General features: G+C 44.2%; 409 protein-coding genes, 1 tRNA gene and 3 pseudogenes (2 of these 413 cut by a window edge). 325 read left to right on the top strand and 88 right to left on the bottom strand.

Going from position 1 to position 461,373, the window contains the following annotated elements; all coding sequences use genetic code 11:
• Positions 1-112 carry the 3' end of a pyrophosphohydrolase domain-containing protein gene (locus PXH68_RS07695; protein ID WP_239513532.1) on the top strand. It extends 404 nt beyond the left edge of the window, so only the last 112 of its 516 coding nucleotides appear in the window; the start codon falls outside the window, past its left edge; the stop codon is at positions 110-112.
• A gap of 14 nt (positions 113-126) precedes the next feature.
• Here PXH68_RS07695 and PXH68_RS07690 read toward each other — a convergent pair whose 3' ends face one another.
• Complete coding sequence (locus PXH68_RS07690) at positions 127-579, bottom strand: universal stress protein (RefSeq protein ID WP_205031538.1); 453 nt, start codon at positions 577-579, stop codon at positions 127-129.
• A gap of 140 nt (positions 580-719) precedes the next feature.
• On the opposite strand from PXH68_RS07690, the gene PXH68_RS07685 reads away from it, so the two are divergent.
• The 6 genes from PXH68_RS07685 (at position 720) to gatB (ending at position 6,761) form a co-directional block, all read left to right on the top strand.
• Complete coding sequence (locus PXH68_RS07685) at positions 720-1,934, top strand: pyridoxal phosphate-dependent aminotransferase (RefSeq protein WP_158456884.1); 1,215 nt, start codon at positions 720-722, stop codon at positions 1,932-1,934.
• Positions 1,935-2,082: 148 nt separating this feature from the next.
• On the top strand, positions 2,083-2,871 hold the full coding sequence (codY, locus tag PXH68_RS07680; protein WP_248027658.1) for a GTP-sensing pleiotropic transcriptional regulator CodY: 789 nt from the start codon (positions 2,083-2,085) through the stop codon (positions 2,869-2,871).
• A gap of 1 nt (position 2,872) precedes the next feature.
• Positions 2,873-3,424 carry a cysteine hydrolase family protein gene (locus PXH68_RS07675; protein ID WP_248027664.1) on the top strand — a complete coding sequence of 184 codons (552 nt, stop codon included), beginning with the start codon at positions 2,873-2,875 and terminating at the stop codon, positions 3,422-3,424.
• Between the two features lie 129 nt (positions 3,425-3,553).
• Positions 3,554-3,856: an Asp-tRNA(Asn)/Glu-tRNA(Gln) amidotransferase subunit GatC gene (gene gatC / locus PXH68_RS07670; RefSeq protein ID WP_024380028.1), complete on the top strand. Its 303-nt coding sequence runs from the start codon at positions 3,554-3,556 to the stop codon at positions 3,854-3,856.
• Positions 3,856-5,322 carry an Asp-tRNA(Asn)/Glu-tRNA(Gln) amidotransferase subunit GatA gene (gatA, locus tag PXH68_RS07665; protein ID WP_248027656.1) on the top strand — a complete coding sequence of 489 codons (1,467 nt, stop codon included), beginning with the start codon at positions 3,856-3,858 and terminating at the stop codon, positions 5,320-5,322. Before gatC ends, gatA begins: the two co-directional genes overlap by 1 nt.
• Positions 5,322-6,761: an Asp-tRNA(Asn)/Glu-tRNA(Gln) amidotransferase subunit GatB gene (gene gatB, locus PXH68_RS07660; RefSeq protein WP_205031536.1), complete on the top strand. Its 1,440-nt coding sequence runs from the start codon at positions 5,322-5,324 to the stop codon at positions 6,759-6,761. Before gatA ends, gatB begins: the two co-directional genes overlap by 1 nt.
• 56 nt (positions 6,762-6,817) lie before the next feature.
• Here gatB and PXH68_RS07655 read toward each other — a convergent pair whose 3' ends face one another.
• Positions 6,818-7,816 carry a LacI family DNA-binding transcriptional regulator gene (locus tag PXH68_RS07655; protein WP_248027655.1) on the bottom strand — a complete coding sequence of 333 codons (999 nt, stop codon included), beginning with the start codon at positions 7,814-7,816 and terminating at the stop codon, positions 6,818-6,820.
• 136 nt (positions 7,817-7,952) lie between these two features.
• On the opposite strand from PXH68_RS07655, the gene PXH68_RS07650 reads away from it, so the two are divergent.
• The 21 genes from PXH68_RS07650 to glgP all read left to right on the top strand — a co-directional run bounded on the left by PXH68_RS07650 (position 7,953) and on the right by glgP (position 28,091).
• Positions 7,953-9,116 carry a galactokinase gene (locus PXH68_RS07650; RefSeq protein WP_158456874.1) on the top strand — a complete coding sequence of 388 codons (1,164 nt, stop codon included), beginning with the start codon at positions 7,953-7,955 and terminating at the stop codon, positions 9,114-9,116.
• Between the two features lie 121 nt (positions 9,117-9,237).
• The gene (gene galT / locus PXH68_RS07645; protein ID WP_248027653.1) at positions 9,238-10,719 is read left to right on the top strand and encodes a UDP-glucose--hexose-1-phosphate uridylyltransferase; all 1,482 of its coding nucleotides are present in this window, start codon (positions 9,238-9,240) and stop codon (positions 10,717-10,719) included.
• Between the two features lie 74 nt (positions 10,720-10,793).
• Positions 10,794-11,699, top strand: coding sequence for a DMT family transporter (locus PXH68_RS07640; RefSeq protein WP_248027651.1), 906 nt, complete (start codon positions 10,794-10,796; stop codon positions 11,697-11,699).
• Between the two features lie 63 nt (positions 11,700-11,762).
• Entirely contained in the window at positions 11,763-12,392 is a 630-nt protein-coding gene (locus tag PXH68_RS07635; RefSeq protein ID WP_248027649.1) for a copper homeostasis protein CutC, read from the top strand.
• A gap of 135 nt (positions 12,393-12,527) precedes the next feature.
• Positions 12,528-13,232, top strand: coding sequence for an SEC10/PgrA surface exclusion domain-containing protein (locus PXH68_RS07630; protein WP_205031532.1), 705 nt, complete (start codon positions 12,528-12,530; stop codon positions 13,230-13,232).
• 115 nt (positions 13,233-13,347) lie between these two features.
• Positions 13,348-13,875, top strand: coding sequence for a YqeG family HAD IIIA-type phosphatase (locus PXH68_RS07625; RefSeq protein ID WP_316715594.1), 528 nt, complete (start codon positions 13,348-13,350; stop codon positions 13,873-13,875).
• Positions 13,876-14,982, top strand: coding sequence for a ribosome biogenesis GTPase YqeH (gene yqeH / locus PXH68_RS07620; protein ID WP_203178529.1), 1,107 nt, complete (start codon positions 13,876-13,878; stop codon positions 14,980-14,982).
• A gap of 57 nt (positions 14,983-15,039) precedes the next feature.
• Positions 15,040-15,351, top strand: coding sequence for a ribosome assembly RNA-binding protein YhbY (gene yhbY / locus PXH68_RS07615; protein ID WP_004195298.1), 312 nt, complete (start codon positions 15,040-15,042; stop codon positions 15,349-15,351).
• 12 nt (positions 15,352-15,363) lie between these two features.
• Entirely contained in the window at positions 15,364-15,996 is a 633-nt protein-coding gene (locus PXH68_RS07610; protein ID WP_014637492.1) for a nicotinate-nucleotide adenylyltransferase, read from the top strand.
• Positions 15,993-16,586 (top strand): bis(5'-nucleosyl)-tetraphosphatase (symmetrical) YqeK, encoded by a 594-nt coding sequence (yqeK, locus tag PXH68_RS07605; RefSeq protein WP_248027647.1) that lies wholly within the window; start codon positions 15,993-15,995, stop codon positions 16,584-16,586. The genes PXH68_RS07610 and yqeK overlap by 4 nt, the downstream gene beginning before the upstream one ends.
• Positions 16,583-17,038: a GNAT family N-acetyltransferase gene (locus PXH68_RS07600; protein ID WP_248027645.1), complete on the top strand. Its 456-nt coding sequence runs from the start codon at positions 16,583-16,585 to the stop codon at positions 17,036-17,038. Before yqeK ends, PXH68_RS07600 begins: the two co-directional genes overlap by 4 nt.
• Positions 17,035-17,544, top strand: coding sequence for a cysteine hydrolase family protein (locus tag PXH68_RS07595; RefSeq protein ID WP_248027643.1), 510 nt, complete (start codon positions 17,035-17,037; stop codon positions 17,542-17,544). The genes PXH68_RS07600 and PXH68_RS07595 overlap by 4 nt, the downstream gene beginning before the upstream one ends.
• A 1-nt stretch (position 17,545) precedes the next feature.
• Positions 17,546-17,905, top strand: a complete 360-nt coding sequence (rsfS, locus tag PXH68_RS07590) for a ribosome silencing factor (RefSeq protein WP_172115766.1) — start codon at positions 17,546-17,548, stop codon at positions 17,903-17,905.
• A gap of 119 nt (positions 17,906-18,024) precedes the next feature.
• On the top strand, positions 18,025-18,471 hold the full coding sequence (locus PXH68_RS07585) for an HNH endonuclease (RefSeq protein ID WP_248027641.1): 447 nt from the start codon (positions 18,025-18,027) through the stop codon (positions 18,469-18,471).
• Positions 18,472-18,482: 11 nt separating this feature from the next.
• Positions 18,483-19,229, top strand: coding sequence for a class I SAM-dependent DNA methyltransferase (locus PXH68_RS07580; protein WP_248027639.1), 747 nt, complete (start codon positions 18,483-18,485; stop codon positions 19,227-19,229).
• Complete coding sequence (locus tag PXH68_RS07575) at positions 19,226-20,314, top strand: nucleotidyltransferase (protein WP_248027637.1); 1,089 nt, start codon at positions 19,226-19,228, stop codon at positions 20,312-20,314. Before PXH68_RS07580 ends, PXH68_RS07575 begins: the two co-directional genes overlap by 4 nt.
• Positions 20,315-20,392: 78 nt before the next feature.
• Positions 20,393-21,121 carry a MerR family transcriptional regulator gene (locus PXH68_RS07570; RefSeq protein WP_248027635.1) on the top strand — a complete coding sequence of 243 codons (729 nt, stop codon included), beginning with the start codon at positions 20,393-20,395 and terminating at the stop codon, positions 21,119-21,121.
• Positions 21,122-21,193: 72 nt separating this feature from the next.
• Positions 21,194-21,604: a peptide deformylase gene (locus PXH68_RS07565; protein WP_248027633.1), complete on the top strand. Its 411-nt coding sequence runs from the start codon at positions 21,194-21,196 to the stop codon at positions 21,602-21,604.
• 416 nt (positions 21,605-22,020) lie between these two features.
• The gene (locus PXH68_RS07560; RefSeq protein ID WP_248027631.1) at positions 22,021-24,120 is read left to right on the top strand and encodes an ATP-dependent Clp protease ATP-binding subunit; all 2,100 of its coding nucleotides are present in this window, start codon (positions 22,021-22,023) and stop codon (positions 24,118-24,120) included.
• 205 nt (positions 24,121-24,325) lie between these two features.
• The gene (gene malQ / locus PXH68_RS07555) at positions 24,326-25,834 is read left to right on the top strand and encodes a 4-alpha-glucanotransferase (RefSeq protein WP_248027630.1); all 1,509 of its coding nucleotides are present in this window, start codon (positions 24,326-24,328) and stop codon (positions 25,832-25,834) included.
• Positions 25,827-28,091, top strand: coding sequence for a glycogen/starch/alpha-glucan family phosphorylase (gene glgP, locus PXH68_RS07550; protein WP_248027628.1), 2,265 nt, complete (start codon positions 25,827-25,829; stop codon positions 28,089-28,091). The genes malQ and glgP overlap by 8 nt, the downstream gene beginning before the upstream one ends.
• 69 nt (positions 28,092-28,160) lie before the next feature.
• On the opposite strand, the gene PXH68_RS07545 is transcribed toward glgP, so the two are convergent.
• Positions 28,161-28,868, bottom strand: a complete 708-nt coding sequence (locus PXH68_RS07545; protein WP_205031517.1) for a UTRA domain-containing protein — start codon at positions 28,866-28,868, stop codon at positions 28,161-28,163.
• Positions 28,869-29,065: 197 nt separating this feature from the next.
• Between PXH68_RS07545 and PXH68_RS07540 the strand changes: the two genes are divergently transcribed.
• Positions 29,066-29,857, top strand: coding sequence for an endonuclease/exonuclease/phosphatase family protein (locus tag PXH68_RS07540; RefSeq protein ID WP_248027625.1), 792 nt, complete (start codon positions 29,066-29,068; stop codon positions 29,855-29,857).
• A gap of 38 nt (positions 29,858-29,895) precedes the next feature.
• Positions 29,896-32,064, top strand: a complete 2,169-nt coding sequence (locus tag PXH68_RS07535; protein ID WP_248027623.1) for a PTS transporter subunit IIBC — start codon at positions 29,896-29,898, stop codon at positions 32,062-32,064.
• Positions 32,065-32,135: 71 nt separating this feature from the next.
• Here the strand turns inward: PXH68_RS07535 and PXH68_RS07530 are convergent, their stop codons facing one another.
• A complete protein-coding gene (locus PXH68_RS07530) occupies positions 32,136-32,762 on the bottom strand; it encodes a DUF2812 domain-containing protein (RefSeq protein ID WP_044678533.1) in 627 nt (208 codons plus the stop codon).
• A 10-nt stretch (positions 32,763-32,772) separates the two neighbouring features.
• Positions 32,773-33,084 carry a PadR family transcriptional regulator gene (locus tag PXH68_RS07525; protein ID WP_004194196.1) on the bottom strand — a complete coding sequence of 104 codons (312 nt, stop codon included), beginning with the start codon at positions 33,082-33,084 and terminating at the stop codon, positions 32,773-32,775.
• Positions 33,085-33,244: 160 nt separating this feature from the next.
• On the opposite strand from PXH68_RS07525, the gene PXH68_RS07520 reads away from it, so the two are divergent.
• The gene (locus tag PXH68_RS07520) at positions 33,245-33,961 is read left to right on the top strand and encodes a YebC/PmpR family DNA-binding transcriptional regulator (RefSeq protein ID WP_004194195.1); all 717 of its coding nucleotides are present in this window, start codon (positions 33,245-33,247) and stop codon (positions 33,959-33,961) included.
• Positions 33,962-34,267: 306 nt separating this feature from the next.
• Here PXH68_RS07520 and metF read toward each other — a convergent pair whose 3' ends face one another.
• A complete protein-coding gene (metF, locus tag PXH68_RS07515; RefSeq protein ID WP_205031505.1) occupies positions 34,268-35,128 on the bottom strand; it encodes a methylenetetrahydrofolate reductase [NAD(P)H] in 861 nt (286 codons plus the stop codon).
• A gap of 3 nt (positions 35,129-35,131) precedes the next feature.
• Positions 35,132-37,381 (bottom strand): 5-methyltetrahydropteroyltriglutamate--homocysteine S-methyltransferase, encoded by a 2,250-nt coding sequence (gene metE / locus PXH68_RS07510; RefSeq protein WP_248027621.1) that lies wholly within the window; start codon positions 37,379-37,381, stop codon positions 35,132-35,134.
• Between the two features lie 529 nt (positions 37,382-37,910).
• Between metE and PXH68_RS07505 the strand changes: the two genes are divergently transcribed.
• From PXH68_RS07505 to PXH68_RS07455, 11 genes are all read left to right on the top strand, one after another.
• Entirely contained in the window at positions 37,911-38,600 is a 690-nt protein-coding gene (locus PXH68_RS07505) for a gamma-glutamyl-gamma-aminobutyrate hydrolase family protein (RefSeq protein ID WP_248027619.1), read from the top strand.
• 229 nt (positions 38,601-38,829) lie between these two features.
• Entirely contained in the window at positions 38,830-39,714 is an 885-nt protein-coding gene (locus PXH68_RS07500) for a MetQ/NlpA family ABC transporter substrate-binding protein (RefSeq protein WP_248027617.1), read from the top strand.
• Between the two features lie 78 nt (positions 39,715-39,792).
• Positions 39,793-41,169, top strand: coding sequence for a M20/M25/M40 family metallo-hydrolase (locus PXH68_RS07495; protein WP_248027615.1), 1,377 nt, complete (start codon positions 39,793-39,795; stop codon positions 41,167-41,169).
• Positions 41,162-42,232, top strand: a complete 1,071-nt coding sequence (locus tag PXH68_RS07490) for a methionine ABC transporter ATP-binding protein (protein WP_205031496.1) — start codon at positions 41,162-41,164, stop codon at positions 42,230-42,232. The genes PXH68_RS07495 and PXH68_RS07490 overlap by 8 nt, the downstream gene beginning before the upstream one ends.
• The gene (locus tag PXH68_RS07485) at positions 42,226-42,918 is read left to right on the top strand and encodes a methionine ABC transporter permease (RefSeq protein ID WP_172044382.1); all 693 of its coding nucleotides are present in this window, start codon (positions 42,226-42,228) and stop codon (positions 42,916-42,918) included. Before PXH68_RS07490 ends, PXH68_RS07485 begins: the two co-directional genes overlap by 7 nt.
• 85 nt (positions 42,919-43,003) lie before the next feature.
• Complete coding sequence (locus PXH68_RS07480) at positions 43,004-44,089, top strand: iron-containing alcohol dehydrogenase family protein (protein ID WP_248027614.1); 1,086 nt, start codon at positions 43,004-43,006, stop codon at positions 44,087-44,089.
• The gene (locus PXH68_RS07475; protein ID WP_248027612.1) at positions 44,082-45,023 is read left to right on the top strand and encodes an L-lactate dehydrogenase; all 942 of its coding nucleotides are present in this window, start codon (positions 44,082-44,084) and stop codon (positions 45,021-45,023) included. Before PXH68_RS07480 ends, PXH68_RS07475 begins: the two co-directional genes overlap by 8 nt.
• 316 nt (positions 45,024-45,339) lie before the next feature.
• On the top strand, positions 45,340-45,735 hold the full coding sequence (locus tag PXH68_RS07470; RefSeq protein ID WP_248027610.1) for a DUF1398 domain-containing protein: 396 nt from the start codon (positions 45,340-45,342) through the stop codon (positions 45,733-45,735).
• 33 nt (positions 45,736-45,768) lie between these two features.
• Complete coding sequence (glyQ, locus tag PXH68_RS07465) at positions 45,769-46,686, top strand: glycine--tRNA ligase subunit alpha (protein WP_248027608.1); 918 nt, start codon at positions 45,769-45,771, stop codon at positions 46,684-46,686.
• Positions 46,686-48,722, top strand: a complete 2,037-nt coding sequence (glyS, locus tag PXH68_RS07460) for a glycine--tRNA ligase subunit beta (protein ID WP_248027606.1) — start codon at positions 46,686-46,688, stop codon at positions 48,720-48,722. Before glyQ ends, glyS begins: the two co-directional genes overlap by 1 nt.
• 9 nt (positions 48,723-48,731) lie before the next feature.
• Complete coding sequence (locus PXH68_RS07455) at positions 48,732-48,989, top strand: DUF896 family protein (RefSeq protein WP_002942632.1); 258 nt, start codon at positions 48,732-48,734, stop codon at positions 48,987-48,989.
• A gap of 70 nt (positions 48,990-49,059) precedes the next feature.
• Here PXH68_RS07455 and PXH68_RS07450 read toward each other — a convergent pair.
• A protein-coding gene (locus tag PXH68_RS07450; protein ID WP_316715577.1) for an IS3 family transposase occupies positions 49,060-50,405 on the bottom strand; the annotation gives its coding sequence in 2 pieces (ribosomal slippage) (positions 49,060-49,964 and positions 49,964-50,405; 1,347 coding nt in all).
• A 97-nt stretch (positions 50,406-50,502) separates the two neighbouring features.
• Between PXH68_RS07450 and PXH68_RS07445 the strand changes: the two genes are divergently transcribed.
• Together PXH68_RS07445 and PXH68_RS07440 are read left to right on the top strand one after the other, a co-directional pair.
• The gene (locus PXH68_RS07445) at positions 50,503-51,579 is read left to right on the top strand and encodes a site-2 protease family protein (protein WP_248028631.1); all 1,077 of its coding nucleotides are present in this window, start codon (positions 50,503-50,505) and stop codon (positions 51,577-51,579) included.
• A gap of 106 nt (positions 51,580-51,685) precedes the next feature.
• A complete protein-coding gene (locus PXH68_RS07440) occupies positions 51,686-52,042 on the top strand; it encodes a hypothetical protein (RefSeq protein WP_248028630.1) in 357 nt (118 codons plus the stop codon).
• Positions 52,043-52,300: 258 nt separating this feature from the next.
• Here the strand turns inward: PXH68_RS07440 and PXH68_RS07435 are convergent, their stop codons facing one another.
• From PXH68_RS07435 to PXH68_RS07425, 3 genes are all read right to left on the bottom strand, one after another.
• On the bottom strand, positions 52,301-53,638 hold the full coding sequence (locus PXH68_RS07435; RefSeq protein ID WP_248028629.1) for an MATE family efflux transporter: 1,338 nt from the start codon (positions 53,636-53,638) through the stop codon (positions 52,301-52,303).
• 66 nt (positions 53,639-53,704) lie between these two features.
• Entirely contained in the window at positions 53,705-54,376 is a 672-nt protein-coding gene (locus PXH68_RS07430) for a potassium channel family protein (RefSeq protein WP_158456808.1), read from the bottom strand.
• 10 nt (positions 54,377-54,386) lie between these two features.
• Entirely contained in the window at positions 54,387-55,736 is a 1,350-nt protein-coding gene (locus PXH68_RS07425; protein WP_248028628.1) for a TrkH family potassium uptake protein, read from the bottom strand.
• A 165-nt stretch (positions 55,737-55,901) separates the two neighbouring features.
• Here PXH68_RS07425 and PXH68_RS07420 point away from each other — a divergent pair, with 165 nt between their 5' ends.
• Entirely contained in the window at positions 55,902-56,768 is an 867-nt protein-coding gene (locus tag PXH68_RS07420) for a DUF4300 family protein (protein WP_248028627.1), read from the top strand.
• 28 nt (positions 56,769-56,796) lie between these two features.
• Here PXH68_RS07420 and PXH68_RS07415 read toward each other — a convergent pair whose 3' ends face one another.
• A complete protein-coding gene (locus PXH68_RS07415; protein WP_398582978.1) occupies positions 56,797-57,300 on the bottom strand; it encodes a Gx transporter family protein in 504 nt (167 codons plus the stop codon).
• A 201-nt stretch (positions 57,301-57,501) separates the two neighbouring features.
• On the opposite strand from PXH68_RS07415, the gene PXH68_RS07410 reads away from it, so the two are divergent.
• The 5 genes from PXH68_RS07410 (at position 57,502) to menA (ending at position 63,135) form a co-directional block, all read left to right on the top strand.
• Positions 57,502-59,385: an FAD-dependent oxidoreductase gene (locus PXH68_RS07410; protein ID WP_248028625.1), complete on the top strand. Its 1,884-nt coding sequence runs from the start codon at positions 57,502-57,504 to the stop codon at positions 59,383-59,385.
• A 20-nt stretch (positions 59,386-59,405) separates the two neighbouring features.
• A complete protein-coding gene (locus PXH68_RS07405; protein ID WP_248028624.1) occupies positions 59,406-60,395 on the top strand; it encodes a polyprenyl synthetase family protein in 990 nt (329 codons plus the stop codon).
• Positions 60,396-60,512: 117 nt separating this feature from the next.
• Positions 60,513-61,016: an FMN-binding protein gene (locus PXH68_RS07400; protein WP_248028623.1), complete on the top strand. Its 504-nt coding sequence runs from the start codon at positions 60,513-60,515 to the stop codon at positions 61,014-61,016.
• 108 nt (positions 61,017-61,124) lie between these two features.
• Positions 61,125-62,192, top strand: coding sequence for an FAD:protein FMN transferase (locus PXH68_RS07395; protein ID WP_248028622.1), 1,068 nt, complete (start codon positions 61,125-61,127; stop codon positions 62,190-62,192).
• Positions 62,158-63,135 carry a 1,4-dihydroxy-2-naphthoate polyprenyltransferase gene (menA, locus tag PXH68_RS07390; protein WP_398582961.1) on the top strand — a complete coding sequence of 326 codons (978 nt, stop codon included), beginning with the start codon at positions 62,158-62,160 and terminating at the stop codon, positions 63,133-63,135. The genes PXH68_RS07395 and menA overlap by 35 nt, the downstream gene beginning before the upstream one ends.
• A 209-nt stretch (positions 63,136-63,344) precedes the next feature.
• Here menA and PXH68_RS07385 read toward each other — a convergent pair whose 3' ends face one another.
• The 5 genes from PXH68_RS07385 to PXH68_RS07365 all read right to left on the bottom strand — a co-directional run bounded on the left by PXH68_RS07385 (position 63,345) and on the right by PXH68_RS07365 (position 65,864).
• Positions 63,345-63,770: a NusG domain II-containing protein gene (locus PXH68_RS07385; protein WP_158456788.1), complete on the bottom strand. Its 426-nt coding sequence runs from the start codon at positions 63,768-63,770 to the stop codon at positions 63,345-63,347.
• Between the two features lie 259 nt (positions 63,771-64,029).
• Positions 64,030-64,359: an MFS transporter gene (locus tag PXH68_RS07380; protein WP_248028621.1), complete on the bottom strand. Its 330-nt coding sequence runs from the start codon at positions 64,357-64,359 to the stop codon at positions 64,030-64,032.
• Positions 64,360-64,369: 10 nt separating this feature from the next.
• On the bottom strand, positions 64,370-65,452 hold the full coding sequence (locus PXH68_RS07375; protein ID WP_248028620.1) for a DUF3278 domain-containing protein: 1,083 nt from the start codon (positions 65,450-65,452) through the stop codon (positions 64,370-64,372).
• 10 nt (positions 65,453-65,462) lie between these two features.
• Positions 65,463-65,663: a hypothetical protein gene (locus PXH68_RS07370; RefSeq protein ID WP_205031473.1), complete on the bottom strand. Its 201-nt coding sequence runs from the start codon at positions 65,661-65,663 to the stop codon at positions 65,463-65,465.
• Between the two features lie 12 nt (positions 65,664-65,675).
• Positions 65,676-65,864 (bottom strand): helix-turn-helix transcriptional regulator, encoded by a 189-nt coding sequence (locus PXH68_RS07365; RefSeq protein WP_172006681.1) that lies wholly within the window; start codon positions 65,862-65,864, stop codon positions 65,676-65,678.
• A gap of 204 nt (positions 65,865-66,068) precedes the next feature.
• On the opposite strand from PXH68_RS07365, the gene rsmH reads away from it, so the two are divergent.
• From rsmH to PXH68_RS07240, 25 genes are all read left to right on the top strand, one after another.
• Complete coding sequence (rsmH, locus tag PXH68_RS07360; protein WP_248028619.1) at positions 66,069-67,019, top strand: 16S rRNA (cytosine(1402)-N(4))-methyltransferase RsmH; 951 nt, start codon at positions 66,069-66,071, stop codon at positions 67,017-67,019.
• Between the two features lie 15 nt (positions 67,020-67,034).
• Positions 67,035-67,358, top strand: coding sequence for a cell division protein FtsL (gene ftsL / locus PXH68_RS07355; RefSeq protein ID WP_158456776.1), 324 nt, complete (start codon positions 67,035-67,037; stop codon positions 67,356-67,358).
• The gene (gene pbp2x / locus PXH68_RS07350) at positions 67,358-69,616 is read left to right on the top strand and encodes a penicillin-binding protein PBP2X (RefSeq protein ID WP_248028618.1); all 2,259 of its coding nucleotides are present in this window, start codon (positions 67,358-67,360) and stop codon (positions 69,614-69,616) included. The genes ftsL and pbp2x overlap by 1 nt, the downstream gene beginning before the upstream one ends.
• Position 69,617: 1 nt before the next feature.
• Positions 69,618-70,619 carry a phospho-N-acetylmuramoyl-pentapeptide-transferase gene (mraY, locus tag PXH68_RS07345; protein ID WP_248028617.1) on the top strand — a complete coding sequence of 334 codons (1,002 nt, stop codon included), beginning with the start codon at positions 69,618-69,620 and terminating at the stop codon, positions 70,617-70,619.
• A 67-nt stretch (positions 70,620-70,686) separates the two neighbouring features.
• Positions 70,687-72,030: a DEAD/DEAH box helicase gene (locus PXH68_RS07340; RefSeq protein WP_205031464.1), complete on the top strand. Its 1,344-nt coding sequence runs from the start codon at positions 70,687-70,689 to the stop codon at positions 72,028-72,030.
• 18 nt (positions 72,031-72,048) lie between these two features.
• Positions 72,049-72,273 carry a DUF4059 family protein gene (locus PXH68_RS07335; RefSeq protein ID WP_398582977.1) on the top strand — a complete coding sequence of 75 codons (225 nt, stop codon included), beginning with the start codon at positions 72,049-72,051 and terminating at the stop codon, positions 72,271-72,273.
• 12 nt (positions 72,274-72,285) lie between these two features.
• The gene (gene trxB / locus PXH68_RS07330) at positions 72,286-73,203 is read left to right on the top strand and encodes a thioredoxin-disulfide reductase (protein ID WP_248028615.1); all 918 of its coding nucleotides are present in this window, start codon (positions 72,286-72,288) and stop codon (positions 73,201-73,203) included.
• A 9-nt stretch (positions 73,204-73,212) separates the two neighbouring features.
• Positions 73,213-73,761, top strand: a complete 549-nt coding sequence (locus PXH68_RS07325) for a YceD family protein (RefSeq protein WP_248028614.1) — start codon at positions 73,213-73,215, stop codon at positions 73,759-73,761.
• Between the two features lie 89 nt (positions 73,762-73,850).
• Positions 73,851-75,278, top strand: a complete 1,428-nt coding sequence (gene gndA, locus PXH68_RS07320) for an NADP-dependent phosphogluconate dehydrogenase (RefSeq protein ID WP_248028613.1) — start codon at positions 73,851-73,853, stop codon at positions 75,276-75,278.
• Between the two features lie 80 nt (positions 75,279-75,358).
• Positions 75,359-76,048, top strand: coding sequence for a response regulator transcription factor (locus tag PXH68_RS07315; protein ID WP_158456760.1), 690 nt, complete (start codon positions 75,359-75,361; stop codon positions 76,046-76,048).
• A gap of 101 nt (positions 76,049-76,149) precedes the next feature.
• The gene (locus tag PXH68_RS07310) at positions 76,150-77,274 is read left to right on the top strand and encodes an AI-2E family transporter (protein WP_248028612.1); all 1,125 of its coding nucleotides are present in this window, start codon (positions 76,150-76,152) and stop codon (positions 77,272-77,274) included.
• Between the two features lie 92 nt (positions 77,275-77,366).
• A complete protein-coding gene (gene nrdR / locus PXH68_RS07305; protein WP_158456756.1) occupies positions 77,367-77,837 on the top strand; it encodes a transcriptional regulator NrdR in 471 nt (156 codons plus the stop codon).
• Positions 77,838-77,843: 6 nt separating this feature from the next.
• Positions 77,844-79,004 carry a replication initiation and membrane attachment family protein gene (locus tag PXH68_RS07300; protein WP_248028633.1) on the top strand — a complete coding sequence of 387 codons (1,161 nt, stop codon included), beginning with the start codon at positions 77,844-77,846 and terminating at the stop codon, positions 79,002-79,004.
• Positions 79,001-79,900, top strand: a complete 900-nt coding sequence (dnaI, locus tag PXH68_RS07295; protein WP_248028611.1) for a primosomal protein DnaI — start codon at positions 79,001-79,003, stop codon at positions 79,898-79,900. The genes PXH68_RS07300 and dnaI overlap by 4 nt, the downstream gene beginning before the upstream one ends.
• Entirely contained in the window at positions 79,897-80,610 is a 714-nt protein-coding gene (locus PXH68_RS07290) for an NADPH-dependent oxidoreductase (protein ID WP_248028610.1), read from the top strand. Before dnaI ends, PXH68_RS07290 begins: the two co-directional genes overlap by 4 nt.
• A gap of 18 nt (positions 80,611-80,628) precedes the next feature.
• The gene (der, locus tag PXH68_RS07285) at positions 80,629-81,939 is read left to right on the top strand and encodes a ribosome biogenesis GTPase Der (protein ID WP_248028609.1); all 1,311 of its coding nucleotides are present in this window, start codon (positions 80,629-80,631) and stop codon (positions 81,937-81,939) included.
• A 53-nt stretch (positions 81,940-81,992) separates the two neighbouring features.
• Positions 81,993-82,343: an MFS transporter gene (locus PXH68_RS07280; RefSeq protein WP_316715576.1), complete on the top strand. Its 351-nt coding sequence runs from the start codon at positions 81,993-81,995 to the stop codon at positions 82,341-82,343.
• A 13-nt stretch (positions 82,344-82,356) separates the two neighbouring features.
• Complete coding sequence (locus PXH68_RS07275; RefSeq protein ID WP_248028607.1) at positions 82,357-82,665, top strand: hypothetical protein; 309 nt, start codon at positions 82,357-82,359, stop codon at positions 82,663-82,665.
• 130 nt (positions 82,666-82,795) lie between these two features.
• Complete coding sequence (locus PXH68_RS07270; RefSeq protein WP_248028606.1) at positions 82,796-85,882, top strand: SNF2-related protein; 3,087 nt, start codon at positions 82,796-82,798, stop codon at positions 85,880-85,882.
• 122 nt (positions 85,883-86,004) lie between these two features.
• The gene (locus PXH68_RS07265) at positions 86,005-86,685 is read left to right on the top strand and encodes a hypothetical protein (protein ID WP_248028605.1); all 681 of its coding nucleotides are present in this window, start codon (positions 86,005-86,007) and stop codon (positions 86,683-86,685) included.
• Positions 86,685-88,016 carry a UDP-N-acetylmuramate--L-alanine ligase gene (gene murC / locus PXH68_RS07260; RefSeq protein ID WP_248028604.1) on the top strand — a complete coding sequence of 444 codons (1,332 nt, stop codon included), beginning with the start codon at positions 86,685-86,687 and terminating at the stop codon, positions 88,014-88,016. The genes PXH68_RS07265 and murC overlap by 1 nt, the downstream gene beginning before the upstream one ends.
• A 57-nt stretch (positions 88,017-88,073) precedes the next feature.
• Positions 88,074-88,553, top strand: coding sequence for a GNAT family N-acetyltransferase (locus PXH68_RS07255; protein WP_248028603.1), 480 nt, complete (start codon positions 88,074-88,076; stop codon positions 88,551-88,553).
• Positions 88,554-88,628: 75 nt separating this feature from the next.
• Positions 88,629-90,416: an endolytic transglycosylase MltG gene (mltG, locus tag PXH68_RS07250; RefSeq protein WP_248028602.1), complete on the top strand. Its 1,788-nt coding sequence runs from the start codon at positions 88,629-88,631 to the stop codon at positions 90,414-90,416.
• Positions 90,417-90,509: 93 nt separating this feature from the next.
• Positions 90,510-90,992, top strand: a complete 483-nt coding sequence (gene greA, locus PXH68_RS07245; RefSeq protein WP_158456736.1) for a transcription elongation factor GreA — start codon at positions 90,510-90,512, stop codon at positions 90,990-90,992.
• Between the two features lie 142 nt (positions 90,993-91,134).
• Positions 91,135-97,605, top strand: coding sequence for a ZmpA/ZmpB/ZmpC family metallo-endopeptidase (locus PXH68_RS07240; protein ID WP_248028601.1), 6,471 nt, complete (start codon positions 91,135-91,137; stop codon positions 97,603-97,605).
• 56 nt (positions 97,606-97,661) lie between these two features.
• Here the strand turns inward: PXH68_RS07240 and yidC are convergent, their stop codons facing one another.
• A complete protein-coding gene (yidC, locus tag PXH68_RS07235) occupies positions 97,662-98,564 on the bottom strand; it encodes a membrane protein insertase YidC (RefSeq protein WP_248028600.1) in 903 nt (300 codons plus the stop codon).
• A gap of 71 nt (positions 98,565-98,635) precedes the next feature.
• Positions 98,636-98,917: an acylphosphatase gene (locus PXH68_RS07230; protein WP_158456728.1), complete on the bottom strand. Its 282-nt coding sequence runs from the start codon at positions 98,915-98,917 to the stop codon at positions 98,636-98,638.
• Between the two features lie 70 nt (positions 98,918-98,987).
• Between PXH68_RS07230 and PXH68_RS07225 the strand changes: the two genes are divergently transcribed.
• The 18 genes from PXH68_RS07225 (at position 98,988) to PXH68_RS07140 (ending at position 111,315) form a co-directional block, all read left to right on the top strand.
• On the top strand, positions 98,988-99,728 hold the full coding sequence (locus tag PXH68_RS07225; RefSeq protein WP_248028599.1) for a TrmH family RNA methyltransferase: 741 nt from the start codon (positions 98,988-98,990) through the stop codon (positions 99,726-99,728).
• A 46-nt stretch (positions 99,729-99,774) separates the two neighbouring features.
• On the top strand, positions 99,775-100,257 hold the full coding sequence (locus PXH68_RS07220) for an HD domain-containing protein (protein WP_248028598.1): 483 nt from the start codon (positions 99,775-99,777) through the stop codon (positions 100,255-100,257).
• 20 nt (positions 100,258-100,277) lie between these two features.
• Positions 100,278-100,979, top strand: coding sequence for a Bax inhibitor-1/YccA family protein (locus PXH68_RS07215; protein ID WP_205031428.1), 702 nt, complete (start codon positions 100,278-100,280; stop codon positions 100,977-100,979).
• Between the two features lie 80 nt (positions 100,980-101,059).
• Positions 101,060-102,307: a diaminopimelate decarboxylase gene (locus PXH68_RS07210; protein WP_248028597.1), complete on the top strand. Its 1,248-nt coding sequence runs from the start codon at positions 101,060-101,062 to the stop codon at positions 102,305-102,307.
• 99 nt (positions 102,308-102,406) lie between these two features.
• Positions 102,407-102,649, top strand: a complete 243-nt coding sequence (locus tag PXH68_RS07205; RefSeq protein ID WP_158456717.1) for a YneF family protein — start codon at positions 102,407-102,409, stop codon at positions 102,647-102,649.
• A gap of 78 nt (positions 102,650-102,727) precedes the next feature.
• Positions 102,728-103,522 (top strand): glutamate racemase, encoded by a 795-nt coding sequence (racE, locus tag PXH68_RS07200; RefSeq protein WP_158456715.1) that lies wholly within the window; start codon positions 102,728-102,730, stop codon positions 103,520-103,522.
• Entirely contained in the window at positions 103,519-103,881 is a 363-nt protein-coding gene (locus tag PXH68_RS07195; RefSeq protein WP_248028596.1) for a hypothetical protein, read from the top strand. The genes racE and PXH68_RS07195 overlap by 4 nt, the downstream gene beginning before the upstream one ends.
• 60 nt (positions 103,882-103,941) lie before the next feature.
• Positions 103,942-104,949 carry a nucleoside-triphosphate diphosphatase gene (locus tag PXH68_RS07190; protein WP_248028595.1) on the top strand — a complete coding sequence of 336 codons (1,008 nt, stop codon included), beginning with the start codon at positions 103,942-103,944 and terminating at the stop codon, positions 104,947-104,949.
• Positions 104,925-105,452, top strand: a complete 528-nt coding sequence (locus tag PXH68_RS07185) for a metallophosphoesterase (RefSeq protein WP_205031420.1) — start codon at positions 104,925-104,927, stop codon at positions 105,450-105,452. The genes PXH68_RS07190 and PXH68_RS07185 overlap by 25 nt, the downstream gene beginning before the upstream one ends.
• Complete coding sequence (gene cbpB, locus PXH68_RS07180; protein WP_248028594.1) at positions 105,449-105,901, top strand: cyclic-di-AMP-binding protein CbpB; 453 nt, start codon at positions 105,449-105,451, stop codon at positions 105,899-105,901. Before PXH68_RS07185 ends, cbpB begins: the two co-directional genes overlap by 4 nt.
• A complete protein-coding gene (gene xerD / locus PXH68_RS07175) occupies positions 105,898-106,629 on the top strand; it encodes a site-specific tyrosine recombinase XerD (protein ID WP_248028593.1) in 732 nt (243 codons plus the stop codon). The genes cbpB and xerD overlap by 4 nt, the downstream gene beginning before the upstream one ends.
• A complete protein-coding gene (locus tag PXH68_RS07170; protein ID WP_205031417.1) occupies positions 106,629-107,348 on the top strand; it encodes a segregation/condensation protein A in 720 nt (239 codons plus the stop codon). Before xerD ends, PXH68_RS07170 begins: the two co-directional genes overlap by 1 nt.
• Positions 107,332-107,901 carry an SMC-Scp complex subunit ScpB gene (gene scpB / locus PXH68_RS07165; RefSeq protein WP_205031415.1) on the top strand — a complete coding sequence of 190 codons (570 nt, stop codon included), beginning with the start codon at positions 107,332-107,334 and terminating at the stop codon, positions 107,899-107,901. Before PXH68_RS07170 ends, scpB begins: the two co-directional genes overlap by 17 nt.
• Positions 107,891-108,634, top strand: a complete 744-nt coding sequence (locus PXH68_RS07160; protein WP_205031413.1) for a pseudouridine synthase — start codon at positions 107,891-107,893, stop codon at positions 108,632-108,634. The genes scpB and PXH68_RS07160 overlap by 11 nt, the downstream gene beginning before the upstream one ends.
• The gene (yidD, locus tag PXH68_RS07155) at positions 108,631-108,876 is read left to right on the top strand and encodes a membrane protein insertion efficiency factor YidD (RefSeq protein ID WP_205031411.1); all 246 of its coding nucleotides are present in this window, start codon (positions 108,631-108,633) and stop codon (positions 108,874-108,876) included. The genes PXH68_RS07160 and yidD overlap by 4 nt, the downstream gene beginning before the upstream one ends.
• 235 nt (positions 108,877-109,111) lie before the next feature.
• The gene (locus tag PXH68_RS07150) at positions 109,112-109,654 is read left to right on the top strand and encodes a tRNA (cytidine(34)-2'-O)-methyltransferase (RefSeq protein ID WP_205031409.1); all 543 of its coding nucleotides are present in this window, start codon (positions 109,112-109,114) and stop codon (positions 109,652-109,654) included.
• Between the two features lie 429 nt (positions 109,655-110,083).
• Positions 110,084-110,641 (top strand): ECF transporter S component, encoded by a 558-nt coding sequence (locus tag PXH68_RS07145; RefSeq protein WP_248028592.1) that lies wholly within the window; start codon positions 110,084-110,086, stop codon positions 110,639-110,641.
• A gap of 23 nt (positions 110,642-110,664) precedes the next feature.
• On the top strand, positions 110,665-111,315 hold the full coding sequence (locus PXH68_RS07140; protein ID WP_248028591.1) for a phosphatase PAP2 family protein: 651 nt from the start codon (positions 110,665-110,667) through the stop codon (positions 111,313-111,315).
• A 119-nt stretch (positions 111,316-111,434) separates the two neighbouring features.
• On the opposite strand, the gene PXH68_RS07135 is transcribed toward PXH68_RS07140, so the two are convergent.
• From PXH68_RS07135 to PXH68_RS07110, 6 genes are all read right to left on the bottom strand, one after another.
• A complete protein-coding gene (locus PXH68_RS07135) occupies positions 111,435-113,261 on the bottom strand; it encodes an acyltransferase family protein (protein ID WP_205031547.1) in 1,827 nt (608 codons plus the stop codon).
• The gene (locus tag PXH68_RS07130) at positions 113,251-113,601 is read right to left on the bottom strand and encodes an MORN repeat-containing protein (protein WP_239513542.1); all 351 of its coding nucleotides are present in this window, start codon (positions 113,599-113,601) and stop codon (positions 113,251-113,253) included. The genes PXH68_RS07135 and PXH68_RS07130 overlap by 11 nt, the downstream gene beginning before the upstream one ends.
• Before the next feature lie 583 nt (positions 113,602-114,184).
• Positions 114,185-115,984, bottom strand: coding sequence for an acyltransferase family protein (locus PXH68_RS07125; protein ID WP_248028590.1), 1,800 nt, complete (start codon positions 115,982-115,984; stop codon positions 114,185-114,187).
• Positions 115,974-116,396 (bottom strand): MORN repeat-containing protein, encoded by a 423-nt coding sequence (locus PXH68_RS07120; RefSeq protein WP_248028589.1) that lies wholly within the window; start codon positions 116,394-116,396, stop codon positions 115,974-115,976. Before PXH68_RS07120 ends, PXH68_RS07125 begins: the two co-directional genes overlap by 11 nt.
• A gap of 77 nt (positions 116,397-116,473) precedes the next feature.
• Positions 116,474-116,896 (bottom strand): low molecular weight protein-tyrosine-phosphatase, encoded by a 423-nt coding sequence (locus PXH68_RS07115; RefSeq protein ID WP_248028588.1) that lies wholly within the window; start codon positions 116,894-116,896, stop codon positions 116,474-116,476.
• A gap of 44 nt (positions 116,897-116,940) precedes the next feature.
• Entirely contained in the window at positions 116,941-117,147 is a 207-nt protein-coding gene (locus PXH68_RS07110; RefSeq protein WP_105118441.1) for a CsbD family protein, read from the bottom strand.
• A 205-nt stretch (positions 117,148-117,352) separates the two neighbouring features.
• Here PXH68_RS07110 and PXH68_RS07105 point away from each other — a divergent pair, with 205 nt between their 5' ends.
• The 14 genes from PXH68_RS07105 to PXH68_RS07040 all read left to right on the top strand — a co-directional run bounded on the left by PXH68_RS07105 (position 117,353) and on the right by PXH68_RS07040 (position 127,665).
• Positions 117,353-117,871: a Dps family protein gene (locus PXH68_RS07105; RefSeq protein ID WP_248028587.1), complete on the top strand. Its 519-nt coding sequence runs from the start codon at positions 117,353-117,355 to the stop codon at positions 117,869-117,871.
• Positions 117,872-118,141: 270 nt separating this feature from the next.
• Positions 118,142-119,020, top strand: coding sequence for an ABC transporter ATP-binding protein (locus PXH68_RS07100; RefSeq protein WP_248028586.1), 879 nt, complete (start codon positions 118,142-118,144; stop codon positions 119,018-119,020).
• Positions 119,017-119,748: an ABC transporter permease gene (locus PXH68_RS07095; protein ID WP_248028585.1), complete on the top strand. Its 732-nt coding sequence runs from the start codon at positions 119,017-119,019 to the stop codon at positions 119,746-119,748. The genes PXH68_RS07100 and PXH68_RS07095 overlap by 4 nt, the downstream gene beginning before the upstream one ends.
• 8 nt (positions 119,749-119,756) lie before the next feature.
• Positions 119,757-120,851 carry a sensor histidine kinase gene (locus tag PXH68_RS07090; protein ID WP_248028584.1) on the top strand — a complete coding sequence of 365 codons (1,095 nt, stop codon included), beginning with the start codon at positions 119,757-119,759 and terminating at the stop codon, positions 120,849-120,851.
• Positions 120,848-121,447: a response regulator transcription factor gene (locus PXH68_RS07085; RefSeq protein WP_248028583.1), complete on the top strand. Its 600-nt coding sequence runs from the start codon at positions 120,848-120,850 to the stop codon at positions 121,445-121,447. Before PXH68_RS07090 ends, PXH68_RS07085 begins: the two co-directional genes overlap by 4 nt.
• A 164-nt stretch (positions 121,448-121,611) precedes the next feature.
• Positions 121,612-121,830, top strand: coding sequence for a YqgQ family protein (locus PXH68_RS07080; protein ID WP_158456675.1), 219 nt, complete (start codon positions 121,612-121,614; stop codon positions 121,828-121,830).
• Positions 121,830-122,216, top strand: coding sequence for a rhodanese-like domain-containing protein (locus PXH68_RS07075; protein WP_248028582.1), 387 nt, complete (start codon positions 121,830-121,832; stop codon positions 122,214-122,216). The genes PXH68_RS07080 and PXH68_RS07075 overlap by 1 nt, the downstream gene beginning before the upstream one ends.
• Before the next feature lie 50 nt (positions 122,217-122,266).
• Positions 122,267-123,046: a hypothetical protein gene (locus tag PXH68_RS07070; protein WP_248028581.1), complete on the top strand. Its 780-nt coding sequence runs from the start codon at positions 122,267-122,269 to the stop codon at positions 123,044-123,046.
• Between the two features lie 113 nt (positions 123,047-123,159).
• Complete coding sequence (gene rsmD, locus PXH68_RS07065) at positions 123,160-123,699, top strand: 16S rRNA (guanine(966)-N(2))-methyltransferase RsmD (RefSeq protein WP_248028580.1); 540 nt, start codon at positions 123,160-123,162, stop codon at positions 123,697-123,699.
• Complete coding sequence (gene coaD / locus PXH68_RS07060; protein WP_248028579.1) at positions 123,689-124,168, top strand: pantetheine-phosphate adenylyltransferase; 480 nt, start codon at positions 123,689-123,691, stop codon at positions 124,166-124,168. Before rsmD ends, coaD begins: the two co-directional genes overlap by 11 nt.
• The gene (locus tag PXH68_RS07055; RefSeq protein ID WP_248028578.1) at positions 124,165-125,223 is read left to right on the top strand and encodes a SepM family pheromone-processing serine protease; all 1,059 of its coding nucleotides are present in this window, start codon (positions 124,165-124,167) and stop codon (positions 125,221-125,223) included. Before coaD ends, PXH68_RS07055 begins: the two co-directional genes overlap by 4 nt.
• Positions 125,224-125,335: 112 nt before the next feature.
• Entirely contained in the window at positions 125,336-126,016 is a 681-nt protein-coding gene (locus PXH68_RS07050; RefSeq protein WP_205031561.1) for a YutD family protein, read from the top strand.
• 6 nt (positions 126,017-126,022) lie between these two features.
• Entirely contained in the window at positions 126,023-127,135 is a 1,113-nt protein-coding gene (gene rlmN / locus PXH68_RS07045) for a dual-specificity RNA methyltransferase RlmN (protein ID WP_248028577.1), read from the top strand.
• On the top strand, positions 127,132-127,665 hold the full coding sequence (locus PXH68_RS07040; RefSeq protein ID WP_248028576.1) for a VanZ family protein: 534 nt from the start codon (positions 127,132-127,134) through the stop codon (positions 127,663-127,665). Before rlmN ends, PXH68_RS07040 begins: the two co-directional genes overlap by 4 nt.
• 41 nt (positions 127,666-127,706) lie before the next feature.
• Here PXH68_RS07040 and nadE read toward each other — a convergent pair whose 3' ends face one another.
• From nadE to PXH68_RS07020, 4 genes are read right to left on the bottom strand one after another with little or no spacing between them, the layout of a single operon-like run.
• Positions 127,707-128,531, bottom strand: a complete 825-nt coding sequence (nadE, locus tag PXH68_RS07035) for an ammonia-dependent NAD(+) synthetase (RefSeq protein WP_248028575.1) — start codon at positions 128,529-128,531, stop codon at positions 127,707-127,709.
• Positions 128,532-128,543: 12 nt separating this feature from the next.
• Complete coding sequence (locus tag PXH68_RS07030; RefSeq protein ID WP_248028574.1) at positions 128,544-130,004, bottom strand: nicotinate phosphoribosyltransferase; 1,461 nt, start codon at positions 130,002-130,004, stop codon at positions 128,544-128,546.
• A gap of 53 nt (positions 130,005-130,057) precedes the next feature.
• Positions 130,058-130,702, bottom strand: coding sequence for a prepilin peptidase (locus tag PXH68_RS07025; protein ID WP_248028573.1), 645 nt, complete (start codon positions 130,700-130,702; stop codon positions 130,058-130,060).
• A 53-nt stretch (positions 130,703-130,755) separates the two neighbouring features.
• A complete protein-coding gene (locus PXH68_RS07020) occupies positions 130,756-131,574 on the bottom strand; it encodes a cation diffusion facilitator family transporter (protein WP_203181306.1) in 819 nt (272 codons plus the stop codon).
• A gap of 121 nt (positions 131,575-131,695) precedes the next feature.
• On the opposite strand from PXH68_RS07020, the gene PXH68_RS07015 reads away from it, so the two are divergent.
• From PXH68_RS07015 to PXH68_RS07005, 3 genes are all read left to right on the top strand, one after another.
• Complete coding sequence (locus PXH68_RS07015; RefSeq protein WP_024419426.1) at positions 131,696-132,214, top strand: TetR/AcrR family transcriptional regulator; 519 nt, start codon at positions 131,696-131,698, stop codon at positions 132,212-132,214.
• A 9-nt stretch (positions 132,215-132,223) separates the two neighbouring features.
• On the top strand, positions 132,224-132,796 hold the full coding sequence (gene mnmM, locus PXH68_RS07010) for a tRNA 5-(aminomethyl)-2-thiouridylate-methyltransferase MnmM (RefSeq protein WP_248028572.1): 573 nt from the start codon (positions 132,224-132,226) through the stop codon (positions 132,794-132,796).
• Positions 132,797-132,830: 34 nt separating this feature from the next.
• Positions 132,831-134,182, top strand: a protein-coding gene (locus PXH68_RS07005) for an IS3 family transposase (protein ID WP_316715559.1) whose coding sequence is annotated in 2 segments (ribosomal slippage) — positions 132,831-133,287 and positions 133,287-134,182 — 1,353 coding nt in all. Because the reading frame shifts where the segments join, the coding sequence is not laid out codon by codon here.
• A 54-nt stretch (positions 134,183-134,236) separates the two neighbouring features.
• Here the strand turns inward: PXH68_RS07005 and PXH68_RS07000 are convergent.
• Positions 134,237-135,016, bottom strand: coding sequence for an ABC transporter ATP-binding protein (locus tag PXH68_RS07000; RefSeq protein ID WP_248027760.1), 780 nt, complete (start codon positions 135,014-135,016; stop codon positions 134,237-134,239).
• A 117-nt stretch (positions 135,017-135,133) separates the two neighbouring features.
• Between PXH68_RS07000 and PXH68_RS06995 the strand changes: the two genes are divergently transcribed.
• From PXH68_RS06995 to PXH68_RS06975, 5 genes are all read left to right on the top strand, one after another.
• Positions 135,134-136,477, top strand: a complete 1,344-nt coding sequence (locus tag PXH68_RS06995; protein ID WP_248027758.1) for a hemolysin family protein — start codon at positions 135,134-135,136, stop codon at positions 136,475-136,477.
• 162 nt (positions 136,478-136,639) lie between these two features.
• Positions 136,640-136,858: a hypothetical protein gene (locus PXH68_RS06990; RefSeq protein WP_248027756.1), complete on the top strand. Its 219-nt coding sequence runs from the start codon at positions 136,640-136,642 to the stop codon at positions 136,856-136,858.
• A 42-nt stretch (positions 136,859-136,900) separates the two neighbouring features.
• A complete protein-coding gene (locus PXH68_RS06985; protein ID WP_248027754.1) occupies positions 136,901-137,005 on the top strand; it encodes a dihydrofolate reductase family protein in 105 nt (34 codons plus the stop codon).
• Between the two features lie 255 nt (positions 137,006-137,260).
• Positions 137,261-138,052, top strand: coding sequence for a pyruvate formate-lyase-activating protein (pflA, locus tag PXH68_RS06980; protein ID WP_248027768.1), 792 nt, complete (start codon positions 137,261-137,263; stop codon positions 138,050-138,052).
• A 197-nt stretch (positions 138,053-138,249) separates the two neighbouring features.
• Positions 138,250-139,212 carry a glycoside hydrolase family 3 protein gene (locus PXH68_RS06975; protein ID WP_248027766.1) on the top strand — a complete coding sequence of 321 codons (963 nt, stop codon included), beginning with the start codon at positions 138,250-138,252 and terminating at the stop codon, positions 139,210-139,212.
• A 41-nt stretch (positions 139,213-139,253) separates the two neighbouring features.
• Here PXH68_RS06975 and PXH68_RS06970 read toward each other — a convergent pair whose 3' ends face one another.
• The 5 genes from PXH68_RS06970 to PXH68_RS06950 all read right to left on the bottom strand — a co-directional run bounded on the left by PXH68_RS06970 (position 139,254) and on the right by PXH68_RS06950 (position 142,752).
• Positions 139,254-140,096, bottom strand: coding sequence for a VOC family protein (locus tag PXH68_RS06970; protein WP_248027753.1), 843 nt, complete (start codon positions 140,094-140,096; stop codon positions 139,254-139,256).
• 101 nt (positions 140,097-140,197) lie between these two features.
• Positions 140,198-140,599 (bottom strand): nuclear transport factor 2 family protein, encoded by a 402-nt coding sequence (locus tag PXH68_RS06965; RefSeq protein ID WP_044682016.1) that lies wholly within the window; start codon positions 140,597-140,599, stop codon positions 140,198-140,200.
• A gap of 3 nt (positions 140,600-140,602) precedes the next feature.
• Positions 140,603-141,421, bottom strand: a complete 819-nt coding sequence (locus tag PXH68_RS06960; RefSeq protein ID WP_248027751.1) for an MBL fold metallo-hydrolase — start codon at positions 141,419-141,421, stop codon at positions 140,603-140,605.
• A gap of 15 nt (positions 141,422-141,436) precedes the next feature.
• Positions 141,437-142,057 (bottom strand): thioredoxin domain-containing protein, encoded by a 621-nt coding sequence (locus PXH68_RS06955; RefSeq protein ID WP_248027749.1) that lies wholly within the window; start codon positions 142,055-142,057, stop codon positions 141,437-141,439.
• 155 nt (positions 142,058-142,212) lie between these two features.
• Positions 142,213-142,752: an NADPH-dependent FMN reductase gene (locus PXH68_RS06950; protein WP_248027747.1), complete on the bottom strand. Its 540-nt coding sequence runs from the start codon at positions 142,750-142,752 to the stop codon at positions 142,213-142,215.
• 247 nt (positions 142,753-142,999) lie between these two features.
• Between PXH68_RS06950 and PXH68_RS06945 the strand changes: the two genes are divergently transcribed.
• On the top strand, positions 143,000-143,347 hold the full coding sequence (locus PXH68_RS06945) for a winged helix-turn-helix transcriptional regulator (RefSeq protein ID WP_207560278.1): 348 nt from the start codon (positions 143,000-143,002) through the stop codon (positions 143,345-143,347).
• A 28-nt stretch (positions 143,348-143,375) separates the two neighbouring features.
• Here the strand turns inward: PXH68_RS06945 and PXH68_RS06940 are convergent, their stop codons facing one another.
• Positions 143,376-145,073, bottom strand: coding sequence for a M3 family oligoendopeptidase (locus PXH68_RS06940; protein ID WP_248027745.1), 1,698 nt, complete (start codon positions 145,071-145,073; stop codon positions 143,376-143,378).
• A gap of 137 nt (positions 145,074-145,210) precedes the next feature.
• Between PXH68_RS06940 and PXH68_RS06935 the strand changes: the two genes are divergently transcribed.
• The 4 genes from PXH68_RS06935 (at position 145,211) to PXH68_RS06920 (ending at position 149,414) form a co-directional block, all read left to right on the top strand.
• Positions 145,211-146,146: a manganese-dependent inorganic pyrophosphatase gene (locus PXH68_RS06935; protein WP_024387158.1), complete on the top strand. Its 936-nt coding sequence runs from the start codon at positions 145,211-145,213 to the stop codon at positions 146,144-146,146.
• Positions 146,147-146,189: 43 nt separating this feature from the next.
• Positions 146,190-146,654 (top strand): phage tail protein, encoded by a 465-nt coding sequence (locus PXH68_RS06930; protein WP_248027744.1) that lies wholly within the window; start codon positions 146,190-146,192, stop codon positions 146,652-146,654.
• 116 nt (positions 146,655-146,770) lie between these two features.
• Complete coding sequence (locus tag PXH68_RS06925) at positions 146,771-148,783, top strand: DUF1430 domain-containing protein (RefSeq protein ID WP_248027742.1); 2,013 nt, start codon at positions 146,771-146,773, stop codon at positions 148,781-148,783.
• 1 nt (position 148,784) lies between these two features.
• Positions 148,785-149,414 carry an ATP-binding cassette domain-containing protein gene (locus tag PXH68_RS06920; protein ID WP_248027740.1) on the top strand — a complete coding sequence of 210 codons (630 nt, stop codon included), beginning with the start codon at positions 148,785-148,787 and terminating at the stop codon, positions 149,412-149,414.
• Between the two features lie 38 nt (positions 149,415-149,452).
• Here PXH68_RS06920 and PXH68_RS06915 read toward each other — a convergent pair whose 3' ends face one another.
• Entirely contained in the window at positions 149,453-150,637 is a 1,185-nt protein-coding gene (locus tag PXH68_RS06915; protein WP_248027738.1) for a DUF2974 domain-containing protein, read from the bottom strand.
• A 136-nt stretch (positions 150,638-150,773) separates the two neighbouring features.
• On the opposite strand from PXH68_RS06915, the gene PXH68_RS06910 reads away from it, so the two are divergent.
• The 17 genes from PXH68_RS06910 to PXH68_RS06830 all read left to right on the top strand — a co-directional run bounded on the left by PXH68_RS06910 (position 150,774) and on the right by PXH68_RS06830 (position 163,232).
• Complete coding sequence (locus PXH68_RS06910; RefSeq protein WP_248027737.1) at positions 150,774-151,463, top strand: response regulator transcription factor; 690 nt, start codon at positions 150,774-150,776, stop codon at positions 151,461-151,463.
• Entirely contained in the window at positions 151,453-152,421 is a 969-nt protein-coding gene (locus PXH68_RS06905; protein WP_248027735.1) for a sensor histidine kinase, read from the top strand. The genes PXH68_RS06910 and PXH68_RS06905 overlap by 11 nt, the downstream gene beginning before the upstream one ends.
• 90 nt (positions 152,422-152,511) lie before the next feature.
• Complete coding sequence (locus PXH68_RS06900; RefSeq protein ID WP_248027733.1) at positions 152,512-153,270, top strand: ABC transporter ATP-binding protein; 759 nt, start codon at positions 152,512-152,514, stop codon at positions 153,268-153,270.
• Position 153,271: 1 nt separating this feature from the next.
• Entirely contained in the window at positions 153,272-155,272 is a 2,001-nt protein-coding gene (locus tag PXH68_RS06895) for an ABC transporter permease (RefSeq protein ID WP_248027732.1), read from the top strand.
• 187 nt (positions 155,273-155,459) lie between these two features.
• Positions 155,460-155,624, top strand: a complete 165-nt coding sequence (locus PXH68_RS06890; RefSeq protein WP_248027730.1) for a hypothetical protein — start codon at positions 155,460-155,462, stop codon at positions 155,622-155,624.
• A complete protein-coding gene (locus PXH68_RS06885; RefSeq protein WP_024387534.1) occupies positions 155,621-155,938 on the top strand; it encodes a PadR family transcriptional regulator in 318 nt (105 codons plus the stop codon). Before PXH68_RS06890 ends, PXH68_RS06885 begins: the two co-directional genes overlap by 4 nt.
• Position 155,939: 1 nt before the next feature.
• The gene (locus PXH68_RS06880; protein ID WP_248027728.1) at positions 155,940-156,734 is read left to right on the top strand and encodes a DUF1129 domain-containing protein; all 795 of its coding nucleotides are present in this window, start codon (positions 155,940-155,942) and stop codon (positions 156,732-156,734) included.
• Position 156,735: 1 nt separating this feature from the next.
• Complete coding sequence (locus PXH68_RS06875) at positions 156,736-157,560, top strand: DUF1129 domain-containing protein (protein ID WP_248027726.1); 825 nt, start codon at positions 156,736-156,738, stop codon at positions 157,558-157,560.
• Positions 157,561-157,631: 71 nt separating this feature from the next.
• Complete coding sequence (locus PXH68_RS06870; protein ID WP_004194840.1) at positions 157,632-157,868, top strand: DUF2829 domain-containing protein; 237 nt, start codon at positions 157,632-157,634, stop codon at positions 157,866-157,868.
• On the top strand, positions 157,861-158,559 hold the full coding sequence (locus PXH68_RS06865; protein WP_248027724.1) for a 3-oxoacyl-ACP reductase: 699 nt from the start codon (positions 157,861-157,863) through the stop codon (positions 158,557-158,559). Before PXH68_RS06870 ends, PXH68_RS06865 begins: the two co-directional genes overlap by 8 nt.
• 12 nt (positions 158,560-158,571) lie before the next feature.
• Positions 158,572-159,123: a GNAT family N-acetyltransferase gene (locus tag PXH68_RS06860; RefSeq protein WP_248027722.1), complete on the top strand. Its 552-nt coding sequence runs from the start codon at positions 158,572-158,574 to the stop codon at positions 159,121-159,123.
• A complete protein-coding gene (locus PXH68_RS06855) occupies positions 159,120-159,593 on the top strand; it encodes an ASCH domain-containing protein (RefSeq protein ID WP_248027720.1) in 474 nt (157 codons plus the stop codon). Before PXH68_RS06860 ends, PXH68_RS06855 begins: the two co-directional genes overlap by 4 nt.
• A gap of 63 nt (positions 159,594-159,656) precedes the next feature.
• Positions 159,657-159,971 carry a hypothetical protein gene (locus PXH68_RS06850; protein WP_248027719.1) on the top strand — a complete coding sequence of 105 codons (315 nt, stop codon included), beginning with the start codon at positions 159,657-159,659 and terminating at the stop codon, positions 159,969-159,971.
• Between the two features lie 292 nt (positions 159,972-160,263).
• Positions 160,264-161,643, top strand: coding sequence for a bifunctional UDP-N-acetylglucosamine diphosphorylase/glucosamine-1-phosphate N-acetyltransferase GlmU (gene glmU, locus PXH68_RS06845; protein ID WP_248027718.1), 1,380 nt, complete (start codon positions 160,264-160,266; stop codon positions 161,641-161,643).
• 8 nt (positions 161,644-161,651) lie between these two features.
• A complete protein-coding gene (locus PXH68_RS06840) occupies positions 161,652-162,197 on the top strand; it encodes an NUDIX hydrolase (RefSeq protein ID WP_158456608.1) in 546 nt (181 codons plus the stop codon).
• 10 nt (positions 162,198-162,207) lie between these two features.
• Entirely contained in the window at positions 162,208-162,531 is a 324-nt protein-coding gene (gene macP, locus PXH68_RS06835) for a cell wall synthase accessory phosphoprotein MacP (protein ID WP_205031584.1), read from the top strand.
• An 11-nt stretch (positions 162,532-162,542) separates the two neighbouring features.
• Complete coding sequence (locus PXH68_RS06830; RefSeq protein ID WP_248027717.1) at positions 162,543-163,232, top strand: 5'-methylthioadenosine/adenosylhomocysteine nucleosidase; 690 nt, start codon at positions 162,543-162,545, stop codon at positions 163,230-163,232.
• Between the two features lie 30 nt (positions 163,233-163,262).
• Here PXH68_RS06830 and PXH68_RS06825 read toward each other — a convergent pair whose 3' ends face one another.
• Entirely contained in the window at positions 163,263-164,060 is a 798-nt protein-coding gene (locus PXH68_RS06825; protein ID WP_248027716.1) for a peptidylprolyl isomerase, read from the bottom strand.
• A 144-nt stretch (positions 164,061-164,204) separates the two neighbouring features.
• On the opposite strand from PXH68_RS06825, the gene PXH68_RS06820 reads away from it, so the two are divergent.
• The 5 genes from PXH68_RS06820 to PXH68_RS06800 all read left to right on the top strand — a co-directional run bounded on the left by PXH68_RS06820 (position 164,205) and on the right by PXH68_RS06800 (position 168,158).
• Positions 164,205-164,546 (top strand): DUF2500 domain-containing protein, encoded by a 342-nt coding sequence (locus PXH68_RS06820; protein ID WP_248027715.1) that lies wholly within the window; start codon positions 164,205-164,207, stop codon positions 164,544-164,546.
• Positions 164,547-164,660: 114 nt separating this feature from the next.
• Positions 164,661-165,200 (top strand): hypothetical protein, encoded by a 540-nt coding sequence (locus PXH68_RS06815; protein ID WP_248027714.1) that lies wholly within the window; start codon positions 164,661-164,663, stop codon positions 165,198-165,200.
• An 87-nt stretch (positions 165,201-165,287) separates the two neighbouring features.
• On the top strand, positions 165,288-167,648 hold the full coding sequence (locus tag PXH68_RS06810; protein WP_248027712.1) for a DNA translocase FtsK: 2,361 nt from the start codon (positions 165,288-165,290) through the stop codon (positions 167,646-167,648).
• Complete coding sequence (gloA2, locus tag PXH68_RS06805) at positions 167,648-168,034, top strand: SMU1112c/YaeR family gloxylase I-like metalloprotein (RefSeq protein WP_248027709.1); 387 nt, start codon at positions 167,648-167,650, stop codon at positions 168,032-168,034. The genes PXH68_RS06810 and gloA2 overlap by 1 nt, the downstream gene beginning before the upstream one ends.
• Positions 168,027-168,158 (top strand): hypothetical protein, encoded by a 132-nt coding sequence (locus PXH68_RS06800; protein ID WP_316715544.1) that lies wholly within the window; start codon positions 168,027-168,029, stop codon positions 168,156-168,158. Before gloA2 ends, PXH68_RS06800 begins: the two co-directional genes overlap by 8 nt.
• Here the strand turns inward: PXH68_RS06800 and PXH68_RS06795 are convergent.
• A complete protein-coding gene (locus PXH68_RS06795; RefSeq protein ID WP_158456592.1) occupies positions 168,145-168,498 on the bottom strand; it encodes a DUF3397 domain-containing protein in 354 nt (117 codons plus the stop codon). The genes PXH68_RS06800 and PXH68_RS06795 overlap by 14 nt on opposite strands.
• 73 nt (positions 168,499-168,571) lie before the next feature.
• Between PXH68_RS06795 and PXH68_RS06790 the strand changes: the two genes are divergently transcribed.
• The 5 genes from PXH68_RS06790 to yghU all read left to right on the top strand — a co-directional run bounded on the left by PXH68_RS06790 (position 168,572) and on the right by yghU (position 171,538).
• Positions 168,572-169,054: a thioredoxin domain-containing protein gene (locus PXH68_RS06790; protein WP_248027708.1), complete on the top strand. Its 483-nt coding sequence runs from the start codon at positions 168,572-168,574 to the stop codon at positions 169,052-169,054.
• 131 nt (positions 169,055-169,185) lie between these two features.
• Complete coding sequence (rplK, locus tag PXH68_RS06785) at positions 169,186-169,611, top strand: 50S ribosomal protein L11 (protein ID WP_105116783.1); 426 nt, start codon at positions 169,186-169,188, stop codon at positions 169,609-169,611.
• 40 nt (positions 169,612-169,651) lie between these two features.
• A complete protein-coding gene (gene rplA, locus PXH68_RS06780; protein ID WP_004194879.1) occupies positions 169,652-170,341 on the top strand; it encodes a 50S ribosomal protein L1 in 690 nt (229 codons plus the stop codon).
• A gap of 106 nt (positions 170,342-170,447) precedes the next feature.
• Positions 170,448-170,738, top strand: coding sequence for a hypothetical protein (locus PXH68_RS06775; protein ID WP_158456588.1), 291 nt, complete (start codon positions 170,448-170,450; stop codon positions 170,736-170,738).
• A gap of 8 nt (positions 170,739-170,746) precedes the next feature.
• Entirely contained in the window at positions 170,747-171,538 is a 792-nt protein-coding gene (gene yghU / locus PXH68_RS06770; RefSeq protein ID WP_248027706.1) for a glutathione-dependent disulfide-bond oxidoreductase, read from the top strand.
• A 390-nt stretch (positions 171,539-171,928) separates the two neighbouring features.
• On the opposite strand, the gene PXH68_RS06765 is transcribed toward yghU, so the two are convergent.
• Positions 171,929-172,873, bottom strand: coding sequence for a beta-1,6-N-acetylglucosaminyltransferase (locus tag PXH68_RS06765; RefSeq protein ID WP_248027704.1), 945 nt, complete (start codon positions 172,871-172,873; stop codon positions 171,929-171,931).
• A 193-nt stretch (positions 172,874-173,066) separates the two neighbouring features.
• Between PXH68_RS06765 and pyrH the strand changes: the two genes are divergently transcribed.
• The 11 genes from pyrH (at position 173,067) to PXH68_RS06710 (ending at position 198,974) form a co-directional block, all read left to right on the top strand.
• On the top strand, positions 173,067-173,798 hold the full coding sequence (gene pyrH / locus PXH68_RS06760) for a UMP kinase (protein WP_158456582.1): 732 nt from the start codon (positions 173,067-173,069) through the stop codon (positions 173,796-173,798).
• Positions 173,799-173,830: 32 nt separating this feature from the next.
• Complete coding sequence (gene frr, locus PXH68_RS06755; RefSeq protein WP_158456580.1) at positions 173,831-174,388, top strand: ribosome recycling factor; 558 nt, start codon at positions 173,831-173,833, stop codon at positions 174,386-174,388.
• A gap of 65 nt (positions 174,389-174,453) precedes the next feature.
• Positions 174,454-175,308, top strand: coding sequence for a CvfB family protein (locus PXH68_RS06750; protein ID WP_158456578.1), 855 nt, complete (start codon positions 174,454-174,456; stop codon positions 175,306-175,308).
• A 9-nt stretch (positions 175,309-175,317) separates the two neighbouring features.
• Positions 175,318-176,238, top strand: a complete 921-nt coding sequence (locus tag PXH68_RS06745; protein ID WP_248027702.1) for a 2-dehydropantoate 2-reductase — start codon at positions 175,318-175,320, stop codon at positions 176,236-176,238.
• Between the two features lie 18 nt (positions 176,239-176,256).
• Positions 176,257-177,627 (top strand): DUF1958 domain-containing protein, encoded by a 1,371-nt coding sequence (locus tag PXH68_RS06740; protein ID WP_248027700.1) that lies wholly within the window; start codon positions 176,257-176,259, stop codon positions 177,625-177,627.
• A 2-nt stretch (positions 177,628-177,629) separates the two neighbouring features.
• Positions 177,630-178,085 (top strand): DUF1801 domain-containing protein, encoded by a 456-nt coding sequence (locus PXH68_RS06735; RefSeq protein ID WP_248027698.1) that lies wholly within the window; start codon positions 177,630-177,632, stop codon positions 178,083-178,085.
• Between the two features lie 5 nt (positions 178,086-178,090).
• Positions 178,091-178,306 carry a YozE family protein gene (locus PXH68_RS06730; protein WP_158456570.1) on the top strand — a complete coding sequence of 72 codons (216 nt, stop codon included), beginning with the start codon at positions 178,091-178,093 and terminating at the stop codon, positions 178,304-178,306.
• Between the two features lie 156 nt (positions 178,307-178,462).
• Complete coding sequence (locus PXH68_RS06725) at positions 178,463-189,964, top strand: ZmpA/ZmpB/ZmpC family metallo-endopeptidase (protein ID WP_316715527.1); 11,502 nt, start codon at positions 178,463-178,465, stop codon at positions 189,962-189,964.
• A gap of 134 nt (positions 189,965-190,098) precedes the next feature.
• Positions 190,099-191,133, top strand: a complete 1,035-nt coding sequence (locus PXH68_RS06720) for a PhoH family protein (RefSeq protein WP_248027694.1) — start codon at positions 190,099-190,101, stop codon at positions 191,131-191,133.
• A 462-nt stretch (positions 191,134-191,595) separates the two neighbouring features.
• Entirely contained in the window at positions 191,596-192,324 is a 729-nt protein-coding gene (locus tag PXH68_RS06715; protein WP_248027692.1) for a GNAT family N-acetyltransferase, read from the top strand.
• A gap of 191 nt (positions 192,325-192,515) precedes the next feature.
• Positions 192,516-198,974 (top strand): glycosyl hydrolase family 95 catalytic domain-containing protein, encoded by a 6,459-nt coding sequence (locus tag PXH68_RS06710; protein ID WP_248027690.1) that lies wholly within the window; start codon positions 192,516-192,518, stop codon positions 198,972-198,974.
• 279 nt (positions 198,975-199,253) lie between these two features.
• Here PXH68_RS06710 and feoB read toward each other — a convergent pair whose 3' ends face one another.
• Together feoB and PXH68_RS06700 are read right to left on the bottom strand one after the other, a co-directional pair.
• Positions 199,254-201,416 carry a ferrous iron transport protein B gene (feoB, locus tag PXH68_RS06705; RefSeq protein WP_248027688.1) on the bottom strand — a complete coding sequence of 721 codons (2,163 nt, stop codon included), beginning with the start codon at positions 201,414-201,416 and terminating at the stop codon, positions 199,254-199,256.
• Entirely contained in the window at positions 201,413-201,886 is a 474-nt protein-coding gene (locus PXH68_RS06700) for a FeoA family protein (protein WP_248027686.1), read from the bottom strand. Before PXH68_RS06700 ends, feoB begins: the two co-directional genes overlap by 4 nt.
• A 156-nt stretch (positions 201,887-202,042) precedes the next feature.
• Here PXH68_RS06700 and PXH68_RS06695 point away from each other — a divergent pair.
• The 13 genes from PXH68_RS06695 to PXH68_RS06635 all read left to right on the top strand — a co-directional run bounded on the left by PXH68_RS06695 (position 202,043) and on the right by PXH68_RS06635 (position 214,862).
• Positions 202,043-202,115 (top strand) — tRNA-Thr (locus tag PXH68_RS06695).
• A gap of 489 nt (positions 202,116-202,604) precedes the next feature.
• Positions 202,605-204,335, top strand: a complete 1,731-nt coding sequence (locus tag PXH68_RS06690; protein ID WP_248027684.1) for an ABC transporter ATP-binding protein — start codon at positions 202,605-202,607, stop codon at positions 204,333-204,335.
• A complete protein-coding gene (locus tag PXH68_RS06685; protein WP_248027681.1) occupies positions 204,332-206,071 on the top strand; it encodes an ABC transporter ATP-binding protein in 1,740 nt (579 codons plus the stop codon). Before PXH68_RS06690 ends, PXH68_RS06685 begins: the two co-directional genes overlap by 4 nt.
• A gap of 131 nt (positions 206,072-206,202) precedes the next feature.
• Positions 206,203-206,772 carry a carboxymuconolactone decarboxylase family protein gene (locus PXH68_RS06680; RefSeq protein WP_248027679.1) on the top strand — a complete coding sequence of 190 codons (570 nt, stop codon included), beginning with the start codon at positions 206,203-206,205 and terminating at the stop codon, positions 206,770-206,772.
• 240 nt (positions 206,773-207,012) lie between these two features.
• Complete coding sequence (locus PXH68_RS06675) at positions 207,013-207,711, top strand: N-acetylmannosamine-6-phosphate 2-epimerase (protein WP_208562848.1); 699 nt, start codon at positions 207,013-207,015, stop codon at positions 207,709-207,711.
• Positions 207,712-207,788: 77 nt separating this feature from the next.
• Positions 207,789-209,102, top strand: coding sequence for an ABC transporter substrate-binding protein (locus tag PXH68_RS06670; RefSeq protein WP_248027764.1), 1,314 nt, complete (start codon positions 207,789-207,791; stop codon positions 209,100-209,102).
• Positions 209,103-209,187: 85 nt separating this feature from the next.
• The gene (locus tag PXH68_RS06665; protein WP_202848259.1) at positions 209,188-210,075 is read left to right on the top strand and encodes a carbohydrate ABC transporter permease; all 888 of its coding nucleotides are present in this window, start codon (positions 209,188-209,190) and stop codon (positions 210,073-210,075) included.
• A 13-nt stretch (positions 210,076-210,088) separates the two neighbouring features.
• Positions 210,089-210,919 carry a carbohydrate ABC transporter permease gene (locus tag PXH68_RS06660; RefSeq protein ID WP_202848260.1) on the top strand — a complete coding sequence of 277 codons (831 nt, stop codon included), beginning with the start codon at positions 210,089-210,091 and terminating at the stop codon, positions 210,917-210,919.
• 29 nt (positions 210,920-210,948) lie between these two features.
• Positions 210,949-211,398 carry a NanQ anomerase/TabA/YiaL family protein gene (locus PXH68_RS06655; protein ID WP_202848261.1) on the top strand — a complete coding sequence of 150 codons (450 nt, stop codon included), beginning with the start codon at positions 210,949-210,951 and terminating at the stop codon, positions 211,396-211,398.
• A 17-nt stretch (positions 211,399-211,415) separates the two neighbouring features.
• Positions 211,416-212,045 carry a DUF624 domain-containing protein gene (locus PXH68_RS06650; protein WP_248027676.1) on the top strand — a complete coding sequence of 210 codons (630 nt, stop codon included), beginning with the start codon at positions 211,416-211,418 and terminating at the stop codon, positions 212,043-212,045.
• A 19-nt stretch (positions 212,046-212,064) separates the two neighbouring features.
• Complete coding sequence (locus tag PXH68_RS06645) at positions 212,065-212,985, top strand: dihydrodipicolinate synthase family protein (protein ID WP_248027675.1); 921 nt, start codon at positions 212,065-212,067, stop codon at positions 212,983-212,985.
• A gap of 9 nt (positions 212,986-212,994) precedes the next feature.
• Positions 212,995-213,885: an ROK family protein gene (locus PXH68_RS06640; protein WP_248027673.1), complete on the top strand. Its 891-nt coding sequence runs from the start codon at positions 212,995-212,997 to the stop codon at positions 213,883-213,885.
• A gap of 8 nt (positions 213,886-213,893) precedes the next feature.
• The gene (locus PXH68_RS06635; protein WP_248027670.1) at positions 213,894-214,862 is read left to right on the top strand and encodes an alpha/beta fold hydrolase; all 969 of its coding nucleotides are present in this window, start codon (positions 213,894-213,896) and stop codon (positions 214,860-214,862) included.
• A 231-nt stretch (positions 214,863-215,093) separates the two neighbouring features.
• On the opposite strand, the gene PXH68_RS06630 is transcribed toward PXH68_RS06635, so the two are convergent.
• Positions 215,094-216,296 (bottom strand): IS110 family RNA-guided transposase, encoded by a 1,203-nt coding sequence (locus PXH68_RS06630; protein ID WP_316716070.1) that lies wholly within the window; start codon positions 216,294-216,296, stop codon positions 215,094-215,096.
• Positions 216,297-216,540: 244 nt separating this feature from the next.
• On the bottom strand, positions 216,541-217,296 hold the full coding sequence (locus PXH68_RS06625) for a MurR/RpiR family transcriptional regulator (protein WP_248028786.1): 756 nt from the start codon (positions 217,294-217,296) through the stop codon (positions 216,541-216,543).
• A gap of 182 nt (positions 217,297-217,478) precedes the next feature.
• Between PXH68_RS06625 and ybeY the strand changes: the two genes are divergently transcribed.
• The 11 genes from ybeY (at position 217,479) to PXH68_RS06570 (ending at position 227,536) form a co-directional block, all read left to right on the top strand.
• The gene (gene ybeY / locus PXH68_RS06620) at positions 217,479-217,976 is read left to right on the top strand and encodes an rRNA maturation RNase YbeY (RefSeq protein ID WP_248028782.1); all 498 of its coding nucleotides are present in this window, start codon (positions 217,479-217,481) and stop codon (positions 217,974-217,976) included.
• A complete protein-coding gene (locus PXH68_RS06615; RefSeq protein ID WP_136581463.1) occupies positions 217,957-218,358 on the top strand; it encodes a diacylglycerol kinase family protein in 402 nt (133 codons plus the stop codon). Before ybeY ends, PXH68_RS06615 begins: the two co-directional genes overlap by 20 nt.
• A 17-nt stretch (positions 218,359-218,375) precedes the next feature.
• On the top strand, positions 218,376-219,275 hold the full coding sequence (era, locus tag PXH68_RS06610; protein WP_136581462.1) for a GTPase Era: 900 nt from the start codon (positions 218,376-218,378) through the stop codon (positions 219,273-219,275).
• A 589-nt stretch (positions 219,276-219,864) separates the two neighbouring features.
• Positions 219,865-220,692 carry a DNA-formamidopyrimidine glycosylase gene (mutM, locus tag PXH68_RS06605; RefSeq protein WP_248028785.1) on the top strand — a complete coding sequence of 276 codons (828 nt, stop codon included), beginning with the start codon at positions 219,865-219,867 and terminating at the stop codon, positions 220,690-220,692.
• Positions 220,685-221,287, top strand: a complete 603-nt coding sequence (gene coaE, locus PXH68_RS06600) for a dephospho-CoA kinase (RefSeq protein ID WP_248028781.1) — start codon at positions 220,685-220,687, stop codon at positions 221,285-221,287. The genes mutM and coaE overlap by 8 nt, the downstream gene beginning before the upstream one ends.
• On the top strand, positions 221,274-222,479 hold the full coding sequence (locus PXH68_RS06595; RefSeq protein WP_248028780.1) for a multidrug efflux MFS transporter: 1,206 nt from the start codon (positions 221,274-221,276) through the stop codon (positions 222,477-222,479). The genes coaE and PXH68_RS06595 overlap by 14 nt, the downstream gene beginning before the upstream one ends.
• Positions 222,479-222,628, top strand: coding sequence for a 50S ribosomal protein L33 (gene rpmG / locus PXH68_RS06590; protein ID WP_172043894.1), 150 nt, complete (start codon positions 222,479-222,481; stop codon positions 222,626-222,628). Before PXH68_RS06595 ends, rpmG begins: the two co-directional genes overlap by 1 nt.
• A gap of 46 nt (positions 222,629-222,674) precedes the next feature.
• Positions 222,675-222,914 (top strand): preprotein translocase subunit SecG, encoded by a 240-nt coding sequence (gene secG, locus PXH68_RS06585; protein ID WP_172043893.1) that lies wholly within the window; start codon positions 222,675-222,677, stop codon positions 222,912-222,914.
• 53 nt (positions 222,915-222,967) lie between these two features.
• Positions 222,968-225,337 carry a ribonuclease R gene (gene rnr, locus PXH68_RS06580; RefSeq protein WP_248028779.1) on the top strand — a complete coding sequence of 790 codons (2,370 nt, stop codon included), beginning with the start codon at positions 222,968-222,970 and terminating at the stop codon, positions 225,335-225,337.
• A 2-nt stretch (positions 225,338-225,339) separates the two neighbouring features.
• A complete protein-coding gene (gene smpB / locus PXH68_RS06575; RefSeq protein WP_002935771.1) occupies positions 225,340-225,807 on the top strand; it encodes an SsrA-binding protein SmpB in 468 nt (155 codons plus the stop codon).
• Between the two features lie 97 nt (positions 225,808-225,904).
• Positions 225,905-227,536 (top strand): ABC transporter ATP-binding protein, encoded by a 1,632-nt coding sequence (locus PXH68_RS06570; RefSeq protein ID WP_248028778.1) that lies wholly within the window; start codon positions 225,905-225,907, stop codon positions 227,534-227,536.
• Between the two features lie 207 nt (positions 227,537-227,743).
• On the opposite strand, the gene PXH68_RS06565 is transcribed toward PXH68_RS06570, so the two are convergent.
• Positions 227,744-228,787, bottom strand: a complete 1,044-nt coding sequence (locus PXH68_RS06565) for a zinc-binding dehydrogenase (protein WP_248028777.1) — start codon at positions 228,785-228,787, stop codon at positions 227,744-227,746.
• A gap of 153 nt (positions 228,788-228,940) precedes the next feature.
• On the opposite strand from PXH68_RS06565, the gene tehB reads away from it, so the two are divergent.
• From tehB to tpx, 3 genes are all read left to right on the top strand, one after another.
• Positions 228,941-229,798 carry an SAM-dependent methyltransferase TehB gene (tehB, locus tag PXH68_RS06560; RefSeq protein WP_248028776.1) on the top strand — a complete coding sequence of 286 codons (858 nt, stop codon included), beginning with the start codon at positions 228,941-228,943 and terminating at the stop codon, positions 229,796-229,798.
• A gap of 92 nt (positions 229,799-229,890) precedes the next feature.
• Positions 229,891-232,341 carry a heavy metal translocating P-type ATPase gene (locus PXH68_RS06555; RefSeq protein WP_248028775.1) on the top strand — a complete coding sequence of 817 codons (2,451 nt, stop codon included), beginning with the start codon at positions 229,891-229,893 and terminating at the stop codon, positions 232,339-232,341.
• Between the two features lie 75 nt (positions 232,342-232,416).
• Entirely contained in the window at positions 232,417-232,902 is a 486-nt protein-coding gene (tpx, locus tag PXH68_RS06550; protein WP_205031789.1) for a thiol peroxidase, read from the top strand.
• A 442-nt stretch (positions 232,903-233,344) separates the two neighbouring features.
• Here the strand turns inward: tpx and PXH68_RS06545 are convergent, their stop codons facing one another.
• Together PXH68_RS06545 and PXH68_RS06540 are read right to left on the bottom strand one after the other, a co-directional pair.
• On the bottom strand, positions 233,345-233,794 hold the full coding sequence (locus PXH68_RS06545) for a hypothetical protein (protein ID WP_248028774.1): 450 nt from the start codon (positions 233,792-233,794) through the stop codon (positions 233,345-233,347).
• A 29-nt stretch (positions 233,795-233,823) separates the two neighbouring features.
• Complete coding sequence (locus PXH68_RS06540) at positions 233,824-234,138, bottom strand: hypothetical protein (RefSeq protein WP_316715509.1); 315 nt, start codon at positions 234,136-234,138, stop codon at positions 233,824-233,826.
• Between the two features lie 80 nt (positions 234,139-234,218).
• Between PXH68_RS06540 and PXH68_RS06535 the strand changes: the two genes are divergently transcribed.
• From PXH68_RS06535 to PXH68_RS06485, 11 genes are all read left to right on the top strand, one after another.
• Positions 234,219-234,554 (top strand): helicase BlpT, encoded by a 336-nt coding sequence (locus PXH68_RS06535; protein WP_248028773.1) that lies wholly within the window; start codon positions 234,219-234,221, stop codon positions 234,552-234,554.
• Between the two features lie 87 nt (positions 234,555-234,641).
• Complete coding sequence (locus PXH68_RS06530; protein ID WP_248028772.1) at positions 234,642-235,343, top strand: ABC transporter ATP-binding protein; 702 nt, start codon at positions 234,642-234,644, stop codon at positions 235,341-235,343.
• Positions 235,344-235,352: 9 nt separating this feature from the next.
• Positions 235,353-238,715 (top strand): FtsX-like permease family protein, encoded by a 3,363-nt coding sequence (locus tag PXH68_RS06525; protein WP_248028771.1) that lies wholly within the window; start codon positions 235,353-235,355, stop codon positions 238,713-238,715.
• Between the two features lie 336 nt (positions 238,716-239,051).
• The gene (locus PXH68_RS06520; RefSeq protein ID WP_248028770.1) at positions 239,052-244,850 is read left to right on the top strand and encodes a ZmpA/ZmpB/ZmpC family metallo-endopeptidase; all 5,799 of its coding nucleotides are present in this window, start codon (positions 239,052-239,054) and stop codon (positions 244,848-244,850) included.
• Positions 244,851-244,972: 122 nt separating this feature from the next.
• Complete coding sequence (gene polA, locus PXH68_RS06515; RefSeq protein ID WP_248028769.1) at positions 244,973-247,609, top strand: DNA polymerase I; 2,637 nt, start codon at positions 244,973-244,975, stop codon at positions 247,607-247,609.
• 34 nt (positions 247,610-247,643) lie between these two features.
• Positions 247,644-248,402 carry a glucose-6-phosphate isomerase gene (locus tag PXH68_RS06510; RefSeq protein ID WP_248028768.1) on the top strand — a complete coding sequence of 253 codons (759 nt, stop codon included), beginning with the start codon at positions 247,644-247,646 and terminating at the stop codon, positions 248,400-248,402.
• Positions 248,403-248,432: 30 nt separating this feature from the next.
• Positions 248,433-248,696, top strand: a complete 264-nt coding sequence (locus tag PXH68_RS06505; RefSeq protein ID WP_248028767.1) for a hypothetical protein — start codon at positions 248,433-248,435, stop codon at positions 248,694-248,696.
• Positions 248,697-248,707: 11 nt separating this feature from the next.
• Positions 248,708-249,157: a CoA-binding protein gene (locus PXH68_RS06500; RefSeq protein WP_248028766.1), complete on the top strand. Its 450-nt coding sequence runs from the start codon at positions 248,708-248,710 to the stop codon at positions 249,155-249,157.
• Between the two features lie 443 nt (positions 249,158-249,600).
• A complete protein-coding gene (locus PXH68_RS06495) occupies positions 249,601-249,819 on the top strand; it encodes a hypothetical protein (protein WP_248028765.1) in 219 nt (72 codons plus the stop codon).
• Positions 249,820-249,842: 23 nt separating this feature from the next.
• Positions 249,843-250,010, top strand: coding sequence for a hypothetical protein (locus tag PXH68_RS06490; protein ID WP_248028764.1), 168 nt, complete (start codon positions 249,843-249,845; stop codon positions 250,008-250,010).
• Between the two features lie 20 nt (positions 250,011-250,030).
• Positions 250,031-250,534: a ferredoxin reductase domain-containing protein gene (locus PXH68_RS06485; protein WP_248028763.1), complete on the top strand. Its 504-nt coding sequence runs from the start codon at positions 250,031-250,033 to the stop codon at positions 250,532-250,534.
• A gap of 13 nt (positions 250,535-250,547) precedes the next feature.
• On the opposite strand, the gene PXH68_RS06480 is transcribed toward PXH68_RS06485, so the two are convergent.
• Positions 250,548-251,426 carry a DUF975 family protein gene (locus PXH68_RS06480; protein WP_248028762.1) on the bottom strand — a complete coding sequence of 293 codons (879 nt, stop codon included), beginning with the start codon at positions 251,424-251,426 and terminating at the stop codon, positions 250,548-250,550.
• Between the two features lie 129 nt (positions 251,427-251,555).
• On the opposite strand from PXH68_RS06480, the gene tgt reads away from it, so the two are divergent.
• The 3 genes from tgt (at position 251,556) to PXH68_RS09885 (ending at position 263,951) form a co-directional block, all read left to right on the top strand.
• Positions 251,556-252,698 carry a tRNA guanosine(34) transglycosylase Tgt gene (tgt, locus tag PXH68_RS06475; protein WP_248028761.1) on the top strand — a complete coding sequence of 381 codons (1,143 nt, stop codon included), beginning with the start codon at positions 251,556-251,558 and terminating at the stop codon, positions 252,696-252,698.
• 631 nt (positions 252,699-253,329) lie between these two features.
• Positions 253,330-259,095, top strand: a complete 5,766-nt coding sequence (locus tag PXH68_RS06470; protein WP_316715508.1) for a MucBP domain-containing protein — start codon at positions 253,330-253,332, stop codon at positions 259,093-259,095.
• A gap of 251 nt (positions 259,096-259,346) precedes the next feature.
• Entirely contained in the window at positions 259,347-263,951 is a 4,605-nt protein-coding gene (locus tag PXH68_RS09885) for a DUF445 family protein (RefSeq protein WP_398582976.1), read from the top strand.
• A 143-nt stretch (positions 263,952-264,094) separates the two neighbouring features.
• Here the strand turns inward: PXH68_RS09885 and PXH68_RS06455 are convergent, their stop codons facing one another.
• Positions 264,095-265,180, bottom strand: a complete 1,086-nt coding sequence (locus tag PXH68_RS06455; protein WP_205031810.1) for a M24 family metallopeptidase — start codon at positions 265,178-265,180, stop codon at positions 264,095-264,097.
• A 169-nt stretch (positions 265,181-265,349) separates the two neighbouring features.
• On the opposite strand from PXH68_RS06455, the gene ccpA reads away from it, so the two are divergent.
• The 9 genes and pseudogenes from ccpA (at position 265,350) to thrS (ending at position 281,748) form a co-directional block, all read left to right on the top strand.
• Positions 265,350-266,351, top strand: coding sequence for a catabolite control protein A (gene ccpA / locus PXH68_RS06450; RefSeq protein WP_316716085.1), 1,002 nt, complete (start codon positions 265,350-265,352; stop codon positions 266,349-266,351).
• 1,067 nt (positions 266,352-267,418) lie between these two features.
• Positions 267,419-268,069, top strand: a complete 651-nt coding sequence (locus PXH68_RS06445; RefSeq protein ID WP_202848294.1) for a response regulator transcription factor — start codon at positions 267,419-267,421, stop codon at positions 268,067-268,069.
• On the top strand, positions 268,070-269,431 hold the full coding sequence (locus tag PXH68_RS06440) for a sensor histidine kinase (RefSeq protein WP_248028759.1): 1,362 nt from the start codon (positions 268,070-268,072) through the stop codon (positions 269,429-269,431). It abuts the gene before it with no gap.
• A 250-nt stretch (positions 269,432-269,681) separates the two neighbouring features.
• A complete protein-coding gene (locus PXH68_RS06435) occupies positions 269,682-276,194 on the top strand; it encodes a DUF445 family protein (protein ID WP_248028784.1) in 6,513 nt (2,170 codons plus the stop codon).
• Positions 276,195-276,317: 123 nt separating this feature from the next.
• Positions 276,318-277,316 carry an LTA glycolipid anchor biosynthesis glycosyltransferase, IagA/BgsA family gene (locus PXH68_RS06430; RefSeq protein WP_248028758.1) on the top strand — a complete coding sequence of 333 codons (999 nt, stop codon included), beginning with the start codon at positions 276,318-276,320 and terminating at the stop codon, positions 277,314-277,316.
• On the top strand, positions 277,317-278,630 hold the full coding sequence (locus tag PXH68_RS06425) for a glycosyltransferase family 4 protein (protein WP_248028757.1): 1,314 nt from the start codon (positions 277,317-277,319) through the stop codon (positions 278,628-278,630).
• 5 nt (positions 278,631-278,635) lie between these two features.
• Entirely contained in the window at positions 278,636-279,016 is a 381-nt protein-coding gene (locus tag PXH68_RS06420) for a hypothetical protein (protein ID WP_248028756.1), read from the top strand.
• Positions 279,017-279,279: 263 nt separating this feature from the next.
• Positions 279,280-279,655: pseudogene (locus PXH68_RS06415) on the top strand (nucleoside triphosphate pyrophosphohydrolase family protein).
• Between the two features lie 143 nt (positions 279,656-279,798).
• Positions 279,799-281,748, top strand: coding sequence for a threonine--tRNA ligase (gene thrS / locus PXH68_RS06410; RefSeq protein ID WP_248028755.1), 1,950 nt, complete (start codon positions 279,799-279,801; stop codon positions 281,746-281,748).
• Positions 281,749-281,819: 71 nt separating this feature from the next.
• Here the strand turns inward: thrS and PXH68_RS06405 are convergent, their stop codons facing one another.
• The 4 genes from PXH68_RS06405 to PXH68_RS06390 are packed head-to-tail and all read right to left on the bottom strand — an operon-like array spanning position 281,820 to position 284,818.
• Positions 281,820-282,479 carry an amino acid ABC transporter permease gene (locus PXH68_RS06405; protein ID WP_248028754.1) on the bottom strand — a complete coding sequence of 220 codons (660 nt, stop codon included), beginning with the start codon at positions 282,477-282,479 and terminating at the stop codon, positions 281,820-281,822.
• 14 nt (positions 282,480-282,493) lie between these two features.
• On the bottom strand, positions 282,494-283,192 hold the full coding sequence (locus PXH68_RS06400; RefSeq protein ID WP_248028753.1) for an amino acid ABC transporter permease: 699 nt from the start codon (positions 283,190-283,192) through the stop codon (positions 282,494-282,496).
• 14 nt (positions 283,193-283,206) lie between these two features.
• Positions 283,207-284,046 carry a transporter substrate-binding domain-containing protein gene (locus PXH68_RS06395; protein ID WP_248028752.1) on the bottom strand — a complete coding sequence of 280 codons (840 nt, stop codon included), beginning with the start codon at positions 284,044-284,046 and terminating at the stop codon, positions 283,207-283,209.
• Between the two features lie 10 nt (positions 284,047-284,056).
• The gene (locus PXH68_RS06390) at positions 284,057-284,818 is read right to left on the bottom strand and encodes an amino acid ABC transporter ATP-binding protein (RefSeq protein WP_202848348.1); all 762 of its coding nucleotides are present in this window, start codon (positions 284,816-284,818) and stop codon (positions 284,057-284,059) included.
• Positions 284,819-284,993: 175 nt separating this feature from the next.
• On the opposite strand from PXH68_RS06390, the gene yycF reads away from it, so the two are divergent.
• The 27 genes from yycF (at position 284,994) to PXH68_RS06255 (ending at position 330,902) form a co-directional block, all read left to right on the top strand.
• A complete protein-coding gene (gene yycF, locus PXH68_RS06385; protein ID WP_202848347.1) occupies positions 284,994-285,698 on the top strand; it encodes a response regulator YycF in 705 nt (234 codons plus the stop codon).
• Complete coding sequence (gene vicK, locus PXH68_RS06380; protein WP_202848346.1) at positions 285,691-287,040, top strand: cell wall metabolism sensor histidine kinase VicK; 1,350 nt, start codon at positions 285,691-285,693, stop codon at positions 287,038-287,040. The genes yycF and vicK overlap by 8 nt, the downstream gene beginning before the upstream one ends.
• A 6-nt stretch (positions 287,041-287,046) precedes the next feature.
• Positions 287,047-287,850, top strand: a complete 804-nt coding sequence (locus tag PXH68_RS06375) for an MBL fold metallo-hydrolase (protein WP_205031778.1) — start codon at positions 287,047-287,049, stop codon at positions 287,848-287,850.
• Between the two features lie 139 nt (positions 287,851-287,989).
• Positions 287,990-290,062, top strand: coding sequence for a penicillin-binding protein PBP2B (pbp2b, locus tag PXH68_RS06370; RefSeq protein WP_248028751.1), 2,073 nt, complete (start codon positions 287,990-287,992; stop codon positions 290,060-290,062).
• A gap of 8 nt (positions 290,063-290,070) precedes the next feature.
• Positions 290,071-290,667 (top strand): recombination mediator RecR, encoded by a 597-nt coding sequence (gene recR / locus PXH68_RS06365; RefSeq protein WP_014637682.1) that lies wholly within the window; start codon positions 290,071-290,073, stop codon positions 290,665-290,667.
• 81 nt (positions 290,668-290,748) lie between these two features.
• The gene (locus tag PXH68_RS06360) at positions 290,749-291,795 is read left to right on the top strand and encodes a D-alanine--D-alanine ligase (protein ID WP_248028750.1); all 1,047 of its coding nucleotides are present in this window, start codon (positions 290,749-290,751) and stop codon (positions 291,793-291,795) included.
• 98 nt (positions 291,796-291,893) lie between these two features.
• Positions 291,894-292,271, top strand: coding sequence for an OsmC family protein (locus PXH68_RS06355; protein WP_205031775.1), 378 nt, complete (start codon positions 291,894-291,896; stop codon positions 292,269-292,271).
• A 2-nt stretch (positions 292,272-292,273) separates the two neighbouring features.
• Positions 292,274-293,350, top strand: coding sequence for an ABC transporter permease (locus PXH68_RS06350; RefSeq protein WP_248028749.1), 1,077 nt, complete (start codon positions 292,274-292,276; stop codon positions 293,348-293,350).
• A gap of 9 nt (positions 293,351-293,359) precedes the next feature.
• Positions 293,360-294,028 carry an ABC transporter ATP-binding protein gene (locus PXH68_RS06345; protein ID WP_024407021.1) on the top strand — a complete coding sequence of 223 codons (669 nt, stop codon included), beginning with the start codon at positions 293,360-293,362 and terminating at the stop codon, positions 294,026-294,028.
• Positions 294,029-294,337: 309 nt separating this feature from the next.
• Positions 294,338-295,699, top strand: coding sequence for a UDP-N-acetylmuramoyl-tripeptide--D-alanyl-D-alanine ligase (locus PXH68_RS06340; RefSeq protein ID WP_248028748.1), 1,362 nt, complete (start codon positions 294,338-294,340; stop codon positions 295,697-295,699).
• Between the two features lie 143 nt (positions 295,700-295,842).
• Positions 295,843-297,387, top strand: a complete 1,545-nt coding sequence (locus PXH68_RS06335) for a peptide chain release factor 3 (RefSeq protein WP_105107860.1) — start codon at positions 295,843-295,845, stop codon at positions 297,385-297,387.
• Positions 297,388-297,742: 355 nt separating this feature from the next.
• Entirely contained in the window at positions 297,743-299,344 is a 1,602-nt protein-coding gene (locus tag PXH68_RS06330) for an ATP-binding cassette domain-containing protein (RefSeq protein WP_248028747.1), read from the top strand.
• Between the two features lie 87 nt (positions 299,345-299,431).
• Entirely contained in the window at positions 299,432-299,815 is a 384-nt protein-coding gene (locus tag PXH68_RS06325) for a PH domain-containing protein (protein ID WP_172044294.1), read from the top strand.
• A gap of 383 nt (positions 299,816-300,198) precedes the next feature.
• Positions 300,199-300,576, top strand: a complete 378-nt coding sequence (locus tag PXH68_RS06320) for a PTS sugar transporter subunit IIA (protein WP_205031770.1) — start codon at positions 300,199-300,201, stop codon at positions 300,574-300,576.
• A 36-nt stretch (positions 300,577-300,612) separates the two neighbouring features.
• Complete coding sequence (locus PXH68_RS06315) at positions 300,613-301,803, top strand: glycoside hydrolase family 88 protein (protein ID WP_248028746.1); 1,191 nt, start codon at positions 300,613-300,615, stop codon at positions 301,801-301,803.
• Between the two features lie 153 nt (positions 301,804-301,956).
• The gene (locus PXH68_RS06310) at positions 301,957-302,955 is read left to right on the top strand and encodes a LacI family DNA-binding transcriptional regulator (RefSeq protein ID WP_248028745.1); all 999 of its coding nucleotides are present in this window, start codon (positions 301,957-301,959) and stop codon (positions 302,953-302,955) included.
• Between the two features lie 224 nt (positions 302,956-303,179).
• Positions 303,180-303,449, top strand: coding sequence for a DNA repair protein (locus tag PXH68_RS06305; protein ID WP_202848334.1), 270 nt, complete (start codon positions 303,180-303,182; stop codon positions 303,447-303,449).
• Positions 303,433-304,026, top strand: coding sequence for a signal peptidase I (gene lepB / locus PXH68_RS06300; protein ID WP_248028744.1), 594 nt, complete (start codon positions 303,433-303,435; stop codon positions 304,024-304,026). Before PXH68_RS06305 ends, lepB begins: the two co-directional genes overlap by 17 nt.
• A gap of 158 nt (positions 304,027-304,184) precedes the next feature.
• A complete protein-coding gene (locus tag PXH68_RS06295) occupies positions 304,185-309,284 on the top strand; it encodes an InlB B-repeat-containing protein (RefSeq protein WP_248028743.1) in 5,100 nt (1,699 codons plus the stop codon).
• A 28-nt stretch (positions 309,285-309,312) separates the two neighbouring features.
• The gene (locus PXH68_RS06290) at positions 309,313-310,797 is read left to right on the top strand and encodes a SpaA isopeptide-forming pilin-related protein (RefSeq protein WP_202848331.1); all 1,485 of its coding nucleotides are present in this window, start codon (positions 309,313-309,315) and stop codon (positions 310,795-310,797) included.
• A 36-nt stretch (positions 310,798-310,833) separates the two neighbouring features.
• Entirely contained in the window at positions 310,834-311,724 is an 891-nt protein-coding gene (locus PXH68_RS06285; protein ID WP_248028742.1) for a class C sortase, read from the top strand.
• A 145-nt stretch (positions 311,725-311,869) separates the two neighbouring features.
• Positions 311,870-312,748 (top strand): ATP-binding cassette domain-containing protein, encoded by an 879-nt coding sequence (locus PXH68_RS06280; RefSeq protein ID WP_248028741.1) that lies wholly within the window; start codon positions 311,870-311,872, stop codon positions 312,746-312,748.
• A gap of 12 nt (positions 312,749-312,760) precedes the next feature.
• On the top strand, positions 312,761-313,465 hold the full coding sequence (locus PXH68_RS06275) for a hypothetical protein (protein WP_248028740.1): 705 nt from the start codon (positions 312,761-312,763) through the stop codon (positions 313,463-313,465).
• Positions 313,466-313,938: 473 nt separating this feature from the next.
• On the top strand, positions 313,939-315,519 hold the full coding sequence (locus PXH68_RS06270) for a DEAD/DEAH box helicase (RefSeq protein WP_248028739.1): 1,581 nt from the start codon (positions 313,939-313,941) through the stop codon (positions 315,517-315,519).
• A gap of 303 nt (positions 315,520-315,822) precedes the next feature.
• A complete protein-coding gene (locus PXH68_RS06265; RefSeq protein ID WP_316715506.1) occupies positions 315,823-329,289 on the top strand; it encodes a mucin-binding protein in 13,467 nt (4,488 codons plus the stop codon).
• 471 nt (positions 329,290-329,760) lie between these two features.
• Positions 329,761-330,171, top strand: coding sequence for a GNAT family N-acetyltransferase (locus PXH68_RS06260; protein WP_248028498.1), 411 nt, complete (start codon positions 329,761-329,763; stop codon positions 330,169-330,171).
• Between the two features lie 119 nt (positions 330,172-330,290).
• The gene (locus PXH68_RS06255) at positions 330,291-330,902 is read left to right on the top strand and encodes an FMN-dependent NADH-azoreductase (protein ID WP_248028497.1); all 612 of its coding nucleotides are present in this window, start codon (positions 330,291-330,293) and stop codon (positions 330,900-330,902) included.
• A 14-nt stretch (positions 330,903-330,916) separates the two neighbouring features.
• On the opposite strand, the gene PXH68_RS06250 is transcribed toward PXH68_RS06255, so the two are convergent.
• The 3 genes and pseudogenes from PXH68_RS06250 to PXH68_RS06240 all read right to left on the bottom strand — a co-directional run bounded on the left by PXH68_RS06250 (position 330,917) and on the right by PXH68_RS06240 (position 332,237).
• The gene (locus tag PXH68_RS06250; RefSeq protein ID WP_248028496.1) at positions 330,917-331,189 is read right to left on the bottom strand and encodes a GIY-YIG nuclease family protein; all 273 of its coding nucleotides are present in this window, start codon (positions 331,187-331,189) and stop codon (positions 330,917-330,919) included.
• Entirely contained in the window at positions 331,179-331,928 is a 750-nt protein-coding gene (locus PXH68_RS06245; protein ID WP_248028495.1) for a tRNA1(Val) (adenine(37)-N6)-methyltransferase, read from the bottom strand. The genes PXH68_RS06250 and PXH68_RS06245 overlap by 11 nt, the downstream gene beginning before the upstream one ends.
• A gap of 163 nt (positions 331,929-332,091) precedes the next feature.
• Positions 332,092-332,237 (bottom strand): annotated as a pseudogene (locus PXH68_RS06240) (putative holin-like toxin).
• A gap of 165 nt (positions 332,238-332,402) precedes the next feature.
• Between PXH68_RS06240 and PXH68_RS06235 the strand changes: the two are divergent.
• The 8 genes from PXH68_RS06235 to phaC all read left to right on the top strand — a co-directional run bounded on the left by PXH68_RS06235 (position 332,403) and on the right by phaC (position 346,367).
• Positions 332,403-333,149 (top strand): lysophospholipid acyltransferase family protein, encoded by a 747-nt coding sequence (locus PXH68_RS06235; RefSeq protein WP_248028494.1) that lies wholly within the window; start codon positions 332,403-332,405, stop codon positions 333,147-333,149.
• Positions 333,150-333,215: 66 nt separating this feature from the next.
• Positions 333,216-333,878 (top strand): helix-hairpin-helix domain-containing protein, encoded by a 663-nt coding sequence (locus PXH68_RS06230; protein ID WP_248028493.1) that lies wholly within the window; start codon positions 333,216-333,218, stop codon positions 333,876-333,878.
• The gene (locus tag PXH68_RS06225) at positions 333,862-336,099 is read left to right on the top strand and encodes a DNA internalization-related competence protein ComEC/Rec2 (protein ID WP_248028492.1); all 2,238 of its coding nucleotides are present in this window, start codon (positions 333,862-333,864) and stop codon (positions 336,097-336,099) included. The genes PXH68_RS06230 and PXH68_RS06225 overlap by 17 nt, the downstream gene beginning before the upstream one ends.
• A gap of 293 nt (positions 336,100-336,392) precedes the next feature.
• Positions 336,393-337,328, top strand: a complete 936-nt coding sequence (locus PXH68_RS06220; protein ID WP_248028491.1) for a hypothetical protein — start codon at positions 336,393-336,395, stop codon at positions 337,326-337,328.
• A gap of 120 nt (positions 337,329-337,448) precedes the next feature.
• Positions 337,449-338,078: a Maf family protein gene (locus PXH68_RS06215; RefSeq protein ID WP_248028490.1), complete on the top strand. Its 630-nt coding sequence runs from the start codon at positions 337,449-337,451 to the stop codon at positions 338,076-338,078.
• Between the two features lie 158 nt (positions 338,079-338,236).
• Positions 338,237-343,702: a ZmpA/ZmpB/ZmpC family metallo-endopeptidase gene (locus PXH68_RS06210; protein WP_316715504.1), complete on the top strand. Its 5,466-nt coding sequence runs from the start codon at positions 338,237-338,239 to the stop codon at positions 343,700-343,702.
• Positions 343,703-343,979: 277 nt separating this feature from the next.
• Positions 343,980-345,272: a poly(R)-hydroxyalkanoic acid synthase subunit PhaE gene (locus PXH68_RS06205; RefSeq protein WP_248028488.1), complete on the top strand. Its 1,293-nt coding sequence runs from the start codon at positions 343,980-343,982 to the stop codon at positions 345,270-345,272.
• Between the two features lie 18 nt (positions 345,273-345,290).
• Entirely contained in the window at positions 345,291-346,367 is a 1,077-nt protein-coding gene (gene phaC, locus PXH68_RS06200) for a class III poly(R)-hydroxyalkanoic acid synthase subunit PhaC (protein ID WP_239513517.1), read from the top strand.
• Positions 346,368-346,447: 80 nt separating this feature from the next.
• On the opposite strand, the gene PXH68_RS06195 is transcribed toward phaC, so the two are convergent.
• Positions 346,448-347,368 (bottom strand): alpha/beta fold hydrolase, encoded by a 921-nt coding sequence (locus tag PXH68_RS06195; protein WP_248028487.1) that lies wholly within the window; start codon positions 347,366-347,368, stop codon positions 346,448-346,450.
• Between the two features lie 70 nt (positions 347,369-347,438).
• On the opposite strand from PXH68_RS06195, the gene PXH68_RS06190 reads away from it, so the two are divergent.
• The 14 genes from PXH68_RS06190 to sodA all read left to right on the top strand — a co-directional run bounded on the left by PXH68_RS06190 (position 347,439) and on the right by sodA (position 361,298).
• Positions 347,439-347,840 carry a MaoC family dehydratase gene (locus PXH68_RS06190; protein ID WP_205031319.1) on the top strand — a complete coding sequence of 134 codons (402 nt, stop codon included), beginning with the start codon at positions 347,439-347,441 and terminating at the stop codon, positions 347,838-347,840.
• A gap of 113 nt (positions 347,841-347,953) precedes the next feature.
• Positions 347,954-348,883 carry a nitronate monooxygenase gene (locus PXH68_RS06185; RefSeq protein ID WP_172044277.1) on the top strand — a complete coding sequence of 310 codons (930 nt, stop codon included), beginning with the start codon at positions 347,954-347,956 and terminating at the stop codon, positions 348,881-348,883.
• Between the two features lie 262 nt (positions 348,884-349,145).
• Positions 349,146-350,351, top strand: coding sequence for an acyl-CoA dehydrogenase FadE (gene fadE / locus PXH68_RS06180; protein ID WP_248028486.1), 1,206 nt, complete (start codon positions 349,146-349,148; stop codon positions 350,349-350,351).
• 164 nt (positions 350,352-350,515) lie between these two features.
• Positions 350,516-351,364: a 3-hydroxybutyryl-CoA dehydrogenase gene (locus PXH68_RS06175; protein ID WP_248028485.1), complete on the top strand. Its 849-nt coding sequence runs from the start codon at positions 350,516-350,518 to the stop codon at positions 351,362-351,364.
• Positions 351,365-351,379: 15 nt separating this feature from the next.
• Entirely contained in the window at positions 351,380-352,558 is a 1,179-nt protein-coding gene (locus PXH68_RS06170) for an acetyl-CoA C-acetyltransferase (protein WP_205031317.1), read from the top strand.
• Between the two features lie 22 nt (positions 352,559-352,580).
• Complete coding sequence (locus PXH68_RS06165) at positions 352,581-353,771, top strand: L-lactate MFS transporter (protein WP_158457169.1); 1,191 nt, start codon at positions 352,581-352,583, stop codon at positions 353,769-353,771.
• Between the two features lie 237 nt (positions 353,772-354,008).
• Complete coding sequence (locus PXH68_RS06160; protein ID WP_158457167.1) at positions 354,009-354,788, top strand: enoyl-CoA hydratase/isomerase family protein; 780 nt, start codon at positions 354,009-354,011, stop codon at positions 354,786-354,788.
• Positions 354,789-354,810: 22 nt separating this feature from the next.
• On the top strand, positions 354,811-355,533 hold the full coding sequence (locus PXH68_RS06155; RefSeq protein WP_158457165.1) for a CoA transferase subunit A: 723 nt from the start codon (positions 354,811-354,813) through the stop codon (positions 355,531-355,533).
• Between the two features lie 4 nt (positions 355,534-355,537).
• Positions 355,538-356,191, top strand: a complete 654-nt coding sequence (locus PXH68_RS06150; RefSeq protein WP_158457163.1) for a 3-oxoacid CoA-transferase subunit B — start codon at positions 355,538-355,540, stop codon at positions 356,189-356,191.
• 325 nt (positions 356,192-356,516) lie between these two features.
• Positions 356,517-357,446 carry a LysR family transcriptional regulator gene (locus PXH68_RS06145; RefSeq protein WP_158457208.1) on the top strand — a complete coding sequence of 310 codons (930 nt, stop codon included), beginning with the start codon at positions 356,517-356,519 and terminating at the stop codon, positions 357,444-357,446.
• A complete protein-coding gene (locus tag PXH68_RS06140; RefSeq protein ID WP_205031315.1) occupies positions 357,436-358,545 on the top strand; it encodes an acyl-CoA dehydrogenase family protein in 1,110 nt (369 codons plus the stop codon). Before PXH68_RS06145 ends, PXH68_RS06140 begins: the two co-directional genes overlap by 11 nt.
• Before the next feature lie 20 nt (positions 358,546-358,565).
• A complete protein-coding gene (locus tag PXH68_RS06135) occupies positions 358,566-359,498 on the top strand; it encodes an MBL fold metallo-hydrolase (protein WP_248028484.1) in 933 nt (310 codons plus the stop codon).
• A 73-nt stretch (positions 359,499-359,571) separates the two neighbouring features.
• Positions 359,572-360,609, top strand: coding sequence for a DNA polymerase III subunit delta (gene holA / locus PXH68_RS06130; RefSeq protein ID WP_248028483.1), 1,038 nt, complete (start codon positions 359,572-359,574; stop codon positions 360,607-360,609).
• Positions 360,610-360,686: 77 nt separating this feature from the next.
• Complete coding sequence (gene sodA, locus PXH68_RS06125) at positions 360,687-361,298, top strand: superoxide dismutase (RefSeq protein ID WP_248028482.1); 612 nt, start codon at positions 360,687-360,689, stop codon at positions 361,296-361,298.
• Positions 361,299-361,592: 294 nt separating this feature from the next.
• On the opposite strand, the gene PXH68_RS06120 is transcribed toward sodA, so the two are convergent.
• On the bottom strand, positions 361,593-366,824 hold the full coding sequence (locus tag PXH68_RS06120; protein ID WP_248028481.1) for a glycoside hydrolase domain-containing protein: 5,232 nt from the start codon (positions 366,822-366,824) through the stop codon (positions 361,593-361,595).
• Positions 366,825-367,001: 177 nt separating this feature from the next.
• On the opposite strand from PXH68_RS06120, the gene PXH68_RS06115 reads away from it, so the two are divergent.
• Entirely contained in the window at positions 367,002-368,117 is a 1,116-nt protein-coding gene (locus PXH68_RS06115; protein WP_248028480.1) for an aminotransferase, read from the top strand.
• A 228-nt stretch (positions 368,118-368,345) separates the two neighbouring features.
• Here PXH68_RS06115 and queA read toward each other — a convergent pair whose 3' ends face one another.
• Positions 368,346-369,374 (bottom strand): tRNA preQ1(34) S-adenosylmethionine ribosyltransferase-isomerase QueA, encoded by a 1,029-nt coding sequence (gene queA, locus PXH68_RS06110; protein WP_248028479.1) that lies wholly within the window; start codon positions 369,372-369,374, stop codon positions 368,346-368,348.
• A gap of 9 nt (positions 369,375-369,383) precedes the next feature.
• A complete protein-coding gene (locus tag PXH68_RS06105; RefSeq protein WP_187321634.1) occupies positions 369,384-369,557 on the bottom strand; it encodes a hypothetical protein in 174 nt (57 codons plus the stop codon).
• Between the two features lie 101 nt (positions 369,558-369,658).
• On the opposite strand from PXH68_RS06105, the gene PXH68_RS06100 reads away from it, so the two are divergent.
• Positions 369,659-370,366, top strand: coding sequence for a glucosamine-6-phosphate deaminase (locus PXH68_RS06100; RefSeq protein ID WP_248028478.1), 708 nt, complete (start codon positions 369,659-369,661; stop codon positions 370,364-370,366).
• 246 nt (positions 370,367-370,612) lie between these two features.
• Here the strand turns inward: PXH68_RS06100 and PXH68_RS06095 are convergent, their stop codons facing one another.
• Entirely contained in the window at positions 370,613-371,575 is a 963-nt protein-coding gene (locus tag PXH68_RS06095; RefSeq protein WP_248028477.1) for a glutathione S-transferase family protein, read from the bottom strand.
• Positions 371,576-371,713: 138 nt separating this feature from the next.
• On the opposite strand from PXH68_RS06095, the gene PXH68_RS06090 reads away from it, so the two are divergent.
• Entirely contained in the window at positions 371,714-372,433 is a 720-nt protein-coding gene (locus PXH68_RS06090; RefSeq protein ID WP_248028476.1) for a pseudouridine synthase, read from the top strand.
• 5 nt (positions 372,434-372,438) lie between these two features.
• Complete coding sequence (locus PXH68_RS06085; RefSeq protein WP_205031304.1) at positions 372,439-372,924, top strand: glutathione peroxidase; 486 nt, start codon at positions 372,439-372,441, stop codon at positions 372,922-372,924.
• Between the two features lie 3 nt (positions 372,925-372,927).
• Here PXH68_RS06085 and PXH68_RS06080 read toward each other — a convergent pair whose 3' ends face one another.
• From PXH68_RS06080 to PXH68_RS06045, 8 genes are all read right to left on the bottom strand, one after another.
• Positions 372,928-373,917, bottom strand: a complete 990-nt coding sequence (locus PXH68_RS06080; RefSeq protein ID WP_248028475.1) for a FecCD family ABC transporter permease — start codon at positions 373,915-373,917, stop codon at positions 372,928-372,930.
• Complete coding sequence (locus tag PXH68_RS06075) at positions 373,914-374,927, bottom strand: FecCD family ABC transporter permease (RefSeq protein ID WP_316715503.1); 1,014 nt, start codon at positions 374,925-374,927, stop codon at positions 373,914-373,916. Before PXH68_RS06075 ends, PXH68_RS06080 begins: the two co-directional genes overlap by 4 nt.
• Position 374,928: 1 nt before the next feature.
• Positions 374,929-375,849, bottom strand: a complete 921-nt coding sequence (locus PXH68_RS06070; RefSeq protein WP_248028473.1) for an ABC transporter substrate-binding protein — start codon at positions 375,847-375,849, stop codon at positions 374,929-374,931.
• Position 375,850: 1 nt separating this feature from the next.
• On the bottom strand, positions 375,851-376,648 hold the full coding sequence (locus PXH68_RS06065; RefSeq protein WP_248028472.1) for an ABC transporter ATP-binding protein: 798 nt from the start codon (positions 376,646-376,648) through the stop codon (positions 375,851-375,853).
• Positions 376,649-376,773: 125 nt separating this feature from the next.
• Positions 376,774-378,219, bottom strand: coding sequence for a UDP-N-acetylmuramoyl-L-alanyl-D-glutamate--L-lysine ligase (locus tag PXH68_RS06060; RefSeq protein ID WP_248028471.1), 1,446 nt, complete (start codon positions 378,217-378,219; stop codon positions 376,774-376,776).
• Positions 378,220-378,300: 81 nt separating this feature from the next.
• Positions 378,301-378,552 (bottom strand): hypothetical protein, encoded by a 252-nt coding sequence (locus PXH68_RS06055; RefSeq protein WP_248028470.1) that lies wholly within the window; start codon positions 378,550-378,552, stop codon positions 378,301-378,303.
• Positions 378,553-378,561: 9 nt separating this feature from the next.
• Positions 378,562-378,708, bottom strand: coding sequence for a hypothetical protein (locus PXH68_RS06050; RefSeq protein ID WP_248028469.1), 147 nt, complete (start codon positions 378,706-378,708; stop codon positions 378,562-378,564).
• 132 nt (positions 378,709-378,840) lie between these two features.
• Positions 378,841-379,122, bottom strand: a complete 282-nt coding sequence (locus tag PXH68_RS06045; RefSeq protein WP_248028468.1) for a hypothetical protein — start codon at positions 379,120-379,122, stop codon at positions 378,841-378,843.
• Between the two features lie 481 nt (positions 379,123-379,603).
• Between PXH68_RS06045 and PXH68_RS06040 the strand changes: the two genes are divergently transcribed.
• From PXH68_RS06040 to PXH68_RS05975, 14 genes are all read left to right on the top strand, one after another.
• Positions 379,604-380,707, top strand: a complete 1,104-nt coding sequence (locus tag PXH68_RS06040) for a cystathionine gamma-synthase (RefSeq protein WP_248028467.1) — start codon at positions 379,604-379,606, stop codon at positions 380,705-380,707.
• Positions 380,697-381,866 (top strand): MalY/PatB family protein, encoded by a 1,170-nt coding sequence (locus PXH68_RS06035; protein ID WP_248028466.1) that lies wholly within the window; start codon positions 380,697-380,699, stop codon positions 381,864-381,866. The genes PXH68_RS06040 and PXH68_RS06035 overlap by 11 nt, the downstream gene beginning before the upstream one ends.
• An 80-nt stretch (positions 381,867-381,946) precedes the next feature.
• Positions 381,947-382,576, top strand: a complete 630-nt coding sequence (gene upp, locus PXH68_RS06030) for a uracil phosphoribosyltransferase (protein WP_158457206.1) — start codon at positions 381,947-381,949, stop codon at positions 382,574-382,576.
• Between the two features lie 137 nt (positions 382,577-382,713).
• Positions 382,714-383,301, top strand: a complete 588-nt coding sequence (locus PXH68_RS06025; protein WP_158457104.1) for an ATP-dependent Clp protease proteolytic subunit — start codon at positions 382,714-382,716, stop codon at positions 383,299-383,301.
• An 85-nt stretch (positions 383,302-383,386) separates the two neighbouring features.
• Positions 383,387-383,659 carry a DUF2129 domain-containing protein gene (locus tag PXH68_RS06020; protein ID WP_205031293.1) on the top strand — a complete coding sequence of 91 codons (273 nt, stop codon included), beginning with the start codon at positions 383,387-383,389 and terminating at the stop codon, positions 383,657-383,659.
• A gap of 89 nt (positions 383,660-383,748) precedes the next feature.
• Positions 383,749-384,921 carry an ABC transporter substrate-binding protein gene (locus PXH68_RS06015; protein ID WP_205031292.1) on the top strand — a complete coding sequence of 391 codons (1,173 nt, stop codon included), beginning with the start codon at positions 383,749-383,751 and terminating at the stop codon, positions 384,919-384,921.
• A gap of 148 nt (positions 384,922-385,069) precedes the next feature.
• Entirely contained in the window at positions 385,070-385,957 is an 888-nt protein-coding gene (locus PXH68_RS06010) for a branched-chain amino acid ABC transporter permease (protein ID WP_205031291.1), read from the top strand.
• A gap of 2 nt (positions 385,958-385,959) precedes the next feature.
• Positions 385,960-386,910 carry a branched-chain amino acid ABC transporter permease gene (locus PXH68_RS06005; protein ID WP_248028465.1) on the top strand — a complete coding sequence of 317 codons (951 nt, stop codon included), beginning with the start codon at positions 385,960-385,962 and terminating at the stop codon, positions 386,908-386,910.
• Complete coding sequence (locus tag PXH68_RS06000; RefSeq protein ID WP_158457094.1) at positions 386,910-387,674, top strand: ABC transporter ATP-binding protein; 765 nt, start codon at positions 386,910-386,912, stop codon at positions 387,672-387,674. Before PXH68_RS06005 ends, PXH68_RS06000 begins: the two co-directional genes overlap by 1 nt.
• A complete protein-coding gene (locus PXH68_RS05995; RefSeq protein ID WP_158457092.1) occupies positions 387,674-388,384 on the top strand; it encodes an ABC transporter ATP-binding protein in 711 nt (236 codons plus the stop codon). The genes PXH68_RS06000 and PXH68_RS05995 overlap by 1 nt, the downstream gene beginning before the upstream one ends.
• Positions 388,385-388,745: 361 nt before the next feature.
• Positions 388,746-389,111 carry a VOC family protein gene (locus tag PXH68_RS05990; RefSeq protein WP_248028464.1) on the top strand — a complete coding sequence of 122 codons (366 nt, stop codon included), beginning with the start codon at positions 388,746-388,748 and terminating at the stop codon, positions 389,109-389,111.
• Positions 389,112-389,238: 127 nt separating this feature from the next.
• A complete protein-coding gene (locus PXH68_RS05985) occupies positions 389,239-389,895 on the top strand; it encodes a CBS domain-containing protein (protein ID WP_205031288.1) in 657 nt (218 codons plus the stop codon).
• Positions 389,896-390,020: 125 nt separating this feature from the next.
• Positions 390,021-390,857, top strand: a complete 837-nt coding sequence (locus tag PXH68_RS05980; protein ID WP_248028463.1) for a hypothetical protein — start codon at positions 390,021-390,023, stop codon at positions 390,855-390,857.
• Positions 390,844-392,112 carry a toxic anion resistance protein gene (locus PXH68_RS05975; RefSeq protein WP_248028462.1) on the top strand — a complete coding sequence of 423 codons (1,269 nt, stop codon included), beginning with the start codon at positions 390,844-390,846 and terminating at the stop codon, positions 392,110-392,112. The genes PXH68_RS05980 and PXH68_RS05975 overlap by 14 nt, the downstream gene beginning before the upstream one ends.
• Positions 392,113-392,137: 25 nt before the next feature.
• Here PXH68_RS05975 and PXH68_RS05970 read toward each other — a convergent pair whose 3' ends face one another.
• On the bottom strand, positions 392,138-393,019 hold the full coding sequence (locus PXH68_RS05970) for a YitT family protein (protein WP_398582960.1): 882 nt from the start codon (positions 393,017-393,019) through the stop codon (positions 392,138-392,140).
• A 139-nt stretch (positions 393,020-393,158) separates the two neighbouring features.
• Here PXH68_RS05970 and tmk point away from each other — a divergent pair, with 139 nt between their 5' ends.
• The 9 genes and pseudogenes from tmk (at position 393,159) to PXH68_RS05925 (ending at position 400,028) form a co-directional block, all read left to right on the top strand.
• Positions 393,159-393,791, top strand: a complete 633-nt coding sequence (tmk, locus tag PXH68_RS05965) for a dTMP kinase (protein ID WP_248028461.1) — start codon at positions 393,159-393,161, stop codon at positions 393,789-393,791.
• 1 nt (position 393,792) lies between these two features.
• A complete protein-coding gene (locus PXH68_RS05960) occupies positions 393,793-394,686 on the top strand; it encodes a DNA polymerase III subunit delta' (RefSeq protein ID WP_248028460.1) in 894 nt (297 codons plus the stop codon).
• 11 nt (positions 394,687-394,697) lie between these two features.
• The gene (gene yabA / locus PXH68_RS05955; protein WP_158457078.1) at positions 394,698-395,015 is read left to right on the top strand and encodes a DNA replication initiation control protein YabA; all 318 of its coding nucleotides are present in this window, start codon (positions 394,698-394,700) and stop codon (positions 395,013-395,015) included.
• A 1-nt stretch (position 395,016) separates the two neighbouring features.
• On the top strand, positions 395,017-395,880 hold the full coding sequence (gene rsmI, locus PXH68_RS05950) for a 16S rRNA (cytidine(1402)-2'-O)-methyltransferase (RefSeq protein WP_248028459.1): 864 nt from the start codon (positions 395,017-395,019) through the stop codon (positions 395,878-395,880).
• A gap of 109 nt (positions 395,881-395,989) precedes the next feature.
• Positions 395,990-397,081, top strand: coding sequence for a 3-phosphoserine/phosphohydroxythreonine transaminase (serC, locus tag PXH68_RS05945; RefSeq protein WP_205031283.1), 1,092 nt, complete (start codon positions 395,990-395,992; stop codon positions 397,079-397,081).
• Positions 397,081-397,638 (top strand): annotated as a pseudogene (locus PXH68_RS05940) (GNAT family N-acetyltransferase). The gene serC and the pseudogene PXH68_RS05940 overlap by 1 nt, the downstream one beginning before the upstream one ends.
• A 361-nt stretch (positions 397,639-397,999) precedes the next feature.
• Positions 398,000-399,181: a 3-phosphoglycerate dehydrogenase family protein gene (locus tag PXH68_RS05935; protein WP_248028458.1), complete on the top strand. Its 1,182-nt coding sequence runs from the start codon at positions 398,000-398,002 to the stop codon at positions 399,179-399,181.
• Between the two features lie 2 nt (positions 399,182-399,183).
• A complete protein-coding gene (locus PXH68_RS05930; RefSeq protein ID WP_248028457.1) occupies positions 399,184-399,678 on the top strand; it encodes a methylated-DNA--[protein]-cysteine S-methyltransferase in 495 nt (164 codons plus the stop codon).
• On the top strand, positions 399,675-400,028 hold the full coding sequence (locus tag PXH68_RS05925; RefSeq protein WP_248028456.1) for an arsenate reductase family protein: 354 nt from the start codon (positions 399,675-399,677) through the stop codon (positions 400,026-400,028). Before PXH68_RS05930 ends, PXH68_RS05925 begins: the two co-directional genes overlap by 4 nt.
• Before the next feature lie 15 nt (positions 400,029-400,043).
• On the opposite strand, the gene PXH68_RS05920 is transcribed toward PXH68_RS05925, so the two are convergent.
• Positions 400,044-400,940: a cation transporter gene (locus tag PXH68_RS05920; RefSeq protein ID WP_248028454.1), complete on the bottom strand. Its 897-nt coding sequence runs from the start codon at positions 400,938-400,940 to the stop codon at positions 400,044-400,046.
• Positions 400,941-401,038: 98 nt separating this feature from the next.
• Positions 401,039-401,869: an exodeoxyribonuclease III gene (locus tag PXH68_RS05915; RefSeq protein ID WP_248028453.1), complete on the bottom strand. Its 831-nt coding sequence runs from the start codon at positions 401,867-401,869 to the stop codon at positions 401,039-401,041.
• 157 nt (positions 401,870-402,026) lie between these two features.
• Here PXH68_RS05915 and PXH68_RS05910 point away from each other — a divergent pair, with 157 nt between their 5' ends.
• The 3 genes from PXH68_RS05910 to PXH68_RS05900 all read left to right on the top strand — a co-directional run bounded on the left by PXH68_RS05910 (position 402,027) and on the right by PXH68_RS05900 (position 406,491).
• The gene (locus PXH68_RS05910; RefSeq protein WP_248028451.1) at positions 402,027-403,682 is read left to right on the top strand and encodes a hypothetical protein; all 1,656 of its coding nucleotides are present in this window, start codon (positions 402,027-402,029) and stop codon (positions 403,680-403,682) included.
• A 415-nt stretch (positions 403,683-404,097) separates the two neighbouring features.
• Complete coding sequence (locus tag PXH68_RS05905; RefSeq protein WP_248028450.1) at positions 404,098-405,495, top strand: amino acid permease; 1,398 nt, start codon at positions 404,098-404,100, stop codon at positions 405,493-405,495.
• Positions 405,496-405,609: 114 nt separating this feature from the next.
• The gene (locus PXH68_RS05900; RefSeq protein ID WP_248028448.1) at positions 405,610-406,491 is read left to right on the top strand and encodes a DUF975 family protein; all 882 of its coding nucleotides are present in this window, start codon (positions 405,610-405,612) and stop codon (positions 406,489-406,491) included.
• 17 nt (positions 406,492-406,508) lie between these two features.
• Here the strand turns inward: PXH68_RS05900 and PXH68_RS05895 are convergent, their stop codons facing one another.
• Positions 406,509-407,381: a CPBP family intramembrane glutamic endopeptidase gene (locus tag PXH68_RS05895; RefSeq protein ID WP_248028446.1), complete on the bottom strand. Its 873-nt coding sequence runs from the start codon at positions 407,379-407,381 to the stop codon at positions 406,509-406,511.
• 111 nt (positions 407,382-407,492) lie between these two features.
• Here PXH68_RS05895 and PXH68_RS05890 point away from each other — a divergent pair, with 111 nt between their 5' ends.
• The gene (locus PXH68_RS05890; RefSeq protein ID WP_248028442.1) at positions 407,493-408,098 is read left to right on the top strand and encodes a DUF3885 domain-containing protein; all 606 of its coding nucleotides are present in this window, start codon (positions 407,493-407,495) and stop codon (positions 408,096-408,098) included.
• A gap of 42 nt (positions 408,099-408,140) precedes the next feature.
• Here PXH68_RS05890 and PXH68_RS05885 read toward each other — a convergent pair whose 3' ends face one another.
• Positions 408,141-408,746 (bottom strand): DUF1361 domain-containing protein, encoded by a 606-nt coding sequence (locus PXH68_RS05885; protein WP_248028441.1) that lies wholly within the window; start codon positions 408,744-408,746, stop codon positions 408,141-408,143.
• Between the two features lie 164 nt (positions 408,747-408,910).
• Complete coding sequence (locus PXH68_RS05880; protein ID WP_248028439.1) at positions 408,911-409,504, bottom strand: DUF1361 domain-containing protein; 594 nt, start codon at positions 409,502-409,504, stop codon at positions 408,911-408,913.
• Between the two features lie 154 nt (positions 409,505-409,658).
• On the opposite strand from PXH68_RS05880, the gene metG reads away from it, so the two are divergent.
• The gene (metG, locus tag PXH68_RS05875; protein ID WP_248028438.1) at positions 409,659-411,662 is read left to right on the top strand and encodes a methionine--tRNA ligase; all 2,004 of its coding nucleotides are present in this window, start codon (positions 409,659-409,661) and stop codon (positions 411,660-411,662) included.
• A gap of 29 nt (positions 411,663-411,691) precedes the next feature.
• On the opposite strand, the gene PXH68_RS05870 is transcribed toward metG, so the two are convergent.
• Positions 411,692-412,258, bottom strand: coding sequence for a GNAT family N-acetyltransferase (locus PXH68_RS05870; RefSeq protein WP_248028436.1), 567 nt, complete (start codon positions 412,256-412,258; stop codon positions 411,692-411,694).
• 60 nt (positions 412,259-412,318) lie between these two features.
• Between PXH68_RS05870 and PXH68_RS05865 the strand changes: the two genes are divergently transcribed.
• The 15 genes from PXH68_RS05865 (at position 412,319) to PXH68_RS05795 (ending at position 424,762) form a co-directional block, all read left to right on the top strand.
• On the top strand, positions 412,319-413,266 hold the full coding sequence (locus tag PXH68_RS05865; protein ID WP_248028434.1) for a competence protein CoiA: 948 nt from the start codon (positions 412,319-412,321) through the stop codon (positions 413,264-413,266).
• Between the two features lie 51 nt (positions 413,267-413,317).
• On the top strand, positions 413,318-413,683 hold the full coding sequence (locus PXH68_RS05860; protein WP_248028433.1) for a type II toxin-antitoxin system RelE/ParE family toxin: 366 nt from the start codon (positions 413,318-413,320) through the stop codon (positions 413,681-413,683).
• On the top strand, positions 413,673-413,960 hold the full coding sequence (locus PXH68_RS05855) for a helix-turn-helix domain-containing protein (protein ID WP_248028431.1): 288 nt from the start codon (positions 413,673-413,675) through the stop codon (positions 413,958-413,960). Before PXH68_RS05860 ends, PXH68_RS05855 begins: the two co-directional genes overlap by 11 nt.
• A 120-nt stretch (positions 413,961-414,080) precedes the next feature.
• Entirely contained in the window at positions 414,081-415,883 is a 1,803-nt protein-coding gene (gene pepF, locus PXH68_RS05850; protein WP_248028429.1) for an oligoendopeptidase F, read from the top strand.
• A 2-nt stretch (positions 415,884-415,885) separates the two neighbouring features.
• Complete coding sequence (locus tag PXH68_RS05845) at positions 415,886-416,362, top strand: hypothetical protein (protein ID WP_248028427.1); 477 nt, start codon at positions 415,886-415,888, stop codon at positions 416,360-416,362.
• Between the two features lie 49 nt (positions 416,363-416,411).
• Entirely contained in the window at positions 416,412-416,954 is a 543-nt protein-coding gene (locus tag PXH68_RS05840) for a DUF6630 family protein (protein ID WP_158457032.1), read from the top strand.
• A 76-nt stretch (positions 416,955-417,030) separates the two neighbouring features.
• Positions 417,031-417,750: an O-methyltransferase gene (locus tag PXH68_RS05835; RefSeq protein ID WP_248028425.1), complete on the top strand. Its 720-nt coding sequence runs from the start codon at positions 417,031-417,033 to the stop codon at positions 417,748-417,750.
• 60 nt (positions 417,751-417,810) lie between these two features.
• Entirely contained in the window at positions 417,811-418,800 is a 990-nt protein-coding gene (prsA, locus tag PXH68_RS05830; protein ID WP_205031264.1) for a peptidylprolyl isomerase PrsA, read from the top strand.
• A gap of 194 nt (positions 418,801-418,994) precedes the next feature.
• A complete protein-coding gene (locus tag PXH68_RS05825) occupies positions 418,995-419,480 on the top strand; it encodes an LURP-one-related/scramblase family protein (RefSeq protein WP_248028424.1) in 486 nt (161 codons plus the stop codon).
• 205 nt (positions 419,481-419,685) lie between these two features.
• Positions 419,686-422,304, top strand: a complete 2,619-nt coding sequence (gene alaS / locus PXH68_RS05820) for an alanine--tRNA ligase (protein ID WP_248028423.1) — start codon at positions 419,686-419,688, stop codon at positions 422,302-422,304.
• A 212-nt stretch (positions 422,305-422,516) separates the two neighbouring features.
• Positions 422,517-422,705 (top strand): hypothetical protein, encoded by a 189-nt coding sequence (locus PXH68_RS05815; RefSeq protein WP_248028422.1) that lies wholly within the window; start codon positions 422,517-422,519, stop codon positions 422,703-422,705.
• Positions 422,706-422,741: 36 nt separating this feature from the next.
• Complete coding sequence (locus PXH68_RS05810; protein ID WP_248028421.1) at positions 422,742-422,966, top strand: hypothetical protein; 225 nt, start codon at positions 422,742-422,744, stop codon at positions 422,964-422,966.
• A 185-nt stretch (positions 422,967-423,151) separates the two neighbouring features.
• A complete protein-coding gene (locus PXH68_RS05805) occupies positions 423,152-423,718 on the top strand; it encodes a DUF3267 domain-containing protein (protein ID WP_248028419.1) in 567 nt (188 codons plus the stop codon).
• A gap of 12 nt (positions 423,719-423,730) precedes the next feature.
• A complete protein-coding gene (locus PXH68_RS05800) occupies positions 423,731-423,949 on the top strand; it encodes a helix-turn-helix transcriptional regulator (RefSeq protein WP_158457014.1) in 219 nt (72 codons plus the stop codon).
• A gap of 54 nt (positions 423,950-424,003) precedes the next feature.
• A complete protein-coding gene (locus tag PXH68_RS05795; RefSeq protein WP_158457012.1) occupies positions 424,004-424,762 on the top strand; it encodes a DUF3169 family protein in 759 nt (252 codons plus the stop codon).
• Between the two features lie 113 nt (positions 424,763-424,875).
• Here the strand turns inward: PXH68_RS05795 and nrdF are convergent, their stop codons facing one another.
• From nrdF to nrdH, 3 genes are all read right to left on the bottom strand, one after another.
• Complete coding sequence (gene nrdF / locus PXH68_RS05790; RefSeq protein ID WP_248028417.1) at positions 424,876-425,835, bottom strand: class 1b ribonucleoside-diphosphate reductase subunit beta; 960 nt, start codon at positions 425,833-425,835, stop codon at positions 424,876-424,878.
• Positions 425,836-426,566: 731 nt separating this feature from the next.
• Complete coding sequence (nrdE, locus tag PXH68_RS05785) at positions 426,567-428,726, bottom strand: class 1b ribonucleoside-diphosphate reductase subunit alpha (protein WP_248028416.1); 2,160 nt, start codon at positions 428,724-428,726, stop codon at positions 426,567-426,569.
• Between the two features lie 69 nt (positions 428,727-428,795).
• Positions 428,796-429,014 (bottom strand): glutaredoxin-like protein NrdH, encoded by a 219-nt coding sequence (nrdH, locus tag PXH68_RS05780; RefSeq protein ID WP_158457008.1) that lies wholly within the window; start codon positions 429,012-429,014, stop codon positions 428,796-428,798.
• 322 nt (positions 429,015-429,336) lie between these two features.
• Between nrdH and acnA the strand changes: the two genes are divergently transcribed.
• From acnA to ptsP, 5 genes are all read left to right on the top strand, one after another.
• On the top strand, positions 429,337-432,006 hold the full coding sequence (gene acnA, locus PXH68_RS05775; RefSeq protein ID WP_248028414.1) for an aconitate hydratase AcnA: 2,670 nt from the start codon (positions 429,337-429,339) through the stop codon (positions 432,004-432,006).
• Entirely contained in the window at positions 432,003-433,121 is a 1,119-nt protein-coding gene (locus PXH68_RS05770; RefSeq protein ID WP_248028412.1) for a citrate synthase, read from the top strand. The genes acnA and PXH68_RS05770 overlap by 4 nt, the downstream gene beginning before the upstream one ends.
• A 2-nt stretch (positions 433,122-433,123) precedes the next feature.
• On the top strand, positions 433,124-434,317 hold the full coding sequence (gene icd, locus PXH68_RS05765; RefSeq protein ID WP_248028411.1) for an NADP-dependent isocitrate dehydrogenase: 1,194 nt from the start codon (positions 433,124-433,126) through the stop codon (positions 434,315-434,317).
• A 142-nt stretch (positions 434,318-434,459) separates the two neighbouring features.
• Positions 434,460-434,723: a phosphocarrier protein HPr gene (locus tag PXH68_RS05760; RefSeq protein WP_018378296.1), complete on the top strand. Its 264-nt coding sequence runs from the start codon at positions 434,460-434,462 to the stop codon at positions 434,721-434,723.
• A gap of 4 nt (positions 434,724-434,727) precedes the next feature.
• A complete protein-coding gene (gene ptsP / locus PXH68_RS05755) occupies positions 434,728-436,461 on the top strand; it encodes a phosphoenolpyruvate--protein phosphotransferase (protein WP_248028409.1) in 1,734 nt (577 codons plus the stop codon).
• A gap of 81 nt (positions 436,462-436,542) precedes the next feature.
• Here ptsP and PXH68_RS05750 read toward each other — a convergent pair whose 3' ends face one another.
• Entirely contained in the window at positions 436,543-438,030 is a 1,488-nt protein-coding gene (locus PXH68_RS05750) for a DUF1846 domain-containing protein (protein ID WP_248028408.1), read from the bottom strand.
• A gap of 284 nt (positions 438,031-438,314) precedes the next feature.
• Between PXH68_RS05750 and PXH68_RS05745 the strand changes: the two genes are divergently transcribed.
• Together PXH68_RS05745 and PXH68_RS05740 are read left to right on the top strand one after the other, a co-directional pair.
• Positions 438,315-439,610 (top strand): MFS transporter, encoded by a 1,296-nt coding sequence (locus PXH68_RS05745; protein WP_248028406.1) that lies wholly within the window; start codon positions 438,315-438,317, stop codon positions 439,608-439,610.
• Positions 439,585-440,625, top strand: coding sequence for an ArsR/SmtB family transcription factor (locus PXH68_RS05740; RefSeq protein WP_248028405.1), 1,041 nt, complete (start codon positions 439,585-439,587; stop codon positions 440,623-440,625). The genes PXH68_RS05745 and PXH68_RS05740 overlap by 26 nt, the downstream gene beginning before the upstream one ends.
• Before the next feature lie 187 nt (positions 440,626-440,812).
• On the opposite strand, the gene PXH68_RS05735 is transcribed toward PXH68_RS05740, so the two are convergent.
• Complete coding sequence (locus tag PXH68_RS05735) at positions 440,813-441,802, bottom strand: acyltransferase family protein (RefSeq protein WP_248028404.1); 990 nt, start codon at positions 441,800-441,802, stop codon at positions 440,813-440,815.
• 173 nt (positions 441,803-441,975) lie between these two features.
• Between PXH68_RS05735 and rnc the strand changes: the two genes are divergently transcribed.
• From rnc to ftsY, 5 genes are all read left to right on the top strand, one after another.
• Positions 441,976-442,662 carry a ribonuclease III gene (gene rnc / locus PXH68_RS05730; protein WP_248028402.1) on the top strand — a complete coding sequence of 229 codons (687 nt, stop codon included), beginning with the start codon at positions 441,976-441,978 and terminating at the stop codon, positions 442,660-442,662.
• A 2-nt stretch (positions 442,663-442,664) separates the two neighbouring features.
• A complete protein-coding gene (gene smc / locus PXH68_RS05725; RefSeq protein WP_248028401.1) occupies positions 442,665-446,204 on the top strand; it encodes a chromosome segregation protein SMC in 3,540 nt (1,179 codons plus the stop codon).
• A 114-nt stretch (positions 446,205-446,318) separates the two neighbouring features.
• A complete protein-coding gene (locus PXH68_RS05720) occupies positions 446,319-447,128 on the top strand; it encodes a Cof-type HAD-IIB family hydrolase (protein WP_248028399.1) in 810 nt (269 codons plus the stop codon).
• Entirely contained in the window at positions 447,118-447,930 is an 813-nt protein-coding gene (locus tag PXH68_RS05715) for a Cof-type HAD-IIB family hydrolase (RefSeq protein ID WP_248028398.1), read from the top strand. The genes PXH68_RS05720 and PXH68_RS05715 overlap by 11 nt, the downstream gene beginning before the upstream one ends.
• A 1-nt stretch (position 447,931) precedes the next feature.
• Positions 447,932-449,206 (top strand): signal recognition particle-docking protein FtsY, encoded by a 1,275-nt coding sequence (gene ftsY, locus PXH68_RS05710; protein ID WP_248028396.1) that lies wholly within the window; start codon positions 447,932-447,934, stop codon positions 449,204-449,206.
• 27 nt (positions 449,207-449,233) lie between these two features.
• Here the strand turns inward: ftsY and PXH68_RS05705 are convergent, their stop codons facing one another.
• Complete coding sequence (locus PXH68_RS05705; protein WP_248028395.1) at positions 449,234-449,698, bottom strand: TetR/AcrR family transcriptional regulator; 465 nt, start codon at positions 449,696-449,698, stop codon at positions 449,234-449,236.
• 115 nt (positions 449,699-449,813) lie between these two features.
• Between PXH68_RS05705 and PXH68_RS05700 the strand changes: the two genes are divergently transcribed.
• Together PXH68_RS05700 and PXH68_RS05695 are read left to right on the top strand one after the other, a co-directional pair.
• Positions 449,814-449,942 (top strand): hypothetical protein, encoded by a 129-nt coding sequence (locus tag PXH68_RS05700; RefSeq protein ID WP_316715501.1) that lies wholly within the window; start codon positions 449,814-449,816, stop codon positions 449,940-449,942.
• 14 nt (positions 449,943-449,956) lie between these two features.
• A complete protein-coding gene (locus tag PXH68_RS05695; RefSeq protein ID WP_248028393.1) occupies positions 449,957-450,889 on the top strand; it encodes a prolyl oligopeptidase family serine peptidase in 933 nt (310 codons plus the stop codon).
• Between the two features lie 40 nt (positions 450,890-450,929).
• On the opposite strand, the gene PXH68_RS05690 is transcribed toward PXH68_RS05695, so the two are convergent.
• From PXH68_RS05690 to PXH68_RS05665, 6 genes are all read right to left on the bottom strand, one after another.
• A complete protein-coding gene (locus tag PXH68_RS05690; protein ID WP_248028389.1) occupies positions 450,930-451,487 on the bottom strand; it encodes a GNAT family N-acetyltransferase in 558 nt (185 codons plus the stop codon).
• Position 451,488: 1 nt separating this feature from the next.
• A complete protein-coding gene (locus tag PXH68_RS05685) occupies positions 451,489-452,163 on the bottom strand; it encodes a DNA alkylation repair protein (protein ID WP_248028388.1) in 675 nt (224 codons plus the stop codon).
• Positions 452,164-452,206: 43 nt separating this feature from the next.
• Positions 452,207-453,694, bottom strand: coding sequence for a glucose-6-phosphate dehydrogenase (zwf, locus tag PXH68_RS05680; RefSeq protein ID WP_044668739.1), 1,488 nt, complete (start codon positions 453,692-453,694; stop codon positions 452,207-452,209).
• 78 nt (positions 453,695-453,772) lie between these two features.
• Positions 453,773-454,588: a TIGR03943 family putative permease subunit gene (locus tag PXH68_RS05675; protein WP_248028387.1), complete on the bottom strand. Its 816-nt coding sequence runs from the start codon at positions 454,586-454,588 to the stop codon at positions 453,773-453,775.
• A complete protein-coding gene (locus tag PXH68_RS05670; protein ID WP_248028385.1) occupies positions 454,585-455,490 on the bottom strand; it encodes a permease in 906 nt (301 codons plus the stop codon). The genes PXH68_RS05675 and PXH68_RS05670 overlap by 4 nt, the downstream gene beginning before the upstream one ends.
• A gap of 5 nt (positions 455,491-455,495) precedes the next feature.
• Complete coding sequence (locus PXH68_RS05665; protein WP_279630949.1) at positions 455,496-455,627, bottom strand: SPJ_0845 family protein; 132 nt, start codon at positions 455,625-455,627, stop codon at positions 455,496-455,498.
• 122 nt (positions 455,628-455,749) lie between these two features.
• Between PXH68_RS05665 and ligA the strand changes: the two genes are divergently transcribed.
• From ligA to atpA, 7 genes are all read left to right on the top strand, one after another.
• Positions 455,750-457,708: an NAD-dependent DNA ligase LigA gene (ligA, locus tag PXH68_RS05660; RefSeq protein ID WP_248028381.1), complete on the top strand. Its 1,959-nt coding sequence runs from the start codon at positions 455,750-455,752 to the stop codon at positions 457,706-457,708.
• 10 nt (positions 457,709-457,718) lie between these two features.
• Positions 457,719-458,762 (top strand): diacylglycerol kinase family lipid kinase, encoded by a 1,044-nt coding sequence (locus PXH68_RS05655; protein ID WP_248028379.1) that lies wholly within the window; start codon positions 457,719-457,721, stop codon positions 458,760-458,762.
• 135 nt (positions 458,763-458,897) lie between these two features.
• The gene (locus tag PXH68_RS05650) at positions 458,898-459,098 is read left to right on the top strand and encodes a F0F1 ATP synthase subunit C (protein WP_158456970.1); all 201 of its coding nucleotides are present in this window, start codon (positions 458,898-458,900) and stop codon (positions 459,096-459,098) included.
• Between the two features lie 34 nt (positions 459,099-459,132).
• Entirely contained in the window at positions 459,133-459,849 is a 717-nt protein-coding gene (atpB, locus tag PXH68_RS05645; RefSeq protein WP_158456968.1) for a F0F1 ATP synthase subunit A, read from the top strand.
• A gap of 18 nt (positions 459,850-459,867) precedes the next feature.
• Positions 459,868-460,371, top strand: coding sequence for a F0F1 ATP synthase subunit B (gene atpF, locus PXH68_RS05640; protein ID WP_205031240.1), 504 nt, complete (start codon positions 459,868-459,870; stop codon positions 460,369-460,371).
• A 1-nt stretch (position 460,372) separates the two neighbouring features.
• Positions 460,373-460,906 (top strand): F0F1 ATP synthase subunit delta, encoded by a 534-nt coding sequence (locus PXH68_RS05635; RefSeq protein ID WP_158456964.1) that lies wholly within the window; start codon positions 460,373-460,375, stop codon positions 460,904-460,906.
• Between the two features lie 21 nt (positions 460,907-460,927).
• On the top strand, positions 460,928-461,373 hold the start of the coding sequence (gene atpA / locus PXH68_RS05630) for a F0F1 ATP synthase subunit alpha (RefSeq protein WP_248028378.1). It continues 1,060 nt past the right edge of the window; only the first 446 of its 1,506 coding nucleotides appear in the window; its start codon is at positions 460,928-460,930; its stop codon lies beyond the right edge, outside the window.

The raw sequence follows: 461,373 nt of genomic DNA, 5'->3' as shown, positions 1-461,373 counted from the left end.
TCCTAAGACTCATAAAATTCTCAAACCAGCCAACTGGGAGAAGGATTTTGCACCAGAAGGCCGATTAAAAATGGCTTTGGAAGCACAACGTCAGACAAGTAAAAAGGACTAGTCAGCTAGTCCTTTTCAAAATGTTTTGGTGCTATCCCGAACGATTAAGAGGTCCACGCAGGCATGCCTCATGATATACTCAGAGGAAGAACCGATGAGTAGTCTTTCAAAGGCGTTGAGACCGGTTGCTCCGAGTAAGATTAAATCGGCTTCGATTTGCTGCGGAATATCCGTTGCTAACATGGTTTTGGGATTTCCAAACTCGATGAGGATATCCACTTGTTCGAGTCCTTGTTCTTCAGCCGTTCGTTTATAAGTGATGAGTAGTTCTTTGGCCTCTCTTTCAAGTGATTCATAGACACTGGCATCGAAAGCCACAACATTGTGCAAGGCTCTTGTATCAATCACGTGAACGATGTAAAGACGCGCCTTGTTTCGCTTTGCAACATGGATGGCCTTATGTAGAGCTAGTTCAGCACCAGTAGAGCCATCAACAGCAACCATAATGGTTTGATAGGATTGTGACATAGGGAACACTCCTTTCCTACCGAAAAATTGAAGTATATGCTACACTTTTATTGTAAGCCTTTTCTTGGAAAAAGTAAAGTTTTCTTGTGATTTTTTTCGTTTTAGGCTAAAATATTATCAATAGAAAGACGAGGTGGCAGATGAGAAATTTTGAAAAGTCCATGAAATTAGAGCATGTGGCTTATGATATTCGTGGCCCAGTTCTAGAAGAAGCAATGCGCATGCGTGCTAATGGTGAGCAAATCCTGCGCTTGAATACAGGAAACCCAGCTGAGTTTGGCTTTACAGCTCCGGATGAGGTGATTCGTGATTTAATCCACAATGCCCGTAAGTCAGAAGGCTACTCCGATAGCAAGGGAATTTTTTCTGCCCGTAAGGCTGTTATGCAATACTGTCAGGTTAAGAATTTCCCAAATGTGGATATTGAAGATATCTATATTGGAAATGGTGTGAGTGAATTGATTACCATGTCCATGCAAGGATTGTTGGATAATGGTGATGAGGTCTTGGTTCCTATGCCAGACTATCCGCTTTGGACAGCTGCTGTCAGCTTGGCAGGTGGCAATGCGATTCACTATATTTGTGATGAAGAGGCAGACTGGTATCCGGATTTGGAGGACATGAAGTCCAAGATTTCTTCGCGTACCAAGGCTATTGTTTTAATCAATCCCAACAACCCAACTGGTGCCCTCTATCCAAAAGAAGTCTTGGAAGGGATTGTTGAACTGGCACGTCAGCATGAATTAATCATCTTCTCTGATGAAATTTATGACCGTATGGTTTTTGACGGTGCAGTTCATATTCCGATTGCAACTCTGGCACCTGACTTATTTGTCGTGACCATGAATGGTTTATCCAAATCCCACCGAATCTGTGGCTTCCGTGTGGGGTGGATGGTGCTGTCTGGTCCTAAAAAGCATGTTAAAGGCTACATTGAGGGACTTAATATGTTGTCCAATATGCGTCTGTGTTCAAACGTTTTGGCCCAGCAAGTTGTCCAGACCTCTTTGGGTGGGGTTCAATCGGTTGATAAATTACTCATGCCAGGTGGTCGTCTCTATGAACAAAGAGAGTTTATCACCAAGGCTATCAATGAAATTCCAGGCTTGTCAGCTGTCAAACCCAAGGCAGGTCTCTATGTCTTTCCAAAGATTGACCGAGACATGTATCGAGTGGATGATGATGAACAGTTTGTCTTGGATTTCTTGAAGCAGGAGAAAGTCTTGCTGGTTCATGGTCGTGGTTTCAACTGGAAAGATCCGGATCATTTCCGAATTGTCTATCTACCACGTGTGGATGAGTTAGCAGAAATTCAGGAAAAAATGACACGATTTTTAGCACAATACAAACGATAAAAAGGCGAAAACGCCTTTTTTTCTGACTTTGAAAAGGATATGAAAAAATTGTACTTACTTTTCCAACAATAGCAAATTTTCTGATAATTATTGAAATATATCCTATAATTTGTTATACTGATAACAAGTACAGACAGAAGAGGAAACTATGACAACTTTATTAGAAAAAACGCGCGACATTACTTCGATTTTGAAGCGTTCGGAGGAGCAATTGGCAGAGGAACTACCTTACAATGCCATTGCTGAGCATTTATCGGACATTATTGACTGCAATGCTTGCATTATCAATAGTGAGGGAGAGATCTTGGGCTATCACATGAACTACAAGACCAATAATGATCGGGTTGAAGAGTTCTATATTAACAAACAGTATCCAGAAGAATATGTGAAGGCTGTTGCCCAGGTTTATGACACTCAAGTCAATTTGCCTGTGGAGAGTGAATTGACAGCCATTCCGGTGGAGTCACGTGGCACTTATCCTAATGGGTTGACGACTATTGCTCCAATCCATGTGACAGGGATTCGTTTTGGTAGCTTGATTATCTGGCGTAATGAGGAGCAATTCCACGAAGATGACTTGATTCTGGTTGAAATTGCCTCGACAGTTGTAGGCATCCAGTTGCTCAACTTCCAAAGAGAAGAAGATGAGAAAAATATTCGTCGCCGTGCAGCGGTCAATATGGCGGTTAACACCCTTTCTTATTCTGAAATGAAGGCTGTTGCTGCTATCTTGGGCGAGTTGAACGGTAATGAAGGGCAATTGACGGCTTCTGTTATTGCAGACCGTATCGGTATTACTCGATCGGTCATTGTCAATGCTCTCCGTAAGTTAGAAAGTGCGGGGATTATTGAAAGTCGTTCGCTTGGTATGAAAGGAACTTATTTGAAGGTCCTTATTCCAGCTATTTTTGATGAGATTAAGAAACGCGATTACTAAGATGACAAAAGCGCTGATTTCGATTGATTATACGGTGGATTTTGTGGCTGACCAGGGCAGATTAACCGCTGGAAAACCTGCTCAGGCTATTGCTGAGCGGATTGCTCAAGTGACCAAAGAAGCCTTTGAAAATGGGGACTATATCGTCTTTGCCATTGATGGCCATGAAGAGGGGGATGACCTGCACCCTGAAAGCAAGCTCTTTCCGCCTCACAATATCATGGGAACGCAGGGACGGGATTTGTATGGTCCGTTGGCGGATTTTTATCAAGCAAACAAGGACCATGCGCGTGTGCGTTGGATGGACAAGCGACACTATTCGGCCTTTTCTGGGACGGACTTGGATGTTCGTTTGAGAGAACGTCGGGTGGATACTGTAGTCTTGACAGGTGTCCTGTCTGATATCTGTGTCCTGCATACAGCAATTGATGCCTATAATAAGGGTTATCGGATTGAGGTTGTTGCCTCTGCCATTGCCGCATTGACGGAGGAGAGTCATCAGTTTGCTCTCAACCATCTGCGACATGTGCTAGGTGCGACGATTGTAGATTAGGGTTTAGGAACCAGTCGTTAGACTGGTTTTTTGCTGGAAAAGCTTCCATCTAAGGTTATTTCTACCTTTGTCTGGGGCTGGAAATATGGTATAATGAGAAGATAGATTTCCATTAGGAGGAAAGTAAGAATGAAGATTTCTGAAGCTGAAGTCCGTCACGTTGCCAAGCTGTCTAAGCTGGAATTTTCGGATCAAGAAACAGCGGAATTTGCGACAAGTTTGAGCAAGATTGTCGATATGGTTGAATTGCTCAATGAAGTAGATACGACAGGTGTTGCGGTAACGACCACTATGGCTGACCGTAAGAATGTCTTGCGAGCAGATATTGCCCAAAAAGGTGAGAGCCGTGAGGAACTCTTTAAAAATGTGCCTGAGGCCCAAGATAACTTTATCAAGGTGCCAGCTATTCTAGACGGGGGAGGAGATGCCTAATGACGTTTAACAATAAAACTATTGATGAATTGCATGACCTCCTTGTCAAAAAGGAGATTTCTGCGGTTGAGTTGACCAAGGCAACTTTGGAAGATATTAAGAGCCGTGAGGGAGCAGTGGATGCTTTCTTGACTATCACAGAAGATGCGGCCTTGGCGCAGGCTGCTGCCCTTGATGAAAAAGGGATTGATGCGGACAATGTTATGGCAGGGATTCCTTTGGCGGTTAAGGACAATATCTCAACCAAAGGTATTTTGACAACTGCTGCTTCAAAAATGCTCTATAACTACGAGCCGATTTTCGATGCGACATCGGTTGCTCAGGCCTATGCAAAGGATATGATTGTTGTTGGTAAGACCAACATGGATGAGTTTGCAATGGGTGGTTCTAATGAGAACTCTGCCTTCAAACCGACTAAAAATGCTTGGGACCAGACAAAAGTTCCTGGTGGTTCTTCAGGTGGTTCGGCAGCTGCAGTTGCTGCTGGTCAGGTCCGTTTGTCACTCGGTTCTGACACAGGTGGTTCCATCCGCCAACCAGCAGCCTTTAATGGTATCGTTGGTATGAAACCGACCTATGGAACGGTGTCCCGTTTTGGTTTGATTGCCTTTGGTTCATCTCTTGACCAGATTGGTCCATTTTCACAGACAGTTAAGGAAAACGCCCAGTTGCTCAATGTCATCTCTGGTCATGATGCCAAGGATGCGACATCAACGATCAATGAAATTGCTGACTTTACCAGCAAGATTGGTCAGGACATCAAGGGTATGAAGATTGCTCTGCCAAAAGAATACATGGGTGAAGGGATTGATCCGCAGGTTAAGGAAACCATTCTCAAGGCGGCTAAGCACTTGGAAAGCCTGGGGGCGATTATCGAGGAAGTCAGCCTGCCACATTCTAAGTATGGGGTTGCTGTTTACTACATTATCGCATCATCAGAGGCATCTTCTAACTTACAACGTTTTGACGGAATCCGTTATGGTTTTCGTGCAGAAGATGCGACAAACTTGGATGAGATTTACGTGAAAACCCGTAGCCAAGGTTTTGGTGAGGAAGTCAAACGTCGTATTATGTTAGGTACATTTAGCTTGTCATCTGGTTACTACGATGCCTACTTCAAGAAGGCTGGCCAGGTGCGGACTTTGATTATCCAGGATTTTGAAAAAGTCTTTGCGGACTATGACTTGATTTTGGGTCCGACAGCTCCGACAGTTGCCTTTGGTTTGGACACGCTCAACCATGACCCTGTGGCTATGTACTTGGCGGACTTGTTAACAATTCCTGTAAACTTGGCTGGTCTTCCTGGTCTTTCTATTCCTGCTGGTTTTGTGGAAGGCTTGCCAGTCGGTTTGCAGTTGATTGGTCCAAAATACTCAGAAGAGACCATTTACCAAGTGGCTGCTGCCTTTGAAGCGACAACAGACTACCACAAGCAACAACCAGTGATTTTTGGAGGTGCTAACTAATGAACTTTGAAACGATTATTGGTCTAGAAGTCCATGTGGAGTTGAATACCAACTCGAAAATTTTCTCACCTTCATCTGCTCATTTTGGTGAGGATCCAAATGCTAATACCAACGTGATTGATTGGTCTTTCCCAGGTGTCCTTCCTGTCCTTAATAAGGGCGTTGTGGATGCTGGTATCAAGGCTGCCTTGGCCTTGAACATGGACATTCACAAGGACATGCACTTTGACCGTAAGAACTATTTCTATCCTGATAACCCTAAGGCCTATCAGATTTCCCAGTTTGACGAGCCGATTGGCTACAATGGTTGGATTGAGATTGAGCTAGAAGACGGCTCAACCAAGAAAATTCGTATCGAGCGTGCGCATTTGGAAGAGGATGCAGGTAAGAATACCCACGGGACAGATGGTTATTCTTATGTGGACCTCAACCGTCAGGGTGTTCCTTTGATTGAGATTGTGTCAGAAGCGGATATGCGTTCGCCTGAAGAGGCTTATGCCTACTTGACAGCCCTCAAGGAAATCATCCAATACACCGGCATCTCAGATGTGAAGATGGAAGAGGGTTCTATGCGCGTGGATGCCAACATCTCACTTCGTCCTTATGGTCAAGAAAAATTTGGTACTAAGACTGAGTTGAAAAACCTCAACTCCTTCAACTATGTTCGCAAGGGCTTGCAGCACGAGGTAGAACGTCAGGCAAAAATCTTGCGTTCAGGTGGTCAAATCCAGCAGGAAACACGTCGTTACGATGAGTCTACTGGTGAAACCATTCTCATGCGTGTCAAAGAAGGGTCAGCTGACTACCGTTACTTCCCAGAGCCAGACCTACCTCTCTATGAGATTGATGATAGTTGGATTGAGGAAGTGCGTGCAGAATTGCCAGTCTTTCCAAAGGCTCGCCGTGCTCACTATGTGGAAAACTTGGGCTTGACCGCCTACGATGCTGGTCAATTGACGTCCACCAAGGCTCTGTCTGACTTCTTTGAAGCAGCAGTAGCAGCAGGTGGTGATGCTAAGCAGGTGTCTAACTGGTTGCAAGGAGATGTTGCCCAATTCCTTAATACTGATCAGAAGACGATTGAACAAATCTTATTGACACCTGAAAGTCTGGTGGAAATGATTGGCTTGATTGCGGACGGAACCATCTCGTCTAAGATTGCCAAGCAAGTCGTTGTCCACTTGGCTAAAAACGGTGGCTCTGCTAAGGCTTATGTTGAGAAAGCTGGTTTGGTACAGATTTCAGATCCTGCGGTCTTGATTCCGATTATCCATCAAGTCTTTGAAGATAATGAAGCGGCAGTGGCTGACTTCAAGTCTGGCAAACGCAATGCGGACAAGGCCTTCACAGGTTACCTGATGAAAGCAACAAAAGGACAAGCCAACCCACAAGTTGCACAGCAACTCTTGGCGCAAGAATTAGCTAAGTTGTTGGATTAAATTGAATAGAAGAAACCGAGAATTCATTGTGAACTCTCGGTTTTTCTTTTGCACTTTTAATAAGAACTCTCCCGAATGACCAGTTGGGTACCCAGCTTGATTTTGCGGGGGTGGTGGGGCTGCGGACTCGCAATCACACGGTCCAGCAGTTGCATGGCTTCCTGTCCCATTTCTTCGGTGAAGACACTGATTGAAGACAGGGCTGGGTAGACTTGGCGCGTGATGGCTGTATCGTTAAAGGTGATGAGTTGGACACGTTCGGGAACGGCGATTTGGTGCTCTTGAAGGGCTCTAAGGGCACCGACAGCTAGAGTGTCGTTTGCCATGAAGAAGGCTGGGGGCAGCTGGTCACCCAGGTTGGTAATAGCCTGGCTCATCAGCTCATAGCCCGACTGGGTGGAGAACTTTCCTTGGTAGATGTAGTCTTCTTGGAGGATGCCCAAGAAGTCTAGATAGGTCCGAAAGGCAGTTAGGCGGGGGTCTGTTGGCAGTTGGTGTCCGTCTGTGGTTTCTTCCTGTCCGACTAGGAGTCCAATATCTGTCAGACCTTGTGAACGGAAGTGGTCGATAACTGTCTGAACAGAGTGTTCAAAGTCAGTTGTGACGCAGGAGAATCCTTCGGTCAGTGTATCAGAATCTACAAAGATCAGCTTAGCAGACAGGCTAGCCAGCTCTGCTATTTGTCCAGAAGAAAACTTACCAACCGCGATGATGCCGTCCAATCCTTGAAGGAGGGGATTGGCCAGGTCGTTGAAGGAGCGGACGATTTGGTAGCCCAAGAGGCTAGCGGCTTGCTCGATGCTAGCTCGGATAGAGTAGTAGTAGAGGTCGGCTAGCTCTTCGCTCTCGGTGTACCACTGAACAATACCGATGGTACCCTTGGGTTGGGGGGCTTGCTTTTTCAAATGCTTGGTGTATCCTAGTTCTTTTGCAGCAGCCAAAATGCGGTCGCGGGTTTCTTGGCTGACCGAGAGAGTCAGGTCTCCGTTTAGAACGCGTGATACGGCTGCTGCAGAAAGCTGGACCTTGTTTGCGATATCCTTAATGGTAACCATCAGTTTTTCCTCCGTATGAATCTAGTCTTAGTATAGCATAAATGGCTTGATTAGTAAATATTTAGTAAAACTATTGACTTTTTAAAATTGGAGTTGTACAATAAAAGAAAACGATTACAAAATCAAGGAGGTTCTTATGAACAAAGAACAACTCAAACAAGCCTTTCTCGATGTGTTTGGTCAAGAGGCAGATGCGACTTTCTTCTCACCAGGTCGGATTAATTTGATTGGTGAGCATACGGACTACAATGGTGGACATGTTTTCCCTGCGGCCATTACCTTGGGGACCTACGGTGCTGCTCGCAAACGTGACGACCAGCTTCTACGTTTTTATTCCGCAAACTTTGAAGAACTTGGAATTATCGAAGTGGATTTGAACAATCTGGTCTTTGATAAGGCGGACAACTGGACCAACTATGCCAAAGGTGTTCTTAAGTTCTTGCAAGAAGCAGGTCACACTATCGATACAGGTATGGAAGTCTTTGTTTATGGTAACATTCCAAATGGTTCTGGTTTGTCTTCATCAGCTTCCTTGGAACTCTTGATTGGCATCATCGCAGAAGAGTTGTATGGTCTTGAATTGACGCGTCTTGATTTGGTGAAAATTGGGAAACAAACGGAAAATCACTTTATCGGTGTCAATTCTGGTATCATGGACCAGTTTGCTATCGGTATGGGAGCAGACCAGCGTGCCATTTATCTGGATACCAATACCTTAGAATATGAATTAGTGCCATTGGATTTGGGTGACCATGTGATTGTCATCATGAACACCAACAAACGCCGTGAATTGGCAGATTCTAAGTACAATGAGCGCCGTGCGGAATGTGAAAAAGCGGTGGAAGAATTGAATACAGTCTTGAATATTCAAACTCTGGGAGAATTGGATGAATGGACCTTTGATCAATATAGCTATTTGATTAAGGATGAAAACCGTATCAAGCGTGCCCGCCATGCTGTTCTTGAAAACCAACGGACCTTGCAGGCTCGTAAGGCCTTGGAAGAAGGAGATTTGGCAACCTTTGGTCGTTTGGTCAATGCTTCTCATGTTTCCTTGGAACATGATTATGAAGTGACAGGTTTGGAATTGGATACTTTGGCGCACACAGCTTGGGAGCAAGAAGGCGTTCTTGGTGCTCGGATGACAGGAGCTGGTTTTGGTGGCTGTGGTATTGCCATTGTCCATAAGGATAAGGTTGATGCCTTTACTGAAAATGTTGGTAAGACCTATACTGAGGTGGTCGGCTATGAACCAAGCTTTTATGTAGCTGAGATTGCTGGAGGCTCTCGCGTATTATAGTCTTTCATTTTATCTTTTATTACTGCGTTAACTCACTTTGCCGTACTTCAGTACTGCCTGCAGTTCGTTGCCTTATACTAAAAGTAAACTGAAAGACTATTATTAATAATAGATTGGAGAAATGATGACAGGATTGGTGGATCGTTTTGTTGAGCAGATCATTGCCAACAGTAGTTTTGAGGAAATGGATGCCCTTTACCTGCGCAATAGGGTCTTGGCTTTGGTGGGAGAACAGGTTCTGACTGTTCAAACAGATTTAGAGGACTTGATTGAATTAAAAGATGAGCTATTGGCTCATGGAGTTCGAACTGGTTTTGTGGGAGAATTGCTGGAAGAGCAAGACATGGTTGGGGCTTGTTTGATGGACTTGATTACTCCAAGTCCGAGTCAGGTCAATCGTGATTTTTGGCAGACCTATCAGGAAAATCCTGAACAAGCTGTGGCAGAGTTTTATGCCTTGAGTAAGCGCAATGACTACATCAAGGTGGCTGCTGTTGCCAAAAATATCTATTATCAAACACCGACAGACTATGGCAACCTAGAGATTACCATCAATCTGTCTAAACCTGAGAAGGATCCCAAAGCTATTGCGGCAGCTCGCTTAGCAGAGGCTTCTAATTACCCTCAGTGCCTACTCTGTATGGAAAATGAGGGCTACCAGGGCCGCATCAATCACCCTGCACGCGCCAATCACCGCATTATCCGCTTGGATCTTGGTCAGGAACAGTGGGGCTTCCAGTATTCGCCTTATGCTTACTACAATGAACATGCTATTTTCCTAAATCAGGAACATGTGCCGATGGTTATTAGTTCGCGAACATTTGAGCAGCTCTTAAACTTGCTAGACATCTTTCCAAATTATTTTGTCGGTTCCAACTCAGACCTACCAATCTCGGGTGGCTCCATCTTGACCCACAATCACTATCAGGGTGGGCGGCACAGTTTTGCCATGGAAAAGGCACCGATTGAGCACCAGCTGGTCTTCGACGGCTTTGAGTCCGTTTCGGCAGGGATTGTCAAGTGGCCCATGTCGGTCATTCGCTTGAGTTCAGCAGATAAGCCATCGCTTCTTGGTTTAGCGACTAAGATCTTGGAAAAATGGCGGAGCTACTCAGATGCTAGCGTTCAGATCAAGGCTGAGACGGATGGAACTCCCCATCATACCATCACCCCGATTGCCCGGAAACGAGGGGACTTGTACGAGCTGGATTTGGTTCTCCGCGACAATCAGACCTCGGAAGAATTTCCAGATGGCATCTATCATCCACATCCAGATGTGCAACATATCAAGAAAGAAAATATCGGCTTGATTGAGGTCATGGGCTTGGCGATTCTGCCTCCACGCTTGAAAGCAGAATTGGCTGAAGTCAAGAAATACTTACTCGGTCAAGCTAATCAGGTGGCAGCTTATCATCAGCCTTGGGCGGACAGGTTAAAAGCAGAATATCCAGTTGTGACAGAAGAGACAGCGGAAGAGGTCATTCGAGATTCTGTTGGCCACATTTTTGCCCGCGTCTTGGAAGATGCAGGTGTCTACAAACGAACACCGGAAGGTCGGGCAGCCTTTATGCGATTCGTAGAATTTGTAGGTTTAGCAACATAATTGCAAGAAAGAGTGGGACCCAGTCCTACTCTTTTGGTATAATGGGAGTATTCGCATTGTGAAAAGGAGATAGGATGACAGAAAAACAAAAAGGGACCTTGATTACCCTTATAGCAGGTATTGCTTGGGGGCTTTCGGGGGTGAGTGGCCAGTATTTGATGACAAGGGGGCTGGCAGTTGAGTTGCTGACTTCCCTACGACTTCTGATAGCTGGAGTTTGTTTACTGACAATAGCCTGGTGGACGGCACGAAATGATCTTGTTCGCTTGCTCCGTCACAAAAAGGATTTACTTATGACCTTGGTCTTTGCCTTACTAGGCTTGGTGCTCAATCAGATGGCCTATCTGCAAGCCATCTCCCATACAAATGCAGGGACTGCAACAGTCTTACAATATCTTTGCCCGATTTTGGTTTTGGGCTATTCCTGTATTCGATTGAAGCAACTGCCAAGCTGGGTGGAGGTTTTATCGATTGTCCTAGCTGTGTCAGGAACCTTTCTGATTGCTACACATGGTCACCTGGATCAGCTGGCAGTTACACCGCTTAGCTTGTTCTGGGGAATTTTTTCAGCCTTTACCTATTCGCTCTACATTATCCTTCCAGCCCGACTGATTCGTCAATACGGGAGTTTAGTGGTGATTGGTCTGGGGATGTTGATGGGGGGAATCATTGAAAGTATTGGGTTCCAAACCTGGCAGTACCCGCTAGTAATGGATGGCGGCATTCTATTGGGCTTACTGGGAATTGTTGGTGTTGGGACCATTTTTGCCTATACCGCCTTTCTCAAGGGTGTCAGCATGGTTGGACCGGTCAATGGTAGCTTGTTAGCTTCCATTGAGCCCATTGCTTCAGTCTTTTTTGCTGTTTGGTTGGTGAATGAGGTCTTCTATCCAATTGATTTCCTTGGGATGGTCTTAATTCTCTTCGCAGTACTATTGATTTCAATCAAAGATATTCTTTTTACAAGGGGCAGTAAATAGGCTGCTCTTTTTTGTGTGCCATGATATAATAGAAAGAAAAGGCTTTCAATAAAAGGAGGGTTTATGATTAAAGAATTTTGTGCTGAGAATCATGAACAAGTTGCATGTGCCCTAGCTTTAGGGAGTCAACGGATCGAACTCTGTGATAACCTGGCAGTCGGAGGAACCACACCGAGTTATGGTGTGATGGAGTATGTCTGCCAATTGGCTCACCAACAAGAGGCGACGGTCATGACCATGATTCGTCCGAGGGGAGGAAATTTTCATTACAGCCCTGAGGAGGTGGCCATGATGCTGGTGGATTGCCGCATAGCCAGACAAGTAGGCTCAGATGGCTTGGTTTTCGGTGCGCTGACAGAGGAAAACTGGCTGGACGAGCCAGTCCTAAAACAATTGGTCGAGGCATCGGATGGGGGTGAACTGGTCTTTCACATGGCTTTTGACCTGATTCCTAGAAGTCGCCAGAAGGAGGCCATTGATTGGCTAGCTGACCATGGTTTTCAGCGAATCCTGACCAGAGGCCATATCAGTGGCTCTGCCTTGGAGCACTGGCAATGGTTAAAGGAAATCATGGACTATGCGCGTGGTAAGATTGAAATCCTAATAGGGGGAGGCTTGACCAAAGAAAATCTCCCTCAATTAATGGACTTGCTAGAGCCAGATCAAGTCCATGGGACTCGCTTGTTCTGGTAATGTTTGTTTCTATTCTCTCCATTGATGGCTAGATAAGATTGTCAAACTGTTTTAATTTTCTGACAAAATATGAAAGGGTTTACAAAAAGATAGAAAATTGTTACAATAAAGTCAGTAATTATCGGGGAGGATTATATGACAAAACAGACAGTTTTGAATCACCGCGAAGCAGATGAGGTGGTATCGACTGGAATCCAGTTGCCAGAAGGATTTGCAGCAGGTTTGGTTGAGTATTTGAAAAACGGAAAATCTGGTCTGGATTCAACTTTAGAAAAGCTGGGGGAACTTGGCTTGGAAGCCAATCGTTTTCAAGGAAATGAGGCAGACAAATCGCGCTTGATTGCAGATATTGAAGCTGTGGATCAGGAGATTTTGGAAGAGTTGGCCTTGTATGCTACAGACTTGCTCAATCCACTTCGTAAGGCGCTCGGAAGTGTAGCGGTGGAAGTGAGCAGCCTAGCTTTGGATTATGCCAAGAGTTTGGCTACATCGATTGAGGCGGGGCTTTACAAGCATGACTACGATAGTCTGATTGAGATTGCCAAGCAAAAAGGAGTAGAGCCACAGGGCAAGGATTGTATCGCCTTCTCGGAATACAAGGAAGATGGTTACAGTCTCTATGATGCCAAGGAGCTGATTTACCAAGGATTGGTATGGCGTCTTTTTGATGATAGCCATGCAGACTATGGACATGCTGCTATCTTGCTTGGAATCGGCCAGGACGATTCGGGTGTTGAAGCGATTGGTTTTGCATTCTCAAGACTCAGTCTCCATGTGGAATGGCTGCTGACACATATGATTTTCATTCCGAAAGATTGGGTACTTGCCCAGGCTGACTAAGAATCACAATCGTCCCTTTGGGGCGATTTTTTTCTTACAGTGGCTATCGGTCTAGTGGTCGCATTTTTACTAAATAAATGATATAATTATCTGATAACGCGAAGTGGAGAATCAAGTGACTTTAGAAAATTACATGCCAGATTTTGCTTTGGAAAAGGCTTATGATGTAACAGTTGATAGTTTAAAAAAACATGGAATCAAGGTGGTCTTTGTCGATTTGGACAATACCCTGATTGCTTGGAATAATCCAGACGGTACGCCAGAGATGCGCCAGTGGTTACATGATTTGCGAGACGCAGGCATTCCCGTTGTGGTGGTTTCCAACAATAAATACGAACGTGTCAAACGTGCGGTTGAAAAATTTGGGATTGAATTTGAAGCCTTCGCTCTCAAGCCTTTCACCTTTGGGATTAACCGTGCTTTGAAACGCTATGATGTCCAGCGACATGAAGTGGTCATGATTGGCGATCAGTTGATGACGGACATTCGGGCTGCTAAGCGAGCAGGTCTCAAGTCTGTCTTGGTCAAACCCTTGATAAAGACGGACTCTATTAATACGCAGATTAACCGTTGGCGTGAGCGACGGACCATGAAGAAAATCATCGCCAAATATGGAGCGATAGACTACAAGAGGGAGATGTAAGTGGAAGAATTATTTTGTATCGGCTGTGGTGCCCAGATTCAGACGCTAGACAAGGCTGTCGCTGGTTTTACACCTCAATCAGCCCTAGAAAAAGGCTTGGAAACAGGGCAACTCTACTGCCAACGTTGTTTCCGTTTGCGCCATTACAATGAGATTTCAGATGTCAATATCTCGGATGACGATTTCTTGAAACTTCTCCATAGCGTGGGAGAAAGCGATGCCTTGGTGGTCAATGTCATTGATATTTTTGATTTCAATGGTTCAGTCATTCCGGGTTTGCCTCGCTTTATTTCTGGAAATGACGTGCTTTTGGTCGGCAACAAGCAGGACATTTTACCCAAGTCTGTCAAGACAGGCAAGGTCACCCAGTGGTTGACCGAGCGGGCGCATGAAATCGGCATGCGACCAGTTGATGTGGCCTTGACTTCTGCTCAAAATAAGCAGGCTATCAAGGACTTGATTGAAAAGATTGAACAACACCGCAAGGGGCGGGATGTCTATGTGGTCGGTGTGACCAACGTCGGCAAATCAACCTTGATCAATGCTATTATCCAAGAAATCACAGGGGACAAGGATGTCATTACGACTTCACGTTTCCCTGGAACGACGCTGGATAAGATTGAAATTCCTTTGGATGATGGTTCATACATCTATGACACGCCAGGAATTATCCATCGTCACCAGATGGCCCATTATTTGACAGCTAAAAACCTCAAGTACATCAGCCCTCGGAAAGAAATCAAGCCAAAGACCTACCAGCTCAATCCAGAACAAACCTTGTTCTTGGCTGGTCTGGGACGATTTGACTTTGTGGCTGGTGAACGCCAAGGTTTTACGGCCTTCTTTGACAATGAATTGCAGCTCCACCGCACCAAACTGCAGGGGGCTAGTGAATTTTACCAGAAACATGCGGGCTCACTTTTAGTGCCGCCAACCAGCAAGGAATTGAAAGAATTTCCAGAACTGGTCCGTCATGAATTTACCATCAACGAAAAGACGGATGTGGTCTTCTCAGGTCTTGGTTGGATTCGTGTCAATGAAAAGGCCAAGATTGCTGCCTGGGCGCCTAAGGGTGTGGATGTGGTGATCCGCAAGGCGATTATTTAGATGTGAGTCCTGGTTACATTTGTTAGCCAATAAATTATAGAAACATAGGAAAAATAGATGTCATTAACTTCAAAACAACGTGCCTTTTTGAACAGTCAGGCACATAGTCTCAAACCCATCATTCAGATTGGGAAAAATGGTCTCAATGACCAGATTAAAACCAGTGTTCGTCAGGCCTTGGATGCGCGTGAATTGATCAAGGTGACCTTGCTACAAAATACGGATGAAAACATCCACGAAGTAGCTGAAATCTTGGAAGAAGAAATCGGTGTGGATACGGTCCAAAAAATCGGTCGCATCCTGATTTTATTCAAACAATCTAGCAAGAAAGAGAACCGTAAAATTTCCAAACAGGTCAAAGAAATCTAAGAAGGAGAGCCTATGGCTATTGAACTCTTAACACCCTTTACCAAGGTTGAATTAGAGGTTGAAAAGAAAGAAACCAATCGCAAACAAGTGGGGATTCTGGGAGGGAATTTCAATCCTGTCCACAATGCTCATTTGATTGTGGCAGACCAGGTCCGTCAACAGTTGAAGTTGGATGAAGTCTTGCTCATGCCAGAATTCATTCCGCCCCATGTGGATAAGAAAGAAACCATTGACGAATACCATCGCTATTCTATGCTCAAGATGGCTATTGCAGGTATTGAGGGCTTGGGGATTGAAACCATTGAACTGGAACGCCGTGGTGTCAGCTATACCTACGACACCATGAAATTGCTGAAGGAAAAAAATCCTGATACGGATTATTATTTCATCATCGGTGCGGATATGGTCGATTACTTGCCAAAATGGCATAGGATTGATGAATTGGTCCAGTTGGTGCAGTTTGTTGGTGTCCAGCGTCCTCGTTACAAGGCAGGGACTTCCTATCCTGTTATCTGGGTAGATGTGCCCTTGATGGACATTTCCTCCAGCATGGTACGAAGCTTTATCAAGCAAGGACGGGTGCCGAATTTTATGGTGCCCCATGAAGTTCTGGACTATATCGAAGAAAAGGGACTCTACCAATGATTGCAGCAGATTTGACATTTGACCGTCAGGCTCTTTTGGAAAAAATCCGTGTAGCCATGAAGCCAGCGCGCTTCCAACATGTTTTGGGTGTGGAAGAGGCGGCGCTTACCTTGGCAGACCAATACGGCTGTGATCCGAAAAAAGCCAGTCTGGCAGCGCTTTTGCATGATTATGCCAAAGAAGTAGAAGACCAAGTCTTTCTGGATTTGATTGCCAAGTATGATTTGGACAAGGACCTGCTTAACTGGGATAATAACATCTGGCACGGTGTGGTTGGGGCCTATAAAATCGCAGAAGATTTTGGCTTGAAAGATGAGGAAATTTTTCAAGCCATTCAACGACATACCATTGGTGCAGGGCAGATGACCTTGCTGGACAAGGTGCTCTATGTGGCGGACTACATCGAACCCAATCGGGATTTTCCTGGGGTGGATGAGGCGCGACGGATTGCAAAAGAGTCCTTGGACAAGGCGGTAGCTTATGAAACTGCCCAGACCATTTCCTACTTGGCCAAGAAGGGGGTTCCCATTTATCCACAAACTTTGGAAACTTATAATGGATATGTTGCTTGGTTGAAGGAGCAAGAATGATTGCATTAAAACCTGTGGATGAAAGTTCCTATCAAGCTGTCTTGGACTTGTCAGTAGCCGAGGCAGATAAGTACTTCGTAGCTCCCAACGTGCGTTCCTTGGCAGATGCCTGGCTATACAGAATGAATGGTGATGTCTTTCCCTATGCCATCTGGGCAGATGAGCAGGTTGTTGGCTTTGCCCTGATTGACATTGATGAGGACATCCAGCAGTATATGCTCTGGCGGTTTATGATTGGTCAAGAATTTCAGGGGAAGGGCTATGGCCAGGCTGCTTTGAAAGTCGTGATTGATCAAGCAAGAGCTCACCCCGTTTGCAATCATTTGATTGTCGCCTATGTCAAGGGCAACCAAAAGATGGCAAGACTCTTGGAGAAAAATGGTTTTGTCTTAGATCTTGAAGAAGAAAGGGAATTGGTGTTCCGTTTGGAAACACCTGGGGTCAAGTTTTGAAATCTGCATTGTTAGTCATTGACATTCAGCATTTGCCTGTGGAAGGCAAGCCCTATGGGATTGAAAATCGGCTTCGGCTCTGGCAAGATAGCCTTGCTCAAGCCCGTAAAGCGGGGCTAGAGGTCATCCATGTCCGCCATCATGACCAGGAATTGGTCAAGGGGACTGCTGACTGGGAGATTCACTCAACTGTTGCACCCTTAGCTAGTGAGAAGATTTTCGATAAGACCTTCAATAGCGCCTTCAAGGAAACAGGGCTTCATGCTTATTTGCAGGAAAAGGGAATTGAGCAGCTCATTATCATGGGAATGGCGACAAATTTTTGCATTGACACGACGATTAAAGTAGCCTTTGAACTAGGCTACAAGGTAGCTGTGATTCGGGACGGAACGACGACAGGTTATTCAGGAAAATTGGATGTCAAGGACTTGATTGACCACTACCAAAACATCTGGTCATGGAATTTTGCCCAGGTGGATACATTAGAAAATATAATTAGAGGATAAGATGAAAGAACTAGATTTAGTAAAAGTTGTGGTCCAGGCTGCTGATGACAAGCGAGCTGAGGACCTTGTTGTAATTGATGTTCAAGGTGTGACCAGCCTGACAGACTACTTTGTGATTGCCAGTTCCATGAACAGTCGTCAGTTGGAGGCTATTGCGGAAAACATCCGTGAAAAGGTAGCGGAAGTTGGAATCAAGGGTAGCCGTATAGAAGGCGATAGTAACGGTGGCTGGGTCCTTTTGGACCTTGGAGGTGTAGTCGTTCATATCTTCTCAGAAGAAATGCGTGACCTCTACAACCTTGAAAAATTATGGCACGAAGGTAGCTTCCTGGAAGTCGCAGAACTTTTAGAAGAGGAATAGTGAGAGTGGAGAGAACTCGACTGACAAAAAGGATTCGTCAACAACTCAAAACTCTGACTTTTTGAACACAGTGTGAGTTAATGAAGCAGTCGATTGGCTGCTTTTTATGAAAGGAAAATATGGCAGCATCTAAAAGTAAGCGGTCACGAAGAGAATTTTTCAAAAATAATATCGCAGTAAATGAGAAGGATTTTCCTTCTGATGAATTTGAGGTGCATCACGTTATAGAATGGGCTGAGATTGATGAGGAAAATCACTTATCGAGACAGAAAATCGATACTTACAAAAATATGTTTCTTCTGAGTAAAGAAGTACATAAAGAAATTACAAGAAAAACAAATTCCTCTCGTGCGTCGAATAGAGGACAATATGGAGTAATACCTAGAAAATTCTATAAAGTTGAAATTTATGATGATATTGAGGAAATATTAGTGAAATTAATAAATATTATGGACTTTAAAGATTTTATAGAGTTAAAATATGGAAAAGATATCTTTTTTGATTTAAAAAATAGGGACATCATCTTGAAATATAATGAAGAAATGTTAGAAGAACATTTCGGATAATGGAGAAAACTATGGCAACTTATGAAACCTTTGCGGCGGTCTATGATGAAATCATGGATGACAGCTTGTATGATAAATGGACAGATTTTAGCTTGCGGAACTTGCCACAAGACACCAAGACAATTTTGGAATTGGCCTGTGGGACAGGGATTCAGGCTGTACGATTTGCTCAAAAGGGCTTTGAAGTGACAGGGCTTGACCTGTCCTATGAAATGTTGGAATTGGCCCAGAAAAAAGCAGAAGCTGCTGGTGTCATGATGGAACTGGCCCAAGCAGATATGATGGCTCTGGAAGGTGTTGGAGATTTCGATGCGGTGACCTGTTACTCGGACAGTCTGTGCTATATGTCGGACCAAGAAGCTGTTTTGCGGGTCTTTGAAGGAGTTCACTCTGTTCTCAATCAAGGTGGTACTTTCCTTTTTGACGTTCACTCCATTTATCAAATGGAGGAAATGTTTGCAGGCTATAGCTACCATGAAAACTACGAGGATTTTGCCTTTGTCTGGGACACCTATGAAGGGGAGCATGAGTATTCCATTGTTCATGAATTGACCTTCTTTGTCAAAGATGAGGACAGTCAAGAGGAGCGATTTGTCCGTCGGGATGAAGTTCATGAAGAGCGGACCTATCCAATTGAAGCCTATGTGGAATTGTTGAAACAAGCTGGTTTTGCATCTGTGGAAGTCTTTGCGGACTTTGAAGATCAAGCTCCGACAGAAACTAGCCAGCGCTGGTTTTTCAAGGCGGTCAAGGCATGATTTCAGGGATTATTGCAGAATACAATCCTTTTCACACGGGACATAAATACCTGCTGGAACAGGCGGAAGGTCTGAAAATCGTAGTTATGTCTGGTAATTTTATGCAACGGGGTGAGCCAGCCATTGTGGATAAGTGGACACGGGCTCAGATGGCTTTGGAACATGGGGCAGATCTTGTTGTTGAGATGCCCTTTTTAGTGTCGGTCCAGTCGGCTGACCATTTTGCCAAGGGAGCAATCAGCATTCTACACAGGCTAGGTGTGGAAAAACTGGTTTTCGGTACGGAAGAAATGCTGGATTACCAGAAAATCGCAGATATCTATGTGGATAAGTCGGAAGAGATGGAAAATTTTGTGAAAAACTTGCCAGACAATCTCTCTTATCCACAGAAGACCCAGGCCATGTGGCAGGAGTTTGCTGGGCTGACCTTCACAGGTGATACACCCAATCATATTCTGGGCTTGGCTTACGCTAAGGCGGTGGCTGGAACAGGTATTCAGCTTGGTCCTGTTCAGCGGCAGGGGGCTGGTTTTCACTCGGAAGAGGTGGAAACGACCTACGCCTCGGCGACGGCTATCCGAAAGGGTGCTGACCAGTTGGACTTGGTGCGTGACTTTTTACCGTCTGCCAGTCTCTTTGAAGAGGCGACCAAGGTAAGCTGGAGAAATTATTTTCCCCTGCTCCGCTACCAAATTGCGACCCACCGAGATCTCAGTCAGGTCTTTCAGGTCAACGAAGAACTAGCCAGTCGTATCCGCTCTGCCATTGGGAGCGCAGCGACCGTGGAGGAGTTAGTGGATGCTGTTGCGACCAAGCGCTACACCAAGGCGCGGGTGCGGCGGGTGCTAACCTACATCTTGGTCAATGCGGTGGAAACTCCCTTGCCAGAAGCGGTCCATATCTTAGGCTTTTCGGCTCGAGGCCAGGCCTATCTCAAGACCGTCAAGGAGCAGGTGGACCTGGTGACGCGGATCGGCAAAGCGCCCTGGGACAGCATGACCCAGCAGGCGGATGCGGTCTATCAACTGGGCGCTAACGCAATAGCAGAGCAGACCTATGGGCGCGTGCCGGTGAGGGTGGAGTGAGATGTAAAAGTTTTTTGATAAAATTCTTGACTCTCACCTTACGTTATCCCTTATACTGGGCATAGAGAGGAGATTTCTATGAACGAAAATTGGACGGTTAAGCAGGTCAGTCAGTTGACAGGATTGACGGTGAGGACCTTGCACCACTATGACCAGATTGGTTTGCTCAAACCAGCATTTGTGGCTGAAAATGGTTATCGCTACTATAATCAGGAGAATTTGGCTCGTCTGCAAGAAATTCTCTTATTTCGTGAGTTGGATTTTCCTCTCAAAGACATTCAGCAGCTTCTGGACGTGACGGAAGTCAATCGTCAGCAGGTCTTGCGGGACCATATCAGCCTTTTAGAGCTCAAAAGGGAACGGCTGGATCGCATTATCAATCACGCCAGATTGCTCACAGAAAAAGGAGGAGAAGTCATGGATTTTCACGCATTTGACAGCAGTCAACTAGAAGCCTACAAGGCGGAAGCAAAGGAACGCTGGGGACAGACCGCGGCCTATGCTGAGTTTGAAGAGCGCTACGATGCTAGCAAAGACCGGGTGTTTGCCCAAGAGATGCAGGCTATTTTTGAGGTTTTTGGAAAAATGCAGAGCTTGGAAGCCGATCATCCAGATGTGCAGGCTCAGGTAGCGAACTTGCAGGCCTATATTACGGAAAATTTCTACACCTGTACCAAGGAAATCTTACAAAATCTAGGTCTTATGTATGTTGAAGACGAGCGATTTTCAGCCAACATCGACCGAGCAGGTGGACTAGGAACAGCAGCCTTTGTCAGTCAAGCTATTGCGATTTATTGCAAAGAATAAACGAAAGAAGTCTAGTGAGAACTAGGCTTTTTTTGGTATACTAGATGAAGCTAGAAAATAAGGAGACACCCCATGATTCAACCTATTATGAAGGACATTTTCTTCCTGCAGCAGAAGTCTGAGTCTGCGACTCAGCTAGATGTGCAGGTCGGTCAGGATTTGCAAGACACTTTAGTAGCCAATGCTCACGCTTGTGTGGGCATGGCGGCTAACATGATTGGCGTCAAAAAGCGGATTATCATCGTCAACGTGGGTTTTACCAACCTGGTCATGTACAATCCCGTCCTCATCAGCAAGGCCAAGCCCTATCAGACAGAGGAGGGCTGCCTGTCGCTGGAAGGTACTCGCCCGACGACACGCTATCAGGAGATTGAAGTGGAGTTTTTTGATGCTTCATGGAAAAAGCAGAGCCTAAAGCTGACAGACTTCCAAGCCCAGATTGTTCAGCATGAACTAGATCATTTGGAAGGGATTATCATCTAGTAGCTACCGAATCTACCGTCAGGTAGATTTTTTATCGTCGTTTAGTTTATCTTTTATTACGTCGTTAACTTACCTTGCCTAACTCCAGTTATGTCTGCGGCTCGTTTCCTAGTACTAAAAGTAAACTAAAAGACTATATCAAAAAGTCAAAAAAGGTCAAACAAAACCATTGACTTTTACTGACCAACGGTGTAAAATAAGATTCGTAAGGTAAAGGACCTTACGAATTCTTTGAACAAAAGGTCAGTTTAGGTCAAATGAGAAGGGTTTGACTTACTCTTGGACCTATTGGTCAGTAAAAGACAAACTTCTAAGGAGGTTGTTATGAAAGACAGGATTATACCCTACTAGCTATTTTTTTACAACAAAGGTCAGTAAACATCAAAAACAAATAAAACTTAAACGAGGTAAAAACGATGAACAACAATTTCAATAATTTTAACAATATGGATGATATTTTCAATCAACTCATGGGGAACATGGGTGGCTACAGTACAGAGCGTCGCCGTTATTCTATCAATGGGCGTGAAGTGACACCGGAGGAATTTGCCATTTACCGTCAGACTGGTCGCCTGCCACAGACAGAAGAAGTGGCTCAAACTCAGGCTAAAGGTCAGATAAAGTCAGACGGAATTCTGGCAAAACTGGGCCGCAATTTGACACAAGATGCGCGTGAAGGCAAGTTGGATCCAGTCATTGGACGAAACAAGGAAATTCAAGAAACATCTGAAATTCTGGCTCGCCGTACCAAGAACAATCCTGTTTTGGTCGGTGATGCGGGTGTAGGTAAAACTGCGGTAGTAGAAGGTTTGGCTCAGGCCATTGTCAATGGTGATGTGCCAGCAGCCATTAAGAATAAGGAAATCATCTCCATCGACATTTCAGGCTTGGAAGCTGGGACTCAGTACCGTGGAGCTTTTGAAGAAAATGTCCAAAATCTTGTGGATGAAGTCAAAAAAGCTGGCAATATCATTCTCTTTTTTGATGAGATTCATCAGATTTTGGGAGCTGGTAGCACTGGTGGAGACTCAGGTTCCAAGGGCTTAGCAGATATTCTCAAACCAGCCCTGTCACGTGGAGAGTTGACCGTCATTGGTGCGACCACGCAAGACGAGTACCGCAATACCATTCACAAGAACGCCGCTCTGGCTCGTCGTTTCAATGAAGTCAAGGTTAATGCTCCGTCCGCAGAAGATACCTACCAGATTTTGAAAGGTATCAAGCCGCTTTATGAAGCCCACCACAATATTGAATTGCCAGATGAGGTCTTGAGAGCTGCGGTTGATTATTCCGTCCAATATATTCCACAACGTAGCTTGCCTGATAAGGCTATTGACCTGGTCGATGTGACTGCTGCTCACTTAGCTGCACAACATCCTGTTACAGATATCCAAGCTTTGGAGGCAGAGATTGAACAGGCTAAAGCTTTGCAAAGTCAGGCAGCTGAAAAAGAAGATTACGAAACAGCACTCAATGAAAAAGTCCGCATCGACAAGCTCCAAGAACAAATTGACAACCACACAGAGCAACAGAAAGTGGTAGCGACTGTTAATGATGTAGCTCAGGCGGTTGAGCGAATGACAGGCATCCCAGTCTCTCAAATGGGAGCTTCTGACATTGAACGACTCAAGGAATTGAAGCATCGCCTGGAGACAAATGTAATTGGTCAAGACGATGCGGTGGAAGCTGTATCTCGTGCCATTCGTCGCAATCGTGCAGGTTTTGATGACGGCAACCGTCCAATTGGTTCCTTCCTCTTTGTCGGTCCGACAGGTGTGGGTAAGACAGAGTTGGCAAAACAGTTAGCGCTAGACTTGTTTGGTAACAAGGAGGCCATTATTCGTTTGGATATGTCTGAATACAGTGACCGTACAGCCGTTTCCAAATTAATCGGTACCACAGCTGGTTATGTTGGTTATGATGATAATTCCCATACTCTTACCGAGCGTGTCCGCCGCAATCCATACTCCATTGTCCTCTTGGATGAGATTGAAAAGGCAGATCCACAAGTGATTACCCTCCTTTTGCAAGTACTAGACGATGGTCATTTGACAGACGGACAGGGCAACCAGGTCAACTTCAAAAATACCCTTGTCATCGCGACTTCAAATGCAGGTTTTGGTTATGGAATGGCAGAAGGTGAAGAAAATCAAGACATCATGGACCGCATCGCACCATTCTTCCGTCCGGAGTTCCTTAACCGTTTCAACGCAGTTATCGAATTCAAACACTTGGGCAAAGAAGACCTCAAGGCTATCGTAGATTTGATGTTAGGCCAGGTCAATAAGACCCTAGCTAAAAAAGGTATTCACTTAGAAGTGACTGAGGCAGTCAAAGAGTTCTTGATGGAAGAAGGCTATGATCAGGCTATGGGAGCTCGTCCATTGCGCCGTGTGATTGAAAATCAGATTCGAGACAAGGTAACGGATTACTATCTGGATCACTTAGATGTGACCAACTTGTTGGCTGATGTGGTGGAAAATGAGATTCAAATCAGCGAGCAAACCTTTTCATAAAATAATTGAATAATATTGAAATTCTGGGTTAAAATGCTCAGAATTTCTTCTTTTGTTTAACGGTCACAAGAGCAGTAAAATGCGCAATTATGGGAGATTTTGAGTTGTTTTACGTAAAAGTTTTAAAAAAATTGTATAAATCCTTGACAAATGCAAACGTTTGCGTTAAACTATCATTGTACTCGAAAGAAAGGAAAACGTTTTTATGGCGAATCGTACCAGTGGAATTTTAATGCATATTACCTCACTTCCAGGTAAGTTTGGTATCGGTACTTTTGGAAAGCCTGCCTATGACTTTGTAGATTTCTTGGTCGAAACCAAGCAGACCTACTGGCAGCTCCTTCCTCTCACAACGACAAGTTACGGAGATTCACCTTATCAATCATTTTCTGCCATTGCAGGAAATACCCATTTAATTGATTTTGATTTGTTGGCAGAAGAAGATTTATTGGCCAACTTTGACTACCAAGATGTGAAATTTGGGGACAATCCAGAAAAAGTAGACTACGCCTTGATCTATGAGGCTCGCCGTCCGATTTTGGAAAGAGCCGTTAAAAACTTCTTGAGCGATGACAAGCGTAAAGCAGCCTTTCAAGAGTTTGAAAAAGCCAATTCGTCATGGTTAAATGACTATGCAGAATTTATGGCTATTAAAGAACACTTTGGAAACAAGGCCCTACAAGAGTGGGATGACAAGAAAGTTCTTGCTCGAAATGAAGAAGCTCTTGAAAAATACCGCTTGGAATTGGCAGACCAAATTGATTACTTTAAAGTCACTCAGTATTTCTTCTTTAGCCAGTGGAAACAGCTAAAAGAATATGCCAATCAAAACCACATTAAGATTATCGGAGACATGCCGATTTATGTCTCTGCCGATAGTGTGGAAGTTTGGACCAAGCCACAGCTCTTCAAATTAGATAGCGAGCGCAAGCCGCTTTATGTGGCAGGTGTGCCAGCAGATAACTTCTCAGCAGATGGCCAGCTTTGGGGCAACCCACTCTACGATTGGGAGCAGCATGAAAAAACTGGCTACAACTGGTGGATTTACCGTATTCACGAGAGCTTCAAACTTTATGATGTCTTGAGAATTGACCACTTCAAAGGCTTCTCAGATTACTGGCAGGTAGCAGGAGATGCTGAAGTAGCTAAAGTTGGTACCTGGGAGCCAGGTCCAGGCTACAATCTCTTCAAGGCGGTCAAAGAAACCCTTGGCGACTTGCCAATTATTGCAGAGGATCTAGGAAATATTGATGCCAAGGCTCGTAAGTTACTTGCAGATTGCGGCTACCCTGGTATGAAAATCCTAGAATTTGGCTTCTTCGATGTGACTGGACAGAGCATTGACATCCCACACCGTTGCGTACCAAACTCTATCGCCTACACAGGCACACACGATAACGAGGTGGTCAATGGTTGGTATAACAATCTAGAGCCTGAACAACAGGAGTTTGTAGATGCCTATACCAACAGAAAGCCGATTGAGCCAGTGACTCAAGCCATGCTTCGAACACTCTTTGCTACTGTCAGCGACACAGCTATTGCGACCATGCAAGATGTTCTTGACTTGGGCGAAGAAAGCCGCATGAACATGCCTTCAACTGTCGGAGGCAACTGGGAATGGCGAATGAAAGCTGAAGATTTAACCCAGGAACGCAAAGACTTCTTAGTCAAAATGACAACATTATATCAACGAGGAAATGAAAACCATGATTAACTTTACAACATTTGCAGAAAGCAAAGCCAACAAGAAATTAGCCGACATGACCAACGAAGAAATCTATCTTCAGTTGCTCAACTATGTCAAATTGTCAGCGGCAGATATGCCAAAAAACACTGGTAAACGCAAGGTTTACTACATCTCAGCAGAGTTCCTTATCGGTAAACTCTTGTCAAACAACTTGATCAACTTGGGTGTTTACAAGGACATTCAGGCAGAATTGGCAGCAGCTGGCAAGTCTTTGGCACAGGTTGAAGATGTGGAGCCAGAACCATCACTTGGTAATGGTGGTCTTGGCCGTTTGGCATCTTGCTTCGTGGATTCTATGTCAACACTTGGTATCAACGGTGAGGGCGTAGGGCTTAACTACCACTGCGGTCTCTTCAAACAAGTTTTCAAGGACAACCAACAAGATGCAGAGCCAAACTTCTGGATTGAAAATGACTCTTGGTTGATTCCAACGAACATCAGCTACGATGTACCGTTCAAAAACTTCACTTTGACTTCTAAGTTGGACCGTTTGGACATCCTTGGCTACAAGAAAGATACTAAAAACTACCTCAACTTGTTTGATATCCAGTCTGTCAACTACGGCTTGATTGACAATGGTATCACGTTTGACAAGACGGCTATTCAAGAAAACTTGACCCTCTTCTTGTACCCAGATGATTCAGACAAGAACGGTGAATTGCTCCGCATTTACCAACAATACTTCATGGTGTCAAATGCTGCCCAGCTCTTGATTGACGAAGCGATTGAGCGTGGTTCAAATGTGCGTGACTTGGCAGACTATGCTTACGTTCAAATCAACGATACTCACCCTTCACTTGTCATTCCAGAATTGATTCGTCTATTGACTGAAAAACACGGTTTGGAATTTGCAGAAGCAGTAGCGATTGTTAAAAACATGACAGGCTACACTAACCACACCATCTTGGCAGAAGCACTTGAGAAATGGCCACTTGAATTCTTGGAAGAAGTAGTCCCACACCTAGTTGGTATTATTAAAGAGTTGGATGCCCTTGTCGCACAAGAAGTTCCAGATGTTGCCCTTCATATTATCGATGAGTCTGGTCGTGTTCATATGGCTCACATGGATATTCACTATTCTAACTCAGTTAACGGGGTAGCAGCTCTCCACACAGAAATCTTGAAAAACTCTGAGTTGAAAGGCTTCTACGAACTTTACCCAGAAAAATTCAACAATAAAACAAACGGTATCACCTTCCGTCGTTGGTTGGAATTTGCCAACCAAGACCTTGCAGACTATATCAAGGAATTGATTGGCGATGAGTACTTGACAGATGCAACTAAACTTGAGAAATTACTTGCCTTTGCAGATGACAAGGAAGTTCATGCTAAATTGGCTGAAATCAAACACAACAACAAATTGGCTCTTAAACGTTACCTCAAAGACAACAAGGGAATTGAGTTGGACGAAAACTCTATCATTGATACACAAATCAAACGTTTCCACGAGTACAAACGCCAACAAATGAATGCCTTGTATGTTATTCACAAGTATCTTGAAATCAAAAACGGCAACCTTCCAAAACGTAAAATCACTGTTATCTTCGGTGGTAAGGCGGCTCCAGCTTATGTGATTGCCCAAGACATCATTCACTTGATCCTCTGCTTGTCTGAGTTGATCAACAATGATCCAGAAGTGAGCAAGTACCTCAACGTTCACTTGGTAGAAAACTACAACGTAACGGTTGCTGAAAAACTCATCCCTGCGACAGATATCTCTGAGCAAATCTCATTGGCTTCTAAAGAAGCATCAGGTACTGGTAACATGAAATTCATGCTCAACGGTGCCTTGACGCTTGGTACTATGGACGGTGCAAACGTTGAGATTGCAGAGTTGGCTGGCATGGACAATATCTATACATTTGGTAAGGATTCAGATACCATTATCGACTTGTACGACAAGGCTGGTTACGTATCTGCGGACTACTACAATGGTGATGCCAACATCAAACGTGCGGTTGACTTTATCGTCAGCGACGAAATCCGTGCACTTGGAAATGATGAGCGTCTTGGTCGCCTGCACCATGAATTGATCTCTAAAGACTGGTTCATGACCTTGATTGACTTGGCGGAGTACATTGAAGTCAAAGAGCAAGTCTTTGCAGACTACGAAGATCAAGAATCTTGGAACAAGAAAGTTGTTCACAACATCGCCAAAGCAGGATTCTTCTCATCTGACCGTACTATTGAACAGTACAACCAAGATATTTGGCATTCAAACTAATACTTTTGCTCTCCTAAATTGAAAAGAATGTTCCTGAGTGGGAACATTCTTTTTTGTATTTTTCATTTTTTACCGTTTGGCCATTGAAACAAAGGTAACCTTATCTGGTCGATAGGTGATGGTTCCGTACTGAAAAGGACGACCGTCAGCCAGATAGGTGGTACTGGTGACGGAAACCACCATGTCGTAGCCAGCCAGATCCAGCAAGGATTTTTCTTCCTCCGTAGCAAAGCGGAAGGAAATTTCCCGACGCGAATGAGAGATTCCTAAGCCCAGGTCCGATTCTAGATACTGATAAATCGATTTTTCAGCGATTTCCTTGCTGAGATAGGGAACAATCCTGCGGTCAAAGTAGGAAATCTCATACTCTAATCGTTCTCCGTCAATAGTTCGAACGCGGCTGACACGGTACAGATCCGTTTTTTCATCCACTTCCAATTCCTTCATGACTTCTGGCTGACCTTGTACTATGTAGAGATTGGTCAGTTGGGTCTGGACTTGATGGTGAGCAAAGCGGTTGAGTTCGCTAACGGTCTTCAATTCAGACACATACGGTTTTCTGACCAGGTTGTGGTCTAAGATAACCGAGTTTCTCCCCTGACGCTTTTGAATATAGCCATCCATTTCTAATAGCGATAGTGCCTTGCGGATAGTATCCTTGGAATAGGAGTAGATGTCCATTAGCTCATTTTCGGTTGGCATCTCCTGATTGGCCTGCCAGATATTTTGTTCAATTTTTTCCTTGATGTCTGCGTAGACTTTTTTATATTTACTCATGGTGACTCCTCAACTCTTCTATCACTAGTTTAACATATTTAGGAATAATCGTCAGTTTTATAGTTTTTTTAAAAAGAATTACGTAAAAGTTGATGAATTGTTCCGTAAAAGAGTTGACAAATGGAAACGTTTACGTTACAATTGTCTTACAAATACGGAAGCGCTTTATTTCAGAATATGATGAAGAAAGGAGACCTATGAAATTACTAACAGTCAATGTCCATGCCTGGTTAGAAGAAAATCAAGACCAAAAGTTGGACATACTTGCTCAGACCATTGCTCAAAAGCAATATGACGTGATTGCCTTACAAGAAGTCAATCAACTGATGGCAAATCCCTTGGTAACAAAGGACTTACGAAAGGATAATTATGGTTTGGTTTTGCTTGAAAAGCTGAAAGAGCTGGGAGTAGTTGGTTATTCTTATTTCTGGTCCAATTCTCATATCGGCTATGATAAGTATGATGAAGGGATTGCTTTTCTAACAACATTACCGGTCTACGAAGTGGATGCTTTCTATTGTAGTCAGCACCAAGATCTGACATCAATCCTGTCTCGCAAGATTATTGGCTTGACGGTAGCATATGGGAATGAGTTGATTGACTTGTATTCCTGCCATATCAATCTTCCGGGGCACCCAGAGGAAGACCAGCTGGAAAATGTTCGAAAGATTGTTAATCGAACTAGCCAGGAACGCTTGAAAATTCTCATGGGTGATTTCAATACGGATGCACTATCGGATCCTCAAGCCTATCAAGCTATTAAGAATCTAGGTCTTTATGATAGTTATGATTTGGCAGTGGAAAAGGACAGTGGTATCACTGTTGAAAAAGCTATAGATGGTTGGGCTGGGCACAGTCAGGAAAAACGTCTGGACTATGTGTTCTTAAATCAGGAAAGACAAGTTCAATCCAGTCGAGTGATTTTCAATGGAGATAATCTACCGGTTATTTCGGATCACTTCGGTGTAGAAGTAAATGTAAGTATTTAAAGGTCATAAGACTATGAAAACTATTTAAGGAGAAGAACATGAAAAAAATTCTTAGTTTCGAATTTTGGCAAAAGTTCGGGAAGTGTTTAATGGTTGTGATTGCCGTAATGCCAGCGGCGGGTCTCATGGTGTCAATCGGGAACTCAATTCCTCTGATTAGCCAAGATTCAGAGCTATTGGCTCGAATTGGGAATATTATTGCGCAAATTGGTTGGGGAATTATCGGTAACCTTCACTTGCTCTTTGCCTTGGCAATTGGTGGTAGCTGGGCTAAGGAAAAGGCTGGTGGTGCCTTCTCAGCAGGTCTTGCCTTTATTCTCATTAACTTGATTACTGGTCATTTCTTTGGCGTAAGTACAGCTATGTTGTCAGATGCAGAAGCGACAGTCAGCACAGTCTTCGGGACACAAATCCCAGTTTCAGGTTACTTCGTCAATATCTTGGGCCAACCTGCCCTTAACATGGGTGTCTTCGTTGGTATCATCGCTGGTTTTGTAGGAGCAACAACTTATAACAAATACTACAATTACCGCAAATTACCAGATGTTTTGACTTTCTTTAACGGCAAACGCTTCGTACCATTTGTGGTTATCTATCGCTCTGTACTTGTTGCGTTAGGTTTGGCGATTTTCTGGCCGCTTGTTCAAACAGGGATCAACAGCTTTGGTAAATGGATTGCGACTTCGCAAGAAACAGCTCCAATCTTGGCACCATTTGTTTACGGTACCTTGGAACGCTTGCTTCTTCCATTCGGTCTTCACCACATGTTGACCATTCCGATGAACTATACTTCGCTTGGTGGGACCTATGACATCTTGACAGGTGCTCAAGCAGGTACACAGGTATTTGGCCAAGATCCGCTTTGGTTGGCTTGGATTACTGACTTGATTAACCTCAAGGATGCTGGGGATATGACCCAGTACAATGATCTTTTAGCGAATGTAACTCCAGCTCGTTTCAAAGTTGGACAAATGATTGGTTCCTCAGGTATTCTTATGGGATTGTCCTATGCCATGTATCGCAATGTTGATCCAGATAAGAAGAAAAAATACAAAGGGATGTTCCTATCTTCTGCACTTGCTGTCTTCTTGACAGGTGTAACAGAACCAATCGAGTTCATGTTCATGTTTGCGGCAATGCCACTTTATGTTGTCTATGCTTTGGTACAGGGTGCAGCTTTTGCAATGGCAGATATTGTCAACTTGCGTATGCACTCATTCGGTAATATCGAATTCCTTACACGTACACCGATGGCAATCAAAGCTGGTATCGGTATGGACGTGGTCAACTTCATTTGGGTAACAGCCCTCTTTGCAGTTGGAATGTACTTCATTGCCGACTTTATGATTAAGAAATTCAACCTAGCAACAGCTGGACGCAATGGTAACTATGATACAGAAACAACAGATGTGGTTTCGAACTCAAACGTAGATACTGCAGATGCCAATTCACAAGTGGTTCAAATCATCAACTTGCTTGGTGGTCGTGATAATATCGCAGATGTGGATGCTTGTATGACTCGTCTTCGCGTTAGTGTTAAAGATGTGGCACAAGTTGGAGATGAAAATGCTTGGAAACAGGCTGGTGCTATGGGCTTGATTATCAAAGACTCAGGTGTTCAAGCAGTCTATGGACCAAAAGCAGATGTTCTCAAATCAGACATTCAAGACTTGCTAGAATCAGGCGTTGCTATTCCTCATACAGAAATTGTGGCGACAGAAGAAGTTGCTCCTGAGACTCATTTCAAAGATGTGACGGAGACAGTTTACTCTGTTGCTGAAGGGCAAGCCATTGCCATCACAGAAGTGAAAGATCCAGTCTTTTCACAAAAAATGATGGGCGACGGTTATGCAGTTGAGCCTAGCTCCGGCAATGTTTACGCACCAGTTTCAGGTATTGTAACCAGTGTCTTCCCAACCAAACACGCTGTCGGTATTTTGTCTGAAAAGGGTGTAGAAGTCTTGGTGCACGTCGGCCTAGATACGGTTGCGCTAAACGGTGCTCCATTCTCAGCTAAGGTAACAGATGGCCAACGCGTTGAAGCAGGAGACTTGCTCCTTGTTGCAGACCTTGAAGCTATTCGCTCAGCAGGACGTGAAACAACCATCGTCGTTGTCTTCACAAACACAGCTGAAATCAAATCTGTCAGTCTTGAAAATCTTGGACAAGTCAGTCAAGATAGCCAAGTTGCTAAAGTAGAGTTGTAAAAAGTAAAAAAAGATTGAAAAGATGATTGCAGTCAATTCTTTTCAATCTTTTTCTTTTGGATAGTATGCCATCAGTATTTTTCTAATTTCTTCGCTTCTTTTTTACCTTTTTCAGCGATATGGAGGAAATAAATAGACCAAGCAAGGAAAAATAACGGAATGATGCCACTTCTAAACAATGCGAATGGGGTTTCAAAGAGAAAACCAAACCAAAAACTGGTACCAGTCCGTTCCCATAGTCCTGGAGTTAGGTACCAGGATTTAGGATTCCAAAGTGTGTATCCATTTTGGAGTCCAACTTGGTAATGGATAAAAAATAAAGTCAGAAATAATCCGAAATAGGAGTAGGCATAATTTTGGTAGCGTGAATAGAATGCTTTTTTCGATTCGGTATCAGAAAAAATTTCTGTGCTTGAAGCTTCGATTGTTTGTTGAAAATAATGGATGCCACATCTACGACTACCTTGTATAGGTTGCCAACCACAGTCTTCAAATAGAGAGAGGTAATTTGAATATTCTCCTTTTGCAATATGTTCGTGAAAATCAAGGCGTACGGGATGAGGGGTTCGACTACATTTTTCAAAATGATAGGCTGCTGTCCAAGGAGTTACTTTGATAAGCTGATAACCTTCGGATTGAATCGAATTAATCCAATGTTCTTCCTCTTGTAAACTGGTGAATAATTTGTGTCTTATCATGGCTTCCTCCTTAAAAACCTAATTCTTTGGCAATATGATGTAGTTTTTGAATACGCTGTGTTTCCAGTTTAATAATCTCTTGTCCCGTTGCTGTTACTTGATAGACTTTTCTTCTTTTATCGGAACTTGGAACGGAACAAATCCATTTTAGTTTCAAAAGATTCTCAATCGCTCCATACATGGTTCCTGCAGCGATTTTCACATCACCATCACTCATATCCTCTACTTTTTGCATGATATGGTAGCCATGGGCAGGTTCCAAGAGGGCTAATAGAATATAGTAAGTTGTCTCCGTTAGGGGGAGGTGCTTGTTCCTTTTCATTTGGCTTCTCCTATGTAGTTCAAATGTACAGTTGTGCTATATATTATATATCGGAAAACTATACATGTCAACTGTATAGTGAAGAAGATTTTAAAAATCTTCTCAATCCTTACCATTTATGGTATAATAAAGCGATTTTATAAAATGTAGGAGGTTCCCCATGGGACGTAAATGGGCCAATATTGTAGCCAAGAAAACCGCAAAAGACGGTGCTAACTCAAAAGTTTACGCCAAATTTGGTGTTGAAATCTATGTAGCAGCGAAAAAGGGTGACCCAGATCCAGAAACAAACTCAGCGCTGAAATTTGTTATCGACCGTGCTAAGCAAGCGCAGGTTCCAAAACACATCATTGACAAGGCCATTGACAAGGCAAAAGGAAACACAGATGAAACCTTCGTGGAAGGTCGTTACGAAGGCTTTGGACCAAATGGTTCTATGATTATCGTTGATACCTTGACATCAAACGTAAACCGTACCGCAGCCAATGTTCGCTCTGCCTTTGGTAAAAACGGTGGAAACATGGGTGCATCTGGTTCCGTATCATTCATGTTTGATAAAAAAGGTGTGGTTGTATTTGCTGGTGATGATGCAGATGCCATCTTCGAATTGCTCTTAGAAGCAGATGTTGAAGTCGATGATGTAGAAGCAGAAGACGGCACAATCACTGTCTATACAGCTCCAACGGATTTGCACAAGGCAATCGTGGCACTCAAAGAATCAGGAATTCAAGAGTTCAACGTTACTGAACTTGAAATGATTCCACAATCAGAAGTATCACTTGAAGGCGATGACCTCGCAACATTTGAAAAACTCTACGATGCCCTCGAAGACGACGAAGACGTCCAAAAAATCTACACGAATGTAGATGGCTTTTAAGCAACAAAAATTGTCCATGAGGACAATTTTTGGCTTAAAAGGTTGGAGATGAGAACCAGCGGCAGCTGGTTTTCTTTTTATCTAAAAATAGGGTAGCACTTTTTTATACTAAAAGTTTGGAGATAAGAACTGCCGGCAGGCAGTTTTTTATAACCAACAGTCTGGGAGAGTGAGACAGTTCAGCAAACTGTTTCAGTCTGAACCGAGAAAAATAAAAGTGAGGGGTTGGGAACCGATTCTTTTTCCTCAAAGCGTAGGTATTCAAACTTAAGCAAGAAAAAAATCACCGCGAGTGGCGGTGATGATTTAACCAAAGTGTCTAAAGAGGGAGTGGGTTGCTTGATGGATATATCTAGCGGTCTCTGCCTTGTTCATGGTATAGAGGTGGACACCAGCGACATCATTGGTGACCAAATCAACAATTTGGTCAACGGCATAGGCAAGGCCTGCTGCACGCAAGGACTCAGGTTGGTGTTCGTATTTTTCCAAAATGGCTTTGAACTTGCGTGGGAGACGGATATTCTCACAGGTTTTCAAGAGTCGAAGTGCCTGATTCCTGTTGATGATAGGCATGATTCCTGCGATAATCGGCACTTCGATATCAGCTAGATAGCATTTCTCTTGAAAATCATAGAAAACATCGTTGTCGAAAAAGAGTTGGGTTACAAGACTGGAACAGCCAGCATCCACCTTCTTTTTCAAATTTTTAATATCCGCAACAGCACTTCCTGACTCTGGATGGCCTTCAGGATAGCAGGCTCCGATAATGTCAAAATGCGGAGCTTCTTCCTTAATGAAGGAAATCAAATCAGTCGCATACCGAAAATCTTCCTTAGGAGGGAGACCTTGGATAATGTCACCACGCAGTGCCAAAATCCTTTGTACACCAATGCGGTCCAAGGACTGAAGAACAGAGCTAACTTTTTCTTTTGTCAGATAGGCTGCCGGTAGATGGGCAATGGTCGGTACTTGTAAGTCATTGCGAACATAGTCCGATAGGCGAACGGTTGTTTCTTCGACGTTTAAGTTATTATTGCTACAAGTGACGCTGATAAAATGAGGGGCCAAGCCTTGCATTTCTCTAAGTGCTTGGAGAATCTTTTCATTGCCTACTTCTGGTTTTGGAGGAAAAATTTCAAAAGAGAGACTTGGGGCTTGACCAGTCATAGATTAGAGTTCCTTTCTGGCTGCCTTGGCTGCTTGGGTCAAGTGGATAAGGCTAGCTTTGGTTTCTGATTCACCACGAGTTTTTAGACCGCAGTCTGGGTTGATCCAGACTTTTTCTTTTGGTACTTTTGAAAGAATGGCCTGAATAGTTTGTGAAATCTCCTCAACTGCAGGTACTCGTGGAGAGTGGATGTCATAGACACCAGGGCCTACCTGAGTTTGGAAGTTCTTGGCCTTGAGTTCATCTAGAATCACGAGATTAGAACGGCTAGCTTCAAAGGAAATCACATCCGCATCCATGTTGTCGATGGCTGGAATAATATCTGTAAATTCGCTATAGCACATGTGTGTGTGGATTTGTGTATCTGGCGCAACAGTTGAGTGTACCAAACGGAAGGCAGGAATTGCCCAGTCAAGGTACTCGCTGTACCAGTCACTACGACGGAGTGGTAATTTTTCACGAAGGGCTGCTTCGTCGATTTGGATAATCTTGATACCTGCTGCTTCAAGGTCGAGAACTTCTTCCTTGATAGCAAGAGCGATTTGAAGAGTTGATTCCTTGATAGAGATGTCTTCACGTGGGAAGGACCAGTTGAGGATGGTTACAGGTCCTGTCAACATCCCTTTGACTGGTTTATTGGTACGGCTTTGAGCATAGCTAGACCATTTAACAGTAATTGGGTTCAAGCGAGTAACATCGCCCCAGATGATTGGTGGTTTTACTCCACGAAGTCCATAAGATTGGACCCAACCGTTTTTACTGAAGAGGTAGCCAGATAGGTTTTCACCGAAGTATTCAACCATGTCGTTGCGTTCAAATTCACCGTGAACCAGTACATCGAAGTCAACTTCTTCCTGCCACTTAATCCACTCATCCGTCCGAGATTCAACAAAGGAATCGTATTCTGCTTCGGTAATTTCGCCACGGCGGAAGGCTAAGCGAGTGCTGCGGACGTCCTTGGTTTGAGGGAAAGAACCGATAGTAGTGGTTGGAAGTAGTGGCAAGTTCAATTTTTCGCGCTGGATAGCTTCACGTTCCGCAAAGACTGGAAGACGAGTGTAGTCTGCATCTGTCAAACCTGCCAAGCGGTCTGCAAGGTCTGCATCACGACCAACACGCTCAAGGGCAAAGAGTTCCTTGTTGGCTATGAGAGCAGATTCTCCTTGACCATTACGAATAGCATCCAAATCACGCAATTCGCTCAATTTTTCAACCGCAAAGGCAAAGTGATTGAGGATAGCAGGTTCAAATTCTTCATTAGCTGTAGTAAATGGTACATGAAGAAGGGAACAAGAAGTTGTTAGAACGATATTTTCAGCTGGGATAGCCTCCAAGACAGCCAAGCTCTTTTCATAGTTGTTACGCCAGATGTTTTTACCGTTGACGATACCAGCGTAGAGGGTCTTATCAGCCGGGAAGCCCGTTGCTACAAGTGCAGCCGTTTCCTTACCTTCAACAAAGTCAAGACCGATGGCATCGACTGGTAGGTTTGTTAATTCTGTGTAAATATCACGCACATCTCCGAAGTAGGTTTGGATAAGGACTTGTAAGCCTTTCTTATTTGTCAAGAGTGTTTGGTAGATGTTTAAGAAAAGGGCTTTTTCTTCAGCAGTCAAATCCTTGACCAAGCTAGGTTCGTCTAACTGGATTTTTTCAGCGCCAAGTTCTGCCAATTTTGCAAATACTTGTCCGTAGGCAGCAACCAAGCTATCTGCTACATCTTCAGCTTTCACACCTTCTTCAAAATCAGTTAATTGTAAGAGGGTGAATGGACCAATAAGGACTGGACGAGTAGTAATTCCCAGATCCTTTGCTTCTTGGAATTCGTCGAAAATCTTGTGACCAGCTAGTTTGATTTCTGTGTCTTTTTCAATAGCTGGAACGATATAGTGGTAGTTGGTGTTGAACCATTTTTTCATTGGTCTAGCACGAACATCACCCTTGTCTCCTTGATAGCCACGCGCCAAAGCGAAGTATTTTTCAAGATCAGTCAAGTCCAGGTCCTGAACTGCTTTTGGTACGATATTGAAGAGAACAGCTGCATCCAAAACATTGTCATAGTGTGAGAAGTCATTGCTTGGGATTTCAGTAATGCCGACTTCTTTAACAATAGTCCAGTGCTTGGCACGCAGGTCCTTTGCTGCCGCTAAAAGCTCTTCTTGCGGAATTTCGTTTCTAAAGTATTTTTCAGTGATAAATTTTAATTGGCGGTGTTCGCCGATACGGGGAAATCCGATAATAGTTGTTGTCATGTTCGATCCTCCAAAATATTCTACCCCTTTATCCTAACAAAAACATTCAGGTCTGTATAATTGAAAATAAATAAGGAAGTATATAGTCAAAAACTATACCAATCATTCTTATCTAGTGATCCAATGCAGTCGTAGTTATAGTTTTACAAATAAAACAATTAGATATTTGAGTTTTCTACTATTTTGTTGTCGGTTTTTTGAGTCATATTTTCGATGTTGAAAAATTGGAGTCGAGTTAGGTTCTTATAAAAATTTTTTTAAGAGGTCATAAACTTTATATATTGGTTCCATGTAAAAAATGCAGCAGCAATAACTCAACTGTTTAACAAGAAGAACCAAATGAAAATGCTAAAAATCATTCTTTCTTTGGATTTGTTGTATCCAGTTGATTTCATCAGCTTGCAGTGCATGTTCAATCTAGGTATGTGACTGATAAAAATTCTTAAAGTCCTGATAAAAGATCTCTATTTTACAAGAATAGAGGGACATGGTAGAATGTTGTTCAAGTAGGTCGAAAGGTGGTGCCTGTATGGCAAAAGTTCTTGTAGGAATTACTGGAAATGAAAAGCATATTCCTGGTCAGACAGGCATGACTTATGTTACCGTCGCAAGCGAATTGGCTCAAGGTGTTAGCGACGCGGGTGGATTGCCTATTGTCATCCCCATGGGAGAGGTTTCCCAGGCCAGAGACTACGTGACTATGATTGATAAATTAATTTTGTCGGGTGGTCAGCATGTGGATCCTCGTTTCTATGGAGAAGAAAAGTCGATTGAAAGTGATGACTATTTATTGGCGCGTGATGAGTTTGAATTGGCTCTGATTCGAGAGGCTTTGAAGCAAAACAAACCGATTTTTGCAGTGTGCCGAGGCATGCAACTTTTAAATGTCGCCCTTGGTGGTAGTCTCCATCAGGCTATTGAGGATCACTGGCAAGATGGGTATGCTGGAACTTCGCATAGTCTTCGTATCAAACCTCACAGTCGTGTTGGTCAGCTATTTGACCAAGGCAGTCAGATCAACTCTTTCCATCGTCAGAGCATCAAGGATTTGGCACCAGGCTTGGTAGCTACTGCCCATGATCCAAGAGATGGAACGATTGAAGCTTTTGAAAGTCGAAAAGGGGCTTCACTGCTGGGGATTCAATGGCACCCAGAATTTCTGTGGCAAGAATGCGAACGCTCACGCCAACTCTTTCGTTATTTAGTGGAACAATTATAAAAGCACCAGTTCGGTGCTTTTTTGTTCATTTTTCATTTGGAGCTGCTTGGTAGAATATTTGGGAGTTTGGGCTATTCTGTCCGTATCTATATACAAATGGTTCAAAACTAATAACCAATAATATGTTTGTTATAGTTTTTTCTTATATCTGAGCATAAAAAAAGTCTAATAGCCAGATTGCTTTCCCTGTGGTAAGATAGGGATAGTTCAAATTAAGGAGATATACAACATGAAATTAAAGAAAATTTTTGGTCTTGCAGCAACAGCTGCTCTCTCACTAGGTCTTTTGGCGGCGTGCAGTTCAAGTTCTTCAACAACAACGGAGTCTTCTGCAGACACAACAACTGTAAAAGTGGGGATTATGACACGTAATGCCTATACGACAGAAGTTTGGGACAAGGTAACGGAGTTGGCAGCAGCTGAGGGTGTAACAGTTGAGTTGACAGAGTTCACAGATTACTCACAACCAAACAAGGCTTTGGCTGAAGGAGATGTGGATGTCAATGCCTTCCAACATATTTACTTCTTGAACAACTGGAACACTGAAAACGGTGGTGACTTGCAAGTAGCTGGTTACACATTGTACAGCCCAATCCGCTTCTACTCTGGTGTTGAAGGTGGTAAAGATAAGTATACTTCTATTGAAGATATTCCAGAAGGTGCAGAAATTGCCGTTCCAAACGATGCAACAAACGAAAGCCGTGCCCTCTTCTTGCTTGAGTCAGCAGGTTTGATCGAGTTGGATGTTGCAGATGGCGAATTGGCAACACTTTCACACATCACTTCAAATCCAAAGAACATCACTATTACAGAATTGGATGCAAGCCAAACAGTTCGCTCACTTGAGTCAGTTGACGGTGCAGTTATCAACAACAACTATGCACAAGAAGCAGGTCTTGATACTTCTAAAGCCCTCTACATCGAGCAAAAAGGTGCAGACACTGAAGTTTGGTACAACGTTATTGCAGCGCAAAACGGTTGGGAAGAATCTGACAAGGCTGATGCAATTAAAACTTTGATTGCAGCCTATAACACGGATGAAGTTGCAGAAATCATCGAACGTGCTTCAAATCAAACAGATTTCGCTATCTGGGATGAAGTTTCAGCAGAATAATAGTTTATAGATAGGGAGTAGAGGAAGCTGATACATGTGTTTCAGCTTCTATTCCTGTTTTTAGAGAGGAAAGTCAAAATGGCATTTTTGTCAGAAAAAGAACAAATTGAAAAATTTTGGCAGGATGCCATTGTCCAGCAGGATTTGGAGCATCTGAAGGCCTTGATTGGTAAAAAATCGATTTTTGCCCAACAAATTGGTCTGGAAGAGGTGGCTGATTATCTTCAAGAGGTATTTGAAGAAGCAGGAGCCAATGTCTTGGTTGATAAGTCATTCGCAGCACCTTTTGTCTTGGCGAGATTTGAAGCAGATAATCCTGAAGCCAAAACCATTATTTTCTACAACCACTACGATACGGTTCCAGCCGACAGCGACCAAATCTGGCTCAAAGGCCAGCCTTTTGAATTAACCCTGACTGAAGACAGTATGTACGGTCGCGGGGTGGATGATGATAAGGGACACATTGTAGCTCGCCTATCTGCTGTCAAAAAATACTTGGCCCAGCATGGCAGCCTTCCAGTTCATATTATCTTTATCATGGAAGGAGCTGAGGAGTCTGCTTCGGTGGATTTGGACAAGTATCTGGTCAAATACAAGGACCAGCTTAGTCAGGCAGAACTCTTGGTCTGGGAACAAGGTATCCGTAATAAGAAGGACCAATTGGAAATCGCTGGTGGGAACAAGGGGATCGTGACCTTTGATGTCTCTGTCAAGAGTGCTGATTTGGATATTCATTCCTCCTTTAGTGGGGTAATTGACTCGGCAGCCTGGTACTTGTTGCAAGCTATTTCTAGTCTACGTGAATCAGACGGTCGTATCAAGGTTCCAGGGATTTATGATAAGGTCCAAGAACCTAACGAGCGTGAAATGGCCTTGGTAGAGGAATATGCCTTGGTCAATGCAGATAGTTTGAAAGAAATTTATGGTTTAAGTTTACCGCTCTTGCGTCAGGAACGCAGAGAACTTTTGAAACGATTGTATTTTGAACCATCTATTACCATTGAAGGTTTGTCCACAGGCTATCAGGGGCAGGGAGTCAAGACCATCATTCCTGCCAATGCTAGTGCCAAGATGGAGGTTCGTCTGGTTCCAGGTTTGACGCCTGATGGCGTTTTAAGTGCTATTCGTACCTATCTGGCAGATCAAGGATTTGACCAAGTTGAGGTAGCATTTACCCTAGGGGAAGAATCCTACCGTTCGGATATGTCTGCACCTGCCATTGTAAAGGTCATCGATTTGGCTAAGTCTTTTTATCCCCAGGGGGTGTCGGTACTGCCGACCTCACCTGGTACAGGTCCCATGCATACAGTCTTTCATGCCTTAGGTGTTCCCATTGCTGGATTTGGTTTGGGACATGAGGGTAGTCGAGACCATGCAGGTGATGAAAATGTGAAGATTGCAGACTACATTGCACATGTTGAATTAATTGAGGAGTTGATTAAAGCGTATGAGTAAGGAAATCATTAAATTAGACAATATTGATGTGACCTTCCGTCAGAAAAAACGGGAGATTACAGCGGTCAAGGATGTCAGCATCCATATTAATCAGGGAGATATTTATGGCATCGTGGGCTATTCGGGGGCTGGTAAGTCAACCCTGGTTCGTGTCATCAATCTCTTGCAAGTGCCAACGGCTGGAACGATTACCATCGATGATGATGTGATTTTTGACCAAGGAAAAGTAACCTTGAGCCCTGCTCAATTACGGGAAAAACGCCGTGATATCGGTATGATTTTCCAGCATTTTAATCTGATGGCACAAATGACGGCAGCAGAAAACGTTGCCTTTGCCCTGAAACATTCTGGATTGAGCAAGGAAGAGAAGGCAGAAAAAGTCAACCGTCTCTTGGAATTGGTGGGATTGGCAGATAGAGCTGAAAACTACCCTGCCCAATTGTCAGGTGGTCAGAAACAACGGGTAGCTATTGCGCGTGCCTTAGCAAATGATCCGAAAATCTTGATTTCAGATGAATCAACCTCTGCCTTGGACCCTCGTACAACCAAGCAAATTCTGGCTCTCTTGCAGGAGTTGAATGAAAAACTTGGCTTGACTATTGTTTTGATTACCCATGAAATGCAGATTGTCAAAGATATTGCCAATCGTGTGGCTGTTATGCAGGATGGTCGCTTGATTGAAGAAGGCTCTGTCCTTGAAATCTTCTCGCATCCAAAAGAAGAATTGACCCAAGATTTTATCAAAACAGCAACAGGAATTGATGAGGCCTTGGTGAAGATTTACCAACAGGGAATTGTGCAAAACTTGCCAGAGAACAGCCTATTGGTACAACTCAAGTATTCAGGTGCTAGCACAGATACAGCTATTGTCAATGATCTCTATAAGTTTTATCAGGTTTCTTCCAATATCCTTTATGGAAATATTGAAATCTTGGACCACACGCCAGTTGGTGAAATGGTCTTGATTTTGTCAGGAGAGCCTGGCAATATCCACCGAGCACTTGAAGCTGTAACGGAAGCCCATGTTGAAGTAACGATTTTGAAAGGAGAGCAGCCATGTTAGAATGGATTGAAACTTATATGCCCAATGTATATAGAATGGGATGGGATACGCAAACAGGTTGGTTGACAGCTATTAATGCGACCATCTACATGACGGGTTGGTCTTTCTTATTTGGTGGACTATTGGGCTTGATTACAGGACTTTTGTTGGTCCTTACAGCCCCAAGAGGTGTTTTGGAAAATAAGTATGTCTTTTGGATTTTAGATAAGGTTGCATCGCTCTTTCGTGCGATTCCATTTATCATCTTATTGGCTTTCTTGAACCCTGTAACACGTGCTATTGTGGGGACAGGTATTGGTGCCAAGGCAGCCTTGGTTCCTTTGGCCTTATCAGTCTTTCCATTTTATGCTCGCCAAATCCAAGTTGTCTTATCAGAACTGGACCGTGGCGTGATTGAGGCGGCTCAGGCTTCTGGGGCAACCATTCCAGATATTATTGGGGTTTACTTGCGCGAAGGTCTTCCAGATATCATCCGTGTGACAACCTTGACCTTGATTTCCCTCGTTGGTTATACAGCCATGGCAGGAGCGATTGGTTCAGGTGGTTTAGGAAACGTAGCGATTTCCTATGGTTACAATCGCTTCGCAGATGACGTTACCTTGGTGGCGACTATTCTCATCTTGGTGATGATCTTCGTCATTCAGTTTGTTGGTGATTTCCTTACGAAAAAAATCAACCATCGCTAGAACATACTGTTAGAAACAAAGACAAGTGGAAGTTTGACCGTGTCTTTGTTTTTTACTATACTAAACTAAAAAGGAGTGACCGCTTATGGAGTTTGAAAAATTAGTACGTGGTGAGCCTGGTCAATACGTAGCTTCCCAAGGTGCCTTGAAAGAATTGCCTGCTCGGCTTTCTCTCTTCCAGCGACCAGTGATTGTGACGGGCCAAGTAGCCTATGCCGCCTTTGTTAAGCATTACGGTAAGGAGGCAGACTGGTCGGTACTCTTCTATGACCGTACAGCCAGCCATGAGGACATGGACCGTTTGGCAGATCGAGCCCGTCAACTAGGGGCAGATGTCATTGTCGGTATCGGCGGTGGCAAGGTAATGGATACCAGTAAAGGTGTGGCCGATCGGCTCAATGTTGAGCTTGTTCTGGTGCCGACTCTGGTTGCAACCTGTGCTTGCTCTACTCCGCTCTTGGTAGCTTATTATCCAGACCACAGTTTCAAATCTATTGATTATTGCCAGCGGTCTGGTTTTATGACGGTGGTAGATTATGATTTGCTGATTGATGCTCCGAAAGAGTATTTGATTAGCGGCATTTCAGATACCTTGGCCAAATGGTATGAGCTGGAAGCCATTCATCGAGGTAAGAAGCGGCAAGAATTACCAGCCATGGTACAATTGGCCTTGGCGACGGCTCAGGTTAGCCAGGACATTCTCTTGCATGATACGGAGGCTGTTCTTGATGCGGCAGACAGAAAGCAAGTCACGCCAGCCTTTGAGCGCATGGTGGACACGGTCTATGCTGTGGCTGCCAATGTCGGCTGTCAAACCAGTGACTATGTGTCAGGAGCCCATGCCCTCCATAATGGCTTGACAGTCCTTCATGAAACCCACGAGATTGCCCATGGCTTAAAGGTTGCCTACGGCATCTTGGTCCAGCTCTGTCTGACAGGTGATGAAGATGAGGTTCGTAAACTATTGCCTTTCTATCAAAAGAATGGTTATATTTACCGTTGGGACCAGTTGGGAGTGACAGAAGACCGCCTGACTGCCATGCAAAAAGTGGCCGAAAAGGCCACCGTTCCAACAGAGAGCTATGTCAATATCCGAGCGGATATCACTGCAAATGAGGTGGTTGCAGCTATGCTACGTCTAGAAGAAGTTGTGGAGGCAGCACATGGCTAGAAAAATTGGAATCATCGGACTGGGTCACGTTGGAGCAACCCTTTTGCATGACCTAATTGCTGGACAGGTCTTTGATGACTATGTGGTGATTGATAAGGATGAAAAGAAACTGGCAGCGGATGTGCTGGATATGCAGGACCGCGTTGCCAATTCAGGTCAGTTTGCCAACTTTATTCTCAACGACTATGCGGCTCTGGCGGATGCGGATATTGTGGTGTCCAGTCTTGGCAAGATCAGCCTACAGGGCAATGCAGCCAAGAGCCGTTTTGCAGAGTTGCCCTTTACCAGTCAAGAGGTCAAGGAAGTGTCGGAAAAGCTGGTTGCGTCTGGTTTTTCAGGCATTCTCATGGTTATCACCAATCCTGTTGATGTCATCACTCAACTCTATCAGACCTACACAGGTTTCCCCCAAGAGCGAGTGATTGGCACGGGGACCTTGCTAGATACGGCTCGGATGAAGCGTGCGGTGAGTCAGCGGTTTGGGCTTGCTCCGACCAGCATCTCAGGCTACAATCTGGGTGAGCATGGCAACTCCCAATTCACCGCTTGGAGCCAGGTGCGGATTGGTCAAACACCTATCCAGGCCTTGTTGACAAAAGAGGAGCTGGACCAGCTAGCCGAGGAGGCACGCATGGGCGGCCACACGGTCTTCTTCGGCAAGGGTTACACTAACTTTGCTATTGCGGCGGCGGCCAAGACCTTGATCGAGGCTGTTTTGTCCAATAGCAGAGCAGTCTTGCCGGTCTCCCACTACATTGCAGCCTACGGGACCTACCTAGGCTACCCAGCGACAGTTGGGCGGAGCGGGATTGAAGCCACGGTGGACCTAGACTTGAGCCAGGAAGAATCGGCCTTGCTAGACCAGTCAGCTGCCATTATCCGCGAGCGTGTTGAAATCGCGATGAGGGGGGACTGGGAGAGTTTGGTTTTGTAAGGCGAGAGTAGACAAACCTTGATTTTTCTGCTACAATACTAAGCATGAAAGAAGGTTGTTTCAAAAGCCTGTCTAGCGAGCTTGGGAGAGTGAAAGCCAAGCCAGTCTTGAAATAATTGGCGCTTTCCCAGTCGTGACCACGTCCGACTCAATCAGAATCATACAAATGAAGTAATAAATTAGGGTGGAACCGCGTTCTCAACGCCCCTATGTCTGTTGACAGGGGAGGAGAATGTGGTTCTTTTTGTCTGCCGACCGAGTATTTCTTGCTTTACATCAAAGAATGTGAGGCAATTACTACAAAGAAAGGAGACCAATGTTTACTTTAGAAAACATCAATCGTGGTCATGAGCAGTTTACAGGGCCTGATTTTCCCAAACTGATTGCCTATTTTATGGACTTGGCTATGGTGGAAAATACGGTGGATATCCAGTCTGGCCAGGTTATCTATCGCTCACAGACAGGGCAGACTCTGGAAAAGCAGGGCTATCAAGTGACGAAACCTGTTTCGGACCAAGCCAATCTGGACCAGTTTGTGACTATCTTACGCAATCATCAGGCTGGACAAACAGATTTTCCAACCTTCTGTCAGGAAACAGCAGAAGCAGGCATTTACAAGTGGGTCATCGACCTAGAAGCTATGACCTGTTCCTATCTGGACAAGGCAGAGCAGGCTGTTTTTGTGGAAACCATACCTAGTGTGGAGAACTAGCAATTTTGAAATATAATAGAAAGAAGGAAAAATATGTCAAAGAAACTTACATTTCAAGAGATTATCTTGACCTTACAACAATTTTGGAATGAGCAGGGGTGCTTGCTCATGCAGGCTTATGATACGGAAAAAGGGGCGGGTACCATGAGCCCATACACATTCTTGCGTGCTATCGGGCCTGAGCCTTGGAATGCGGCTTATGTGGAGCCTTCTCGTCGTCCTGCGGACGGTCGTTACGGGGAAAACCCAAACCGTCTCTATCAGCACCACCAATTCCAAGTGGTGATGAAACCGTCGCCTTCTAATATCCAAGAACTCTACTTGGAGTCTTTGGAGCGTTTGGGCATCAATCCTTTGGAACACGATATCCGTTTCGTTGAGGACAACTGGGAAAACCCGTCAACAGGTTCAGCAGGTCTGGGCTGGGAAGTTTGGTTGGACGGTATGGAAATCACGCAGTTTACCTACTTCCAACAAGTTGGTGGTTTGGCAACAGGTCCAGTCACAGCCGAAGTAACTTATGGTTTGGAGCGTTTGGCTTCTTATATTCAAGAAGTTGACTCCGTTTACGATATTGAGTGGGCAGACGGCGTTAAATACGGTGAAATTTTCATCCAGCCGGAATATGAGCATTCAAAATACTCCTTTGAAGTATCAGACCAGAATATGCTCCTTGAAAACTTTACTAAGTTTGAAAAAGAAGCAGAGCGGGCTTTGGAAGAGGGCTTGGTTCACCCAGCCTTTGACTATGTGCTCAAATGTTCTCATACCTTTAACCTACTAGATGCACGCGGTGCAGTGTCTGTAACCGAGCGTGCAGGTTACATTGCCCGTATCCGTAACCTTGCCCGTGTCGTTGCCAAAACCTTTGTGGCAGAGCGGAAGAAACTCGGCTTCCCACTTTTAGACGAAGCAACACGAGCAGAATTGTTGAAGGAGGACGCAGAATAATGACAAAGAATTTACTTGTTGAACTTGGCTTGGAAGAAATTCCTGCCTACATCGTAACCCCAGCCATGCACCAGTTGCGTGATCGCATGGCGACTTTTTTGACAGACAACCGTTTGGCTTTTGAGAACATCGATGTCTTTTCAACACCACGCCGTTTGGCTGTTCGTGTGCGTGGTTTGGCGGACCAGCAGACAGACCTGACCGAAGATTTCAAGGGTCCTGCTAAGAAGATTGCCTTGGATGCAGACGGGAACTTCACCAAGGCGGCAGAAGGATTTGTCCGTGGCAAAGGCTTGACGACTGCAGACATCGAATTCCGCGAGATCAAGGGTGAAGAGTATGTCTATGTGACCAAGCACGAAACTGGTCAGCCAGCTAAGGTAGTCTTGGCGGGCATTCCAGAGGTCTTGAAGGCTATGACCTTCCCTGTCAGCATGAACTGGGCGTCCAACAAATTCGCCTACATCCGTCCAGTCCACACCCTGACCGTTCTCTTGGACGACGAGGCACTGGATATGGATTTCTTGGACATTTCGTCAGCTCGCATCAGCCGTGGTCATCGTTTCCTTGGAAATGAAACCGAGATTGCAAGTGCAGATTCTTACGAGGCGGACTTGCGTGCACAGTTTGTCATTACAGACCCAGCAGAGCGTCAAAATATGATCGTCGAGCAAATCAAGGCGATCGAGGACAAACACAATGTGACGGTTGAGATTGATGAAGATCTGCTCAATGAAGTTCTCAATCTGGTCGAGTACCCAACTGCTTTCATGGGTTCCTTTGACACCAAGTACCTAGAAGTACCAGAAGAAGTCTTGGTCACTTCAATGAAAAACCACCAACGTTACTTCGTAGTGCGTGATAAGGCTGGCAAGCTCTTGCCAAACTTCATCTCTGTCCGTAACGGTAACGACCAGTACCTTGACAATGTCATCAAAGGAAATGAAAAAGTTTTGGTGGCTCGTCTGGAAGACGGTGAGTTCTTCTGGCGTGAGGACCAAAAACTCAAGATTGCCGACTTGGTAGAACGCCTCAAAGTCGTGACCTTCCATGAGAAAATCGGCTCACTTTACGAGCACATGGAACGCACTAAAGTCATCGCAGAAAAACTGGCTGACTTGGCTGGCTTGTCTGCGGATGAAAAAGCGGATGTGGCACGTGCAGCGGACATCTACAAGTTTGACCTCTTGACAGGTATGGTCGGTGAGTTTGATGAATTGCAAGGGATCATGGGTGAGAAGTATGCCCTTCTTGCTGGGGAAAAACCTGCGGTGGCAGCAGCTATCCGTGAGCACTATCTTCCTAACTCTGCAGAAGGCGAATTGCCTGAGAGCAAGGTCGGCGCGGTCTTGGCACTGGCTGACAAATTCGACACCCTTCTATCCTTCTTCTCTGTTGGCTTGATTCCTTCTGGCTCAAACGACCCTTACGCTCTTCGTCGTGCGACACAGGGTATCGTGCGGATTTTGGAAGCATTTGGCTGGGAAATTCCATTGGATCAGTTGATTGCGGAGCTCTATAGCTTGAACTTTGCTAGCTTGACCTATGACAATCAGCCAGCTGTGATGGACTTTATCCGGGCCCGTGTAGAGAAGATGATGGATAAGGCGATTCCGAAAGACATCCGTGAGGCTGTACTTGCCAGCTCAACCTTTGTGGTCAGACTACAACTGGCAGCCAGCTCTGCTATTTTCCAAAAATCAAAAGAGACTGACTACAAGGAAGCCGTGGAAAACTTGTCACGTGTCTTCAACTTGGCTGAAAAGGCGGAGGCGACAGTCATTGATGAGGCCCTCTTCGAAAACGACCAGGAAAAAGCCCTTTCTGATGCAGTGGCAGGCTTGGAGTTGACAGAAGACATGGCGGGCAACTTGGACAAGCTCTTTGCTCTTAGCCCAGTCATCGCGGCCTTCTTCGACAATACCATGGTCATGGCGGACGACGCAGCGGTCAAAGCCAACCGCTTGGCCCTCTTGAAAGCCTTGGCGGATAAGGCTTCCGCAGTGGCCGTCTTCAATCTCTTGAATAGTAAGTAGGAGGCAGACATGGAACAAGCAAAAATCGATCGTATCAATGAATTGGCTAAAAAGAAAAAAGCTGGTACCTTGACACCAGAGGAAAAAGTTGAACAGGCTCAGCTAAGAGAAGAATATATTGAGGGGTATCGTCGAGCAATCCGTCATCATATTGAGGGGATTAAACTGGTTGATGAAGACGGTAACGATGTGACGCCAGAGAAACTCCGTCAAGTCCAACGTGAAAAAGGCTTGCATGGCCGTAGTTTGGATGATCCCAATTCCTAAATTTACGTTGCTAAAAAAAACAAGTAAAAGACTAGGTTTTTGAACTGCCCCCAAAAAGTTGGACAAATAATTATTGAAAGGATTTAGTTCTGTATTGGACAGGACTAAGTCCTTTTAATTTTGCTTTTATTCGTTTGTTGTTGTAGTAAAAAATATAATCTGTAATAGCTTCTTCAAGCTCATCAAGTGATTGATAAGATGTCTCGAGTCCATAAAACATTTCAGATTTGAGAATGCCAAAGAAAGACTCCATCATCCCATTATCTGGGCTATTCCCTTTGCGGGACATGGATGGTCGAATGCCTTTGGTTTCCAAAAAGTAATGGTAAGACTGGTGCTGGTATTGCCAACCTTGATCGCTGTGGAGAATAGTCCCACTGTATAAATCTGCTGGAAAAGCCTTCGCAAGCATGGTTTGAACCTGTTTCAAGTCAGGTGACCGAGACAGGGTAAAATCAATAATCTCACTATTATAGCCGTCAAGAACAGGCGATAAGTAGAGTTTCCCTTCAGGCAAAGCAAACTCCGTCACATCGGTATAACATTTTTCATAAGGCTTAGATCCCTCAAACTGACGTTTAATCAGATTATCAGCCTTCTTACCCACCTCACCTTTGTAAGAAGCATACTTGCGCTTACGACGAATACGAGCCGCTAAGCCCATGACTGTCATCAAGCGCTGCACCTTTTTGTGGTTGATGAAGAAACCTCGATTTCTGAGTTCTAAATAAATCCGACGATAGCCGTAATTACCTTTATGGTCATCATAAATGGCTTGAATTTCAGCCTTAATGGCTTTGTTCTTGTCGGGTTTCTCCAGTTGCTTGACTTGATAATAATAAGTTGAGCGAGGCATTTTAGCTGTCGCAAGTAGGAGGTCTAGTCGGAATCCTCCTTGGACCATATCTCTAATTGTTTCTGCTGTTCGCGCACTAGTGTTTCGTCCCTCAAGCGAAGTTCTCTCAACTTTTTTAGGAAGGCCACCTCAGTTCGAAGACGTTCATTTTCCTCTTGAAGGCGCTCTAATTCCGTCATCTCTTCCCAGGTTTTCTTGCGTTTACGTCCCATCTTGCTCGGTCTCCCTCTTGGTTTTTCAAGAATAGTATACCCGTTTTTCTTGTATTGTGCTATCCAATTGGGAAGCATTCCTCGATTTGGCAAGGCATAATCAAGGGAAACTGAGAGTTGAGAGCACCCATGAATCAAGACCTTATCCATTATTTCTTGCTTTAATTCAGGTGAATAATACCTATTTTTACCTTTTTCAACGCTTTCCACGCCATATCGATCCATGAGTTTTATCATGTATGTGAGATTGGCAATAGTGACCTTGTATATCTGGCTAAGGTTGACCCACGACACGCCACTCTTTCTCAGCTCATATATTTCTAGTTTATCTTCATAACTTAATTTCATAAGAAAAACACCCCAATCGTTAGATTTTGTGTCTAACTTTTGGGGTGCAGTTCATTTCTAGTCTTTTTTTGATATACTATTAAAAAGGAGGTTTGCTATGAAGAAAGTATGGAATTGGTTGGTTATAGGTGTTTCTGTTCTGTGTGGTTTTGCGAGTTCCATGTATTCGACTTATGGGATGGCTCAGCTTTTACCAGAAAATGATTCCTTCTATGGACTGTGGGTGTTTGGTCTAGGTTATGTCTGGTTTCTAGGTACTTTTTACCTAACCCTCATTCTCCACGAATTAGGTCATGCCTTCTTTGGTTGGCTGACGGGTTTTGACTTGGTGGCGCTTGGCTTGGGCAATCGTTTGTTGGTCAAGACTGACCAAGGCTGGAAATGGAAGAAAACCGTGATTGTGCAGGGGGCAGCAGCTCAGTATATCGGAGTCAAAAGAGATGAGAATGACCCTCGGGCGATTCTGATGTTTGCAGGTGGCTTGATTGTCCATCTCAGTCTCATCCTTGTTTCTGTTTTGATTGGATTCTTGACAGGGCATTGGAGTCTGCCTCTATCGCAAATTCTCCTCAATCTAGCCTTGTTTGCACTCAATGCCAATCCTTCTGGAATGGTGGATGGTGCTAAGATGCAAGAGTTGCGTGCTCATCCAGACTATAGCCGATTGGTCTATCAAGCACTTAGACACACTTCTCAAGTCATGGTGGACCCAACTGCAGCGAATTTAAGTGATTTTGTCTTGGATCTGCCAATCTTGCCAGGGCATTTACCACAAACCCACTATCTAAACTGGACGGAGTTGCTGATTTTCAAAGGGGAGTATCAAGAAGCACGAGAGCGATTGGAGAAGTTGATAGCAAAATCGGACAATGATTATATGGTGAAGCTGGCAAAACTTGTACTGTTGGAAGTCTATATCTTACAAGGCTTGGAGGAAGAGGCTAGAGCATTAGGGCAGGACAAGCAGGTCAAGGCTCTGCTCAAGTACCCTATGGGAAATTACCAAGTCATCGCGGCTCTCTATCACCAGCGAATTACGAAAGATAGCAAAGCCTTGAAAAAATCTCTGGCTCAGGCTAAAAAAATGCTGCCCAACAGCCTGCTTTTGGCTGATGAGCAGGATTATTATAGCAAACTCTTGGCAGAGATTGAGTTGGAAAGTCAACTATTATAGTAAAATATTTGCGACCGATAACAATGATATGTTAAAATACACTTGTAAATAAATGTATATAAAGCTTTAGGAGGTTGGTCATGAAAAAACTGATGTACCCTTGTTGGTGCTTGCCTATGTTACAGTTGCTTATTTGTCGGTCTACCTCCTTCCTCACTATTATTCTGGTGCAATTAAAGGAGCGGCAGGAGCCAGTCTTGGAGCTAGTTTCAAACAGTTCGAGGAAGTGCAAGCTTGTCCTGACCAACCCTTGTTAGCCTATTTTAAGTGGGATAAGAAAAAGATAAGTAGTTTGTTATTGGTCCTTCTTGGAATCCTCCTTTTTGTCAGCCTTGTGCTGGAATTTAATTGGCAATATGGCATAGCTTTTGTAGTGGCGATCAGCTATGCTATGCTTTGGAATCTCCTTCATATCCAATTTTTACGGAAATATTATTTTGGGAGTGGGAAAGAACTCGACTAGTCTAAAAAAGAGTTCCCCTCACTTCCAAACAGTAGGTTCGGGCTAAAATAGTCCACTGGACTATTTTACTCCCACCCCCGTACAGCTCCAACTGTCTGGGGGACAGTTGGAGGTTGGAAATAAGGCGAACTCTGTTCGCATCAGTCGTAGAGGTCAGATTTGGAGTGTGAAACACGAACAAATCTGACAATCAACCACTGCGCTGAGATGTTGACACGAACTCTGAGAAGTGTGCTGGGCTTGAGCCCAGCGTTTTCTTTATATACTTTGTCCAGCTTTTAATTTTTTCATAAAAATGATAGAACTTGGAATGAGGACCAAGATGCTTCCGATCCAGGCGGCGGGGTTAGCGGCGGCGGTTCCATAGAAGCCGAAATACTGCATACCCAGAACGGCCACGATAGCACGGAAAATCAATTCTCCAAAACCAGCCAGCGTTGGAATCAAACCTTTACCCAGGCCTTGGATAAAACTCCGAAGGATAAAGAGGCTAGCCACAATCCAGTAGCAAGAGCCGTTAATGATGTAGTAAACCAGGGCCAAGTCCAGTACAGTTTGACTGGCATTTGGTAGAAAGAGGCCTGAGAAGAAGCGGTTGCCTAGGATCAGTAAGAGGGCAAAGAGGATGGACCAGGCGATGTTGAGAACTAGCGTTTTTCGGACACCTTCTCGAATCCTGTCATAGAGTTTGGCGCCATAGTTCTGGGCTGTAAAGGTGGAAATGGCAAGGCCAAGATTGACCATGGGTAACATGGCTAATTGGTCGGTGCGCAGGGCAATGGCCTGAGCAGCAATGGCGTCTGTTCCTAATTGGTTGACCATAATTTGCAGGGTGATTGCTCCAATGGCAATGATGCTGGCTTGAAAGCCCATGGGAAAACCAAGCTGGGCATGGTGTACCAAGTTCTCCCTATCTAAGGTCCAGTCGCTTTTGCTTAGATGAAAGTGTGGTACCTTGCGATAAATATAAGCCAGGAGGTAGAAAACAGAAAATGCCTGAGCAGTTATGGTCGCAAAGCCAGCTCCGAAGACGCCCCATTTCATGACAAGAATAAAGAAGAAATCCAGTCCAATGTTGATGAAAGAAGCAATGATCAAGGCCACCAAAGGAGTCCTGGAATTTCCAAGACTGCGAATGGCACTAGAGAGATAGTTATAGAAAACGGTGAAGGTTAAACCACCAAACATAGCCATTAAAAAGGCCTTGGAATGTGGGAAAATAGAAACTGGAACCTGCATCAGGTGCAAGATTGGATCCAAGAAAGTTAACGAGAGGCTGGTCAATAAGATGCTGACACAAGCGGCAAAGAAGAGACCGTGCAGGAAGGATTTTTTAACTCCTTTCCAGTCGCCAGCTCCATATCGTTGGGCTGTTACAATTGTTAAGCCGTTGGTTACCCCTTGGGCAAAACCGATAATTAAAAAAATCAAGCTAGCTGTGGATCCGACACTGGCAAAAGCATCCTTACCCAAGGTGTGGCCGACAATCATGGAATCAGCAAAGTTATAGGCTAGCTGAAAAAAACTTCCGATCAAGAGGGGAATGGCAAACTGGAGTATGACTCGTATGGGGTTGCCCTTGGTTAAATCGTTCATGTTATGGTTTCCTTTTCATCATCTCACAAAGACAGCCCATCTACTCAGAGGCAGATAGGCCAAATCTTACATTTTATTAGTGTATTCTTCAAAATGGTCAACGGTATTATTATCCGTTACAGCCATGATCAATTCGTCCTCGTTAAAGGTATAATCTGGTGTCAACTGGATATTCAATTCTTTTGTAAATCTACTGCGGTAGCCGATGATGTTCATCTTGTAGTTTTGACGGAGCTTCAACTGGGCCAAGGTTTTTCCAATCCATTTGGCAGGAGGTGGAAATTCGACGATTGTCACTTTGTCATCCAGTTCAATCAAATCAGTTGTGCCCTGATGGAGCAAATGTTTGGCAAGGGAGATCCCTGTTTCACGCTCAGGTGAAATCACCTTGTCGGCCCCGATTTTTAAAAGTACTTCTTTGGTTGTTTTGCTCTTCACCTTGGCAATGACCTTTGGCACGCCAAGTGATTTGCAGTGCAAAACAGCTAGGACACTCGATTCCAAATTATTTCCCGTTGCAACGACAACCGTATCACAGTTGTCAATGCCTGCAGCCCGCAAGAGTGTGCGGTCTGTGATGTCACCGACGATGCCGCGGGTTAGGATGGACTCCAGCTGGTTGATGCGTTGCTCGTGGTTATCTACGGCGATGATATTACAGTCATAATGGTGCAAGGTTTTAGCGATTGTAGTTCCAAAAACACCTAGACCAAGAATTCCAATCGTTTGTGTTGGCATGATTTCTCCTTTAGACAATCATAGATGATTTAGCGTAGTGTAGGCTCTCCTTCTTAGAAGGTTTGCGGGTGGATAGGCTGATTAGGATGGACATTGGACCGATACGGCCGAAGAACATAAGAGCCATAAGGATCAACTGACTAGCCTGGGTCAGATAGGGGGTCAAGTTGGCAGTGACCCCAACAGTTGCAAGGGCTGACATGACTTCAAACATGAGAAAGAGCAAAGGCTGGCGTGGGTCAGTGATCGTGATGGCCACCAGTCCAGCTAGAAAAACCATGATAAAGACACTAAAAGTAGCAAAAGCCTTGCGGATAGTCAGGGCATCGATAGTATGATCTTTGAAGTTGGTGTGCGGTAAGCCCATAATTTCGCTCCGAGCATAGAGCACTAGGGTCAAAAAGGCAGTAATCTTAATCCCACCTGCGGTACCACCAGGGGCACCCCCCAGCATCATTTGAAAGATGTAGAGCAAGAGAGTGACAGGCTCAGCCTTGGTATAGTCGATGCTGGCAAAACCTGCGGTTCTCATGGTAACCGTCTGGAAAAAGCTAGCCAAGACCTTGCTACCAAGAGGCAGATTACCAATGGTACCTGGATTGCTCCACTCTGTCAACAGAGTCAAGAGAGTACCACTTGCTAAAATGATAGCTGTCAAACTCAGCACAACCTTTGTATGAAAACGCAGTTTCCGAAGGCTCCGACGCTGGCCAATCTGCGTCTGAAAATCAAACCAGACAGAAAAACCAAGACCGCCCATAATAATCAGAGCAGCGATGGTCAAATTGACCAAGGGATTTTCAACATAATTGACAAGACTGGTCGCACCGAAGTTGTCAAAACCAGCATTACAAAAGGCAGAAACCGCCACAAAGGCTGCCGAGAAGAGCCCCTTTTCCCAGCCAAATTCAGGCACGAACTGGAAGGACAGGAGCAGGGCACCCAAGGCTTCCACCGCTAGGGTAAAGCCAAAGGCGGACTTGATGAAACTCCTGAAATGCTTGGTATCCGACCGAGTGAGAGCCTCCTGCAAGGTTGCCATATTGATGAAGCTGAGTTTGCGACCGCCCCTCAAAGCAAAGAGTCCGATAAAACCAATCAAACTCAGCCCACCGATTTGAATCAGCAACATACAGATAATCTGACCAAAGGTTGAATAGGTTTCAGAGACAGGGACGGTAAAGAGCCCGGTCACACAGACCATGGACACAGCTGTAAAGAGATTGTCCCAGTATGTGGCTGATGAAGTTGGCAGCTGCGAGAACGGCAAGTGCAATAAAAGAGAGCCTGTCAAGATGACCATGAAAAAGCTCATGACGATCCGTTGGCCAGGCGAAAGTTTTATCCTAAAAAAAGACATAAGTCCCCTTCTTTTTCATCAAAAATAAAAATATGACAACATTGTAGCACAAAATTGAAAAAAAGAAAGGAATAAGGAGGTTTTTAATGAAAAAAACGTATTCAGGGGCACTTGCATTCTGAGTTGTTTTGGGATAAGCTAGAATGAGAAAGAGAGTGTGCTCCTATGAAACCAGTTTTATGTGTCTTACTTAGTATGTTGATTTTGCTAACAGGCTGTCAGACCCTTCCAGATAACACCAGTCAGGATGGTGCGACGACTCAAGCCTCCTCAACAGTCCTGTCTGATAATTACTATCTATCCAACCTAGTCGGGCAGACAGATCAACAAATCGTCGAAACAGATTTGGAATCAGCTCTGTCTCACAGCAATGTTAACCAATTCTTTCAGGCTGTCAATGATTACAACCAGACCATCCAACAAACTAGCCTATTGGCGGAGTTTTCACAGACAAGCCTACCTCAATATGACCTCGTAAAGATTGATGAGCTGTGGCAAGCAGCCAAGGGGGATTTTATTGGGACAAACTGCCGTATCAATACTTTTACCTTGCTAAAAGACCAATTACAAATCCCAGATTCTGAAGGCGATGAATCGCTCCTGTTTTTAGATTTAGAAGCAATCGAAACAGGGCAATTGATGACAGAGGAGGAGCGGAAACGATTTGTCTATCTATTTGGACGAATTGAAACAGAGGCAACTAAAGATGTGGCTGTACATGCTGCAAAAATGAAAGAACATCTTTCAACAATCACCTTCTCGAGCGCTGCCAAGATGCTTTCAGTTGTTTATCATGATGACTTAGATGGTCATGGCCTTTTTATTGGACATGTTGGGGTTATGCTGGAAAGCTCAAGGGGAGTACTATTTGTAGAAAAACTATCCTTTCAAGAACCCTACCAAGCTATTTATTTTTCATCTAAAGATCAAGTGTACGACTACTTGTTGAAAAAGTATGCACTTGACTATGGTCAAGAAACAGCACCTGCTTTTATTATGGAAAATGATCAGTTTGTTCAGTCAGCACAATAAAAATAAGCACCCCTTGCGTTAGGGGTGCTTATTTCCATGTTCTTAGAATTTGTTGGTGGTAATGGCGGAGCGGAGGTACTTTTTCCAAAAGATAGGTCGCAGCCAGCCCAACTAAAAAACCAGATAAGATTCCTGTCACAGCCAGGAGAGGGAGATAGTTTAGGACCAGCAAAGAACGGGCAAAAAATGCAAAGACCAAGAGCTGGCCAAAGTTGTGCAACATACCACCTAGAATAGAAATACCAATCGGACTGACACGCTTAGGCCCAAGCTGTTTAGCGGACAACATAGCAAGGTAACTCAAGCAAGTCCCAGACAAACCGTAGAGAAAGGTTGAAAAAGTCCCGCCTAAAAAGGTCGAAATGAGGAGGCGAAGAAAGACCACTTTGATACTATCCTTGGCTGGTAATGTAAAAATTGCAATCAAACTAATGAGGTTTCCCAGACCGAGCTTGGCGCCAGGTGCAAAAGAAAAAGGTGTTGGGATAAACCGCTCGATAAATGATATGACCACAGCTTGGGCAGCCAGCATGGTGATAAAAATTAAACGTTGTTGCTTATTGTCCAAGTGTAGCCTCCTTTTGCAAATCTTAGTTCTATTTTACTGATTTTAGAATTGGTTTTCAAGAGGGAACTATTACTAGTTATTGAAAAAAAGACTTGTTAAACAAGAACTAAAAGAGTATAATAACATCATGGAATACGTTGAAAGATTCACAAGGAGGAAAGGATCGTGACAAAAAACATTGTAATTGTCGGGGCTGGATATGCCGGAATCGCTGCCGCCCGATTGCTAGGGAAGACCTTCAAGAAGAACTCGGATATTCGAGTTATCTTGATTGACAAAAATTCCTTCCATACCTACATGACGGAGCTGCATGAGGTGGCAGCAGGGCGTGTGGAGGCCAATGCTATCAAGTATGATTTACAGCGGATTTTCAAGAAATATCCAAAGGTAGAGTTGGTTACTGACAAGGTTGTAGAGATTGACTACGACAAGAAAGAAGTTGTCGCGGAGCACCAAACCATCTCATTTGACTACCTCTTGCTTGCCATGGGAGGCGAGGCTAACGACTTTGGTGTCAAGGGTGTCAAAGAAAATGGTTTTACCCTTTGGTCTATCGAGGCAGCCGAACGCTTACACGACCACATCATCGATGCCTGTTATCAGGCTATGCGGGAGCACGATGAGGCAAGACGCCGGGCTCTTTTGACCTTTACCGTTATCGGTGCTGGCTTTACAGGGATTGAGATGGTTGGAGAACTGATTGACTGGGTGCCTGTCTTGGCGCGCGAGTTTAAACTGGATCCAAAAGAATTCTCCCTCAAGGTCGTGGAAGCCACGCCAAAGATCTTGGCTATGGTGACAGAAAAAGAGCAGGTCAAGGCCAAGAAATACTTGGAGAAAAAAGGCGTTGAACTGGTGCTGGGTGACGGAGTTGCAAGTGTGGAGAAGGATAGCCTGACCCTAGCCTCAGGTCGCCAGATTCCAACCCATACATCCATTTGGACAGCAGGTGTTCAGGCCAATACAGATGCCAGTGATTTCGGTATTGAAAAAGGCAGAGCAGGCCGCTTGATTGCCAATCAGTACATGGAAGCCAAGGGTAAGGAACATGTCTATGTAGCTGGGGATTTGGTTTACTATGAGGATCCTAACCAAGAAGGTAAACCAACACCGCAGATTGTCCAAGCTGCAGAGCAAACAGGTCATACGGCAGCCAGCAACATCATCGCTTCCATTCAAGGCGGACAAAAACACAGCTACAAAGGGAAATACGACGGTTTCATGGTCTCCATAGGTGCTCGCTACGGCGTTGCCTTCCTCATGGACAAATACCATATGTCAGGCTTCTTTGCCATGGCTATGAAGCACATGGTCAATCTTTTGTACTTCTTTACGATCCGAAGTTTCTTCTACATGGGAGCCTATGTCCGCCATGAATTCTTCGAGATTAAAAATAAACGGAATATCTTTGGGGGGCATACTTCAAGCAAGGGGAACCTGCTCTGGTCTGTTCCGCTCCGAGTTTTCTACGGTTCAGTCTGGCTCTATGAAGGGGTGAAAAAAGCCTTTGGTCTATTTGGGACAACCTCCTGGATGGGAGACCAGGTTGTCTTCCCATTCCCGTGGTTGGCTGATCCTGTTTCAGGTGCATCAGCGGCGGAAGCGACCTCGGGAGCTTCTCAGGCGGTGGCTGAAGTGGCAGAGCCAATCTTTGGATTGAGTTATGCTTACGGAGAGACCCCGATGACGGTCCTTGACTCCATGCCAGACTGGTTTGCTTCCATCATGGAATTTATGATGCCCAATCAGGAAGTTGCGCTCTTTATGCAGAAATTCATGACTCTAGCAGAGATTGCCATTGGATTGGCCTTGATTGCGGGAGCTTTTGTTTGGATTGTATCTGCAGCAACAGCAGCCTTGGTGGTTATGTTCAGTTTGTCTGGCATGTTTTACTGGGTCAACATTTGGTTCATCCCAGTAGCCGTTGCGCTGATGAATGGAGCAGGGCGTTCCTTCGGTTTGGATTATTGGATCATGCCGTGGTTGGGTCGCTTTATTGACAAACGAATATACGGTAGGCCAAAGCATCTCTACCGATTAAAACAATAAAAGAGTAAGTGAGGAAACGAGTGGTTCATCAGATTTGGGACGCCGATCTAGAAATGAAACTGGCACTGGAGAAGGTGAAAGCTATCATCTTGACAGAACAGCTACACCTTCACCCAGCCATTGACAAAAAGATTCACGAATACGTTCAAGCACCTGGGAAATACTTGAGGGCAGGCTTATGTCTGCACTTTGCTCGACTAGTGGATGGTGCTATTAGCCCAGCAAAACTGTATTTTGCTGCCCATATAGAGACCTTGCATCTGGCAACTCTGATGCATGATGATGTCATTGATGGGGCAGAAAAACGCCGTGGTATTCTTGTTGCCCACCAGACCTTTTCCAATCGGATTGCCATCTATACTGGAGATTACCTCTTGGCATTTTCAGGGCGGCTCTTAGTCAAGGGGCTAGAAGAGTTAGGTTTGCAGGAGAAAGACAAAGAAAAGGTAAATGATCGCCTTTTGGAATACCTCTTGCGGGGAGAATTGGCACAGCTGATGAATCAATACAATACGGACATGACCCTCAAGGCCTATCTCAAACAAATTCAAGGGAAAACTGCCCTCTTGTTTGGGCTAGCTTGTCAACTGGGGGCCTATCAAAAGGACCAGCCAGCAGGCAAGTACCGAGCAGCCTTCCGATTTGGCAGATCCCTTGGGATGGGGTTTCAGATTCGTGATGACAGGATTGACTACCAGAAGGATGGTCGGAATTCAGGCAAGCCAGGGCTACAAGATATCGCAAATGGTATCTACACAGCTCCCTTGCTCTTTGCCTTGCAGGAAGATTCCAGTCTGCGTACGGACCTGCTCTTACTTGCTCAAGAACCTGAAAATACTGACTTGATTCAGTTGATTTATCAAAAGGTCTTGGTAAGTTCGGGCTTTGAAAAAGCTGCGCAGCTAATGAAGGCATATGAAAAAAAAGCCCAAAAGGAGTTGGAACATTTTCCTCCCTCCACTAATCGAACCCATTTAGAAGGCATCCTTGAGACGATTTTCAAGGGGTAAAACCAAGTCAATCCATGTTTGAATAGTCAAAGATTTTATAAAAAAGATGGACAATTTATCTGAAAAAGTATATCATTATAACATAAATCAACAAAAAATAAAAAGGAGTCCTTTGTTATGAAAACAGGAAAAACAATCTTAAAAGGGGTGGCACTTTTCGCAGCAACCTTAGCACTTGCCGCTTGCGGTTCAACAACTGAAGAAACAACTGCATCAAGCTCAGAAGCAGCGACAACTGCATCTTCTTCTACAACTGAAACAGCAGCATGGAAAGATGGTACCTATACAGCTGAATCTGCAGCAGATGACTATGGTTATAAAATCGTTCACACCATCACCATCAAAGATGGTAAAATTACAGAATCAAACTTTGACTACCAAGCAGAAGATGGTAGCTTGAAGTCTGAAAATGAAGAATACAATACAAAAATGAAAGAAAAATCAGGCGTTTCAGCTGCTGAAGCTCTTGAAAAATTGAACGCAGCCTTGGTTGAAACCCAGTCTGCTGACGTTGAAGTGGTTTCTGGTGCAACCCATACCTCTGAAGATTTTGTGAAGAGCACTACAGCTCTCCTCGCAGCAGCGGCAGAAGGAAAAACAGAAACGATTCAGTTAGACTAATCTGTTGAAGTCAGATAAGGCACGGTAGTCAAGGCTACTGTGCTTTCTTTTTTAAGGCAGAGATTTCCAGAAAAATATGTTAAGATAGACAAAAGGACGGTAGTTTAGATGAAAAAATATTGGAGATTTGCCTTAGTGGTTTGTTTGGTCGGTTTTGGCCTCCTCTTGACAGCATGTGGACAAGCCCAATCAAGCAGCCAGTTAGCCGTAGAAAAGACTCCTCTGACACGGAGTGAAAGTCTTTTGCACACAGTGGTCCAGTTGAGTATTTACCATTCTGGTCAAGAAGAAACCATGGATCAGGCCATCGCTTACATAAAAGAGATGGAAGAGTTATTGTCGACCAACATAGAAGGGTCGGATATTTACAGGATCAATCAGGCAGCTGGTCAAGAAGCTGTCCAAGTGGATGAGCGGACCTTTGAAATTATAGAAAAGGCTGTTGAGATGAGCCGAGCAAGTCAGGGGTTGTTTGATATTTCCATCGGTGCGGTCAGCAATCTCTGGCAGATTGGTTCGGACCAGGCACGAAAACCTGAGCAAGCAGAAATTGATGCGGCCTTAACCCATATTGATTACACAGCCATCCAGCTTGATAAGGAGAAACAGACCGTTTTCCTTGAAGAGGGTATGGCCTTGGAGCTAGGGGCGATTTCAAAGGGCTATATTGCGGATCAGGTTCAGGAATTGTTTGCCAGCAATGGGATTACAACAGCTGTCATCAACCTCGGTGGCAACGTGGTAGTTATGGGAACCTCTCCAAATAGTGACCAAGGCTGGAATGTTGGGGTTCAGGATCCAGATGAAATCAGAGGAGCAACGGTCGGTTCTGTTCGTGTGATAGATGGCTCTGTGGTGACCTCTGGGATTTACGAACGCTACTTGGAAGTAGATGGTGTACGTTACCATCACATCCTTAATCCCCAAACGGGCTACCCAGTAGAAAACTCCATTTCAGGAGTGACCGTTTTTTCTGAGACTTCGGTTAAAGGAGATGCCTTATCGACCAGTCTCTTCTTGATGGGGATTGAAGAGGGCTTGGCCTTTGTCAATGCTCTAGATGGTGTCGAGGCTGTTTTTATCGACAAGGAACATGGTGTTTACCTAAGTGATGGCTTGACCAATCGCTTCGTTTTAAGCAATGAGGAGTATCATCTTGTTGAAGAAGCAAAATAGAAGGCTCAGCCTTCCACAATTTTTAGAATTTGTCGAAATTAAAACCAAGGTTGCCAGTGTCTTTCCCATGGTGCTGGGAATTCTTTGGTCTGTCTATCGTTACCAAACCTTTAATTGGCTGACCACTGCCCTGTTCGTATTGGCTGTCCTGACCTTTGACATGTGCACGACAGCCATCAACAATACCATGGATTTTTATAAGGCTAAGGATAAAAACTACCAGACAGAGGAAAATGTTATCGGCAAACATGAATTGGATTTTGGCCTGATGGTGCAGATTATCTTTTTCTTGCTCTTTTGGTCCATCCTCTTTTCTCTCATTTTAGTCTGGCAGACCAACTGGCTCTTGTTGCCAATGGGGGTCCTGTGTTTTCTGATTGGCATTTTTTACACCTTTGGTCCCATTCCATTATCACGGATGCCTTTGGGCGAAGTATTTTCTGGAGTGACCATGGGATTTGGTATCTTTTTTCTAGCCGTTTTTGTTCAAAATCCCAGCCAATTGGTGGTTAGTCATTTTCTCGGCCAGTGGATGACCTTGCAGTTTTCTTGGTTTAAGGTCTTGGAGCTCATCTTTATGAGTCTGCCTTTGGTTTGCTTGATTGCCAATATCATGTTGGCCAATAATATCTGCGATTTGGAGACAGACATTCGCAACCATCGCTATACTTTGGTTTATTATCTGGGGAAGGGTGTCAGCTTGAGACTTTACTTTTTCCTCTGGTTCTTGTCCTGGATGCTGTGGTTACTCTTTGTAGGGACAGGTATGCTTCCGGTCTGGGCCTTGCTAGGACTGGTCGCCCTAGTACCTTCGTTTCAATTTTTGAAACGCTTTTTAAAGAAACCAGTTAAGAGCCAAACGTTTATTGAAGCTGTGAAAAGTTTCATTCTCTATTCCTTGGTTTATCTCTTGGTATTACTGGTGGCAATCTTTGTAAAATAATACTCTTCGAAAATCAAAATCAGACGTTGTTGACTTGATTTGATGAACTTCAGTTCTATCTGCATCTGCGTCGCCTAGTCTGTTTTTGATTTTCATTGAGTATAAAAAACGAAATGATTTAGTATAAAGTAAAACGCATAAAATCAAGCTGGTTGAAGCAGGATCTTATGCGTTTTTTGTTGGATGAGACAGCTTTGGGAAGCCGTGTTTTAAAGGGGTAAAATTAGCTGATCTTCTTCCTCATTTGGTGATTGAGATTGTATTTCAATCATGAGATTGTGAGGTAGGCAGACAGAGAGTTCTCCAGGTTGACTGATCCAGCTAGTTCGAACCGCGATTTGGTCGGGGCTATTATCTTCCTTAACTCGGATGCGTTCACCATCCACTTCGATGATATTGTACTGTCCGTCATTGGGGTAGTAGGTGACTTCCTGGTGGGGAGTATCTTTTGATAATTCGAACTGGTCAACCACTTGGCCATTGATACGGACATAGGCAATAATACTTGCTTGGTCCGTTTTTGCAGCTAGGTGTGAGTAGGTCAAAATAGCTGGCAGAATCGATAGCAGTAGGGCGAGTCCGATAAACACGTAATCAAAGGGTTTGAGTTGTTTAAGAATTGATTTGACTGTCATATATCCTCTATTGTATAGAAAAAATACGACTTTGTAAATCGTGGTTGGATGCTATTTTTTTCAAGTGGGAAGGGCGAAAAAACTGAATAAGCAGAGAACCATTAGAAATTGCAGGATGTTGACCTGTCCCGTAAAAACTCCGATGAAAAGGATAAGGAGTATGCCGTTAGCCATCATCCAGAGCAATGGTTTTCTGACTTGGAACAAAACGTGCTGCCTGACAGGGCACGAGGGAAAGAATTGTGTGGGGGTGATTAGCCTAGTTCTTCTTGTAAAACAATCGATAGAAGATGGTGATGGCAAATCCAGTAGGTAATATGAGGATAAGTGGTTTTATCTGTCCAAGCCAAATGCCTATGCCGTAGGTCAGGGTCATGACAATAACTGTAAAGACACTTGAGAGAATAAAGTAATGCCTTTCTTCTGCTGATTTAAAGGGTTTGAGCATCTGGACGATGGGAAGAACGAACAGGAAGCTATCGTGAAAGGGCTCCTTGACGATGTAGGAATAGATCAGAAAGGCAGAGAACAGACTATAAAATAGAACAAAGAATTGAAAGGATTGTTTATGGGAAAAGGGGGTGTTCATGGGTTACTCCTTATTTTTTCTTAGTCGTATCTGCCTCCAGTTTTTGCAGATAGGCAAAGGCTGACAGGGCTATACTAGCAAATAGGCCCATCATACTACCAAAGAGAAGGGATTTGATATGGATGATTGAGGCCAGTAGGGGCAGGTTTAGGTTGAAGAGGTCAGCCAGTCCAGCAAAAACTGTCGAAAGCAGGGTGACTCCTAGTCCCCAAATTAGTGGATTGAGGGTCCGCCCCTGTCTTTCCTCAGGACTGAGTTCGTCTATGTCATATTGGGGAAGATCAGCATGAAGGGTTTGCATATTGACCACACCGAGCAAGATAAAACTAAAGAGACCAACGACAGTCGGATAGTAGGTGGCAACCGCAACAGGATAGCGGATAGCCAGAAAGTAAGCGACAGCATTTCCAAGCAAGAGGAAGTAGAAGAAGTAAATAAAGGCTTGCCCACCGATAGCATCTGCCTGGCTGCGCCGGTATTCATCCAAGGGGCCACGGATACCATAGAAGTGCCGTATCATGTTTTGAATCCACCTAGGTTCTTCTTTGGAAATAGCAGAGCTGACAGTTAGTAACTCCGCTTTTTTGATGCGTTTGCGTAACATGATTTCAAGAGCAATTCCGATAAGAATCCCTGAAATAGCAGCTGCTAGGAATTTTCGTGGGTCAACTAGTTGGTCAAAAAAGCTTGTTCCCTCCATCCAGCTATCAAACAGGACATTCCACAGGTGCATAAAAGTAGTAAAGTAGAGGGCAAATTTAATACTGGAGCCCTTGAGTTTTTTCTGCTCCTTGGCAGTCAGTTCTTCCATATCTAGGTTGTCCAGTTGTTTGCGAGAGAGCTGATAGGCTAAGAAGTGGACAAGCCCGAGAGTAGCAAAAAGAATGAAGATAGGGTAGCCAAAGGCCACAAATTCTGGATACCGCTTGGCTAAGGCGACTGCCAGTAGAGTGACAAAAAGGATACCCCAAAAGAGGGGGATGAAGCAGGTGTTTCCCAGTCGGAAGGCTTCTTTTTTGCGAAATTCATCCAGAGGTCCTGTGATACCGTAAAAGCGTTTGATCAATTTATCTTGAAAGGTTTCCTTTTTCATAAGCAGCTCCTTATTTTTGATCGATCAATGGTAAGATGTAAACAAAGCCTAAGAAGTAGATGGTCCCGGTAATCAGCAATTGTAGCCAAAATTTTGCTTGGCTGATGATATGCATGATGTCTGCTCGGCTATTTCCCCAAAGCTGAAAGAGGGCAAAGCAGGAGAGAAAGATAAGAGTCGAGATGAGGGCTTGGTGTGTGTTCTTTTTCATGGTGCTTCCTTTCTAATCGTTCCAAAAGAGGCTATTGAGGTCGGTTTCTAGAGCCTTGGCAAGGTTGATGCAGAGATCCAGTGAGGGATTGTACTTGTTGTTTTCAATCATGTTGATGGTCTGCCTGGATACGCCGATGGCCTTGGCCAAATCCAGCTGGGAAATACCTTGCAAGAGACGATAGTCTTTGACACGATTCATATGCCTTCCTTTCCATGTCAATTATATCTGACACACTAGTGTAAAAAAATGTGGGACGTCTCCCAATTGATTGTCAATTATATACGACATATTTTGTGATATTAGTATATACAATTTTATAAACGGTGTCAACTATATTTGACAAATTTCTTGCAACAGTTTTCGACTTCTTTTTGAATCAATTTGTGGTACAATAGATAAGATATGAGCAAGGAATTTAATCACACTACTGTGCTTTTGCACGAAACAGTAGATATGTTAGACATCAAACCAAATGGAATTTATGTAGATGCTACCTTAGGTGGGGCAGGTCATAGTGAGTACCTTTTGAGTCAGCTGACGGATGGGGGGCATCTTTATGCCTTTGATCAGGATCAGACTGCTATTGATCATGCCCATATTCGCTTGGCATCCTACATTGAAAAGGGACAAGTGACCTTTATCAGGGATAATTTCCGCAATCTCAAGACTCGCTTGGCGGAGCTAGGTGTAACAGAGATTGATGGGATTTGTTATGATTTAGGAGTATCTAGTCCACAGCTGGATGAGCGGGAGCGTGGCTTTTCTTACAAACAAGATGCGCCGCTTGATATGCGAATGAACCGTGATGGTCAGTTGACAGCCTATGAGGTGGTCAATACCTATGACTACCATGATTTGGTACGGATTTTTTTCAAGTATGGTGAGGATAAATTTTCCAAACAGATTGCTCGTAAAATTGAACAGGCACGTGCCATCAAACCTATTGAAACGACAACTGAGTTGGCAGAACTGATTAAGTCTGCTAAGCCAGCCAAGGAACTCAAGAAGAAGGGCCACCCTGCCAAGCAGATTTTTCAGGCCATTCGGATTGAAGTTAATGATGAATTGGGGGCGGCGGATGAGTCTATCCAGCAGGCAATTGATCTCTTAGCTTTGGATGGACGTATCTCGGTCATTACCTTCCATTCCTTGGAAGATCGTCTGACCAAACAACTCTTTAAGGAAGCCAGTACTATTGATGTGCCCAAAGGCTTGCCTTTTATCCCAGAAGACTTAAAGGCGCCACTTGAGTTGGTTAATCGCAAGCCAATTTTGCCGAGTCAGGAGGAGTTGGAGGCTAATAACCGGGCACATTCAGCTAAATTGCGTGTAGCCAAAAAAGTGCATCAGTAAAGAAAGAGAAGCGACATGTTACAAGATAATCGTCGGGAAGCGACTATGAAGGTGATTGGAAATAAAATCAAGACCTTTAGTCGTGTTGAAAAAGCATTCTATGGAAGTATCGTGGTGACAGGCTTGGTCTTGGCCATCGGAATCGTCTTTATGCAGACCCGTTTGTTACAGGTCCAATCGGATATGGCTCGAATCAATCAAGAAATTTCTGCTAAGCAGGTCGAGATTGACGATGCCAAACAAGCTGTCAATGAGTTGACCCGTTCTGCTCGATTGTTGGAAATCGCAGAGAAGGAAGGCTTGTCTTATAATAATGACAATATCGGGGTTGCAAATTAATGGCAAGAAAAAAGAAGAATCGTCTCTTAACATATATTTTGCGGAAACGCTTTATTCCATCAAAAAACCGTCGGAGGGTGGGGCAGACTCTCATTCTTTTGACGGTCTTCGTATTTTGCCTCTTTTTGGTTAACTTTGCGGTGATTATTGGGACAGATAGTAAATTTGGTGTTGATTTGTCAGAAGCTGCCAAAAAAGTGCACCAAACGGAGGTTACTGTCCAGGCAAAACGTGGGACCATCTATGATCGGACGGGTAAGCCAATTGCGGAGGACTCGACAACCTATACTGTCTATGCCATCATTGATACCAGCTATGTGTCTGCTTTGAAAGAGGTCCTCTATGTGCAATCTAGTCAGTTCAGTAAGGTCGCTGAGATTTTTGAGAAAAATCTTGGGATGGAAAAGGACTATGTACTGCAACAATTGAATATGAACAATTTGAAGCAGGTCTATTTTGGAACTTTGGGAAAAAATATTTCTTACAGCACCATGACCACAATCCAAGAAGAGATGGAAACGGCTGGTATCAAGGGGATTTCCTTCTCAGCAAGTCCAGGTCGTCTTTATCCTGAAGGGGATTTTGCTTCCAATTTTATCGGCCTAGCCAACCCTGTTGAAAACAAAGATGGCAGTTATAGTTTGAGTGGAGCTATGGGGATGGAGTACTATCTCAATGATATTCTCTCCGGGCAAGACGGAAAGATTATCTATGAAAAAGATAGTGCTGGCCGCATCTATCCTGGAACAGAAAATGTCCAAGTGAAGGCGGTGGATGGAAAAGATGTTTATACAACCATTTCTGCAGACCTCCAACGCTCTCTAGAAACAAACATGGATGTCTTCTTTGAAGAAACCAGTGGTAAGTATGCTAGTGCGACTTTAGTAGCAGCTAAAACAGGCGAGATTTTGGCAACAACGCAACGCCCAAGTTATAATCCAGATACTAAAGAAGGCATGGACAATGAAGACTTGCTCAACTACTCTCTTCTTTACCAAGCCAACTTTGAGCCAGGTTCAACTATGAAAGTCATGACTCTGGCTTCTGCGATTGACAATGGAACTTTTGACCCTAATCAAACCTACTACAATGACCAGTATGTCATTGCCGATGCAACCATCAAGGACTGGGAAGTCAACGCGGGTGGTAGTGCAAAGATTATGACCATGGCTCAAGGTTTTGCCTTCTCGAGTAACATTGGGATGACCATGTTAGAGCAGCAGATGGGGGATGAAACCTGGTTGAATTACCTCAATAAGTTCCGATTTGGTTACCCCACTCGTTTTGGGATGGGGGATGAGACAGGTGGTCTTTTGCCAGGTGATAACATTGTTACCATAGCGATGTCCTCTTTTGGACAGGGGATTTCTGTGACGCAAACACAGATGTTGCGGGCTTTTTCAGCTATCGCAAACAATGGAGTTATGATTCAACCCAAGTATATCTCTGCGGTTTATGATCCCAACACAGCTTCTGTGCGGGTTGGTGAGCCAGAAGAAATGGGAAAACCAGTTTCGGAAGAAGCTGCGGATCAGACCTTGAATTACATGGTGACAGTAGGAACGGATCCTTATTTTGGTACCCTGTATGCTCCGAGCTTAGCTCAACCTGTTATTAATGTTGATGGATATAACATTGCTGTTAAATCCGGTACCGCTCAAATTGCCAAAGATGATGGAACTGGATATATGAGTGGCAGTCACGATACAATAAATTCGATTGTTGCCATGATTCCGGCGGAGGATCCTGAATTTATTATGTATGTTACAGTTCAACAACCCCAAACTTTTAATGGAATTCACTGGCGGGATATTGTGACTCCGTCTTTGAAAGAAGCCATGCTACTGAAAGATAGTTTGAGTTTGACTGAACCAGCTGTCCAGTTGACAAGCATTGGTCAAGAAACAGAATATGTCTTGGAAGATATCATCGGGCATTCACCTGGTGCTACAGCAGAAGAATTGCGTCGTCAGTTGGTGCAACCGATTATTTTGGGGAATGGCTCTGAAATCACCAAGGTTTCTGTTAAGACCGGTAGCAATCTTGCAGCCAATCAGCAAATTTTGCTTCTGACAGACAATTTCACCACCCTACCAGATCTCTATGGCTGGACCCAGGAAAATGTGGATGTTTTTGCCAAGTGGACGGGAATTGAAATTGTTTACAAAGGGTCGGGCAGCAAGGTCGCCAAGCAAAGTGTGGAAATCGGCAAGAAGCTGGATTCGATCAAAAAAATTACCATTACTTTAGGAGAATAAGATGTTAAACGGACTCTTTTCGGGTCTAGTAGCCTTTCTCATGACTGTGCTACTGATTCCGCAATTCATTACTTTTTATCAACGCAAGCGAATTGAAGGGCAGCAGATGCATGAAGATGTGAAGCAACACCAATTCAAGGCGGGCACACCGACTATGGGAGGGACTGTTTTCCTAGTAGTGGCAATTCTTGTAAGCCTGGTTTTTGCTTGGCAGTCGCGCATGTTGACGGGTGGCGTCTTAGCTATCCTCTTCATCTTGGCTCTCTATGGTTTGGTTGGTTTCTTGGATGATTTTTTGAAAATTTTCCGAAAAATCAATGAAGGATTGAACCCCAAACAAAAGCTAGCTCTGCAAATTTTGGGCGGTATCGTCTTTTATATGGTTCATATTGATGCTGCAGGATCAGGTGGAGAACTGAATGTCTTTGGACATTTCATTCAGTTAGGCCCTCTCTATTTTGCCTTTGTCCTTTTCTGGCTGGTTGGTTTTTCCAATGCGGTCAATTTGACGGATGGGATTGATGGACTGGCTTCCATCTCCGTTGTGATTAGCTTAGCTACCTACTCGGTCATTGCCTATCACGATCACAAGTTTGATATCTTGTTGGTATGCTTGACCATGATTGGTGGTTTGCTTGGGTTCTTTGTCTTCAACCGCAAACCTGCTAAAATCTTCATGGGAGATGTGGGGAGTCTTGCTCTTGGTGGCATGTTAGCAACCATTTCCATTGCTCTTCGTGTGGAATGGACCCTTTTGTTAGTCGGATTGGTCTATGTCTTGGAAACCTCTTCTGTTATGCTTCAAGTATCGTATTTCAAATACACTAAAAAGCGTTTTGGCGAAGGGCGTCGGATTTTCCGAATGACCCCTTTCCATCATCACTTGGAACTAGGTGGTCTATCAGGTAAGGGTGAAAAATGGAGTGAGTGGCAAGTGGACTTCTTTCTTTGGGGTCTGGGGTTGGCGATGAGCCTTCTGACCTTAGCCATTCTCTATTTATAGGAATGTAGAAACAGCAGTCTCTGCTGTTTTTGTGTTATAATGAAAAGAAGTAGAAAAAGAGGGACTTATGAAATTTACAGAACTACCATTGAAGCCTTATATTCAAGAGGCCTTAGCAGATATTAACTTTGTAACGGCGACAGAAGTTCAGGAAAAATTGATTCCTGTTGTCCTATCTGGTCGCGACTTGATTGGGGAATCTAAAACTGGCTCTGGAAAAACCCATACATTTTTATTGCCTATTTTCCAGCAACTTCAGGAAGATTTGGATCAGGTTCAGGCAGTTATCACAGCACCATCTCGTGAGTTGGCGACGCAGATTTACCAAGCAGCGCGCCAATTGGCCAGTCATTCTGAGACAGAAGTGCGGGTGGTAAACTATGTTGGTGGGACAGATAAAAATCGTCAAATTGACAAGCTACAAGCCGGTCAACCCCACATTGTCATTGGAACACCTGGCCGCATTTACGATTTGGTTAAATCAGGTGATTTAGCCATCCACAAGGCAAAGACCTTTGTGGTTGATGAAGCGGATATGACCCTCGACATGGGCTTTTTGGAAACAGTTGACAAGATTGCAGGCAGCCTGCCAAAAAACCTTCAATTTTTGGTCTTTTCAGCGACCATTCCGCAAAAATTGCAACCATTTTTGAAAAAATATCTGTCCAACCCTGTATTGGAACAAATTAAGACCAAGACGGTTATTTCAGATACGATTGAAAACTGGTTGATTTCGACCAAGGGCCGTGATCGCAATGCACAAATTTTGGAAGCGACTCGACTCATGCAGCCCTATCTGGCGATGATTTTTGTCAATACCAAAACACGGGCAGATGAATTGCACAGCTATCTGACTGCCAACGGCTTACGGGTTGCCAAGATTCACGGAGATATTCCACCACGCGAGCGCAAACGGATCATGAATCAGGTGAAAAATCTGGATTATCAGTACATTGTCGCAACGGATTTGGCGGCGCGTGGGATTGATATCGAAGGGGTGAGTCATGTTATCAATGATGCGATTCCGCAAGACCTTTCCTTCTTTGTTCACCGAGTAGGTCGGACTGGCCGCAATGGCTTGTCAGGGATTGCCATTACCTTCTATCAACCAAGTGATGATGCTGATATTCGTGAATTGGAAAAAATCAATATCAAGTTTCTTCCAAAAGAGATGAGAGATGGCGAATTTAAGGACAGCTATGATCGTGACCGTCGGGTCAATCGTGAGAAGAAAACAGAACAGCTGGACATAGAGATGATCGGTCTCGTTAAAAAGAAAAAGAAAAAAATCAAGCCGGGCTACAAGAAAAAAATCAAGTGGGCTGTTGATGAGAAGCGCAGAAAGACCAAACGTGTGGAGGCTCGTGCCAAGGGACGGGCAGAGCGTAAGGCCAAGCGCCAGACCTTTTAGGAGGCTTAGTAAGGGATGATATTTGAATCCATTTTGGGACTTTATCTTCAGAGTTTATTACTGACGATTGTCTTTATGGTTGTGGTGAGTGGCTTTTGGTTTCTGGGACGCATGATTCGAAGGGTAGACAAGACCGTTCAGGAACGCCAAGATGCCCTCTATGATTTGATGATGATCAATGTCATGACCATCCCCATCCTTTCCTTTGGGGTACTGGGTGTATTATTGATGCTAAAAGCTTAGAGAGGAAATTCTATGTACGATACGATAGTGGTTGGAGCAGGACCTGCTGGGATGACAGCAGCGCTCTACGCAGGACGAAGCAACCTCAAGGTTGCCCTTTTGGAACGCGGCATTTACGGCGGCCAAATGAACAATACAGCTGAAATTGAAAATTATCCAGGTTACGAACATATTTCCGGTCCAGCATTGGCGGAAAAAATGTTTGAACCCCTGGAAAAATTTGGTGTGGAGCACTTATTTGGTACCATGACCAAGTTGGAGCTTGATGGACCAATCAAAAAAATTCACACAGAAGATGGCATTCTTGAAGCCAAGACAGTGATTCTGGCTATGGGAGCCAAGCACAGATTATTGGGCATCCCAGGAGAAGATACCTACAATAGCCGTGGTGTATCTTACTGTGCAGTCTGCGACGGCGCCTTTTTCCGTGGGCAAAACCTCTTGGTGGTCGGTGGAGGAGACTCGGCAGTCGAAGAGGCACTCTTTTTGACTCAGTTTGCGGAAACTGTGACCATCGTTCACCGTCGAGACCAATTGCGTGCACAAAAAGTCATTCAGGACCGCGCTTTTGCCAATGAGAAAATCAAGTTTATCTGGGACAGCGTGGTAGAAGAGATCCAAGGGGATGACCTCCGAGTACAAGAAGTGGTCATCAAGAATGTCAAAACTGGTGAAGTCAGTCAACAGGCTTTCGGTGGTGTCTTTATCTATGTTGGTTTAGATGCTATGACAGAATCGGTAACTGATTTGGGCATTACAGATGAGGCAGGTTGGATTATCACAGACCAAGATATGGCGACAACGATCCCAGGTGTGTTTGCAATCGGTGATGTGCGTCAGAAACAATTACGTCAGATAACGACAGCGGTTGGTGAGGGTGCTCAAGCAGGCCAAGGGGTATACAACTACCTGACAGAACATGCAAACTAGGAGATGATCATGTTTCATATTTATGATATTCAAAAAAATCCAGACGGCATTTCATTTCAGAAAACTCTGGTTCTCCAAGATGAGATTCAGACTCGTAACCGAGAGGTCTTGGGTCTCTCGCCTGTCCAAGTTGAAGGAAATGTCCGCTTTGAGTCCGGTTTTTACTTTTTGGATTACCAGATGACTTATACCATTACCTTGTCGTCAAGCCGCTCCATGGAGCCAGTTGTTTTGGAAGAATCCTATCCTGTCAATGAACTCTTTGTAGCTAGCGAAGCAGCTCTAAAGGAGCAGGACTTAATCGATGAAGATATGGTCTTGGTCATTGAGGATGATCAGATTGTTTTGGAAGAAAGCGTTGCGGATAACATCTTACTCAACATTCCGATCAAGGTCCTAACCCCAGAAGAAGCTGCAGGAAGTGATATGCCATCAGGTGCCAACTGGTCAGTCTTGACAGAGGATGATTTCAAACAAGAAGTGCAAGAAAAGAAAGAGGCCAATAGCCCCTTTGCACAATTACAAGGCTTGTTTGCAGATGGGGAAGAGACAGAATAGTTTGGGTGATTAAATTATCTGAAAATTCTTGTCAATTCATGCAAACAGGTGTATAATAAAAGAGATACAAACGAATAGGAGTAAACTTCATGACAAAAGCAAACTTTGGTGTTGTAGGGATGGCTGTAATGGGCCGGAACTTGGCCCTCAACGTAGAATCTCGTGGCTATACAGTAGCGATTTACAACCGTTCAGCAGATAAAACGGAAGATGTAATAGCCAGCAACCCAGGTAAAAACTTGGTTCCAAGCTACGATGTTGAAAGCTTTGTAAAATCAATTGAAACCCCACGCCGTATCATGCTTATGGTGCAGGCTGGTCCTGGTACTGACGCAACCATTCAAGCCCTCTTGCCACACTTGGACAAAGGTGATATCTTGATTGACGGTGGAAATACCTTCTACGAAGATACCATTCGCCGTTCAGCAGAACTGGCAGACTCAGGCATCAACTTCATCGGTACAGGTGTATCAGGTGGTGAAAAAGGTGCTCTTGAAGGCCCGTCTATCATGCCAGGTGGACAAAAAGAAGCCTATGAATTGGTAGCTGATGTCTTGGAAGAAATCTCAGCTAAAGCTCCAGAAGATGGAGCACCATGTGTGACTTATATCGGTCCAGATGGAGCTGGTCACTACGTAAAAATGGTCCACAACGGTATCGAGTATGGCGACATGCAATTGATTGCAGAGTCATATGACCTCATGCAACACTTACTCGGTTTGTCAGTAGATGAAATGGCTGACATCTTCACTGAGTGGAACAAGGGTGAATTGGATAGCTACTTGATTGAAATCACAGCTGACATTTTGAAACGCAAGGACGACCAAGGTCAAGATGGTCCAGTTGTTGACTACATCATGGATGCTGCTGGTAACAAGGGCACTGGTAAATGGACAAGCCAATCATCTCTTGACTTAGGTGTGCCTTTGTCACTGATTACAGAATCTGTATTTGCTCGCTATATCTCAACCTACAAAGATGAGCGTGTGGCAGCAAGCAAGGTCCTTCCAAAACCAGCTCCGTTTGCATACGAAGGTGACAAGGCTGAATTGGTAGAAAAAATTCGTCAAGCATTGTACTTCTCAAAAATCATGTCTTACGCACAAGGTTTTGCACAATTGCGTGTTGCTTCTAAAGAAAACAACTGGAACTTGCCATTCGGTGAAATCGCAAAAATCTGGCGTGCAGGTTGTATCATCCGCGCTCGCTTCTTGCAAAAAATCACAGATGCCTACGGACGTGATGAAGACTTGGCAAACTTGCTCTTGGATGAATACTTCCTTGATATCACTGCAAAATACCAACAAGCTGTTCGTGATGTCGTAACCCTAGCTGTTCAGGCAGGTGTGCCTGTCCCAACCTTCTCTGCAGCGATTACCTACTTTGATAGCTACCGTGCAGAAAACTTACCAGCTAACTTGATCCAAGCACAACGTGACTACTTCGGTGCTCACACATATAACCGTAAAGACAAAGAAGGTGTCTTCCACTACGATTGGTATAGCGAATCGAAATAAACAGAATGGGCGTGCAAGCGCCCTTCTTTCTAATTTGCCGCTGCCAATCCCGACTGATAGAGAGAACGATGAAAGAGAATATGGCAAAGAAAATTTTGATTGCAGGTCGTGAGCGCAATCTATCCCACTTTGTTTCCATGGAATTGCAGAAACAAGATTATTTGGTGGATTACGCTTCGACAGGGAAGGAGGCCTTGCAGCTGGCCCATGAAACTGATTTTGATTTGATTTTGATGAGTTTTCAGTTGGCAGACATGGGGAGCCGGGAACTTTCCTTGGAACTCTTGCGGTCAAAACCTGCCTCTGTCATCATCGTTGCAGTCGATAGTTCAGAAGTCGCTCAGCATGGACAGGATATTTTGACCTACGCAGTTTCTTATGTTGTCAAACCCTTTGTAATCAGCGACTTGGTAGAACAGGTGACAGCAATCTTTAAGGGGCGTGACTTCATTGATGAAAACTGCCGTCAAATCAAGCTACATGCTGCCTATCGTGACTTGAAGATCGACTTTCAAAATCGGACAGTCACACGGGCTGGCGAGCTGGTCAATCTAACCAGAAGAGAATACGACCTTCTGGCAACCCTTATGTATAGTCCAGAGATTCTCAGCCGTGAGCAACTCTTGGAACGGGTTTGGAAATATGACACCGCCGTAGAAACGAATGTGGTAGATGTCTATATCCGATATTTGAGAGGGAAATTGGATGTTCCGGGACAGGACTCCTATATCAAGACCGTTCGTGGTGTTGGCTATGCTATGAGAGAATAAAACCGATAGGCTATGCCTGTCGGTTTTTCGGTGATTCAAGAGTGACTTTTTTTTCACAATGCAGTATAATGAAAAGAATACAACAATTGAAAAGGAAGCCTATGTTTCATCAGTTTAAGGAAAAAATATTTCTCATTTCATTTGCAGCAGCCGTCTTGCTAGCTGTCTTGCATTTCTCGGATATTTTCGGACTTTTTGAGACTGTTTTAGCCAGTATGAACTCCCTCTTAGTGGGTGCCATTATTGCCTTTATCTTAAACGTTCCAATGAAAAAGTTGGAGGGGTTGATTGCTAAGGTCTCTTTTTTGGAAAAATCAAAGCGGAGCTTGGCCATTGTTGGAGTCTTGATAGGCTTTTTGCTGATTGTGACAGGTTTGGTCTTGATTGTCTTGCCGACCCTTGTGACGACTGTGTCTCAGTTGGTAACGGTGAGTACAACCGCTATTCCAAAGTCGGTCAACAGCTTGATTGCCTTTTTAGAAAGTTATAATCTTTTGTCAGGGACCATCGGTGAACAAATCAATGATTTTCTATCACAACTGAAAAATCTATCAGCTGTGTCACAATTTGTCACGCCAGTTTTATCCGGTCTAGTCAATAATGTTTCTGGTATTTTCTCCAATACCATGACCCTGGTGATGGCCTTCTTCTTTACCTTGGCGATTCTGGGGAGCAAGGAGCATTTGCAGTCTATGACGACTAAGTTCCTCTATGCTATTATGCCGGAGAAATGGGTGAAGATTATCAGCTACATTGGTGAGGTGATCATCGATACCTATGATAAGTTCTTGATGAGTCAGATTGTGGAGGCAGTCATTATCGGGACCTTAGTCTTTGTTAGCTATTCCTTGTCAGGGATTCCTTATGCAAGCATGGCAGGGATTTTGGCAGGTGTCCTGTCCTTTGTTCCCTATATCGGACCATTTTCAGCCTGTCTCATCAGTGCTCTCTTTGTCGCTGTGCAAAATCCGCTCTTGGCGCTCTGGTCCATCGTTTTATTCCAGATTTTACAGCTGATTGAAGGAAATGTGATTTACCCTCGTGTTGTTGGTCAGTCTGTGGGACTGCCGACCCTCTTTACGCTTGCGGCTGCCCTGATTGGTGGAAACTTGTTTGGTCTGTTGGGGATGGTCTTCTTTACTCCGATCTTTGCGGTTATCTATCGTTTGGTAAAAGAGTGGGTGTACTACCGTTTGGAAAAGAAAAAGATTCAAATAATCAACTAAAAGCGCTGGCCCTTGGCCAGCCTCTTTTTATCTAGAGAAATCCCATAAAATATGGTACAATGAGATGATAACGTCAGAATGGGAGAAAGTAGATGCGGTGTCCAAAATGTAACAGTATTAAATCTAGCGTTGTAGATAGTCGTCAAGCAGAAGATGGCAACACCATTCGTCGCCGTCGCGAATGTGAATCCTGTGAACATCGCTTCACAACCTACGAACGAATTGAAGAAAAAACCCTTGTGGTTGTAAAAAAAGACGGAACAAGAGAACAGTTTTCACGTGAAAAGATCTTCAACGGAATTATTCGTTCTGCGCAAAAACGTCCTGTATCCAGTCATGAGATTGATGAGGTGGTGAACAGGATCGAGCAGAAGGTTCGTGCCCAAAGTGATACCGAAGTGGAAAGTGATGTCATTGGAAATCTTGTAATGGAAGAATTGGTTGAGTTGGACGAAATCACCTATGTTCGTTTCGCCTCAGTCTATCGTTCTTTCAAAGATGTGGGAGAACTGGAAAATCTCTTGAAACAAATTACCAAAGGACACAAGCAGAAGGGAAATTAGTGCGTGATGAAGCCAAATGACCAGTTTAGCCTACTCAAGCGCCAGGCTTTTCTTGCAGATTATAGTAGCTTAAGCCTTCTTTATCAGCCCATTATGGGGGCGGATGCTTTCTTGGTTTATCATTTTCTCCTAGCAAGTTATGAGCAAGGGCTTAGCAATCAGCCTTTTTCAAGAATTCTCAACCATCTAGACTTGGGGATGAATCGCTTGGAGCAGGCACTGGATGTCTTGACCGCCCTTGATTTGTTGGATGTGTACAACAAACAAGAAGTCTTTCTTTTGGAATTAAAGGCTCCTTTAGCTGAAGTGGCTTTTATGGGCAAACCTCTGTTGAAGCAACTCTTGCGCAAAAAAATTGGGGATTTTGCTATGGCGACAGGTCAGCAAAGTCCTGATAGCTCTTGGCAAAAAGTGTCGAAGAAATTTTCGGATGTCTTTTCAGAAATTGGTCAGGTCAAAGAGCTTGTTCCAGCTCGTAAGGGCTTTGACTGGGATGCTTTCCGAAATCTGATGCGTCGAGATAAATTAGCCTTTCAAGATGAGGCGGAAGACGTCATCGCCCTGACCCATTTGGCCGACAGTCTAGGGCTATCCTGGTTAGAACTCTATCAGCTGGCCAAGGAAACGGCAGTCCAGCACCAGATTTCTCTAGGCAGACTACAAAGCCGACTTCAACAAGGTGGTGAGACAGGACAGTTGAGCCGTCAGGAAGAGGCTATTTTGGCGGAGGCAAAATTAAAATCCAGTCTCGAATTTCTCCGTCTTTTGAAAGCTAGTCGCAAGGCGGGGCTACTTGATGCTGAGCGGTCTTGTCTAGCTAGTCTTGCCAAGGAAGGACACTTGGATGAGGTTATCAACGTGGCAGTTCTATACACCTTCAATAAGATTGACTCCGCCAATCTCAATACCAAGTATTTGGTCAAGTTAGTCAATGAATTTTCCTACAAGGGCATCCATTCGGCAAAGGCAGCGATTCTTTTTTTGAGGGAGAATCAACAAGCTACAAGAACAAGGACACAAGCACGGACAAAAACAAGTCCAACTTCAAATGTTCCAGAATGGAGCAAGCAAGAAGTGAAAACAGAACAAACGATAGAAGGTCAAGCCCAGCTAGCCGACCTCTATCGTCAATTTGAAGAAATGGAAAATAAAGGAGGTGGCCAATGAAATCAGTTCAAGATAATCTAGAACACAAACAGTCTCCGGTTCGTCAGTCCTATGACCAGCTGGTGGCAGAAATCATGCAAGACAAGGATGTGGCGGAGTTTATCCGTCAACATGGACTCAATCAAGATGAGATTGGTCGCTCCATTTCCAAATTTTATGAATTTATCAATGAACGGGACAAGTTTTTCGCCAATGATCAGACTTACATGGCCAAGGGCTACCAACCAGTTCTGGTCATGAACCAGGGCTATGCAGATGTGTCCTATCTAGAAACGGCTGAGCTGGTTGAACTACGGAAATTAGAAGCCATAAAAAATCGGATTCAGCTGATTAATATGCCGGCTAGTCTGAAAAATGTGACCATTGCAGACTTGGACCGTCAGGATGAAAACCGTGTAGGGATTATGCTGGCTATTTCCGACTTTGTTAAGCGGGTCGGCCAAGACAACAAGGGCATTTATCTCTACGGGACCTTTGGTATTGGCAAAAGCTACCTCATGGCTTACTTGGCCAATCTCCTGTCCAAGACCCACCTGCTGTCAACGACCATGCTCCATTATCCGACCTTTGTGGTGGACATCAAGAATGCCATCAAGGACGGGTCGGTTAAGGAGCGGATTGACGAGGTCAAGACGGCTCAGGTCTTGGTTTTGGACGATATCGGAGCGGAGCAGCACAGTTCTTGGATTCGGGACGATGTCTTGCAGGTTATCCTCCAGTATCGGATGCAGGAAAATCTGCCGACCTTCTTTACTTCCAACTTCTCCTTTGCGGACTTGGAGCGGCATTTTTCTGCTGGTAAGTCAGGCGATGAGACCTGGCAAGCCAAGCGGGTCATGGAACGCATTCGCTTCCTAGCCCAAGAGATGCACTTGCAGGGGGTCAATCGCCGATGAATGAAACTATTGATTTGATGTTGAGCCACAGCTCAGTCCGTCGTTTTACGGAGGAGCCGATTGAGGCGGAACATTTGGAGGCCATTATCACAGCGGGTCGGGCTGCGTCTAGCTGGAAGAATTTCCAGTCCTACTCCATTATCGTCGTACAGTCGGAAGGCAAAAAGCAGGCTCTCTATGACTTGGTGCCTCAGCCAGCTATCTTGCAGGCCCAGGCCATTTTGCTTTTTGTGGGCGACCACAACCGTGCCAGCAAGGCGGCCCAGCTTCATGAGAAGGACTTTGAAGCCAAGGGGACGGAGAATCTTTTGATTTCTTCCGTTGACGCGGCTCTGGCAGGGCAGAATACCCTCTTAGCAGCTGAAAGCTTGGGCTATGGTGGTGTCTTCATCGGTATGATTCGCCACAAGGCCTTGGCAATAGCAGAGCTGTTCAACTTGCCGGACTATACCTATCCGATTTTCTGTATTGCCCTTGGGCACCCTGCAGAACAAAATCCTGTCAAACCACGACTAGCAAGTAAAGCCATTGTCTTTCAGGAAGAATATGTGGAGCAAGGCGTGGAAGTAATCCAAGCCTACGACCAGGTTCAGACAGACTATGCAGGTGCCCGTCAGACAGAAACCTGGTCTGAGCGTATGGTTACCCAGTTCGGACAGGCAGAACAGCCTGAAACCAAGGCTGTATTAGAAAAAAATAAATTATTGTAAACTAGAAGAGGAGGAGCTATGGCTCTACCAACTATCGCCATCGTTGGACGTCCCAACGTTGGAAAATCAACCTTATTTAACCGGATTGCAGGGGAGCGGATTTCCATTGTCGAAGATGTGGAAGGTGTGACCCGTGACCGTATTTATGCTACTGGTGAGTGGCTCAATCGCAAGTTTTCCCTGATTGATACAGGTGGTATCGATGATGTGGATGCTCCTTTCATGGATCAAATCAAGCATCAGGCTGAGATTGCCATGGATGAGGCGGATGTTATCGTCTTTGTCGTATCAGGCAAGGAAGGTGTGACCGATGCGGATGAATACGTATCGCGTATCTTATACAAGACAAACAAACCTGTTATTCTAGTTGTCAACAAGGTCGACAATCCTGAAATGCGGAATGACATCTACGATTTCTACTCACTTGGTCTTGGCGATCCCTATCCTGTATCTTCTGTTCACGGTATTGGAACAGGGGATGTCTTGGATGCTATTGTCGATAATCTCCCAGCGGTGGAAGCAGAGGAAAATCCAGACATTATCAAGTTCAGCCTGATTGGTCGTCCAAACGTTGGTAAATCAAGTTTGATTAACGCCATTTTGGGTGAAGAGCGTGTCATTGCCTCGCCTGTTGCGGGAACGACTCGTGATGCCATTGATACGCACTTTACAGACCCAGAAGGTCAGGAGTTTACCATGATTGATACCGCAGGTATGCGCAAGTCTGGTAAGGTCTATGAAAATACGGAGAAATACTCTGTCATGCGTGCCATGCGTGCCATTGAACGCTCAGATGTTATACTCATGGTCATCAATGCCGAAGAAGGTATCCGTGAGTACGACAAACGCATTGCAGGCTTTGCCCATGAAGCTGGTAAGGGGATGATTATCGTAGTCAACAAGTGGGACACGCTGGAAAAAGACAACCACACCCTGAAGAAATGGGAAGACGATATCCGTGACCAATTCCAGTATCTGTCTTATGCACCGATTATCTTTGTATCGGCCTTGACCAAGCAACGTTTGCACAAGTTGCCTGAGATGATTAAGGCCATCAGTGAGAGCCAGAATACCCGCATTCCGTCGGCTGTCCTCAACGATGTCATCATGGATGCCATTGCCATTAACCCGACACCAACTGACAAGGGCAAACGTCTCAAGATTTTCTATGCGACTCAGGTTGCGACCAAACCACCGACCTTTGTGGTCTTTGTCAACGAAGAAGAGCTCATGCACTTCTCCTATATGCGTTTCTTGGAAAATCAAATCCGCAAGGCCTTTGTCTTCGAAGGAACACCGATTCATCTGATTGCACGGAAACGGAAATAAGAAAGAGAGGTCAAACCTCTTTTTTCTTTGCATGCTATGTAAAAAATGCTACAATGAAAAAAGGAGGTGATTCCATGATAGCGGGCAATGTCATTCTAATGTTGTTTGCATTTCTAACAGTTCCGGTTCTTCTACTAGTAGACTATGAAGATAAGCAGTACAAGCCCTTTGGCCTTCGTTACTGGTTTGGAGCCTTTGCGTGTATATTGGTATTTTTAGTGACTCTTTTGGTTTATTTTGTAACCTACGCAGTTGGATCCATCATGGTTTTCAACCATTTTGACAGGTTTTTGGTCGGTATCTTTCTTTTCTTGGTATTTGGGGCAAGTGTGTTGACGATTCTACTGGCTAGGGCTATCAAAACCTTAATTCGACGGACTAAGTATTATCAGCAGATGAAATAGGGGGACCGACCATATGGAAATAATCGGTGAAGTCTTGGTGGAGTTTTTGACTGGATTGGCAGACTTTGATGAAAGAAAGTACCCACCCTTTGGCCTTCGTTACTGGCTAGGATGGCTGGCAGTGGTGGCCAATCTTTTGTTGCTTGGCTTTCTTGGCTTTGTAACGGTCGTTTTCTTCCTAGTTTTTATGAAAGGAGGGGACTGGCTTCTCCTTGTTTCGGGTCTTCTTTTGGCCCCCTTTCTGTTATTTTGGTTTTTGAAAACCATGGGCCATATCAGGAAAATGTGGCGGGTGACCCTCTATTATAAACAGCTTTCTTAAGAACACCAGTTGGAAAACGGGTGTTTTTTCTATGCCTGGCCCAAGAGTTCTATTGGAAAATATGCTATAATGAAAAGATACAATTTAGTTATGTGACGAGTTGTTGGCTGGGAGTAGAAAAGGAGAGGCGATGGGAAAATTAATGCCGGGTCGGATTCGACAAGCTGGAATTGATCTCTATGAGGCTGGGCATCTTCGGTTGAAAACTGTTCAGGACAAGCGATTTCTATTTGATTGTCAGGGTGTTGAAGTCGAGTATGATTTGAGGGGACAAGAGGTGGTTTGTCAATGCGCAGATTATGGTCTGCGGCAATACTGCCTGCACCAAGCAGCGGTAGAATACTATTTTAACAATCATCCGGAAGGCAAGATGCAGCTACTTGCCCATCAGGAGGAGGTGGCTTTGCAGGAGGAAATTCTAGAGGAGAATCCCTTTATTGAAAGCCTAAAACGCCCCTATGAGGATGGACGGTGGACCTATCGATTGTCTGTCCATGGGCAGGTCATGGCCTTTGAGAAAACCATTGATTGGACCTTGAAAATTTCTCGCTATCCAGATGATAAATGGTATGTTGTCCGTGATATAGGAGCCTTTTTGAAAGTAGTAGCCAATCAAGGAAATTACCAATTTGGGAAGCACTATTTTGAGCAGCTGACCTATGCTGATTTTGATCAGGCTAGTCAGTTTTTTCTGGATTTTTTAGATCGCTTGCAGCCGCATCGTGTCCGCTTGGATGATCCGATTTTTGTCAATATGGGTCGGCATCTGCGCTTGCCTCTAGTCGCATTTGAAGAAGGACTAGAACTAATGCAGGACTTGGCTGATTTTCAATTTGAACACCAACTAAAGGCCTATGACGCGGTTGTCATTGGAAACTTGCAGGCTGACCAGGACCTGTATCGTTTTCAGGTCAAGGTGGAGACAAACCACTTTTTGGTGGTATTTGAAGAAAAGCCTGTCTTGGAATTATATAAGGGACGCTTTTTGCTCGTAGGCAATCAATTTTATCTGGTCAGCCGACAACAGGAGCGGATTCGGTCTGTTTTACACTCCTATTTGGACCTCTCATCCGGTCAGGGTCAGGTACGTGTGGAATTTCGTGATCAAGATCAGCTGGCCTTGATTTTGCTTGATTTAGCCCGGCTAGGTCCTGTTGTAGCTCCCAAACAATTTGAAATTCGTGATTTTAAACCAGAGTTTCACTTTGATCAAACAGAGTCTGGTGAGATCAGCTTAGCCTTGCAGCTCCGCTTTTCCCGCGTCTTAGTGACAAGTCGAGAAGAACTGGACCAACTACCCTTTGCTAGTCATAAGAACCATTTGGATGCTGTCTTGGATATGATGGACAAGGCTGGATTTGTCGGAGATTTTCAGGCCCTACATGCCCCAATGTCAGGCGCAGATCTGTATCGTTTTTTCACTCAAAAACTGGAGCAGTTTTCTAAGATGGGCTTGGTTCACTTGAGTCCGAGCCTGAAGGCGCTTCAGGTCATCCCAAGTCCTAAGATTCAGATTGAGAAGGGTCAAGGTTTGTTGCAGGTTCTCTTTGATTTTGATGGGATTGACCAGGAAGAAGTAGATGCAGCTCTGTCGGCCTTGTTTAGTCAGGAGGCCTATTATTCAACCAGGCAGGGGAAGTTGTTGGTTTTTGATCAGGAGACTCGCGCCATCAGTCAAACCTTGCAGGAGTTGCGGATTGGTCGCATGCGCAAGGGTGGCCTGTCTGTGCCTTCTTTTAGAGCCCACCAGTTGGCTGAGAGCTTGGCAGGAAGGGGAGATATAGCTTTTTCTAAGGAATTCCTAGAGATGGCACGCTATCTAGCGCGGCCAGAGAGCTTCCCTATGCCAGATGTTCAGATTACGAGCCAGTTAAGAGATTACCAAAAAGTAGGTATTCAATGGCTTGCAAGCTTAGATCATTTTGGTTTTGGCGGAATCCTAGCCGATGAGATGGGGTTGGGAAAGACCCTGCAGACCATCGCCTTTCTTTCTACCAAAAAGCCAACAGATGGCAAGGTGTTGATCTTGGCGCCATCGAGTTTGATCTATAACTGGCAGGATGAATTTCATCAATTTGCTCCCCAGATGGACCTGGTGGTGGTCAACGGGAGTAAGGACCAGCGAGTTTCTTTGCTATCGGAAGAACACCATGTTTATGTGACCAGCTATACTGCCTTTCGTCAAGATGTGGATGAGTACCAAAACAAGTCCTTCCGCTACCTATTCCTGGATGAAGCCCAAGTGATGAAAAATACCCAGACCAAGATAGCGCAGCTCTTGCGGAATTTTGAAGTGGAGAGGGTCTTTGCCCTATCAGGAACACCGATTGAAAACCGGCTGTCCGAGTTGTGGTCCATTTTTCAAATTGTTTTGCCGGGTTTATTGCCGAACAAGAAAGAATTTTCCAAACTTACTGCCTCTGCGGTTTCCAAGCTGATTCAGCCCTTTGTTCTTAGAAGGCGAAAAGAGGATGTATTGGTGGAATTGCCTGATTTGATTGAATCAAAGGTTATTTCAGAACTAACAGATCAGCAAAAATCTCTTTACTTGGCCCAGTTGGAACAAATTCGGTCGGGTTTGTTAGATGGTGGAGATGAGGCCTTGCAAAAGAGGCGAATTGAAATTTTGGCAGGCATTACCCGCTTGCGGCAAATTTGTGATACGCCGAAACTGTTTATGGATTCCTATCAAGGAGACAGTGGAAAGCTAGCTAGCTTGAGGGACTTGCTTGAACGGTTAAAGGCGGAGCAACACCGTGTCTTGATTTTCTCTCAATTTCGCCAGATGCTGGACTTGATTGCCCAGGAGGTGGATGATCTGGGGATGACCTCCTATCTCTTAACTGGATCAACTCCTGCAAAAGAGCGGCAGGAAATGACCCAGGCATTTAACAAGGGGAGCCGGGATGTTTTCTTGATTTCCTTGAAGGCAGGGGGAGTCGGTTTGAATTTGACAGGGGCAGACACGGTTATTTTGGTGGACTTATGGTGGAATCCTGCGGTAGAAGCTCAGGCCATCAGTAGGGCGCACCGTATGGGACAGGAAGCCAAAGTGGAATGCTATCGCTTGATTACCAAGGGTACCATCGAAGAGAAAATCCAAGAATTACAAGCGAGCAAGGCAGAACTGGTGACTAGCGTACTGGATGGAACAGATGATCGTGCCTCCTTGTCTCTGGATGATATCCGTCATATATTGGGCCTACCTCTGGGCTAAGAAGTCTTAGTTTGATAGAAGTGAAGTCTGGAGTTTGCTCAATAAAATCAGCTTCAGAAAGATAAACTTGGTCAAAAATCGGCTTCTGTGGTATAATATCTGTTTGAAAGGATGAGAGGACTATGAATAGCCAGAATCGTTTTCCAGTGATTGCAGACCATGAAAGCATCATCGAAATGCGACCAGCAATGGATCTGTACGATGAGACAGACTTAATCAGTAATATCCGAGGAAACTACCAGGACCGTTTTTTTGATGGCCCTGGGCCAACGGACCTTCCAACAAAGGAAAATCCAGTACAGGACGGTCCATCAGAGAGGGACTTGCTGCCGCCTTTGTTTGAAGTGAAGCCAAGTCCGTATTCTCGTAAGGAACGGTTGGCCAAGCCGATGGTCAAGTCAGATGCACGTGGCGAAGCCTTACCAAAAACTCAGGGACAATTGGCGCGTGAGCAAGCCAGGGAAGATATCAAACGGAAAAAATCAGCTAGTTATTTGAAGAATGATAAGCCTCATCCTGCTAAGGTTATCAAAAAAGAACGACCAGTAGTCCAGCCTCAAAAGGGGAGTCAGGAACTAGCTGACTTAGCCAACAGACTACGTCAAGAAAATTACATCTTGGCAGACCTACCACCTGTTTACTCTTTGAAAAAAGAAGATCGAGAGCAAGAAAAGGAAAAACCACGCAATTCCTATGATTTCTTGAGGAAGAGTCAGGTTTACAATTACCCAGAGCGGAAATTTCAAAAAGAACGCCGCATGGCCCAAGAATTGAATTTAACACACATGGAAGAGGAAATCTAATGACAAAAACCTATCATTTTATCGGGATTAAGGGTTCAGGGATGAGTGCCCTAGCGCTTATGTTGCACCAGATGGGTCACAAGGTGCAAGGAAGCGATGTTGAGAAATATTATTTTACTCAGCGTGGTTTGGAGCAAGCAGGAATTGCGATTCTTCCCTTTGATGAGAAGAACATCACAGCTGATGTTGAATTGATCGCTGGAAATGCCTTCCGCCCAGATAATAACGTAGAAATTGCCTACGCCGACGCTCAAGGCTTATCTTACAAACGCTACCATGAATTCCTGGGTGAATTTATGAAGGGCTTTACTAGCCTCGGTGTCGCTGGTGCCCACGGTAAAACTTCAACAACAGGTCTCTTGGCCCATGTGATGCGTAACATTACAGATACCTCTTTTTTGATTGGAGATGGTACGGGTCGTGGCTCTGCCAATGCCCAGTATTTCGTCTTTGAATCTGACGAGTACGAGCGTCACTTTAAACCTTACTATCCTGAATACAGCATTATTACTAACATTGACTTTGACCACCCAGATTATTTCACCAGCTTGGAGGATGTCTTTAATGCTTTCAATGATTATGCTAAACAGGTGAAAAAAGGACTCTTTCTGTATGGGGAAGACGAGCAACTCCGTCAGATTACTGCTCAAGCACCAATTTACTACTATGGTTTTGGTGAGGACAATGACTTTGTGGCTTATGACTTGAAACCTTCTACAACAGGTTCCCAGTTCAAGGTGCGCCACGGGAAAAAAGAGCTAGGTCAATTCCAAATTCCGACCTTCGGTAAGCACAATGTCATGAATGCAACCGCAGTCATTGCTAACCTCTATGTGGCTGGATTTGACTTGAACTTGGTAGCGGAACATTTGAAAACCTTCGGTGGTGTCAAACGTCGTTTCACAGAGAAAGTGGTCAATGATACGGTCATTATCGATGATTTTGCCCACCATCCAACCGAAATTATTGCGACCATTGATGCAGCACGTCAGAAATACCCAAGTAAAGAGATTGTGGCCATTTTCCAACCGCATACCTTCACACGGACCATTGCTCTCTTGGATGAGTTTGCAGAAGCTCTCAATGATGCCGATGCTGTTTATCTGGCACAAATCTACGGTTCTGCTCGAGAAACAGATAACGGACAAGTCAAAGTGGAAGATTTGGCAGCCAAAATCAATAAAAAAGGTGGACTGGTAACAGTAGAAAATACTTCGCCGCTCCTTGACCATGACAATGCAGTCTATGTCTTCATGGGAGCAGGAGATATTCAATCCTATGAGTATTCCTTCGAACGCTTGCTGTCCAACCTATCTAATAATGTTCAATAAGAACAGAGCAAAGACAGAGGTCAGACCTCTGTCTTTGCTTGCTAGAAAGGAGACTGCATGCAGCTACGATTTGTGACAAAAGGAGATGAGGCGGCACTTCTGGCTTTGGAAGAGGCCAGTTTTGTTGCGGAAGAACGAATTTCACCAGCGGTCCTTGCGTCATTTGCAAGTCACTCGTCTACTTCTTTAGTGGTAGAAGACCAAGGTCAGGTTTGTGCCTTTTTATTGACCAGGCCGATTGTTGGCTGGGACCTGACTGACCAAGTCTATTTCCAAGAGGTAAAGGTGGATGAAACAGGAAGTTGTCTAGCTGTTGCGAGTTTAGCTGTAGCTCAAGCCTATAAGGGGCAAGGTTTGGGCAGCCTTTTACTAGCCAGTTTGAAGGACTTAGTTGTCAATCAAGGCTGGGAAGGGATCAGCTTGACCTGCCATGAAGAATTGCTTTCTTTCTATTGCATGAACGGATTTGAAGATTTAGGAATCGGTTTGTCACAATTAGGAGGTTCAACTTGGTACCAAATGCGGTGGAAAGCTTGATAAATAAAGGAAGTTCTTGATTTTGTTAGGCTTTTAAGATATAATAAAAGGTAATTGTGTGAAAGGAGTTTAATTGTGAGCAACGATTCGAAAGAAAAGAACACACAATCTTCCAATTTTCGTGAACAAATTTTACGGGATTTGGAAGAGTTAAAACAAAAAAGATTAAGAGAGGCCCAGGGACAGGAACAAACGGAATCCATCGATTTGCAGCCAGAACCGTTAGTAGAAGACCATCTTCCAGTTGAGGAGATTGTTGTTCCGGAACCAGTTGCAATTGAGGAAGTCCTTATTTCAACGCCTCAACCTGAGATGGCCGTAGCAGAGGATTTAGTTCGACCAACTGTTAAAATCGATGCGATTGATTTTGAAGAAGAAGTTCCAGTTGTGGTGAAACAATCAGAACCAGTTGTGCCAGTCACTCCAGTTGAGCAACCAAGTTTTGATGCTGGTTCTGAATTTGAAAACACAGTTGAACGAAACATTTCTGAGTTGCGTTCAATGGCAGAAAACTTTGAGCGTTCCGTTCCAACTCCAACTCTAATTCCAGTTGAGGAGCCAGTTGTTGAATCCCTTGATGAAACACCACTTGCTGAAGACGAAGTTGAGTTGGATAAGACAATTGTGACACCAGTCCCAGTTCCAGTTGAGGAAAATCAAGCGGAAAAACCAGTTGCAAAAGCTGGATTAGAAACGCCAAGACGCCGCAGCACCAAGCAAGCACGTAAGAAACAAGATAAGGCAGCTAAGCGCATTGTTTCAGTTGTGATGTTGGTAACCGTTTTGGCCCTGATTTTGACAGCTGTTTCTGGTTATTTCTATGTTAAATCGAGCTTGGAACCAATCAATTCCAGCGCAACTGAGACAGTGCAGGTTGAAATTCCGGAAGGTTCATCAACTAAAGAGATTGCAGAAATTTTGCAAGATAACAACTTGATCAAAAATGCAACGATCTTTAACTACTATGCCAAATTGAAGAGCTACAACAATTTCCAAAGTGGTTTCTACAATTTGAGCCAAAGCATGTCAGTAGATGACTTGGCAAAAGCCTTGCAAGAAGGTGGTACGCCAGTAGCGGAAGATCCAATCGCAGGTAAAGTCTTGGTGGTTGAAGGCTACACCTTGGAGCAAATCTCTAAGGCTGTGACAGATAATGTCTATACAGATGATACAACGGACACAACGCCATTTACTGCAGAAGAGTTTATGGCAACTGTGCAAAACCAAGATTTCATTGCGCGAATGGTAGCTGCTTACCCAACCTTGTTTGCAAGCTTGCCAGCAGCAGATTCAGGTGTTAAATACCAATTGGAAGGCTACCTCTTCCCAGCAACCTATGATTATACAGCAGACACAACTGTAGAAGGCTTGATTGAGCAAATGATTGCTGCAATGGATGCAAACTTGAAGCCTTACTATGAGAGTTTGGCAGCCAAAGGCTTGGATGTTAATTCTGTGTTGACCATGGCTTCATTGGTTGAAAAAGAAGGTTCAACAGATGAAGATCGTCGCAATATCGCAAGTGTCTTCTACAACCGTATCAATGCTGGTATTCCACTTCAATCAAACATCGCTATTCTTTATGCGATGGGCATGCTTGGTCAAGAAACAACCTTGGCACAAGATGCTGCTATCGATACAGCAATCGATTCACCATTTAACATCTATGTCAACTACGGCTTGATGCCTGGTCCAGTTGATAGTCCAAGTCTATCAGCTATCGAAGCAACAGTAAATCCAAATACAACTGACTACTACTATTTTGTAGCAGATGTAACGACAGGAACTGTTTACTTCACGAACTCTTATGAAGAACACTTGGCGAACGTTGAAACATACGTGAACAGCAAGCTAAACAATTAGGAGTCTATCCCGTAACAAAATTATGTGGTTTTGCCACATAATTTTGTTTTCGTATTTTATGATCAAAATAAAACAATACAAAAAGGAATTATCATGGCAGAAAAAACCTACCCTATGACCCTTCTTGAGAAGGAAAAATTAGAAAAAGAATTAGAAGAACTAAAATTGGTTCGTCGTCCAGAAATCGTTGAGCGTATTAAAATTGCGCGTTCTTATGGAGACCTTTCAGAGAACTCAGAATATGAGGCAGCCAAAGATGAGCAGGCTTTTGTTGAGGGTCAAATCTCAATGATTGAAACGAAAATTCGTTATGCTGAAATCGTTAACTCAGATGCGGTTGCTGCGGACGAAGTCGCTATCGGTAAATCTGTAACGGTTCAGGAAGTCGGCGAATCAGATGAGGAAGTTTACCATATTGTTGGTGCTGCGGGTGCAGATGCTTTTGCAAACAAGGTATCCAATGAAAGTCCGATTGGACAAGCCTTGATTGGTAAAAAAACTGGTGACCTAGCTACTGTTGAAACCCCTGTTGGTAGCTACCAGGTGAAGATTTTGAAGGTTGAAAAATCAGTATAAGTCGCTAAAGCGGAGTTGGGCATGAGCCCGGCTCTTTTTTTATTTACAATATAATGTATATTATTATGATATTGTGTGCATTTTGAGAAGTTTTGTACTAAAATAAGGATAGGATTATACGTTTAATAATAAAGGAGGAAAAATGAGTAGTTTTTTTTATGAAAAGCGAAAAGCATTTTCGATACGGAAATTGTCCGTAGGTGTCCTATCTCTCTGTATTGCAAACTTTGCTTTAGCACCTCTTTTGGCTACACCGCAGGTTTTAGCTAATGAGATTCAGTCGGAAAGAGATCTAAAGCAGATCCAGTTTCGCTATGTCTTAGATAGTGAACTGAATCGTAAGGATCTTGAAAGATTGGTTGAGGTCTTACCAGCCAAGGTCAGTCAGGATGTGACTTACTATTTGGTATATCAGGTAGAGCGGCCTGCCATCTTGCCAGCCACTGGGCAAATTGCTTCTCAGCTGGGTTTGGTGCTTGCTGGAGGCTTTCTCTTGGTTGGTTTGGTAGCAAGTCGTTCGAAAAAGGCACGTGTCGTCTGCTTGCTTTATGTCACAATCGGCGGAGCAGTCTTTCCTGTTTTAGAGTTAGCTGCCCTAGAATCGTCAGTCTTAGCATCCCATAATCAAACAATCACCTTAGCAGTTGGGGACTCTCTTCCAGACGGAAAAATTCAGATTGCAGGTCACCGCTTTTTAGGTTATTTGGTGGATGGAGAAAAAGCAGAGCTTACGCAGAAGAAAGCGGAGGTAGCAGGCAGGACAAATTCCGCTAGTCAGGGTGAGCAGGAAAGCCTTTCGCAAAAAAATGAGAAGGATTTTCTTCATGAAGACAAGGAAATAGAGCAGGTTACACAGCCGGAGATCTTGCCAGAAATCCGTTACCGTGAAGAGGTTGAAGTCCTGCCAGCGCCTGTTGAAGAAAGAGAAGATCCCAACCTAGTTGTGGGAGAAAGCAGAATGGAAGAAGGTCAGGATGGACAACGGACCTATCACTACAAAGAAACCTGGGTAAACAATCACTTAGTTCAAACAGACTTATTGGATATCCAGGAGACTCCAGCCCGTCCACAGATTCTCTATAAGGGCAGTAAGGCGGTTGAAAACCAAGACCAAGTTGAGACAATAAGTTGGTCTCTTGGAGAAGAAAGTTTGAACTACAAGGTGGTGCCATTGGCCTTTGATTTGCAGCAACGGACCGAACGCCAAGACCTAGCTATTGCAGAAGTAGAGATTCGAACAGATAGACTTCTGGTAGGAGAAACAGAGCGACAGCCAGGCCAGGCTGGTCAGCTTATCATTGACTACCAAGATGTGGTCGTCGCTGGTCAAGTAGTGGCCAGCAAGGAGTTGGGGCGACAAGAAATTGCTGGGAAACCAAGCATTCTGTATATTGGGACTAGGGAGGAAGGGACTGCTCTTCCAGAACAGCTACAAGAAGAGGTCACACAGGTTCCTGACCAAGCCCCTCAACAAATCCCTCCAGCTGCCCTAGAGTTTGAATTGGTCAATCGAACTGCTTCAGAAGATCTACCAATAGTGGTGGAGAGAGTGGAAACAGACCGCCTTCCGAGCTGTGAAACAGAGATTGAAGAAGGTCAGGCAGGGCGAATAGAAATAGACTACCAAGATGTGGTTGTCGCAGGACAAGTTGTAGCAAGCAATGAATTGTCTCGTCGTGAGTTTCCGGGACGTCCTAGTATTCACTATATTGGAATAGGTGAAACAGAGGAGATTGTAAGCTCTGAAGCAATCGTACAAGTCCCAGATTATGCTCCAAGTCGTCCTGCTTTGCCAAGTCTTCCGATTCAGGAGCTTAGCCGGTCTGAGGAAATTAGCTTGGAAATCCCAGAGGAACGGATTTCAACGCAGGATCTAGCACGGGGTCAAACTCGAGTAGAAGAAGGGCGAGCAGGCAAGCACATCATCCAATACAAGGATACCTTTGTTGATGGGAAACTCATTTCGAGCCAGGAAACTAGTCGAGAGGAAATTCCGTCAATTAGTCGGAGAATTTTTGAAGGGATAGGGATTGATGAAAAACTAGTTGCCCCTTTATACCAGTCAGATAAGCCAGTCGCACAGATTGAGCGAGTAGAGGAAATTGTTTCCCATGGCTTTAGGGAAGAAATCAATGCCGATTTGCGCCAAGATGAGGTTGTTGTCTTACCGGGTAGAAATGGCCTCAAGGAAGTCACCTATGCTCGTATTAGCGACCAGCGAACTGTCTTAACCAGTCGAGTCTTGGAAGAAGCACAGGATCAGGTTACTGTCCGAGGTAGCCGTCAGGATGGTAAGCTAGTTGCTCCTTTGTATCAAGCAGACAAGCCTGTTGCAAAAATCCGGTACCAGATCGAACAGGTCCCCTTTAGCCACCGAGAGGAAGAGCGACCAGAGTGGTTAGAAGGACGGATTGAGATGCAGGAAGGGCAGACTGGGGAAAATCGCCTGACCTATTTTGACATTGGCGACCAATCTCATTTGGTGAAGAGAGAGGTGATTCGCGAAGCGCGAGACCAGATTACCTACCGAGGCAGTAAGGTCGTCGAACTCCCAACTCCTCCTAGTCCAGCGCTAGAAGAATTTGGACCAAAACCAACACTCAGTCTTCGTCTGACCCAGACGGACAAGGAAGGCAAGTCAGTTAGTCTAGCTTATCTGTTAGAAGACAAGGCCAAACGCTTCCAATCGGCTCGAGCAAGTCTCTATATTGGTGATACCCTCGTGGAAACCAAGGAGTTGAAGGTTCAAGGTCTCTTCCGTCAAGTTACATTTAGTCAACTGCAAGAAAATATTGATTACACTGTTCGGGCAGAAATTACCTACCGAGCAGGTGAACAAGAGTTGACAGATTCAGTTGCTGACGAAGCAAATGTAACCCTTGAAACCCGTCGTATCCAGTTTAAGCATACGGACCGGCCAGAATTATGGCAGTTTACCAATGGCCAGGCGACCCGTATTTTGCAGCTGAATGAGATTCCAAAAGAGACCAGTTCATACTATATCAAACTAGTTTCTGAAGAGGCCAAGGAAGTACTCCTGCCGGTGGCAAGTATTCAGACCCAGGATGCAGCTCATTTCCGTGTCAGGGCTAGACTGGACAATCTCGTCGAAGATAAGCAAGCAAATGGGCAATTTTCAAATGACTTGACTTTTGATATTCCGAGAAATACGCCTGTTCGTACGGGCAGCTATCGTGATTTTGCTCAATTGGTACAAGCTATGAACCAAAATCTAACAGGGGAATTCCATTTGGCCGGAGATATGACGGCAAGTGGCTTTCAAACTAGTGTTGGTCAAACTGCTTATGTATTGGGTGAATTCAAAGGTCGCCTCGTCGGAAATGGTTATAGTATTTACGATTTGTCCCTCCCATTCCTTGAAAAATTGGGAGCGGGAGCTCGTGTTCAGGATCTACACCTAAAAGAGGTTGCGATTCACCAACCACAAGCTAGCCATGTCGGTGCCCTTGCCAAGGAATCCTATGCACAAGATGTAGAGGTAAGCGATGTAGCTGTGCAAGGGCAGTTGACTGCGGCAGATAATATTGGTGGTCTTGTGGGCCATTTTGCAGGAGGCCGCTTAGCGGATATTAGTTTTAAAGGCTCCATCCGTAGCCTGACAACTGCAAATACAGATAACCGCCTTGGAGGTATTGCCGCATGGCTTGGTGGAAGTGGCCAGATTGACGGTGCTGTAACAGATGCCCAGCTGATGGCCATCTCATCAGGTAGCAAGATTGGAGGCATTGTCGGCCAAGTGGAGGGAGCTTCTAACATTCGTCGTGTCTTTGCTAGCGGCTTGATTACATCTTCGGCAAGTGCAGACACGGAAAATGGCGGATTGGTCGGCACTATCTTATCTTCAGCAGGACGGATTAGCCGGATCAGTCAAGGTCTATCGACCGTTCAAGTAACGGAAGGTAAACCTGTGTATGGTTTCCCCTTGGATAACCAGTCCCAGCTGAGTCAACTTTACTACCTGTCAGAAGAGGAAAGTTCGGATAGCGATTGGCACGCCCAGGCAATTGAATCCAATCAAGTGGAGCAACTGCTGGCACAGTTTGGTTTGACACAGCTTCGTGAAAGGATTCAGACATCCCCTACTTCCCAGGAAGTTTATCAGGCCTTTGCTCATTATCGACCATCTCGCTTGCAGGCTTATCGAAACATGGAAAAACTCCTTCCATTCTACACTCGTGATGTCCTCATCCAGCAGGCCAACCGACTGGAGGATGGAGATAGCCTGGTAACCAAGCAACTCCTAGATGTTCAAGCCTTGTCTGGCCAGGAACTGGTCTTCTATATAACAACAGAAAAACCAGTGACAGGCTTGCTGCTACACTATGCGGATGGTAGTTCAGAGCAGGTATATCTGAATAAGCGCAGTGATTTGGTGGTCAATGGCGGAGCGATTCAAGAATATATCCTACTGGATAGAAACATCAGCTATACACCAGATAATTATGCATTTTCACCTCGCCAAAGCCAAGCAGTCAACAGCTTGATAGCAGAATTGACAGCAGTTCAATTTGATTCGCAAGAAATTCGACAAGCGCTGGGAATTCAAACTCAAAATAACCTTGACTTGGCCAAACTCTTCTTAGAAGAATCCTTTAACCAAGTCAAATCAGATGTGGAAAGACACCTGATAGACCTACTTTCAAGCAACTGGTTGTTCTTGGATACCAACAGCGCAGGTTTTGCCAGCCTAATGGAGGAAATCCGGACCAATAAGGCAGCATTTTTGCTGGGGCTCGCCTATATGAACCGTTGGTATGCGATTACCTTTGGGGAAAGACAGGTGAAGGACTTGATGATAAAAGAGGGCAGCTTCTTTGGGCGCAATCAGAACAGTCTTGATAGATTGATCCAGTTGGGTAATTTAGGAAAAGCAGCCCTACAACCTAAATACAACTATGTAATCGGTAGTGGTTTAGTCGCAGGACCTAGCCTGCAATCTGATTTATTTGGCTATCTGGAAGCCCTCCGCCAAGTCTTTTCCCCAGACAAAACGACGAGTCAGTGGTTCAATGAGAGCAGCAAGGCCTTTATTCTAGAGATCAAATCGGAAGTTGCAAGTGCACGTGCTAAACAAGATAACCCAACCAGTCCCTACCACCATGTAGAAGTCTATCAGAAAATCAGTAGCCGACCATGGCGGTTCAAAGAGATGGCCTTGATACTTTTGACCATGCCAGGTGAAGGAATCTTTGTCGTCAGCAACATGACCTCCCTCTTCCTTGGGATGTATGAACACAGTGTCAAAGAATGGACGCTAGCAGAATATGAAAAGGTCAAGGAACGAGTGCGAGCAGCTGCCAAGCATTGGAATGCTCACTCAGACTATCTCTATAATATCCTCCCAGAAAGTCACAAGGACAAGGTATTTAGCCATGTTATTAACTGGGACAGCCGTCTTTTGAAAGGAAGATGGTTGAGCCTCTTAGACCCAACCCCAAGCATGCGGTATTTCTTTGGTCCGCTTGGTAAGGACCATACTCACTATGAGGGAACCTTTGCTTATTCACTTGGGTATGACAATGTCTTTGACTGCTTGGATATGATGGGTGAGCGAGCAGCTTCTACCTACACCCATGAACTGACCCATGTCTTGGAGGATGATGTCTACCTACTCGGCCATTCGCGCCGCAATGGAATGAGTCCCGAAGTCTTTGCGGAAGGCCTCTTCCAATCAAATCCGTGGAGTGACCAAGATCGTTTGACCATCAATAGTCTCTTTGACCATAGTGACAAGGAAAGTTTCAAACGCTTGACCAACCTGAGCCCGCAACGCTTTCAGTCGACAGAAGACTTGCAAACCTATCTGCGTGGCTACTTTGATGTATTGTACAGTCTGGACTATTTAGAAGCAGAAGCAGTTCTAAAACAGAGTAGCTATGTTCGTCAAAATTGGTTCAATCAATTGGTGACGCTTGATGATAACGGCATTCTTATCCGTAAGTTACCATACGAAACAAGTATCAGTTCCTTTGAAGAGTTGATTGACAAGGGCCTTGTCTCCAGACGATTCTACGACCCAGAAGGAAAGTCAGATAGTATCCAATACCCAGCTAGTCAGTACCATAGCATCTCTGCCTTAGACCCGATGTATGGTGCTCTAAACGATGACGGACCTAGTCGAAATGAGATGCATTTCCGCAAGCTAGCCTTTGAATTTTTAGCAGAATATGGTTACGAAGATGGTTTGGTAGCCTATGCTTCCAACAAATTCCGCAGTGAGTTGGGCTACCGTTCAGCTGATAGCCAGGTCATTGCCAAGATGAGCGATGGAGAGTTCGACTCTGCTGCAGCCTTTCGGAAGGCTATGTTTAGACGCCGTATAGAAAAACTGGATCAGTTGAAGCCAATTACCATCCGAGGACGGGCTGATGGCGGTTATTTCCATGGACCAACCCGAACGATTAGCAGTTTGCAGGAACTGAAAGAGTTAATGGCAAAAGCAGTAGACCATGATGCCTCTTGGCAACAATATTACAGTCAGTATGATTACTTTAGCAAGGAAAAATCGCAGGTATATGGCCTGAAAGCAGCCCTTTTGAATGCCTTCTTGCTAGAGACAGAAGACTTTAAACAGTCCATTTATCGACCGTAATGGCTGTAAAAAGGATAAAAAGAACCCTCCATTTTTATAATGGAGGGTTTTGCTTGTTAGCGTGACCGTTGCTTGCCAGCGTTACGGTTTTGCTTTTTATTTTCAATCGATTGGGCAGCAGATGGGGTAACATCCTTGACCTTGCCTTGAACTGGTTTGAGAGGTTTGTTTTTCATTTCCTCTTCCACTTGTTGACGAATTTTTGGTTTGATAATAAAGTTGGTGATGGCTTGTTGTAAGAGACCGAAGATACCTCCGACTACCCAGTAAAGGGTCACACCAGCAGGAGAAACCATAGAGAAGTAACCAATCATCAATGGGTTCATATACATCATAGCACGCATTTGTTTTTTCTGCTCCTCATCCATACCAACCATCATCAGAAGGGACTGGAAGTAGTAGAGAATAGCAGCGACAGCTGTCAAGACTAAGCTAGATGAGCCAAGGTCGATTCCCAAAAAGCTAGCTTCTGAGATACCTGGTGTATGGCGAGCTGCAAAGTAAATTGCAGAGAAGAATGGCATTTGGATGAGAAGCGGTAGACAGCCCATACCACCAAGAATGCTGACTCCGTACTCTTTTTGAGTAGCCATGAGCTCTTGTTGGGCAGCTAGTTGCTCTTCTTGCGAGCTAGCGTTTCGCATCCGCTCTTGGATAGGAGCCAAGATTGGCTTGAGGTAGTTCATCTTTTCAGATTGATAAGCCGCTTTTTTGGACTGGTAGATACCAAGTGGTAGAATAACCAGACGGACCAAGATGGTCACGATGATAATCGCAAGTCCAAAGCCCAAACCTTGATTTTCGGCAAAGAAGGTAATCAAGTTGGACATGGGTTGACCGAGCAGGTTCCAAACGAGACCAGTCGGGTTACCATTTGAGTCAGTGCTCACACAACCTGACAGGAGCAAAAGTGTTGCCAGGCTAAGCCCTGACAAGTAGAGACGTTTTGATTGTTTCACGTTGTAAACTTTCCTTTTCTTAATGTCATGATACTGTCTATTGTACTTTTTTTGAAAAAAATATACAAGTTTTACCTATGGCTGACCTGAAAATCATCATAGTCAGAAAAATTAGCCAGGGTTGCATCTAGGTAAGTGACCTTGGACATGCGGGACGGGCCTTTTCGGATTTCATGGATAAAATGGCTGAGCTTCTCACTATTTTCAGACTGGACAAGGATGGTGACAGTACCATCTTCATTGTTCCAAACTCGTCCATAGATATCTCCAATTTCCAAGGCTAGATAATAAACGGACCAGCGAAAACCAACTCCCTGAACTCGACCAGAGACAATTAATTTCAGCTTTCTCATAGGTTTCTCCTTTTGACAAGTTCCTGACTTTATTATATCATGATTGCAAAGTGAAAGAAATGAGGAATCTATGGAAATTATCCGTTCCAAGGCCAATACAAGTGTCAAAGAAGCCAAAAAATTACATCAAAAAAAACACCGAACATCTTCCTATCTGATCGAAGGCTGGCACCTTTTAGAAGAAGCGCAAAAAGCAGGAGCTAAAATTGAACAAGTTTTTGTTGTGGAAGAATTGGCCGATAGGGTGGCAGATTTGCCAAAAGTGAAAGTCGTGAGTCCAGAAATCTTGCAGGATTTAGCAGACAGCCCATCTCCCCAAGGTGTTGTTGCCCAGATCGGTCTTCCGACTCTGGATTTGCCAGAGCAATTAAGGGGGCGTTATTTAGTATTGGAAGATGTCCAAGATCCAGGAAATGTCGGAACCATGATTCGAACAGCAGATGCTGCAGCCTATGACGGGGTCTTCATGTCAGACAAGTCAGCAGACATTTATAGTATGAAGGTCTTACGTTCGATGCAGGGGAGTCATTTTCACCTTCCGGTTTACCGACAACCCATGTCTGATATTTTAGAGTTTCTCCGTAAGAATCAGGTAGAGATTCTGGCAACGACCCTCTCGAGTCAGTCGGTCGACTACAAACAAGTGCGACCGCAGGGCAGCTTTGCCTTGGTCATGGGAAATGAAGGTCAGGGGATATCAGAGCAGGTTGTGACTGCAGCAGACCAGCTGGTTCATATCTCTATGCCAGGACAGGCGGAAAGTCTAAACGTTGCTGTTGCGGCTGGTATTTTGGTCTTTAGCTTTATTTAAGTCAAGCAGGATAAACTGTGGTATAATCTAGAAACGAGGATTGGATATGACAGTTTATAAAAACGATAAAGAATTCATGCATTATGTAGGGGGACTGCTTGATAGCCCCAAAGTTCAGAAATTAGGGAAGATTACCCATCACTATCATTCAACGCGTTTGGAGCATTCGATCAATGTCTCCTACACCAGTTATAAAATTGCCAAGAAATTTGGCTGGGATGCTCGGGCGACTGCTAGAGGCGGTCTCCTGCACGATCTCTTTTTCTATGACTGGCGAGATACCAAGTTTACACGTAGCCATGCTTGGACCCATCCGCGGATTGCGGTTCGAAATGCCCGTAAGTTGACTAAGTTGAGCAAGGTTGAAGAAGATATCATCGTCAAACATATGTTTGGGGCTACCTTGGCACCTCCTCGTTATAAGGAAGCTTGGATTGTGACCTGTGTGGACAAATATTGGGCAGTCCGTGAAGCCACCCTTCCTCTACAACATCGCTGGAAGAACCGAAAGATTTTACGTTTTACCTAAACCATCTCAAAGGAGTTTATATGAATAACAATCAATTTATTATCAATCAAGTCGAACAATCCGCTCTCAACCGATTCTTCGCTCGTATCTACGGTGTGGTTGCCATTGGAATCGGAATTTCAACCCTAGTTGCCTTCTTGTCATTGACGGTATTTTGGCCGCTGACAAGCACCCTTTTGACAGGTGGTAGCGTCTTTCTCATCGTAATCATGTTGGCACAGATTGCCTTGGTATTTGCTGCATCTAGCATGGCTGCTAAAAATAGTCCGCTGGCCTTGCCCATGTTTGTTGGCTATTCTGCCTTGAACGGTTTTACCATCGGTTTGATTTTGCTTCGTTATACTGGTGCAACTGTCGTGACTGCTTTTCTTTCAACTGCCTTGATGTTTGTCGTGATGGCGGTGATTGGGGCCACCACTAAGAAAGATTTATCTGCCATGGGACAAGCCTTGCGAGCAGCCTTGTGGGGAATTTTTATTGCAGGTATTATCAATATTTTCTTCCGTTCGTCAGGCTTAAGCTTTGTCATGTCAATTGTATCGGTATTGGTTTTCTCAGGCTTGATTGCCTATGACAACCAACGCATCCGCAATGTCTTTGAGCAAACTGGTGGCAATGTTGGTCAAGGCTGGGTTGTCTCAATGGCCTTGCAACTTTATCTTGACTTTATCAACCTTTTCCTCAACCTGCTTCGTATTTTCAGTAGCTTGAGTCGCGATTAATCAATTCCCACTCCTTTTGAGTGGGTTTTCCTTTATCTCTATGCTATAATAGTTAGAAATTTATAAGATAGGATGAGACCATGACAAAAACACCGTTTATCAGTAAAGAAGCTCTTGAAACTATTACTAGTCAATTTCCAACTCCTTTTCATTTGTACGATGAAAAAGGAATTCGGGAGAAGGCCCGTGCCCTCAATGCGGCTTTTTCTTGGAACAAAGGCTTCAAGGAATATTTTGCCGTTAAGGCAACGCCAACGCCAGCCATTTTGAACATTCTTCGGGAAGAGGGGTGTGGTGTTGACTGTGCCACCGACGTGGAAGTGCTCATGAGTGCCAAACTTGGTTTTACCGACATCATGTTCACCTCTAACGATACCCAGGCTCAAGAATTCGTTTATGCGCGTGAAGTTGGAGCGACCATTAACTTGGATGCCTACGAACACATTGCCTTTTTGAAGGAAGTGGCTGGCATTCCTGAAACAGTCTGCCTCCGCTACAATCCAGGTGGCACCTTCTCTCTGGGAACGGACATCATGGACCATCCAGAAGAGTCCAAGTTTGGCATGACCAAGGATCAGCTCATGCAGGGGTATAAAGAATTGAAAGACTTGGGAGTCAAGGAGTTTGGGCTTCATGCCTTTCTAGCTTCCAATACCGTGACAAATGACTACTATCCAGAGTTGGCTCGTCAGTTGTTTGAACTTGCCTTGGAGATTCGTCAGGAAACAGGGGTAACCCTTGACTTTATCAACCTGTCTGGCGGTATAGGGGTTAACTATCGTCCAGACCAAGAACCAAATGACATCGCCATCATTGGTGAAGGGGTACGCAAGGTTTATGAAGAAATCCTGACGCCAGCTGGTATGGGAAAGGTCAAGATTTTTACAGAATTGGGCCGCTTCATGCTGGCTCCCCACGGCCACCTTATCACCAAAGTTCTCCACCGCAAGGAAACCTATCGGACCTATATTGGTGTTGATGCGTCGGCTGCCAATCTCATGCGTCCAGCCTTTTACGGGGCCTACCATCACATTACCAACATTTCTCGCCCAGATGCGCCAATTGAAGTAGTGGATGTGGCTGGCTCCCTTTGCGAGAATAACGACAAGTTTGCAGTCAACCGTGAATTGCCACGAGCAGAAGTGGGGGACACCCTCGTTATTCATGACAGCGGAGCCCACGGCTTCTCCATGGGCTACAACTACAACGGTCGTCTGCGTTCAGCGGAGATTCTTCTTGAGGAAAATGGCGGAGCGCGCATGATTCGTCGGGCAGAAACCCCAGAAGACTACTTTGCGACCTTGTATGGATTCGAATTTGACAGGTAAGTCTTGGAAAAACGGTCTTAATTTGGTATAATAGTGTCAGTTGAGACAGGTTCTCGCTAAGCAGAAATGTATAAAGAAAAGTCAGGAGATTGACACATTATGTCAGTACATATTGGAATTGTTATTTTATTGGTTGTCTTAGCACTTGCTGGTGGTGTAGCTCTCGGTATTTACTTGTCACGTAAGCAAGTGGAAAAATTCATCGCTGATAAGCCGATTTTGGATGAAAATGCCCTTCGTTTGATGATGAGTCAAATGGGTCAAAAGCCAAGCGAAGCAAAGGTACAACAAGTACTACGCCAAATCAAGAGCCAACAAAAAGTTGCAAGCAAGAAAAAATAAGAATAAATGGGACTAGGGATTCATCCCAGTCCCTTTTCAGTAGAGCCAGTTGGAAATTGGCAACTAAGGAAGAGATATATGGATAATCGACCTATTGGATTTTTAGATTCTGGTGTCGGTGGATTGACGGTAGCAAGAGAGCTTATGCGTCAGCTACCACATGAGGAAATCGTCTATATTGGAGATTCTGCTCGAGCGCCTTATGGGCCAAGACCGGCAGAGCAAATTAAAGAGTACACCTGGCAATTGGTCCGTTTTCTATTGACCAAGGATGTCAAAATGATTGTGTTTGCCTGCAATACCGCAACAGCGGTTGCTTGGGAGGAAGTCAAAGAAGCCTTGGACATTCCTGTCTTGGGAGTGATTTTGCCAGGGGCATCTGCAGCAATCAAGGCTAGTCAGACTGGAAAAATCGGTGTGTTAGGAACTGCCATGACCATTCAGTCAGACATTTACAGAACGAAAATCCAAGCCTTGTCTCCAGAGATGCAGGTAGAAAGTCTAGCCTGCCCCAAATTTGCTCCCCTGGTAGAATCCAATAACTACCAGTCCAGCTTGGCCAAGAAGGTCGTTTATGAGACCCTAAGACCCCTGGTTGGGAAGGTAGATACCTTGGTTTTGGGCTGTACCCATTACCCCCTCTTGCGGCCTATTATTCAAAACGCTATGGGGCAGGATGTCAAACTGATTGATTCGGGAGCAGAATGTGCGCGTGACATTTCAGTCCTACTGAATTATTTTGAGATCAACCGGAGCCGCAGTTTGGAAAAGACCCAGCACCGTTACTATACAACTGCCAGTCCGCTAGCCTTTCGCGAAATCGCAGAAAATTGGCTGGGAATGGCCATCGAAGTGGAGCATGTAAGCCTATGACAGAACGCATTTACGAATACAAGGATGAACAGGACTGGTTTATTGGAAAATGGGACGGATTTAACTACCTGACTTGTTTTGGTGATGACCAGACCTATGAGACTGTACAGGATGATTTTCACCGATTGGTTGCTGGCCTCCAAGTGGAGGGCTTGCAGGTACATGTAGTGAAACTGCAGTCCATGGCGACTTTTCTACGGTTTTTAGTAGAGACCATCAATCAAGAGCAAGATCGTTATCTGCAGTTGGTCCAACACAAAGGTGGACAGTTGGTGATGGAACAAGACCGCCTCTTGTATGTGCATCTGGACAAGGCAGGAGTCTTGGTGGCTGATTTTTTTGAACAACCAGAGGTGTAAAGATCGTTTTTTCAGTGTCGATTGACCTTCAAGTATAGTGGAAGTGGAGCATATAAGCCTATGGCAGAAAAAATTTTTGAATACAAAGACGAGAACAATTGGTTTATCGGAAAGGCTAGCTTTTCCAATCTCATCTCTAGTTTTGGAGAGACTGGTAGAGAACAGGAGCTCTTTCTATTTGGTTACCTCCTGGACCGCTTGATTGCCAGCAATTATTCGGATGAAAACCATAACAAGTGTGCAATTATTGAAGTCATTGCAATTCAATCCGACTTTGCCCTCATTCAATTCGCCTGTGATATTTTGAATGAACTAAACCAGCGCCAGTTTAAGGTTCTCCAACATCAGGGGGCTATTCTGGTGACGGAAGGAAGCAAGCTCTTTCTTGCCCACCTACCAAGTGAAGGACTTGAAACAGCAAGATTTTTTGGACAAGAAAAGGGATTTGCGGGCATTGGTGATACCATTTTGATTGCGACAAAAAACGAAGGGAAGACAAAGGAATTTCGCCGATTTTTTGAGCGATTTGGTTATCAAGTAGAAAACCTCAATCACTATCCTGACCTACCAGATGTGGCTGAAACAGGCATGACTTTTGAAGAAAATGCTCGTTTGAAAGCTGAGACAATCGCAGCATTGACTGGGAAAATGGTCTTAGCGGATGATTCAGGGCTAAAAGTAGATGCCCTAGGTGGCTTACCAGGGGTATGGTCAGCTCGATTTGCTGGTGCAGATGCAACAGATGAGCAAAATAATGCCAAGCTCCTACATGAACTAGCTATGGTCTTTGACATCCAGGATCGCTCGGCTCAATTTCACTGTACACTTGTCATCGCTGCACCTGAACGGGAAAGTTTGGTCGTAGAAGCGGACTGGGCTGGCTATATTGGCATGGACTTGCGCGGTGAAAATGGCTTTGGTTATGATCCACTATTCTTGGTGGGAGAGACAGGAAAAACATCTGCAGAACTAGCCCTCGATGAGAAAAACAGAATTTCCCATCGTGCACAGGCTCTAGAAAAATTAATGGAGGCATTTCCAAAATGGCAGGAGCAAGCAAACGCATAATTGTCATGAGTGATTCGCACGGAGACCGTGCCATCGTTGAAGAAATCAAACAGCACTACCTAGGAAAGGTTGATGCCTTCTTTCATAATGGGGATTCCGAACTCGACAGTCAGGATGAACTGTGGGATGGAGTTCATGTAGTCAATGGCAACTGTGATTACAGAGGTAACTTTCCAGATAATCTTGTGACCGATTTAGATGGTGTTCGCATTGCGCAGACCCACGGTCATCTGTATGGGATTAATTACGGATGGCAACGCTTGGATTACTGGGCACAGGAAGTGGAGGCAGATATTTGTCTCTATGGTCATCTCCATGTGCCAGATGCTGAGGTACGTGGCAAGACCCTTTTTCTCAATCCAGGCTCAGTCCGTCAACCACGTGGCTTGGTTCAAGAGTGCCTTTATGCTATGGTGACCATCTCAGAAGACCACTATCGTGTCGAATTTTTCACCAGACAGCACCAAGCTTATCCACTATTAACAAAGGAATTTAGCCGATGATTGCAGCAGAATTTGAAGAATTTTTATTGGCACAAGAAGAGACCTTTCTAACTCCAGCAGATAAGCTAGCGGTTATTATTGATAGTCATAATATGGACCATGCCAAGCTCTTGCTCAGTCACATGACCTACTCTCGTGTTCCTGTTGTGACGGAAGACAATCTCTTTTTTGGGACCATTGGTCTCAGGGAAATTATTCAGTATCAAGCTCAGCATGAATTGACTGATGATCAATTGAACCAGGATGTAGCCCTTATTGCCAAGCAGGATGTGGCAAGGATTGGTCCAGATTATCATCTGGAAGAAGTGATGCGAAAACTAATCGACGAACCCTTCCTTCCAGTTGTGGGAGACCAGGGTGAATTTTTAGGGATTATCACACGAAAATCAATTTTGAAGGCTGTCAATGCACTTTTGCACCACAACGGATTTGGAGAACAGACAGTATGACACCTGCCATGATTGTAGCTTTTTTACAAGAGAAACAGTTGTCTGTACAGTCGCAACAAGCTTACAAGGGTGATCTCCGGCAGTTTTTGGAGATTTGTCCTCGCTTGGACCAGTCAGGATTGGTTCAGTACCAAGCCTTTTTACAAGGTCTCAAACCGACTGCCCAGAGACGCAAGGTATCTGCTGTCAACCAATTTATCTATTTTCTCTATACAAGAGGGCAGGTGGAACGCTTTTATAAGTTAGAAGCGGTCTCTAGCCCGGTTCTGACCAAAAAGCGACAGGCCCCAGTCCACTTGGATGCCTTGTGGTTGGAAACAGAGCTGCTAGACGGTCAACTGATGGCACTCTTAATGAGCCAGTTGGGATTGACACCGAGTGAGTTGATGGGGCTTAAGTTGGAACAGCTAGACCTCGAATTTCACATCCTGAATTTGGATAGGGGCGGGCAACGGAGAATCCTAAGCATCCCCAAAACTCTGCTGCCTTATTTAGAGAGTCGAAGGGATCAGGTCTTTCTCTTTGATAAACAAGGGCAACCTTACTCTCGCCAATGGTTTTTCAATCGTCTGTCAGCGTATGTTGGTACACTTGGTCATAGGGAATGGACAGCTCAGTTTTTGAGGGAGCAATTTATTTTGAGCCGCCTGGCAGCAGGTCAGTCCTTGGAGCAAGTTGCCAAGGACTTAGGCTTGAAAACATCAATTAGTTTGGAAAAATACAAGTAATGGATATAAAGTTAAAGGATTTTCAGGGACCGCTGGACTTGTTGCTGCATCTGGTATCCAAGTATCAGATGGATATTTACGAGGTGCCGATTACAGAGGTTATTGAGCAGTATCTGGCCTATATAGCCACCTTGCAGGCTATGCGCTTGGAAGTGGCGGGTGAATACATGGTCATGGCCAGCCAGCTCATGTTGATCAAAAGCCGCAGGCTCTTGCCCAAGGTAGTGGAGCAGGAAGTGGCGGAAGAGGATCCAGAGCAGGTCCTATTGGATCAGTTGGAGGAATACCGCAAGTTCAAGTTACTCAGTGAAAAACTGGGTGAACAGCACGAGGAACGAGCACAATTCTTCTCAAAACCCAAGTTGGAATTGGTCTATGAAGATGTGACCTTAGTACAGGATAAGACGACCATTGATATTTTCCTAGCCTTTTCCAAGGTCATGGCTGAAAAGCAAGCTAGCTTACGCCAGTCTCATACCACCATTGCCCGCGATGAGTACAAGATTGAAGATATGATGGACTATGTGCGGTCACAGTTTTCCAAGACCAAGCGCTTGGAGTTGGGACAGATTTTCAAAGAAAGCAAGGATATGAACGAGGTCATCACCATTTTTCTAGCGACTTTGGAGTTGGTCAAGGTCCATGAGGTCGAGGTGGAGCAGGAGAAAACCTTTGGTAGTATTTATCTAGTGAGGAGGGATCATGAGTCGAATAGCTGAGATTGAAGTCCTGCTTTTTGTAGCAGGTGAAGACGGTTTGACCGTGCGCAATTTAGCTGAAATGCTAGATTTGACACCTTCTGCTGTCTTGCAACAGTTGGAAAAATTAGCCGAAAAATACCAGTCAGATAGTCAGTCAGGCTTGGCGCTCTTGGAATCTTCCAACCGCTATAAGTTGGTGACCAAAAAAGACTACGCAGATCTCTTGCGGATTTATGCCAAGACGCCGATCAACCAGACCATGTCACGAGCCCTCTTGGAAACCCTATCCATTGTGGCATACAAGCAGCCCATTACCCGTGTGGAAGTTGATGACATCCGTGGGGTGAATTCTAGCGGTGCTATTAGTAAACTCCAAGCCTTTGACTTGATTCGGGAGAATGGGAAAAAAGAGGTGATTGGCCGTCCAAATCTCTATGTGACGACCGAGTATTTCTTGGACTACATGGGAATTAACAGTCTGGAAGAATTGCCAGATGTCTCCAACTTGGACTTGGTAGAAGAAGAGGTCGAGCTCTTCACAGAAAGAAATGAGATAGAAGATGAGAATTAATAAGTACATTGCCCACGCTGGTGTAGCCAGTCGTCGTAAGGCAGAGGAATTGATCAAACAGGGCTTGGTAACAGTCAATGGCCAGGTTGTGCGTGAATTAGGAACGACCATCAAGTCAGGTGATAAGGTGGAAGTAGAAGGCCAGCCGATTTACAACGAGGAAAAGGTTTACTACTTACTTCACAAGCCACGAGGTGTGATTTCCAGCGTGTCAGATGATAAGGGAAGAAAAACGGTTATCGACCTCTTGCCTCAAGTCAAGGAACGGATTTATCCAGTGGGTCGACTAGACTGGGATACATCGGGGGTCTTGATTTTGACCAATGACGGTGACTTTACGGACGAGATGATCCACCCACGTAATGAAATTGACAAGGTCTATGTGGCTCGAGTCAAGGGGATTGCCAACAAGGATGTCCTACGACCTTTAACACGAGGTGTGGTCATCGACGGCAAAAAGACCAAGCCTGCGGTCTATGAGATTCTGAAAGTGGATCCAGTTAAAAATCGCTCGGTGGTGGAGTTGACTATCCACGAAGGTCGCAATCATCAGGTCAAGAAGATGTTTGAAGCGGTTGGGTTGCAGGTAGATAAACTGTCACGGACTCGTTTTGGAAATCTGGACCTGACTGGTTTGCATCCTGGCGAAGCCCGTAGGCTCAACAAAAAAGACATCAGCAAGTTGCATACCTTGGCAGTAACCAAGGCCCAAACGGCTAAGAAAAGACGATGAAAAGGCTGTTGATTGGGCTGGTCCGTCTTTACCAGAAGCTGATTTCGCCTCTTTTTCCACCGACTTGTCGCTACAATCCGACCTGCTCCAACTACATGATTGAAGCAATTAATAAACATGGTCTTAAGGGAGTTCTTATGGGCTTGGCCCGTATTGGACGCTGTCACCCCTTTGTGGATGGTGGGGAAGATCCTGTGCCAGACACCTTTAGCCTCAAGCGAAATTCAAAACAGCAGTCCTAGGACGGCTGTTTTTTGATTTGTTTGTGAAGAGATGGTATCAGATTCAAAAAATTTCGAAAAATGAGTCCTTTGACTTGATTTGTCATGGTCTTGTGATATAATGGTTACATGATTTCATTGATTTACCTCAAACCTGTTGTGAGTTAAGTGAATGAATCACCATTCACCATACTGTTTGCTGAGCATGACTCCGGGCAGTGTGGCATTTTTTTTGCCAACAGAATGAGGAGAAGCTATGAACATCGAAGACCTAGCTCACACAGAAGGAGCAGCCCGCAACCATGTGGTTCTTTTCCAACCCCAAATTCCCCAAAATACAGGCAACATTGCTCGAACCTGTGCCGCAACCAACAGCCCCCTCCATATCATTAAGCCCATGGGATTTCCCATTGACGACCGCAAGATGAAGCGGGCAGGCTTGGACTACTGGGACAAGCTGGATGTGCGTTTTTACGATAGTTTGGATGAGTTTATGGAAAAAGCAGAGCAGGGACAGGTGCACTTGGTGACAAAGTTTGCAGACCAAACCTACTCGGATAAGTCCTATTCCTCAGAACAGACTCATTATTTTGTCTTTGGTCGAGAAGATACCGGACTGCCAGAAGAATTCATGCGTCGCCATGCTGAAAAAGCCATTCGCATCCCTATGAATGATGAGCATGTCCGTAGCCTCAATGTTTCCAATACTGTCTGCATGGTTGTTTATGAAGCCTTGCGTCAACAAGATTTCGCCGGTTTGGAGTTGGTCCATACCTACGAAACCGACAAACTAAAGTAGAGCGATTCAAAGCCTTGCGATTGCAAGGTTTTTTTGTTATGATTAAAGAGTCTTCAGGGCAGGGTGTAATTCCCGACCGGCAGTGAATTTTTTGAATTGTTGCCTTTCTGTTGCTCTCATTCGTAGTTGACCAGGCTTGCCTAACTCCAGTTATGCCTTCGCCTTGTCGCCTAGACCGAGATCAAAATCTAAGACAACACTCCCAAAAAAGCCTTATTCTTTTCTTTTGAAGCTAGGCAAGGAGGCGAAGACTATACTGAGGTATGTCGAGCCGACTGAACGAAGCTATAGAAGTAAATGAAGACGGCGACAGTCTGCGAGCGAAAGCTGATGTGGTGCAATTCCACAACCGACAGTAAAGTCTGGATGGGAGAAGACGAGAGGGATGTCCCTCAAGCTTCTCTAATTTGTTACAAATTGGAGGAACCTATGACAAACACACGCAAAATGGCGACCATCGCCATTCTTTCGGCAGTTTCATTTCTGCTCATGTACCTAAAATTTCCGCTGATTCCAACAGCTAGCTTCTTGGAGATTGATTTTTCAATTGTTCCGGTTTTGCTAGGTTTGGTGGTCTTGGATTTGAAATCAGCATTCGGGATTCTATTGATTCGTTCGGTCCTTAAAATCATTTTTAACAATGCAGGACCTAGTACCTTGATCGGAATGCCAATGAATATCATAGCAGTTGGGATTTTTGTGCTGGCTATGGCCATGATCTGGAAAAAGAATCCGTCAGTTAAGCACTACCTTTTGGCATCAGTTCTTGGTACAGTTGGCTTGACTCTTGGGATGTTGGTGATGAATTATTTCTATGCCATTCCAGTCTATGCAGCCTTTGCAAATTTTGATATCGAGGCTATTTTGGGGACTTCAACCTATTTGATGACCATGGTAGCTCCCTTTAACCTCTTGCAGGGAATCCTATTTTCTCTTGTATTTTATATCATTTTCCGGGCCGTTGAGCCTATTTTAAAGAAAGTTTAAAGATTCTCTGTTATTCTAACTTCATGAAAAATAAACGAACTTATCTAACAAACGCTTCATTTACAGCCCTTGCCTTTGTTATCCTTGGCTATGTGGCTAAATTTTACCCAGCCAGTTTGACCGCTTTTGATTCAGCGATTCAAACAGCTGTTCGTGGCACCTTGCCGTCTGCAGCGACAAGCTTTTGGACCTCAATTACGGTTCTGGGAAATACGGTTGTCATCCTGGCGATCTGCTTGGCCCTGGCATTTTTCTTCTACAAAAAGCAGTGGAAAGCAGAAGCATATTTTATTCTTGCTAGTTTTGCGGCTATGGGGGTAGCGTCAACAGCCCTGAAATACGTCTACCAACGTCCGCGTCCTAGTATCGAATGGTTGATTGATACCATTGGCTATTCTTTCCCAAGCTGGCATACCGCTTCGACCATGATGATTGCTGGTGCGGTGGTGATTATTATCAACCAACGCATGAAATCTAGCCTATCCAAACGCTTGCTTCAAGCTAGCTTGTTGATTTTAGCTGTCTTGGTTGCTGTATCGCGCATTTACATTGGCGTGCATTATCCGACGGATATAATCGGTGGTTGGCTCTTGGCAGCGACCTTGCTTCTAGCAATGTTTCCATACTATGATCAAAAACGCTTTGAATGGCGTTTCCAAAGCAAACAAAAATAAGACTGCATATGCTCCCTTGGCAATAAAAATAGAGAGTTGATGTAAATAAAAAACGCATAAAATCCCTCTTAGCGGTTGATTTTATGCGTTTTTTATTTATTTATGGAGTTTAGTCGGTATTAATTTTTGACAATATTTTTTACAGGTGAGTTAGCAGCCTTTTTAAGAGCATCGCTAATCGTTTGAGCAAACAATGTTGCCCCTTCTAAACGAGTCGTACTGGTCCCTCCAAAATGAATATTATCAGTTCCAACCCATAGTTGGGGATTTTCTTTTGCGACGGTATTCCAGTCTGCAATGGTTATAAAGTTATATTTTTTGACTAGACTTTTTAGATACTGTGCATGTTTTTCGGCAATTGGATTGTCATACTGTTGGTAGTTACCGTCATAAGGAGTAACGAAAATGAGACGGTAACCATTGGGGAGGATGTCAATGATGTTATTGATTTCTTCCTCATAGTTGTAAACAATATTGGTTCCTGTAGCGATGACAACATTTTCAACTAGTGTGCCGCTTTCAATGTTGGTTTTTAGGATTTCAAAAGCTTGGGTTGTATTGCGGCTTCCTTGAGCATCTACAAGAGCATCGGGTAAAATGGTTTTGATTTGCTCAGTAGCATGTAGGGTTACGGAATCACCGATAACCATTATCCCTTTGACCACTTCATAACTAGAAGCTTTTCCTCTTTCGGCAAGGGTCTTTGTCTGTATCATCCGTGCATCCGCCTGGTGGAGGCCATCTATTAACAGTTGCTGCTCAAGTTTTCCTAATTTTGGTGATAGTAAACAGACAAGAATCGTGGGAATGGCCAGAACAGTACCGATTTTAACAATCGATTTAGAATAGGTTTGAAAATGGATAAAACGGTGTTTCAGAGCCGGATTGTTGCCAGTAATCATTGGTTCGATGAGGTAGAAGGACAGGCTGGATAGTATGATGGATAGTACCAATGTTAGGGTACTTGCAAGAGTATTGTCCAATAGTTGAGAGAAGATGATATAGAGAGGCCAATGGAAGAGGTACAGGTTGTAGGAAATATTTGCTAGATAGGATAGAAAGGCTGGTTCTTGAATAGTAGGTGTTTTTTCGTGTAGTATCCTAGCGGCATAAATCATGATGAGAGTAGCGATACTAGAGAGCAGGAAACCAAAAAGATAGGTCCATATACTATCAAATTTAAAGGTAAACAGAAGAAGTAATTCAACTGATAGACCTACTGCAAAAAGTCGGATAGCTTTAGGGAAGGTCCAATTCTGACAGATACGTTGAAAAGCGACTGTTGTGCAATGCATACCAGCAATAGGAGCAAGTAGGCTCCCTAGGAAGAAGGGAAAAATATGGGTCCACGTTGCAAAATAAATGGTTGAATAACTGGTCACAAAGAAACTAGTGATGGACATGGTAAGAAATGTGAGGAGGAAAAGGGTACCAGCAGTCAAAAAAATCAACCCTCGTAGCTGTCCGATTGTTTTCGCGATACGAGAAAGTATCCAAACGATTATTCCCCACAGTACATAGTAATGGACCTCTAGGGCTAGGCTCCATGTATGTAGAAAGAGATGAGGGGTGAATTGGTTTTCGTAGCCACCACCAGCCAATATTTCATATATGTTTGTCATGAAGCCGAGGGCTGCAGTAATTTGTTGGCCAATTCTAGCGAGAAAGTCATCTCTGATGAAGAGAGCTAGTGGAGTAGTGATGATAAGACATAGGACGAGCGGTGGGAGAATACGGTAGAGTCTCCTAGTCGAAAAATGGTGGAGATTGATGCTATTTTTTTTGCCATATTCATCTATAAAGATAGCTGTTGTTAGGTAGCCGGACAGGGTAAAAAATAAATCAACCCCTAAGAAGCCGCCCGGAAAATATTTGATAAAGAAGTGATAAAGTAATACAAATATTAGGCCGATAACACGGATAATTGATAGCCATTTAATTCTCATGTTGATAGATCCCCTGTTTGAATGTTCCTTCATATACTGTTTTTGACTCGGTTGTTAATTTTCCCTGTCCGTGAGCTAGTCCATTCTCAAAATTCCCTATATAAGTCCAGCCTGAAGCTGCGGTAAAGGTTCCTTTGCCATGGAATATCCCATTTTTAAACTCCCCTTCATAATGGTCGCCGTTTTCAAATGTTAAACTTCCCACTCCAGACATTTTATTGGAGAGAACATAGCCTTTGTAAGAAATGGCACCATCATCAAAATGAAGGGTTTGTCGAGAAGGTATGCGATGATAGAATACTGTAGCGGCACAACAGAGAATAGCTAGGAAGATTAGCATTTCTCCAGTTTTTCTTGAGAGGGACCGTGGAGAGTTTGAGTTTATGTGAAATATTTTTTTATTACGGAACATGAAGTTACCTCCAGCAACTCTTATTATATCATGTTATATTATAGCATGATTTAGCCGTTTATAAAAGCAATAATAAAATGAATCTTTTTGAATTTGGGATAGTGAGCAGAGATTGGAAAAGATTAGGACCTCTCTCAGGGCTTATGTGAATATTCCAGTATAATGGCAGCTTTTTTTGTAATTTGTGAGATAAGAGGCATGCTACTAGAGAGGTCGTTTTACATCATTCAAGGTTTGGGACTAGGCTGTTTGCACCCGATAAGGTGAAATCAGGGAACTGGTTGACGAACATATATTTTCCTTGCTTACCGATAGAGTGTTGACTTGTACTGAAAGACCAGGGTTCACTCTTTATATGTCATTTGGGATTGGCTGAGGTTAGGGTAGAGGACATATCGAAAAAATGCCTAGAATTAACTTACTAAAAGTGTTAATCCCTAGGCATTCTATCTTTTGAAATGGTAGGCTATTTTTGCGAAATGATGAGACTCTGTCAGTCTCGTTTGACGGTCTATTCTTTAACAGGACCATCTGCAGCCGCTTCGACAGCATCTTGAATAGTTGTTGCAAAGAGCTCTGCACCATTGGTTTCAAGATTGAAGTGTACCAGGTCGCTTCCTACCCAAATAGCAGGATTGGCAACGGCGACTTGATACCAATCTGCAATGGAAATAAAGTCGTTTTCTTTAGCCAGTTCTTTTTCATATTGACCAGTTTGGTAGGCCAAGGAAGTGTCCTGTGAAAAATTCCCGTCGTATGGTGTTACGAAAATCAGGCGGTGACCTTTAGGGAAGTTCGCTACTAAATCGTCTAAGAGTTCCTGATAATTATCGCTGGTATTGGTTCCCAGGGAGATAACGACGGTCTCTTTAAGGGTATTGTTTTTCTTATAAAGTTCAATGAGGTTTTTCGCTTCTGTCAGATGGCGGCTAACTGTACCGTCAATGACTGCATCAGGAAGGACCTCTTGAATGGCTGTACTTGCTCGAACGGTGACAGAATCGCCAAAGATGGTCACTCCGGCCTGAACATTATAATTGGTAGCCTGGGCATTTTCAGCGGCAGCACGTGTAGTGGCCATTTGTGTCTGAGCCTGAACCAGATTGCTAGCAAGAGACTCTTTTTCAAACCCACCAAGTTTTGGAGCAAAGAGGCTGATTCCAAGGCAGGCAAGAGTTAAGAGCCCAGCTAGGGAATAAAACCATTTTGAATAGCTTGCAAAGTCGATATCTAAGCCCAGCAGGTTTCCTTTCTTTCCTTGTAGATTTGGCTCAATCATATAGAAGGAAAGACTAGCGAAGATAATGGAGAAGACCAGAGTCAGAGGAACTGAAATGGCCAGCTGGAAGAGTTGAGAGAAGATGACGAACAAAGGCCAATGGAATAGGTATATACCATAAGAAATGGAAGAGAAGTAGCTAAGAAGAGCTGGTTCTTCCACATTTGGCGTCTTTTCATGCAAGACACGAGCAGCATAAATCATACTTGCCGTCGCTAGACTGGATAAGAGGAAACCGATAGTATAGGTCAAAATACTGTCAAACTTCAAGAAGAAAAGAAGGAGTATTTCCACCACCAATCCCCCAGCAAAGAGAGCGATTGTCTTACGTACATCCAGTTTTTCCACCATTTTTTCAAAAGCTCGTGTTGTATTTTTAACGCCAGTCATGGTCGCTAGGATGCTTCCCAAAAAGAAGGGGAAGATATGGGTAAAGGTTGAATAATAAATGCTTGAAAAATTGCTAACAAAAAAGCTTGAAATGAACATGCTCAGGAAACTTAGGAGGAAGAGTGCGCTGGATGTCAGAAAAATAGTTCCTCGTAATTGACCACTTGATTTGGAAATTTTGGTCATTCCAAAAACAGCAAGAACCCAAATCAAATAAAATTGAACCTCAATGGCAAGACTCCATGTGTGGACAAATAAGTGAGGACTGAATTGGTTTTCGTAACTACCACCAGCCAAAATTTCAAAGAAGTTAGTCATGAAACCGAGTGCCGCTGAGACCTGTAAACCGATCGAAGCAATGAAATCATTGCGGACCAACAAGGCTAAGGGAAGCGAAAGAAGAATCATCAGCACAAGAGGTGGGAAAATGCGATAGAAACGTCTGTGGAAAAATCCAAACAAATCAATTTTCCCCTCGGCTTGAAATTCATCAATCAGCAGGGCGGTTGTTAAGAATCCTGAGAGGGTGAAAAAGAGGTCGACCCCGATAAAACCACCAGGAAAAATCTGTTTAAAGAAGTGGTACAAGAGTACCAGGAGAAAACCGATTGTTCGTATAAGTGATAACCATTTAATTCGCATTTTGATAGATCCCCTGTTTGAATGTTCCTTCGTAAACCGTATTGGTTTCCGTTGTCAATTTTCCTTTTCCATCTGCAATGCCGTTTTTAAACTGCCCTTCATAGGTCCAACCAGCTGCAGCAGTATAAGTTCCTTGACCACTAAAGACACCATTTTTAAATTCGCCAGAATAAGTGTCGCCGTTTTCATAGGTTAATTTTCCAAAACCATTCATTTTTCCAGCTACGACTTGGCCAGAATAGGTTAAACTGCCATTGTTTAGTTTGAGTGCGCCGTCAGAAGGAATACGACTGGTGAAAACTGACAGGGCACAGATGAGAATGAGCACAACTGCAGCCAGTTCAATATTGCGACGGGTGAGGTAGTGTTTTAGGTCCAACAAGCGTTGACCGATTTGACTCATACGATCCATTTTCTCGTTCCTTTACAAAAAAATTGCTACAGACTAAGTGTAGCATTTTTTTTCAAATATTACAAAATTATTACAAACTAATTTACCAGTCTCTCCTGCCAATCATGGCAACCTTGGGAAATCAATTGATAGGTCTGCTCAAAGTCCCCTGTGTACCAGGGATCAGGGATTGGTTGGTTGGCAAATGACACAATCTTGTCTTTGAATGGGCTAGGTGCCATTTTTTTTAAATCCCTCAAATTTTGGTCATCCATTGCGATAATGTAGTCAAAAGTTTCAAAATCACTTGTTGAAATCTGTTGAGAGGACTTGTGACTATCGTAGGGAATCTGGTATTTTTTAAAAATTGCTTGAGTCCCAGCATGAATCGGATTGCTATGCTCCCAAGAAGAGGTTGCACGACTCTCTATGTGGTGCTGATTGGTGACTGATTTCATGACAAATTCTGCCATGGGGCTACGGCAGATATTGCCTAAACAAACAAAGAGGAGTTTTGCCATATTGTATCCTTTCTTTAAAAAAACGACCCTAAGGTCGTTTGTGTTTATTCCTTATCAAAGGCTTTCTTGATACCGTCAACTGCACCTTCGATGCCGTCTTTTGCATCTTCAACCAATTCTTTTGCCTTGCCTAGACCTTTTTCCACAAGCCCTTCAACTTCAAGACCTTTATCGCCTGTTAACTTGCCCAAACCTTCTTTGACAGAACCTGTCAACTGGTCGAGTTTTGCATTCAATTTATCTTCTGACATAAGAAACCTCTTTTCTTTGCGTCAAGGGTAGTCGCCCACCGAGTCATTCTACTATGTAGAACATGTTGATATATCTATGTTAAATTAAAATGCAGCAAAAAGCAAGGGATTTGCTTGTCAATAAGCCAGAGGAGGATGAGGGATAATTCTTGCAATTTTTTCTTCTTTTATTTATAATTATTATAAATAAAAGAAAGGGTGATATATGATGAAACAAAAATATTATCAATCTCCAGCAGAAATTGCGTCTTTCAGCCCGCGTCCATCACTGGCTGATTCTAAGGCTGTTTTGAATCAAGCGGTGGCCGATTTATCAGTAGCCCATTCTATCCTCCATCAAGTTCATTGGTATATGCGTGGTCGTGGCTTTATGATTTGGCATCCAAAGATGGATGAATATATGGAAGAAATTGATGGCTATTTGGATGAGATGAGCGAGCGTTTAATCACCTTAGGTGGGGCACCATTTTCTACCCTTAAAGAGTTTAGTGAAAATAGTCAGCTCAAGGAAGTTCCTGGTGATTACACTGTAACGATTGAAGAGCAATTGGCGCGTGTGGTAGAGGTGTTCCGCTATCTAGCTGCTCTTTTCCAAAAGGGATTTGATGTCAGTGATGAAGAAGGTGACAGCGTAACCAATGATATTTTCAACGTTGCCAAGGCCAGCCTTGATAAGCATATTTGGATGCTGCAGGCAGAATTGGGACAAGCACCAGGGATTTAAGCTGATTTTACAACTATAAACATGACAGGTTGGATCTTGTGTCCAGCCTTTTTGTCTACCAATAATGACATTTGTCACATGAGTCAATGACAAAGGCTTCTAGTGGGGGTTTCATTTTCGATATATACTATATATGTATCGTCATTTAGTTTTTCTTTTATTACTTCGTTAACTCGCCTTGCCTAACTCCAGTTATGCCTGCGGCTCGTTGCCTAGTACTAAAAGTAAACTAAAAGACTATAAGATGTTCAAGAAGTAGGAGGTAGAAAGATGATAGAAGTACGAGCACTAGACAAGATTATCAAAGGACGGACCATTTTGTCTGATATTTCCTTTGAGATACAGTCTGGGGAATGTGTGGCCTTGATTGGTCCTAATGGGGCTGGGAAGACAACGCTCATGTCCTGTTTGTTGGGTGATAGAAAGGCAACGAAAGGGCAGGTCTTGCTGAACGGTCTAGCTCCACAGGCTCGGTCTAATAAAGAAACAGTAGCAGTCTTGCCTCAAGAAAATGCTATTCCGACAGACTTGAAGGTCAAGGAATTGCTCCGCTTTTTCCAAGCTATCTACAAGGACAGTCTAACAGATGTGGAAATCGACAGCCTGCTCCGCTTTTCCTCAGAGCAAAAAAATCAACTGGCAGGCAAGCTATCGGGTGGTCAGAAGCGGCTCTTGGCTTTCGCCATCTGCCTGATTGGCAAGCCCAAGCTGCTCTTCTTGGACGAGCCGACGGCGGGCATGGATACCTCAACCCGTCAGCGTTTTTGGGAGATTGTTCATGAGTTGAAGGAAAAGGGTGTGACCATTTTTTATACCAGCCACTATATCGAGGAAGTGGAGCATACGGCAGAGCGGATTTTGGTCTTGCACCAGGGGCGGTTACTAAGAGATACCACGCCATTTGCCATGCGGAGCGAGGAGCAGGAGAAGGAAGTAACCCTGCCGATTGCCTTTGCGGCGGTTGTGGAGAACTTGGCTGAAATCAATGAAATCAGCTACAAACAAGACGCGGTCAGCTTTAAGACCCGATCCATTGAGCAGGTTTGGGCTAGTTTGCAGGAGGCAGGTTGTCGGATTTCAGACCTGGAAGTGCAGAATAAGACCCTGCTCAATAGCCTATTTGACAAGACAAGGGAGGAAGAATCATGAAAGCATTAGTTCAAGTAGAGGCGGTAAAATTATCCAGAAGTTTGGGAGTTTTTCTCCTGTCTATCGGTATGCCCGTCATCTTTTTCCTGATTTTCTCATCAACGATCCAGTTTGATGATGCGACCATGCAAAAGGCCTTTATCCAGTCCTATATGCTGACCATGACAGGTTTTTCCATGTCGGGCTTTGCCCTCTTCACCTTTCCCATGATGCTGGCAGAGGACAGAAAAAATAGCTGGTTGACCTTTATCCAGCATTCGCCTCTGCCAATCTGGCAATACTATCTTTCCAAACTCGTGCGGGTCTTGCTCTGCTTTGTATCTTCCAATGTCATTGTCTTTGCGGTCGGTGGCTTGGTTAAGGGTGTAGAGATGACAGCTCAAGAATGGGTAATTTCGGCTCTCTTACTTTTAGTAACCTCTATCGTATTTTTAGCTATTGGCTTGCTCTTGGTGCAAATTCAGTCGGAACAAACCATGTCGGTTGTGGCAAACTTGCTCTATTTTGTTCTGGCTATCATGGGCGGCTCTTGGATGCCTGTTTCCCTCTTTCCAGACTGGGTGCAGCGGATTTGTAAACTCATGCCCAGCTACCATGTCAACCAGCTGGTGACCACCTATGCCCAAGAGGGAGATTTTCTCTGGAAATCCTTGCTAATCGTCCTAGGATATGCCATAATTTTCTTAGGAATTGCTCTGGCCATCCATAAAAAATCTGACCAGCAGTGAGGTGACCTATGATTTTTGAAAAAAGAAAGATACCACTCATGTTCTTCGTGGGCATGATCTTTCTCTATTTTCCACTTTATTACGCCCAATATTCTCCAAATCCGACGGCGGTTATTCTAGCAACCATTCTTTTTGCCCTAGTCTATTGTTCCCTCTTTTACACAGACCACAAGCTCTATTCCATGCTGGGCTGGTTTTACCTGATTGGCTACATCGCCGTCATGAGTTTTTGGGGCAATCTGCAGTTTTCCCTCTTTATCTTCAACTTGTCCAATATGCTAGGTTGGTATTATAAGGAAATTCAGCCGACCTATCGGACGGTGTCCTATGGGATTTTGTTGCTGGCCATTATCCTCTGGGCCCTTTTTGGACCAGTCCCCTTTGAGATGCGGGCCTTTGCACTCATCATTCACTTTTTCGGCTTGGCCTTGCTGATTTTCAGTTGGATTGAAACCAAGCGGGAAGCTCTTCAGCAACGGATTCAGGAGCAAAATACTTCCATTAACCTCCTGCTTGCTGAGAACGAACGCAACCGCATCGGTCAGGACTTGCACGATACCCTGGGCCATGTCTTTGCCATGCTAACCGTCAAGGCGGAGCTGGTCAAGACCCTTTTGGACCACGACCAGATTGACCAGGCTAAGAAGGAAGTGCAGGAGCTCCAGACCTTAGCCAAGGACTCCATGCAGGACGTCCGCCAGATTGTCCAGTCACTCAAGCAGCACACCGTGGCAGAGGAACTCCAGATTTTGCAGCAGATGCTGGACTTGGCAGGAGTGGACTTGGTCGTTTTGGGTGGAGAAATAGCAGAGCAGCTCAGCTTGCCTGTCCAGAACAAACTGGCTATGGTGCTGAGAGAGTTGGCCAATAACCTACTCAAACACAGTCGGGCTAGTAAGTGCCGTTTGACCTTTGAAGAAGACCAGCAAGAATTGGTCTTGCACTACGAAGACAATGGTGTGGGCTTTGCCCAGTTAACAGGTCAAGAATTGCATACTATAAAGGATAGACTGGTGACGGTGCAGGGGAGTTTGGAATTTCTTTCTCTGGCACAGCCCACTCGCCTGTCCATACGAATTCCGCTTGAGGAGGTGGTAGAATGAGAATCTTAGTCGCAGAAGATCAGGCCATGCTGCGGGACGCTCTTTGTCAGCTCTTGGGCTTTCAAGATGCGGTTGAGTCTGTTTTACAGGCAGAAAACGGCAGTCAGGCCCTTGCTCTTTTGGAAAAAGAGACAGTAGATGTGCTACTCTTAGATATTGAAATGCCTGAAAAGACGGGGCTGGATGTCTTGGAATGGGTGCGAGCGAAATCCCTACCCGTCAAGGTTGTCATCATGACCACCTTCAAGCGACCAGGCTATTTTGAGCGGGCGGTCAAGGCAGATGTGGATGCCTATGTGCTCAAGGAACGCTCCATCGCAGACCTCATGCGGACCATTGAAACGGTCTTGGCGGGGCGGAAGGAGTATTCGCCAGAGTTGATGGACATTCTCCTGACCCAACGTAGTCCCTTGACGGATCAGGAAAGCCAGCTGCTCAAGCTGGTTGCCGACGGCTTGTCCAATAAGGAAATCGCCAGCCAGCTCCACCTGTCTGATGGGACAGTCCGCAACTACATGACCTCTATCCTGTCCAAGCTGGGTGCTGAAAACCGCACAGCTGCTGTAAAGATTGCACAGGAAAAGGGTTGGTTTTAAAATGAGCTATGATTGCCATTTCAGTTATCTTGAGATGGTTTTTTGAGGTTAAAATTGTGCAGATGCTTGCTATTCTTGAAAGATAAGCGAAAAATGGACCGCTCAAAAAATTACATATATTAAACCCTCTTGAAAAAGTCCTAATAATTTGCTACACTCTACTTATGAAAAGACTTTACGATGTGCAGCAGTTGCTGAAGCGGTTTGGGATTATTGTCTATATGGGCAACCGTCTCTACGATATTGAAATGATGCAGATTGAGCTGAATCGGGTCTATCAAGCGGGTGTTCTAGATCGATTGGAATACCTTGAGGCAGAATTGGTCTTGCGACGGGAGCATCGTTTGGAGCTTGAGTATCAGAAAAGTAAGGAGAAATTGTGATGGAAACAGTGTGGACATTGCTTGCATTTGTTATGATTTTAGGAGGCTGGATGGGCTTCAACTATTGGCGTTTGCGCCAGGCAGCGACGGTCATTGACAATGGCGAATTTGCTGAAAAAATCCAAGGTGGTCAGCTGATTGACCTACGCGAACCAGGTGAATTTCGTAAAAAACATATCTTGGGTGCTCGCAATATTCCTTACCAACAATTGCGCCAAAGTACTGCAGCCTTACGGAAGGACAAACCGATTTTGATCTATGAAAATGATCGTGGTCAATTGGTAACACCTGCAGCCCTGCATTTGAAAAAACAAGGATTTTCCAATATTTTCATTCTTCGCTATGGTTTAAATGGCTGGAATGGTAAAACAAAAGTTGCTAAGTAATAATAGTTTTTAGGAGTTTGGGTTAATAAATAGATAAGAGTGGTGTCAACATGAAGAAGAAGGGAAAAATTACAAAAAACTTACCGATTGTCAAACTCTTTTTACTTGCCAGTACCTTCGGCTTGTTATTGGGATTTGGTCTCTTGATTTATACTCTTGAAACAAGGGAAGATAGCAGAGCAACTGCCCAGGTTTCAAGCCCGACCAGTCCAGTGCAGTCTGCCTTGCAGTTGGCGGAAGCTGCCGTGACTAAACTGGAAGCAAGTCATTCAGAAACCAATCTCAAGGCTTCACAAACAGCCGTTGACAAGGTAGAGGACCAGGCTAAAAAAACAGCCCTCCAAGACCGTATCGACAAGGTCAAACAAGAAATGGCTAAAGAAGCAACAGCCCTCCAACAGGCAAAATTAAAGGCAGAAGCTGTAAAGGCTGAGGCAGAGAAAAAATATGCCGAGGAAAAAAAATCCAAAGAAGAAAAGTCTGAAAGCACAACTGCTTCTAGTTCGACGGAAGAACCAGCAGCTCAGACTAGTCAGGTTGTGACACCGAGTCAAACAACTGGAGCAAGGACTAGTGTCAATTCCTCCAGTCGGACGACAACATCGACGACAAAAGCCTCTACCGCTGCACCAAGTACTAGTAGTTCATCGACAACTACAGCACCAGCTGTACAAACGACACCGCCGGTTGAAACAGCAACCGCTCCAAGTACAGAAGTGAGCCAGCCAACCACTCCAGCAGCAGAAACGGAGGCACAGCCAGTGGCACCGACAGAACCTGTAGCTGAAGTAACACCAGAAGTACCAGTGGCAGAAACAGAGCAGCCATAGTGGATTTTAGGACTGATAATAGAAAGCAAACGATAGCTTGTAGGCTATCGTTCTTTTTTCTTTAAATGAGGCTATTTCCTCACTTTACTAAAATTTTTGCTATAATAGACTTTATGAGAATTGTATCTGGAAACTATGGCGGTAGACCCTTAAAAACCTTAGAAGGCAAGACAACCAGACCCACCTCGGACAAGGTGCGAGGAGCAATGTTCAATATGATTGGTCCCTATTTTGACGGTGGGCGGGTTTTAGATCTCTACGCAGGTAGTGGCGGTCTGTCTATCGAGGCTGTTTCTCGCGGGATGGAGTCAGCAGTTCTGGTCGAGCGGGATCGACGAGCGCAAGCTATTATCCGCGACAATATCCGCATGACCAAGGAAGACAGCAAGTTTCAGCTCTTGGCTATGGAGGCCAAGCAAGCTCTGGCTCACTTGAGCGGATCCTTCGACCTGGTCTTTCTGGACCCTCCCTATTCAGCCGAGGACATCGTAGCAGATATCACTGAGCTGTGTCAGCGCCAGCTTTTGTCCCAAGAGGTCATGGTGGTCTGTGAGACGGATAAGGCAGTATCTCTTCCGGAGGAAATAGCAGAGCTGGGAATTTGGAAGGAAAAAATCTATGGAATTAGCAAGGTAACCGTTTATGTCAGATAAGATTGGAATGATTACAGGATCTTTTGACCCCATTACCAATGGGCATCTGGATATTATCGAGCGAGCAAGTGGCCTGTTTGATAAACTTTATGTGGGGATTTTCACCAATCCCAACAAGAAAGGCTTGCTTAGTCCAGAGCAGCGATTAGCTGTTTTGGAGGACTTGTTTGCAAAGGAGGACAAGGTAGAAGCTTTTCTTGCTAAAAATGAATTGGTGGTAGATGTGGCACATCGTCTTGGAGTGACGCATCTGGTGAGGGGGTTGCGCAATGCAACTGACCTGGAATACGAGTCTAGTTTTGATTTTTATAATCGTAGGCTAGCACCGGACTTGGAAACCGTTTATCTGATAGCTAAGCCAGAGTTAAAATTTGTTTCTTCGAGTCAAGTTCGGGAATTAGTACAGTTCGGTCAGGACATTAATCCATATGTCCCCTTGAGAGTTAGTCAGGAGTTAGATTCAAAATGAAAAATAGAAGAGTAAATCGGAAGTGGGAGCTAATCACTTCCATCGTCTTGGGAACCCTGTTGATTTGGTTTGCCATGTTTTATCCCCTTCCTTACTATATTGAGAGTCCTGGAGGGGCGATGGACGTTCGGTCTGTTCTTCAGGTCAATGGGGAAGTTGATCAGGAGGATGGCTCCTATAACTTTACCTATGTGACCGTCCAACAAGCTACAGCTATCAAACTCTTGTTTGCAGCGTTTGATAGTCATTCTGATATCCAATCCGAGCAAGAAATGACAGGTGGAGCAGATAGTGAAGAATACTATCGCATCGCACAATTTTATATGGAAACCTCTCAAAATTTGGCTAAGTATCAAGGTTTGACCTTGGCAGGGAAAGAAGTTACCATGGACTTCTTTGGTGTTTATGTCCTCGGTTTGGCAGAGGATTCGACCTTCCAAGGGATTCTAAATATTGCAGATACGGTTGTGAGTATTAATGGCAAAACCTTTGAGAGTTCAGCAGAATTGATTGACTATGTCAGCAGTTTGGAATTGGGATCAGATGTGACCGTAGGTTATGTGTCGAGCGGTATCGAACAAACAGCCGATGGAAAAATCATCAAGCTTGAAAATGGAAAAAATGGGATTGGGATCTCCTTGGTGGACCATACGGAAGTGACCAGTGATGTGCCGATTGATTTCCAAACAGGAAATATCGGTGGTCCAAGTGCTGGTTTGATGTTTACCTTGTCTATCTATACGCAGTTGGCAGATCCCACCTTGCGCAGTGGCCGTGTGATTGCAGGAACAGGAACCATTGAACAGGACGGTTCCGTCGGTGATATCGGTGGAGCAGATAAAAAGGTACTTTCTGCAGCCAAGTCAGGTGCAACGGTCTTCTTTGTCCCAAATAATCCTGTTGATGAAGCTGTTTTGAAGGAAAATCCAAATGCCAAAACCAACTATGAGGAGGCCTTGGAAGTTGTTGAAGAAGAAGGTTTGTCAATCGAGCTTGTTCCAGTAACGACTGTTCAGGATGCCATTGATTATTTAGAAAAAACTAAGAGCGATTAATCGCTCTTTTTTGCATAGAATTGTCTGAAAATTCTCTAATTCAATGCCAAAGGCAAAGATTTATCAAATTCGTGTTATAATATAAAGGTTAAGATACTTTTGAGGAGGAAACATGAAGAAAGAAATTTCTCCAGAATTATACAATTACAATAAATTTCCAGGACCAAGCTTCGCCCGAGTGGGAGACAAGGTTGTTGCAGAGCAAATTCAATTAGACTTGGTGGAAAATTACAAGGAAGCCTTTGACCAAACTGCATTTGGGCAACGCTTCTCCCAGCTCATGCTTAAATTTGACTACATTGTGGGAGACTGGGGAAATGAGCAACTACGGTTGAAAGGTTTTTACAAGGATGACCGCAAGGTGGCTTCCGAGCAGAAAATTGGTCGTTTGGATGATTATTTGACAGAGTTTTGCAATTTTGGTTGTGCCTATTTTATTTTAGAAAACCCAAACCCCCAAGAGTTGCCGGTCGAACTAGAAGACAAGCCAGCGCGCCGTCGCCGCAATCGTTCCCGTAACCGTAATCGCCAGCAAGACTCTGCTGGCAAGCAGTCTCAAAATCAAAAGCAGCAAGGAACCAAGGGGACTAAGAAACAAGACTCCAAAAAACAAGAGCAGAAGAGACAAGAGAATAAAAAACAAGGTCAAAAAGCTACCTTTACCATCCGAAACGAAGAAAAATCCAGTCAGATTCGCAAGAAAAAGACGGATAGAAAACCGGACCAACCACGTAAAAAAGCAAGTCAAGAACCAAAAGAAACTAAGAGAGGATTTGTCATTCGACAAAAGTAAGATCATATGAAACCATCCATTTATAGCCTAACAAGACAGGGACTAGTAGATTGGTCCTTGGAGCATGGTGAGAAAAAATTCCGTGCCACGCAAATCTGGGAATGGCTCTACCGATCCCGTGTTCAATCTTTTTCGGAAATGACCAACTTGCCCAAGTCTTTGATTGAAAAATTAGAAGAAAACTTTGTGGTCAATCCCCTCAAACAACGGATTGTTCAGGAGTCCAAGGACGGTACTATCAAATATCTGTTTGAGCTGCCAGATGGTATGTTGATTGAAACAGTTCTCATGCATCAGCACTACGGGCTTTCAGTCTGTGTGACAACCCAGGTTGGCTGTAATATCGGTTGTACCTTCTGTGCCTCTGGTTTGATTCCGAAACAACGTGACTTGACAAGCGGTGAGATCGTGGCTCAGATTATGTTGGTACAGAAATACCTGGATGAGCGTGAGAAAAACGAACGTGTCAGTCATATCGTTGTCATGGGGATCGGTGAACCATTGGATAACTATGACAATGTCATGTCTTTCTTGCGTGTAGTCAATGATGATAAGGGTTTGGGAATCGGAGCCCGTCACATCACCGTTTCCACTTCTGGTTTGGCGCCAAAAATCCGTGATTTTGCCCGCGAGGGAGTTCAGGTTAACTTGGCAGTATCCCTTCACGCACCAAATAACGATCTTCGTTCTAGCATCATGCGCATCAACCGTCGCTATCCAATCGAAGTCTTGTTTGAAGCGATTGAGGACTATATCAAGGTGACCAACCGCCGTGTGACCTTTGAATACATCATGCTCAATGAGGTCAATGATGGAGTGGAGGAAGCTCAGGAATTGGCTGACTTGACCAAGAACATCCGTAAATTGTCTTATATCAACTTGATTCCATACAATCCTGTAAGTGAGCATGACCAGTACAGCCGTTCAACTAGAGAACGGACCTTGGCTTTCTTTGATGTCTTGAAGAAAAACGGGGTCAACTGTGTCGTTCGTCAGGAACATGGTACAGATATCGATGCGGCTTGTGGTCAATTGCGTTCCAATACCCTCAAAAAGGACCGTGAAAAAGCGCGTGCTCGAATCGCCGCAGCCAAAGCCAAGGCAGGTATTCTGGCATGAGGCATCTCTTTGATGAGAGTGGACAAGTAGCCCCCTTGGGTAGAAAAATCTTGTGGTGGCTTTGTTGCCTCTACACAGGTTTTATCGTCTATCTCTGCTTTTTGCCACAAGGATTTTACCCCGGCATGCCCCGTTTTCAACTACCAGGTATCATCCAAATCGGACGGGTTTACTTGCTCTTGATTCCTTTTAACACGATAGTGAACGGCAGTCAGGCAGGTAGTTTGCAGGATTTTATTCTAGCAGTTTTGCAGAACTTTACCAACATTTTTCTGCTCTTTCCCTTGGTTTTTGCTTTTCTTTTCCTTTTTGAAAAATGGCGAAGCCTTCGAGCAATTATACGGTACAGCTTTTTGATGAGTCTGTTTATCGAGACAAGTCAACTAGTCCTGGATCTTTTATTTGATGTTGGTAGAGTGGTTGAAATTGATGACCTCTGGACCAATACTCTGGGCGGAGTTCTAGCCTATTTTACCTATCAACTCTGGATCAAAGCCTACCAACACTGGACCAAGTATCAGAAGCCATAAAGCAAAAACCCCTGACGGTTGCCTATCGTCAGGGGTTAATTTTATTTCCAAAAATCATCAAAAATCGTGATTGGCAGGTGGCGTTTATGGGCTGTTTTGTTCCACCATCCTTCGATAATGGTTTGGGCTTGAGGGTCAATGGTTTTACCTTCGAGATAGTCGTCGATTTGGTTATAGGTAACACCGAGAGCGACTTCGTCAGCAAGGCCAGGTTTGTCTTCTTCCAAGTCTGCAGTAGGAACTTTGAGGTAGAGTTTTTCATCTGCCCCCAGTTCAGCTAGAAGCTGTTTTCCTTGGCGTTTATTGAGGCGGAAGAGGGGGAGAATGTCTGCACCGCCATCGCCGTGCTTGGTAAAGAAGCCAGTGATATTTTCAGCGGCATGGTCGGTTCCAATAACAGCTCCCTTGCGTTCCCCAGCGATAGCGTATTGGGCAATCATGCGCATGCGGGCTTTAGCATTTCCCTTATTAAAATCAGACATAGCAAGCCCATTTGCATTGACTGCAGCTACCATGGTATCTGTTGATTCCTTGATGTTGATGGTTAAGCTGACATCTGGTTGAATAAAGGCTAGAGCTGCTTGGGCGTCAGACTCGTCAGCTTGCACACCGTAAGGGAGGCGGATAGCGATAAATTGATAAGAATCGTCACCTGCTTCCGCCCGCATTTCTTCCATAGTCAGCTGAGCCAAACGACCAGCCAAGGTCGAATCTTGTCCACCAGAAATCCCCAAGACATAGGTTTTCAAAAATGGGTGTTTTTTAAGATAATCTTTGAGAAAGTCGATGGAGCGACGGATTTCTTCTTTGGGGTCAATGCTTGGCTTGACACCTAATTCTTTGATGATTGTTTCCTGTAGGGTCATAACATACCTTTCTTAGATGGATTTGGTCTGAGTTTGTTTGCGAATACGATTGATGAGGTTCATCTTATTATCCCAAACATCTTGTGCCAAGTCGACTGGATAGAGCTGTGGGTTGAGCACACGTTTGTATTCATCCCACAGCTTATCAAATTCTTGATTGGCATAGGTTTGAATTTCCGCTAGGCTTGGAAGTTCATAGACCTGTTTTCCTTTTTCGAAAATAGGAACTAGGAGTGGACGTGCATCAAAGTTTTCGATGGTTTTATTGATGTAGGTGTACGTTGGATGGAACATATAGATATTATCCATCTGTGTGACGTCAGTGTCCGCAAAGGTGATGTAGTCCCCTTCTGATTTTCCTTTTTCTTTGGAGGTGATGCGCCAAACCTGTTTTTTACCTGGGGTTGATACTTTTTCCGCATTAGAAGACAGCTTGATAGTGTCACGCATATTTCCATCTTCATCTTCGATGGATACAATCTTGTAGACAGCGCCCAAGGCAGGTTGGTCGTAGGCGGTGATGAGTTTGGTACCAACTCCCCAGACATCAATTTTTGCCTTTTGCATTTTGAGGTTGAGGATGGTATTTTCATCCAGGTCATTAGATGCGTAAATCTTCGCATCTGTAAAACCTGCATCATCTAATTGCTGACGAACTTTCTTGGAAATATAGGCCATATCGCCTGAATCAATCCGAACCCCTTTGAAGTTAATCTTATCTCCCATTTCCTTGGCAACCTTGATGGCTGCTGGAACACCAATACGAAGCGTATCGTAGGTATCAACGAGGAAGACACAGTCATGATGAGTTTCAGCATAGGCCTTGAATGCCTTGTAGTCATCGCCATAGGCTTGGACCAAGGCGTGGGCATGGGTACCAGCGACAGGGATGCCGAAGATTTTGCCAGCTCGAACATTGGAAGTCGCAGATGCTCCACCAATAAAGGCTGCCCGTGTACCCCAGATAGCAGCATCCATTTCTTGGGCACGGCGAGTACCAAATTCCATCAAGGGCTCATCTTCAATGACAGCCTTGATACGGCGAGCTTTTGTAGCAATCAGGGTTTGGTAGTTGACGATATTTAAGAGAGCAGTCTCAATCAACTGACATTGGGCAAGGGGCCCTTCGACTTGCAAGAGGGGTTCATTTGCATAGACCAGGTCACCTTCTAGTGCAGAGCGAACGGTTAGCTCCATCTCCAAATTTGCCAAATAATCTAAAAAGTCTTGTGGATAGCCTAGACTTTCTAGGTAGTCGATGTCGGTTTGGCTGAAACGAAGGTTATTCAGATAGTGAACAATCCGCTCTAAACCTGCAAAGACAGCATAGCCGTTTTGGAAAGGTTGTGAACGGAAGTAAACTTCAAATACAGCGTGTTTATTGTGGGTCTGTTGGTTAAAATAGACCTGCATCATGTTGATTTGATAAAGATCGGTATGCAGGGTTAAACTGTCATCTGTAAAAACTGTCATAGCTTTCTCCTTTATTCTTCTTATTATACCAAAAAAATCGAGCTAGGCTCGATTTAGAAGGTAATAGTGATGATGAGACTGGCCAAAAAAAGAAAAGGTACATAAGGTAGAGATTTTGGTGTAAAGACCCAAAAGACTGCCAGTCCTAAGATGGAACTAATCTGGATAATCCAGAGGATTTCGGTCACGCCAAACAAAAGGGAGAGACTTGCCAGATAGAGAAAATCGCCAGAACCAATATTGAGTTGCCATTTTTCAGTCAGATAGGCTAGGACCAAAAGGCCACAGAAGAGCCAGTTGAGCTGGGAGAGTATCAGAGCTATAAAAGTAAAAACGAGCCAGACAGCAAAAGGATATTCCTGATGTTTGATGTCGTAAATGGCCAAAACTAGTCCTGCCAAAATGAGAATGGTTTGGGCAAGAGATAGAATTTGAAAATGGCAGAGCAGGACCAATAGGCCAGCTAAGAACTCCAGTCCCAGATACCAATAAGGTATCTTCGCCTTGCAGTAACGGCATTTGGATTTTGTGGAAAGCTGGGACAGGATTGGTATGAGGTCCCAGGCCTTGAGCCGTCGCTTGCAGGCATTGCAGTGACTAGAGGGGGCGATAATGGACTGTTCAGGGAAACGGTCGATGACCAATCCCAAGAAGGAGCCGATAGAAGCTCCAAGGAAAAATAGGATAATTGTCTTCATACCTATTTATTCGTAAATGGGAGAGGAAAATGTGATATTTTTAAAAAATTTTTTTACAAAATTTCGATGGTGCTTTGGACAATGCCAAAGGTGATGAGAGAATTTCGTATGTTTGCTTTGGTCTTGTCTGCTACAGCAGGATTTGTTAGTTTGACCGTCACTGTCGCACAATGGTCATATCCATCCATGGTCCAGACATTCAGTTGAGTGATTTCGTGAACATTTTCAAGAGCAAGGAGAATTTCTTTCAATTCTTCAAGATTTACTCCTTGCGGACTTGTTTCAAGTAGAATCTTGACACTATTCCAGGCTTTTGGCAGGGCTTTGGCGAGGATGAAGATAGCAATACCGAGTGAGAGTAATGGGTCTAGAAAGTACCAATCAGTGAATTGAAGAATGATGGAAACAAGGATGACCGCCAGCCATCCCAAAATATCCTCTAAAAAGTGCAAGCTGAGAATGGATTCATTATGGCTATGGCCATTTTTTACAATACGGGAAGCGAGTAAATTGATGATGATAGCGATAATGCCGAGGACCAACATCCCATCTTGATTGACAGGGTTGGGATGGAAAAGATTGGGAATGTTTTCTACAAGGATCAAGCTGGAGCCGATAATCAGAATACTAGAAGTCAAGAGAGCGGCCAAAATATTCCATCTCTTGTAGCCAAAGGGATAAACCCTATCAGCAGGCTTGTTGGCATAGGTTTGCATGATGGCAGAGCTTCCGATGGCGAGGGCGTCACCCAAATCATGAACAGCATCTGCTAAGATGGCGCTAGAACCAAAGAGCCAGCCAAAGATAAACTCGATGATAGAAAAGCTAAGATTGAGGAGAAAAGCGATAAATGTATTTTTAGAAGATGACATGAGATTCCCTTTCTGTGTTATACTGTTTATAGGTTTATTATGTACTGTAATGAGCCAAAAAACTAGAAACAAGAGAAACGGTTTGTCTTTTTCTGAACAAATTGTTTGAAATGTACGAAAAATGGATAGACGAATTGCAAAAACAAAAAGAGCTATTTTTCAGGCTTTTTTGACCTTATTAAATGATAAAGGTTATGATGACATGCGCGTGCAGGATGTTATTGACCTGGCAGATGTGGGGCGTTCCACTTTCTATGCCCACTATGCCAGTAAAGAGGCTCTTTTGGAAGAACTTTGTCATGACCTCTTTCACCACTTATTTACAGGTCGTGAAGATGCGGATGTGAAGACTTTGTTGGCCCATATTTTCAAACACTTTCGGACCAATCAAGACCGAGTTGCCAGCCTTTTATTGTCCCGCAATGCCTATTTTCTAAGAGAACTGGAAGCGGAGCTGAAACACGACATTTTTCCAAAAGTGGTTGAAGACTACATGCAGGGCAAGGGGAATCTTCCAGAGGATTTGCTGGTACATTTTGTTGTGACCACTTTTGTGGAGACGGTCAGCTGGTGGTTGCAGCAACGCAAAAAGGTGGACGAAGCCACCTTGACCGAATATTATGTAAGATTATTAGCTTAAGGAGTGAAAATGCTTAGACCTTTACACATGGCTCATGCCTTTTTAGATGAAATTTTAACCGACCAAGACCTAGCGGTTGATGCGACGATGGGAAATGGCCATGACACACTATTTTTAGCCCAGCGAGCAGGAAAAGTGGTGGCCTTTGATATTCAGGAACAAGCCCTGACCACAACGGCTGAAAAACTAGAAAAAGCTGGCTTGACCAATGCCCAATTGGTTTTGACAGGACACGAAAACCTCGACCAATATGTAGAGGAATGCAAGGCAGCCATTTTCAATCTGGGCTATCTTCCTTCGGCGGATAAGTCAGTTATTACCTTGCCTGCAACCACCCTTCAAGCCATTGAAAAAGTTCTTGACCGTCTGGTGGTGGGGGGGCGTCTAGCTATCATGGTTTACTATGGTCACGAGGGCGGATCTCTTGAGAAGGATGCAGTCTTAGATTTTATCAGCCAGTTAGACCAGACCGTCTTTACTGCCATGCTCTATAAACCGCTCAACCAAGTCAATACCCCACCGTTTTTGGTCATGGTGGAACGATTAAAATCCAGCTCAAATGAACCGCACCCCAAAAGTTAGAATGAAAAAATCTAACTTATGGGGTGCTATTTTTATGAAATTAAGTTATGAAGACAAAGTCCAAATTTATGAGTTACGTCAAAATGGTAACTCCCTCAATTCCTTGTCAAAACAGTTCGGTATTGCTCAATCTGGTATTAAATATATGATTCGATTGATTGAGAGATATGGCTTAAGTATTGTTAAAAAAGAGAACAATAACTACTATTCCCCAGAATTAAAGCAAGAAATGATTGACAAAGTACTTCTTAATAAGCAGTCAGCTCTCTCCGTCTCACTTGATTATGCCTTGCCAAATCGTGGAACCCTTTCAAACTGGATAGCACAATACAAGAAAAACGGGTATACTATTGTTGAGAAAACAAGAGGGAGGCCACCAAAAATGGGGCGTAAATCAAAGAAAACCTGGGAAGAGATGACGGAGTTGGAGAGACTTCAGGAGGAAAATGAACGCTTACGCACTGAGGTAGCTTACCTAAAAAAGTTGAGGGAGCTTCGTTTAAGGGACGAAGCCAGAGAGCAAGAAAGACTCAAACAGTTAGAGAGATGGTCGAAGAAGGATTCCGACTAGACATCCTTCTGACTATTTCCCAATTAGTTCCTTCTACCTATTACTATCACGTCAAACAAATGGACAAACCGGATAAAGACAAGGACTTAAAAGTTGAAATTCAAGCTATTTATGATGAACATAAGGGAAACTATGGTTACCGTCGCATTCACCTTGAGTTAAGAAATCGTGGATTTTCTATCAATCATAAGAAAGTACAACGGCTGATGAAAGAACTAGGCTTATCAGCTCGTATTCGCCGATGTAAGAAATACAAGTCTTACAAGGGGGATGTGGGCAAGAAAGCTCCTAATCTCATTGAGAGAGCCTTTGAAGGGACTAAGCCTTTTGAGAAGTGCTATACAGATGTGACGGAGTTCGCTCTGCCAAATTGTTCTGAAAAACTCTATCTGTCACCTGTTCTGGATGGCTATAATAGCGAAATTATTGATTTTACCTTGTCCCGCTCACCTAATCTCATGCAAGTTAAGTCCATGCTTGAGAAGGCCTTTCCTGAGGAAACTTACCCAAATACCATTCTCCATAGTGACCAAGGTTGGCAATACCAACACGAAGCCTACCATCATTTTCTTGACAGTAAAGTTATACGTCCTTCCATGTCTCGCAAGGGAACTAGCACGGATAATGGTATGATGGAGTCCTTCTTTGGCATATTGAAAACAGAAATGTTTTACGGATTTGAGAAGACTTTCAAGTCTCTCGATCAACTAGAGCAAGCTATCACTGATTATATTTTTTACTACAACAATAAACGCATTAAAGCAAAACTAAAAGGACTTAGTCCTGTTCAGTACAGAACTAAATCCTTTCACTAATATTTTTTATCTAACTTTTTGGGGTCAGTACAAAACTAGGGCTGGATTTGTTTTTTATAATATCGGCTTAATGAACAATCTTCCCTCACCCAAGTCAATCAATTCCACCTGATTGCCATAAAAATCGCTGAGGAGTTCAGGTGTCAGGATGTCTTCTTTGGTTCCCTGTGCCAAGACCATGCCATCTTTGAGCAGGAGGACATGGGTGAAATTATCAGTGATTTCTTCGGCGTGATGGGTGACGTAGATAATGGCAGGAGCTGTTGGGAGTTGACAGATATGGTCGATGTGGTGGAGTAGGCGCTCGCGAGCTAGGAGGTCCAAACCGACAGTTGCTTCGTCCAAAATCAAAATAGCCGGCTCTTCCATCAAACTGCGGGCGATCAGCAGGAGTTGGCGTTCACCTTGTGATAAACTAGCATAGGTCCGACCGATTAGATGATCAGCTTTGATGGTTTTGAGCATGTCTATGGCTTCATCCAATTCAGCTTGACCGTATTCACGGTAGAGGATGGAGGATTTGTACTTTCCAGTCAGGACAATCTGCTCAGCTGTCAAATCAATGGGAAAGCGTTCGGCAAGGAAAGAACCAACGACCCCAATCTTTGTGCGTAGGCTAGGAATATCTCCCTTACCAAACTCCACTCCAAGAACCGTCAGGTCACCAGATGTCTTCCAAAACTCAGCCATTAGAATACGAAGGAGGGTTGACTTTCCAGCCCCATTTAGCCCTAAAATAGCCCAACGCTCTCCTTGTTTAAATTCCCAGTTGATATCCCGTAAGAGATAGTCTCCTTGTCTTTTATAGGACAGGTTTTTCATTGATAGGACCATCTGTTTCTCCAATCTTCGTCTTTTCCTAGAATGGACCAAATTTCTGGTCCAAATTCCCATATTTTTTTGCAGATATGGTATAATAGTTTCATTATAACATTTTTTTAGGAGAAGACCATGGAAGACCCCGGTAGTCAGACCATTCATTTACAGATTTTATTATTGTTCCTATTGACCTTGCTCAATGCCTTCTTTTCAGCCTCAGAGATGGCCCTTGTCTCCCTTAATCGATCACGGGTTGAGCAAAAAGCTGCAGAAGGTGAGAAAAAATTCATTCGCTTGTTGTCAGTTTTAGAAAATCCTAACAATTTTCTATCGACCATTCAAGTTGGGATAACCTTTATTTCCATCTTGTCAGGGGCGAGTTTAGCCAATGATTTGGGAGCTATCTTTGCCCAATGGATGGGCAATTCAACCACTGCGCAAACGGCTGGTTACTGGCTGGCTTTGGCCATGTTGACATTTGTGTCTATCGTGCTAGGGGAATTATATCCCAAGCGCATTGCCATGAACATGAAGGAAAATCTGGCAGTGATATCGGCCCCGATTATCATTTTTCTAGGGAAGATTGTCAGTCCCTTCGTCTGGCTCTTGTCTGCTGCAACCAACTTGATTAGTCGCATTACTCCGATGGAGTTTGATGATGCTGATGATAAGATGACGCGGGACGAGATTGAGTACATTTTGACCAAGAGTGAAGAGACTCTCGATGCCGAAGAGATTGAGATGCTTCAGGGGATTTTCTCTCTGGATGAGTTGGTGGCGCGTGAGGTTATGGTGCCACGAACTGATGCCTTTATGATTGATATTGAGGAAGAAACCAGTGTCATCATGTCTCAGATTCTCAAGCAGAATTTTTCACGGATTCCTGTTTACGATGGGGATAAGGACAATATTATCGGTTTGATTCATACCAAGAAATTGCTAGCAGAAGCCTATGCCAATGGATTTGAAAACCTTAATATTCGTCGTATCATGCAGGAACCACTCTTCGTTCCAGAAACGATTTTTGTGGATGATTTGCTTAAGTCCCTTCGCAATACGCAAAATCAGATGGCCATTTTATTGGATGAATATGGTGGAGTGGCTGGTTTGGTGACCCTAGAGGACTTGTTGGAGGAAATCGTTGGGGAAATCGATGATGAAACAGATAAGACAGAAATTTTTGTTCGTGAAATTGGAGAGCACACCTATATTGTCCAAGGGAATATGACCTTGAACGATTTCAATGAACACTTTGGTACAGAGTTAGAAAGTGATGACGTGGATACCATTGCAGGTTTCTACCTGACAGGTTTGGGGACTATCCCGACCCAGGAAGAAAAAGAAAGCCATGAGCTGGATAACAACGGTTTCCATCTTGTCATGATCAATGACAAGGTGAAGAATGGTCGTGTGACCAAATTGAAAATCTTGTTGACCCCGCTTGAAGTTGACGATGAAGAAAAAGTAAAAGACTAATACTGGAAACCAGTTTCTGAAAATAGAAACTGGTTTTCTTTACTCATTCAGGTAAAAAGGATATACTGGGGAGTATCACGAAATCGGAGGAATTGGAAGGCGCAATTAACTGTATTTTTACATTTGTCTTTAGACGAAATGGAGGAGGCCTCAGTGGGGGCTATGGAGATTGGCTACATAGCCTATAATAAAGAGATAGAAGCATTTGCCAATCGTACGCTAGAAACTGCGACTACTATTTTATGGGGAAGTACAACCAATGAAATGATGCACCAGTATTGGCCAACCATGTTGGATAATCCAGAAGCGAGTGAGCATGAGAGTAGGCATGCAGTTTGGATTCAAGAAGTGGAAAAACTGGTTTGTTCGAATCGTCTGTAAGAGGTGACTTGGAAAAATGCTAGCTTGTTGCAGGGAGATTGTTTGGAAGAAATTCGACGGGTCAAGGAAGCAGAGGGTGGTGACATTGCCGTGTTGGGAAGTCCTCGTTTAGCTCAAACTTTATTGAAGGCTGGATTGGTGAATTGATTACGGCTGACTATTTCGCCAGTTGTGGTCGGTGGAAGCTTTGCCCTATTTGACCAAGTTAAAGCAATCTTGAACTGCTCGAAGCCGAAACTATATCAACAGGTGCCTTGGGCTGGACCTATCGAGTCTTACCTAGTGAATCTGTCCATTAGTCTAGCAGGAGGTCTGGCTTTTCCTCATCTTTTCTTGCAAATTTTCTATAGAAGCGTTTTCATATTTATGTTATAATACTCTTATGAAGAAAACGAGGATGGAATCATGGAAGAAGTAGATTACAGAAAAGTAACAGGTCTTGTACATTCGACTGAGAGTTTTGGCTCTGTAGATGGGCCTGGCGTGCGTTTTGTGGTCTTTATGCAAGGCTGCCACATGCGGTGTCAGTATTGCCATAACCCTGATACATGGGATTTGGTCAATCCTGCTGCCAAGGAGCGGACGGCTGAGGATGTGCTCAATGAAGCACTTCGTTTCCGTATGTTTTGGGGCAAGGAAGGGGGCATCACTGTTTCAGGCGGTGAAGCCACTATTCAGATTGATTTCTTGATTGCACTCTTTACCCTTGCAAAAGAAAAGGGCATTCACACAACATTGGATACCTGTGCGCTTACCTTCCGTTCGACCGATCGCTATTTGGAAAAATACAATCGTTTGATGGCGGTGACAGACTTGGTGCTCCTAGATATTAAGGAAATCAATCCTGACCAGCACCGTATTGTGACAGGTCATAGTAATAAAACTATTTTAGAGTGTGCTCGTTACCTATCGGATATCGGCAAGCCTGTTTGGATTCGTCATGTCTTGGTACCTGGATTAACAGACCGAGATGACGATTTAGTAGAATTGGGAAAATTTGTCAAAACCCTGACCAACGTGGAGCGTTTTGAAGTACTTCCTTATCACAACCTTGGCGAATTTAAGTGGCGTGAGCTGGGCAGACCTTACCCGCTCGAAGGAACAAAGCCACCGAGCAAAGAACGTGTTCTAAATGCCAAAGCCCTGATGGAGACAGAATCTTATCAAGATTATCTAAATCGAATAAAAGGATAGTAAATGTGCGTAGAGCTAGAGTAAAAAAATATCTAGGTGTTAGAAAAACACTTTTAATATGTTTGTCGATTCTTGCTTTCTTGCCCCTGCTATATCTACTAAATAAAAGAGAAGGACAGTCTATCAACAGTCCTTCTTTTGTGACTGTTCAGGAAATTTCTGTTAAGGATAAACGTATCTCTGATTATTTGCAACAGATGACCTTAGAAGAAAAGGTCGGACAGATGATTTTTGCTCGGATGCCATCTGCAGGACAAGCTGAGGCATTGGAAACCTATCATTTTGGAGGCTATATCTTATTTTCGCGGGATTATGAAGGTAAGAACTTAGAACAAGTCAAGGAAGAAATTGCTTCTTATCAATCACTTTCAAAAGTGCCGCTATTAATGGCTTCAGATGAGGAAGGTGGAACGGTAACTCGGATTAGTCAACTTCTGGAAACACCTTTTACATCGCCTTTGGCATTGTACCAAGCTGGTGGCATTGAGGCGATTTTGTCGGATGCCAAGCAGAAGACCAGTCTTTTAAAAGGTGTGGGAATCTATGCAGGTTTCTTCCCTGTTGCAGATTTATCCACTGATCCATCATCTTTTATCTACGATAGGACCATTGGGCAGGATGCGAAAACCACCGCAGACTATATTGGTCAATTGGTTTCGTTGTTGAAAGAAGAACGATTTGCTTCGACCTTGAAGCACTTCCCGGGTTATGGAGACAATGCTGATTCGCATACGGATTTGGTCCATGACAACCGTAGTTTAGAAGAATTACGGGCCAATGACTTTCTTCCCTTTAAGGCTGGGATTGAGGCAGGTGCAGACTCTATCATGGTTAGTCACAATATCGTACCTGCCATTGATGATGTCCCATCATCCATTTCACCTGAAATCAATAAAATCCTTCGGAATGAGCTTGGTTTTGAGGGTGTCATTATGACGGATGATTTTGATATGCAGGGCTTGGTCCAATTTGTAGATCAAGATACAGGTGCCTTGCAGACCATTCAAGCTGGGACAGATATGATATTGTCTTCAAGTTATGCCAGTCAAATTCCTTATATTATCGAACAAGTAAAGTCTGGTACAATTACCGAGGAGCGGATTGACCAATCCGTCAAACGGATTTTGGGAATGAAATATGATCTTGGCTTAATCAAATAAACAAAGAAAAGGAAGTGCTCAGGCATTTCCCTTTCTTATTTCTATTCTAAGATGAATTTGGTTTTGATACCGTCTATATCGACAAAGGTTGCAGTGTTGTCCAGTTTTTGAACGATTAGGTTTGCAGCAATGACGCGATTCAAGCTTGCTTCAAAAAATTCAGAATTGGAATAGATGACTGTGTAGTAGGCAAGTCCGGGCATGCCTTCAGTTCGCGTCTGCAGTTCTTTTCCTCCCCATTCGTTGACAGCTAGGTGGTGATGATAGTCGCCTGAGGCTAGCCAAGCTGCAGATGGGACGGAGAATTTATCCTCGACAGCTAGGACTTCTTGGTAAAATCGGCTAGAAGCAGCGCTTTCTCGGACAGATAGATGGACATGACCCATGCGACTGCCAGCTGGCATCTGATAGGCTGCGTCAGCTTTTTTCCCTAAAGCATAGATCGTTTCAGCATCCATAGGCTCAGTAATGCCGACGATACGGCCGTCCGGGCGGACATCCCAAGTGTCTTGAGGCAGGTCGCGGTAAATTTCGATGCCGTTGCCTTCGGTGTCGGCTAGGTAAATGGCTTCGCTGTAACCGTGATCACTGGCGCCTTGGAGAGGAATCTTATTGTCTATAAAATGGCGGAAAATGGTGCCTAAGTCCTCTCGGCTAGGTAGGACAATGGCCAAGTGATAGAGTCCATAGCTGTGGCTGACATCTCCGTCTTGTGCTGTTTGGATGAGGCGAACTAAGATGGTCTGACCGACGCCGAGGTCGATTTGGTTTTGACTTTCCGTCAAAATTTGCAGACCCAGTACCTGTTGGTAAAATAGGCTTTGAAGTTCGAGATTGCGGACGTTGAGGGCGACATAACCCAGTTCAAATTTGGAATTGTACATGGGAATACCTGACTTTCTGATACAATTTATAGGAATTTTCGAGTTACTTAGTATCTTTTGGTGAAGTAATGTGTGACGAATAGACTTTTGAAAATTGATTTTTATCTCATAGCTTTCTCAACAAGTGCGCTATCTACGATTTGGATAAAGTGTGTAATTCTATTTTCAGCATTAAAATCGTAAATATGGACAAAGTCTGCTTGGAAGGATTTCTCAGTAAGGTTGTAGGTCCCCTTGTAGTAGCCATAAACCATGACACGGTTTCCTGAAAAGGCGTAATCAACAGGTGTGGCACTATAATTGGTCCATTCAGAACCTAGTCTTGCATGGACGTTTTCGATCACTGCATCTGGACCGATATAGGTACCAGCATAGGGAAAGCCTGCAGCTTCTGTCCAAGAGATATCAGCAGCCAAATGGCTCTTGAAATCTTCTATTCGACCTTGAGCAGTAGCTAGATAAGTCTCTTCTAAAATATTTTTATATAATTGATTTTTTGACATACATTACCCCCATGGTATTTCACCTGTTAAGACTTTAGCACTCAATTCCAAGACTGCCTCGTTACGAAGATTAGGGAATTTTTCTTTCATTTTAGCGATAAAAGTAGCTGAGTCTTTGACTTCTTTTTTTAATTTGATTGCTACTTCAATATAGGCGATTGAAAAATCAAGTGCTTGAGAATCAAATGAACTTTCACTATCTGCATGACCTGGAATAATGAGAGAGGCATCCAGTGCCTTCATATCTTTTAATCGATCTTGCCAGGCTTTCAATTGCTCGGTAGTTTGTGAATCTGCTAAGAAGAGGTGAATTTGATTAAAGGTATTGATACCGCCAATAATGGTTTTGGTTTCTGCATTCCAAAGATTGATTTGACTTGGTTCACTACCGAAAAATTCCCATTTATCACCTTCAAATTCTAATGTAGATTCTTGAATGAGCGCTGGTAAAATAATATTTTTAGGAGCTTGGTCACCTAAAGAGCCTCCCCATACCTGTAATTTTTTTGATACTGTTTTTAAAATATGGTCGATAACATAAGACGTTGCATAGACAATGGCTTCTGGGAATGATTTTTTGATAGGCTCAAGAGCAAAATAATAGTCTGGATCCTCTTGAATGATAAAGATTTTTTCTAATGTCAGTTGCGCGTCTTGTAGATAGCGAACAATTCGCTCTCCTTCTGATTGTTTAAACCCTGAACCTACAAGGAGAGCCTTGCCATTTTTAATGATTAAGGTCGCCGTAACCATAAAACTTGATTCATCATTTGTAAAGATGTGTAATTCTGTTCCATTTTGTAGCTTATAATGTTTTTCCATAAATAGTTGCCCTTTCTATTGCGTAATAGCTGTTTGGAAATTTTTTTCCAAATCATCTACTGTGCGTACTTGGTTAATAAGATTAAAGAAGTTCCTGTCTTTTTCAAGTAACAAGGTTGGGAAAGAGGTTACCCCCATTTCATAAGCCTTGATAAAGTCTGGGTGTAGATTTTCTGGTTGATTCAAGATGCTTGATAGTTCTTCCATAGCCTTTGTAGGTAGCTGATAGCTACCGATTAGGCTGGTGTAACTGTCTGCTTGACTGAGGTCTAACCCATCTTCAAAAAATAAGGCTTGAATGTCTAATGTTAGCTGAGCATGGTTAGGTGTCTCAACATAGTTTTTCAAGACTGAGTAGGCTCTAGCAGGACCAAGAGAGTCCATGGTAAAGTCCTTATCCTTAAACAATTGATTGTAGTTATCGCCAAAAGACATTTGGTAATAGCTTTCGATTTGTTTGTTGATGGTCTGTGCCTGCTGGAAATCAACCATTTTCTTTTTATTATCTCCGACAAACAAGCCTCCGTTAATGACCTCTATTTCTATGTCAGGATGGTCTTGCATGAATTTTGTGAAAATGTGGTTAAAGCCGTAGGTCCAACCACAATAAGCATCGATGATGTAATATAGTTTCATTTTAATTTTCTTTCATTTTATTTTCTTGGTTTTTGATTAGAATTTAGCATTGCTATTGGAAGTTTTGGAATCTTCCTCGATTGGCACAACAACATCCCAGAGTTCTGCAATTTTATCATCTTCAACTCGATAAAGGTTATATTGACCTGTAGAATCTAAGCTTCTAACAAAGCTTGAGCTTGCGCTTGCAGACCAGCGATGGCTTCCTCTGACAATACCAACTGACCAGTTCCCCATGCTTCTGGATTGACAGTTGTACCTGTAAATTCACCAACGACTTGCATACGAACAAATGGTAGGAGTGCATGGTAGCTAGCGAACATTGGCTCGTGTCCAGCACTTGCAACAGAAGATACGGTAACAATTTTGTCTTGTAGTGCAGATGGGCCACGTGTTTCTGACAAGTCTAGGGCACGGCTGAGCCAGTCAATCAAGTTCTTCACAGTACCTGGAATAGCAAAGTTGTAAACTGGTGAGAAAATCCAGATAGCATCTGCAGCCATAATCGCATCGCGTGCAGCTTGGACAGCTGGCAAGACTGGTGTTTCAAGATCTTGGTTCATAAGCGGGATTTCTTTATAGTTAAGATAAGATACAGTTGCTTGACCTTCTAAGATGCTTTCAGCTTGTTTAGCCATTTGGTGGTTGAATGAACCTTCACGTAGTGAACCAACGATAAATAGAATGTTTTTCATGTTTTTTTCTTCCTTTTTTGTAAATATATTTTTGAAAACTGAGATTAGTGACATAGGTACTCCTTTGTATTATATAGTGCAATTGATATTCATTGTATCGCTCCTTTTGAGAAAATACTTTCCTGCTTTCGCAGTTTATGGTATTATTGTATCAGGTACTAAAAATAATACAAGTACGATTTTTTTGAATAGTCACTATCTTTTTGTGAAGTAATGTGTAATATCAAGGGAAAATAAAGGAGAAATTATGGCAACTTTCACACAACATACGGTTCCGGAGTGTCCTTATGTGACCACTCAGAGTGTCTTATCTGGGAAATGGAGTATCTTATTACTACATCATATCGAAGAAGGACCGATTCGGTTTAATGAATTGCACCGTCGATTGACAGGGATTTCCCAAGCAACCCTTACCAAGCAGTTACGTCAATTGGAGGATGATGGTTTAATCACTCGGAAGGTTTATGCACAGGTTCCACCAAAAGTGGAGTATGAACTGAGTGAGATTGGTCAGGAATTTAAGTTGGTTTTGGAGCAAATTGAAGTTTTTGGGGATAAGTACATCGAATTTGTCAAAGCAAAAAAATCTGAATGAGTTTGAATCTCATTCAGATTTTTGTCTTTTATAGTTCGTTATCCTTAACTGCATTTAACCAATCGGCAGCAGCTTTGGCGGTGCTTTCGAGGGCACCTTCTTTGAACGGTGATTGGAGGTTTGCAGCTTCAACCACTTGCAAGAAGGACTTGGTGCCGCCCAAATCACAGATGCGGATGTAGTCTTCCCAAGCATTTTCATCGTGATCTACCTGCGTGCGTTTCCAGAATTGGAGGGCGCAGACTTGGGCCAAGGTATAGTCGATGTAGTAGAATGGACTGGCAAAGATATGCCCCTGACGGTACCAGAAGATACCACGGTTGAGGGCTTCTGACTCAGAATAATCACGGTCTGGTAAGTAGAGGTCTTGGAGTTTTTTCCAAGTCGCCTTGCGTTCTGCTGGTGTCATTTCTGGATGTTCATAGACTTCGTGCTGGAAGTGATCCACCAAGACACCGTAAGGTAAGAAGAGAAGGGCACTTGCCAAGTGGGTAAACTTGTACTTATCCACCTGTTCCTTGAAGAAACGGTCCATCCATGGCCAGGTCATAAATTCCATAGACATGGAATGGATTTCACAGGTTTCGTAGGTTGGCCAAACAACTTCTGGACTTTGAATCCAACGCGAACGATAGACTTGGAAAGCGTGACCTGCTTCGTGGGTCAAGACATCAATATCACCGCTGGTTCCGTTGAAGTTGGAGAAGATAAATGGGCTCTTGAAGTCAGGAATATAGGTACAGTAGCCACCGCTGTTTTTGCCTGGTTTTGCGACCAAATCCAAGAGTTCATGCTCAATCATGAAATCGAAGAACTCACCTGTTTCTGCGGACAATTCGCGGTACATGTCTTGGGCTTGGCTGACGATAAAATCTGGGTCACCTTGTGGCACCGCATTGCCGTCTAAGAACTCAAGATTGAGGTCGTAGTGTTTGAGGCTTGGCACCTGCAAGCGTTTGGCTTGGCGTTCACGAAGATTCTGCACAATCGGTACGATATGCTTGAGGATTTCCTCACGGTAAACCTTGACCATGTCACGATTGTAGTCGAAACGGTTCATCTTGAGGTAGCCGTATTCCACATAGTCCTTGAAGCCGAGTTTGTGGGCGATTTCTGTGCGGACTTTTACTAATTCATCGTAAACACGGTCAAAATCAGCTTCCTTGCTTTCAAAGAAGGCAGTTGTAGCAGCAGAAGCAGCCTTGCGGACCTCGCGGTCGGTTGATTGACCGAATGGCCCCATTTGTGCCAGGTTGTAGGTCTGACCTTGGAAATCAATCTCTGCACCAGCGATCAGTTTACTGTATTCATCAGATAATTCATTTTCTTTTTGCAGTAATGGAATGACGTCTGATGAGAAGGTCTTGAGCTTGTTTTCTGCCTGCATGAAGAAGGTTTGAGGCAAGATGTCTGACAACTCTTCCTTGTAAGGTGTCTGGACAATGACACGGTAGTAGTTGGTGGTTAATTCTTCAAAGAGTGGCGAATATTCATTCCAAAACTTGGTTTCTTCATTGTAGAACTCATCGTTCATGTCGATAGTATGACGGATCATCCAGAGGTTGTACTGGGTATCGACCAGGTTGAGTAATTTTGTAATGGCTGCCACAAGTGTACGAGTTGTTTCCAAATCGCTAGCCGCAGCCAACTGGTCTGTCAGGTCAGAAAATTGAGCTTTGATAGCTTCATAATCTGGACGAACATAGGTATAGTCTGAAAATTTCATATGGTTCTCCTTTTGTATTGCTACCTTCTATCTTACTCTTTTTGAAAACGTTTGGCAAATCCCGACCCGTCCATGTTCACAAGTCTTTCTATTTATGGTAAAATGTAGGAGATTATTAGAAAAATGAGGTTGTAGACATGTCTAAATTTTTAGTTTTTGGTCACCAAAATCCTGATACAGATGCCATTGCATCATCATACGGCTGGGCTCACTTGGAGCGTGAAGTGTTTGGTCGTGATGCGGAAGCAGTTGCACTTGGAACGCCAAATGAAGAAACAGCTTTTGCACTTGACTATTTTGGTGTTACTGCACCGCGCGTGGTTGAGTCTGCTAAGGCAGAAGGTGTTAGCCAAGTCATCTTGACAGACCACAATGAATTCCAACAATCAATCGCAGACATCAAAGATGTAGAAGTGGCAGCTGTTATTGACCACCACCGTGTCGCAAACTTCGAAACGGCAAATCCATTGTACATGCGTTTGGAGCCAGTAGGTTCAGCATCTTCAATCGTTTACCGTGCCTTCAAAGAAAATGGTGTGACACCTCCAAAAGAAGTGGCAGGTCTCCTCTTGTCAGGTTTGATTTCAGATACTCTTTTGCTCAAATCGCCAACTACTCATGCAACAGATCCACAAGTAGCAGCTGAATTGGCTGAAATTGCTGGTGTGAACTTGGAAGAATACGGCTTGGCACTCTTGAAAGCAGGAACCAACCTTGCCAGCAAGTCAGCAGAAGAATTGATTGACATCGATGCAAAAACCTTTGGTTTGAACGGCAATGACGTGCGTGTAGCCCAAGTCAACACAGTGGACATTGCAGAAGTCTTGGAACGCCAAGCAGAAATCGAAGCAGCTATGACAGCAGCATCAGCAGCAAATGGCTACTCTGACTTTGTTTTGATGATTACAGACATCGTTAACTCAAACTCTGAAATCCTTGCCCTTGGAAGCAACATGGACAAGGTGGAAGCGGCCTTCAACTTCAAGTTGGAAAACAACCACGCTTTCCTTGCAGGTGCCGTTTCCCGTAAGAAACAAGTGGTACCACAATTAACAGAAGCGTTTAACGCATAAATACCTAGCACCTTCGGGTGCTTTCTTTATTGAAAGGAAAATCATGCCTTATACAGTAAATTTCAAAGAAGTCGAAACGACAGGATTGGAAACTAGTCCAGTCGCAGAAGTCTTGGCAGGTCTGCGTGCCAACGAAGCCCGCTATTTCTGGAACAAATACAAGCAGGAGTATGTGGTTTACACACCAGAAGAGAAGCCTGAAATCCTGCCTTTTATCGAGAAGGTCTTGGCAGAGCGGGACATGGTTTTTCCTTATACTCCACTCAATGTCGCTCAGCTTGAGGTAGACGGTATTCTCTGGTCATTTGTTTTTTATGACAATGGCCTGGCTGTCAATGTCCTCTATACGCTAGAAGAAGGTGGCAAACGAGCGGTCGGTTTCAAATTGTCAAACGGGATTGAGATTCCCAAAGAATTTGAAGGGAAATTCAAGTTTGCCCGCCAACGCTCCAAACTAGCTGGCGAAATTCGTGGCACCTTCTTTGTTGTCAAGGGCGAGTATTTATAGGATAGCAAATCTGAGGAGACTCAGATTTTTTTGTTTTGGTTTATATATTTTTTTGCAACATATATAGTATTTTGATATAATAAAATAAAAAAGCTGATTCAAGTAGGGAGGTAGCCATGAAAAGATTGTTTATCATCCTGTCCAATATTCTTGTCGCCTGCTTTTTATCCTGGGTTGTATCTATCTGGGCGGATACCTATGTTTCCTTCTACTATCCTAAGGTTGTAGTCCTTGATATGGAACAAAGAGCTAACTTTTCAAGCCTTGCAGAAAGTTTGCAGGAATTGGCAGATGAGACAGATAGCCTAATCGCCATGCAGCATGAGGAGGTTGGAGGAGAGGGAACAACAGAGATCTCTTATGTCCTATTCGGAAAGGGTAGCCTACCGGAAGGCATCCGTGAAAAAGAGAAGAAAGACCTTGTCAACCCAAGTATTGTGACCAATTATTTTATTTTTGGAGGCTCCTTGCGTCTCAGTCAGTTGCAGGAAAAGTTGGCAGCCATTGGTCTATCGCATATGCACCTGATGCAACCGTCTAGTCTGGATGTTCTTGTTTGGATTTTTGGCAACGGATTTCAGCTGATTGCCCTTCTGATCTTCTTCCTGACTTTTGGAGCCCTTGTTTTGATTGGTCATATCGGTCGGTTACGAGCTTCAGGTATTCGATTGATTTCAGGTGAGAGTCGGTGGAGCATTTTTCTCAGGCCTATGAGGGAAGATGGTCGTGACTTGCTCTTTGGTTGGCTAATCGGTAGTAGCTCAGCCATCCTCTTCTTTTACCTGTTTGGGCTTCCCAAACTAGCTATCCTAACCCTTGTGGGCGGACTAGCCATCTATGGAGCTCTGCTTTTCTTGATTGCCTTGTTCTTTGCCTCTGTCTTTTCAATCGCTCTGCAAAGGGTTCATCTGATGCAACTGATCAAGGGGCGGTTTCCTGTAAAGGGAGTGATGGGCTTATTATTCTTTGGGCAAATGCTGGCGCTCCTGATTGTATCGCTCGGCGTCAGTCGGACCTTCCTTTACTCTCAAACTTGGAGCCTGCACCATGCGGGTCAGACCATGTGGCAGCAGGAGAAAGACTTGGTCAGCTTAGGCTTTAACCGTAGCAGTTTTTCTCATGATAAGGACGAACGAAATCAAATTCAGAGCAAGTGGTTGCAACTGGCAGAAAAAGCTGTCTCTGATCAAAAAGGCCTCCTGAGTCGCCATTTCTTGGTGGATTATTGGGTGAATACTGGTGGCAATATCTGGCAACAGGCACCGCTCTTGGATTGGCAAGATTACAGCCCTCAAGGAAATGTCCTTCTAGTCACACCCCTGTATCTAGAGCGACAAGGGATAGAATTGACCCCCGCCTTGAAAGAAAGTCTGGCAAAGCTAAACAGCAGTGGCAAATTCATCCTGCTTGTGCCTGATAAACTCCGAGAGAAGGAGCAAAATCTGATTTCAGAATTTGAAGAAGCCCTGACCGATATGGTTTATATGCAGGACTCATCTCAAAAAATGAAAGCCATGCTCCACTACATTGACAGCAATCAGCTGCGCTTTACATACAATACCACCCCCTTATCCTATCAACAGTTTGTCAGGGATCCGATTTTGGTGGTCCTAACACCCCAATCAACAGGTGACCAAGCAATAGATTTCTGGTCAAATCAGCTTCAAACCTATTTCTATTTTGAAGATTTGGCCTATTTACAGGACTTGGTAACAACTCATGGCCTAGACTACCAGATTTCGGAGATGCCTTCTGGCAACCAGATCTTTCAGGATTTTGCGAATAAATTGCAGCGGGAGGTCTGGTTTATGATGGCAAGTGCTGGTCTGGGCATTTTGACCTCTCTGCTTCTATTTAATACCATGAATTTGCTCTATTTTGAAGAATTTCGCAGAGAGATTTTTATCAAACGTCTAGCGGGACTTACCTTTTTTGAGCAACACCGTAGCTACTTCTTAGCTCAGTTTTGTGTTCTCTTATTGGGAGCTGTGGGCGGTCTATTTTTCACCAAGCATGTCTTTCTCTCTTTAGCAGTGTTTGCGCTTTTCTTGGCAAATACCTCCCTGCTTTTATATAGGCAGTCAAGGAAAGAGGAGAAGAGCCTGTCAACTATTTTGAAAGGAGCCTAGTATGATTCGATTAGACAAGGTCTGCAAACGATTCGGAAAGCGCCAGTTATTTACAGATGTATCCCTCCAATTAGAGGCAGGAAAAATCTATGCTCTGATTGGTGCGAGTGGAAGCGGAAAAACCACTCTGATGAACATGTTAGCGAAACTAGAAGATTACGAAGGATCTATTTTATATCGAGGAAAAGAGCTGAGCTCCTACAAATCAACTGACTTTTTCCGCCATGAACTGGGGTATTTATTTCAACATTTTGGACTGATTGAAAGCCAGACTGTCGGAGAGAATTTGAAGCTGGGTTTGGTTGGGCAAAAACTGACCAAGGTCCAACAAGTGGAACAGCAACGGGCGGCCTTAGAAACTGTTGGTCTTACTTATCTTGATTTGTCCGCTCCCATCTATGAGTTGTCTGGTGGTGAAGCCCAGCGGGTTGCTCTAGCCAAAATCATCCTTAAAAATCCGCCCTTTATCTTGGCAGATGAGCCAACGGCATCCGTTGACCCTGAGACGGCCAGAGCTATCATGGATCTCCTGCTCTCCCTTCGAAAGGAAAACCGCCTGATTTTGATTGCGACCCATAATCCAAGCATTTGGGAAATGACAGATGAGGTTCTTCGAATCGAAGAATTATAAGAGGATGGAAAATCATTTCTAGACAAAAAAAGAAGAGATTAGCTCTCTTCTTTTTTTTGACTCTGTTCTTGGAATTGTTGCCACCAATCATCCAACAGTGCAGGAGGCTTGGGCAAGAAATGCGCCAAGGATTCTTTCCAAATCTGGTAACGGGTGTCAATTAATTGCCGGATTAGGCGTTCCATCATGGCTTGTTCTTGTGGGCTCAGTTGTCGACCATTTTCAATGACTTGCCGGATTTTTAAAGGGGTATCAACGGTTAAATCGCTAAAGCGATGGATGCCCGCCTCGATAAATATCCCGAAAAAGAGGTCAAAGAAATGCCGTAGCTCTTCCTCAGTTAAGCTGGCTGTCCAAGTTTTGAGGGTTTGATCTGTCTGAAGGCTATTGTCTGTTAAGGCTTGTGCAGGTTTAAAATCCAGACCAATGACTTCCCAAGAAAAGGTGATATGCTGAAGGAGACCGATGGTATTGCTATAAACAATTTGGGCGTTTTCGGTCTGTTCCAACATCATACCAACGATAGAATTTTGTGGGACGATAGGGAGGAATTTTTCGGTGATGGCTTGGTAACCTGCTGACTGGGTGATGGTCTTATGCAAACCTGGTGCATCGAAGGCAAGGACCTGGACAATTCTTTCTTGCAAATCAGATTCTACTAAACTGCTTGCAAAGAGAGCCAGATTGCCACCTTTGGAATGGCCTGTCACAAAAAAAGTGCCCCCGACCTCTTCCATAACCTGTTGCAGATAGAGCAGAGCAGACTTCTGGGCGGGGATTTCTTCCAGATAGGTCATGTGAAAGTCTTCTTTCCAGCCGATAATGGTGTCGTCGGTTCCCCTAAAACTGACCACCGTTTGTTGACGATTGAGTGAAAAACACAGGGCCGAAAACTGCTTCTGCAAGTCCAAGCTAACCTCGTCGACAAAGGCGAAAACCTTGATATACTTAAAACGATTGGCGCTAGCCAAGACACGCAGCAATTTGAGCCTATTTTTAGTTACCATGGAAAAGGGAGGGAAAACATCTGTAAATGCTTCCTGGAAAGCTTGAGCCAGGTGGTCTAAACGAGTTCCTTTTTCACGGGAAAAAGCAGGGCTGACGAGTTGATCAAAGGGAAGATAGGAGAGTTCTGTCAGGGCTAGAAGATCTAGTTTGGTCAGGGGAATATCATAGAAGCTATCGTACTCTACCTCTTGTATGTAATCGAATAAATTTGCCATGGCTGTCCTTTCTGATACTCCTTTAAGTATAGCCAAAGTCCTCAAAAATGACAAATTTGTAAGGTAAATTTGCCAGAAATAGCCTAAATGAACAAGGAAATACAGTATAATAGTAGGTAGAAAGTGAGGAGATGGTATGTATAAGATTTTACTGATTGAGGATGACCAGGTTATTCGTAGCCTCTTGGCGAAAAATTTACAAAATTGGGGCTACCAAGTAGAGGTCGTGGAGGATTTTCAGATGGTATTGGACCACATGAGGACCTTTCAACCCCACCTCTTGGTCTTGGATATTGGTCTGCCTTATTTTAATGGCTATTATTGGTGCCAGGAAATCCGCAAGTTTTCACAGCTTCCCATTCTCTTTCTATCCTCTCATGACCAGCCCATGGATATTGTGATGGCGATTAATATGGGGGGAGATGATTTCGTGACCAAGCCCTTTGATATGACGGTTCTCTTGGCTAAGATTCAAGGCTTGATAAGGAGGTCCTATGATTTTCTAGGGGACCAAAGTTTGCTCTGGTTTGGCCCAGTTTGCTTGGATTTAAAGACCATGCAGGTGGTCTATGGGGCTGACAAGGAAGAATTAACTAAGAATGAATTTCAAATCTTGAGGGTCTTGTTTGAACAGGCACCACAGATTGTGGGCCGTGATCAGTTGATGCGTCAGCTTTGGAATAGTGATATCTTTGTGGATGATAATACTTTGTCTGTCAATGTAGCCCGTCTTCGTAAGAAATTAGCAGATTTGGGCTTGGCTGATTTGATTGTGACCAAAAAAGGACTGGGCTATGGTTTGATGGAGGTGACAGATGAGGCATAGTTTTTTGACAGGTTGGTTGCGTAGTCGCTGGCAATTTTTTGCTTGTTTTTTGGTCTTTTTACTGTTTATCCTCTTTCTCAGTGATCTATTTTCGGTTCAGCGTCAGTTGACTTACTATGCCACAGGGCTTTTGTTCCTGTTTGCCGTGATTATTTTAGGGATGGATGGCTTGGTGGAGTGGCGGCGCTATCGAAAGAAGCTTGAAAATAGAGAGTTTGCAGCGGTGTCTGCCTTGGAAACGATGCTGATGGATGACATTTCTAGTTTGGAGGACAAGCTCAACCACTTACAGGCTCAACAAGCCAAGTGGCAGGGAGATATGGAGGACTACTACACCATGTGGGCCCACCAGATGAAAATTCCCCTGGCTGCTAGTCACCTCTTGGTAGGAGAATTGCAGCAGCACCCGAGTCAGGCCGCTCTGGAGAAGGAGTTGTTCAAATTGGAACACTATACTAGTTTGGTCCTTAACTATCTACGCTTGCAATCCTTCCACGAAGATTTGCAGTTGGAGCAGGTGGACTTGGAAGAGGTCGTTCGGGACTTGGTCAAGAAATATTCTCTCTTTTTTATAGAGGATAAAATCAAGCTGGAATTAGGCCAGCTGTCCCTGACACTTTCGACCGATAAGCGCTGGCTCAGTCTCTTGATTGAACAGTTTTTGTCCAATGCTGTCAAGTATAGTAAGGGGAAAAAGGTTACAATTGGATTAGAAGGGGAGGTCTTGGTCATCGCTGACACAGGGATAGGAATTGCAGAAAGTGACCTTCAGAGGGTTTTTGAACGCGGTTTTTCAGGTTACAATGGTCGCAGGACTCAACAGTCATCGGGGCTAGGCCTGTATCTAGCGAAACGATTGGCAGAAAAACTGGGCTACAAGATTGAACTGCAGTCTGTCTTGGGGCAAGGAACGGTGGTGAAGATTCATTTGGAACAAGCAGAGCTGGTCTTTGAGTAAACTTACAAAAATGTCACCCAAATGAAAGCTAAACCGATGGATAGTAGTTTTGAGACTTGGTAGAATAAGGCTAGAAAAGGAGGAGAAACAATGACACTACTTGATGTACAACACGTTCAAAAAATTTACCAAACCCGCTTTCAAGCCAGTCAGGTTGAAGCCTTGAAAGACATTCATTTTACAGTTGAAAAGGGTGAATATGTCGCCATCATGGGAGAATCCGGTTCTGGAAAATCCACCTTGCTCAATATTCTTGCGACCTTAGACAAGCCGACCCGTGGTCATGTCCTGCTCAATGGTGTCAATACAGAAACGATTAAGAGTAAGGAAGCTGCAGTCTTTCGTCGGGAGAAATTGGGGTTTGTCTTCCAAGATTTCAACCTCTTGGACACCCTCTCTGTCAAGGACAATGTTCTCTTGCCTCTGGTTTTATCCCGTTTTCCGCTTGACCAGATGAATAAGCGTTTGATTCAAACCCTTAACAGTCTGGGAATTGCGACCTTACAAGACAAAATGCCCTACGAGATTTCGGGTGGTCAGCAACAGCGAGTTGCGGTGGCGCGTGCCATCATCACCCAGCCAGAAATCCTTTTAGCGGATGAGCCAACTGGAGCCCTCGACTCCAAATCAACGGCAACCCTTCTCGATATCTTTGAAAAAATCAACCAAGAGGGGCAAACCATTTTGATGGTAACCCACTCGACAGCAGCAGCCAGTCGCGCCAAACGGGTCCTCTTTATCAAGGATGGTATCCTCTACAATCAAATCTACCGAGGTGAAAGAAACAATCAGGAGATGTACCAACTGATTTCAGATACATTGACAGTCATGGCGAATCGAGGTGAATAGTATGCTGGGATTGACCTTTCGATTGGGCTTAACCAATCTCAAAAAGAACCGCAGACTTTATTTTCCCTATGCTCTGATGACTATTTTGTCCACAGCCATTGCCTATATATTTGCTTCTCTTGCCTTTCATCCTGATTTAGGTCAGGTCAAGGGAGCCAACGGGGTTATTCAAGTGCTGGGCTTTGGTATGATTGTGGTCATGTTGGCAGTTGCCATCATGGTCTTCTATGCCAATAGTTTTGTCATGAAGCAGCGGTCAAAAGAGTTTGGTGTCTATAGCATTCTTGGTCTGGAGAAAAAACATCTTCTCTTGATGACATTTCTAGAAAATCTGGTCTTTTCAGTCGGTACCATTCTATCTGGCTTGCTCTTGGGACTGGCTCTAGATAAACTCTTCTATGCGCTCTTGCTGAAAGCCATGCAGATGCCTGTGGTCTTGGCTTCAACCTTCCAGTTGAAAAGTCTAGTCACTGTACTGATCTATCTCTTTGGGATTTTTGCCTTGGTCAGCCTCTTTAATATTGGGAAACTGGGCTTGACCGACTCACTCAAACTGGTTCAGGGCAAGAAGCGCGGGGATAAGAAAACTGGCTTCCTCTGGCTACAAACTCTCTTAGCCCTTATCCTATTGGGGGCAGGCTATGCTATTGCCCAACTAGTGACCAGTCCGCTGACGGCGATTCCAAGTTTCTTTGGAGCGACTCTTCTGGTTATCTTTGGGACTTATTTGCTTTTCCAATCAGGTGTTATCAGTCTCTTAAACTGGCTAAAACAGCGTCAGACCTATTACTACAAGCCTGAGAATTTTATTTCTGTATCCAACTTGATTTTCCGTATGCGGAAAAATGCTCTGGGCCTTGCGACCATTACCATCCTCTCCAGTATGTTCTTGGTAACCATGGTTGGCGGTCTCAGTATTTACATCGGTGGCAAAGATTATATTGCCAATCAAAATCCAAATGATTATTCGATCGATGTTGGAATGCAACCAACCGCTTCAAAAACACAAGTGGAGGAGTGGGCGGAAGCTATCTTAGAAGAGAAGGATATTCCTATTGAAAGTAAGGTGGTCTATCCTTACCAGCAAGCCTCTTTTACTGAGGTGACAAATCAGCAAGTAAGATTTTTTACGGTTGAAGATGCCGCTAGCGTAGATTTCTCTGACCTGGGTGTTGGTTTTATCCTTGATCAAGCCACCTATGAAAAGATGACTGGAGAGGCACTCCAGTTGGCAAGAGACCAAGTAGCCATCTACAGTAAGGGAGTCCAGTATCAAGCTGGTCAAACCCTTACCTTTGATGAAAAGGAGATGGAAGTTGCCCAAGTCTTGCCTAAGAATGTGACCTTGGGTCATCTGCCTGACCATATGTCTTTTAATGTCAGTCAGTACTTAGTCATTGTGGTTCAAGATCTGACGATATTTGAAAATCAAGCTGAGAATCGCTATTATATGGGCTTTGAAAGCAGTCTATCAGAAGAAGAACAAGTAAGTAGCCAGGAGATCTTCTTATCCGGTACTTTTGAAAGCGAACTGTGGAGCTCTAATATTCTTCCAGATGGTACCAACTCGATTAGTCTCGCCTATCGTGCCTATGCCATGCGTGGTTTCTTCAGTTTTGCAGGATCACTTTTCTTCATCGGCCTCTTGCTATCACTCATCTTTTTGATGGCGGTGGTGCTGGTGATTTACTTCAAACAGATTTCAGAAGGCTACGAAGACAGAGATCGCTTCGTCATCATGACCAAGGTTGGTCTGGATGAGGATCAGACCAGACAGTCCGTTCGCAAGCAGTTGCTGACCGTCTTTTTCCTGCCTATCCTACTTGCCTTTGTTCATCTTGCCTTTGCCTACAAGATGCTATCGTCTATCTTGTTGTCTATCGGAGTGGTCAATGCAGGACTTATGATGCAGGTGACAGTGGCTATCTGTGGCGGTTATTTTCTAGTTTACTTGATGGTTTATGCGATCACAACCCGTTCTTATAAACAGATTATTTCCTAAAACTTGGGGAAACCCAAGTTTTTTTATTTTTTGAATAGTTTCCACTATTTTGCTTTACATACTAGCTACCTTGTGTTACACTATAGATACAAAGCTAATAGGTAAAACAAACTAGTGATAGAAGACAAAAAAATCACTTTTATTTTTATCAGACTAGTCGGTATTACAAACTAGGTAGGGAGGCAGTATGAAACTGGATAAGAAAAGTCGGGAAAATTGGAAACTAGCAGGTATCACGCTTGTGACGGCGATTATAACAGGTTGGGCCTTGGATTCTATTTTGATCTTAGGCATCATGTTAGCATCAGGCTTGCTGTTTGGATTTTTTGCAGAGGAAGTGGAGGACTTATGAAAGAAACCCAGATGCTCAAGGGGGTCCTGGATGGCTGTGTATTGCAAATCATCAGCCAGAAGGAAATTTACGGTTATGAGCTAGTTCAGGAGTTGAGAAATCAGGGCTTTGAAAACATGGTCGGAGGGACAGTCTATCCCCTCCTTCAGAAGTTAGAAAAAAATAGCCTGATTCTTAGTCAGAACAAGCCATCACCAGATGGACCTGATAGGAAGTATTTTTATCTGACAGACCAGGGAAAGGCTTATCTAGAAGATTTTTGGAGCCAATGGACGGAATTGGTTCAAAAGGTTCAGCGATTGAAAGGAGAGTAGGATGAGCAAACAAATGGAATACCGCAAGCAGATTGAAGTGATTGAAAACCAGCTGACCAAGGAAAACAAGGAATACATGGGCCGTATCAATGGCTACATGATGATTGCCTCTGTCTTTCACAGGCAGGAAGAAGCAGTGACTGCCCAGCTCTTATCCATTTACCAAGATGTTCTTGAAGCCCAAAAAGACGGGCTTTCGGCGGAGGATTTTCTGGGTAAAGATAGTAAGCAGATGGCGGATGACCTACTCAGCTACCTCCCTCCGATTGGTTTCAGGGAAGTCGCAAACCTGAGTGGCCTCATGCTGGTCATCTATCTAGGTAGCCAATGGCTGATGGATTTTGCAGGGACAGGAACCATCTCCCTCAACTGGCTGGACCTGATCTGCGACGCGGTACTTAGCCTCCTCCTCCCCGCTGGGATTTTCCTCATCATTCGCGGTTTGATTTACCAGACCAGCAAAATCAAGGTTTGGGCAAGTTTTCTCTGCATCCCCCTTCTTTTTCTCGTGATTTGTGGACTTCGTCTCTGGGCAATGCCCAAGGAACCTGACCTAGTCTTGACTGGCTGGGGGCTTCTAGTACCACTCACCTTGCTCGGTCTCGCTCTGCTATTTTTCCAAAAGGAAAAATTAGTCCGCTATGTCTTTTTACCGACCTATCTCTTTATGATTGTTGGCGGTGTGGTAAATATGGTCATGGCTGTTCCAGTTTGGTTCAATCTGATGTTGGTGATTCTTCCAGCTATGGCCTTTTGGATTGGAACTGCAGTTTTGTTGGTGAGAAAGGAGAAGTAAGATGAACAAGCAACAGGAATATTTGAATGCTATTAGTAGTTTACAGGGGAAGTTGACCAAGGAAAACAAGGCCTATATGCGTAAGCTCCATGCTTACTTGATGTTGGCATCAGCCTTTCATGAGCAGGAGGAAAAGGCGACCGAACTCTTGCTTTCAATCTACCAAGATGTCTTGGATGCCCAGGCAGACGGTCAGTCAGCAGAGGATTTTTTGGGTAAAGATAGCAAGCAGATGGCGGATGAACTCTTGTCTGACTTACCGTCCATTCGCTGGTACTATGGTTTGCGGTTAACAGGATTGATTTCCCTTGTCTATATTAGTTGGTTTTTCTTAGGTGTATTTGGGGTGAGCGGTGAGATGGTGGTAGAATGGCGGGGCTTGCTGTGCGATTTGGTTCTGGCGCTCATTTTACCCAGCTCTGCTTTTTTCATCCTAAAGAACCTAGTCTATGAACGGTCAAAAATCAAGTCCTATCTGCTGATGGGGACTTGGGGGCTTAGCTTTGTGGGGTTGATTGTCTTGCGTTTTTGGATTAGTCGGCAGTTTTATGAGGGGATTCCCCTGCCCTTGTGGGCCAGTCTTTTGGTGATTCTAGGGATCGTAGCTGGTCTCTTCTACTATCGCAGTAAGTCTGCAATTGTAGATACCTTGATTCCAGCCTATGTGCTAACGGTGCTCAGCGGCTTTAGTCAGCTGCTGGCCAGCCAGTTTGGCTATGGACCGCGGGATTGGACAGGTTGGTTGCCTCTGATCTTTATGGTTCTTGCCTTTTTCTCAACACTTGCAGGCACATTTTTCCTATTGAAAAAGGAGAATGTGGGGTAGAAATACGATCAGACAACTCTTTAGAGTGGTCTGATTTTTTGGTATAATAAAGAAAAACAAAGGAGCAAACCATGACATTTGAAGAGATTTTACCAGGCTTGAAGGCCAAGAAAAAGTACGTTCGCACAGGTTGGGGCGGAGCGGAGAACTACGTCCAGCTCTTCGACACCATTGAGGTCCACGGGCAAAAGCTGGAGGCGACGCCTTATTTCCTCATCAACGTGACAGGCGAGGGCGAAGGTTTCTCCATGTGGAGCCCGACCCCTTGCGATGTCCTTGCGACCGACTGGGTGGAAGTCCATGACTAAGACAGCCCTCATCACCGGCGTTTCCAGCGGCATTGGACTAGCGCAGGCGGAGATTTTTTTGGAAAATGGCTGGCGTGTCTACGGGATTGATCAGGCCAGCAAGCCTGATTTGTCAGGCGATTTCCACTTTCTACAACTAGACCTAACTGGTGATTTATCCCCAGTCTTTTCCTGGTGCCAGACAGTTGATGCTCTCTGTAATACCGCAGGCATTCTAGACGATTACCGCCCCCACCTAGATATTGAGGAGGAAGAATTAGCTCGCATCTTTGCGGTGAATTTTTTCGCGGTGACAAGACTAACCCGCCCTTATCTGCAACAAATGGTGGACAGACAGGCGGGCATCATTATCAATATGTGCTCCATTGCCTCCAGTCTAGCAGGTGGAGGGGGCTCAGCCTACACCGCCTCCAAGCACGCTTTGGCCGGTTTTACCAAGCAGTTGGCACTGGACTATGCCAAGGACAAGGTCCAGGTCTTTGGCATCGCTCCTGGTGCTGTCCAGACAGGAATGACCCAGAAGGACTTTGAGCCTGGCGGTCTGGCGGACTGGGTGGCAGACCAGACCCCTATCGGACGCTGGACTCAGCCTATCGAAATCGCAGAGCTGACCTTCATGCTGGCTACTGGCAAACTGGCCTCCATGCAAGGCCAGATTATCACCATTGACGGTGGCTGGAGTTTGAAGTAGCGAGGAAATTTTATGATGTTAGAAACCAATCGTCTTTTGCTCCGTCCTTGGAGCGAGTCAGACGCAGTTGACTTATTTTCTCAGGCTATTCATCCAGATGTAGGACCCGCAGCAGGTTGGCCAGTTCATCAAAGTCTGGAAGAAAGTCGAGAAATCATCAAGACTGTCCTCAGTCAACCAGAAACCTATGCCCTTGTCCTCAAAGAAACAGGCCAGGTCATTGGCAGTATTGGCCTCATGATTGGCAAGCAGAGCGGGCTTGATTTGCCAGATTCAGAAGCAGAACTGGGCTACTGGCTTGGACAATCGTTTTGGGGACAGGGTCTCATTCCAGAAGCTAGTCAAGTTTTACTGGATTACGGATTTGCCCAGTTGAGTTTAGATAAGATTTGGTGTTGTGCATTTGTAGAAAATAGCAAGTCCCTACGTGTCCAAGAAAAGCTGGGTTTTGTTTACCAATACCTCTTGGAAGATGTGCATTTCCCACTCATTGATGAAGTCCGTACTGAAAAAGTGAGTTTATTGACGAGAGAGGAATGGTATTCTAGAAAGGAAAAAACATGACCCCAACACAACTCTGGCAAGAATTTCTTGCCATCAATTCCCAAGCAGGTCCTGAGCCGGAGGCCTGGGCCTTTGGGGCGGAAGCTGATCGACTGGCTGAATTGGTGGCTAGAGGCATCAAAACCTCGACCAGCTCTGCCCATGCCCTCTACGCAGTAGAGGGAGAAGAAATCCCGACGGCTGGTGGCTACGACATCATTCTCGATGGGCAAGGTCAGGCTGTGTGTATTATACAGACCACCAAGGTCTATGTGACGCCCTTTTCCCAAGTGACGGAAGAACATGCCTATAAGGAGGGCGAGTTCCGTCAGGAAGGTGACTTGTCTGACATAAAAGCGAAAAGTCTGATCCACTGGCGGCAGGTCCACGAAGAACTTTTCACAATCTGGCTGGCAGAAGCAGGTCTGACCTTCTCAGAGGATATGCTGGTTGTCTGTGAAGAATTTGAATTGGTTTACCCTAAAAATTAGGTCTTGCTTGTTTATTTTTGTTGTTTGTAATATAATAATATAAAATTAAACAAGGAGGTTCCTATGGATAAGGAACGTGTCATCAATTTATTGGACCAGCTTTCTCCCATTTTGGCCGGGAAAGAGGAAACAATCGGCAAAGAACTGACGGAGAAATTGCAGTCAGCTCTTGAGCTTGTCAAGGAAGATGTGGCAAGTAAGGAAGGATTGGCACTTGAGACCAGTTTGTCAGGCTTTGTGCAGTCCATTTCTAATGCTAGCTTGCCAGGCGCCAATCTCCGTTTTACAGACCAAGAACGCCCTGTCTGGGAGGAGTTTAAAGCTCTGACGGAGCAAGCAAGAGCAGATGACCAAAGAGGGTTTCAGCTATTTCATTAAGATTATAAGGAGCTTAGGCTCCTTTTTTGTATAGCTATTTGAATTAGCTTTGATACTTTGTTACTTTTGGCTGACTTTAGTCCACGAAAGTGACTTGCATCGCAAGTTTATTTTCAACATAGAACAGCCTCTTGCACTGCACCTCAATTTCTTGTCTGAAAGCTAATTCATCAGACTATATCCTTTGGCCTATAAAACTGTTTGCAAGGAGTGGGGAGGACAAGTCCACCATTTTCCAAAAAACGTAAAATTTGCTATAATGGAGAGAATAAGCAAAGAAACGAGAATGATTATGTCAAACTACGCCATTATTTTAGCTGCGGGCAAGGGTACCCGCATGAAGTCTGATTTGCCAAAGGTTTTGCACAAGGTTGCAGGTATTTCCATGCTGGAACATGTCAAACGTGCGGTTGACGCTATGTCACCTGTTAAAACAGTGACCATTGTGGGCCACAAGGCAGAATTGGTGCAGGAAGTCCTAGAAGGACAATCCGAATTTGCCCTTCAATCTGAGCAGCTGGGAACAGGGCATGCGGTGATGATGGCGGAGCCAGATCTGGCAGGTCTAGAAGGTCATACTCTTGTTATTGCAGGTGACACACCGCTGATTACAGGCGAGAGCTTGAAAAACTTGATTAACTTCCATATCAGCCACAAAAACGTTGCGACTATTTTGACAGCTCAGGCTGATAATCCCTTCGGCTACGGTCGTATTATCCGCAATGCAGACGGCGAAGTCTTGAAAATTGTGGAGCAAAAAGATGCCAATGATTTTGAAAAACAAGTTAAGGAAATCAATACAGGAACTTATCTCTTTGACAACAAGCGTCTGTTTGAAGCCCTTAAGGACATCAATACGGATAATGCCCAAGGTGAGTACTATTTGACGGATGTTATTTCCATTTTCCGTCAGGCAGGCGAGAAGGTCGGTGCCTACGTCCTCAAAGATTTTGATGAAAGTCTCGGTGTCAATGACCGTATTGCCCTTGCGACTGCAGAAGCTGTCATGCGCAAGAGAATCACTGAAAAGCACATGATTAACGGAGTAACGTTTGTTAATCCAGAAGCGACTTATATTGACATCGATGTGGAAATTGGTGCAGAAGCTGTCATTGAAGCCAATGTAGTCTTGAAAGGTCGAACAGTGATTGGTGAGCGGACTGTCTTAACAAACGGAACCCGAGTACGTGATTCAAAAATCGCAGCAGATGTCGTTATCAGTAATTCAGACATTGAAGAGTCTGTTATCGAAGAAGGAGTGACTGTGGGTCCGTATGCCCATATCCGTCCAGACAGCCTTCTGAAAAAAGATGTTCACGTTGGAAACTTTGTGGAAGTCAAGGCTTCGACACTGGGTGAAGGAACCAAGTCAGGTCACTTGACCTATTTGGGTAATGCAACTATCGGCAGCAATGTCAATGTCGGTGCAGGAACGATTACTGTCAACTACGATGGTAAGAACAAATTCAAGACTACCATCGGCGACAATGCCTTTATCGGATCAAACTCGACCATTATCGCTCCTGTAACTGTTGGCGAAGCTGCATTGTTAGCAGCAGGATCCACCATTACCAAAGACATTCCAAAGGATGCCATCGGTGTCGGTCGTGGCCGTCAGGAAAATAAAGAAGGCTATGCGATCCGTTTTCCCTTCCATCCAAGCCAAAAATAGGTGATACTATGAAATTTGAAGAAAAAACCATTCAACGTACAGAAATTTTCAAAGGCCATATCTTTGATGTAGTTGTTGACGATGTCTTACTGCCAGATGGTAACACAGGCAAACGCGAACTGATTTTTCACAAGGGAGCGGTCTGTGTCCTAGCAGTCACTCCTGAAGGTAAAATGATTTTGGTCAAACAATACCGTAAGGCAATTGAACGTGCCATTTACGAGATTCCAGCAGGTAAATTGGAGTTGGGAGAAGAAGATACACTTGAAGATGCGGCCTTGCGTGAATTGGAAGAAGAGACAGGTTATACTAGTGACAAGCTGACCTTGTTGGCAGATTTTTACTCCGCTATTGGTTTTTGTAATGAGCGCATCCGACTCTACCTAGCGGATAACTTGGTAAAAGTTGAAAACCCACGACCAATGGATGAAGACGAGGTCATCGAACTGTCTTATGTGAGTTTGGAAGAAGCCTTGGAGTTAATTGCAAATGGAGACATTTGTGATGCCAAGACCATTATGGCGGTTCAATATTTACAATTAATGAGAAAGTAGGAAATTGGCAATGGGCAAGCCCTTGTTAACAGATGACATCATTGAGCGCGCAAAGAGAGGCGAGCCAGTAACAGATAAAAAGGGATTTGGATACTATGAACCAACCCAGGACCTTTCTCGCTTTGAGGAAGAAATCGGTTTTGATTGGGAAGAGGAGGATTACCAGGGCTATAAGGAAGGGGAAACCGTCCGTATCCCAGTAGATGCTTCTATCGTCAAGAGTCGTCGAATTGAAACTGTCAAAAGGGAGGAATTTCGAAGCAAGGTCAATCGAATTCTCCTAATAGTCATCTTGCTCTTGGTCCTCTTGATCATTGCTGTTTTCTATCTATAAAGGAGAATGAAATGAAATTCGGAATTATTGCAGCCATGCCTCAGGAATTGGCCATTTTGGTCGATAACTTGGTAGATAGTCAGGAAGTGGAAGTCTTAGGGCGGACTTATTTCCAAGGTCGATTGGGTCAGCATGAAGTTGTTTTAGTCCAATCTGGTGTTGGCAAGGTCATGTCTGCTATGTCTGTTGCGATTTTGGCTGAGAAATTTGCAGTAGATGTCATTGTCAATACGGGCTCTGCGGGTGCAGTTGCTGAGGGCATCGCAATCGGAGATGTGGTAGTAGCGGATCGATTGGTTTACCATGATGTCGATTTGACTGCCTTTGGTTACCCACATGGTCAAATGTCAGGTCAAGACTTGTATTTCCCAGCAGATAGCAGCTTGCTAGAAAAATTAGCAGCTGTATTGAAAGAGCAGGAACAGATTAGTCATATCGGCTTGATTGCGACTGGGGATAGTTTTATCGCAGGTCAGGACAAGATTGCAGCTATTCGTTCTCACTTTCCAGACGTCTTAGCAGTTGAGATGGAAGGAGCGGCCATTGCCCAAGCGGCTGTTAATGCAGGCAAACCCTTCTTGGTCATTCGGGCCATGAGTGATACTGCCCAAGGCGATGCCAATATCACTTTTGATGAATTTATCATCCAAGCAGGCGAACGTTCTGCGCAGACCTTGATGGCATTTTTAGAACAAGCATAAAACCCAGCCGTATGGCTGGGTTTTCATTTTTTAAAAGGTATAATCTTTGATAATTTCAATGCTTTGAATGGTTACTTCAGAGGTTGGTTTGTCATTGTCGTCGGTTTCTACCGCAGCAATCTTATCAACAACATCCATGCCTTCAATTACCTGACCAAAAACAGTATAGCCACCATCTAGGCTTGGATTACCACCATTCTTGTAGGCTTCGATAATCTTGCCAGGGTACTTACTTGTGGATAATTGGCTAGAGGCATCGGTTGTGTTTTGGTTGATGAAGAACTGGCTACCATTGGTATTGGCTCCTGCATTAGCCATGGCAAGGGCGCCACGGATATTGTAGAGGAAGGCGGAGATTTCATTTTTAAAGCCATTGCCAGCGTCGATGCTGTCATCTTTACCAGCCCAGATAGACTCCCCGCCGGTACCGTCGCCCTGAGGGTCTCCTGTTTGAATCATAAATCCTTCGATGACCCGGTGGAAAATTATCCCATCATAGTAGCCTTCTTTGGCATGGGTTAAAAAGTTTTCCACAGCCAATGGGGCTTGCTCAGGGAAGAGTTTGATGGTAATATCACCCTGAGAGGTTTTTAGTTTGACAGCCGCCTCATTTTCAGCGATGTCTGTGGACAGCTGTGGGAAAACAGCATTTGGATTATTGATTGCATAAGCCAGGTCTTTTGCATATTGGGCAGAAGCGCTGGTATCGGTGCTTGTGCTAGAAGCAGTTGAGCTGCTAGAATCGGTTGAAGTCGTTTGATTGGCAGTTGATGTGCACGCTGTTAAAAAAATAGCGGATGCCAAGGCAAGAATCATGTGCTTTTTCATTGGAAAATCCTTTCTAGAAAACGTAAAAATTATCTCATTTTACCATGATTCAGTAGAATTTTCAATTTTCTGCTGAATGACTGGATGAATATGGATTTTTTTGTAAAATTTGATATACTATTATTAAAAAAGGAGGAGCCTAAAATGCAAGATTTGGTCCATAGCTCAGGCTTGTTTATGTTTTTCTTCTATGCAATAGCGATGCTTATACTGGGAACGGTTTGTTTTCAGATTGTCAAAAATATGACTGAATGGTTGCGGAATAACCAGGCTCCCAAAGAGACTTGCAGGGCTAGGTTGGTTGCCAAACGGACTCATGTCTTTGGAAATGAAATGGCACGGACCAACTATTATGTGACTTTCGAATGGGAGGGCAAACGGCAGGAGTTTCGTGTACGACCAGACCAGTATGCCCTCTTGGCAGAGGGAGATGTGGGCAGCCTGCATTTTCAAGGCACCCGTTTTCTAGGTTTTGACAGGGGATAGTGTTTTTTTCTATTGAAAATGTACAAAATGGTGTATAATAGCAGGAGTTTGCCAGCCCAATTAGATGAAGCAGTTGAACCCGTCAGGCTGAGCTATATAGGAGAAGTTTGAAAAATGTCTATTGAAAAACGTCTTGAAGAAATGTACAAAGACCATGAGGTAAAGCCCTATATTTCCCCTGAACGTGACTTGGCAGCCTGGCTTTTGGAGGCCAAGCCCGTTCCCAAACGCAATATGATTCGCCTGGAAGAAGGCTTGCTGGCGGGGGACATTATCCTCCTCTGGCGTGTCAACTTTGGCACCTTTACAACTACGACACCCTATTCCAAGTATTTTGAGTACATCTACGGCATCAACGGACCTGCCCACATGGAAAAGTTGTTGGCGGATGGCTATGTTTATTTAGAGTCAGCCTTTGATTCGCTGGACCACATCACCTCCACTGCCAAGAAGAATATCCTCAAGGCAGAAGGCGTGACCGGTCTTTCCAAGATGAAGGCGGCCGACCTCGACACTGCCCTCAAGGACCACTTGACAGAAGAAAAACTAGCTCCTTACTTTGCTGTCCGTGGCTATGCCCTGACGGAAAAAGGCAGAGCTGCTCTGGATAATCACCCAGAAGTCATTGACAAACATCCAAAGAAGAAGATGTAGATTGGCAAAGCCAATCTCTTTTTTTTTATCTATGAAAATCTATCTAAATTATGATAAAATAAGGAGATTGAGAAAGTTGAGGAAGATATGGCAAAGTCAAGTAAAAAAGGAAAGGCGACCCGCAGGCCGACCAAGGCTGAGCAGGCGCAGAGACAGACAGTCCAGAATTTTGTAGTTCGTGGTCTGTTCCTGTTTCTACTCATTTTTACCATGCTGCGCTTGGGTGCAGTTGGTGTCACACTTTATAATATAACTCGTATCTTGATTGGTAGTTTGGCCTACCTCGGTTTAACTGCGGCATTTATCATTGCATTTGTAGGACCGAAAATCAAGGAGAGGGAAGGAACTCGCTTGGGAATCGGGTTTATCATTATCGGATTCTTATTGGCTTATCAGGCTTATTTTGATCAAGTCTATACAGGACGAGATCTATTTGGACATACCCTAGAGTTGGCCTTTAAGGACCTTTTTGGTTTGAAAGTAACGGAATTTCTAGGCGGTGGCTTAATCGGAGGGACTCTCTACCTGCCGGTTTCCTTTCTTTTTGCCAATATTGGGACCTTTTTAATTGCAGGATTGTTGGTTCTGTTTGGCCTCTTTTTCATCGGTCCCTGGTCTGTCTATGATATCGGAGAGTTTCTTGGACTTGCTGGCCAGCGCATGAGTCAGGCAAGTCAGGAGAGGGCAGAAAAAAGAGCCCTTCGGGCAGTTCAAAAAGAGGAAAAACGTGCGGAAAAAGCTGCGCAGCAAGCAGCCTTAGAAGCTGAACAAGCGGCTCTTAGGTTAGAACAAGAGACGAAAGAGAGAGAGGCAGTCGCCCTTCTCCATCCACATGTGGACCTTGAAACAGGAGAGATTTTAGAAGAAGCTCCCCAAGTTCCAATTATCTCAGGATATGACAGTCAAGAGGAAGAGGAATTTCCAGTCCTATTGGTTGAAGATGAGGCAGATCTTCCTGCTCAGCAACAAGTTGTATCTGACGATGATGGACAGGACATCCAGATTGATTTTCAACCAAAGAAAAATCTGGCTTATAAGCTACCGTCCATTGATTTGTTTGCACCTATTAAGGCCAAAAGTCAAGCAAATGAGAAAAAGATTGTTCGTCAAAATATCAAGGTTTTGGAAGAAACCTTTGCTAGCTTTGGGATTAAAGTAGCAGTTGAACGGGCTGAGATTGGTCCGTCCGTTACCAAGTATGAAGTCAAACCAGCAGTCGGAGTTCGTGTTAACCGTATTTCCAATCTAGCTGACGATTTGGCCCTGGCACTTGCTGCCAAAGATGTCCGTATTGAAGCACCGATTCCAGGTAAATCTTTGGTCGGTATAGAAGTTCCTAACTCAGAAGTTGCCATGGTACCCTTTCGAGAACTTTGGGAGCAATCCAAGACGGATGCCAACAAACTCTTGGAGATTCCACTTGGAAAAGCAGTTAATGGCTCTGTTCGCTCCTTTAACTTGGCGCGCATGCCCCACTTGCTCGTAGCAGGTTCAACTGGTTCAGGTAAGTCCGTTGCAGTCAATGGAATTATCTCTTCCATCCTGATGAAGGCTGGACCAGACCAAGTCAAGTTCATGATGATTGACCCCAAAATGGTCGAATTGTCAGTCTATAACGATATTCCTCACCTATTGATCCCTGTTGTGACCAATCCCCGCAAGGCAGCTCGTGCCCTTCAAAAAGTCGTGGACGAGATGGAAAAACGCTATGAGCTCTTTAGCCATCTTGGGGTACGAAACTTGGAAGGTTACAATGCCAAGGTAGAAGAGTTTAACTCCCGTTCAAATGAAAAGCAGATTCCCCTGCCCTTGATTGTCGTAATTGTGGACGAGTTGGCCGACCTGATGATGGTAGCCAGCAAGGAAGTGGAAGATGCCATTATTCGCTTGGGACAGAAGGCTCGTGCAGCAGGTATCCACATGATTCTTGCTACCCAACGTCCATCCGTTGATGTTATCTCTGGTCTGATTAAGGCCAATGTGCCGTCGCGGATTGCCTTTGCGGTATCAAGCGGTACAGATAGTCGGACCATCTTAGATGAAAATGGTGCAGAAAAACTCTTGGGACGAGGGGACATGCTCTTCAAACCGATCGATGAAAACCACCCAGTCCGTCTGCAAGGTTCCTTTATTTCAGATGATGATGTAGAAGCCATTGTGAGCTTTATCAAAGAGCAAGCTGAGGCAGACTATGATGAGACATTTGACCCTGGTGAAGTGGCAGAAGGCGATAGTGATACAGGTTTTGGTGATGCTGGAGGAGATCCACTTTTCAACGAAGCACGGGCTTTGGTTGTCGAAACGCAAAAAGCTAGCGCATCCATGATCCAACGCCGATTATCTGTCGGCTTTAACCGAGCAACCAGACTCATGGAAGAATTGGAAGCAGCAGGGGTTATTGGTCCAGCAGAAGGAACCAAGCCTAGAAAGGTATTGGAGACACAGTAATGAAATTTGAAGCAGTCCATCATATTGCCATCATCGGCAGTAATTATGAACAAACAAGAGAATTTTATGTCGATAAATTGGGCTTTGAACAGTTGGATGAACACATCCGGCCAGAAAAAAATGACATTCTTTTCAATGTCAAAAAGGGCAATATGATCTTAGAAATTTTCATCAAACCGGATGCTCCGCTTAGACCAGCCATGCCTCATCCTGAGCATACAGGTCTACGCCATTTAGCCTTCCAGGTTGCAGATGTGGAGGCTTGCTTAGAAGAATTTGACCGTTTGGGCATCCGACATGAAGCCCTACGGACAGACGATTTTGATGGGAAGAAGATGGCCTTCTTCTTTGATCCAGATGGTCTACCGCTCGAAATTCATGAATAAAAAGAAGTGGGAGCAAGGCGCAGATGCGATAGCTCCCAACTCCCATCATGATGTTGTTGAAGAATTTGATTTTGTCTTTATCGACCAGCCTCTTGCCGATTATCAGCCTGCTATTTCAGGGTGAACAAGGTGATGACAAGGGCTAGGTAAAAGAGGAAGGTCAAAATGAAACCAGATCGCCAGAAAAATTTGAAAAAGCGACGGTAGGAAAAGGTTCGTTTTTTAAACAGAAAGAAGCTAGCAATCCCAATAGCTAAGAGTCCCAAGAGGAGGACCAAATGGGGAAGTAAGCTGTGGTAAAATATCCGATCTGAGATGATGTAGGATTCGATGAAATAGAGTGGGAAGGCAATATCTGCAAAGTTCCAACCCTTCTTTTCCAAGCCGAATAGTTTGACAGCTATGATGGAAGCTGTTAGTGTAAGAATTAAGAAAAGAATCGAAGCAATTTTTAGAATAATCATAGCTTCATTCTATAAAAAAATGAGGTAAATGTAAACCAGTTTCTAACAGAATGAAGAAGCTAGGAGAAAGAAGATGAAAAAAATTATCGGAATTGGAATAGCCGTCCTTACCCTGAGCCTAGTTCTTGCTTATGTACTGATACGCCCCTTTGCAGCGACACGGGATCAATCTGCTTTAGACCATGAATGGTATGCTGAAGTTGTGACAGACTTTCAAGAAGTCAATGTAGGGGAAATCACAACCTTCTTGGCAGATGATGAAGAATTTGTCCTTTATGCGGGACGTTCAAGTTGCCTCTATTGTCACCAGTTTCTAAAGACCTATTCTGCAAGTCCAAAAAGTTTGCGGCCAAAGATTTATTTTTTAGATACCGAGGACCGAGAGGATAAGGATATCCAAGCCTTTCGACAGCAATTTACCATCAAAACAGTTCCTTACATGGCTTATTTCTCAGATGGACAGGAAATTGACCGACTGGAGAAGGGCTCAAAAACCAGCCTGGAGGAAATGAAAACTTTCTTTCGCATGGTTCGCTCTGCACTAGCAGAAAAATAAGAAAAAGTGAGCATGAATGCTTGCTTTTTTTTGAATTTAGTGTATAATAAAAAGGTATGTGCAAAACACATATTTGTGGGAGGTAAAAATCTGTAATTACCGCCAAAACCACAATAGGAGGATTTTATATCATGGCTAAAAAAGTCGAAAAACTCGTAAAACTTCAAATTCCTGCAGGTAAAGCTACTCCAGCTCCACCAGTCGGACCAGCACTCGGTCAAGCAGGTATCAACATTATGGGATTCACAAAAGAGTTCAACGCTCGTACAGCTGACCAAGCTGGTTTGATCATCCCAGTCGTTATCTCTGTGTATGAAGATAAATCATTCACTTTCGTGACTAAAACACCACCAGCTGCTGTTCTTTTGAAAAAAGCTGCAGGTGTTGAAAAAGGTTCAGGTACACCAAACAAAACTAAAGTTGCAACAGTTACTCGTGCACAAGTACAAGAAATTGCTGAAACTAAAATGCCTGACTTGAACGCTGCATCTCTTGAAGCTGCAATGCGTATGATCGAAGGTACTGCTCGTTCTATGGGATTCACTGTTACTGACTAAGTAGCACCCAAGATTATCTGATTACAAGGAGACATATAACATGGCTAAAAAAAGCAAAAACTTGCGTGCTGCTCTTGAAAAAATCGACAGCACAAAACTTTACAGCGTAGAAGAAGCTGTTGCTCTTGCAAAAGAAACAAACTTCGCTAAATTTGATGCGTCAGTTGAAGTTGCTTACAACTTGAACATCGACGTACGTAAAGCTGATCAACAAATCCGTGGTGCAATGGTATTGCCAAACGGTACTGGTAAAACTTCACGCGTTCTTGTTTTCGCACGTGGTGCTAAAGCAGAAGAAGCAAAAGCTGCTGGTGCAGACTTTGTTGGTGAAGACGACCTCGTTGCTAAAATCAACGGTGGTTGGTTGGACTTCGACGTTGTTATCGCAACTCCAGATATGATGGCTGTTGTTGGACGTCTTGGTCGTGTACTTGGTCCACGTAACTTGATGCCAAACCCTAAAACTGGTACAGTAACAATGGATGTTGCTAAAGCAGTTGAAGAGTCTAAAGGTGGTAAAATCACTTACCGTGCTGACAAAGCAGGTATCGTACAAGCTCTTATCGGTAAAGTATCATTTGACGCTGACAAACTCGTTGAAAACTTCAAAGCTTTCCACGATGTAATGGCTAAAGCTAAACCAGCTACAGCTAAAGGTACTTACATGACTTCAGTATCAATCACAACAACACAAGGTGTTGGTATCAAAGTTGATCCTAACTCACTTTAATCAATAGAAAGATTGTCTTAGGGCAATCTTTTTTTGCTAGGTGGCTTCTTGACAAAAGAGTCGGTTCTCACTATACTAAAAGAAATTTAGAAAGAGGAAACCGAAGATGAAACCAGTTGAAAAAACGGAATTTTATGATTACCTAGCTGCCGTTTATAATTTGCCAACAGGCTCTATTTCAGAAGCCCTGCGAGAAAAAATGCTGGAAGTCGCAGGTCGGCTAGATAGGGAAGAAAATCTCTACATACTTGCTGGATATCTTAACCGCTTTGTCAATGCAGAGCTGACAGCTCTGACTTGCCGAGCGCCTAAGGAATTGGTGCAACTAGCCCATTACCTTCAAGAGGTTCAAAACCATTATCGCTATGCCAGTCTTTTTCCAGGAAAGGTAAAATAGGAGAAAACATGACAGAATATACAAAACCACTCGTTTGGAAGTGGGAAGATGAAAATGATAACCGATCTGGCAACCGTCCAACAGCAGGTAGCCGTTTTGAACAAGCCTTACCCAAAGGAGACAAGCCCTTCCAAATTTATTCTTTAGGAACGCCGAATGGCATTAAGGTTGCTATTATGTTGGAGGAGTTGAAAGAGTTAGGTATTTCGGAAGCTGATTATGACCTCTTTCTCATCAATATCGGTCAAGGAGATCAATTTGGCTCTGATTTTGTAAGCATCAATCCAAACTCTAAGATTCCTGCGCTTGTAGATTATTCTGAAAAAGAACCCGTTCGTGTCTTTGAATCAGCCAATATTCTCCTATATTTAGCAGAAAAATTTGATGCATTGATGCCGAAAGCTTGGGCGGAGCGGACAGAGGTCCTTAATTGGCTCTTCTGGCAAACTGGCGCCGCTCCATTTGTTGGTGGAGGATTTGGACATTTCTTCCATTACGCTCCGACAGCGCAAGAATACCCGATTAATCGCTATACAATGGAGACCAAGCGTCAGCTGGATCTCTTGGATCAACTATTGGCGACAAGAGAATATGTAGCTGGAAATACCTATACCATCGCAGATATTGCTATTTGGTCTTGGTATGGTCGCTTGGCACAAGGAGCCTTGTATCCAGGTTCTGCAGAGTTTCTGGATGTCGCTTCCTACCGTCACCTGACAGCTTGGGTGGAAAAGATTGCTCAAAGACCAGCTGTCCAACAGGGCCTAACAGCCAGCTATCAGGCAATCGAAGAAGTCTAGCCATCTAAGATTATCCGTCAGAGCAAGACTTGAAAATAACAAAAAGAACAAAGGCTTACTGAAAGTTTTTAGGAACCAGAAGCTTTTTGTTATAAATTGAGACATAATAAAAATACTTTTATAAGGTCAGCCTTCTGCCATCAACAGGGAACCAACGGATAAAAGTATTTTTTAGTTGCATTATTGGAAAGTATAGTGTTTTATAACAGTATGTGAGCTGGTGAGAACATGTTAAGGAATAGATAAAAGTCTGAACTACAGAAATCTTATAAGATGAATAAAAAACAAGTAATATATTGTCTAATTAATGCAAATAATAAGGGCTCCTATTTTAGTTTATCAGAAATAGGAGTCTTCTTAGTATGTTGTTTTTTGAGAATATCCTGTTTTTTAGGCTTCCTTTACTTTTTCTTGAATAAAGTCTTTTAGACCAGGATATTTGTTTAGGTCGAATTTGCGAGTAAAGAAGTGTCCAAGTGCAATTCCTTGCTCGATTTGTGCCTTGTCATGGTCTGAATCTGTCCATTCGTACGGATGACCATCCCACCAGTTGACATATCGAAGATTACCTTGAAATTCATTAGGAATATCATTTACAGCTGGTTGGTGGTAGATAGTATCTAAGAGACCGGCTTTTTTGAGTGTCATCCCAAAGTAATATTCATCTGAGCAGAAAGTATGATGAAAATGTTTATTGATAAAATCTCTTTCAGAAAGAATTGCTGTCAGGACACTATGGTTGATTGATTTCCATTGTGAATAACCATCAAATCCCATTTCCTTACGTTTTCCATGCAAGCGATCGACACGAAGGATTGTTTGCAATTTGCTTTCAATAATTTGATAAGCACGTAAGATTTTTCGAGGAAAAGGGGATAGGTTTCGTGGCGTAATTTTTCTAAAAAAGTGATAATGTTCAACAACTCTATAAAGTTTAAGATCCTCTGCTTGTTTTTCATTGAAGCGTGTAACAAAGGTTTTATCTGCATGTTTCTGGAAAAAGTTGTGGATATAGTCTTGAGAACGAAGTGGTAGATCTGCTCCAGAAAGTAAATGATAGAAAGCGTACTCTTCATTGTCGCTTGCTGTTTGGTAAAGTAGGAGTTCGCACTCAACAAGGGAAAAATGCCCCCAATAAACAGCCATTCGCGGAGTAAAATAAATCTTAGAATTCTGAGCAGAATTTTTGATAAGTGTGATGGTTTCATCTGATAATGCAGAACGCTTATCGATATGAATATAAATATCATTTCGTGGGTCATCTAGGAGTGACACTTGAAACGCAAGTTGTTCGAATTTATCATAGGCAATTATAAGATAAGCGTGTTTTTTCATCGTTCGTCCTTTTCAGTTTCAATCGTAGTATTCTTCTTATTCTACATTAATTGTTTAAGTTTTACAAGTTTTGAAAAATGTAATCGACACCATACTTTGTGTAGTCACATTTTCTTTTTTATTGAAGAGATTTAGCTATATAAAATGAGAAATTTGTGGTAGAATAGTAGGGATAAAATAGAGGGGTGAGAAGATGAAACCAAAATATGAACGCATTTTGATCAAACTGTCTGGAGAGGCACTTGCTGGTGAACGTGGAGTCGGTATCGATATCAAGACAGTTCAGGAAATGGCAAGAGAAATCCAAGAAGTAGCGGATTCGGGTGTGCAAATCGCTTTGGTAATCGGTGGTGGTAACCTATGGCGCGGTGAGCCTGCTGCAGAAGCTGGTATGGATCGTGTGCAGGCAGACTACACAGGGATGCTTGGAACCGTCATGAACGCGCTCGTTATGGCAGATTCCCTCAAGCAGCTAGGTGTGGATACCCGTGTGCAAACTGCGATTGCTATGCAGTCTGTGGCTGAACCATACATCCGTGGACGTGCCCTTCGTCACCTTGAAAAAGGTCGTATTGTTATTTTCGGAGCAGGAATTGGTTCGCCTTATTTCTCAACGGATACAACAGCAGCCCTTCGTGCAGCCGAAATTGAAGCGGATGCCATTTTGATGGCTAAAAATGGTGTGGATGGTGTTTATAATGCTGATCCGAAGAAAGATGCCAATGCAGTTAAATTCAATGAATTGACCCACCGTGAAGTGATTAGCCGTGGCTTGAAAATCATGGATGCGACTGCTTCAACCTTGTCAATGGACAATGACATCGACTTGGTGGTGTTCAATATGAATGAACCTGGTAATATCAAACGAGTTGTATTTGGTGAACAAATTGGTACAACTGTCTCAAACTCATCTGTCGAAAACTAAACTACAAAAAAATTTATAAAGAAGGAAGTATTATGTCAAAAGAAATTATTGCGAAAGCGCAAGAACGTATGAACCAGTCTCATCAAAGTTTGGCGCGTGAGTTCAGCCACATCCGTGCAGGTCGTGCCAATGCTAGTTTGTTGGACCGTATCTCGGTAGAATACTACGGGGCACCAACTCCCTTGAACCAATTGGCGGGGATTACTGTTCCTGAAGCGCGTGTTCTCTTGATTACACCATTTGATAAGTCAATCTTGAAAGATATCGAGCGTGCCTTGAATGCTTCAGATCTTGGTTTGACACCACAGTCTGATGGTACGGTGATCCGCTTGGTTATCCCTGCATTGACAGAGGAAACACGTAAGAACTTGGCAAAAGATGTGAAAAAAGTTGGTGAAAACGCTAAGGTTGCTATCCGTAATATCCGTCGTGATGCTATGGATGAAGCGAAAAAAGCTGAAAAAGCCAAGGAAATCACTGAAGATGATTTGAAGACGCTTGAAAAAGATATTCAAAAAGTGACGGATGATGCCATCAAGACAATTGATAAAATGACTGCTGACAAGGAAAAAGAATTGTTAGAAGTGTAATACGCATGGAGGGGGGCGCAGATTCTGTCCTCCCTTTTTCGCCATATTATAGAAAGAAGAGTGACATGACCAGTTTACTTGCAACTGTCGTGACCGGCATGGTTATCGACGAAAATGACCAATTTTATTTTGTTCAAAAAGAAGGACAAACCCTGGCCCTAGCCAAGGAAGAAGGCCCTCATCAAATCGGGGAATCCGTCAAGGGATTTGTCTATCCAGACATGAAACAACGTCTGCGGATGACCACCAAGGAAGTCAGCGCTAGTTTGACCAGCTTTGGTTGGGGTAGGGTAACGGAAGTTCGAAAGGACCTGGGTGTTTTCTTGGATACGGGTCTGCCGGATAAGGAAGTGGTGGTGTCTTTAGATATCCTGCCTGAAATCAAGGAATTGTGGCCTAAAAAAGGGGATCAACTTTATGTTCGCTATCAGGTGGATAAAAAAGACAGACTGTGGGCTTTACCAGCTTTTCAAGAGGATTTTCAAAAGATGGCTGGCCCTGCTTATGACAATATGCAGAACCAAACCCTACGTGCCATTGTTTACCGTTTGAAGATGACGGGGACCTTTGTCTATCTGCCAGATAACAATATGTTGGGCTTTATTCATCCCAATGAACGCTACTCTGAACCGCGTTTGGGTCAGGAATTGGAAGTGCGGGTGATTGGCTATCGAGCGGTCGATCGGACGCTGAACTTATCCTTGAAACCACGCTCATTTGAGATGTTAGAAAATGATGCCCAGATGATTTTGACCTATCTGGAGAGCAATGGAGGCTTTATGACCTTGAACGACAAGTCTTCTCCGGAAGATATCAAAGCTACCTTTGGGATTTCCAAGGGGCAATTTAAGAAAGCTCTCGGTGGGTTGATGAAGGCTGGAAAAATCAAGCAAGATGCATTTGGAACGGAGACTATATAAGGAGGGACTATGTTAGTTTATATTGCTGGTGCGGGTGCTATGGGCTGTCGCTTTGGTTACCAATTGTCCAAAACGGAGAATGAAGTAATCCTGTTGGATAATTGGTCAGCTCATATCGAGGCGATTCGACAGGATGGCTTATTGATTACTGGTGATGTAGAAGATCGGGTACAGCTACCGATTATGCTGCCGACTGAGGCGACACGACAGGCAGATTTGATTATTCTTTTGACAAAGGCGGATCAGTTGCCGAAAATGCTACAGGATATCAAGCCAATCATTGGCAAGGAAACCAAGGTTCTCAGTCTCTTGAATGGTTTGGGGCATGCGACAACAATGCGCCGTTTTGTGCCGGAAGAAAATATCATGGTGGGTGTGACTATTTGGTTGGCTGGTTTGAAAGGGCCAGGGCATGCCCATCTAGAGGGAACTGGTTCTATCTCCTTGCAAGATCTAACTGGCCAGGTGGCAGCAGTGGCTCCGATCGTGGAAATGTTTAATCAGGCAGGTCTCAAGGCGCAGTATGATGAGAATGTGATTCAGGCGATTTGGCAGAAGGCATGTGTCAATGGGACCATGAATCCTACCTGTACGATTTTGGATTGTACGATTGGTGAACTGTTTGGAACGGAATCTGGCTTGAATCTGGTGCAAGGTATCTTTAAAGAATTTATCGCTGTTGCCAAGGCAGAAGTTGGCAACATTGATGAAGAAGGTATTTGGAAGTACATAATGGATGCGTCTAAAAAAGCAGCAAGTCACTATCCTTCGATGCACCAGGATTTGGTGCAACATGGTCGCAAAACGGAAATTGATTTCTTGAATGGAGCAGTCGTCTTTAAAGGCAAAAGGGTGGGCATTCCAACTCCTTATTGTCAAATGGTGACGGATATGATCCATACCAAAGAAAGCATCTTAGGCTTGCGTTAGGATGGAGGGAGATTGAAAATGAAAAAGTTCATTCTTTTGTCTTGTGTTTTTTTGTTATCAATTTTCTCTCCATCTGTCAGGGCCGATGAACTGCTGGATTTGACAAGGGCGGAAGGCTACGAAGTGAGCGATATCAACCGTCCTAAGTCAAGCATTGTCATTGATGCCCATACAGGAACCATTGTCTGGCAGGATAATGTGGATGAGGTCCGCGATCCAGCCAGCATGAGTAAGGTCTTGACCTTATACATGACCTATCAGGCAATTGAAGCTGGGACCATTTCTGAGGATACCCTGGTTCGAGCAACAGAAAGTGACCAGGCGATTGCGGGCATCTATGCCATTTCAAACAATGCGATTGTTGCAGGTGTCGACTATACTGTCTCAGAATTGATTACCATGACGGCAGTTCCTTCTTCAAACGTTGCGACGATTATGTTGGCGAATCTCTTGTCTAACAATGACCCAGATGCGTTTATGGACCAGATGAACGCCGTCTCGCAGGAACTGGGCATGACTAATTCTTATTGGTTTAACCCGAGTGGGGCAGCGGCTTCTTCTTTTGAGGGTTACTACAATCCGACTCGTTATGACCTTTATAGTGCTAACCAAACAACAGCGCGTGATATGGCTATTTTGACCTATCATTTTTTGAAAGATTATCCTGAGATTTTGGAACACACCAAGCACCCTGTGGTAACTGTTAAGGCTGGGACTCCTTATGAGGAAACGTTCGAGACCTATAATTACTCCCTACCAGGTGCTCTGTATGGGATCGAGGGAGTCGATGGGTTAAAAACAGGCTCTAGTCCACGAGGTGCTTTTAACTATATTGCTACGGTTAATCGGAATGGGCAACGGTTTATTACGGTAATTATGGGGGTTGGTAGTTGGGAAGATCAGAATGGCGAATATTACCGCCACCCATTTGGCAATGCCTTGATGGAAAAGGCTTACGCTGAATTTGATTACCAGAAAGTTTTGGCAGCTGGACAGCAGGAAGTGGATGGCCAAGTTGTTAATCTGGAAGCGGATTTGTATGCAACGGTTCCAAAAGGTAGCAGTCCAAACCTGTCTATTGCTGATGGGCGGGTAGTCCTTGATACTGGTTTGGAGCAGGTCAGCCCAATGATTGCAGCGGGTCAGGCTGTGGAAGTGGTGAGTAACTCTGCTTCGTCAGGAACGAGCAGCCAGACAGAGACTCAAGCCACTCTTGCTAGTGGCATGCTTGATCAAGTGAAGCAGTGGTTGGCTTACTGGCCATGGTTGCTCATTTTGATTTTCCTCATTTTGATGGGAATGCTTCACCATGTGTTGAATAGAAATCGAAGAAAACGGAAGCAGAGCCAAGAATCTGGACAGCGGTCTCGTAGAAATAGAAGAAGGTAACGATGTTATATGATGTTGAAAGTGTAGAGGCTTATTTTGAGGCTCTGCCAGAAAATCGCAGACAGGCAGTGGAGCATTTGCATCAGGTGATTTTGGACCACCTGCCTGCGGGATTTGAGGTAGGTGTTTTAGGGGGCATGATAAACTACTATGTCCCTCTATCTGCCTATCCAGCTGGTTATCATTGTACGCCAGGGGAACCTTTGCCATTTGTCGCTTTGGCTTCCCAAAAGACCCATATCGCCCTTTACCATATGGGGATTTATATGGATAAGGACCTCAATGACTGGTTTGTATCAGCCTATCAAGAGCTAGTGCCGACCAAGTTAGACATGGGGAAATCCTGCATCCGCATGAAAAATCCCAAAAATATTCCCTTTGAATTGATTGGGGATTTGATCAGTCGGATGAGCATGGAACGTTATATCTCCCTTTATGAAGAAAATCATAGAAAGTAAGCATTGTGAGAAAAAGTTTTTATACTTGGTTAATGGCCCAGCGTAATCCTAAGAGTGATGCGCCTGTGGCAATTTTGGCAGATTTTGCCTTTGAAGAATCGGATTTTCCCAAACAATCGGATGACTTTGATGTGGTCAGTCGTTTTTTGGAAGAATCGGCTAGCTTTAGTTTTTCCATGAGTGATTTTGATCGGATTTGGGAAGACTATTTGGAACATTGAGGGTGTGGAGTTCTCCACACCTTTTTTCTGTCCTTTTTACAGATAAATGTAAAAAATAAACTACCTATAATAAATGGAATAATATACTGAATTTTGCTATACTGGAAATGATGAATAAAAACTTAGCACATAGAAAAAAGGAGGTATTGCAAAGAGATGAAGGAATACCGACACTCGATATTTTCCATACGAAAATTGTCCATCGGTGTAGTTTCGCTCTGTATTGGTACAGGTTTGTTCTTATCCAGTTTGACAGGGTTACAGGTAGAAGCTAGCGAGCGGATCGCGACATCCAATCAGGAGATCCATTTTCACTATCTCTTAGAAGAGGAATTGAGTTCTGAGGAAAAGAGCAGGATTGTGCAGCAATTGCCAGAGGACTTGCGCCAAGAAGCGACTTATTTTTTAGTATACCGGCCACAGTCTCCTAAGGTCTTGCCAGCGACGGGAGAGTTTGTTTACCATGCAGCGGCTTGGTTGGCAGCTGGATTTATAGTTCTTGCTATCCAGACCATGGGCTCAAAAAAAGCCCGAGTAGTTAGTTTGCTCTACGTCACCTTGGCTGGAGCTGCCTTGCCGCTATTACAAGTGGAAGCACTCCAGAGCCATGCCCTTGCTCACTATAATCAAACGGTGAAGGTCAAGGCAGGGGATTTGCTGCCAGATGGGAAGTTAGAACTGGCTTCCTATGATTTTGTTGGCTATATCATAGAAGATGGGAAAGTAGGTCAAACCGTTTCGACGGAAAAGATAGTAGAACAGCCATCTAAACAGAGTGACCTTGTTGATCCTTCACCTGCCAACCAGACTGTCTCACCAGAAAAAGAACTATCGTCTGAACAAGTGCAGGCTGAAGAAGGACCGGGTTTGCAGCCATTTATCAACTATCGCGAAGAAAAGATTCCGCTAGAAATCGAGCGAATTGAAGTAGAGGATCCGGATTTAGCGCTTGGCGAGGTGCGCTTGGAGGCTGGTCATGCTGGCTATCGGATTCTCCGCTATGAGGAAAGCTGGTTGGGAGATCGATTGCAGTCTAGTCGCCTTTTGGAGACCAAGGAGGTAGCTGGAAAACCGGAAATCCTCTATCGAGGGACAAAAACCACTGCTGTGCAAGAAGAGGTGACCCAGGTTCCAAGTCATAGCCCTCAAACTGCTCCGCCAGTCCGCATGGATTTCCAATTGAAGGAGCGAGTGGACCGACAGGTCTTGCCCATTTCAGAGGAGCGGATTGAAACAGATCGCTTGGCTCAGGGTGAGACTGAGGTGGAAGAGGGCAGAGAAGGGCTTCTAGAAATTACCTATCAGGATGTGATAGTAGCGGGTCAAGTTATTGCTAGCAACGAACTTCATCGTCAGGAAACTGCCCCAATTAGCCGTAAGGTCTATGTGGGAACACGCGAAACAGAAGGAGTACCTGAACAACCATCAGAGACACTTATTCCAAGCCATAGCCCTCAAACTACTCCGCCAGTCCGCCTGGATTTCCAATTGAAGGAGCGAGTGGACCGTCAGGTCTTGTCCATTCCAGAGGAGCGGATTGAAACAGATCGCTTGGCTCAGGGTGAGACTGAGGTGGAAGAGGGCAGAGAAGGGCTTTTAGAAATTACCTATCAGGATGTGATAGTAGCAGGTCAAGTTATTGCTAGCAACGAACTTCATCGTCAGGAAGCTGCTCCAATCAGTCGTAAGGTCTATGTTGGGACGCGAGTGGATTCCAAGGAAGTTCCTCCACTTACGCACAGCCAAGCCACTGCGACCTTGGTCAGTGAAGAAGTTTCCATTCCTTTTGAAAGAAGTGAGGCTGAGGATCCTGAAATGGCGCAAGGTACCAGTCGCGTGGAGCCTGGTCAGGATGGACTAGCCCTAGTTACCTATGCCGAACTGGATGGAGTCCGGACACTCTTAACCAGTGAGGAAATCCACCCCTCCCGCTCTCAAGTGACCTATCATGGCAGCCGCGTGGATTCCAAGGAAGTTCCTCCACTTACGCACAGCCAAGCCACTGCGACCTTGGTCAGTGAAGAAGTTTCCATTCCTTTTGAAAGAAGTGAGGCTGAGGATCCTGAAATGGCGCAAGGTACCGGTCGCGTGGAGCCTGGTCAGGATGGACTAGCCCTAGTTACCTATGCCGAACTGGATGGAGTCCGGACACTCTTAACCAGTGAGGAAATCCACCCCTCCCGCTCTCAAGTGACCTATCATGGCAGCCGCGTGGATTCCAAGGAAGTTCCTCCACTTACGCACAGCCAAGCCACTGCGACCTTGGTCAGTGAAGAAGTTTCCATTCCTTTTGAAAGAAGTGAGGCCGAGGATCCTGAAATGGCGCAAGGTACTAGTCGAGTGGAGCCCGGTCAGGATGGACTAGCCCTAGTTACCTATGCCGAACTGGATGGAGTCCGGACTCTCTTAACCAGTGAGGAAATCCATCCCTCCCGCTCTCAAGTGACCTATCATGGCAGCCGCGTGGAGGATGTTGTCCTTGAAGAGGAGCTTCCACTTGTAGAACGCATCATTGAGATTGCTGATCAATACACAGACTATATCAGAATCGAGCAGGCGGGTTATCCAGGACGGAGAAGGACAGTTTCTCGTAATGGTCAAGTTATCAGTGAAGAAACTCAAGCTGGTCAGGAAAGAATTATCCACAAGGGAATCAAGCCGATTGAGGGCAGTTTGATTGAAGAAGAACCGCGTTCCATTGCTTTTAGAACTATTTACCAGGCAGATCCAGCATTAGACTTTGGACGTAGAGAAGAATTTGATGGACAATCGGGTCAAGAGGTTATTGCCATCACCTATCGGACCATCAAAGGACAAAAAACAGAGGAATTGGGAAGAGAACGGGTTGAGTTCATTCCGCCTGTGGATAAGGTTGTCCGAGTGGGGACCAAGCCTACCGAGGAGATCATCCGAGAATCTCTACCTACACGATATGAAGCAGACGAGACAGCTCCAGTTGGTCAAGAAAGCCCAGTATCAAGCGGTATGGAGAAAGTAATCGTTTATCAGACTACCTATACCGTTGATGAAGAGACTGGAATTGTGACCAGTCATCGAGGTCAGGGCCAAATCCGTGAAACAGGTGAAGCTCCCCTGATTCGAAAAGGAACGAAGCCGGCTCTTGTAACTCAGCGTGAACCTCTGCCTCTGATTTATCAGGCAGATACCAACCTTCCAATCACAAGTGTTCCTATCCGTCAAGAAGGTCGAGACAAGGTGACAACCATCACCACCACCTATACCCTCAATCCAACTACGGGAGAAGTCACGGCAAATGCACCAGTTAGTGCGGTGACAGACGAGGGTGAGGCAACTATCGTCCGAGTTGGTGCCCAGCCGACTGTCCAAGAGGAAAGCCAAACGCTTCCAACTATTTACAGGGCAAGAGAAGACAAGGAGCCACCTTATCGAGAAGAGGTCGTTCAAGGCCAAGCCCGTCGTATCCGCTACCAAACAAACTATGTGGTCGACCCGCAAACAGGTAACCGCACAGCCCAGGAAGAAATTCCAACTGTTTTGGATCAAGGCAGAGCGGCAGAGGTTGAAGTCGGTACAAAAGCGACTCTTGTAAGGGAAACCATTCTGCACCGTGTTATCCGTCAAGACGATATGGACCTACCAATCGGAGAAGAAATAGAAGGACCAGTTGGGCAGGATGGAAGTATTACACGAATAACTTCCTATCGCTTAGATGAAAGGACAGGGCAGTTAGAAAGTCTTCCAGTTCAAGTCGAAGAAATTCCAGCTATCGACCAGGTGATTCGAGTGGGTAGAAAAGTGGTGGAGATACCACCGAAACCGCTGGAAAAACCAAGTGTAGTTCTAGGTACGGTCACTTATCCAGCAGGGCTGGTTGTGAATGAAACTATTCTAGGAGTGGATGTGTACTACCGCGTGACCGATCCAGATAAGACCCTGGAGGCTGTTCAATTGGCCATCTACAATGGAGAACAACTGGTCAAATCTATTGAACAAACCACTGAGTTTGCGGTTGAAAATCAATTGCAACTGAGAGATTTACAAGCCTATATGGCTTACCAGGCCCGCCTTTCCTTCCGCTATCGGACCCAAGAGGGTCAAGCAGAAGAACTGGTTACAACGGTACCATTTGACATCAGTCCGAAGTCCATCGAATTCAACCGAGTCAGTCAGAGAGAGCTCTTTGTTCGCACGCCAGACGGCCGCTTCCAGCAAGTGACAGGGCTTCAAGAAGTCCCTAGTGACCTATCCAACTACTTTGTTCGGTATAAAAGTGCAGATGCCAAGGAATTTCTTTGGGCAGTGCATTCCATCGTAGCTAATGGCGATCAATTTGACGTAGCGGTTCAGTTGCCGAAATTAGTTCAGGCCAGAAATCAAGTAGATGCAAATGTATTGGAGAACTTGGACCAATTCCAGCTTCCAAAGATTAGCCTAGCACAGGATAGTTATGCAGACTTCCAGCAATTGATACAGGCCATGAAGGCCCGGCCAGAGGGGACCTTCAAGCTAGCAGCTGACTTGGTTGCCAGCCCAACAACTGATTCAGCCTATGTGGAAAACTTCCGTGGACGTTTAGAAGGATTGGACGGTCAGGTCTATCGGATTCTCAACCTCCAAAAACCGCTCTTTCAGACCATGACAGGTGCCCAAGTGGAACATATCCTGCTTGAAAATGTTGCCCTGCAGGGCGGAGATTCACAGGCTGCTGCCCTTGCTGTCACCGCAAACAATAGCCGTGTGCAAGATGTCCATGTGACAGGGCAAGTTCAGTCATATGTTGGAGCAGCAGGTCTTGTCTATGAGGCAAACAATAGCCAGTTTGACTCAGTCTCCTTTAAGGGAGAACTAGTGCTGAATGAACATCGAACGGGAAATCAGATTACTTCTGGTGGTTTGATTGGTAAATTGATGTCAGGTAGTGCCTTGCGCAAGGCTTACGTCCATCTGACCTCGACCTTCGCCCCACGACTGTCTATGCAAGATCGACTGGGAGCAGTTGTAGGCTATGCTCTGTTTTCCACTATTGATTCCGTCTTTGTTGAAGGGGAAGTGACCAATAGGGAGCAGACAGGAACGGTAGCTGGACTGGTTGCAGGTGGTTATTCACCAATTATTACAAGAGCAGCTTCAGCTTTGACCTTGCCAGAAACAGGTCTTCTAGTTGGTACGAGAACTCCATTGCCATTAACGGTTCAAGTACAGGAAAATCGATCAACAAGTCGCGTGGATAATGGTCATCAGGTAGAGGAAAGAACTGCGGAAGAACTCAAACAGCTACTTTCAAGCTGGGGCTTGGATGGGGTGATGCAGCCTATTCAGGCCACTAATAATAACCAGGCTCAGCCACAGTCGAGAGGAATCGACTACCATCTCTTGCGCAATGGTCGTATTGAGCGGAAGTTGGCCTATGAAAACATGTCCAAACTCCTGCCATTCTATGACCGCCATACCATCGTGCGGATGGGGAATCAGCTGGCAGATGATTCGGTCTTTGTGACCAAATCTATCCAGTCTATTCAAGCCTTGCGAGGCAAGGAAGTTGTAGTTGACTTTACGGAGAATGCCAACCAAGTCGATCGCTTGCTGGTTTACTTTACTGACCAGGCTGTTCAAGTCTTTGACCTGACTTATCAAGGGGCATATGACCAGACGGGCGTCTTGGAATATAGCTTCGGTCCAGACCTGCTCTTTACACCTTATCAATGGGTGAATGGGCAAAACAGAGCTAGCCTTGTAACAAATCTCCGCCAAGCCTTCCAGGACTTAGATATAGAGTCAGATGCCTATGCTCTGAAAACCAAGATGGCAGACTATCTGTCAGAACTGCGCTTCAAACATGGCAAGCAGGATTTGACCATCAGCATGAAACAGCTCTATCTGAAACGTACCCAGGAAGCTTTGAAGGCACAGTTAAATCAAGAAATAGGCTCTCTCCTAGCCAGTCAATGGGTGACAGATAGTGCTAGTCCAGTTATCAATGCCTATATGCAGCAGCAAGTAGAAGACAACAAGGAATCCATTTGGTTGGCCTTGACCTACCTGGCACGCTACTATGGTATCGATTTTGACAGCATAAACCTCCGCAATTTAGCAATCTATCAGCCACATTTCTACGGTCAATCCCTAACAACCTTGGATTGGTTAAAAGAAGTAGGAGGTCTGACCTATAAGGACCTGGCCCCATTTGCAGCAGCAAGCAATTTTAAGAAGACCATTGGACAACAGGTTCCAGGTACACAGAATCTGTTTGACTACTTGGAATTAAACCGCCGTCTCTTCTCACCAGACAAGACTGATGCAGACTGGTTTAAACAATCCAGCAAGGCCTTTATTCATGAAGAAGCAAGTGTTCGTCAGCCTGAGAAGTCCGTCCAGGTTTACGACCAGCTGAAAAATCATGCTGATTACCATCGCTATGTCTTGCCATTGCTCAATCTGCCTGAGGAAGACCAGCTTTACCTTGTTTCGCTGGCCAATGTCCTTGTTTTTGGTAGCTACGGTCGTTATGTGGATCATCAATTGCAGACCAGTCAGCCAGATGTCTATCGTTCAACAGTCAGGGACATCCAAGAAAACCGCATTCCGAAGCATGCCCGCATCTGGAATGCTTATATGGAATTTATCAAGTCCTTGGTATCTGACCAGGCTCGTCAAGCCATAGAGTCCAAGTTGGTAACCGTTCGAGAAGGTTACAACATCAAGGATCCAGCTGGTCAACCGCTGGTTGGGACAACTGATCGCCGCCGTTGGGCAGCGGAATTTGGGGATGACTACCGCATCATCGATGATTTCTTCGGACCGACAGAACTTTACTACGGCACCTTTAACAAGTCAGGGGCAGCAGACTTTGAGTTTAAGAAATACATCATCTATGGCAATGTTGACTTGTTGACACCGACTGGAAATTCAACCTTCACGCATGAAATGACCCACATTCTCGAAGACCAAATCCTGAATCTCGCAGGAAGACGGCAGGGTCAAGAGTCAGAATCCTATGCCCTTGGGCTCTTGCAGTCTATCGCTTCGGCAAATGCCTATTATTATGGCTTTAACCTGACAGAAGAACTGGCAGCAACAGCCAGCCATAACTCTAGTCCAAATCGTCTAACGAGCAAAGACGATTTGCAAGGTTATCTGAAAGGTTCTTTTGATACCACCTACTTCTTGGATGCCTTGGAGGCGGAAGAACTCTTAAAATTGCAGAAAGATCAGCAGAAAAAAGCCTTTAGAAAAATTGAACTCCAATTAGAAGCAGCCTACCAAAAAGATGGGCAGACCTATCAGGATGCCTTGGACAGGATTCGTGAGCTAACAGACAGCGAATGGCAGACCATGAACCTGACAACTGTCGAAGATTTGGTGACCAATAACCTTCAATTGGCCAATACCATTAACAATGTCGGCAGCTACTACCGAGACAATGATCGAAACTATTACTTTGTGCCGCTTTACTATCCAATCTATGCAGGTTTGCTCAATATCCAGGGAACAGTCGGTGGTCTCCAATTCCGTCGGACAGCTCTAGAACTTTTAGCAGAAAAAGGTTGGGACCAAGGTTTCTTGCCTTATGTGAGCAACCAGCTGGCTGAGGGGGCCCATGCAAATGGCAGAGCATTAACAGATAGCTATATTTGGCAAAAGATTATGCCTGATTACCAAGATTATGCTGACTTCAAAAAGGCACGATACCGAACCAGCCTAGAGCAGAAGAATAACATGAAAGCCATTCAAATCCTCTGGGATGGTAGACACCATGACCTACAAACTGGTCAGGATATTCAGGTATTGATGCAGGCGGCTATTCGAGAAGACCTGGCAAATCTAGGAACCAGCTTTAAGCGTCAGCAACTCAAGGAAGCCCTTTATAAGGCCTTTCATGAAGTGAGCCAAGAATTTAGGGAAAGTATATTCTTACTGCCGACTAATCAGCCAATTGTAAGGAATCTTGAACCGAGATTTGAACTCAAATCGATATCAGGTGCAGAATTACTCCATCTGGAAAATGGCAGTGCGACACCTGTGCTTGCGCTCAGCCAGAGACCAAGTGATCTACGCAACTATGTGGCAAAATTCACCTCAGACCAGCATCAGCCAGTCTATCTACCGGTTGCAGCGATTCAAGAGGTAGAAGAGGGAGGACAAAGCTACTTTAAAGTAATAGCCAGCTGGGAAGATGGTGGGCCGAGGGAGAGATCGACAGCTCAGTCTCAAACACCGACCTTCTTCGTAGCAAAATCCCTAACAAGTGCCAGTGGGCAGGCTATTTCCAGCTTCCAAGACCTTTTGAACCGCATTGGGCAAAATACCAGTGGTCGATTTGTCCTGACCCAAGATCTCTATGTTCAAGCGCAAGACCTTCCAACCGGAGAAGCCTACATTAGCCCGACTTTCTCGGGGCAATTAGACGGACAAGGCTTTGCCATTTATGGTTTACAGGCACCACTCTTTAAGGTAGTAACAGGACAAGTAACCAATTTACACTTGAAGGAAGTAAGGATCGACCAGCCAAAATCCAGCTCAGTTGGCAGTTTGGCCAAGGACATTCGAGGCGGTCAGATTGATCGAGTTCATGTGACTGGAAGTATTCGAGCAGGTGAAAAAATAGGTGGACTGGCAGCTGAGGTTTATGCTAATGCTCGCTTGTCATCTGTCAGCTTTACAGGCCAGCTAACCAGTGACTATACGGGCAGTCAAAATAATTTTGTTGGAGGAATTGCAGGCTGGTTGGGTAGTGGAAGCCAACTTCGACAAGCCCAGGTTTCTGCAGAAATCAATGCCTATTCGAGCAGTTTACGGGCAGGAGGTTTGGTTGGCCAGGCTGAAAATGCTGGGACCCGCATTCAAACAGCCTTTGCTCAAGGTGCCATTTATACTACCCAAGGAAGTGACAGCGAAGCAGGAGGCTTGATCGGATCCGTGCCTGAAAATGGACAGGTCATCCTAGAGGACGCCGTCACAGCTGTCGAGGTTTTCAATGGGAAACGGGCCTATGGATTTGCGACTGATTCAAGCTTGAAAGCAAATAGGATTGCTTATTTGGATCAAGTGGCAGCTGGCAAAGATCAGACAGGGTTAACTGCCTTAGCAGCAGATCAAGTCGCAGCTCGATTGCAGGAGCTAGGCTTGTCTGCTCAGGAAGATACCCAAGGGATCAGCCGACTGAATCGGAAACAAGTGGATTACCTAGCTCTTCCGGATGCCAGAAGAGAACGGCTTTTGGCCTATCACAATATCGCTAAACTCTTGCCTTTGATGGCGAGTGATATGGTGATTGCGCAAGCAAACCAGCTAGCTGACCAAGATGATCTGGTGAAAAAAACACTTGTAGCGGTCCTTCCAATGGTGGATAATCAATTTGTCTTTGACGCTGGACACCAAAAAGATGCCATCAATCGCTTGCTTCTCCACTTTGATGACCACAGTTTGACCTATCATGATCTGGAAAAAGTACAAGAGTTTTCTGATTTGGCGATTGTCGAATACCGCTTAGTGGACAAGGGCATTTCTTATGCCAGTCAATCGGTAGCCAATAAGGAGCAGCTGGATGAAATCCTTCAAGCAGTTCTTCCAGCACTACAAGCTGTTGAATGGAATTCTACCGAAATTCGCAAGGCGCTAGGATTGTCCTCCTGGGAGTCCAGTCAGACTCTGGCACAATTGCAGTTGAGCGAAGCCTTTGCCAGTGTCAAAACTAGCTTGGCACAAGATTTGCGGGACCTATTGGCTGTCAGCAGTTTGACCTACCAAAATAGCCCAGCCTACCAAAACTATCTGACAGATTATCTACTTAAGAACAAGGCGGAATTGGTCTTGGGCTTGGCTTACTTGCACAAGTGGTATGCCTTGCCATTTGGCCAGACATCCATTCGGGACTTGGTGATTAAGAAGGGAGATTTCTTCGGACGACCGGTAGATTCTCTCCAGCAGGTTATCGAAATCGGCAGCTTAGGACACGCTTTCTTGAAGCCAAAACAAAATGCCTTGGTTGCGAAAAAAGTTCTTGCTCAGTCACGGATGGGGGGAGATCTTTTCACCTTCTTGGATGCTTATCGCCAAACCTTCTTACCAGCTGTTTCTACCAATGATTGGTTTAAGCAGACGAGTAAGGCTCGGATTATTGAAACCTCTTCAACCATTGAGGAAGTACGTGCCAAACAAACCCAATCTCCGACAGGAGTTTTCCACAATACCTTCTTTGAAAAGATGGCAGATCCAAACTGGTCCTATAAGGAACTAGCTCTGATACTCCTGCATTTACCTCAAAAAGAACTCTTCGTCTTGACCGATATGACCAATACGGTAATTGGTACCTATGCGCGCTATCAAAATCCAGACCAGCTAGATGGGGAATTGGACAGTATTGCCAAGCGCTGGGCTGCCCATGCAGATTTCTGGTATAGCGTGTTGCCAACGGCCCACAAGGATAAGATGTTTAAACGGGTTCTGACCTGGGATAGTCGTTATTTTGGTGATAATTGGGCGGATTCTCGGGATAGTCATCTGTCAGTTGTGCGGAATTTCTACGCACCGATGGAGTTGGACTATACCGTTCAAACAGGTTCCAATGCCTACTCAGACTTGACAGATATCTATTTTATGGGAACGGATATTCGTGGCATGGAGGGAGCGAGAGTTTATTCGCATGAAATGGTCCATGTGGCAGACGATGATACCTACCTACTGGGGCATGGTCGGCGGGCTGGAATGGGCTTAGAATCCTTTGCTCAAGGCCTCTTCCAATCCAATACTTGGTTTACGCAAGACAATTTCAGTCTTAACACCATTATGGATTACGGCACTTATATAGGTCAGTCGCCAGGCAAACTCTTGACCAACAGTTCCCCAAGTCGCTTTACAAGTCCAGAAGACCTCCAGACCTACATGAAGCACTATATGGACCTGATTTATAGTATGGACTATCTGGAAGCAGAGGCCGTCCTGCAGTCACCAAATCAGCATGCTAAGGCAAACTGGTTCAACCGTATGACGACTTTTGCCAACAACCACACGCAAATCCAGCAAGTTTCATCCACTCTGACCAGTTTCAATGATCTCTTGGAACAAGGATTGGTATCGCGCCGTTCCTATGACCCCTGGTCAGGAACCAGTGCCAATGAATTCCACAATGCCTACTTAGATGTCAATGCCCTCAACCCGCTCTTTGCTGCAACAGGTAATGGCGGTACGAGTCGCAATGAATATGAGTTCCGTAAGATCGCCTTTGAGTTATTGGCTGAGAAGGGCTATGAGGCTGGCTTTGTACCTTATGTGTCCAATCAGCATGGTCAAGAGTTGACAGGTAGCTCAAGCGCACCAATGGCTGATAGTGCCTTACTAGCTCGGATTACAGGAAACCAGTATAGCAATATCCTTGATTTCAGAAAGGCCATGTTTGAACGGCGCAGACTGCGTTTGGATGATTTGCGTTCAGTCCGCATTCTTGGGCGACAAGAGGGAGGTTACTTCCATGGACCAAGTCAGACCGTTTCAAGCATCGGAGAACTACGCTCTCTGATGGCTGCGGCTGTGGCCTATGATGCAAGTCACGGCTATTACAGCTCACAAACACCAGGCTATTCGCCAGAAAAATCAGCTGTTTACAGCTTGAAAGCAGCCTTATTGAATGCCTTTTTACAAGAGACAGAGGAATTCCGTCAAGGAATTTACCGTAGTTAACTTCTAGCGACAGCAAGAAAGAAGGACAGGGCAGTCAGGTTGACTGCCTGTCCTTTTGGTTTTGCGAGGGTCATGTCCCCTCTTTGCTAAAAATTTGCTATAATAGAAAAAAAGCAGAGAAAAAGGAGCAGGCCTTGCTAGAACATTCGATTGATATTCATTTAAAACATCCAGATGATTTGTTTAGCCTTTTTGGGTCCAATGAGCGTCACTTACGGCTGATGGAGCAAGAATTGGGTGTGGTAATCCATGCACGGACAGAAGTTGTGCAAGTCATCGGTCAGGAAACTCAGGTGGAGCAAGCTCGCCTGGTTATTCAGTCCCTCTTAGTCTTGGTTAATCGAGGACTGGTCATCAATACGCCAGATGTGGTCACGGCTATTTCCATGGTCAAAAATGATGAGATTGAAAAATTCGTTGCCCTCTACGAAGAAGAGATCATCAAGGATAATTACGGCAAACCCATTCGCGTAAAGACCCTTGGACAAAAACTCTATGTGGACAGCGTAAAGCGTCATGATATCGTGTTTGGAATTGGCCCAGCTGGTACAGGTAAGACTTTCTTAGCGGTCACTCTCGCGGTGACTGCCCTCAAGCGTGGGCAGGTCAAGCGGATTGTCCTGACACGTCCTGCGGTAGAAGCAGGCGAAAGTTTAGGCTTTTTGCCAGGGGACCTAAAAGAAAAAGTAGACCCCTATTTGCGTCCTGTCTATGATGCCCTCTACCAGATTTTGGGCAAGGAGCAGACCACGCGCCTAATGGAGCGGGAAATTATCGAGATTGCACCCCTGGCCTATATGCGGGGGCGGACCTTGGAAGATGCCTTTGTTATCTTGGATGAGGCGCAAAATACCACCATTATGCAGATGAAGATGTTCCTGACCCGTCTGGGCTTTAATTCCAAGATGATTGTCAATGGGGACATTAGCCAGATTGACCTGCCGCGCAAGGTTAAGTCAGGCCTGATTGATGCGACGGAGAAGTTGAGCAACATTCCACAGATTGATTTCGTACATTTTTCAGCCAAGGACGTGGTTCGTCACCCAGTTGTTGCCCAAATTATCAATGCCTACGAGCAGGAGGCTCTGGCAGCTGATAGCCGAGCAAGTTTTGAGACGATTGGGGAGCTGAAGAAAGAGTTAGAGGAAAACCAGGACTCTCAAGGCTAGGCTGGCTCAACATGAGGTTTTGGAGACCAACCGCCTCCGGCTTCGCCCTGTGGGTATGGCAGATTTAGAGGATATGTACGAGTTACGTCCTTCGGTTTATCTTTTTTTACGTCGTTAACTCGCTTTGCCGTACTCCAGTACTGTCTGCAGCTCTTTTGAGGCGAACTTGGTTCGCACTATCTCTAGTCTTCAAAGGTTCCCCAAACCTTTGAAGCGAGTACTAAAAGTAAACTGAAGGACTATTGCCTCTGACGAGGAGACAACTCGTTGGACCTTCCCTGCTAATCAGACTCGGGAAGACACTCGACGGGGTATTGAAGAAATCTACTTGGCGGATCCAGTCGGAAAGTATGCCTTGGAAGTCAAAAGCAAGCAGAAGATGATTGGTACGCTGGATACCTATGGGCTTTCAGAACAAGACAGGTCTCTGTCTATGGGAATTATTCTCAATGGGGTCAGGGGGTGGCAAGCGAGGCCTTGCAGGCTGTTTTGGACCTTTTACTGCTGGACCTGGACTTTGAAGTGGTCAAGGCAGGGCACGTCCAGGAAAATCAAGCCTCCAAGCGACTCTTGGCAAAGATGGGGTTTCAACTAGTCGCACAAAAAAAGCCGACCAAGCGATTGCTGGTCAGCAGGTTATCTCTTATTACTATGAATTGCATCGGAAGGAGTGGCAGAACCGCTATGGTAATTGAACTTCATAATCTATCCAGTCGCTTCAAAGTGCGAAAACTGACAGATGCCGACTTGGAGCAGGTTTTGGCCCTCTACCAGACTAACCCCCTCTATTTTGAACATTTTCCGCCCCTACCTAGTCTGGCAAGTTTAGCCAATGACCTGGTAGATTGTCCACCAGGTAAGGAGTTATCAGATAAATATTTTTTAGGATTCTGGGACCAAGATAGTCTAGTTGCCGTCTTGGATTTGATAGATGGCTATCCAGCAGCAGATACAGCCTACATTGGTCTCTTTATGGTGGAACAGGCCTATCAAGGAAGGGGCTTGGGATCTACCTTGGTTGAAGAGATCATAGCTGGTTTACCAGGTCGTTTAAAAAAAGTACGATTGGGCTATGTTTCTAGCAATCCCCAAGCCAAGGCTTTTTGGATAAAATGTGGCTTTTCCTATTTGGCAGAAAAAGAATTAGCATGCATCCCTGTCACACTTGCGGAACGATGGATTGAACAATAATAGACAAATCTAGTTAATCTAGGTTTGTTTTTTTTTCAAAGATTTAACATTATGACATATTATAATATTGAATTTTTCAGAAAAGGAGTGTATAATATCAGTATAGCGCTTACATTTTGTGAGATGGAAGGGAAGGAGGCAAACTTCTCCGTAAGCAAGTCCTATAAAACCTATTTAAGAAAGGAAGACCTATGAAGAATCGTTCGAAAGAATTATTCGATAAACGCTACCGCTACTCCATTCGTAGACTTAGTGTTGGAGCGGCATCGGTAGTGGTCGGCTGTCTCTTGTTTGGTGGGCAACAGACTCAGGTTTTTGCCAATACATTACCAGAATCTGAAGCAGAAGTCAGCAACCAAGTCGGTGAGGAGGCCAATCAGGAAGCACCTACTGAAGAAGAAAGTCTAGCAGAAGAAGTTGCCGAACCAATTGCTGCACCAAGAACAGAGAGTGTTCAACCAGCTAACTCAACGGAGGTAGGGGCTGAAGAGTCAACTCCAGCAGCTCCTGAGACGGAGACTGTAGCATCTGAAGAACTGGTGGTCGATGGAGAGGCCCTCAATACAGTAATTAGTTTTGTGGAGAATTTGCCAGAATCTGATCAAAAGAACCTTTTGATGGAAGATTTGGTGCGAATCCTAGCAGTTGGTGAACAAGCTATTGCGACCAACAATTCTACACTTCTTAGCAATGTTAATAACATGCTGAGAGGTATGCGGGATCGGATCTTGGTGATCAATGCTGCACCAGCTAGCAACACAACAGAAAGAAGTGCGGAAGAAGCAGTACCTGTCCTCAATGAAGAGGGATTGAACCGTGTGGCTACTGTCATCAATTCTCTGCCAGATTCAGAGCAAAATGCCCAAAACAAACGCTTTGTGGCACAGATGCAAGAGTTGGCTCAGAATGCCAAGGAAACCAATGATAGCCGTGCCATCAACTATGTCAATGCATGGGTTGAAGAAGCCTTGTCTGTCATTGAAGAAGCCTTTGCAGCAGCCGAAAGCGGAGAAGGGGCTGTAGAAAATACAGCTCCAACGGAAACCGCAAATCCTGTGGAAAACCCAGTTTCTACAACGGGATCAACTCCTACCAGCCCAGTAGCACCTACTTCAACGGCTACCCCAGCTGCTCCTGAAAGTAGCCGTCCAAGTTCAGCAACGCCAGCAACTGGTAACACAGAAGCGCATCCAAGTGCCTTGAAAGAGATTGTGGACCATAACAACTACAAGCTCAACTACGACCGCCCAGCAGCCAATACCTATGAAGGTTGGGAGCATTATGCCCTGCCACTTGGAAATGGAGACATTGGGACCAAGGTCTTTGGCATGATTGGGGAAGAACGGATTCAGTTTAACGAAAAGACCCTTTGGTCAGGTGGTCCGCTTCCTAACTCAAACGATTATAATGGTGGTAACATTCCTGGTAAACATGTCTTCTTGCCGCAGATTCGCAAGGCTTTGGAAGATGGAGACTTGGCAACAGCTAAGAGTTTGGCAGAACGGCATTTGAAAGGACCTTACAACCATCAGTATGGCCGCTACTTGGCATTTGGGGATATCTACCTCAATTTTACTAACCAAGACAAGACCTTTGAAAGCGTATCTGATTATAGCCGTGAGTTGGATTTGAAAACAGCTATTTCAGCGACGAATTATACGCAAGATGGAACACGTTATCGGAGGGAGTCATTTGTCAGCTATCCAGATGATGTCTCGGTAACCCATTTGACCAAGGATGGAAATGAAGCCCTTGAATTTGAATTGGACTTGCAGATGACCAAGGATTTGGTACAGGATGGCTTAGCGCGTGTTCGTCAATATAAGGCTGAGAAATCAGGCTTTAAGACAGGTCAAGTAAGTGCAAGTGCAGAAGGTATTTTATTGACTGGTCAAGTGACGGACAACCAACTCAACTTTGCTGCCTTTGTTGGAGTAAATACGGATGGTCAGGTCAGTGTTCGGGATAATAAACTCGTGGTGACGGGGGCAAGTTATGCAACGCTTGTGATGAATGCGGCGACAGATTTTGCCCAAAATCCAAAAACCAACTATCGTCGTCAAAATGTTGACTTAGCTGCCGAGGTAAAAGCCAAGGTGGCTGCGGCTAAGGCCAAGGGCTATCAAGCCTTGAAAGACCGTCATATCGCTGATTACCAGTCTATCTACAACCGTGTGACCTTAAACATCACCGAGGGAGAGACAAACGGCAGAACCAACCAGTTACTTCATAGCTACAATACAGCGAGCGGACAGGAGTTGGAAGAACTCTTCTTCCAATATGGTCGTTACTTGATGATTACTTCTTCACGTGACGGGGAAAATGCTCTTCCTGCTAACCTGCAAGGTGTCTGGAATGCAGTGGATAATCCACCTTGGAATTCAGACTACCATTTGAACGTTAACCTTCAGATGAACTATTGGCCTGTTTATGTGACCAATATGGCAGAAACGGCCCTTCCGTTGATCAACTATGTCGATGACATGCGTTATTATGGGCGTGTGGCTGCCAAAGAATATGCCAATATCGTGTCAGAAGGTGACCAGGAAAATGGTTGGTTAGCCCATACCCAAGCGACTCCATTTGGTTGGACGACTCCAGGTTGGAATTATTATTGGGGTTGGTCACCAGCTTCCAATGCCTGGATCATGCAAAACGTTTATGATTACTACAAGTTTACCCAGGATAAGGACTACTTACGGACGAAGATTTATCCAATGTTGAAAGAAACTGCCAAATTCTGGAATGGTTTCCTACATTATGATCAGGCGAGCGATCGTTATGTTTCTTCTCCATCATATTCGCCAGAACATGGGACCATTACCATCGGAAATACCTTTGACCAATCCTTGGTATGGCAGCTCTTCCATGATTTCATCGAAGCAGCCAATGAATTGGGACAAGATGCAGACCTTGTTGCGGAAATTACGACCAAATACGAAAAACTCAACCCACTCCATATTAACAATGCAGGTCGCATCAAGGAATGGTATGAAGAGGATACCCCTGCCTTTACAGGTGAAAAAGTGGAAATTGGACACCGACATGTTTCGGAATTAGTTGGACTCTTCCCTGGTACCCTCTTTGGTAAAGATAAGCCTGAGTACCTCGAAGCAGCCAAGGCGACGCTCAACCATCGTGGTGATGGTGGTACAGGCTGGTCTAAGGCCAATAAGATTAACCTATGGGCTCGTTTGCTTGATGGCAATAGGGCACACCGTCTTTTGTCTGAACAGCTAAAAGGCTCTACCCTGGCCAACTTGTGGGATACCCATTCGCCTTTCCAAATCGATGGAAACTTTGGTGCAACCAGTGGTATGGCAGAAATGTTGCTCCAGTCTCATACAGGCTATATAGCACCTCTACCAGCCCTTCCTGATGCTTGGAAGACTGGTCAAGTTCGTGGTTTGATGGCGCGTGGTAATGTTCAAGTGGATATGGACTGGGAGGAGAAGAACCTGAAGGTCATCCGTTTGGAAGCAAAATCAGGCGGCAAGATTGTCCTCGATTATCCAAATATCGAGACAGCCCGCATCCTTATCAATGGTCAAGTGGCAAACTTTTCAAGAGTTCAAGATGGTCGTATCGAATTTATGACTGTCAAGGGTGATGTTGTTGAGTTGGATTCTATCTTGACACGGATTACCGATTTGACGGCAGAGCGAACAGGGGCAAGTACAGCCAAGCTTCGCTTTACGGCTTCTGAAGGAGCGGCTTATTATCAGATTGAGCGCAGTCAAACAGGTGTAGAAGGTGTGAGAATCTTCTCTAGCCTGACTGGTGAATTCACAGATAACAGTTTGGTGCCTGGTGGTGATTATAGCTACCGTGTACGTCCAGTCCTGGCAGGCATCAATACAGCCTTCTCAGATCCAGTATCAGTTTATGCCCTCAACGACTTCTTAGATGACCGTGACCCAAGCATTTCCTATGGTAGCGAATTTAAGGATTACGCAGATGCAGGTCAATGGGCTGGTACAGAGAAATACGCTGACTTTACAGGTCGCCGCACAGTTTCTGAAGACGCTGTTACAGCCAGTCTGACCTTCTTTGGAACTGGTATCGAAATTTATGGTAATAAATCGCAGCAATTGAGTACAGCAAAAGTCTTGATTGATGGTCGTGAGCATAGTACCATTGACTTCTACCGTACTGGTGGCACAGAAAAAGGTGTCTTGATTGGTCGAGTTACTGGTTTAGAAGCAGGTAAGCATACCCTTCAATTGATTGTAAATCGTGAAGAACCAAGCCGTGCCAATGAACGCAACAAAATCAGTCTGGATTACTTCCGAATCCTGCGCGATACTTCGGCTGAGTATGAAGAGTTGGATGATCGTAGCGACCGTATCCAGTATGGCTCTGCTTTTGACAACTACGGCCAAAGTGGTCTCTTTGCCAATACTGAAAAATTTGGTGTACGTAATGACCAGACAACAGACGAGCAAGCAACTGCAAGCCTGACCTTTACTGGAACAGGAATTCAGATTTATGGTATTAAATCCAATCAGCTCAGCAAGGCCCTTGTCACCATCGATGGGGTAGAAGTTGACCCACTCATCTTCAACCGTTCTGATAATCGTACTGAAAAAGGTGTTCTGATTGGTCAATACCTTGGACTTGAAGACCGTGAACATACGATTAAAATTAAGATTGCTCCAGAAGCGATTGGCAATAGTCAGAAGAAGATTTCCTTGGACCGCATTGTGATTTTGAAAGCACAAGCCCAAGTTGCTCAGCCAGCCACCATTTTGGATGCAGCGGCAAGCGCCAATGAAATCAAGTTGGAATTGCCAACAGGTTCATGGACTGCTGTTGAAGTTCGCTTCGCAGGTGTTGATACCCCAGTTCGAATTAGCAAGTCTGGTGAGACAGTTGCAGTTCAAGGGACAGATCATCGTCTAGCAACAGATGGTCTCTACCTGACTCTGGCAGAAAATCGTCCAATCGGTCTAGTAACCGCTCGGACAGTCGATGGAGAAAGAGAAGTCGGCACAACCTATGCAGTGGTTCACAATCAGGTAGAAACTCCAGCAACTAGCCCAGAAACAGGTGCTACAACCGAAGCACCAGGCACAGGTGGCACAACCGAGACACCAGGTACAGGTGGTACGACAGAAGCGCCAGGTTCAAGCGAATCAACAGATGCACCAGGAGCAGGTGGCACAACAGAAGTGCCAAATCCAGGTGAGAAGCCTGTTGCCTTGAACACTAGCGCCTTAGCTGCTCTCTTGGCTCAAACAGAAGCCTTGGAAAATCTGACTGAAAAACAAACTCAGGAATTGGAAGGTCTAATTGAGGCTGCGGATGCTGCCCTAGGTGGAACAGACCAAGCAGCAGTTGATGAAGTAGCAAGCTTGATTGAAGATTGGTTAACATCTTTGAACACCTCAGGTACTAGTGCAACTCCAGATACAGGTGGCACAACCGAAACTCCGGGCACAGGGGCTACAACCGAAACACCAGGTACAGGTGGTACGACCGACGCACCAGACACAGGTGGCACAACCGAGACACCAGGAACAGGTGGTACAACAGACGCACCAGGAACAGGTGGTGCAACAGAGGTACCAAATCCAGGTGAGAAGCCTGTTGCCTTGAACACTAGCGCCTTAGCTGCCCTCTTGGCTCAAACAGAAGCCTTGGAAAATCTGACTGAAAAACAAACTCAGGAATTGGAAGGTCTGATTGAGGCTGCTGATGCTGCTCTGGGCGGAACGGACCAAGCAGCAGTTGATGAAGTAGCAAGCTTGATTGAAGATTGGTTAGCATCTTTGAGCTCATCAGGTACAAGTGAAACTCCAGGTACAGGTGGCACAACCGAAACTCCGGGTACAGGTGGCACAACGAACGCACCAGGCACAGGTGGTACGACTGAAATACCAGGCACAGGTAGTACGACTGAAGCACCAGGTACAGGCGATACGACCGAAACACCAGGCACAGGCGGAACGACCGAAGCACCAGATACTGGTAATTCAGGCGAAACATCAACACCAGCTGAAGAAACAGAAGCCCCTGACTCAGGTCTATTGACTGAGGAGCTAGTCTTGGTAGATCCAGCGACGGGTATCCGTGTTAGTCTGGAAGCAGGTGAAAGCAATCAGATTGTCAAGCTTCTTGTTACAGAAATGCCAGAATCTGCAGAACGAGATACTGATTTCTATGATATTGTCTTGCTTGATCAAGCAGGCAAGGAAGTAGCACCAAGCAAGGATACCTTGGTTGTACTCCCAATCAAAGCAGGCAAAGAAGTTGAAGCCGTTCAATACCACAAGGAAGATGGCAGCGTAGAATCACTGGCCTTCACAGAAACCCTTGTTCAAAATGAAGACGGTACCAGCTTCCCAGCCGTAGTATTTGTTGCAAAACACTTCAGTATCTACGGAGTTGTTTACGTCGAAACTGCCAAAGGACCAGGTCTAGTTAATGAAGGTCCAGCAGCCTTTGAAGGTGGTTTGGTACCAAACCAAGCGCCTAAACAGGTAGCCTTGCCAGCAGCTAGCTTGCCAACCAGTCAAAAAGAAGGCAGCAAGTCTGATGCCAAAACACTTCCAAACACAGGAAGTACTAGCTCAGTTGCCCTTTCGATGATTGGTGGCATGACGCTTCTTTCTAGTCTAGGTCTAGTCGGACGCAGACGCAAAAAATAAGCTTTAGGGATTTCCTAGCTTGAAAAAAACAAACCTCTCTGAATGGATTCAGAGAGGTTTTTGCTTGGTAAATGCTTGATGATCTAGCAACTAGCAGAAGTTATGAAACATCTGCAGGCTTGCTTAACTATAAGCAGAGTCAGCCTTAGTCTTGGGAATTAGGTTTCGACTCTTTCATGGCTTCTTTGATGGAGCAGCTACAAGAGCAGTCCGAACACGCGCCTTTTTTTCTGAAAATACTGATAAGGGCGACCACGAATAGAAGGAAAATTAGACTAGCTAAGATGAGTGTCGGCATGAAGCATCTCCTTTCGGCATGGAATGAACAGTAAGATGGGGAATTTGTTCTTGGGGTCTTCGAAAGAGGAAGAATAATAGAAGTGCAAGGATGGCAAGGGCGAGGTAGCTAGACAGACGAAGGGGCTCTTGATAGAGTAGAACCTGCCCAAACTGAAAGATGACAAAGCTGATTAAGTATGCCAACCCTGTCTGATAACTGATGGCAATCCAGGTCCATTTTGCCTGGCCCATTTCACGATGGATGGCACCAATTGCTGCAAAACAGGGAGCACATAGGAGGTTGAAGACAAGGAAGGAGTAGGCGGAAAGGGCTGTGTAGTCCGCCTGTAAATTGGTCCACAAATCAGGATTAGATTCGCTGGTTTCACCAAGTCGGTACAGAACACCAAAGGTGGAAATCACAGTCTCCTTGGCAAGCAACCCTGTTAGAGCGGCGATGCTGGCTCGCCAATTTCCAAAGCCCAAAGGGGAAAATAGCGGAGCGAGCAGATTGCCAAGACTAGCTAAGATGCTGGCTTCTGTCTCTACTGATTCTAAGGACCAATTATAGGAACTGGTAAACCAGATGAAGAGATTGGTCACAAAAATAATACTTCCTGCACGCTTGATAAAACTCCATGCTTTTGAAGAAGCATAGCGTACAGTATTAAGCAGGACTGGCAGATGGTAGTTGGGAAGCTCCATGATAAAAGGACTAGCTTGTCCGCTCAACTGTTTGGTCTTTTTGAGACCGATTCCTGAGAGAATAATCGCTCCCATTCCAAGAAAATAGGCAGATGGTGCAATCCATGGATTATTTGGAAAGAAGGCACCTGCTACTAGTGAAATAATCGGTAGTTTGGCAGAGCAGGGCATAAAGGTTGCGGTCATGATGGTGATTTTTCGGTCAGCCTCATTTTCGATGGTCCGACTTGCCATGACCCCTGGCACCCCGCACCCGGTAGAAATGAGCATGGGAATGAAGGATTTGCCTGAAAGGCCAAAGCGTCGAAACAATCGGTCCATGACAAATGCAACACGACTCATGTAGCCTATGTCTTCTAACAAGCCCAGACAGAAGAAGAGGACGAAAATCTGTGGGACAAAGCCCAGAATGGCCCCGCAGCCTGCCACTATCCCATCCAAAACCAAGGCTTGTAGCCACTCCTCAATTCCCCAAGTTGTTAGACCAGCCTGCACCCAGTTGGGGACAAGTTCACCAAAGAGAATATCGTTGACCCAATCGGTTCCCATAGTACCAATGGTTTGGATTGAGAAAAAGTAAACTAGCCACATGACCAAGGCGAAGATAGGCAGTCCCAACCAACGGTTGGTCACGACTCGGTCGATGCGATCAGAAAGAGCTACAATAGTTTCACCCTGGCTTTGAACGGCAGTTGCCATCCTTTCAATAGCCTGATAGCGTTGATTGATTAAGATAGCATCGATTTCATCCTGATAGATTTTTTCGAGGATGGAGGCAATTTCTTGGATAATGGTGACAGCCTCTTCTGGTAAGTCCAATTGGTCCATGACCAGCGCATCACCTTCAAGGCAACGCAGGGCGTAGAAGCGTTTGTGGCGCTCCGAGAGCGAATCAGGTAGCACCTCTTGGACTTGAACCACAGCAGCTTCTAGCTGAGGATCATATTCTGGGAAAAAGAGAGAGGATTGGGCAGATAGTGGCTGACGGAGGGCTTTGACTAGCTGTGTAAGCCCCGTTTTTTTCAGGGCAGAAATAGCCACCACTGGGTGTCCCAGGAGGTGAGAAAGGTGGTCAATTTGGATGCTTTTTCCAGCTGCCACTAGCTGATCGTTCATATTTAGGGCAATGACCATAGGCAGTCCCAACTCTACTAATTGAAGAGTGAGGTAGAGATTGCGCTCGAGATTGGTCGCATCCAGAACATTTAAGATCATATCAGGCTGGTCTTGTAAGAGATAGTGGCGTGCCACAGTTTCATCAGGGCTGTAAGGAGAAAGGGAGTAAATGCCTGGTAAATCTTGGAGGAGGATTTCCTTATCTTGTTTGAGCCAGCCCGATTTTTTTTCAACCGTGACACCAGGCCAATTCCCCACCCGTTGGTTAGAGCCAGTCAATTGGTTGAAGAGACTAGTTTTACCGCTGTTTGGATTGCCGATTAAGGCGATTTCTTTTTTCATTCAAAAACCTCATCTTGTAGGGAGACAAAGAGAAGCTGGGCTTCTGACTTACGCAGACTGAGTTGATAACCACGAATGGTAATTTCAAGAGGGTCCCCTAAAGGCGCCAGTTTTTTAAGATAGATTGCTGTTCCTTTGGTCAATCCCATGTCCATCAAGCGTCTCTTAAGGGCACCCGTTGCACAGATCTGCTCCAAAATAACCTGACTACCTATGGCAACCTGAGAGAGGGGGATGAGGCTTTTTTGGCTGGGGCTAGCCACCAAGTTCATCCCCTCCATCAAATCCTTGTCCAAAGCCAAACGGCTAGCCTTGACTTGCACAATGATATTGGCCTTTGTCTTGGAAATAATCCGAATATCCTGTCCCACTAGAAAACCCAGTTGTTGCAGGTGTTTACTGAGGCTATCCGAGAAATGCATGCCCACTAGCCGATAGGATGAGCCAACTTGTAAGTCTGTAAAATCCATCGTTTCATTCCTTTTCTGTCACTAAACTATGTTCATTATATCACAAACTATTAAAAATGTCAGAAAATTCTAGGATAAACTGGCAACTTTCTATTGAAAATATCTGAATTGGGTATTGACAAGTCTGAATATGATTTGTTAGAATATAAAAGTACTGCTGGTTTAGCTCAGTCGGTAGAGCGCATCCATGGTAAGGATGAGGTCGCCGGTTCAATCCCGGCAACTAGCATAGTATAACGTCAAAACCCCTTGCTAAACAAGGGGGTTTGTTTTTATTTTACCAACCAGTTTTCCAGAAATTTATAAAAATATTCCTCTTGATGTAGCTGATAGGATGGTTCCTATTTAGCAAAGGTAGAAAGTTGGTCGGATGTGGGCGAATGGGAGTTGAGATAGTTTGATAAAACAAAGTTTTCTAAAAATGGAAAAATAGCTTGACAGATGGTTTCAGTATGTTAGAATAGGAGCAAGGTAATAACTAGAAATGAAAGGAGAACATCATGAATACATTCGTAAGTTTGACAACTACTGTATTGCATTACCAGACTCTCCTTTCTAAGCCAAGACCTTAGTTTCTTTTTGTGGACTTGAGGGGCCCGGGACGGAGTGTATTCTGTCTCGGCTTTTTTGTGTGTCTTGGGCTTATTTATTTGAGGATTGCGAGGCTTGGGACTAGGAAATTCTTGGTGAAGAAAGGATAAAAGGAGAAGGAGATTATATGTTTCGATTAATTTTTGACTATGTCAAGCAACACAAGTGGCTCTACTTGTTGGTTGCTGTGACCTTGATTATTTACGATGCCACGCTCTTGGTACCGACTCAGATTATTCAGCGGATGGTGGATACCTTAGCCAGTCAGGGACTGACAGAGTCTCGCTTGGTGCAGGACATGACCGTGCTTTTCTTGGTGACCTTGCTCAACTATGCTATGGCATTTATTTGGCATCTCAAGCTCTTTCAGGCTTCGGTCAACTTCAAGTTTGAGATGCAGCAGCGGGCCTTTCGTAAAATGGTGGTCATGCGGACCCCTTTCTATGAAAAATTCCGCTCAGGTGACATCATGACCCGTTTTTCAACGGATGTGGACGGGCTTATGGAAATGGTGGGCTACGGCCTCATGATTGTGGTCTATTCAGGTGGTATGCTGGCCTTTATCATTCCGACCATGTTTCTGATTGACTGGAAGATTTCCTTCTGGGCAATTTTGCCCATGCTGGCCATGACGGTTTGTATCTTCTTTATCGGTCGCAAGCAGGACCAAGCCATTGAGGAAAACCGTGATGCTGTAGCGGCGCTCAATACCGAAGTCTTGGAAGTGGTCGAGGGCATTCGCGTGACTCGAGCTTATAGCAAAAAGGCTAGTCAGGAGGCCAAGTTCCAAGAAAAAACCAGACGACTGGCCCAAGGTGGTAACCGCATCACCTCCCTCCAGTCTCTCTATAATCCGCTAGCAACGGTCTTTCTGGCCTTGTCCAATGCGGCGGTCCTCCTCTTAGGAGCCCAGGCCCTGCAAAATGGAGACCTCAGTCTTGGTCAGGTCATCGCCCTCCAGCTCTATGTCAGCTCTCTCCTGGAGCCCTTCTGGACCCTTGCCGATTTCATTCTGGTTTACCAGACAGGCAAGACCTCCTTTGAGAAGTTGCAGGAACTCATTGACACAGGGGACGACTTGGAGGTGGACGGCTCTAGGGCAATAGCAGAGCTGGCTAGCATTACTTTCAAGGATTACAGCTTTAGCTATCCACAGGCAGAACGGGCCAGCATTTCAGACATTAACTGGACTCTGACGGCTGGTCAGACAGTTGGTATCGTTGGAAAGACCGGCTCAGGCAAGACCACCTTGGTCCGTCAGCTGCTCCGTCAGTATCCAGTCGGCCAGGGAGAATTTGTCATCAACGGTCAACCAGTTTTAGAGATAGAACGTGCTTCGATCGAGGAAAAAATCGGCTACGTTCCCCAAGAGCATATCCTCTTTTCCAAGTCTGTGGGCGAAAACATTGCTCTGGGCAAGTTGGATAGCAGTCCTGAGGACATTGAACAAGCTATTGCCACAGCAGCCTTTACCAAGGACTTGGAGCGGATGAGTGACGGTCTAGAAACCATGATTGGTGAGCGGGGCGTGTCCATTTCTGGCGGTCAGAAGCAACGGATTTCCATTGCCCGTGCTTTCCTGCGAGAGCCAGACTTGCTGATTCTGGACGATTCTCTGTCGGCAGTTGATGCTCGAACAGAACGCCAGATTATCCAAAATATTCAAAAAGAGCGTGCGGGCAAGACCAATGTCATCGTGACCCACCGCCTGTCTGCTGTCAACCATGCGGACTGGGTGCTGGTCTTGGATGAGGGACGGATCGTCGAGGAAGGGCGGCCGGCCGACTTGCTTGCACAAGAGGGCTGGTACTATGAACAATACCAACGCCAACAAAGTCAGGAAGGAGGGGAAGAATGAGCGTTATCGGTTATTTATTAAAAGAAATCAAGCGGGTCAAGTGGCTCTTTCTGGCGGCGGTGGCTGTTTATCTGCTGGCCTCAACCCTGGTCCGCTTTGCACCCCTGATCTTGCAGGGCTTGATTGACGGTCCTCTGACAGCAATCAGTAAGGGAACGACCTTGGATCAGGCTGTCTTTCTGAGGGAATTGGGCGTTTATATGCTCATGAATGCCTTTGGTGCCCTTGGTTTCTATGCTTCTATGCGTCTGCTCATGTTCTGTGCCAACGGTATAGCGGAGCAGTTGCGAAATCGAGCCTACGATGTCATGCAGCGGCTGCCGATTTCCTACTTTGATGATAAGCCAGCAGGTAAGATTGCCACACGAATTGTCAATGATACGGAGACCTTGCGGACCCAGTTTTATGGGACTTTAGTCTATGCTTTTAACAACATTGTCCGCCTGATCTTCACCTATGGCATTCTTTTCTATATGAATGCGACCTTAGGCTTTGTCCTTCTCTTGCTGATTCCCCTCTATATCGGGATTCAGTATGCTTATAAGAAGATGACTGATAAGCCGATGAAGGACTTCTATGATGCCAGAAGCGATGTCAATACCCAGGTCAATGAAACCATGAATGGTGCTAGCCTGATTCAGCTTTTTGGTCAGGAACAGCGGGTTATGGAGGAGTTTGAAGCGACGGCAGACAAGATGCGACGGGCAGATAACAAGATTATCTGGGCCCAGTCCATTGCGACTTGGAACTTGACCGAGTTCTTGAAATATCTGGTCATCACAGGGATTTTGACCATTGTGGGCTACCAATTCCTCAAGGGCCAGTCGGACCTATCACCAGGTCGCCTCTTCGTCTATATCAACTATATTGAAGGGGTCTTTATCGCCCTCGGTGCCCTCGTTCAGCAATTCCCCAACCTCCTGCGTTCCTTAGAAACAGGTAAGCGGGTCAAGGGCCTCTTGGAAGAAGAAACAGAGCCAGATAGCAGTACTGAGTTGACAGTGACGGACGGTCAGGTGGTCTTTGACCAGGTCACCTTTGCCTATGAAGCTGGCAAGCCTATTCTCAAGGACATTGTCATTCAGGCAGACAAGGGAGAAACCATTGCCCTGGTCGGCCACACAGGCTCTGGCAAGTCGTCCATTATGAACCTCCTCTATCGTTTCTACGATCCTCAGGAAGGTCGGGTTTTGATTGACGGGAAAAACATCCGTGACTATTCAAGGGAAAGCCTGCGTAGTCATATGGGGATTGTCCTACAAGATCCGTATCTCTTCACCGGCACAATCGCCAGCAACGTAGCCATGAACGAGGAAGAAGCGGATAGGGAGAAGATTGCCCAGTCGCTTGAAAAAGTTGGTGCAGGACCTATGCTGGCTCGATTAGAAAAAGGCATGGATGAGCCCGTTGTCGAAAAAGGTGCCGCCTTCTCTAGCGGTGAGCGGCAGCTGATTGCCTTTGCCCGCACCCTTTACTCCGATCCAAAAATCTTGATACTGGACGAGGCGACTTCCCATATCGATACGGAGACAGAAGAGATTATCCAGCACGCTATGGAAGTAGTTAAGGAAGGGCGGACCACCTTTATCATCGCTCACCGCCTCTCAACCATTCAAAATGCAGATCAGATTTTGGTCTTGGACCAAGGCCGCATCATCGAGCGTGGCAGACATGAGGACCTGATTGAGCAGGGCGGTGTCTACGCCCAGATGCATGACATACAATCTAGGGTTTAGGAAACAATAAATTATAGTTTTTCTTTATTGGAATGATAGTTAAAATATATTAGCAAACCTTTTAGAGGTATGATAGGATAGTGCTATATCATGGAAGTCAAGATTGATGACTTGATGTAAAAAAGCATGAAATGGAGTTTCCTATGACACAAGCAATTTTCCCTATTCATACCTTGGATACTGTTAGACCTGATTTGAGAGAAAATTTGGAAACGGTCAAGAAAAATAATGGCGGCTACATTCCAAACTTAATTGGACTTCTGGCTAATTCTCCAGCCGCTTTGGAAACTTATCAGACTGTCGGAGGAATAAACCGCCGCAACAGCCTGACACCGGCTGAACGTGAAGTTGTGCAAATCACAGCAGCGGTTGCTAATGGATGTGGCTTCTGTGTAGCGGGGCATACAGCTATCTCTATCAAGCAAATTAAAATGCCTGATGAGATTTTACAGGCTCTCCGTCAAGGGACGCCGATTGACACGGATGAAAAATTGGATACCCTAGCTCATTTTACCCTAGCGGTAATTCAAGAAAAAGGTAAGGTTGGGGACCGGTTGCTCGAGGAATTCTTCCAAGCTGGCTATACAGCTGAGAGTGCCTTAGATGTGGTACTTGGTGTTAGCCTAGCGACTTTGTGTAATTATGCCAATAATTTAATTAATACACCGATTAATCCAGAATTGCAACCATATGCGTTATAAGATAGTGTATTGAAAAAAATCAGTTAGACTTGGCTCTGACTGATTTTTTATTGCTGTAAAACTAGTTCTGGAAAATCGTCTGAATTCTGAAACTAGTTTTAGAAAAGTTAGTATATAAAGTTTTTTGGAAATTACATTCTAAATTGAAAATAAGTCTTGAAAAAATTAGATAATACAATATAATAATTAATGTAAGCGCTATCTTTGACTGTTGCAACACAAATAAAAAGGAGTGAAAGAATGACAAAGATCAGCAAGGAAGAATTAAAGAAACAAATTAAAAACGGTATTATTGTTTCCTGTCAAGCCTTGCCAGGCGAGCCTCTCTATCGAGAAGAAGGTGGTGTCATCCCCCTCTTGGTACGAGCAGCAGAAGAAGCAGGTGCGGTTGGTATTCGGGCCAACAGTGTGCGAGATATCCAGGAGATAAAAGAAGTAACCCAGTTGCCGATTATTGGCATTATCAAGCGGGATTATCCGCCGCAGGAGCCTTTTATCACCGCAACGATGAAGGAAATCGATGAACTGGCAGCCCTAGATATTGCGGTTATCGCCTTGGATTGCACCAAACGTGAGCGCTATGATGGCTTGGAGATTCAAGACTTCATTCATCAAATTCGAGAAAAATATCCAGATCAACTTTTCATGGCAGACATCTCTACCTATGAGGAAGGCTTAGTAGCCCATGAAGCTGGAATTGATTTTGTTGGGACGACCTTGTCAGGCTACACCTCTTACAGCCGTCAGGAAGCAGGTCCAGATATTGAGCTGATTGATCAGCTCGTTAAAAAAGGAATTGATGTCATTGCGGAAGGTAAGATTCATTATCCAGCAGAAGCAAGACTTATCAATGATTTAGGGGTGGCTGGGATTGTCGTCGGTGGTGCGATCACCCGTCCTAAAGAAATTGCTGAGCGTTTCATTCGTGCCCTTGATTGATCAACAGTTATCCCTACTTTAATGTGGTATCAAATCATTCCCAATAGGGAAACAAAAAAAGAAAAAGGAGAAGAATGATGAAAAAAATCATCCATTCATTGTTGGCAGGTGCTGCGGTTCTATCGCTGGCAGCTTGTGGATCAAGCTCTAGTGACTCGACTGCAACGTCTTCATCTGAGGCTGCAAGCACAGAGAAGACAGAAATTACATGGTGGGCCTTCCCAGTCTTCACCCAAGAAAATACAGAAGATGGTGTTGGTACCTATGAGCAAAAAATTATTGCTGCTTTTGAGGAAGCAAACCCAGATATCACTGTAAAACTCGAAACCATCGACTTTACATCTGGTCCTGAAAAAATTACAACTGCTATTGAAGCAGGAACTGCTCCAGATGTCCTCTTTGACGCACCAGGACGTATCATCACTTACGGAAAAAATGGTAAATTGGCTGAGTTGAATGACCTCTTCACAGATGATTTTGTCAAAGATGTAGCCAACCAAAACATTATTCAAGCATCTAAAGCTGGTGATACTGCCTATATGTACCCACTCAGCTCTGCACCTTTCTACATGGCCTTTAACAAAGCGATGTTGAAAGACGCAGGTGTGCTTGATCTTGTCAAAGACGGCTGGACAACTGACGACTTTGAAAAAGTTATCAAAGCTTTGAAAGACAAGGGTTATAACCCTGGGTCCCTCTTCTCTAACGGTCAAGGTGGTGACCAAGGTACTCGTGCCTTCTTGGCAAACCTCTACAGCGGAAGCATCACTGACGAAGGTGTAACCAAATATACAACTGACTCAGAACAAATGATCAAAGCCTTAGATAAGGCAGCTGGCTGGATTAAAGACGGCTACATGATGAATGGCTCACAATATGCAGGTGGCGACGACATCCAAAACTTTGCAAATGGCCAAACATCTTACACCATCCTTTGGGGTCCCGCGCAAAATGGTATCCAAGGACAATTGTTAGAAGCATCTAAAGTAGAAGTGCTTGAAGTACCATTCCCATCTGAAGATGGCAAGGCAGCCCTTGAGTACCTTGTAAACGGATTTGCAGTCTTCAACAATGGCGACGAAGCACGCGTAGCGGCAGCTAAGAAATTCATCCAGTTCATCGCTGATGATGCTGAATGGGGTCCTAAGAACGTTGTTCGTACAGGTGCCTTCCCAGTTCGCACATCATTTGGAGCACTCTATGATGATGAGCGCATGGCAATGATTGAAGAGTGGACTCAATACTACTCTCCATACTACAACACCATTGACGGTTTTGCTGAAATGAGAACACTTTGGTTCCCAATGTTGCAAGCTGTATCAAATGGCGAAAAAGAAGCTGAGCCTGCTTTGAAAGAATTTACAGAGCAAGCAAATGCAACCATTAAATAATTAAAGAATTTGATGCTCCTTTTCACCGTCAAAATAATGGATGTCGAAAAGGAGCATTTTCTGTTCAGAATTAGAGGTGTTCATCGTGAGGATTAATAAAATTAGAATGCGGGAGACCATTGTGTCCTACACATTTTTGGCCCCAATTCTGGTCTTCTTTACTATCTTTGTCCTAGCGCCAATGATCATGGGATTCGTCACTAGTTTCTTCAACTACACTATGACAGATTTCACCTTCGTTGGCTTGGATAACTACATTCGGATGTTCAATGATCCGATTTTCATCAAGTCCCTGATCAATACAGTCATCATTGTAGTTGGCTCAGTGCCAGTAGTGGTCTTGTTCTCTGTTTTCATCGCTTCTCAAACCTATGAGAAGAATGTGATTGCGCGTTCCTTCTATCGGGCGGTCTTCTTCCTCCCAGTAGTTACAGGTTCGGTTGCCGTTACAGTCGTGTGGAAATGGATCTATGATCCCCTATCTGGTATCTTGAACTTTGTCCTGAAATCAGGTGGTGTTATCGAGCAAAACATCAGCTGGCTTGGGGACAAACAGTGGGCCTTGTTAGCCATTATTATCATCTTGTTGACAACATCAGTTGGTCAGCCGATTATTCTATACATAGCAGCTATGGGAAATATTGATAATTCCCTAGTGGAAGCAGCGCGTGTAGATGGGGCAACAGAGAACCAGGTCTTCTGGAAAATTAAGTGGCCTAGTCTCTTGCCAACAACTCTTTACATTGCGATTATTACAACCATCAACTCCTTCCAGTGTTTTGCCTTGATTCAGCTCTTGACCTCTGGTGGGCCAAACTATTCAACGTCAACTCTCATGTACTACTTGTATGAAAAGGCCTTTAAACTATCGGAGTATGGTTATGCCAATACCATGGGTGTCTTCTTGGCAGTCATGATTGCATTGATTTCCTTTGCCCAGTTTAAGATTTTGGGCAACGATGTAGAATATTAGAAAGGAGGAGGCTATGAAGAAGAAACCAATTTCTATCTTTTCGATTTTGACAACCATCATCTTGCTCCTCTTGACCATTCTATTCATTTTCCCATTTTATTGGATTATGACGGGGGCATTCAAATCCCAACCGCATACAATTGTCATTCCACCGCAATGGTGGCCTACTCAGCCAACGCTTGAAAACTTCACCAAATTGACCGTTCAAAACCCTGCTTGGCAGTGGTTGGGGAACTCAGTCTTTATTTCACTAGCAACCATGGTCTTAGTTTGTTCAACATCTTCTCTAGCAGGTTATGTCTTAGCTAAGAAACGATTCTATGGCCAGCGGATTTTGTTCTCAATCTTTATTGCAGCCATGGCTTTGCCTAAACAGGTTGTCTTGGTTCCACTGGTACGGATTATCAACTTCATGGGCATTCACGATACCTTGGCAGCGGTTATCCTGCCACTTGTTGGTTGGCCATTCGGTGTTTTCTTGATGAAACAATTCTCTGAAAATATCCCAACAGAGCTCTTGGAATCTGCGAAGATTGACGGTTGTGGTGAAGTATCAACCTTCTGGAATGTTGCTTTCCCAATCGTAAAACCTGGTTTTGCAGCCCTGGCCATCTTTACGTTTATCAACTCTTGGAATGACTACTTCATGCAGTTGGTTATGTTGACATCACGTCAGAATTTGACCATTTCGCTGGGTGTTGCAACCATGCAGGCTGAGATGGCGACCAACTATGGAGTCATCATGGCGGGTGCAGCCCTTGCAGCGGTACCAATTGTTACAGTCTTCCTTGTCTTCCAGAAATCCTTTACGCAAGGTATTACCATGGGTGCGGTGAAGGGTTAGGAAAAACGCAGAGTGAATGGAGAAAGCCTATGATTTATGATCGAATCGATCAAGCCCTGCGCTACAAGGGATTAGACCCAAATTTGGATATGGCCTTGGAGCGATTGGCGGAAGGTGGTTTTGACCAATTAGTAGCAGGGCGGCATGATTGTCAAGGAGACCAGGTGTTTTTCTTTCTTCAGGACAATCAGTTAGCCTTGGAATCTAGCCCGATTTTTGAGTACCACAAGCGCTATGCAGATTTGCATGTGATTTTGGAGGGGAGTGAAAAAATATCTTATTCTTCTGAAGAAGCGCTTGATCCAACTTTTAAAGAAGAGGGAGACATCGGTTTTACTGTTGTTGAAGACAGGGTGGATTTCATCTTGAATGGTCATCACTTTCTCCTGTGTTTTCCACAGGAACTACATCAACCCAATCAATTTATGGGTCAGGGCCAAGAGGTCAAAAAATTAGTGTTTAAAATTTTAATGAAGTAAGTAAAAGGAGCTCGGTCATGCACAAACAGGTTCAAACAGCATGGAAATCTTTATTTGATGTGGAACATCCAGTCTGGCAGTTGGCTGAAAAGGTATGGACTGTTCTAGTCTTGAACCTGCTGTTTGTCCTGACGGCTCTTCCAATTGTTACCTTTGGGATTGCCCAATTCAGCCTAGTTGCCAGTCTCAATCAGTTGAGACTGAAGGGGAAGATTGCTGCTGTCCAGACATTTATGAGCTATGCCAAAACCAAGTGGAAACAAGGGTTATTGCTTGGTGGGATGGACCTGGCTTTGGTTTTCTTTAGTCTCGGTGATTTCTATCTGGTTCGGGACATGCAAGCACCAGTTTTCGAAGTCTTTAAAGTCATCTGTGTTGCAGTGTTTGTTTTCAGTCGCCTGCTCTTTCTCTATGCTTATCCTTTGGCTGTGGAAATGAATCGGTCTCTGAAAGAAATCTTGGTGCATGCTGGCTTGCTGGTTGGGGTCCGTCTATCCTTGACCCTGTTAGTTGTTCTGGTTCAAGTTGTTCTGGTCCTTCTGGCCTTGTGGTCTGGATTTAGTCTCTTGCTGGTCCTATCCTTGTTGGCCACCATTGGCTATGCTGGTTTACTATATCTCTTCTTACTTGCTTTGCATAAAAAATAGTTGAATGAAAGGTTTTTGAATGAAAAACTTAGAAAAATATCACGGAATCATCCCAGCGTTTTATGCTTGTTATGATGAAAATGGAGAAATCTCTTCGGAACGTGTTCGTGCTTTGACTCAGTATTTCATTGACAAGGGAGTTCAAGGGCTTTATGTCAATGGTTCGTCTGGTGAATGCATTTACCAAAGTGTGGCAGATCGCAAGCAAATTCTTGAATCGGTTATGGAGGTTGCCAAGGGCAAGTTGACCATCATTAACCATGTGGCCTGCAATAATTTGAAGGACAGTGTGGAACTAGCGCGCCATTCGGAAGAATTGGGTGTCGATGCTATTGCAGCTATTCCACCGATCTATTTCCGTTTGCCTGAGTACAGCATCGCAGCTTACTGGAACGGCATTAGTGCAGCTGCACCAAATACAGATTTCATCATCTACAACATTCCGCAACTGGCAGGTGTGGCTTTGACGCCTAGTCTGTACAAAGAAATGTTGAAAAATCCACGAGTGGTAGGGGTGAAGAATTCTTCTATGCCAGTTCAGGATATTGATACCTTTGTTAGTCTAGGCGGTGAAGATTATGTGGTCTTCAATGGTCCAGACGAGCAATTTCTCGGCGGTCGCCTCATGGGGGCTAAAGGAGGAATTGGTGGTACCTATGGCTCAATGCCAGAACTCTTCCTACGGCTCAATCAGTTGATCGCTGACAAGGACTTGGAAACAGCCCGTCAATTACAGGCAACCATTAATACTATCATTGGTAAATTGGTGTCTGGTCATGGTCATATGTATGCTGTCATCAAGGAAGTTATCCGTATCAATGATGGCTTGGACATTGGCTCTGTTCGGGAACCTCTAACTGCCTTAACAGAAGCAGACCTTTCCATCGCTCAAGAAGCAGCTCAGTTGATTCGGGATGCCAAGGAAAGATTTGGTGCCTAGGAGGTGTCTATGAAAACCTATCTTGCTATTGATATCGGCGGAACCCAGATAAAATATGGCCGCCTAGATGCAGCAGGTCAGATTCTAGAAAGTTACAAGATGGATACGGAAGCTCACAAGGGCGGTCCGCATATCCTTGCAACAGTCAAGAATCTAGTAGCAGATTTTCATGCTCAATCTCCACTTTCAGGTGTAGCCATTTCCTCAGCAGGGATGGTCGATCCTGATAAGGGAGAGATTTTCTATTCAGGACCGCAGATTCCAAACTATGCTGGAACCCAATTCAAGTCTGAAATTGAAACAAGTTTCGAACTTCCTTGTGAGATTGAAAATGATGTTAACTGTGCAGGGTTGGCAGAAGGGATTTCAGGCGCTGGTCTAGGTAGTCGGATTTCCATTTGCTTGACCATTGGAACGGGCATTGGTGGCTGCTTGCTGGTGGACGGTCAAATCTTCCACGGCTTTAGTAATTCGGCTTGTGAGGTCGGCTATCTTCATCTTTCTGATGGTGCCTTCCAAGACCTGGCTTCAACGACGGCTCTTGTCCAAGAAGTGGCTCGCCTGCATGGTCAGAATCCGGCAGACTGGAACGGCTATAAGATTTTCCAAGAAGCCAAGGCTGGAGATGCCCACTGTATTGCGGCTATTGATCGCATGGTCAACTATCTCGGCCAAGGCATTGCCAACATCTGCTATGTAGCCAATCCAGAAGTGGTTATTCTTGGTGGTGGTATTATGGCGCAAAAGGATTATCTCTTTGAGAAAATCCAGGCAGCCCTTAAAGAAAACTTGGTTTCTAGCCTAGCAGACAAGACCAGACTTGCCTTTGCGGAGCATGAGAATGCAGCTGGCATGCTGGGTGCATTTTATCACTTCCAACAAAAACAAGGTCTGAGATAGGAGGAGCTATGATTGATACAATGTCTCTGCAGGAGATGCAGGACTATCGAGGTCGCCATGAGGTGCCAGAAGATTTTGATCAATTTTGGCGGGCTGAAAAAGATAAGCTAGAAGGCTTGCCTGTTCATCAATTTGTGGACAAGGAGTGTGGCCTGGATCAGGTAACTTGTTCTAGCTTATGGTTTGAAGGGACCAATGGTTCCAAGGTATTTGCTAAATGCCTCTTTCCCAAGTCTAATCAGCCTGTTCCCGTTCTCTTTTACTTCCATGGTTACCAAGGACAAGGTCCTGATTGGACAGAGTTACTCAAGTTTGTCGCAGCGGGATTTGGTGTTGTTGCCATGGATGTTCGAGGCCAGGCGGGGCATTCTCAAGACCACGGCCGCTTTGATGGGATGACTGTCAAAGGCCAGGTTATTCGTGGGATGTTGCAGGGTCCTGACCACCTCTTTTACAAAGATGTTTACTTGGATGTTTATCAACTGGTGGAAATTATTGCCAGCCTTGACTTTGTGGACAAGAAGCGTCTGGTTTCTTACGGAGGATCCCAAGGCGGAGCCTTGGCCTTGGTTGCGGCAGCTCTCAACCAACGGATTGGAAAAACAGTGGCTATCTACCCATTCCTTTCCGATTTTAAACGGGTGTTGGAACTAGGAAACACTAGCGAGGCCTATGATGAACTCTTCCGATATTTCAAGTTTTCTGATCCATTTCACCAGACAGAAGATGCGGTTTTACAGACCTTGTCTTATATCGATGTGAAAAACTTGGCGCATTTGATTTCCTGTCCTGTTGCTATGGTGACAGGCTTGGAGGACAGTGTCTGTCCACCTTCTACTCAATTTGCTATTTACAACCGACTTGCAGGTCCAAGAGAAATGAAAATCATGCCTGACTATGGTCATGATGCCATGCATGTGAAAGTCAATGACTATGTCTTTGATTACTTACTTGGAACGCAGTTTTTTACAGATTAGCCAACTTCTCCTAAAAAAATTCCCGGCTCATCATCTGATGAGCCGGGGATTTTTTCTACCATTTGTCAAGCCTATCAAGGTATTTGATGAAAAATATTTTGAGTTCAATAGTCAAAATAAGGAAATTGTTTTCTTTTGGACTAAAGTTTCGTGTAAAAAAGAGTACACGAAATTAACACCTTATGTTGAAAATTTTTGATAAGGTGTTACAATAATATTGCATAAACAATCTTACTGATTTTGGGTTAAAGTGTAATCGTAAAGTTTGTTATGCGTTATGAGGTAATACATTGTCCGAATGAGACGATGTATGGAGGCAATCGTGTGTGGCTTTGTAGAAGTCGTTTGCGATTGTCTTTTTCGTTTCTCATAAAAGTCGGCGATATGGCAAGGATTGGTGTGACTGGCTGAAGCGATATTGTGAATGCATTTGAACAGAATCTTTCTAGCGTAGGGATTGCCACGCTTGGTAATGTGTTCCTTAGCGAGGAAGTTACCAGATTCATAGTGTCTCAGGTCAATACCGATAAAGGCATTGATTTGATTGGCAGACTGAAAACGGCGAATATCTCCCAGTTCACCAATAATACTTGTTGCAGTAGTCTCAGCTATTCCAGGAATAGAGAGCAGAATGTCATATTCAGGTAATGGCTGAGCTAGTTCCACCATTTGGTCTAGGACAGTTTGTCTCTGTTCAGAAAGCCGAAGCAATTCTTTTCCATAGTAACGCACCTCTTCCAGCATTGGAGAGGTTTTCTTGACGGCACAATAAGATTGATTAGCTAGTGCTATCAGCTTCTCAGCTAAGTACGCCACACGCTTGTCAGAAATCCGTTTTGAGGTGGACTGACGAATGCTCTCTGAGAGTTCGTCCTTGCTTAAATGAAGCACGAAGTCCTTGCAAGGAAAAGCTATGACCAGGTTCCAGTATTGTTCGCCAGATGGTGTTGATAAGATATTTTCCAATTCAGGAAAAGTGACTTGTAAGACCTTGTGCAGACGGTTTTTAGCTCGAACAATGTCCTCGGTCAGATTCTGATAGAAACGGCTAAGATCCCGCAAGTTTTGGTAGACTTCTTCTTGGACATAAGTGGGTTTACGATTCAGCACAAATTGAGATTGAGCCAGTTTTTCGGCGTCAATTTGATCTGTTTTCCGCACACGCAAGCTATCCAGTTGCTTCTTAGCTTCTAAGGGATTAAGCCGTGTATAAGCATAGCCATTATCTTCTAGAAAAGTTTGGAGACGGCGAGAGTAGACACCTGTTGCTTCAAAGATGATTTCTGGCTTATGGACGGTTCTCAAATCGCCAAGTAGCCAAGCAAAGCCTAAGGCGTCATTGGATATGGTATAGCCATGAACTTTCTCACCATTGACTAGAATGGCCACTTCTGAACTTACCTTACTCACATCAATCCCAAAAACTGCACGCATGATATTACCTCTTTGTCTTGAATGATTCCTTGTTTTAGTGATGTCATTTTCAATACTCGACGTCTGGCGTCCCACATACTTTGATAACATTCTTTCTAAAACAGGTGTCTTGCCAGTTTTTGTTGCGACGTCTAGCGTCAAAAAGCCCTACGACTTAACAAGACACCTCTACTTTATCATAAAGAAAAAGTAGTGAGTACTCTCTCCCGTCGGAGATTTCCTCACTACTAATCTTAGTATGTTTTTATTCAACAATCGTATGCTGGAAAATGGTTTCTTTTTTGTCCTTGTCCATGGCATGAAAGTAGGCATAGAGGATATCAAGCATGATGAGGAGCGGAACTTGGGGGGAAATACGGTTGCCGTAATTAAGGTGCCGAACGGAAGCAACCGGAATTTGTTCGATAGGAGGATCCATCTTGACTGTCTGGGAGGTAAGGAGGGCAGTGGGGACTCCTTTTTGGGCAGCAATCCGGAGATTGTCAATGATTTCGTCTGTTTGACCAGAAAGGGACAAGCCAATCACTAGACAAGATGGGTCTAAAATATTGGTAGTCCATTTGAGATTGTTGCTATCTGTCACAGCATCACAAACCACTCCCAAGCGCATAAAGCGTGTCTTGGTTTCCATAGCAACCAATCCAGAGCTACCGATTCCGTAAAAATAAACCCGTTTGCTCTTGTCAATCAGAGTCGCAATTTCTTCCAATCGGTCCTCATCTACCAGGCTATTGGTGAGGTGGAGGATTTCCTCATAGTCTATCAAGACTCGCTTGGTGAGGCTTCGTTGGATATGTTCAAAGTTTTCCACAAGGTATTGCTGATTGTTTTGGTATCCAAAGACAAATTCACGGTAGCCTGAAAAACCGCATTTTTTTGCAAAGCGGGTCAGGGCAGAAGCAGAGACATGAAGGTCCCTACGGACTTTTTCCAAGGAAAGATCAGGGCTTTCTTCGAGGCTGATAAAATAGGAGGCAATCATCTTTTCAAGCTTGGTCATGCTGTCGAGTTTGCTTTCAATTAATGAACTGATGTGCTGGTGGTTGGACAAATCCCTCAACTCCTTCGATTAGTATACTAAAAGTCTACCATAAATTTCGAGGATTGCCTATGTGCTGGTGGAGCATTTCGCCTCTTTTTGGTAATTTGTGTTATAATAGAGCCAGAAAGTAGGGTGACGCAATGTTTATCGAAATGACAGATGAGACGGGTCAGGTATCTGCTGAGATGCAAGAACAGATTCAAGACTTGCTCCAATACGCTGCTAAAAAAATCGGAAAAGAAAATAAGGAAATGGCTGTGACTTTTGTGGATAACGCGCGTGTTCATGAGGTCAACTTGGAATACCGTGGGATTGATCGCCCAACTGATGTGGTCAGCCTTGAGTATAAGCCTGAAAATGAGATTTTCTTCTATGAAGAAGACTTATTGGATGATCCTGATTTGGCTGAAATGATGGAAGACTTTGATGCTTATATCGGTGAGTTATTCATTTCCATTGAAAAGGCGCAAGAACAGGCTGCTGACTACGGCCATAGTTTTGAGCGGGAAATGGGCTTTTTGGCAGTACATGGTTTTCTGCATATCAATGGCTATGATCACTATACGCCAGAAGAAGAAGCAGAAATGTTTGGTTTGCAAGAAGAAATTTTAACAGCTTATGGACTTACAAGAGAATAAATCACAGAAAAAATGGAAGAACCGGGACTTGGTGGCCAGTTTAGAATTCGCTACAACCGGTCTGTTTACGGCGTTCAAGGAAGAAAGAAACATGCGCAAACATGTTGTGTCCGCCATTTTGGTCATCCTTGCCGGTCTGATTTTCCAGGTTTCCATTACGGAGTGGCTCTTTTTACTCCTCAGTGTCTGCCTGGTTATCGCATTTGAAATCGTCAACTCCGCCATTGAAAATGTAGTGGATTTGGCTTCGGACTATCATTTTTCCATGTTGGCAAAAAATGCTAAGGACATGGCGGCTGGGGCTGTTTTGTTTGTGTCAGGTTTTGCTGTTATAGTTGGATTGTTGATTTTTCTTCCCAAAATTTGGGAATTGATTTTTTAAAGAGTTAAGGAGAAATCATGGCATTTAAGTCAGGATTTGTGGCGATTTTAGGTCGTCCAAACGTTGGGAAATCAACCTTTCTCAACTATGTAATGGGGCAGAAAATTGCCATCATGAGCGATAAGGCTCAAACAACCCGTAACAAGATTATGGGGATTTATACGACTGAAGAAGAGCAGATTGTCTTCATTGACACACCAGGAATCCACAAGCCCAAGACAGCTTTGGGGGATTTCATGGTGGAGTCTGCTTACAGCACTCTTCGTGAAGTGGATACGGTCCTCTTTATGGTGCCAGCCGATGAGAAGCGAGGCAAGGGTGACGACATGATTATGGAACGCCTTAAACAGGCCAAGGTTCCAGTCATTTTAGTTGTTAACAAGATTGACAAGGTCCATCCAGACCAGCTTTTGGAACAGATTGATGATTTCCGTCAACAGATGGACTTCAAGGAAATTGTGCCAATTTCTGCTACCCAAGGGAACAATGTCAACCGACTCGTAGAAATTCTCAAGGAAAATCTAGATGAAGGTTTCCAATATTTCCCAGCGGACCAAATCACTGACCACCCAGAACGTTTCTTGGTATCTGAGATGATTCGAGAGAAGGTTCTACACCTGACTCGTGAGGAAATTCCGCACTCTGTTGCCGTTGTCATCGAGTCCATGAAACGCGATGAATTTACCGACAAGGTCCATATCCGAGCGACGATTATGGTTGAGCGTGATAGCCAGAAAGGCATCATCATCGGCAAGCAAGGAGCCATGCTCAAGAAAATCGGCTCCATGGCCCGTCGTGATATTGAATTGATGTTGGGCGACAAAGTCTTCCTCGAAACTTGGGTCAAAGTCAAGAAAAACTGGCGAGACAAAAAACTCGACCTCGCCGATTTTGGCTATAATGAGAAAGAGTATTAGAGCCTGGGGATAGGCTCTAATAGCCCGCCGACCTAAAAACAAGAAAGAGGCGGTACAATGTCCAGTAGACGTGTTCGACGTTTCTCACATCATTCGACCATAATGATGTGAGAAACTAGTAAGTCGCCTAGGCAATTCTGGGGGAGTGAAACAGTCTGGGAATAGACTGTTTCAGCAGGTCACCTAGAAATGCAAAAGTGACCATGTGAAGACCCGAGCTTGAAAACTAGAGAGCGAGGTAGCCTGGGGATAGGCTGTCTAAGTCAATCACTTAGAAATAGTTAGCAGAAAAGCCGAAAGGCTTTTACTGCGTTATGGAGAAATCTTTTTAGTAAACAAGAAAGGAAAGCCGGATAGGTGCTGGAATTGAACACGCCTAGGCCTCTTTGAAAATCACAACCGTGACCTAGGTGCCGAAGCACCGTCGGTCAGGTTTCTATTTACTTTGTAATTTTATTAGAAAGGACGAGTGTTAGCGTACTTGAACCCGAGCTAAAAGCTCGGAAAATAGATAGAGCTCCTTGTGTGCAAGTCACACAGCGTCGCTCTCCTAATTTTCAGTCGCTTTTTACGCTCTTGGTATCGTACATTGCCCGAATTGCCTGAGGTTGAGACGGTTCGTCGTGGTTTGAATCGGTTGGTTAGAGGAAAGGTCATCGAAAAGGTCAAGATGACCTATTCTCCTATGGTTAAGACTGGTGTGGATACCTTCTGTCAGGATTTGCTTGGTCAGGAAATTCTGGATGTGGACCGGCGTGGCAAGTATCTCTTGATTTACCTGACGGACCATGTCCTCATTTCCCACTTGCGAATGGAAGGTAAGTACAATTTCTTTCCTGACCAGGTGCCTGCCAACAAGCACTTCCATGCCTTTTTTACCTTCACGGACGGCTCAAGCTTGGTTTATCAAGATGTCCGCAAGTTTGGCACCATGGAACTGCTGGGCAAGGCAGATGTGGAAGCCTACTTCCTCAGTCGGAAAATCGGGCCTGAACCGACGGAGGCGGATTTTGACCTAGAAGAATTTTCGAGAAGATTAGCCAAGTCGAAAAAGCCTATTAAGTCACATCTTTTGGACCAGTCTTTGGTGGCTGGTTTGGGAAATATCTATGTAGATGAGGTTCTGTTTAGAGCACAAGTTCATCCTGCTCAAGCAAGTAATCAGCTATCGGCAGAGCAGGTAACTAGCCTCCATCAAGCCACCATAGAAGTTCTGCAACTGGGTATCGAAAAAGGTGGATCAACCATTCGGACCTATAAGAATGCCTTGGGCATGGACGGGACCATGCAGGATTATTTACAAGTTTATGGAAAGACAGGGCAGGCCTGTCCCCGTTGCCAGACAGAGATTGTCAAAATCAAGCTGGGCGGTCGTGGGACACATTTCTGTCCTCAGTGTCAGGTGAAATATGGCTAAAGTTATCGGTTTAACAGGCGGTATCGCTTCAGGAAAATCAACGGTTACAGCTTTTTTGCGAGAACAGGGCTATCCAGTCATCGATGCGGATGCGGTCGTGCATGACTTGCAGGCCAAGGGGGGAAAACTCTATCAGGTCTTACTTGCTGAGTTTGGGGAAGCTATCCTGTCAGCTGATGGCAGTCTAGATAGGGCTAAGCTAGGTCAGGCTGTTTTTGCAGATAGCAAACTGCGGGCTCGTCTGTCTGAACTGCAGGACCAGATTATCAGGCAGGAGCTGTTGACCAGAAGGGATGCCCTCAAGCAGACCGTTCCAGTGGTTTTCATGGATATCCCCCTGCTCTACGAGGCGGATTATAGCGGGGAGGTAGATGAAGTCTGGCTAGTTTATGTCGATAGAGCGCAGCAGTTGGAACGGCTCATGAACCGCAATAACTTGTCCGTTCAAGATGCGGAAAATCGTCTGACTGCGCAGCTTTCTTTAGAGGAAAAACGGTCGCAAGCCCAGGTGGTGATTGACAATAGCGGAGCGGTTGAGGCGACTTTGGGTCAGGTTGCGCAACTTTTGGAGGAAATGAAAGATGGACGAGGCTAGTCATTATTGGCAGCGAAATTTGAAGGTGGCCTGGTTGGGCAACTTCTTAACGGGTGTCAGTTTTACCCTGGTTATGCCCTTTATCTCGGTCTTCGTAGAGGAGTTGGGAGTGGGAGCGGGTCAGGTGGAATACTATGCAGGGCTGGCGGTGTCGGCCAATGCCTTGGCAGCAGCGGTCATGGCACCAATCTGGGGAAGTTTGGCAGACCGCTATGGACGTAAGCCCATGATGGTAAGAGCGGCCTTTGCCATGATTTTTACCATGGGTGGTATGGCCTTTGTGCCTAATGTTTTTTGGTTGATTGTTCTGCGTGTCCTGAACGGAATGTTTACAGGCTATATTCCTAATGCAACAGCCTTGATTGCCAGTCAGGTACCTAAGGACAAGACAGGCTATGCTCTGGGGACCTTGTCAACGGGTGCGGTTGCTGGAAACTTAATTGGCCCAACGCTGGGAGGGATTCTGGCGGAAATGGTTGGTGTGCATACAGTCTTTCTTTTAGTCGGCTTGCTCTATGCCTTAGTGGTTGTGCTGACTGTTTTCTATATTCGGGAGGATTTCACTCCTGTCAAGAAAGAAGAGGCCCTGTCGGTCAAGGAGGTCTTTGCTCAGGTCAAAGATAGGCAGATGTTGGTTGGACTCTTTGTGACCTCGATGGTTATCATCGCAGCGGCTCAGGCTGTGGTACCAATTTTGACCCTTTATGTGCGGCATTTGGGACAGACGGACAATCTCCTTTTTGTAGCTGGCTTTATCATTTCCTTGCCTGGTATGGCATCGCTAGTGACATCAGGATATCTTGGGAAAATAGGTGATAAGATTGGTAATCATAGACTATTGCTAATGGCTTTGGTCTATAGTCTGCTCATCAACATCCTATGTGTCTTTGCTCAAAATCCCTTCCAACTAGGTCTTTTGCGGTTCCTCTATGGATTTGGAACAGGGGCCCTATTGCCTTCGGTCAATTCCCTTTTGACAAAGCTGACGCCTAAGGAGGGGATTTCCAGGATATTTTCTTATAATCAGATTTTTAACAATATGGGGTCTGTTATTGGGCCCATGCTGGGGTCAAGTGTAGCAGGTCAACTGGGTTATGATTGGGTATTTTATTTGTCCAGTGGCCTTGTTCTCTTCAATCTGGTTTGGTCTGTCATCAATTTTAGAAACTATTTGAAAGTAAGGGAGATCTAGTGAGAGTTAAAATCAATTTGCAATGTTCGGAGTGTGGTAGTAAAAATTACCTGACTAGTAAGAACTCCAAAACCCATCCAGGAAAGATAGAAGTCCTTAAATACTGCCCAAAGGAGAGAAAAGTAACCCTTCATATTGAAACTAAATAGTTTTTATGGTATAATGGCAGAAGTTATTGAAGAAAGAGAAAAAAATATGTATCAAGTATTATTAGCCATTCTTTTGATTTTATCTGTTATTTTGATTGCGGTGATTTTTATTCAGCCAGCAAAAAACCAGTCTAGCAACGTTTTTGATGCTGGGACAGGTGCACTATTTGAACGTTCTAAGGCGCGTGGTTTCGAAGCAGTGATGCAACGTATTACCGCTATTCTGGTAGCAATTTGGATGTTGGTTGCCCTAGCCTTGGTTGTTATTTCAAGTACAGGTATGTAAGATAAAAAAAGACTGGGAACTTGTTCTTGGTCTATTTTTTTAGTAAAGGTAAGATGAAAAACGAAATTATAAACTATATTAAAGAAGTTGGTCCTGTGACCATGGACCAGCTGGCAGATCAGTTTGGAGCCAGTTCTGCAAAAGGTTTTACAGACTTGGTCAAGCTGGTTTCTAGCATGGAAGGTAGCCGTCAACTTGTCTTTGACCAAGCAGGTCGAATCGCTCTTCCAGCTCCAAAAATCTCCAAAAACAAGGTGACCTTGCAGGGCATTTTCCGTGCCCATAAGTCAGGCTTTGGTTTTGTGACCATTGACGAGGAGGAAGATGATCTCTTTGTCAGCCGTGATGATGTCAACTTCGCTATTGAGGGCGACCGAGTGGAAGTGGCGATCAAGAAAGTAGCGGACAGGCTCAAGGGGACGGCTGCGGAAGCGGAAGTCATTGATATTTTAGAACATAGCCTGAAAACTGCGGTGGGATTGATTGTCTTTGACGAAGACAAGCCAGAATATGCAGGCTACATCAAGTCTAAAAATCAGAAAATCGCTCAGAAGATTTACATCAAGAAGTCACCTCTGGTATTGACCGGAACGGAAATCCTCAAAGTCGATATTGAAGCCTATCCCAACAAGAAACGGGACCACTTTGTTGCGACCATTCGGGACGTGGTGGGCCACAAGGACGATGTGGGGATCGATGTCTTGGAAGTTTTGGAATCCATGGACATCGTGTCGGAATTCCCTGATGAAGTCTTGGCGGAGGCCAATCGAGTGCCAGAAAGTCCGTCAGAACAGGACTTTGAAGGACGCTTGGACCTGCGAGATGAAATCATCTTCACCATTGACGGCGCGGATGCCAAGGACTTGGACGATGCGGTCCATATCAAGAAGCTCAAGAACGGTAATCTGGAACTGGGTGTCCATATCGCTGATGTCAGCTACTATGTGACCGAAGGTTCTGCCTTGGATCAGGAAGCTGTCAAGCGTGGGACTTCTGTCTATGTGACCGACCGTGTGGTGCCGATGTTGCCAGAACGCCTGTCAAATGGTATCTGTTCCCTTAATCCAAATGTGGATCGCCTGACCCAGTCGGCTATTATGGAAATTGACCGTAAAGGCAAGGTGGTCAAGCACTGGATTGGTCAGACAGTCATCAAAACCACCTTCCGCATGACCTATTCCGATGTCAATGATATGATTGCGGGCAATCAGGAAAAGTTGGACAAATACAAGGCAATCGTGCCAAGTGTGGACCTCATGGTCAAACTCCATGAGACGCTGGAAGCCATGCGCTATAAGCGTGGGGCTCTCAACTTTGATACAGCTGAAGCTAAAATCATCGTCAACAAGGATGGTCTGCCAGTCGATATTCAACTGCGCCAGCGAGGCATTGCCGAGCGGATGATTGAGTCCTTCATGCTGGCTGCCAATGAGTGCGTTGCTGAGCATTTTGCCAAGTTGGACCTGCCTTTCATCTATCGGATCCACGAGGAGCCTAAGTCGGACAAGCTACAGAAGTTCATCGACTATGCGACCAGCTTTGGTCTGACGGTCTATGGTACGGCCAGCTCTATCAGCCAGGACGCCCTTCAGGACCTCATGGAGCGGGTCAAGGACGAACCCTATGCCGATGTCCTCAACATGATGCTGCTCCGTTCCATGCAGCAGGCACGTTACTCGGAGCACAACCACGGCCACTACGGACTGGGTGCGGAGTTTTACACCCACTTCACCAGCCCTATCCGTCGCTATCCCGACCTGCTGGTACACCGTATGGTGCGGGAATATGGTCACAATCCTGCGGAAAAAGCAGAGCATTTTGAGCAAGTTATTCCTGAGCTTGCCAAGTCTTCGTCCAGTTTAGAACGCCGTGCTATTGAGGCAGAGCGGGAAGTCGAAGCCATGAAGAAGGCAGAGTTCATGCAAGAATTTGTCGGGCAAGAGTTTGACGGTGTCGTGTCAAGCGTGGTCAAGTTTGGACTCTTTGTCGAGTTGCCAAATACGGTTGAAGGCTTGATTCATGTCACTAACCTCAACGAGTACTACCAGTTCCACGAGCGGACTCTGACCTTGCAAGGTGAGAAATCTGCTCGGGTCTTCCGTGTCGGTCAGCCAATCCGTATCAAGCTAACGCGGGCGGACAAGATGACAGGGGAAATCGATTTTGCCCACGTGCCGTCCGAGCTGGATATTGTCGAAAAGGCCTTGAAAGCCAAGCGGAGAACGGCTAGTCACTCCACCCGAGATCGTGATGATCGGTCAGGGCGAGGACGGGGCAAGCACCACAAACAAGAAGCTTCTGGTCGCGATAGCGGACGTCACAAGTCTGGGAAAGACCACAAGTCAAAAAGTGGTAAAAAAGACAAGAAAAAGAAACCATTTTACAAAGAAGTGGCTAAAAAGAACAAGAAGAAAAGGAGATAGGCATGGCCAAGGGTGAGGGCAATGTGATTGCGCAGAATAAAAAAGCCCGCCACGACTATACCATTGTCGATACAGTGGAGGCGGGGATGGTCCTAACGGGGACGGAGATTAAGTCTATTCGTGCGGGGCGGATCAATCTTAAGGACGGCTTTGCCCAGATCAAGCAGGGCGAGGCTTGGTTGGTCAATGTCCATATCGCTCCCTACGATGAGGGCAATATCTGGAACCAGGAGCCGACGCGGACCCGCAAGCTCCTCTTGCGGAAGAAGCAAATCGAGTCCTTGGGGAATGAAGTCAAGGGAACTGGGATGACCCTGGTGCCCCTCAAGGTCTATATCAAGGACGGCTTTGCCAAGGTCTTGATTGGGCTTGCCAAAGGGAAGCACGACTACGACAAGCGAGAGTCCATCAAACGCCGTGAGCAAGACCGCGATATCAAACGGACTATGAAAGCTATCAATAGTCGCTAAGACCGGGAGAAATCTCAGTATTTTTTCATGGAGTAATGAGGTAGAAATGTAGAGTGAATTGTGATATATTAAGTTAGAGAGCCAAAAGGAGGAAGCGATGACTACTTTTAAACAGATTTTAAAGCCGATTCGGATACAGAGATTGGTAACCTTCTTCTTTCAATTACTATCGATTCTCTTTTCCCTTAGCCAACCCATCTTGATAGGCAATTTGATTGACCAAATAAGTCAAATCAATCAAGGGGGGAGAATGGATGCCATCTATCATACAATCTTTCTACTAGTACTAGTTTCTATCTTAGATTTTTTAATCTATTATACAAAAGATTTCTTCTTTCAACAGACTCTGGCAAAAGGGATTATGCTTATGCGTTATCATGTCATGTCAGCTGCTTTGGGAGAGCCTCTATCTTCCTTCAATCATCAGGAAAATGGTGATAAACTCAATAAAATTCTGAACGATAGTGAGACTTATGCAAAATACTTGGTCTATTTGATTCCAGAGACCATTATTTTTATGACGCGCCTGCTGATCATCTATAGTATTTTCTTTGTAACTAGTTTTGAACTGACAGTCATTATCTTTGGTATTTTTGTAGCTTATACTTGTATCTATTTAGCTCTCAATAAGAGTATTAAGCCCAGAATTCAGACTGAAAGCGAATCTTATTCTAAGGTAATGGAGGATACGGTCGAATTATTGCAAGGTCGAGAAACTATTAAACTCGGACTGAAGGATACATTTTTTAAGAGACGTTTTCAAGATTCTTTAAATCGCTATCTGGTTTCAAAAACACAAGTATTGCGAGTGTCGTCCTTAGATAGTGCATTTATGAATTTCTTTTATTCCATTATTCCCATCACTATTCTAGGAGTTGGTGTCTTTCTAGTATTACAAGGGAAGTTGACTTTAGGCAGTTTATTTACCTTGCAGTCCTATACACATTGGATTTTAGATCCTGTTTTTAGCATCACAACGCTGAATCGGTTAAAACAACAAGCTGATGTCGCTTTGCCACGATTGCAGGAATTTTTTAAGCATGAGGAATCAGTAGAAAGGCCTGTATTGAAGCAGAAATTAAGCAGAATTCAGACCTTGGAACTTCAGAAGGTTTGCTTTGCTTATGAGTCCAATCAGAATATGATTCAAGAGTTAGATTTGAGGTTAGAAGTCGGTAGTCGTTTGGCAGTTGTTGGACAGACAGGCAGTGGTAAGTCAACCTTGTCAAAATTGTTGCTAGGAATTCTTCATCCAACTAGTGGTCATATTTTAGTGAATGGACAAAATCTATTCGATTTTGAGACAGAAGATTTATTGGTTCGTATATCCTATTTACCACAAGATGTCTTTTTATTTGCGGCTGGGGTACGCGAGAATATCCAGTTTGATCAAGGATGGGAACTCTCAGAACAGGTCATTGCAGGCTTGCATCTGGAAGATTTGTTGGGGCGAGAAGTTGACAGCAAACACTCTCTATCAGGTGGAGAAAGACAGCGTATTGGAATCGCTAGAAGTTTAAATCGATCAGTTGATGTACTGATTTACGATGAACCGACCTCAGCCTTGGACCAAGCAACTGAAGACTCGGTCGTTGCCACGATTGCATCCTACCTAGATGAAAACCCTGCTATTTTTATTGCCATTACACATCGAAAGAAAATTTTAGAGATTTGTAATCAGCAATTAGAGTTGACTGGTGGGGGGAGTTGGCAGTTGAGTAGTATATAAAATAAGAACCTCCAGGAGTACTAGGATTTCTGGAGGTTGCTTTTTGTATTTTACTTAATTAAAATTAAAATCAGAATTCGCCTATCTCCAAGAGCAGATAGAACTCTGTTCCTTTTATATTTCAAGGGAGCAGGCTGAGAACCTCCACAGGAGCTTTTCAGTCATCAAATCAAGTCAACAATGTCTGACTTTGATTTTCAAAGAGTCTTAATCCACCGTCACCATTGCTTTAATCGTTTTACGATTGGCCATGTCTTTGTAGGCTTGGTCGATATTGTCCAGGCTGTAAGTTTGGGTGAAGACTCGACCTGGATTGATCTGTCCTTTGAGGACGGCATCGAGCAGAAAGTCTTTGACATAGGTTGTGACAGAAGCCGCACCGCCTCCGATGATAATGTTGGTGGAGAAGGTGGATCCAAGGGCATGGTTGCTATAGTGTGGTACGCCAACAAAACCGATGCGACCGCCATTGTGAAGAACACCGAGGGCTTGGTCAATGGAGGCTTCTGTTCCGACACATTCGAGAGCAGCATCAGCGCCTCCACCTAGGATTTCACGAACTTTGGCAATGCCTTCCTCTCCCCGTTCTGCCACAACAGCAGTTGCACCAGATTCCAAAGCCATTTGCTGACGATCTGCGTGACGGCTCATCATGATAATCTGAGAAGCTCCGCGCATTTTTGCAGCGATAACGGCACATTGTCCAACCGCTCCGTCACCGATAACGACGATCTTGTCGCCTGGTTTGACATCTGCTACGCGAGCTGCGTGGTAGCCAGTTGGCATAACATCTGCCAATGTTAGTAGCGATTTAATCATGCCCTCTGAGTAGTCGCTCGGCTGACCAGGGACTTTGACCAAAGCCCAATTACCGTAGTGGAAACGGATGTACTGTGATTGGTAGTTGTTACCAAAGTTTTGGTAGCCTGGATGGTTGTCACAGGTACCGTCAAAGCCTGTACGACAAGCATCACAGTGTCCGCAACCGTGTGTAAATGGAACAATCACAAAGTCACCAGGAACAAGGGTTGTAATATCTTCGCCTACCTCTTCAACGATCCCGATGGCTTCATGACCGGAGTTGGCGTCGCCATGTTCGTGGGGAACATTCTCATCATAACGCCAGAGGTCCGACCCACAGACACAGGCCCGAACGACCTTGATAATGACATCATCCTTAGCTTGAAGACTTGGTTTTTCGATTTCTGCAACGGTTATCTTACCGGCTTTTTCATAAATAGCTGTTTTCATATTTATCACATTTTTACTTTGCAAGTAAATATCCTTTCTGATTGATATGACCTATTATACACCTTGGAGTTCACTCCAAGTCAAGTAAAAATAGGTTTGATAGGGAGATTTCTTTGTGATAAACTAAGGAGAGTAGAAAGATGAGGAGAGAATATGACAGTTTTAGTTCCTTACAAACGCATGCCGAATTGGAATCAGGAGACAGTTCCCAAAGAATTTTTGAACAGACACACGACTAAGCCTGCAACCTGGGCCAAATTGCGTGTGGTAAAAGGACAGGTTCGCTTTGAATTTCTTTCGGAGCTAGATGAGATTTTGTCTAGTTTTGTCTACGGTCCAGCAGATGATATCCCTTTTGTGGAACCAGAGGTTTGGCATCGAGTAGCCTTATTGACAGAAGATACGGAATTTTTCTTGGAATTTTTCTGTCAGCCAGAGGATTTTTTTGCCAAAAAATACAACCTGAGTCGAACACACTCAGAGGTTTTAGAAGCCTTGAAAATGATTGAGCCATGCAAGGTATTGGATTTAGGTTCTGGTCGGGGGCGAAATAGTCTCTATTTGGCCCAAAGAGGTTTTGAGGTGATTGCGGTAGATAAGGATGAGCAAAGTCTTCAAATCTTACATCATATAAAGGAGATGGAGGATTTGGACCTGCAAGCTGGAACCTATGAGATCAACTCGGCCAGTTTGGAGCAGGACTATGATTGGATTATCTCGACCGTGGTCTTCATGTTCTTGGAGCGGGATCGGGTGCCAGCCATTATCCGCAATATGCAGGAGCAAACACGACCTGGTGGCTATAACTTGATCGTGGCGGCCATGGATACGGAAGATGCACCCTGTCCTATGAATTTCTCCTTTACTTTCGGCGAAGGTGAGTTGAAGGAATACTATCGTGACTGGGAATTGGTCAAGTATAATGAAGATTTTGGTCAGCTCCATAAGCGTGATGAAGATGGCAATTTCCTCAAGATGCGGTTTGCGACCATGCTAGCAAGGAAGAAGTAGAGGGAAACCTCTCTTTTTTTAAAAACAAATTCGTTTACAAATGTAGTCAAAATGTGTATAATAGGATTACAGATGTAGTCAAAGGAGAAACTATGCAAAAAGAAAGTGTCAGAATAGCAGGTATGACCTGTGCATCTTGTGCCATGACCGTTGAAAAAGCTGTCGGGAAATTGACAGGAGTCGAAGAAGCCAGTGTCAATCTGGCAACGGAAAAACTAAGTGTCAGCTACAATCCAGACCTTCTCAGCTTGGCAGAGATTGGGGCCGCGGTGGAAAAGGCTGGATATAGAATGGTCCGCAATCTTGTGACGGAAACCTATGCTATTGAAGGCATGACCTGTGCCTCCTGTGCTATGACGGTGGAGAAGGCCCTTGGAAAACTGGCTGGTGTAGAAGAAGTAGCTGTTAATCTGGCGACAGAAAAGGCCAGTATCACCTATGGCAAGGACCGTTTGAGTACAAGAGAAATCCTATCAGCAGTTGAGGCAGCAGGTTACAAGGCTATCAAGCCAGAAGTAAAAGGTGACACAGACCTGACAGACAGGCAGGGAGAGAAGATTGCTAACCTCTGGACTCGCTTTATCTGGTCGGCAGTCTTTACTCTTCCACTGCTCTATATTGCTATGGGTCCTATGGTAAATTTGCCCTTGCCCCAGTGGTTGCATGAGCCTATGACCTTTGCCTTGTCCCAGTTGATTTTGCTCCTACCGATTGTTTATCTTGGACGGAGTTTCTTTACCAAGGGCTTTCAGACCCTGCTAGCAGGTCATCCCAATATGGACTCTCTGATAGCCATTGGTACCAGCTCTGCTATTGCCCAAGGCCTGATCATGCTGGTCCTCATCGCTCAAGATGCAGTCGAGATGACGCATGGTGGACATCCCGAACTTTACTTTGAGTCGGGGGCGGTCATCTTGACCTTGATTACGCTGGGCAAGTATCTGGAGGCGGTGTCCAAGGGGAGAACGTCCGAGGCCATTAAGCACCTCATGGACTTGGCACCCAAGACGGCTCAGGTTCTGCGAGATGGGCAGGAAGTGCAGGTGGCCTTAGAAGATGTGGTGGTGGGCGATATTGTCGTCGTCCGTCCAGGTGAAAAAATTGCAGTGGATGGTGTTGTGGTCGAGGGACAATCGACTGTCGATGAGTCCATGCTGACAGGAGAGAGCCTGCCCGTCAGCAAGTCTGTCGGGGATCAGGTGGTCGGAGCCTCCCTCAATAAGACCGGAGCCTTTCGCTTTCAGGCGACCCGCGTGGGTCAGGATACCAGTCTTGCACAGATTATCCAGCTGGTTGAGGCGGCTCAGGGCTCCAAGGCACCTATTGCCAAGCTGGCTGATCAGGTGTCGGCTGTCTTTGTGCCCATTGTCATGGGGCTTGCGACCCTCTCAGGTCTGGCTTGGCTGGTCCTAGGTCAGCACTCTTGGATTTTCTCCCTCTCCATTACCATTTCGGTCTTGGTCATCGCCTGTCCTTGTGCACTGGGCTTGGCGACGCCAACGGCTATCATGGTCGGGACTGGCAAGGGGGCGGAGAACGGCGTCCTCTTCAAGTCAGGTCAGGCACTGGAAATCCTTCCTAAGATTGAGGTCATGGTCTTTGATAAGACGGGCACCATTACCCAAGGGCAGCCACAGGTGACCGACCTGATTGCCTTCACTGACCAGACAGACCAGGAACTTCTCCAGCTGGCAGCCAGCAGTGAGCAGGATTCGGAGCACCCGCTGGGTCAGGCCATTCTGGATGCGGCCAAGGAGGCTAGTCTGGAGCTCTTGCCCACGACCAACTTCCAGTCCCATGCTGGTAAGGGTTTGTCAGTGACCATAGCAGAGCGGACCATTTACTTTGGCAATGCCAAGCTGATGCAGGATGCAGGTGTCGGTGTAGCAGTTGCCAGCCAGCAGGCAGAGCGACTAGCCAGTCAAGGTAAGACCCCTATGTATCTAGCAGAAGCAGGTCAGCTTCTGGCTCTCATCGCCGTAGCCGATACCGTAAAAGAAACCAGTGGCCAGGCTATCGCCAAACTGCGTCAGCAAGGTGTGGAAGTGGTCATGCTGACAGGGGATAATGAAAAAACGGCCCAAGCCATTGCCAAGGAAGTCGGCATTGACCGCGTGATTAGCGATGTCCTGCCAGAAGACAAGGCCCGTCAAATCCAAACCTTGCAGGCAGAAGGCAAGCGAGTAGCTATGGTTGGTGACGGTATCAATGACGCACCAGCTTTGGCACAGGCAGACTTGGGACTGGCCATTGGCTCTGGTACTGATGTAGCTATTGAATCAGCAGATGTGGTCTTGATGCGGAGTGACTTGTTGGACCTACCGCGAGCTTTGACACTTAGTCGAGCAACTATGCGGACCATTAAACAAAATCTCTTCTGGGCCTTTGCCTACAATGTTTTGGGCATTCCAGTTGCCATGGGACTACTGCACTTGTTTGGCGGTCCCCTGCTTAATCCCATGTTAGCAGGAGCAGCTATGAGCCTGAGTTCAGTATCCGTCCTCTTAAACGCTCTGCGATTGAAAAGTATTAAACCGATTTAGAAATACCAGTCAAAAAACTGGTATTTTTGTTCCTAAACGCTTACAATAGATATATTAAGTGCAAGGGAGATGTTTATGACAACTTTTATTGGAAAACCAGTGACCTTGGTAGGTCCACGTTTGCAGGTGGGTGATGTGGCCCCTGATTTTGTTCTCATGGCAAATGACTTGAGCCTGAAAAGCCTGAAAGACTTTGGCAAGCAAACCAAGGTGATCAGTGTGGTACCTTCTATTGACACAGGGATTTGTGATACCCAGACCCGTCGTTTCAATCAGGAACTGGCAGATCGTGACAACACAGTTGTCGTGACGATTTCAGCAGACCTGCCTTTTGCCCAAAAGCGCTGGTGCGGTGCTGCAGGTCTGGAAGACGCTATCACCCTGTCTGACTACTATGATCATGCCTTTGGTAAAACCTATGGTCTGCTCATGCGAGAGTGGAATTTGCTGGCGCGTGCGGTCTTTGTCCTCAATGCCGACAATGAAATCACCTACGTGGAATATCTGGACAATGTCAACGAACATCCCGACTATGATGCGGCTTTAGAGGCTGTTAAATAAAGATAGAACGGTGCCTGAAAAGGTATCGTTTTTTTGCTTCCAAAAAGCCACCCTATTCAGAGTGGCTACACATTTATACTCTTCGAAAATCAAAATCAGACGTTGTTGACTTGATTTGATGAGTGAAAGGCTCCAGTGGAGCCTTTCAGCCTGTTACCTTGAAACAAAATAGTAACAGGGTTCTATCTGCATAAGTAGAAACGAACTACGTTCGTCTATCTCCAACCTCCAAAGGTTCCCCAAACCTTTTGTAGCGAACTTTGTTCGCTTTATTTCCAACCACCAAAGGTTCCCCAAACCTTTTGTAGCGAACTTTGTTCGCCTATCTCCAACCTCCAAAGGTTCCCCAAACCTTTTGTAGCGAACTTTGTTCGCTTTATTTCCAACCACCAAAGGTTCCCCAAACCTTTGGTGCTAGTCTGTTTTCGATTTTCATTGAGTATTACTGACGCTCGATGGTCAGGCTAATCTTGACGATCGGTTTGCCTGGCGTCCGCTTAGTCCACCAGTCTTTTATGTGGAAATAGCTGAGCAGGGCAAGTAGGATTGGGTAGGCAGTTGACCAGACACTGATAAGTGTATGGAGTTTTGAGACTTGAAGCACCAGTGATTCCTTGGTTGCCAAAAGGATACTCTTATCATGAATGTAGTCTTTGATGCTGTCAAGCAAGGTTTCCACATCACCAATTTTTGTCAGAGGAGTTTCAGCGACCAAGGTTTGAATGTCCGTCCCAATCGCCTGAACATCCAGTTCTTGTAGGGATAGGACATTTTTCCATAAGTCCAGTCCAGTCGAGAGACTGGTCACAAAACCAAAGACAATTAAGCCGATTGAGCCACAGAATAAGAGGCGGTATCCCCAAAGAATGAGCTTGTTAACCTTGCCATCCATGAGCTTGAAAGCCTTGATGAGCTTGCCGGTTAAGAAGTAGAAGAGAATGATTTCACTAGGCAGATGAGGACCATGTCAAGTAGGAGCAGGATTGCCCGACGCAACCATCCCTGGACTAGCTGGTCTTGAATCAGATCGCTGATGTTTTCTAGGTCCAGTTGGAAGAGGCCTTGAATTAGCTTGTTAAAAAATGGTACTTGGAAGAAGAAAATCAACCAAGACAGAGTCAGATAGATGGAACTCCAAACAAATGGAGATAGGGATAATTTTTCACTTTTTAATGCCTTTCTTATGCTAACGTTTGCAAACCAAGGCATTGTATCATAGGGGCTTAGAAATTTCAAGAAAAGCAGACTGTATTTTGCTTGAATATTGTTGGTGAATTTGATATACTGAGTACATTAACACAATAGGAGGGTCTTTTATGGAAAAGACAAAAATCATTCAAGACAGTTTGGCCCTCGTTCAAGAATTGGATCGGGCCTTTCAAACAGAAAAAATAGGAACAGCAGATGAGCAGCGGTTCCAGCATAATCTGACGGAAACGATAAGCATTTTGTCGGGAATCGAGACGGTCACCAATAAAGAACTAATTGCGATTGAAAAATTCTACCGTGCGACCAGTTTTTTAGTTGGTCTAGGTGATGTGCGTTTGAGCCAAGAATGTCGACAAGCTTGGAGGGCTTTTGATCGCTACTACTACCAAACCATCAGAGAAGAGTTGAAGCTCTATGGTGGCTCTGCTATTGCCCAAGTATAAAAGATGTAAGAGAGGGTGAGAAACCCTCTTTTATGCTATAATAAGTAGTAGAATACAGCCGATAGAAAGAGAACAGGGAGGTCTGCCATGTCCTATATCCAAGTCAATCAGTCTTCGAAATATTACCGCATGGGTGATGCGACCATTCTGGCTAATGATAGCGTGTCCTTTGAGATTGAAAAGGGGGAGCTGGTCATCATTCTCGGCTCATCTGGTGCGGGCAAGTCCACCCTGCTCAATATCTTGGGAGGTATGGACAGCAATGATGAGGGGGAAGTCTGGGTTGACGGTGTGGACATTGCTAAGCTGTCTAGCCATGAACTGACCAACTATCGCCGAGACGATGTGGGCTTTGTTTTCCAGTTTTATAATTTGGTTGCCAATTTGACTGCCAAGGAAAATGTAGAACTGGCAGCAGAAATCGTCAAGGATGCCATGGATGCCGAAGAAGTCTTGAAACAAGTCGGGCTGGGTCACCGCCTCTATAATTTTCCTGCCCAGCTTTCTGGAGGAGAGCAGCAGCGGGTTTCCATTGCCAGAGCAGTTGCCAAAAAGCCTAAAATCCTCCTCTGCGACGAACCGACGGGAGCACTGGATTACCAAACTGGTAAGCAAGTCTTGAAAATCCTGCAGGATATGTCCCGCAAGCAAGGTGCTACGGTGATTATCGTGACCCACAATAGCGCCCTGGCTCCTATTGCGGACCGAGTGATTCGGATGCGGGATGCCCGTTTGCATTCGGTTGAGCTCAATCCAGCACCGCAGGACATTGCTAGTCTGGAATACTAGGAGGAGCCTATGAAGCAAAAAATCTACTGGAAAGATGTAGGTCAGGCCCTCCTGTCTTCCAAGGGACGTTTCCTCTCCATTTTCAATCTGATGATGATTGGAGCCATTGCTCTCATTGGATTGAAGGGCACATCTCCTAATATGGAAAAAACGGCCCAAGCCTATCTGGAAAAAGCTCAGACCATGGATCTGGCGGTCATGTCAGACATGGGCTTGGATGATGCGGACATAGCAGAGCTGGAAACCATTGAGGGGGCTCAGCTAGAAATGGGCTTCTTCAAAGATGTGACCCTAGACAGCGACCAGCAAGCCGTTCGAGTTTTTTCAAAACCAAGTACAATCTCCATCTACCAAGTCCAGTCAGGTCACCTTCCCCAATCAGATGATGAAATCGCCCTCTCACCTTCTTTGGCTAAGGGCTACAAACTGGGGGATCAGGTCAAGCTGACCGAGCCAGATAGGAATGGGACAGTCTTGACCAAGACCAGTTTTACCCTAGTCGGTATCGTCACCTCGCCAGAAATCTGGGACAATGTCACTATGGGGCTGGCTTCCAGCGGCAATGGTCAGCTGGCTGGCTATGCTATAGTAGAGCCGACCGTCTTTGACTCCGAGGTCTATATGATTGCCCGCCTGTCCTACGATGAATTGGACGACCTTGCCTACTACCAAGACAGCTATGAAGCTAAGGTAGCCAGCTATCAGCAAGAGCTGGACCAGCTCTTAGCGGATAATGGTCAGGATCGTCTGGCTCGTATCCAAGCCCAAGGACAGGAAGAGATTGCGACAGGTCAGGAGGAATTAGACACAGCTAAGGATGACCTAGCAGCTGGAGCTGTTCAGTTGGAAAAAAGCAGAGCAGACATCCAGTCAGGCCAGGAGCAGTTGGATAATGCTCACATCCAGCTACAAGAAAAAGAAGTCGAACTAGCTCAGGCAAAGTATACCTTGGACCAGACAAAGGAAAGTCTTAACCAGACCAAGTCTCGATTAGATACAAGCCTTGCTGAATTAGAGCGATCAAGGGCTTTCTTAGAAGCCAGCAAAGCAGAGCTCGATCAAGCAGCAAGCGAGTTAGAGCAAGCCAAATCCATTCTGGCATCCAAACAGACTGAACTTGACCAATGGGCTAGCAAAATCAATCAAGCGCAAGCAGACTGGTTCCAAAAACAGGAAAGTTTGAAGCAAATTATTTCCCAAACATTGGGTCCAAGTCAGTCTTTAGCGGACTATCCAGATTTACTAGCCCAGCAGACCAGCTTGGACCAGGTCAAGGTTGGTATTGACCAAGAACTTCAAGCCTATAATCAGGCCCAGTCGGACTATCAGGCAGCTAGAAAGCTACTGCAAGAAAAAGAAACAAAGTACCAGACAGGTTTACAAGATTATCAAACAGGTCTGACTCACTACCAAACAGGTCGCAGTCAATATGATGAAGGCTTGGCTCAATACCAAGCAGGACTTGCCCAATATGAAGTAGGCTTAGCCCAATATCAAGCAGGTCAAGAACAGCTGACAGCAGGTAAAAACCAGTTAAAGGTCGAATCGGCTCATATTTCCCAAGCGGAGAGCCAACTAGCTCAGGCCCAGTCAGACTTTGACAAGCAAAAAGCAACAGCAGAAACAGAAATTACCCAAGCCCAAACAGATCTCAGCCAAGCGCAGTCTGAATTAAAGAGTCTAGAAGAACCTATCTACCAGACCTACACCCGCTCGACCCTGCCAGGTGGAGAAGGCTACACTACCTACAAGAATGCCACTGGCAGTATCGCAGCAGTTGGCAACATCTTTCCAGTCGTACTCTATCTGGTCGCAGCCCTCGTCACCTTTACTACCATGACCCGCTTCGTTGACGAAGAGCGGACTAGAGCAGGTCTTTTCAAGGCTCTAGGCTACACCGACCGCCAGATTATGACCAAGTTCGTCCTCTACGGATTGGGGGCTGGTATAGCAGGGACTCTGGTAGGCATTCTGGCTGGAAACTTCATCCTCTCGCCTATGATTGCTGCCATTATCACTGAAAGCACTGTCATTGGCGACGCCCAACTTCACTTGTATCCCTTCTGGATCCTGCTAGCTCTGGTCTTTGCTTTGCTTTCTGCGGTCTTGCCAGCCTATCTGGTCGCCCGCAAGGAACTCAAAGAAAAGCCTGCCAGCCTCCTCCTTCCCAAACCTCCCGTTCAAGGCTCCGCCATTCTCTTGGAAAGACTGCCCTTCATCTGGAACCGTCTCAGCTTCACCCACAAGGTGACCGCCCGCAACATCTTCCGCTACAAGAAGCGGATGTTCATGACCATTTTCGGCGTGGCGGGCTCCGTCGCCCTCCTCTTTGGCGGCCTGGGCATTCGCTCATCCATATCAGGCGTGGTGGACAGGCAGTTTGGCGACATCATGCAGTACGATATGATTGTGGTGGACAATAGCAGAGCTTCTGAGGCAGAAAAGAAAGCAGTTGATGACATTCTCACTTCTCAGTCAGTTGCCTCCTACCTCCCTATCGCCTATGAGCAGCTGACAGAAGAGATAGATGGGCTTCATCAAGCCTTGACAATCAGTCTCTTAGTCACCGAGAAAATGGACCTGTCCGACTATATCCAACTCCGTCAGGCAGGGAGTGGCGACTTCTTAAGTCTGACAGATTCAGGCATTATCCTGTCTAAGAAATTAGCCAGTCTTTATGGTGTCAGAGCAGGAGATCGTTTGACCTTGACCATTGACCAGCAGCCAGTCACGGTCAAGGTAGCAGGAGTATCGGAACTCTACGCAGGTCATTTTATCTACATGACTGCTGCTTATTATGAGGAAGTAACAGGTCAGGCCTATCAGGCCAATGCCAGCTTGGTTAAGGTCTCACAGTCTTCAACCAGCCAGAGTCAAGACTTAGCAGCTCAGCTATTGTCCCAAAAAGGCGTCGTAGCCTTGGTGCAAAATCGCTCCTTGATTGCCATGCTGGAGACGGTGGCAAGCTCCCTCCAGTCCATTATGATTATTCTGGTGGTCCTGTCCATTCTGCTGGGCTTGGTCATTCTTTATAATCTGACCAATATCAATGTAGCTGAGCGGATTCGGGAGCTGTCGACCATAAAGGTGCTGGGCTTCCATAACCGCGAGGTGACTCTTTATATCTACCGTGAAACCATAGTCCTGTCGCTGATTGGCGTAGTGCTGGGACTGGGTGGCGGTATCCTCCTTCACCGAGTCTTGCTGGAGATGATCGGTTCCAACTCTATTATCTTCAATCCCAAGGTTAGTCTGGAAGTCTACCTGATTCCAATTCTAGCAATCGCAGGTATTCTGACGGGTCTGGGCTGGTATGTCAACCGCAGCTTGCGCAAGGTGGATATGCTTGAAGCCCTAAAGTCAGTTGATTAAAACAGCCTGGGGATAGGCTGTTTTAACCCGAGCCTAGAAATGGGAAAGCGAGGCAGCCTGGGGATAGGCTGTTTTAACCCGAGCCTAGAAATGGGAAAGCTAGGCAGCCTGGGGAGAGGCTGACTAATCAACATAGCGATAGATATCAGAAGTTCTGAATAGCTTTCCAATGGTCCTAGAAATGTCTACAAGTCAAGATTCAAATTGAGCATTAGATCCAAGAAGAATCACCCCAAAAGTGGGTGATTTTTTTGTTGAGAATTCAAGAAATTGCTTGAGTTTTTGAGTTAAAACAGGTAAAATTAGTATAATGATATACAGTAAAAGGAGGACAATATGGGTCCACATCCATCCAAAGAAAAGGTCCAGCGCTTCTCATTTCGGAAGTCGTCTTGGGGCCTTGTTTCTGCTACGGTTGCCTGCTTGTTTATGGCAAGTCCCTTCCTACCTCACCTGAGCGTCACTGCCCAAGGTAGTGAGGTTCAAGTAGACTACCGCTATGTAACGGAAGCAGAGCTAACCAGTCAAGAGAAGAAACTGGTGACAGAAGCTTTGCCAGGATTGGCTAAGGAAGGAGATAGGGTTTACTACCTCATCTATCGTCCAACAGCTCAAAGCCTACCGAAGACTGGGCAGAATAGTTTGCTTGCCAGCGGATTGGTCTTGGCAGGAGCTAGCCTCTTGGTCTATGCGGTAAAAACAGGGCGCAATGGCAAGAAGGCCTTGTTAGGATTCTTTATCTTAACAGCGACAGGTGCGGTAGCAGTGTCGCCAACTGGGCTTGCTATTACTAACCAGATTCTTTCCCATTACAACCAAACTTTATCTGTCAGTCTGGGTCAAGAATTGCCAAAACCATTGGAGATTGCTGGATATAGCTATTTAGGTTACATTGAAGAGGAAGTAGCGTCACCATCAACTGGGCAGTCTGTGGAAAACTCGGCAAAAGATGTACTACCAGAAAAAGAGAGTCAGACTGAGGAAGCAGAGCTACCACAAGAAACAGCTTCAACTCCTGGTCAAGAGACTGGGGAAGTGGTGCTTGAAGAGGAGCAACCAACGACTCCGACAGAAGAAAAACAAGAAACCAAGCCTGAAACCACTCCGTCAGTACCACCGGTTTTACCAGTAGAAAAACCAGCTGATGGGCCTGTGGGCATCGAACCAGATCCATCTAAGGTAGAGAATGTAGTGGAGGAAATTCCTGCCCAACCTGTGGGAACTGAGAATCAGCAGCTTCCTCCTGTTTCAGGAGACCTGACAAGTCCTGACACCAGTGGTGCGGAAGGGGCTCCCGACACAGCTCAAGAACTGCCCGTAGAAAAACCAGTTGATGAACCTGTGGGCATCGAACCAGATCCATCTAAGGTAGAGGATGTGGTGGAAGAAACTCCTAGCCAACCAGCTACAACAGAGACTAGCCCTAGTCAACCAGAGCCAACGACTCCAAGTCCAGTGCCAGGAGAGGTTGTTCAACCTGTTCAACCAGAAACGACAGAGACCCAACCTGTCCCAGAGGTGCCAAAACCAGCGCCAGAGGAAGAAACTCCTCCAGTTCAGCCAGTGGATCCAGGAACGGTTACTGAACCAGTTGAGCCAGACCAGCCAGCCATTGGTGAAATTTCACCGAGTCAACCTGCCAATCCAGTTGCTGAAGCAGAACCTGTTTATTCCAAGCCGGACAAGTCGATTTACCATTCGAAACCGAGCCTTGAAATTGTGGAAACGGAAACTAGTCGTTTGGAGTCTGTACCATTCACAATCGAGCTGGTACAGGATACTAGCCTTCCAGCTGGTCAACGCCGGACCCAACGTCAAGGTGTCAACGGTCAACAACGGATTCGCACTAAAATTTACACCGTAAATGGTCAAGAAATCAAGCGTCAAGACCTAGCACCAGAATTGGTAACCGCTCCAACCAAGCAGATTGACCATGTAGGAACAGGTGTTTTGACCGTTCCAAGTTTAACCATTACAGAAGTTCGACCAGATGCACTTGGAAGAGATGCAGACCTGCATTTTTCTCTGACAGACAGTAGTTCCACCTTCCGTTCTGCCAAGGCTTTCATCTATAAAAATGGTCAAAAAGTAAAAGAGGTTGCCATTACAGACCCGAGTCAGGCTGTTACAGTGATGGGCTTGGAACACTTTACCGATTATCAAGTGCGGACAGAAATTACCTATGACATTGGTCAAGGTAATCAGACCAAGCTAGAAGAAGCAACCAAGAACTTTATCCTTGAACTCAAGAAAATTGAAATCAAAGATGTCGATACAGTTGAATTATACGGTGTAGAAGATCGTCGTTATCGTCGTTATTTGTCACTTTCTAATCGACCAGAGCGGCCAGAAGATTACTTTGTGAAAATCAAGTCCGACCGCTTCAAGGAAATCCTCTTGCCAATCACGTCTATCGAAGAGGTCACAGTTGATGGACAGGAGAAATTCAAACTAACCGCCAATTTGGATCAGTTGGTTCAAGATAGTCAAACTGGCTACCAAGAAAACTTTAGCTTCTTTATTGACAAGGTACCAACTAGTCAAGCAGGGATTTACACCTCCTTCAAGACCTTGTTGACAGCCATGCAGAACAACCGCAATGGACATTTTATCATTGGTGCAGATTTGACTGCAGATGAAGTGCAGTTGGACGCCGGTGCAACAGCTTACCTGACAGGAGAATTTAAAGGTAGTCTGACAGCGGAACATAATGGTAAAAAATATGCTATCCATCATCTAACCAATCCATTGTTTGATACCCTGAGCGGAGCAACTATTCAAAAATTGGACCTAGTGGATGTGAAAATTAAGTCAGAGCAAGACCGTGTAGGAGCTCTGGCAAAATCAGCAGTTAATACAAGTTTGACTGACGTAGCAGTTCAAGGTTCGATTACGGCTGCTGCCAACATCGGTGGTGTGCTCTACGAAGCAAGTGCAGGTAGCAGTCTTCAAAATACCAGCTTCGAAGGAAGTATTACAGCCACCAATCCAGCTGTCGCCTTATCCAATGTCGGTGGTCTTGTCGGTCATTTGACAGGAAATAACAGTCAAATTCGTCAGTCTAAAGCTGTAGTTGATTTAACAGTTGCATCATCCAATCCATCCCACAGAACAGGTGGTTTGGTCGGTATGGTGACGGATCGGGCACTCGTTGAAAAAGCCTTTGTTCAAGGCAAGGTGAACAATTTTGGCAATAGTGGGCAAACAGGAGGAATCATTGGCTCAACCTGGAGCAATGGTCGAGCCCAGGATCTGCTAGCAGATGTAGTCGTGACAAATGGTAACCTGGTTCATGGGGATACCAATCATGTTCAGGCTAGCATTCCAAGAGCAGCAGTAACTAGCCAATCCAAGGGTCGTCTAGATCAGTGGACTAGCATCTTGCAGGGACCAGAGTTCACCAGTCGTCTGACAAGCTATGGCATTTCTGCGACAACGTCTGATAGCCAAGTCAAGCATGAAGGTAACAAGTACAGTGTTGATTACAGTCGTTTGTCCAAAGCAGACAGCAACAAGGCAGTTGCTTATGCAAACTTGGAAAAACTCATGCCATTCTACAACAAGGAGTACATCCTTGAGATGGCAAAACACCTGCCAGCCAACCACAAACTCAATAGTAGTCTATTGGTGGATGTGGTGCCAATGGTTGGTGAACAGGTTGTGACCGATTTGAACAGTCAAAAAACAGCTATCAACCGCCTCATGTTGCATTTTGCAGATAAGAGTGTAGCCTATGAAACCCTACGCTTTAAGCAAGATTTTGCCAATAGACAGATTGCTGAATACCAGCTAGGCAATACAGGGCTCATCTATACCCCGGAATCCTTCCTGGCTGCCTTTACCAAGCCACTTTCCCAGTTGATCAACGAATTGAGTCGTGTTAGCTTCCAATCCGATGCAGTACGCAGAGTGCTGGGAGCAGATCGGACATCAGTCAGCGTGACGACCAAGCCAGAAGATGATAATTCTTCTCGTTGGGCCATGGATTTGGGTGTCAAGCAGACGGATGAACAGCGACCGTTATGGGCCTTGTATTTGGAAGATAGCTTCAATCAGGTTCAGTCCAGTATTGGTGAGCAATTGCGGAAGCTTTTGAGTTCGGACAAGGCCATAAACTCTGTCGGGCTCTCGGTTGAAAATTATGTGGTGGATAAGATTTCTAGAAATAAAGAAGCTCTCTTGCTTGGCTTAGCCTACCTAAACCGTTGGTATGACATCAATTACGACAAACTCAACATTAAAGATTTGTCCATCTTTAAGTTAGATTTCTTTGGAAATACAGAAGCTTCTGCCCTCGATACCATCATCGCCCTAGGACAGTCAGGCTATGATAACTTGAGACCTAAAAATAACGTGACGACCTTTGCAGGTTTCTTGGCTGACGCCAAAGCACAGCTGGACCTCTTTACCTACCTTGAATCCTATCGCCAACTCTTCTTACCAGGCTTGTCCAATAATGATTGGTTCAAACAGACTACTCGAGCTAAGATTGAAGAAGTGGAATCAGGCATTGAGGAAGTTGCTCAATTGCAACGAAATGCGGAAAAACACAGCAAGTACAATCTTGGTGTATATGACCGCATCACCAATCCAAAATGGCAGTACCGAAACATGGTCCTCCCGCTTCTGACCATGAAGGACCCAAGTGTCTATGTCCTATCAACCATGTCCACCCTTTCCTTTGGAGCCTTTGAACGCTACCACAATGACTCTATGGACAAGGAGATGACCGTTGAGCAATACATGAATCAGAAAGTCGCTCAGGCTGGCCGTTGGCAGGCAAATTACTTTGACTTCTGGTACCGTGTTTTAGATAGGGAAAACAGAGAAAAACTCTTCCAAAGCTTTATCAATTATGACGGCTTTAACTTCCAAACAAACGGAAAAGGTGTTACTTGGACAAGCTTGAAAGATACCCAGCATAAGTCTATCAAGGACTTCTTTGGACCAGTTGGAAAATGGTATGACTTTATGGGATCGGGTGCTTATGCAACAGGCATCTTTACCCACTTTGAAGTGGACCGAATTCTTGACCAGTATGGTAGTTCTATCTTCACCCACGAAATGGTCCACAACTTTGATGGCAATATCTATCTTATGGGCCACGGTCGCCGTGTTGGTGAAGGGGCGGAAGTCTTCTCCGAAGGCTTGTTGCAAAACCCAACCGCATTGAACTCTGCTATCTTGGGAATTAATACCATGTTCACAGGTGATTCCAATGCGACAGATCGCTTCCACACTGCCGATCCAACTAATCGCTTTAAGTCGGTAGAAGATTTGGAACAATACATGCGTGGTATGATGGATACGGTTTACTTCTTGGATTATCTGGAAGCTAACAGTGTGCTTAAGAAGGATGCTAAAGTCAAGCAGGATTGGTACCGCCAAATCGGAAACTGGTATGATCTAGACAAGGATCAGAAAGAAACAACTGCCTTGGCCGGAAATTCCATTCAACCTCTAACAGGTGATATTGCCAGCCGCTTAAATACAATCGGAGACTTGGTTGACAACAATATCATTGCCCGACGTAATTATTGGGATCAAATGGATAGGTTAGAACGAAATTCCTACTACACTATCAAACTCTTCTCGCCGATTTATGCAGCCCTGTCTAACGAATCAGGTGCACCAGGTGATATCATGTTCAAACGGATGGCCTTTGAACTGTTGGCTGAAAAAGGCTATGTACACGGCTTTATTCCTTATGTAAGTAACCAATTGAGTCAAACGGCTGCTGACAAGGGCTACAAGTATTTTGATTCTTGGTATGGAAGAGAAGTTGGTTTGATAACGGATAAGATTGTCTTTGACCATGTTTTTGAAAAGGACGGCTACCAAGACTGGGCTTCCTTCAAGAAAGCTATGTACCAACGCCGAATCGATCAGAAAGATAAACTCATCGACATCACGATCGAATACAGGTTGGGAGACCGTTATTCATCTGAAAGAGTTCACATTCAAACCTTTGAACAACTAGAAAGTCTGATGAATGCTGCAGTAGATTATGACTATGCAAACCGTGAAAAAGTAGAAGCAGATCCAAAACATAGCTGGGTCAACCTGCTCAAAGAACGTGTTTACAATGCCTTGCTACGGCAGACTAATGATTTCAGAACCTCTATTTTTGAATAGGCAAGAGCATCTCCGCAAGGAGATGTTTTTGTCATAGACAAACCCATGCAAATGCGCAAGCTTTTTTGTGATTTTCAATTCAAAGCCAGCTGGATTATACCCATCCATGCTATAATAGACCTATGAGAAAAAATAAATTACTACTTATCGATGGCTCTTCGGTAGCCTTCCGTGCCTTCTTTGCACTTTATAACCAAATTGACCGCTTCAAGAATGCCAACGGTCTGCATACCAACGCCATTTACGGCTTCAACCTCATGCTGGACCACATGATGAAGCGGATTGAGCCGACTCACATCCTGGTGGCCTTTGACGCCGGCAAGACCACCTTCCGTACTGAGATGTACGCCGATTACAAGGCAGGGCGTGCCAAGACACCTGACGAGTTCCGCGAACAGTTTCCTTTTATCCGTCAGATGCTGGATGCTATGGGGGTCAAGTACTATGAGCTAGCTCAGTACGAGGCAGACGATATTATCGGTACCTTGGACAAAATGGTAGAGCGGACAGACATTCCTTTCGATGTGACCATTGTCAGCGGTGACAAGGACTTGATCCAGCTGACAGACGAAAATACCGTTGTCGAGATTTCCAAGAAAGGCGTAGCCGAATTCGAAGAATTTACACCAGCCTACCTCATGGAAAAAATGGGTATCACTCCTGCTCAGTTTATCGACCTCAAGGCCCTCATGGGCGATAAGTCCGATAACATCCCTGGCGTGACCAAGATTGGTGAGAAGACAGGTCTCAAACTCCTGATTGAACACGGGTCACTAGACGGCATTTACGAAAACATCGACAGCATGAAAGCGTCGAAGATGAAAGAAAACCTGATTGCTGATAAGGAGCAGGCATTTCTATCTCGGACCCTTGCCACCATTGATACCAATGCTCCTATTGAAATCGGACTGGATGACCTGATCTATGAAGGTCCCAAGGTAGAAGAACTCGGTCAATTCTACGACGACATGGGCTTCAAGCAGTTGCGGGCTCAGTTGGGAACTAGTGCTGAGGAAGAACTTCCTGCAGTCGAGTTTCAAACAGTCACCGAATTGACTGAGGACATGCTGCAGGCAGACCAATTTTTCTATTTTGAAATCTTAGGTGAAAACTACCATCGAGAAGACTTGGTGGGACTGGCCTGGGGAGATAAGGAGCAGATTTATGTCGGAGGACCAGAGCTGCTGGACAGTCCAATCTTGCGTGATTTCCTTGAAAACCAGACCATCAAAACCTATGACTTCAAGCGTGGAAAAGTCCTCCTAGCCCGTCACGGCTTGGACTTGCCGTTGGCTAGCTTTGATAGCCGTCTGGCAAAGTACCTCCTGTCAACAGTCGAAGACAATGCCATCACCACTATTGCCAACCTCTATGGTCAAACTCGTTTAGTGCCCGACGAAGTTGTTTATGGTAAGGGAGCAAAATTAGCCCTCCCAGAACGAGCAGAATACTTCCCTCATCTTGCCAACAAGCTACAGGTTCTTATCGAAACAGAAGCAGTCATGCTGGAAAAACTGGAAGAAAACCAGCAAGTTTCCCTTCTTTTTGACATGGAATTGCCTCTGGCAAATGTCCTAGCAAAGATGGAAATTACAGGAATCAAGGTTCAAAAAGAAACCTTGCAGACCATGCAGGATGAAAATGAAGTCTTGATTGAACAGCTAACCAAGGAAATCTATGAGTTAGCAGGTCAGGAGTTTAATATCAATTCACCAAAACAACTGGGAACGATTCTCTTTGAAGACATGGGCTTGCCTTTGGAATACACCAAGAAAACCAAGACAGGCTACTCAACTGCAGTGGATGTTCTAGAACGCTTGGCCCCAATCGCTCCAGTCGTTTCCAAGATTTTGGACTACCGTCAGATTACCAAGCTTCAGTCAACCTATGTCATCGGCTTGCAGGATGCGATTTTAGAAGACGGCAAGATCCATACTCGTTATGTACAGGATTTGACTCAGACAGGTCGTCTGTCTTCGACGGACCCTAACCTGCAAAATATCCCTGTCCGATTGGAGCAAGGCCGCTTGATTCGTAAGGCTTTTGTACCTTCGCTTGATGACAGTGTTCTTCTGGCTTCGGATTACTCACAGATTGAATTGCGCGTCTTGGCGAATATTTCTCAAGATGAGCACCTGATTGAAGCCTTCAAACGAGGCGATGATATCCATACCTCTACAGCCATGCGGGTCTTCGGCATTGAAAAAGCAGAAGATGTGACAGCAAATGACCGCCGCAATGCCAAGGCAGTAAACTTTGGAGTGGTTTACGGTATCTCAGACTTTGGCTTGTCCAATAACTTGGGCATTACCCGTAAGGAAGCCAAGGACTATATTGATACCTATTTTGAACGTTTCCCAGGTATCAAGAACTATATGGAAACCATCGTCCGTGAGGCACGAGATAAGGGCTTTGTAGAAACCATCTACAAGCGCCGTCGAGAATTACCAGATATTAACTCACGCAATTTCAACGTCCGAAACTTTGCCGAGCGAACAGCCATCAACTCTCCTATCCAAGGATCCGCTGCTGATATCCTCAAGGTAGCCATGATCAACTTGGACAAGGCCATTGAAGAAGCAGGTTTGACAGCTCGCTTGCTCCTGCAAGTCCATGACGAAATTGTCTTGGAAGTGCCGAAAGCAGAATTGGAAACAGTAAAAGCCCTCGTTAAAGAAACCATGGAATCAGCCATCGCCTTGTCAGTCCCATTGATTGCCGATGAAAATGATGGCCAAACCTGGTATGAAGCAAAATAGTCACTGAACAATGGAAGAAAAGGAAAGGAGTTCCATGAAAAAAACGATTTTAGCCCTAGGCTTGACTAGTCTCCTCTTGGCTGCATGTGGGTCAACGGACCAAGCAACAGATGCGACAACTAGTTCAAGCAGCGAAGCCCTATCCACTACTTTGCCAATTTTGGAAGAAAAGAAAGACACGACTAATGAAACTTTTGATGTCCTTGCCAATGCGGAATACCAAGTGATCAATGATAATCCCCCTGCAGATGAGACTCAAAAAGGGCATAAGCTTCTTTCAGCCAATAACTGGGTGGCAGAAAAAGATGAAAATGGTGAGATTATCTACCATTACCGTTACTATGATGTACCTGCAAGCTGGACCATCAGTCAGGAAAATACGGAAGAAGATGAAACTTTGGCAGCCGTCTATGATGTCAAGGAGGGTCAAAACCAATTTATCATCCAGCTTTATACCCTGAATGCCTTCCAGGCTTCTCCTTTAGATGGTGGAACGATTATGACAGACGACCAGTGGGCTGCTCGCATGATGGAAACCAACCATACCTTTACAGAGACTGGCACTGTAACTATTCAAGGACAGGAATGGAAGGTTGGGCGTCAGATTCTAGCCGATAAGAAAATGGGGCGAATCACTTTCTACCGTTTGGAAAATACTGGCGGATACGATGATTCCGTTGTGGTTGGTACTGTTGTCTATCCATTGGAAGCTGTCTATGATAGCGATCGAGCTGTCCTGAAGAAGACAATCGGACAACTTAAGGACGTTCTTTATCAAGTTTCTAAAAAATAAGACCTGAAAACCAAAAGGAGTAAGCAGTTGATGAGCTGGTTGAAGACAAGAACTTTTGGAGAACAGTGGTGGTTGGGCTTTGTATCTTGTTTGTTAGGAATGATTCTAGCTTGGCTGACCAAGATCAATTATTTGGCAAACCTCGGCTGTGCCTCTTATGCCATGTTGATATTGGCTTTTCCAAAAATGCCCAATCGGACACGCTTGACAGTGAAAGAAGAAAAGACCATTCGATTGGTTGCTATCCTAGCTCTATTGTTATTTCTATTTGTATTTCGATTTGATGTATCCTAAGGGAGGAACCTATGACCTATTCATTTCAAAATCCCAGTCAAGAAGTTATTTTCGATTATCTGAAAGAAGCGAAAACGATTGCCGTAGTAGGACTTTCCAGCCGTGAAGAAACAGCTGCCTATCGTGTGTCTAAGCTTATGCAAGAAGCGGGCTATCAGATTATCCCAGTCAATCCAAGAGCAGTAGGTGAAACTATTCTCGGAGAAAAGGTTTATGCTAGCCTTTTGGACATTGACCAACCTATCGATATTGTCGATGTTTTCCGCCGCTCTGAGTTTTTGGCAGATGTGGCGCGTGAGTTTGTCCAGACAGAAGCCAAGGTTTTTTGGGCACAACTTGGTTTGGAAAGCCAAGAAGCAGAAGAACTCTTGCGTCAGGCTGGTCGCAATGACATTGTCATGAATAAGTGTATTAAGATTGAGTACCTTGATATGCTGAAAGTATCCGATTCCACTTTGTAAGATAATTAGAGGCTGGGCAGAAAGTCCGGCCTCGCTTCTCAGAGTTCGTGTCAACATCTCAGCGCAGTGGTTGATTGTCAGATTTGTTCGTGTTTCACACTCCAAATCTGACCTCTACGACTGATGTGAACAGAGTTCGCTTCATTTCCAACCTCCAACAGTCACTACTCTGACTGTTGGAGCTGTGCGGGGGTGGGAGTAAAATAGTCCAGTGGACTATTTTAGCCCGAACCTACTGTTTGGAAGTGAGGAGAACTCTTTTTTAGACCAGTCGAGTTCTTTCCCACTCCCATTCTTAATCAATTCTCAAAACATATTTAAATTAGCGATAATTGAAGATACATTACTTGCATTGGAAACTTTCTGCATGCTATAATTGGAAATCACTGTTTGAAAACTTAATGAAAGAAATGGTGTTTTTCAATAAAGAAATGAGGTCTTACATGAAGAAAAAAATTACAGCCCTTGCTATCTCACTTGTAGCATTCATCACAGCAGTATATAGCGGATTTTTACTCTTTTACCAATCCAATAGCCAGGATGCTACAGGCACAAGTACCGGCCAGCAAACAAGCTCTTCAACATCAACTGCATCAACAACATCAGTAGCAAGTAGCAGCAGTGCAGCCGCAGTTCTTCAGCAACAAGCACTGGTAGCCTGACAGACGTCACCTACACGGGTGCAGTGACTTCAACCAACCGTGGTGATTACCAAGTGCAAATCACCGTATCTGGTGGTGTGATGACGGATATCACTATCTTGGAATACCCAAGTGATAACCCAACTTCAGAGTCAATCAATGCCAATGCCAATGCCCTCCCAACCTATCCGTACCCGGTAAAAAAGGGCTAAACGAACCCCATCCATTTTCCTTGGTAAATGCACCAAGTCAAGACAATGAAATTGTCCTAGCTATTCGTGGTGACGGAGATTTTACAAAAGCCATTCAGAACCTGACTGCACCTACCAAAGTCTTGGTAGATGGTGGATATGGTATGTTTGAGACAGTACTTCAAGACCAGCAACCAGACCATCTATTGATGATTACAGGTGGAATCGGTGTGACCCCTCTTCTTTCTGTGATGGTAGCCCATCCAGAAATTCCGACAACTGTCTTTCACGGTGCAACAACAGAAGCAGCTCTGATTTACGGAGATCGATTTGAAAAATGGAGTCAAGAACGGGAACAGTTTAAGGTTCATCGCAAAATTGGTCCATTTGAAGAAAAAGAGATTCTATCCAGCCTTCCCAATGACCTGACAGGCTTAACCGTCTTGGTAAGTGGACCGCCTGCCATGGCTCGTTATTGGATGAAAAATCTGCAAAAAAATGGTGTACCAAAAGGCCAAATTTTTTACGAAGAGTTTGGTTGGTAAAAAAATACCTTGGCTAAGCCAAGGTATTTTTTTCGATGATTTGAGAAAGGATGCTATTGGTTTCGAGGATAGTCTGGTAGAAATGCCATTGACTTGCGTAATAGTAAGGTAGCACATAAACGCCCACCATACCAAAGGTCAAGGAAATCAGGATAAACCAGCCTACAAAGGAAAGGTCTAGCAAGAAACGTTTAACCTTGTAACCGCGCATGAATAACCGGGATTGTTTAAGCAGTTTTCTAGCACCCGTAAAATGACCTTGGTCTAGTGCCTGAAAGAGTAGAATATCCACCAAGGAATAGGCATAATATTGGGGTAAATACAGGGCAAAACCAATCAAACTGAGAAAGAGGCCACCAAAAAATCCAAGACCAAAGGTCGCAAGGACTGCGTCAGGAATCAATTCTGGCTGACTGATATTATTTGACACCATATAAAAGACAACAAAGACCGATGAGCCTATCAATAAGAAGCTACCAATCAAAAGTGGCAGAGCCCAGAGAAAGAGGAAAAAGGTCTTGGTGAAATAGGTTGTGACAATCTTGCCAAACTCAGGATGTTGAAAAATCGCCAAGCCATCCTTAAAGCTTGTTTGAGTCTTGCCCTTATACAAAATCTGAAAAAGGGTATAAGAGATGGACAGGTAGAGAAAGCTCAGTAGGATTCCAGAGAAAATTGGAAATCCAATGGAAGCCGAAAGGTATTGCCAAGTGGCACCATCTTGATTGGCAACCGCGACAATCGTTGCAGGATCCTGGCTACGTGAGCTGATAAATTGAATGGTTAAACCTAAGAAAACAGCCAAAAGAGGCAAGAAAAAGATACCAGCCGTATCTTGTAAGGTTTGGCGTGCCTTGGCACGAATACGTGTTAGGGAAAATAAACTGTGCATAGAAGTCCTCCTTCTGACATTTTAGCACAGAATTTAGTGACAAGCTAGGCTTTTTTTGATAGACTGGAAATGCTTGCTGTGAATAGCAGAAAAAATTCCTAGGACTGTTTTTCCTAGATGGAGGTAACCATGACAGATGTTCCAATCAAGTATCGCTTGATTAAGAAAGAAAAGCACACAGGTGCTCGTTTAGGGGAGATTATCACACCCCACGGGACTTTCCCAACCCCTATGTTTATGCCCGTAGGAACTCAGGCAACGGTTAAAACCATGTCGCCTGAAGAATTGAAAGAAATGGGCTCAGGCATTATCCTATCAAATACCTATCATCTCTGGCTTCGTCCAGGTGATGAGCTAATTGCTCGAGCGGGTGGCTTGCACAAGTTTATGAACTGGGACCAGCCAATCCTGACAGACTCAGGTGGTTTCCAGGTTTATTCCCTGGCTGACAGCCGCAATATCTCAGAAGAAGGGGTGACCTTCAAGAACCACCTCAACGGCAGCAAGATGTTCCTGTCACCTGAGAAGGCTATTTCTATTCAAAATAATTTGGGTTCAGACATTATGATGAGTTTTGATGAGTGCCCGCAGTTCTATCAGCCCTATGATTATGTGAAAAAATCCATCGAACGTACCAGCCGTTGGGCAGAACGTGGACTCAAGGCCCACCGACGTCCGCATGACCAAGGATTATTTGGTATCGTGCAAGGTGCAGGTTTTGAAGACCTCCGTCGCCAATCAGCCCATGATTTGGTCAGCATGGATTTCCCGGGTTATTCAATCGGCGGTCTAGCTGTTGGTGAAACCCATGACGAAATGAATGCCGTCCTGGACTTCACAACCCCGCTTCTGCCTGAGAACAAACCACGTTACCTCATGGGAGTTGGGGCACCAGACAGTTTGATTGATGCTGTCATCCGTGGTGTCGATATGTTTGACTGTGTTTTGCCAACCCGCATCGCACGTAACGGCACCTGTATGACCAGCCAAGGTCGCTTGGTAGTGAAAAATGCTCAATTTGCAGAAGACTTCACCCCACTTGATCCAAACTGTGATTGCTACACATGTAAAAACTATACTCGTGCCTATCTCCGTCACTTGCTCAAGGCAGATGAAACCTTTGGTATCCGCTTGACCAGCTACCACAACCTCTTCTTCCTAATCAACCTGATGAAAAATGTCCGTAAGGCCATCATGGATGATAACTTGCTAGAGTTCCGTCAAGACTTTATGGAAAAATACGGCTACGGCAAAAACGGCAGAAATTTTTAATAGAAAAACCTTTTTAATAGACTTCCTCAATACTACTGAGGGAGTTTTTTTATTTGTAAATCTATTTTTTGTGTAAGCAAATCTAGAGAAAAAACCAAATTACCAGACAAAATGAACAAAATGACCATCTAGAGAACGATTTCTTTTGGAATAAAAGATAGAAAAAACGAGAAAGTGAAAACATAAATGTGTTTTTTATCTGTAGTTTTTCTAAGAAATGCGTTCGTGATATTCAAGCTTATAGCATGAGCTACTTCATATAGGATAGAAAAAGTAAAATGTGGAATATGCAGGAAGTATGCAAAAAATCTTAATATTCACTGTAAAAAAAATTATATATAGGAAGAAAGTATTAAAAAAACTAATAAATAAACAATATATAAACATATGAAATCAAAGAGTTCGTTTTCAAAAAAATCGGATGAAAAAACAGAAAAAGCGAATATAATTTCCAATTTTAAATACAAATGTTCAAAAAGGAAAATTTTACCCGTTTTTTTGTCAAAAATGTACACAGAAAAAACAAACCGTTTCGCATCATTTTTGTTGACGAATGAAAACATAGTAGCTATAATTTTGAGTATGGACATAACTCAGGTGTGTGTCTAAAAAAATATAGGGGAATTTTTATATGTTTAAAGATCAATCAAAAAAGATGATCAAGAAGCAGGAGTATTTCTCGTTGCGCAAATTTAAGCGTGGACTTGCTTCTGTTACTGTAGGTGCGACGCTATTTATGGCAGGCGCAGCGGTGGAATCATTTGTTGCACCGCAAGTAGTTGTTTATGCAGCGGAGGAAACTTATTCTGCAAATGGAAACTGGACATTTACAGATACGATTCCATCAGACAATCCAAATGTGAACCCACAAATGACAGAGTGGGCCTACACACCACATACAACTGCTGAATCAACTATTACTGAACAAGATGGTTCAACTGTAACTGTAACTGCAACTATCACACCGACAAATGGTAATGAAGTTGGTGTCAGCTACCTAGTGCCTGGTGAGAACCAAGCAGCTTACAAAGCTACACCAGATATGTTGGCAGGAACTCCTGAACCTGCATCTATTCCAGCGATGGGGATTTACCTTCAGCCATCACCTTCAACTCCAGCTGCGAATTTTTCTGAAAAACTGAACTATAGCGGTGAAGTTGAGAATGCTGAGTTGACGTTGACTTTTAGTGAAGAAGTAACTAACCCAATCATCGACCTTTCAGGTGTCGGTGGTAGTGGTAAGGCAATTGTTGATGATGTCAATACAGGTCAAGTATTCCTTGCTAGAGGATCATTTAATAGTACAAACTTTAAACTTGTCACACCTGATGTTAAGTTAGAAAAACTAACAGGAACAAACTTGACAGTTACAGATACAACTATTAATGTAACGGAAAAGAACACTTATGATAGAGCAGTCGTTGGAAACGATGATATGTATCTATGGGATTACCGTCTTCCTAACTTGGTACCGGCTGGTACTGGTTCAATCCGATTGGTAGGTACATTTAAACAAGTAACCTTCAAACTTTATCACCAATCAACTCCATTTACAGAGTATCCAACGGAAACTTATAAAACTGACCCAGTATTCTTCAACAGCACTAGCTACGGAGATGGTGTCAACGGTTTGAATAAATTCTGGTCAGAAAAAGTTGAAGATGTAGGTAATTCAACGACAAACGCAGACCTTCTTCGTTTCTCAGTTCGTTTGAGTAATACCAAGTATGGTTCAGTTATCGTTAACTATGTTGATACTGAAGGTAACGTAATCGGAACTGAGTACAAAGATACAACTGACCAAGTTGTTGGAACTGAGTACAATACTGCAGTTGATACAGGAACAGTTGCATCAGATGCTACAACTGAGCGCCCAGCAGTGATTACCAAAGATGGTAAGACGTACAAATTGGTTGCTAAAGAAACAACAGCAACAGTTGGTACAGTAAACGCTGACGGTAGCTTGGCTACAAATGGTACAAACTTTAGCTTCGGTACAGATGCAGTTTCTGGTACAGTTGCTGAAGGTACTAAATCAATCACTTATGTTTATGAAGAAGTGAAAGGTTCTGTTATCGTTGATTACGTTGACACAGACGGAAACCAGATTGGTACTCAGTTTGTTGATACTGCCAATGTAGCACCTGGTACTGCTTACAATACAGCAAATGATACAGGTACAAAAGCTTCAACAGACACTTCAGAGCGTCCATCTGTGATTACCAAAGATGGTAAGACCTACAAATTAGTTCCAGCAGGTTCATACACTGTCGGTACAGTTGGAACGGACGGAAACTTGACAGAGACAACTACCGATTGGGGTGTTGATGCTGCATCAGGCGAAGTTGCAGAAGGTACGAAGAAAGTTACTTATGTCTATGAAGAAGTTAAAACTGGATCAGTCGTAGTTGACTACGTTGATACAGAAGGAAACGTTCTTCAAACACAATATGTTGATTCTCCGGAAGGTACTGCTGTTGGTACGGCATATAACACTGAAGAAATCACAGGTACAACTGAAAAACCAGCAGTTATCGAAAAAGACGGAAAAACATATGAACTCGTTCCAGCAGGTACTTATACAGTTGGTACAGTTGGTGAAGACAATAACCTTACTGAAACGTCAACATCATTTGGTGTAGCGCCAGTAACAGGTACAGTTGCTGAAGGTGTAACAAAAATTACTTACGTCTATAAAGAAAAAGTTGAAACACCTAAGACAGGTAACGTTGTTATCACTTACGTTGATACAGAAGGTCTTGAGTTGAAGACAACCGTTAAAGATACAACTGACGGCGAAGTTGGTTCAACTTACAACACTAAAGAATCAGCGGATGAGTATCCAGAAACAATCGAAAAAGATGGTGTGACTTACCAACGTGTCGTTGCAGGTACGCACACAGTTGGTGAAACAACAGAAGACGGTCACTTGGTAAGTTCAGATGCGGCAGAAGGAACTGTTGAAGAAGGTACTAAGACAGTCACTTACGTATACAAAAAAGTTGAAACACCAGTTGTTAAGACAGGTAACGTTGTCATCACTTACGTTGACACAGAAGGTCTTGAGTTGAAGACAACCGTTAAAGATACAACTGACGGCGAAGTTGGTTCAACTTACAACACTAAAGAATCAGCGGATGAGTATCCAGAAACAATCGAAAAAGATGGTGTGACTTACCAACGTGTCGTTGCAGGTACACACACAGTTGGTGAAACAACAGAAGACGGTCACTTGGTAAGTTCAGATGCGGCAGAGGGAACTGTTGAAGAAGGTACTAAGACAGTCACTTACGTATACAAAAAAGTTGAAACACCAGTTGTTAAGACAGGTTCAGTTGTAGCTCGTTACGTAATCGAAGGAACAGAAACTGAGATCGCAGACGATAAGACAGTTAAACCAACTGATACACCAGTTGATGAGCCATACGGTGACACACCACCAGCTACAATCACAAAAGATGGTAAGACCTACGAACTCGTTCGTACACGTTCAAACGAAGGTGATGCATCAGAAAACGGCGTTGTCAAAGAAGGTGAACAAACTATCACTTACGAGTACAAGGAAGTTGTAGAAACACCAGTTGTTAAGACAGGTAACGTTGTCATCACTTACGTTGACACAGAAGGTCTTGAGTTGAAGACAACTGTTAAAGATACAACTGACGGCGAAGTTGGTTCAACTTACAACACTAAAGAATCAGCAGATGAGTATCCAGAAACAATCGAAAAAGATGGTGTGACTTACAAACGTGTCGTTGCAGGTACGCACACAGTTGGTGAAACAACAGAAGACGGTCACTTGGTAAGTTCAGATGCGGCAGAGGGAACTGTTGAAGAAGGTACTAAGACAGTCACTTACGTATACGAAAAAGTAGAAACACCAGTTGTTAAGACAGGTTCAGTTGTAGCTCGTTACGTTATCGAAGGAACAGAAACTGAAATCGCAGACGATAAGACAGTTAAACCAACCGATACCCCAGTTGATGAGCCATATGGTGACACACCACCAGCTACAATCACAAAAGATGGTAAGACCTACGAACTCGTTCGTACACGTTCAAACGAAGGTGATGCATCAGAAAACGGCGTTGTCAAAGAAGGTGAACAAACCATCACTTACGAGTACAAGGAAGTTGTAGAAACACCAGTTGTTAAGACAGGTTCAGTCGTAGCTCGTTACGTAATCGAAGGAACTGAAACTGAGATCGCAGACGATAAGACAGTTAAACCAACTGATACACCAGTTGATGAGCCATACGGTGACACACCACCAGCTACTATCACAAAAGATGGTAAGACCTACGAACTCGTTCGTACACGTTCAAACGAAGGTGATGCATCAGAAAACGGCGTTGTCAAAGAAGGTGAACAAACCATTACTTACGAGTACAAGGAAGTTGTAGAAACACCAGTTGTTAAGACAGGTTCAGTCGTAGCTCGTTACGTAATCGAAGGAACTGAAACTGAGATCGCAGACGATAAGACAGTTAAACCAACTGATACACCAGTTGATGAGCCATACGGTGACACACCACCAGCTACTATCACAAAAGATGGTAAGACGTACGAACTCGTTCGTACACGTTCAAACGAAGGTGATGCATCAGAAAACGGCGTTGTCAAAGAAGGTGAACAAACTATCACTTACGAGTACAAAGAAGTTGTAGAAACACCAGTTGTTAAGACAGGTTCAGTTGTAGCTCGTTACGTAATCGAAGGAACAGAAACTGAGATCGCAGACGATAAGACAGTTAAAACAACTGATACACCAGTTGATGAGCCATACGGTGACACACCACCAGCTACTATCACAAAAGATGGTAAGACCTATACACTTGTTCGTACACGTTCAAACGCAGGTGATGCACCAAGCAACGGTACAGTTGTTGAAGGCGAACAAACCATTACTTACGAGTACAAAGAGGTTGTAGAAACACCAGTCGTTAAGACAGGTTCAGTTGTGGCTCGTTACGTTATCGAAGGAACAGAAACTGAAATCGCTGGTGGTACAACAGTTAAACCAGTAGATACACCAGTTGATGAGCCATACGGTGACACACCACCAGCAACAATCTCATTTGGTGGTAAGACCTATACACTTGTTCGTACACGTTCAAACGCAGGTGATGCACCAAGTAACGGTACAGTTGTTGAGGGTCAACAAACTATTACTTATGAGTACAAAGAGGTTGTTGATACACCAACTCCAGTTGAGAAGAAAACTGGTAGCGTCCTTGTTCGCCATATCACGGATCAAGGTGAAATCCTTGCAAATACAACAGATGTTGTTCGTGATGGCGAAGTTGGTTCAACCTATGAAACAAGCGTCGGCAACTTCGAAGGCTACACATTTGTGAAAGTTGATGAGGCAGGCGCAACGCCAACAGGTGAGGTTGAAGAAGGTGAGAAGACAGTCACTTACATCTACACGAAGGTTGTGACACCAGTTGCGAAGACAGGTAGCGTCCTTGTCCGTCACATCACGGATCAAGGTGAAATCCTTGCAGATACAACAGATGTTGTTCGTGATGGTGAAATCGGTTCAACCTATGAAACAAGCGTCGGCAACTTCGAAGGCTACACATTTGTGAAAGTTGATGAAGCCGGTGCAACACCAACTGGTGAGGTTGAAGAAGGTGAGAAGACAGTCACTTACATCTACACGAAAGTTGTGACACCAGTTGTTAAGACAGGTTCAGTCGTAGCTCGTTACGTAATCGAAGGAACAGAAACTGAAATCGCAGATGATAAATCAGTTAAACCAGCGGATACACCAGTTGATGAGCCATACGGTGACACACCACCAGCTACAATTACAAAAGATGGTAAGACTTACGAACTTGTTCGTACACGCTCAAATGAAGGTGATGCACCAAGCAACGGTACAGTTGTAGAAGGTGAACAAACCATTACTTACGAGTACAAAGAAGTTGTTGAAACACCAGTTGTACCGCCAGTTGCTCAAAAACAAGGTAAAGTCATCGTACATTACGTTGATGAAAATGGAAATGTCATTAAGACACCAGTTGTTGACACTGAAAATGGTACAGTAGGAGGAGACTACGACACAACAGACAATCGTCCAAAAGTGATCGTATTCAATGGTAAACGTTACGTTCTTGTAGAATCTCGTATTCCAAATAACGAAAAAGGTAAAGTTGTTGAAGGTGAAACTCATGTAACTTATGTTTACAAAGAGGAAGCTGAGGAATCAACAACACCTACTACGCCAACAACACCTACTACACCAACCACTAAGCCTGTAGCAGAGTCTGTTAAAGTAACACCTAAGGCAAGCTTGCCATCTACAGGTGAAAACACTTCAGTACTTGCTATGGTTGGATTGGCCTTGTTGGGGTCGGTTGCAGTGGCTTCACGTCGCCGCAAAGAAAAATAAACAGATTAAGCATTGATCTGATTAGAATGAACCAGTTCTAAATTAGTTTTGTATGCTTCAACACTAGAAAACATTCTGGTGTTGAAGCTATTTTGTTTGCAAAATATGAAAAACGAATGAAAAAATAATGAAATAAAACAGAAAATAATTTTATAGACTTTCATGCTTTGTGTTGAATTGTTTTGGGGGAAGCGGTTTGCTGCTGTGCAGTTGGAATTTGATGAGAGTCTAACAATAGATATGAGGGTAAAATGAAGAAATCAAATAACTATAGTGAAACAAGTCGAATATCTCGCGTCAAAATGCATAAATCGGGTAAGCATTGGGTCCGTACTGTGATGACGCAGATTGGCTTCATCAAATTGAACCGTTCAGCTGGCGAACTTGATCCAGCAACCATCAATACTGGTGTGGTAAATACTGCCAAAATGATGCGTGGTGTGATTGCTGCAGGTACAGTATTGGGCGGAGGAATTGCTTTAGGTGAAACAATTCAGGCTGAGGAAACTGTTCAAGCATCTGAGATTGCTACGGATTCTGTATTGGGAACAACCGATACAGTTGTTATGGAAACAACGGTTCCGGTTGAAGAAACAGTCAGTAGTGAATCGGTAACAGCTTCGTCTGAAACGATCGCCTCAGAAGCGTCAGCTTTGACCTCAGAAACAAGTCAATCAGAAACAACTGAGACCAAAGAAGTAGTGGAAGAAGAGCAGGAGACAAAGAAAGTTGACAAGAGTTTGCTGGAGCAAGCTATCGCATCTCTAAAGGATGCCTTGGCGAAATCTCTCCCAGAAAATGTTGACACAACCACTGCAAAGTATGCCAAATACTTGACAGCTTTGGAAAATGCAAAAGCAGCCTTAGTTCAAGCAGAAGCCGCCTTGGCAGATGACAGCTTGACCCAAGATCAAGTCACTAGCCTCGCCACTTCATCAGCACAATCTGCCATTAATTTGACGGGGCGTTTAAACCAGTTAACGACACTAAAAGTAGTAGAAGGTTCTGGTTTCCGTGTTTTGGCTTCCAGTTCGGTCTTGTCAACTGTGGATATTCAATTGAATGTTCCTGACACTACGATTGAGCCGATGGGACAAAATGGTGGCGATATGTTTTCTGTCATCAAATTTACGATTGATAGCACAGCTAAAGCAGGAGATACTTTCAAAATTGTCCTTTCTGAAACCTTGAACACGTCTGGGAACGGTGTTGTAGATGAGGCTATTATTCCAGATATCATTGTTGGTGGCAATGCCATTGCAAAAGGTAGTTGGGATTATGCAAGTCGTACGATTACCTATACATTGACAGACTATGTGACCAATAATTCAGATATTTCTGGTGAGATCGAGTTGTCTGTATTTGTTGACCAACGAACGGTTCAAAACGAAGGTAATCAAACTTTTACCGTTACAGTTGATGGTAAAAGTATTTCCAAATCACAAAACGTTGCTTATGCTGATCCAGCTTCAAACAACGGAATGTACTCTATCAGAAGTTTCTTCACCAATATCAACCGTAATGAAGGGACTTATGAACAAGTTGTTTATTTGAATGAAAATGGTATGAATACCAATTATCGTTTGTATGACACCTTGACGGTACAAACAGATACATCATCAGTTACCTATACTCCTCAGAATTCAGAAGTGATTGTTTATAGTGTCCCAGTAGGTGGTTTCATTGACAGTATGGAGGGTGATTTTAGTGTCTATAAAGATGTGACCAGCTCAGTCAATGTGACTTATGCGGCGGATGGGAAATCCATCAAGATCCAAACAAAGGGGTTGACCTCTTCTCCGCTTTTAGTTCTCATCAAATCAACCGTTGATGTAGGTGCGACAGATAATATCCACATTACTTCGATCTATGCCAATAGTGCTAATACCACAGGTTCTATTTGGACAACTGAAAACTCTGTGTTCGCCAACTTCGCTATTGCGGATGGTTTGAACAAAACATCCTTATCTGAATCAATCAGTAACTCAGAGTCGCTTTCTTCTTCTGAATCCCTTTCCAACTCAGAATCAGCCAGCAAATCGGAGTCGCTTTCCAATTCTGAGTCAGCTAGTAAATCAGAATCCCTTTCCAACTCAGAGTCAGCTAGTAAATCGGAGTCTCTTTCCAACTCAGAGTCGCTTTCAGAATCCGTATCAGAGTCAGTAAGCGTATCAATCTCTGAGTCCATCTCTACTTCAATCAGCGAATCAACTTCAGAATCCGTATCGGAATCAATTTCAACCTCAATTAGCGAGTCAGTTTCAGAATCCGTGTCCGAGTCAGTGTCTGAATCCATCTCAGAATCAGTTTCAGAGTCAATTTCTGAATCCATCTCTGAGTCAGTCTCAGAATCGCTTTCAGAATCAGTTTCTGAATCCATCTCTGAGTCGGTCTCGGAATCAGTTTCAGAATCAGTGTCTGAATCAATCTCAGAATCAGTCTCAGAGTCAGTGTCCGAGTCCATTTCAGAATCCGTCTCAGAATCCGTCAGCGAATCAGTTTCTGAGTCCATTTCTGAGTCAGTAAGTGAATCAGTTTCAGAATCGATTTCAGAGTCAGTGTCAGAATCTATCTCCGAATCAGTTTCAGAATCAGTTTCTGAGTCCATTTCTGAGTCAGTAAGTGAATCAGTTTCAGAATCAATTTCCGAGTCGGTGTCTGAATCTATCTCAGAATCAGTTTCTGAGTCAATTTCCGAGTCAGTGTCTGAATCTATCTCAGAATCAGTGTCTGAGTCAATTTCCGAGTCAGTGTCTGAATCAATCTCAGAATCAGTCTCAGAGTCAGTCAGCGAATCCGTTTCTGAGTCCGTCTCAGAATCCATTTCTGAATCAATCTCTGAATCAGTTTCAGAGTCAATCTCAGAATCAGTCTCAGAGTCAGTATCAGAATCAATTTCCGAATCAGTTTCAGAATCCGTATCCGAGTCAATCTCAGAGTCAGTATCAGAATCAATTTCCGAATCAGTTTCAGAATCCATTTCCGAGTCAGTGTCTGAATCCATCTCAGAGTCAGTCTCAGAATCGATTTCAGAATCAGTGTCTGAATCTATCTCAGAATCAGTGTCTGAGTCAATTTCCGAGTCAGTTTCAGAATCCATCTCAGAATCAGTTTCAGAGTCAGTTTCAGAATCAATTTCAGAGTCAGTTTCAGAATCAATTTCAGAGTCAGTTTCAGAATCAGTTTCTGAGTCCATCTCAGAGTCAGTCTCAGAATCCGTATCCGAGTCCATTTCAGAATCCATCTCAGAATCAGTTTCTGAGTCCATTTCTGAGTCCATTTCTGAGTCAGTAAGTGAATCAATTTCCGAGTCGGTGTCTGAATCTATCTCAGAATCAGTTTCTGAGTCTATTTCAGAATCGATTTCAGAATCAGTTTCTGAGTCCATTTCTGAGTCCATTTCTGAGTCAGTAAGTGAATCAGTTTCCGAGTCGGTGTCTGAATCTATCTCAGAATCAGTGTCTGAGTCTATTTCAGAATCGATTTCAGAATCCGTATCCGAGTCCATTTCAGAATCCATCTCAGAATCAGTTTCTGAGTCCATTTCTGAGTCAGTAAGTGAATCAGTTTCAGAATCAATTTCCGAGTCGGTGTCTGAATCTATCTCAGAATCAGTTTCTGAGTCTATTTCAGAATCAGTTTCAGAATCAGTTTCTGAGTCCATTTCTGAGTCAGTAAGTGAATCAGTTTCAGAATCAATTTCCGAGTCGGTGTCTGAATCTATCTCAGAATCAGTTTCTGAGTCAATTTCCGAGTCGGTGTCTGAATCAATCTCAGAATCAATCTCAGAATCAGTCTCTGAGTCAGTCTCAGAGTCCATTTCAGAATCAGTATCAGAATCAGTTTCAGAGTCAATTTCCGAATCCGTATCCGAGTCAGTATCTGAATCCATTTCAGAATCCGTATCCGAGTCTATTTCAGAATCGATTTCAGAGTCAGTGTCTGAGTCTATCTCAGAATCAGTTTCAGAATCAGTTTCAGAGTCCATTTCTGAGTCAGTTTCAGAATCAGTCTCAGAGTCCATTTCTGAGTCAGTTTCAGAATCAGTCTCAGAGTCCATTTCTGAGTCAGTTTCAGAATCAGTCTCAGAGTCCATTTCTGAGTCAGTAAGTGAATCAGTTTCAGAATCAATTTCCGAGTCGGTGTCTGAATCTATCTCAGAATCAGTGTCTGAGTCAATTTCCGAGTCAGTTTCTGAATCCATCTCAGAATCAGTTTCTGAGTCCATTTCTGAGTCAGTAAGTGAATCAGTTTCAGAATCAATTTCCGAGTCGGTGTCAGAATCTATCTCAGAATCAGTGCCTGAATCTATCTCAGAATCAGTCAGCGAATCAGTATCTGAATCCATCTCAGAATCAGTCAGCGAATCAGTATCTGAATCCGTCTCTGAGTCAATTTCCGAATCAGTCTCAGAGTCCATCTCAGAGTCAGTAAGTGAATCAGTTTCAGAATCCGTATCCGAGTCAATCTCAGAGTCCATCTCAGAATCCGTATCCGAGTCAGTCTCAGAATCAGTTTCTGAGTCAGTATCCGAGTCAGTCAGCGAGTCGATTTCTGAATCCATCTCAGAATCAGTTTCAGAGTCAGTCTCAGAATCAATCTCAGAATCAGTTTCAGAGTCAATTTCCGAATCAGTCTCAGAATCCGTTTCTGAGTCAGTGTCTGAATCCATCTCAGAGTCAGTAAGTGAATCAGTCTCAGAATCAACTCCGTCTCGCCATTCAGAGGGACCTCGTGGTAAACAAGCTTTGCCAAGCACGGGTGAAGAATCATCAGCCTGGGCTGGGTTGCTTGGAGCAAGTCTCCTCTTAGGTGGTTTGTACAAGCGTCGCAGAAAAAACGGTAGTGATATTTAAAAAACAACAACCTCCTACAAATGAGTAGGAGGTTGTTTTATACTAAATTCTGAATTTCGGTCTTAAATAATCCAAATTTGCAGTGAAGGATTTGATTCTTTGGTTTCATACTTATACAAAAACAGTCCGCAAAGGACTGTTTTTTAAGCTTCAAAATACAAAAGTTCTTTCGGTGTCTTTGTAAAGACTTCAAAGCCATTCTTGGTTACATAACCACAGTCTTCAATCCGGACACCGACCTTACCAGGAATGTAGATGCCAGGCTCAACAGAGAAGCACATACCTTCCTCAATGACCAGGTCATTACCTTCCATGATGGATGGAAACTCGTGGACGCTCATCCCCAAACCATGCCCCAGACGGTGGTTAAAATATTGTCCATAGCCCGCTTTTTCAATCACAGATCGAGCAGCATAGTCAATCTCGCCAGCCGTCACACCAGGCTTGATCATATTGACAGCAGCCATGTGAGCCTCCAGGGTCAGATTGTAAATATCTTTCTTAAACTGATCTGGTTTTCCGACAGCGACAGTCCGTGTCATATCGGACGTGTAGCCCAAGGTTTCGACGCCTAGATCGAATAATAGCAGAGCGTTATTCTCGATTTTGTTTGTTCCGGGGATACCGTGAGGGTTTGCAGCATTGTTACCTGTCAAGACCATGGTATCAAAACTCATCTTGGAAATGCCCTGCTTTTTCATCTCAAACTCAATCTGAGCAATGATGTCTGCTTCTGTCACATTTAGGGAAATATTGTCAAAACCAACCTGCATGGCCTTGTCAGCAAATGCGCCTGCTACCAACATCTTTTCAATCTCATCTCGGGATTTGATTAATTTCATGGTATTGATAAACGGCGTCAAATCTGTGAAGGTTTGGTTGAAAATAGACTGCAAACCATGGTAGCGAGTCAAGTTGAGATTGTCAAACTCTGCCCCGATTTTCAGAAAGGCTTTTTGAGGCAATTTACTCTTGATGATTTGCCAAGGATTTTCAGAATCCATGTAGCCAGCCACTGGAAAGTCAACAGTAGCTACAGCCCGTTCCATATCGAGGGCAGGAAGGAAGAGCAGAGACTCAGCATCGGGCATGACAAAGAGCATCATGTGGCGCTCATGGGGATCACTGTGAAAACCAGTGAGATAATAAATGCTGACTGGGTCAGAAAAAATGGCCAAATCCATTTGATTTTCTTCTAAATAAGTCTTGATACGGTTGATTTTAGACATAGTCCACCTCTTTCTATACCTCTATTTTTCCAAAAAATGAAAAAAAATGCAAGGGGAAAAGAAAAAGTTGAATTTTTCACTTGAAAGTGGTTTCAAAAAATGATAAACTATTAACGAGTGAAAGCGTAATTTTCATACAATATATTAAATTTGAAAGGATATGCGTATGCTGAATACAGATGATACAGTAACGATTTACGACGTCGCCCGAGAAGCAGGTGTCTCAATGGCCACTGTCAGTCGCGTGGTCAACGGAAATAAAAATGTGAAAGAAAATACTCGTAAGAAGGTATTGGAAGTTATTGATCGTTTGGATTACCGTCCTAACGCTGTTGCACGGGGGTTGGCAAGTAAGAAAACAACAACAGTTGGCGTCGTTATTCCAAACATCGCAAATGCCTACTTTGCAACCTTGGCAAAAGGGATTGATGATATTGCTGACATGTATAAATACAATATCGTCCTCGCCAACAGTGATGAGAATGACGAGAAGGAAATCAATGTTGTCAATACTCTCTTCTCTAAACAGGTGGATGGCATTATCTTTATGGGCTACCATTTGACAGATAAGATTCGTGCAGAGTTTTCACGCTCACGGACACCGATTGTACTAGCAGGTACAGTTGATTTGGAGCATCAGTTGCCAAGTGTCAACATTGACTATGCTTTGGCGACCAAAGATGCAGTAGATTTGTTGGCGAAACACAATCAAAAGATTGCCTTTGTGTCAGGTCCGCTTGTGGATGATATCAATGGAAAAGTTCGTTTGACAGGTTATAAAGATGGCTTAAAAGCAAATGGTTTGGAATTTAATGAAGGTCTTGTCTTTGAATCCAAGTACAAATATGAAGAAGGCTATGCACTGGCTGAGCGCATTCTAAACTCAGGAGCAACAGCTGCCTATGTAGCAGAAGATGAGATTGCAGCTGGGCTGCTCAATGGTATTGCAGACAAGGGTATCAAGGTTCCAGATGACTTCGAGATTATCACGAGTGATGATTCTCTCGTGACTAAGTTCACTCGACCAAATCTTTCTTCGATTAATCAGCCATTGTATGATATCGGTGCGATTGCTATGCGGATGTTGACCAAGATTATGCATAAGGAAGAGTTGGAAAATCGTGAGGTGATTTTGAATCACGGTATCAAACTACGTCAATCTACAAAATAAGCTTGATAAGTTATGAAAAGCACCCATTGGGTGCTTTTTTCTATAAATATTTCTGAAAAAAGAAGAGAGGACATGCACTGGGAATGTACATGTCCTCACCATTTACCAAGCAAGTGATGTGGAGAGTTGCATACCTGGGGGAAGGATTTCACAACTCTTTTGAATAAGATTGGCGCTATATATTTTTGGGGGGATAGTCCGCGAATGCGTCTATAAATATATAAAACCAACTAGGAACTAGCTCATTCAAAAACTGGCAAGCTAGTTTTGATTATTAAGTTTATTCCAATCACACTTGCCATATAATGATACCAAAACCCTCTACTAAAAAACCGTGTTTGATGTATTTTTTGTCTGTTTTTTTGTAAAAATTCGACTAAAATTGAAGGAAAATGGAGGAAATTGCTATGATTCATCAAACTAAATCAAACATATTAGTTGCTTTTTTTAAAATTTAACTTTATAATGAGTGTGTTAAAATGAATCTTTTTCGCCAATTGAGCGTGGGGCTCAGAAAAAGAGAACATTTTACACTAAAAGTCATCTGATGAAAGCAATTTTCTCGAAATGATTTTCTTTACCAAGCAATTGAGAAATCGTAATAGTTGGCTGTTCGGGGGGACAGTTAGATTGTTTGAATAGGAACTAGAGAGCTTGAAATAGGGATAGGAGGATTGATATCATGAATCAGTCTTGCCTTTTATTTCACCTTACTTTAGTTGCAGGATATTTTTTTGATTCCACTAATCACCTTAGCAGTTTTATGATGCTGTTTTGATAGGGAGTAACTGTGCAGTTGAAGCAAACAAGGGATTGTGTTTGGTAAGCCACATGCAAGTTTGTTTCTTATACTCAGTTCTGTGTAGTGGGGTCGCATTTCATGTTACCTCTGCACAGCTACAGTTCTTGCAGGGGCTTTCTTTTTGTCTCTGACAAAACAGCAATTATCAAGCAATGTTTAAAGTAATTTGACTTTTGACGATTGTCTTGGAAGAATGTAGTTGGGTAAGGTTGAGGCCTGACTAAAAAGAATGCTGGTTATTTTGGAAAATATGAAGGGAGAAGACATGGCAAAAATTTTGGTATTAGAAGATGATGTTGTCATTAATCAGGTTGTTTGTGAATTTTTAAGAGAGAGTGATCACGATGTTCTGCCTTTGTTTGATGGTGGACAGGCACTTGAAGAGATTCAAAAAACAGAATTTGACTTGCTGATTTTAGACATCATGGTACCAACAATGACTGGGTTAGAACTATTGACAGAGGTTCGTAAGATTTCCTCGGTTCCAGTTTTGGTTCTAACAGCCTTAAGTGATGAATATACGCAGTTGATTAGTTTTAATCAAGATATTAGTGATTTTGTAACTAAGCCGTTTTCACCGTTGGTTCTAATGAAAAGGATTGAAAACATTCTAAAAGCAAAACACGTCGATGATGTTATCCGTATCGGGGATATTGTGGTCGATCAACAGGCTGGCTTCGTGTATGTGGGGGAACAAGAAGTTCAGCTAACGAAAAAAGAGTATGAGGTCTTCCTTTATTTGGCGAAACGTAAAGGTAAGATTGTCGGTCGCGATGCTCTTATGATGGGGATTTGGGGGTACACAGAATTGGATAGTCGAGTTTTAGATAACCATATCAAAAACATTCGCAAGAAACTTCCTAGCCTACACTTGAAGACGGTAGTCGGTCGTGGCTATCAGATCGAAGAGGGCTAGATGAAGCTTGCTCAACGGCATTTTATTATTGTCACTTTATTAACCATTATCACCTCACTGATTTTGGTTGCCCTGCTCTATTTCGCCATGCCGATTTATTACAACCAACAGCGGCGTCATGAATTGAAGGATAACTTTAATTACGTTGTGACAAAATTGCATGGCCAGTCAGATGCAGATATTTTAGCCAATATAGAGACATACGATTTGGGAAGGCCTGACCTTCTGTACAGCTTGTTTGATGGGGAAGGTCAACGCTTGTGGCCGAACAAATCGCTAAAACCAGACGACCTTGCCAATCATCCCAATTATGATAGTCTTAGCACTTACGATGAAGTAGGTTCTTGGTCAACGACTGTTACCTCAAGAGAGGGGAACAGCTATATCTTGCTAGCTGAGTACGGATTCAAAAACCTATCTCAAGTCAGTCAGTCGTTAGTAACCATGTATCCTTTTGTTGTAATTCTTATCGTGGTTTTGGCTTTGATAGTTGGTGCTGTTTACACCAGGATGTCAACGGGGCGGATTGCCTTGATTTCTGAAACGGCACGGAAAATGCAGAGCTTGGAAGATGGCATCGAATGCCAAGTCGTAGGGAGGGATGAGATTTCTGTTCTAGCCCAGGATTTGAACAGCCTCTACTCCAAGTTGTTATCCAGTATTGAAGAGTTGAAATTCGAAAACGAACAAACCCAGCGACGAGAGCGGGAGAAGTCAGAATTCTTGCGGATGGCTTCGCATGAATTGAAAACCCCAATCGCTAGTATGTTGGGCTTGGTCGAAGGGATGATTTACAACGTTGGTGAATTTAAAGATCATGACCTGTACTTGAAAAAGTGTCGGGATATTTTGCAGGATCAGTCTGAGTTAGTGCGATCAATCCTAGATGCAACCAACGTGGAGATTGCTGTGCGAGAGCGCGAGACGACCTTCCAGATAGATGAGTTGTTGCAGGGTTCGATGGCCAGTTACAATGCTCTGGCGATTTTGAATCATTATAAATTTTCTCCTATTTTAATGCCATCTCAGGTAACTGGTGACCAAGTTTTAGTGGGTAAGGCGCTTAAAAACATTATTGATAATGCCTTCCGCTACAGTCGACCAGGTGGGAAAATTAGTATCATCTGTAAGCAAGGGACCTTTATTGTGGACAATGAGGTTAATTGTATCTTGCCAGAGGAGGAGATTGAAAAACTGTTTCTTCCTTTCTATCGACCAGATTATAGTCGTACCAAACAAGATGGTGGTACTGGAATTGGTTTGTATCTGGTGAAGAATGTCTTGGACAAGCACGGTTTTGCCTATAGTTTTCGAGCGGTTAATGAGACTACCATGCGTTTTCAGATTGATTTTGAACACTGACATCTTCCATTTTGTTGATGAAATGGTCATTAGAAAAAGAATTGCTTCACATATGTGTGGCATTTTTTTTTTAGAAAAAAATGGATGAGAATTATTGTTACATTTTAATTTTTGTCTTTTAAAACGCATACAAAAAAATTACAGTAAAAACAGATAAATTTACCTATTTTTCTTTTGAAATTTTTACCAATAGTGATAAACTGAAAGACAAAGACTACAATAACATATCGATTTAAAGGAGGAAATTCCAATGGGGAATAGTGAAGATGGTAGGCGAAGGTGTGAAGTTGTAAGAGAGACAAAAATTCGGCTTCACAAAGTTAAGAAAAAGTGGATACGTAGAATGACTACTCTGATTCGTAAGAGGGAGCAGGTGCCCAAGTATGAATATCAGGGGATGTCAACAAGATCTGCTATAAAAGGCCTTGTATCAGTAGGTGCCTTGCTGGGAGGAGCAGGTTTTGAGCATGTATTGGCTGAAGATGTTGTTCTTGCATCAGAATATACAGAAGAGACAGCTCTAGCTGTAACGGATGAGGTTGTCATGGAATCTGTAGTTTCTGAGCAAACGGAGCCTGATATTGGGGTGGCGGTTGATCCAATTGCCGAACAGGAAGGCAAAGTTGTAGAAGTGACGGAGGACCTAATACCTGTCAAGGAAGAAGCGGCTGATGAAGAGGAAGTTGTTCCTCTTGTTCGAGATACGGCTCAACTGGAAGAAGTCATCAAGTCTATTAAGTCGGCTCTTTCGGCTTTGGTCGAACCTGGGGAACATGCTGATTCACAATCTTACAAGGCTTATCTAGATGCAAGAAGTCGCTTAGAAGAACATTTGCAGCAAGCGGAAAAGTTGTTGGAAGATACGACCAGTAGCCAAGATGACATCGACAAAGCTGTTTTGGAATATGGGCAAGAGGCAATCGAATTGACGCGTCTTGCTGAAGTTTTTCGATCCTATGTGGTTCGTGAGGGTAGTAGTGTTAGGAAACTGACCAATGACCAAGTTGTTACTTGGGGCTCAGTCTCACTTACTTTCCCTCAGACAGTTGAACCTATGGGACTTTCTGGTGGCCAACTACGCGCCTCATTACAATTTTCAATCAATGACTTGGCGACGGCTGGTGATCAATTTACGGTTAAACTCTCACCGACATTGAATTTATCGGGAAGTGGTATGCCGGCAGATGTGAAAATTCCCAATATTGTTGTGGATGGAAAAATTATCGCAACAGGAACTTGGGACCATGAATCACGCACTATTTTGTACACTTTAAATTCCAATGTTAATACCTTATCATCTGTCACTGGCAGCATCAACCTTTCAATCTTTGTGGACCAAAAAGTTGTTCAAAGCGAAGGGAGGCAGGAATTTACGGTAACATTGAATGATCAGTATCAAGCTAGTCGTTCTTCTACAGTACTCTATTCTAATCCAACTAGTCGAGCGGATGGCTCGTATTCCATTCGCGCATTTTTGACGAATCTCAATCTTACTGAAGGAACCTATGACCATGTCATCTATTTGAATGAAAATGGTAAGAATAACTATGGTACCAACGAAATTTTGCAAATCGTTTCTAATGGTGCTTCGTATTTTTCTGACGCAGTTACTACAATTCGTGCTTATCGTGTACCTGTTGGTCAGTTCATCGACAGTATGGAAGGAGATTTCTCGAAGTATACGGAAATTACCAGTCGTATTACTTCTAGATTTGCTGCAAACGGTCAATGGTTGCGTCTCAATCTAGGTAGTCAAACGGGATCGCCATTGTTGCTTGTTATTAGTAGTAGAGTGGATACGAATTCAACCATGAATTTGTCGACGGAAACAACCTATGCGAACAGCGCGATGAATACTGGTGCAGTCTGGACCAACACGAATTACATGTTCTCTAATGCTGCGATTGCTAGGGGCGAGTACAATTCTACGTCGTTTTCAGAGTCCATCTCCGAATCCGTTCGTGAGTCGGTTTCCGAGTCCACTTCAGAATCTGTTCGCCATTCAGTTTCAGAATCAGCGTCCGAATCCGTTCGTCATTCAGTTTCGGAGTCAACGTCCGAATCTGTTCGCCATTCAGTTTCAGAATCAACGTCTGAATCCGTTCGTGAATCAATCTCGGAATCAACGTCCGAATCTATTCGCCATTCAGTTTCCGAGTCCGTTTCCGAATCCGTTCGTGAGTCGGTTTCCGAGTCCGTTTCCGAATCCGTTCGTGAGTCAGTCTCTGAGTCCGTTTCCGAATCTGTTCGTGAGTCCGTCTCCGAGTCTCTTTCCGAATCCATACGCGAGTCCGTCTCCGAGTCCGTTTCCGAATCCGTTCGTGAGTCAGTCTCTGAGTCCGTTTCCGAATCTGTTCGTGAGTCCGTCTCCGAGTCTCTTTCCGAATCCGTTCGTGAGTCCGTCTCCGAGTCCGTTTCCGAATCCATACGCGAGTCCGTCTCCGAATCAGTATCTGAGTCCGTCTCAGAGTCAGTCTCAGAATCCATTTCAGAGTCAGTCTCCGAATCAGTTTCTGAGTCAATCTCTGAGTCTGTAAGCGAGTCTATCTCAGAATCAGTTTCTGAGTCAATCTCTGAGTCTGTAAGCGAGTCTATCTCCGAATCAGTTTCTGAGTCAATTTCTGAGTCAGTCTCCGAATCCATTTCTGAATCAGTTTCTGAATCAATTTCAGAGTCAGTTTCTGAATCAATCTCTGAATCCATTTCTGAGTCCGTTTCAGAATCAGTCTCCGAGTCCATTTCTGAGTCAGTGTCAGAATCCATCTCTGAGTCAATTTCAGAGTCCATTTCTGAGTCAGTCTCAGAATCCATTTCAGAATCAGTCTCTGAGTCAGTCTCAGAATCAGTTTCTGAATCTATTTCAGAGTCAGTGTCTGAATCAGTCTCTGAGTCTATTTCAGAATCGCTCTCTGAATCCATTTCAGAGTCAGTTTCTGAGTCTATTTCAGAATCTGTTTCAGAGTCAGTATCAGAGTCCATTTCAGAATCAGTATCCGAGTCAGTCTCAGAATCAGTCTCAGAATCCATTTCTGAATCCATCTCTGAATCGGTATCTGAGTCCATCTCAGAGTCAGTATCCGAGTCAATTTCAGAATCAGTTTCAGAGTCAGTTTCTGAATCAGTTTCTGAATCAGTTTCTGAATCAGTTTCTGAATCAGTTTCTGAATCCATCTCCGAGTCAGTATCCGAGTCAATTTCAGAATCAGTCTCAGAGTCCATCTCAGAATCCGTCTCAGAGTCAGTAAGTGAATCAGTTTCTGAATCCATCTCAGAATCAGTTTCTGAATCCGTCTCAGAGTCAGTTTCAGAGTCAGTTTCAGAGTCAGTTTCTGAATCAGTAAGTGAATCAGTTTCTGAATCAATCTCTGAGTCAGTTTCAGAGTCAGTTTCAGAATCAGTTTCTGAGTCAGTCAGCGAGTCCATTTCCGAATCCGTCTCAGAATCGATCTCTGAGTCAGTAAGTGAATCCGTCTCAGAATCCATTTCAGAATCTATCTCTGAATCCGTCTCAGAATCCATTTCTGAGTCAGTCTCTGAATCAGTTTCAGAATCAATCTCTGAATCGGTATCTGAGTCAGTATCTGAGTCAATTTCTGAATCCGTCTCAGAATCCATCTCTGAATCCATTTCAGAGTCAGTATCCGAGTCCATCTCTGAGTCAGTGTCTGAGTCAGTCTCAGAATCCATTTCAGAATCAGTCTCTGAGTCAATTTCTGAGTCTGTAAGCGAGTCCATTTCAGAATCAGTTTCAGAGTCAATTTCAGAATCCATCTCCGAATCAGTTTCAGAGTCAATTTCAGAATCCATCTCCGAATCAGTATCAGAGTCCATTTCTGAGTCAGTATCAGAATCTATCTCTGAATCAGTTTCCGAGTCAATCTCTGAGTCAGTATCTGAATCAGTTTCCGAGTCAGTCTCAGAATCCATTTCTGAATCAGTGAGCGAGTCCATCTCTGAGTCAGTCTCCGAGTCCATTTCAGAGTCCGTTTCAGAGTCAGTTAGTGAATCGGTTTCTGAATCAATCTCGGAATCAGTTTCCGAATCAATCTCTGAATCCATTTCAGAGTCAGTCTCCGAGTCCATTTCAGAATCAGTTTCAGAATCAGTTTCTGAATCAGTATCAGAATCAGTATCAGAATCAATCTCAGAGTCAGTCTCAGAATCCATTTCAGAATCCGTTTCTGAGTCAATTTCAGAGTCAGTCTCAGAATCCGTCTCAGAGTCAGTATCTGAATCAGTATCCGAGTCCATTTCAGAATCAGTCAGCGAGTCAATCTCAGAATCAGTTTCTGAATCAGTTTCTGAATCAGTTTCCGAATCAATCTCTGAATCAGTATCCGAGTCCATTTCAGAGTCCGTTTCAGAGTCAGTTAGTGAATCGGTTTCTGAATCAATCTCGGAATCAGTTTCCGAATCAATCTCTGAATCCATTTCAGAGTCTGTAAGCGAGTCCATCTCAGAATCAATCTCTGAATCAGTTTCAGAGTCCATTTCTGAGTTCATCTCAGAATCCGTCTCCGAGTCCATTTCAGAATCCGTCTCCGAGTCAGTGTCTGAATCCATTTCCGAATCCATCTCCGAATCAGTCTCCGAGTCCATTTCTGAGTCCGTTTCAGAGTCAGTAAGTGAATCCATCTCAGAGTCAGTAAGTGAATCCATCTCTGAGTCAGTCAGCGAGTCCATCTCTGAATCAGTAAGTGAATCCATTTCAGAATCAGTCTCAGAATCAGTTTCAGAGTCAGTTTCTGAATCAGTTTCTGAATCCATCTCCGAGTCAGTGTCAGAGTCCATCTCAGAATCAGTTTCTGAATCAGTGAGCGAGTCCATCTCTGAGTCAGTCTCCGAGTCCATTTCAGAGTCCGTTTCAGAGTCAGTTAGTGAATCGGTTTCTGAATCAATCTCGGAATCAGTTTCCGAATCAATCTCTGAATCCATTTCAGAGTCAGTTTCTGAATCAGTCTCCGAGTCCATCTCAGAATCCGTTTCAGAGTCAGTCTCAGAATCCATTTCAGAGTCAGTCTCAGAATCCGTTTCAGAGTCAGTTTCTGAATCAGTTTCTGAATCAGTTTCTGAATCCATTTCAGAGTCAGTTTCTGAATCAGTCTCCGAGTCCATCTCAGAATCCGTTTCAGAGTCAGTCTCAGAATCCATTTCAGAGTCAGTCTCAGAATCAGTTTCAGAGTCAGTTTCTGAATCAGTTTCTGAATCCATCTCCGAGTCAGTGTCAGAGTCCATCTCCGAGTCAATTTCAGAATCAGTCTCAGAGTCCATCTCAGAATCAGTTTCTGAATCAGTGAGCGAGTCCATCTCTGAGTCAGTCTCCGAGTCCATTTCAGAGTCCGTTTCAGAGTCAGTTAGTGAATCGGTTTCTGAATCAATCTCGGAATCAGTTTCCGAATCAATCTCTGAATCCATTTCAGAGTCAGTCTCCGAGTCCATTTCAGAATCAGTAAGTGAATCAATTTCAGAGTCAGTTTCTGAATCAATCTCTGAATCAGTTTCTGAGTCCATTTCAGAATCCGTTTCAGAGTCAGTCTCAGAATCCATTTCAGAGTCAGTTTCTGAATCAATCTCTGAATCCATTTCAGAATCAGTATCAGAGTCAGTATCAGAATCCATTTCTGAGTCAGTATGTGAATCAGTTTCTGAATCCATCTCTGAATCAGTCTCTGAATCAGTTTCTGAGTCCATTTCAGAATCAGTCAGCGAGTCAATCTCAGAATCAGTTTCTGAATCAGTTTCCGAATCAATCTCAGAATCCATTTCAGAGTCCGTTTCTGAATCAGTATCCGAGTCCATTTCAGAGTCGGTCTCAGAGTCAATCTCAGAATCAGTTTCTGAATCAGTTTCCGAATCAATCTCAGAATCCATTTCAGAGTCCGTTTCTGAATCAGTATCCGAGTCCATTTCTGAGTCCGTTTCTGAATCAGTATCCGAGTCCATTTCTGAGTCAGTCTCAGAATCCATCTCAGAATCAGTCTCCGAGTCCGTCTCCGAATCCATTTCTGAGTCCGTTTCTGAATCAGTATCCGAGTCCATTTCAGAGTCAGTCTCAGAATCCATTTCAGAGTCAGTATCAGAATCCATTTCTGAATCAGTTTCTGAGTCAGTTTCCGAATCTATCTCAGAATCAGTTTCTGAGTCAGTCTCCGAATCTATCTCAGAATCCGTCTCTGAGTCAATCTCAGAATCAGTATCAGAGTCAGTCTCAGAATCCATTTCTGAATCAGTATCCGAATCCGTTTCAGAGTCCATTTCAGAGTCAGTTTCTGAATCAATCTCTGAATCAGTTTCTGAGTCCATTTCAGAATCCATTTCAGAGTCAGTCTCAGAATCCATTTCAGAGTCAGTTTCTGAATCAATCTCTGAATCAATTTCAGAATCAGTATCAGAGTCAGTAAGTGAATCAGTATCAGAATCAATCTCTGAGTCAGTCTCAGAGTCAATTTCTGAGTCAGTAAGCGAGTCCATCTCTGAATCAGTCTCAGAGTCAATTTCTGAGTCCATTTCAGAATCAGTCTCCGAGTCCATCTCAGAATCCGTCTCAGAATCCGTCTCAGAATCAATCTCTGAGTCAGTGTCAGAATCTATCTCAGAATCTATCTCAGAATCAACTCCACCTCGATCGTCTGAGTCATCGAAGAAAAAGTTTGCTTTACCTAAGTCTGGGGATGCTTCCAAGTCGGAATTTGCTCTGCTAGGAGCAGGTTTACTTCTAGGAGGACTTGCTAGGCGGAAGAAAAGAGGAAGTAGGGATGAATAGGAAGAATTCACAGCTGTTCTGCACTACCTATTCTAATTAGAAAAGAGGGGTCTCCCTTCTTTTCTTTTGCAAAAAAATAGGTTGACCATATCATTTTTTTCAGATTTCTATTATAATGAAACTATGAAAGTTTTGTTATACCTAGAAGGTAAGACTGTTCTTGAAAAATCAGGAATTGGCCGTGCCCTTCAACACCAGATGGAAGCCTTAGATAAGGCCGGTATCCCTTATACAACGGATCTTTTGGGAGAGTACGATGTGATTCACATAAACACCTACGGACCACGTAGTTGGTTGCTGCTTCATGCTGCAAAGCGTCGTGGGAAAAAGGTGATTCTTCATGGCCATTCGACCCGAGAGGATTTTCAAAATTCCTTCATTGGCTCAAATGTCTTGGCGCCATATGTAGGGAAATACCTAGCAAGCATGTATCAAAAGGCGGATTTTATCATCACGCCATCTCCTTATTCCAAACAGTTGATTGAGTCCTATGGAGTGACGACACCGATTGTAGCTGTGTCAAATGGTATTGACTTGAATAAGTACCAACAAGATGCACATAAGGAAGCAGTTTTTCGTCAGCATTTTGGCATTGAAGAAAACCAACCGGTTGTTATTTCGGCTGGCTTGTATTTTCGACGTAAGGGGATTGAGGATTTTGTTAAAGTAGCAGAGCGGATGCCCCATGTTCGGTTCATCTGGTTTGGTTCCATCAATAAATGGATGATTCCATCCTATATTCGAAAAATTGTTGAGGGAGACCATCCAGAAAATGTCTCCTTCCCAGGTTATTTCAAAGGGGCTGTTTACCAAGGAGCTATGACAGCTGCTAGTGCCTTCTTTTTCCCTTCTTATGAGGAGACAGAAGGAATTGTCGTTTTAGAGGCCTTGGCTAGTCGTCAACATGTGGTCTTGAGGGACATTCCAGTTTATGAAGGATGGATTGATGACAGCCAGGTGGAACTTGGACGCTCAGTTGATGATTTTGTAACCTCTTTGCAGGCAATCTTGGATAAGAAGGTTGATAAACGAGAAGCTGGCTATCAGGTGGCGGTCAGTCGGTCGATTGACAAGGTGTCTAATCAGCTGGTAGAAGCTTATGAGAGAGTAAGGGAGATGTAGATGCGGATTGGATTGTTTACAGATACTTATTTTCCACAAGTGTCCGGGGTGGCGACCTCTATTCGGACCTTGAAGACGGAATTGGAAAAGCAAGGGCATACGGTTTTTATCTTTACGACGACTGATGAGGATGTCAATCGCTATGAGGATTGGGACATTATTCGTATTCCCAGTATCCCATTCTTTGCATTTAAGGATAGACGGGTGGCCTATGCTGGCTTTACAGATGCCTTGAAAATCGCTCAGCGCTATAAGTTAGACATTATCCACACCCAGACAGAGTTTTCATTGGGGATTTTGGGGAAAATGATCGCCAAGGAATTAGATATTCCTGTGCTTCATACCTATCATACGCAGTACGAAGATTATGTCCATTACATTGCCAAAGGGCGCCTGATTCGGCCAAGTATGATCAAGTATTTTGTCCGAGCTTATTTCCGTGATTTGGATGGGGTCATTTGCCCAAGCGAGATCGTGGATGACTTGTTGACGACATACCAGATTCCGATTGAGAAACGTGTGATTCCGACGGGGATTGACTTGGTTAAGTTCGATCGACCAGAAATCAGTCAGGATGATGTCGCGGAGTTGCGGCAACTTTTGGGGATTGCTTCGGATGAAACCATGTTGCTTAGTCTGTCTCGAATTTCACATGAAAAAAATATCCAAGCAATTGTCAAGGCTATGCCACGCATTGTGCAGGAAAATCCAAAGGTCAGGTTGGTCATTGTCGGTGGAGGTCCATACTCAGAAGAGTTGCAATCCTTGATTGACCAAGTTCAAATGACAGATGTCATCCAGATGACAGGCATGATTGCGCCGAGTGAAACAGCCCTTTATTATAAGGCGGCGGACTTCTTTATTTCCGCTTCGACCAGTGAGACTCAAGGGCTGACTTTCTTAGAGAGCTTGGCTTCAGGTACACCGATTATTGCTCACGCCAATTCTTATTTGGACAATGTCATCTCGGATAAGATGTTTGGTACCTTGTATCAACGTGAGGTTGATTTGGCAGATGCTGTTTTAGATGCAATCTTGTTGACCCCAGCTATGAATGACTTCCATTTAGAGAAGAAGCTGTATGAAATCTCTTCCACAAACTTCGGACGACGGGTCTATGAGTTTTATCTGGATTTGAAAATTTCTCATGATTTTCGAAAACAGCATATCAATGAGGATTCCGTTGCAGAATCTTTGATTAAGGGAGCTATCTCTCTGCCAAGAAGGGTTTTGGTTACTTCTTCGGATCGTACAGTAAAGATTTTGAAAAAATCAGTTGATCAGGTTCGTTCGGTGCGCAATTTCTTTGACTAGGAGGAATGATGATGAAGGATGGTGGAAAACTCGTATGGTATTTATTCCCTATCTGCTTGGTTTACTATCTAGTGCCTATCATCATGCTTCGTACTCCTTTGGATGACTTGATTATCAAGGGATTTATCATAAACCTCTTGCTAGTCTACCAACCTGTCTTGATTTTACTTATCTCCGCCATTTATTCGGCTAAACATGGTTTTTCTTGGTGGTTCCCTTTAGTCTTGGGGTTGCTGTATTTACCTGTTGATAGCATGTTTTTTCCACATGCGGAAGGAGCGGAGGTTTATGTGCTTCCCTATATGGTGGTTGGTTTTTTAGGGTCTAATATTGGAATCTTGGTTAGAAATTGGAAGCGGAGTGGGAATTCTAAGAAAAATACTTGAGTTTTCATTCTTTGACTGTTATAATAGCTTTTAGAGACTTATCAATTCTAGGAAATCTTTGAGAGAGTGTGCGGTGGGTGCAAGCACATAGAGGATAGGATTGACACTACTCGGTATGATTTTATGCAAACATAAAAGGGTGGTTCCCTTATCGCCAATCTGAGGTAGTCAGGCTTTTTAGCGTGACTGCGAATGAAGGTGGAACCACGTTACGACGTCCTTTTGTGAGGGCGTCGTATTTTCTTTTTTGACAAAACAAGGAGATGAAGTTGACCAGCATTCCACAAGAAACGATTGACCGTTGCCTAGCCATTCGCAAGGCTTACAGAGAGTTGGAGGTCAAGCACCACGACAAAGAGTGGTCCATTGAGGAGTGAAACAGTCTGGGGATAGACTGTTTCAGCTCAACAACTTAAAATAAAGACTTGTGGACAAACGATATTGGCAATATGAACCGCCTGATTATGACCAAGCAGGGTCGTTACTATGATGAAACGCCCTATACCTTGGAGCATAAAATGGCAGAAAATATCTGGTGGTTGATCGAATTAGCTGACCGCCTGGATATTGACATTCAAAAAGAATGGAAACCTGATAACTCAAAAAGAAGAGTTATTGGGGATTAAAAATAAAAAATAGAAAGGACTAGGGCCTCCGTATTTGGTTGAACTGAATACGGGCTACGGACTGGGCCAAAAAGATAAACGAGAACTAGACACTTGCGTCGTCATTCTGTTTCCTATTTTGTCTGTGTCCGCTTAACGCCCTTTATATCTTATATTATGCTTAAAATTACTTTCCCAGATGGTGCTGTTCGTGAGTACCAAGCTGGTGTGACTACTTTTGAAATTGCGGAGAGCATCAGCAAGTCTTTGGCGAAAAAGGCTCTTGCTGGTAAGTTCAATGGTAAATTGATTGACACTACTCGTGCTATTGAAGAGGACGGTACGCTTGAAATCGTAACGCCTGACCATGAGGATGCCTTGGACATCTTGCGTCACTCAGCTGCCCACTTGTTTGCCCAAGCGGCTCGTCGTCTTTTCCCAGATATCAAGTTGGGGGTTGGTCCAGCTATTCAGGATGGTTTCTACTATGACACGGACAATGCTGCTGGTCAAATTTCAAATGAAGATTTGCCACGTATTCAGGAAGAAATGATGAAGATTGTCAAGGAAAACTTCCCTTCAGAACGCCGTGAGGTGACCAAGGAAGAAGCTCTTGAGATTTTCAAAAATGATCCTTATAAGCTGGAATTGATTCACGAGCACTCTGATGATGAGGGCGGTTTGACTATTTATACCCAGGGTGAATATGTTGACCTCTGCCGTGGCCCACACGTTCCGTCAACAGGCCGTATCCAGATTTTTGAATTGCTCAATGTGGCTGGTGCCTACTGGCGTGGTAAGAGCGAAAATCCGATGATGCAACGTGTTTATGGTACAGCTTGGTTTGACAAGAAAGACCTCAAGGCTTACCTTCAAATGCGTGAGGAAGCCAAAGAGCGTGACCACCGTAAACTTGGTAAGGAATTGGATCTCTTCATGATCAGCCAAGAAGTTGGTCAAGGCTTGCCATTCTGGTTGCCAAACGGTGCGACTATCCGTCGTACCTTGGAGCGTTACATCACAGACAAGGAATTGGCTTCAGGCTACCAGCACGTTTACACACCACCGTTGGCTTCGGTTGAACTCTACAAGACTTCGGGTCACTGGGATCATTACCATGAAGATATGTTCCCAACTATGGACATGGGTGACGGTGAGGAGTTTGTGCTTCGTCCGATGAACTGCCCTCACCACATTCAGGTTTACAAAAACCATGTGCGTTCTTACCGTGAATTGCCAGTGCGTATCGCTGAGCTTGGTATGATGCACCGCTATGAAAAATCAGGTGCATTGACTGGTTTGCAACGGGTGCGTGAGATGACTCTTAACGACGGTCATATTTTCGTGACACCTGAGCAAATCCAAGAAGAGTTCAAAAAAGCTCTCCAGTTGATTATCGATGTGTACGCAGATTTCAACCTAAACGACTACCGTTTCCGCCTGTCTTATCGTGACCCAGAGGACAAAGAGAAGTACTATGACAACGATGAGATGTGGGAAAATGCCCAGCGTATGTTGAAGGGTGCCATGGATGAAATGGGCGTGGACTACTTTGAAGCAGAGGGTGAAGCAGCCTTCTACGGTCCGAAATTGGATATCCAGGTGAAAACTGCCCTTGGTAACGAGGAAACTCTGTCAACCATTCAGTTGGACTTCCTCTTGCCAGAACGCTTTGGTTTGACTTATATCGGTGCTGATGGCGAAGAGCACCGCCCAGTCATGATTCACCGTGGTGTTATCTCAACCATGGAACGCTTCACAGCTATCTTGATTGAAACCTACAAGGGTGCCTTCCCAACTTGGTTGGCTCCAACTCAAGTGACTATGATTCCGATCTCTGTGGAAGCTCATTTGGATTACGCTTGGAAGGTTGCTAAGGAATTACAAGACCGTGGCGTTCGCGTACACGTGGATGAGCGGAACGAGAAGATGCAGTACAAGATTCGTCAGAGCCAGACCAGCAAGATTCCATACCAGCTCATCGTCGGTGACAAGGAAATGGAAGATAATGCAGTCAACGTTCGTCGTTACGGAAGTAAGGCAACGCAAACTCAGTCTGTTGCAGAATTTGTGGACAATATCCTAGCAGATATTGCTCGCAAATCACGTCCAGCTGAAGCTGAATAAATAAAGTAAGAAGTCCAAAAGGGCTTCTTTTTTGACAGCAAAAAATCCCAACCGAGTGGCTGGGAGAAATCTTACTCAATACTGCTCGCCCAAGACTTGGCCACATAACGTGACAGGCTTGAAATGGCAAAGTTGATGCTAAAGTAAATCAAGGCGACCATGATGTAGAGGGCAAAGACTTGCTCTGCTTCAAAGTAACGTCCCATAAGGATTTGACTCGCACCAAAGAGTTCTTGAAGAGCGATAACGGAGTAGAGGAAACTAGTGTCCTTGATGACCGTTACAATCTGCGAGATGATGGCTGGCAGCATCTTGCGAATGGCCTGTGGCATGATGATATAAACCATGATTTGTACTGGGGTAAAACCCTGTGATAAACCAGCTTCGGTCTGGCCCGGTCCGATGGCGTTGAGACCACCACGGATAATCTCGGCCATGGCTGCCGTGGTAAAAATGGTAAAAGCAGTAATACCAGCAGGCGTTGACTTCATTTGGAAAACCAAGAAGACAGTGAAAATCCACAGCAAGTTGGGCACATTACGCACAAATTCGATATAGATGGTTGCAATCCACTTGAAAATTGGATTTTTTCCGTTGCGCATGATGGCCAAAATCATACCAAACAGGACAGACAAGACCACGGAAATACTGGAAATATAGAGAGTGAGTTTCAAGCCGTTCCACAAGAGTTGGAAGGTTGAAGGTTTGAGTAATTCTAAAACATAATTCATCGTTCAACCTCCTTTTAGTGTGAAAAGGCTGACTTATTCTTTTCTTCAATGCGACGTCCCCAGCTTGCAACAGGGAAGCACATGATGAAGTAAAGGAAAGCAGCACCAGCAAAGGCTGGGATGTAGTTGGCATTCATGGCAGACCAAGATTTTGTCATAAACATGATATCTGCACCTGAGATAATAGCAACAGTAGCCGTATTCTTAATTAAGTTTACTACTTGGTTGGTCAAAGGTGGAAGAATGGTCGGAATGGCCTGTGGCAAGATGATGATTCGCATGGTTTCAGACTGAGTAAATCCTTGTGAAAGTGCGGCTTCAGTTTGCCCAGTCGGCACCGCCTCAATCCCTGCACGAATGACCTCTGCGATATAGGCACCGTGATAGAGGCCCACGCAGATAACAGCTGTCCAGTAGATGGATGGCATGAGAACATAATTTGAAATCAGTGGAAGTCCATAATAAACAATCATGAACTGAACCAAAAGCGGTGTATTCTGATAGTATTCAACATAGACACGTGCGATGATTTTTAAAACTTTATTTTTACTTGAAGAGAGACTACCAAAGACAATTCCTAAAAACATGGCCATGATAAAGGCCCCGACAGAAATGGCTAAGGTAAAGAGAAAGCCTTGAAAAAAGATTGGGAAGTCATTGAAGTAGGACAGCCAATTTTCCAAAGCGTAAGGACTAGTTGTAAAAACTGTCATATTATTTCACCTTTCTATTCGTCAGTTTCTGTGACTGGTTTGAGGCCATTGGCATCATAGAGGGCTTGAAGACTACCGTCAGCTGTCCATTCTTCAACCAGGCTGTTTAAGTAGTCGTTAAGCTCCGTATTGGATAATTTAGTCACGATACCATAGTCTGAAGCTGAGAAGCTAAAGTCCATGAGTTCAGATTTTGAGCTGATATACCCAGAAAGGATAGATTGGTCTACAGAAAATGCGTCTGTACGGTGAGCGCGTAGCGAGACAGAGAGTTCTGGATAAGAACCAAGCTCTGCAAAATTGACTGAGATACCATACTTGTCTGCCAATTCAGAGATGAGGGTACGTGTAATGGAGCCTTGAGCCACACCGATTGTCTTTCCATCTAGGTCGGTAAAGGTCTTAATCCCACTATCCTTATTGACCAAGAAGCCAACGGCATCTGTGTAGTAAGGAGTTGTGAAATTGTAGAGGAGTTTACGTTCCTCAGTGATGGTAAAAGTTGCGATGACCATATCGACTTGACCATTATCTAAGAGCGGTCCGCGAGTTTGTGCCGTAACAGGGGTAAATTCAATCTCTACACCCAATTCATCGGCAATTTTGCGAGCAATGTCAATCTCCATTCCCTCGAATTCACCAGTATCAGGGTTTTTGTATCCAAAGTTAGGGACGTCCTGTTTCACTCCGACACGGAGCACGCCTCTATCGATGATGGCTTGAACTTGATCGCTAGTCGAGAGTTCAGCAGGTGTTTCTGTCTGAGCGACAGGTTGGTGGATGAAAAAGAGGGCTAAGCAACTAATGATCAGGAGGCGGATGGTCAAGAAGAGATTTATTTTCTTATCTGTCATAGGCGGCCTCCTAGAGTTTTACCTTGTCGGACTCGTGGTTGATAATCTTGCTGAGGAATTGCTTGGCACGAGGCTCAGTTGGATTTTCGAAGAAATCATTGACATCTGTTGTATCGACCAAGACTTCTCCCTCTGCCATAAAGATGATGCGGTCCGCTACTTCACGGGCGAAGCCCATCTCGTGGGTCACGACAATCATATTCATCCCATCGCGTGCCAGCTTTTGCATAACGGCCAGAACATCTCCGATGGTTTCTGGGTCTAAGGCAGATGTTGGTTCGTCAAAGAGGAGGAGTTCAGGATTCATTGCCAAGCCCCGAGCGATGGCAACCCGTTGCTTTTGTCCACCGGAGAGCATGGCAGGATAAGAATCTTTGCGGTCCCAAAGGTTGACAAATTCAAGATATTTTTGGGCTGTTTTTTCAGCAGTTGCCTTGTCAATTCCCAAGACCTTGATGGGAGCTAAAGTGACATTTTCTAACACAGTCTTGTGTGGGTAGAGGTTGAAGTGCTGGAAAACCATGCCGACTTCCTTGCGAAGGGCAACCAATTCTTTGATAGAAGTAGAAGAGATATCGTGGCCATTGACCACGAGACTTCCATTATCAATTGCTTCTAAACCATTAATGGTACGGATAAGGGTTGATTTTCCAGAGCCGGAAGGTCCAAGTAAAACAACGACCTGTCCTTTTTCAAAAGATAGATTGATGTCACGGAGGGCATGATAGTCTCCATAGTATTTATTGACGTTTTTAAATTCAACTAAGGCCATAGTATTCTCCTGTCCTTTTAATAAGTATGTCTCATCTTATCATTGGACTAAATGAAAGTCAAGTATTTTCAGACAATTTAATGTTGTCTATGTCACAAAATATGACATAGACTTGTAAAGTGTCATCTGTCAGTGTTTTTGGTATAATAGTAAAAAAGTATGCAAAGGTGTTAACATGAAAAAAATTCTAGTTGTTGATGATGAGAGACCAATCTCCGATATTATCAAGTTTAACATGACCAGAGAGGGCTATGAAGTCGTGACAGCCTTCGATGGGAAAGAAGCCTTGGAACGATTTGAAGCAGAATTTCCAGATATTGTGATTTTGGATTTGATGCTGCCTGAAATAGATGGGCTAGAAGTGGCACGTACCATTCGTAAGACCAGTAATGTACCGATTTTGATGCTGTCGGCTAAGGACAGTGAATTTGATAAGGTTATTGGATTGGAAATCGGGGCAGATGATTATGTAACCAAGCCATTTTCAAATCGTGAATTGCAGGCGCGTGTCAAGGCTCTTTTACGCCGTAGTGAATTGTCTGAAACCCAAGTCGATAGTGACAACCAGGGGACTCCTGAAATTGTCATTGGTGATTTGGTCATCGTACCAGATGCCTTTGTGGCTAAAAAGCACGGGAAAGAGTTGGAATTGACCCACCGTGAGTTTGAGTTGCTGCACCATCTGGCCAATCATTTGGGACAGGTGATGACACGGGAACACTTGCTTGAAACAGTCTGGGGTTACGATTACTTTGGGGATGTCCGTACAGTAGATGTGACAGTCCGTCGTTTGCGTGAAAAAATTGAAGACTTGCCAAGCCGTCCAGAATACATTTTGACTCGCCGTGGCGTAGGCTACTATATAAAAGGAAATGATTAATCAATTACGTTATCTGATCACAACGGCAGAATTTTGGTTTATTGTGATCATCATCGGCTTTGTCATCGCCTTGACAGTGCTGCTTTTGGAAAACCACAAGGACAATCGGCAAATCAAACTCCTCAATGCTAAGGTCCAGTCTTTGATTTCTGGTGACTACTCAGAGGTCTTGGATTTAAGAGGGAGCCCTGAAATTACTGATATGACCAATTCGTTGAATGATCTGTCAGAAGTGATTCGCCTGACCCAGGACAATTTAACCCAAGAAAAAACACGTCTTTCTTCTATCTTATCCTATATGAGCGATGGTGTGATGGCGACGGATCGAATGGGGCGGGTCATTATGATCAATGATATGGCTCAAAAGCAACTGGGACTGTCGGCAAAATCAGGGGAAAATGCCAGTCTGATTGAGATTTTAGAATTAGGTGACAAGTATAGCTTCCGAGAACTCTTGGCCCAAACGCCTGAGGTTGTTTTGGAGCATGCAAATGAAAATGGAGAATTTTTGACCCTTCGTGCTAATTTTGCGACTATTAGGAGTGAGAGTGGCTTGATTTCTGGTTTGGTTGTGGTCTTACACGACATGACGGAGCAGGCCAAGGAAGAACGAGAACGACGCCTCTTTGTATCCAATGTCAGTCATGAACTGCGAACGCCTCTTACCTCGGTTAAGTCCTATCTGGAGGCGCTTGATGAGGGGGCTTTGACAGAGGCGGTTGCCCCAAGTTTTGTCAAAGTGTCTTTGGAAGAAACCAACCGCATGATGCGAATGATTTCAGACCTCTTGAGTTTATCGCGTATTGATAACCAAGTGGGGACCATGGATGTGGAGTTGATTAACTTTACGGCATTTGTGACCTTTATTCTCAACCGTTTTGATCAAATGAAAAGTCAATCAACCGATAAGGAATACAGCATTGTCCGTGATTATCAGATTACACCGATTTGGGTTGAAATTGATACAGATAAGATGACCCAGGTAATCGACAATATCTTAAACAATGCCATCAAGTATTCGCCAGACGGGGGCAAGATTACCTTCAGCATGAAGACAACCGACTCTCAGTTGATTGTGTCAATTTCAGATGAAGGTCTAGGCATTCCTAAGGCAGACTTGCCTCGGATCTTTGACCGTTTTTATCGAGTTGACAAGGCTCGGTCTCGGGCGCAGGGGGGGACAGGTTTAGGATTGGCGATTGCTAAAGAAATTATCAAACAGCACCAGGGCTTTATCTGGGCCAAGAGTGAATATGGTCATGGTTCGACCTTTACCATCGTCTTGCCTTATAGCAAGGATATCAGTTTTGATGACTGGGATGAAGCAACTGAGGAAGAATAGGAGATTATGATAGGACAGGGATTTAATTATAGTATTTTAGCTTCGGGATCGAGCGGCAACTGCTTCTATCTGGAAACTGATAAGAAAAAACTCTTGGTTGATGCAGGGCTTTCCGGTAAAAAAATCACGAGTCTTTTGGCAGAAATTGATCGCAAACCAGAGGATTTAGATGCCATCTTTGTGACACATGAACACAGCGACCACATCCATGGTATCGGCGTCCTTGCTCGAAAATACGGTTTGGATATTTATGCCAACAAGGAGACTTGGCAGGCTATGGAGACCAAGTTGGGGAAAATCGATGTTGCCCAGAAGCATATCTTCGAACTCGGTGCCATGAAGACTTTTGGTGATTTGGATATCCAGTCTTTTGGCGTTAGCCACGATGCGGCCAATCCCCAGTTTTACCGTTTTATGAAGGACAACAAATCCTTTGTCCTCTTGACGGACACAGGTTATGTCAGTGACAGAATGGTTGGCTTGGTGGAAAATGCGGATGCTTATTTGATTGAATCCAACCATGACATTGAGATCCTGCGTTCGGGTTCTTACTCTTGGAACCTCAAGCAACGGATTTTATCTGACAAGGGCCACCTGTGCAACGAAGATGGGGCAGATGCTATGATTCGTTCCTTGGGCAATAAAACCAAGAAAATTTACCTTGGCCATCTTTCCAAGGAAAACAATATCAAGGAATTGGCCCATTTGACCATGGTCAATCAATTGGCTCAGGCTGATTTAGGGGTGGGTAAAGACTTCCACGTCTTTGATACGTCCCCTGATACTGCGACAGCTTTAACCAAAATATAATAAACAAGATCTCAGTAGAGGTCTTCTTTTTTTGCAAGCGTCGGGAATTTTTTTCGGAAAGCAGGTGAGGAGGAAATAGAAAAATCAGTCGTCCTTGTGTTATAATTAAAACTGTACTTTTCTAGAATGAGGTAAAAGTTTGGCGAAGAAAAAACATGACAATAAGCGGGATGACCAAGTCATCCCCAATCGTTTGAATATCCTTTTTGCAACGGTTATTTTGTTATTTACGGTTTTGATTGGCCGTTTGGCAGATATGCAGTTGGTCAACAAGGATTACTACGCAAGTAAATTGGCCAGTGCCAGTCAAAAAGTGATTACAACTAGCTCTGTTCGGGGTCAAATCTATGATGCCAAAGGCCAAGCCTTGGTTGAAAATGAAATGAAACAGGTAGCATCCTTTACCCGCTCTAATACCATGACTGCCCTGGAAATGAGGACAGTTGCACAAAAATTGTTGGATTATGTAACGGTTTCAGATGTTCAAGTTTCTGAACGAGACAAGGCAGATTATTACTTGGCGGATCCAGAAATTTATCGTCAAGTGGTTGCTGCCTTACCGTCCGATCAACGCTATGATACGGATGGAAACAACCTTAGCGAGTCTGTGATTTATACCAATGCAGTAGCCAGTCTTGACAAGAATCTGCTTCAGTATTCCGATGAGGAATTAAAGGCAGTTGAACTCTATTCACAGATGAATGGGGCATCCTTCTTTGAGACGGTGAATCTGGTGACAGATGCTTTGTCGGCAGAGCAGGTGGCCTTGATTGCAGCTCACGAAGACCAATTATCAGGGATTTCAACCACAACCAGCTGGGAAAGGGTTATTCTTGGGACGACCTTGGCTTCGATTATCGGAACAGTAACCAGTCAACAGGCAGGACTTCCCCAGGAAGATGCGGCAGAGTATTTGGCAAAAGGCTATTCACTCAACGACCGTGTCGGTACAGCATATTTGGAAAAGCAGTATGAAGAAGTCTTGCAAGGGACCCGAGAAAAGAAAGAAATCAATCTGGACCGAAATGGTAATGTCGAAAGTATTGAAACGATTCAGGAAGGAAGCAAGGGTAACAATATCAAATTGACCATTGACCTGGCCTTCCAAAATGGGGTCAATGCTATCTTGAAAAAACATTTTGATAGTGAATTGGCCAAGGGTTCTGCTACTTATTCGCAGGGAATCTATGCAGTTGCCTTGGAACCTTCAACTGGGGCAGTGTTGGCTATGTCAGGTTATAGCCATGATAGTGCCACCAATCAGGTAGCTGAAAATGCCTTGGGAACCATTACCAATGTCTTTGTTCCAGGATCTATTGTCAAGGCAGCCACCATTACAGCTGGTTGGGAATCTGGTGTTTTAAGCGGCAATCAGGTTCTGACAGACCAAGCTATTCAGTTTGCCGGCTCAAATCCAATTACATCTTGGTTTACAGCCTATGGGAATCGCTCCATCTCAGCTGTTCAAGCTCTGGAATTCTCTTCCAATACCTACATGATTCAAATTGCCTTGAACATCTTGGGCCAGCCCTATGTTCCTGGGATGACTCTTGCTGAGACAGACCAGCTGGCTACCTCAATGGAGACCCTTCGAAAGGTCTTTGGGGAATTTGGGCTTGGTGTAGAGACAGGGATTGACCTGCCGGTTGAGTCAACTGGTTATGTTCCAGCAGACTATACAATCGCTAATTATTTGACCAACTCATTTGGTCAGTTTGACAACTATACGCCTATGCAAATGGCTCAATATGCTGCCACCATTGCTAACGGCGGCAGTCGGATTTCTCCCCACCTTGTGGAAGGCATCTATGGTAACTCTGACACAGGTGGACTAGGGGACTTGATTGAAACAGTCCAAGGTAAGGAGCTCAATCAAGTTGCAATTTCAGATGAAAATATGGCCTATCTGAAAGAAGGTTTTTACAATGTTGTCAATGGGACGGACTCCTATACAACTGGTAAGGCTATTGCAAGTGGAGCAGTTGTTTCCATTAGTGCAAAGACAGGTACTGCTGAAACCTTTGTTACAGATGCCAGCGGTCAGGTCCTAGATGCGGTCAACACCAATATCGTGGCCTATGCACCAAGTGATAATCCTAAGATTGCTGTTGCAGTTGTTCTACCAAATTTGACTGACTTGAATTCTGCGACCAGCAAAACCATTGTGACAGAAATTATTAATCTATACCATTCACTTTACCCAATGAATTAAGGAGGCTTATGCTCTATCCAACTCCCATAGCTAAATTAATTGACAGTTATTCGAAACTACCAGGAATCGGTATTAAAACAGCTACGCGTCTAGCCTTTTATACCATTGGTATGGAAGATGATGTAGTCAACGAATTTGCTAAAAATCTCCTGGCGGCTAAGAGAGATTTGACCTATTGTTCCATTTGCGGCAATCTGACAGACCAGGACCCTTGCGGTATTTGTCAAGATACCAGCCGTGACCAGTCGACCATTTTAATTGTAGAAGATAGTCGAGATGTGACAGCCTTGGAAAATATCCAAGAATACCACGGTCTTTACCATGTCTTGCATGGCTTGATTTCCCCGATGAATGGCATTGGACCAGATGATATTAACTTAAAGACCTTGTTAACTCGTCTGATGGAAAACGAAGTGACAGAAGTCATTGTAGCGACAAATGCAACAGCAGATGGTGAAGCGACATCCATGTACATCTCACGTGTCCTAAAGCCAGCGGGAATCAAGGTTACTCGCTTGGCACGAGGATTGGCAGTCGGAAGTGACATTGAATATGCAGATGAAGTCACCCTCCTTCGTGCCATTGAGAACAGGACAGAATTATAGTTTAGGAGATCTTGGTCCGCCCATCAGATAAAAAATATGCTATACTAACTATAGTTGTTTCGAATTAGAAAAGGAAAAGATATGTCAAAAGAAACCTTGATTTTACTATACGGTGGCCGATCAGCAGAGCGTGAAGTATCCGTTTTATCAGCTGAAAGCGTCATGCGTGCCATCAATTATGATAAATTTTTTGTCAAAACCTATTTCATCACACAAACTGGGGACTTTATTAAGACGCAGGAATTTACCCAAACTCCAGCTGCTGATGAAAAACTCATGACCAATGCGACCATTGTGGCAAACCAGCAAGTGCGTCCAAGCGATATTTACGAAGAAAATGCGGTTGTCTTCCCTGTCCTTCACGGACCGATGGGGGAAGATGGCTCGATCCAAGGCTTCTTGGAAGTGCTTCGTATGCCGTATGTTGGCACCAATATCTTGTCTTCCAGCGTTGCTATGGACAAAATCACTACCAAGCGTGTTCTTGAATCAGCAGGAATCTCCCAAGTACCTTATGTGGCAGTTATCGAGGGTGAAAATATCGACGATAAGATTGCAGAGATTGAAGGAAAATTGACTTACCCAGTCTTTGTTAAACCAGCTAATATGGGGTCAAGTGTCGGTATCTCAAAAGCTGAGGATTTAGCTGGCTTGCGTAAGGCGCTTGATCTGGCCTTCAAGTATGACAGCCGTGTCCTCGTTGAGCAGGGTGTTAATGCGCGTGAGATTGAGGTTGGTCTTTTGGGAAATGCTGACGTGAAAACGACACTTCCTGGTGAAGTAGTCAAAGACGTTGCTTTTTATGACTACGATGCCAAATACATCGACAACAAGATTACTATGGAAATCCCAGCTAAGATTGATGAGTCTATCATGGACACTATGCGGGACAATGCTACCAAGGCCTTTCGTGCTATCGGTGGTTGTGGTCTCTCTCGCTGTGATTTCTTCCTGACAGAAGACGGAGACATCTTCCTCAATGAGCTCAACACCATGCCAGGATTTACCCAGTGGTCTATGTATCCACTCCTTTGGGATAATATGGGCTTGGTTTATCCAGATTTGATTGAAGAGCTTGTTCGTTTGGCCAAGGAAATGTTTGAAAAACGCGAAAGTCATTTGATTTAATGAAAAAGATTGGAATATTTTCCAATCTTTTTCTAGTTCACATTCTTGCAAAGGTTTGCAAAAAGGAATAGAATGGTTTCAAATATGTGGAGGTGTTTATGTATCAAACAACAGTAAAAGGGGAAGGTCTGTTTCAGGCTCTTTCTCAAGGTTATGGTGAACCGATTCGGACCTTTGGGGTGACGGAGAAGGGTGAGACTCCGGTTAGTCTAGTGAATATCGGTTTGGCTGCCTGTGTGACCATGTGTGTGCAGGGCTATTATGCAAGCCAAGAAGGCAATAACACCATGCCAGTTCAAGTTTCTTCTCAGCTGGAAGATAGACAATTCGAAGTGTCTATCCGATTGGCTGAAAAAGTTTCGGAAGAAAAGCAGGCTGCCATCTTAGCCTATGTGGAGCAGAAATGCAAGGTAAAAGCGCTCTTGAGTGACGACATCAGTTTCGCCATCCACTTTGGACTGTTGGAAGAGGTCTAGGCATGTTTTTAGCAATCGAAGAAATGCGACAGAACAAACTACGTTACGGCTTGATTTTGGGTTTGTTAATCCTGATTTCCTACTTGGTCTTTTTCCTGACAGGTTTGGCTTATGGTCTCATGCAGGAGAATAGAACAGCTGTTGACAAGTGGCAGGCAGATTATGTTTTGCTTAATTCAGAAAGCAATCGCTTGATAACAGCATCCAAAATTGATACAGCCTTGCTTGGTCAGCTAGACGCTGGTAACAAGGCCTTGATTCGCCAACAGGCAGGAGTTGCCTATGTGGATGAAAATGCCACCTCAGATGAAAAAGAAAAGGTAAACATCTTTGCCGTTGAGCCTGATAGTTTTATCATCCCAAATATTGTAGAAGGTCGTTTGTATAAAAAAACGGGAGAAGTCGTTGTAGACAAAACCTTGTCAGAAGTAGAAGGATTTGGGCTAGGTGATGAAGTCTATCTGTCGGGAACTGATGAAAAAGTGACCATTGTAGGTTATACAGACAATGCTTATTTTGGAGTGGCGCCTGTTGTCTATATGGACATTACGGCATTTGCAGAATTGATGCAGGCTGATAAACAACAAGCAGCAACGAGTAATCTTGCCAGTGCCATTGTCGTTCGTGGAGATGTCGCATCTGTACCAGATGAGCTGGAAAAAGTTGCCATTGCAGACTTTATTGAAAATCTGCCAGGATATAAGGCACAAAATATGACCTTTGGCTTTATGATAGGATTCTTGATTATCATCTCAGCCATTGTGATTGGTATTTTTATCTTTGTTTTGACAACACAGAAATCACCGATTTTTGGCTTGATGAAAATTCAAGGTCTTTCAAATGGCTATATTTCAGGTTCTGTATTGGCTCAAACCTTCCTACTTGCTGGTTTGGGAACCGTCCTTGGATTGGCTGGAACTTATTTGTCATCCCTTGCCTTGCCAAGCGCTGTTCCATTTGAGAATAACTGGACCTTCTATATTGCAATCGGCTTAGCACTAGTTGTATTTGCCCTATTAGGTGCTAGTTTCTCTGTACGTTCTATCTTTAAGGTAGATCCATTACGAAATCTATCTTAGGAGGTTGTTATGAAAACACTTATTTTTGAAAATATTAGTAAAACCTTCCAAGATGGCAGTCAAACCATTACGGCTCTTAAACCGACTAATTTTAGCATTGAAGAAGGCGAATTTGTTGCCATTATTGGACCGTCTGGTTCTGGTAAGTCAACATTTTTGACCTTGGCAGGTGGTTTACAAACACCGACAACAGGTCGTGTTTTAATCAATCAATCGGATTATTCTGATTTACCTGAGAAAAAACGTGCCAAATTACGCTATAAGGACATTGGTTTTGTCTTGCAGGCTTCCAATTTGATCCCATTTTTAACAGTCGAAAAACAATTAACCTTGGTTGATAAGGTCAATAAGAAAGCTGATCCGAGCAAGCGAAACGAGCTTCTATCTGAATTGGGTGTGGACCATCTCAAAAACAAGTTCCCTAAGGATTTGTCAGGCGGAGAGCGGCAGCGTGTGGCTATTGCACGTGCACTCTACAATGATCCAGCCTTGATTCTTGCTGATGAACCGACAGCCAGTCTAGATAGTAATCGTGCTTTTGAAGTGGTTGAGTTATTAGCGAAGGAAGCCAAAGAACGAAACAAATCCATCATCATGGTAACGCATGACCAGCGCATGATTGAAAAATGTGACAAGGTATATGAGATGAAAGATGGCGTCCTCACTCAAGTTCGATAAAAAGTGGTATAATGGGAGCGGGAAAGAACTCAAACATTCAAAGAAGAGTTCCCCTCACTTCCAAACGGTAGGTTCGGGCTAAAATAGTCCGCTGGACTATTTTACTCCCGCCCCCGCATAGCTTCAACTGTCAGGGAGACAGTTGGAGGTTGGAAATAAAGCGAACACAGTTCGCATCAGTAGTTAGGTCAGATTTGGAGTGTGATACACGAACAAATCTGCCAATCAACCACTGCGCTGAGATGTTGACTCAAACTTTGAGAAACGGTGCTGGGCTTGAGCCCAGCCTCTAGTTTATTGGAGAAAACAATGAAATTAACCCTACACGAAGTCGCTCAGGTATTGGGCGCAAAAAATGATATTAGTCTTTATACCGATACTGCGCTCAACAAGGTCGAGTTCGATAGTCGAATCGTCACAACTGGCGACCTCTTTGTTCCCCTTAAGGGAGCGCGTGACGGTCATGACTTTATTCCTGTAGCTTTTGAAAATGGCTGCGCAGTAACCCTGTCTGAAGTCAGCCTTGATGTTCCCCACATCCTAGTAGATGACTGCTTGGCTGCGCTTCAACAATTAGCGGCCTACTACCTAGAGAAAATAGGGGTAGAAGTCATTGCCGTGACAGGATCAAACGGTAAAACGACCACCAAGGACATGATTCACGATGTTCTAGCGACGACTTACAAGACTTACAAGACACAAGGCAACTACAACAACGAAATTGGTCTGCCATACACCGTCCTTCATATGCCTGACGATACAGAAAAACTGGTCTTGGAAATGGGGCAGGACCACTTGGGCGACATTCATCTCCTATCTGAAATTGCCAAACCAAGTCTATCAGTTATTACCCTTTTTGGAGAAGCCCATCTGGAATTTTTCGGCTCACGAGAAGAGATTGCCAAAGGAAAATTACAGATTGCGGACGGAATGGAAGCAGGTAGCAAGCTACTGATCCCAGCTGATCCGATTGCGGATAAGCTCTTGCCGAGCCATGTAGAACTTATTCGCTTCGGTGAGCAGGCTGATTTGCAGGTGACCAGTCTGGTCGAGTCAAAAGATAGCCTGACCTTCACCGTCAACTTTATGGACGGCGATATTTTCCTACCTGTAACGGGCAAGTACAATGCCACCAACGCTATGGTCGCCAGCTACGTGGGCAAGACCTTGGGTGTGCCTGATGAGGCAATCACCTCAGCCCTAGCCAGTCTTAACTTGACCCGCAACCGCACCGAGTGGAAGAAGGCAGCAAACGGAGCAGATATTCTCAGCGATGTCTACAATGCCAATCCAACGGCTATGCGCTTGATTTTGGAAACCTTCTCCAGCATTCCAGCCAATGAAGGCGGCAAGAAAATCGCTGTTTTAGCAGATATGAAAGAACTGGGGAGCCAGTCAGTCGATCTCCACAATCAGATGATTCTAAGCCTGTCGCCTGATGTGCTAGACACCGTCATTTTCTACGGTCAGGACATTGAAGAATTGGCCCAGCTGGCTAGTCAGATGTTTCCAATTGGACAAGTCTATTTCTTTAGGAAAAATGTAGAAGAGGACCAATTTGAAGACCTGGTGAAGCAAGTCAAGGAAGTCCTTGGAGGGAAAGATCAAATCCTCTTCAAAGGTTCCAATTCCATGAATCTTGGAAAAGTGGTGGAAGTCTTGGAAGCATAGATGAGCTTGATTTGAAAATTCATCGTGTTTCCGATATAATAAGAGAGTTGCAGTAGTTGCTCTCTTTTTTTGTACTCTTTTGATTTGGTGGGTAAAAGAAGAAGTCAGCTCTGCTATGGACCAAAGAAAAAGGAATAACGATCATGTCACTACAAGAAGAAATCAAGAAACGCCGCACCTTTGCGATCATCTCTCACCCGGACGCGGGTAAGACCACAATTACTGAGCAGTTGCTCTACTTTGGGGGTGAAATTCGTGAAGCAGGTACGGTCAAGGGGAAAAAGACTGGTAACTTTGCCAAGTCTGACTGGATGGATATCGAGAAACAGCGTGGTATCTCTGTTACATCGTCTGTTATGCAGTTTGACTATGCGGGCAAACGGGTCAATATCCTGGACACACCAGGGCACGAGGACTTCTCTGAGGATACCTATCGGACCTTGATGGCGGTGGATGCGGCTGTCATGGTGGTGGACTCTGCCAAAGGTATCGAGGCCCAAACCAAAAAACTCTTTGAGGTTGTTAAGCACCGCAACATTCCTGTTTTTACCTTTATCAACAAGTTGGACCGTGATGGTCGTGAGCCGCTTGATTTGTTGCAGGAATTGGAAGAAGTCTTGGGCATTGCCAGCTACCCCATGAACTGGCCCATCGGTATGGGGAAATCTTTTGAGGGACTTTATGACCTCCATAACAAACGCTTGGAACTCTACCGTAGCGATGAGCGTTTTGCAAGCTTGGATGAGGGTGATAAGTTATTTGGCTCTAACCCATTTTATGCTCAAGTTCTGGATGATATTGAGCTTTTGGCGGAAGCTGGGAATGAATTTTCAGAGCAGGCGATTTTGGACGGCGATTTGACACCTGTTTTCTTCGGTTCAGCCCTGACCAACTTTGGTGTGCAGACCTTCCTTGACACCTTCTTGGAATTTGCTCCAGAGCCACATGGTCACAAGACAACGACAGGGGATGTTATTGACCCGCTCAACAAAGATTTTTCAGGTTTTGTTTTCAAAATCCAAGCCAATATGGACCCTCGTCACCGCGACCGCATTGCCTTTGTCCGTGTGGTTTCGGGCGAATTTGAACGCGGTATGGCGGTCAACCTGCCTCGTACAGGCAAGGGAGCCAAGCTGTCCAACGTGACCCAGTTCATGGCAGAGTCCCGTGAGAATGTGGAAAATGCAGTAGCGGGGGACATTATCGGGGTTTACGATACAGGGACTTATCAGGTAGGAGATACCTTGACCGTAGGCAAGAACAAGTTTGAGTTCGAACCGCTGCCAACCTTTACTCCGGAAATTTTCATGAAAGTATCTGCTAAAAACGTCATGAAACAAAAATCCTTCCACAAGGGAATCGAGCAACTGGTGCAAGAAGGAGCTATCCAGCTCTACAAGAACTACCAGACTGGCGAGTATATGCTGGGTGCCGTTGGTCAGCTTCAGTTTGAAGTCTTCAAACACCGCATGGAAGGCGAGTATAACGCAGAAGTGGTCATGACCCCAATGGGTAAAAAGACAGTCCGTTGGATCAAGCCAGAAGACCTGGATGAACGGATGTCTTCAAGTCGTAATATTCTCGCCAAAGACCGCTTTGACCAACCTGTCTTCCTCTTTGAAAACGACTTCGCCCTCCGCTGGTTTGCGGACAAGTATCCGGATGTGGAGTTGGAAGAGAAGATGTGAGAGTAGTGCAGAAATCGGTAGTTTGCTTTGCAAACTCGATTTCGTCGCACTACCTCCGCAAGGGTCTCCCAAGAATCCAAACGAAGTGAAGGATGATTGGCTGAGACCTACTGCGTCGAGGTTCAGTGAACCTTTTCTAGTTGGAGATGAGAGCCGACGGGAGACGGCTTACCAATGGCTAAGGTTCAGTGGAGTGAAACAGTTCGGGGGAGTGAAACAGTCTTCAGTCAATCCAATCAATCCTATAATAAGTCAGGCAAGTCCTGGCTTTTTTTCATTTTGTTATCATTGCAAAAAAAATATTAGTATAATATACTATAGTAGTATAAATGGAAATGGATTGGAGGTCTGAACTTTGTTTTACTACCTTAGAAAATGCAAGTTGGCAATAGTTTCTTATATTGCTGTGTCGGTGGTCTATGCTCTGATTTTAGCGGCAACGGGTTTTATTTATGCGCGAGTTTCGGAAGCGGCCTTATCTGGTGACCAAAAGGCATTTATGACCAGTTCGGTGATTGCAGTGGTATTCTTTTTATGTGATGGCTATTTTGATTACCTGCCGCGCTATTTCAAGTTTAAGGTAATCAATCAGATTATGGAAGAGACGCGCAATCAATTAGTGATGGTCTATGCGAGTGAGGACTTAGGAGAGGCAGCAAAAGACAGTCAGGCAGATAAGGTCCATGTCTTGGTTCATCATCTGAACATCTTAGAAACTACCTATCTAACGCCGCTTCTATCCATGGTGACAAGCATATTAGTCTTTAGTTTTTCCTTGATTGGAGCTCTCTACCTTCAAGGAACCATGGCTATGATCATGTTGGCGCTCTGCTTTATTCCATTTTTGGCTCCGGTGATTAATAAGGGGATTTTAGCTCGTGTGACTAAGGACAGTCAGGAGGAGAAGAATGCCTATCTCACCTTGTTTAGTGAGTTTGTAGAAGCTCTCTCTTTTATCCGCATCAGCACCATCACGCCAGTTTTTCAAGAAAAGCTGGCGGTATCCAGTCAGGAATACACTAGGCGTGCTAACCGTTTTGCCCAAAAACAATCCCAGACTTATGCGGTTTCCTACAGTTTGAGCAGCGTAGTCTATTCAGGTTCCTGGATTATTGGAGGGATCTTTGTCTTCCAAGGTCTGCTGAACATTTCGGATTTGATTGCTATGACAACCCTGATGGGAACTGTAGCAGGTCCTATCCAAACCATGTCAGGCTTGCTGACGGATTATCTTTCTAGTCGGACGGTTGTGGAGGAGTTGACAGGTCTCTTAAATAGGAAGGAAGAAGGTCAAGCTGCCAAGCCAGTTTTGAAGGAATCCATTACGAGCCTTGCTCTGGAAGGGATTGATTGTCGCTATCAAGACCATCTGATTGTGGAGAATTTTTCTTATCTTTTTCACGCCAATAAAAAATATGCTATCTTGGGCAAGAGCGGGAGTGGGAAGACGACCTTGCTCCGCCTCTTGCTGGGGATTCAGAAACCAGAAGCTGGAAGAGTCCTGGTCAATAAGAGGAATCTGGCAGAACTGGATCAGCTTGCCCTCTTTCGGAAAATCTACTACCTACCGCAGAAAACCAATCTATTTACAGCTAGTATCGGGGATAATTTGACCTTGTTTGCGCCTTTAGATGAGAATAAAGCAATGGTTTGTTTACGGCAAGTTGGTTTAGAGGACTGGTTCTATCGGCAGGGAGATGGATTTGCTACTCTCTTGACCTCTTCTCAGCAATTATCAGGTGGGGAAGAGAGACGGTTTGATTTGGCGCGTGCCCTTTACCGTGATGCAGAGGTCTTTTTATTTGATGAACCTACAACAGGTTTAGATTCTCAAAGCGAACAATTGATTGCAGATAGTCTCGAGAAAATAAAGGACAAACTGGTGATTGTTGTGACACACTCTCAGGAGGAAAGTTTTTTAGCCCTCTTTGATGAGCAGGTCCATCTATCAGTTTGACAGTAGCAAAAACTCTTCTGGGGTTTTTGCTTTTTTTATTCCACATTTTTCGGTAAAATTAAGGAAAAGCAAAAAAGGAGTAAACAAATGGGTTTGTTTTCAGGTTTGATGGGCAATGCCTCGCAGATGAATAATGACAAGGTAGAGCAAGAGTTGGCAGACATCCTTCTGGATGCGGAACAGGTAGAAATGGCCTTTAGTTTGGTCCGCGATTTGATTGTCTTTACCGAGTATCGCTTGATTCTGGTGGATAAACAAGGAATGTCAGGCAAGAAGGTTTCATACAAGTCTATTCCCTATCGTTCGATTTCACGATTTACGGTCGAAACCTCCGGTCATTTTGATATGGATGCTGAACTGAAGATTTGGATTTCTTCTGCGGCAGAACCAGCAGAAACTCTCCAATTCAAGAGTGACAAGAGTGTTATCGCCATTCAAAAAGCCCTTGCCGCTGCAGTCTTGGGCAAATAAGCAATAAAAAAATCGCTGATGCGGTTTTTTTTATTTTCCCCCCATGGCTGAAAAAGGCTTGTTATACTAGCTATAACAAGGTTTGACTTTCCAGTCAAACCATTCTAATAGTCAGATTAGATTTTTTTCTGGATGGGCAGCTAGTAAACAGGTTGAGAAATCGATTGTTTTGTATAGTAAACAACAGACAAATTCCTGTGAATTGCTCTATAATACTGTCTTTATTTATGTAAATGTATATGAAAATCAATACAAAAGAAAACTAGTTTGTTACTTGAAATGAAACGCTTACAGAAAATATTGAAAAAGTATTGACAAGGCAAGATAACTAGCTTACAATAAGGGTATAAGTTAACCGGTAAAACTAGAAAATGGAGGGAACCATGAAAATCATTCTAGTCGCACATGGTCAGTTAGCCAGTGGATTTTTGCAGGCCTTAGAGTTGATTACGGGGGACAATACAGGACTTCAAGCCATTGATTTCTGTGAAGGTACGACTGTGAAACAACTGGAAGAAGCCTTAGAACAAGCGGTTTTAGGACAAGAATCTGTCTTGTTTTTGAGTGACTTGATGGTGGGAATTCCCTTCAAGTCTATAGGAGTAGTACAAGAGAAATTTCCAAATGTGGAGTCACGTTTGGTGACGGGTCTAAACCTGTCTATGTTGTTGGAAGCGAATTTTTTGAAGTTAAATTCTGATTTGGATGAACTAGTGAGTAAACTGGTTAACAATGGCAAAAATGCCATCCAAAGCTTGTGAGTGGGTAAAACGTTTTACGTAATGGGGAGAAATAGAATGAGAGAAATATGGATTGACCCGATCTTTCGATCAGAAGAGTACAAGCAACATCCTCTTTTGACCAAAAGTGATTTAGAGGATGCCTTGACCCAGGCTTTGGACCAAGTGCGATTGAATTGTGAGCGGTTTGATGGTGGTTTTCCATCCTCTTATACTAATGACTATCTCTATAGTCCCCATCAAGAATTAAAATGGACCAATGGCTTTTGGCCAGGTTTGATTTGGTTGGCTTATGATGTGACTAAGGATGACTATTTCAAAGTCAAGGGGCAGGAGTATAGCAAGCTGATGCGGGAGTATTTGGACCAGCACCCAGTAGCTCCATCCCATCATATTGGCTTGCTTTACCAGCTTTCTTGTGTGGCGGATTACCGTTCAACAGGGAGTCTTGAGGCTCGTGAAACAGCCTTGTTGGCTGCTCAAGCCTTAGCAGACCGCTATCAAGAAAAGGGGCAATTTATTCAAGCACTTGGTGAAGTAGGGGATGCTGCAGAGTACCGTCTGATGATTGAAGGCTTGATGAACCTTCAACTCCTCTTTTTTGCTTACAAAGAAACTGGTGAGCAGCTTTATCTTAAAATAGCACGCCAGCATTTTCACACATCAGTGAAGACCGTGATTCGTAGTGATTCATCGACCTTCCGTTCCTTCTACTTTGATCCTGCAACGGGGCACCCCTTACATGGTGTGACTAGAAGAGGATTCAGCGATGATTCTTCTTGGGCACGAGGCCAGGCTTGGGTGATTTATGGAACCAGCTTGACTTATGGAGGCCTCAAGGACCCCTTGTGCATCGACCTCTTCAAGGGTGTGACCGACTATTTCTTAAATGAATTACCAGAAGATCATGTTTCGTACTGGGACCTCTTATTTGGAGATGGAGACGATCAGGCCAAGGATTCGTCAGCAACAGTAATCGCCATTTGTGGTATGCATGAGATGTTGAAATACCTTCCAGAAGTTGATGAAGACAAGGAGACCTATCGCTATGCCATGCACGATATGTTGCGTTCCATCCTGACCAACTATCGTAACAGCCAACTGGTAGCGGGTGAACCACTCTTGTTACAGGGAGTCTATTCTTGGCAAGAATCCAAAGGTGTGAATCAAGGAACCATCTTTGGAGACTATTTCTACCTGGAAGCCCTGGTTCGATTTACAAAAGATTGGCAATCTTTCTGGAAATAAACTGAAGGACACGCTCTTTGGCGTGTTTTTTTCTTGTTATCAGGTAAGAAACTATTCATCAAAAACTTATGTCGTTCCTTACATAAATAAGTAATTGTAGAGTCAAACGCTATCCTGTGATATAATATCCCTTATGAAGGAGGGGAAGAGCGGGTGACCAGGAAGTTAACCATCAAAGATATAGCACAACTAGCTCAAACATCAAAAACAACAGTTTCTTTCTATCTGAATGGAAAGTTTGAGAAAATGTCGTCTGAGACCAGAGAGCGGATTGAAGCCGTTATCAAGGAGACCAACTACCGACCGAGTGCATTGGCAAGGAGCTTGAACTCGAAAAAAACGGGCTTAATCGGTGTCTTAGTTGGTGAGATTGAACATCCCATCACCAGTCAAGTGATTGCGGGTATTGAGCAAGAAGCACGGAAACAGGGCTACCAAGTCTTGCTGGGAAAAAGCCAGTTTCAAGTAGAAGAGGAAGAAAAAATCTTAGATTCCATGTTGTTACAAGGGGTAGAAGGTTTTATCATCCAGCCTAGTGCAACCCTTCGGAAATACAGTAATCTTTTGCAACAAACAGGTGGCTTGGTCTTTTTTGACAGTCAAATCTTTGAACATCGTTCGAGTTGGGTCAAGTCCGATCTTTACCACGCCGTTTATGAAGCTGTTAGTCAAATGATTGACAAAGGCTACGAAGAATTTATCTTGATTTCTGCAGAGACAGGCCGACTTTCGACCAGACTGGAAAAAGTTGCTGGCTTTGTTGATGCTGTGACAGATAAAAACAAAACATTTTCAGAATATATCCTAGCTGACCAGGTCTTTTCAGATGATGAAGTGGAAGCTTTTTTGCAAGAGCATTTGGACCAGGATAAGGAAACCCTGATTGTTGTTATTAATATTTGGGCGCTGCCACATGTTTATCACCTGATGAAGAAGATGGAAATTGCTTTTCCAAAGACAGGATTGATTGGATTTGAAAATAGTGAATGGACGGATTTTTCTACACCAGCCATTTCAACCATTGTTCATGATGGGATAAAAGTGGGGGAAAGTGCAGCAGAGACCCTTATTAGTCAATTGAGAGATCAAAACCAAGAACCGATTCATCGTGTCATTGAATGCACGACTCAGTGGAAGGAATCGACCAAGTAGAGAGCCAACTGGCTCTTTTTTTGTTGCAACTTTTCCTATGGTTTAGGAGGTGAAAAAATATGCACTGTTTATGGATAAATAAAACTTTGATTTGGAGAGCATAATTCTTTGAAAATGCACATAAAATATGATATTATAATCAAACCAAAAATTAATATATCGTTATAGGTTTTATTTATATTGTCCATCAATTTAGAGAATAGACTTAGGGATGGGAGATCAATATGGCTGATAAAGAGTTAAAAAAATTGAAGCGCTTGGAATTGCTCGAAATCTTATTAGCGCAAAGTAAAGAAATTGATCGATTGACAGAGCGAGTTGCAGAATTGGAGAAAGCGTTGGCGGATAGACAGATTGTTTACTCATCTGCTGGAACGCTAGCAGAAGCAGCGCTTGGTGTGACCGCTATTTTCGAGGAAGCCCAAAAAGCTGCAAATCTCTATCTTGAAAATATAGAACGAAAGAGTGTTGAGATACATGAAGAAAGCCAGTAAGAAAGAACCAATCGTCTTACCCTCTTCCAAGGAGATTGCTCAGGCCTATCGAGAAGAAAAGTACAAGAGAAATTTTTTATCGACGATAAAGAGTACAATCTTCATGTTGATCGTCGTGGCAGCCGTCGCGGTTTTGGTCGCAGTCTTGTATCTGCCGATTTTGCGCATTTATGGGCAATCCATGAAGGGCAGTCTAGATAATGGAGATATTGTTGTTTCGGTCAAGGGAAGCAGTTTTCGACAAGGAGATATAGTCGCCTTTTACTACAACAACAATATCTTGGTGAAGCGTGTCATCGCCTATTCAGGACAATGGGTGGATATGGACGAAGAAGGAAATGTTTATGTAAATGACCAGCTCTTAGATGAACCATACATAAAGGATAAGGATTTTGGAGAGACCAATATCGACTTGCCCTATCAAGTTCCAGATGGCCGTTTGTTCGTGATGGGAGATAACCGAAAATCGTCCATTGATTCGCGTAACACGACTATTGGAACGATTGCTGAAGAACAAATCGTAGGGAAGCTGGTATTTAAGGTATGGCCTATGTCTGACTTTGGTTTATTAGAATAGCAGAGCAGACCACTTGTTTTCATGACAGTCAAACTAACCGTGATTGGTTAGGTGATTTGGAACCGAGATGAAGGCATCTTGGAATAAAAGATAAAAGGGGGAATCTTTATAGAAGATAGCACTACATCAACATATCTTAGATAGAAAGGAGGGAAAAAATGGACTTATTAAGAAAACTATTCTCTGCAATAAAAGGTACCAAGTATCGTCGAATTCTTGTATTCCTTGCCACTGTGGTTGTTTTCGTAACAACCTATGCCCTGGTTTTGCCAGCAATAACGCTTGAGCAACAACAGGCGCAGGAACAGGATGGGATACACCTTGAAAAACAGGAAGAGAATTCAGAACAGTCCACCTTATCAGAAATTGAAGGACAAGATCCGCTAATAGGTCAGCAAGCTAATGAGCAAGCTGTAAAGCACGATTCTAATACAGAAGCAACAGCAGTTGAGACCCCTGCAGCTACTGAAACCAGTCCAGCAGAATCAACCGTATCGACAGAAGCAAGAACCAAAATGGTCCCTGAAGAAGCCAGTCCGCCTGAGGAAGAAATCAAATATCTCGATGCAGGCAGCTTGGTCTTTGAAGATAAGAATTGGACCCTTCATGCTGACTTTGAGCAAGAGGCTCTTCTTCCAGTCGGAACAGAGATTCAGGTCAAAGAATTGAATCAAGATTCTCAGGAGTATGCCTTTTTCCTAGACAAGACTAAAGAGGCTTTAGAGGACAAGGATGCTGTGGCAGAAGCTCGATTCTATGACATCAGTTTGGAGTATAATGGGCAAAAAATACAGCCTCAAAAGCCGATGGATATTCGGATTGACTATAAATCCACCTTCCATTTGCCAGCCAATCAAGGGCTGATGGCTGTCCACTTTGAAGAAGAACATCAAGAACAGCCAGAGTTTTTACCGGTTGAAGAGGAAAAAGAAGCAGATGAGGTTTCAAGCATTCGTTTTGAAGCCAAGGGCTTTTCAACTTATGGTCTCTTGTCGTCGGACAACCGAACAGTTAATCGTGTGACCATTGATGACAAAGACTACCATACCGTCAAGTTCATCTACCAAGACCTTGAAGGCAAAGAGCAAGAAATTTCAAACCTGATTGAAAAGACAGACAATGCTAAGTTGGGAGAATTACCACAGGCACCTTTCAAAGAAGGTTTCCGTTTCGATGGTTGGGTGAATAGAGAAACAGGAGAATTTGTAACTGCTGAAACGCCGGTAATAGGTGATATGATCTTGGATGGAGTATTCAGTCCGATTTCCATTTATACTGTACGGGTGCAATATTACTACGTCAGTCAAACATCTCAGGAAGAAGTTGTCTTTGACACGGAGATTTTTCAATTAGAAGAGCGGGATTTACCGCATCTGATTACTCCGCCTGAATCTACTAAATTGCTTGAAAAGGATTCACTGGCTTCAGATACGATTTACTATGCAGAACGCAGTCAGTTAAGTATCAATCGTGGAGATTTGCAACGATTGGATGGATTAGATGGTACGGAAGATCATCAAGTTATGATGCGCCTAGCCTACAAGCCTGCCAACACCGAGTTTACATTCGTCTATAAGGTAAGAGACTTGCAAGGAAGTGGGTATACCACTTTCCACCAAGTCAAGGGGCACGGTATGGTTGGAAGTCCCGTCGAACCCCAAATTCTCGCATTTCCATATATGGAGTTTGAACGTGCAGACAGTCTGACTTTGGATAATACAGGAAGTCAGGAATTAGTTCATTATTATAGACGATTAGATGCACGCTTGTATTACGATAGTCAAGGTGGTTCCTATATCGAACCGCTCGTCGCTCCATATGGAACGACGGTCTCCATAACAAGTATCCAGCCGATTAAACCAGGTTTTGAGTTTAGAGGATGGTATGACAATCCAAATTTCACAGGAACAGCCAAGTCTGGGACCGTGGTCTTGGACAAAGATACTCAACTCTATGCAAAATGGGAACGCAAGAAAGTTGATTTCAAAATTGTCTACATGCGGGAGATGTATAATAACGCCTCACAGCAGATTGTGACAGTCTATCATCAGACCAAGACTGCCCAAGCCTTTGTAGGTGAGACAATTACGGCTTCCAGTCAGCCAGGTTTGACAGATATGCCTTTCTACTATGAGTTGGATACAGAGCGAAATCAAGGATCTACTACGGTCATTACCGAAGACGGCACAGCTTCACTAGTCGTCTATTATCGATTGAAGCGCTATGATATTGTCTTTGACGTAGAAGATCCACGATTTGATGCTTATATCAAAGGACTGCCTCGGATTTCGATAAACGGTCAAACCTATAGAGGTAGCGAGTATCGTTTGAGGGGAGTTGTTGTTGGCCAAGATCTTTCAAGTATATGGCCTTCATCAGTTGATAATCCTAGAGAAGTTTATTTATCTGGAAATCCGAGACCGCACCGTGATGGAACAGGATGGTATTTTATTGGATGGGATGATTTACGAAAGAATAGACCTGTATACTCTACAAAACGGTTTGAACTGACACCGGAAGTAGTGGAAAGTGCTGATAATAAAAATACTGTTCAATTAAGAGCTCAGTTTAGTTTTAAAGGTACCAAGCATAAAGTGGAGTACTGGCTTCAGGATGCAAATAATCCGAATTTGTATCAAGTTGCTACTCGATTTAGCCAAGAATTATATTCCATGGGTAATGTGACTCAAAAAGAAATTTTCGGATTTACAAAGTTAACATCACCCCCAAGTGGTGGCTACAAGGGCACCACTGAGAGCAATGGTAGTAAGACTTTTCGGTTCTACTATAAACGAAATAGCTTTACTCTGGATTATGTGTATGGAAGTTCAATTATCAAATCAATTCCAAATCTTCCATTCGGTCGAGATATCAGTTCACCATCCTATAGTGAAGAGCCAACTAGACCAGCTGGAGTAGATAGTGATTTTATCTGGCGTGGTTGGTATGAAGATGAAACTTTTAATGTACCAGTACAGTGGACTGTAATGTACGGTCAAAACAAAGTTGTATATGCAAATTGGGAAAAACCTGATTACACGGTCAGCTTTGATACCAATGGTGGCCAGGGACAATTTGACAGTATGACTGTTCCAAAGTACAACAAAGTCTACAACCCTGGTGCGCCTAGTTTGGATAATCATCGCTTTATGGGATGGTACACTGAGCGTACTGGAGGAACTTTGTATGATTGGAATCGACCGGTTACAGGCAATATTACCCTTTACGCTCGTTGGAATCCAATTGCAACTACCTATCGTGTTCGTTATCTCGAGCACAATACGTCGCGACAATTGTCTCCTGATTTGTTGGTAGAAGATCCGAGTCTTCAAAATGGGCAAAATGTTACGGTTCGTGCGAAAGGTATACCGGGATACTTGCCAGACCAACTCCGGCAAACGGTATCTCTACACTATGGAGAAAATCTCATTACTTTCTATTACACGCCGAATACACAAAACATCACCTACACGATACGTTATGTTTTGGCAAGTAATGAGGCGATTGAAGTGGCTCCAACACGCGTCATAGATGTTGAAGCTGGATTTATCTTTGCTAAAGAAAGACCGGTAGAAGTCGATAAGCAACACATGCGCACTCAAGTAGGAGTGACAGAAAGCATGTTGGCGACAGATTATTTTGCCTTGGATGATGTCCAGCAGATTTATTTCACATCTGATAGTCGAAAAAATATCCTGACCTTCAGATATAGTGATTATGATACTGCGCATATTCGAGTCAACTATCTGGATATGGATGGCAATCCAATTCCAGGAATTAATCCACTTTATGTAACGAGAAAGCGTCCATCTGCTTACATTGTTCAACGACCGGGAATTGAAGGCTATAGCTACCATCACTCGATCGATCATCAGCAGGTAGAAAATAAAATTTACTACCAAATCAACCAGAGCCAAGAGATTACCATCAATCTCTACTATCAGAAGAATCTCTTGATTCGGGCTGCAGATAAGCAAAAAGTCTATGATGGAACTGCCTTGGTTAGCAGCGGATTGTCTGATTTAGCACTGGTCGATGGACTCAAGCCAACGGATCGTCTGACGTCTATTGCTTATGATGGTAGTCAAACAAATGCAGGTTCGAGCCAAACGATTCCAAAAGAAGCACGGATTAGCCGAAGTTCAGGTCGGACAAGTGGTGCTGCAAATCTGAGTCAGGATTTCTACAAGATTACCTATGAAGCAGGTAGTCTCTTAGTCACCAAGCAACCTGTTACGGTTACAGTTACAGGACAAAAGCAGGAGAAAACCTATGATGGTTTGACAACAAGAGTGGGCTACGAGTGGACGATTTCTGATGATTCTGGTTTGTACCAAGAGTCAGATATTGAGCTTGTAGCAGATCAGAGCCGTTACTTTGTTGAGAGAAAAGATGCGGGAACCTATACACTCGATCTGTACCATCTCTTCAGAAACAGCAATCCAAACTTTGATGTCCGATTTGTGATTGAAAATGGTAGTCTGACTATTCGGCCGCGGCAACTCATTTTCACTTCAGATTCAGCTGAACAAGGCTACGACGGCTTGGAATTACGAGAAGAATCTGTTGCTATTTCAGTTCCAACGGGTGTTGATTACACCGGATTGGTCGATGGAGAAACGGTTGAATTCAATGTACTTGGATCACAAATAAATCCAGGGAAAGGTGAAAATACATTTACCTATTCATTTGGTCCAAATACCCTAGAATCCAACTATCAAGTGACAGTTCAAAACGGTCAATTGACGGTTTACCCAACACTAAATCTCCAGAAAACCAGTCATCACTGGACACCGCTTGCAGGTGGAAAATTTGAGTTGACCAAGTGGGACGGTAGCCAGTGGGTAGCAGTACCAGAAATTGACACCATCTTGATAGATAGTTCTGAAGGAGCAAACCTAGTTGGCTTAAAAGCAGGTACTTATCGATTGAAAGAACTGGCGGCACCTGATGGTTTCATCGTCTTGACAGAGGATATCTACTTTACTGTTGCAGAAGAAAATCAATCCTTTGTCTTGACCCTGACGGATCAGACTGGTCAAGCAGGACGACCAGAAATGGCTCGATTTAATCACAACCAACCAAGTTCCTCAACAGGAGAATTAATCTCCTATAGCCATCGCCTGCAGGTAGCCAACCAACCAGGTACTGCCTTGCCAGAAACCGGTGGTCTTGGACGACACCTGGTGATGGGAATTGGTCTTGTCCTTATGTTTGGGGCAGGAGTTAGTTATTATTGGAAAAAACGCTATTATTAACCTATTACAATTTTAAGAAAGGATCATCATGAAAAAGATTAAACGATTTTTCACGGCCCTCTTGGCAGGGCTACTCGTTCTAGTGCATGGAACAACGGCACTAGCACAGACAGAAGTGAATAGTGGCTCTGGGCCAGCATCCATTACTATCAGTAACACTGCTCAAGGTCAAACCTATACCTTGTATAAACTATTCGATGCGACTCGATCAGATGCTGGTATTTCTTACAAGTTAATGGCAGACAAACCAGCATTAACTGATAACAAATGGTTTGAAACAGATTCAGCTGGAAACGTTTTAGTGAAAACAGCTGACACGGTTGATATTACAACCACTGAATTTGCAGAGTGGGCAACAAGTTACGGCAAACAAGTAGGCGAAGCAACAGCGACCGCAGATACTTTAACGTTTAAAGGTTTGGAGTATGGTTACTACTTTGTAAAATCATCTCTTGGAGCAGTGATTACAGTTGACAGTACAAACCCAAATGCGACTGTTATCGATAAAAACGATCTGAAACCAAAAGTTCCAGATCCAAATACACCTGACTTGCCAGATACACCTGATCCAGATAAGGGTCCTGGTGGTAAAAAAGTTAAGATTGCTTCTGGAGAGTATGTGGATGTTTCAACAGCACAAATCGGAGATGTGCTTGACTTCCGTATCAAGATTGTTGCAACTAACCACATGACTGAAAACAAGCAAACGCAACAAATTATTCGCTATGTTATTGAAGATAATCCTGTAGGATTGGCTATCAAACAAGACAGTGTTGTTGTCCGAGTGGACGGCAAAGTTATTGATACAGCCAATATTTCATTTGACCCAAGTGGAAAAATGGTTGTAGGTGTGCGTTGGGTTGGCGAAAACTATCAATCGATTTATAAATCCCCTACAAACCTTACAGTATCTTATAAGGCAGTTGTCACAACAGAGGCTAAAGAAGGTCAGGCAACAAACAATGCCAATATCAAGTACTATGGTAAGGGAGATCCATCAAACCCAGATAATCCAGATGACCCTAAAAATCCACCAATTGAAACAATTCCAGGTGGCGGTACTAACATCAATACTTATAAAGCAACCATTAAAAAGGTAAATCCAGAAAAACAAGTTATCGAAGGAGCAGAATTCCGTCTTTATGACCAAGAAACTGGTGGAACTGAAGTTAAGGTAGTTGCGGATGGAGCTGGTGCCTATCGTGTTGCAGTTGAAGGCGAAGATGGCGTTGTTATCCAAGGTGGTACAGCAGTTATCAAAGGTTTGAAAGGTGACAAGACTTATTGGTTAGAAGAAATCAAAGCACCTTCTGGTTACAATATCTTGACTGCACGCAAACAAGTTCTATTGAATAATCAAAATGGTGAAATCGAAGTTGTCAACCAAGCTGGTGCAGAATTGCCATCAACTGGTGCTTTCGGTACGCGCGTATTCTACACAGTAGGTTCTATTTTAATCGTTGGCGCTGCGATTGTTTTAATTTCAAAACGCAGAATGAAAAACTTAGACTAATCATATCAGATAACCATTAGGAAAGGAGGAGAGCGGATGAACTGGTTTGAAGGGCGGAAATTCACAGCTATGATGACAGCACTCTTTTTACTGGGCCTCGGTCTCCTTCTCTATCCTAGTTTTAGTGATTATTGGAATTCGTTTCATCAATCTCAAGCGATTTTAGATTATGTAGAGACAGTTTCCAATCTAGACGCCACCTTGTATAAGGAAGCTTTAGAAGATGCAGAAGTTTACAATCAACAATTGATTGAAAATGGCATCGATTGGAACATGTCGCCTGCTAAAAGAGAAGTTTACCATCAGGTTCTTAACTTAGAGAAAAACGGGATAATGGGTTATATCAGTATCCCAAAAATCGATGTGAAATTATCAATCTTTCATGGGACCAATGAGGATGTTCTGCAAACGTCTATCGGTCACTTGGAGCAAACATCCTTACCGATTGGAGGAATAGGTAGTCACAGCGTTCTTTCCGGGCACAGGGGTCTTCCTTCTGCAAAATTATTCTCTGATTTGGACAAACTCAAGGAAGGTGATACCTTTACCATCCATGTCTTTGATCAGACCATCACCTATGAGGTGGATCAAATTCGGGTGGTGGAGCCGACCAATTTGTCTGATATTCAGCTGGTTGAGGGAATGGATTACTGTACACTTGTGACCTGTACGCCTTACGGAGTCAACAGTCACCGCCTGCTTGTCAGAGGTCATCGGATTGAGAATGCGGATGGGACTGCAGCTCTAGTTGCAGATGCGATGCAATTACCGCCCCTCTTTATTGCACCATTTTTATCCCTTCCCTTGCTAGTAATCCTCTTACTCTATGTACTGGTGGTAACAAGCGATCGTTACAACAAGAAAAAACGAATCTATCTGGAGCTCAAACAATTCCGGCTTCAAGATTGGGGCTTATCTGAAAAATAGTCTATGATTTTCAAAAAAGGTTGGACTTTGGTCCAGCCTTATTTTTTTATGTGGAAAAAATTTTTTTAAAAAAAATACTTGTCAAACATTTTATTGTATGATATATTTAATACAGTTATACATTGATACAAAAAAGGAGAGCCTTATGAATACAGAGAATGTCTTATTGCGGATTGAGGGAATGAGTAAAAATTATGGTCAGCAGGCGGCGGTGGATCAGGTATCTTTCGCCATCCAGCGTGGAGAGATTTGTGGCTTGGTTGGACAAAATGGTGCGGGAAAAACAACTCTTATCCGAATCTTGTCAGGGCTGATTTTTCCAACGACGGGTCAGCTGGTCTTTCCAAAACCAGTTAAGATGGGAGCTATTATTGAGTCGCCTACGCTTTACCCCAATCTGTCTGCCTGGGACAATCTCATGTACGCAGCTCTGCAATTGTCCTTAGAAAATCCAACGGAGCGTATCAAGCAAGTGCTGAACTTAGTTGGTTTGGGGGATGTAGATCGGAAGAAGAAGGTCAAGAATTTTTCTCTTGGGATGCGGCAGCGAATGTCGATTGCCTTAGCGATTATTGACTTTCCAGAGTTTTTGATTTTGGATGAGCCGATCAATGGTTTGGATCCGTCTGGGATCAAGGAGGTGCGTGACATCATCCTGCGTTTGCGGGATGAGTACGGGATGACGGTCTTGATTTCTAGTCATATCTTGTCGGAGTTGGAGTTGTTGGCAGATCGCTTTGTCATCATGCACAAGGGCAAGGTTATTCGTGATCTGACCAGGGCTGATTTGGCAGCGGTTGTGGCTAGAAAGCTCTATCTGGATACGGTAGATAATGCAGGTGTAAAGGCTTATTTGGAAGAAAAAGGTGTTGAAGTCGGTTTGGAAGAATCAGGTTTGGTTCTGAACGCGGAACTGCATGTTCAGTCGGTTATTAATCTGGTTGGTCAATCAGGGATTGAGATTCTGGAGATTTACCGTCAGGGCCAGCATTTGGAAGAATATTATTTGAGTTTGTTGAACTAGGAGGAATGGAAAATGAATTTGGTGAAAGCGGATTGGTATCGTATTCGTAAGGAAAAGTTGTGCTTGGTCAGTCTGGGAATTGTGGTGATGTTGAGTCTGATTTTGGCCTATAGTAGCAGTAAGGACCTTGAGGTGACTGGTGCCCAAGATATCTTATCCAACTGGACAAACTTGTTGCCACTCTTTTTTGTGGCACCAGCCAAGATTTTCTTTGGGGAGGATTTTCAGTTTCGGACAGTCAATAATAGCCTAGTACGTACCCAGAATCGTTTGAAGATTTTAACTCACAAGTGGTTGTCTAGTGTGGGACTTTGCGTCTTCTATGTCTTATTTGCCTATATGCTGACTGGTTTTGCTCGTCAAATGATGAATGGGGCAGCAGATTACGGGGTTCTTTTAGAAGGTTTTGTTTATCAGTTGCCCTTTTATATTGTGATTGCTAGTTTTTGTACAATCTTGTTTGTTGTTTTCCCCAAAATTTATCAAGTTTATATGGTGTATATTCTGATTGCCTTCTTATTTGATCAATTATTCATGATGGCGACAGGTATTCTTCTTAAAACGGATTTTTTTGCGGACTTTATGATGTTTTCACAATTATCTGTCGCGGCGGGGACCAAAAATCTACTGTCACTGCCTTCTATCTTGGCATTTGTTTTTAGTGTTGTTTATGTAAGCTGCGGTGCTCTACTATTTTCAAAAAAGGAATTGAAGTAAAATCAAGCAATCTCGCAAGAGATTGCTTTTTATGAAAACGTATTATTTTGATTTTCAAGGTAAAAGCTAACCTTTATGACTAGAATGTGTTATACTAGGTAAGTTGCAAGTCTGATACTGGTTTACTCTGCGAAAATCAAAGCCATCCGTTGTCAACTCGTCTTGGTGAGTGAAAAGCTCCAGTGGAGCTTTTCAGCTTGTTACCTACAAACAAGGAAGTAACAGTGTTCTACCTTCGACTAATTGACACGAACAATGTTCGTAGGATTTCCCAGCTTCAACAGTCTATTCCTAGACTGTTGTGACACGAACTCAGTTCGTAGGATTTCCCAGCTTCAACAGTCTATTCCTAGACTGTTGAAGCTAGGCTAATTTTGATTTTCATTGAGTAGTAGTTCGCTGCCAGTGGAAATAATTGTTACAAAAAAGTGAGATAAGGTAGCTTCGCACTGCCTTTTAGAAAAGAGAATACATTGAAATTTACAGATTTACAGTTGTCAGAAGACATTTTGCTTGCCGTTGAGAAGGCTGGTTTTGAAACGCCGTCACCAATCCAGGAGCAGACCATTCCGCTTGCTCTGGAAGGAAAAGATGTGATTGGTCAGGCCCAGACGGGGACAGGGAAAACCGCAGCTTTTGGTCTGCCAACCCTCAACAAGATTGACATCGACAATCAAGCTGTTCAAGCCTTGATTATTGCCCCAACGCGTGAGTTGGCGGTGCAAAGTCAAGAGGAACTCTTCAAATTTGGCCGTGAAAAAGGAGTAAAAGTTCGCTCGGTTTACGGTGGTTCTAGCATTGAAAAACAAATCAAGGCCCTTCGCTCTGGTGCTCATATCGTAGTTGGTACACCTGGTCGTCTTTTGGACTTGATCAAACGCAAGGCTCTCAAGCTTGACGGCGTTGAAACCCTCATTCTTGACGAAGCGGATGAAATGCTCAACATGGGCTTCTTGGACGATATTGAAGCGATTATCGAGCGTGTGCCAGAAAGCCGTCAAACTCTTCTATTTTCTGCGACCATGCCTGAGCCAATCAAGCGTATCGGTGTCAAGTTCATGAAAGAGCCTGAGCACGTTAAGATTGCGGCCAAGGAATTGACCAACGTCAACGTGGACCAATACTATATCCGTGTCAAAGAAAATGAGAAATTTGACACCATGACACGCCTCATGGACGTTGACCAGCCAGAATTGTCTATCGTCTTCGGTCGTACTAAGCGCCGTGTTGATGAATTGACTCGTGGTTTGAAACTTCGTGGCTTCCGTGCAGAGGGTATCCACGGAGATTTGGACCAGAACAAGCGCCTTCGTGTTATTCGTGATTTTAAAAATGACCAAATTGATGTCCTTGTTGCGACGGACGTTGCGGCGCGTGGTTTGGATATTTCAGGTGTAACGCATGTCTACAACTACGATATTCCACAGGATCCAGAAAGCTATGTTCACCGTATTGGTCGTACAGGTCGTGCGGGTCAATCAGGTCAATCTATTACCTTTGTTTCGCCAAACGAGATGGGCTACTTGGCTATTATTGAAGATTTGACCAAGAAACGTATGAAAGGTCTCAAGCCAGCAACTGCTCAGGAAGCATTTGAAGCCAAGAAGAAAGTTGCCTTGAAGAAGATTGAGCGCGAAATGGCTGATGAAACCATCCGTAGCAATTTCGATAAATTCAAGAAAGATGCAGTTAAGTTGGCCGCTGAATTTACCCCCGAAGAGCTTGCGCTCTACGTACTCAGTCTGACCGTACAAGATCCAGATAGCTTGCCAGAAGTGGAAATTGCGCGTGAAAAACCACTGCCATTCAAGTTTGCTCCTGGTCAAGCCAAGGGTAAAGGTGGACGTGGTGGTCGCGACCGTGATCGTGGTGGCCGTCGTGACGGTGACCGCAACCGAGACCGCGGAGGACGCCGTGGCGATCGTAACGACCGCAACCGTCGCGATGACAAGTTCAAACGTGACAACCGCCGTCAGGACAACAAAAAACCACACCAACGTACATCAAGTGAAAAGAAAACAGGCTTTGTTATTCGCAATAAGGGCGAAAGATAAGCAAACTTAAGAATGTTATGGAGTATTTCCTATTGGAAGTACTCTTTTTCATTTATTATCGTGACTATTGAAATCAGTCCACCTATTTTTACACTACCAATTAGATTGGAATACTTTTGGCACAATTTCTATTACAATCGGCAGACTTGTTTATTGATTCCTTGTCACCATTCCTTAGGCGATCCATTTAAAGTTTATTAAGATTTGCTAATAGCAACCGATAATTACTTGATTAGAACTGTGCAGTATGATAGTATGACAATGTCTATTGATATAATAATATTAAGAAATGGGGGCCTTTTTATGAGAAAAGGAAGAAAAGGTTTTGATTGGTATGCCGCTAAACAGCGTTTTTCAATCAGAAAATTTCATTTTGGTGCTGCTAGCGTACTTTTAGGGGTATCGCTGGCATTGGGGGCGGGTAGTAAGGTAAGTGCTACCGAGGAAGTACCTGTTCCTCCCGTGGGGCAAGAACTTGTTGTTAGTGAAGAAAGAGCAGATGGATTGCCTCTTTCTGAAGATGTTTTGCCTGCAAAATCTACAATTTTGGCTGTTACCGAACCTTTAATTGAAGAATCAGTTGCTGTTCAACCATCTGAGGTTTCTCAAAACGATATAGAAGAGGCAGAAGTCCAACCATTTGTGGATGAAACACCTAAAACCAGACAGGCTGTGTTTTCTTACACTGTGAGATATGTTGATCAAACCGGTACAGTTCTGTTATCTGAAACCTTTTCTATAGAGGTAATGACAGTCGATGAGCAGGCTAGCCATAATTTAAACCTTCCATCTAAATTACCAGAGGGTTATCGCCTGGCAGTAGATCAGGATGAAGAACAGTTGGTGACTATTGTTGAAGGTCAAGAGAATCTTATTACAGTCCGTCTTGAAAAAATCGAAGATGCGGAATTGGAAAAAACTAAGGAGTCAGCTTCAGCCGATGATAGGAAAACTATTCCAGTTTTTGAAAATACGGAGGTAGCGACACCAAAGTCTGAGGAAGTAGCAAAAGACCATTTTGTTTCGGCTCCAGAACGGACTGTACATATTCCATATAAGGTTATCCAGACCGATGTGGAAACAGGTGAAGAGAAGAAACTTGGTCAAGTAGGCTATGTTTCTGTAACCACTACTGACGAAATAGCCAAGACTGAGGTAACAGTTACTGCTGAAAAATTGTCTTCGAATTATCGTTTGGCAGATGGTCAGCCAAATGTAATGACAAAAGTTGTGACGGAAAATGAAACCAATATCCTATCCTTTGCTGTGACGCGTAAAAAAGATGAGAAGGATAATCCGTTGACAGAAACGACCACTGCAGCTAGTGGCAACACCGAAGGTACGAGTGGATTTAGGGCTATTCCTGCGGAGAATAGAACTGCTTTTTCAGGTACACAAAACTTCAAAAACTACCAAGGAGTTAGCCGAGATAAGCTATTAAATCAGATTACATGGATTGATTTTTCGGATACTAGTACCATTTCGGGAACTGGTACCGCCCCTAACCAAGCTGATGGTAACAAATTAGCCCCATCTCTTCGAATTGGTACTAAATATAAGAAAGTTATTGCTCCAGGTTATGAGGTAACTCTGGAAGTAATCGATCTAAAACCTTTTGAAGCAACGGATATTTATAAAGAACGGGTTGCTGGAACAGATCGAGAGAAATATTTTGATGCAAATCGAAAAAACCATGTCATTAGAACAGGTGAACAAGCAGAGATTATTGCTGTTAAGCAGGATACGACCTGGTCGCAGGCGGCTAGACAGGGATTGAATTTTGGTAATAAAGCAGTAACCCTACAGTCTCACAAGGATGGAGGAAACGTAGGGGTCATCTTCCGTGGGTCTGCAACTTATCTTGGTAAATCTGTTCCGATAAATTTTGTCATGATGGAGTCAGAAGAAGCTAAGAGGGATGAACTTGTCATTTTCACGACCAATGGAGAAAATTTTGAACTTCTTGGAGAACTATCTAACAATTTGACCTTGTCGTCCTACAGTCCCATCACGACGGCCTACTTCCACGATAGAAATAAATTTGAAGATGTCACTATCCCCAACAATTGGGCGGCACGTTTTAATCCTTTGGACTATGTCAATGTTGGCACGTCAGAAACCATTGCAACTGCAGGACAAACCTCAACAGAGGGAAGTATGACCCTGGTAGATGGGTTAGGTACTAAGGTTTTTGGGCCAGTAACAAACCGTATGAAGTCCAATGTTGCTCCGAATGAGGAGTATTCAACACCTATTTTGCTTACTAAGAATGCTTCAGAAGTAGGGATGTTTATCACTTCAATGGGTAGACAGTCTGCCATGATTGGGGTCATGGTCTATGATGAAGGGGATGCTCCAGCCTCATATGGGGAAGGTAAACACGCCCTTAACCTCAATGTTGCGGATAAGAACCCATTTCTAGGAACTGTAATGGCTGATTTGGATTTTGTACCAGAGGCTATTCCAGCTGACGCTGCTCCATGGTATCGTGATGAGCTAATTAACCAGTGGGACGAGGGACCGATTCAGCTCATGGGGGCAAGTAATGCGGCTAAAAATAATAATAATTATACATTGCATCATTCTTCCAATGGTACCTATGAGTTAAAACTACAAGCATCGGCAAATGGGAATCCAAAGGCTCATATGCAGGGATGGATTGATTTCAACAATAATGGAATTTTTGATGCAGGAGAGGCGTCAGGAATTGTCGAAGTAACAGCAGCAAATACCTATACACTAAACTTTAGTGGGATTCCTCAAATTATAGATACGGACTTAACCAAATTAGGTGTTCGTGTTCGTATTGCTGTAGATAGAAATGATGTTTTGACCCCACATTTGACGGCTTTTTCCGGGGAAGTAGAAGATTTCCAGGTACAGTTAACACATCCACCTAGAGGTAGCAAAAAGGAAACCTCCGCTAGCCAAGGGGAAAGACAAAATGCAACGATTGAATTTTCTGCCTTTGGTAAAAATTCATATGAAAATACTACCGCGAAAATTGATGAAAATGTGCCACCTTCTATCGTCAAAGAAAATGGTCAATTAGTTCAGGATAGTGAGTTGGTTGATGGCTACTATGTCGTGCCAGGTGAGGGTCGCTATAAGATTACTGCTAATGGTAAGAATGTTGATGTAGAATTTATTCCAGAAGCAGATTTTGTAACTAAGCGTGCGGATGGTAGCATTGTCAAACAGGCCAAGGGGATTACGATTCGTCGAACAAGTACAGTAGTGGATCAGGCTGGTAAGGTTGCCTATACAACTGGATGGACTGCGACAACGGATGTACATGGAGTTGCTAATATTTCGGACCAGACCAATACCATGGATGGTAGGTACATACCACATGTTGTTGCAGTTGTCCCGAGCGGTATTGATGCTACTTCTAGCGCTGTTCAAGGTGCTGTTCAGACTGGTAGACCGACCTTCGTTCCAGGGACAACCTCCACAGGTGCTCAAGTTCCGATGGATACAAATACGACAAAACTATTGGATGATAGTTCGAATCCAGTTGATACTACAACGGCCTATGCGATGGTTAATGGAGTTCGAACAGCAGTGGGTGAGTACACCATTTCCAGACCTGATGGCACCGTTACCTATACACCAAATGAAGAAGGCAAACGTTTCATTGGTAGTTTGTTACCTGTAACGGTTCAAGCTAAGGATGTCAATGGTTCTGCAGCAAGGGCGACCTATACTCCTACGATTACACCACTTAGCCCTACTGCAGTTGCAGCGACTTCGATTGGTGTACAAGGAAAAGAGCAGACAGGTCGTCCGACCTTTGCCAAAGGCTCTCAGATTGACGGTGTGGGTGAACTGGTTTCGTCGACGTTGACCCTGCTTGATGCTAGTGGTCAGCCTGCGACCAGAGTAGAAGTACCTAATCAAGGTAGCTATGTCTTGCATTCGGATGGCAGTATTACCTTTAAACCACTACCGAATTACTATGGCACTCCAACTCCAGTCAGTGTTCGTCAGGCGGATAGTAATGGTACGACCGTTGTTACCTCTTACTCACCAAATGTTATTGAAGTTCGTCCCATTGCTGATCCAGATAAGACTTACGGCTTAAAAGGGGCGGAGCAAACTTCTAGGAGTGACTTCTTTACTGCTGGGCAAATTGATTTGAATGGTGATCAGGTATATGATCCAGCTTCAGAGGTTGTAGCCTTAAATCCTGCTAGTCGTAAACTCATCAATCAACAAGGTCAGGAAGTAGACAGTGTTCAAGTGGATGGTGAGGGTGTTTATCGTTTGAATAGCGACGGCACCATTACCTTTACCCCAGAGCCAAATTTTGTTGGACTGGCTAGCGGTGTAACAATCACTATTGCGGATGTCAATGGGACCAAAGTATCCACTACCTATGTACCTAAGGTGATTGATATCCCTGAGGATGAGCTTAGAGAAACAGTCAAGCGAACCATTCGTTACATCTATGCAGATGGTCGTGAGGCAAGTGCAACTGTTGAAAAAGTTCTCCAGTATACACGGACTGCGACAGCCAACCCATTGACAGGAGATATTACCTATAGTCCTTGGATATCTGCTGATGACGATTTCCCTGAGGTAACATCCCCAGTCATTCCAAATTATACAGCCAGTCAGCTGGATGTTGCGGAGCGGACCAATGTTCCAGCAGAGGCGGTGGATGAGACCATTACGATTGTCTATCGTGAACATGATAAGCAATTAGCAACCTTTACATATAGGGTTGTGGATGGACCTGAGTTGGCTAAAGACCAGGAGATAGGTTACTCCTCTGCACCTATCGCTTATACAACAGATGCTAAGATTGCTGAAATTGAGGCGCGTGGCTACGAACTGGTTGACGATGGATATACAACAGACCAGAATAAGACCTTTGATAGGGATACAGCGCGAGTTCAGAACTGGGATATCTTATTCCGGCCTAAGACAAGTGTAACAACTCCAGACCAACCGAAGACCCCAGGTGATCCGGCAAATCCCGATAATCCAGCTAGTCCTCGTTGGGAGGAAGTGACCAAGACCATCACTCGTACAGTTTCTTATAAGCTTAATGAGGTGGATGGACCAGAAGCTCCAGGAACCAGCAGTCAGTCAAACACTGTTACGTTTGAGCGGACTGGTACCTATAACTTTGTAAGCAATCAGATTACCTATACTAATTGGACAGCTAAGAATAACGATGCAACTTTAGAGGGGTATGCTTTACCAGAGGTATTAGGCTATACAGCGACCAAAGCAAGAGCAAATGGAGAGGAAGTGTTGCCACTTTCAACAACGCGTAATAAGACGGTTACCCATCAAGATAGTGATATTACTGAAATTGTTGTCTATACTCCTAATATTCAGATTGGTAAAATTAGCTTTATCAATGTCACCAATCCTAGTCAAGAAGTGCTTGTAGAAGAGATTGCTTTGACGGGTAAAACAGGTGAAACCTTCACAGTTGATACGACTGATACGATTGAAAAATACAGACAGCTTGGCTATGAAGTTCGAGATATGTCCAACTATGATAAAGATGGGGTATTCTCACCAGATCCGAATAGTCATGATGAGTTTGTTTACCATTTGACTGAAAGAGTTGTTCCGTACGATCCTGAAAATCCAGACCCAACGATTCCAAAATGGCCAGATTCTGTAAAAGGGATTGTCACCAAAGATGAAGTCAAGCGGACCATTTCGTATGTAGATGAAGCTGGAGCGCCTTTATCTCCTGTATTTGAAGATACAGTTAGCTTTACTCGAACTGCTACGGTTAATCTGATAACAGGGGCAGTTACTTATGGACCTTGGCAAGCAGTTGATAGTGATAAGGAATTGGCGGGTAACCCATTGCCATCCCTAGCAGGATATTCTGTTAAGCGGACGACATCGGATGCCGTTGAAGTAGAGGCCAGTGTGACTGAAACACCACGTTTGGTGGAAGCTGAAGCTGCTGATATTGTGGAAGTTGTTACTTATCAAAAAGATAGGCAAGAGGCGATTATCCGCTTTGTCGATGTGACCAATCCACAGGCCAAGAAGGAGTTGAATACCATCTCCCTATCTGGTAAATCTAGTGAGGAGATTGGCTACGATGTAACACCTCTTGTGAACTCATATGAGGCTTCTGGCTATCTTGTCAGCAATAAGCATTCCTATGCTCCAACAACTCCTTATGACACAGATAAGGATGTTCCTCAAGAGTTTGTATTTGAATTGGTTCAAAAGACCACTCCTAGCACCCCAGACAATCCACAGACCCCAGGTACACCAGTCGATCCGACTAATCCAAATGGACCACGTTGGGAAGAAGTGACCAAGACCATCACTCGTACAGTGGCTTACAAACTGGATACTGTCGACGGTCAGCCAGTTCCGAATACCGAAAGCAAGACCAATTCTGTCACCTTCGAGCGGACGGGTAGCTACAACCATGTGACCAAGCAGGTGACCTACACCGAATGGACAGCTAAAGATGGCGATAGCACTCTGGAAGGTCAGGCTCTACCATTGGTGACAGGCTATGTGGCTACTACAGCGACTAGAAATGGTCAGCCAGTCACCCCAGGCGCAACGGCAGAAGTTATCGAGGCGACAGCTACGACAGATAATGTAGATGAAATCGTAGTCTACAAGGCGCTCGACTCTTGGACCATCACTCCACCGCCAGGTACAGATCCAGTGCCACCAATTCCGTATCCAAACCATCCGACGGACCCAACCAAGCCGGGAGATCCAACCCCGACCCCAGCGATTCCGAAGGTGGATGGCTATGTGCCAGTTGGACCAGATGGCAATGAGTTACCTAAGGATCCAGATGGCAATTACATCCCACCAGTACCGACTGACCCAACGCAACCAACAATCATTACTTACAAGGCACTAGAGCAGAAGGCTGTTATCCAATACTTGGAAGAAGGCACCAACAAGGTTCTCTCTCCAGCCGATGAAGTAACTGGTCTAGCAGATCAGCCAATCGTTTACAGTACCGCAGAAACCATTGCCTTGATTGAAGAACGTGGCTATGAACTGGTGCAGGATAACTTCCCAAGGAATGCGACCTACGACCGCGATAGTTCAAGTCCACAAGTGTACACAGTTGTGTTCAGAGAGAAAGTGGTCACAACCACCCCAGACAATCCACAGACCCCAGGTACACCAGTCGATCCGACTAATCCAAATGGACCACGTTGGGAAGAAGTGACCAAGACCATCACTCGTACAGTGGCTTACAAACTGGATACTGTCGACGGTCAGCCAGTTCCGAATACCGAAAGCAAGACCAATTCTGTCACCTTCGAGCGGACGGGTAGCTACAACCATGTGACCAAGCAGGTGACCTACACCGAATGGACAGCTAAAGATGGCGATAGCACTCTGGAAGGTCAGGCTCTACCATTGGTGACAGGCTATGTGGCTACTACAGCGACTAGAAATGGTCAGCCAGTCACACCAGGCGCAACGGCAGAAGTTATCGAGGCGACAGCTACGACAGATAATGTAGATGAAATCGTAGTCTACAAGGCGCTCGGCTCTTGGACCATCACTCCACCGCCAGGTACAGATCCAGTGCCACCAATTCCGTATCCGAACCATCCAACAGATCCGACCAAGCCGGGAGATCCAACCCCGACCCCAGCGATTCCGAAGGTGGATGGCTATGTGCCAGTTGGACCAGATGGCAATGAGTTACCTAAGGATCCAGATGGCAATTACATCCCACCAGTACCGACTGACCCAACGCAACCAACGATCATTACTTACAAGGCACTAGAGCAGAAGGCTGTTATCCAATACTTGGAAGAAGGCACCAACAAGGTTCTCTCTCCAGCCGATGAAGTAACTGGTCTAGCAGATCAGCCAATCGTTTACAGTACCGCAGAAACCATTGCCTTGATTGAAGAACGTGGCTATGAACTGGTGCAGGATAACTTCCCAAGGAATGCGACCTACGACCGCGATAGTTCAAGTCCACAAGTGTACACAGTTGTGTTCAGAGAGAAAGTAGTCACAACTACCCCAGACAATCCACAGACCCCAGGTACACCAGTCGATCCGACTAATCCAAATGGACCACGTTGGGAAGAAGTGACCAAGACCATCACTCGTACAGTGGCTTACAAACTGGATACTGTCGACGGTCAGCCAGTTCCGAATACCGAAAGCAAGACCAATTCTGTCACCTTCGAGCGGACGGGTAGCTACAACCATGTGACCAAGCAGGTGACCTACACCGAATGGACAGCTAAAGATGGCGATAGCACTCTGGAAGGTCAGGCTCTACCATTGGTGACAGGCTATGTGGCTACTACAGCGACTAGAAATGGTCAGCCAGTCACACCAGGCGCAACGGCAGAAGTTATCGAGGCGACAGCTACGACAGATAATGTAGATGAAATCGTAGTCTACAAGGCGCTCGGCTCTTGGACCATCACTCCACCGCCAGGTACAGATCCAGTGCCACCAATTCCGTATCCGAACCATCCAACAGATCCGACCAAGCCGGGAGATCCAACCCCGACCCCAGCGATTCCGAAGGTGGATGGCTATGTGCCAGTTGGACCAGATGGCAATGAGTTACCTAAGGATCCAGATGGCAATTACATCCCACCAGTACCGACTGACCCAACGCAACCAACGATCATTACTTACAAGGCACTAGAGCAGAAGGCTGTTATCCAATACTTGGAAGAAGGCACCAACAAGGTTCTCTCTCCAGCCGATGAAGTAACTGGTCTAGCAGATCAGCCAATCGTTTACAGTACCGCAGAAACCATTGCCTTGATTGAAGAACGTGGCTATGAACTGGTGCAGGATAACTTCCCAAGGAATGCGACCTACGACCGCGATAGTTCAAGTCCACAAGTGTACACAGTTGTGTTCAGAGAGAAAGTAGTCACAACTACCCCAGACAATCCACAGACCCCAGGTACACCAGTCGATCCGACTAATCCAAATGGACCACGTTGGGAAGAAGTGACCAAGACCATCACTCGTACAGTGGCTTACAAACTGGATACTGTCGACGGTCAGCCAGTTCCAAATACCGAAAGCAAGACCAATTCTGTCACCTTCGAGCGGACGGGTAGCTACAACCATGTGACCAAGCAGGTGACCTACACCGAATGGACAGCTAAAGATGGTGATAGCACTCTGGAAGGTCAGGCTCTACCATTGGTGACAGGCTATGTGGCTACTACAGCGACTAGAAATGGTCAGCCAGTCACACCAGGCGCAACGGCAGAAGTTATCGAGGCGACAGCTACGACAGATAATGTAGATGAAATCGTAGTCTACAAGGCGCTCGGCTCTTGGACCATCACTACACCGCCAGGTACAGATCCAGTGCCACCAATTCCGTATCCGAACCATCCGACGGATCCGACCAAGCCGGGAGATCCAACTCCGACCCCAGCGATTCCGAAGGTGGATGGCTATGTGCCAGTTGGACCAGATGGCAATGAGTTACCTAAGGATCCAGATGGCAATTACATCCCACCAGTACCGACTGACCCAACGCAACCAACGATCATTACTTACAAGGCACTAGAGCAGAAGGCTGTTATCCAATACTTGGAAGAAGGCACCAACAAGGTTCTCTCTCCAGCCGATGAAGTAACTGGTCTAGCAGATCAGCCAATCGTTTACAGTACCGCAGAAACCATTGCCTTGATTGAAGAACGTGGCTATGAACTGGTGCAGGATAACTTCCCAAGGAATGCGACCTACGACCGCGATAGTTCAAGTCCACAAGTGTACACAGTTGTGTTCAGGGAGAAAGTAGTCACAACCACCCCAGACAATCCACAGACCCCAGGTACACCAGTCGATCCGACTAATCCAAATGGACCACGTTGGGAAGAAGTGACCAAGACCATCACTCGTACAGTGGCTTACAAACTGGATACTGTCGACGGTCAGCCAGTTCCGAATACCGAAAGCAAGACCAATTCTGTCACCTTCGAGCGGACGGGTAGCTACAACCATGTGACCAAGCAGGTGACCTACACCGAATGGACAGCTAAAGATGGCGATAGCACTCTGGAAGGTCAGGCTCTACCATTGGTGACAGGCTATGTGGCTACTACAGCGACTAGAAATGGTCAGCCAGTCACCCCGGGCGCAACGGCAGAAGTTATTGAGGCGACAGCTACGACAGATAATGTAGATGAAATCGTAGTCTACAAGGTGCTCGGCTCTTGGACCATCACTCCACCGCCAGGTACAGATCCAGTACCACCAATTCCGTATCCGAACCATCCGACGGATCCGACCAAGCCGGGAAATCCAACCCCGACCCCAGCGATTCCGAAGGTGGATGGCTATGTGCCAGTTGGACCAGATGGCAATGAGTTACCTAAGGATCCAGATGGCAATTACATCCCACCAGTACCGACTGACCCAACGCAACCAACGATCATTACTTACAAGGCACTAGAGCAGAAGGCTGTTATCCAATACTTGGAAGAAGGCACCAACAAGGTTCTCTCTCCAGCCGATGAAGTAACTGGTCTAGCAGATCAGCCAATCGTTTACAGTACCGCAGAAACCATTGCCTTGATTGAAGAACGTGGCTATGAACTGGTGCAGGATAACTTCCCAAGGAATGCGACCTACGACCGCGATAGTTCAAGTCCACAAGTGTACACAGTTATGTTCAGGGAGAAAGTGGTCACAACCACCCCAGACAATCCACAGACCCCAGGTACACCAGTCGATCCGACTAATCCAAATGGACCACGTTGGGAAGAAGTGACCAAGACCATCACTCGTACAGTGGCTTACAAACTGGATACTGTCGACGGTCAGCCAGTTCCGAATACCGAAAGCAAGACCAATTCTGTCACCTTCGAGCGGACGGGTAGCTACAACCATGTGACCAAGCAGGTGACCTACACCGAATGGACAGCTAAAGATGGCGATAGCACTCTGGAAGGTCAGGCTCTACCATTGGTGACAGGCTATGTGGTTACTACAGCGACTAGAAATGGTCAGCCAGTCACACCAGGCGCAACGGCAGAAGTTATCGAGGCGACAGCTACGACAGATAATGTAGATGAAATCGTAGTCTACAAGGTGCTCGGCTCTTGGACCATCACTCCACCGCCAGGTACAGATCCAGTACCACCAATTCCGTATCCGAACCATCCGACGGATCCGACCAAGCCGGGAAATCCAACCCCGACCCCAGCGATTCCGAAGGTGGATGGCTATGTGCCAGTTGGACCAGATGGCAATGAGTTACCTAAGGATCCAGATGGCAATTACATCCCACCAGTACCGACTGACCCAACGCAACCAACGATCATTACTTACAAGGCACTAGAGCAGAAGGCTGTTATCCAATACTTGGAAGAAGGCACCAACAAGGTTCTCTCTCCAGCCGATGAAGTAACTGGTCTAGCAGATCAGCCAATCGTTTACAGTACCGCAGAAACCATTGCCTTGATTGAAGAACGTGGCTATGAACTGGTGCAGGATAACTTCCCAAGGAATGCGACCTACGACCGCGATAGTTCAAGTCCACAAGTGTACACAGTTATGTTCAGGGAGAAAGTGGTCACAACCACCCCAGACAATCCACAGACCCCAGGTACACCAGTCGATCCGACTAATCCAAATGGACCACGTTGGGAAGAAGTGACCAAGACCATCACTCGTACAGTGGCTTACAAACTGGATACTGTCGACGGTCAGCCAGTTCCGAATACCGAAAGCAAGACCAATTCTGTCACCTTCGAGCGGACGGGTAGCTACAATCATGTGACCAAGCAGGTGACCTACACCGAATGGACAGCTAAAGATGGCGATAGCACTCTGGAAGGTCAGGCTCTACCATTGGTGACAGGCTATGTGGTTACTACAGCGACTAGAAATGGTCAGCCAGTCACACCAGGCGCAACGGCAGAAGTTATCGAGGCGACAGCTACGACAGATAATGTAGATGAAATCGTAGTCTACAAGGCGCTCGGCTCTTGGGTACCAAACATTCCAGGTCAACCAGTGACTCCAATCCCATATCCAAATCATCCAACGGATCCGACCAAGCCAGGCGATGAAGTTCCAACCCTTCCACATGTCCCAGGCTTTATCCCAGTTGGTCCAGATGGAGTGACCCCATTGCCGCCTGTTGATCCAGACGATCCAAGCAAGGGTTATGAGCTTCCACCAATTCCAACGGATCCAGGAGTTGATACACCGATTACCTACGTTCCAGAGGCACCTAAGTCATCGACAGTCACTGTGAAATATGTGGACGAATCTGGCAAGGACCTCCTTCCACCAATTATCACTGAAGGCAAGGTTGGTGATAGTTACACTAGCGAAGGCAAGGTTATTGAAGGTTATCTTCTTAAGGAAATTCCAACCAACGCAACGGGTACCATGGTTGAGGGTGGAACAGTTGTCACTTATGTCTATGTTCCAATCGGCTCTTGGGTACCAAACATTCCAGGTCAACCAGTGACTCCAATCCCATATCCAAATCATCCAACGGATCCGACCAAGCCAGGCGACGCAGTTCCAACCCTTCCACATGTCCCAGGCTTTGTCCCAGTTGGTCCAGATGGAGTGACCCCGTTGCCACCAGTTGATCCAGATGATCCAAGCAAGGGTTATGAGCTTCCACCAATTCCAACGGATCCAGGAGTTGACACGCCGATTACCTACGTTCCAGAGGCACCTAAGTCATCGACAGTCACTGTGAAATACGTGGATGAGTCTGGCAAGGAATTGATACCGTCGACCAAACTTGAAGGCAAGGTTGGTGATAGTTACACTAGCGAAGGCAAGGTTATTGAAGGTTATCTTCTTAAGGAAATTCCAACCAACGCAACGGGTACCATGGTTGAGGGTGGAACAGTTGTCACTTATGTCTATGTTCCGATCGGCTCTTGGGTACCAAATATTCCAGGTCAACCAGTGCCACCAATTCCGTATCCAAATCATCCAACGGATCCTACCAAGCCAGGCGATGAAGTTCCAACCCTTCCACATGTCCCAGGCTTTATCCCAGTTGGTCCAGATGGAGTGACCCCATTGCCGCCTGTTGATCCAGACGATCCAAGCAAGGGTTATGAGCTTCCACCAATTCCAACGGATCCAGGAGTTGATACACCGATTACCTACGTTCCAGAGGCACCTAAGTCATCGACAGTCACTGTGAAATATGTGGACGAATCTGGCAAGGACCTCCTTCCACCAATTATCACTGAAGGCAAGGTTGGTGATAGTTACACTAGCGAAGGCAAGGTTATTGAAGGTTATCTTCTTAAGGAAATTCCAACCAACGCAACGGGTACCATGGTTGAGGGTGGAACAGTTGTCACTTATGTCTATGTTCCAATCGGCTCTTGGGTACCAAATATTCCAGGCCAGCCAGTAACTCCAATCCCGTATCCAAATCATCCAACGGATCCAACCAAGCCAGGTGACGCAGTTCCAACCCTTCCACATGTCCCAGGCTTTATCCCAGTTGGTCCAGATGGAGTGACCCCATTGCCACCAGTTGATCCAGATGATCCAAGCAAGGGTTATGAACTTCCGCCAATTCCAACGGATCCAGGAGTTGATACACCGATTACCTACGTTCCAGAGGCACCGAAAGTCATAGCGAAACCAAGTCCTCCAAAGGCTAGTCCAATTGTGCCGTCCGTAGTTCAGCCTGCTACTAAGTCTGAGGCTCTGCCAAATACTGGAGAAATAGATTCCAGTGTACTAAGCCTGCTAGGTTTGAGTATGTTGACAGCTACAAAAATTGGCTTGAAAAAACGTCGTGAAGATTGATACCATGTGGTAACAGTTTAAATGACTAAATACGAGACATCCTCATTTACGAGGGTGTCTTTTTTAGGTTGTTTCCCTGTGGTAATGATTATGTTCCCAAAATAGAGTCTTTTAGTTTGTTTTTAGAAATATGTAACAATCGACAGACGGTGCTGGGGTAGAGCAGGGGAATTAATGGTGTAATAAAAGATGACCTATACGGTTAGGGCAGGAGGTAATGTACGGTAGCTCGAACAAGTGTAGGGTTTATTTGAAGTTGGAATTCGAGAAATGAAGCCTCCTTGTTCACTGGAGTAACAAAATAATAACAGAATGGCAATCAGTGTAATTTCAAGACAAATGTTACTATTTAAGAAGAATTTTGCACATTTTTTTGATATACTAGAAGTAATTAAATAGGAGGAAAGACCATGGGCGTTTTGACAATGGATAGAGCCTTTGTATTCTAAAAAATAATACAAAGGAGAAGACATGATTACTTACAGACAAAATCCTCAGCTCGACTTTCAAGCAGTCCTTGAAATCTATGATTCAGTTGGATGGACAAATTATACTGACCGGCCTACCATGTTACAGAAGGCCTTGAAACATAGCCTGTTTGTTCTTGCGGCCTTTGACGGTGACCGTCTAGTGGGTCTCTTGCGAGCAGTTGGCGACGGGCATTCAATCGTTTTTATTCAGGACATCTTGGTCCTACCAACCTATCAGCGACAAGGAATTGGGCGTCAGCTTTTGGAGCAGGCCGTTACCCACTTTCCGGGTATTTATCAGCTTCATCTCTTGACAGACAATACTGAGAAAACACGGTCTTTCTATGAAGCGCTTGGCTTTACAGCCGTTGATAGCCTAGACTGTATCGCCTACACCTATTTAAAAAAATGATAACAGTTTTGAATGCAGAGGCTGGGGAACCAGCCTTTTGCTTCGAGCAAATGATTTGAATTTCAAATCAAAAACTGTAAAATATAACTATCAATAATTAGTGATAAAGGAGAACGATAATGGCAACCCTATTGATTGTGAAGGCCCACCCCCTCGATCCACAAAAGTCCTACGCCTTGCGGGCCTTGGAAGAGTTTCAAATTCGGTACGCCAGTTTGCACCCAGAAGATAACATAGAAATAGTAGATGTCTTTGAGGATCAGATTCCAGCCTTGGACAAGCCTTTGTTTGAAGCCATGGGTGCAGCCAAAAAAGGAGTTGAGATCAGTCCAGAGCAAGCCGAGCGCTTGGAGCGCTATAATGCCTTGACCCAACAATTTCTTGCAGCAGATAAGATTGTCGTGGTCAATCCCCTTTGGAACCTCAATGTTCCAAGTCAATTAGTGTCATGGATTAATACCATTAACGTTGCAGGCTTGACCTTCAAGTATGGATCTGAAGGCTCTATCGGTCTGATCAAGGGCAAAAAATTGTTGCATATCCAGTCCAATGGTGGAGTTTACGCAGGTCAAGATCCAGCAGCCCAATACATCAAGTCTATCTTTGAGTTTCTTGGATTTGAAGACATCCATCAGGTCTTCATCGAAGGGCAATCGGCTGACCCAAGCAAGGCTCAGGTTATTTTTGAAGAAGCTATGGGGAAAATTGATACAATTTTGGGAGTCTTTTAAATAAAAGCCTCGTACTATTTTGTACGAGGTTTTTTTGTCATTTCTGCGATATAGTCTAACTTGCTCTGTCGGCTGCGTTTCTTAAAGAGTGCCTCGGCGGACATGGCTTCCTGCTTACTAGCAAAGGCTTCTTGATAGAGCAGGTTGACAGGCAAGCGTCCGCGGGTGTACTTGGCCCCTTTCCCACGATTATGGGTAGCAAGTCGCTTGACCACATCAGTCGTATAACCAGTATAAAGACTCCCGTCGGCACATTCCAAGACATAAAAGTAGGCCTTATTTTCCATAATAAATCTCACGAATAGCCGGAGTATAGTCGCCGTTTTCCTCATGGACAACCAGAGGTGGCAGGATGTGCAGCCCGTCTACCGAGCCGTCCTTGATAGCCTCAATCAGCAACATATTGGCCTCCTTGCTGGCCTTGGGATAGACAAACTGGATGCGTTTGGGAGCCAGCTTGTAGGTTCTCAGCCTGTCCAAAATATCTAAAAATCGGTCGGGCCTGTGAACCATGGCCAAGCGACCATTGGACTTGAGCACCTGTTGGGCCACCTGACAAATGCTGTCTAGATTGGTCGCGATTTCGTGTCTGGCCAGAAGATAATGCTCGCTTTCATTGAGGTTTGAGTCTTTATCTACCTTGAAATAGGGAGGATTGCAGAGCATCAAATCAACCTTGGACCGCAGGTCATACTGGGGCAGATTTGCCAAGTCGTCATTGATAACCGAAACCTGTTCCTCCAGACCGTTGAGGGCAATGGAACGGCGGTTCATATCCGCCAAGCGTTCCTGTAACTCGACCTGAATAATTTGGGCCTTGGTGCGTGTAGAGGCAAAGAGGCCCACTGCCCCATTTCCACTACAAAGGTCAACAATCAGCCCCTTCTGAGCAGGCATTTTTGGAAAACGCGAAAGGAGGACACTGTCGATCGAGTAGCTAAAAACCTCCCGGTTTTGAATAATCTGAACATCTGTCGAGAAGAGCTGGTCAATCCGCTCTCCGTCTAATAAAACTGGATTGTGCATGAGATTATTATAGCATAGAGGACCATGGTTGACAAAATCTTGTGAAAGAGATATACTAGCAATAGAAAAGCAGTTGCGTCAACAACTGCCTCACAGAGCCGTTTAAGACGGTAGCTGTTTGTTAGATTAAAAAATAACCGTAAAACCTGCTAAAGTAAGACGGTTATTTTTTGTTGTTCATTTTTACGATAAGAACAACCAGGCCGATGAGTGAGAGTAGAAAACTACCAAACCCAAGCATGAGTTGCATTGTCTCGTAAACCGACAATTTTTGCTCCTTCCTTTCTGGATTTTAGTACCTACTTTCATAAGCACCACCCCTTTCAAAGAAATAGAGCTACCGCCTTAACTTCTCTAATAAGTATTATACCATACTTTCTAAAATTTTCAGAGCCTGTTTACAGGAGCAGATGTGTATATTTTTCTCTCGGTAAAAGTGTGGTATAATAGTCAAGACTGAAAAAGGAGAAGATAATGTTTTATTCCTATCTACGAACTCTACTGACATTTTTACTTTGGGCAATCAATGGCAATATTCATTACCATGACAGGGAGAATATCTTGCCACAGGAGGAAAATTATATCCTCATCGCACCGCACAAAACCTTCTGGGATCCAGTCTTTTTGGGCTACGCAGCTGCTCCTAAGCAGTTTATCTTTATGGCTAAAAAAGAGCTCTTCAAGGACCGCGGTTTTGGCTGGTGGATTTCAAAATGTGGAGCCTTTCCGATTGACCGTGAAAATCCTGGTATGGCAGCTATCAAGTATCCAGTTAACATGTTGAAAAAAAGTGACCGTTCGCTGGTTATGTTTCCTTCAGGAAGTCGTCATTCATCTGAGCTCAAAGGTGGTGTGGCGGTCATTGCCAAGTCAGCCAAGGTCAAACTCATGCCAGCTACCTATGTGGGTCCCATGACTATCAAGGGGCTCTTAGCTGGTGAGCGAATCGATGTGGCTTTTGGAAATCCTATCGATGTTTCGGATATCAAGCGTATGGATGATGCAGGTACAGCAGAAGTAACTAGCCGAATCGAGGCTGAGTTCAAACGCTTAGATGACCATGCGGCATCCTTCCAAACCAAGAAAAAGCCAAATATCTTGACTTATATCTATCGTATCCCAGTTCTTTTGCTGGTTGCTCTTATCTTGGGATTGACCTATGCCTTTAGCTATATCGCCAGCTTCTTCTGGCAACCAAGTACTCAGTTGGATAAAAAATAAGTAAATGAAACTCGCAGCTTGCGGGTTTTTTGTATCTTTTACGCACTATATAGGTGGAGGTAATTTATGGATACGATTAAAACTTATATTGAAATGCTTAAAGAATACAAGTGGCAGATTGCTCTGCCAGCAGTTGCAGGTCTGCTTCTGACGACATTCTTAATATTCAGCCAACCAGCTAAGTCAGATCAAACAGGACTGACAGATTTTCCACAGACCGAACAAACTTCTAGTAGCTCTGAGCTGGTCGAGGAAACCAGTACAGAAGTAAGTGAGGAGCCTAGCCAGCTGGTCGTTGATGTCAAAGGGGCGGTGACAGAGCCCGGCATTTACTATCTTGATGCAGGAAGTCGGGTCAATGATGCAGTTGAAGCAGCTGGCGGTTTGACCAGTCAGGCAGACCCCAAGTCTATCAATCTGGCTCAGAAGCTCAGCGACGAAGCGGTGGTCTATGTGGCAAGCAAGGACGAAAATATCTCGGTGCTTGCCAGCATGACTACTAGCTCTGCTATGTCCCAAGAAGAAAAAAATACCAGTCTAGTCAATTTGAATACGGCGACCGAGGCGGACCTGCAGACCATTTCGGGCATTGGTGCCAAGCGAGCGACAGACATTATCGCCTATCGTGAGGCAAACGGTGGATTCAAGTCGGTGGACGACCTCAACAATGTATCGGGCATAGGCGACAAGACCATGGAAAGCATCCGACCTTATGTCACAGTTGAGTAAGCTCCCCTGCCAGCCCATTCACCTGGCAGTTTTGGCGGTGGCGGCCTACTTTGCAGTCCACTCTTTTTCCCTCTTGACAATGGGCCTGCTGAGTTTGTTGCTAGCTGTCTTTGGGGTTCGGCAAGGTAAGGCAGTTTTCATCAGAACGCTTCCGCTTCTAGCCCTGTGCGGTCTGTTTTTTGGATGCCAGAAGGTCCAATCGGAGCGGACAGCCCAGTCAGCCCAAGAGCAAGTAGCGACTGTGCAGGTTATTCCCGATACCATAGACATCAATGGTGACAGCTTGTCTTTTCGTGGTCGGGCTGACGGACAAACCTATCAGGTTTTCTACAAATTTGCCAGTCAGGAGGAGCAGGCTTATTTTCAACAGCTGACAGGTCTGGTCCAGATAGAAGTGGAAGCAGAGGTCAGCCTGCCAGCTGGTCAGCGGAATTTCAACGGCTTTGACTATCGGGCCTATCTGAAAACACAGGGCATCTATCGGACTGTCAAGCTAACAGCGATTAAGAAGATTGCCCCTGTCCAGTCTTGGAATATTTTTGACTGGCTATCAAGCTGGCGGAGACAGGCCTTAGTCTATATCAAAACCAATTTTCCAGCCCCCATGAGCCACTACATGACAGGGCTCTTGTTTGGGGACTTGGATAGTGAGTTTGACCAGATGAGCGACCTCTATTCTAGTTTAGGTATCATTCATCTTTTTGCCCTGTCTGGTATGCAGGTGGGCTATTTCATCGACAAGTTTCGCTGGATTTTGTTGCGTCTGGGTTTGACCAAGGAAACGGTGGATAAATTGCAGATACCCTTTTCCCTTGTCTATGCTGGTTTGACAGGCTTTTCGGTGTCAGTGGTGCGGTCCTTGGTCCAAAAAATTCTGGGCAATATGGGCTTGCGGAAGCTGGATAATTTTGCGGTGACGGTCTTTGTCTGTCTGCTGGTGCTGCCTCGATTTTTACTGACGGCAGGAGGAGTGCTGACTTTTACCTACGCTTTCTTGCTTACGGTCTTTGATTTTGAGGACTTGGGGCAGATCAAAAAGGCTGCGGTGGAAAGTCTCAGTATTTCGCTGGGGATTCTACCTGTGCTCATGACCTATTTCTATGCCTTTCAGCCCTTGTCTATCCTCTTGACCGTTGTCTTTTCCTTTATCTTTGATGTCCTGCTTTTGCCAGGTTTGTCAGTCATTTTTCTTCTGTCACCTCTGGTCAAGATAACTTGGGTCAACGAATTTTTCGTTTTTATGGAGAAAATCATTGTCTGGGTGGCGGATTTGGGCTTTCGGCCTTGGATACTGGGCAAGCCGTCTGGGCTGGTTCTCTTGCTTTTGCTGGTCAGCCTCTTCATGCTTTACGATTTTCACAGGAAGAAAAAATGGCTCTTAGGACTGAGCCTGGCCCTCGCTCTGCTATTTTTCATAACCAAACATCCTCTGGAAAATGAGGTGACGGTGGTGGACATCGGGCAGGGGGACAGCATCTTTTTGCGGGATATGCGGGGGCGGACGGTCCTGATTGATGTGGGCGGACGGGTCGATTTTGTGGCTAAAGAAGCTTGGCAGGAGCGGTCTTCGCAGGCAAATGCAGAGCGGACCTTGATTCCTTATCTGCATAGTCGGGGTGTGGATAGGATTGATAGTTTGGCCCTGACCCATACCGATACGGACCATGTGGGCGATGTGCTGGAGGTGGCGAAGCAGGTCCAGATTGGTCGGATTTACGTGTCGCCAGGAAGCCTGACGGTGCCTGACTTTGTAGCCACCTTGAAAGAAATCAATGTCCCTGTTCATGCGGTGGCGGTGGGCGACCGCTTGCCGATTTTTGACTCCTATCTGGAAGTCCTCTATCCAGATGGGACAGGGGACGGTGGCAATAATGACTCTATTGTCCTTTATGGTCGTTTATTGGAAACTAATTTTCTCTTCACAGGGGACTTGGAGCACGGGGAGCTGGACTTGATAGAAACCTATCCCAACCTGCCTGTCGATGTCCTCAAGGCTGGTCACCATGGCTCCAAAGGGTCCTCCTATCCTGAGTTTCTAGACCATATCGGAGTCAAGATTGCCCTGGTATCAGCAGGAGAAAACAACCGCTACAAGCATCCTCACCAAGAAACCTTGGACCGCTTTGACAGTCGAAATATCCAAGTCTATCGCACCGACCAGCAAGGAGCTATCCGCTTCCGAGGTTGGAAAGAGTGGAGGATTGAGACGGTGAGGGAATGATGTATTGCCCAAAAAGCTTGATATACTATGTCTATCAAGTATTGACTTACCAGTCAATACTTGATATACTATGTCTATCAAGTATTGACTTACCAGTCAATACTTCCTAATAGCAATAATGGAGGAAGAACTATGTGTCCAAAATGCAGTAGCTACAATGTGTTTAAAATTGGGGATAATCATTCAGGTTTAATTTTCTCAAGTGGACAAAAACCAGAGACCTATTATCAATGTCAAAATTGTTCTCATAAATGGATTGAAAATAAGTAGGACAGGCTAATAGAGGTGATTATATGAATGATTTGATTTGGACGGATTTGGGGTCGTTTACTCCAGAAGACTACGAGAAACTTGTTAAGTGGGCTGAGGAAACTACTCTTCAAAAACAAAGAACTTTAGAAGGATTAGATAGCTATAGTGTACCCAATCGGTTTAGAAATGCTTGGGCCGATTTAGCTACTTCATATGAAGAATATTTACAAGATAAAATTCAGTTTTCTCCGAGAGATTTGGAAATTATTGAAACTTATAATCGATCTAGTGCAGTGTATGGAGACGGTTTGTTTCAAGCCCCTCTTAAGAGTGAGGTCAATACTTCTGAAGCATGGTTTACTTCCATATATGATACTTTAAGTAAATCTCATGGAGAAAATGATGTTATGCAGCAATTTTTAATTGATGCAACGGTTCTCATTAGCAGATATGAGTCAGCAACACTCTGGTTACAAAGGATAAGGGAGACAAAAGATAAAAATAAGAAAAAAGGGAATTGGGTTTTGCCGATTATGGCTCTTTCAATTTTAGTAATGTTTAAAATCATTCCTGAGATTTCGTATTATAGCATTGTTGATTATCTTAAAGTACTCATCATTCCGAGTGTTCCGCTTGGAGTCTGGCTTTATCTACAAAAGAATAAGTTTTCAAATCAGAAAAATATTCACCAACAGTTAGATATTGCTCAAAAGGTAGCTGATTGGAGTTTAAGAAGGGCAAATGAGCATCCACTGATCCAACAACAAGGAAACGAAAGTAGTTCACTTTTCTTTGGGACACTATACCATTATTATCGTCAAGGGAGAGTAAATAGTCTTCGAGAGGCTATTAATTTATTTTACCAAGAGCGCCAGTATATGCAATTAGCTCAGCAACAAGAAATGATACAACAAGAGGTAAATTTTGCGAAAAATCTCGCTGTGGCTAACACTATTTACACCCTGCTCAAAAAGTAAGAGTCATATCATTCGATGTGGCTTTTTTGGTTATAAGGAGTGGACGATTGAGACGGTGAGGGAATGATAGTCGCTGCTTAGAAATTCTGATATAATGGAACAAACAAATGAGGAGTGACTATGAAATACATTGTTGACTATGAGAAAGCAGGAACAAAGCCTGCAGTTGAGAAGGTTGTTCTCTTGAGCACTTCGCCTCGTCGCAGGCAGTTACTGGAATTTTTGAAACCGGAGATTAAGGCAGTTGAGGTAGATGAGCGGGTAATTGAAGAGCGGTTTATGGAGCTTTTTGTCAAGGATGATTTTCTGACACGAGCAGCCAAGACCTGTTGCGAGATTTCCAAGGCCAAATCAGACTGCGACCTGGAAGAGGGAACGCTCTACATCTCTGCAGATACCATTGTGGTTTTTGAAAATCAGGTTTACAACAAGCCCGTCGACGAGGCAGAAGCGCGTGCCATGTTTTTGTCCTACTTCGGTAAGAAACACGAGGTAGTGACTTCCGTTTGCTTGCGGGCAAAGGATTATCTAGAAGTTTTCTACACCATTGCAGAGATTGAATTTGTTGATTGGTATCCAGACTTGCGAGAGGTAGTTGATAACTATCTGGATTCAGGATCACCCATGGACAAGGCTGGCGCTTATGGTTTTCAGGAATTAGATCCTCGTTTTATCAAGCATGTAGCAGGCGATGTCCATACCATTATTGGTCTTCCTGTGTCAGAAACTAGCCGTCGAATTGCAACCTAACAGTTGCTATGACTTCAATTGATTAAAAACGAAGCCCTGCTCTCAAAATTTGGCTGAGACTAGGGCTTATTTTTAGGAGAAGTCCTAGTAGCTATGATAAAATGACTTATGGAGATTGTCATTAAAAAAATAAGCACATTTTTCCTAATGGAGGTTATATGCGAGGAGAAAAGAAGATACATTTTGGAATTCGAAAGTATGCGGTCGGTGTGGTTTCGGTTGCGCTTTCCATCGGTTTTATCGTAACGACTTCTGTCAGTGTTCAAGCCGAGGAAGTCTCGGCTAATCTTGTGACTAGCCAGCAGGTTGGTCAGGCTAGTACAGAGACTGAAAGTACGGTTAGAGAAAATCAAATGCCTACCGAAACAGTTAGCCAGCCTCTTTCCGATTCGAGTGATGGTGCTGCTATGGTTATGCCACTATCTGAACAAGCAGCAGATGGGGAGAGTTCTACAGTTTCTGCTCCTCAGACGGTAGCTGAGGTGACGTCAGTTGTATCTGAATCAGGAGAAAACGCTGAAACACCTGCTGTTCAACCGCTTATCGCTGAAGAGGACACAACCACCTCAAGTCAGCCACGTAGTCGGATGGCTCGGAGTGTAGCAGACCAAACTAGTATTGCCAACCTGCCCTTGGATGCTCAAGGGCAGTTGGTGACCAGTCAGGCTCATCAGAATGTGGACCAAGTGCAGGAGGTCTATGCGGATGGTAGTAGCCAAATTGTCCCTGCAACAGCTGACAATACGCCAGTAGTTGCCAACACAAAACAAGTCTTGGAGCAGGTTCGGGCTGTTTCAGCTGAACTAAAGGCCGTTACCTATGAGAGTTTGTACGATGGTCTGAAAAACAATGAGCGCTTTTTAGATAATTTTGCCATCGAACAGGAACTGAAGAAAGAGAAAAATGGTCAGGTACCCACTAGTGAAGAACTAGCGGCTCGCAAACGTCAGGTCTATATGGATCAGTTGGATATGCGAACAAGTTTTACAAGTGTTCAAAATCGTTTGGACACTATTTTGGCAGGGGTTTTTGAAAAATCCACTGCCGTAAATCCAGAAACTGTAAAGGCCAACAAGGAAAAGATTCTACTAGGTTTGACCTATCTAGAGCGCCAATACAAGTTTGCTCTTGGAAACTTTGCAGCTAAGGATTTGATTCTTTACTATCCAGAGGTTTTTGGAAATCAGTCAGATCTTCTGACAAATCTGATTCAGATTGGTTCTGTGAATTATGCTGATTTGGAATTGAAAAACAACCTGCTAACCTATCAAAAGAAACTGGCTCCCATTACTAATCAGCCTAATCTGATTGCCTTTATCGAAAGTCAGGTGCCTCGTTGGACAGAAGCTCCAGATGTGGAAAGCTGGTTTAATGAAACGACAAGAGCTGCCATTGCTACTTCCATAAGTCCAAACGGAAGTAGCTCTCTTTACCAAAAATTAAAGTCTGACTCTCCCCGTTTAGCCAGCCATATCCTGCCATTGTTGACTTTGAGTTCAGATTCTGTCATTGTTTTATCAACGACAAATACCATCACTTACGGGCTCAGAGATACCTACGTTTCGGCAGCTAGTGGGACGGAATCGTTGACAACAAGCATGGAAAAAGCGGTTCAAGGCCAACAGGCATTTATCGATTTTTGGTATCGTGTGAGTGAGAAAGGAGAGGTGCTCCGAAATCATCCTACGGTTGTAGTAGTTGATAGCTTGCAAGCTCTGGGTCAGCCTCATGAATTTGCTCGAAATCTCTGGTCCGCAAAGACAGGCAGTAAGGCACTTGAGGGAGTGCGTGAATTTATTACACCTTTAGGGCTTTACTCGAATTTCTTGCAGGCAGGTGGTCAGAAAGACAGCGATACACGGATTACCTTCTTTCTAGGTAAGTCCTTGACAGACAACGGTTTGTCGGTTTATACCCATGAAATGACGCATATTTTTGATCAGAAAGTCTGGTTCAATGGTTTCGGACGTAGGACCAACAAGGATGCGGAATTGTACGCGACAGGACTCTTTGATTCCCACAATAATACCCAGGGGCAATCCTCTTACCTTCCGATTTTTAACCTTAATACGGCTTATGAATTAGGAACGGGGCGAACACAAAACCAATCGCCGACTCGTTTTGAAACAGAAGCAGACCTGAAAGAATATATGCAAGGCTTGCTTGATGTGATTTATAGTTTGGATTATTTGGAAGCCAAGGTTAGCCTAGAGCAATCTGCAGCGGATAAGACCATTCTCTTCAATCAATTGGCAGTCTCACCTTTACCGTCCAATCCTGTAAAAATCAGAGATGAATTTAAAGCAATTGATGAGCAACTGGCTGCAAATCTGACGACTGTGGATGACTTGGTGGACCAGGCAATTGTGTCAGGACGTTTGGCCTTTAAAGGATTTGACACGCGTGGTTTTGCCAACCATAACGACTATTTTGTTGTCCCCTTGTTTGAACCAGTTTTTGCAGGTTTGCAAAATGATACTAGTTTTGTGGGTGATTTCACAACTCGTCGTTATGCCTATGAGTTATTAGGAGAGTACGGTTATAAAAATGGGATGGTAGCCTATCTGTCTAACCAATATGCCAATGACAAAGAGGCACTTGCTGCGATTATGCCCGAGCACAATGGGAATTTGGCTACCTTTAAAAAAGCCATGTTTGCAAGACGTGCTGCTCGACTACAAGACTTGAAAGCGACTAGTCAGTTTGCAAATCTGGCAGACCTGGAAATCAAGATGCGTCAGGCGGTTGAACAAGATTTGGAACGAATGAAGATGAATCAAACCAACAATACATTCGTGACAACAGGTGTGACAGCTGTTCGAGACTTGAAGACGCAGATTTTCCAAGAATACCTGACGATGACAAATGATTTTCGAACTAGCATCTACAAAGAAAAAGAGACCAGTCGTACTTTTTACGTGACCAATGGTCCAGAGACTTCAACAGATGGAGTAGGAACAGAAGCTAATCCTTATCAAAGCCTGTCTTATGCTCTTCAACAGGCAAGTGATGGGGATGTGATTAAGTTGGTACAAAGTATCACCCATCGCCAAGATCAGCCTTTTGTTATTGATAAGGCTGTGACGATTGATGGTCAGGGACATGGTTTGACATTTCGTGGGGCTGATGTAGAGTTGGGGGATGCAGTTATCTTTACCAAGATGACACTTAATATGATTCCATCTGGTAATCAGCAACCAACAATCTATCTGAATGGGCATCAAGCGATATTTGATGCAGTTTCAACAACTATCAGTCAACAGCAAGATAGCCTTCGTCCTACGGTTGTAGCTGGTTCCCGTCTGGGGGAGCCGACGGGGACTCATGCGCGTCTCTTGGTTGTCAACGGTGATTCCAATACCCGTTTTAGACAGATTTTTGCAGGAAATGCAGCAAGCTCTAGCTACATCCCAATTGACATCATCATTGATTCTGAATTTGCTGGTGTGGATGAAGGAATTGACCTAGGTGGTCCAAATGACCAGGTGACCTATGGTCGGGTTGAGCTAGAGACTCGTTCGAACAAGGTAAAACAAGTATCGGCTGCCAATAGTATGGACAATAAAGTGACGGTCAAAGCTGCGCGGATTTATGGGGCGAATTTCTTGGACATTCAGGAATTAAGCTTGGTTGAAAATGCGGATGTGACTTTGGGTAATCAGGGGACACGTATTTCAAGCAGTGTCGAACTTGCCTCTGGTAGCCAGCTGCAGTTGGCAAGTGACCGTTCAGTAGAATTTGGAGCTCTGTCTGGTCAAGGGAAGGTCCTGATTCCAGTCGGTTCTTATTTGAATGTTTTGGCAGATGTTTCAGGATCTGTGAAAATTGTGCTGACAGGTTTCGAGAGTCAATTTGCCAACAATGTTGATCAGGTCTTTTTGACAGTTGAGGGTTTGCTAGACCCGACTAGCTCTGTTCAACTGTCCAATCATTATGACCGCTTTGCTATTTCTCAAGAAAATCAAACCTATCGTCTGGTCCTTCAAAATCAGCCTCCTCAACTCCATACGGTTACCTTAGAGTTTCTACATGCAGGGCAAGTGCTGAAGTCAGAGCAGGTGCAAGTGGAAGATGGCCAGTCTGTTTCTGGTTTGGAAAACTTAATGCCTAGCTCGACAGAAGGGAGCTACCAGTTGGCACCAGATTTTGATTTTGGCTTACTTGAAGCGATTGATAGTAGCCAATTGATCAAAATTCCAGTGATTTTGGTGCGCCCGATGACACCGATTGTGGCTTTTGATCCAGCTAGGATTCAGGAAGTGAGCCTGGTGCAGGGCTTGAACAAGTCAGTTTATCAAGAAGGCGAAAGTCTTGATTTATCAGGGTTGCAGTTGCGTTTGATGGATCAGCAGGGAATTTCCGTGGTGATTGATTCCAGCCGATTTGCAGAGTTTGGCGTACGAACCAGTCCAGTACAAACGCCTCTGTTGACTAGCCATTATCAACTTGAGGTGACAGTAGGTAGTCAGAGTCTGTCTCTCCCAATTCAGGTTCAGGCTATGCCAAAGGCTACACGCTTCCAGCCGGAAGTGTCTGGCGAGGTGCTTGTTTGGCCGGGTGATAGTAGCCAGTTACTTGAAGAGAATTTGCTTACCGTCCTTAATGTACCAAGTGAAGCAGGACGCGTTCAGGTCATCATGGTGGATAATCTTCCACAGACAAGTGGGGATTACATGCTGACGGTTCGTGTTCATTACGATGATCAGAGCTACGAAGACCTCTCGCTTCCTTTCCATATTGCCAAACGTGAGAATGGAAGTGGAGTCACTCACGAACTGCCAGTAGGCGTTCTTCCGCCACTTGAGACTGCCAAGGGAGAAGGAGTCACTCACGAACTGCCAGTAGGTGTTCTCCCGCCGCTTGAGACTGCCAAGGGAGAAGGAGTTACCCACGAACTGCCAGTAGGTGTTCTCCCGCCGCTTGAGACTGCCAAGGGAGAAGGAGTCACTCATGAACTGCCAGTAGGCGTTCTTCCGCCGCTTGAGACTGCCAAGGGAGAAGGAGTCACTCACGAACTGCCAGTAGGCGTTCTTCCGCCGCTTGAGACTGCCAAGGGAGAAGGAGTCACTCACGAACTGCCAGTAGGCGTTCTTCCGCCGCTTGAAACAGCTAAGGGAGAAGGAGTCACTCATGAACTGCCAGTAGGCGTTCTTCCGCCGCTTGAGACTGCCAAGGGAGAAGGAGTCACTCACGAACTGCCAGTAGGCGTTCTTCCGCCGCTTGAAACAGCTAAGGGAGAAGGAGTCACCCATGGACTGCCAGTAGGCGTTCTTCCAGCGCTTGAAACAGCTAAGGGAGAAGGAGTCACCCATGGACTGCCGGTAGGCGTTCTTCCGCCACTTGAAACAGCTAAGGGAGAAGGAGTCACTCATGAACTGCCAGTAGGTGTTCTTCCAGCACTTGAGACTGCGAAGGGAGAAGGAGTCACTCATGAACTGCCGATAGGCGTTCTTCCTCCAGCTTCTTCCAATCCAGTTGCAGTAAGCCAGAAAGATTCATCTCAAAAGGAGAAGGAGGCTAGCTTGCCAGTGACTGGCCAAACTGGACTCCTAACACCAATTGGTGTTTTGCTCTTTCTTTTCCAATTTATTTTATGGAAAAAGGCGAAAAAACAGGAGGAGTAGAAGAAGGAGCTTGAAGCATCTAACTCTTTTAAAATAAAAAACAAGCCTAGCAAGGGGGATTGGAACCTCAAGCTAGGCTTTTTTGTTATGGCTTAGAGAGCAAGTCCTATAAAATTATTAGTCAGACTTGTAGCGCCTATTAATAAGTCTAAGTCCCTAATGAGCCTCCTATGATTGAAATCATTATATAGATAGACTAGAATAAAATCATAGACAGACTGTCCCTAATTGTCTTATTAACACACCAAGTGATTGGTCATTCAGAAGGAGGAAATGAATGGTGGATTTCAATTCTATGAACCAGTGGTTTGAGGCCCAGAAGAAACTGGCTGAACAATGGCAGTCCATGTTTCCGCTCAACCAAACGTCAACAAGTAGCAGTTCTTCCAATTTACAGGATTTGTGGACTGCCCAACAACAATTTTTCAATGACTATATGAAGGCGTTTCAGCCTGCAGGTTTCACACCAGCTTACCCACTTCCTTTTTCCCATCCAGCCTTTGAATCGTGGAATAAATTTCAATCCAGCTGGACAGAGCAGATGGAAAAAGCAGTGAAAGAAGGACCTTTGGGGAATTATATGGCACAATTTCCGGATATGAACACCTATTTGGATTTCTACCGCCAGCAATTTAACCCTAGTCGATTACTCGATGCTATGGATTCGGAGTCCTATAGTGTCTTTTTGAAAATGATGGATGCCAACCAGCATTTTTTGTCATTCTATCGATACTTTGATAATCTGAGAGACCTCTATTCTAAGCCATTGGAAGCAGATGGGAAAGAGATGATGGAAAAATGGTTGGCAGATGGACAGCAATTTTATACAGACTTTGTCCAGCCTTTTATCCCAGCCCAATTGAGGCAGCTAGTTGATGCTCCATACCAATTGAGCCAAACCATGAAAGATAATTGGGTAAAATTCCTAGGACCTTGGGCGGAATCCTTCTTTGATTTAGCGCGCCTTTATGTCGAAGGGGCACATGGGGATACGGACAAATTAGCGGAGTATTTTGAGGTTTGGAAAAAACAGTACGAGGAAACTGTAGCACCGCTCTTGCGGGTTCCAGGCATGGGTAACAATACAGAGAAAATTGAGCGCCACAATGCCTTTATTGACAATAGTATCCAACTTTTGCTGACCAGTGTTGAATTTCAGCAGAAATTAGCCCAAGTAACTCGTAAACGTGCCAAGGGCTTATTGGAAGAATACGCAGAGCTGGTTAAAAAAGGGGAGCAACCGCAAACCTATAAAGAATTTTACCAACATTGGTCCAACGAAGTCGAAAAAACCTTGCAAGAGTATTTCTACTCCGATGAATTTTCTCAACTCTTAGCCAAATTTGGCACCTCTAATGCTCAATTTGTCATTGCTCGCAATAAACTATTAGAACTGTCTCTGAAAAATCTTCCAGTCGTACTAGAGAGTGATGCCCGCAGCCTTTACAAGAAAGTACAGGATTTGAAACGCGAGGTCAATAAACTCAAGCGTGAGCTCAAGGAACTCAAAGAGCCAAAAGAAGATGCAAAGGTGACCAAGCCGAAAACGAGCAAAAAAACGGATAAATAAAACTAGAGAGAAAGGAGAATGATGATGTTTGAAGATTTGTTTACGGTTCCACGAAAGAATTTTCAAGACGCCTTGGAGTCTCAGCAACGCTTGTTAAAAGGGATTGAGACCTTGACAAAGTTGGAAAGACCTAGAGGCGGCGTATCTGAAAAAGAAGTGATTTATACAGAAGATAAGCTGGTCTTGTATCACTTTGTTCCAAAGGTTAAGCGTCCACTAAAGACCCCAACCTTGATTTCCTATGCTTTAGTCAACAAGTATTATATGTTAGACCTGCAGGAAGGCAATAGTTTTGTAGAAGACTTGCTCAATGCTGGTGCGGACCTTTATGTGATTGACTGGGGCTACCCGACTAAAGATGATATGTTTATCACCATGGAAGACTATATTCAAGGTTATATGCGTAACTGTGTGGAAGCTGTTTTGGAACATTCTGGCGCAGATAAGATTAATTTCTTTGGTATCTGTCAGGGGGCGAATTTTGCGACCATCTTCACAGCCCTCAATCCAGATTTGGTTAAAAACCTGGTAACCGTTGTTGCACCGATTGATTTTTCTCCATGTGATAAATTGCTCTTCCAATGGGGAAAATACCTGGATGCAGACAGCATGGTGGAGGCATATGGCAATGTTTCTGGCGAAATCATGAACAATGGTTTCCTGCTCTTGTCACCAATCAAATTAACTACCAATAAATATCTAGATCTGGTCGATAAATTAGATAATGAAAAAGCCATGACAAACTTCTTGGCACTTGAAAGTTGGATTTTTGACAGTCCAGATCAAGCAGGGGCCACTATTCGCCAGTTTACCAACGATATGTACCATGACAACAAGCTAGTCAAGGGTGAGTTGAAAATTGGGGATGAAACCGTGAATTTGAAGAACATCAAACAACCCCTGCTCAATATTATTGCCAAACGAGACGACCAGGTTCCGACCCTGGCTTCTGAGCCACTTCCAAAACTCGTCGGTTCAAAAGATACGGAGACTGTTTACTACGAATCTGGGCATATCGGCCTGTTTGTCAGCAAGCGTTCACGTGAGCAAGTCATACCAAAACTCATGGATTTTTATAAAACCCATGATGATTAAAAAAAATACCTATCTATCCTGAGATAGGTAGGTATTTTATCAGTGTTTGGGAAAAGGCAGAGCGCGAAGTTGCTCTATTCTCAAAGCTTAAATGTGATTTGTCTGCCTGAGTTGTCAAAAAGTGCTTGGCGGATGCTAGCCAGTAACGCTTGTGGCTGGTCTGTTAAGATGGAATGCCCTGCATCAAAAAACTGCAAAGTAGCCTGAGAAAGGTAGTGGGCAGTTAGGTAGGCAGATTCCAGACTAACGACATCATCTGATGTGCCGTGCAAGATGTGGACAGGACAGGTAACCTGCTGAATCCTGTTGTTACCAGCCACAAATCCATTGTGCCGATTGGTCATGTTAAAGGTGAATAGCAAGAGGCAAATATCCGAATAATTGCGCTGTTGACAGGCAGCTTCCATGTAGAGTCTAAAATCTTCATCCGAAATGGGAGTGTTTTGATACAAGGGGGAGAGGATCTTTCTCATCAAGGATTCTTGACCTGATTTTAAGGCATATTCAATCCGTTGTAAGACAGGATTCCACTTGGCTAAGGCTGGGTTTGTGTTGGCCAAAATCGGTAAAATATTAAACGACACAAGCCTGGATTTGCTAGGTGGCAGGTAGCCTTGTACACCAACTGAAGATAATAAGAACAGACGCTGAATGGCAGTTGGACGGCTGGCAGCCATTTCAAGTGCAACTCCTCCACCTGTGGACCAGCCAAGAATGGAGTAGGCTGAAATGGACAAGGCATCCATCAATTCGAGCAAGTCTTCTGCCAAGTCCTGTAGGGCATGGAGGGACTTGTGATAACTAGATCGTCCAAACCCCCGCATATCGACGGCAATCAATTGGCATTCCTGCTCGAGAGCTTTCATCAAGTGTTGGAAATGGGTAGATGAACTAAGATTGCCATGGATAAGAAGGAGGTAGGGACCTGTGGATCCGGCTGTACGATAGGCGATTCTTTCGCCATTTGATAGATCATGATAGTGATATGGATAGTGCTTCATAATTGTACCTTTCCCACACATTATACACAAAGATAGTCGAAAATCAAACCAAAGAAAAAGGAGTAAGAAGATGTCAAAAGTATTTGAAATTGGACAATCAGCTAGTTTTTCTAAGACAGTTACAGAGACAGATGTGGTCTTATTTGCAGGGATTTCGGGTGATTTAAACCCTGCTCACACCAACGAGGTTGAAGCATCACAAGGGATGTTTAAGAAGCGAATTGCTCATGGTATGTTAGGAGCATCCTTTATTTCGACAGTATTGGGGATGTATTTACCGGGTCCTGGCACTATCTATCTGGGCCAAGACCTCCGTTTCCTGAAGCCAGTTGCGATTGGTGATACTCTTACGGCGACTGCTCGCATTAGCGCCATTGATGAAAAAGGATGGCTGACTTTAGACACCCTTGTCACCAACCAAGACGGGCAAAAAGTCATTGCTGGAGTCGCCCAAGTTATCCCTCCTAAATAAGGCTCTAATAGTTTATAAGACTTACTATAATAAGTTCTAATAGACCAAGTATTGAAATCACCCCCTAGCTATGATAAGCTTGTGATAGATTTTACATTCGAGGAGGAACACACATGAATCGTGTAACAGAATTGTTGGGCATTCAGTACCCAGTATTTCAAGGGGCTATGGCCCAAATTTCACGCCATCAATTGGTGAGTGCCGTTTCCAATGCAGGTGGTCTGGGGATTCTTGCCTCAGGTGGTCTGACTGCTGAGGAAGTGCGTGAAGAGATTCGCTTAACCAAGGCCTTAACTGACAAACCCTTTGCCGTCAACTTGATGCTCATGATGGATAATGTAGCAGAAATTGTCGAAGTGTTGATCGAAGAAGGTGTTAAGGTTGTCACTACAGGAGCAGGGACTCCTAAACCCTATATGCCACGGTTAAAGGAAGCGGGTGTCATTGTCATCCCCGTCATTCCATCAGTCAAACTAGCGCAAAAAATGCAAGAGTTGGGTTGCGACGCTGTCGTTGCCGAAGGGATGGAAGCAGGGGGCCACATTGGGGAGATGACCAGTATGCCTTTGACCCGTCAGGTGGTTGCCAATGTCGATATTCCTGTTATCTGTGCAGGCGGTGTTGCCGATGGCCATGGACTAGTAGCCGCTTATGCTCTTGGAGCTGAAGGTGTGCAAATGGGGACTATCTTCCTAGCAGCCAAAGAGTGCCCAATTCCAGATAGCTACAAACAAGCAGTTCTGGATGCGGTGGATACATCGACGGTTGTGACTGGCCGCAAGTTTGGTGCGCCTGTACGCTGTATTCGAAATGATTTGACAACCAAGTATTTGGAGCTAGAAAGCCAGGATATTTCACGTCATGAGTTAGAGAAAATAACCATGGGAGCCTTGTCCAAGGCGGTCAAAGAGGGCGATGTGAAAAATGGCTCCCTTATGGCAGGCCAGATTGCTGGCTTGGTCAAAGAAATCAAACCGACAAAAGCCATTATCGAAGACCTGTTTGCCGAAGCCAAACAAGTCTTAGCAGGTTTATCTATCTAAGAAGCCACCAATTTTATCTACCGAACAGGGTTTGTCCCTGTTCTTTTTAATTTCACAAAGACGAAAAATCCTTTTCAAAATTTGGAGAAATAGACCTAAATCAAAAGGAATAAACCGTTTGGGATAGTTTGTGAAATATTATTAGACAAACTAATAGTTTTATCAATTTTTATTAAGTAGATTTTTATGTAATTTCGATATATGATGGTAGTGTCAACAAAATGTAAACGCTTCACAAATATTTTTTAAAAGGAGTCTTACAATGTCAGTAAAAGAATTAGCTAAAGAGTTGTATCCAGAAGATTTGTTTGGTTATGCGGAAAAATTAACCGAAGGCGAATTAAAGGTCTTGAAACACTTACGTCAAGAGATGGAAACACGCATCCGTCCAGTCTTGATTGATAGCTATGAAAAAGCATTGTTACCACGTGAAGAAATCCTTGGAGCTTTCGCTGCAGCGAAAATCATGACCCATCCTGACCTCTTCGTTGGTCGTGAAGGATCTTGGAAAGCTGGTGAGCTCTACAATGCTTTCCTTTATTTGGAAATGGCACGCTTTGATCCATCAGTAGCAACCTTCTATACTGTACACGGTGGCTTGGGCTACAACACTATTCTGATCGGTGGTAGTCCTGAGCAGATCGAACGCTTTGGTACACCAGTTCGTAACTTTGAAGCACAGACCTGTTTCGCCTTGACAGAGCCTGACCATGGTTCAGATATTGCAGGTGGTCTTGCAACAACAGCTGAGCGTAAAGGTGATGTCTGGGTATTGAACGGTGAAAAACGTTGGATTGGTGGTGCCAAGACAGCTGACTTCATTCCAGTCTTTGCTCGAGATGTGGAAAGCAAGAAAATCAAGTGCTTCATGGTGAAAAAAGGTAGCCCAGGCTTGTCTGTTGAAAACGTTGAGCATAAGATTGCCCTGCGTATTGTCAACAATGGGCATATTACTTTGAAGGATGTAGAAGTTCATGAAGATGACCGTTTGGTTAACATCAATGGCTATGGTGATGTGGCGAAAATCTTCGTTCGCACTCGAGCTGACGTTGCTTATATTGCCATGGGAACCGCAGCAGGTGCCTTCAATGCAGCCCTTCGTTTGACAACGACACGTGAGCAATTTGGCCGCAAACTGGGTGGTTTCCAATTGGTACAAGAAAAATTGGCACGTATGCAAGCAAATGTACAGGCAGCCATTGCCTACTCAGCACGTATTGCTGAAATCCAAGAGTCTGGTACAGAAGAGATGCTCAACTCATCATTGGCGAAGCTGCACAATTCCCTCCGCATGAGAGAAACGGTTGCCTTAGCGCGTGAAGTCTGTGGTGGTAATGGTATTACCTATGAAACAGAAGTGGCTCGTTTCTTCACAGATGCGGAAGCTATTTACACTTACGAAGGCACACACGAAATTAATGCCATGATTGTTGCCCGTGAACTCACTGGCATCGGTGCTTTCATCTAACCCTTGCTCTTCAAACCTCAGAAATCCCAGATGGTTCATTGCAATAGGCTGAACCGAGAACTATCTGGGGTTCTGATTTTGTAAGCAACTGGAAGTAGGGACCAGTTTCCTGCTTTCAAACAGCAAGATCCATGGCGATCTGATGAATGAGATAAGGAGAAAAAATGGAAATTACAAAAGTTATGGTCATTGGTTCAGGACAAATGGGAAGCGGTATTGCGCAAGTTTTTGCACAAGCAGGCTTCACCGTTTACCTCAATGACATTAAAATGGAATTTGTTGAACGCGGCTTAGCAGGTATTAAAAAGCAATTTGACCGGGCGGTTGACAAGGAAAGAATGACCCAGGATGAAGCAGACCAAGCGATGGCACGCTTGATTCCTTCAGTTGATTATGCAGATGCAAAAGGTGTGCAGTTGGTGATTGAAGCAGCAACTGAAAATCGGGATATCAAACTTAGCATCTTTAAGCAGTTGGATGAGCTAACTCCTCCAGAAACTATCTTGGCATCCAACACCTCTTCCTTGTCTATAACGGATATTGCAGCAGCAACTGGTCGTCCTGATAAGGTTTTGGGGATGCATTTCTTCAACCCAGCACCTTTGATGAAACTAGTTGAAGTCATCCGTGCCATTCAAACCTCACCAGAAACAGCTGCTGTGGTGGAGGAAGTGACTGCAAAAATCAATAAAACAGCAGTTCGAGTGGCCGATTCTTATGGATTTGTTGTCAACCGTATCTTGATTCCAATGGTCAACGAAGCAGTTTTTGTCTTAGGAGAAGGTGTGGCAACAGCAGAAGAAATTGATACGGCTATGAAATTAGGGGCCAACCATCCAATTGGTCCGCTTGCCTTGGCTGATTTGATTGGTTTGGATGTGGTTCTTGCCATTATGAATGTCCTCAGTACAGGCTTCAATGATCCAAAATATCGTCCTGCACCGCTCCTTAAAAAGATGGTAGAATCTGGTAAGCTTGGTCGTAAGACAGGCGAAGGATTCTTCAAGTATTAAGAAGGAGGAGAGAAGATGAAAGAAGCTGTTATTGTTGCGGCTGTTCGGACACCGATTGGCAGTTACGGAGGCTCTTTAAAAGATGTTCCAGCTGTTGATTTAGGTGTGACAGTAGTCAAAGCTGCCTTAGAAAAAATTCAACTCTCACCAGATATGGTAGATGAACTGATTTTTGGGAATGTCTTGAGTGCTGGTTTGGGGCAAAACGTCGCCCGTCAAATCAGTGTGAAGGCAGGTATTCCAATATCAACCCCTTCTTACACCATCAATAAGGTCTGTGGTTCTGGTCTAAAAACCATCCAATTAGCTGCCCAGGCTGTTCTCCTTGGAGATGCAGATGTTGTCATTGCAGGTGGTGCTGAAAACATGAGCCAGGCAGCCTATGTTCTACAAAATCAACGTTGGGGTTCGCGGATGGGGCATAGTAAGGTTTTAGATACCATGCTCGTGGATGGCTTGACAGATGCCTTTGAACCGATTCATATGGGCATTACTGCTGAAAATGTAGCAGCCAAATACGGCATCAGCCGTGAACAACAAGATGCATTTGCAGTTGCATCCCAAGAAAAAGCCATGGCAGCAATCAAAGCAGGAAAATTTAAAGATGAGATTGTGCCAGTGAGCATTCCGCAACGCAAAGGCGATCCAATCCTATTTGACACTGATGAATACCCACGTGAAAATGCCAGCTTAGAAGGCATGGCCAAACTTCGTCCAGCTTTCAAGAAGGATGGAACGGTTACAGCCGGAAATGCTTCTGGTATCAATGATGGGGCAGCTGCTGTCGTTGTGATGAGCAGTGAAAAGGCTGCAGAGCTTGGTTTGCCAGTCCTAGCAACGATTAAGTCCTATGCTAGCGCAGGTTTGGAACCAGAGCTGATGGGCTGCGGTCCAATCTATGCCAGCCGAAAAGCCTTGGAAAAAGCTGGTCTGACTGTTGCCGATTTAGACTTGGTGGAATCCAATGAAGCCTTTGCGGCACAAGCATGTGCAGTTAACAAAGACCTAGACCTCAATACGGATATTGTCAATGTAAATGGAGGTGCCATTGCCCTAGGCCATCCAATCGGAGCGTCAGGAGCCCGCATCTTTGTGACCCTTCTCCATGAAATGCAAAAACGTGATGCCAAATGTGGACTTGCGACCCTCTGTATCGGTGGAGGTATGGGAACAGCAGTCATTGTCACACGTTGAGTCAAGAAAAGGAGATGGTAGAATGAAAAAAACACCAAACCGTTGGTTGATTTTGGCAGCAGCTATTTTAACCAACCTATCTCTTGGCGCTGGCTATGCCTGGTCGGTATTCCAAAAAGCTCTTTTGGAAGCCAATGTTGACCAGGGATGGGTCCAAGCCCAAACATCTCTAGCCTTTAGTATCTCCTTTGCCATGGTACCAATTGGTATGATTATCTTTGGACCAAAGGTAGATGCCCTAGGCCCTAAAAAGTTTGTCTTCCTCGGAGGAATTCTCTTTGGACTTGGGATGTTTGCGACTGGTTTCGCAACATCCTTGCCAGTCCTTTATCTGACCTATGGTCTGGTACTTGGTTTAGGTATCGGTGCCGCTTATGGTGCCGCAACATCTGTGGCGACCAAATGGTTCCCAGATAAAAAAGGTCTGGCTGGTGGTTTGACAGCAGCAGGCTTTGGTCTTGGACCCCTCATTATCGGTCCTGTTGCCAAAAGTATGATTGCAGCAATGGGTGTTTACCGGACCTTCAATGTTCTGGGAATTGCCTTGCTCGTGATTATCTGCGCTTCCTCCTTGGTCATGGAAAAAGCACCAGCGGCTGCACCAGTAGAGGGTGCACCAGCACCGACAGGTAAGACCCACAAGGAAATGCTACGTGAAGGAAACTTCTGGTTGCTCTGGGTTATTTACATCTTAGGAGCAACTGGAGGTATGATGATTATCGGATCTGCAGCTTCTATTTCTGACCAATACAAGTTGGTCGGAGAGGCGACTTTCTTTGTCATGTTGGTATCCATTGCCAACACCTTTGGTCGAATTTTTTGGGGAGCTGTTTCAGATAAAATTGGTCGCTACCCAACAGTTGTTGCCATGTTTGCGGCAGTAGCGGGAGGCCTCTTTTTGACAGCGACCTTTAAAGGTGAAGGCAGTGTCCTAGCCATTGTAGGTGTCATGTTGGTTGCCCTGTCCTTCGGTGGATTCCTGGGCTCCTTCCCAGGTATCACGGCAGAAAACTGGGGAGTTGCGAATGTCGGTACCAACTATGGCTGGATGTTTACAGCCTACGGTGTTGCAGCCATTGCTGGTCCACAACTAGGTGCCCGCCTGGCTCAAGCCAATAATGGTGATTATTCAATGGCCTTCTATATTGTTATTGGAATGGCCTTGCTGGGTATTGTGTTGCAACTATTCTATATTTCTAAAACCAAGAAATAATGTCCTTTGGTAAACCTCTTCTGGAGGTATCAGATTTTCTTCTGATACCTCTTTTTTTGTAGGGAAATGACTAGTTTATCTATAAGCTAGTCTTATATTTCTATTAAAAATTCTTAAGTAGACGAGACAACAAAATATTATTATACTGAAAATGTAAGCGTTTAACATTTTGTCATCTGAATGATTGCATTGTTGACACCTGAGCAATCGTTCAACTAACAAACTAGGAGAAAGTCTATGAACAAAACTGTATTGTTAGAGGTGAAGGACAAGATTGGTTATATTACTATCAATCGTCCAGAAGCTCTAAATGCACTCAGCTCACAAGTTCTCAAGGACTTGAATGAGGTATTGGATACTGTCGAAGCAAGTCAGGAAATCCAGGTTGTTATTGTCACAGGTGCAGGTGAAAAATCATTTGTTGCTGGTGCAGATATCAAGGAAATGGATACAATGACGCCAACTGAAGCTTTTGAATACATGACCTATGCCAATGATACCTTCTCCAAACTCGCCAATCTCCGTCAACCATCTATCGCTGCCATCAATGGCTATGCCTTGGGTGGGGGAATGGAACTGGCACTTTCAACTGATATTCGCCTAGGGCATGAGAAAATCTTGCTTGGATTTCCTGAGGTGACACTTGGCATCATTCCAGGATTTGCAGGTACCCAACGGATGTCACGCTTGATTGGTGCAAGCAAGGCAAAAGAACTGATTTTAACAGCACGAAACGTGAAGGCGGATGAAGCCCTTTCTTTGGGAATTATCAACCATTTGGTGCCCGTTGATCAGTTACTAGAAGAAGCTGAAAAGTTGGCGAAGAGCATTTTAAAAAATGCGCCACTTGCTGTCGAAAAAGCAAAACATGTCATCACAGTTGGTGTGGAACTTCCGTTGCAACATGCCATTCGTTTAGAAACGGAAGCAGAAGCACTCTTGTTCTCTACTGAGGATAAGGTGGAAGGCATGCGAGCCTTTGTCGAAAAACGAAAAGCTGTCTTTAACAAGAAATAAACCGACTGACGAGGAGAAGAAAATGGCAAAAATTGTAACGTTGAAAGAAGCCGTATCCTTGATTCAACCTGGTCAAATCGTGGGAATCTCAGGATTCTTGGGAGTTGGTGAACCGTTTGAATTGATTGAAGGATTGGTTGCCCAAGGGACCAAAGACTTAACCTTGACCTCTGTTGTGACCTCACACCCAGGTAAGGAAGTTGGAGTTGGTCGCTTATGTGAAAATCACCAAGTTAAAAAATATATTGCAGCCCATGTTGGAACCTCACCTGGCGCTCAAAAAGCTTACTTCAGTGGTGAAATGGAAGTAGAATTCACACCGATGGGAACGGTTGTGGAACGCCTGCACGCTGCCGGTGCCGGACTGGGAGCAGTCTTGACTCCAACAGGTGTAGGAACAATCTTAGAAGAAAACCAAGAAAAAGTTGTCCGCAATGGCCGTGAGTACCTGGTTTATGATCCTTTGAAAATTGATGTAGCCTTGATTAAAGCGACCAAGGCTGATGCCTATGGCAACCTGTACATCGATGGAACAACTAAAAATATCTCCCTTCAGCTAGCACTTGCAGCAGATACTGTCATTGTTGAAACCAATGAAATTGTAGAAGTTGGAGATATCAGACCAGATGATATTTACATCCCTGGAATTTTGGTTGATTATGTTGTACAAGGCTTGTCTGCCCAAGAGCACCATGAAATGATGGGAGCTCTTTGGACAGAAACGAAGAAATTAGCAGAGGTGTAATAAGATGAAAGCTAAAGAAATAATTGCACGCCGTGTTGCCTTAGAATTTCACGATGGCGATGTTGTCAATCTTGGCTTTGGGATTCCAAACGCATCTGCAGACTTTATTCCAGATGGCGTGAATGTAGTCTTGCAAGCTGAAAATGGTGCGCTCCGCTTTGGACCAACACCAGGCAAGCATAACTACCATCCAAATACAGCCAACTCCGGAGGTGCACCAATTACCTTGATGCCGGGGGCTTCAACATTCGATATTCAAACCTCATTTGCGATTATTCGCGGAGGTCACGTTGATGCAACAGTATTGGGTGCCTTAGAAGTTAGCCAGGATGCTAGCATTGCCAACTGGATTATACCAGGCAAGTTTGCTCCAGGTATGGGTGGAGCCATGGACCTCTTAGTCGGGGCAAAACGAGTGATCGTTGCTCTCCAACATACCGATAAAACTGGCGAATCAAAAATTTTGAAAGAATGCTCTCTTCCACTTTCAGCCAAGGGTGTGGTATCGATGGTCATTACTGACCTAGCTGTCTTTGAATTCCAAGACGGTAAATACCTTTTGAAAGAAGTCGCACCAGGTGTGACAGTAGAAGAAGTTATCGCTAAAACAGCCGGCGATGTTATCGTTGACAAAGATGTAAAAACTATGCCAATCTAACTACTAGAGTGGCCAACCAGTCCGCAATCTGTTTTTGAAGAAAGTGCAATGGGGACAGTACTGCTATCAGATTGCAGACTAAACGGAAATACAGCATACAGAGGGGGGAGCTTGGAAGAAAAAAACTGGGCTCCACTCTGTCTTTTAAGCAATAAAAAAGCAGCTATTGAAAGTTTTTGCAAATGGCTGAAAAGTCAAAATGGTTTATTGTGTTTTAAAAAAATGGTAAAATGAAAGCGAAAACATAATAGATTAATATAGTTTTAATTGGGTAGTGTTTGTCTGAAAATGAATGGATTTGTAAGTGAAGGAGGACATTATGGGCATGGATATTGTACAGATGGGCTATTTTATTACCATAGTTGAGTGTCGGTGCAACCTGTCTTTGGCTGCCAAGAAAATTCATATCAGTCAGTCTGCCTTGAGTCAGTTTATCACTCAATTTGAGACCAACGAGGGCATCCAACTTTTTCATCGAAAGAATGGCCGATTGGAACGCTTGACCGAGGCGGGGGAGCTGGTTTTTCAGTATTCTACCGAAATTCTTTCTCGCTATGATGAGATGCTGGCGATGATTTCACGCGAATCTGCTAAGCAGCACGGGACTATCCGTTTAGGGGTTCCTTCCCTCATTTTACGTGTTTATTTTTCCACGATTTTACCAGACTTCTTGCTCAAGCATCCGGACATCAATATTCAAATTAGCGAGGGAGGGGGCATTGAATTGCTCCGAAAATTTGTTGAAGGAGAACTCAATTTTGCCCTCTTGATTGAGCCAACCAAGTTGGATCCGAAAAAGTATGAACAGCATATCATTCAAATGGATGAATATGTAGCATTTATGGACAAGGACCATGAGTTGGCCCAGAAAGACCTTCTCGAGTGGAAGGATATTCAGCCATACCCTATTGCAACCTTTAATAAAAGTTTTACAACCTATCATGCCATTACTGAAAAGATGAAAAAGGAAAAGACCAAGTTGAAGTTGACCTACCTGTCATCTTCTTGGGACTATCTTGTAGAAGCAACCTATGGCAATGAAATCATCAGCATCCTACCACGACCAGTGGCTGAATTGATTGATAGAGACCGATTCACCGTTGTGCATTTTAGGGACTATATTCCATTTAATATTTGGCTCTGTCGGCCTTATAAACACAAGTTAGGAGAAGTTGAATCCTTCGTTTATGAAGAGTTTTTGAAACTCTATTACTCGCCTGTAACCGAAAAGAATGGGGATGACTATGTTGTTTGACCAAGAACGCATTGACAAGATTCAAAAATTCATCCAAGAGCAGGTTATCGGAAAGGCTCGCTACTACGATATCAACGAACGTTTCCCAGAGCGCTTATGGGCCTATCTGAGCCAAGAACTTGGTATTTTTGACCTCTTGGTGACCTATCCTGATCGGGCAGTTGGTTTTCGGACTTTTTTGGAAATCATCCGCCAACTCTCTTTAGAGTTTGCTTCCTTAGCAAGCATTGCCTATACACAGGGAATTTACGGGATTTCTTTGCTCAACCGTTTTGGAAGTCCTGAGCAAAAGCAAGCCTATTTAGCTGATTTGGTCAGCTGTCAAAAAATGGGTGTCTTTGCTTTTTCTGAAAAAGACATAGATTTGGAGCGGGAATTACCTTCCACTATCGCCCGTCAAGTGGACGATGGCTGGGTGATTTCAGGAGTCAAGCACAAGATTGCCAACGCCAGTCTTGCAGATGTGGTCTTTGTTCTTGCAAAAACCATAGATACCTATGGTAAAAAAGGGACTGGGATTTTTATTGTTGACAGGCAACAAAAAGGGGTCACAGTTGGTGAGTCAGTAGAAAAGATAGGCTTACGAGCTATGCCTTTGGCACCCATGTCTTTTGAAGGAGTCCGTCTTCCTTCCAATAGCTTGTTAGGGGGAGTGGAAGCAGGTCTGCAACAATGGCAGGCGACCCTGATGGACATGTGGGGGGCGATTGCAGCCCAATCCCTTGGGATTGCAGAAGGAGTCCACCAAAAGGGGATCACCTGTAGTCAACTCAAGCGCAATTTTGGCAAACGCCCTATTGATGTTACTATCAACCAGATCAAGTTTGCAGAAATTGAGACTAAGCTAGCAGCCTGTAAGGCCTACTATCAAGAATACCTCCGCAGTGACATGCAGGAAAAACGAGCCATTTTGATTCTGAAAGTCCTGACTTCTGAAACAGCAAGATCCCTGTCGGAAGAAGTCATTCGCATTACAGGTTCCTATCATTTTTTGGCTGAAAATGACATCGAGCGTTATGTTAGGGATGCCGAAGTTGCCAGTACCTATGGGGGGACCAATGATGGAATGCGGCGCAAGATTGCCCAAAAATGGCTGTGATAGTCGAAGGGAAAATCACTATGTTACAAACCTATACTTTTGGAGAAATGCGGCTCACCTGGTTGAGGGGAGCTGATAAATATACTGATGCAGGAACCTTGTTCGGCCCTGTTCCGAAAGCTGTCTGGTCGCGTTTTTATCCGACGACAGAAGATGGCTTGATGGCAGATGTGACAGATCCTATTTTGATTGCATATAGGGGCAAGCACTATCTGATTGACACCAGTTTGGGAACGGAGAAACTAGATGCCAAACTGCGGAGAAATTTGGGAGTCCTGTCCGAGAATCGGGTACTTGAGAGCCTAGCCTGTCTCGGATTGGGTCCTGAGCAAATTGATGTTGTCATGATGACCCATATGCACAATGATCACGCTGGCGGCTTGACGCGTTTGGTGGATGGACAGCTCGTGCCAACCTTTCCAAATGCGGTGATTTATATCAATGAGATCGAATGGGAAGAAGTTCGTCATCCCAATCCTCGCACTAGGGCAACCTATTTGCGGGAAAATTGGGAAGCCATTCAAGACCAGGTGCAAACTTTTGGAGAAAGTTTTACAGTCACGGACGGTATTGAAATGCATCGAACTGGAGGACATAGCAATGGTCATTGCTTAATTCTGCTCAAGCAAGCTGGAGAGACTATCATCCATATGGCAGATACAATCTTGACCCATGTCCACCGCAATCCGCTCTGGGTTGCTGCTGTGGATGACTATCCTATGGATTCGATTGCTGCTAAGCAAAAATGGGTGACAGAAGCCTACGAGAATGGGTATACCTTCCTTTTCTATCACGATCCCTTCTATGCTCTGTTGAAGTTTGATTCGACAGGTCAGGAAGTTGTCGCATGTTTGGAGCGATTTAGAAAGCCTCTGGTACCATTTACGGATAAGCAGGACAAGCGTCTAGAAGTTCCAGACCACGCCAAACTCCCAATTGTCACATTGGGTTAATCCAACCTCTTCTCATCACCTAGTGTCCAACTAGGTGATTTTTCGTGGTATAATAGACAATGAAGAGGATATTATGACAGTACTGAAACAGATTGAAAAACTTAGAAAAGAAATACTGGGGCCCCTTACCGTCCTGACCGGAGAAGATGTGGGGCAATACCAAATAGCCAAAGATGCTTTGCTGGAGCAAATTGGATTTGATGTGGCGGATTTGACCTATGCATATTTTGATATGTCAGAGGCAGACTATAGTCAGGTAGATATGGACTTGGTTTCCCTGCCCTTTTTTGCAGATGAAAAGGTCGTGATTTTAGATTACTTTGCAGATCTGACAACAGATAAGAAGCGTTATTTGAGCGACGAAGAGTTGAAACAGTTCGAACAGTATTTGGAAAATCCGGTGGAGACAACTCGTTTGGTCATTCTAGCAGGGGGAAAGCTGGACAGTAAGCGCCGTTTGGTCAAACTTCTCAAACGAGACGGTCTTGTTTTGGAAGCCCAACCCCTTAAGGAAGCAGATATTCGGCAACATTTCCAACAAGAAGTGGGGCGTTTGGGTTTACAAATGGAGCCGAGGGCATTTGACCACCTCTTGCTAAAATCCAATTTTGACTTTGCAGAATTGACCAAAAACCTAGCTTTCTTGCTGTCCTATAAGGGACAGCAAGTTATCCGGCAAGAAGATGTGGACTTGGCCATCCCCAAGACCCTTCAGGACAATGTCTTTGATCTGAGTCAGCTAGTTCTTAGAGGTGAGATGGATCAAGCTGCTAGTTTGGTTAAGGATTTGCGGTTGCAAGGTGAGGAAGAAATTAAGTTGATTGCTATTCTTCTAAACCAATTTCGCATGTTTCTTCAAGTACGTTTATTACAGGCGCAAGGACGGAGTGAGCAACAGATTGTGGCGGATTTATCGGACATATTGGGGCGTAAGGTTAATCCTTACCAAGTCAAGTTTGCTCTCAGAGATTCACGGAATTTGTCCATCGGATTTTTGAAAAAAGTGCTGACCTTGTTGATTGAAACCGACTTTCAAATCAAAACGGGACAGAACGACAAGGACTACCTTTTTGATATCACCCTCCTAAAATTAGCCAGTCTAGATCGATAGAATTCGGACAAATAAATTGAAAAGGCTCTCACATTGGAGTAAAATAGGTATATCAATTAATATAGGAGAACAAGAATATGGCAATTATTTTACCAGACCTTCCATACGCATACGATGCCTTGGAACCACATATTGATGCAGAAACAATGACCCTACACCATGACAAACACCATGCAACATACGTTGCAAATGCAAATGCTGCCCTTGAAAAACACCCTGAAATCGGTGAAGACTTGGTGGCGCTTTTGTCAGATGTAGAGAGCATTCCAGCTGATATACGCCAAGCCCTTATCAACAATGGTGGCGGACACCTCAACCACGCTCTCTTCTGGGAGTTGCTTTCACCAGAAAAAACAGAAATTTCAGCAGAATTGGCAGCAGATATCGATGCAACTTTTGGTTCATTTGATGCCTTCAAAGAAGCTTTCACAACAGCTGCAACAACTCGTTTCGGTTCAGGTTGGGCATTCCTAGTTGTCAATAAAGAAGGCAAGTTGGAAGTTATCTCAACTGCCAACCAAGACACACCAATCATGCAAGGTTTGAAACCAATCTTGGCACTTGATGTTTGGGAGCATGCTTATTACCTCAACTACCGTAACGTCCGTCCAAACTACATCAAAGCCTTCTTTGAAGTGATTAACTGGACAAAAGTTGATGAACTTTATAAAGCTGCTCGTAACAACTAATCTACTAGCTTACTGCGACGTTTTTTCGAGGAAACGACCTTTTTCCGAGAAAAAACTAGTCAGTCCTCTAGGAAAGCTAATTGGGCTTTCCGTGCTACAAGGAGCAAGGCCCTTGTAGCTGAGGAGTGGGAACAAAGTTGATGAACTTTACAAGGCGGCAAAATAATAGAGCTTAGTCTCACATTTTCAGAATTGAAAAAGCTTAGAACATCTTCAATAGCGGTTGTTCTAAGCTTTTTTTGTTTGTGAACAAGTTTCGTCAAAAGAGAGTAATGTTGATCTAATTTTCCTTTTTTACTGTCCTTTACGACGTTTTCGACTGGCCAGTCCAAGACCAGCTAAGAGACTGCTTGTTCCCATGACCAGAAGGGTCGTATCAGAAGAGCTGGCGGTCTGAGGAAGTCTTTCTTGATGTGTAGTTGCAGTTGCCTCTTTTGTTCGAGCAGGAGGAAGAAGTGCTTGCTCTCTGTGAGTCAAAAGCAATCCAGCTAAATCAAAGGCTTCTGGAGCAGCCTGAAGCAGGCTTTCTCCTTTCTGACTGATCAGCACACTAGCAGGGTCCAGAGATTCGGGTGCAGGATTGAGCAGGCTTTCCCCTTTACGACTGATCAGTACACTAGCAGGGTCCAAGGTCTCAGGTGCCGGATTGAGTAGTGCCTCCCCTTTCTCTGTTTGTAGGACAGGTTCAGCTGGCAGTTCCGTTTCTACTGGATTAGGATTTTCAGTTTCTGCTTGCGCAATCCCCAAGGTAGCTTCCAGTTGAGCCAGGCTAAAGCGGGCATGCTTGATATAAGCAAGGTCCGTTGTGACGCTGCCACCTTGCTGGCGCCAGTTTTCTGAAAATTCCTTGTCAAAATGCCCATAAGAAATCAGGTTAAAGGTCCCATCTGGCGAAACAGTAGCCCCAGTATAGCCCGTATCGCCTGACTTGGCGTTGGTCGTGAAATCTTCAGCCAGACGAATTCGGTATTGGCCTTCATTTTGTTGCAAGAGATCATCAACACTACCAATCCAGGCAATCCAATCACCCGCCATCCAGTCATTGTTTTCAATCTGACCATTACGGTTGTAATCAAGAATGATTTCACGGAAGGTTACCACTAACTTACCAGAAATTGGGTCAACCAGAATTTTATGGCGTTCCCCTTGGAGGGCACCTTGCAATTCCATTGGGCGAGACCAGGTTTTGCCTTCATCATCAGAATAAATCAACAAGCTAGAATGGTGGTGGGATTGGGCACGAACCAGCCCGATAATCCGTTGGCTATTGGGCACACGAAACATACCGATTTCACACATCTGGGCAGCTTGTTCAATATCACGGTGGGTTGCCAAAATCGGTTCCGGAAGGGACCAAACTTGGTTTCCATCTTCATCAAAACTCAAGATGGACTTGTAGTTAACGAATTGGTAGTCATGGAAAATACCCATCCACTCATCCTTGTAGTTCCCTTGTTCATCACGCAGTTGGATCAGACTGGACATGGCAACAATAGTATAGTGCTGTCGTCCATTTCTAGTCGGGTGGAAGAGTTGGTATTCAGACCAAGTTTCGCCACCGTCCTCAGAAATGGACGTGCGGAAGCCACCCGTAGGGTTGTTTTGCCAACTTGGCATGGCAGTAATAAGGATGACTTTCTCACTACCATCAGCAAAATTGAGTTTGTAGAGAGTAGGTGTTTCCAAGGAACTTGCCCAAGATTCAGGGATGTCGGCCTTTTCAGTCCATGTTAGGCCATTGTCTTTTGAAATCTGCATCACGATTGGGCCATGGCCGTGACCAACTGGATAGGCAGCAATCAGCGTTTGGTTGTCATTAAGTAGGACCATGTCTGGCTGTCCTAGGTATTGGCGATTTGTTCCAGGTTTTTTCTCTAAATCCTTGATGTAGTCCGTTGGCAAGTCGTATTGAGGAATGCTTGGTTGGTGCAGGATTCGTTTGCTGATGCTGAGCGGAATGTCCGTCACAAAGTCAGTACCACTCGCGGTAATGCGTACGCTAGTTTGCCCCTTGGCTAGCGGCTTGATAGTACCAGTTGCATCAATACTTGCAATAGTTGGATCAAGGACCTCAAAGGATAGTTGAGCGTTGGCTTTGTCTGTCACCAAGTAGGCTTTGATGGTATGCTGCTGGTCGGTAAAGAGAGCAATTGAGTTATCTTTTGCATAGATTCCATTTACGCGCATGGAGTGAAGGACTTCGGTCGCATCAAGTGGTCGATTGTAAATTTTCAACTCATCAATGGCTCCGACAAAGCCTCCACCTCCAATTCGATCGATTGGGAGCTTGAAGTCATTTGTTGCGGTCCATGGGTTGGTTTCGACCAGGCGACCGTCCACATAGAGTTTGAGTCCCCCTGTTTGGCTGTTGGTCCAGGTATAGTGCCGCCATTGGTTGGTCAGGCTGCTCACAGAACGCATGGTTAGGCGGTCACCTGGATTATTTCCGACACGAACACCAACCTTGCCGCCTGTTCCGTCTAATTGAGAGGTGAGGGCACGTCCGCCTTCCTGGCTGCGGAGGACTTCACGGTTGCCACTTGTGGAGGATTGATCCAAGAGCCAGTAACCGACAGTCCATTCCTTGCCAAGTTGATGGTTGGCATCAAAGTTTAGTTGGGTATCTGCAGTCACGGCCAATGCTTGACCGCTTTTTCCTGGGACATAGGTTGGGCTTGTACCAGTTGGTGTGCGTTGGCCCCATTGGTCATCTGTATTTTGGTCAAAATGATAATAGCTAAATCGGGCCGCCTGATCCACTTCTGGCAAACCAACTTGTTCACCATTTTTTAAGCGAATGTAGCGCTCGGTAATGGATTTCAAGGCCTGTTTGAATTTTGCTAAATCTGCTGGGATTTGTGCTTTGGTAGTTTCATTTGGCTCGCGAGCTATTTGTGTTCCTAGTCCATTGTGGCGAGTTGTACGGTCGTAGCGGTCTTCCAGGCTATCCAAGAGACCCTCGATTTCCATCTCTAAGACTGGAAATTCTCGTTTCATCTGATAGAGTTTATTGACATCACGAACAGCTTCTGCCATTTTTTCTAGTCGCACACTAGACTGTGGTTTTGGTTGTCTAGCATCCGCCTTATCTGGATAGAGAAGCTGAGTGTCCCCTGCTTCGAAGGCCCAGTGAGAGAGGTCGGTCAAAGGGTCGCGAACCCAAGCATCCAAGGCCCAACGGAGGAAGCCATTGGTATTAAATTTTGCGCCATAGAGAACGGAGAAGTAACTTTCACCTGGTAGGTTGAAGAGGAGAGAGTTGGGGTATTCTTCGGTAGCAGTATAGAGGGTGGTCTTTTTCCCTTGTGCATCTCGTTCTGCGACTAAGCGTTCAAAGGCAGCCATTTCAGACTTCATATGAGGTGTTCCGATACTGAGGTCATCAATGCGTGCTGCAGTACTAGCAAAGGAGCCAGAGAAGTGGTTGGCTGCTGCGGCGATTTTGAGATATTTTCCATCCTTGTTTGGGACAGAATCGATCAGTCGAAAAGCCTGTTCCATATTGCGTCGCTCATCGATTCCGACGTAGAAGCGGTCAAACCAACCTTTTTCATCCAGATGGGTGATTAGGGCTTCTAAGAAGGGGCGCCAGACAGTTGCGTAACGGGGATCTGTAACCTCTACTGTTATTTCTTCGATAGCTTGAGTAGCCTTGTTGGTGTAAGTTACCTTGTTGCCCCAAGGAATCATCGAGTAGCCGACAATCTTGTCTGCTAGACCATATTCTTCAGCTAATTCTACCCATTTGTCAAAATGACTAAAATCAAAACTAAATTGACCATCAGCTTCCTTAAACCATTTGATCATGGATGGAACCCGTGTCTGGCCTTGAGCATAGGTTTGGCCGCCCCAAGCTTCTTCCACGATGGATGCGGTGATACCACGTCCCCCCATTTTCTTATAGATTTCAAGGCTTGGTCGTAGAATGGCCAGATGCTCTGGTGAAAACGGTGTGACATTGTAATATTCGGCTGAACGGTACGGATACTGCCAGAGTTCAATGCTAAAGTCGTTTAGATGGTCAAGTTGGGCATCTTGAACTTCCAGCTCAAGGTTAAACGTGAGCGGATTTTCGATTCCATCAGCCATTACCTCAATGTGTGTCTGGTAGGTACCAGCTTGAGCTGTTTTTGGTATGGCAATACTCAGCCAGAGATTTTGTAAGGTATTATAGGCGACATCAACTGTTTGGTCATGTAGTAAGAGGTCGGGGCGTGAAATACTTGGTGTGGTTGGGATGTTGAGTTTGTTAGCATTGTGGTAGCCAGCATTTCCTTGATAGCCAGTGATTTCTTTGATAAAGTTCCCAGTGATATGATCTTTTGAAATGGTCTGACCTGTTGCACTCACCAAATCATGAGTGCGGAAGCGCAGATTTTTTAGGCCAGAATCCTGGGGTAGAATAGCCAGCTGACTGGTCACCGTGTCATTTTTCCAGGCAACCAATTGTCGACTGGTTTCTTGGTTGTTTAAAAGTCGGCTATACGCATCTCCGTAATGATGGACATTGTTATCTACAAAACTGCCTGTAAACTGAGCAATGGTTGCTTGAACCTCAATATCTAGGCGGGCGGTTAGTTGCTTGTAGTGGGCGATGAGTTGCGTTCGACCTTCTTTCAGACCTTCCACACGACCGGTTTCATCCACTCGAGCAATCTCAGGGTTGGCAATGCTGTAACTTACCAAACTAGGGTCTGCATAGGCAGGAGCAATCTGTAGTTGGCTAGCAAGTGATTGTCCAACTTTGAGATTGAGACTTTGGGATGAAAAGGCTAGCTGCTCGGGTTGGTAGGGCTGGTGGCTAATGGTTGCCTTATGAACCTGATTGACATAGTTTGCTCTGGTATTGGCTGGGTTGTTGCGCCCTGTTGAGCTGACTTTTAAAAAGTGGTCCCCTTCTTGCAACTCATTGAACTCAATGATCTTGACCAGCTGGCGCGTGCTATTATAGAGATCCACTTCAGTCTCTTGACCATCATCTAACTGCACCTTGATAATACCGTGGTTAGGCGATTTGTGGGCATAGAGGGTAATGCCATTTCCCTTGAAAGGTATGGTGTAATAGTGTTGGCTTTGATCGTCTGTCTTTTGAATGTTGATGTAGGCTTCATTAGCATTTTTTACCCAGGAGCCTGTAAAGACAAACTTGTTAAAGGCTGCGTCTGGATTATCAACAGGGCTGATCTCTTCTATGACGGACTCCACAGCCTCTTCCCTAGGGGGCTCTTCAGATGGAGTGGCAGGTGTCAAGTCAGGGCTTTCAGGGCTTGTAGGCTCAGCTTGAAGGACAGGAAGCGTTTCCCCTACGGACCGATCAGTAGCTTCCTCCTCCCGGTGTAGCTCCTCTTCTGAGACAGGCTCGGCAAGAAGGTCACTGGTCTGAGGTTGGCTATCTAGTTCATTTGCCAGGACTGGTTGTTGGCCGAATAGAACCGAACCGACAAGAATAGAAGCTGTACCAACTGTCAACTTACGGATGGAGAAGCGAAAGTGACGGTCGAATAGCTCAGTGCGTCTTCGTTTCATACGAAATCCTTTCTATTATATTTTATGTTTTTCTTATAATATTAATATACCAAAAAATAGGTAAATATCAAGCAATTTCACAATGCCAACAAGAGGTTTTGTCTCAGTAGAAAGGTTAATGAAAAATTATTCATTAAATGGTATAATAGTTCTTCAATGATATGAAGGAAGTATGACATGCAGATAAAAGAATTTGGTGTTGAGGATTGGCTCAATCAATGGGAAAAACAAGCAAAGTGGGATATCGCTGGAAGTTCAGTTGCCTCTCTTTCCTTAGAAGAATTGGCTACGCTGGCTGGCGATTCCTATGAGCAAATCAGTCAGGACCTATGCCGCTCCTTGCTCAACTACGGTTGGATAGAAGGTTCTCCTGATTTTAAAGAGGCTGTCAGTCAATTGTATGAGACGGTTTGTCCTGAGCAAATCTTGCAAACCAACGGCGCTACGGGGGCCAATTTCCTAGTGTTATACAGTCTCTTGGAGCCTGGAGATCACGTGATTTCCATGTACCCAACCTATCAACAGTTGGTCGATATTCCACACTCACTGGGTGCACATGTTCAATTGTGGCCTATTCGTGAGGAAAAGGGCTGGTTGCCCGATTTAGCAGATCTACGCCAGATGGTAACCGAGAAGACCAAGATGATTTGTATCAATAATGCCAATAACCCAACAGGGGCCTTTATGGACCGTGCCTATCTTGAAGAACTGGTTTCCATTGCAGAGGAGGTAGGTGCCTATATTTTGGCAGACGAGGTGTACCAAACCTTTGAAGACCAAGCTTTTCCGGCCATTGTTGACCTTTATGAAAAAGGGATTTCGACCAATAGTCTCTCCAAAACCTATTCCCTTCCTGGTATTAGGGTTGGTTGGATTGCAGCCAATCGTGAATTGTCGGATTATTTTAGAAAATACCGTGACTACACTATGATTTCTGCAGGTGTGATTGACGATGCTTTGGCGACTTATGCCCTTCAGCAGAGAGAGCATATTTTGGAGCGAAATCGTCAATTGGTTCGTAGAAATTTGGCTATTTTAGAAAAATGGGTTGCAGAGCAGGATCAGGTAGACTTGGTCTTGCCGCGGCAGGTATCAACCTCCTTTATTCGTTTAAGGATTGACCGACCGACTGAGGAATTTTGCCTAGCCTTGTTGGAAGAAGAAGGAGTCCTCTTGGTGCCAGGTGAACGATTTGATATGCCTGGCTATGCCCGTCTGGGTTATTGCTGTAAAACAGAGGTATTGGTGGAAGGACTGGAGCGCTTGGCTCGATTTTTGGGTTCTAACAAGTAATAGTATAGTCAAATGAAGAGCTTTCAGATAAGGAACTGAGGTGCAGATTTCAAGAACAGCCTCTAGCTGTTCTTGGTTGGATATAAGTCATGCGAAGCAAGTCACTTTCCTAGGGTACGGCAAGCCCAGAATGACCATGTATCAAAGTTAACTCAAATGACTAAAAAAGTCCCTTGCTGGGTCCTGGATGGACTGGTCAGCAGGGGACTTTTGTATTATATAGTGGGATTATTTGATAAACATGGCATCGCCAAAACTAAAGAATCGGTAGCGCTCTTCAACGGCATGTTGGTAGGCAGAGAGGGTGAGTTCTCGCCCGGCAAAAGCAGAGACCAACATAACCAAGGTTGACTTTGGAAGATGGAAGTTGGTCGAAAAGGCATCGACAATCTTGAAAGTATAGCCTGGTTTGATAAAGATATTGGTCCAACCAGAGTCAGCTTCCAAATGGCCATCAAACTTGTTTCCAATGGTTTCAAGGGTGCGAATGGAGGTTGTTCCAACTGCAACGATGCGACCACCGTTTGCCTTGGCTTCATTTAAGGTCTGGGCAGCTTGGGCTGAAAGGCTATAAAACTCGGAGTGCATCTCATGCTCATCGAGATTCTCTACCGAAACCGGACGGAAGGTCCCTAAGCCCACATGGAGGGTCAGATAGACCAGTTTTACACCCTTGGCTTCGATCTTATCTAGCAAGTCCTGTGTAAAATGCAGTCCAGCAGTCGGTGCAGCAGCAGAGCCATTTTCTTTGGCATAGACAGTCTGGTAACGTTCGCGATCGTCCAATTTTTCATGGATATAAGGCGGTAGGGGCATTTCCCCCAAACTTTCAAGGACTTCTAAGAAGATACCTTGATAGTCAAATTCAACAATCCGTCCGCCGTGCTCCAGTTCTTCTATAATGGTAGCCATGAGTCTTCCATCACCAAAGGCGACTTTGGCGCCGACTTTCAGGCGTTTGGCTGGCTTAGCAAGAACTTCCCATTGATCTCCTTGGGTATTTTTCAAAAGGAGCAATTCGACATGTCCTTGTGTATCGGGCTTTTGGCCGTAGAGTCGAGCTGGTAGGACGCGGGTGTTGTTCATAACCAGGGCATCGCCAGGCTCCAACTCATCGATGATGTGGTCGAAGTGGCTATCTGTCATGGCACCTGTGGTTTTGTCCACAATCAAGAGGCGGGAACTGTCGCGTTTTTCCAAAGGGACTTGCGCAATCAGTTCTTCTGGTAGGTAAAAATCAAAATCTGCTGTATTCATCGGAACTCCTTACATGCTGAGAAATAGGATCATAAAATAAAGAAAAATCAGAAATGGTAGGGCGGCCATCAATCCTCCCAGAGCCATCATCAGTCGGCGCAACCAAATTGGTTTTGGAACAAAGTAGCCACCGACAAGCAGTAGGATCCCGAAAAAGAATAAAATAAATAGTTGTTCAGTCATAAAAACATTATACCATAGTTTAGAAAAGATTCTCTTGACAAAAATTGGTCTATACCATATAATAGATTTTGTAAATAGGTCTATACCAAATGGAGGGAAATATGAAAGTTTTTGTCGTAAAAGATCAAGTTGAGGGTGCAGGCATTGCCTTGGATATTCTCAAACAGAAAATGGCTGATGGTGCGCAAGTTCTGGGTCTGGCAACAGGTTCCAGTCCAATCGAATTTTACAAGCAGGTTCGTGAAAGTGAGTTAGATTTTTCTGAGGTGACATCTGTTAACTTGGATGAGTATGTTGGTTTGGGCGAAGATAGTGACCAATCCTATGTCTATTTCATGAAAGAGCATCTTTTTAATGCAAAACCATTCAAGGAAAACCATTTGCCAAACGGGTTGGCTGCTGATCTTGATGAAGAGTTGGTGCGATACAATGCTATTTTGGAAGAACATCCTGTTGATTTCCAAATTCTAGGTATCGGCCGCAATGGTCATATTGGCTTTAATGAGCCAGGGGCTTCCTTTGACGGAGTTGCCCGCGTTGTGGATTTGGCGCCATCAACCATCGAAGCCAACGCTCGCTTCTTTGCGGACCCAGAGGAAGTGCCTAAGCAGGCTATTTCAATGGGCATCGCTAACATTATGGCAGCCAAGACCATTGTCCTCATGGCTTATGGTCCTGAAAAAGCTGACGCTATTAAGGCGACGGTAGAAGGTACAGTGACAGAGGAAGTTCCAGCAAGTGTCCTTCAAAACCACGACGACGTCGTTCTCATCATTGACGAAGCCGCGGCAAGTAAATTGACAAAATAAGAGTTAAAAACCGGCCACCTTTTTAGGCAGTCGGTTTTCTTATTTTCTTCCAACTTGCTAGTATCCATATGAGCAAACGGGATTTCGGAATGGCTAATCCCATAAGCGGACAAATGCGACAAATACAAACAATAGCCTGCGTGCCTTGAGCAAGCACAAAAAACAGCCATGGCGGCAAACCACGGATGTTTTTCTTATGCTTGGTTTCTCGAATTTTTAAGCACTTCAAGTATGACACACCTGTCTTTAGTTTTCAAGCATCCAGTCCAACTCAGGTCCCACAGGAACGATGCCCGTTGGGTTAATGGTCTTGTGGCTACCATAGTAGTGCTGTTTGATATGGTCAAAGTCCACCGTTTCTGCAATGCCAGCATGATTGTAAAGACGTTTGGTATAGTTCCATAGATTTGGATAATCAACCAAGGCCTTGATATTGCACTTGAAATGCCCAAAGTAAACAGGGTCAAACCGCACCAAGGTAGTAAAGAGACGAATATCAGCTTCTGTCAACTGATTGCCCACCAGATAGTCCTTGTCTGCCAAATGCTCTTCTAATTTATCTAAGGCGGCAAAAAGGTTCTTGACCTCTTTTTCATAGACTGCCTGACTGGTTGAAAAACCTGCCTTGTAGACGCCATTGTTGATGTTTGGATAGACAAAATCATTCATGGCATCAATCTCGGCTTGCAGGTTTGCTGGATAGTAGTCATCGTAGTTGCCTGTAATGTCATTAAAAGCAGTGTTAAACATGCGCATGATTTCAGCAGATTCGTTACTGACGATGGTATTGGTTTCCTTATCCCAAAGGACAGGAACGGTCACACGACCAGTGTAATTTGGGTCTGCTTTCAAGTAAACTTGATAAAGATAGTCGCTGTTAAAAATTGGGTCCTTGATTACACCAGGACCATCTGCGAAGGTCCAACCATTTTCCAACATGAGGGGATGCACGATAGAAATCGAGATGTGTTCTTCCAAGCCTTTCAGTTTTCGCATAATCAAGGTCCGACTAGCCCAAGGACAAGCCAGAGAAATGTAGAGGTGGTAACGACCAGATTCTGCCTTGAAACCGCCTTTGCCTGTTGGACCAGCCTGTCCATCAGGGGTAATCCAGTTGCGAAATTGTGTGACAGTACGAACAAACTTACCGCCTGTTGACTTGGTGTCATACCATTGATCTACCCATTTACCATCTTGTAAAAGTCCCATAAAATATCTCCTTTTTAAAAATTTAGAAATCGCCCAGAAACTCAGAGACTAGGTGTTTCTAAAACATATATCACTAATTAGTATTATACTCCTTCTATTTTAAAGGTCAAGTCAAACGATTTATGGTACAATAGTCCCATGAGATTGGACAAGTGTTTGGAAAAGGCGGAGATTGGCTCCCGTAAGCAGGTAAAAAAACTTTTCAAAGCCCAGCAGATTTGCATTGACGGACAGGTCGCAACCAGCCTAAGCCAAATTGTGGACCCAGGTCTGCAAAACATTACAGTTGAAGGCCAGAGGGTTGAACTGGAAGGCAGTCGCTATTATCTGCTTCATAAGCCTGCTGGTGTGGTTTCTGCCGTGTCCGACAAGGATCACCAGACCGTTATTGACCTGATTGAGCCAGAGGATAGGGCGGACGGCCTCTACCCTGTTGGTCGCTTGGACAGAGATACTGAAGGTCTGCTTCTCATCACTAACAACGGCCCACTGGGCTTTCGCATGCTTCATCCCAAACACCATGTGGATAAGGTCTATTACGTGGAGGTCAACGGTCCCTTGGAACCAGATGCCTCAGCCTTTTTTGCCCAAGGTGTTCGCTTTTTGGACGGCACCTGCTGCCAGCCCGCAGACTTGACCATTTTGGAGACTTCTATGGAACATAGCAGAGCAGTTATTCGGATTGGGGAGGGCAAGTTTCATCAGGTCAAGAAGATGTTTTTAGCCTATGGTGTCAAGGTCACCTATCTCAAACGCACCAGTTTTGGTCCATTTCAACTGGGAGATTTGCAAGTAGGGACTTACCGCAGCTTGACTGAAGCAGAACTGCAGGATTTAAAAACCTATTTTAGGGAGTAAGAAAGATGACAGCTATTTATGATTTTACACTCGAAAACCAAGATGGTCAGCAGGTATCTCTAGAAAGGTATAGAGACAAGGTCTTGCTGATTGTCAATACCGCGACAGGCTGTGGACTGACTCCGCAATATGAGGCCTTACAGGCGCTCTACGACCGTTATCATTCACTGGGCTTTGAAATCTTAGATATTCCATGCAATCAATTTATGAATCAAGCTCCAGGAACAGCTCAAGAAATCAATCGATTTTGCCAGCTCAATTATGGAACCAGCTTTCCCCGTTTTGCTAAGATCAAGGTCAATGGAGCAGATGCCCATCCCCTCTACAGATGGTTGAAAGAAGAGGCACGAGGACCAGTTGGCAAGGCCATTGAATGGAATTTCGTGAAATTTTTAGTGGACAGACAAGGCAAGGTTGTCAAACGCCTAGCTGCCACTAGCAGCCCAGATAAATTATCCGAGAGGATTGAAGCGTTATTAAAAACCAGCTAAATTCTAGCTGGTTTCTTTTTGCATCAGAACGAAACAATATGGAGCGCCAATGATGGCTAAAACGATGCCAGTTGGAATGCCTGTTCCCACCAACAGCAGTCTGCCTATTGTATCTGCAAGGATCATGAGACTAGCTGCTAAGCAAATGGCAAGCGGTAATGAGTAGCTGTGGTTTCTTCCGACCAATCTTTTAGCCAAATGACTGGCTAGAAAGCCGACAAAGGCAGTATTGCCGACCAATAAGGTGGCAAAACTTGCCAAACCAGCAGCTAATAAGAGGATAATGCGGCTTTCCCTCTGGACATTTATCCCCAAGCCCGTGGCAGCTTCTGGACCTAACTGCAAGACATTGAGTTTGGGAATCCGAGGAAAGACTACTAGTAAGCTGATGAGAATCGAGGGAGCCAGGATCATCAAGCTAGACCATTTGTCGCCAAGATAGGCACCTGACAACCAGGATTGGGTATTTTCCATTTGGTAGGGACTGATGACTTGAGTTAAGCTGAGGGTCAGACTTGTCAAGAGCCCAGCCAGCCCCATTCCGACCAGTAGGAGTTGATTGGATTGGAAACTGCCTTTTCTAGTCTGACTGAGCAGATAGACAGTTAAGGCGGCCAGGCTTCCTCCTAACCATGCAAAGATGGATTGGAGTCCCAGACCTGAAAATGGAAGGAAAAGACTGGCAAGTGCCGCTAAGCTAGCTCCGGCATTAATCCCCAAAATACCAGGGTCTGCCATGGGGTTGTGTGTAAGGGTTTGAAGAAGACTAGCGCTAGTTGCAAGTGCCGCACCAGCCAGGCAGGACACCAGCAGGCGTGGCAGCCGAAGATTCCACACAATCAGAGAAATAGAAGATTTCGCCTGACCAAGCAGTGCTTCTAAGACTTGGTCTGCCCTTAAATGGCTATAACCTAAAAAAAGTGAGAGGAAAGCAAGGACAAGTAGTAGAAGAAGAGCTCCTAGAAGGCTTTGCCGAACAGAAAATCGGATCATGACCAGTCCCCCTTTCGAATCAAGAAGAGTAAGATAGGAAAGCCAATCAAGCTCGTGAGACTATTTAAAGGGAGTTCATATGGAGGGTGTAGGATACGGGCTAAGACATCCATCCAAACAAGCAGACAAGCCCCACAAAGAGCAGACAATGGCAAAAGGTAACGAAAATCACGTTTAAAGAATGGCCGAATCAGGTTTGGAATGATCAGACCGATAAATGTCAAACTACCAGCCAAGCTGACGGCAGCTGCGGACAGGACAGTCACTAGTAGCAAGAAGAGGACGAGGAAGAGCTTTGTCTGTAATCCCAAGCCCTGAGCCAGACTTTCCTGCAAACTTAAGATAGTCAGCTGTTTTGCAAAGAACATAGCAAATAGCAAGGCAAGGAAGATAGGACCAGCCAACCAGGCTAGGCTGGTCCAATTTGCCTGGGTCAAACTACCAGATAGTAGTCCTAGATAGTGGGTGGCTTGATTCAGATAGATGCTAATTCCTTGACCAACTGCGGATAGAAAAGCAGTAGCCATGCTGCCGATTAGAAGGATGCGCAAGGGGTGGTTACCGGGTCCATTTTGTTGGCTGCTAAAAATCACCAATCCTGCAACCAATCCCGCTCCTATAAACCCCACCATCAATCGCAGGAGGTAGTGGGAGTTGGGATTAAGGATCAAGAGTAGTAAGATTGATAGTCCCGCCCCTGCTTGAATGCCCAAGAGCCCAGAATCTGCTAGCCGGTTGTAGGTCACAGCTTGCATCATCAAGCCTGCAACTGCCAAACTAGCTCCGACCAGACAGGCTGTTAAGAGTCGAGGAATCCGTAAATCCACGATAATGTCCTGTTGAGCAGAGTCTTTACCAAACTCTTTAAGGGTTACAAGAAGCTGGTCATGGCTAAAAGAAATTGCTCCGAAGCGAAGGGAAAGGTAGGCTCCGAATATGAGAATGAGCCCCACAGTTAAAAAAACAAGCCAAAATAAATTTGGCTTAGGAAATCGAAAGTACTCTGTCATATTATTGAAGGGCTAAGATAGCATCATGTAGGATACCCAACTGGTATTCTAAAGAGATAGGGTCGTTGAAAATGAAGCTTTTGGCATCGAGTTGAATGAGGTGTCCGTCCTGAACCGCTGCTAGATTTTGCCATACATCCGTTTCGTACAAGCTACTTGCAGCGCTGCTGTCTTCATTTGCCATGATGATGTAGTCTCCCGCATATTGGCTAAGTACTTCAGTTGAAACAGCCAAATAACCAGCTTCAAAGACATCATCTTGGACACTTTGAGGAGCGGCATAACCCAATTCTTGGTAGATAATTTCTCCACCACGGCCCCAGTTTTGACCAAAGACATAGAGGTCCGCACCAAGATAGCCCATGATGGTAAAGCTTGCTGCATTCCCAGTAAGGGCCTTCATATCCTTACCAGCAGTTTCAATAGCCTTGTCCCATTGACTGGTCCACTCTGTAGCAAGTTCTTCTTGATTAAAGATTTTCCCGAAGACTGCTAAAGTATCCTTATAGGAATGTTTACCGTATTCAATCGCGATTGTAGGTGCGATCTCAGACAACTGTTCTATATTGGTATCGTTTGAACCTGTCACAATTAAATCAGGTTCCAAAGCTGCAATGGCTTCCAAATCTTCACTAGTTACGGCTTGTGTTTCTTCTAAGTAACTTGAAAAGGCGGGATTGGCTAGGTCGTAAGAAGTTGCTCCAACTATTGAGAAACCAAGTTTTAAGAGGTAGCCTGTATTGGCAAAGTTGAGGCTGACAACCCGTTTTGGCGCCTGAGGAATATCCCCATAGTAGGCCACACCATCAATGCTAGGCATTGAAGAGAGGCTGGTTTGGTTCGTTTCTTGCTTGGTTCCTGAACAAGCAACAAGCAAAATGCTTACAAAACATAAAACGGTAAATGATAGAAACTTTTTCATATTACTTCCTTTCAGATGGTAAAAGTTTGTAGTCAAGGAGAAGGGGGTAGCCGTAGTGACTAGCAGGTAGGATGGTCGCTGTAATGCCAAAGACGGTCTCTAAAATCTCTGGTCGGATTAATTTATCAACAGGTCCTTGTTCTACAATCTGTCCATCCTTCATAGCGATGATGTGGTCAGAGTAGCGGGCAGCAAGATTGATGTCGTGCAAGACCATAACGATGGTCTTACCTTCCGAATGATTGAGGTCTTTAAGCAGTTCCAAAATTTCTAGCTGATGATTGATATCCAAATAGGTAGTCGGTTCATCCAAAAAGATAATCGGCGTGTCCTGAGCCAGGGCCATGGCAATCCAGACCCGTTGACTTTGACCTCCAGATAGGTGATGGACCATGGAACCTTGCAAATGCTTGGTTTGGGTCTTTTCTAAGGCCCAGTTAATCTTTTCCCTATCCTGCTCACTCAAGCGTCCCAATCCTTTTTGATAGGGGAAGCGACCATAAGAGACCAGGTCAAAAACCTTTATTCCATCCAAACTCTGGTGAAACTGGGGCAGTAAGGATAATTTTTGAGCCACTTCTTTACTGGCTTGTTTTGAAAGGTCCTTGTCATCCAGCAGAATCTGGCCAGCTTGCAAGGGGTGGATACGGCTGAGGGCTTTTAAAAGACTGGATTTACCGCAACCATTTGGTCCTATGATGGTCGTTATGTTTCCTTCGGGAATCTTCAAGGACAGGTCAGAAAATACTGGATTCTTGTCATAAACAAGCGTCGCCTTCTTTGCTTCAATCTGGGGCATACCATCTCCTTTTCATTGAGTCTCTATTATAGCATGGTTTTTTAATCAAAAAAAGAGTTTTCTGAAAATTTTAATCTAATAAGAATGGTTATAAAAAATCCCTGTCATAAGGACAAGGATTCTCATTATAAATAACGTTTAGCTACTTCCAAATCACCGTCATATGCGGCCTTTTTGCCATTTACAATCTGGTAGGCATCAGCCCCCTTACCTGCGATGATGACCGCATCTTTCGGAGAGTTTGTTTGGCTCATGGCTGTTTGGATAGCTTTTTCCCGGTCCAAGATAAAGTCGCTTGGTCGGGTCATGTGGGCCCGGATTTGTTCAGCGATAGCAGCTGGATCTTCACGGTTGGGATCATCAGCTGTCAGAATTACCTCAACCTGCGGATAGTCATTGAGCAGAAGACCGAAGTCCTTGCGGCGGCTTTCTCCCTTATTGCCAGGAGCTCCCAGAATCAAAATCACCTTGCCTGTCTGGTGCTCTAAGACGACATCGATTAGCTTCTTGACACTGTCACCGTTATGGGCGTAGTCCACGAATACCTTGGCCCCGTTCTGCTGGGTCAGGACTTCCATGCGGCCAGGGACATTGGTTTGGGCAATCCCTGTGTGAATATCTTCCAGACTTGCACCCAAGCGGAGACAGGCCAGTCCAGCTGCGATGGCATTTTCTTGGTTGAAGCCACCGATCAGCTGGATGTCGTAGTGGCCAGCTAATTTTCCAGTCGCTGTGAAGTCAAAACCTGCTGACTGGCTAATCTGGTTTTCAGAAGTCGGCCCATAAAAGTCATGGTCTTTGGAGCTAACTTGGTCTTTCACCACCTCAAAATGGTCCATTCCAGCATTGACAATAACCGCTTTGCTATTGTCCATTAAAAGCCGCTTGTGGTAGAAATAGTCCTCAAAGGTCGGGTGCTCAATGGGGCCGATGTGGTCAGGGCTGATGTTGAGGAAGACGCCGACATCAAAGGTCAGCCCGTAAACCCGCTTGACCAAGTAAGCCTGGCTAGACACCTCCATAATCAAGTGGGTCATGCCGTTTTGGACCGCCTCCGCCATCATGGCAAAGAGGTCCAGGCTTTCAGGCGTGGTCAAGGTGGACTTGAAGAAAGTCTTGCCGTCCAGGGTAGTGTTCATGGTCGAAAGCATGGCAGGTTTGTGGCTCTGTTTAAGAATGTTAAAAGCAAAATAAGCCGCCGTTGTCTTACCTTTGGTACCGGTGAGGGCCAGGAGTTTGAGCTGTTTCTGGGGATGACCATAAAAATCCATAGCAATCAGGCTCATAGCCTGCTTGATGTCATGGACGATGATAGCAGGAATGCCAACCTCATAGTCGATTTCAGACACGTAAAAAGCCAGCCCAGCCTCGATAGCCTTTTCCAAAAATTCCTTCTTAAAGGCCAAACCCTTGGCAAAAAAGAGAGTCGTTGGGCTAACAGTCCGGCTGTCATAGCTGAGAGCGTCAAACTGGACATCCGTCCAAGTGCTAACTGTCTGGTTATTCTGTTTGACATGGCGGAAATTGTCATCCGCTTTTAAGATGTCTAGTACACGTTCAATTTTAATCATGCTTCTATTGTAAACCTATCTAGTGGTTTTTACAAGTCGGGACAAGAAAACCCTCTCGGAAATGCACGAGAGGGCAAATAACTATGCAATGAATTCTAACCAGAATCCCAAGAAGACGATTCCGGCACAAAGATAAATTATCCAATCCTTTTTCAGATTGCCCTTCTTGGAAAAGAAGGCTTGGTAGAGAGTGAAGGGAATCAAAATCGGTTGTAAGTATATCCACCAGTTATATTCATTGTCCCAAATAGCTCCCAAGCTATATAGTATCAGGCAAATGGCAATGTAAAAATCCAGGCTACGGTAAAACTGATTGTTAAACTCCTTGAACATAGTGACTCCTTATAGTAAAAACAGATTGAGGATGACCAAGCTGATAATGAATGTTGTTACCAAGTAGATTTGCCATGTTTTTTTAATCCAGCTGCGTGGTTTAAAGAAGGCTAGATAGCCGACATAGAGACCAAGCACCAGTTGGATGAAATCCATAAAATACAGGTTTCTATTTACAGTTGAAAGGATGAACCTTACTATGCAAAGTAAGGCAAAATAGAACTCCCAGGTACGATAAAAGACTTTGTTGAACGGTTTAGACATGGTGTGCTCCTTTTCCAGTAAAATTTAGAGCTGCAACAGCATAAAAAGTATTAGGACATCGAAGAGCAGATTAAAAAGAAGAGAAGCCAGACTGTTTTTCTGACCAATTTTTGTAAACCAGCCTAGATAGGTATTGATTACTATCAAGAGGATAAATAAGCAACGAAACCAAGTTTCAGAATAAATGGACCAAAAGCCTTGGGGATAGAAGATTGCGATGGAATACAGGATAGAGGTATAGGAATATTCGTTCATATACCATTCTTTATTAAAGTGGGGGCGAAATTGTTTAAAAAAGGATTTCATTGCGTACCTCCAATTAAAGAATCCATTTCTAGTACGTGGTAGACTTATGAAGTTTAGTGCAAGATTATAAAGAGAGCGAACGCACATGTGAACCCTACGATTAAGGCCAACTTCCATCTTGCCTCAATATTGTACCGAGGTCGAAAGAATGCGTAGAAAAAATGAATTAGGATAAGTGGTGCCATCACTATCCCAATTTTGGACAGATACAATTCTTGTTTTATGAAATACAAAGTCCAGAAAATACCGTTGAAAAAAAAGTAATTCCGATAGAATTGACGATTGAGATGGTTAAACATAATGACCCTCCTTTACATATTATTATACATCAAAATATATAGAAATGAAAGTGAAAGCAAGCTAGATATAAGGCTTACCTATAACTTGCCTGGGAAATTTTCTATAAGCAAAAACAGGGATTTTTTCACCAAGAGAGAAAGTCCGTGCTAGAATAGAAGAAGAAACGTTTGAGGAGGTTGCCATGACGAGATTAAAACGCGATACCCTTTTGGCCCAAGCAGGCATACGAAAAGATGAACGAACAGGGGCCTTGATTTCACCGATTCACCTGTCGACAACATACCAGCACCCTGAGTTTGGGCAATCCACAGGATTCGACTATACCCGTACGAAAAATCCAACCCGTTCCAGCTTAGAGGAAACCCTTGCTGCCATTGAAGGAGCAGAGCACGCCCTAGTGACCTCCTCTGGAATGGCTGCCTTGGTCTTGCTCTTTCAAACTTTTCCCCAGGGAAGTCGGATACTAGCCGTGCGTGACCTTTACGGTGGTTCCTTCCGCTGGTTTAATCAGCAGGAAGAACAAGGGCGTTTTGCTTTCCAATACGCTCAAACGCCTGACCAACTGTTTGACCAGCTAGATAATACCATTGACTATGTATTTTTAGAGACTCCAACCAACCCTCTCATGGTGGAGTTTGATATTGCTGCGATATCAGAAAAGGCGCATGAAGTCGGGGCCAAAGTTATTGTTGACAATACCTTTTATAGTCCGATTTACCAAAATCCACTTGCTCTTGGGGCAGATGTGGTGCTTCATTCGGCAACTAAGTACCTTTCAGGCCATAATGATGTTTTGGCAGGGGCTCTGATGACCAATGACCAGGCACTCTATGAACAGTTGTTCTATGACCAAAACACGACGGGACCGACCTTATCACCCTTTGATGCTTTTCTCTTGATGCGTGGCTTGAAAACCCTAGCTATTCGGATGGAGCGCTCTACCCAAAACGCTCGAGCAATCGTAGACTTTCTTGAGCAACATCCAGCAGTAAAAGAAGTCTTTTACACGGGGCAAGGAGGGATGGTTTCAATGAAGGTTGCCAAGCAAGAGATGATTCCCCACCTGCTCAATAGCCTCCGAGTTTTTACCTTTGCAGAGAGCTTAGGTGGTGTGGAAAGCTTGATTACCTATCCTGCAACGCAGACTCATGCAGATATTCCAGCAGCTATTCGCCATTCCTATGGCTTGACAGACGATCTCTTACGCATGTCAATCGGGATTGAAGATGTGTCGGACTTGATTGAGGATTTACGTACTAGTCTGGAGAAAAGTTATGACCTATGATTTTAAAACCTTGCCAAATCGCTTAGACCAACACAGCGAGAAGTGGCGGCTAACAGAAAACAACCCAGAGCTTTTGCAACTCTGGGTGGCAGATATGGACTTTCAGCCCTTTCCAGAAATGCGCCAAGCGATCGTAGACTACGGGCAAAGGCAGATTTTCGGGTACAACTATGCCAGTGAGTCTCTATTTGAATCCATAATGGACTGGGAGAAGGACCAGCACGGCTATTGTTTTGATCGGCAAGCTCTTGTTTTGGTAGAAGGTGTTGTTCCAGCCTTGTCCATCGCAGTTCAAGCTTTTACAGCTGAGGGGGATGCAGTTATGATCAATACTCCAGTATATCCCCCTTTTGCCCGTACTATTCGACTCAATCATCGACGGTTAATTAGTCAGCCTCTTAGTGTAGTAAATGACCAATTTACTCTTGATTTTCAGGCTTTGGAGCAAAAGATTGTTGAGGAGGGGGTCAAACTCTATATCTTTTGCAATCCTCACAATCCAGGCGGCAGAGTTTGGAGTCATCAGGAACTACTGGAGCTCGGTGCTATCTGTCAGAAGCATGGAGTCATCTTAGTCTCTGATGAAATCCACCAGGACTTGACCCTTTTTGGACATGAGCACCATTCCTTCAATACAGTTTCCCCAAACCATAAGGAATTTTCGGTAATTTTGTCTTCTGCAACCAAGACTTTTAATATAGCGGGAACAAAAAACAGCTTTGCTATTATTGAAAATCCTCAGTTGCGTAAAGCTTTTACCAAGAGACAATTGGCCAATAACCAACATGAAATCCCTAGCCTAGGCTTAATTACAACAGAAGTTGCCTACCGACACGGAAAACCTTGGTTGACCGCCTTAAAACCAGTTTTGGAAGAAAATATCCTGTTGGTCCAAGAAGAATTGAGTAAAAAGACGAATATCAAAGTGCTTAAACCACAAGGAACCTACCTGATTTGGCTGGATTTTTCAGCCTATGAACTCAGTCACCAAGAGCTAGCAGAGAAATTGTTGGAAGAAGCACAACTGCATTTGAATGATGGATTGACCTTCGGAAAAGAAGGTGAAAAGCATTTCCGATTAAATGCAGCAACACCACAATTTGTCATCAAGGAAGCCTGCCGACGATTGGTGGAAGTGTTTGGCTGTCTAATAAATTAGGTAAAAATTCAATGAAGTTCGAGCATTTTTTCTCATTTTTTGGTAGAATAGAAAAAACAAAAAAGAGAGGTTTTACCACCATGGGGAAATTCCAAGTTATTTCACATCCACTCATTCAACATAAGTTGTCTATCTTGCGTCGCGTTTCGACTTCGACCAAAGATTTCCGTGAGTTGGTAAATGAAATTGCTATGCTAATGGGTTACGAAGTTCTTCGCGACCTACCATTGGAAGATGTTGAAATCGAAACACCGATTACAAAAACGGTTCAAAAACAAATCGCAGGTAAGAAATTGGCAATCGTTCCAATTCTACGTGCAGGTGTGGGAATGGTTGACGGTCTATTGAGCCTTGTCCCTGCTGCAAAAGTTGGTCATATTGGTATGTACCGTGATGAAGAGACCTTGCAGCCAGTTGAATATTTGGTGAAATTGCCAGATGATATTGACCAACGCCAGATTTTTGTTGTTGATCCAATGTTGGCGACAGGTGGCTCAGCTATTTTGGCTATTGATTCTTTGAAAAAGCGTGGTGCTTCAAACATCAAATTTGTAGCTCTTGTGTCTGCACCTGAAGGTGTAAAAGCACTTCAAGAGGCACATCCAGATGTAGATATCTACACAGCGGCTTTGGATGAGAAACTCAATGAAAAAGGCTACATCGTTCCAGGTTTGGGAGATGCAGGAGACCGTTTGTTTGGTACAAAATAATATAGGATAAAGAAATCAGCCTGACTGGTTTCTTTTTTTGACCAAGCAAACTGTGTTTTTTATTTGACCATTTTTGACTAATTCTATATAATGGTCTCAGATTTGTTAGAAATGAATAAAAGACAAGGAGAATTCTTATGATTCCAGTAGTAATTGAACAAACCAGCCGTGGTGAACGTTCTTATGACATTTACTCTCGCTTGCTCAAGGACCGCATCATCATGTTGACAGGTCCAGTTGAAGATAACATGGCAAATTCTATCATTGCCCAATTGCTTTTCTTAGATGCTCAAGACCCAACTAAGGATATCTATCTCTATGTCAACACTCCTGGTGGTTCTGTATCAGCAGGTCTGGCGATTGTGGATACCATGAACTTTATTAAAGCAGATGTTCAGACTATCGTGATGGGAACTGCAGCTAGCATGGGAACGATCATTGCATCAAGCGGTGCCAAAGGCAAACGTTTCATGTTGCCAAATGCAGAATACATGATTCACCAGCCTATGGGTGGAACAGGTGGCGGTACCCAACAGACAGATATGGCGATTGCGGCGGAGCACTTGCTCAAAACTCGTAACAAGTTGGAGCAAATTCTTGCTGATAATTCAGGTAAATCTGTCAAACAAATCCACAAAGACGCAGAGCGCGATTACTGGATGACTGCGGAAGAAACCTTGGCATATGGATTCATTGATCAGATCATGGATAAGATGGCAAAATAAGGTAGATGAAGGGCTCGATGTAGCCCTTTTCATTTTGCTGATAAAAAGGTATAATGAAGAGAAGAAGTATGAGAAGGAGCCAGTCATGTTTGAAAAGAAAGAGCGTAAAGGCCTCATTGTATATCTCCACTACAATCGTGAAGCACGCAAGTTGCACAATTTTGGGGATGTGGTCTATCATTCAAAAAAATTACGCTACTTGGTTCTCTATATAGAGGCAGATCGTTTTGATGAGACACTTGAAAAATTAAAAAAAGAACGATTTGTAAAAAAAGTTTTACCATCTTACATTAAGGATCTAGACCAGAATTTTGTAGGGACTTTAGAGCAAGAACGAGAGAAAAATATTCTTTTATAAAATATTTTTCTTTTTTTGTTGACAATTTTCAGATAATTCAGTATATTGGATACATCGTAAAAATTTAAGAAAGATTTAAGGGGATTTTCATGAAAAAAAGAAAATTTGCTATGGCTCTTGTGAGCTTTGCATCGGCTGCACTTCTTGCAGCATGTGGAACTGTTTCATCAACAAACTCTTCAGCAACGGGAACTGAAATTGGTGAGACAGTCAAAATCGGTTATAACTTGGAATTGTCAGGTTCCGTTTCTTCATATGGTCAAACCGAAGAAAAAGGTGCAAACCTTGCGGTGAAAGAAATCAACGCTGCGGGTGGTATTGACGGCAAGCAAATCGAAGTTATCACAAAAGACAACAAATCTGAGACAGCAGAAGCAGCGACAGTTGCAACTAGCTTGGTAAGTGAAGGTGCAAATGTTATCGTTGGTCCTGCTACTTCAGGTGCCTCAGCAGCTTCTATCGCTAACGTAACTTCTGCGGGTGTGCCAATGATCTCACCTTCTGGTACGCAAACAGACTTGGTTGTTAAGAGTGATGGTGGTGTACAAGATTACTTCTTCCGTGCTACTTTTACTGACGGCTACCAAGGTCAAATCATGGCTCAGTATGCTACAGAAAACCTTTCTGCTAAGAAAGTTGTGCTTTACTATGATAACTCTTCTGACTACGGAAAAGGTATTGCCGATGCCTTCAAAGAAGCTTACTCAGGTGAAATCGTTTCTGAAATCACATTTGCTTCAGGGGACAAGGACTTCCAAGCAGCTCTTACTAAGTTGAAAGACCTTGAATTTGATGCAATCATCATGCCAGGTTACTACAATGAAACAGGTACAATCGTGAAACAAGCACGTGGTCTTGGTATCGATGTTCCAGTTCTTGGTTCAGATGGTTTCGACTCACCACAATTTGCTGAGTTGGCAACAGCTTCAGCAGCAACAAACGTGTACTACCTTTCAGCCTTTGTAACATCTGCAAGTGAGAAAGCGAAAGCCTTCTACGATGCATACGTTGCAGAATATGGTGAAGAGCCATCTATGTTCTCTGCTCTTGCTTATGACTCAGTTTACATGGCAGCAGAAGCAGCAAAAGGTGCAAAAACTTCAGTCGAATTGAAAGATAATCTTGCTGCTTTGAAAGACTTCGAAGGTGTGACAGGTACTATGTCTATCGACGCAGAACACAACGTTGTAAAATCAGTTTACGTTGTTGGCTTGACAGAAGGCAAACAATCATCAGTTGATACTGTTTCAGTTTCTAAATAATAAAAAGAGGGCTATCCCCTCTTTTTCCCTTGTTTAGGACTTGATTGAAAAAAATTTTTGGCCGTAAAACTTGCAAATATTCTGAAAATTTAATACAATAGAACGAACGCTTAACAGCAACTATTTGAATAGAAAGATTGGTGAACTCATGCTTCAACAACTTGTCAATGGTTTGATTCTCGGTTCTGTCTATGCCCTCCTAGCCCTAGGCTATACCATGGTGTACGGAATCATCAAACTCATTAACTTTGCCCACGGGGATATCTACATGATGGGTGCCTTTATGGGCTATTATCTTTTGAACAAGATGACTTTTATCCAAGATGGCGGTTTGCGCTTTTTCCTTGCCTTGGTTCTCTCGATGGTCGGAACGGCTGTTTTGGGAGTTGTCATTGAATTCTTGGCTTATCGTCCACTTAGAAATTCAACTCGGATTGCAGCTTTGATTACAGCTATCGGTGTTTCCTTCTTCCTTGAATATGTGATGGTTTATTTCTTTACAGCAGATGTAAAGGCCTTCCCACAAGCGATTGAGGCGGTGAATTTTAACCTTGGTCCAGTGACAGTTACCAACATCCAATTGATTATCCTAGGTGTTGCTTTGACCTTGATGGTTGCCCTTCAATTGATTGTTAAGAAAACAAAAATGGGGAAAGCCATGCGTGCTGTCTCAGTTGATAGCGATGCAGCTCAGCTCATGGGGATCAATGTTAACCGTACCATCAGCTTTACCTTCGCACTTGGATCTGCACTTGCTGGTGCTGCCGGTGTCCTTCTTGGTCTCTACTACAATCAAATCGAGCCTTTAATGGGGATGACACCAGGTCTGAAAGCCTTTGTTGCGGCGGTTTTGGGTGGTATTGGTATCATTCCAGGGGCTGCCTTGGGCGGATTTGTTATCGGTATTATCGAAACCTTTACTTATGTGATTGGTTTGGATACCTTCCGTGATGCCATCGTATATATTGTATTGATTATCATTCTTTTGGTAAGACCAAGCGGTATTCTTGGTAAAAACGTGAAAGAGAAGGTGTAAGCATGAAAGAGAATGTAAAAGTAAATCTAATCTGGCTGGCCTTCTTGGCACTTGGTTTTGCTGTGCTTCAAGGTCTTGTCGCAGCTGGGGTATTGAATTTTTACTATGTTCAAATCGTCCAACAAATTGGAATTAATATCATTTTGGCAGTTGGTTTGAACTTGATCGTCGGTTTCTCAGGTCAATTCTCACTAGGCCATGCAGGCTTTATGGCGATTGGTGCCTATGCGGTTGGTATTATCGGTAAAATGATGCCATCTTATGCTGGTTTCGGGATTGCCCTTGTTGTTGGCATGCTTGTGGCTGGTTTGATTGCCCTCTTGGTCGGTCTACCAACGCTACGTTTGAAGGGAGACTACCTAGCAATTGCAACGCTTGGTGTTGCTGAGATTATCCGTATCTTGATTATCAACGGCGGTAGCTTGACCAATGGTGCGGCAGGTATTATGTCGATTCCATTGTTTACCAACTGGCAGTTGGTTTATGTGTTTGTAGTGATTACAACGATTTTGACTGTTAACTTCCTTCGTAGTCCAATGGGCCGTTCTACTATTGCGGTGCGAGAAGATGAGATCGCGGCAGAATCTGTTGGTGTCAACCCAACTTTTGTAAAAGTAACTGCTTTTGTGATTGGCGCTATGACTGCAGCAATCGCTGGTGGCTTGCATGCAGGATATGTTGGAACGATTGTGCCAAAAGACTTTGCTTTCATGAACTCTGTGAACGTCTTGATTATTATCGTATTGGGTGGCTTGGGGTCTATTACAGGTTCTTTCGTCGCTGCAATCGTATTGGGGATTTTGAATGTCTTCCTCAAGAGCTATGCAGATATTTCCATGATTATTTACTCATTGGCATTAATTCTCTTGATGATTTTCCGTCCAGGTGGATTGCTTGGAACTAAAGAGTTGAGCTTTACAAACTTGCTCAAAAAGAAAAAGGAGGTTAACTAATGGCCCTTCTTGATGTTAAAAAATTGACAAAAAACTTTGGTGGTTTGACAGCCGTCGGTGATGTGACAATGGAACTCCATGCAGGTGAGTTGGTTGGTTTGATTGGTCCAAACGGGGCTGGAAAAACAACCTTGTTTAACCTCTTGACTGGTGTTTATGAGCCAAGTCAGGGAACCATTACCTTGGATGGCACTGTTTTGAATGGTAAAGCTCCTTCAAAAATTGCTTCTTTGGGCTTGGGACGGACCTTCCAAAATATCCGTTTGTTCAAAAACATGACTGTTTTGGAAAATGTTTTGATTGGACTTGGTAACCACGGTAAAGCTGAAGTGTTGGCAAGTTTCTTCCGACTACCAGCTTTTTATAAAAATGAGGAAGAATTGAAAGAAAGAGCCATCGAATTGCTTAAAATCTTTGATTTGGATGGTGATGCGGATACGCTTGCTAAAAACTTGCCTTATGGACAACAACGTCGATTGGAAATCGTTCGTGCCCTTGCGACCGAACCAAAAATTCTTTTCTTGGATGAGCCAGCTGCTGGTATGAACCCGCAGGAAACGGCAGAATTGACACAACTAATCCGTAAAATCAAAGAAGAGTTCAACATTACGATCATGTTGATTGAACACGATATGAGTTTGGTTATGGAAGTAACTGAGCGTATCTATGTATTGGAATACGGTCGTTTGATTGCCCACGGAACACCAGAAGAAATCCGTACCAACAAACGAGTGATTGAAGCATACCTTGGAGGTGAAGCCTAATGTCAATGTTAAAAGTTGAAAATCTATCGGTACATTACGGCGTCATCGAGGCGGTTAAAAATGTATCTTTTGAAGTCAATGAAGGTGAAGTTGTTACCCTTATCGGTGCCAACGGTGCTGGTAAAACTTCCATCTTGCGTACGATTTCAGGCCTTGTTCGTCCATCATCAGGAACTATTTCCTTCCTTGGAAATGAAATCCAAAAAGTTCCTGCCCGTAAAATTGTGGCAGACGGTTTGTCACAAGTTCCAGAAGGTCGCCATGTTTTTGCAGGTTTGACCGTTATGGAAAACTTAGAAATGGGTGCCTTTCTTCGAAACAACCGTGAAGAAAATCAAGCAAATTTGAAAAAGATTTTCTCCCGTTTCCCTCGATTGGAAGAGCGTAAGAACCAAGATGCGGCAACCCTTTCAGGTGGTGAGCAGCAGATGCTTGCCATGGGACGTGCTCTTATGAGCCAACCAAAACTCTTGCTCCTAGATGAGCCATCAATGGGCTTGGCCCCAATCTTCATTCAAGAAATTTTTGATATCATCCAAGATATCCAAAAACAAGGAACAACCGTTCTCTTGATTGAACAAAACGCCAACAAAGCCCTTGCTATCGCAGACCGCGGCTATGTCCTCGAAACAGGAAAAGTCGTCCTCTCAGGAACAGGAAAAGAACTCCTCGCCTCAGAAGAAGTTAAAAAAGCATATCTGGGTGGCTAAAAAGGTCCGGGGGACCTTTTTAGGTTGGAGATGAGAAACGCCGGCAGGCGTTTTTCTTTATATCAAGGTCCGGGGGACCTTTTTAGGTTGGAGATGAGAAACGCCGGCAGGCGTTTTTCTTTATATCAAGGTCCGGGGGACCTTTTTAGGTCGGAAATAGGGACCGTCTGAAGACGGTCTTTCTTATTTTTGGGATGGCTGTTTTAATCGGGAGATAGGAAAACCAGCAATTAACGTTGCTAGTTTGTCCCCCACCCTAATGAGCTACTCTGCTCTCACATTCTTGCTTATTTCTGGACAATATGGTAGTATTGTATCCTCATCAGAAGTATTTTTAGAAAGATGATATTGAGGAATAAAAATGTTTACAAAAGAATTTGGCTTGATGTTTTATGTGGATGACGTAGCTGCTGAGAAGGCTTTTTGGACAGCTGCTGGTTTTACTATTTTCAATGAAGCTGAGATGATGGGCTACGAAAGCTTTGACATGAAGCCACATGCAGAAGCGACAACGACCATTACTGTTTACGCAAATGAGTTTATCCGCCAAGTATCACCAGAAGTGATTGATATGAAGCCAAGCGTCTTGTTTGAAACGGATGATATTCATGGTCTTCAAGCACGCATCGCTGGTTTGACGGATACCTGCAGTTCGGTCAATGCGGAACCTTTCCCTAACTTTAACTTTGCTAGCCCAAGTGGTCATTACTTTGCAGTTAAAGGGTAAAAAATTATTGAGCTTTGGAACAATCAGCGGTTTTCGATCGCTGATTTTCATATTTTTTCATAAGATATTGAAATCGTTTTCGGTTTTGTGGTATAATAAAGCATGAAAATCCAAGGGAGGAATACCTATGTCAGTTAAAGATTTTATGACCCGCAAGGTTGTCTATATTTCACCAGATACGACCATTGCCCAAGCGGCGGATATCATGCGTGAACAGGATTTGCACCGTCTGCCTGTTATTGAAAACGATAAGTTGGTTGGTTTGGTGACAGAGGGAACGATTGCAGAAGCAAGCCCATCGAAGGCAACGAGCTTGTCCATTTACGAGATGAACTACCTTCTAAACAAGACCAAGGTCAAGGATGTCATGATTAAAAATGTCATTACTGTATCTGGCTATGCCAGTCTTGAAGATGCTGTCTATCTCATGTACAAAAATAAGGTCGGTATTCTTCCGGTAGTAGATAATGGCCAGCTTTATGGTGTTATTACGGATCGTGATATTTTTGCGGCCTTCCTTCATGTTTCCGGTTATGGTGAAGAAGGTGTTCGGGCACGTTTCCTTGTAGATAATAAGGCAGGTGAGTTGGAAAAAATTATCCGCTTGGTGGCAGACAAAGACTACAATATCGTTTCAACGGTTCAATTGGCAACAAAATCTGGTAAGGTTGTGATTGAAGTACAGATCGATGGCAAGGTCGATGTGGAAGAAGTCCGCAGTTTATTTGAAGGGGCAGGTATCCGGGTGGATAGCTTGACGCCGACAGTCGCAAAAAATATTTAAAGTGAAAAAATGAAATAGCAGTCCATAAGCGAATAATTGGACTGCTTTTTTTCTTTTTCTAGCTAGAAAATGCTGTGTTAAATTAGATATATGGTATAATAAAAGCGATTATACAAGGAGGAAGTATGGGACATAAGAAGTATAAAAAATACTATAAATCTGGCAAGAAAAATTCTGAAATTATTGGCTTGCTGATCGTTTTAGCCATTGGATTTGTCATGAGTTTTTGGTATATTTTATTGCCACTTGGCTTGTTAATTGGCTATTTTTATAAACGAGATGCCATCCATCGTTTTTTTCTCTCCAATGATATTAAGCGTCTGCAAGAATTGACAACCAGTTCAAAACTACATTTTGACCAGTATCAGCTTATGCTAGCTGAGAAAGGGGAAGACCAGGCTAGCCAACGGCTTAAGGGCGATTTACTGGGGCGATTGTTCGAGTTAGACTTGCTTTACCAGAAAACAAAAAAGTATTTGGATGCCTATTGGAGTCAGGAGGCACAAGCTGCACTGAGCCTGCGTTACCGACTTCAAACGCCGAAAGAGGTGGAAGAAGTGGTCGTGGAAGAAAAAGTGGACCCAATTGTATCGGAAAAAGCCTGGATTGCCCAACAGGCGCCAGAAATTTTGGAAACCTATTGCAATGTTCAAAAGGACAACCTGGTCATTCGTGAAAAGTTGGAAGCAACGACGGATAAACGAGAGGAATTAGAAGCTATCCATGACGCCAATATGCGACGTTTTGAGGATATATTGGCTGGTTATTTGAAGATTAAGTCCTCTCCGAAAGATTTCTTTAATGCGGAAGAGCGTATGAGCCAGGCTAAGTTGGCTATGGAAAGTTTCGACAAGGAATTGGATGAAACCATTCGTCAGTTTAACGAAGCAGACTTGAGGGATTTTGAAATTAGTTTACGGATGATGAAGAAGGAGGAACAAACAAGTCATGACAGGATTTAATTTTGATATCGACCAGATTGCAGCAACAAGTTTGGGACAACGGGATAAAACAACTGAGATTATTCAAGCGACACCAGTTGGTGAGACTAAGACCGTTTCTTTCTTGACACAGCTGACACCTGAACAACAAGCTGGCATTGTGGCAAAGGCGCCGCAGTTGGTAGACAATTTCTTGGCCAACCAAAATGCTTTGTTGGATTTCGGAAAGGAAGCCGTGGAAGAGGTTAATGCGACAGTAAACCATATCTTGTCTGAGCAGAAAAAAATCGAAATTCCTCAGGTGGATGAGCTGCTTGCCAATACCAACCGTGAGTTGAATGGATTTGTAGCCAAATACAAGGATGTTTCAACGACTGCCGAATTGGAGAAGAAACCTGGTTTCTTCCAACGGTTATTTAAGCAGACAAAGAACGATTTACAAGAGTTTTACTTTGATTCACAATCGATTGAAAAGCGTATGGACAGCATGGCAGCTAGTGTTGTTAAACAAGAAGAAGTCTTGGCACGCAATATTGTGTCGGCAGAGCTGCTAATCGAGAACAACACCAAGTCTATCGAAAACTTGGTAGGAGTAATTGCCTTTGTTGAGGCGACTGGTAAGGAAGCAGCAGAGCGTGCACAAGCTCTTCAGACCAGTCTGGCGAGTCTTGCCCCAACTTCTGTGGACTACCAAGTTACATCGGAAAAGTTGGCACGTGTGACAGAAGTTGCCAATATCTTGGAACAACAGCATTCAGAATACATGAGTCGCTTGTATGTAGCCTGGACCACCACCCCACAAATGCGAAATTTGGTCAAAGTTTCTTCTGACATGAAACAGCGCTTGGGTATGCTCCGTCGCAACACCATTCCAACCATGAAACTGTCAATCGCTCAGCTGGGAATTTTGCAGCAGTCTATCAAATCCAGTCAGACAGCTGATGCTATTGTCAATGCTAACAATGCTGCTTTGCAGATGCTAGCGGACACCTCAAAAGAAGCTATTCCAATGATGGAAAGAACTGCACAAAATCCAACCCTGTCCATCACTTCTGTGACCAAATTAGCTGAAAGCTTGGTGGCACAAAACAACGGGATTATCGCTGCGATTGACGAAGGCAGACAAAAACGTCGTGAATTGGAGTCTGCGATTATTCGCTCTGCTGAAACCATCAATGATTCTGTGAAATTACGGGATGAGAAAATCATTGCTGCTTTACTGGATCAAGGACGTCAGGCACAGACAGAAGCAGAACAAGAATTAGAATCCGAATAAAAAAAGCAGTTCACTTGAACTGCTTTTAATCTTTAGGAATAGGATTTTTATTGCTATCGAGGGTGAAGCCTTCTCCTAAGACTTCGTGTGCATCAAGGATGGTAATAAAGGCATGGGGGTCGATGCGATGAATCAAGTCTTTCATCTCTTGGAGTTGGCTTTTATAGATGACTGAATAGACCATATGGATATCACGACGACTGTAAAAACCCTGCGCCTTGATAAAGGTGATTCCACGTTCAATTTCCGCATCTATAGCTGTTGCTAATTCTTCTGATTTTTCGCTGATGATCATCACACCCTTGCTTCCGTAACCACCATCGCTGATAAAGTCAATCACTCGCGACGCAATTGTCACCATGAGGAGGGTATAGAGTACGGTCCTTAGGTTTTGGGACACCAAGACCGTCAATGTTAAGACCAAGAGGTCGATGGCAAGGATAATCTTTCCAATTGAAAATTGGCTATAACGGTGGCCGATACGGGCTAGAATGTCCGCTCCACCAGTTGTACCGCCAGCCTTAAAGATGATGCCAAGGCCAACACCGACAAAGATACCGCTCAACATGCTGACGATAAGCAAATCACCTTCTAAGTTGACTTGTAGTGGGAGCTTTTCAAAGAGGATCAACCAAAGGGTCACTGCAAAGGTACCGATGAGTGAATAGATAAGGGTTCTGTGGCCTAAAATCCGCCAGCCTAGGATGAAAAGAGGGATATTGATGACTATGTTCATCACCCAGGGTTGGATACCGAACAGGTAGTAGATAATCAAGTTAATCCCTGTCACCCCTCCTTCATAGAGGTGGTTGGGCATGACCAGGTAGTTCAGTCCGAAGGCAAATAAACCTGCACCCAAGAGAATCAGACAGATTTTTTTCAATTGAATTGGATATGCTAACTTCAAGATACTTCCTTCCTTTTTGCGTTCTTATGACCATTCTATCAGATTTTTGAAGCGCTAACAAGCAAATTCAAGGTGCTTTTTTGATAGATTTTTGGTAAAATAAGTGGAAATAGTTTTGAAAGTAGGAATAAGAAACCAGATGAGCAAGGGATTTTTAATATCAATTGAAGGGCCAGATGGGGCTGGAAAAACCACTGTTCTCCAACAGATGCTTCCAGCTTTAGAAGCCTTGGGAAGGGAGATTGTGACAACACGAGAGCCTGGCGGAGTCTCCATTGCAGAAGCGATTCGATCCATTATTTTGAATCCAGAGAACACGGAGATGGATGATAAGACAGAACTGCTCTTATTTGTTGCTGCGCGTCGTCAGCACCTGATGGAAAAAATTCTGCCACCATTGGAAAGAGGAGCCCTAGTCATCATTGATCGCTTTATTGACTCCTCAATTGCCTACCAAGGGTTTGGTCGTGGTTTAGATGTGGATGATATCAACTGGCTCAACGCTTATGCGACGGATGGATTGAAACCTGATTTGACGCTCTATTTTGATATTGACGTGGAAGAGGGGTTGGCTCGGATCGCTTGTAATGCCAGTCGAGATGTGGACCGTTTGGACATGGAGAAAATCGATATGCACCAACGGGTTCGCCAAGGTTACTTGTCTATTTTGGAAAAAGAGAGTGACCGAGTGGTGAGAATTGATGCGAGTCAAGACTTGGCAACTGTAACAGCGCAAGCCTTGGCTATGATTGAAGAAAAACTCAAGGTCTAGCATGAAACAAGAACAAGTAAGGGAATTGCAACCCAAGGTATTTTCCTATTTTCAAACTGTGATGATACAAGGTCGCTTGGCTCATGCTTATTTGTTTTCAGGTGACTTTGCCAGCTATGAGATGGCTATCTTTCTCAGCCAGTCACTCTTTTGTCAGGAAAAAGAAGATGCCCTTGCCTGTGGTCAATGTCGGACTTGTCGCCTGATTGAAGAGGGACAGTTTTCAGACGTGACTACATTGGCGCCTCAAGGTAATCTGATAAAAACGGAAATGGTTCGTGACTTGGTAAAGGATTTTTCACGCTCTGGTTTTGAATCCAATCAGCAGGTTTTTATCATCCGCGAAGCAGAAAAGATGCATGCCAATGCTGCTAATTCGCTTCTCAAGGTCATGGAAGAGCCTCAGAGTAAAATACACCTCTTTCTGCTTACCAATCAGGAAGAAGCGGTACTGCCGACCATTAAAAGTCGGGCGCAAATTGTGACTTTTCCTAAAAATCAACCACTCATCGAACGAAAACTAGAAGAAGCAGGACTTTTGCGCAACCAAGCAGTCTTAACTGCCCAGCTCGTTTCCCAACTCGATCAAGCTTTGGACTTGGCTAAGAGTAAGTCTTATTTGGACCTGCTTGCGATTTGTCGTAAGTTTGTGGACAGTTTGTTGCATTCCCAAGACAGGGCCTATCTTTTGGTGCCTCAGTTGGTTAACTTGGCGGTGGAAAAAGCAGAGCAGGCTCGTTTGTTTGAACTACTGATCTGTTTGTTGGCTGACCAGATGGCAGAGAAAAAGGCAAGGCAATTACTGACAGCTTGCTTGTCTGCTAAGAAGATGTGGCAGGCCAATGTCAGTTTGCAGAATTCTCTGGAATACCTAGTCTTACAAAACCAGAATTAGAAAGGAAGAAAATGGATAAAAGAGAACTTTTTGATGCTCTAGAGGATTTTTCGCAACAACTTTTGACGACACTTGCAGAGGTTGAGGCCATTCAAAACCACTTACGAGGAGTGATTGAAGAAAACACGGCTCTTCGTTTGGAAAATTCTAAACTGCGGGAGCGACTAGCAAAAGACACAACTGCTTCTGCAAAAAATTCTAGTTCTGGTAAGGAAAATCTGCGTCATGTCTATGAAGATGGATTCCATATCTGTAACTATGATTATGGTAAACGTCGTGATAATGACGAAACCTGTATGTTTTGTGATGAACTATTGAATCGAGAATAAGATGAACCTACAAAAATCATTTAAAGGGAATCAGACAGTTGGTAGTCTCTACTTAGTGCCTACCCCAATTGGGAATCTACAAGATATGACCTTCAGAGCTATTCAAACCTTGAAGGATGTTGATGTGATCGCGGCGGAGGACACCCGTAACACAGGACTTTTGCTCAAACATTTTGAGATTGACACAAAGCAAACCTCTTTTCATGAACACAATGCCCATGAAAAGATTCCTGTCTTGATTGATTGGCTCAAGTCGGGCAAGTCTATTGCCCAGGTGTCTGATGCAGGCTTGCCTTCTATCTCGGATCCTGGTCATGACTTAGTAAAGGCAGCTATTGCAGAAAATATTCCTGTTGTGGCATTGCCTGGGGCGTCCGCAGGAATTACAGCCCTGATTGCCTCCGGCTTGGCTCCGCAACCGCATATTTTCTACGGCTTTTTGCCTAGAAAAGCAGGGCAGCAAAAGGACTTTTTCCAAGAGAAACGTGCTTATCCGGAGACTCAGATCTTCTATGAGTCTCCTTATCGTGTGGTAGATACCTTGGAAAACATGCTTTCTGTTTATGGAGACCGCCAGGTGACAGTCGTGCGCGAATTGACCAAACTCTATGAAGAATACCAGCGAGGCACTATTTCAGAAGTTTTAGACTATTTGAAGGACAACCCTCTAAAAGGAGAATGTCTTATTATTGTCGCTGGTGCTGGTGAAGAAGAGATGCCATCTGCAGAAGATGTGGATTTAAAAGCTGAGGTTGAAAAGGAAATCGCAAGTGGCCGCAAACCCAACCAGGCTATTAAAGAAGTTGCCAAACGCTACCAACTCAAAAAACAAGAAGTATATGATGTGTACCATGGACTAGGCTAAGGCCTAGTCTTTTCTAATTTCCGTATCTTTTCTGAGAATTTAGGTAACTTTATGGAATTTTCTGAATTCTTGTGATATAATGAACACATTACATTTTTGGAGGGATTTTATGACAATCTACAACTTCTCTGCAGGTCCTGCAGTATTACCAAAACCAGTACTTGAACGCGCTCAAGCTGAATTCTTGAACTACAATGGTTCGGGAATGAGTGTTTTGGAGATGTCCCATCGCTCCAAAGACTTCGACGACATTATTAAAGGTGCTGAGGCAACCCTACGTGAACTCATGGCTATTCCTGATAACTACAAGGTGATGTTTTTGCAAGGCGGAGCATCATTGGAATTCACCATGATTCCGCTCAACTTTGCTCAAGGAAAGAAAGCCTACTATCTAGCAGGTGGTTCTTGGGGTAAAAAAGCCTATACAGAGGCAGTGAAACTATCTAAGACCATTGATTTTGAACCAATTTTGCTAGGTTCAACAGAAGACATCACCTATGCAGAATTGCCGACCTTTGATAAAAATGACATTGATCCAAGTGCAGCCTATGTTCACTTGACAACTAACAATACCATTGAAGGAACGGCTGTCTATGACATTCCAGATACTAATGGTGTTCCAGTTATTGGTGATATGTCTTCAAACATCTTGGCAGCTCGTTACAATGTAGAAGATTTTGCCATGATTTATGCCGGTGCACAGAAGAATATTGGTCCAGCGGGTGTGACAGTTGTCATTATCCGTGAGGATTTCCTCAACGACCAACCAATGCTTTCAAGCATGTTGGATTACCGCATTCAAGCAGAAAATGAATCGCTCTATAATACGCCGCCAGCTTACTCTATCTACATTTCCAAACTTGTCTTTGAGTGGGTCAAGGAAATCGGTGGTGTGGACGAAATGGAGAAAATCAACCGTGAAAAAGCAGGTCTGCTCTACGACTATATTGACGCGTCAGCTTTTTACAGCAACCCTGTCCGTAAAAAAGAAGAGCGTTCAGTAGCCAACATTCCATTCGTGTCACCAAGCGAGGAATTGGATGCTAAATTTGTCAAAGAAGCAACAGCAGCAGGCTTTAAGAACATCAAGGGCCACCGTTCTGTTGGTGGAATGCGGGCATCACTTTACAATGCCTTCCCACGCCAAGGTGTGGTTGATTTGATTGACTTTATGAAGAAATTTGAAGCGGAGAATGCTTAATGGAAATCCGTCTTGCTCATCCCAATGAAGTAGCAGTTATTAGTCAGATTATTGATCAGGCCAAGGCCTTTCTAGCAGCTTCTGGCAGTAGCCAGTGGCAAGGAATTTACCCTAATCAAGATACGATTTTTGATGATATTTTAACAGGCAAGGGCTATGTTGGTCTGGTGGATGGTAAGGTTGCGGTTTATGCGGCTGTCTTTCGTGGGACAGAGGCTGCTTATGAAGCCATTTATGACGGCAAGTGGCAGCATAACAATCCCCTTTACACGACTATTCACCGTGTGGCAGTAGCCAAGGAGTTTTAGGGTCAAGGTGTTGTTCAGACCTTCCTGCAAGGGATTATCGAAGGGCAAAAGGGCCCAGATTTCCGCTGTGATACCCATGAGAAAAACCTGCCCATGCAGCACATCCTGGAAAAGCTAGGCTTTGTCTATTGTGGAAAGGTTCCCTTGGACGGCGAACGCCTAGCCTACCAAAAAATCAAACACAAGAGCGAGCGCAGTCTCTATCAGGAGATTGATGAAGATGATCGTTGGCTCTTGGGAAATAATTAATAAAGAAAGAAAGGGACCGGGAAAAAGCTTCGTATCACTTCTCAAGGTTCGTGTCAACATCTCAGAACAGTGGTTGATTGGCTCTAACAATCTGGGAGATTGTTAGAGGTTGGAGATAAGATTTGTGAAACAAATCTCAGCAGTTCGTGTGCACTCCAAATCTGACCTCTACGGCTGATACGAACGGAGTTCGCTTTATTTCCAAGCTCCAACAGTCACTACTCTGACTGTTGGAGCTATGCGGAGGTGGGAGTAAAATAGTCTAGTGGACTATTTTAGCCCGAACCTACTGTTTGGAAATGAGGGGAACTCTTCTAGGAGTAGTTGAGTTCTTTCCCACTCCCCTTTTTAGGTAAGAAAAATGGTATTTAGTGTACGTACGTTTAACAATATTAATCAAGTTGGTTTGAAGGAATTGGGCAATCGTTTCCAGATTGACGGAGACCATGCGGCCAATCCAGATGCCTTTATCATCCGTTCTGAAAACTTGCATGGTTTTGATTTTCCTGAAAATTTGAAAGCCATTGCTCGTGCAGGTGCTGGGACCAACAATATTCCTATTGAGGAAGCGACTGAGAAGGGAATTGTTGTTTTCAATACTCCCGGAGCCAATGCCAATGCCGTAAAAGAAGCGGTGCTTGCCTCTATCCTTTTGTCTGCTCGTGACTATATCGGAGCGACAGCTTGGGCTAATACATTGTCAGGAGATGATGTACCTAAGCAGGTTGAAGCAGGTAAGAAGCAGTTTGCAGGGACAGAAATTTCTGGTAAAACTCTTGGTGTCATTGGACTTGGTGCTATTGGTGCCCGTATTGCCAACGACGCTCGCCGTCTGGGCATGAATGTGCTTGGTTATGATCCGTATGTGTCGATTGAAACAGCATGGAGTATCTCAAGTCACGTTAAACGGGTAGATGATTTGAAAGAAATCTTTACCAATGCTGACTATATCACGGTCCATGTTCCTTTGACAGACAAGACGCGCGACTTGTTTAATGCAGCTAGTTTTGGTCAAATGAAAAAAGGGACGACTTTGATTAACTTCGCTCGTGGTGAGCTGGTCAATAATGCCGACTTGTTTGAAGCCATCGAAGCAGGAGTTATCAAGAATTACATCACTGACTTTGGAACAGAAGAAGTGCTTAATAAGGACCACATTATCGTCTTCCCACACGTTGGTGGTTCAACAGAAGAAGCAGAGCTCAACTGTGCTATTGCAGCTGGTCAGACCATTCGGCGTTTTATGGAGACTGGTGAAATCATCAACTCAGTCAATTTCCCAAATGTCAAACAGTTCTTGGATGCTCCCTATCGAATTACCCTTATCAACAAAAACATTCCAAACATGGTGGCAAAAATCACCACAGCCGTGTCTGAATTAGGCATCAACATTGACAACATTATCAACAAGTCAAAGGGTGACTATGCCTATACCTTGTTGGATTTGGATGAAGCAGACAAGACAAAAATCGACCAGTTGGTTGCCAACTTTGAAGCAACGGAAGCCATTGTCAAGGTCCGCGTCATTAAAAATAAAAACTAAGTATGTACTTAAAAACGATCTATCACAGTCCACTTGGTCCTATGTCTCTTGTTGCTAGTGATAGGGGCTTGCGAGGTGCCTGGTTCGAGGACCAGAAGTATTTTGAACGAGGACTAGCTGAAGAACCAGTTCTAGGCTCACATCCTATTTTGGATCAGACCAGTCTCTTGCTGGATGCTTATTTTTCAGGTCAAGATGTGGATTTTTCTAGCCTGACGCTTGAAGCTATTGGAACGGAATTTCAGGAAAAAGTCTGGACCTTATTGAAAGCAATCCCTCATGGCCAGACGACTAGCTATGGACAACTTTCCCAGCAACTGGGAGTCTGTTCAGGGCAGGCAGTCGGTGGAGCAGTTGGGCGAAATCCCTATTCTGTCATCGTTCCCTGCCACCGTGTTCTCAATCAAAATGGGCAGTTGACAGGCTATGCGGGAGGACTGGATAAAAAAATCTGGCTCTTGCAACACGAAAATCCATACTTTGAGGTGAAACAATGATTTTATTCTATGAATATCCCAAGTGTTCGACCTGTCGAGCAGCAAAAGCAGAGCTGAAAAGTTTGGGCTTGGAATTTGAAGCTATTGATATCAAGGCAACTCCTCCAAGTGCTGACCAGCTCAAATCCTGGATGGAAGCAACAGGTTTAGACCTGAAAAAGTATTTCAATACTTCAGGAAATAGTTACCGTGAACTAGGTCTGAAAGATAAATTTGACAGCTTAACGGTGGATCAAGCATTAGACTTATTAGCTAATGATGGTATGTTGATTAAACGTCCTCTCTTGATTCAAGATGGAAAAATATTGCAGATTGGCTATCGTACAAAATATGAAACTCTCGGCTTATAAGGCCGAGAGTTTTTGTTAAAAGGCGTATTCAATGGAAATGTATTCATAGTCTTTACGTAGCTGGTAGAGCATATTTTGCTTGTTGGCACGAAGTTCCGCAAAGCTACTAGGACTGACCTTGTGAAGGTGAATTTTGACCTTGAGCTGCATACCTTGTTTGTAGATGAGAATATCCAAGTCCTCCTCTTCTTCCAAATAAGGTGTGAGAATTTCGTAGATATTGTCTCTCAAATCAGGTGCCTGAATGGTACCGTGTGCCAATTCCATAAAGGCTGATATCAACAGCTGGAGCGGTTCTTTGAAGGAAATAACTGCAAGAGCAACCGTTACAAAGAAATCTCCTGTAAAATGTAGGAACTGCAAGGGACTGTTTACTGGGATAAAGGCAAGAAATAGAAAAGCGATACCAATGGCAGCTGAAATCAATCCGTCAATCAAGTTGCCTTTGGCCTCAGCTGCAATGATGGTTGAGATATTGCCGATTTTTTGATTCATATAGCGATTGTAGCCATATAGACCGAAGCAAACAAAAAGCATAATACTGGTGTATGGGATAACAGGCCCCGTTGTCATCTGGTGCCCAATGCCATGTACAAAATAGGCAAAGGCTGTCGCTGCTGTTTCCAAAACGGCAAAAACAAGCAAGAGTAGGGTGGCCAAGGACTTCATAATGGCATAGAGCGGCTCTAGAAAGTGAAGGCCTTGTGGAAATGTTGTTGTTCTCCGGTGGCTATTTTTTGAAATATAGACGGCAACAACAGATGACACAAAAGCAATTAGGGAGAAGACACTGTCCAAGAGAAGAGCGTTTAAATCGGTCATAATGTAAACTGCGAGACCTACCAAACCACTGAGCCCATTGACCAGGGCAGAAATGGTTAAAGAGCGCGCTTCAATTTTTTTTGGATCCATTTCATCTCCTTCTTAACTAGTTCACTAAATTTAGTATACTATATTTTGGAAACGATTTCAAAAATACTGTCCGAAAGAAAAAGAGGGTATTCCCTCTTCTATGGTAAATCAATTTCCATGACAATCGGTGTATGGTCTTGGCGAGCACCGGAGTCAATCATAGCTGATTTTGTCACCTTGTCAGCGATACGGTCGCTAACCAACCAGTAGTCGATTCTCCAGCCTGTGTTGTTGATTTTGCTGGTGCGGCTGCGTTGTGCCCACCAGGTATAAGCATTGAGGACATCCCCATGCAAGTGGCGGAAGGTATCTGTGAAGCCTTTGGCTAGCAAGTTTGTAAAGCCCTCACGTTCTTTATCTGTAAACCCTGGTGACTGGCGGTTGCTGGCTGGGTTGGCAAGGTCGATTTCCTTGTGGGCAACGTTGTAATCACCTGTAGCTAGAACAGGCTTTTGGCTGTCAAGCTGTGATAGGTATTCGGCATACTGAACGTCCCAGATTTGGCGGTCGGCCAATCGCTTCAAGCCATCTCCAGCATTTGGCGTATAAACCTGGGTAACATAGAAGTTGTCAAACTCCAGCGTGATGATGCGTCCCTCAGAATCCATAGTGGTCGGGGCACCAATTTCTGGGAAGCTGATAGTTGGTGTAAGGTGATTTTTATAAAGGAAGAGGGTCCCTGCATAGCCCTTGCGTGCAGGCTCAACCGATGAACGCCACGTGTTCGCATAGCCTGGGAAGTAGCTTTCCAGAATTTCCAAGTGCTTCTTGGTTGGCCCCTTGTCAGAGAGTTTGGTCTCCTGAATAGCGATGATGTCGGCATCTTCCGCAACTAGCGTGTCAATCACGGCACGGGATAGGAGGGCACGTGGGGATTCTGCAGTTAGCGCAGCGTTGAGGGAATCAATGTTCCAAGAAATGAGTTTCATATGGGTTCCTTTTTCTAGTTTTATCGTGTTTTATTATACCAAAAATCCTTTGACCAAGCGAATCTAGGAACTGGAAAAAATCTTTTCATTTTTTGTGTTACAGTATTAAAAGTATGATACAATAGTAGCAAGTAAATCTTTGTTTACGGAGGTTAGGATGAAAAGAACAGTTATTGGCTTTGCCTGGCTGGCACTCGTTTTGGAAATGCTTGTCTATTATTGGTTCCAATTGCCAGCTCTTAGTATCTACAGTTTAGGTTTTTGGATTTTCCTATTGCAATCTCTGGGCTTTGCTTGGTTGATTTTGCTCTTTTCCAGTCCACAGGGATTGGTCCAAAAGGCCAGTAAATTGTCTGGTAGAAATCGGCAAGTAGAAACCTATGAGTTGAATAAGTCTTTGCCTGCCCATTTGGTTTGGTTAGGTCGGGCTTGGATTTTCGTTATTCTTGCCTTGATGGTGATAGGGTTTGCTAATTCACGGATTTTTCGTGCCAAAGATTATGCCAATGTGGTGACGGTCCAGGATGCGGATTTTAAGGAGGATTTTCCGGAAACGGATATTTCAAAACTAGCCCTTTTGGATCGGGCTTCTGCAGAGAAAATCGGTGATACCTATTTAGGGACCATTGATAAGGTTTCTCAGTTTGGCATTTCAGATGATTACCGTCAGATTACCATTGGTCAGCAGCCCTATCGGGTTTCACCGCTTGAGTACAAGAGCATTTGGAAGTGGATTAGCAATCATCAAGATGGGATTGAATACTATGTTAAGGTAAATCAAACGACAGGTAAGGCAGAGTTGGCAAAACTCAGCAAGGCCATGCATTACTCCGATTCTGAGTACCTGATGAATGACACCATGCGCCACCTCCGCTTCCAGTACCCAACGACCATTTTTGGCAAACCATCCTTTGAAGTAGATGACGAAGGAAACCCTTATTACATTGCGACCATCTATCAGCCACAGTTTGGACTATCTTCGAACGACCCAGTTGGAGCAGTTGTCTTGGATGCTGTGACAGGTGAAAGCAAGCGCTATGATCTTGCAGACATCCCAGAATGGGTGGACCGAGTGTATTCTGCCACAAATGTGATCAGTCGTGTGGATGATCACTATACCTATCAGAATGGCTTTTGGAACACTATTTTCAGTCAAACTGGCGTGAAAAATACGACGGATAGCTACAACTATATTACGATTGGGTCGGATATTTATCTCTATACAGGGATTACCTCCGCAACAGCTGATTCTTCTAACCTAGGCTTTATTCTTGTCAATATGCGGACCCGCCAAATCACCAACTACAAGCTAGCGTCTGCAACAGAAACTGCAGCCCAAGAATCAGCAGAAGGAGAGGTGCAGGAAAAAGGCTATCAGGCAACTGCACCTAGTCTGGTAAAATTCTCTGACAAAGCCTATTACCTTGTTTCCTTGAAAGATGATGCAGGGCTGGTTAAAACCTATGCTCTGGTCGATGCAGAAGATTATCAACAAGTAACAGTCAATAACGATTTGGCGAGCTTGATTTCACAGGTCTCTGGTTCAGATGCTTCCAGTCTGGCAGGTATCTCTAGTGATGGTTCGACTGCAAGTCAGGATATTCAAGTGATTGAAGGAACTATCGAAGCCTTAGGAAGTCAGATGATTGGGGGAACAACTGTTTATTACCTACAATCTCAGGGAACGATTTATAAAGTAAAAGCAAGTGAAGATGCGACAGATCAGCTACCATTTATGAAAGTTGGCGATCAATTCACCGGTCAATTGGCTAAAAATAACTACCTCAATCAATTCACTCTTGAAACAAAATAATCCAATGAGACTGGGCAAAAAGCCTAGGTCCACTTCTCAGAGTTCGTGTCAACATCTCAGCGCAGTGGTTGATTGGATTTAACAGTCCAGTGGACTGTTAAAAGTTGGAGATAAGATTTGCGAAGCAAATCTCAGCAATTCGTGTTTTGCACTCCGAATCTGGCCATTACGACTGTTGCGAACTGAGTTCGCTTCATTTCCAACCTCCAACAGTCACTACGCTGACCGTTGGAGCTATGCGGGGGTGGGAGTAAAATAGTCCAGTGGACTATTTTAGCCCGAACTACATGTTTGGAAATGAGGGGAACTCTTTTTTGACCTAGTCGAGTTCTTTCCCATTCTCATTTTTTCGTGCTAAGATGCTTATTTCATGGTATAATGATTCAGTTTGAAAAAATTGTGTAAAGGAGATTACATGAATCTATTTCGAAAGAAATCTTTGAGAAAATCAAAGACAGCCATGCACCGTCACTTGAGATTGGTTGACCTGATACTTCTTGGAATTGGCTCCATGGTTGGAACGGGAATTTTTACTGTAACGGGGTTGGCAGCTGCAGAATATGCAGGCCCTGCCTTGGTCGTCTCTATCTTGATCGCGGCGGTTTCAGTTGGTTTGACAGCATTGTTTTATGCTGAGTATGCCTCTCGCATCCCAGCAAATGGAGGGGCCTATGGGTACTTGTATTCCATTTTTGGGGAATTTCCTGCTTGGTTAGCGGGCTGGTTGACCATCATGGAATTTTTAACAGCTGTTTCGAGTGTTGCCTCTGGTTGGGGAGCCTACTTGAAGGGGCTCTTAGCCAATATGGGGCTTACCTTACCTACTGCCTTGAATGGCACTTTTAATCCTCAAGCAGGGACCTATATCGATATCCTACCTGTCTTGGTACTTGGTTTTGTAGTGGGGGTAGTTCTCTTAAATTCTAAGGCAGCTCTTCGTTTCAATTCTGCCCTGGTTATTCTGAAATTTTCTGCCTTGGCGCTCTTTTTGTTCGTTGGAATCATTCATCTTCAACCAGCGAATTGGTCTAATTTTGCCCCCTATGGCTTTGGTGCTATCTATGGTGGTGAGGCGGGAATTATGGCTGGTGCCTCGCTCATGTTTTTTGCTTTCTTAGGTTTTGAGTCCATCTCTATGGCGATCGATGAAGTGAAGCAGCCTGAAAAAAATGTTCCAAAGGGAATTGTCATTTCCCTGTCCATTGTCACCATCCTTTATATCCTAGTGACCCTGGTCCTAACAGGGATGGTTCATTACAGTCAGTTGAATGTAGCGGATGCAGTTGCTTTTGCGCTGCGACAAGTGGGCATGGATTGGGCAGCATCTTATGTCTCTATTGTTGCGATTTTGACTCTCATTACAGTGTGTATTTCGATGACCTACGCTCTCTCGCGAATGGTTTACTCCATTAGCCGCGATGGCCTATTGCCGAAATCTCTCAGTCAATTGACTACAAAGAGCAAGGTGCCAAAAAATGCAACCATCTTAGTTGGCATTTTTGCCGCAATCTGTGCAGGCGTTTTTCCTCTTGCATCCATCGCTTCCTTCCTGAATATCTGTACCCTTGCTTATCTGATTCTCTTAGCTGCAGGAATCATTCGATTGAGACAGAAAGAAGGCCCGGCAAAAGAAGGACAATTCTCTACTCCATTGGTTCCGATTTTGCCAATCATCTCTATCTTGATTTGCTTGTCCTTTATGTTTCAATATGGACTGGCAACTTGGCTAGCTTTCTTCCTAGCCTTGCTCATCGGAACAGGTATTTATTTCTTTTACGGCTACAAGCATTCCGAACTCAATCATTTGAAATAAGTTAAATCTCTGTTCTATACAGGGATTTTTTTGCCTATATTGTCTTGCAAAAAAATCTTGGATTGACTATAATAAAGATAGAAAAGATAGGTCTGATTGAGAGGAGGAAAGTCTATGACAAATCAATCGATTCGTGAGCGTGCTCGAGCAATTTGGTCAAGTACAGATGGTCTGGTTGGAATCTTTTTAGTTCCAGTTTTGCTTGGTTTACTAGTTGAACTAGTCAATCATTTGCTCAATTCCATCTTTTTGGTGAGTAAATTTCGTTATTTTTATCAGCAGATTCCTATTTACAATGATGGCACTCATTTCCAACATGTGACGCTTGATTTTGGGATTGAATATACTTTTTTGTTTCAATTCCTTGTTGAATTGCTCTTCCTAGTTGCCCTGTTTCAAGTTTTGCAACGGGTTCGTGAAGTGACGCGTCAGCTTTCTTATAAGGAGAGTTTCCGCATTCTCTTTGGACCACGTTTTGTACCGATTGTCTTAGCGACCATGGTGAAGGAGTTTTGTCTCTATCTAGCTTCCCTTCCTTTGATTGTTGGTTTAGTCACTGGACTCGGTCTAATTCTAACACCAAATCTCTATTTTCTGTCCTACGGGGTTTTGCCTGATTTTAGTCCATTAGTTACAACTAGTGTCGGTCTCATCAGTCTTGGCTTGATGATCTTTGGCCTACTCTTATCTTTCTATGTTGACTTGAGCCTGAAGCCTATGTACTTCTTGTTGCATGATCAGTTAGAAGCTGGTGTATTTCAAAATCCCTTCAAACTGATGAAACAAAGTTGGCAGTTGATGAAAGGGCATCGCATGAGACTCTTTCTTTTGGATTTGTCTTTCTTCTTCTGGTGGATTGGTATTCTATTGACATTCGGTCTCTTAGCGATTTATGTAATGCCCTATTATTGGACTTGTCAAGCCCTTTTCTATGAAGATCGCAAAAGCCAGTCTGCTGATTTGTATCAAACATTTTTTCTGACTGCAACAAAATAATGTTCAAAAAAAGCCTGTTAAGCAGGCTTCTTTTTCTTTAAAAATAAATCGTAGGTTAACCAGCAGATAATTAGGGATTGGACCAAGAGGCTGATGACGGAACCTTCGACCCCGAAGCCACCACCGGATAGCCACTCCGGTCCCATAGTACGAACTTGGATAAAGGCTTGCCCTGCCTCTGAACCACTAACTGGAAAGGCAAAGACATTGCCTTGGAAACAGTTCCAAGCTGCATGTAAGCCACCAATCAGCCAGACAGTTCCTGTCTTTAGCATGACAAGGCAGGCGAGGATAGCAAAGAGTGTCAGATCCAAGAGCGGAATGAGGGAGATAGCGTCATTTCCCAAGTGGAGTGCGGTGAAAAAGAGTGATGAAATGAGGATACCAACTGGTAGATTGTAGCGAGCTGCTAGAGATGAAAACATCCAACCTCTGGTTAGCAATTCTTCCGTTGTCCCTTGGATAGACCAAGCTAAGGTTAGAATCAAAAATTGCCCCAAAAATAGTGGTGAAAAATGGAAGCTAACAAATTCAATGGCACCACAGACCCACATCAAGGCCACACAGGTAATCAACATAGCTGCTCCCAAGCCCCATCCCAGAAGAAAATCCTTGACGGCACTCGCTTTGGTCAGACCGATTCCAAGCCAGGGGCTGATTTCTACCTTTCTTGCCCATAGAATGACAGCTAAACTGATAAAGGCAAAGGCAAATAATTCAAAACAAAGTGTTATAAATGCATTATCCTCAAAGGCGAATAGAAAGGGCATCAAGGTAAAATAGCCGATCATTTCCGCACCGACGGTCAAGAAGAGACCGACCACAGGAGAGAGGAAAAAATTTAAATTAAAGGCTGACTTAGCCTTTTCTGAAATAAATGCAGTTTTCATGAAACCTCCCAGTACAGTTTTATACTAGTTTATCATATTTTCTAAAGGAAAACTAGACCAAACCGAAATGAGTATGGTAGAATGATACAAAAATAGAGTAGGAGAATGTCTATGCAACTAAAGGATTGGCTCAAGGAGTTTCAGTTACAAAACAAGCCATTAGTGGGTCCATTTTTTTATGACACACCTCTGGCGCTTCGATTTGAAATTGGACCTGCGGAGGAGGCTGAAACTCTTCCTAAGAAAGTTTATCTGGACCGAGCTTATGCGCGTGCGGTTGAATTAATGGAGCAGGCAGCTTCAGAATACGACTACCTAGTTCTCTCTCTTCTTCATGAGGAAGAAAGGGATATCAACACCTACCTCTGGCATTTTACATCGAAATACAACTTTGACAAATGTCCAGAGCCTGAGCGGATAGAGGTGGAGGACTGGACGGGGGATGTGCTGGTCTTTGAACGCTATCTTTTCCCTGTTACTGGTCAAGATTTGAAAGCTTTGCTGAGGGAAATTATCAGAGCCGACCATGGTGGTTTTCACTACCTTTCAGCCTCAGTCCACTTTTTGTCAAGCCAGGATAAGATCATCTACCATTGCTATGACGATAGGGGAGTGGATATTGCTATCCTTGATAACGATAAACGACACCAGCTCTTTACAGACTACCGTGACCTCCTACTTGACTATGATATGGAGGAGATGGATAGGAGGGTGTAGGTACAGAAAGATAAGGTCACCAGATAGTTGGTGACCTTGTTTTTATTCTTTTTCTACGAAAAACAGAACCATGATTTGTAGGAAGGTAAAGCCGAGGATGAAGGGAAGGGCCTCCCAAGAAATGACTTCCAGTAGTTCGTTGATGACTAGGCTTGGTCGGGTAAAGATGTCCCAGGAATTGAGACGGGCATAGCGTCCGATATGAATGGCAAAGCTTGATAACAGGGATAAACCGCAAATGATTGTCAGTCGAAACCAGTAGGACTTAATTGAAAATCCTTCGAAAATTAGCCGTAAACTTTCCACGCCAGCCATTACTCCAAAGAAGATACTTGGGACATAGAGCATAAAGAGAATCATATTTTCCCGTTGCCAAAGGGCGGTGCTGGCAAAATGCATGTGGACGATATCTGTTATCATATAAAAGGTATTGGGATAGAAGAAGAGCCAGAGTAAGCCAATCCCGATTTTTATAAAGGGCTGTTTGATTCCTTGAACAAGAAGAGCCAGGTCGAGAGCAACTAGGGCCAAAAACATGTTCCAGGTCAGATCAGGAGCTGTAACCCCATAGCGTTGCAACCCAGCTGCAATAATAAGAAAGAAGAGATGAATAAATAGCGTTTTTTTAGTGAAAAATTGTGAAAACATAGGAAACCTCTTTCAGTAATCTGTGTCTAGTATAGCATATCCCAAGGAAAAAATGGGAGGCTGTCACAGATTTGTTAGTTTGTCATTGGATAGAAAAGGACCTGTAAAAATTGACCCAAAAAGAAAACAGCATGTAACAAGCGATTACATACTGTTTTTCTGTCTTATTCATCAACTGCAAAGACCAAGACCATGATTTGCATGAGCGTGAAGCCCAGGATAAAAGGAAAGGATGACCAGTTGATAGCTGAAGTTAAGCCATTAAGAAATACGAGTGGTCGTGTAAAAATGTCCCAACTATGCAGATTAGCATAACGACCAATGTAGATTGCATAGCTTGAAAACAGAGATAGGAGACTGATGACTAAGAGTCGAAGGCCGTAAAATTGAATGCCATACCCCTTAAAAATCAATTCGACACTTTCTACCCCAGCCATTATACCAAATAGAATAGCTGGAACATAGAGCATGAAGAGAATTAAGCTAGATTGCTCCCAGAGAGCATTGCTTGAAAACTGTAAATTCACAATCTCCGTCAAGATATAAAAGGTATTAGGATAAAAGAAGAGCCAAAAAGGCGTAATCAAAAGCTTGCTTGCGGTGTGGTTGTTCTGACGCACCAAAATCGCAACGTCCAAGGCTAGTAAGGCCCAGACCATATTCCAAATCAAGGCAGTATTGCCAGCCCCATATAGGAACATCCCTCCTGCAATGATAGCAAAAAATAGATGGATGAGTAGATTTTTAGGTGAAAACATAGATAACCCCATTCTTTTTCATAACTTCTTCTAGTATATCATATATTAGAAGGATTGTGGACGGGAAGTCGCTTTGTTTTTACACAAAAATATGATAAAATGGGATGTTATCAAGAACAGGGTTTCATTTGCCCTGAGTTGAAAGGAAAAAAACATGACAAAAACACCGTTTTATATCACCACACCGATTTATTATCCGTCTGGAAAACTTCATATCGGTTCAGCCTACACGACCATTGCCTGCGATGTTTTGGCTCGTTATAAACGCCTTATGGGGCATGAAGTCTACTATCTAACAGGGCTTGATGAGCACGGGCAGAAGATTGAGGAAAAGGCAAAAGAGGCTGGTCTAACACCGCAAGCCTACGTTGACGGCATGGCGGTTGGCGTCAAGGAGCTCTGGAACTTGCTAGACATCTCTTATGACAAGTTCATCCGCACGACTGATGATTACCACGAGGAAGTGGTGGCGGCTGTTTTTGAAAAATTGCTGGCGCAGGACGACATTTACTTGGGTGAATATTCTGGTTGGTACTCCGTATCAGACGAGGAATTTTTCACCGAGAGCCAATTAGAAGAGGTCTTCCGAGATGAAAACGGCAAGGTAACAGGTGGTATTGCTCCGAGCGGTCACGAGGTTGCCTGGGTATCAGAAGAGTCCTACTTCCTCCGCCTCAGCAAGTATCAGGATAAATTGGTTGAGTTTTTCAATGCTCATCCAGACTTTATCCAGCCAGATGGTCGCCTCAATGAAATCATGAAAAACTTCATCGAGCCAGGCTTGGAAGATTTGGCTGTATCCCGTACCTCATTTACTTGGGGCGTGCCTGTTCCGTCTAATCCTAAACACGTTGTCTATGTCTGGATTGATGCCCTACTCAACTATGCGACGGCCTTGGGCTATGGTCAGGAAGAGACAGCCAATTATGACACCTTCTGGAATGGAACAGTTTACCACATGGTCGGGAAGGACATTCTTCGTTTCCACTCCATTTACTGGCCAATCATGCTTATGATGTTGGATATGAAGTTGCCAGACCGCTTGGTTGCTCATGGCTGGTTTGTCATGAAGGACGGCAAGATGTCTAAGTCCAAGGGCAATGTGGTTTATCCAGAAATGCTGGTCGAGCGTTTTGGCCTGGATCCACTACGTTACTACCTCATGCGTAGCCTGCCAGTTGGCTCTGACGGAACCTTTACACCAGAAGACTATGTTGGTCGTATTAACTACGAACTGGCCAACGACCTTGGAAACCTGCTCAACCGAACGGTTGCTATGATTAACAAGTATTTCGGTGGTCAGGTACCTACTTTTGTGGCTAATGTGACGGATTTTGATGCGGACTTGGCAGCAGTTGTAGCTGAAAACTTGGCAAGCTACCACACCTACATGGAAGCTGTGGACTATCCACGTGCCTTGGAAGCTGTTTGGAATATCGTCTCCCGTACCAACAAGTACATCGATGAAACTGCACCTTGGGTCTTGGCTAAGGACGAAGCGGACCGTGACAAGTTGGCAGCAGTCATGGCTCACTTGACAGCCGGTCTGCGTGTGGTGGCTCACCTCATTCAACCATTCATGATGACCACTTCAAATGCCATTATGGAACAGCTTGGTTTGGGAACAGCATTTGACCTTGAAAATCTCGACTTTGCAGGTCTTCCAGCTGGTTTGACAGTGGTAGAAAAAGGCACACCTATCTTCCCACGATTGGATATGGAAGAAGAAATCGCCTATATCCAAACCCAAATGGGTGGCAGCTCTGCTATTTCCCAAGAGGAAGAAAAAGAATGGAACCCAGCTGACGTGGAACTCAAAAACGAGAAAGCTGCAATCAAGTTCGAGGACTTCGACAAGGTGGAAATCCGTGTGGCCGAAGTCAAGGAAGTGGCCAAGGTGGAGGGCTCTGACAAGCTGCTCAAGTTCCGCTTGGACGCAGGTGACGGACAGGACCGCCAAATCCTGTCAGGTATCGCCAAGTACTATCCAAATGAGCAAGAGTTGGTCGGCAAGAAAGTCCAAATCGTTGCCAACCTCAAGCCGCGTAAGATGATGGGCTTGCTCAGTCAGGGCATGATCCTCTCAGCCGAACACGACGGCAATTTAACATTATTAACAGTAGATCCATCTGTGCCAAACGGCAGTCAGATTGGGTAAGGTTGCTTAGAAAAGACACAAAAACCAGCCTAATCAGCTGGTTTTTTGAGTGCTTTCCATTCGTCTTCTAAGATAGACATGATAAGGGTATCGGCGTAGCCGTCTGCTGTCTTTTGGCTGTCACGCTTGATGCCTTCCAAACGAAAGCCAGCTTTTTCATAGGAACGCTTGGCACGCGGATTGAAGGAAAAAACTTCCAGTTCCAAGCGGTGTAGGCCGACCTGCTCAAAAGCAAAGTCCCTGGTTTTCTCAACTGCCCAAGATCCCAGACCTTGTCCCAGATAGCCCTCGTCAAAGATAACAATCCGAAAGTTAGCAGAGCTGTTCTCCCTATCCAGTTCATTGATGACCGACTCGCCGATAAAGGTCCCGTCAGGTGCGATCAGCATAAAATCAAACCGGTCAGGGTCAGTAACAATCCGGTTGTAGTAGCTGACAACATCCTCTTTCTTATAAGTCCCCGAACTCCCCGTCAGGCGATCAATTTCAGCGGAAGGCTTGGTAAAACAGTCCTCATAATACTTCTCCGCAAAGCCCGCTTGAAAGGACTGCAGAATGAAGCCGTCCTTTTCCCATTTATCAAATTTTTTTGTCATTTTCTATCTCCTTTCCACCATTCTACCACAAATTCCGAACTAATAAGGAAAGGAGAGTCTATGTTAGTAGCCGTCGATCAAAAAGGAAAAACTGTCAATCTTTTGGAAAAACCAGAGGTAAAAAAGGAAGAGTATTTCTGCCCAGCCTGTGCGGGCAAGGTCCGTTATCGGTCTGGAAAAATTCTGCGTTCGCACTTTGCCCATCAAACCCTGCGGGATTGTGATTTCTGGTCCGAGAATGAATCCGCCCAGCACCTGAGCCTCAAGTCCAGTCTGTATCAGTGGTTACAGGGTCAGGAAGAGGTAGACTTGGAGGCTTATCTGCCTGCAACCAAGCAGGTGGCAGATATTTTAGTCAATCAACAACTGGCCTTGGAAGTCCAGTGTTCCAGCCTGTCTATTTCACGCTTGCAGGAGCGGACGGAGGCCTATCAGCAGGCAGGCATGGCTGTTCTGTGGCTCTTGGGCAAGGACCTTTGGCTTGGAGAACGGTTGACCAATCTCCACAAGCAATTTCTGTATTTTAGTATGAATATGGGCTTTCATCTCTGGGAACTGGATGCGGAGCAGGAGGAGCTGCGGTTGCACTACCTGATTCACGAGGACTGGTATGGTAAGGTCCACAAGTTGACCAAGACCTTTTCATTTGGTCAGGGGAACTTGCTAGCTATTCTGCGGTCACCATTTGCCAAGCAAGCCTTGTCCCATTTTACTTGTTCGAGTGATCAGGATTTGCTGGACTATGTTGCCAAGCAGCTCTATTACCGCGTGCCCAAGTGGATGAACTTGCAGGCGGAGGCCTACCAGCAAGGGAAAAACTTGCTCAGTCAGTCCTTGGCTGACTTCTATCCCCAAATCCGCCTGCCCCGCTCTGCTATTGGCTTTGCCCAAATCCGCCAAAACTTAAGCTCCCTCTACCCAGCCTTTGACCAGTATTATGCAGGAGTCAAGGACAAGCGGATACAAACGGTTTATCCACCAGCAGTTTATTGGAAAAAAGTAGAATAAAAGAATGACAAGCGATAACTTTTGAGTTATAATATATAGAAAGAGGCAGAAATGTACACTATTTATTTTTATAAGGATAAGAATGGAAAGGAGCCTATTTTAGAGTATCTGAGGGAGCTTGCTTCTAAAAAGGGGAAAGAGAGCAGGATTAAACTGAATAAAATAAATGACTATATTGAGCTTTTAAGTCAACTGGGAACTCGACTTGGGGAACCTTATGTGAAGCACTTGGAGGGGGATATTTGGGAGTTACGTCCCTTGAGAGATAGGATTTTATTTGTTGCTTGGTATGACGGTAGTTTTGTCTTGTTGCATCATTTTATGAAGCAGACGCAGAAAACACCACGGAGAGAAATTGAAAAGGCTCAACGTGAGTTAGCAGACCTACAAGAAAGAGGAAAAATGAATGGAAAATAGTGCAATTGGTACTAACTGGCAATCGGTTCGGTCGGAACTCTTTAGTGCGGAAGAGATTCTAGAAAGTGATTTGCGTGTGGCTATTATGAGCGCGCTCATAAAGGCAAGGCATGAGCAGGGAGTAAGCCAGAAAAGACTGGAGGAATTAAGTGGAGTGAGCCAACCAGTTATTGCCAGAATGGAGACAGGCAAAACCAATCCGCAATTGGATACCGTCTTGAAGGTTTTAGCTAGCTTAGGAAAAACCCTAGCCGTTGTTCCCTTAGAGAATAGATAAGATGCTCATGACCTTCTATCCTACAAAGATTTTTAGTATAATAACCAGTCTATCCTCTCACTTTCCAATGGAAAGAGGGGCTTTTTTGTGGTAAAATAATGGGAACGGAGGATTTTATTTATGTCACAACAACGTCATGAAATCGAAGAAAAATACCAGTGGGATTTGGCCACTATTTTCCCAACAGATGAGGCTTGGGAAGCTGAGTTGGCTGAACTCCAAGTAGAAACAGAAAAGACAAAGGAGTTTGCAGGCCATTTGCTAGACTCTGCTAAGAGCCTCTTGGAAATTAGTGAAACCCAGCTTGGCCTCATGCGTCGCATTGAAAAGCTCTATGTCTATGCGTCCATGAAGAACGACCAGGACACTCGTGAAGGCAAGTATCAGGAGTTTCAAGCCAAGGCTTTGGCCCTTTATTCAGCCTTTTCACAAGCCTTCGCCTTCTATGAGCCAGAATTTATGGCGATTACTGAGGAGCAACTGGAAGCCTTCAAGGCAGCAGAGCCAGCACTGAGTCAGTACAGCCATCAATTTGAAAAACTCTTGGCAGCCAAGGATCATATCTTGTCACAGGAAGTAGAAGAGGTTCTAGCGGCGACCAGCGAGATTTTTGATGCCCCGTCTGAAACCTTCTCTGTCTTGGACAATGCCAGCCTGCGTTTCCCAGAAATCGCAGATGAGGACGGCAAGTTGGTGCCTCTCTCTCACGGCAACTATATCTCCTTCATGGAGTCCAAAAACCGTGAAGTGCGTCAAGAGGCCTATGAGGCACTCTACGAAACCTACGAGCAGTTCCAGCATACCTACGCTAAGACCCTCCAGTCTAACGTTAAGGTCAATAACCTGAAAGCTCGTTTGCGGAAGTACGACTCTGCCCGTCACGCAGCCCTTTCTGCCAACTTTATTCCAGAGTCCGTTTACGATACATTAGTGTCAGCAGTCAACAAGCACCTCCCGCTCTTGCACCGCTACATCAATTTGCGTAAGAAACTCTTGGGAATCGATGATCTCAAGATGTACGATATGTACACACCACTTTCGAGCACAGATACAAAAGTCACCTATGAAGAGGCCCTGGCTACCTGTGCCGATACATTGGATATCTTTGGTGATGAGTATGCGGCCATTGTCAAAGAAGCCTTTGAAAACCGCTGGATTGACGTCCATGTCAACGAAGGCAAGCGTTCAGGAGCTTATTCAGGTGGTGCTTATGACACTAATGCCTTCATGCTCCTCAACTGGCAGGACAACTTGGACAATATGTACACCCTGATTCATGAAACAGGGCATTCGCTCCATTCTATGTTGACTCGTCAGAACCAGCCTTATGTCTATGGTCACTATTCAATTTTCTTGGCGGAGATTGCTTCCACCACCAACGAAAATCTCTTGACAGAGAAGCTCTTGGCCGAAGTCGAAGACGACAAGACCCGCTTTGCTATTCTCAACCACTACCTAGACGGTTTCCGTGGCACTGTCTTCCGTCAAACCCAGTTTGCAGAGTTTGAGCAGGCTATTTACAAAGCAGACCAAGAAGGTCAGGTCTTGACAGCGGACTTCCTCAACCAGCTCTATGGTGAGCTCAACGAGAAGTATTACGGCTTGTCTGCGGAAGAAAATCCACTGATTCAGTACGAGTGGGCTCGTATTCCACATTTCTATTACAATTTCTATGTTTACCAATATTCAACTGGCTTTGCGGCAGCGTCTGCTTTGGCAGACAAGATTGTCAATGGTAGCCCAGAGGATAAGGAAAACTACCTCAACTACCTTAAGGCAGGTAGCTCTGATTACCCACTCAATGTCATTGCAAAAGCTGGCGTGGATATGACCAAGGAAGACTATCTCAATGATGCCTTCAAGGTCTTTGAAGCCCGCCTGACAGAGTTGGAAGCTCTTGTTGAGAAAGGTGTGCACCTATAAAGATGATTTCCTATAACCGCTCTAGTCTGATTCCATTTGCGACGGCAGCTTGTTTATTTGTGATTGTCCTGGGTTTACTGACTCACTCCAAGACTGGGGAGAATCGGTTCCTAATGGCTCTAGTTTTATTGATTTCAGCCCTTGTTTTTACTGGCTGGGGGATTTTTATCAGAAGACAAGCACCAGCCCTTGTGATTGGAGAACAGGGTGTCGAACTACGTCCGACTATGTTTGGGCCAAGGTCTAACTTTAGTTGGGAAGATATTGTTTCTATTCAATATGTGGTTCGTCAGAGCGAGGGGCTGCAGTATGTCATCTTGAAAAAAGATTTCCTCTTTTATGGAGCGAATCGTCAATTTTTAATCAGTATGCCTGTGGGTAAATTAGCAGAATTTGACTTCAATGATGTCTATCATTTCATCCAAGAGCAAGCCCCCCATGTCACTTGGGAATTTGCGGATGATGTACAATTTTATTAAGAAAAGCAATGTCGAGACAGCGACAAAATAAATAATGAAAGGAGTTTGCATGTTTACAGAAGAATCTCTCCAAGATATCTTTGAGATTGCGGATATTCTATCAGAAGGTGACGAGATTGTTTACCGTCAACTCAAAGAAATTGTTTTTGCACAAGATCCAGAAGCCTTATTGGACCATCTGGAAACCTTGATTGCGCCTGAGTTCTTCCAAGATTTGTTGGAGAAATTTACGGACTCAGAAAAAAACAATCTATGGTATATTTTGGTCTATCTGCTCATTCAACGCAACTATATTGTTGTGACAGGTCAGACTGAGTTCTTGTCTAGCTTCATTCAAGGTTTTGACAAAGTTCCCTTTATGCAGCGTTCAGGAATCACTCTCTGGTCTAAGCTCTTCCAGTTGGACACGAGAGATAGTCAGTTGAAGTGGATTTCTAATATCAATCACATTTTGCTTTTGCAAGATGCGGTAGTAGGTGCCATCTATCTCAATGATGAGAAAAATTATTTCTTCCTTAGTAAGCTAGATCAAATGCAGAAGCTCAGCTATTTGGCAGAACGACTTGGATTTAGTATTCAAATTGCGGGCTAAGTAACCGCCTCCTATGGGAGGTGGTTTTTCCTTATCTTCCTTGACCCTATGCTGTTCCTGTGCTATACTGAAGATTATGGTTGAAACTTATTCAAAAAATGCAAACCACAATATGCGCCGTCCAGTTGTTAAGGAAGAAATTGTGGATTTTATGCGTACAAAACAGGCGCCAAATATCGGATTTTTGAAGGAACTAGCGGAATTTGCTCAAGAAGAAAACATCCCTGTGATTCCGCATGAGACTGTTGCTTTTTTCCGTCTACTCTTGCAGTCTATCCAGCCCAAGGATATCTTGGAAATTGGGACAGCGATTGGTTTTTCTGCCTTACTAATGGCTGAAAATTGCCCTGAGGCTCGGATTACGACCATTGATCGCAATGAGGAGATGATTGGCTTGGCCAAGCGCAATTTTGCTCAGTTCGATGAGCGAAAACAGATTCAACTTTTGGAAGGTGAGGCGCAGGATATCTTGCCCGGCTTGGATGATAGCTCTTATGATTTTGTATTTATGGATTCTGCCAAATCTAAGTACATCGTCTTTTTGCCGGATGTTTTGAAAAAACTGAAAAAAGGTGGCATGATTGTGATTGATGATATCTTCCAAGGCGGAGATGTTGCCTTGCCAATTGAAGAAGTGAGACGGGGGCAGCGAACTATCTATCGTGGCCTGCATAAGTTGTTTGATGCAACCTTACAACACCCTGATCTGACAGCCAGCCTAGTCTCCATCAGCGATGGTTTGCTCTTAATCCGTAAAAATGTGGAGGAAGTTGACCTTTTGACTGATGAAAATTAAGCAAGTTTTAAGGTTTTATGATATAATAATTGAGTTAAAGAAAAAAGGAGTAACACATACATGAAGACAAAAAAACTCATTGCAGGAGCTGTTACCTTGTTGGCAACAGTGACTCTTGCAGCTTGCTCAAGTTCAACGGATACTGACATCGTGACCATGAAGGGTCAAACGATTACTGTTTCTGAGTTCTATGAACAAGTGAAGACAAACTCTTCTGCTCAACAAGTTCTCTTGTCTATGGTTATTACAGAAGTTTTTGAAGAAAAATATGGCGATAAAGTCACAGATGCAGAAGTCAATGAAGCTTATGACACAATGGCTTCACAATATGGTGATTCATTTGAAGCAGCCTTGACATCTGCAGGTTTGACAGCTGAAACTTACAAGCAGCAAATCCGTACCAACAAATTGGTTGAGTATGCAGTAAAACAAGCCGCAGAAAAAGAATTGACAGATGAAAACTACCAAGCTGCTTATGAAGCTTATACACCAGAAGTGACTGCCCAAATCATTAAACTAGATGATGAAACAAAAGCTAAAGAGATTTTGGCTGAAGCACAAAAAGATGGTGCTGATTTTGCCCAATTGGCAAAAGATAACTCAACGGATTCAACCACTAAAGAAGATGGTGGAACTGTTACCTTCGACTCAACCTCAACAGATATTCCAACAGAAGTCCAAACAGCAATCTTTGCCTTGGATGAAGGTCAAGTGGGAGCATCAGTTGTAACAGTTGTTGATATGACAACCTATACAACATCTTACTATGTTGTGAAATTGAATACCAAAACAGAAAAATCTTCAAACTGGGAAGATTACAAAGACATCTTGAAAGAAGTTATTTTGAAAGAAAAACAGGCTGATTCAACCTTCATCGCAGGTGTTGTTTCGCAAGCCCTTCAAGATGCAAACGTGAAAGTGAAAGATGCAGCCTTCCAAAACGTTCTTTCACAATACATCACATCCACTACTGAAAGTTCTTCAACTTCAGAGTCTAGTTCTTCAACAGAAGCATCTAGCACGACGGAATCAAGTTCTTCAGGTGAATAATTAAGATTGGAAGGAATACTCTGATTTCAGAAACTTGGCGGTTGTTGCGAGCCAAGACAGACTTCCTTCTTGCTACTTAATTTCTACAATTGAATACAGGTTATGAAATGAGAATGACAAGTCATTGAATGAAGGTGGTACCGCGGTTTTTCGCCCTTCGTTTGGTTTCTTGTTATTTTTTTTGGAGGGTTATCATGAAGCAATTTCAAGTGAAACAGCGTTTTACCTTTGGTGGTGAAAAATTTGATATTCGTGATAGTTTTGGGAATCTTGCTTATCAAGTGGAGGGATCTTTTCTCGAAATTCCAAAACGATTTATCGTGACCAATTCCAGAGGTGGGGAAGTTTGTCAGATTACTAAGAAGTTTTTGACCTTCCTGCCCCAGTTTACCATTGATATGGCAGATGGTCATTCTTTCTACTTGCAAAAGGAATTTACTTTTTTCAAGGATCGCTATACTGTGGAAAATCTAGGTTTAATCCTAGACGGAAATATCTGGGATTTGGATTTTCGCTTGAAAAGGCCAGATGGTATGCTCGTAGCCGAAATCTCCAAAGAACTCTTTCATTTAACTTCTCATTACTCCGTTACTGTAATGGAGGACTCCTATGCAGATTTGGTCATTTCCTTGGTGGTCGCAATTGACTACGTCGAAATGATGGAAGATGCATCAACTTAATCTTAAAATAATTGTTCAGTTTAACTGTTTCGTTAAATTGAATCCGCCTAACTATCACTTATGAAAGGAAAGGGCATCGAGTTTATTCTGAAATGAACTCGGGCTACGGACTTTGTCAAAAAGAGAAACCCTTCCTAGACGCAAGCGTCTTCGTCAGGTTTCCTATTTTGACGGTGTCCGCTTAACGCCCTTAGTATCTTAATTTATGAAAAATTTATCTTCTGCTCAAATTCGTCAAATGTGGTTGGATTTCTGGAAATCAAAGGGTCACTCTGTTGAGCCTTCAGCAAATCTTGTCCCAGTAAATGATCCAACTCTTTTGTGGATCAACTCTGGTGTGGCAACCCTAAAGAAATACTTTGATGGCTCTGTCATTCCAGATAACCCACGGATTACAAACGCTCAAAAATCTATCCGTACCAATGATATTGAAAACGTTGGTAAGACAGCCCGCCACCACACCATGTTTGAAATGCTTGGTAACTTCTCTATTGGTGATTATTTCCGTGATGAAGCGATTGAGTGGGGCTTTGAGCTCTTGACAAGCCCAGAATGGTTTGCCTTTCCAAAAGACAAGCTCTATATGACTTACTATCCTGATGATGTGGATTCATACAATCGTTGGATTGCTCTTGGTGTTGAGCCAAGCCACTTGATTCCGCTTGAAGATAACTTCTGGGAAATTGGTGCGGGCCCTTCTGGTCCAGATACGGAGATTTTCTTTGACCGTGGTACTGACTTTGACCCTGAAAACATCGGTATCCGTCTCTTGGAAGAAGATATTGAAAATGACCGTTATATCGAGATTTGGAATATCGTATTGTCCCAGTTTAATGCAGACCCAGCTGTTCCGCGTTCTGAGTATAAGGAATTGCCAAATAAAAACATCGATACGGGCGCTGGTTTGGAGCGTTTGGCAGCTATTTTCCAAGGGGCTAAGACTAACTTTGAAACGGACCTCTTCTTGCCAATCATTCGTGAAGTAGAAAAGATTTCTGGTAAGACTTATGACCAAGATGGCGACAACATGAGCTTCAAGGTTATCGCAGACCACATCCGTGCTCTTTCATTTGCCATTGGTGACGGTGCCCTTCCTGGAAATGAAGGCCGTGGTTATGTCCTTCGTCGTCTCCTTCGTCGTGCTTCTATGCATGGTCAACGTTTGGGTATTACGGAGCCATTCTTGTACAAATTGGTGGAGACAGTTGGCAATATCATGGAAAGCTACTATCCAGAAGTACTTGAAAAACGTACCTTCATTGAGAAGATTGTTAAGAGTGAAGAAGAGTCGTTTGCTCGTACTATCCATACAGGTTCACAATTTGCTGAACAATTGATGGACAAATTGGCGGCAGAAGGCAAGTCTGAGATTGATGGTCGTGACATTTTCAAACTCTATGATACCTATGGTTTCCAAGTAGAATTGACAGAAGAATTGGCTGAGCACCGTGGTATGACCCTTGACATTGCGGGATTTGAAGCGGCTATGAAAGAGCAACAAGACCGTGCCCGTGCTTCAGTTGTCAAAGGTGGTTCAATGGGTATGCAAAATGAAACCCTGGCTGCTATCACAGAAGAGTCGGCCTTTGTTTATGGGCAAACAGCTCTTGAGGCAAGCTTATCTGTCATTGTGGCTGATAATGAGCGTACAGAAGCAGTTTCAGAAGGTCAAGCCCTCCTTGTCTTTGACCAAACACCATTCTATGCAGAAATGGGTGGTCAGGTTGCAGACCATGGTTTTGTGAAAAATGCTGCTGGAGATATTGTTGCAACTGTCATCGATGTGCAGAAAGCACCAAATGGTCAACCATTGCACACAGTTGAACTGTCCGCAAGCATTTCAGTTGGTCAAACCTACACACTTGAAATTGAAACAAAACGCCGTAAGGGTGTTGAGAAGAACCACACAGCAACTCACTTGCTCCATGCAGCTCTTCACAATATTATCGGTGAGCATGCAACGCAGGCTGGTTCCTTGAACGAGCAAGACTTCCTCCGCTTTGACTTTACGCATTTTGAGGCAGTTACTGCGGAAGAACTTCGTCGTATTGAAGAAGAAGTCAATGAGCAAATTTGGAATGCCATTCCAGTTGTGACGGTTGAAACTGATATTGACACAGCTAAGGAAATGGGTGCCATGGCCCTCTTCGGTGAAAAATACGGTAAAGAAGTCCGTGTGGTGACAATTGGTGATTATTCTGTTGAACTCTGTGGTGGTACCCACGTTGGCAACACCGCTGAAATCGGTATCTTTAAGATTTTGAAAGAAGAAGGTATCGGTTCAGGCACTCGCCGTATCATTGCGGTAACAGGCCGTGAAGCCTTCCTTGCCTATCGTGACCAAGAAGATGCCCTCAAAGAAGTAGCGGCAACGATCAAGTCACCACAGATCAAGGAAGTACCAAACAAGGTTGAAAGTCTTGCTCAGCAAGTTCGTGATCTGCAAAAAGAAAATGCAGCTCTGAAAGAAAAAGCAGCGGCAGCCGCTGCTGGTGATGTCTTCAAAGATGTCAAAGATGCTAATGGCATTCGCTACATTGCCAGCCAAGTCCAAGTATCAGATGCAGGTGCCCTCCGTACCTTCGCTGACAACTGGAAACAAAAAGACTACTCAGATGTCTTGGTCTTGGTTGCTGCAATCGGTGACAAGGTCAATGTCCTTGTAGCCAGCAAATCAAGCGATGTTCATGCAGGGAACCTCATCAAAATCCTAGCTCCAATCGTAGCAGGTCGTGGTGGTGGTAAGCCAGACATGGCTATGGCCGGTGGTAGTGATGCCTCTGCCATCCAAACCCTCTTGAACAGCGTAGCAGAAAACTTGTAATCTATACTGAAAAACTCTTCTATCCAATGGGTAGAAGAGTTTTTTGCGCGTTATTCTAGTCATTTTGACAAACTTCATAAACTTTTTGACAAAAATTGTTGTTTTTTTGACAAAGATAGTTGTCAAAAAGAAAAGGAAGTGTTACAATGATATCAAGATAAAGAGATGAAAACGAATTTATCAGGTAAATAAACAGAAAGCAGGAAACAATTATGAAAAAGGTAAATCAAATTGACATCAAACGTTTTGTACAACTTATCGCTATCATCTATCTTGTTTTTGTCCTGCTGGCTGACATTATGAAGTGGCAGCAGTTGGATAAAACCCATGTCGTTCTTGCTATTTGCACCATCGCAGTGACAGATGAGCGCTTGAGGAAACTAGGTAGCAGAAAAGAGTAAAAGGAAAAATTAGTCGAAAGTAAGTGGTGGAAAGTTATGAAAAACAATAGCAATAAAAAAGGAATGTTGATTACAGGAACAGCTGTTGTTCGTGGAGTGCAGATTCTAGTTGCACTATACTTGATGTATAGTTTCGTTCAAATATTTGTATTTGGTCAGGAGATGGACATGATGCCCTTGGCGATGATGATGTGGTCTATATGGATTTTGGAAATCTCTCTCAGTAGAAAAAAGGACAAGAAAAATGAGTCAGACAAATAAAAACGGAATGAAAGTGTTGGTACTTTTCCTAAGCTTATTTTTGATCAATATTCTGGTGTTTAAAGTTTTATATTGGCTAGGCTTTGAGATGAGTTAAACTGGGATAAGTTATCTATTTCCTCCATTGCTGGCGACATTGGTGACAGCTCTGCTATTTTATAAAAATAAATCTAAGGAGTAGAAACATGGAAGCGAAAATGAAATTATTTGAAGTTAATATCATGGAAAATAAGAAATTTGTCTGGGGTTTGAATATTCTTGCTGTGGCACTCATCTTTCCATTTGCCTTCGTATTTGGAATGATAGGCAGTTGGTTGATAGCTAATGGTTCGCAATACTCGGAACTGGCTGTATCTAAGGTATGGTTGCTTTTCCCTATCTATATTCTTTTAATAGTTGTACACGAGGCTATTCACGGGATCTTCTTCAAGGTTTTTTGTCTTGAAAATCCTGTCAAATATGGGTTTAAATGGAAATCGGGCATGGCCTATGCGACCAGTCCAGGTTCGCTCTACAATCGGATGCAAATGTTAGTAATCAGCTTGGCACCCTTTGTTGTGATTAGTTTGGGATTGACAATGTTAGCAGGTTTGGGGATGATGAATAGTACTCTTTACTTCATGCTGGCAACCATGCACGCTGCATCTTGTGTGGGGGATTTCTACTATAGTTATCTTTTATTGGTTAAGTTTGCCAAGGAAAATATAGCTGTCGAAGACACAGAAACAGGCTTGATTATATACCAAGCCTAGAAAGGAAAACTCATGGAATATGTCTTAAAAAATCGGCTCAAGGAATTGCGAGCCAGAGATGGTCTCAATCAGACAGAGCTAGCAAAGTTAGCAGAGGTATCACGGCAGACCATTAGCTTGATTGAGCGGGGCGAATACACACCCTCGGTGGTCATCGCTATGCGGATTGCACAAATTTTTAATGAACCGCTTGAATCAGTTTTTCAATTAGTGGGAGGGGAAGAATCATGACAAGATTTTGTTGTGTCTCACCTAGTTTTTTAGTAGCAGTAAAGGAGAAGTAATATGGTATCAAATCAGTCAGATAAGAAAAAGGCAAGGATTCGTAGAAATAGTGTTCATTTTATTAGTGGAATCTTAATTGGTGCATTTGCGGGAATTTTTAGAGCGATTAGAGAATTTGAACAGTTGCCAGCTTTCCTGACCATGGACAATCTGCTCACTGCCTTACGCTGTGTTGAAGTGGCTCTGCTTATTGCAGCAGCTTATGTGGTTTATCGCTTTCTAGCTTCTCAGAAAGCCTTTCAAGCTTGTTCAGAAGATAATGAGGAGGAGTATGAACGGTTGTACAATCTTTCGCATCGGCAATTAGGCTATTTGTCTGTACTTGTCAATATTTTGGCGAGTTTAGCTGTTGTCTGTCTCTTACTTGGAAATGATATCCATAGTGACAAGGAGGGTCTGAGTTTTTTCTTTTCATTTTTTGAAATTGGCATGTTTCTTGTCATGATTGGTCTGCAGTTTATTTTTGTTAAATTGAATAATATGGTTCGTCATTACAAGCTATCTTTGTTTGCAACGGATGAGGATATGGTGGATTACCTTAACTCGCTGGATGAGGGAGAAAGACAGGCCTACTATGTAAACAGTCATCAAATTGTTTTTAATTTGAATTTTCGTATCTTGCCTCTGCTCTATGTATTGGTATTTGCGGTTAGTGCTGCGACCGGTCAGGCTCAAGTCTTGGGGTATTTAGTGGTGGCTATTGTGCATATTTATATCAATTTACTACAGGTTAAGTCGGTTCAAGCTTATTACCGTTAACAGGCTCAAATGGACTCATCAGGTTCAAGTCAGAAGAAATGCGCTAGCTTTTCTAAAAGAAATAAAAAAGTTTCGCTCTAATGAGTGAAACTTTTAATGTGCTTTTGAATAGTTTACAAACCGTAAAGGTAATCATCGTCCTGCATAGCTTCCACTTCACCAAGAAGATAGCCGTTACCGACTTGGGAGAAGAAGTCGTGGTTAGATGTACCGGTTGAGATACCGTTCATGATGATTGGGTTGACATCATCTGCTGAATCTGGGAAGAGTGGATCCTGTCCCAAGTTCATGAGAGCTTTGTTGGCGTTGTAACGAAGGAAAGTCAAGACTTCCTCGGTCCATCCAACTGCATCATAGAGGGAGCGTGTGTAGCCTTCTTCATTTTCATAAAGTTGGTAGAGCAAGTCGTACATCCAGTCGCGGAGTTTATCTTGTTCTTCCTCGGACAATTCATTGAAACCAAGTTGGAACTTGTAACCGATGTAGGTACCGTGCACAGACTCGTCACGGATAATCAGCTTGATGATTTCCGCAACGTTTGCCAGCTTGTTGTTACCAAGGTAGTAGAGTGGCGTGAAGAAACCAGAGTAGAAGAGGAAGGTTTCTAGGAAAACGCTGGCTACTTTCTTTTCAAGCGGTGTACCTGTTTCGTAGATTTCGTTGATAATCTTTGCCTTGCGTTGCAAGTATTCATTGCTGTTGGTCCATCCAAAGATATCTTCAATCTCAGACTTGGTGTTCAAGGTTGAGAAGATAGAAGAGTAAGACTTGGCATGGACTGACTCCATGAACTGAATGTTGTTGTAAACAGCTTCTTCATGCGGTGTACGAATATCGTTGCGAAGAGCTTGTACTCCTGTTTCAGATTGAAGGGTATCTAAGAGGGTCAAGCCACCGAAGACCTTACCAACCAGGTCTTTTTCTTCAGCAGTCAGTTTACGCCAGTCATCCAAGTCATTTGATAATGGGATACGTGTATCGAGCCAGAATTGCTCAGTCAACTTTTCCCAAGTTGACTTGTCGATCACATCCTCAATGGCGTTCCAGTTTATGGCTTTGTAGTAGGTTTCCATATTTCTCTCTTTCTTTTCTAGAAATATCTACACTATTGTATCATATTTTTTGCTAAAAAACGCCCCAAGGACGTTCTTTAGATGCTTTAGCATTAGTGTCTTACGACACTCCGAAACTGAAGACGATATTTCTTCAGTTTCGGAGTTAGTGAGGTAGCTAGCTAATCCGCTCATAGCGGTTAGCGTAGATTAGGTAGTTGGCTTGCCAACAGCTAGACTTGTGAAAGTTACGACCTGAGAAAAGTCGTTCGAACTTAACGATTTTTCGAGGTAGTAAGCCGCTTAGGTACTGACCATATAGTCAGTACCGTTCATTCATTAGATGTTTTGGTATTAGTATATTGCGACACGTAGAAACTGAAGACGATATTTCTTCTTCAGTTTCGGAGTTAGTGAGGTAGCTAGCCAATCCGCTTATAGCGGTTGGCGTAGATTAGGTAGTTGGTTTGCCAACAGCTAATCTTGCTACGTCGAAATCGAGTTCGGGCTAAGGATTTGGCAAAAAAGATAAATCCCTATGAGATGTAAGACATCTCTGCGGTATTTCCTATTTTCTCATTTCCAACTTTCAACAGTCTCCCAGACTGTTGAAACGCCCTCACATCTTACGACACGTAGAAACTGAAGACGATATTTCTTCAGTTTCGCAGTTAGTAAGGTAGCTAGCTAATCCGCCGATAGCGGTTAGCGTAGATTAGCTAGTTGATTTATCAACAGCTAATCTTGCTACGTTAGATCACACAAGATTCACATTGGTTTGCGCCGACTTCTTCGCCGTCATCAGTAAAGGTACGGATGTAGTAGATTGACTTGATGCCTTTGTTGAAGGCGTAGTTACGAAGGATAGAGAGGTCACGCGTTGTTTGTTTGTTCTCTTTTTTCCATTCATAGAGTTCTTTTGGAAGTTCGCTGCGAAGGAAAAGAGTGAGTGACAAACCTTGGTCGACGTGTTCTGTTGCAGCAGCGTAGACATCAATGACCTTACGCATATCCATATCGTAGGCAGATTTGTAGAATGGAATGGTCTCAGTTGCCAAACCTGAAGCTGGATAGTAGATTTTTCCGATTTTCTTCTCTTGGCGTTCCTCAATCCGTTGTGTGATTGGGTGAATTGAAGCAGAAACGTCGTTGATGTAGCTGATTGATCCGTTTGGCGCAACAGCTAAACGGTTTTGGTGGTAAAGACCATCTGCCATGACTTTCTCACGGAGGTCAGCCCAATCTTGTCCGCTTGGAATGAAAATACCTTCAAAGAGTTCTTTGACACGGTCAGATTGCGGTTGGTAGTCCCCAGTCACATACTTATCGAAATAAGTGCCGTCAGCGTATTTTGATTTATCATAGTTGTGGAAGGTTGCCTTGCGTTCGCGAGCAATGTTATTTGATTCTACTAAGGTCCAGTAGTTGAGGAGCATGAAGTAGATATTGGTAAATTCCACAGCCGTTTTTGATCCATAGTCGATCAAGTTTTGTGCCAAGTATGAGTGAAGTCCCATGGCACCAAGACCGATCGAATGCGCACGCTCATTTCCAGCCTCGATAGACGGCACTGCAGAAATGTGCGAATGGTCAGTAACGTAAGTAAGAGCGCGTGTCATGGTACGGACGGATAGTCCAAAGTCAGGTGACTTCATGAGGTTGACAATATTGGTTGAACCAAGGTTACATGACACATCTGTACCCATTGTTAAAAATTCTTGCTTGTCATTGATAACACTTGGTGTTTGGACTTGTAGAATTTCTGAACAGAGGTTGGACATGATAATCTTGCCGTCAACAGGATTGCTACGGTTAGCTGTATCGATGTTGATAACGTAAGGATAGCCAGACTCTTGTTGGAGTTTGGAAATTTCTGTTTCCAAGTCGCGTGCCTTGATTTTTGTCTTACGAATGCGTGGGTTTGCTACCAACTCGTCGTATTTTTCAGTAATATCAAGGTAGCTGTAAGGCACACCGTATTCCAATTCAACAGAGTATGGGCTGAAGAGGTACATATCTTCATTTTTACGTGCCAACTCATAGAACTTATCAGGAACAGTGATCCCCAACGACAAGGTCTTCACGCGCACTTTCTCATCGGCATTTTCCTTCTTAGTTGAAAGGAAGGCGATAATGTCTGGGTGGAAAACATCTAGGTAAACTACCCCAGCCCCTTGGCGTTGTCCAAGTTGGTTAGAGTAGGAGAAGCTGTCTTCGAAGAGTTTCATAACAGGAACAACCCCAGAAGCTGCTCCCTCGTAGCCCTTGATTGGGGCGCCTGCCTCACGCAAGTTGCTGAGGGAAATACCAACACCACCACCGATACGGGACAATTGCAGAGCAGAGTTGATGGAACGTCCGATCGAGTTCATATCGTCTGTGACTTGGATGAGGAAACACGATACCAACTCACCGCGACGGGCACGACCTGCGTTGAGGAAAGAAGGAGTAGCTGGTTGGTAACGCAAATGGATCATTTCGTTAGCCAAGTTCAAGGCCAACTCTTCATTTCCTTCTGCAAAATACAAGGCGTTGAAGAGAACACGGTCTTCCATGCTCTCCAAATAGTAGGCACCGTCGTTTGTTTTAAGGGCATATTGATTGTAGAACTTGTAAGCTGCCATGAAAGACTTGAAGCGGAAATTTTGGTCTTTCAAGAATTGATTAATTTTGATGATAAATTCTGGACTGTATTGGTCCAAGAATTCTTTCTCAAGATAGTTTTCTTCTAATAAGAAGGCAATCTTGTCCAAGATAGAATCAAATTGCTTGGTATTTGGAATGACGTTTTCCTTGAAGAAAGCAGTCAAGGCTTCCTGGTCCTTATGGAGAGGGATTTGCCCATTGACAGGACGGTTGATTTCGTTATTCAAACGGAAGTAGGACACATCGCCTAATTCTTTCAAACTCATATACAATCTCTTTTCTATAAAAATGAAAAAGGAAGTAGGGCTAACTAGCCTCTTCCAATAAACATAGGCTTAGACCAATGCTTTTAATTTTGTAGGTTGGAAACCTGAAAAACTTTCTGTTTCTGTTTCGATGACAGGAGCAGATGAAAAACCAAGGCTTTTCACATGTTCGATGTATTCTGGTTGCTCATCTAGGTTGATTTCAGTATAGGCTACATTGTGTTGGTCAAGAAATTTCTTGCTCATTTTGCATTGTACACAATCATTTTTTGAATAGATAGTGACCATTCACGTTCTCCTTTGTTCTTGGGGAAATAAAAAATCCCAATTTTGTTACCAGTCTAGGATACAAGATTTTGTGGTTAAAGTCAAGGTCTAAGCTTGAATGTATTACTAAATATTGTGCTCGTGAACATTTTCTTATACAAGATATTGTGTAAAACAAGGAAGAAAACGCTCTGCAAAGGGGAAAATGGTCAAAATCAAGCCTATCTATCTTTTAGAGTATGAAAAAAAAGGGAATGTCACAAAACATAACATATGAAGTGATGAAAAGGGTTGCAAGGTTGAGCTGATTTAGTATAATATACAAAACTGAAAGGAGTAGGCTATGAAAAACGACTTTTTATCAACAATTGTCCTAAATGGAAAGAACTTTTCTTATTTTGATATTGCAAAGATTTGTCAAGTTAAGGGAAGAGATATTCGAGAATTGCCTTATTCTATCCGTATTCTTTTAGAAAGTTTGATTCGACAGTTAGATGATGTGGATGTTACAAAATATCACGTAGAAAATTTGGTTTCCTATAAAGCGGAGCATCCAACTGGTGAAGTCCCCTTCAAACCAAGTCGAGTTATCTTGCAGGATTTTACAGGAGTTCCTGTGCTGGTGGATCTTGCTGCCATGCGGGATGCCGTGGTCAAAGGCGGAGGAAGTGCAGAGCAAATCAATCCTGAAATCCCAGTTGATCTGGTCATTGACCACAGCATTCAGGTAGATGTTTTTGGGACGGAGTCTGCTTTTCAGCAGAATATGGAATTAGAATTTGAAAGAAACAATGAACGCTATCAATTCTTGAAGTGGGCTGAAGGGTCCTTTCAATCTTTTAGGGCAGTCCCTCCTGCAACGGGCATTATTCATCAAGTGAATCTAGAGTTTTTGAGTGAAGTGATCATCGAAAAAGATGGGCTGCTCTATCCAGATTCTATGTTTGGAACAGATAGTCACACTACTATGATTAATGGTATTGGGGTTCTTGGCTGGGGGGTTGGTGGGATTGAAGCAGAGGCAGCCATGTTGGGCGAACCCTCCTATTTTTCAGTGCCGCAAGTAGTTGGTGTGAAATTAACTGGAAAAATGCCGAAACTGGCAACGGCTACGGATTTAGCTTTGAAGGTGACCCAATTATTACGTCAAGCCAATGTTGTCGGCAAGTTTGTGGAGTTTTTTGGTCCTGGTTTGGCCCAGCTTAGTTTGGCAGACCGTGCGACAGTAGCGAACATGGCTCCTGAATATGGAGCGACCTGTGGCTATTTCCCGATTGATGAAGAAAGCTTGGCTTATATGGCCTTGACCAATCGAAGCCAGGAGCAAATCGAGCGAACAGAGACCTATACTCGAGCAAACTCCTTATTTTATCAGGATGAAATGCATCCAACCTATACTGAAATCATCGAACTAGACTTATCTCAATTACGGCCGTCAATAGCTGGTCCAAAACGTCCGCAGGATTTGATTGAACTGTCAGAAGCAGCATCAGCTTTTCGGGCGAGTTTAACCAATCCGGTCGGAGTCCAAGGATTTGGCTTGGATCAAGAGGAAAATTTGAAACGGGTAACGATTGAAATGGATGGTCAAAAAGAGGAACTGGCAACAGGACATGTCGCACTTGCTGCCATCACCTCCTGTACCAATACTTCCAATCCATCGGTTCTGATTGCAGCAGGCCTTTTGGCCAAAAATGCTGTGGAGAAGGGGCTATCTGTCTCGAAATCAATTAAAACATCCCTTGCACCTGGTTCCAAAGTTGTATCAGGGTACTTGCGTCAATCTGGTTTGCAGACCTACTTGGATCAGCTAGGTTTTCACTTGGTTGGGTATGGCTGTACCACTTGTATCGGAAATTCGGGTGATTTGCCTGCCGCAGTTGCAGAGGCGATTCAAGAAGAAGATCTATTGGTTGCGGCTGTGTTGTCAGGCAATCGAAATTTTGAAGGCCGGATTAATCCGTTGATTAAGGCAAATTATCTAGCGAGTCCACCTCTGGTTGTTGCCTACGCTCTCGCTGGAAATATGAATCTGGATTTGACAAGAGATCCGCTAGGAGTAGACCATGATGGACAGGCTGTTTACCTAGAGGATATCATGCCAAGTCGTGATCAAATTGAAGACTATATTGCCAAGTATGTGACCCCACAGTTGTTTAAGGAAGAATATCAGACTGTCTTTACCGACAGTCCTGCTTGGAATGCGATTGAGACAGAGACAAGTGCGCGTTACCAGTGGGATTCAGCATCGACCTATATTCAAAATCCTCCTTATTTTGAATACATGGACCGACCTCTTGCAATCGAAAGCTTGAAGGATTTGGTTGTCTTGGCCAAGTTTGGGGATTCGGTAACAACAGATCATATATCTCCTGCTGGAAATATTGCACGTTTGAGTCCTGCTGCGCAGTACCTAGAAGAAAACGGCATCTCTTATATGGATTTCAATTCTTATGGAAGCCGTCGTGGGAATCACGAGGTCATGATGCGAGGTACCTTTGCCAACATTCGGATTAAGAATGAGCTGGCAGAAGGAAAAATCGGTGGTTGGACCAAGTATAAGGATCAGCTGATGCCGATTTATGATGCGGCCATGCACTACCAGGCGGATGGAGTGGGTAGTATCGTCATCGCAGGAAAGGATTACGGAATGGGGTCCAGCCGGGACTGGGCGGCAAAAGGTTCAAATTTGCTGGGAGTTAAGGCCGTATTGGCAGAGTCCTTTGAGCGGATTCATCGTTCCAATTTGGTGATGATGGGGATCTTGCCGTTACAATTTTTGGATGGAGAAACAGCAGATAGTTTAGGCTTGACAGGGCGGGAACGGTATGATGTTGAGCTCCCAAGTCACCCCCAGGTAGGTCAAAAAGTATTGGTGAGGGCTTCGAGTGGTGATGCAGTCACAGAATTTTGGGTTAAACTACGATTTGATGCTGTTTCTGATATTCGCTACTATCGAAACGGGGGCATCCTTCCTATGGTTGTGCGTAAGAAATTAGGAGAACAGATATGACAGAAAGCCAGGGATTAAAAGATACGATTGCTTGTCAGACACGAATCAGTACGATAGAAGAGGATCGACTTTCGTATGTTGGCTATGACATTGCTGAGTTGATGGAAAACAATGCTTCCTTTGAAGAGGTTATCTACCTACTCTGGAATCTACATCTGCCAACTCAGATTGAATTGAATTATTTTGAAAAAAGCTTGAGATCAGAGTATGCGATTTCCGATGCAGTTGAGCAATGCATACTGATTCAGTCACGAAGACACTTGCATCCGATGAGTGTCTTGCGTTCGACAGTCTCCTTGTTAGGAGTATATAATGTGCATGCGGAGGAAAATTCGCTTGAAGCCTTGTATGAGCAATCGATTCAAATCATGGCAAAAGTTCCGACGATTATCGCGACTTTTGCTCGTTTGAGAAGGGGATTGGTTCCGATTGAGCCTCGATCAGATTTGGGATTTGCAGCGAATTTTCTTTATATGTTGAATGGCGAGGAGCCAACGGATTTGCAGGTAAGGGTATTTAACAAGGCCTTAGTCTTGCATGCTGACCATGAACTCAATGCCTCAACCTTTGCGGCACGGGTGACAGCCTCGACTTTGACGGACCTTTATTCTTGTATTACAACGGCGATTAGTACCTTGAAAGGATCGCTACATGGCGGAGCAAATGAAAGGGTCTTTGACATGCTGTTAGCCATCCGAGAGAGTGGAGATACCGAAGGATATCTGCAGAAAAAATTAGATTCCAAGGAGAAAATCATGGGTTTTGGCCATCGGGTATATAAGACTGTTGATCCTCGTCAGGAATTTTTAAAAGAGATGGCGCGTGATGTCACGCTTGGGACTGATGATGAAGCCTTTTATCGCTTGTCTGAAGAAGTAGAAAATTTCATCAAACACAAAAAAGGCTTGATTCCCAATGTTGATTTTTATTCGGCAACACTTTATAAGGCGCTAGGAATTGATAGTGATATTTTTACCCTGATTTTTGCCATGAGTCGTATGGCGGGCTGGATTGCCCATGTGCAAGAACAGCGTAAGAACAACAAGTTGATTCGTCCGCGTTCTTCTTATATTGGAAGTCGTGATTTAGAGTATATCCCTATTGGAAAGAGGTAGCTATGGTTGGAAAGTTAACGATTAGAGACGGAAAAAGAGAGGTGCCTAATCACCTCACCATTCCTTTCATTGAAGGGGATGGGATAGGAAAAGACATCTGGTTCGCAGCACAAAAAGTGATCGATAAGGCAGTTGACAAGGCCTATGATGGACGGAGATCGATTGAATGGAAAGAAGTTTTGGCTGGTGAAAAAGCTGTTCAAACTTGTGGGCTGTCGCTGCCTGATGAAACACTTGCGACGATTAAGGAGTATTTGATTGCCATAAAAGGTCCCTTGGGAACACCAGTGGGAAAAGGTCACCGTTCGTTGAATGTTGCCTTGCGGCAAGAGTTGGATCTCTATGCATGTGTGAGGCCGATTCGATATTTTGATGGGGTTCCTAGTCCATTAAAAGAGCCTGAAAAAACTAAGGTGACCATTTTTAGGGAAAATACTGAGGACATCTACGCAGGAATTGAGTGGCAGGCTGGCACAGATGAAGTGGCAAAGGTTCTTTCTTTTTTAAAAGAAGAAATGGGAGTCGAGAAGATTCGATTTCCTGAAACCTCTAGTATAGGAGTAAAACCGATCTCTGAACAAGGTAGTAAACGGTTGGTCCGTGCAGCGATTGATTATGCCTTGGAAAACAGTCTACAGACGGTTACTCTGGTACACAAGGGCAATATTCAAAAATTTACTGAAGGTGGTTTTTGTAAATGGGGCTATGAATTGGCCCAGGCTGAATATCCAGTGCAACTAGCTAGCGGAGACTTGATCGTCAATGATATTATCGCCGACAATTTCTTGCAACAGATACTCCTTGCTCCTGAAAAATTTCAAGTTGTTGCTTTGACCAACTTAAACGGAGACTATGCAAGTGATGCACTAGCTGCACAAGTGGGTGGAATTGGCATTGCTCCAGGTGCCAATATCAACTATCAAACTGGCCATGCTATTTTTGAAGCAACTCATGGAACGGCACCAGATATTGCTGGAAAAAATAGAGCCAATCCTTCTTCTTTATTACTGTCTGCGGTTATGCTGTTGGAATATATCGGTTGGAAAGAAGCAGCAGATGAAATTGTGCGGGCGCTTGAATGTGCATTTTCAAGTAAAGTCTTTACGATTGACCTGGCTCAACCTTCTCAGGTGAAGGCAAAAACCACATCCGAATTTGTAGATTATTTAATTGAAGCGATTGAGTTTCTTGATTAACTTTTCCCAATTTTTATCAGTTGAAAATCTGAAAGTGGACAAAAAAATCTTGAAAATGATTTCAAAAAGTGGTATAATGCTCCTTGTAAGGGTTATCATTCGGTAACCTACAATTTTTGATAAAATAAAGGAGAATCCAAATATGGCTTCAAAAGATTTCCACATTGTGGCAGAAACTGGTATTCACGCTCGTCCAGCAACTTTGCTTGTTCAAACAGCTAGCAAATTCGCTTCAGACATCACTTTGAACTACAAAGACAAGTCTGTAAACCTTAAGTCTATCATGGGTGTTATGAGTCTTGGTGTTGGCCAAGGTGCTGACGTAACAATCACTGCTGAAGGTGCTGATGCTGACGACGCAATCGCAGCAATCACTGAAACAATGGACAAAGAAGGATTGGCATAAGAATATGACAGGAATGCTTAAAGGAATTGCAGCATCTGACGGTGTTGCCGTTGCTAAGGCATATCTACTCGTTCAGCCAGATTTGTCATTTGAAACTGTTACAGTTGAAGATACAAATGCAGAAGAAGCTCGTTTGGATGCAGCTCTTGAAGCATCACAAAACGAGCTTTCTCTTATTCGTGAGAACGCAGTAGCAAGCCTTGGTGAAGAAGCCGCAGCTGTATTTGATGCGCATTTGATGGTTCTTGCTGACCCAGAAATGGTTGGTCAGATCAAAGAAACAATCCGTGCCAAGAAAACAAATGCAGAAACTGGTTTGAAAGAAGTAACGGATATGTTTATCGCTATCTTTGAAGGTATGGATGACAACCCATACATGCAAGAGCGTGCGGCAGACATTCGCGACGTAACCAAGCGTGTCTTGGCTAACCTTCTTGGTGTTCGCCTTCCAAACCCATCTGCTATCAACGAAGAGTCAATCGTTATTGCGCATGACTTGACACCTTCAGATACGGCACAGTTGAATAAACAGTTTGTAAAAGCCTTTGTAACCAACATCGGCGGACGTACAAGCCACTCAGCTATCATGGCTCGTACACTTGAAATTGCTGCTGTTTTGGGTACAAATAACATTACTGAAATCGTTAAAGACGGTGATGTATTGGCTGTTAACGGTATCACAGGTGATGTAGTGATTAACCCTTCTGAAGAAGTGATTGCAGAATTTAAAGCAGCTGGTGAAGCCTATGCTAAACAAAAAGCTGAATGGGCACTTTTGAAAGATGCTCAAACAGTTACAGCTGACGGCAAACACTTTGAATTGGCAGCAAACATCGGTACACCAAAAGACGTTGAAGGTGTAAACGATAACGGTGCTGAAGCAGTTGGTCTTTACCGTACAGAATTCTTGTACATGGATTCGCAAGACTTCCCGACTGAAGATGAGCAATACGAAGCTTACAAGGCTGTTCTTGAAGGCATGAATGGCAAGCCAGTTGTGGTTCGTACAATGGATATCGGTGGTGATAAGGAGCTTCCTTACTTCGATCTCCCACACGAAATGAACCCATTCCTTGGTTTCCGTGCCCTTCGTATCTCTATCTCTGAGACTGGTAACCAAATGTTCCGTACTCAGTTGCGTGCCCTTCTTCGTTCATCTGTACATGGTAAACTTCGTATCATGTTCCCAATGGTTGCCTTGTTGACTGAATTCCGTGCAGCAAAAGCAATCCTTGAAGAAGAAAAAGCAAACTTGTTGGCTGAAGGTGTAGCAGTTGCAGATGATATCCAAGTTGGTATCATGATTGAAATCCCTGCAGCAGCAATGCTTGCAGACCAATTTGCAAAAGAAGTTGACTTCTTCTCAATTGGTACAAACGACCTCATCCAGTACACTATGGCAGCAGACCGTATGAACGAACAAGTTTCATACCTCTACCAACCATACAACCCATCAATCCTTCGCTTGATCAACAACGTTATCAAGGCTGCACATGCAGAAGGCAAATGGGCTGGTATGTGTGGTGAGATGGCTGGTGACCAACAAGCTGTTCCACTTCTTGTCGGAATGGGCTTGGATGAGTTCTCTATGAGTGCAACGTCTGTACTTCGTACACGTAGCCTTATGAAGAAACTTGATACAGCTAAGATGGAAGAATATGCTCACCGTGCCTTGACAGAATGTGCTACGGCAGAAGAAGTTCTTGAACTTCAAAAAGAGTATGTTGATTTCGACTAATCATTGAAAAAAGCAGGGATTGAATCCTTGCTTTTTTTACTGTTCACAAAAAGACTTGTCGGAGCAAGTCTTCTTGAGTGCCTAGTTTTTCTGATAAAACTTGTTGTGTTGGTAGATAGGGTCAAAGGTAAGATTGATTCCTAATTTACGGAGGACGCTCTTATCTTCATCGGATAGGATAACAGTCGAATGGGCCTCGCTACCATTTAATTGCCCCAATTCTTTCATGGCACTTGCAGCAAGAGGGCTGTCTTGTGCAGTAATGGCAAGGGCGTTGAGAATCTCACTTGCATCGAGTCGTGTATTGGTCTTATCCAGATAATCTGCCTTCAATTCTTGGATTGGGCGGATGTAGTTTGGTTCGATAAGAAGTGTTTCATCATCGATGTTAGCGATTTGCTTGATAGCATTGAGAAGAACAGTTGCAGTTGGTTTGAGGAGGTCGGATGTCTTACCTGTTACCATCTCTCCATTTGGCAACTGAATAGCTAGGGCAGGGCTGGCTGTCAGCTCTGCTTTTTCGCGCGCAGCGATAACGACCTTACGATCGGCTGGTGTCACGCCGACTTCATTCATGAGGAGTTCAATCTTTTTAACTGCTTGCTCGCTGACCCGCTCTGCCTTGAAATCAACCAAGGTCTGGTAGTAGCGACGGATGATTTCTTGCTTGGATGCTTCGATAGCCGCTTCCTCGTCCACGATGGAGTAGCCCACCATGTTGACACCCATGTCCGTAGGTGAGGCGTATGGTGATTTGTTCAAAATACGTTCAAAGGTACGGTTGAGGACAGGGAAGACCTCGATGTCACGGTTGTAGTTGACCGCAGTTTTGCCGTAAGTTTGCAGGTGGAAGGGGTCAATCATGTTGAGGTCGTCCAGGTCGGCAGTTGCTGCTTCATAGGCCAAGTTAACGGGATGGTGGAGTGGTAAGTTCCACACTGGGAAGGTTTCAAACTTAGCATAGCCTGATGTTACGCCGTGCAGTTGGTCGTGGTAAAGTTGGGAGATACAAGTCGCCAATTTACCTGAACCAGGTCCAGGTGCGGTGACAACGACGAGATTGCGACTAGTTTCGATGTAGTCATTTTTGCCCATACCTTCTGGTGAGATGATGTGGTCGATATCAGAAGGATAACCCTTGATTGGGTAGTGGAGATAGGACTTGATACCATGTTTTTCCAACTGCTTGCGGAAGGCATCCGCGGCTGGTTGGTTGCGGTATTGGGTAATGACGACAGAACCAACATAAATATCAATATCATTGAAAGTATCAATCAAACGGAAGACTTCTTGGTCATAAGAGATACCCAAGTCGCCACGTGCCTTAGAATGTTCGATATTGCTGGCATTGATGGCGATGACAATTTCTACTTGGTCTTTCAACTCTTGGAGGAGTTTGATTTTATTATCTGGTTCATAGCCTGGTAAAACACGGGCTGCGTGGAAATCTTCTAACATTTTTCCGCCAAATTCCATATAGAGCTTGCCTTCAAACTGGGCAATACGCTCTAAAATATGATCACGTTGTAGGTTCAAATACTTATTTGAATCAAATGCAATCTGCTTCATACAAAAATTCCTCCATATAATCAGTAAATTGGGTCCAAGCTTGTCTGAAAAAAACAAAAACAGCTCCCTAAAATTAGGGAGCCTTTTCTCCGACCTCTCAAAAGAGGTGCCCGAACAATACTATAACAAACTGTGCTAATCTTGTCAAGAAAAAGCCAGATAGAACAAAATTAAATAAGTGTTTAAAAAAACTTTAACTTTTATGAAATTAAGTGTTGACTTTATTAAAATAAAGCATAAAATATTATTAAACAAATGTTTAATTTTGATTTAAGGAGATGTTTATGAAAAAGCTGTTCAACAATAAATTGTTCTTATCAAGCTATCTGGCAGATGTTATTTCCAACTTTGGAGATACGCTCTACTATCTAGCTCTGATGAACTATGTCCTGTTTCTACCAGATACCAAGTTTGCTCTGGCTATGATTACGGTTTCTGAAACTCTGCCAATCTTGTCGGGACTTTTTATGGGAATCTGGGCTGATCGGACAAAAAACAAATTGGATACCATTCTAGCTACCTTAGTTGTCCGTTTCGGTTTATATGCACTTGTTGGCTTACTAATGGGATTTACACCAGCTCTCTGGATTGTCGCAGTCGTTTGTATGGTGAATTTCCTATCTGACTTGGCTGGCCAATATGAAAATGGTCTTTATATGCCACTTAGCCTGCGGGTTGTAGCGGCAGAAGAACGTGAAATAGCCATGGCTTTTAAGAACACCGTGGGCGGCATCTTGATGATTGTCTTTCGATCTAGCGGTGCCATTCTCATCGGTTATATGTCTTACCAGCATCTTGCCTTTTTCAATGCTGGGACTTTCTTGGTCAGCCTTGTGATTATGGTAGGTTTGCGTCCAGCTTTTGCCAAGTTGTTGAAAGAAAATCCTATCCAAGAAGTTGAACAAACCGAAACAGAAGCAGGACTTATCAAAGGAATCGGTCAGAGCCTCAAAGAATCTTATCAAGCCATTCAAAACATCCCTGTACTAAAGACTTCTATTCTGACCATTGCGGGTATCAATACGGTTGGCAGTGCCGTACCTCCCTTGGTTATCCTGGCTATGAAGGAGTTTTCAGACTTCATGATTGTCAATTCTGGCATAACTCTTGCCTTGGTCTTTAATCTCTTTTCTGTCGGCTACATCCTTGGCTCTAGTTTAGGCATGGCTTTCTTCAAACATGTCAGCTTATCCAACCTGCTCAAATTTTGTACAGGTTTGTCGGTTCTCCTATTTATTGGTTTCTATCTTCATAATATTTACATTGTAATGGCCGTTATTTTACTCAATACCATGACGGCTGGTATTATCAATCCAAAATTGTATGCCTTGATAATGAATGAACTACCAGAGGATAAACTGGCGACTATCAATGCAGGAATGGGGACCATATTTAATATTGGGATGCTTGCAGGTCAAGCCTTGGTAGCTCTGATGGTGACACTTTTGTCTGTCACAAGCATCTCCCTTATCTTCCTCTTGCTTTCTGTGGGACTCTTGGGCTATACTGTTATTAAACCAAAAAAGAGTTCGTTCAAGTTTAGAAAGAAGCAATATGAAATTAGATTACCGAGATTATAGAAGCGAGATTGTTGAAAAGTTCTTTATTCCTTTAATTGTCACGGAACGTGAGGAACCGATTGAGGCGGATTTGTCACAGAAAGAAAAAGACATTCTCAAAGATGCTTTGGAAAATCGAGATGAAATAGAGGAAAAACTGGCCGATTTTCGTCAGGAAGTTAACGAGGTCTTTGTTTGGGGTCATATCTTTAACATTTTGCATAGTCTTTATTTCTATCTCTTGAATGATGGGCAGGATCCAAAGACAGTCGAGGAAGCTTGTCAGTTGATTTTAAAGCTGTCTCAAGAAGAAGTAGAAGAGACTATGCGGACCATGTTGGCATCAGAAAATGAAGGTCATCGCGAGAAGGACCTCAGCCTCATGGAACTCTTGGAGAATACGGGCAAAAAACCAGCTGATAAATGGTACTGGTCGCTGGCAATCCGCAATCCACTAGAAACTGTTGAGCGGTCTGTCCATCTCTTGGATAAGATGCTTCCAATCTATCAACCCTATTTTGAGCAGGCAAGAGCGGAGCGGGAAGAATTTGCTCAGGAATTTGACATTGAAAAACTGTATCGAGACTCCAAACAGTTGTCCATGACTGGCTTGGATACTTTAGGAGTGGAAACTGCCCAATTCTTCGTTCTCAGTCCTTGGAATTATTGGTTTGCTTATTATGGCAACGAAGAATTTGACTATATGAAAGTCGCTCTTTTAGCTTCCTGTCGAATTGACCAGATTATGCTCTCAAATGACGAGCTGGATCTGGATGATTTGACAACGGCTCTTAAAGTCATCAGCGATAGTACGCGTTATCAGGTCTTGGTGGAGCTGACCAAGCCCCATGCCAAGAGCAAGGATATTGCAGAACGTCTGGCTATTACAGGGGCAGCAGTGTCCTTTCACACCCAGAAACTGATCAACGGTGACCTCCTTCTCTTTAATACCAAAGACAGCGATGTCAAATACAGTGTCAATCGGGATTTACTTCAACAGGTGATTGATAAGTTGAAAGAGGATTTTGATTTGTAAAAAAGCCTTGTAAGTTAGATCTTTCAAGGTTCTTTTGTGCTTATACTCTTCGAAAATCAAAATCAGACGTTGTTGACTGGATTTGATGAGTGAAAAGGTCCAGTGGATCTTTTCAGCCTGTTCCCTTGAAATATAATAAGGAACAGTGTTCTATCCGCATCTGCGTCGCCTAGTTTGTTTTTGGTTTTCATTGAGTATTAATGATTAACCAGCTGAGCAGTTGGCAAGTGATGATGGTGATAAGGAAGACTAACCAACCTTGCTGTATTTTGGTCAGGGCACTAGTTTCTAGGAAGAAAAAGCTGATTTCGACTGGGATAACATGGATAAAATAATAATAGCTGGCGTATTCTTTGAGAAATTGGAATTTTTTCTGACGGAAGAGGTCTGTGGTTAGGGTCCAGGCGACTAGATAGGCTGTGAATGGAATCAGGCTAAATAGAAAGTTCTTGTCGTAGCCCTGATTGAGATAGATGACAGTGGCTTCAAAAGCTAAAAGGGCTGTGCAGACAAGTAGTTTGGTCTTTTGTCTGTATTGGAAAATGGGTTGATTGAGTTTGTCGGCTAGATAAAAGCCTGTCAGGACAAAAATCGGTGCGTAGAAGAGGCCGTTGCGGCTGGTGAAAAAGAAGGTTTTGTAGCTGTCAAATGCGGTCAGGACAACCGATTCTGCCAGGTAGGAGGAGTAGGTTTCGACTGAGCCTAGGAGATAGAGGAGGCAGGCTAGACAAGCTGTGATGCGCCAGCCCCATTTCTCCAAGGAAAAATGAACGAGGACAAGGCCAAGCAAGAAGGCGGGCATGTACCAGAGTTGGTAGCTGGGGCCGGTGTAGGTCAGTCCGACTAGGAGTGCGAGTGGGTAGTAGGGGAAGGGGATTTCTTGAAGAGTTAGGTAGAAGAGGTAGAAGGGCAGGTAGAGGGCGGACCAAGTCAGGTATTGTTTGCTGTAGCGGATCAGGTATTGTTTGGAGAGACTGGGGTAGTTGCGTCGGAGGAAGAAGCTGGCGGTGACCATGAAGTAGGGGACGACCATGCGACTAAAGATGGATTTTTGGATGAAGTGGAGCTGGTCTGCTTCAAATAACCTGCGGCAATGGAGGGCGATAACTAAAATAGCTCCGATGAACTGGATGAGGGAGAGTAGTGAGGTATTGAATGGTTTTGGTTTATTGTGCATACTAACTCCCTTCTTTTTCTTCCATTTTATCGAAATATAGCGAATATGTAAATGTTTACAGGAATGGGAGATAGGCTACTTGAGGAAAGCCAAGTTAAGAGGAGAAGTCCAGTGTAAAATATGGTATAATAGGAAATAGCTTGCTTAAGCAGGTAATTAGAAAGGAGCAAGAGATGCAAACCTTACAAGAAAAATTAGTAGCAGAGTTTGGGATTGATTTTAGTGATTTGGCCTTGTTAGAAACTGCCTTCACCCATACTTCTTACGCTAATGAGCACCGCCTTCTAAAAATTTCACACAACGAACGCTTGGAATTTTTAGGAGACGCTGTTCTGCAATTGATTATTTCCAAGTATCTATATCAGAAATACCCAGATTATCCAGAAGGGGAAATGTCAAAACTTCGTTCAACATTTGTTCGGGAGGAGTCCTTAGCTGGCTTTTCTCGTGCCTGCGGTTTTGATCGTTATATTAGACTGGGCAAAGGTGAGGAAAAATCTGGCGGCCGCAATCGGGATACCATTCTAGGAGATGCTTTCGAGGCTTTCTTGGGGGCTCTGCTATTGGACAAGGGAGAAAAGACTGTGGAGGCCTTTCTGTATCAGGTCATGATTCCGCAGTTAGAGGTAGGCAATTTTGAACGTGTAACGGACTACAAGACGGCCTTGCAGGAAATTTTGCAGGTCAACGGGGAAATCGCCATTAGTTATCGAGTAGTTTCAGAATCAGGTCCTGCCCATGACAAGGTCTTCGAGGTAGAAGTGTCGGTAGATGAACGGGCGATTGGTCGTGGTAAAGGGCGATCTAAGAAATTAGCGGAACAGGCTGCTGCCAAAAATGCGGTGGAGGCCAGAGGGTAAGTATGTATCTCAAATCAATCGAAATGCAAGGTTTCAAATCCTTTGCAGACAAGACCAAGGTGGTCTTTGACCGTGGGGTGACTGCCGTGGTGGGGCCAAACGGTTCTGGTAAATCCAATATTACTGAAAGTCTACGTTGGGCCTTAGGAGAATCCTCTGCAAAAAGCCTGCGTGGTGGAAAGATGCCTGATGTTATCTTTGCGGGAACAGAAAGCCGTAAGGCTCTTAACTATGCCTCAGTAGTGGTGACCTTGGATAATTCTAGCGGATTTATCGCGGATAAGGCTAAGGAAATTAAGGTTGAACGCCACATCTATCGGTCAGGGGATAGTGAGTACCTGATTGATGGGAAGAAAGTTCGACTGCGGGATATTCATGGTCTATTCATGGATACCGGATTGGGTCGGGATTCTTTCTCCATTATTTCTCAAGGACGTGTGGAGGCGATTTTTAATTCTAAGCCAGAAGAGCGTCGAGCGATCTTTGAAGAAGCAGCAGGAGTACTCAAGTATAAGACCCGTAAGAAAGAAACCGAAAGCAAGCTAGCTCAGGCTCAGGATAATTTGGATCGCTTGGAAGACATCATCTACGAGTTGGACAACCAGGTCAAACCCTTGGAAAAACAAGCCCAGACGGCTAAAAAATTCTTGGAATTAGACGGACAACGCACCGAACTCTATCTGGATGTCTTGGTGGCTCAGGTTCTTGTTGGTCGTGAAAAACTGACGACCAAGCAGGAGGAGTTGGAAGCCGTTAAGGCAGATTTGACCAACTATTATGAACTCCGTTCCAACTTGGAGCAGGAAAACCAAGATCTCAAGCACCAACGGCACCAACTGACCGAGCAGATAGAGAGAGAACAAGCTGTTCTCTTGGACTTGACCAAACTGATTAGCGACTTAGAACGGAAAATCGAAGTCCACAAACTGGAGTCCAGTCAGAATGAATCCAGTAAGCAAGAGGCCCAAGACCGCTTACAGATCTTGCAAGAGAAGCTGGACAAGACCAGCCAGCAGGTTGCAGACAAGACGGAAGTTATTGCCGATTTGAATAGCAAGTTGGCAAGGATTAAACAACAGATTGTTGAATTGGAAAAGGAAATTGCCTACTTCTCTGAAGATCCAGAGCAGGTCTTGGACCACCTTCGTGAGCAATACGTGACACTCTTACAAGAAGAAGCAGACATGTCCAACAACCTGACCAAAGTCGAGCAGGATATTGCCAACCAGATCCGCCTAACAGAGAGCAAATCGGAAGAAGTCCGTCGTTTGCAGGCGGAAAAAGAGACAGTTGATGCTGAAGTTGCCAGCCATCAAGTAGAAAGAAACCAAGCCGAATCTAGCCTGAGTCAGCTCTTGAAAGATTATCAGAAACAGGCTCAAGCTGTACAGCAGGCTGAGCAAACTTATCAAGAGGACCAGGCTGTCATGTTTGACCTCCTGGATCAGGTCAAGGCCAAACAGGCCCGCCAAGCCAGTCTGGAAGCGATTTTGAAAAATCATTCCAACTTCTACGCAGGGGTCAAGGCAGTCTTGCAGAACGCCCAGTCTATCGGAGGTATTATCGGAGCGGTCAGTGAACACCTGACCTTTGATACTCGCTATCAAACAGCTCTTGAAATTGCTCTTGGTGGTGCCAGTCAAAATATTATCGTAGAGGACGAGGCGACTGCCAAGTTTGCTATCTCTTTTCTTAAACAACAAAGGCAGGGGCGGGCAACCTTCTTGCCTTTGACAACCATTAAAGCTCGGCAGCTGGCCAGCCATCATGAATCAGTCTTAAAGATGGCAACTGGATTCTTGGGCTTGGCTAGTGATTTGGTGACTTTTGAGCCTCGACTTAGCAACATTTTTCAAAACTTACTGGGAACTGTTGCCATTTTTGACACCGTTGATAATGCCAACCAAGCGGCGCGTGCGACCAAGTTCCAAGTGCGTATGGTAGCCTTGGACGGTTCTGAAATTCGACCAGGTGGAGCCTTTGCTGGCGGTAGCAGCCGCAATAACAATACCACTTTTGTCAAGCCAGAACTAGATCAGTTACTTGGGGAAATAGCAGAGCTATCTAGCCAGTTAAAAGCCCAAGAAGACAAGGTGTCATCTCAAAAAGTCAGTCTTGACCAGGCTCGTCTAGAACTTGAAAAGATTAAAAGCCAAGGCGAGGAAGCTCGCTTGATGGAACAAGAAATCCGACTCCGTCATGAGCAAGCCTTGGAAAGACTGCAGCAATTAACTAGTTTGTATGACCTTCAAATCAGTCAAACCAGTCCGACCATTTTGGTAGAATTGAAAGAATTAGAAGCTGGTTACCAGAAAGACTTGTCGGCCTTAGCGGACAAGAAAGATCAGCTCAACAAGCAGATCGAAGAAGTTAAGAACAACCGAGATGCAGTACAAGAAAGCTTGTCTAATTTGCAAGGGCAACTGTCCAGCTTGAAATTGGAACAGACTCAGTTTGTTGGTCAGCTTGGCTTTGAACAGACAGACCTGACACGCTTGCAGGATGAAGTAGCAGCTACTGAAAAAGAAATTGGTCTTCTAGAAGACATCATCAATCAGAAAACGGTAGCCCTGGATGATAGCAGTTTGGAAACCTTGCAGGAACAACTAGCAGCAGCCAACCAAAAGCAAGTAGAGACCAGCCAATTACATATTCGTCTCAAGTTTGAATTGGAAGATATTGATGGACAATTTGAAGATTTGGAAGGTCGCTTGGAGCAGGCTCGTTTAAAGAATGATGACCTGATTCGCAAGCAAGCTAAACTTGAAGCAGATTGTGAGCAGGCCAGCGACAAGTTGATGTCTCTTCTCTCTAATCTCAGTGAACAGTACAAGATGAGCTTTGAAGAGGCCAGCAGTCAAGCTAAGGAAGTAGATAATCTTGCACAGGCAGAAGCACAGGTCAAAGATTTGGAGCGGTCCATTCGTGCCTTGGGGCCAGTCAACCTGGATGCCATTGAGCAGTATGATGAGGTCAATAACCGCCTGACTTTCCTCAAGGAGCAACGGACTGATATCCTCTCAGCTCGTGATTTGCTCTTGAACACCATTCATGAGATGGACGGAGAGGTTAAGGAACGCTTTAAAGTGACCTTTGAAGCTATTCGAGAAAGCTTCAAAACAACCTTTAAGCAAATGTTTGGCGGTGGCTCTGCGGACTTGATTTTGACCAGTCCAGACATACTGACTGCAGGTGTGGAGATTTCTGTTCAGCCTCCGGGTAAGAAAATTCAATCGCTCAACCTCATGTCAGGTGGCGAAAAAGCCCTTTCGGCCCTCGCTCTGCTATTTTCCATTATCCGCGTCAAGACCATTCCATTTGTCATCTTGGACGAGGTGGAGGCAGCTTTGGATGAGGCCAATGTCAAGCGTTTCGGGGACTATCTCAATCGCTTTGATAAGGACAGTCAATTTATCGTCGTGACCCACCGAAAAGGGACTATGGCGGCGGCGGATGCCATGTATGGGGTGACTATGCAGGAATCTGGCGTGTCCAAGATTGTGTCGGTCAAACTGAAAGATGTGGAAGCCTATACAGATTAAGAACTAGAAAAACTTGGAAATTTCCAGGTTTTTTCTTGATGGAAATTCGACTAGACGAAAGGGAAATAGGGCGAAATATGGTATAATAAAAGGACTGGACGGAGGTTGTTTGTTATGTATAAGAAAATCATTGCAACGGATATGGATGGGACATTTTTACGAAATGACCATGGATTTGATGCCAGTCGTTTTCGAAATTTGTTAATGCAGTTTAAGGAAAAGGGCTATTTGTTTGTTGCGGCTAGCGGTCGTTCTCTGCCGAGTCTCAAACAGTTGTTCGAGGAATTTTTAGATGATATTGCTCTGGTTGCTGAAAATGGGGCTGTAGTTGTCTATCGCAATCAAACAATCTATTTAGACGATCCCATTCAGCCATCGACTTATCTAGCCTTGGTGGATGAGCTGGTTAAGAGTGGTTATGTTCATCCGCAGTATGTTACCTTGTCTGGCTTGAAGGCCTCTTATATGTTGGATAAAGTTGAAGAGGGGCTATACAGAGAATTGTCTGGCTATTATCATGACATTGTATTGGTACCGAGCTTTGAAGATATTTCTGAAGAGATTATCAAGTTAAATCTTTACATCGATGAAGCTATTCGTGTAGAAGCGCAGGACTGGATCAACAAACATTTTCAACAATTATCTGCCGTGACTACCGGCTTTACATCGATTGATATCATCTTGTCAGGGGTTCACAAGGGGATCGGACTTTCTCACCTCTGCCAACACTTAGGGGTGACTGGAGAAAATCTGATTGCCTTTGGTGACAATCAAAATGATTTGGAAATGTTGAAACTGGCAGCCTATTCGGTTGCGACAGAAAATGCTATTGATGAAGTGAAAGCGCAAGCAGATCTGGTAATTGGGCATTGCAATGATGAGGCAGTCATGGCTTATATGGAGGAATTAGTAAATGGCAATTAAGTTGATTGCATTGGATTTGGATGGAACGCTTCTGACATCGGACAAACGGATTTCAGAAGCCAATAAAAAGGCCTTGCAGGCAGCGCGTGAGCGTGGAGTTTATGTAGTTCTGACAACAGGACGGCCCTTGCAAGCTATCGGTAGTTTTCTAGAAGAATTGGATTTGCTAGGTGAGAGCCAGTATTCCATTACCTTTAACGGTGGTCTAGTCCAGGAAAATACAGGTCGGGTTTTGGATAAGGTTGGCTTCACAATTGAAGATGTCCGCGCCATCCGTCGTGTGACAAATGATTTGGACTTGCCTCTGGATGTTCTCTATGGTGGTGATGTCTATTCGCTACCTGCTGCCCATGAATCTCTCTATTTAACAGCCAATCCACTTTTGAATAAAATCCCTGTGACAGATGAGGAACTGCCAGAAGATTTTGTTTACAATAAGGCAGTTTCAGCTGTGGCAGCAGACTTTTTGGATGGACAAATTCCAAAAATTCCTGCGGAACTTCACGAGCGTTTCGAGATTTTCAAATCGCGTGATATCTTGCTCGAATGGAGTCCAAAAGGTGTCCATAAGGCAAATGGTTTGGCCAAGTTGATTGGACATCTGGGGATTGATCGGTTAGAAGTTATGGCTTGTGGTGATGAAGGAAATGATCTTTCGATGATTGAATGGGCAGGTTTGGGTGTTGCCATGGCGAATGCGACTGATGAAATCAAGTCTGCGGCAAACCTTGTCTTGCCAAAAACCAATGATGAAGATGGCATTGCTTGGGCCATCGAGCACTATGTATTGAATGAGGACTAATATGGGATTATTTGATCGATTATTTGGACAAGAAAAACAAGAGGAGCAAGTTGCTCTTGTTGAAGAAGTAGAAACGGAACAGTCGACTTCAAGCGAAGATACTGTAACTACTGAAGTTGAGTTAGCTAGTCAAGAAATGGAAGAGTTCCAGTCTGAAGTAGTAGAGCCTGAATTGACTGCCGAGCAAGAAGCTCAGAAACAACGGACATTAGACATGATGGCTCAATATTATGCAGCTAAAGAAGCCGCTGCGGCTCGAGTGAAGGAAGCGCAGGAACAAGGCTTTGACCCTGCTATTCAAACCAAGGTCAAGGAAGAGCCTGGTGAGGAAGTTGTTCCAGTAGAGCAAGAAAGTGAGCAGGACAAGTACCAGCGGACCTTGAAAAAGACCCGTACAGGCTTTGGGGCAAGGCTCAATGAATTCTTTGCCAATTTCCGTTCGGTTGATGAAGAATTTTTCGAAGAGTTGGAAGAAATGCTAATTTTATCAGACGTAGGTGTGCAAGTTGCTTCTACTCTAACAGAGGAGCTCCGCTATGAAGCCAAGCTCCAAAATGCCAAGAAGACAGATGAACTCCGTCGGGTCATCATCGAAAAATTGGTGGATATTTACGAAAAAGATGGTCAATTCAGTGAGCAAATCAATTTCCAAGATGATTTGACAGTCATGCTCTTTGTCGGTGTCAACGGTGTTGGGAAGACGACATCTATCGGTAAGTTGGCCTACAAGTACAAGCAGGCTGGCAAGAAGGTCATGCTGGTTGCGGCGGATACCTTCCGTGCAGGTGCGGTGGCCCAACTGGTCGAGTGGGGTCGCCGTGTCGATGTGCCTGTGGTCACGGGTCCTGAAAAGTCAGACCCAGCCAGTGTGGTCTTTGACGGGGTAAAACGTGCCGTGGCAGAAGGTGTGGATATTCTCATGATTGACACAGCAGGTCGTTTGCAAAATAAAGAAAACCTCATGGCAGAGCTGGAAAAAATCGGTCGCATCATCAAACGGACCCTGCCTGATGCACCGCATGAAACCCTCTTAGCATTGGATGCCTCCACAGGTCAAAACGCCCTTAGTCAAGCCAAGGAATTTGCAAAAATTACCCCGTTGACAGGTCTTGTCTTGACCAAGCTAGATGGTACTGCAAAAGGTGGTGTTGTCCTTGCTATCCGTCAGGAATTAGATATTCCAGTCAAGCTGATTGGTTTCGGTGAGAAAATCGATGACATCGGAGAATTCAAATCCGAAGAGTTCATGCGTGGGCTCTTGGAGGGATTGGTATAGAATGAAAAAAGTAGTTAACTGTGACAGTTAGCTACTTTTTTGCTGGTCCATAATTCTTGTAATTTCTTCTGCAGTGTCCACCATGCCCCGTTGGTACCAAGCAGTGCAGGCTCCTAGAATGGAATAGCCGACAAAGGCATAGGAATAGGCAACCTCAGTCGGTAATGTAGAAAGGCTTTGCTTGTCTGTCAGAAGCTGGGCGATAAAAATTTCCTTTTCGCTCTTGTAGAGGCAGTCAATCAGGCTCTTGTTCTGCTGAAAAAAGGCAAACAGTGCCGGGAAAGATAGGTCGGTTCCATGCTCTGCTTGATAGGCTTGGAATGCAGATTTCAAGGCTAGCTCCAATATAGCATCCTTGCTGTCAAAATTTCGATAGAAGCTAATTCGAGTTACACCAGCCCGTTTTGCAATGTCAGTTATGGTGATTTTTTCATACTCCTTTTGTTGAATGAGTTGCAGTAAGGCTTCTTGAATATAGTGACTGGCTGACATGATACAAACTCCTTTGATTTGTTACATATGGCTGCATTGCTATTGCATAAGAAATAATTAAATGTTACACTTGTTACATCTTAAATGAAATAAATTGAAATGTCAAGGAGTAATCATGACGATAAAACGTTGGCTTGTTTTAGGACTTATAGCGATTGTTGGAATTTTAATTGGACGCTTGTTGGTCCGTATTTTTCTTAACCTACTCTTAGGTGGAACACTTTGGGGAGGTAATTTTTTATGAGAAGGAGAAAATTTGTGGGATTTGGAATTCTGGTATTTGTGATAGCTCTTCTTGCGGGCGTGGCTTCAAAAAACTTTTTGAAACCTGCTTGGGCTAAAGAATATTCGGTGGAATGGTCTGACCAGATTGGGAGAATGGTGACTGACCTGTCCTACGGAGAAGGAGAAGCACAAAAGTTTGACCTCTATCTACCTGCGGATAACAGTAAAAAAACGTATGGACTTGTTGTCTATCTTCATGCGGGTGGATTTACGAGTGGTGATAAAAAAGACGACCAGCAGATGTTGCAATGGCTTGCTTCTAAGGGCTATGTAGCAGCTGGTATCAACTATACCTTGCGGACGGATGAGAATGGAGCAAGTGTTACTTCTCAGGCTCAGGAAATCAAAGACAGCATTCCTCATGTGATTGAGGCGGCTAAAAATGAAGGTTATACAATTGACAAAATGGCTATTTCAGGTGGTTCAGCTGGTCATGCTCTAGCTATGATTTACGCTTATCGAGATGCCAAAGAAGCTCCTGTTCCTGTGGTTTTGACCTTCGGTGGCGTTGGCCCTTCTAGCTTTTACATGGAAGATTGGGGCATTTATGGAGCAGATACCAATCATGAGGCGGCTGCGGGGCTTGTCAGTGCCACGTCAGGTCAAGAAGTAACAGAGGAGATGATTATGGACGGTAGTTACAAGGAGATTGTCAATGAAATCTCAGCAGTCCACTGGGTGACGGATGAAACCGTACCAAGCGTAGTCATCTATGGCAAGCATGATAAGGTGCAACCTTATAAAGCAGCAGTGCGATTAGAAAAAGCTTTGAAAGAAAATGGTGTTGATTACCAGTTTCTTACCGCTGAGCATTCAGGCCACGGTCTGCAAAATGATTATGCTGCCAATCAAGAATATATGCAATTGGTGGAAGACTACTTAGCGAAGTATCTGCCGGTTGATTAGTCAAAAGAGAGAAGTATAAAAGTCGTTAGTTCAACAAGAACTAGCGACTTTTTCTATCTGTATGCAACAGTGAGTAAATGGCAATATCCACAATACCACGATTATTTCGAGCAGCTTGTCGAAGGGTACCTTCATAGGTCATGCCAACTTTTTCCATAACACGACCAGAAGGGCGATTTTCACTATCGTGTACAGCCGTAATCCGTAAACAGCCAACCTCTTCCAGTAGAAAGCGATTGACTGCTTCAAGGGCTTCGGGCATATAGTTCTGTCCCCACCACTGGCTGCCCAACAACCAGCCCAATTCAGCAGCCTGTACTCGTTCGTCTAGGTTGACCACGGAAATATCGCCAATTGCTTGCTGACTTTCTTTGAGTTCAATAGCCCACCTGTACGTTTTTTCCTGTGAATAAGACTGGATACAGAACTGGATATAGTCTTCTGTATCTTGCAGCCTTTGATGAGTTGTCCAGGTCAGATAAGTGGTGACCTTTTCATCTGAAGTCCAGTTTTGGAAAACTGACTCAACATCTGTTGCTTGAAAGGGGCGTAAAATTAGACGTTCTGTTTCTAATACCTGAGTTCCTTTATGTTGCATCTTATTTTCTCCTCAATAATGCCTCAATCCAGTCTGGTGCATAGGCAGAAGTACAGCCTTTTGGAACTTTCATGTCCACATAGACAGCTAACTCCTGACCGATTGCAAGGCCTTGTTTTAGATAGTCGGGGTAAGCAACGGCAATCTCCACCAAGCACTGGTTCATGGTCCATTGGATAAGTGGTTCTGCATTCTGTAAATGCTGGCGAATATGGTCTAGAGTCTCTTCAATTTCTTGATTTGTTGCTGCTTTTCCAGCAAAGTATTTGGCACGAAGGAACCAACCAAGTCGCTGAAAAATAGCTTTGTCTTGGATGAGTAAGTATTCCTCCCAGTCTTTGCTATCCTTGCGTTTGCTAAGAATGATGGAAGCCAGCTTATCGAGGACGTTGACCGAAACTTGTTCATTGAGGCAAGCCTCTAAAGCGGCAGAAGTCAGCTGGTCAGGTTTTGTTTTGGCAATTTGAATAGCTAAATATTGTGCCTCGAGGACACCTGTTTGCCAGAGTGGAGCAAACAAGTCCAGTCGATTTTTATAGGCCTTGGCGATACCAGAAATAGCTCCCATCGGAACGCCGTAGTAGGGCTTAGTTTCGCCAATTTTTTCATAACGCTTGAGGGTGCCAGCATGGCTGGCTGCTTCAAGTTGGGTGAGAATAGTGTTTAATACAGTCATAAATATCTCCGAAAAAAACTGGATTGCTCCAGTTTTCATATTTTTATTTCAACAAGCCACGTTCACGATACCACACATCTGGTGTCCAGACCCACTTGCAACCGTAGCTTTCTAACAAATCAAAGGCAGCCTCAGGTCCCATAGTTCCAGCTGGATAGGTGTGGAGTGGGACTTGGTTGCTTGCCCACAAATCAACAATGCGGTCAATCAAGCTCCAGCTTGCTTTCACTTCTTCCCAATGGCTAAAGTTAGTAGAATCACCATTTAGGACATCGAAAAATAGTTTTTCGTAGGCTTCAGGTGAATTTCCAAGAGCAGTTGCATTGTGGCGGAAGTTGAGTTTGGCAGGAGTAAGAGCAAAGTGGGAACCAACTTCCTTACCGTTGATAGAGAGCATAAAGCCTTCGGTTGGTTGGATGAAGATGGTCAAGACGTTGGCCTCAGAAGGTTGACCAAAAATATCTTCTGCGTGCTTGAAGGTGATGGTCACGCGCGTGCCCTTTTCTGTCAGACGTTTACCTGTACGGAAGAAGAAAGGTACATCACGGAAACGGTCAGTATCAACGAAGAAGACCCCTCCTGCAAAGGTTTCTGTCTGAGAAGCTTCGGCAATATTTGGTTCATCCAAGTAGCTAACGTAGTCTTTTCCGTCGATGGAACCTGCTGCATATTGACCACGGATAAAGTTGCGTTTGAGGTCCTCATCAGAAGGTTGACGAAGGTGTTGGAAGACCTTGATCTTTTCAGCGCGGACATCTTCCTCCTTGAAGCTGGCTGGCTTATCCATTGCTAGAAGGGAAAGAACTTGAAGGGCATGGTTTTGCACCATGTCTTTTAAGGCGCCAGAATGATCGTAGTAGCCCCCACGATCCTCAACACCAATCGCTTCAGCAAATGTAATTTGGACGTTATCAATGTAATCGCGGTTCCAAATATGCTCGAAAATGATATTTGCAAAGCGAACCGCAAAGATATTTTGCACCATTTCCTTGCCTAGGTAATGGTCGATACGGTAGATTTGGTCTTCATTGAAGGCAGCTGCCAATTCATCATTGAGTTTGGTAGCTGTAGCAAGGCTAGTTCCGAAAGGTTTTTCAATAATCAAACGTTCAAAACCTTGTCCATCAACGATTTGCTCAGATTTGAGATGTTTGGCAATAGTTCCGAAAAATTCTGGAGCCATGGAGAGGAAGAAGACCTTGTTGTGCTGGGTATCGTATTTTTCACACAAGTCGTCCTGCAATTTACGAAGAGCTACATAATGTTCCGTGTCATTGACATCATGGCTTTGATAGTAGAAATGACTAGCAAACTCATGAGCTTGACGTGGTGTGTCAGGCAGATCACCCAGTGATTCAATGACGGTTTGCTCAAAAAATTCCTTGGTCCAAGGTCTGCGAGCTGTACCAATTACTGCAAAGTTTTCCTTGATGTGTCCAGCCTTATAGAGGCGAAATAAAGATGGATAGAGTTTGCGTTTGGCAAGGTCGCCACTAGCACCAAAAATTGTAAATAATACATGTGATGACATAATTTCATTCCTATCTGTTGAATATCAGTAATAGTATACCACAAATTGTCAGAAAATTCACTTTTCAAAAGGATTTTCTTAAAAAACACGATAAACATAGGGGTTGTCAGGTTCCTGGACCGACTGGATACTTTGGGTTTCAATGGATGGTAAACTCTGTCCAAGGGCTGTATGGTAAGTCACCTTAATTGTCCCTTCGACCTTAACCCAACTATTATCTGAAAAGGTCTGATTGGTGCCAGTCACCAATAAACCATAGACACCTGAATCAGCGATACAGTGGATAATACCAAAGCGGAAGAGGAAAAATTGCTGGCTATTGTCAGGATCATTGTAGACAAAGCCGACCATTTCAATCGTTTTTCCAGAAAATTCACTTGGAAAATCATAGATGGCTTCCATGACTTCCATGTAGTTTTCACTGGTAATCTGGATCTTTTCCTGGGCCAAATAGTGGTCAGCAATCTTACGCATTTCAGATTGGTAGGTGGATTTTGTAAAGTAAATGGATGTATCTGGTTTCAGGTATTGCACGCTTGTCCCTTCTTGGGCCTGAGTACCAGTATCATTTTCAGCAGCTAAAGGGAAATGATAGCCCTTGGCGGCGACAGTTGTTGAATCGAGGCTCACTGTTGGAAAAAGCCAGGCAACTGCTAAGGGAATCAGTAAAAGGCAGATGCTGGATGTTTTTGCCAACCGACTGGTTAAATGACTGGGGGTTTCCATTTGCTTCATCCAGACAACTAATTGCACCAGCGCCAAGATAAAAGCGAGAATCATGGATAAAAATGCCAAGTAGGTGTAGTGCAAGTTGATGTACTGGTCCAACTTACCAGACACGTAGAGATACATGGTCATTTCAAAATAAGCAGCTAATACCAAAAATCGAATCATACTAGACCTCCAATCACCCAGCAATAGACAAGGACAAGTAAGGACACCAGACCGACATAGGCACCGATGAACCATGATTTGAAATAGGATTTCATCATCAGAAGATTTTTGACGTCTACAATAGGGCCAATGATGAGAAAGGCCATTACAGGCGCAAAACCAAAACTAGACAGCAAAGATGCACCGATAAAAGCATCCGCTTCTGAACAAAGCGAGAGTAGGAAAGCAAGAACCATCATCAGTAAAATTGCTGTTAGAGGACTGTGTCCGATACTGGTTAACAAGGCAGTCGGAACATAGACCTGCACCAGACTGGCAAATAAACAACCGAACACTAAATAGCGTCCCGTATCAAAAAATTCATCAATAGCGTGAATAAGGGCATGTCCTATTTTTTTCCAAATTGATCTTGTCTCCAAGCTATGCTGATGATTGTCTTCTAGAGCACGCTTGAGAATAGGCTCTTTGACAAAATAAGCTAAAATCAAGCCCACAACCATGGCGAGCAGTAGTGAACCAAGGGCACGATAGATAAGAAAGACCCAGGAATTTCCAAAAGCAATAAAGGTCGCAAACAGTACAATTGGATTGATCACAGGAGCTGTGATTAAAAAGGGAATGACGGTGTATTGTGGGACTTTTTTCTCCAAGAGTCGATTGACGATAGGAACGATACCGCACTCGCAAGAAGGAAAAATTAAACCAACAAAACTACCAAAGATAACTGCTAAAATTGGCTGTTTAGGCAGAAAGCGTCTAACTAGATCGGGACTGACAAAAACCTCAATGAAACCAGACAGGATGGAACCTATCAAAACAAAGGGCAGGGCCTCGATGATAATGGATAGGAAAATCGCACCAGCTTGCAGGATGGAAGTAGGCAAGTTTTCAAAACCAAACATATGGCCTACTCAGCACTTTCATCTTGCTGGGGAGCTGATTTTGGATCCGGAAATTCCACCTTTTCCATCTCATCAAATGAGGCAAAGGTTTCAAATAATTTCTCTAAATCATCTTGACGTTTATAAGTAACAGGCATAAGCCACCTCCAAAAATTATGTTGATTTTATTATACCGTTTTTTATCAAATTTATCTAAAAATCAAAAGCTTGTCCAAGTGTTAAATGACCAGTCCCTTATTTTTCATGATATAATGTACTTATGAAAACAAGAATTGAAGAGCTGGTTACCATCCTCAACCAGTATGCCGACGAATACTACCGAACAGACAAGCCAAGTGTGTCTGACGCTGAATACGACAAACTTTATCGGGAATTGGTGGAGCTGGAAACAGCTCATCCCAACTTGGTATTGCCTAACAGTCCCACCCACCGCGTTGGTGGCAAAATTTTAGACGGTTTTGAAAAATATGCCCATGTTTATCCTCTTTTTAGCTTGCAGGATGCCTTTTCGCGTGAAGAATTGGATGCCTTCGATCAGCGTGTTCGCAAGGAATTTCCGCAGGCGACTTACATCTGTGAGCTCAAGATTGATGGTCTGTCCATTTCCCTGACCTACGAAGCGGGCAATCTGGTGGTTGGTGCAACACGTGGCGACGGCAGTGTCGGTGAGAATATCACGGAAAATCTCAAGCGAGTGGCGGACATTCCCCTGACCTTGCCAAAGATAGTTGATATGACTGTCCGTGGCGAGTGCTACATGCCAAAAGCTTCTTTTGACCGCGTAAATCAGCAGCGGCAGGAGGCAGGCGAGGCAGAATTTGCCAATCCACGTAATGCAGCGGCAGGCACCCTTCGCCAGCTGGATACAGGCGTAGTTGCTCAGCGCGGTCTTGCTACCTTCCTCTACCAAGAGGCTAGTCCGTCTGAGGCGACCAGCCAGTCGCAAGTACTGGAAAAGCTGGATAGTCTAGGCTTTGTGACCAACCACGACTACCAGTTGGCAGATACGATCGATGAAGTTTGGGATTTTATTGAAAAAATGGCAGAGCGACGAGACGATTTGCCTTATGAAATCGATGGTATCGTCATTAAGGTCAATGACCTTGCTATCCAAGAAGAACTCGGTTTTACCGTTAAGGCACCTCGCTGGGCGGTGGCCTACAAGTTTCCAGCTGAGGAGAAAGAAGCGCAAATCCTATCAGTTGATTGGACCGTTGGTCGCACAGGTGTCGTTACACCAACTGCCAACCTCAGTCCAGTTCAGCTAGCAGGAACAACCGTTAGCCGTGCTACTTTGCACAATGTGGACTACATCGCTGAAAAAGACATCCGCATTGGCGATACGGTCATTGTCTACAAGGCGGGAGACATTATTCCAGCCGTTCTGAAAGTAGTGGACAAGTATCGGACTGACCAAGAAGTCATGCCTGTCCCAAGCCAATGTCCGTCTTGTCAGAGCGACTTGCAGCATTACGAAGATGAAGTTGCCCTCCGTTGCATCAATCCCATTTGTCCTAGCCAGTTGATGAGCAAGTTGGAGCATTTTGCCAGCCGTGATGCTATGAATATCGCAGGTCTGGGATCTTCTATTGTAGAAAAACTCTTCCTAGCGGGTCTGGTCAAGGATGTGGCGGACATCTACAAACTGACAGTGGACGACCTCTTAACCCTAGACGGATTCAAGGAAAAATCCGCAGATAAGCTCTACCAAGCTATTCAGGCATCAAAAAGTAATTCAGCAGAACGGCTCTTGTTCGGTCTGGGCATTCGCCATGTCGGCAGCAAGGCCAGCAAGATTTTACTAGAGAAGTTTGGTGATTTGGAAGCCCTAGCTCAAGCCATCCAAGACGAGATTGCCTCTCTAGAAGGATTGGGCCAGGTTATTGCCAAGTCACTGACCAGCTTCTTTGCCAGCTCAGGAGCCCAGCAACTTTTAGCTGAACTTAAGGAAAATGCCGTAAACTTGACCTATCTAGGACAGGTGGCCGATGAAAATGCTGCACTGTCTGGTCTGACAGTTGTGTTGACAGGTAAGTTGGAACGGATGAAGAGGGGCGAAGCCAAAGCCAAGCTAGAAGCCCTAGGTGCCAACGTAGCAGGCTCGGTTTCCAAAAAGACTAACTTAGTCATCGCAGGAGCTGACGCGGGAAGCAAGTTGGCCAAGGCACAAGAATTAGGTATTGAAATAAAAGACGAGGCTTGGTTAGAAAGTCTCTAAGGTATTGGATATGGAAGAATGTAAACGAGCACGATTGATTTACAACCCGACCTCTGGTCAGGAAATCATGAAAAAAAATGTGGCAGAAGTGTTGGATATTTTAGAAGGCTTCGGCTATGAGACATCTGCCTTTCAAACGACACCTGAAAAGGATTCGGCTAAAAATGAAGCCAGAAGAGCTGCTTTAGCAGGTTTTGACCTGGTTATTGCAGCAGGTGGTGACGGCACAATTAACGAAGTGGTTAACGGTATTGCACCTCTCGAAAAACGACCGAAAATGGCCATCATCCCAACTGGTACAACCAATGATTACGCGCGTGCTCTCAAGGTTCCACGCGGAAATCCAGTCGAAGCCGCCAAGTTGATTGGCAAAAATCAGACAATTTTGATGGATATTGGCCTGGCAAAGAACCATAAGAAAGGTGTTTACCAGGAACATTACTTTATTAATATTGCAGCTGCTGGTACATTGACAGAGTTGACCTATAGTGTTCCAAGCCAACTCAAGACCATGTTTGGGTATTTAGCATATGTGGTAAAAGGAGCAGAGCTTTTGCCACAAGTTCAATTCACACCTGTCTTGGTTGAGCATGATCATGGTATTTTTGAAGGCAAGATTTCCATGATGTTCGTCGCTTTGACCAATTCTATAGGAGGTTTTGAACAGATTGTCCCTGATGCCAAGCTAGACGATGGGCAATTTACCTTGATTATGGTAAAAACTGATAATTTGTTTGAGATTTTGCATCTGATTCGACTGGTTATTGATGGAGGCAAACACATCGAAAGCGATAAGATTGAATACATCAAGACCAAGTCGCTGCATGTTCGCTCTCTGGACGTCCAACATCCAATGTTGTTAAACTTGGATGGCGAGTATGGCGGTGATGCACCTGTGGAATTTTTTAACCTCAAGAACCATATTGAATTTTTTGCAGATACGGATGAAATTGCAGACCATGCGATTACGATTGGTACGGAAGAACTCAATTTGGAACAGATGACCAGAAAGTTCTTGGAAGAATCAGCTCGGTTTGATGAGGCTATTAAATAGGAAGAAAAGAGCCGAAAGGCTCTTTTTCTTTTTGTCAAAAGCTGAATATAGCGTTTACATTGACCGTATTTTCTTGACAAACGCATTTAATAGGAGTATGCTTACATGGTATAAAAAATTAAAGGAGAATTCAACATGAATTTAGGTGCATTGGCTTTAGGTTTGGCCTGTCTTGGAGTAAGTATCGGTGAGGGTCTTTTGGTAGCTTCTTACCTTAGTTCGACTGCTCGTCAACCAGAGATGCAAAGCAAATTAATGGCTGGTGTATTTTTGGGTGTAGCCTTTATCGAAGGTACTTTCTTCGTAACACTCGCGATGGCATTTGTACTTGGTTAAGGAAAAGAGAGATTAGAAAAAGGGGGAACCTCCATTGGAAGAACATGCAAGTCCAACCCTTACCCTTGGTCCCGTAACCTTTGACCTGACCATGGTATTGGTTTCATTCATTACCATTTTCGTTATTTTCCTCCTGGTTTTCTGGGCAAGTCGCCGCATGGAATTAAAACCTAAAGGAAAACAAAATGTCCTGGAATATGTTTATGAATTAACCATAAATTTCACCAAGGGAAATCTGGGTGATGAAGATGCAAAACGCTATTCACTCTTCTTTTTCACAGTCTTTACCTTCCTCTTAGTTGCCAATAATTTGGGTTTGATGACCAAAATCGAAACAGCAGAAGGACACAATCTTTGGACCTCACCAACAGCCAATATGGCCTATGACTTTGGTCTAGCAACGATTGCAATTGTCTTCTGTCATGTCGAGGGAATTCGCCGCAAAGGTTTTAAAGGTTATTTAAAAGCATTTGTGACACCTTGGGCCATGACTCCCATGCATATCTTAGAAGAAGTGACAAACTTAGCATCTCTGGCCTTGCGTCTGTATGGTAATATCTACGCGGGTGAAGTGCTGGTATCTCTTCTCTTACAATTGTCTCAACAGAGCGCTTTAGCATATCCGATTGCTTTTCTTTTGAACGTGCTTTGGACAGCCTTTTCTGTCTTTATTTCATGTTTGCAGGGTTATGTTTTTGTTATGCTGGTGTCTATGTATTTGAGCAATAAAATTGGTGACGAACACGGATAGGAAAGGAAGAAAAGATTTATGATTACACTACTCAGTACAAGTAGTACCATTCTCGGCAATTTTATCCTTGTAACAGCTTCGTTTGGCCTGTTGATTGTATTGATTCGTGTCTTTGCTTGGAATCGTATTACAGGTATCTTTGAAGCACGTGAGCAAAAAATTTCAGGTGATATTGATGCTGCAGAAGAAAAATTGCAGGCAGCGTCGGATTTGGTTGCCCAACGAGAATCTGAATTAGCACAAGGTCGAGTGGAAGCACAGCAAATTGTACAAGATGCTGTAGAGCGTGCAAAACTTGAGAAAAAACGTATCTTAGAACAGGCAGATGTTGAAATTCAAGGCTTAAAAACAAAGGCTCAAATGGAAATTGAAGCTGAGAAACGTGAAGCCCAAGAAAATCTACGTGTCCAAGTAGCTGATTTGGCTGTAGACTTGGCAGGAAAAATTATCTTGGAAGATTTGAACCAAGAAGCTCATCAAGCCTTGATTGATCGATATATTGACAAGCTAGGAGACAAGTAAGATGAATGCAAGAGAAACTGCCCTCGTGCAAAAATATGCTCAGTCATTCGTTGAAAAAGTAAGTGATAAGCAAGAAATCTGGGGAATGTATGACCAGATTTCAGATTTGATTGCGATTATTCACGAAACCAAGTTGAATCGCATCCTCTTGTCACCAACCGTATCAGCTGCTGAAAAGTCAGACTTTGTTCGCACGGTTCGCCAATCTTCTTACTATCAAGTCAATGAATTGATAGAAGAAGTCATTCGAGATGGTCATGCGGACCTCTTGTTGGAAACCTTAGAAGCAGCCAAACGTTCGATTAGTAAGAGTAAGAATGAATTCGATGCCCATGTGGTTTCGGTCCATCCTTTGACTCCCGAACAAAAAGACAGACTGACAAAGCTTGTCCAACAGAAATTTTCTTTGACAGTTCGTTCAATCATGGAAGAACTAGATCCAAGTATTCTTGGCGGTTTTATCGTTACGGTTAACCACAAGGTGATTGATGCCAGTGTTCGGACACAGTTGAAAGAAATTAGAAATAAACTTTAAAAAATAGAAAGTGGTGTTCTTTTGGTGATTAATGCACAAGAAATTAGCGCTTTACTAAAACAACAAATTGAAGGGTTTCAACCAGACTTTGACTACACAGAGACAGGGGTTGTAACCTATATTGGTGATGGAATTGCCAGGGCCCACGGTCTTGACAATGCCATGAGTGGCGAGCTCTTGGTCTTTGAAAATGGAACAATCGGTATGGCTCAAAACTTAGAAACCAACGATGTTGGTATCATTATTTTGGGTGAATTTACTGATATTCGTGAAGGTTCTGTTGTTCGTCGTACAGGAAAAATCATGGAAGTGCCAGTTGGTTCTGCTTTGATTGGTCGCGTCATTAATCCACTTGGTCAGCCAGTTGATGGACTTGGTGACATTCGGACAAGCAAAACCCGTCCGATTGAATATCCAGCACCAGGTGTTATGCAACGTAAGTCGGTTAATGAACCACTTCAAACTGG

This window comes from Streptococcus sp. 29896, from assembly GCF_032594915.1.
Classification (GTDB): Bacteria; Bacillota; Bacilli; order Lactobacillales; family Streptococcaceae; genus Streptococcus; species Streptococcus suivaginalis.
The sequence above is the reverse complement of the archived record's forward strand: the minus strand, read 5'-3'. Positions and strand labels throughout refer to the sequence as shown.

Coding starts and splice junctions, on each gene's coding strand:
- PXH68_RS07280 (WP_316715576.1), top strand. CDS start 81,993: ATGAAAAAAGGAGGTGATTCCATGATAGCGGGCAATGTCATTCTAATG.
- PXH68_RS06250 (WP_248028496.1), bottom strand. CDS start 331,189: ATGGAAAATAAGGCCTACTTTTATGTCTTGGAATGTGCCGACGGGAGT.
- PXH68_RS06210 (WP_316715504.1), top strand. CDS start 338,237: ATGCGAGGAGAAAAGAAGATACATTTTGGAATTCGAAAGTATGCGGTC.
- PXH68_RS05905 (WP_248028450.1), top strand. CDS start 404,098: ATGAATCTATTTCGAAAGAAATCTTTGAGAAAATCAAAGACAGCCATG.
- PXH68_RS06915 (WP_248027738.1), bottom strand. CDS start 150,637: ATGGCAAATTTATTCGATTACATACAAGAGGTAGAGTACGATAGCTTC.
- PXH68_RS06635 (WP_248027670.1), top strand. CDS start 213,894: ATGATTGATACAATGTCTCTGCAGGAGATGCAGGACTATCGAGGTCGC.
- PXH68_RS06440 (WP_248028759.1), top strand. CDS start 268,070: ATGAAGCTTGCTCAACGGCATTTTATTATTGTCACTTTATTAACCATT.
- PXH68_RS06645 (WP_248027675.1), top strand. CDS start 212,065: ATGAAAAACTTAGAAAAATATCACGGAATCATCCCAGCGTTTTATGCT.
- alaS (WP_248028423.1), top strand. CDS start 419,686: ATGAAAAATTTATCTTCTGCTCAAATTCGTCAAATGTGGTTGGATTTC.
- macP (WP_205031584.1), top strand. CDS start 162,208: ATGGGCAAGCCCTTGTTAACAGATGACATCATTGAGCGCGCAAAGAGA.
- PXH68_RS06290 (WP_202848331.1), top strand. CDS start 309,313: ATGAAAAAGATTAAACGATTTTTCACGGCCCTCTTGGCAGGGCTACTC.
- PXH68_RS05870 (WP_248028436.1), bottom strand. CDS start 412,258: ATGACAAAAAAATTTGATAAATGGGAAAAGGACGGCTTCATTCTGCAG.
- PXH68_RS07115 (WP_248028588.1), bottom strand. CDS start 116,896: ATGGCAAAACTCCTCTTTGTTTGTTTAGGCAATATCTGCCGTAGCCCC.
- PXH68_RS07290 (WP_248028610.1), top strand. CDS start 79,897: ATGAATGAAACTATTGATTTGATGTTGAGCCACAGCTCAGTCCGTCGT.
- PXH68_RS06425 (WP_248028757.1), top strand. CDS start 277,317: ATGCGGATTGGATTGTTTACAGATACTTATTTTCCACAAGTGTCCGGG.
- PXH68_RS06495 (WP_248028765.1), top strand. CDS start 249,601: ATGAAGAAAAAAATTACAGCCCTTGCTATCTCACTTGTAGCATTCATC.
- icd (WP_248028411.1), top strand. CDS start 433,124: ATGGTTGGAAAGTTAACGATTAGAGACGGAAAAAGAGAGGTGCCTAAT.
- PXH68_RS07435 (WP_248028629.1), bottom strand. CDS start 53,638: ATGAACGATTTAACCAAGGGCAACCCCATACGAGTCATACTCCAGTTT.
- PXH68_RS07100 (WP_248028586.1), top strand. CDS start 118,142: ATGATAGAAGTACGAGCACTAGACAAGATTATCAAAGGACGGACCATT.
- PXH68_RS07500 (WP_248027617.1), top strand. CDS start 38,830: ATGAAATTAAAGAAAATTTTTGGTCTTGCAGCAACAGCTGCTCTCTCA.
- PXH68_RS06810 (WP_248027712.1), top strand. CDS start 165,288: ATGGCAAAGTCAAGTAAAAAAGGAAAGGCGACCCGCAGGCCGACCAAG.
- frr (WP_158456580.1), top strand. CDS start 173,831: ATGTCAAAAGAAATTATTGCGAAAGCGCAAGAACGTATGAACCAGTCT.
- feoB (WP_248027688.1), bottom strand. CDS start 201,416: ATGAAAAAAGAAATCGCCTTAATCGGCAATCCAAACAGCGGTAAAACT.
- PXH68_RS06855 (WP_248027720.1), top strand. CDS start 159,120: ATGACCCCAACACAACTCTGGCAAGAATTTCTTGCCATCAATTCCCAA.
- PXH68_RS05650 (WP_158456970.1), top strand. CDS start 458,898: ATGAATTTAGGTGCATTGGCTTTAGGTTTGGCCTGTCTTGGAGTAAGT.
- PXH68_RS06055 (WP_248028470.1), bottom strand. CDS start 378,552: ATGTTCAAGGAGTTTAACAATCAGTTTTACCGTAGCCTGGATTTTTAC.
- PXH68_RS06630 (WP_316716070.1), bottom strand. CDS start 216,296: ATGCGTGCAGTTTTTGGGATTGATGTGAGTAAGGTAAGTTCAGAAGTG.
- PXH68_RS05665 (WP_279630949.1), bottom strand. CDS start 455,627: ATGCCTGTTACTTATAAACGTCAAGATGATTTAGAGAAATTATTTGAA.
- PXH68_RS06000 (WP_158457094.1), top strand. CDS start 386,910: ATGGCCCTTCTTGATGTTAAAAAATTGACAAAAAACTTTGGTGGTTTG.
- nrdR (WP_158456756.1), top strand. CDS start 77,367: ATGCGGTGTCCAAAATGTAACAGTATTAAATCTAGCGTTGTAGATAGT.
- PXH68_RS07030 (WP_248028574.1), bottom strand. CDS start 130,004: ATGACAGTTTTTACAGATGACAGTTTAACCCTGCATACCGATCTTTAT.
- PXH68_RS06400 (WP_248028753.1), bottom strand. CDS start 283,192: ATGACAGTTTTTACAACTAGTCCTTACGCTTTGGAAAATTGGCTGTCC.
- smc (WP_248028401.1), top strand. CDS start 442,665: ATGTATCTCAAATCAATCGAAATGCAAGGTTTCAAATCCTTTGCAGAC.
- PXH68_RS05805 (WP_248028419.1), top strand. CDS start 423,152: ATGGAAGCGAAAATGAAATTATTTGAAGTTAATATCATGGAAAATAAG.
- PXH68_RS07505 (WP_248027619.1), top strand. CDS start 37,911: ATGGCAAAAGTTCTTGTAGGAATTACTGGAAATGAAAAGCATATTCCT.
- PXH68_RS05910 (WP_248028451.1), top strand. CDS start 402,027: ATGAAAAGAACAGTTATTGGCTTTGCCTGGCTGGCACTCGTTTTGGAA.
- PXH68_RS06815 (WP_248027714.1), top strand. CDS start 164,661: ATGTCTATTGAAAAACGTCTTGAAGAAATGTACAAAGACCATGAGGTA.
- PXH68_RS05860 (WP_248028433.1), top strand. CDS start 413,318: ATGTACACTATTTATTTTTATAAGGATAAGAATGGAAAGGAGCCTATT.
- PXH68_RS06445 (WP_202848294.1), top strand. CDS start 267,419: ATGGCAAAAATTTTGGTATTAGAAGATGATGTTGTCATTAATCAGGTT.
- PXH68_RS06020 (WP_205031293.1), top strand. CDS start 383,387: ATGTTTGAAAAGAAAGAGCGTAAAGGCCTCATTGTATATCTCCACTAC.
- PXH68_RS06340 (WP_248028748.1), top strand. CDS start 294,338: ATGAAATTAACCCTACACGAAGTCGCTCAGGTATTGGGCGCAAAAAAT.
- PXH68_RS06640 (WP_248027673.1), top strand. CDS start 212,995: ATGAAAACCTATCTTGCTATTGATATCGGCGGAACCCAGATAAAATAT.
- PXH68_RS07570 (WP_248027635.1), top strand. CDS start 20,393: ATGAACGAAAATTGGACGGTTAAGCAGGTCAGTCAGTTGACAGGATTG.
- PXH68_RS06795 (WP_158456592.1), bottom strand. CDS start 168,498: ATGATTATTCTAAAAATTGCTTCGATTCTTTTCTTAATTCTTACACTA.
- PXH68_RS07210 (WP_248028597.1), top strand. CDS start 101,060: ATGACAAAAACACCGTTTATCAGTAAAGAAGCTCTTGAAACTATTACT.
- PXH68_RS06050 (WP_248028469.1), bottom strand. CDS start 378,708: ATGGATTTCATCCAACTGGTGCTTGGTCTCTATGTCGGCTATCTAGCC.
- PXH68_RS07160 (WP_205031413.1), top strand. CDS start 107,891: ATGAGAATTAATAAGTACATTGCCCACGCTGGTGTAGCCAGTCGTCGT.
- rsmD (WP_248028580.1), top strand. CDS start 123,160: ATGAGAATTGTATCTGGAAACTATGGCGGTAGACCCTTAAAAACCTTA.
- nrdF (WP_248028417.1), bottom strand. CDS start 425,835: ATGGAAACCTACTACAAAGCCATAAACTGGAACGCCATTGAGGATGTG.
- PXH68_RS06995 (WP_248027758.1), top strand. CDS start 135,134: ATGGAAGACCCCGGTAGTCAGACCATTCATTTACAGATTTTATTATTG.
- PXH68_RS06375 (WP_205031778.1), top strand. CDS start 287,047: ATGATAGGACAGGGATTTAATTATAGTATTTTAGCTTCGGGATCGAGC.
- PXH68_RS06220 (WP_248028491.1), top strand. CDS start 336,393: ATGAATGATTTGATTTGGACGGATTTGGGGTCGTTTACTCCAGAAGAC.
- acnA (WP_248028414.1), top strand. CDS start 429,337: ATGAAAAACGACTTTTTATCAACAATTGTCCTAAATGGAAAGAACTTT.
- PXH68_RS06525 (WP_248028771.1), top strand. CDS start 235,353: ATGAAGCAAAAAATCTACTGGAAAGATGTAGGTCAGGCCCTCCTGTCT.
- tmk (WP_248028461.1), top strand. CDS start 393,159: ATGAGCAAGGGATTTTTAATATCAATTGAAGGGCCAGATGGGGCTGGA.
- polA (WP_248028769.1), top strand. CDS start 244,973: ATGAGAAAAAATAAATTACTACTTATCGATGGCTCTTCGGTAGCCTTC.
- glyS (WP_248027606.1), top strand. CDS start 46,686: ATGACAAAGAATTTACTTGTTGAACTTGGCTTGGAAGAAATTCCTGCC.
- PXH68_RS06095 (WP_248028477.1), bottom strand. CDS start 371,575: ATGGGACTTTTACAAGATGGTAAATGGGTAGATCAATGGTATGACACC.
- PXH68_RS07600 (WP_248027645.1), top strand. CDS start 16,583: ATGATTGCATTAAAACCTGTGGATGAAAGTTCCTATCAAGCTGTCTTG.
- PXH68_RS07650 (WP_158456874.1), top strand. CDS start 7,953: ATGAACAAAGAACAACTCAAACAAGCCTTTCTCGATGTGTTTGGTCAA.
- PXH68_RS07120 (WP_248028589.1), bottom strand. CDS start 116,396: ATGGATCGTATGAGTCAAATCGGTCAACGCTTGTTGGACCTAAAACAC.
- PXH68_RS06910 (WP_248027737.1), top strand. CDS start 150,774: ATGTATAAGATTTTACTGATTGAGGATGACCAGGTTATTCGTAGCCTC.
- PXH68_RS06350 (WP_248028749.1), top strand. CDS start 292,274: ATGTTTTTAGCAATCGAAGAAATGCGACAGAACAAACTACGTTACGGC.
- PXH68_RS07050 (WP_205031561.1), top strand. CDS start 125,336: ATGAAGAAAGAAATTTCTCCAGAATTATACAATTACAATAAATTTCCA.
- PXH68_RS06615 (WP_136581463.1), top strand. CDS start 217,957: ATGGACTTACAAGAGAATAAATCACAGAAAAAATGGAAGAACCGGGAC.
- PXH68_RS07525 (WP_004194196.1), bottom strand. CDS start 33,084: ATGAAAAGGAACAAGCACCTCCCCCTAACGGAGACAACTTACTATATT.
- PXH68_RS05760 (WP_018378296.1), top strand. CDS start 434,460: ATGGCTTCAAAAGATTTCCACATTGTGGCAGAAACTGGTATTCACGCT.
- PXH68_RS06150 (WP_158457163.1), top strand. CDS start 355,538: ATGAAAGCTAAAGAAATAATTGCACGCCGTGTTGCCTTAGAATTTCAC.
- PXH68_RS06900 (WP_248027733.1), top strand. CDS start 152,512: ATGACACTACTTGATGTACAACACGTTCAAAAAATTTACCAAACCCGC.
- PXH68_RS06945 (WP_207560278.1), top strand. CDS start 143,000: ATGGCAACTTTCACACAACATACGGTTCCGGAGTGTCCTTATGTGACC.
- PXH68_RS07490 (WP_205031496.1), top strand. CDS start 41,162: ATGAGTAAGGAAATCATTAAATTAGACAATATTGATGTGACCTTCCGT.
- PXH68_RS06725 (WP_316715527.1), top strand. CDS start 178,463: ATGAAGGAATACCGACACTCGATATTTTCCATACGAAAATTGTCCATC.
- PXH68_RS06305 (WP_202848334.1), top strand. CDS start 303,180: ATGGCTGATAAAGAGTTAAAAAAATTGAAGCGCTTGGAATTGCTCGAA.
- PXH68_RS06840 (WP_158456608.1), top strand. CDS start 161,652: ATGAAATTTGAAGAAAAAACCATTCAACGTACAGAAATTTTCAAAGGC.
- pbp2x (WP_248028618.1), top strand. CDS start 67,358: ATGGCAAGAAAAAAGAAGAATCGTCTCTTAACATATATTTTGCGGAAA.
- era (WP_136581462.1), top strand. CDS start 218,376: ATGGCATTTAAGTCAGGATTTGTGGCGATTTTAGGTCGTCCAAACGTT.
- PXH68_RS06920 (WP_248027740.1), top strand. CDS start 148,785: ATGATTCGATTAGACAAGGTCTGCAAACGATTCGGAAAGCGCCAGTTA.
- gatA (WP_248027656.1), top strand. CDS start 3,856: ATGACGTTTAACAATAAAACTATTGATGAATTGCATGACCTCCTTGTC.
- PXH68_RS06750 (WP_158456578.1), top strand. CDS start 174,454: ATGACCAGTTTACTTGCAACTGTCGTGACCGGCATGGTTATCGACGAA.
- tehB (WP_248028776.1), top strand. CDS start 228,941: ATGACAGTTTTAGTTCCTTACAAACGCATGCCGAATTGGAATCAGGAG.
- PXH68_RS06185 (WP_172044277.1), top strand. CDS start 347,954: ATGAATCGTGTAACAGAATTGTTGGGCATTCAGTACCCAGTATTTCAA.
- PXH68_RS07580 (WP_248027639.1), top strand. CDS start 18,483: ATGGCAACTTATGAAACCTTTGCGGCGGTCTATGATGAAATCATGGAT.
- PXH68_RS06405 (WP_248028754.1), bottom strand. CDS start 282,479: ATGAATTATGTTTTAGAATTACTCAAACCTTCAACCTTCCAACTCTTG.
- greA (WP_158456736.1), top strand. CDS start 90,510: ATGGCAGAAAAAACCTACCCTATGACCCTTCTTGAGAAGGAAAAATTA.
- PXH68_RS07520 (WP_004194195.1), top strand. CDS start 33,245: ATGGGACGTAAATGGGCCAATATTGTAGCCAAGAAAACCGCAAAAGAC.
- PXH68_RS07495 (WP_248027615.1), top strand. CDS start 39,793: ATGGCATTTTTGTCAGAAAAAGAACAAATTGAAAAATTTTGGCAGGAT.
- PXH68_RS06395 (WP_248028752.1), bottom strand. CDS start 284,046: ATGACAGATAAGAAAATAAATCTCTTCTTGACCATCCGCCTCCTGATC.
- glyQ (WP_248027608.1), top strand. CDS start 45,769: ATGTCAAAGAAACTTACATTTCAAGAGATTATCTTGACCTTACAACAA.
- PXH68_RS06655 (WP_202848261.1), top strand. CDS start 210,949: ATGATTTATGATCGAATCGATCAAGCCCTGCGCTACAAGGGATTAGAC.
- PXH68_RS06275 (WP_248028740.1), top strand. CDS start 312,761: ATGAATTTGGTGAAAGCGGATTGGTATCGTATTCGTAAGGAAAAGTTG.
- PXH68_RS07565 (WP_248027633.1), top strand. CDS start 21,194: ATGATTCAACCTATTATGAAGGACATTTTCTTCCTGCAGCAGAAGTCT.
- PXH68_RS06285 (WP_248028742.1), top strand. CDS start 310,834: ATGAACTGGTTTGAAGGGCGGAAATTCACAGCTATGATGACAGCACTC.
- PXH68_RS06215 (WP_248028490.1), top strand. CDS start 337,449: ATGAAATACATTGTTGACTATGAGAAAGCAGGAACAAAGCCTGCAGTT.
- PXH68_RS07325 (WP_248028614.1), top strand. CDS start 73,213: ATGTTTCATATTTATGATATTCAAAAAAATCCAGACGGCATTTCATTT.
- mraY (WP_248028617.1), top strand. CDS start 69,618: ATGTTAAACGGACTCTTTTCGGGTCTAGTAGCCTTTCTCATGACTGTG.
- PXH68_RS05750 (WP_248028408.1), bottom strand. CDS start 438,030: ATGAAGCAGATTGCATTTGATTCAAATAAGTATTTGAACCTACAACGT.
- PXH68_RS05700 (WP_316715501.1), top strand. CDS start 449,814: ATGACGATAAAACGTTGGCTTGTTTTAGGACTTATAGCGATTGTTGGA.
- sodA (WP_248028482.1), top strand. CDS start 360,687: ATGGCAATTATTTTACCAGACCTTCCATACGCATACGATGCCTTGGAA.
- nrdH (WP_158457008.1), bottom strand. CDS start 429,014: ATGGTCACTATCTATTCAAAAAATGATTGTGTACAATGCAAAATGAGC.
- PXH68_RS06160 (WP_158457167.1), top strand. CDS start 354,009: ATGAACAAAACTGTATTGTTAGAGGTGAAGGACAAGATTGGTTATATT.
- PXH68_RS07610 (WP_014637492.1), top strand. CDS start 15,364: ATGGCTATTGAACTCTTAACACCCTTTACCAAGGTTGAATTAGAGGTT.
- PXH68_RS05960 (WP_248028460.1), top strand. CDS start 393,793: ATGAAACAAGAACAAGTAAGGGAATTGCAACCCAAGGTATTTTCCTAT.
- PXH68_RS06105 (WP_187321634.1), bottom strand. CDS start 369,557: ATGACTGAACAACTATTTATTTTATTCTTTTTCGGGATCCTACTGCTT.
- PXH68_RS07225 (WP_248028599.1), top strand. CDS start 98,988: ATGGAAATTATCCGTTCCAAGGCCAATACAAGTGTCAAAGAAGCCAAA.
- rsfS (WP_172115766.1), top strand. CDS start 17,546: ATGAAAGAACTAGATTTAGTAAAAGTTGTGGTCCAGGCTGCTGATGAC.
- PXH68_RS05685 (WP_248028388.1), bottom strand. CDS start 452,163: ATGACTGTATTAAACACTATTCTCACCCAACTTGAAGCAGCCAGCCAT.
- PXH68_RS06650 (WP_248027676.1), top strand. CDS start 211,416: ATGCACAAACAGGTTCAAACAGCATGGAAATCTTTATTTGATGTGGAA.
- PXH68_RS06535 (WP_248028773.1), top strand. CDS start 234,219: ATGGAAAAGACAAAAATCATTCAAGACAGTTTGGCCCTCGTTCAAGAA.
- PXH68_RS06700 (WP_248027686.1), bottom strand. CDS start 201,886: ATGGATTTTACAGACTTACAAGTTGGCTCATCCTATCGGCTAGTGGGC.
- PXH68_RS05890 (WP_248028442.1), top strand. CDS start 407,493: ATGCAACTAAAGGATTGGCTCAAGGAGTTTCAGTTACAAAACAAGCCA.
- PXH68_RS06970 (WP_248027753.1), bottom strand. CDS start 140,096: ATGTACAATTCCAAATTTGAACTGGGTTATGTCGCCCTCAACGTCCGC.
- PXH68_RS05735 (WP_248028404.1), bottom strand. CDS start 441,802: ATGCACAATAAACCAAAACCATTCAATACCTCACTACTCTCCCTCATC.
- PXH68_RS07070 (WP_248028581.1), top strand. CDS start 122,267: ATGAAGAAGAAGGGAAAAATTACAAAAAACTTACCGATTGTCAAACTC.
- PXH68_RS06935 (WP_024387158.1), top strand. CDS start 145,211: ATGTCTAAATTTTTAGTTTTTGGTCACCAAAATCCTGATACAGATGCC.
- PXH68_RS06045 (WP_248028468.1), bottom strand. CDS start 379,122: ATGAAATCCTTTTTTAAACAATTTCGCCCCCACTTTAATAAAGAATGG.
- rplA (WP_004194879.1), top strand. CDS start 169,652: ATGGCTAAAAAAAGCAAAAACTTGCGTGCTGCTCTTGAAAAAATCGAC.
- PXH68_RS06710 (WP_248027690.1), top strand. CDS start 192,516: ATGAAGAATCGTTCGAAAGAATTATTCGATAAACGCTACCGCTACTCC.
- vicK (WP_202848346.1), top strand. CDS start 285,691: ATGATTAATCAATTACGTTATCTGATCACAACGGCAGAATTTTGGTTT.
- PXH68_RS07340 (WP_205031464.1), top strand. CDS start 70,687: ATGAAATTTACAGAACTACCATTGAAGCCTTATATTCAAGAGGCCTTA.
- PXH68_RS05975 (WP_248028462.1), top strand. CDS start 390,844: ATGACAGGATTTAATTTTGATATCGACCAGATTGCAGCAACAAGTTTG.
- PXH68_RS07240 (WP_248028601.1), top strand. CDS start 91,135: ATGAGTAGTTTTTTTTATGAAAAGCGAAAAGCATTTTCGATACGGAAA.
- PXH68_RS06430 (WP_248028758.1), top strand. CDS start 276,318: ATGAAAGTTTTGTTATACCTAGAAGGTAAGACTGTTCTTGAAAAATCA.
- PXH68_RS07470 (WP_248027610.1), top strand. CDS start 45,340: ATGTTTACTTTAGAAAACATCAATCGTGGTCATGAGCAGTTTACAGGG.
- gndA (WP_248028613.1), top strand. CDS start 73,851: ATGACAAAAGCAAACTTTGGTGTTGTAGGGATGGCTGTAATGGGCCGG.
- PXH68_RS06685 (WP_248027681.1), top strand. CDS start 204,332: ATGAGCGTTATCGGTTATTTATTAAAAGAAATCAAGCGGGTCAAGTGG.
- PXH68_RS05770 (WP_248028412.1), top strand. CDS start 432,003: ATGACAGAAAGCCAGGGATTAAAAGATACGATTGCTTGTCAGACACGA.
- PXH68_RS05920 (WP_248028454.1), bottom strand. CDS start 400,940: ATGGATCCAAAAAAAATTGAAGCGCGCTCTTTAACCATTTCTGCCCTG.
- PXH68_RS06335 (WP_105107860.1), top strand. CDS start 295,843: ATGTCACTACAAGAAGAAATCAAGAAACGCCGCACCTTTGCGATCATC.
- ftsY (WP_248028396.1), top strand. CDS start 447,932: ATGGGATTATTTGATCGATTATTTGGACAAGAAAAACAAGAGGAGCAA.
- PXH68_RS06035 (WP_248028466.1), top strand. CDS start 380,697: ATGACCTATGATTTTAAAACCTTGCCAAATCGCTTAGACCAACACAGC.
- dnaI (WP_248028611.1), top strand. CDS start 79,001: ATGAAATCAGTTCAAGATAATCTAGAACACAAACAGTCTCCGGTTCGT.
- recR (WP_014637682.1), top strand. CDS start 290,071: ATGCTCTATCCAACTCCCATAGCTAAATTAATTGACAGTTATTCGAAA.
- PXH68_RS05635 (WP_158456964.1), top strand. CDS start 460,373: ATGAATGCAAGAGAAACTGCCCTCGTGCAAAAATATGCTCAGTCATTC.
- PXH68_RS07000 (WP_248027760.1), bottom strand. CDS start 135,016: ATGGTCCTATCAATGAAAAACCTGTCCTATAAAAGACAAGGAGACTAT.
- thrS (WP_248028755.1), top strand. CDS start 279,799: ATGCTTAAAATTACTTTCCCAGATGGTGCTGTTCGTGAGTACCAAGCT.
- PXH68_RS06570 (WP_248028778.1), top strand. CDS start 225,905: ATGACTACTTTTAAACAGATTTTAAAGCCGATTCGGATACAGAGATTG.
- PXH68_RS06315 (WP_248028746.1), top strand. CDS start 300,613: ATGAGAGAAATATGGATTGACCCGATCTTTCGATCAGAAGAGTACAAG.
- PXH68_RS06470 (WP_316715508.1), top strand. CDS start 253,330: ATGTTTAAAGATCAATCAAAAAAGATGATCAAGAAGCAGGAGTATTTC.
- PXH68_RS06530 (WP_248028772.1), top strand. CDS start 234,642: ATGTCCTATATCCAAGTCAATCAGTCTTCGAAATATTACCGCATGGGT.
- yhbY (WP_004195298.1), top strand. CDS start 15,040: ATGTCATTAACTTCAAAACAACGTGCCTTTTTGAACAGTCAGGCACAT.
- PXH68_RS06140 (WP_205031315.1), top strand. CDS start 357,436: ATGTTGTTTGACCAAGAACGCATTGACAAGATTCAAAAATTCATCCAA.
- gloA2 (WP_248027709.1), top strand. CDS start 167,648: ATGAAATTTGAAGCAGTCCATCATATTGCCATCATCGGCAGTAATTAT.
- galT (WP_248027653.1), top strand. CDS start 9,238: ATGATGACAGGATTGGTGGATCGTTTTGTTGAGCAGATCATTGCCAAC.
- PXH68_RS06660 (WP_202848260.1), top strand. CDS start 210,089: ATGAAGAAGAAACCAATTTCTATCTTTTCGATTTTGACAACCATCATC.
- PXH68_RS06345 (WP_024407021.1), top strand. CDS start 293,360: ATGAAAACACTTATTTTTGAAAATATTAGTAAAACCTTCCAAGATGGC.
- PXH68_RS07540 (WP_248027625.1), top strand. CDS start 29,066: ATGAAATTACTAACAGTCAATGTCCATGCCTGGTTAGAAGAAAATCAA.
- PXH68_RS06930 (WP_248027744.1), top strand. CDS start 146,190: ATGCCTTATACAGTAAATTTCAAAGAAGTCGAAACGACAGGATTGGAA.
- PXH68_RS07275 (WP_248028607.1), top strand. CDS start 82,357: ATGGAAATAATCGGTGAAGTCTTGGTGGAGTTTTTGACTGGATTGGCA.
- PXH68_RS06390 (WP_202848348.1), bottom strand. CDS start 284,818: ATGGCCTTAGTTGAATTTAAAAACGTCAATAAATACTATGGAGACTAT.
- PXH68_RS06260 (WP_248028498.1), top strand. CDS start 329,761: ATGATTACTTACAGACAAAATCCTCAGCTCGACTTTCAAGCAGTCCTT.
- PXH68_RS07475 (WP_248027612.1), top strand. CDS start 44,082: ATGGCTAGAAAAATTGGAATCATCGGACTGGGTCACGTTGGAGCAACC.
- PXH68_RS06435 (WP_248028784.1), top strand. CDS start 269,682: ATGGGGAATAGTGAAGATGGTAGGCGAAGGTGTGAAGTTGTAAGAGAG.
- queA (WP_248028479.1), bottom strand. CDS start 369,374: ATGAATACAGCAGATTTTGATTTTTACCTACCAGAAGAACTGATTGCG.
- PXH68_RS06455 (WP_205031810.1), bottom strand. CDS start 265,180: ATGTCTAAAATCAACCGTATCAAGACTTATTTAGAAGAAAATCAAATG.
- PXH68_RS05800 (WP_158457014.1), top strand. CDS start 423,731: ATGGAATATGTCTTAAAAAATCGGCTCAAGGAATTGCGAGCCAGAGAT.
- PXH68_RS07265 (WP_248028605.1), top strand. CDS start 86,005: ATGAATAGCCAGAATCGTTTTCCAGTGATTGCAGACCATGAAAGCATC.
- coaD (WP_248028579.1), top strand. CDS start 123,689: ATGTCAGATAAGATTGGAATGATTACAGGATCTTTTGACCCCATTACC.
- PXH68_RS06745 (WP_248027702.1), top strand. CDS start 175,318: ATGTTAGTTTATATTGCTGGTGCGGGTGCTATGGGCTGTCGCTTTGGT.
- PXH68_RS07480 (WP_248027614.1), top strand. CDS start 43,004: ATGGAGTTTGAAAAATTAGTACGTGGTGAGCCTGGTCAATACGTAGCT.
- codY (WP_248027658.1), top strand. CDS start 2,083: ATGACAACTTTATTAGAAAAAACGCGCGACATTACTTCGATTTTGAAG.
- racE (WP_158456715.1), top strand. CDS start 102,728: ATGGATAATCGACCTATTGGATTTTTAGATTCTGGTGTCGGTGGATTG.
- PXH68_RS05690 (WP_248028389.1), bottom strand. CDS start 451,487: ATGCAACATAAAGGAACTCAGGTATTAGAAACAGAACGTCTAATTTTA.
- PXH68_RS07385 (WP_158456788.1), bottom strand. CDS start 63,770: ATGACAGTCAAATCAATTCTTAAACAACTCAAACCCTTTGATTACGTG.
- PXH68_RS05865 (WP_248028434.1), top strand. CDS start 412,319: ATGTTAGTAGCCGTCGATCAAAAAGGAAAAACTGTCAATCTTTTGGAA.
- PXH68_RS05895 (WP_248028446.1), bottom strand. CDS start 407,381: ATGAAAACTGCATTTATTTCAGAAAAGGCTAAGTCAGCCTTTAATTTA.
- fadE (WP_248028486.1), top strand. CDS start 349,146: ATGTCAGTAAAAGAATTAGCTAAAGAGTTGTATCCAGAAGATTTGTTT.
- PXH68_RS05745 (WP_248028406.1), top strand. CDS start 438,315: ATGAAAAAGCTGTTCAACAATAAATTGTTCTTATCAAGCTATCTGGCA.
- PXH68_RS07185 (WP_205031420.1), top strand. CDS start 104,925: ATGGCAGGAGCAAGCAAACGCATAATTGTCATGAGTGATTCGCACGGA.
- PXH68_RS09885 (WP_398582976.1), top strand. CDS start 259,347: ATGAAGAAATCAAATAACTATAGTGAAACAAGTCGAATATCTCGCGTC.
- PXH68_RS06690 (WP_248027684.1), top strand. CDS start 202,605: ATGTTTCGATTAATTTTTGACTATGTCAAGCAACACAAGTGGCTCTAC.
- nrdE (WP_248028416.1), bottom strand. CDS start 428,726: ATGAGTTTGAAAGAATTAGGCGATGTGTCCTACTTCCGTTTGAATAAC.
- PXH68_RS06245 (WP_248028495.1), bottom strand. CDS start 331,928: ATGCACAATCCAGTTTTATTAGACGGAGAGCGGATTGACCAGCTCTTC.
- PXH68_RS07140 (WP_248028591.1), top strand. CDS start 110,665: ATGAAAAATAAACGAACTTATCTAACAAACGCTTCATTTACAGCCCTT.
- PXH68_RS05670 (WP_248028385.1), bottom strand. CDS start 455,490: ATGTTTGGTTTTGAAAACTTGCCTACTTCCATCCTGCAAGCTGGTGCG.
- PXH68_RS06355 (WP_205031775.1), top strand. CDS start 291,894: ATGTATCAAACAACAGTAAAAGGGGAAGGTCTGTTTCAGGCTCTTTCT.
- PXH68_RS07090 (WP_248028584.1), top strand. CDS start 119,757: ATGATTTTTGAAAAAAGAAAGATACCACTCATGTTCTTCGTGGGCATG.
- PXH68_RS06225 (WP_248028492.1), top strand. CDS start 333,862: ATGTCACAGTTGAGTAAGCTCCCCTGCCAGCCCATTCACCTGGCAGTT.
- PXH68_RS07640 (WP_248027651.1), top strand. CDS start 10,794: ATGACAGAAAAACAAAAAGGGACCTTGATTACCCTTATAGCAGGTATT.
- yqeK (WP_248027647.1), top strand. CDS start 15,993: ATGATTGCAGCAGATTTGACATTTGACCGTCAGGCTCTTTTGGAAAAA.
- PXH68_RS06195 (WP_248028487.1), bottom strand. CDS start 347,368: ATGAAGCACTATCCATATCACTATCATGATCTATCAAATGGCGAAAGA.
- PXH68_RS06325 (WP_172044294.1), top strand. CDS start 299,432: ATGGGTTTGTTTTCAGGTTTGATGGGCAATGCCTCGCAGATGAATAAT.
- PXH68_RS06765 (WP_248027704.1), bottom strand. CDS start 172,873: ATGAAAAAACACGCTTATCTTATAATTGCCTATGATAAATTCGAACAA.
- PXH68_RS07105 (WP_248028587.1), top strand. CDS start 117,353: ATGATGAAACAAAAATATTATCAATCTCCAGCAGAAATTGCGTCTTTC.
- PXH68_RS07635 (WP_248027649.1), top strand. CDS start 11,763: ATGATTAAAGAATTTTGTGCTGAGAATCATGAACAAGTTGCATGTGCC.
- PXH68_RS06790 (WP_248027708.1), top strand. CDS start 168,572: ATGAAAAAAATTATCGGAATTGGAATAGCCGTCCTTACCCTGAGCCTA.
- PXH68_RS07575 (WP_248027637.1), top strand. CDS start 19,226: ATGATTTCAGGGATTATTGCAGAATACAATCCTTTTCACACGGGACAT.
- PXH68_RS06280 (WP_248028741.1), top strand. CDS start 311,870: ATGAATACAGAGAATGTCTTATTGCGGATTGAGGGAATGAGTAAAAAT.
- PXH68_RS06975 (WP_248027766.1), top strand. CDS start 138,250: ATGACCTTAGAAGAAAAGGTCGGACAGATGATTTTTGCTCGGATGCCA.
- PXH68_RS06360 (WP_248028750.1), top strand. CDS start 290,749: ATGTCAAAAGAAACCTTGATTTTACTATACGGTGGCCGATCAGCAGAG.
- pepF (WP_248028429.1), top strand. CDS start 414,081: ATGTCACAACAACGTCATGAAATCGAAGAAAAATACCAGTGGGATTTG.
- PXH68_RS06675 (WP_208562848.1), top strand. CDS start 207,013: ATGACAAAGATCAGCAAGGAAGAATTAAAGAAACAAATTAAAAACGGT.
- PXH68_RS07110 (WP_105118441.1), bottom strand. CDS start 117,147: ATGTCAGAAGATAAATTGAATGCAAAACTCGACCAGTTGACAGGTTCT.
- PXH68_RS06115 (WP_248028480.1), top strand. CDS start 367,002: ATGCAGATAAAAGAATTTGGTGTTGAGGATTGGCTCAATCAATGGGAA.
- PXH68_RS06255 (WP_248028497.1), top strand. CDS start 330,291: ATGGCAACCCTATTGATTGTGAAGGCCCACCCCCTCGATCCACAAAAG.
- PXH68_RS06080 (WP_248028475.1), bottom strand. CDS start 373,917: ATGATCCGATTTTCTGTTCGGCAAAGCCTTCTAGGAGCTCTTCTTCTA.
- PXH68_RS05720 (WP_248028399.1), top strand. CDS start 446,319: ATGTATAAGAAAATCATTGCAACGGATATGGATGGGACATTTTTACGA.
- PXH68_RS06170 (WP_205031317.1), top strand. CDS start 351,380: ATGAAAGAAGCTGTTATTGTTGCGGCTGTTCGGACACCGATTGGCAGT.
- ftsL (WP_158456776.1), top strand. CDS start 67,035: ATGTTACAAGATAATCGTCGGGAAGCGACTATGAAGGTGATTGGAAAT.
- PXH68_RS06940 (WP_248027745.1), bottom strand. CDS start 145,073: ATGAAATTTTCAGACTATACCTATGTTCGTCCAGATTATGAAGCTATC.
- PXH68_RS06230 (WP_248028493.1), top strand. CDS start 333,216: ATGGATACGATTAAAACTTATATTGAAATGCTTAAAGAATACAAGTGG.
- mnmM (WP_248028572.1), top strand. CDS start 132,224: ATGCTTAGACCTTTACACATGGCTCATGCCTTTTTAGATGAAATTTTA.
- glmU (WP_248027718.1), top strand. CDS start 160,264: ATGTCAAACTACGCCATTATTTTAGCTGCGGGCAAGGGTACCCGCATG.
- PXH68_RS05795 (WP_158457012.1), top strand. CDS start 424,004: ATGGTATCAAATCAGTCAGATAAGAAAAAGGCAAGGATTCGTAGAAAT.
- PXH68_RS06850 (WP_248027719.1), top strand. CDS start 159,657: ATGGATAAGGAACGTGTCATCAATTTATTGGACCAGCTTTCTCCCATT.
- nadE (WP_248028575.1), bottom strand. CDS start 128,531: ATGACCCTACAGGAAACAATCATCAAAGAATTAGGTGTCAAGCCAAGC.
- PXH68_RS05985 (WP_205031288.1), top strand. CDS start 389,239: ATGTCAGTTAAAGATTTTATGACCCGCAAGGTTGTCTATATTTCACCA.
- phaC (WP_239513517.1), top strand. CDS start 345,291: ATGATGATGTTTGAAGATTTGTTTACGGTTCCACGAAAGAATTTTCAA.
- rplK (WP_105116783.1), top strand. CDS start 169,186: ATGGCTAAAAAAGTCGAAAAACTCGTAAAACTTCAAATTCCTGCAGGT.
- PXH68_RS05855 (WP_248028431.1), top strand. CDS start 413,673: ATGGAAAATAGTGCAATTGGTACTAACTGGCAATCGGTTCGGTCGGAA.
- PXH68_RS06825 (WP_248027716.1), bottom strand. CDS start 164,060: ATGAAAAAGCACATGATTCTTGCCTTGGCATCCGCTATTTTTTTAACA.
- PXH68_RS06870 (WP_004194840.1), top strand. CDS start 157,632: ATGACATTTGAAGAGATTTTACCAGGCTTGAAGGCCAAGAAAAAGTAC.
- PXH68_RS06885 (WP_024387534.1), top strand. CDS start 155,621: ATGAAAGAAACCCAGATGCTCAAGGGGGTCCTGGATGGCTGTGTATTG.
- menA (WP_398582961.1), top strand. CDS start 62,158: ATGAGGAGTATCATCTTGTTGAAGAAGCAAAATAGAAGGCTCAGCCTT.
- PXH68_RS05845 (WP_248028427.1), top strand. CDS start 415,886: ATGATTTCCTATAACCGCTCTAGTCTGATTCCATTTGCGACGGCAGCT.
- PXH68_RS07205 (WP_158456717.1), top strand. CDS start 102,407: ATGTCAGTACATATTGGAATTGTTATTTTATTGGTTGTCTTAGCACTT.
- PXH68_RS07315 (WP_158456760.1), top strand. CDS start 75,359: ATGGCAAAGAAAATTTTGATTGCAGGTCGTGAGCGCAATCTATCCCAC.
- coaE (WP_248028781.1), top strand. CDS start 220,685: ATGGCTAAAGTTATCGGTTTAACAGGCGGTATCGCTTCAGGAAAATCA.
- scpB (WP_205031415.1), top strand. CDS start 107,332: ATGAGTCGAATAGCTGAGATTGAAGTCCTGCTTTTTGTAGCAGGTGAA.
- PXH68_RS05995 (WP_158457092.1), top strand. CDS start 387,674: ATGTCAATGTTAAAAGTTGAAAATCTATCGGTACATTACGGCGTCATC.
- PXH68_RS06165 (WP_158457169.1), top strand. CDS start 352,581: ATGAAAAAAACACCAAACCGTTGGTTGATTTTGGCAGCAGCTATTTTA.
- trxB (WP_248028615.1), top strand. CDS start 72,286: ATGTACGATACGATAGTGGTTGGAGCAGGACCTGCTGGGATGACAGCA.
- tgt (WP_248028761.1), top strand. CDS start 251,556: ATGACAGATGTTCCAATCAAGTATCGCTTGATTAAGAAAGAAAAGCAC.
- PXH68_RS06950 (WP_248027747.1), bottom strand. CDS start 142,752: ATGAAAAACATTCTATTTATCGTTGGTTCACTACGTGAAGGTTCATTC.
- PXH68_RS07215 (WP_205031428.1), top strand. CDS start 100,278: ATGAATAACAATCAATTTATTATCAATCAAGTCGAACAATCCGCTCTC.
- PXH68_RS06860 (WP_248027722.1), top strand. CDS start 158,572: ATGATGTTAGAAACCAATCGTCTTTTGCTCCGTCCTTGGAGCGAGTCA.
- PXH68_RS07055 (WP_248028578.1), top strand. CDS start 124,165: ATGAAAAATAGAAGAGTAAATCGGAAGTGGGAGCTAATCACTTCCATC.
- PXH68_RS06735 (WP_248027698.1), top strand. CDS start 177,630: ATGTTATATGATGTTGAAAGTGTAGAGGCTTATTTTGAGGCTCTGCCA.
- rlmN (WP_248028577.1), top strand. CDS start 126,023: ATGAAACCATCCATTTATAGCCTAACAAGACAGGGACTAGTAGATTGG.
- PXH68_RS07380 (WP_248028621.1), bottom strand. CDS start 64,359: ATGAACACCCCCTTTTCCCATAAACAATCCTTTCAATTCTTTGTTCTA.
- cbpB (WP_248028594.1), top strand. CDS start 105,449: ATGATTGCAGCAGAATTTGAAGAATTTTTATTGGCACAAGAAGAGACC.
- gatC (WP_024380028.1), top strand. CDS start 3,554: ATGAAGATTTCTGAAGCTGAAGTCCGTCACGTTGCCAAGCTGTCTAAG.
- PXH68_RS05810 (WP_248028421.1), top strand. CDS start 422,742: ATGAAAAACAATAGCAATAAAAAAGGAATGTTGATTACAGGAACAGCT.
- PXH68_RS07445 (WP_248028631.1), top strand. CDS start 50,503: ATGAAGAAAGTATGGAATTGGTTGGTTATAGGTGTTTCTGTTCTGTGT.
- metE (WP_248027621.1), bottom strand. CDS start 37,381: ATGACAACAACTATTATCGGATTTCCCCGTATCGGCGAACACCGCCAA.
- PXH68_RS07135 (WP_205031547.1), bottom strand. CDS start 113,261: ATGAGAATTAAATGGCTATCAATTATCCGTGTTATCGGCCTAATATTT.
- PXH68_RS07145 (WP_248028592.1), top strand. CDS start 110,084: ATGACAAACACACGCAAAATGGCGACCATCGCCATTCTTTCGGCAGTT.
- PXH68_RS06120 (WP_248028481.1), bottom strand. CDS start 366,824: ATGAAACGAAGACGCACTGAGCTATTCGACCGTCACTTTCGCTTCTCC.
- PXH68_RS07170 (WP_205031417.1), top strand. CDS start 106,629: ATGGATATAAAGTTAAAGGATTTTCAGGGACCGCTGGACTTGTTGCTG.
- yycF (WP_202848347.1), top strand. CDS start 284,994: ATGAAAAAAATTCTAGTTGTTGATGATGAGAGACCAATCTCCGATATT.
- lepB (WP_248028744.1), top strand. CDS start 303,433: ATGAAGAAAGCCAGTAAGAAAGAACCAATCGTCTTACCCTCTTCCAAG.
- PXH68_RS06175 (WP_248028485.1), top strand. CDS start 350,516: ATGGAAATTACAAAAGTTATGGTCATTGGTTCAGGACAAATGGGAAGC.
- xerD (WP_248028593.1), top strand. CDS start 105,898: ATGACACCTGCCATGATTGTAGCTTTTTTACAAGAGAAACAGTTGTCT.
- PXH68_RS06965 (WP_044682016.1), bottom strand. CDS start 140,599: ATGTCAAAAAATCAATTATATAAAAATATTTTAGAAGAGACTTATCTA.
- PXH68_RS07270 (WP_248028606.1), top strand. CDS start 82,796: ATGGGAAAATTAATGCCGGGTCGGATTCGACAAGCTGGAATTGATCTC.
- PXH68_RS05840 (WP_158457032.1), top strand. CDS start 416,412: ATGTTTACAGAAGAATCTCTCCAAGATATCTTTGAGATTGCGGATATT.
- PXH68_RS06595 (WP_248028780.1), top strand. CDS start 221,274: ATGGACGAGGCTAGTCATTATTGGCAGCGAAATTTGAAGGTGGCCTGG.
- PXH68_RS05835 (WP_248028425.1), top strand. CDS start 417,031: ATGGTTGAAACTTATTCAAAAAATGCAAACCACAATATGCGCCGTCCA.
- PXH68_RS07220 (WP_248028598.1), top strand. CDS start 99,775: ATGACAGTTTATAAAAACGATAAAGAATTCATGCATTATGTAGGGGGA.
- ptsP (WP_248028409.1), top strand. CDS start 434,728: ATGACAGGAATGCTTAAAGGAATTGCAGCATCTGACGGTGTTGCCGTT.
- PXH68_RS05935 (WP_248028458.1), top strand. CDS start 398,000: ATGGTATTTAGTGTACGTACGTTTAACAATATTAATCAAGTTGGTTTG.
- PXH68_RS07015 (WP_024419426.1), top strand. CDS start 131,696: ATGGATAGACGAATTGCAAAAACAAAAAGAGCTATTTTTCAGGCTTTT.
- smpB (WP_002935771.1), top strand. CDS start 225,340: ATGGCCAAGGGTGAGGGCAATGTGATTGCGCAGAATAAAAAAGCCCGC.
- PXH68_RS07690 (WP_205031538.1), bottom strand. CDS start 579: ATGTCACAATCCTATCAAACCATTATGGTTGCTGTTGATGGCTCTACT.
- PXH68_RS07025 (WP_248028573.1), bottom strand. CDS start 130,702: ATGAAGACAATTATCCTATTTTTCCTTGGAGCTTCTATCGGCTCCTTC.
- PXH68_RS06320 (WP_205031770.1), top strand. CDS start 300,199: ATGAAAATCATTCTAGTCGCACATGGTCAGTTAGCCAGTGGATTTTTG.
- PXH68_RS05655 (WP_248028379.1), top strand. CDS start 457,719: ATGGAAGAATGTAAACGAGCACGATTGATTTACAACCCGACCTCTGGT.
- PXH68_RS06190 (WP_205031319.1), top strand. CDS start 347,439: ATGTCAAAAGTATTTGAAATTGGACAATCAGCTAGTTTTTCTAAGACA.
- zwf (WP_044668739.1), bottom strand. CDS start 453,694: ATGTCATCACATGTATTATTTACAATTTTTGGTGCTAGTGGCGACCTT.
- PXH68_RS06295 (WP_248028743.1), top strand. CDS start 304,185: ATGGACTTATTAAGAAAACTATTCTCTGCAATAAAAGGTACCAAGTAT.
- PXH68_RS07085 (WP_248028583.1), top strand. CDS start 120,848: ATGAGAATCTTAGTCGCAGAAGATCAGGCCATGCTGCGGGACGCTCTT.
- ligA (WP_248028381.1), top strand. CDS start 455,750: ATGAAAACAAGAATTGAAGAGCTGGTTACCATCCTCAACCAGTATGCC.
- PXH68_RS07455 (WP_002942632.1), top strand. CDS start 48,732: ATGGAACAAGCAAAAATCGATCGTATCAATGAATTGGCTAAAAAGAAA.
- PXH68_RS06820 (WP_248027715.1), top strand. CDS start 164,205: ATGCAAGATTTGGTCCATAGCTCAGGCTTGTTTATGTTTTTCTTCTAT.
- PXH68_RS06480 (WP_248028762.1), bottom strand. CDS start 251,426: ATGCACAGTTTATTTTCCCTAACACGTATTCGTGCCAAGGCACGCCAA.
- PXH68_RS06955 (WP_248027749.1), bottom strand. CDS start 142,057: ATGAAACTATATTACATCATCGATGCTTATTGTGGTTGGACCTACGGC.
- PXH68_RS06065 (WP_248028472.1), bottom strand. CDS start 376,648: ATGCCCCAGATTGAAGCAAAGAAGGCGACGCTTGTTTATGACAAGAAT.
- PXH68_RS06420 (WP_248028756.1), top strand. CDS start 278,636: ATGATGATGAAGGATGGTGGAAAACTCGTATGGTATTTATTCCCTATC.
- PXH68_RS06545 (WP_248028774.1), bottom strand. CDS start 233,794: ATGGATGGCAAGGTTAACAAGCTCATTCTTTGGGGATACCGCCTCTTA.
- PXH68_RS06205 (WP_248028488.1), top strand. CDS start 343,980: ATGGTGGATTTCAATTCTATGAACCAGTGGTTTGAGGCCCAGAAGAAA.
- PXH68_RS06905 (WP_248027735.1), top strand. CDS start 151,453: ATGAGGCATAGTTTTTTGACAGGTTGGTTGCGTAGTCGCTGGCAATTT.
- PXH68_RS06100 (WP_248028478.1), top strand. CDS start 369,659: ATGAAAGTTTTTGTCGTAAAAGATCAAGTTGAGGGTGCAGGCATTGCC.
- PXH68_RS05715 (WP_248028398.1), top strand. CDS start 447,118: ATGGCAATTAAGTTGATTGCATTGGATTTGGATGGAACGCTTCTGACA.
- yidD (WP_205031411.1), top strand. CDS start 108,631: ATGAAAAGGCTGTTGATTGGGCTGGTCCGTCTTTACCAGAAGCTGATT.
- PXH68_RS06060 (WP_248028471.1), bottom strand. CDS start 378,219: ATGATTAAAATTGAACGTGTACTAGACATCTTAAAAGCGGATGACAAT.
- rnr (WP_248028779.1), top strand. CDS start 222,968: ATGAAAAACGAAATTATAAACTATATTAAAGAAGTTGGTCCTGTGACC.
- PXH68_RS07075 (WP_248028582.1), top strand. CDS start 121,830: ATGGAAACAGTGTGGACATTGCTTGCATTTGTTATGATTTTAGGAGGC.
- PXH68_RS06875 (WP_248027726.1), top strand. CDS start 156,736: ATGAACAAGCAACAGGAATATTTGAATGCTATTAGTAGTTTACAGGGG.
- PXH68_RS07395 (WP_248028622.1), top strand. CDS start 61,125: ATGAAAAAATATTGGAGATTTGCCTTAGTGGTTTGTTTGGTCGGTTTT.
- PXH68_RS07040 (WP_248028576.1), top strand. CDS start 127,132: ATGAGGCATCTCTTTGATGAGAGTGGACAAGTAGCCCCCTTGGGTAGA.
- PXH68_RS07630 (WP_205031532.1), top strand. CDS start 12,528: ATGACAAAACAGACAGTTTTGAATCACCGCGAAGCAGATGAGGTGGTA.
- PXH68_RS07375 (WP_248028620.1), bottom strand. CDS start 65,452: ATGAAAAAGGAAACCTTTCAAGATAAATTGATCAAACGCTTTTACGGT.
- PXH68_RS07020 (WP_203181306.1), bottom strand. CDS start 131,574: ATGTCATCTTCTAAAAATACATTTATCGCTTTTCTCCTCAATCTTAGC.
- atpF (WP_205031240.1), top strand. CDS start 459,868: ATGATTACACTACTCAGTACAAGTAGTACCATTCTCGGCAATTTTATC.
- PXH68_RS06680 (WP_248027679.1), top strand. CDS start 206,203: ATGGAGTTTCCTATGACACAAGCAATTTTCCCTATTCATACCTTGGAT.
- PXH68_RS06880 (WP_248027728.1), top strand. CDS start 155,940: ATGAGCAAACAAATGGAATACCGCAAGCAGATTGAAGTGATTGAAAAC.
- yabA (WP_158457078.1), top strand. CDS start 394,698: ATGGATAAAAGAGAACTTTTTGATGCTCTAGAGGATTTTTCGCAACAA.
- PXH68_RS07150 (WP_205031409.1), top strand. CDS start 109,112: ATGAACATCGAAGACCTAGCTCACACAGAAGGAGCAGCCCGCAACCAT.
- PXH68_RS06925 (WP_248027742.1), top strand. CDS start 146,771: ATGAAAAGATTGTTTATCATCCTGTCCAATATTCTTGTCGCCTGCTTT.
- malQ (WP_248027630.1), top strand. CDS start 24,326: ATGGCGAATCGTACCAGTGGAATTTTAATGCATATTACCTCACTTCCA.
- PXH68_RS06555 (WP_248028775.1), top strand. CDS start 229,891: ATGCAAAAAGAAAGTGTCAGAATAGCAGGTATGACCTGTGCATCTTGT.
- PXH68_RS07130 (WP_239513542.1), bottom strand. CDS start 113,601: ATGCTAATCTTCCTAGCTATTCTCTGTTGTGCCGCTACAGTATTCTAT.
- PXH68_RS06565 (WP_248028777.1), bottom strand. CDS start 228,787: ATGAAAACAGCTATTTATGAAAAAGCCGGTAAGATAACCGTTGCAGAA.
- rsmI (WP_248028459.1), top strand. CDS start 395,017: ATGAACCTACAAAAATCATTTAAAGGGAATCAGACAGTTGGTAGTCTC.
- PXH68_RS05740 (WP_248028405.1), top strand. CDS start 439,585: ATGAAATTAGATTACCGAGATTATAGAAGCGAGATTGTTGAAAAGTTC.
- PXH68_RS05675 (WP_248028387.1), bottom strand. CDS start 454,588: ATGATTCGATTTTTGGTATTAGCTGCTTATTTTGAAATGACCATGTAT.
- PXH68_RS07400 (WP_248028623.1), top strand. CDS start 60,513: ATGAAAACAGGAAAAACAATCTTAAAAGGGGTGGCACTTTTCGCAGCA.
- PXH68_RS06670 (WP_248027764.1), top strand. CDS start 207,789: ATGAAAAAAATCATCCATTCATTGTTGGCAGGTGCTGCGGTTCTATCG.
- PXH68_RS06085 (WP_205031304.1), top strand. CDS start 372,439: ATGACAGCTATTTATGATTTTACACTCGAAAACCAAGATGGTCAGCAG.
- tpx (WP_205031789.1), top strand. CDS start 232,417: ATGACAACTTTTATTGGAAAACCAGTGACCTTGGTAGGTCCACGTTTG.
- PXH68_RS06090 (WP_248028476.1), top strand. CDS start 371,714: ATGAGATTGGACAAGTGTTTGGAAAAGGCGGAGATTGGCTCCCGTAAG.
- PXH68_RS05930 (WP_248028457.1), top strand. CDS start 399,184: ATGTACTTAAAAACGATCTATCACAGTCCACTTGGTCCTATGTCTCTT.
- PXH68_RS06025 (WP_158457104.1), top strand. CDS start 382,714: ATGATTCCAGTAGTAATTGAACAAACCAGCCGTGGTGAACGTTCTTAT.
- PXH68_RS06010 (WP_205031291.1), top strand. CDS start 385,070: ATGCTTCAACAACTTGTCAATGGTTTGATTCTCGGTTCTGTCTATGCC.
- PXH68_RS07585 (WP_248027641.1), top strand. CDS start 18,025: ATGGCAGCATCTAAAAGTAAGCGGTCACGAAGAGAATTTTTCAAAAAT.
- der (WP_248028609.1), top strand. CDS start 80,629: ATGGCTCTACCAACTATCGCCATCGTTGGACGTCCCAACGTTGGAAAA.
- PXH68_RS07425 (WP_248028628.1), bottom strand. CDS start 55,736: ATGTCTTTTTTTAGGATAAAACTTTCGCCTGGCCAACGGATCGTCATG.
- secG (WP_172043893.1), top strand. CDS start 222,675: ATGTATCAAGTATTATTAGCCATTCTTTTGATTTTATCTGTTATTTTG.
- PXH68_RS06005 (WP_248028465.1), top strand. CDS start 385,960: ATGAAAGAGAATGTAAAAGTAAATCTAATCTGGCTGGCCTTCTTGGCA.
- PXH68_RS07675 (WP_248027664.1), top strand. CDS start 2,873: ATGACAAAAGCGCTGATTTCGATTGATTATACGGTGGATTTTGTGGCT.
- PXH68_RS07535 (WP_248027623.1), top strand. CDS start 29,896: ATGAAAAAAATTCTTAGTTTCGAATTTTGGCAAAAGTTCGGGAAGTGT.
- PXH68_RS06075 (WP_316715503.1), bottom strand. CDS start 374,927: ATGACAGAGTACTTTCGATTTCCTAAGCCAAATTTATTTTGGCTTGTT.
- PXH68_RS06135 (WP_248028484.1), top strand. CDS start 358,566: ATGTTACAAACCTATACTTTTGGAGAAATGCGGCTCACCTGGTTGAGG.
- PXH68_RS07190 (WP_248028595.1), top strand. CDS start 103,942: ATGGCAGAAAAAATTTTTGAATACAAAGACGAGAACAATTGGTTTATC.
- murC (WP_248028604.1), top strand. CDS start 86,685: ATGACAAAAACCTATCATTTTATCGGGATTAAGGGTTCAGGGATGAGT.
- PXH68_RS05825 (WP_248028424.1), top strand. CDS start 418,995: ATGAAGCAATTTCAAGTGAAACAGCGTTTTACCTTTGGTGGTGAAAAA.
- PXH68_RS07545 (WP_205031517.1), bottom strand. CDS start 28,868: ATGAGTAAATATAAAAAAGTCTACGCAGACATCAAGGAAAAAATTGAA.
- PXH68_RS05815 (WP_248028422.1), top strand. CDS start 422,517: ATGAAAAAGGTAAATCAAATTGACATCAAACGTTTTGTACAACTTATC.
- PXH68_RS05900 (WP_248028448.1), top strand. CDS start 405,610: ATGACAAATCAATCGATTCGTGAGCGTGCTCGAGCAATTTGGTCAAGT.
- ybeY (WP_248028782.1), top strand. CDS start 217,479: ATGTTTATCGAAATGACAGATGAGACGGGTCAGGTATCTGCTGAGATG.
- PXH68_RS06145 (WP_158457208.1), top strand. CDS start 356,517: ATGGATATTGTACAGATGGGCTATTTTATTACCATAGTTGAGTGTCGG.
- prsA (WP_205031264.1), top strand. CDS start 417,811: ATGAAGACAAAAAAACTCATTGCAGGAGCTGTTACCTTGTTGGCAACA.
- PXH68_RS07685 (WP_158456884.1), top strand. CDS start 720: ATGAGAAATTTTGAAAAGTCCATGAAATTAGAGCATGTGGCTTATGAT.
- PXH68_RS07300 (WP_248028633.1), top strand. CDS start 77,844: ATGAAGCCAAATGACCAGTTTAGCCTACTCAAGCGCCAGGCTTTTCTT.
- PXH68_RS06510 (WP_248028768.1), top strand. CDS start 247,644: ATGAAAAAAACGATTTTAGCCCTAGGCTTGACTAGTCTCCTCTTGGCT.
- PXH68_RS07125 (WP_248028590.1), bottom strand. CDS start 115,984: ATGCGAATTAAATGGTTATCACTTATACGAACAATCGGTTTTCTCCTG.
- PXH68_RS07370 (WP_205031473.1), bottom strand. CDS start 65,663: ATGAAAAAGAACACACACCAAGCCCTCATCTCGACTCTTATCTTTCTC.
- PXH68_RS07080 (WP_158456675.1), top strand. CDS start 121,612: ATGAAAAGACTTTACGATGTGCAGCAGTTGCTGAAGCGGTTTGGGATT.
- PXH68_RS07415 (WP_398582978.1), bottom strand. CDS start 57,300: ATGCTGGCTGCCCAAGCTGTGGTCATATCATTTATCGAGCGGTTTATC.
- metF (WP_205031505.1), bottom strand. CDS start 35,128: ATGACTGGTCAAGCCCCAAGTCTCTCTTTTGAAATTTTTCCTCCAAAA.
- PXH68_RS07310 (WP_248028612.1), top strand. CDS start 76,150: ATGTTTCATCAGTTTAAGGAAAAAATATTTCTCATTTCATTTGCAGCA.
- PXH68_RS07485 (WP_172044382.1), top strand. CDS start 42,226: ATGTTAGAATGGATTGAAACTTATATGCCCAATGTATATAGAATGGGA.
- rnc (WP_248028402.1), top strand. CDS start 441,976: ATGCAAACCTTACAAGAAAAATTAGTAGCAGAGTTTGGGATTGATTTT.
- PXH68_RS06865 (WP_248027724.1), top strand. CDS start 157,861: ATGACTAAGACAGCCCTCATCACCGGCGTTTCCAGCGGCATTGGACTA.
- PXH68_RS06890 (WP_248027730.1), top strand. CDS start 155,460: ATGAAACTGGATAAGAAAAGTCGGGAAAATTGGAAACTAGCAGGTATC.
- PXH68_RS06895 (WP_248027732.1), top strand. CDS start 153,272: ATGCTGGGATTGACCTTTCGATTGGGCTTAACCAATCTCAAAAAGAAC.
- PXH68_RS06265 (WP_316715506.1), top strand. CDS start 315,823: ATGAGAAAAGGAAGAAAAGGTTTTGATTGGTATGCCGCTAAACAGCGT.
- glgP (WP_248027628.1), top strand. CDS start 25,827: ATGATTAACTTTACAACATTTGCAGAAAGCAAAGCCAACAAGAAATTA.
- PXH68_RS05885 (WP_248028441.1), bottom strand. CDS start 408,746: ATGTTTTCACAATTTTTCACTAAAAAAACGCTATTTATTCATCTCTTC.
- PXH68_RS07230 (WP_158456728.1), bottom strand. CDS start 98,917: ATGAGAAAGCTGAAATTAATTGTCTCTGGTCGAGTTCAGGGAGTTGGT.
- PXH68_RS06990 (WP_248027756.1), top strand. CDS start 136,640: ATGGAGATTGGCTACATAGCCTATAATAAAGAGATAGAAGCATTTGCC.
- pyrH (WP_158456582.1), top strand. CDS start 173,067: ATGAAACCAAAATATGAACGCATTTTGATCAAACTGTCTGGAGAGGCA.
- PXH68_RS06505 (WP_248028767.1), top strand. CDS start 248,433: ATGAGCTGGTTGAAGACAAGAACTTTTGGAGAACAGTGGTGGTTGGGC.
- PXH68_RS06520 (WP_248028770.1), top strand. CDS start 239,052: ATGGGTCCACATCCATCCAAAGAAAAGGTCCAGCGCTTCTCATTTCGG.
- upp (WP_158457206.1), top strand. CDS start 381,947: ATGGGGAAATTCCAAGTTATTTCACATCCACTCATTCAACATAAGTTG.
- PXH68_RS05915 (WP_248028453.1), bottom strand. CDS start 401,869: ATGAAACTCATTTCTTGGAACATTGATTCCCTCAACGCTGCGCTAACT.
- PXH68_RS07095 (WP_248028585.1), top strand. CDS start 119,017: ATGAAAGCATTAGTTCAAGTAGAGGCGGTAAAATTATCCAGAAGTTTG.
- gatB (WP_205031536.1), top strand. CDS start 5,322: ATGAACTTTGAAACGATTATTGGTCTAGAAGTCCATGTGGAGTTGAAT.
- PXH68_RS05990 (WP_248028464.1), top strand. CDS start 388,746: ATGTTTACAAAAGAATTTGGCTTGATGTTTTATGTGGATGACGTAGCT.
- PXH68_RS06500 (WP_248028766.1), top strand. CDS start 248,708: ATGACCTATTCATTTCAAAATCCCAGTCAAGAAGTTATTTTCGATTAT.
- PXH68_RS06830 (WP_248027717.1), top strand. CDS start 162,543: ATGAAATTCGGAATTATTGCAGCCATGCCTCAGGAATTGGCCATTTTG.
- yghU (WP_248027706.1), top strand. CDS start 170,747: ATGACAGAATATACAAAACCACTCGTTTGGAAGTGGGAAGATGAAAAT.
- PXH68_RS07255 (WP_248028603.1), top strand. CDS start 88,074: ATGCAGCTACGATTTGTGACAAAAGGAGATGAGGCGGCACTTCTGGCT.
- PXH68_RS06155 (WP_158457165.1), top strand. CDS start 354,811: ATGGCAAAAATTGTAACGTTGAAAGAAGCCGTATCCTTGATTCAACCT.
- serC (WP_205031283.1), top strand. CDS start 395,990: ATGACAATCTACAACTTCTCTGCAGGTCCTGCAGTATTACCAAAACCA.
- PXH68_RS06235 (WP_248028494.1), top strand. CDS start 332,403: ATGTTTTATTCCTATCTACGAACTCTACTGACATTTTTACTTTGGGCA.
- PXH68_RS06960 (WP_248027751.1), bottom strand. CDS start 141,421: ATGGAAAAACATTATAAGCTACAAAATGGAACAGAATTACACATCTTT.
- PXH68_RS06775 (WP_158456588.1), top strand. CDS start 170,448: ATGAAACCAGTTGAAAAAACGGAATTTTATGATTACCTAGCTGCCGTT.
- PXH68_RS07560 (WP_248027631.1), top strand. CDS start 22,021: ATGAACAACAATTTCAATAATTTTAACAATATGGATGATATTTTCAAT.
- PXH68_RS05705 (WP_248028395.1), bottom strand. CDS start 449,698: ATGTCAGCCAGTCACTATATTCAAGAAGCCTTACTGCAACTCATTCAA.
- PXH68_RS07195 (WP_248028596.1), top strand. CDS start 103,519: ATGACAGAACGCATTTACGAATACAAGGATGAACAGGACTGGTTTATT.
- rsmH (WP_248028619.1), top strand. CDS start 66,069: ATGAGCAAGGAATTTAATCACACTACTGTGCTTTTGCACGAAACAGTA.
- PXH68_RS05925 (WP_248028456.1), top strand. CDS start 399,675: ATGATTTTATTCTATGAATATCCCAAGTGTTCGACCTGTCGAGCAGCA.
- PXH68_RS07530 (WP_044678533.1), bottom strand. CDS start 32,762: ATGATAAGACACAAATTATTCACCAGTTTACAAGAGGAAGAACATTGG.
- PXH68_RS07655 (WP_248027655.1), bottom strand. CDS start 7,816: ATGGTTACCATTAAGGATATCGCAAACAAGGTCCAGCTTTCTGCAGCA.
- holA (WP_248028483.1), top strand. CDS start 359,572: ATGACAGTACTGAAACAGATTGAAAAACTTAGAAAAGAAATACTGGGG.
- PXH68_RS06015 (WP_205031292.1), top strand. CDS start 383,749: ATGAAAAAAAGAAAATTTGCTATGGCTCTTGTGAGCTTTGCATCGGCT.
- PXH68_RS06070 (WP_248028473.1), bottom strand. CDS start 375,849: ATGAAAAAGTTTCTATCATTTACCGTTTTATGTTTTGTAAGCATTTTG.
- PXH68_RS06625 (WP_248028786.1), bottom strand. CDS start 217,296: ATGACCAAGCTTGAAAAGATGATTGCCTCCTATTTTATCAGCCTCGAA.
- PXH68_RS05880 (WP_248028439.1), bottom strand. CDS start 409,504: ATGTTTTCACCTAAAAATCTACTCATCCATCTATTTTTTGCTATCATT.
- PXH68_RS06040 (WP_248028467.1), top strand. CDS start 379,604: ATGACGAGATTAAAACGCGATACCCTTTTGGCCCAAGCAGGCATACGA.
- PXH68_RS05980 (WP_248028463.1), top strand. CDS start 390,021: ATGGGACATAAGAAGTATAAAAAATACTATAAATCTGGCAAGAAAAAT.
- PXH68_RS06800 (WP_316715544.1), top strand. CDS start 168,027: ATGAATAAAAAGAAGTGGGAGCAAGGCGCAGATGCGATAGCTCCCAAC.
- metG (WP_248028438.1), top strand. CDS start 409,659: ATGACAAAAACACCGTTTTATATCACCACACCGATTTATTATCCGTCT.
- PXH68_RS07365 (WP_172006681.1), bottom strand. CDS start 65,864: ATGAATCGTGTCAAAGACTATCGTCTCTTGCAAGGTATTTCCCAGCTG.
- PXH68_RS07430 (WP_158456808.1), bottom strand. CDS start 54,376: ATGCCAACACAAACGATTGGAATTCTTGGTCTAGGTGTTTTTGGAACT.
- PXH68_RS06740 (WP_248027700.1), top strand. CDS start 176,257: ATGAAAAAGTTCATTCTTTTGTCTTGTGTTTTTTTGTTATCAATTTTC.
- PXH68_RS07420 (WP_248028627.1), top strand. CDS start 55,902: ATGAAACCAGTTTTATGTGTCTTACTTAGTATGTTGATTTTGCTAACA.